We start from the raw sequence: 461,373 nt of genomic DNA, 5'->3' as shown, positions 1-461,373 counted from the left end.
GAAAAGTTAGAATTGATCCGTTTATATTCTGGGCTTCACTTCTCGTTATTCTGGTTGCGACAGTATTATTAGTCATCAATCGTGCGGTCGCGGAACCGTATTTAGACGGCTTGATGACTTCAATCACATATAAAATGGATTGGGCATTTCAATTTTTAACGTTTAGTTTGTTTATTATTTTGATATGGTTAGCTTTGGGCCGTTACGGGAAAATAAAGCTTGGAGAAGGAAAACCTGAATTCTCCACATTCAGCTGGGGTGCAATGTTATTCACAGCCGGGATGGGGACGAGCATTATGTTCTGGTCACTAATGGAGCCGATTTATTATTACACTGGGCCGCCATTTGGGATTAAAGCGAATAGTCCCGAAGCAGCGGAATGGGCAGTGACGTACGGTTTATTTCATTGGGGTATTTCAGCTTGGGCTTTGTATGCGTTTCCAACTGTAGTAATCGCTTATTCATATTATGTAAGAAAGCGGCCTTCGCTGAAAATGAGCGTCGCATTAAGCGGGGCACTCGGAAAGTATGCGGACGGTTGGTTAGCCAAAGTGATCGATGTTTTAGTTATTTGGAGTCTCGTTGGCGGTCTTGGAACTTCTTTAGGATTAGGCGTTCCGATGGTATCCGCTGTTATCGGTGATATTTTGGGTATCCCGGAAACTCTTGGGCTAAATGTGATTATCGTGATATGTATTACGATTATTTATTCGGCGAGCGCTTACTTGGGTCTGCAAAAAGGAATTCGTCGGTTGGCAGATATTAACGTCTATTTAGCGTTAGCAATCGCTGTATTTGTTTTTCTTGTTGGACCTACATTTTTTCTCTTGTCATATTTCTCGAATAGCTTCGGGTTGATGCTTCAAAACTTTGCGTTCATGAGTTTTTATACAGATCCGATTAACGCCGGTGGATTCCCGCAAGGTTGGACTGTATTTTATTGGGCTTGGTTTGCTGCGACCGCTCCGTTTATGGGATTATTTGTTGCAAGGATTTCTAAGGGGCGGACAATCCGTGAACTCATCACGCATATTTTGCTATGGGGATCGATCGGCGGTTGGATTTATTTTGCCGTATTCGGCGGTTATTCAATGCATTTGGAGTTGAACAATATACTGCCCGTTGCAGATATACTGAATGAACATGGCGGGCCGGCAGCAATCGTTGAAATTTTGAAGACATTGCCGATTAGTTTCATTGTATTACCGTTTTTCGTTATTCTAGGGGTCATTTTCTTATCGACATCGCTAGATTCGGCGACATATATCTTAGCTGCGATAGCGACGAAAGAATTGAAAGAAGGCGAGGACCCGGCGAGATGGCACCGCATGGTATGGGGAGCAGTATTAGCAATCATCTCCATATCTTTACTATTAATCGGCGGGCTGCGTGTCATTCAAACGTCTGCAGTCATTGTTTCTGTACCCATTTTCATCATCTATATATTACTTATTGTTTCTCTATTGAGATGGTTGAAAGAGGATTATCCGTTGATGGTTACGGAAGAGAAGAAGAAATAACGATTTAATTTATATTTTGGAGGTAATGAAATGGTTTTCAACGTTCGCGAAACAAACCGTTCTATTAAAACAAAATTTCCTAGAGAAATTGAAGAAGTTCAACATGTTTGGATTCCAATGTCGGATGGAACGCGCTTAGCGGCAAAAATATGGTTACCGGTAGACGCAAATGAAAATCCGGTACCGGCTATTTTAGAATATCTTCCATATCGAAAAAATGATTTCACAGCATTAAGGGATTCCATCAGACATCCTTATTTTGCAGGACATGGCTATGCGAGTATACGAGTCGACATGCGTGGGTGCGGCGATTCAGACGGTATACTATATGATGAATATTTAAAGCAGGAACAAGATGATGGGCTTGAAGTGCTGACATGGATTTCAGAACAACCATGGTTTACTGGCGGTATTGGGATGATTGGAAAGTCATGGGGCGGTTTCAATGGGTTGCAAATCGCAGCGCGTCGTCATCCAGCGCTAAAAGCAATTATTACGCTTTGTTCAACCGATGATCGTTATGCGGATGATGTGCACTACAAAGGCGGTGCGCTTCTAGCCTCTGATATGCTTTGGTGGGCTTCTACGATGCTCGCTTACAATGCACGTCCCGCGGATCCAGAGGTTGTCGGGGATGCTTGGCGCGAAGGATGGTTAGAACGTTTGGAAAAAACACCGCCATTTGTCGAAGAATGGATGAAGCATCAGCGACGTGATAATTACTGGAAACACGGCTCTGTTTGCGAGAATTATGAAGATATCGACATTCCTGTTTACGCGGTAGGCGGTTGGGCAGATGGTTATACGAATGCGATTCCGAGATTGCTTGAAGGGTTAAAGGGTCCGAAAAAAGGATTAATTGGCCCTTGGGCGCATGAATATCCGGAAGTCGCCGTTCCAGGCCCTCAAATCGGCTTTTTACAAGAGTGTTTGCGCTGGTGGGATCACTGGTTGAAAGGTGAAGAAACTGGGATTATGGACGAACCAATGCTGCGTGCTTGGATCCAAGATAGCGTGCCGCCTAAAACTGATTATGCGATCCGACCAGGTCATTGGGTGGCGGAAAATGAATGGCCGCCAAAAAATCAAGAACAAACAGCTTATTACTTAAGTAACCAACAATTAAATGAAAGCTTGAAACCGGAAGAAGCGATTACCGTATCGAGTGTTCAAGAACACGGCCTTTATGCTGGCGTATTTTGCCCATTTGGACAGCCGGGAGATTTGGCTTCAGATCAGCGCATTGAAAATGGTCTATCTGTTGTCTTCACCTCAGAACCGCTTGAAGAGCCGATGGAAATTTTAGGATTCCCGGAATTTGAAGTGGAATTGACTTCAGACCAGGCAAACGCTCTATTGACAGCACGTCTTTGCGATGTAGCACCAGATGGCTCATCGACACGAGTTACATGGGGAATGCTGAATTTAACCCATCGCAATAGTCACGAGCATCCGGAACATTTAGTGCCCGGACAAAAATATACAGTAACGCTTCGGATGAATGCAGTTGGACATACCTTACCAAAGGGGCATCGCTGGCAATTGGCTATCTCGCCGACATACTGGCCGCATGCATGGCCTTCGCCAAAACCAGTAACGCTAACTGTTTTGACGAATGAAAAAACAAAACTGCTATTGCCGAAGCGGACAGCGAAAGCGATTGATGCCGAACTGAAACCGTTTGGGCATCCTGAAACAGCAGAAGTAATCGAGCGAGAAGTTTTGCGTGAAGCAAATCGTACGCGCGAGATTCGTCATAACACGATTACGGGCGTTTGGACGCTTGATGACTTTTCTGATGAAGGTGCACGTAAAATTGTTCATAATGGTGTGGAGTACGGGAGCACAAACCGTAATATTTATACGATTGCCGAGGGCGATCCGCTATCCGCAACTGTTCAATGTGATTGGACATTAACCGTAGGCCGAGGTGAATGGCAGACAAGCTTAGAAAGCGTCAGTATAATGACCGCGGATGAAAATCAGTTCTATTTAACAAATCACCTGATTGCTTACGAGGGTGAAAAAGAAGTATTCAATAAAACATGGAAAACAGAAGTTCCAAGAGAGTTCATCTAAATCTCTAGTTAATATTGAAGAAAAGATGCTTGGGCAAAATATAATCTATTTGTCGCCCGGGCATCTTTTTTATTTATTTCATACCCGCCAAAAAAGATTGACATATTCAAATCGTTATATTAAAGTGTGTAACGGGTTACATGTTTGTAACCATATTGATTTGGAAGGAAGAGGATTGTAATGAAGGAGTGGATCTTCCAACGGCTTTACCTATTTTATTCTAGTGTGCTATTACTTTATCTCATTAATTACTTTTTGGAAAATCCGACGCTTAATTATACGATAGGCTTACTTGCGATTCCGATGATGGGCGTTTCTTTTTTATGGGCATCGAGACTATTCAAAATTCTTTGTAGCGTATTTATCATATCAGGTCTCGTCATGTACATTTCAGTGGGCTTGCCAATTCATGAGATTCCGCTATTTTTAACATCGAATATGTCAATGTTGGCTTTTTTGACTGTATTGCCTTGGATTAACGGGGTTGTCCACGTTGGTCATTATGATAGACATATAAACGGTCTCATGAAAAAAGAGGTGGATAATTTAGGAAGCTTGTATGTTAGAAGTACGCTCACAACGTACGTATTAATGACATTTCTGAATTTATCTGCCATTAACCTTTCTCAAAGTGTATTAATCGAAAATATGAAGAAGACGCAAAAGGCAGTACGTGATGCATTGATCAGTAAAACGACGATTCGTGCATTTGCTTTAGCGCTCATTTGGAGTCCTATGGAAATAATCGTTGCGATTACAGTCGATGCGACTGGGATCAGCTACTTAGTTTATTTACCTTGGCTTTTATTGATTTCAGCAATTGCACTTGGGATAGATTTATTTTTGGGAAGACAACAATATAAAAAAATCCCTTATACTGATGAAACAGGCGATGAATCGGGTCTTCCATTTAGAGGGGTTATCCAGCAAATCTTGAAGTTGTTTTTTGCTTTGATCCTATTTTTAACGACGATCCTTGTTGTAAGTAATCTTTTTGAATTAAACTTTATTCTTACAGTTACTTTAGTGATTCTGCCGTTTTCTATCATTTGGTCTCTGCTAATTAAGAAATGGACTGAATTTAGAGTTTTAGGTTATAGGTTGTGGAAAGAACAGACGAATCGAATGCAGAACTTCACGCTTCTATTTATTTCATTGGCTTTCTTTGCAAACAGTTTAAATGCAACTCCCATATTAGGTCTTGTCCAACAACCGTTTTTAGCATTTGATGATAAGCCATTTATCATTCTCTTTTTGATTTTCGCCACGTATTTCGTATTGGCGACGATCGGTGTTCATCCGATTGGAACGATCGGGATATTATTAGAAGTGCTGACGCCATTGTTCGCAATCATTAACCCGGTTAGTATTGGAATTGTATTAATTGTAGCGGCACTCGCGACATCTAGTTCTGCAACGTATGGTATAACGATTACAATGACGTCCATGAATACGAATCAAAACCCTTATCGGATTACACTCAGAAACTTATCTTTCACCTTTTTATTAGGGTTTATAGGAATCGGAATCGGGCTACTTATCTTGTAAGTTTTTTAAAAATATTATTGACATGCAGGTGTTTTTATATTATATTATTGACATGTAATCGGTTACACATGTGAGATGGAGTGAATAAAATGTCAACAATTAAAGACGTGGCAAAAGAGGCTGGTGTATCGGTTGCGACAGTTTCAAGATTTCTGAATAAAAGCGGCTATGTCAGCGAAAATTCGGCGAAAAATGTACTGGATGCAATTAAGAAATTGGATTACCAACCGAATTCAGTTGCCAGAGCTCTCTTCCATAAAACGTCAAAGATGATTGGTTTAATTGTGCCAGACATTACAAACCCATTCTTTCCTGAGTTAGCGAGAGCTGTTGAAGATGTTTCGATGATTTATGGTTACAAAGTTTTACTTGGAAATTCAGATGGCGATCCTGAGAAAGAACAGAACTATCTGGATTTGTTTGATCAGAAATATGTTGACGGCATTATTATGACTAGCCGATCTTCTAAGACTGATCTTACGTTAAATACGGATACGCCAATCGTAGTTTTAGACCGTGCAAATATTTCGGGATTACCGACTGTCACGTCAAACAACTATGAAGGTGCACGGCAGGCTGTAGAGTTGCTAATAGAAAAAGGAGCAATGCATATCGCCCACATCCGGGGACCGCGTGAAATCACTTCAGCAAATGATCGTTATCAAGGATTTATTGATGAAATGCTGAAAAATAACATGGACTACGTCATTGCGGAATCAGCATTTAATCTTAAATCAGCGGAAGAAGCCGCTCATCATTTTTTCGATAAACACAAACAGATAGATGCGATTTTTTGTAGTAATGATACAATCGCAGTTGGATTTCTTAAAGTGGCTTTGAAAAAAGGCATTCAAATTCCTGCCGATTTACAAATTATCGGATTTGATGGAGTTGCTTTCGGGGAAATGGTTTATCCTGAGTTAACAACCGTTGCCCAACCCATTTACGATATGGGTGCGATGGCTTCTCGATTATTAATTAAACTGATCGAAAAAGAAGAGCCGGAACAATTATTATATGAATTAAAAAATAGCATTATTGAAAGAGGGACAACTAGGAAATAGGAGTGAGTTTCATGGAAAAGCCAATTATTACCGTAGTTGGGAGCATTAATATGGATCTGGTCGTGACTGCGATGAAGCGACCAGAAGCGGGTGAAACAATACTTGGAAACGATTTTTATACAAGCCCCGGCGGAAAAGGAGCAAATCAGGCAGTTGCTGCGTCTCGTTTAGGAGCGGAAGTTCACATGATCGGAAGGGTAGGGGATGATGAATTCGGCTCTGACTTAATAAATTTTTTGGAACGGGAAAACATTTTTTTGAGTGGTGTGGAACCGGTTACACATAAAGCTTCTGGTGTAGCGATGATTACTTTAGCGGACGGCGACAATAGCATTATCGTCTATCAAGGAGCAAATTTGGATACGACGCCCGAATACATTAGAAAGTATGAAAGTCTCATCGCGAAAAGTGATGTCGTAGTTACGCAGTTAGAAATCCCGATCGAATCCGTGGAAGAGACTGCACGACTTTGTCAAAAACATAATACGCATTTTATATTGAATCCTGCACCTGCCGCGGATGTATCGACTGATTTAATTGCGAAAACAAGTTTTGTAACACCGAATCAATTAGAGCGTACCGCATTATCCGAAAAAGTAGATATGAACCAATTTCTAGAGAAGTTAATTGTTACCGAAGGCAAAGATGGCGTTGTCTATTACGAACAACAAAAGCAACATAGAATTCCAAGTTATTCAGTTTCAGCTGTCGATACGACGGGTGCTGGAGATACATTTAATGGTGCATTTGCTTACGCAATCGGGATGAAGGAAGACGTTAAAACCGCATGTCATTTTGCAAATGCTGCGGCGGCACTTTCTGTTCAGAAAATAGGGGCACAAGCAGGAATGCCTACCAAAGAAGAAGTATACGAATTTATTCGCAACAATGGCTAATAAGTAAACGCATTAAAACAAACCAAACATATAGTATAGCTTCATTATACGAGGGGAGAGCAGAAGAATGATTAATATATTATGGGGATTAATGGGCTGTACGATTATTGTTCTAGGTGCCTATCTATTATCGGAAAATAGAAAAGCAATTAATATATGGACAGTCAGTATGGGCTTTATCGCTCAAGTCGTGTTAGGATTTTTCGTTTTAAAATGGGATTTCGGAATGAAAGTAATTCAAGTTTTATCGGATGGCGTTTCGAAAGTAATGGACTATGGCGTTGAAGGATTAGCCTTTGTATTTGGATCTTTAGCAGATAAAGAAGGCGCAGCTGGACCAATATTCGCAATTAATGCATTGGCCATCATGATCTATTTAACTGCGCTTATCGGTTTATTATATCATTTCGGAGTTATGCAATGGTTCGTTCGAATCGTCGGGGGTAGCCTTTCTAAAATCATGAAGACAGGCCATATTGAATCTACGAATGCTGCTGCAAATATTTTCTTAGGAATGACACAGTCTTTCTTGTCAGTCAAACCATATATCAAAACGATGTCACGCTCTCAATTATTTGCGGTTATGGTCGGCGGGCTCGCATCCGTATCAGGTGCAGTTTTACTAGGATTAGCTGCTATGGGTATTCCGATCAACTATCTATTATCGGCAGCGATCATGTCTGCGCCGGCAGGCTTGATGCTAGCGAAATTGATTATTCCGGAAACAGAAAAGCTAGATCCGAATGAATGGAAAGTAGTTGTCGAAGATTCACCAACTGAAATTGGAGAAAAATCAAGTGTGATGGAAGTAATTGTGGATGAATCAAAAGAAGGTATGAAATTTGCCGTAAATGCAGTTGTGATTCTGGTTTCTATTATCGGATTGATAGCACTTCTGAACGGTATCTTAGGCGGGGTTGGTTCTCTCGTAGGGTTTTCAGATTTGTCATTTGAATTGATTTTAGGCTATGTATTCGCGCCAGTTGCGTTTATTTTAGGGATTCCTTGGTCTGAAGCAGTATTGGCCGGAAACTTACTCGGACAAAAAATCATCATTAACGAGTTTGTGGCATTTGCGTCATTTAAAGATATTATTGGTTCGTTTTCCGAAAAATCAGTTGCGATTTTAACGTTTGCGCTTTCTGGATTTGCCAATATTGGTTCTATTGGTATTATTCTAGGCGTTATGTTGGGGATTGCACCGAAACGTAAGAAGGAAATTCAAGGTATGGCGCTAAAAGGCTTGATCGCTGCAACATTGGCCAACCTATTAAACGGAGCAATTGTAGGGATTTTCTTCTTCTAATGAATCAAGAAAGCGTTTTCTAGAGAAACGTTTAAATAATATACGGGGAGAGATTTAAGATGAAAAAAGTTATTTTAGATGTGGATACAGGAATCGATGATGCGTTTGCGATCATCTACGCGATTGAAAGTAAACAGCTTGATATTCTCGGAATTACAGGCGTGAATGGAAACGTTCCAATCGATTACGTGATGAATAACACGAAGGGATTATTGAAGTTTATGGGAAATGAAGAGATTAAAACATATAGAGGCGCAAGTCTTCCGCTGTTAACAGAAGCAAATCACGAATTTCGTGTCCACGGCTCAGATGGAATTGGTAACGCACTCGATCATATAACAGTTGATGATGAAGAGTCAGATATCTTTGCGCCGGATTTCATGATTGAACAAGCGAAGAAACATAAAGGCGACATCACATTCATCATGGTCGGACCACTAACAAATTTAGCTTTGGCACTGCGTAAAGAGCCAAGACTAGCAGAGTGGGTTAGCGAAGTCGTTATCATGGGCGGACTTGTTACAAAAGCAGGCATGGGAAATAAACTTCCGAACTCAGAATTCAATATTTTTGCTGATGCGGAAGCCGCTAAAATTGTATTCCATTCGGGTATGCAAGTGAAGCTTGTCGGCTTGGATGTCACGCATAAAACATTTTTAACGCGCGAGCGCATGGAAGAATTAAAAGGAACGAAGTACTACGACTTTATCGTAGACAGTTCTGAAGTATTTAGAGGTTTCAGTAAGCAGAAATATGGGGTTGACGGCTGCGCACTCCATGATCCATTAACAATCGGAGTCGTTTTAGATCCTTCCATCGTTAAAACGGAAAAGCATTTCGTTGAAGTCGAAACAAAGAGCGAATTGAACTACGGCCAAACGATTTGCGATTTCCGTAATATATGGAAGAAAGAACCGAACATGGAAGTATGTTTAGATGTAGAGAATGAAAAGTTTGTTGATATGTTTATCGATACGCTAAAACAAAGAAAATCATAAGTATAACGTGTGAATACACCAACGGAAGCGATATGTTTCCGTTGGTTTTTTTATGCTTCTACCCAAGACAAACACACAACTTCTCATTATCACATAAAGTAGGAATAAGAGAGGAGGGTCTATATTGAAAAAAGAACAAGCACCATCTTTCAAGAAAAAGAAGGATAGGGAAAAATGGCAACCGTTTGAAGTGATCGGAATACTCCTAGTTGCTGGATCATTAATGGTCTTAATATTCGACCCTAATTCATTGGCAAACTTTTTTAATACGGTTATCGCAGAAGTGAAACCGGTCGTCGTTGATATTTTCTTAACGAGTGAAGTCGGAATTGCCATCATTATTAGTGTGATTTTCGGTCGAATTTTGGAACGAATGGGATTTACGGATGGGTTAATTCGAATTTTTGTGCCCGTTATGAAATGGCTTAACATCAATCCTTCCGTTATCGTCCCGAGCGCATATAATATTCTTGGTGATATTAATGCTGCTGGGAAAATAGCGGGTCCCATTTTGGTGAAAGCGAAAGCGACCAAATCCGAACAAAAAATAGCGGTTGCCACGATGATTCAATCGCCGCAATCCTTCGCAACGCTCGTATTAGGTCTCATTGCATTAGCCGTTTTCAATATTAAAGCATTTCCACTTATCCTCTTCGCAATATTTCTGCCAATTATAGTTGTACCCTATCTATTATCCGTTACAATATATCGAGATACAAAGCGTGTGGCGCTAGAAGAGCTGCCTCGTTTCACACCAAAAACTAGATTTCTGCAAACAATATTTTCTTCATCTAAAGAAGGTGCCGAGTTACTTTTCTTAATTATTATCCCAGCTGTAGCGGCTGTATTCTTCTTCATTGGTGCCTTAAAATACTTTGGAATTTGGGATGCAATCGAATCCGGATTATCAACGATATTAACCTTAATGAGCATTGAACCATCAACTGGAATTGTTTCAATCCTCGCGGCGCCTACACTCGCAGTCGCCCAACTATCTGAGCTAGCGAGTACAGTTGATCCAAGATTAATAGTAGGCTCATTTGTCTTAGCGAATTCTGGGCTTCCGCTGTCGGTCATCTTTGGTCAAGTGCCCGCGACCTGGGCAGAATCATCTAGTTTAACAGAAAAGGAAACCGTAAAAGCAGCAATCGTCGGAATGATTATCCGATTAGCAACTGCGTGGGCATTAGCGGTATTGTTAACGCCGTTCTTGGTGAATTAAATGAAGGAAAAACTTATGGTCAGAGGGAAGAGAGTTGTCACAGTAGGTCGATTAGGGACAGTTGAAAATGGGGCTGTCGTTGTCGAAGATGGAAAAATCATTGATGTAGGCACCTGGGATAGACTGAATAAACAATACCCTGCTATAAAGTCAATTGATTGCTCAAAATTCGTCATAACGCCTTCATTAGTTGATTGCCACACGCATTTATTAGAATTCGCCCCAACCTCGCTCTATCCAGATGCGCCCATAAATCACTTTGTCGCGGGAAAAGAACTTCTTTTCGATGCGCTATCATCAGGAATTACTGCGCTTGGTGAACAAATTTGCGGTCATCCGAAATGTGATTTCTCGGTTAATGATTATCGAAGAGCAATTCAAGATATGCCGATTTATATCTCTTTTGCCGCCACGAGCATTTCAATTGGATTTGAAGAATTAGCCCATTTTAGTGCACTGACACAAACGAAAAGAATAGACAAAAAAGCGTTGAACGATTTGTCACTCGTCCGATTGCTTGCGCAAGCAAGCGATTATCCGGGCGAGAATATTTTTATCAACGCTACGCCAGCAAATTTCTCGGAAAAAGAAGTGCCGCGGGCTGGAGAAATTATATATACAATAGAAGAATTAAAACAAATCGTAGACATCTACCATCAGTCAGGGAAACAAATTGGCACGCATGTCGCTGGAGCAGAAGCCATTGACATGGCATTGGAAGCAGGATTCGATGTTTTACACCATGGGCACGGCATTCCAGACGCCTTAATCGAAAAAGCTTCAAAGAAAAAGGTGAAAATTGTGGCGACACCGATCGGGGGAACTCACCTGATGCCCAACTCACCCGAAGATATATTGAAGCTAATGGACAATAAGATTCATGTATCGATTTCTACAGACGCTTATTTACCGCCTTTTCAAGGGGCCTCCTGGTTGCCTTTTGAAGACAATAAATTAAAAGGACCTAACGTACTCATGTCAATTGCCCAGCCAGCCATGCAGCTTTTAAAAAAGCATCATTACACCGACAACGAAATTCTATCATTGCTCACAGCAAATCCCGCCGAGATCCTAGGTAAAGAAAATCAGTTTGGGAAAATAGAAGTAGGAATGGATGCAAACTTTTTAGTAGCTGAAGGGATACCGGGATTAGAAATTACAGATGTTGAAAAAATCAAGAAGGTGTTTTATAAGGGGCGGCAAGTTGTAAACCGTCTTTACTAGGGACCAGTGGTTATCCTCCTTTTTTTAATACAATCATAATTTTACAAGTGAAAGAATTTCATAATGAAAAATAAAAAGGAAGCCGACAAATTGTTATCTAGTCAGCTTCCTTCTTTTACACTATTAACCTGCGCTAAAAAGGGATGCTACAATTTCCAGCGCCATGCTAATTATGACATATCCAATAAATAGCAGAAGGGCTAGCCAAACCCCGTTCCAACTGGTCCCGCCACGTTTTTTGACTTTCTCCAAAAGATGAACATCTGAGTATTCCGCTTTCAACTTTTCGATTTCTTTTTGTGCATGGTTTTTATACATACCATTTCCGCCTATGCCCAATGCCACTGCTACACCCAAACCAATATATCGATTAATAAAATCCCCATTAGCTCCAGTGAGCAACAAGAGTACGTCTATTGCAAGAAATATCAATAATATGGTAGTTATAACTTTGTACATTTTTCGATAACCTAGCCAAAAGAAAGTAGCGAAAAGTGCAGCCCAGTTAATGGGTTTCCGATTATCCTGTTGCCATTTTCCGAAATAATACGACTGTTTCCGCTCGCCTACAAAAGCTTTCAACAGCTTATCATCCTGATCATTTTCGGATACTTGATCTTGATCTTGATTTTGCTTTAGTTCCTCGGAGCTGTTCAACAATTCCGGGCTTTCTGCGTTAGTTAATTCTTCACCGCAATTCCCGCAAACCTGATCACTTTCATTTGAAATCTTCCCGCACCCGGGACAATACAGAGAGTTCTCCAAACGTCTTCATTCCCTCCTTTTATCGTTGTCAAGTTGCAGTCAATTTGCCCCTAACCAATTAGCTTACATTATCAAATCCTATTACTCTCACAAACAGTTAATAGTACGCATTTACCAAAGGAAATATGAGTAAGTTAATTCAATAATTGCTTGTTTCGATTATAATCCGGCAATACCTAAGGGAATAGCGCGATTTGAAAGCCTCAGAAGGTATTTCAGACGGCAAGTTGTAAACCATCTAAATAAAAAGCGAGGTTCTAATTGTGTTCACGTTTTTGCGGAATCCTATTAGAATCTCCCTCTTTTTAGTTTACGATTTTCGGCCTTGAAAATCCGATAAGCAATCCATTATAAGATAAATTCCATTTCTTCTTCAGCAATATGAAATCCTTTAGCCTCTATATGATTTCGTACATGACGATCGGAATCGATGGCTGGATTGGAATGATTTAGGTGGGTGAAATAAATCTCGGTCTGTCCCACTAAGCTTTGTAACCTATCCATCGTTTCTACGATAAGCGGATGGGGGATTTCACGATAGTCACGACCGATTTTCTCAAGATCCGCTGGTGAATGAAATGTGCCGTCGAGTAAACAAATGTCGGCTTCTTCACAAGCTTTATAAATGTCTTGATTCCATTCGTTCCAACGGTCGATGTCTGGAATGTAAAGGACTTTCTTGTTAGGGCCTTCAATCCAGTACGCAAACGTTTCCGAAAATTCATTTCGATGTGGAACTTCAACAGGTCGGATTGTAACGAGTGGGGAAATTGAAATCTTTTGTCCCTCTTTTATTTCTTGTACATCTATATTTCCTAGCTCCGTCAATAAACTCCACGGTGCTTGTTCTTCCAATAATCGTTTCATTTTCTTCCCCGCCATTACGGGGACGCCATTTGCGCCGATTGCTTCCCGTCCTAATAATAACAGACCCGGATAATGGCCGAAATGGGCATGTGTCAAAAAGATGCTATCCATTAGCCGGCCATGCATATTGTATTTGACTTGGAATCTTGCCATTTGTTCTTTCAAGTCAGGCGTAGCATCAATTAAATGCCAAGTCTTTTCTTCGGGTACAACAACTGCCAAAGAAGCGGCAAGACGCCGAAATCGCGGGTTTTCCAGCGCTTCTGCACAGTTTTTGCAGAAACAATTTGGATGTGGAAGCCCTGCATCTTGTGCGGTACCTAACACATTTAAAACGACTTTATTCATAGAGGGATTTCTCCTTTATTTTATGTATTGTTATTATATTGTTTTTTTGTAATCGTCCATCCTGTGAATCCAAATAAAATATTGATAAGCGGGACTAGGAATGCGAAGAAAGTATATGGAATAAACTCTCCGGGGCTCACGCCAAGTACGCTAACTGAAAAAACGACGGGGACACTCCAAGGGACAAGGTTGATACCGACTGTTCCTGCCGCTTCGACACAACGTGAAAGGTTTTTTGTATCGAGATCCATCGATTTATACTTACTAACAAAAGTTCTTGCTGGTAAAATGATTGCTAAAAATTGTGCGCCACTCGCAAATGCGATAACAAATGTTGCTAGAATAGTTGAACTGATTAATGTTCCAGCCGTCTGGACTTTCGACATCATTTTCCGGGTTAACACTTCAAAAGATCCTGTTTCTTCTAAGACGCCACCAAGAGCTGTGGCGATGACCAACAGTCCAATCGTTCCTAACATTGAAATGAGTCCCCCGTGATTTAACAATGAATCAACTGCATCTATGCCGGATTCAATAGAAAAGCCACTTTGCATCATTTGAACAACTGTAGAAACAGACCTGCCTTGAACCAAGACGGCAAGCAATGCGCCTAACAAGCCGACGCTCATTAGTGCTGGAATTGCTGGGGTGCGCCTGATCATCAGAAAAATTGTAAAGATAGGCATTAGCAGTAATAGTGGATGAATGACAAATACATCACTCAAACCTATTTTGATTGTATTGATGGCGTTCGAATCAACAATATGATTGGTCAAAATTTTATTGCCAACAATCCAATACAAGATAATTGAAAGGAAAAATGCTGGAATTGTATCCCAAAGCATATGTTTGATATGACTAAATAAATCCGTTTCAGCCATGACTGGAGCAATATTTGTCGTATCGGATAATGGCGATAATTTATCGCCAAAGTAAGCACCTGAAATGACAGCTCCTGCAACGAGTCCCGGAGGAAATCCAAGCCCTTCACCTATGACCATAAACGCGAGTCCTATTGTCGCAATTGAAGTGAAGGAACTTCCAAGTGTGATGGAAACAATTCCGGTAACAAGTGCTACAATCGGTACGAACATTGTGGGTGAGATAATCATTAGTCCATAATAAATCATAGTCGGGATAACACCGCTTCCGATCCAGGTTCCTACAATGATTCCGATAATGAGTAAAATGAAAACAGCTGGGAGCGCCCTAGCCACACCCCCGACCATCATTCTCTGTACTTCATTCCAAGTCCAACCACAAATTACTGCGATAATTGCTGCTGCGATTACACCAATCATAAGAGGAATATGCATCCCAGCCTTCCAATAGAAAATGGATAAGGCAGCAGCTACAATTAAAGTGAAGATTGGGACAATCGATAATATAAATGAAACTTCTCTTTTCAATTGTTTTGCGCACGAGAATGATATTGGCATAAGCCAAAATTCTTCGTACTTCCTCCTATCAAAATTATGTATTTGCAAGGTATTATGATAGATTATCACTCAATTCGAAAAAGGGCAACATCATTTAAGTGCGAGAATTGTCTATTAGTACTTAATAACAATAGGCTTGGAAGATATTCAATATGATAATTTTACATAGTGAAGTATTGAAATTATTGGAGGCTAAAAAAGGAACCGCCTCTCACTTATCAAAGTTAGAGGCGGTTCCTTTACATCAAACGCCGCGTTTATTCCCCCATACAAGCGTATGTAGTTGCGGCAATACTTTTGCGTCGTTCATAATCGTTGACTGAACAGTTTTTTCGATTAGCCACTCATAGCGATTGAGCAAAGTCGAAATGAGGAGGGTATCATCAGTTGTCACAGTATCTTCATTTCCGGTTTGTAAAAAGAAAGGGAATGATGGGTAGCGCAAATGTATTTCTTCGGCAAACTTAAAATCGTTATCATCGAAAATGACGATTTTAAGACTAGCATTGGAATTCACAAGCTGTTCCATGAATATGTCCAGCTTACTGAAATCTGTTGTCATTTTAGAACTCGGCGGTTTTGGAGAGAGCGTAATATCGTCGACTTTTAGCAACCAATCTTGCCAAAATGAAGCTTGTGTTTCGACTGCAACTTTCCATCCTTCACCGTGGCATAAATCGATGAACTCGCCGATGCCTTTGTGAAGAGCGGGATTCCCGCCTGAGATGGTGACATGTGAAAAGGAATGTCCTCCTATGTTTTTCAGTTCATCCACAATTTCAATTGGACGTTTCAATTCAGCTTTCCCCGTGCCATCCCACGTAAAACTGGAATCACACCAGGCGCATGAATAATCGCATCCAGCAGTCCGGACGAACATCGTTTTTTGTCCCATGACCATGCCTTCGCCTTGAATTGTCGGACCGAACACCTCCATTACAGGAATTTTTATAGCAAATCCTCCTGTTCTGGTCGGTAGATGACATAGCTTGTCGGCGTTTCCCGAACAATGACTTGAAGACAGACGGGCTGATTGCTTCTTGTCTGAAGTACTGTTTGAATGGACTTGCAAATCTGTTCTGCCAAGCCTTCAGTGGTTGGGTGTTTAGCTTGAAATTCAGGATGATCATTTAAGACTGAATGATCGTATTTTTTATGAATCAAATCTTTAATTTGCTTGAAATCAATGAGGAAACCAGTTGAATCTAGCTTGTTTCCCCCGATTGTTACATTAATAAAATACGTATGGCCATGCATCATCTGACATTTTCCAGCATCTTCGTCTGGAATGAAATGCGCAGCTGAGAAGTGCATGTCTTTATTTAATTCAAATCGATATGAATGTTGCACTTGCGGATAAAATTGTTGCATCATTTGGAAGCACCTACTGACTTTTGGGATAAGTATGCGGCAAGTCCTTCATTTCTCAACAAGCACGCAGGACATTCTCCGCATCCTGAACTTGGAATCCCATTATAGCAAGTAAGTGTTTTTTCTTGCACAAAGTCAAATGCATCGAGTTCATCAGCCAATGCCCACACTTCAGATTTATCCAGCCACATGAGCGGCGTATGGATGACGAAACGTCCGTCCATTGCTAAATTCAACGTGACATTCAGGGATTTTATAAAATTGTCCCGGCAATCAGGATAGCCGCTAAAGTCGGTTTCGCTAACACCGGTAATGAGATGACGTGCGCCAATGGCATCTGCATAAACAGCTGCAAATGAGAGAAACAGATGATTCCTTCCAGGTACAAAAGTTGACGGAAGTTCGCCGTCCTCTTCTTTTACGTCGATATCGTCTCGCGTTAATGCATTTGCAGATAACTGGTTAATCAAATTCATATCCAGTACTTTGAATGATACACCGAGTTCTTCTGCGATTGCACGAGCATATTCAATTTCATCTGAATGGCGCTGTCCATAGTCGAACGTCACCGTTGCAACTTCACGAAAATTCTTTAATGCCCAAAACAGGCATGTCGTGCTATCTTGGCCGCCACTAAAAACAACGACCGCTTTTTCATTTTTCAAATCAAACATCTCCTTAGTTTTTTAGAGAGGGAGTTCGCGAACCTCTTTTTTCAAGCACTGATAATGATAGCATATGTACAGGAGCAAGGGAATTAGTGGGAATACTCGATATAATTCGTTGCAGACAGCTGCGAGGTTATTCAATGCCTAACTAGTGTATATTGGTAATATAGTGAACAGGATGGGGAAATTATGACTTATTAATTGAACTTTATTTTACGTTTAGATGGTGGATAGTAAGTATTATTTATTTTAGGAGATTGTTAATGGATAAAATATATGAACCTGCACTTCATTTTCGTGAAGTTGATTATTCGGTTGGCGATATACATATTTTAAAAAAGATAACGGGATCATTTCCAAAAGGTAAAATCACAACACTTGTCGGTCCTTCAGGGGCGGGTAAAACGACCTTGCTAAAATTGTGTAATGGCCTTATTTCTCCGACTTCAGGGGATATTTTTATTCACAAGAAGCCGATTGAATCATTTGATCCTATTGAATTGCGGCGTTTCGTCGGGATAGCGCTTCAGAGTGCGCCGATGATTACGGGGACAGTATTTCAAAACTTGTCGCTGCCTTTAGAACTTCGCGGTGAAAAGTTGAGTGAAGAAGATGCAATCCGTTTCTTAGAGGACGTCGGATTGGAGGATAAGTTTTTACATTGGAAAACCGATGATCTATCGGGAGGACAGCGCCAAAAAGTATCGATTGCCCGCACGTTAATCAACCGTTCTGAAATTTTGTTATTAGATGAGATTACGTCGGCTTTGGACAGGACATCGTTACATGAAATCGAAGAATTAATAACCAAAATCAATCAGAAATACGGCGTGACCATTATTTGGATCACGCATAATTTGGACCAGGCTCTATCGATCGGGGATTATACTTGGGTGATGATGGGCGGGAAAGTCATTGAAACAGGTGAAAGCGAGCTGTTGAAGTCACCGAAAAATGAGCTAGTGAGGCAGTTTGTTCAAGGTGATCTATCATGACGTATGTAACGTTATCTATCACACTTATTTTTGTCGTTATCCCATTGGTATTATCCCGGACGCTGAGGTTAGGCTTAGAAAAAGATACAATCATCGCGACAATAAGGTCAATCATTCAGTTATTAGCAGTTGGATATGTGCTGAAATTTGTTTTTGATTCAGAAAATCCTCTATACATCTTTCTAATGGTAGCGCTCATGATTGTAGCAGCGACGCAAAATGCGCGCACAAAAGGGAAGGCGATCAAAGGGATCACGTGGAAAATTGCAGTCACGCTGATTTTTGTCGAAGTGCTGACGCAAAGCATTATGCTGGGCTTCAATATCATCCCTGCAACAGCCCAATATATCATCTCAACGAGCGGAATGGTCATCGGAAACTCCATGGTGCTGTCGATTCTATTTCTTAATCGTTTCACGGCGGAAGTGGAATCGCATGACGATGAAACCGAATTGATACTATCACTAGGCGGAACGCCAAAACAAGCGATAAACAGGCAGCTCATCAATGCAATTAAAGCGAGCATGATTCCAACAATCGAAAGCCAAAAGACGATGGGGCTCGTTCAACTACCCGGAATTATGAGCGGCCAAATCATCGCCGGAGCAGACCCGGTCCAGGCAGTCCAATATCAGTTGCTTATAATCTTTTTATTACTCACAACTGCGTCGGTAACAAGTATTTTACTCGGATTTTTGTCGTATCCAAGTCTTTTCAATCAGCGAATGCAGTTGTTGAGGAAGTAGGAAAGTATGCGTAGTGTGAAAGGTTGTTGCAACTTGTTCTTAATCCGTTGGCATATCCTCGTCTATATGGCATTCATATTCGTAGCAACTTGTACATCTGATCCTCATGCATTTTTGTATCGACAGGTTATAAGCTTTAAAATAGATTCTTCGCCCGTGTTTATCGATATGTTCATTATAGGTGACATTCCTTGGACAAGCGGCTTTTATTGGATTCAAAAAACGGCGCATGTCTTAGGATTTGGATTGCTTTACATTTTGCTTCTTCGGGGATTTAACAACATGAAATTTGCTTTTGTAATAAGTGGCTCGTATGCATTTATAACAGAAGTTTTGCAACTTTATTTTTATCGTAGCGGAAGATTGGTCGATGTAGGGATTGATTTGGTGGGGATTTATTTGTCTTATTTACTGTATGAATCATTTTCTGAGGACGCAATTCTGCCTTAGGCTCATGAAGACCAGAGCTTGTATGAAGCAGACTTTGTTTGATGAAATAGATGTTTTTACAGGAAAGATAAACCATTGATTGCTGATCATAAGTGGTGTATACTGATAAAACAAGCTGCATTGTTCGTATGACTATTAAGTTTTAACCTTTATACTGTAACAGGGAGTTTTACATCGAAATTGAAATGGCATGCCTCGTTCATCATTAACGAGGACGTACAGGAAAATTTCTGCGAACACCCACTTGGAAAAGTGGTGGTTTAAAACTTTCTATATAAATACGGCAGAAGCGGCTTATTTATATAAAAATTTCATATTAAAATTTATAACAAAGTACTGTCTTTTTTGGATGGTACTTTTTTTATGTTCGATAATCAAAGGTACCTGTGCAAGACAACGTTGAGTCGATACACTAATATTACATAAAATCAATCAAAAAAGTGGAATTAGTCATACAAGAAAGATTATTCAAAAGGTGAAAGTCGAAAGACCAGAATTTACCGTTCTATCCGGGTTTGACGAATATTATCTGGTTAACCGAATATCAGGAGGAGATGGCGTTTTATGTGGGTTAATAAATATCGAGCCGAAGCTATTTGCCACTTTGCATAAAGCCTTTGAAAATAAAGACTTTTTGACAGTAGAGAAGTGTGCACATCAAATCTCTATTTTAATGAAGCTTTATGACACTACTGATTTATTTGTTACCGGTATTAAAGCTGCTGTAAAAGCGAAAGGTCTGAACATTTCAACCTATACCAAAGAACCTGTAATTCAGCTAACGGAAGAGCAATTTGATAACATCGAAAACATTATCAATGAGGTAAATGAATCGCTTCTTGTTTAGTGATGGGGATTTCAATTGGGGACAGCCCTTATTGAATTTCATGTACCACTGTTGGGTACACAGAAAATGGAGTGCCATTTGGGATTACATGGGAAGTAGAGAAAGACGAAACTTCCGAGGAAATCTATTTAGGCGAAAATAAACAGCTAAAAAGTATGGTGCCCCGAATGAGATAGTTGGAGAGCTGGAAGTTTGAATCAGTAAATATTGATGGGTATTTATGCGATAAGACAATACAATAACTTATTGACTTACTTCAATAATATTGATATATAAAACAAAGGAAGTCAATTAGATCAACATCTCATTGATTTCCTTTGTTTATTCGAAGAACAAATGATTACACTTCAATTTCGCGTAAGTCCCCTACGTTTTTAATTATCTTGTGGCTATTTTCTTCAGTTCTTTCATTTTTTCCGATTTTTCGATACCAAAGTAATTATGTAAAGTCTTATAAACTTCGAAAAGTTTTTTGTATGTTGCAACGTTCTTTGGAATCGGTTTTACGACATCTAATAACGGTTGTTTCATGTCTTCAACGGCCTCTTCAATAGTATTATGGCCACCGCCTGCTACTGATCCTAATATAGCAGCTCCGATACCCGATGCATAATCACTCGCGGAAATATGAATCGGTCTGTTCAAAATATCAGCATAGATTTGCATTAATAATGCATTTTTTTGAGGAAGTCCACCGCATGCAAATACTTCGTCTACTGTCATTCCGAATTGTTCATAAGCCTCCAAAATCATCATTGTTCCATAGGCTGTTGCCTCTAAATGTGCACGGTATATATCTTCAAACTTGGTATGTAATGTTTGTCCAATTAGCACACCACTTAGTTCGTTATTGCTTAACGGAGAGCGATTGCCATTATGCCAATCCAATGCAACTAGACCAGAACTTCCAGCCAATGTTTTAGCAGCCTTTTGTTCCAATAAATCAAAAATAGAAAGGTCATTTGCCTCTGCTTCTTCAAAGTATTTGACAGGCGCTTGTTCCACAATATATTCGAAAAGATCGCCAACAGCTGATTGACCGGCTTCATAAGCGAATAAATCAGGGATAATTGCATCTTTAACGCTTCCAGAAATTCCGCGTATTTTTTTTTGGACTTCATTTAACATCAAATGGCATGTAGAGGTTCCCATGACCATCGTGAATTGGTTTTTTTGAATCGAACCGACTCCGAGAAGAGCGGAGTGTGCATCGATGATTGCCGTTGCAATTGGCAGGCCGATAGGTAAACCAAGCATTTTGCTCCATTTTTCGGTCAGGTAACCAGCAGTTTCACCTATTTTAACTAATTTCCCTTCAAGTTTCTCATCAATTATTGTTGGTAAATCCCCATCTATTTCTTTAAAGAAATCATGGGAAAATCCATCTGCTTCATTCCAAAACGATTTAAATCCTCTTGCGCAATTGCTCCGAACATTTTCGTTGACAAGCCTAGAAACAATCCAGTCGCCTGCTTCAATTATATATGCAGCTTTATTTAATAAATCAGGAGCATTGTTTTTTAACTCTAAAACCTTTGGAATCAACCATTCGCTTGTAACTTCATAACCATAATGACTTATCCAGTTTTCATTCACGGTTTTGGCCAGATTACTCATTGCGTTTGCTTCCTCAATTGCCCCGTGGTGCTTCCAAAGTTTAACGTAGGCGTGTGGATTTTCTTTATGCTCTTCTCTCCAACTTAAAGGAATTAAGTCTTCATCAGTGACAATCATCGTGGAAGATGTGAAATCAACACCAAGACCGATGATGTCATTGGGTCTAATGCCAGCACTTTTTATGGCTTCCGGAATCCCTTTTTCAATTACATCCATATAGTCTTTAGAATCTTGCAGCGCAAAGTTAGGTGGCAGAGGTGTATTATTTAATGTTTTTTCAATCGTTCCATTTGGATATTGTAAAACGCTCATCCCTTTAATTGAACCAGTTTTAATATCGATGATTAAAACTCTTCCGGAGCTTGTTCCGAAATCTATTCCTATTGAATATTTCATAATTGTTCCTCCATTGAAAACGTTTTCTTATTAAATAATAAACATAAACAAACAATAAATCAAGTTATTTAGTTTGTTTGTGCAAAAATGTGCTTGACTTTTAATTGAGTAAGCAATAACATAAGCATAAATGAACAATTTGTTACAAATATAAACAAAGGAGATTGTATAATTGAGTAATCAAAATGGAAAGAAAGTTTGCTCTACCGCATTTCGTTTAACGGCACCAGGTATTTTTAAAAAGGAAACAATCGAGCATAGCTTAACAGAAAATGATGTTATTGTAGAACCGTACTTGGCAAGTGTTTGTCATGCTGATTTAAGGTACTTCACAGGTAATAGAAGGAAAGAAGCCCTTGCGGAAAAATTACCAATGGCTTTATTCCATGAAGGCCTTGGAGTTGTTCAGGAGTCTTGTCATCCTGATTTTAAAACAGGCGATCGGGTAGTGATTGTACCAAGCATTCCGGGTTATGTTTTACATAATAAAACGAAAGACCAATGCTGTAAAAATTGTCAAGATGGCGGGCTGCCGAATTATTGTTTAGAGAGTGAGTTTTTGGGAAGTGGCTATGATGGTATCGGTCAAAGTCGTCTTGTAATCGGCGCGGATAATCTTGTTCACGTTCCCGATGCATTGAAAGATGATGTAGCGGTACTTGCTGAGTTATGTTCAGTATCTTTATTTGCCATTAATTCAACAGAAAAATTAACGTCAACGAATTCGAAAAAAGTCGCTGTTTTCGGTGATGGGCCAGTTGGTTATTTAACAGCAGCAGCTCTTCATTTCATTTACGGCGTAGCAAAAGAAAATTTACTTGTTTTTGGCGCGGTACAAGAAAAACTTGATCAATTCGAAAATTTTGCGACAACTGCTTTAGTGTTCGATTATAATTTTAAGGATGAAAGCGGTGTCAAAACAGTTTTCGAATGCACAGGTGGACAATTCAGTTCAAGTGCAATAAACCAAGCGATTGATTTATTAGATAGTGAAGGGGCTATTGTCTTAATGGGTGTTACGGAAGAATTAGTTCCGATTAATACTAGAGACGTGTTAGAAAAACGAATCCAGTTAATTGGAAGTTCAAGAAGTAATGTACAAGAATTTAAACAGTTAATGGATTCTATGTTAAATAAAGGGTATCAAAATGCGTTAAGACAATTGATTCCAGAAACGGCTTCTTCAATTGAGTCTGTCGCTGATTTGACGAAGGCAATGGAAGAAACGGCAGCCCAAAAGGGTTGGAAGAAGACGTACTTAAGCTTTAATTGGGGATAAATACTATATGTTTTCAAAGGGGATAGCATAATGAATGTAAGCAATGCATTTTATACTAAAATAGGGTTACCTCAAAAAATTGTGTGGGGCTACATTGGTATTTTAATATTTATGATGGGTGACGGGCTGGAAATTGGTTGGCTAAGTCCGTGGTTAGTAGAACAGGGATTCACGGTGCAACAAACAAGTATGTTATTTGTTGCTTATGGAATTACGGTAGCCATTTCGGCATGGTTTAGTGGGGTATTAGTTGAAATTCTAGGGGCAAAGAAAACGATGTCCCTAGGTTTCCTGCTCTATGTTCTAGGAACGGTTGGATTCATTGCCCTTGGAATATCATCGATGGAATTATCGGTTATGATTCCGATGTATGCAATTCGTGGGTTTGGTTATCCGCTATTTGCTTTTTCATTTCTAGTTTGGATCTCCTATAGAGCAGATCAGAAACGCTTAGGGTCAGCAGTTGGTTGGTTTTGGTTTGTATTTACAGGTGGACTAAACGTTCTTGGGGCATACTACTCTGTTTGGGCGATTAAAGAGTTGGGCCATGTGAATACGTTATGGAGTTCTTTGCTTTGGGTATCAATCGGTGCAATTATTGTGTTATTTATAAATAAGGATTCGCTGCCTGCAAACAAGGCTGCATCCAATGAAAAACTAAAAGAACTTGGTAAAGGGATTACGATTATGAAGGATGAGCCTAAAGTGCTTCTAGGTGGAATTGTTCGTGTGATTAACACAACAGCCCAGTTCGCGTTTCCTGTATTTTTGCCGCTTTATTTGGCGAGTCATGGCATCCCGACTTCGCAGTGGTTAGCAATTTGGGGCGCAATTTTCACGAGTAACATCTTGTTTAATTTGATTTTTGGAATAGTTGGGGATAAGATTGGTTGGAGACAAACGATTATGTGGTTCGGTGGATTCGGTTGTGGAATCACGACATTGGGACTCGTATATATTCCAGTATGGTCGAATGGAAACATCTATTTTGTGGGAGCGGTCGGTATCCTATGGGGTGCTTGCCTAGCCGCATATGTTCCACTTTCTGCATTAGTGCCTTCTTTGGTCAAAGAAAACAAAGGGGCAGCACTATCAGTATTGAACTTAGGCGCTGGTTTACCAGTATTCCTTGGACCGGCAATCGTTGGGCTTTCCATCGGCGTAGTTGGACCAGTTGGGGTTGTTTGGATTCTTGCGTCGCTTTACTTCGTTAGTTCAGTCTTAACGCACTTCATAAAATTACCAGGGGAAGTTACAGTCGAACCAACTATGAAAACGGTTACCGCAACAAAATAATGATAAAATAATAGACGGCGTGCAAAGTGCCGTCTATTTTCGTACGAAAAATTGGGAGGGTTAAATGAATGTTACCAGCCGAAAGACAAGCAGAAGTATTAAAGTATATTCAGCGGAAGAAAGCAGTGAAAACAGAAGATCTATCGAAACACTTTGACGTACATGAAGCAACCATTCGACGAGACTTAACGTATTTAGAGCAAGAAAAAAAAATAAAAAGGACCCACGGCGGAGTAATATTGAATGAAGAGGTTTTTTCTGAACCGCATTTTGATGAGAGGGAAAGTTCTTTTTTCGAGGAGAAAGGGAGAATTGGTGAAAAGGCTGCTTCCTTTATCAATGATGGTGACTCAATTATTTTAGATTCAGGAACGACTACAAAGCAAATTGCAGAGGCGATAAAAAATAGAAGGAACCTAACAGTCATTACGAATGATATCCATATAGCTGCATTACTTACACGCTCTTCGATAAAGGTAATTGTGACGGGCGGTGTGTTATTTCCGGAAAATTTTATATTGAACGGGGAAATAACGAATCAAACATTATTAAATTTAAATGTAACGAAAGCATTTATAGCAACTCCTGCTTTACATCCCGAAAAGGGCTTAACACATTTTGATGATGCACTTATTTCTGCGAAGAAAAGCATGATACGAGCGGCTAAAGAAATATTTGTCGTGACAGACCATAGTAAGTTGGGAAAGCTGTCATTGTTTACATTTGGTGAGATGGCTAAAATTAATCATATAATAACAGATGATAAAATTAGTGAAGAGATGGAAAGTGCATTAAAAGAACATTGTGACCATGTGTGGATTGTTTAAAATGAGTGACCCTAAGTGAATCAATTATCGGAGGGCTGTCCAAATTGAAAAGTGCTAGGCACTTTAACTTTGGGACAGCCCTATTCGCTTTTGTATGACTATTGGAATCAAGAACCGCAGAATTCCATGACTTGACTTAGTTTATATTTATCTATAAGCTGCAATGAGAGTAATCTATTAATTCAGAAAGGAGGTGTTTGTTATGATAATTGAGGCGGCAGTTACTTATGCAAAAGGAGAAGAGTTCAAATTAAAAGAAGTTCGTCTTGATGAACCGAAAGAGAATGAAGTGCTGATTAGGATTGTTGCTTCGGGAGTTTGTCATACAGACGCCGTGGCAAGGGATCAGGAAGTTCCCTTGCCCCTACCTGCCGTACTTGGTCATGAAGGATCCGGGGTAGTAGAAAAATTAGGTGCTAATGTGAAAACCGTTGAAGTAGGCGATCATGTCGTATTGTCCTTTTCTTCATGTGGTCAATGCGAGAATTGCTTAGTTGGTCTTCCTGGTTATTGCTTTCATTTAACTGAATTAAATTTTGGTGGGATTATGAACGATAACACCAAACGACTTCATCAGGGAGAGCAAGAAGTATCCAGTTTTTTTGGACAGTCTTCATTCGGTACGTATACCGTTGCAAATGAAAGGAATATCGTTAAAGTAGATAAAGATGTTGATTTATCCCTTCTGGGGCCATTGGGGTGCGGAATTCAAACAGGTGCTGGCACAGTGTTAAATAAATTGCAGCCTAAATTTGGAGAAACTATTGCAGTTTACGGCTGTGGGGCAGTTGGTCTCAGTGCAGTGATGGCAGCCAATATTATTGGTTGTTCAAAAATTATTGCGGTTGATATTCATGAAAATCGATTGGAGTTAGCAAAAGAGCTCGGTGCAACTCATGTGCTTAACGGCAAAGATGTAAATGTAATAGAAGAAATTAAAAAAATAACAAAAGGTGGAACTAATTACGCCGTAGATACATCCGGTGTTGCCGCTTTAGCACGCGATTCCGTCTTAGCATTGAGACCACTTGGAGTTTCAGCAGTTGTTGGTGTAATCAACGGAGTAACAGAGTTCAATGTATATCATGATTTAGTACTGGAAGGAAAGTCAATCGTGGGAGTTATTGAAGGTGACTCGATGCCCCAGTTATTTATTCCAAAGCTAATTGAATACTATAAAGCTGGTAAATTTCCATTTGATAAACTTGTAAAGTTTTATGAGTTTAATAATATTAATAAAGCATTTGCAGATTCAGAGGAAGGATTAACCGTTAAACCAATCGTTAAAATGTGATAGCAAGAAATTTATTAATCAAACAGGAGTCATCCCTCTCGGTAAAGGGATGACTCCTGTTTGAGTTTTTCTTTAATAAATCAGTTTGTAATTTTCCGATCAACCCCCACGTCATCCCAATTGATACAAGTTTCCATTACTAGTGAGATCAAAAACCCCATGATGAAACCATTCGTTATTAAAGGCAGGATAATTGCAGGCAAAAAAGTAAATAAACTAGCATCGACCGTCATTAAACTCACGCCTATTAATACCGGAGATGCAATCCGATAAATCGTAACCGAATTAAATGTATAGCCGTTAAAACTTTTTAAGGAAGTCCCCAATAATTGAGAATAGGCAACTAATAATACAGCGTTACCTACAGCCATAGGAAGTGTTGCAAGCATTAGACCTAGAGGGGGTATAATTCCGATGAGAATAACAAGTCCGCCGCCAATTAAAAACGGTCTTCGATCAAAAATTTGAGTGCTTTCCAAAAAGCCTATGGATGAAGCAAACGGTGCAAATAGTACAAGTCCAAAAAGAGAAGCGATGATGGAGTAAATGCCCGTCAGCAAATAAGAGAATCGGTACTGATTCATAGAAACATTTACATTGAATAATTTAGAAGCGGCCTGAACGGATGCAACTGTATTACTTAAATTAATTAAACACCCTAAAAAGGTGATGGCAATTATGCTGTATTCCAAATTCGGCGGACCTAAAGGAAATAGAGAGAATGCAGCAACCCCACTATCTGTAACAGGTTTAGCGATTGGAAATAGCAAAGCGTAAGCAATCCAGCCACCAATCATACCGATTAATATTGAAAAATCGCCAATAATTTTATTTCCTTTTATTTTTAAAAGAGCAACAATGATTGCAAGACAAAAAGAAAATAGTGTTATATGCCCATTCAAAGTTCCGTCTTCATTCATATTCAACATTCCATTGAAAAAAACAAAGGTTAATTGAAAGGTTAAAAGTAATAAATAAACACTCATTACCATCGGGCTAAATACCTTTTGAATAAATGAAATTAAATTGAATGCCACTAGAAGGATGGTTGCAATTCCAGCAAGTATCATACCTGTAGCAATTCCTCCGCCAATACTTTGTAAACTCAAGCCTAGTGAAGAGGCCGATAAACACAAATTTAGGATCAGACCCCAAATTACGCCTGAAGGACCTTCCATCAAAGGGAATCGATGTCCGATTAACCCCTGCAAAATACAAGCCCCGCCGGTCACGATTAGTGCACTGCGTAAAATAGTGGCAACTTGTTCTGGCGGTAAATTGAAGGCAAAGCCAATAGAAATAGGGACGACAACAATATTTGCGAAAATAAAAAAAAGCCATTGCATTGAAGCGAACGTTGTCGACCAGGATAACAATCTATTCATAAAATCACCTTTTTCTAGTAATGAAACTAATGAGTAAGCATAGTTATTATTCTATCATACCAAGTTTAAAGAATATGCTTATTAGTCCAAATGAATATGCGTAATTGAAAGAATTAATGCATTATTCATTTAAGTCTTCTTGATTAATAATATATTAGTGTTAACATTGGGTTGGAATCGCTTACAATTAATAATCTTATTAAAAGGGGGATTTGTTATGAGTCATGTTGTAGAAGGATTAAACAAAAAAGTGGAGAAATTCTTGAGCAGTACAAAGCACTTATACATCAACGGCGAGTTTGTAGAAAGTAAATCGGGTGCAACCTTTGAGGTCCATGATCCAGCAACAGGAAAAGTCCTAGCTAATGTGTATGAGGCAAAAGCTGAGGATATCGATGTTGCAGCAAAAGCTGCCCGTAAAGCTTTCGATGAGGGGCCTTGGTCAAGAATTAGCGCGGCTGAAAGAAGTCATCTTATGTACAAGCTCGCAGACCTGATGGAAGAGCATAAAGAAGAGCTTGCGATACTTGAAACTTTGGATAGCGGTAAACCAATTCGCGAATCTAGAACAGTCGACATTCCTTTATCAATTGAACATATGCGTTATTACGCTGGTTGGCCAACGAAAATTGTCGGACAAACTGTTCCAGTAAGTGGACCTTATCTGAACTATGTTCGTCACGAACCAATCGGCGTTGTCGGTCAAATTATCCCATGGAATTTACCATTACTAATGGCGATGTATAAAATGGGTGCTGCTTTGGCGACCGGATGTACGATGGTTTTAAAACCAGCAGAACAAACGCCCCTATCAGTCTTATACTTAGCTGAATTAATCGAAGAAGCTGGAATTCCAGCGGGCGTTGTCAATATTGTTCCAGGTTTCGGTAAAGAAGCAGGGGAGCCAATGATTGATCATCCGTTAATCGATAAAATCGGTTTTACGGGATCTTCCGCAACAGGAAAATTGATTATGGCCAGGGCGGCACAGTCCTTGAAAGGCATTACGCTTGAACTTGGAGGAAAATCACCGAACATCCTTTTACCGGATGCAGATCTAACCAAAGCAATTCCTGGCGCACTAAATGGCGTCATGTTTAACCAAGGTCAAAACTGCACTGCCGGATCACGAGTTTTCATTCCACGAAAAAATTATGATAATGTGGTTGCCGATATGGTTGCCCATGCGAAAAGTATCAAACAAGGACCGGGAATTAATGAAGATACACAAATGGGACCGCTTGTTTCCGCTTTACAACAAAGCAGGGTGATGAATTACATTGATATCGGGGTTAATGAAGGGGCAGAACTTCTAACTGGCGGAAAAAAACCTTTTGAAAATGGTTACTTCGTTGAACCTACTATCTTTGCAGATGTAAATGATGAAATGACAATCGCGAAAGAAGAAATCTTTGGCCCGGTTCTAGCCGCAATTCCATATGACAGCGAAGATGACCTTATCGAAAGAGCAAACAACACACCATTTGGACTAGCTGCTGGTGTTTGGACTCAAGATGTTACAAAGGCACACCATTTCGCAAGCAAACTTAGAGCGGGTACGGTTTGGGTGAATTGTTACCAAGTATTCGATGTCGCATCACCGTTCGGCGGATTTAAACAGTCTGGTATTGGCCGCGAATTAGGCTCATACGCACTTGATAACTACACAGAAGTTAAAAGCGTCTATATTTCACTCGAATAAAACCAATCCGAACTTATTTTAAATAACGAAAAAGAAACCCAACAATTTATTGCTAGGGTTCCTTTTTCGTATTCATTCAATGAAGCAAACCAGCCTCATAATTCTTCTGGTTCAATGCCATAATATTAAGCATTTCGATTGCAGACATTGTTAGAAGCCTATCTGCAAATTCAACTGCGATATCATTATTAGGAAATGAGAATGCATCAATTTCCTTATCAATGAAATATTCATTGTTTTCCTCTTCTCCCATTAACGTAAACAGTCTTACAACATAACGGCTAGCTGCGGGTGAATTATCATGAATGACGATTAACATGGCTGGCCCCTCGGAACTCATGATAAGTTCATGAATCTCTATTTTTTCTCCCGATAGCCAAGACAAATTTAAATTTACCTCTTCTTCCAATCTCCCATTCCCCTTTGTAATGTTCTCATACTTTATCCCCATATTTAATTATAGTATATTTAGTCGGAAAATTAAATGTTTTATTGAAATTTAAAGTGGAATTGGAAAAAGGTACCTCAAAAACTACTAGTAAAAAAACATGTGTGCCAGACTTAAACAATGTCCCCGCACACATGCTTTTTTGATTTGCCTAATTACTTTTTACCCTTCCTTGCCCAATAAGTCGCCAAAAGTGGCCCAGATATATTATGCCAGAAACTAAATATCGCACTCGGCACTGCCGCAATCGGACTGAAATGTGCTGCTGCCAGCGCGGCGCCGAGCCCGGAGTTTTGCATGCCGACTTCGATGGAGATTGCTTTTTGATCAGAATAATCGAGTTTGAATAACTTGGCAATTAAGAAGCCGAATAAATAACCGAGTCCGTTATGTAGAATAACGACTGCAAAGATGAGCAAACCTGATTCGATAATTTTCTCCTTGCTTCCCGCTACGACTGCTGCAACTATCATGACGATTGCAATAACCGATACGAGCGGCATGATGTCCACGCTCTTTTTCGTCTGCTCTTTCAAGAAAAATTGGACAATTAAACCGAGAATGATTGGCAAGATGACGATCTTCAAGATTGACATGAACATGCTCGAAGCCGAAACTTCCAACCATTCGCGCGCAAGTATATAAATGATCGCAGGTGTTAAAATTGGCGCGAGCAAAGTAGAAACGGATGTCACCGCGACCGAAAGTGCTGTATTTCCTTTCGCAAGGAACGTCATAACGTTCGAAGCTGTGCCGCCCGGACATGATCCGACGAGGATCACGCCAATTGCTATTTCAGCTGGCAAATTAAATCCTTTTGCCAATGCATAAGCCAGAAGCGGCATTACGATAAATTGCGACGCTACGCCAATTAAAACGCTTTTTGGTTGTCGGAAAACTTCACCGAAGTCTTTCACCGTTAACGTCATTCCCATTCCAAACATAATAACTCCAAGCAAAATCGATATGTATGGCCCTATCCAAAGAAATTGACCTGGCAGGAAGAAGGCGAATGCGGCAACAACAAGCACCCATATAGCAAATGTTTTACCGAAAAACTGACTAATTTTCACAAGACCTTGCATTCTATTCACCTCCTATCTAAACATGATAGCACAGTAGATTCAGAAAAATGTATTTTATTCAATAAAGCCATTTGCCAAAGCGTTAGTACTAATGATTTAGCAAACTGAATGGAAATAACTATATCGCTAGAAGTACTATATTAATTTACTATTTAATCTACTTCTTTAGTACTTTTTTGTTATAAATCGCCATTACATAGTATTCATTTTCAGAATATTTGAAGGAGTTTGTTACCGTTGAAAGGAATAGTTCAATTGCAGTGAAAAATTTTTAGGGAGGTAGGATGAATGAAGATAGGCGGGAAATTTAAAGTAATCATGCTTTCAATGGTGTTAGCTGTGTCGAGTTTATATGTTATGCCGATCCAATTTTCACAGACAATTGTTGCACAGGCGAAAGGTGATCAAGGCGAAGCTGCTTTTGATCAGAAAATAATTTCGCGCATTAGTGCGGAACGAATTTACGAGGATGTCCATTATTTAAGTGAAACCATAGGCCCTCGTGTAGCAGGAACGGAGGAAGAGAAGTTTACGGCGAACTACATTAAAGAACGTCTTTTGTCTTATGGATACGAGGTAGAAGTCCAGGATTTCAATATTCCAGACTTAAAAGTAGGCCATTTGCAAACTGACAATGGTGATGAAGTGCTCGTCAACATTCCGTCTGGATCCGCTGCTACAACCGAAGAAGGATTGACAGCGGAGCTTTATGATGCGGGATTAGGTTACCCAACTGATTTCACTGAAGATGCAGCAGGAAAAATTGCCCTAATTTCCCGAGGGGAATTAACATTTCAAGTGAAAGTGGAGAATGCAATTGCCGCTGGATCTGCAGGGGTGCTTATTTATAATAATATCGACCAAGCAGGCCCGTTGAATCCTTCTATTACCAATTCGCCTTTACCAGTTGGCGGTATTACGAAGGTGAGCGGAGAAGCGCTATTGGAAGATGTCGCAAGTCGAAATGGGACTGTCACGTTAAAAGTGAACAGTATTTCAAACGCAACGTCGCAAAATATCATTGCAAAACGTGCGCCGAATAAAGGTGGAAATCATGATATTTTACATGTTTCTGCCCATTATGACAGCGTTCCTTTTGCGCCGGGAGCAAGCGATAATGCATCAGGAACTGCAGTGGCACTGGAAATGGCCCGCGTATTAAAAAGCTATCCGATCGAAAAGGAATTGAGATTCGCATTTGTGGGTGCTGAAGAAATCGGCTTGGTCGGTTCTCATTACTATGTGAGCCAATTGACTGAAGATGAAATCGACCGAAGCATCGCCAACTTCAACATGGATATGGTAGGCACGTCTTGGGAAAATGCAACCGCAATTTTCATGAATACGGTCGATGGACAAGCAAATATCGTATCTGAAACGGCTGTTGCAACGGCAGAAAGAATCGGCACGCCATCTGAATTAGTTCTTTATCAAAGAGGTTCGTCCGATCATGTTTCATTCCACGATGCTGGAATTGCGGCTGTGAATTTTATTCGCCGTGAACCTAGAACTGCCAACCTTGAGCCTTATTATCATACGCCGCTTGATACAATCGAACATATCAGCGAAGAAAGACTGAAAGAAGCTGGCGATCTTGTCGGGGCTTCTGTTTATAGTTTGATTCGAAAAAACTAGGAGGAATGATGATTTCATGACTAAAAATAAATTTAAAAAAGTAGCAATGACGATAGCGCTGTCCGGTGCATTGGTATTGAGCGCATCGCCATTTGCATCGCCGTATGCAAAAGTTGTTGAAACACCAATCGGTTACACATCCAATGGAAACCCCGATTCATCTAAAGACCAGAAAATTATTAAAAGGGTCGACGCCGAAAAGGCAATTGAGCATATCCGGTATTTATCGGAAGAAATTGGGCCGAGACCTGGGGGGCTTGAAGCAGAAAAACAGGCGGCGGATTATGTTGCAGCCGAATTGAGAAGTCATGGTTACGAAGTGGAATATCAATATTTTCCAGTAGCCGACCAATTTATAGCTGAAGTCGCTTTTTCTAATGGAGACTCATGGCAAATGGGGGCGGCGCCTAACGGTACATTGACTAATGATCCTGTAAACGGAGAAGTTGTTTTTGTTGAAGGCGGTACAGATGCGAGTGATTTCCCGGCAAATACTGAAGGGAAAATCGTTTTAATGACACGCGAAAGTACAACTGCGAATTACCGTCTGCAAGTGGATAATGCAGTGAATGCAGGAGCGAGCGGAGTGATTCTGCAAAGTGTTGTTGGAAGTCGCGGAAACTATGGTTCTGCGTTTAACCCAAGTTTGACTAGAGCTTATGATATTCCGGTGTTCGGCGCGGCTTTCATTCAAGGAGAATGGTTAAAAGAACAGCTTGAAGAAGGTCCAGTAGAATTGGCATTAACTGCAGAACAACATTCGAATCTTGAGTCTGTAAACGTTATCGGCACGAAGAAGTCGAAGAATAAACAAGCGGATGGAAAAGAAGTTATTTTAAGCGCACACATGGATAGTGTCGTCGGTGCACCGGGGGCGAACGATAACGCTTCAGGGACTGGGTTAATGCTCGAGTTGGCACGCGTATTCAAAGGATACAACACGGATAAAGACCTGAAATTTATTGCCTTTGGATCGGAAGAACGAGGCTTGCTCGGCGCTAGGCACTATGTGGATCAATTAACTCAAGAAGAACGAGATAATATCGAAGCAGTTTTCAATCCGGATATGGTCGCAACGAAATACGAGGAAGCTAGAAATCTTTACGCAATGACTGTTGATGGAAGCACGAACATCGTTACTGATTCTACCGTAGCCGCAGGTGCGAGACTAGGAAACTCTGATATTTTACCAGGTAAATTCGGTTCAAGCGACCATGTTCCATTCCATAATGCAGGCATTCCATCAGCATTGTTTATATGGATGGGAATCGATAGTTGGGATCCGCTCGTTTACCATATTGAAAAAGTTTATCATACTCCGCAGGATACAATAGAAGATAATATTTCATCGGAGAGAATGCAATCTGCTCTAGAAGTTATCGGGGCCGGGCTTTTTGATATCGTGCGGAAAGACGTGCCGGGATTGGAATGATAAAAGGGATTAATATGAAAAAGAATATTTATTGCAACAGCCGTTTTGTCGACCGCGCTATAAACTGATTTAAACACATTTAGTTGAATTAAATAATTATCTCAAAAGGGATGTGAACGCAAGAATGTTAATTGGAAGAAAGTTGAAGAGCCTATTATTATTGTTCTTAATTGTAGTGTTAGCCTTTCTACCACTAGATGGACAGGAAAACTTATTCATCGCAAATGCATCCGAAGAGATAACAATAGATCAACTAGATGAATCTGCAACACTGAGTGAAAAACTTCAGGCTATTTTAAGCAACGAGCGTTTGGATGGGGCATTAGCTGGAGTTAGTGTCAGAAATGAAATAGGTGAAGAATTATTCGAGCAGTATGGCGATATTCGCTTACATCCCGCATCGAATATGAAGTTGCTGACAAGTGCAGCGGCGCTTGAGACACTTGGAGAAGATTATCGATTTACGACAGAAATATTGACAGATGGGACACTTACAGGAAAAGTGCTTCAAGGCAACGTATACATGAAAGGTAAAGGAGATCCAACCTTATTGAAGGAGGATCTTGATCAACTTGCAATTGATTTGAAAGAACAAGGCGTTCTTAAAATTAAGGGGAATTTGATAGGTGATGATAGCTGGTACGATGATGTTCGGTTATCGATGGATTTAAACTGGAATGACGAACCCTACTATACTGGGGCGCAGGTTTCTGCGTTAACGATTTCGCCGAACGAGGACTATGATTCAGGAACAGTCATAGTGGAAGTAAGTCCTTCCGAAAAACCTGGAGAAACCGCGCAAGTAACACTGTCACCGGAAACAGATTATGTCACAATTATTAACAAAACAAAAATGGTTCCGGCAGGTCAGGCAAAGAGTATTTCAATAGAACGGGAACATGGATCAAATAACATCGTCATTGAAGGCACTATGCCAGTAAATGGGACAAACTCAAGATCCTGGGTTGCAGTGTGGGAACCGACAATGTACGCGATAGATGTGTTTAAGAAGTCACTTGAAGAGAATGGCATAGAGCTCGTTGGCAACTCATCAGTAGAGACAGGGGTTACGCCAACAGACGCTAAGTTACTCACTTCACGGAAGTCTATTGAACTTAAGGGTCTTCTTATTCCATTTATGAAACTGAGTAATAATGGGCTTGGAGAAACGTTAACAAAAGAAATGGGGAGGGTTGTCCATGATAAGGGAAGTTGGAAAGAAGGCCTCCAAGTCATTCATAAAGTGACAACAGATTTGGGCGTTAAAGGAGATACAATCTTGCTTCGCGATGGCTCAGGGATGTCACATAAAACATTGATTCCTGCCACGGAGTTTACAAAAATGCTCAATAACGCCCAGGAGAAAAGCTGGTTTCCTTCATTTAAGAGATCCTTGCCAATAGCAGGAGAGCCTGAACGATTAGTCGGCGGGACATTACGAACCCGTATGACCCAGGAACCGACGAAAGGGAACGTAACCGCAAAAACTGGTTCAATAACCGGTGTTACTAGCCTATCAGGATACGTAACATCTAAAGATGGGGAGAAATTAGTATTCTCAATCATGATAAACAATTACCTCGGCTCCTCTCTAACATCAATAGAAGATGCAATAGCAACAGAACTTGCAAAACATGAATTTGGGGATTAGAGGGGCGAAACCACTAAGGTGGACTTTCGTATGGGACCACATTGCCGCATTATACAATCGAAGACAATATATCTTCGGAAAGAATGCAATCCGCTCTAGAAGTAATCGGCGCAGTACTTTTGATGTCATACGGAAAAACGTGCCGGGATTGAAAAGATAATTAAATAATAAATATGATGGAGGGATAATTTTGAAGAAGACAAAATACGTTGTACCGGCTATTTTATCATCCATGCTACTACTGGGTTCCTTTTCACCAAGCGAAGCAATGGCGGTTTCAAATGCACCCATAGCCGATTCTGTTACATTTGAGAAAAGTTGGAATGATAATGCGAATGTGCCTATTTTCGTGAAAGAGAAATTTGCCGCTAAACATCCAAGTAGTAATGCAGCAAATGCATTAGCTCATTTACAAAAAAACGAACAGAAGTACGGTATCATGAATGCTGAAGAAAACCTGGAAGTCAAGGATGTGCAAAAAGATGATTTAGGAATGACTCATGTTCGTTTTAATCAGACAAAAGACGGCGTGCGTGTTGAAGGCGCCGAAATCATCGTGCATTATAACGAAAAGAATGAGCTCGTGTCCGTAAATGGAAACCATTATCCAGGATTGGATGCCGAAACTGTTGATACCATACCGGCTATCAATGGCAACATGGCAATCGAGGCTGCCAAATCATCCGTTAATGCACCAACCGAAATGGAGTACGCGCCTGATTCAGAGCTCGTCATCTATCCGTTTGATGGGGAAAATAATCTAGCATATAAAGTGAATGTTACTTTCCTGGGCGATCATCCAGGAAACTGGTTTGTTTTTGTCGATGCCAATAATGGAAAAGTTATTGATCAATATGATACCATCGCCCATGCAACCGAGGGAGAATTTCATGATAGTGTAGGCACGGGATATTGGGGCGAGCATCGAGATTTACATTCGACTAAAATAAAACTGCCAAATCAAAGTGCCCAATTTCTCCTTTCCGACAAGTCGCATGAGGGATTAGAAGGTATCTTTACTTTTGATTGGAACACAGGTAAGATTGCTCAAAATAATAGCGCATCATGGAAAGAAGAATACCATCGTCCTGCAGTCGATGCGCATTATAATTCCGAGATTGTCTACGAGTATTACCTGAATGAGCATGGCCGTAATTCACTGGATGATAACGGAATGCCGATTGTTTCGCATGTGAACTATGGGACCAATTACAATAACGCATTTTGGACCGGCCGCGAAATGGTATATGGAAACGGCGATGGCGACTTTATGGTTCCATTATCAGCAGGCCTTGATGTCGCTGCGCACGAAATGACTCATGGCGTCATCACCAATACCGCAAACCTGCAATATCGTTTTGAATCTGGCGCACTGAATGAAGCTTATGCTGATATATTCGGCGCGCTCGTTGATGATGCGAATTGGGAATTAGGAGAGAAAATAATGGGGCCGGGGGCAATAGCCGACGGACGACATGCATTACGCAGTCTAAGTAATCCTAGCCAATTTCCGGTGAGAGCTGATTATATTCCATATGGTAATGGAGAAGGGATGTACCCATCTCATATGGATGAGTTTTATGATTTACCGAGACATTTGGACAACGGCGGCGTTCATATCAACTCTTCCATCATCAACCATGCTGCATATCTGACAGCGCAAGAAATCGGGAGACATGCACTTGGCCAGATCTATTATCGTGCTCTAGTAACCTATTTAACGCCAACATCAAACTTCAGCGATGCACGTATAGCGATTATTCAATCGGCTGAAGATTTGTATGGGGAAGGAAGCACCGAAGCAGAAGCAATCGCAAGCGGATTTGATCAAGTAGGCATTTACGAATAAACAATAGTATTGAGAGCGAGCCCCGCCTATGTAATGCGGGGCTCGCTTTTATAATGCATTTTTGAAGTATTTTAGGTGCCTTTCTGAATATAAAGAGCGAGTCCGCTTAAGCAAGGGGGCTCGCTTTTTTGGAGAGTGTTATTTAAATTTTTTTGGGTACCTATGTATAGAAGAGTTTACTATTGAGAGGAGATTTAAAAAGAATGAATAAAAAGCTCGCTATTTCTTCCGTCGTTCTAAACCTAATGCTTTTTGCGATGATTGGGTATGCAATTCATCTGAAGGGAGGAATTCCTTTTGTGGTGAATTTTGTATCCGCAAAGCTATCAGATACTAATAACGAAAATGGATTTGATGATTATTACAATACACGTTTATCTATATTTAGAGAAAGTGAAGGGAAGGACGTCATTTTTTTAGGAGATAGTTTAACAGATAATAACGAATGGGCAGAGTCTTTTCCGGAATCGAATATCGGTAATCAGGGAATAGGGGACGATACAACATCTGGTGTACTGTATCGTTTGAAAGAAGCCACAAATTTAAAACCTTCAAAAATATTTATTATGATTGGAATCAACGATCTCAATAACGGCGTGTCTAGTGATGTCATTTTAAAGAATTACACATCTATTATAGAAAAAATCAGAAATCATTCTCCGAACACAGAAGTGTATATTCAAAGCTTGTTGCCTACCAATTCCGACCTAACTTACTCAAGTGTCAATAAAGATGACATTTTGTGGTTAAACGAAAACATTAAAAAACTTGCAACTGACGCAGGCTATGAATATATCGACCTCTATTCGCTGTTCGCAGATGAAAATAATGAACTGGACGAACAATGGACTGTAGACGGTATTCATTTAAATGGACCCGCTTATGTAGTGTGGGAAAACACATTAAAAGATTATATATTTAGCAATTGATACTTCGCAGTAGAAACAAACTTCGTCGTAACGATTTTTCATATTCAAAATCCAGTTTTCAACAGAAATCCGTTCCTGCATAATTTAGTTCAGATTAGGGAAAGCAATATAAGGAAAAGCTGTAAATAAACGCAGCTCTATAAAAAAGGATTTCTATACCATAACCATAAAAAATATAGAAAGGTGATGAATATTGTGGGGGTACATCAATATTTTAAAAGCTTATCCGATTTAGAACAAATTATTCGTTGTCCAGGAAAATTCAAGTATCAGGAGCATTCTGTCGCTAGTCATTCATTTAAGGTGGCAAAAATTGCTCAGTTCCTTGGAACCGTCGAAGAGGAAGCTGGACAGAAAGTTGATTGGAGAATCCTATATGAAAAAGCATTGAACCATGATTACGCGGAACTTTTTACAGGGGATATAAAAACGCCTGTAAAATATGCTTCGAAAGAATTGAAGCAATTATTCAGTGAAGTAGAGGAGGAGATGACAAGAAAGTTTGTAGAAAAGGAAATTCCATCTGAGTTTCAAGACATATATTTAGAGCGATTTAAAGAGGGTAAAGATGAGACATTAGAGGGTCGCATTTTATCAGTGGCTGATAAAATCGATTTGCTTTATGAAGCATTCGGTGAGATTCAAAAGGCTAATCCGGAGCCGTTGTTTTTAGAGATATACGAAGAAGCATTAAGGACAATACTGCTGTTTCAAGATATGAATTGCGTAGAATACTTCCTAGAACATATTCTAACCGATATGCTGGGTGAACGATTCACTGAACACGACGAGTTAACCGGTATTGCAATGCGGATAATCGAAGAGCATGGAGGTTAAAAAAGCCAATATTTCATGGACTTCGGATGCCAGGCACTTAATGAATATTAATACGAAAGAAGTGTGAGGTACATATTCGTAAATCCATAATAGTAATATCGGATTTAGGACATACTGAACGTAGAGGAGGAATTACCCATGAAAGAAAAGTTAATGACCATGCTTGAAGATCGTAAAGATGAGATGATTCAAATTCGTCGCCATCTACATGAAAATCCAGAACTGTCGTTTGAAGAAGAGAAAACGGCACAATATATTGCGGATTTTTATAAAGGAAAAGATGTGGATGTACAAACGAATGTAGGGAATGGTTATGGTATTATCGTGACGATTAAAGGGGACAAACCCGGGAAAGTAATTGGACTGCGCGCGGATTTCGATGCGCTGCCAATTCACGAAGAAGCAGATGTCCCGTTCAAATCAAAAAATGAAGGCGTTATGCATGCATGTGGCCATGATGGACATACCGCATATATGCTAATTCTTGCGGATTGTCTCATTCAATTGAAATCATCTATAGCGGGCACAATTAAAATTATTCATCAACATGCCGAAGAGGTACCGCCAGGCGGAGCAAAAAGTATCGTCGAGTCGGGCGTTCTCGATGATTTAGATGCTGTTTTTGGAACGCACCTATTCCCGACGGACCCTGTTGGAACTGTCGGTTACAGAAGCGGCTATTCAATGGCTGGAAGATCGTATTTCAAATTAGTCATCCAAGGAACAGGGGGCCACGGTTCGTCTCCACAAAATGCGAATGATCCAATCGTCGCAGGTGCACATTTTGTGACCGCCGTCCAAACCATCATCAGCCGCCGATTAAATCCATTCGAAGTGGGCGTTGTCACAATCGGTTCATTCGACGGAAAAGGAACCTTCAACATCATAAAAGACAGCATCGAAATCGAAGGCGATATTCGCTATATGAATGGGGAAACTGAACAGCTCATCGAAAAAGAACTTCGCCGTATCGTAGGCGGTATCGGAGAAGAATTCGGAGTGCAATGCGAGTTGACGTATTTATCCGATTATCCGCCGCTATACAATGATCCTGACATCACAACAAGAGTCGTATCGACACTCAAAAATGCCAACGACGAAACAATTACAAATGTCATCGAATTTCCAATGTTCTCAGGATCAGAAGATTTCGCGTACTATTTGCAGAAAATCCCAGGCGTATTCTTTTATATTGGTTGTAAACCAAAAGGCGTTGAAAAAGCTTATTTCAACCATCATCCGAAGTTTGATATTGACGAAGATGCTTTACTTGTTTCGGCAAAATCAGTTGGATATGTTGTTTGTGAGTATGTGGGGCAAGAATAAGTAGTACTGAATCTGCTGAAAAAATAGAAGTCAGCCATATCAAAATTTGGCTGACTTCTATATTCAATAGTTAAGTTGTTATAATTCAACCACTTACAAGCACTCTAAAGACTCTGCACCTCTTCATAATTCCGCCATTTACAATAAACCCTCGTAGCAACAAACCCCACCAAAATAAGCACCGTTGCCATTACTCCGCCTTCCAAACCAAAAGCCCCACCCGTCAACCAATCACGCCCTGCAGCAATTTCAACGCTATAAATGCCATTAGGTGCTGTTCCGCTCACCGCAAACCCCAAAACATTTCCTTGAAAATAATTCCACATAATATGATAACCAATGGGCAGCCAAAGACTATTTGTCGCATAAAACATATACGCAAATAAAATCCCGACTAATGCAATATTGGTCAATCCAAAAATACTAACATTGGGATTTAAACCATGCACGATGCTGAAAATCAAAGCGGAGGCTACATAGATTACCCACTTTTTATTCCCCCTGCTAGCCAACGTTGACATGACATAGCCCCTGAAGAACATTTCCTCCGAGAAACCAACAAAAATAAACAAAAGAAGAAAACTAATCGTATACACTGAAAATTGGGGACTCGATAATGGATTAACGAGCGTCACACTCCCAGTCGCCATCAACACAATAAAAATCACGGTAATTGAAATAGCCCCGAGAAAAAGTCCGAACCATAAGTCTTTCAAAGAACCTCTAAAACCCATCTGTTTCATGGTTCCCTTATTAATATAACGCCATAACAAGTACGTGATTAGAATTCCGCCAGCCGATCCGCCGCCTTGCATCAACAAGAAAATCCATGGATGCGCATCAAGAGCAGTTACTAAATCGGCAGACCCCGTTTCTCCGCTAATAAGAGAAGGTGCTTCCGTGAAAATTAAAAGTAAAGCACCGGGAAGTGAAAATAACTGTTGGACAATTATTAAAGCAACAAAAGCTAATAAAACAAGCCATCCAGCACGAACTTGACCCGATTCATTTTTAAACATTAAATCCCCCCAATTAACATAGTCGTACTCACAGTCCGATAGATTAGTGCAAGATTACCATAGTCATTGACAATGCTTTTTAGAACAGTAAATAAAAGTAAATATTATTCTGATAATACACTAGAATTGTATAAAGGGAAAGATGAAGGGGTGGAAAAATTGAAAGGTTGGTCTACTGCCTCTACCAATTATTTAATGAGGCATATGATAAATAGATTGTACAATTAAAATATTAAAAGGAGTTTATGAATGAAAGAAATAGAGAAACCATCTAGCCTATGTAATGAGTTTGCAAGAATCCTGGATTCAACTCCGGGCGTTGTCAATGGCGTTTGTTTGGCTACCAGGTCACGGACAAATCTGCATCCGATAGTATTGGGCAGGAGGGCTGAATCCTTTATGTTCGTTCCCCAAGCATTTTCATTTGAAAATTTAGATCGTGACGGGAGAGGTCTATGCCTTGGCGAGACTGTTATTCTTCAAAAGGAAATTAATCCATTTATGAGCAAGCTGCGTGAACATGATATTATTGTCACTGCGGTACACAATCATTGGCTTTTTGATGAACCACGTCTTATGTATATGCATTTTGAATCTATCGATCAACCACTTGATTTTGCAAGGAAAGTTCGAGATGCAATGGAAGTTCTAATCACAGAAGATGTCTTTGGTAAGACAGGTTCGCGCCATAACGAATTCAATCGTCATCTAGATTCAAGAAACTTTGAGCACGGGTTGAGTGTTCGTCATTCGAATGCAGCAAACATTTGCGATAAATTTAGTCGGATTCTCGGCGGAACTATGCATACATTTGAAAATGGACAATGTATCGCGATGAGATCGAGACTCAATATCAAGCCGGAAGTTCTTGGTATACGGGGGCGTTCCTTCCTGCTTATCCCGCAGATGTTCGCCTTTGAATCAATGACAAATGATGGCCGTGCACTTTGTAGTGGGGAAACGGTTATTCTTGAGGAGGAAATTAATCCTTTTATTAGCGAACTTCGCAGATACGGGATTATAGTAACAGGGGTCCATAATCACTGGTTATTTGAAAATCCACGACTTATGTTCATGCATTGGGAATCGATCGATAAACCACTTTCTTTTGCAAGGAAAGTGCGGGAAGCGTTAAGTGTACTAACGACTAGAGATGTTGTTGTAAAAAGGTAAAATACTTGAGCGAGCCTATGCAAAGGGCTATTCAAAAAACACATTACAATCGCATAAAGTAATGATGAAGAAGCGTTTCAAGCACTCTTGCTTGGAGGGCTTTTTTAGTGTACCTGGACTTATTTGGAAGGTGAGAACCCATAATATTGCTCTCACCTTTCAAATTCACGCCTATTATTTATTGCCAGAACGTTGATTCCTGTTTTTATTCCTCACATCAGAATCAAAGTCAGCGGAGAACTCTTGGTTGGATTCGGTATTTTGGTTATTGCTATTGCTGTTAAGATTATTTTTGTAGATTTCAAAACTATTATGAGTTCTTTCATTCATTGTCTTTTTGTTGTTTTTATTATTCATGCAGTTCACCTCCTACGGGTTAATGTGCGCAGTAATGGAGGTTTTATTCCCAAAGAATGTATACCTAATAAAACGACCTTTTGCTATCTTCTGGATTTATATAAAAGCATTTTACCCACTCCGATACATTTCGTGATATGAAAACACATATCCCAACCACACTTGAATAAGATGGATTAATATGAAAACCTGAAAAGAGGTGCAGTATGATCAAAATATCAGGGGAATCCTTTCGGCAGAGTGACCTTCAACCGACGGATCGCATGGAACGTACAATTCTTGGGCGGTTAAGTGAAAATCCAACTGTCTATTCCTATCGATCCGTAGCTGAATTATCGTTTGAACTAAAGTTGCGGAAAAGTATCATAGAAAGTGCAAGAGCTATGAATCAGAGTAACATACGTTTTGCAGTATTTGAAAATTCACGATGCAATCCTGAATATTGGTTTTTGACGAATGTTGGCGGGTTTCAGTTGTTGCGCGGCGTTAAACCAGCTGACGCGATTCGTGATGTTTACTCGAACAGCTCTTTGTATGCATTTGAATGTGCCACAGCAATGGTTTTTATTTATTATCATGCCGTCCTTAACCTGATTGGCGATGTTTTATTCAATCAATTGTTTCAACATATTTATTTATATAGCTGGCATGCTGATTCCGACCTTGGATTGACGCCTTATAATACTATGGATTTTGTACCAGGAGATGTCGTCTATTTTAATAATCCTGACTTTGATCCGAAAAAGCCTCAATGGAGAGGAGAAAATGCTGTTGTTTTAGGAGATGATACGTATTTCGGCCATGGCATGGGAATCCGAACTGCTGAACAAATAATTATCAATTTGAATAAAAGTAGAAAACCAGAGAGCAGTCAATCAGCCTATTTGACCAATATAGTTGCGAGACCATCATTTAAACATTTGGCGGAAATTTCGATGACACAACAAGTTCATTCAATCCCTAAATATCAACCAATCGTCGTCCATCATAACGGCAGTTCAATTTCATTAGGTCAATATTTATTCATATAAAAAAACAGAAGCGCAGCACAATTAGCGCTTCTGTTTTTTTAGTTTGTTTATTGTGTTGAGGGGACATACTCGTCAATTTATGTCGATATTTGATGTTAATGAGCTGGTTTTATAAGCCATTAAAGTTATTTATTGCAAAATTTGACATATTTTAATAATTATATATAATTTAAAATAGGTGATAAGATAGATGACATTTAACCTAATTTATTCGTGCATGATTTCAACTATTATCCATTTAATTGGTATTATATGCATATCTGTCGTTTTTTTTGTGTGGAAATAATTCAGTACTTCTGACTGAATAAGAACACGATTAATGCAACGAACTTCTATGCTTTGCGCCAAGGAGGTGAGTAAAATGTGAAGATAAATTGGACAATAAAAAATCCCCGGGTGAAATAGTCTGGCCAGACCCACCCGAGGAAGAAGATTGGTGTATACCAACCTATTGTTGAGTATACTCCTTTTTATGAGAAACTACTACAAAAGGGGGGATTTGATTGATGGTAGTAAAAGAATTTATCATGAACTTTGAAACGATTTTGTTTTATCCTAATTACGATGAACACGGTAATTTGCAGACACGTATATTGGAAGATCGAAGTGTTTTTCAAGTTGATGTGCCTCCGATGGATTTAATGGATACTAATCTTAAATACTATGGATCTAGTCTTAAAGGTGCTAGTGATGGAGCTAGTACGATATTGGGCGGTGTAAGTATGACGCCAATTGTTGTCAATGAAAGACGAGGTATGTATTGGTTTCCTAGTAAATCGTCATTAAGAGGAGATTGCGTCTGGTTTGCTCTTCATCAAATCAAGCATTATAAGAGTATTCCCGAAGGAAAAACGCTTGTCACGTTTAAGAATGAAAGTACGTTTGGTGTGGATGTAAGTTATTATTCATTCGATAGAAAAGTTGAACGGGCTTATAAGCTTAAGGGGAAAATTGAAGGAAGAACAAACGAATTTCCTTCACGAGTCGCCGAAACGAGAGCGAAATATCATTTCAATAAAAATAATCAGGACTTAAATTATGATGTAGACAAAGATGACTAGTTATGAATAATGTATTTACTAAAGTCAAACAGCTCATACCTGGTTGACTTTTTTAATGTTTAACTAAGAATGTCTCCACCGCCTCGTACTTCGGGGACTTGTCTGGATTAATCTTAAAAAGAGCGAATGATACGACAGGAATTTCAATTGACTCGAACTTCTCTTTTTGAATGAAAAGCTTCTTTTTCGACATTCGTTTCTTAGCGATTGTTATATGCGGTGTAAATCGGTCGGAAACAGGCGTATTCAACTGTGCTGCAACTGTTTCATCGATTTCTTTTTGCAATACCGATAACACTTTGTTTTCTTCGATTGACAAATACACGACACGCGGACCAGAAGGAGAACCAAAATAGGATAATCCGTCGACATGCATAGGAAATGCTGGCGTTTTTTCAGCAATGATTCGCAGGTTTTCTATTAACGGGTGCAGTAATTGTTCTGACATAGCGCCTAAAAAAACAAGTGTGACATGTAAATCTTCTGGATGAGGAATAACTTTGTACTCATCGGTCAAATTGTATTTGGTTTTGTAAGCGCCCATGATATGTTCGAGATTCGTCGGGCTTTTTATTCCAATAAAGTAATGTGCGGCCATTTTCATTCCTCCTCTGATTGCCATTTAGTGTAACCCCTTTTTTGTACCTAATCCTTTGGTATGAATTGGGTCCTTTTATGTTTGAAAAGATTCTATAGTGATATATACGAGTATATCCATACAAACAGAGGAGAGTGGTAAAATGAAGAAATGGTTTTTACTAATTGCCGCATTGGGGTTAGTTTTAGCGCTTGCCGCATGTGGTGATGACAAGAAAGATGAACCAGCTACAGAAAATAATGATGTAGAAAATAATGAGCCGGTAGATGAGAACGATGAAACTGCGGCTGATCCGTCAGAATCGGATGAACTAGATGAAACTGAAGTGGCGAATGTGACTGTTGATTTGCTCAACGCGGAAGGTGACTCTGTAGGTACAGCAGAACTTTCGGAAGAAGAAAATGGCGTACGTGTAAAAGTGAATGCGAAGGATTTGCCTGAAGGTCCGCATGGTTTTCATTTTCATGAAGCAGGGAAGTGCGAAGCGCCTGATTTTGAATCAGCAGGCGGACACTTTAACCCGACGGAAGCAGAACACGGTTTAGAAAATGAGAAAGGTCCGCATGCCGGCGACTTGCCGAATCTTGAAGTTGGAAAAGATGGCACAGTAGACGAAGAATTTCTTGCTGAACTCGTCACATTGAAAGAGGGAGAAGTGAATTCATTATTGCAAGAAGGAGGAACAGCGCTAGTGATTCACGCTGAAGCAGACGATGGAACTACTCAACCATCTGGCGATTCAGGAGACCGCATTGTTTGCGGAGTTATCAATAAAAAATAATAATTTAGGAAGCCGACAAGTTACCATTGTGTCGGCTTCTTTTTATTTTTGCGCATATTCCTTAACGATCTCATAAATTTTCTCAGGTCTTAATTGGATCGATACTGATTCCTCGGTTTGCAAGGTGAGTGCAGAACCAGCAAGTCCCAATTGGCAGGCGGTCAATAGCGATTCTTCATGCAGAAGTCCATAAATTGTGCATGCAGAAAATGCGTCGCTCGCGCCTGTTACATCGACAACCTCAGTTTTGAAAGGCGGTAAGTGTCCGGATTCAGTCGCGGAAGAATAGTAAACTCCTTGATCGGATAGTAAAATGATAACTTTTTGAACACCGTGTTCTCTGATCTTACCAGCGGCACTTTCGCAGTCCTTGATGGATTCGATTTTCATTTCGCCGAGCACTTCTGCTTCTTCTTGGCTAAGCATCAGCACTTCCACGCCTTTGAGGCGGTAGGGAAGTTTTTTTACTTTTGCCGAAGAAATAGGGTCGATGTACAAAGGAATATTTTCGTCCCTGCAGCGATTAATTATGTAACCAATGCATTCCTCTGAAATATTTGTATCCATGAAAACGGCTTGCGAAGCAACAATATAAGACCATTTTTCTTCAATCATCGGAACCGTGATTTTTTCGTAGATGTTCATGTCAGCCATGGCGACGATCGTCTCTCCGTTACCATCCAATAGCGTCGTATAAGTCCCCGTTCGTTCTGTCTGCATGATCCAAACTTGACTAACATCGACCCCGTGATTTTTGGTTTCCCTCAGTATCCATTCGCCTTCCTTATCATCTCCGATGCAAGTCATAAGTGACGAGTTATAGCCGAGGAGACTTAGATTTTCAGCGAAGTTTCGAGCGACACCGCCGCAAACTTCAGTTGTTTTTACCGGGTTCGATGAATACAAACGCACATCTTGATCTGACCTAGCTTTTCGGTCCGTGTTTGCTCCACCGATACAGACGATTGAAGATTTTTCCTGAAGAATATAAGCGCGTCCTTTAATTTCTCCTCTTTTAGTCAGGTTTGCAATATAGTTTGCAACTGCCGAACGCGATAAACCGACCTTTGCAGACAATTCTTGCTGTGAAATGAAAGGGTTTATTTTGATATGATGTAAAATCTGTTTTTCTTTATTCAATTAAATCACCTTCACCTTTTTTATAAACTTATGTTTGCAATGAAGACAGAAGTTTGTCATACTTAATTGCACTGTAAATGGACAGTCTAAACCTTGTCAAGGAAAGCATACACCATAGCTGTCTCCTGGTAAATAGGGTTTAACTTAAGATGGCAAAAGATTTAGGAGGTAAACATCATGAGAGTTTGGTTATATCCTTTATTAGTCGTTATCGCGGCTAGTAGTTATGGTTTGGTTTCTACAATCATCAAACTTGCGATGCTCGGCGGTTTTTCGGCCTCTGAAGCAATTACAAGTCAATTTTTTATAGGATTTTGTCTAGCGGCGCTCATCTTTATTTTAACAAACAGGAAGAAGTTAAGCCTCAAAGGCTTTGGAATTCTCATTTTGGCGGGAATATTAACGGCAATGACAAATATCGTTTATGGTCGTTCTTTAATTTATTTGCCAGCGTCACTGGCTGTTGTGCTTTTGTTTCAATTTACATGGATCGGCATGTTCATTTCTTGCATAGCGAAACGGCAACTTCCAAGTCGAATTGAATTTATTTCATTAATCGTCTTGTTTGCGGGCACAATACCTGCAGCGGGTCTGATGGATGTTGATTTGTCTCAAATTCCGATTCAAGGTTGGTTATGGGGATTGGCGGCGGCGCTTTGTTTCTCTCTATTCCTCTTTGTGAACGGCAAGCCGACAGCAAGCATGAATCTTTCTAACCGCTTGTTATTGGTTTCGTTTTTCGCATTTATGACGACGGCTGTCTTCCAGTCACCGGAAATTATTTGGAACGGAACTTTATTCGGAGAAGGCTTGTGGATATACGGTTTGGCTTTGGGGTTATTCGGGATGATTATTCCGGTTTACCTATTCACAATTGCAGTACCGAAAGTGGGATTAGGCTTATCTTCCATATTGGGCGCATTTGAATTGCCGATTGCGGTTATGGTTTCGGTGATTTTACTCCACGAAACAGTAACTGTTCTTCAAATAATAGGTATAGTAATCATCATTATTGGGATAACATTACCAACGATGCAAAATCAAAATCCGCTGTCGGTTAAAAATAAAGGCGTAAAAATAAAGGTTTGACATTTTAAAACTTTGTCGTTACAATAAACATATGTTTAACAGTAAAACTTTTGTTTTATGCAGGAGGGGGTGTGAAAAAATCGCTAGTACTGTGAATCCGATTATTTGTATCGGCGGGGCTAACGTAGACCGTAAACTATATGCAAAATATGAAATAGCTAGTGGCACATCTAATCCAGTGAAATCTTCTCGAACTGTCGGAGGAGTGGCGAGAAATATCGCTGAAAACCTGGGCAGGCTGGATGAAGAAGTTACATTTATTTCAGTAAGGGGCCGCGATTCAGAATGGCAAGAGATCTATGACGCGTCATCTCCTTATATGAATTTAGAACATGTTGCCGAAATTGAAAATTCATCAACAGGTTCTTATACAGCAGTGTTAGACAGAAATGGCGATTTATCTATCGCATTGGCCGACATGGATATTTTCGAAGAGATAACGCCCGCTTTGCTGGAAAAAAACAGCGATTTGCTGAAACTAGCAAAATGTATTGTCGTCGATTTGAATTGTCCCGGTGAAACGATAGAATATCTTTGTTCGTTCGCATCAGAGAATAATATTCCATTAATCATCATCCCTGTTTCTTCACCGAAAATGAAAAGGCTTCCAATGGATTTAAGCGCGGTAAGCTGGCTCATCGTCAATAAAGATGAAACAGAAACCTTTTTGAATATTACGCTTAACGATGACAAAGACTGGAAAGAATCAGTTGGAAAATGGTTAGACTTGGGCGTTAAAAATGTAGTTGTAACGAACGGATCAAAAGGTGTAATCGCCGGAAGTCAAGGCAATGGCGTTCGTTATTATCCGGCTATCGAAACGCCGAACGTTGTAGATGTTACAGGTGCGGGGGACTCGTTTTGCTCGGGAGTTATTTATTCCTGGTTGCAAAATAAAGAACTTGACCATGTCATTCAAGCAGGCTTGGTCAATTCCCATAAAACAATATTGTCGAAGCACACGGTAAGACAAGAATTAACACGAGAGCAGTTTAAATTAGATATGGAGGCTATTATAAAATGAAAAACTACATCGAATTATCACAAGAGGTACAACAAGGACAAGCGGAAGGAAAAGCAATCGTCGCATTGGAATCAACAATCATTTCACACGGCATGCCTTACCCGCAAAACGTGAAAATGGCACGTGAAGTAGAACAAATCATTCGCGACAACGGTGCTGTTCCAGCAACTATCGCGATTATCGACGGGAAAATCAAAGTCGGTTTGACATCTGAAGAGCTAGAGTTATTCGGAAATAGTTCAGGCGTTGCAAAAGTTTCACGTCGCGACTTGGCTCAAGTAGTAGCTTCAAAACAACTAGGTGCAACAACGGTTGCAACGACAATGATCTGTGCTGAAATGGCAGGCATCAAAACGTTCGTAACGGGCGGTATCGGCGGTGTTCACCGTGGCGCAGAAACGACAATGGATATTTCAGCTGACCTAGAAGAATTAGCTCAAACTGACGTTGCTGTAATCTGTGCGGGAGCAAAATCAATCCTTGATCTGCCGCTTACTCTTGAATACCTTGAAACAAAAGGCGTTCCTGTAATCGGTTATGAAACAGAATACCTGCCAGCATTCTACACAAGAAGCAGCGAGCACAAACTAAACTTCTCAACTGATTCAATCGATGTCATTGCAGAAACTTTGAAAACAAAGTGGGAATTAAACCTTAAAGGCGGCGTCGTAATCGCTAACCCAATTCCTGAAGAACATGCAATGGACGAAGATTTCATCAATGGAATTATTGACCAAGCAATTAAAGAAGCAGAAGAAAATAATATTATCGGTAAAGACAGCACGCCGTTCTTACTTGGAAAAGTTAAAGATTTAACAGGTGGCAAGAGTCTTGATGTGAATATCGAATTAGTAAAACATAATGCTAAAGTTGGCGCACAAATCGCGGTTAGCTTAAACGAAAAAACTAAAGCGTAATTGTAATTGTCGATTAAAAAGATACAAGGTTGTTCCTCGCCTACAATCGGGCGAGGAAATCCGTATCTATTATTTAATCGACCAAATGAAAGCGCTAACAGCAAAGGGAGAGTCTCTATATGAAATTTGTATTTTTACTAACTGGGATTCTGCTAGTTTTTATGATTGCATTTCTATTTAGTAACAATAGAAAAGAAATAAAATACAAACGTATTTTGATCATGTTAGCGGTGCAGATCATTTTAGTATATTTTATGATGAATACAAGCATAGGCTTGAATGTCATAACGAGCATAGGTAAATTCTTTGAAAAGCTATTGGAGATTGCTGATGCGGGAATCCAATTCGTATTAGGCGGGCTTGTAAATGAAGGTGAAATGTCATTTATATTTGTCGCATTATTACCTCTTGTTTTCTTGTCAGTTTTAATAGGGATCTTAAATTATGTTAAAGTTTTGCCATTCATCATTAGATATTTAGGTTTAGCTTTAAGTAAAATTACCGGAATGGGCAGACTTGAAAGTTATTTTGCGGTATCTACCGCAGTTCTTGGACAACCTGAAGTATTTTTAACTGTTATCAAGCAAATTCCGCTATTATCGCCGAGACGACTTTACACAATTTGCACGTCCGCGATGAGTGCGGTAAGTATGGCGATGGTCGGGGCTTATATGACGATGATCGAGCCGAAATTCGTTGTAACCGCTGTCGTATTGAATATCTTCAGTGCGCTTATCATCGCGAATATTATTAATCCTTATGATTTAGAGGAAAACGAAGATTTAATTAAGGTAGAAGAAGATGAACGCGTGCCATTTTTCCAAATGATCGGCGATAGCATCATGGACGGTTTTAAACTTGTTGTTACCGTTGCAGCAATGCTTTTAGGGTTTATTGCGTTGATGGAAATGATTAATGTGATTTTCTTAAGCGCATTCGATATCTCCTTCCAAACGGTTATTGGTTATGTATTTGCGCCGATCGCTTTCTTGATGGGTGTACCGTGGGGAGAAGCTGTGCAAGCAGGCGGCATAATGGCCACAAAACTTGTTACGAATGAATTCGTTGCGATGTTGAGCTTTGGTGAAATCACATCAACGCTCTCTGATAAAACAATCGCGATCGTATCCGTTTATTTGGTCAGTTTCGCAAACTTCGGTACGGTCGGTATCGTTGCAGGTTCCATCAAATCAATCAGTGAAAAACAAGGTCAGCACGTTTCAAAATTCGCATTAAAACTTTTGTTGGGTGCAACGTTGGCTTCTGTTATTTCGGGTACGATTATGGGGATTATGATGTAAGTTAAGTGTAGGGGATTTTTCTTCTACACTTTTTTCTATTTTGGAGTGCGAAGCATTTGATTGCATTATTCAAGGACTTATTGTATTTGAGTCGTTGATTTCCATTCCAGGCGGACGCTTTCCTGCGGGCGAGCGCCGAGCCGCTTCGTCGCTGCGCTCCTGCAGGGTCTCGGCTGTCTCGCTATTCCCGCGGGAGTCGCCGCCTTCCATTCCAATCAACTAATTACATTATATATAAGGAGTTATTTGGATTGTCGTTTTTGGGAAGTTTTCACACAGGTAGAAGGTCACGACTTGCAAGCAAATTTTTTTGAGTGGAAGTCTTAGAAGTGCAAGGAAAACCCATTGGAGTGCAAGCAAACTACCCATATGTGCAAGCAAAAACGCCGTCCAAGCTTAGACGGCGTTTTTCACTCTCTAGTTATCTATTATTCATCTCACTAGGAATCGCATTATGACGCTCGTTGCGGTCTAGTGCTGTAATCTTATCTAAATCTGCATAACTTAATTCGAAATCAAACACGTCGATGTTTTCAGCCATTCGTGATGGTGTCACTGTTTTGGGAATGGCTATGACATCTGATTGAAGATGCCAGCGTAGAATGACTTGGGCTGGTGTTTTGTTATATTGATTTGCGATTTCTTGAATGACGGGATCATGCAATACTTTCGTTCCGTTCATTAATGGGCTGTATGCTTCAAGCACAATGCCGTGTTCTTCACAAAATTCTTTGAGTTCGTTTTGCTGTAAATACGGGTGGCACTCCACTTGGTTCACAGCCGGCACGATTTCGCATTCGTTCATGATGCGCTGCAAATGTTCAATGTCGAAGTTGCAAACGCCGATCGCCTTTGCGCGGCCTTCTTTATGGATTGTTTCCAATGCTTTGTACGTTTCCACGTATTGATCATACGCTGGTGTCGGCCAATGGATTAAATAACGATCCACATAATCCATGCCCAGTTTTTCAAGGCTCTCATCGAATGCTTTTAATGTATTTTCATAACCTTGATCAGCATTCCATAGCTTCGTCGTGATGAATAATTCCTCGCGCGGCACATGGGTAGTAGCGAGGGCTTTTCCAACGCCAACTTCATTTCTGTAAACTTTTGCCGTATCGATTAGTCGATAACCTGCATTTATTGCTTGCTCTACCGCATTTTGTGCTTCTTCATCAGGAACTTTCCACACACCGAAACCGAGCTGAGGAATTTCAATGCCATTGTTTAATGTTATAAATTGCATAAAATCGCATCCTTTCTTTACTATATCTACCAGTCTATCACAGGATTTCAGAAAATTGAAATTTGTGGTAAGAATGGGAGGGGGTTTTAGTGGTTTGAAAGTAATGACTTGCGGATCTGGTGGTTTAATTAAGACTATTACGGGGAAATGTACTTATATAGTGTTGGCTAAATATGCGGATATCTTAATTTCAAACAGTATTTGTGAGGTGGGGGACAGTGAAAAGCTTTTTATTTCATGATGATAAACAAATGCCGCAGCCACCCCTAAACTACTAAGTGATTTTCATGTTCATTTAATGAATGATGTTGAAATATAACATAATCCATTATGGTTAGAATGGTGTTAAGATTAAATTAGACCGTGTCTGCGCTTAAAATCGCTCCACTAATCGGGTGGGGCTTTATTTAATTGGAAAATATATTGAATCTGATATAAAAAGACCAGAATGAGGAAAGGACTTTTTAAAGATGCTCGCGGAAATTAAAGATATGTCTACTATTTCAAGTTTTATAGACGAGATGTTTTGTGTTTCCATTTCAGATCGCAATGGAAAAATTACTTATGTCAATCAAATGTTTTGTGATCTATCAATGTATACAAAAGAAGAGTTGCTTGGCAATACCTATGAAATGCTAAATCCGAATTATAAAAATGATATATTCATCTCTGGTCCAGATTACGATTATTCACAGAATAAAGTACTGTACCGAGAAATAAAAGCTTTTACTAAATATGGAACCCCGTACTGGATACATGCAACTATTGTTCCTGTACTTGATGAAGTTGGAATGATAGAACAATTCATCTCTTTTGATATTGATATTACAAAAAATATCCTTACAGATGGAAAGTATAAGAAAGCATTAAAAAGTCTGCAAAACATTGAACATGCACTTGATCAATCTTCTGTGGTTGCGATTACTAATCCACAAGGCGTCATTACATATGCCAATAATAAGTTTTGTGAACTCTCAAAGTACTCTTCTGAAGAATTAATAGGACAGACACATCGACTTGTGAACTCCGGGTATCATCCAAAACAATTTTTTGAAGAAATGTGGAAGACTATTGGAAGCGGAAAGATATGGACAGGCGAGATTAAAAACCGTGCGAAAGACGGTTCGCATTACTGGGTAAACACGACAATCGTCCCTTTCTTAGATGAAAACGGAAAACCATTACATTATATTGCCATTCGAACAGATATTACGGATAAGAAAAATACAGAACAATCATTGGAAATCGCTTTGAAAAATGATTTTCAACAAACAGTGAAAAGTCTTCAAAATATGATTTTTAAATACATAGATGATGGTAACGGCGGATTCACTTTTACGCTTATTGAAGGGAAGGCTGCCGAAAAACTAGGTATTAGTGTAGAAAAGTTTTCTCTAAATCAGATTAAACATTCATTTACTGATATGGAAATAAAAAGATACATTCAGCTATTAAAAAAAGGATTAGAAGGTAATGCTGTACAGTTTGAAGTGAGTTTTTTTCAACACACCTTTCTTATTTATTTATCGCCGATCATGGAAAATGACAAGGTTCTAGAAGTTGTCGGCACAGCCATCGATATTTCAGATCGTAAAAAAGCTGAAAAACTTGTTGAACATATGGCGTATTACGACTATTTAACGGAGTTGCCAAACAGACGACTTTTTAAAAAGAAAGTTGAAGAAAAAATAAAACAAGCACAAATAGAAAATAACAAATTTGCGTTAATGTTTATCGACTTGGATCGCTTTAAAAATATCAATGGCTCTATGGGACATTCAATAGGGGATAAGATTTTATTAGACGTTGGAGAAAGATTGAAAAAATATGTTCGTAACGAGGATATCGTCGGACGTCACGGTGGGGATGAGTTTGTCGTTTTACTGCCTTCCACTGGAGAATCCGAAGCAGAAGCTGTAGCAAACCAAATTATTCATGGATTTTCTGAACCTTTTTATATTAACAGCATCGAAGTATATATCGATCCAAGCATTGGCATCAGCCTTTTTCCTGACGACGGTACAACATATGACCAATTAACGAGCAATGCCGACTCGGCTATGTTTATTGCAAAAGAAAAGAGAAATAATACTCCACAATTCTTCACGGAAAAATTGGCTCATATTATTAAGGAAAAAACGTTACTAGAGGCAGAAATTCGTCAGGCATTGCAAAAAAATCAGTTCGAGGTTTATTATCAACCCCAAGTTAATATGAAAACAGGGGAAATAATAGGATTGGAAGCACTTTTGCGCTGGCATCACCCTACTATGGGCAATATTTCTCCGTCTAGATTTATCCCTATTGCCGAGGAAACCGGTTTAATTATCCCGGTTGGTCAATGGGTGCTTGAAACGGCTTGCGCACAAATGAAAAATTGGCAAGATAAAGGTATCGCTGACTTTCGGATTAGTGTCAATGTATCAATCCATCAATTTCATCAACCTTCTTTTGTGGAGCATGTGAAAGAAACACTTGAGAAAACAGGATTGTTATCAAAATATCTTAATTTAGAAATAACCGAGAGCATGACATCTGATAAGAAAAATTTCCAGGAAACTCTTAGTAAAATTAGAAATGCGAATATCGATGTCAGCATTGATGACTTTGGAACAGGCTACTCTTCATTAAGCTATTTAAGTAAATTTCCGATTACCCACTTAAAAATCGATCAGGCTTTCATACAAGAGTTGAGCCGGAGCAACCAGGCAATCATAAAAACGATTATCACCTTAGCAAAAAATCTATGCTTAACTGTAATTGCAGAAGGTGTTGAAACGCAGGAACAAGCAAGTTTTCTAGAGGATTTACATTGCGATGAAGCACAAGGTTTCTTTTATTCCAAGCCTCTTCCTAGGGAACAGGTTGAGGTGTTTCTGAAAGAAAATAAATAAAGTCGTTCGTTTGTGAATTTTTGGAGTTCAAAAGTAATGGAATGCGGATATAAATGTAAAGATGCGGATATCTAGAGAAAATGTGCTGATATACTGTTCTATACGGCGGATATCCGGCTTTATATCGCAGATATATGTACTAAACATACGGATATAATATTTTCAGGTCATTACCACAATAAATAACGCCGTATAATAGTGAAAACGGTGCAATCACATCAACCTCAATTGATTTCGGGCAAAAACCCTGAGTCAATTGAGGTTTTTTGTCTAACCTAGTCCTTCTATAGTATATTATTATTTTTCTCATTGTAACTTTCTGATTAGGTTGATGCAATAGACATATGAAAAAATGGATTTCGGTACTAAAATAGGACTTTAAAGGGGATGTATACACATGTTTACCTTGAATCAAAGGTAACTTAGTCGTATACTAACATAATAGAGAGAAATCGATAAAATTTATTAAATGTGGGGGATGAGAAGATGGAACTACAGTTAACTCCTGAAAGAGACAAAGATAATGAGATGCTGAATGTTGATCAAGAACAAAGCAGGAATATGTCTACTTCTCAAAGTCATTTTTGGGATGGACCACTTGCCATCCGTGTTGTTGAAAAAGTTAAGAAAACCGGCATAAACCCAAAAACAGGTCAGCCAATTAAGCCATTAACGGCATTTGTAACAACTGAAAGATACGAAGAATTCGAAGAGAAAATGTTGAACGCTACTATTGTAGGAGAATCCCAAATTAATGGACCAGCCTGCGAGTGGAAGAAGATTCTGTTGCGGTGGCTTAATTTGAAGTTTAAGGTAATCGCTTGGCGAGTGTCCGTGAAAAAATTAGTCGGGTTGTTGAAAGACTCGGGAATCACATTTAACCAAAGCGACGAATCGCTGATCTCCCCAATAATTTTGCAATGGCTAGAAATCTTCAAAACAGAAGTTGAAAGCGGATTGGAACTTGAAATGAATATGTTGATTCGCGAGTAATTGTTTCAATTAAGTAAAAAAGAATTTACGAATTAAACAGAATCCACTAATCGGAAATGGCTTGGTGGATTTTTTATGTTTGAATAAATAAGAACAACCGCGATATAGGTGGCCATCAATTCACGATTGTATTCATAAATACATAATATATAATGCAGACGGCGGGAGTCGAACCCGATTTCAATGTATTTATTGCACTTTTATGGCGTTGAAGGATTCAGATGAAAGTGATGAAGTCTCAGGGGATGATTGTGATAAGCCAGTTTAGCGATCAAGATTATGAGCATGAACAGGGGAGCGGTAAGGCTCGGGATTCCTATAGTATAGAAGATGATGAAATAGACTATGTTCCGAATAATTATACGCGTATGCCCGAGTCGATTATTTTTTACTGTCGCTTGATGGCTTTTTTAGTCATACTCATTTCGTTTCTATTAATATTTGATGACCTATCGAATTTCAAACACTTCATTAAGTGGCTTTTCATTTGGCTCGGGACCGAGCTGGTCGGTTATGCTTTTGGGTTTCATTGGTTGAGGCAGCGTTGAATTCGCAATATCGATTTAAGCTGGAGAGATGATTTTCACGATCGTCATCGAAGATTTGAACTGTACAAAAAAGGGGCAAAAGATAATGGGGAATTATAGATCGGAAATCGAATCAAAAGAGGGAAAAGAATTTCCCTCATTCACATATAAAAAAGTGGTGCTGGAACCGGCATACGATGAAGCAAAAGAAAATTTTGTCGATTATATGATGCAAATAAATATCGCGCATTTAGTCATGCTTCAAGAACAGGGTTTGGTTAACGATGCCGAAGCGCAAAAGATTGGAAAAGCAATCTCTGAAATAAATCGGGAGTTTTATAAAACGAGTTCTTATGATGCTGTATATGAAGATTTGTTTTTCCGCATTGAACATGATTTGATAACGAAAGCTGGCGATATCGCAGGGAATTTACATATTGCTAGAAGTCGCAATGATATGGGAATTGCGCTTTACCGAATGACGATTCGAAAAAAACTATTGAAGTTGATGAAAGCACTGCTTTCCGTTCAAGAGTCACTGCATGCCTTTGCGAATGATCATATCGAGACAATCATGATTGGCTACACACATACGCAACAAGCGCAACCGACAACTTTAGCGCATTATATGAAGGGATTAATTGATAAACTAGATCGGGATTTCATTCGCCTTCAAGCCGCTTATAAAACGGTTAATCGTAGCAGTATGGGGGCTGCCGCGCTCACGACATCGGGGTTTGCAATAAGTCGTGAACGGATGCAAGAACTTCTATCTTTTGATGATATAATTGAAAACTCATGGGATAGTGTGGCAGGTGCTGATTATTTAATGGAAGTTTCCACGGCTGTTCAATTGGCTAGTTTAAGTTTAGGACGATCCGTTCAAGATTTACTGACATGGGCGACGCAAGAATTTAATGTGGTTAAAATGGCGAATCCGTATGTGCAGGTGAGTTCTATCATGCCGCAAAAAAGAAATCCGGTTTCATTGGAACATGCGCGTTCATTGTTATCGACAGTTGTCGGGGATGCCAATACGGTATTGACGATGATTCATAATACTCCTTTCGGCGATATTAATGATACAGAGGACGATTTGCAGCCTTATCTATGGAGACCGTTGGATCAGCTTTCCGGGATTTATGAACTCTTCGCTAGTGTTATCGTGACGATGAGCGTAAATAAAGAAGGACTTGAAAAACGTGCAAGGGAAAGCTTTGCGAATGTCACGGAGTTGGCAGATACCTTGGTTCGGTTTGAGAAAATATCTTTCAGGCAAGCCCATCATATTGTAAGCAATGCGGTGCGAGCATTGGATGCAAGCGGAAAAGAAAAATTATCGGATTTTACCTATGACTTGGTGAATCAAGAATCTATGAATGTCATAAAGCGTCCCCTTACAATAACGGAGGAGCAATTCAAGAAAGCGCTATGTCCGCGTAATTTCGTCGAGTTGCGGACGATTCTCGGGGGTCCGGCTCCTAAAACGATGATCAATTCACTTTCGAAATCCCGGAGCCGCGTCACCGCATCGAATGAATGGGTAGATAAAAAAATTGTTGAAATTGAAAAGGCCGAGGCGGTATTGGAGGGTTTCGCCGAGCAATGGCGTGAATCGAAGTGATATAATTGGAACTGAAAGGAGTGATGATTCATGGGTAAGACATTATTAATCTCGAATATTACTATCGCGGATTCGGAAAGAGAAAGTATGGCAGGAGACGTCTTTTTAGAAGACGGTAAGATTATAGAAGTTGCTGCATCTATAAAAAAAGAAGCAGATTTCCATGTGGATGCGTTAGATAAAGGTTGGATCCTCGTTCCGGGTTTTATTGACATACATATCCACGGTGCATCGGGGTTTGATGTAATGGACGCCACGTCTGAAGCTTTAAATGGTCTGGCAAGTGCGCTTCCACGTGAAGGGACGACTAGTTTTTTAGCAACGACGATGACGCAGACGGAAGATAACATCGATAAAGCGTTAAAGAATGCAAGTCTTTTTAATGCCGATTCGACGCAAGCTGAAATGCTAGGAATACATTTGGAAGGTCCTTTCATTTCAACCAAAAGAGCGGGTGCGCAACCGGTTGAACACATCATGCCTCCTTCGATTTCATTATTTGAGAAATGGCAAGAACTTAGCGGGAATCGGATTAAACTTGTGACTGTCGCTCCTGAAATGGATAACGGCCTAGCATTTATTGAAGAAGTGACTGCGAATAATGTCGTTGCATCCCTGGGCCATACCGATGCCACCTATGAAATAGTAGGCGAAGCCGTTAACGCTGGTGCAAGACATGTGACCCATTTATATAATCAAATGAGCCCATTTCATCATCGGGAACCGGGAGTGGTAGGGGCAGCTTTGTTGGAAAAGCCTTTGTCGGTTGAATTGATTGTTGATTTTATTCACAGCGCTGCAAAATCAGTTGAATTTGCTTTTCGCCAAAAAGGGGCTAGTGGAATCATCCTAATTACGGACGCAATGCGCGCGAAAGGACTTCCACCAGGTACATATGATTTGGGCAGACAAGATGTAACAGTGACTCATGATGACGCTCGCCTTTCTGATGGAACGCTCGCAGGCAGCATATTAACGATGGAAAACGCAGCGAAAAATATGAAAGCTGCGACCGATTGCACATTAGCTGAACTAGTTGCGATGACATCAACAAATGCCGCAACACAGCTCGGGCTTTCCAATAAGGGGAAAATCGAATCAGGAAGAGATGCAGATCTAACAATTATCGATGAAGAGTGGAATGTTCAAATGACGATTTGTAGAGGGAATATCACTTATACAAAGGGGAAATAATGATGAAGGTGATTGTGCTCGACAATTATGATGAGGTTAGTAAAGAAGCCGCGCGATTGGTAGAAGAAAAAATTCTCGCCGATGACGAACTGGTTCTCGGGTTGGCGACTGGATCAACGCCGCTCGGGTTATATGAAAATCTGATTAAAGGCCATAAAACGCGCGGGATTTCTTTTAAGAATGTGAAAACCATTAACTTAGATGAATATCTTGGACTGGATAATAACCATCCAGCGAGCTATCATGCCTTCATGTTTGAGACGTTTTTTAAGCATATCGATATTGAACTTACGAATACATACATTCCCGATGGCGTGCCGAAATCCGCTGAAGAGGAATGTGCGTGCTATGAAGGGATGATCGACCATGTCGGGCCGGTCAATCTGCAACTATTAGGGATTGGGACAAATGGGCATATTGGGTTTAACGAACCGGGAACAGATCCAAATAGCCTGACGCATGTCGTGGAACTTAAAGAGTCGACCCGAGAAAACAATGCTCACTTTTTTCAATCAATCGATGAAGTTCCTAAGCATGCCATAACAATCGGAATCCAGTCGATATTGAAAAGTGAGCAAATTATTTTATTAGCCTCTGGAAAAAACAAAGCCAATGCCGTGAAAACATTGTTGGAATCAAAGGAAAAAGTAAATCCGGATTTTCCCGCCTCTTATTTATGGACGCATGATGATGTTACGATTATTGTGGATAAGGATGCTTATTCAATAGTTTAAACACAAAAAAGAGCCATAAGGCTCTTTTTCATTTATTTAATTCTTCGTAGGCAATCACTTTTAATGCCAAAATTTCTTCCTGCGTGAACTTTCCTTCAAGACTGCTCAGAATATCATCTATATCATGCGATGAAATTCCGTTTTGATATTTCGATTGCATATTCTGGAGTTCGCCGATGCCTACTTTTTGAATGATGGCTCTTGTTGCTTGTTCTTTTGTTTGATAGGGAAGGTTACTCGTGTCCACATTTCCTTCTGCAATAAACTGCTTTATGTCCGGATCATTATTGATAACCTGTCTTATCTCATCTAATTGTCCGGTATTTTCTAGCTCATTGTAGACGGAGTCCGCAACATTTTCAGATATTTTATTGGTGCCGAAATAATAAATCCCGTACGCGGTGCCGCCTATAAGTAGTAATAAGGTGATAAGACCCTTAATAAACTTCAAAATACCACTCCTCTTTCCTTATAAGACTATTATTAGCAGAAAAAGTTCGATTTAGAACACATTGACCATTAATCAGAAAATTGTTAAAGTGAAATATATGAGAATGCATTTTTTATATAGGGGAGAGTTTGTGATGAAATACGTTGAACTTGAGACACCTGTACTATTAATAGATAGAGAAATAATGATCGATAATCTGAAGTTTATGCAAAACTATGCGAGTGTTAACAATGTCCATTTGCGGCCGCATACTAAGACGCATAAAATACCGACTATCGCCAAGCTCCAAGAAGAGTTGGGGGCGAAAGGGATTACCGTCGCAAAAGTAGGCGAGGCGGAAGTGATGGCGAATCATGGCTTAACGGATATTTTCATTGCCAACCAAGTTGTTGGCAAATCAAAAATTGAACGCATTCGAAAGCTGGCTGAAACGATTGAGGTATCTTTTGGCATCGATGATCCCTATCATGTAAATGAAATCGAAGCTGTCTTCGAAGGGGCGGTCAAGAAAGCCCAAGTCGTCGTAGAAATCGAAGTCGGGGAGAATCGTTCCGGCGTAATTGAAGAAAGTGCTTTTCGCGCCTTATTGGAATCAATCAAAGCTAGTCGAAATGTTGAATTCAAAGGTGTATTTTCCCATGATGGTCATTCCTATAAAGCTGAAAATCTGGATGAATGCCGGGAGATTTTTATCGATAGTGTTAAACGGACTTTGCGTTTTGCAGAGATATCAGAAGAAATGGGTCTGAAACCGAAAGTGGTTAGCATCGGCTCTACACCTTCTCTCATGCAAAATTATGAAATACCTGAAGGCGTTACTGAAATTCGACCAGGCACATACGTATTGATGGATGCGTCACAAGCGAATGTCATTGAAACTTATGATCGATGTGCCGCTACGATTCTTACGACGGTTATTAGTAAACCCACCGCTGAAAGAGTGATCACGGATGTGGGTGCAAAAGGAATTACAGCGCAGAGAAGAAGTAAAGGTGTCACGAAAACGGAAGGTCTAGGGTACATCAAAGGCTTTGATGATGTGCATATATTCGATGTTTTTGATGAGCATGCGATTATTTATAATGAAAAGTTTCGGGATCAAGTGAGTATCGGTGATAAAGTCGAGATTATTCCAAATCATATTTGTCCCGTATGTAATCTTCATGAGAAGGCATATTTAATTTCCAATGGTGAAGTTGTCGAGGAATTAGCCGTTGAATGTCGAGGGAAATTGCAGTGAAAAAAATGTGGAGTCAGCCTATAACAGGTTGACTCCTTTTTATTATGGGTAGAATCGTTCATCTACGACAGATGGGTAATCGTTGAAAGGACGAATGGAATAGATATTCGCCCCGAGTCCGTTCATGCCGGGACGAATATAATGGTGACGGTCGATGATGCCAAGTTGTCTGAGTTTACGGATCGAGCGTCGGACAGTGCTATTGGTTTTTCCGATTTCCAACGCAATGGTATCATGCGCCAAATGGGCTGCACCGAATCTGATAGAGTGATGCCAGATCATTTCAAGTATGTCATGGTCTGTGAGATTCATCTTATTCCAATTCGATTTCCGATGCTTTCGGGTTGCCTCGTCCAATTCAGTTCTGTTTTTGAAATGGGTGTAATCTGTTAAGTAAACGGTCATGAAAAATTCCTCCTATTTTATTTCTTATATAGAAGGAATTTCTTTAAAAGTGGACATGCTGTTGTTTTCTCCATATGCTGTCCAAAGTCTTTTTATGGGATATACAGATGATTCGGTATTTGAATTGTTCCATTATCGTTTGATGGTAACGATCGATTTTTACTCTGCCATCAAATCGTCCCATCGCTCCTCAGCTTCTATTTTTAAACTTTCAATGTGGTTCGTTAAGGTTCTTGAAAGATTAGGTAAATCTCGATTTTTCATTGCTTCAAACATATGCCAGTGATCTTTATGTCTTTTAATTGTACTCTCTAGAGAAGTGGAGTGGACAATACGGGATAAGTCTACATGTGTATTGAACGAAGAAAATACTTCTTTGATTTTGTTGTTGTTTGCCCATTCAACGAGCATCATATGGAATTTCATATCTAACTTGCTATACTTTTCAAAAGGAAAGGGAGCTATATCAAGTAATGCGTCCATGTTTTGAAAAATTTTTCCCCATTCTTTTAATTCACCATCAGTGATGTTTCGGATTGCTTGTTTGGCAGCCCACAATTCTATCATTAAACGAGCATCGAGTACTTCGATAAAATCAGTAAATTTTAATTGGGTTACATAGGTTCCTTTACGCGGGATGATCTCGATTAGCCCTTCATGTACAAGCTGGTTGATGGCATCTTTTACTGGAGAGCGGCTTACTCCAAATTCTTCAGCGAGTTTATGAATATCTAATTTACTGCCGGGCATGTACGTTCGGCCAATAATTTTCTCGCGCAGAATATTATAAACCTGCTCAGTTAATAGAGATGTTTCAATTCTAGACATTGTATACACCCTTTACTTTTACTGTGACATTTTTCAGATAGAAAAACTGATCAACCTATTATGTGATATTTATTGACTTGTAAGCGGTTAATTCTAATTATATCTTTTCTGAGGTTAAAAGGAAAATGAGATTTTTAAAATTCTTGAACTGGAGATAGTCAAATCAGTATCTTTAAAATTTTTCATGACAACAAGGTTATTGAAATTTATACTTATCCCAAGATTCAACATTTAAAGAAATTACTCGAAAGGTATTGACGATTAAAACAAAAGAATGTAACCTAACAATAACATGTGAAATGTTACATGTCACTGTATGTAAATAAAAAAGAAAGCGCAATCATTTTTAAAGAAAGCGCCATCATTTTAGAACTATCGTTTTATCGCTAAATTACGCAATGTTTAAACAAAAAGAGGGTAATTGAAGTGGCTGTCAAAGGTGAAAGCCACTTTCATGAAATTATTGAGGAGTGGAGATAAATGATAGCAGTAAGAATCCCAGAAGCAAATGTAATTGAAATATTGGAGATTCCTGAACCGAAGATAGAACAACTTGACGATGTAAAGGTGAAAATTAAAAGAGTCGGTATTTGCGGGTCAGATATGCATATTTACCATGGTACAAATCCTCTTGCAACGTACCCGAGAATTGTCGGACACGAAGTCGCTGGAGAAATAATTGAAATCGGTTCCAATGTAAAAAAAGTGGCTGTTGGCGACCATGTCGTCATTGAACCCATCCGTTACTGCGGCGAATGTTATGCTTGTAAAAATGGCAGACCGAATGTGTGTAAAGAAGTATCTGTATTCGGTGTCCATGAAGACGGCGGTATGAGAGAATTTGCCATCCTATCAGAAAAGCAAGTGCATAAAGTAGATCCTGAAATTGATTGGGACGAGGCAGTTATGGCGGAACCCTATACAATTGGCGCCCAAGCTACATGGAGAGGGAACGTCCAAGCTGGCCAAACTGTATTTATCCAAGGTGCGGGACCTATTGGCATAACCGTTCTTAAGATGGCCAAACTGCGCGGGGCAACCGTTATCATGTCTGATTTTACAAATGAAAGATTAGAATTTGCAAAAGAAAACGGCGCAGACTACACGATCAATCCTTCTGAAGTGGATGTAGAAACGAAGATAAATGAAATCACAAATGATGAAGGTGCAAATGTTGTCATTGACGCGGTCGGGCTGCCACAAACTTTTGAATTGAGTGTAAACGTGGCTTCAGTTGCAGGCAATATTGTTTTATTAGGCTTCAATGCCACACCATCGTCAATTGCTCAAATGGAAATCACGAAAAAAGAATTAACGATTACAGGCTCAAGATTGCAGACGAATCAATTTGGAAAAGTCGTTGAGCTGATCAATGAAAAGAAATTAACGCATAATGGTTTAGTCACACACAAGTTTCCAGTAAGTCAAATCAAAGAAGCATTTGAGTTCATAGAAAAGAATCCTCAATTAGTTCGCAAAGCGATTATTGAATTTGAGTGAATATCGAAATATTTAACTAAAGAAGTTGGGGGAAGAGAAGAATGCCATTAGTTATAGTTGCTTTGGGGATTATCGTTTTACTCGTATTAATTATGAAGTTTAACATGAATACATTTATTTCATTAATTGTTGTTTCATTCATGATCGCATTTGCTCTTGGTATGCCTTTAAATGAAATCGTTGGAACGATTCAAGCAGGTATGGGAAATACCTTGGGAGGAATTGCATTAGTCTTTGGACTTGGTGCGATTTTAGGTAAGTTGATTGCGGACGCGGGCGGTGCTCAACGTATTGCAATGACATTAATAGATAAGTTTGGTGAGAAGAGAATTCAATGGGCGGTTCTTGCTGCGGGATTCATCCTCGGTATTGCCTTGTTCTTTGAAGTAGGTCTTGTCTTATTAATTCCGATTGTGTATCAAATATCCAAGCAATTAAGAATATCATTCTTATGGTTGGGTCTACCAATGACGACTGCGTTATCCGTGACGCATGCATTTTTGCCACCGCATCCAGGACCTACTGTTATCGCTCAGCAATATGGCGCAAACGTTGGATTAGTATTGCTTTATGGTTTCCTTATTGCGATTCCGATTGTAATCATCGCTGGACCATTATTTACAATAATCGCAAGAAAAATCGTCCCTTCTGCTTTTGAAAGGGAGCCGTCAGGAAGTATGGCTTCTATAGGGAATGCGAAGCAATTTAATTTAGAAGATACGCCCGGTTTTGGTATCAGTGCGTTCACTGCTTTGTTTCCAGTTATTTTGATGGCGCTTGCAACGATTGTTGTTTTGTTTGAAGATGCCATGGGGTTATCAGGAAACTGGTTTTTTGACCTAATTGGAGTAATCGGAGCGCCAACTACAGTTATGTTGCTTTCTGTACTGCTTGCGTTGGTTACGATGGGGACTGCTAGAAAAATCCCGATGAAACAACTCATGAAATCCGCAGAAAGTTCGATCGCAGCCATCGGTATGATGTTACTTATTCTCGGTGCTGGCGGGTCGCTTAAACAAGTGTTAATAGACGGAGGCGTTGGTGACACCGTTGCACAGCTTTTTGAAGGCAGCACGATTTCACCGCTAGTTTTGGCATGGCTTATTGCTGCGCTCATGAGAATTGCGCAAGGATCAGCGACAGTCGCTGCATTGACAACAGCTGGACTTGTAATTCCGTTGATGGCGGGTACAGGCGTTAACGTAGAGTTAATGGTGTTAGCAACGGGTGCCGGTAGTATCATTGCTTCACACGTAAATGATACTGGTTTCTGGATTGTTAAAGAATCTTTCGGATTAACAATGAAAGAGACATTCGGGACTTGGACAGTCCTTGAAACACTTATTTCAGTTCTAGGTCTTGGATTTGTTTTACTATTAAGCATGTTTGTATAAAAATTGATCAGTAGAGGTTCGCCATTTTTTGGCGGGCCTTTTTTGTTGTTTAGGAAGCGGACAGGGTTTTATTCGAATAAGACTTGGGAATATATGAGGTAACAATTAGAAATGATTGAGAGGGATTTCGTGATGAAGAAAATTGTGCTGATCGGCGGAAGTGGAACGATTGGAAGTATCTTGCGGGAAGGGTTTGCGTCTGAATTCGAAGTGGTTAATCTTGATCTTGAAGTCGATGGGGAAAATCAAAATGACCGTAAAGTAGATGCGACTGACTATGATGAGCTCGTTCGCAACATTCCAAGAGATGCGGATGTGATAATCAATTTACTTTCAAAACCGCAAACGGATGACTTGGTTGATGTCGCCGAAATGGACAAGTTGGTCGATGTATTTCTTAAAGCTTCTTACCATATATTCCAGGCGGCCATCGATCATGGAATTCCCAAAGTGGTCGTCGCGAGCAGCAATCACGTCACTGATTATTATGAAGAAGATGGGGATTCAACACTCGGCCGGGAAATTACCGTAAATGACTATCCGTATTCAGTCGGACTTTACGGTACATTGAAACTGGCCATCGAAAATGTCGGCTTCGCTTTTCACAATAAACACAATCTCTCCGTCATCAACCTGCGAATCGGCAGCGTCAAACAAAATGAAGAAACAGAAATCTATCAAGACCTCGACAGATTACAGCATACCTGGCTTTCCGAAATTGACACCGTCAATCTCTTTCGACAAGCAATCAACACCGATGTGAGATTCGGCACCTATTACGGCGTCTCCGACAACGAAGGTAAACCATGGGATAATAATAAGACGAAAAGGGAATTGGGGTTTGAATCGGTTTGGACTGCGGAGGATGTGATTGAGGAGGGGAATTGATTCGATGAAAAGAGGTTTAGCCAGGGATAAAGCGGCTAAACCTTCGTGGATTATTCCAAGTCATCAATATATCTTTGCAAATCCCCGAGAGGCCCTTTTTCATAAAAATCAACTGAATCGTAATCATCAGGAGAATATTCCTCATATAAATTTATGCTATGGATGTTGGTATAGTCGTCATCATCAATATCGCTTACATCGATAACCGTACTGCACATTGGGCAAAAATTTAAAGCTTTCCATTTATACACAGCAAATACATTACCGCATCTTTCACAATCAGCGTGATTTGCCATACACATCATACTCCCTTGTAATAAGATTCTCTAAGTATATTGTACTTAGAAATTTGAAAATGGTGAATGAGGTATAGTATTTCAATAGATTCTTCTTTATGAATAAACTATCGCAGTAATAATAAAAAGTCATCCGATTTTTTAGAGTGGATGACTTTTTTGAGTTTATAATTAGTTATGGGAGTAGGAAAAATTGTCTCTTTAGTCGTTTATTAGTGGCTATTAGTCGCTTTGGAGTTCTCTTTGGTCGTTTTCGTGTGTGCTTTAGTCGATTTGAATCCGGTATTAGTCGTTTGAGGGCTTACTTTAGTCGTTTCGCCTTCAAAATGGGTGCGGCACTACTGGGTGGCGTCCCCAGTCGGACATGCGTAAGTATTTTTTTCCACGTTCCGTCGAAGGTGCCCCTTTTTACGCGGGACAGAGGAGTGCCGCCTCTCTGTGACTAGTAGTATATACAAAACGGGGATGATTTATGCTAGATTGAGTGAAAATTATATGTGGCGACGCGGGTTGTCCGCGCAATTTATAACTATCTCCTCTAAAACAAGTGAATTCATCGATTATGTCCGCTGAATCGTGAAAGTTGTCCGCTCAATTTCGTGGCGTCGCCTGATGTCCGCGCAATCGATGATTATCTCCTCTGAATCAAGCAAATTCATCAATTATGTCCGCTGAATCGGTAAAGATGTCCGCCCAATCACGTGGCATCGCATGATGTCCGCGCAATCCGTAATTATGTCCTCTCAATCAAGTAAATTCATCGATTATGTCCGCTGAATCGTGAAAGATGTCCGCTCAAAAATCGTAGCGCATCCCAAGTCCGTGCAATCGCCCGCGAACTCCTCCCGATGCACACCAAACTCCTCTCCCCGGGCACGACGCTCCACATACCTTCTCGAAAACACAAAAAAGCCAACCGCTATACAAAGCGGTTGACTCCACACACTAAATCAAGAAATCTTATACTCTTCAAAAGCACTCTCAATCTTCTTGCGCCCCTCATCAATCCCAGGGTGGAATTGAATAGAAGCAGCATCGCGAACAGCTTGGACGTTTGCAACAGCTTGCTGAATTTTAGCATTGATATCTTTATGATCGCGCAGTTTTTGCTTCACGATAGATAATCCTGCTAATGTTCCTTGAGCTCTTGCGACTTTCGCGCTTTCGATGCCTGTGATGTTGCCGGCGACGAAGAGTCCTTCGAGTGGCGTTTCCATTTGCTCGTTGTGCACAGGGACGTGTCCGCCTAATTCTTCGACGTATTGGAAAGGGCACCCGATCACAGATGCGAGTTCTGCGAGCGGATAGAGTCCGCCTGCGATGCAAACGAAATCGACTTCAATGATTTTTTCGCTGCCTTTTACAATTTCGCCGTCCGCGGTGATGTCGCACATTGTGACGGATTCTACTTTTTCGGTGCCATTTATTTGAACGATTGCTTTACGGATATGAATCGGCATGCCCCACATTTTCACGCCGCCTTTTGGATAAAAGGAAACAGCGATGTTGCGCACCCATTCCGCTTTCGCGAATTTACTTCCGAAACGTATAAAGGCAGAAGGGGCCAAGTGGGCAATGCGCACTAATCCTTCCATGACTTTCCGCGGGTTTGCGTGATTTTTCGTTACAGGATTGCTCGCTGGCAACGCCATGCTATGAAGCTCGACACCGGCTAGTTGCAACTCTCGAGCAATCGCGGCGGATAAAACGTTTACACCGACAACGACGCCTTTATTTCCAACGCGCACACGATGAACGTTCGTCATGACTTGAGCTGCACCGATTGACATAACGCCTGGAAGTGTCCAGCCCGGTATCGGCACGGCTGTTTCGGCAGCACCTGTCGCGATTAAAAGGTTTTCCGATTCGAAAACGCCTTCATTTGTATGGACAGAATAGCCGTGATCTGTTTTTTCAATATGGTGAGCGGAAATTCCGCATTTAATTTCAGTATTCAAAGTTGTTGCTTTATCCATCAAAATTTTAGTTTCCTCAATGCCGTTCCACCATTCACCGGTTGGTTCTTGATGAAGTTGTCCAAGGAGTCGACCGCCTGGTTTTGGAAATTCATCGATAACGAGAACGTGCAGGTTTGATTCGCGGCAGGCAATGGCAGCTGATAGACCAGCAGGGCCTGCACCAATGATGACTACATCATACATGCGGAACACCGTCCTTTTTAGATGACTTTTCGAATTCGGCATATGTGCGCGGCCATTCTTCAGGCTTTGACTTGAATGGTACCGCTTGCAATTTTCCGCTGTCTACTTTCATGTTTTCTCGAATGGTCGTCATGCATGCGCGAACGCCATCAGTATCGTCAACCGTGACGCGGCATTCGAAACAATGCCCGATATTGCAATAAATTGCGCGCGGTGCACCGGTTTCTTCATGCACGCGGAGTTGGCGAATACCATTTGCCAGCAGTGCGGAAGCGATCGTATCGCCTTCGAAACCTGTATATGTAGTTCCGTCAAAAGTAAACTTGACAGGTGTTTGGTTTTCCAACTTCCCTAAAACAGGATGATCGGTAATTCGATTATTCGTCATCGTTTTTTACCTCCCAAAACGGATAGTGAAACAGGTCGAACGGGGGGTTGAACCTTTAATGGGATATCATTGCCCGGCTTTTCTCCCGTTACTTCTTCAAGGACCGCATCGACGGCTGGACGACATGTGCGACCTCCACAATAGCCCATTCCTGCACGAGTACGCAGTTTTAATTCGCGAGCTGAACAGCTATATTTATTTGCTGTATTCTCAATGTCTTCAAGTGATACTTCTTCACATCTACAGATAATCAATTTATCCATAAGGCCAATCCTCCCTTTATACACTCGATTTTCATCTTACTGGTTTATATTTCTGCAAAATAAAGTTTGACACATGATCCTCTATTATTCTAACATAGATACTAGTAGAGCAATAACAATATTTTGAGAAAACAGAAGGATGTTTTTCTATTATAGAATAGTATAAACGATTCGTCTGTGTCAAAGGAGGATTTCACGTATGTCGAAAAAGAATCATGCAGAAGTGGCAATAATTGGCGGCGGCATTGTTGGTTGTGCAATCGCTTACTATGTTGCGAAATCTGGCATCGATTGCGTATTAATCGAAAAAAACGATATTGCAAGTGGCACATCTTCCCGTTGTGATGGAAACATCACGATTGTAGATAAAGATCCAGGATTTGATAGTTTAATGTCACTGAAAAGCCAAGAGTTAACAGTGGATTTACATGATGAGTTGGACCTGGACTTTGAATATCGCGCACTTGGAAGTTTGCTCGTTTGCGAAAATGATAACGAAATGCAAGCTGCTGCGGAATGGGTGGATATTCAAACGAAGGCAGGTTTGAAGTTCAAATTGCTGGACCGAGAAGATTTACGCCAAGAGTCGCCTTATTTTTCTGATGACATTCCAGGCGGATTAGAATGTGAAACAGACTCTCTCATCAATCCATATTTGTTTTGTTATTCGCTCATCGATAAAGCGAAACAATACGGTTTAAGATTGCAGACACAGGCGGAAGTTACGGGGATTACGAAAAAAGAAGACTTTACAATTGAAACAACGAACGGTACATTTACAGCAAAAAAAGTCGTGAATGCCGCGGGTGTATGGGCGCCGTTCATCGGGAAGATGCTGGATTTAGATATCCCGATCATCCCTCGAAAAGGGCATATTATCGTTGGCGCGAGACAAAAGCCGGTGATGATGCGAAATGTAATGGAATTCGGTTACTTGATGAATAAATTCGGTCGTGAACGCATCGTCGATAAACGTACGGAAAAGCATGGGGTTGCACTCGTACTTGAACCGACGGAAAGCCAAAACTTCTTAATCGGAAGCAGCCGTCAATTCGTCGGATATGATGGTAGAATTGATATGAATGTGGTCGAAACAATGGCCATGAGAGCGCTTCGTTTTTATCCGAAAATGAATGATTTTACGATGATTCGCGCGTATACAGGGTTCAGACCTTGGACGGAAGATCATCTGCCGATTGTTTCGGAAGTTGAGAAAATTCCTGGATTTTACATCGCGGCAGGTCATGAAGGGGACGGAATCAGTTTAGCAACCGTAACAGGAAAGCTTATCGAGGAATTGATTACCGGAAAGACAACAACGATTCCAACAGATCCGCTTAGATTCGACCGTTTTGATAAAGTTCCAGTTTTATAATAAACAGAAAGTGGCTATTATAATTGCTGCGGAAAAATTGCAGTAGTTGTGGTAGCTTTTTTTATACTTACATATTTCAATAGGGGATATTAGAATTTATTGGGGGAAAGAAAAATGTTTAGGGTATTGAAGATTGGAAGCGCTTTTATCGGAATTATCGTTGGAGCAGGTTTTGCTTCGGGAAAAGAAATCGTGCAGTATTTTACGAGTTTTGGATTGCTCGGTACGTTGGCGGCGATTCTTTCAACAGCATTATTTGCTTATCTAGGAATGACGCTGACAAAGCTTGGAAGTCGCACAAAAACGACTTCTCATAAAGAAGTCATTTATAAAATAAGCGGTCCCTATCTCGGTGTAGTGGTCGATGTAATCATCGTTTTCACATTATTCGGTGTTGGGGTCGTCATGCTTGCTGGTGCAGGCTCTGTGCTGAATCAACAATTTGGACTCGAACCGTATATCGGTAATTTACTCATGGCTGTCTTAGTAATCGGAACTGTCATGATGAATGTACAACGCGTAATCGCAGTTATCGGAAGTATTACACCTTTTCTGGTGCTAACGATTATTCTAATTGGAATCTATTCTATTTTTACAATGGGCTCTTCATTCGCGGAGCTAGATCCGATTGCGAAAGAGTTAGATACGACATTGCCAAATTGGTTCGTTTCGGCAATTAACTATGTGTCCTTTAATGTCGCGGTTGGGGCTGCCATGTCGCTCGTTATGGGCGGCGCTGAGAAAGATGAGAAAATCGCAGCACTCGGTGGTTTGGTCGGTGGTCTCGGACTTGGGCTTATGATTATTATTAGTCATCTTGCAATTTTTTCGAAAGTGGATCTTGTGGCAGAATACGATATGCCGATGTTGAAATTAGTGCATGATATTTCACCGGTTCTAGGGATTTTCATGTCTGTCATTTTATTCGGGATGGTATTCAACACCGCGGTCAGCATGTTCTATGCGTTCGTCGCGCGGTTTACAGTTATGCATACAAAAAAATCTGATGTAATGATAATTGTTACTGTAGTTATCGGATTTGTCTTAAGTTTCATGGCGGGCTTCAAAAATTTAGTATCTCTAGTCTATCCATTTATTGGATATATCGGTTTATTCCTCATCGCGGCATTAATTTACGCGCCGTTTAAATTGGCGAAGGATAACCGCATACGAAAAGTTGATTGATTACAAAATCCCTCTATGTTAGATGAAAACATAGGGGGATTCTTCTTTTATTCTAAACCGTCAAGGTAATCCGTTATGTCGTTTGGCAATCTTTCGATCCGCAGCACTTTTAATTTATTCAAACCTGGAGCCGTTTCGATCAAAATCGATTTTTTATTGCTTGGGTATTGTAATACCGTAAATTGCCGAATCATATCTGGAGAAGTATCGTAATTGTCTTGTTTGATTCGTTCATAATCAGCTTCCGAAAAATTCTCTGCATAACCATCAAGCATGATCTCCTTTGCTTCATCAAAGCTATCGGTAGAATTCAAATACTGATAAAGCTCCAAGGAATTTTTCGGTTTGATCAAATTTGGACCTACAGTAACTCCCAATATAATGATGACCAGTAATCCAGTAATGATTCTTTGATAATGAACCTCTTTTAGTTTCATCTTACACCTCCTAATAAGATTATTATCAATACTGGTAAATAAGTAAATGCGGAATTTAATTTGCCATAGGCAGTGGCTAGAATCATAGGCTTATGCTACAGTTAATTCGAATATAAACAATGGGGGAGTAGCTATGAACGTATTAGCGATAGATATCGGCGGAACATCGATTAAAATATGTATGGCTGATGAAAAAGGATCTGTTACACAATTTAAAGAAATAGAATCTGGGGCGTCAAAAGGCGGACCGTATCTTGTTGAAAATCTGATTGAAGTCATTTCTGCGAATTACTCGGGCTTTGAAGCGATCGGAATCAGTACAGCAGGCCAAGTGAACAGTGAGGAAGGATCAATCATTTATGCCAATGAAAACTTCCCGAATTATACAGGCATGCATGTGAAGAAGATTTTTGAAGACAAGTTCAACGTGCCTGTGAAAATTGAGAACGACGTGAATTCTGCCGCACTCGGCGAAAAACACTTCGGCGCGGGACAAAAATTTGATGACTTTTTATGTTTAACATACGGAACTGGAATTGGCGGCGCAATCGTCATTAATTCGGAAGTATACAAAGGCGCTAACGGCAGCGCGGCCGAAGTCGGCCATATCGTCGCGCATCCTGGCGGCATTAAATGTAATTGCGGCTGTGTCGGGTGCTATGAAATGTACGGATCAACAACAGCTTTAGTGAGAAGCGCACTCGAAGTCGACGCGCAATATGTGAATGGCCGCAAGATCTTTGAAGGTCTAGCAAAAGGTGACGAAAAGCTGGAAAAAGTGCTTCACGATTGGGTTCTCGAAGTTTCCTACGGCTTAGTTTCATTAACACACATTTTTAATCCACCAGCTATCATCATTGGCGGCGGCGTCATGGAGCAAGAAAGTTTGGTCGATCTAGTCCAAACTAAAGTTAAAGAATTAATCATCAGCAGCTTCTCCGACGTAGAAATATTGAAGGCGGAACTGGGGAATAAAGCAGGTTTACTAGGTGCGGCATCTTTACATTTCACTAAGTAGGAATGAAAGTTTCACATACATCTTTACTAATTTAGTGGAATCTCCAGTTGGTTGGAGTGGAAAGCGTCCGCCCGCAACGGAAATTAACGTTATAGCAGGTAAATCTGGGTACTAAGACAAAGCACGCAGTAAACTCTCAACTGATTCAGTACCCTTAAAACAATAGTAGGGTACTGAATTATTTATTAAATAGATAGCTTTCACACAGGTAAAAGGTCACGACTTGCAAGCAAAACCCACCGCAGTGCAAGCAAAACATCTATAACTGCAAGCAAATCACCACCAACAATATTCAAAAAACCTTTTATCACAAAGCAGTCAAAGGAGTACAAGTATGGATAACAATTCTGGACTCATGAGCGGTTTATACACGCTAAGTGAGTGGATCATGAAATTTTCAATCACGAATTTACTTTGGATACTTTTTAATCTGCCAATCGTTTATTTGCTTTTCACTATTTTATTCGTGGAACAAATTGAAACGATATTCTTTTTATTGATTCCTGTCATTCTATTACTGCCATTTATATTCTTCCCAGCGACAACAGCAATGTTCGCGATGGTGCGTGATTGGATCATGAAAGACGAGGGAGTCAATCACCTTATCAAGAAGTACTGGGGGTACTACAAAGAAAACTATAAACGAAGCGTAGGAATTGGGTTGCTATTAACCGCTGCATGGGTCATCTGGGCGGCGGATGTCTATTATTTTCACGAGAAAAATTCCGCGATGATGATTCTCTTTATCATCATGGGCATTCTATTACTAGTATTTTCAATAAACCTGTTTTCAGTCACCGTGCATTTTCACTTGAAATTTACCGAGTCATTAAAAAACGCATTGCTTCTTACAATCGGAAGCCCTATTTTGTTTATCGCAGTAGCGATGAGTAGCGGACTCGTCATCTATGTCAGTTTTAATGTCTTCAGATTTATCATCCCGTTTCTAACAGGTTCGCTCATCGCATTTCTATCTTTTTCCGCGTTTTATCGAAACTACTTAAAGATAATGGCCAAAAAGACAGAATAATATTTTATTGAAAAGTGTTGCACTATTTAAATTATCGTGATACTCTTTAGGAGAATCATCTATGCAAACGGTTTCATGGAATTGCAATAAAACTAATTGTTGGACTGGCAAACTAATGCATCGGTTTTATGCAACCGTATTCATAGAAAAGGAAAAGGGGAGATCATTAATGAAAAGCAAGAAAACGTTGATTAGTTTAGTTTCTGTATTTCTATTATCTATCTTTGCGTTAGTAGGTTGCTCGTCAGATGATGACAAAAAGAAAGACTCAGCATCAGGAGATCAAATCACAATTGATATTTTTCAATTTAAAGTAGAAATTAAAGATCAGTTCGAAGCACTTGTTAAAAAGTATGAAGATGAAAACCCTGGGGTGAAAATCAACGTTAAAACGGTTGGCGGCGGAAACGATTACGGCGCAACATTAAAAACGTCATTTTCTTCTGGTGAAGAACCAGACATTTTCAACGTCGGCGGACCATCAAGTGTCGAGGAATATAGAGAATACTTAGCAGATGTTTCGGATACGAAAGCAGTTGAGCAATCGATAGAAGGAACATTGACTGCAGTAACAGACGGCGATGAAGTTTTAGGATTGCCATTCAACCAAGAAGGTTACGGTTTAATTTATAACAAAGCGATCTTCGAAAAAGCAGGTCTAAGCACGGATGATATTAAAACGTATGCTGACCTCGAAGATGCAGTTAAATTACTCGATAGCAAAAAAGACGAATTGGGCATTGACGCGGTATTTGCATTGCCAGGTAAAGAAAAATGGGTGCTCGGCGATCATATTTCGAATATGTTCATCGCACCAGAATTTAATAATGATATTACTGAAGCATATAATGCCAAAACAATCGAATTTGAAAAAGGCGATGAGCTGAAAAGATACCTAGATCTTCAAAACAGCCACTCTGTTCAGCCGGTACTAAGTCTTGATTATTCACAGCAAGTTGAACAATTATTTTCTTTAGAAAAAGTTGCAATGATTCAACAAGGAAACTGGGTTTACAACTCTGTATACGATATGGATCCGGAATTAGCTGAAAACGGCATGGGCATTCTTCCAGTTCCAGTCGAAGGTTTTGAAGGCAAAATCCCTGCTGGTGTCCCAATGTTCTGGGCGGTAAACGGCAAGAGCGATGAAAAAGTTGTTCAAGCAAGTAAAGATTTCCTAGATTGGATGTACACATCTGAGACAGGAAAAACTGCAGTCCTCGAAGACTTTAAATTCATCCCTGCTTATAAAGGATACGACGCAACGAAAATTGCAGATCCGCTTTCACAGACAATTTATGAATATGCTGAAGCTGGAAATACACTCGAAGGTTGGGTATACCAAGCAGCTCCGACTGGGTGGAATGAAGAAACACTCGGCGTTAATATTCAAAAGTATTTAAGCGGCGACTTGAAATGGGAAGATTTAATCTCTCAATCACGTGCTAAATGGGAAGAAGAACGTAAGTAATTAGAGGTAGAAAAATACAGCTAACAAAAACCTCCTAAAAAAGATTTTTGTTAGCTGTTATCATTTACAATGGAGGTGCTCTGCATGCGAAATCGCGATTTTTCATTCTGGTTGTTCTTAACGCCAGTCATCTTGAGTTTAAGTCTCGTTATCCTCGTTCCATTTGTTTACGGATTCATTTACTCTTTTACAAATTGGAATGGCATGGTCGCTACTGAGTTTCTTGGTTTTAAGAACTACATCACATTATTTAAAGATGCTGATTTTAGAGCATCCATATGGTTTACGACTAAATTTGCAATTTGCTCGGTCATTCTACTGAACTTCTTAGGTTTAGGACTCGCACTACTTGTCACTCGTAATCTTAAAACAAATAATTTAATGAGAACTGTTTTCTTTATGCCGAACTTGATCGGCGGACTCATTTTAGGTTTCATTTGGCAGTTTATTTTCATCAGCGTTTTTGGAAACATAGGAGAGTTACTTGGAATTGAAGCGTTAACAGGTTGGTTGTCGACAACCGCGACTGGTTTCTGGGGACTCGTCATCCTGACATCTTGGCAAATGGCTGGATACATAATGATTATTTACATTGCTTACTTAGAAAATATTCCGAAGGACTTGCTTGAAGCGGCCGAAATCGATGGAGCCTCTAGTTTCCAACGTTTTCGCAACATCACATTCCCATTAGTTGCGCCTGCTTTCACGGTTAGTATGTTTCTGACATTGTCCAATTCGTTTCAAATCTACGATCAAAACTTGTCCTTAACAAATGGTGGCCCGTTCAACTCAACGCAAATGGTTGCGATGAATATTGTAAAAACCGCCTTCACTGAAAATAAAATGGCTTTCGCCCAATCAAAAGCAGTCATTTTCTTCATCATTGTGGCAGCTGTCGCAATCACGCAAGTTTATTACAATAAGAAAAAGGAGGTCGACATGTAATGAAAGAGAAGAAGCGAAATCTGATTGTCATTGAAATTATCGGCCTCTTGCTTGCATTATTATGGATCTCACCTTTTTACTTAATGATTGTGAACGCATTCAAAACGAAAAAGGAGATTTTTTCAGGCGTGCTCGGGCTTCCAGAAGGGTTTGAAACGACTAACTTTGTTCAAGCTTTTCAAGACTTGGACTTTGTTAATTCTCTTTTTAACTCCTTGCTCATCACGGTTGTAGGGGTAGGGATTATTATTCTTTTCTCCTCGATGGCAGGATACGCACTTGCCAGGAATAAAAGTAAACTTAGTGCACTCATACTGTTACTTTTTGTCGCAGCGATGCTGATTCCGTTTCAGTCAGTCATGATTCCACTTGTTTCACTTTTTAGCAAGGCTGATATGTTAAACCGTACGGGGCTCATCTTTATGTACTTAGGATTTGGTTCGAGTCTATCAATCTTTTTATATCACGGTGCAATGACCGGAATTTCGAATTCATTGGACGAAGCGGCAATTATCGACGGTGCCAATAAATTCCAAGTATTTTGGCATATCATATTTCCACTATTAAAACCGATTTCTGTTACAGTTGGAATATTAAATGTTATTTGGATTTGGAATGATTACCTATTGCCCTCCCTTATCCTTGCAGATGAACATGCGACAATCCCGATTAAGATGTTCCTTTTCTTCGGGCAATATACAAAGCAATGGCATTTAGCATTAGCCGGCTTGACAATCGCGATTATTCCAGTGATTATCGGTTACTTCTTTGCGCAAAAGCAAATTATTGAAGGAGTATCTGAAGGAGCCGTTAAATAAATGAATTTGGAGTGAGGACCAATGTCGGTCACAATTAAAGATGTTGCTGCACGGGCGAATGTAGCTCCGTCAACCGTTTCTCGCGTGATCTCAGATAGTCCATTAATTAGCGAGAAGACAAAACGCAAAGTTCATAAAATCATGGACGAAATGGGCTACCAGTTGAATTATAACGCTCGTATCCTTGCACAAAAATCGACGAAAACAATCGGGATCGTTATGAAGAACTCAACAAAGGAATCGATGCACAATACTTTTTTTCCTGAAGTCATTCGAGGAATCAGCGCATTATGCAGCAAGTATGATTTCAGCATTAGTCTCACGACAGGTGAATCTGAGGAAGAGATTTTTAATGACACGGTCAAGATGGTCGGCGGAAAAAGAGTCGACGGCATCATTGTTTTATACTCGAAAAAAGATGACAAAGTCGTTCCATATTTACTCGAATCTGGAATACCTTTTGTCGTCATCGGCAAGCCCTTAATCGAATCGGGCAACATTATGTTTGTTGATAATGATAACGTGCAAGCGGCTAAAGAAGCGACAAACTATTTACTGAATTTCGGTCATGAGAAAATTGCGTATATCGGCGCAGATACAGAGTTTGAAGTGGGAGAAGCTAGATTGAACGGTTTCCTGCAAGCAATGCGTGATAAGGGACTGGATGTATCAAATGCCTATATTAAAGATACGCAAATGGACCCGAATCACGGGAAGCAAGTTGTTGCCGAATTAATGGACTTGGCTGAACCGCCAACCGCTCTCATCATTCCAAATGATTTGAACGCCTTAATCGCGTTGACATCTTTAGGAGAACGAAATCTTAAAGTGCCTGATGACGTGAGTATTATTAGCTTTAATAACTCGATGATTTCGGAAGTGTCTAATCCTCCGTTAACATCAGTCGACATTCAAATTTTCCAATTGGGCCATGAAGCGGCAAATTGCTTGATAGAGCTTATTAATGATCCGGATATGTTCAAAAAGAGCGTAATTATTCCGACCGTTATTCACGAAAGAAGCTCGTGTACAACGTTAAAAGTTTAGGTTACGCCTAAATTTTTAAACATTTATGCAACCGGTTGCTTAAATCAATGCAACATTTATATAAAGGAGAGATACTATGAATATAGTCGTGTGGAATGAAAACCGTCATGAGAAGAAAAATCCAGTTGTAGCGGATATTTACCCAGAGGGGATACATGGTGCGATTGCACAATTTTTAAAAGAAGATGCCCATACAGTAACAACAGCGACGCTCGATGAACCCGAACATGGTTTATCCGAAGAAGTATTGAAGAATACTGACGTTCTTCTTTGGTGGGGACATCTTGCGCATGATGAAGTTGAAGATGAGATTGTCGAACGCGTGAAAAAGCGCGTGTTGGAAGGCATGGGCTTGATTGTTTTGCACTCGGGTCATTTCTCGAAAATCTTCAAAACACTGATGGGCACGACTTGCGATTTGAAATGGCGCGAAGCGGATGAAAAAGAACGTCTATGGGTAGTCGATCCGAGCCATCCAATTACAGAAGGCGTCGGGGAATATATTGAACTTGAAAAAGAAGAAATGTACGGAGAGCACTTCGATATTCCGGCACCTGACGAGTTGGTTTTTGTTAGTTGGTTTGAAGGCGGAGAAGTTTTCCGCAGCGGTGCAACGTTTAAACGGGGGAACGGAAAGATATTCTACTTCCGTCCGGGGCATGAAACATACCCGACCTATCATAATGAAGACATACAAAAAGTAATTCGTAATGCAGTCAAATGGGCTGAAAATACGAATACGCCAAAACCTATATACGGAAATGCGAAGCCATTAGAAAAATTGGCAAACTATAACGAATAATATTTAGGAGTGGAAAACATGAAAAAGTTAAAAGTAGCTGTTATTGGATGCGGAAGTATCGCAAGAAATAGACATTTAAAAGAATATGAACATAACGATGCTGTAGAGATTGTAGCGGTTTGTGACATTGTCGAAGAAAGAGCAGTCGAAATGGCAACTGAGTATCATGCAAAATCTTATACGAGTTATGAGGAATTGCTGAAAAACGAAGAGCTAGACGCAGTTAGCGTTTGCCTTCCGAACTATTTACATGCGCCTGTTTCAATTGCTGCATTAAATGCAGGGTGTCACGTATTATGCGAAAAGCCGATGGCGACATCTAAAGAAGAAGCGGAAGACATGATAAAAGCTGCGGCTGCTGCCAATAAAAAGCTAATGATCGCGCATAACCAACGTTTCGTGCCGTCCCATGTGAAAGCAAAAGAACTAATTGCGAACGGTGAAGTTGGAAAGATTTATAGTTTCCGAACTGCCTTCGGACACGGCGGACCTGAACAATGGAGCGTTGAAGGCGAAGATAGCTGGTTCTTTAAAAAGGATCAAGCGTTTATCGGAGCAATGGGCGATCTTGGCGTCCATAAAGCGGATTTGCTTCGTTTCTTACTCGGCGAAGAGTTTGTTGAAGTCGCCGGTTTTATTGAAACGAGCGCAAAAGAAAATACAGATGTGGACGATAATGCGGTTTGTATTTTAAAGACAGAAAGCGGGATTATCGGAACGCTCGCAGCAAGTTGGGCTTATTCGGCAAAAGAAGATAACTCCACGGTAATTTACGGTGAAAAAGCGATTTTGCGTATTGAAGATCACCCGGATTATTCATTGATCGTTCAATATAAAACGGGAGAAGTCGTCAACTATGCGTTAGGCGGCATTCAGTCAAACACTGAAGGCGGTCAAACAACGACCCATACAATCAATCATTTTGTAGACGCGATTATCCAAGATACTGAACCGCTAATTGACGGTGAGGAAGGCAAGAAATCATTAGAAGTGATTTTAGGCGCTTTGGAATCAATGACTACAAAACAGTTTGCTAGAATTTAAAAATACTGGGAGGTTTTTTCTATGAAACTAGGCGTATTTGCAGTTTTGTTCTCGCAAAAACCATTTGAAGAAATGTTAGACCACGTACAAGCGGCGGGCTTAGATGCCATTGAAATCGGAACAGGCGGCTATCCTGGGGATGCTCATTGTAATGTCGATGAGCTTCTCGCCAGCGAAGATAAACGCAAAGAATATTTGGATAAAATCCATTCCCGGGGATTAACCATAAGTGCATTCAGCTGTCACGGTAATCCCGTTTCGCCGAATCAACAAATTGCTCAAGATGCACACGATACATTTGTTAAAACTGTGAAACTAGCACAGCTTGTAGACGTTCCTGTAGTGAACACATTTTCGGGAACTCCTGGATCAAACGAAGACTCCAAACAACCGAATTGGCCGATTTCACCGTGGCCGACGGAGTACACAGATATTTATAACTGGCAATGGGAAAAGAAACTCATTCCGTACTGGAAAGAACAAGGGAAATTTGCAGAAGATCATGGTGTGAAAATCGGCATCGAACTTCACGGCGGATTTTCAGTTCACACGCCGTATACCATGTTGAAATTAAGAGAAGCGACTTCACCGGCAATCGGTGCGAATTTGGATCCTAGTCATCTCTGGTGGCAAGGCATTGATCCAGTCGCGGCAATCAAGATTTTAGGAAAAGAAAATGCCATTCACCACTTCCATGCGAAAGATACTTACATCGACCAGGAAAACGTGAATATGCACGGGCTAACAGATATGCAACCATACGGAGATGTACAATCGCGCGCGTGGACATTTAGATCTGTCGGTTGCGGCCACAGCATCCAAGAGTGGTCCGACATAATGAGCGCGCTGCGTACGTATGGCTATGATTATGTTGTCAGCATTGAACATGAAGATCCGTTAATGTCTGTTGATGAAGGATTTTCACGTGCAGTGACGAACTTGAAATCTGTTTTGATTAAAGACCAACCAACTGATATGTGGTGGGTGTAAAAGAATAGCAAGTTGTGGTATATGGGATTTCCGCATATATCACAACTTTTTGCTATTTAGTAAGAATTCACTAATTCGAGCGTAATCGAACGAATTGGAAAGGAAAGTTATCATGGGTGTATTAAGAGTAGGCATTATTGGAGCCGGGGCAATCGCGGGAGACGTCCATATCCCGAATTACTTATCCTGCGGAAGCAAAGTAGAAGTTGTTGCGATTGCCGACATAGTCATTGAACGTGCTGAAGAATTGGCAAAGAAATTTGCGATACCGCATGCATTTAGTTCATATGAAAAGATGTTGACAGAAGTGGAATTAGACGCAGTCAGTGTTTGCGTGCCGAATAAATTCCACGCGGAAGCCTCCATCGCAGCGCTAGAAGCTGGTTGTCATGTGTTATGCGAAAAACCGCCAGCAATGACAGTTGAAGAAGCAGAATTAATGGTCGAAACAGCTGAGAAATCAGGAAGGTTCTTAACGTTTGGTTTTCATTACCGTTATCGACCAGAAGTTGAAATCGCGAAGTCATTCATTGATGCGGATGAACTGGGCGAAATTTATTCAGCGCGTGTCCATGCGATTCGACGAAGAGGAATTCCAGGTTGGGGCGTCTTTACAAATAAAGAATTGCAAGGCGGCGGTCCTTTAATCGATATTGGCGTGCATATGCTAGATACCGCTCTTTATCTGATGGGGTATCCCGAGCCAGAAATTGTTCTCGGAAAAACGCATCAGCGAATTGGAAATAAAAAAGGTGTCGGATTGTTCGGCGAGTGGGATTATGAAAATTACACCGTAGAGGATATGGCTGTTGGAATGGTGACCTTCAAAAATGGCGCTACTTTGACTTTGGAAGCATCATTCGCCGCAAATGTTGAAAAAGACGAAACGATGCAAGTCTCTTTGATGGGCGATAAAGGCGGAGCAGATATTTTTCCGCTAAAAATTTATCAGGAAAAACATAACACGTTAGTCGATATCACGCCGGTCTATCTGCCTGAAGCAGAAGGCCACGAACGCGAGATCCAACAGTTCGTCGAACACTGTTTAGCAGGCGTGCAACCATTAAGCACACCTGAACAAGGTTTGATCATCCAAAAAATCGTCAATGCGATTTATGAATCTGCTGAAATGGGAAAAGCCATTCAGTTTTAGAATATAGGCTATTGTAATTTGCTGATGACAACAATTGCTGAGATTTCATCTCGCATGAATGAAGACAAAAAAGTAGTGGGGGATGAATTCCTTCCACTACTTTTTATATTACAAACTAAGTATCTTCGTAACTTGGCGAGAAATCTCATGCGTATTTATCATCGACTCAATTTGTCTATTCTTCACGCAGTTAATAAACTCTTCGACTTCGTAATACATCGTGTCGAACTCATGATTGATGGAAATATCCTCGGTTTGACCGTCTCTGTACTTAATAATAACTTGATGAGGATCACTAATTTTATCGATTTCGATGACGCCATTTTCTCCTTGGATTTCGCTCGGTAAAAATGAATCGGAAATCTTCGAGTACATGACAACTGCTTCAAAGCCGTCATAATTTAAAATCATGCTGCCTTGGCCTTCCGCGCCCGTGGACAGTAAATAGTTGTTTTTCAAAACAGAAATTGGTTCGCCGACTAAATGAACAATCGGCGCAATCGCATAAACCCCTAAATCCGTTTTTGCACCATTCCCCAGCTCAGGTTTAAACGCATTCTCAATAATCCCTTCCTTGTAACTGTCATAGCGGGAAGAGTATTGATTGTAATGAAACACAAATCGGCGGAGTGTTCCAATCTTATCCAAGTTCTTTTTCACATTAAGGAATGACGGTGTAACAGTTGACTTCATCGCTTCCATGAAGGTAACTCCATATTTCTTAGAAGCTTGTATAACTTGATTCATTTCCTCTACAGTCGTGACAGCTGGTTTTTCACAAAGAACATGAATACCATTTTCCATCGCTAGTATACTTTGTTCTGCATGGAAAGCATTCGGCGAAGCAATGTAAACCGCGTCAATATCTCCGCTAAGAAACATCTCTTCCATATTGGTATAAACCTTTTGAACATTATGTTTCTCCGCAAACGCTCGTCCCGTTTCTTCAGCTCGCGAATAAACCGCCCCGATACTAAACTCAGGATGTTGCAATGCTGCTTTTATAAATCGATCCGTAATCCAATTAGTTCCGATAATACCGAATTTCATAGATTAATCTTCTCCAGTCTTAAAGATAAGTGTTGTAATAAGTATTATACAGGAAATTAACAAGTAAAATATTGGATATTTATATTCTGTGATATAATTAGACAATATAAATAATTGGAGGAGTACATATGAAAAAAGTTCGCTGGGGAGTTTTAAGCACCGCAGGCATCGCGCAAAAAGAGCAAATTCCTGCATTTCTGAGATCGAATAACGCTCTAGTAACAGCAATCGCGACAGGTAGCCGTATTGATAAGGCAATTGAAGTGGCAAAGCGTTTTGGAATTGAAAAGACATATGACAGCTATGAAAAATTACTAGATGATCCTGACATCGATGCAGTGTATATTCCACTGCCGAATCATTTACATAAGAAATGGGTTATCGCGGCAGCGAAAAAAGGCAAACATATTTTATGTGAAAAACCGGCGGCCATTAGTGTTGATGAAGTTCTTGAAATGGAGAAGGCTTGTAACGAAAACGGTGTTTTATTCATGGAAGCATTCATGTTTTATTTCCACCCTCAGCACGCGCGTGTTAAAGAAATAATCGATTCAGGTGAAATTGGTGATGTTTCTTATATGCAAGCGGGTTTTTCGTTTTATTTGGATGAAGAGCGCCGAAAAACCTCAATAAAAATGAGCGATGAAACGGGAGGGGGCAGCATTTATGATGTCGGCTGTTATGCCATTCATTCACTCCGAAATATTTTAGGCGCTGAACCTGGAACAGTCCATGTCCATGCAGTTATGGATCCGGAATTCCATATCGATACAGACGCTGTCGGTTATTTAACATTTCAAGACGGCGTGCGCGCAACATTCGACTGTAGTTTTAACCTAGCTGCGCGCAATGAATATAAGGTGTTCGGCACCGAAGGCACCATAACTGTTCCAAGAGCATATCGCCCAGATAAAAACGGCGGCGATGGATTAATAATCGTTGAAACGAATGGGATTTCACGAACAGAAACATTAAATGATGATCAATACCGCAATCAAATCGAACATCTATCTGCGGCTATTTTAGATGGGCAAGACCATGTAAAGCATGATTTTGTGAATACCGTCAATAATATGCGCGTGATTGATGCTTGTATGGAATCCATTAAAACTGGCAATCAAGTAAAACTATCATAGTCCACTAGGTCCCTAATTTGAGTAAGCAAATTAGGGACCTTATTTGGATAAACAAATTTGGGACCTAGATTAATTTGTATAAAAAAATTTAGAATTAATTTATCAAAAAAAGTTGGTGAACGAATGAGGAAGTCTACAAAAAGAATCCTTTATAGCATCGGCCTTACAATTTTTCTGATTAGTTTCTTAGGGATGATCTATTATGGCTATAAAACTTTTTATATTGAAAAGGAGTCCGTTTCTTCTAAAGAATATGCCCATCATTTCGTCTTGATCGCTGAAGAAATTGATAATGAATATTGGCGGCTCGTTGAGCGAGGCGCATTGAAGGCTGCTGCAGAAAATGAGATTTACTTGGAATATTTAGGACCTCCAAAAGCTGATAATGACCAGCTACTCAAACTATTAGATCGAATGATTTCTGCCAAAGTGGACGGCATCATAACGCAAGGCGTGGAAGGTCAACAATTTGTCGACTTGGTATTTAAAGGCGTTGAGCGGGGAATCCCGATTATCACCGTTGATACGGATGTGAAAAGCAGTGTTCGGAAGGCTTACGTCGGGACGGATAATTATTATGCAGGGCAGCTTGCCGGAAGAGCCATTATTGAAAACACGACGGGCGAACAATACGTAGGCATTGTCATGGGGCGCTTTGATGCGATAAACCAACAAGAAAGAATTGAAGGCTTTAAAGATGCGATTAAAACAACTGACCGGATTCAGATTGTCGGCAGAAAAGAATCCAACATCACTCAAATTGGCGCCGCGCAAGCGACTTATTCCTTATTGAAAGAGTTTCCTTCCATCAATGCTCTCGTTGGGACAAGCGCCCTTGATGGAATTGGCATGGTTGAAGGATTACAGGAAATCGCGCCGAATAAAGATGTCTATATTACTGCTTTCGACGTCTTGCCGGAGACTTTAATGTACATTCAAAAAGGGAAAATTGATGCGACGATTGCGCAGTATCCGGAGGAAATGGGTTACAAGGCGATTGAAGTGATGATTGAATTACAAGAGAATGACGTTTTGAATACCGAAGTCTTCACTCGAACAAAAATTATCGATAAAGATGATGTCGATGGATTAAGACCTGGTGATCCAAAATGAAAACAATTCGCGGGAAGTTATTAATGTATTTTTTCGTATTTGTCATCTTGTTTCAAGTGACGGCAATTTCCATTTTCGTCAGTTCCAATGAATTAACCAATAAGTATAATGAAAGTTTTCAACGGTTTTTATTGTTAAATTCAATCTCTCAAAAGTCAGATGAACTATACGCGCTTACAAGAATCTATGTGATTGAGCCCGAAGATGAAAATGCGACCAATTATTTTGAGAAAAAAGATGAACTGACTGCCGAGAAAGAGAATTTAAGAACTCTCTATGCACTTAATGAAAACATCAAAATCAAAAATTATATCAATCTAGTCGAAACATTTATACATGAAAGTGAACTTACGGTCGGATTCGTTTTGAAAGAAGATATTGAGCACTATACGAATCATCTGGAAGAAGTAAGATTGGCTTCGGGTTATATTCAAGAGTCTGCGCTTGAATTAATCGATGTCGAATTGACGGCCTATCAAGCTTATTACAAGGATTTGCAAGAAAGAAATGGGCATTTTATAACTTTCATCATCTTTTTATTTTTAACGACAATCGCTCTAGCAATCTTTTTTGCTATTTGGTTTTCAACGGGAATTACAAGCCCGCTTCATAAGTTATCCCACGCCGCAAAGGAAGTCGCTAAGGGGGATTTACTGGGAGAAGCTGTGGAAATTCAATCGAATGATGAGCTGCGGGTACTCGGGGATGCGTTTAATAATATGCGTTCCAATATTCATGAATTGGTGAAAGAAATCAAAGACCAGTCGGAACTCGATCAATTGCTTAAAGAAATGGAATTAAAGCATTTGCAAAATCAAATCAATCCACATTTTTTGTTTAATACCTTAAATACCATTTCGAAAATGGCTTATTTGGAAGATGCGAATTCGACATCAAGATTAATCGACTCAGTGGCTGCATTACTGCGGCATAGCTTAGGCGAAATCGATGATCAAGTTACATTGAAAGATGAAGTGAATATCGTTCAAGATTATTTCAGGATTCAACAAACCCGCTTTTCAGAGAGGATTCAATTCATCATGAAAATTGATGAGACAGCCCTTGGTATTGAAATTCCGCGCTTGACCCTTCAACCATTAGTTGAAAATGCATTTATTCATGGGATTGAAGAACGTGAAGAAGGCGGCGTTATTTCATTGCGGATTGAACAGACGGAAGAATCAGTCGTCATTGAAGTGAGCGATGATGGAGAGGGCATTGATAATGAAAAAATTGAACGTTTGTTATCCTTGTCTACGGTCAGAGATGAGCATGTAGGGCATTCAACAGGCATTGGGGTAACGAATGTCATTCGGCGATTGCAACTTTTTTATAAAAAGGATAATGTCGTTGAAATTGAATCCGAAAAAGGACAATGGACAACGATCCGGTTGACTTTGCCTAAAATTAGCGAGGGGGTTATCCAATGAGAATCTTGATTGCTGAAGATGAACTGCTGGAGAGAAAAGCGATGAAGAAATTCATCCAAGATAATTTTAGGGATATGGAAGTCGTTGGCGAAGCTGTTAATGGACGAAAAGCGATCGAGTTAGCAAAAGAATTGAGACCCGATATTATTTTTATGGATATTAAGATGCCAGGTATCAATGGTTTAGAAGCGATTGAAAAAATCCATGTGATGTGGCCAAAGACCAAATTCATATTAGTTTCGGCTTATGACACGTTCGATTATGCGAAGCAAGCGATGCAATTTGGAATTAAAGATTATATTTTAAAGCCTGGAAAAAAGGAAGAAATAATTTCGGCGCTTTATCGGCTGAAAAAAGAGATTTTGCATGAAGCGAAAATGGAAGAGGAGAAACGTCAGTCTGAGCGCCTCTTGAATGAAAGTTTTATTCGAAAGCTGATGAAACAGCCCATTCCGACAGATGCATTCGAATTGCAAAGCCAATTATACCCGCAAATGAAATCGGGTTACTTTTTTGTGATTACCTTCGATAATAGGCGGGAAGAAAAGCTGATTGCTGAAATAATCGGGAAGCATGTAGAGGATTCGTTCATCGTTTATAAGGAAAACAATGTTTTCACTGTCGGGGTGTTTGTAAATGACGAGGTGAAAAAAGCGGGTCAGTTACTAGTTGCTCGAAAACTGCAATTAGAGCTCGGGGATGAGGTTTTTATCGGAATCGGGCATATTACCGACTCACTTGAAAATTTCTCGACGTCTTACCGGGAAGCTTATGCAGCAAGTTTTCAACTTAAAACTGAAAAGAAATGCAATTATGGATTCCCGCAAGAAGATGATCAACAACATCAAAATATTGTTTCAAGAATTGTTCAGGAGATTGAAAAGGGAAAGCGTGAGGATGCCATTACGATTTTCAAAGAAAACGAACTTCATTTCACCATGGTTGATAAAGAAAATTTATACATTGCAATTCAAACTATGCTCACAAAGAAAAACATTTCAATTGCAAAAGTATCCATCTCGACTTTGCAGTCAAACGAAGATTGGTTGATTTATATAAATATCTGTTGTAATAAAGTGATTGAATACTACCAGTCTAAACAGTCGATGACAATTGCGAAAGAATATATCATGGCGCATTATGGAGAGGCTATTTCGCTTGAAGATATTGCGGAATTGGTGAGTTTGAGTCCAAATTACTTTTCTAATTTATTCAAAGAAGAGTTTGGCGAAACTTATATCGAGTTTTTAACGAAAATCAGAATGGAACGAGCCAAGGAATTAATAGGTGAAAATATATATTCCTTAAAAGAGATTAGTTTCATGGTCGGTTACAAAAATCCGAACTACTTTAGCCGAGTGTTTAAAAGGTATTACCATGCTTCGCCAAAGCATTTTCAAGACAGTATCTTTGAAAAGTGAAGGTAAACGTAAAATAATACAGGTATTCATTCCCATTCAATGTTTGAATTGTTTTACTATAAGGAGTGTAAGCGTTATCAATTGAAGGGGGAAAAATAGTGAAAAAAATACTTGGATTCTTAGTATTAGCACTCGTACTTGTCATCTCTGCCTGCAGTTCAGATTCCGATTCTGGAAAAAAGCCTGAAAAAGGCGGAGAAAATGCAGACGGTGCAGTTGAAATCTTTAGTTGGTGGACTGGTGCCGGTGAAGAGGATGGGCTTTTGGCATTGATCGATTTATTTAACGAGCTCCACCCGGATATCGAAGTTAAAAATGCGGCGGTTGCTGGGGGTGCTGGAACTAACGCGAAAGCAGTTCTAGCGACGAGAATGCAAGGGAATGATCCGCCTTCAACGTTCCAAGTGCATGGCGGGGAAGAGTTGAACAAAAGTTGGGTTGCCGCAGATAAGATGGCTCCACTAAATGATTTGTATAAAGAAAATGATTGGATGGATAAATTTCCGGAAGCGTTGATTGACTTAGTTAGTAATGAAGGCAATATCTATTCGGTACCTGTAAATATTCACCGCGGAAACGTCATGTTCTATAACATGGAGGTTTTTGAAAAACACGGAATTGAAGTGCCGACAACATTGGATGAATTTTTCACTGTAGCTGAGAAATTAAAAGACGCTGGCGTTACGCCATTAGCATTGGGAGACAAAGAGACTTGGGAAGCTACGCAAATTTTTGAAAACCTGCTTGCTGCCGAATTAGGAACAGCGGATTATATTAAATTATTTTCAGGTGAAATTGAATTCACGGATAGCAGAGTAGTCAGTGCAGCCGAGAAGTTTGGAAAAATCCTTGATTATGTCAATGACGATCATGCTTCACGTAACTGGCAAGACTCCGCACAGCTAGTCGCTGAAGGAGAAGCTGCGATGCTTAACATGGGCGACTGGGCGAAAGGTTATTTCGTAAATGACTTAAAACTAGTAACCAATGAAGACTTTGGTTACTTTGCATTCCCAGGCACTGATGGTGATTTTGCTGTCATCACGGATACATTCGGTCTGCCAAAGGGAGTTGAAAATGTTGAGGCTACGAAGCAATTTTTAACGGTTCTTGGTTCGGTTGAAGGTCAAGATGCATTTAACCCGTTAAAAGGATCGATTCCAGCAAGAATTGATGCGGATCCATCAAAGTATGATGATTATGGGAAAGATACAATTGAAGATTTCAAGACTGCTAACCTATTTCCGAGTCTTGCACACGGTTCGGCAGCATCTGAAGGTTTTGTGACGAAAGCGAATCAAGCCGTCAATATTTTTGTAACGCAAAGAGATGTCGATAACTTTATCGATGCTTTGCAAAATGCAGCACCTGATATGTAATAAATACGGGGCGGCCTTCTATTGGCAGCCCCTTCTCTTTTCATGGATACATAGCAACCTCAAACTGAGGAGGGTTTAACTTGGAGAAAGATATACCTGTACGCAGGAAAAGAAAATTATCGAATGATCATCTAACGGCAATCGCTTTTTTACTTCCGTCTGTTATTTTAATTTTAGTTTTTGTTTACGGATTTATAAGTTGGACGGGATATCTTTCGTTAAGTAATTACAATACGATTGTTCCGGATTTCTCATTTGCAGGGTTGAAAAACTATTTTTATTTGTTCAATGATTTCCGTTTTCAAGCAGACTTGCGTAACACTTTATTCTTCACAATTCTTTTTATTGGCGCTGTAATTGTACTGGGCCTAGGATTAGCGATTTTATTGGATCAAAAACTAAAAGGCGAGTCCATCTTTAGAAATATCTTTTTATTCCCGATGGCATTGTCTTTTATCGTTACTGGGGTTGTATGGCAGTGGTTATTGCACCCATCAACTGGGTTCAACAAGTTTTTAATCCATTTTGGGATTGAACCTAAATGGTATACAGACACGACAATTTTAGCTGGATTTAAATGGGGAAGTATTGAGTTCGGTTTACCCGTTGCGATTATCGCAGTCGTTGTCGCTGCTGTTTGGCAAATGACTGGTTTTTCATTGGCGATGTATTTAGCGGGATTGCGCGGGATTGATGAAGAATTGCGGGAAGCCGCAAGGATGGATGGAGCTAGCGAGTTCCAAGTTTACCGGAAGATTGTTTTACCGATTCTTATGCCGATTACGATGAGTGTTGTCATTATTATGGCGCATATCTCGTTGAAAATATTTGATTTAATCTATGCGATGACAGGATCTGGTGCTAACTTTGTCACGGATGTGCCTGGATTGTATATGTTTGAAACGACGTTTAGAGGAAACTATTATGCGAATGGCGCCGCGATTGCAATTATCATGTTACTGTTAGTCGCCGTATTTATTGTCCCTTATTTATGGAATAGTAGAAAGGGTGAGAGATGATGGTGACATTACGAATTGGAAGCGTTGTAAAATATGGATTATTACTGCTTGTATCTCTTCTTTTTTTAACGCCGGTTTATGTAATTATCGTGACGAGTATTAAACCGCTTGATCAGGTTTCGCTTTCACAGATGTGGACTTTGCCGACAGCGATTGACTTTAGTTCCTATATGATGGCGTTTGAAAGTTTAAAGCCGAATCTGTTAAATAGTTTGTACTTGGTCATTCCAGCAACATTGCTATCCGCTTTGTTGGGTGCGATGAATGGGTATATTTTATCGAAGTGGAAGTTCAAAGGGTCCGACATCATCTTTACGTTCATTTTATTTGGGATGTTTATTCCTTATCAAAGTATTTTAATCCCGATGATTCAATTTTTGCGGAATATCGAACTGTATAATACGATTCCAGGGTTAGTGCTTGTTCATGTTGTTTATGGACTCCCGATCACGACGCTCATGTTCCGGAATTTTTATGCGAGCATTCCGGATGAGATGATTGAGTCAGCTCAAATCGACGGCGCAAACTTTTTAGGTGTGTTTAAGAATATTATAATACCTTTGTCGATTACCGGTTTTGTTGTCGTAGCCATATGGCAGTTCACGAATATTTGGAATGAATTCCTGTTTGCTGTAACGATTACGACAGGGGATAAGCAGCCGGTTATGGTCGCGTTGCAAAACTTGTCAGGGAGTCAGATTGTGCAGTGGAACGTCCAAATGGCCGGCGCATTACTTGCCGCGTTGCCTACGTTGATTGTTTATATTTTTCTTGGTAAGTATTTTGTTAGGGGATTGTTGGCGGGTTCAGTTAAGGGTTAATATAGGGAGTACTTGAAAAGTTCAATATTTAAGTACTCGTTTTTTATATGAGCCGTTGATTTACGTTCCGGGCGGCGCTTTCCTGCGGGCGGACGGACAAGTGCGGAAAGATACAGTTCAATCTTTCCCTCCTCCTCGTTCGCTTCGCTACCTGTGGGGTCTCACCTGTTCCGCTGATTCCGCGGGAGTCGCCGCCCTACACTACAATCAACTAATTTTACTATACGGAGTGAGTTATTCAGTTCCATCTTTCCAATGCAAAAATTCATATGCACTGAATGCATATGAATAGAAAATTCTTAGTTAGATATTATCTAAATTAAATCTCCAATAAAAGAAACGTCAACGATCTACCAAGAAAAATCAGCGTAGGCGCCTTACCAGTGGTAGCCGGAGCAAGAAGACTGATAGTGGTTTTCTATCAGGCTTCTTGCGGGAGGCATCCACCAGCGCCGTAGCGAATTTCAGAGAGAATTCTTTGTACGGTCTATTTAGCTTAAATCTTATATTGGATCAAATAAATCCACTAAAAGTAAAGCAACTGCACCTTTGAGTGTCGCGTCATCACCAAGCTTTGAAATCGATATGGCTGTTTGTTTAGCCTTTGGCGTTAGTGCGCGGTTTTCTATTGTCTTACGAATCTCTGGTAAAATCAGTTTCTCGGATTTTGTTACGCCGCCGCTAAGAACGATCTTTTCAGGGTTTATAATATGGATTAGATTTGTTAAGCCAACTCCAATAATTTCACCTGTTTCCTTAAATACCGAGGCGATCTCTTCATCGCCGCTCAACGCTAATTCGTAAATTTGTTCTCCGGATAAATCATGTTGATTCTTAGTTATAAATTTTTGCGCGCGTCTCGCAATGGCGGGGCCGGTGATAAAGGTTTGCAAGCATCCGGGGTTGCCGCATTCGCAAACGTCACCTTGCAAATCGATCGTCATATGGCCGACTTCTCCGGCGATATCATGTGATCCATGATACAAGTTCCCGTTCATCACAAGTCCAGCTCCGACACCTCTGCCGATATTGACGACTAGCATGCTTTCTACTGGACCGTGATTCCCAAACCAAGATTCTCCTAATGCGATAGCGCGCGCGTCATTTTCAACCTTCACATCTAAGTCGAATTCCTTCTCCAATTCATCTTTAATCGGAATATTTTTCAATCCTAAAATTGGTGCAACAAGCGATGTTCCGGTTTCAACTTCCACAACGCCATGCATCGCGACGCCGATTCCGATAATTGTATTGTTTGATGAAGGGGAGCCCTCTATACAAGCATGAATACATTCCTTGAGTATCGCGAGGAACTGGCTATTGGTAATCGGGAGCTTCAACTTACGAGAAGCCCTATTATGAATTTTCCCTGATAAATCTGCCAAGACGCATTCAATCATATCCGGACCGATATCCACACCGACAATCGAAAACGCTGAGTTATCAATTAGAAGCATCGTCGGCTTTCGGCCACCTTGCGATTCTCCGAGCTCACTTTCTTTAACAATCCCTTGTTCAATCAATTCTTTCACGTTACTACTCACTGTAGGGGGTGTCAGTTTTGTTTCTTTTGCAATCTGCGCTCTAGAAATCGGGGCATCAGTCCGTATTTTATTTAAAATAATGGATTTATTCACTGATTTCATCCATTGAAAGGTACCTTGTCGCATGAAAGAATTCTCCTTTAGTCTTCTATTTTAAATGAAAATACGGTTTGTTTTTCATATGTTTCATCTGCCTTCAGGATGACTGATGGAAAACCTTCATGGTGCAAGGAGGCAGGGGAACCCTGGGTTTCAAAGCAGACACCTAAATATCTTTCAGATTTCCTTTCAGCTAGCTCAAGACCTTCATCAAGATTAGTTGATGTGTACATAACTACGCCTGGTTGATTCGTTTTAACAGTCATAATTCGACCGCTCGTTTGATCCTTTACACGAATTTTCTCGTCATCGTTTTGGTTGAAAAGAAAATAATGATCATAACCATTCGTTGCAATGAGATTTTGCTCGTAAGTGGAATGAATCCCATCAGAGATTTTTCGACCATGACGAAAATCAAATGGCGTATCGGTCACATCGATCTTTTTCCCCGTCGGAATCAATTCCTCGTCAAGTTCGACAAACTCGTCACTGTCCATTGTAACGATATGATTTTGGATAGTTTCAGCTAAATTGCCGCTCAAATTGAAATACGAATGATTGGTCATCGTTAATGCTGTTGTTTTATCTGTCGTGGCGGAATAATCAATGATGAGTTCATTGTGATTCGTCAACGTATAAGTCACCGTCGCATTCAAATTACCAGGATATCCGCCGACGCCATCTTCACTGGAATGCGTTAACTTCACGCCAACTGTGTCGGCTGTTTGGAAAGTGGCAACGTCCCAAATGACTTGATGAAAGCCACCTGGTCCTCCGTGTAAATGGTGGCTTCCTTCATTTGATTCCAAAGAATAGGTTTCATCATTAAGAGTAAAAGTTGCGTCTTGAATTCTTCCTGCAACACGACCAACAATCGCGCCGAAGTAATTCGGATTTTGCTCATAATCGGCTATGTTTTTAAAGCCGAGTACGACATTTTCAAATCGTCCCTTTCGATTGGGAACGAGAATTTCAGTGATGATTCCGCCGAAGTTCAAAAGACTGACGCGCATGCCGTTGTCATTCGTTATTTTATAGTGTTGCCAACCGTTCTTAGTTTTTTCTATTTCTATTTTCATCTCATTGGCCACCTATTCATTTAATCTGTCGATAAATCTTTCATAATCAGTTTTTTTCTTAAAAACACCTGCATCTTTCAAGACTCTCGCGAACTTATTTCCAAGTTCTTTTTCTATGATCGATTCAATTTCTTCCATACTAGATAATTCACCGTAGGTATTTTTCATCTGATCGACCCAATCGCTATGATAAGGAGCTACTTCACTAGGTTGGCCTAATAAGTCTTTCTTGATTTCCTCCAGTTCATCCTTTAGGCGTGCGGGTAATACCGCGAGTCCCATTACTTCGATCAGCCCGATGTTTTCTTTCTTGATATGATGAACATCTTCATGAGGATGGAAAATTCCAAGCGGGTGCTCATCGGTTGTTCGGTTGTTTCGTAAGACTAGATCGAGCTCAAATAATCCGTCCCGCATCCGAGCAATTGGCGTGATCGTATTATGCGGAGTGTCGCCACTAAATGCAAGAATGGCGGCATCTTCGTCACTATAACCTTTCCATGACGTCAGGACATAATCTGCAGCATCAACCAAAGTCTGGATGTCGTCGCTTTGAAGTCGAATTGTTGATAATGGCCAATCCAATACTGCGGCATTTATGTTCGGAAACCTTTCGAAGTGAAATGAAAATGCATTTTTTGCTCGAGTCATCGGAAATTCGTATCTTCCTGCTTGATAATGGTCATGACTTAAAATGGACCCGCCGACGATTGGTAAATCAGCATTCGAGCCAATAAAGTAATGCGGGAATTTTTCTATGAATGCCAGCAATCGTTCGAAAGAATCTTTGCTGATCTTCATATTCCGGTGCTCGCCGGATAGCACGATGCTATGCTCGTTATAATAAACGTAAGGTGAATATTGCAAGTACCATCTTTCATTAACGAGCGGAATTTCGACGATGCGGTGATTCGCTCTCGCCGGATAGGCTGTCCGTCCTTCATAGCCTTCGTTTTCAATGCATAATAGACATTTCGGGTAATTTATATCGCTTTTCAATTCGAGTTCCCGTTTAATTTGTTCGGGATCTTTTTCAGGTTTTGACATATTTATTGTAATATCCATTTCACCGTAGATTGTTTCGGCTTTAAAATGAATGTTTTTCTGAATGCGGTTCATCTGAATATAGTTGCTGTTTTTACTTAATTCGTAAAAATAGTCTGTTGCTTCTTGCGGGGACTTTTCATATTTCTTTTGAAACGTGCTGTTAATAACGGAAGGCCTTGCCACGAAGCAATTCATAATATTTGCCGAAAGGATTTCTTTATCATCAAAAACATTCTCGATCATATTATTTTCAACTGCGTAAGCAATAATTTTTTCGAGTATATTTGGGATTGTATCTTCTGTCTTGTTTTTATTTGTTTCAGGAAAAGATTCCAGGTTGAGCAGGGCAAGTACCTGGTTACGTACGTAAATCTGATCTGCTTCTTCGATTAACTTAGTATCGATTCCTTTTTGAATCAAACCACTAATATGTTCGTAAATCATTAGTCCACATCCTTTTCATAGCCGTTTGGATTAGCAACATGCCAGTTCCATGCATCTTGGATAATTGTTTCGACAGAAGTCCGAGTCGGTTTCCAACCTAGTACGGTTGAAGCTTTTTCGGAACTCGCGACTAGCGTGCTTGGATCTCCCGCGCGGCGTTCTCCTGATTTTTCGGGGATTTCTTTTCCGGTCACTTTCCGTGCGGCATCAATCATTTCTTTAACGGAAAATCCTTGGTTGCTTCCAAGGTTGAAAATATCGCTTTTTCCGCCATTGTTTAAATAGTCAAGTGCTAAAAGATGCGCATTGATAAGGTCTTCGACATGGACATAGTCGCGAATGCAAGTGCCGTCTGGCGTATCATAATCATCACCGAATACGGTAATATGAGGACGTTTCCCGAGTGCAACTTCTAATATGATAGGCACTAAGTGCGTTTCTGGGCGATGATCTTCACCGATTTCAGCAGTTTCCCGAGCTCCCGCAACGTTGAAATATCGTAAGGAAACATACTGAATTCCGTATGCTTGCTCACACCATTTCATCATTTTCTCCATCGCTAATTTCGTTTCACCGTAGGCATTCGTTGGGTTAGTCTTGACTTCTTCAGTGATTGGTATCGTACCCGGTTCCCCATATGTTGCGGCCGTTGATGAAAAGACAATTTTCTTAACGCCAAATTCTTTCATCACTTCTAATAAAACCTGAGTACCGTAAACATTGTTATCGAAGTACTCTAGAGGTTTTTCCATTGATTCGCCAACAAGTGAATTTGCAGCAAAATGAACGACAGAATCAATCGATTCTTTATTAAAGACGTCGCGCATAAATTTGATGTCGCGAATATCGCCTTCGTAAAATGTAGCGTCAGGATGGATCGCTTTTCGATTGCCGGTTTGAAGATTATCAATAATAATGACGTCAAATTTTTGGTCGATGAGCTGATAAACGGCATGAGAACCGATGTATCCAGCCCCGCCTAGAACTAATATACTCATTTCGCACACTCCTCTGAAATTTCTCTTGCTCCGTTACCAATTGTTGCGATGTAAAAAGATGGTGCGTAACCGATTTTCTCATTGTAGATATTATCTAGATTGTTTTTAAACTTGTCGATTTGGTCTTTTTCGACGATTGCGATGGCACAACCGCCAAAACCTGCGCCAGTCATGCGTGCGCCGATGACACCTGGTTGCTCCCAAGCAGCACTAACGATGGTATCTAGTTCAAGTCCCGTAACTTCATAGTCAACTTGAAGCGACATATGAGATTCGTTCATTAATTTGCCAAAAGCATCAAGGTCGCCAAGTTCTAATTTTTTAGCGGCTTCGATCGTTCGCTGATTTTCATAAACTGCATGTTTTGCACGTTTTTGGTTGATGTCATTTTTGATCAAGTGTTTGTGCTGTTCGAATTGTTCTTTGGTTAGATCGCCTAGACTTTTAATTGGAAGCTCAGTTTGCAAATCTGCTAATGCTTGTTCACATTGGGCGCGGCGTTCATTGTATTTTGAGCCTGCCAGTGTCCGTTGTTTATTGGTATTAATAATGATGATTACATGATTTTCGAGTGTGATTGGCGCGTATTGATATTCGAGCGTTTGGCTATTTAATAGGATGGCATGATCTTTTTTACCTTTCCCGATCGCGAATTGGTCCATAATCCCGCTATTGACACCAATATAATCGTTTTCGACTTTTTGACCGAGTTGAATCATCTTCATGCGGTCGATTTCCAAGTCGAATAAGCCTTCAAGTACAACGCCAGTAACCATTTCAATTGAAGACGAAGAAGAGAGTCCGGCACCGTTTGGAATGTTTCCATAGAACAAAATATCCATTCCAGCAGTTATGTTAAAGCCGCTTTCCCGAATAAACTTAATCATCCCTTTGGGGAAGTTCGCCCAATTATGTGTATCGTTATAATCGAGGTTGCGTAAATCACATTCAATAATCCCGATGTCAGGGAAGTTTAAAGAGTAAAAGCGCAACTTTTGATCATCACGATCTTGGGCAAGGGCATAGGTGCCGAATGAAATGGAAGCAGGGAAGACATGCCCGCCATTATAGTCCGTATGTTCACCAATCAGATTAATCCTTCCAGGTGCAAAAAATGTTCGTGGTGTAGTTGGTGTGTCAAAAATGATTTGAAATTTATAAAGCAAGTCGGGATTTTTCAATTGTAATGCCTCCTATAGAACTTAATAAATTAATTTAATTAAGTTAAGTGTACGTGAAGTTTTTGAAAAGTTCAACAAGAAACGCTCTTTTTGCTCAGATAACGGGAATGATGATAGTATTAAGTTTGTGATTTTGTTCAACAACTCAGGAGATGTTTAGCATGAAGAAGTATTTAACGAAGAAATGGTCAGTCATTACAATCGCCATTTTTTGTTCGATTTTATGGGGGAGTGCATTCCCCGTATTGAAGGTAAGTTATGAGGAATTGCAAATGGTTCCGGAAGACACGATAGCCAAAGTAGTGTTTGCGGGCATGCGATTTTTATTGGCTGGATTGATCTTGTTAGTCGGCTTATTTTTCATTAACCGAAAAGCGTTATTTGTTTCACGAAAACAAATTCCTATATTGATTGTCTTCGGTTTGACGCAAACCGCATTGCAATACTTTTTCTTTTATAATGGCCTTGCTAAAACTACGGGTATGAAAGGCGCGATTCTTGCCTCAAGCGGCACATTTTTCACGGTGATGTTGGCGCATTACTTCTATGTAAATGATCGGATGAATTGGCAAAAGACAATTGGTTTAGTCGCCGGATTCGCAGGCATTATCGTCGCCAATTGGGGCGCAGGATTTCAAGTGAGTTTTCAAATGACGGGTGAAGGTTATATGATCTTGGCGGCATTAACTGGAGCAGTCGGAACGATTATGGCGAAGGAAATGGCAGTCGGTATTCATCCTTTTGCTTTGACAGGTTGGCAATTAACGATCGGTTCAGTGCTCATGCTAGTCGTTGGATTGCCGCAGCTAAGGGAAAATGCAATGACATTTACGCCATTGGGCTGGGGATTATTCATCTATTCCGCTCTTCTTTCTGCGGTTGCATTTGCATTGTGGTATTCCATTTTGAAATATAATAAAGCCGGAGAGATCAGCATTTACAAATTTGCAACACCCGTTTCAGGCGCTATTTTGTCAGCGCTGTTTATTCCGGGAGAAAATCTAACGCTACTCGTCATCGCGGCATTAGTGCTTGTCGCTGCTGGATTTATTGCGATTAATTATAAACCTAAGCAGGCTGCTGATAATTAAGTAATCGTTTTAATTATAATAGGCTTTTTAAAGTTTCGGCCTTTCCAGCGGCACTAAATAACTCTATCAGCAGAGTGAAATCAACGAATTATATAATACCGAGTACTTGTATAATGAAGTACTTGGTTTTTATATGTCTTTCATATGGGTGAATAGTCCGGACTTGCAAGCAAAACACCTTCAACTGGAAGCAAACCCACTCGGAGTGCAAGGAAAGCCCTTTTGAATGCATGCAAATAATTACCTCAAATAAATCCTATCCAAATCCAATGAAATATCATGCGATTCTAAACTCTCTCTTTAAATGGACTTGAAAAGTAAAGCGTTTACATTTAAGATAGACAATAGAGAGTTAATCTGTTTGTTTGACAAACAAACTAAATAAATAACTCTAACAACGTTGTTATCTATAATTTTACATAAATAAAAATTGAAGGGTTGGTAATTATGAAAACTTTTATCACTGATGATTTTCTGTTGTACAATGATACTGCGAAAGAGTTGTTTCATGGTACGGCCAAAGATTTACCAATTATCGATTATCACAACCATTTAAATCAAAAGGAAATTCTGGAGGATAAAAACTTCACGAATCTATCCGAAATCTGGTTAGGCGGGGACCACTATAAATGGAGAGCGATGCGCGCGAACGGTGTCGATGAGTCCTTCATTACAGGTGATAAAAGTGATTATGAAAAGTTTTTAGAGTGGTCCAAAACAGTTCCGAAAACATTCGGCAATCCATTGTATCACTGGACGCATTTAGAACTGAAACATTATTTCGGTATTGATGAACTTCTCAATGAAAAGACGGCTCCTGCAATTTGGGAAGAAGCGAATAAAAAATTAGCGACAAAAGATATGTCCATCAGATCATTGCTTAAAAAAGATAAAGTAGAATTTTTAGGAACCACGGATGACCCGACAGATGATTTGGCGAGTCACAAGGCTTTACATGATGAAGGCTTTGAAATTACAGTATCGCCTTCATTCCGGCCAGATAAAGGACTAAATCTTGAGCGTGAAGAATTTATTGGCTGGCTCGAGAAACTTGGTCAAGTAACAAATTCTTCGATTGAAACATACGACCAATTACTAGATGCGTTAGCAAGTCGTGTCGATTATTTTGATGAACATGGTTGCCGTGCTTCTGACCACGGAATTGACGTCATGTTTTTTGAAGAAGCGACGAAAGCAGAAGCTGCAGCTATATTCCAAAAGCGTTTAAATGGAGAAGCTTTAAATTCGAAAGAAATCGAACAGTATAAGACGTTTACTTTGCTGACATTGGGTGAATTGTATGCCGAAAAAGGTTGGGCAATGCAACTACATCTAAGTGCGCTTAGAAATAACAACTCGAGAATGTTCAAGATTCTAGGCCCGGATACTGGATTCGATTCAATCGGTGATGTCTTAATTGCCAATAAAGTGTCGAACTTCTTAGATGCCCTTGAAAGTAAAGATAAGCTGCCAAAAACAATTCTTTATAGCTTAAACGCAAATGATAATAACGTGCTTGCGTCAATGGCCGGAAATTATCAAAGTTCTGAAATTGCTGGAAAAGTTCAATTTGGCACAGCTTGGTGGTTTAATGATACAATTGACGGTATGGAAGAACAGATGAAAATGCTTGCGAATATCGGCCTAATTAGTAATTTCGTTGGTATGTTAACTGACTCAAGAAGTTTCCTTTCATTCCCGAGACATGAATATTTCAGAAGAATACTTTGTAATCTATTCGGAACATGGGTTGAAGAACATAAAGTACCAAAAGATATGGCACTACTTGAGCAGTATGTAACGGATATTTGTTATGAAAATTCGAAGCGTTATTTCGGATTATAAGTTTCTCCATACAAATTAAGTTCGTTAAGGAAGGAAGAAAATCAAATGTCTAAACAACAAATTGGCGTTATCGGTTTGGCAGTAATGGGTAAAAACTTAGCTCTCAATATCGAAAGCAGAGGTTATACCGTTTCTGTATTTAATCGTACAACGTCTAGAACAGAAGAATTTCTAGAAAACGAAGCAAAAGGCAAGAATTTTTTCGGTGCGACAACAATTGAAGAGTTTGTCAACTCATTAGAAGTTCCGCGCAAAATCATGCTTATGGTTCAATCAGGAAAACCGACAGATGCGACTATTGCATCTTTGCAACCATTCCTTGAAAAAGGCGATATTTTAATTGACGGCGGAAACACATTGTATGAAGATACAATTCGTCGCAATAAAGAGTTGGAAAAAACGGGTATTCACTTCATCGGCACAGGCGTTTCCGGTGGAGAAGAGGGCGCGCTTACGGGTCCTTCAATCATGCCTGGTGGACAAAGAGAAGCTTACGATCTTGTCGAACCGATCTTTGATGCGATTGCAGCAAGAGTCGACGGAGAATCTTGCAGTTCTTATATCGGACCGGACGGCGCTGGCCATTATGTGAAAATGGTGCATAACGGAATCGAGTACGGCGATATGCAATTAATCGGAGAAGCGTATTTCATCTTGAAGCATGTTCTCGGGATGGACGCGCAAGAATTGCATGAAACATTCACAGAATGGAATAAAGGCGAATTAGATAGTTACTTAATTGAAATTACAGCGGAGATTTTCACGAAAATCGACGAAGAAACAAATCAGCCACTCATTGATGTCATTTTGGATAAAGCAGGGCAAAAAGGTACGGGTATGTGGACAAGCAAAAATGCATTGGATTTAGGCGTTCCGCTACCAGTTATAACAGAAGCTGTATTTGCACGTTGTATTTCCTCCATGAAAGACGAGCGCGTGAAGGCGAGCAAAGTACTAAAAGCGCCTGAAGCAATCGACTTCACTGGAGATAAAGAGGAGCTTGTTGAAGCTGTTCGAAAAGCTTTGTTCATGAGTAAAATCTGTTCTTATGCGCAAGGTTTTGCACAAATGCGTGCACAATCAGAAGAAAGCAACTGGAATCTTCGCTACGGCGATATCGCAATGATTTGGCGCGGCGGCTGTATTATCCGTGCACAATTTTTACAAAATATTAAAGATGCATACGATCGTAATCCAGAATTGGAAAACTTATTATTGGATGAATACTTTAATAATATTGTCGGCGAATACCAATCAGCGCTACGCGAAGTCGTATCGGTTGCGGTAAAACACGGTATCCCGGTACCGGCATTTGCAAGCGCGATTTCTTACTATGATAGCTACCGTTCAGAAAACTTGTCTGCGAACTTGATCCAGGCACAACGCGATTATTTCGGAGCGCATACGTATGAGCGTAAAGACAAAGAAGGTTCATTCCATACAAATTGGTTCTAATTTAAATGACAAACAAGCGCCCATTCAATTTGAACTGGGCGTTTGTTTTCATTGTTGGGATAAAAATAAGAATCCTCAAGTCGAGGATTCTAGTTTTTTATTCATCAAGCGATAAAATGAGTTCCGGAACTTCCAGAAAACGTTGTATCGCCAATGCACAGGCACCGATTGAACAGGATTTATTGCCAAGGTCTGAAATTTCAAGACTGCCATATTTGCTAACTGTGGATTTAAAACTGCTTTTAATTTTTTCGATTGAATTTGGGTACATTTTCAAGATTTCACTCGTTAAAACTAGGGTTTCCGGGTTATACATATTAATAATATTATTTAGGCCAACAGATAGATCCACGATAAATTGTTCTATCAACTTAATCGTAGTTGGATCATTTTCGGCGATTAAATTACGAACGTCGTTATAAGTCAGTTTTGGCACATCAAGTTGCTTAGAAAGTCGGGCAAACAGACTTGTTTCAGACGAATATTGTTCCCAGCAACCGCGGTTGCCGCAGCGACAAACTTCTCCGTCTTGAGCAATAATCATATGGCCCATTTCGCCGGCATAACCGTGGTATCCTTTGTGGAGCTTGCCGTCAATCATGATGCCGACGCCAATTCCCGAAGAAAGCATGATACAAAGCAAATTATTACTTTCATGATGCTTATAAACCCGTTCTGCATAAGCGGATAAGTTTGCGTTGTTTTGAATGGTGATGTTCAGGTCAAGTTCTTGCGTTAAATCATCCTTTAAGTTTTTATCCTGCCACTGGTATGTAGGGATGAAAAAGATGCTTTCGTCTTTGTTAACGGTTCCATGAACGCCAATCATGGCGCTAACCAATCCATATTTGCTTTTTGAAAACTTGCTTTTATACTTTTTAATCTGTTCAATAAGTAAACGAACAATTTCCTCATAATCAACAGTTTCAAATTCGATGGATTCGAAGTGAACCGGCTTGCCGCTTAAATCGGCGACCGTATATTGGATTTGTTTATAATCGAGATCGATCCCTAGTACATAACCGACACTTTTGTTGATTGAAAGCATGATCGGCCGTCTGCCAACGACATTATGTTCTAGCTTTGTTTCATTGATCAATTCTTCGTTTAATAAATCAGCAACCTGAACGGAAATCGTCGCTTTATTCAACCCGGTGATTTTAGACAGTTCCGCTCTCGAAATCATTTCATGTTCAATTATTTTACTTAAAATTATACTTCGATTTATTTTTTTGATATATGCGCCATCACCAGTAATCAAAGATTTTCGCCCCCTAAAGAATTTTTATAGTCATCAACCTTATTTGTTTAGTCGCCAAAGTAAGTGTGTTATGTTCAAATATAGCGTATATGGAGCTTAATGAAAAGGCTTTCACAAATGTTCTCTGATTTGATTATAGCATAGGAAGGAATTGTAAAAATGAATATTTTATATTTTGATTGTTTTTCAGGAATTAGCGGAGACATGGTCATCGGTGCTTTGATCGATGCAGGCGGAGATCCTACCCATTTAGTTAATGAATTAAAAAAGCTTAAGATGGTAGACGAGTATGAACTAACATTCACGAGAGTCGTGAAAAATGGCATTTCAAGTACGAAGTTTGATGTTTTATTGGAAACTGAAGCGCATCACCACGAGCACGAACATAGTCATGACGACCATCACGGTCATAGCCACCGTTCATACAAACATATTGTCCAACTCATTAAATCAGCTGGTTTTTCTGAGCGTGTTGAAGCAATGTCCTTATCTATTTTTGAAAAAATCGGGATTGCAGAAGGAATGATACACGGTGTTGCACTGGACGATGTTCATTTTCATGAAGTTGGCGCTGTCGATTCGATTATCGATATCGTCGGTACTGCAATTTTACTTGAACAGTTGGAGATTGATAAGATTCAATCGTCGCCAATTCCAGTCGGTTCAGGGAAGATTCACATTGATCATGGAATCTATCCGGTGCCGGCGCCTGCAACTTTGGAAATCCTGCGCGGCATTCCGATTGCTGCGAGCGATGTGAAAGGGGAACTCGCAACACCGACAGGGGCTGCGATTGTAGCTGTTCTTTCCGAAACTTTTGGCACGCTGCCAGCGATGAGAGTAAAATCGATCGGGTACGGTGCCGGAACGAAGACATTCCCAACTCATCCAAACGTATTACGTGTGATTATTGGAAATTAAATGGAGGTAACCATGAAGCAGCATCCGGTTTTTCAATATTTATATATTCTTTATGCGTCTGTATTTGCTGTTAACGTCGCCAATATTTTTATAGGCAGCGAGATGTTGAATTATATAATTGGTTTGTTTGCAATTTTTATGTTGGTCATTTCATTTCTTGGCGCTTCAAAATTATTCGTCATTTTAAGTGCTTCATTTCTCGTCATCGGGGGATTGCTATACGCTTCAACAGGCCAGTCGGTTTTAGCCATTCCCGGAATTTTAACCTCCAATATGGCGCTTCTTACCTTGTTAGCGATGCTTCCTTGGATGAATAGTGTTGTGAGAAGTGGTCGATTCGATCGCAGTTTGAATACGCTTATGAAAGTGAATGTGTCTGACTTAGGTAAATTGTACATACGCAGTTCTGCGACGACACTGACATTGGCGGCATTTTTAAACTTGTCAGCGGCTACAATTTCACAGGATGTGTTGAAAACGAACTTGGCTCACGTGAATAAAAGACTGAGGAACACGTTTATCAGTTCGTCCACACTCAGAGGATTTTCATTAGCTTTGCTGTGGAGCCCGCTTGAAATTTTATTGGCGGTGTCGATTTTCTTGACGGGTGTCTCTTATGTATCGATTTTACCTTGGTTAATATTGATTGCAGTCCTGACGTTCGGACTCGATTCGCTTTGGGGGCGTTTCTACTATAGAAAGCATGCGTATGAGGCCCCGGGTGATGGAGAACAGGAAAAAGTAAGTGTTGAAGGATTAGCAGGTAAAGTGATCCATCTGGCAAGCGCGTTAGTATTGTTTTTGGCGCTCGTCATTGGGTTGGGAACGTTGTTTGATATCGATTTCATCTTGACGGTGACACTCCTGATTTTCCCGTTTACTTATGTGTGGTCTATCATTATGAAAAGGTCGCGCAGTTTCTGGGCGATCGGGTGGAATACTTGGAAGTTGAAGACGAATACGATGCAAAACTTCGTCATCTTATTTATTTCACTATCATTCTTTTCGTATAGTATAAGTAACGCTTCGTTTTTAGAAGTCATTCAAAAGCCGATTTTATATGTTTCGGAATATCCGTTATTGGTCTTTTTCGTCATTCAGTTGCTTTTCATCGGTATGAGCATGTTCGGCGTTCATCCAATCGGGACGTTCGGAATCCTAGGCAGCCTCATCGCGTTATTGTTAGAAGTTTATCACCCGTTGAGTTTAGCGATTGTCCTAGTGACAAGTTCAATTGCAACGCTAACTGTAGGTACATATGGCTTGGTCGTAACCTTGACAGCAATGAACACAGATCAAAGCCCATACCGCATAACCATAAACAACTTAGCCTACTCCTTGATATTCGGGAGTATCGGGACGATAATTGCTTATCTTTTGTTGTAAATGAATTATGAACATAGCGCCTGTGAGGGTGCTATGTTTTTTATTTACTATTATTAAGGTGTTTTTTATTAGGTCCGTTGATTTCCGTTCCGGGCGGACGAGTTCCTGCGGGCATCACCTCAATCTCCTCGTCGCTACGTTTCGGCGGGGCTTTCGGTTGATACTGATTCCGCGGAGTTGCCACCCTCCACTCCAATCAGCTAATTTCACTGTAACAGTAGGAAACGTTATCGCCAAACCGGGAAACGTTACGCGAAAAGCAAGAAACGTTTTGTTCAAACCGGGAAACGTTTTCGAAAGCAGGAAACGTTATCTCCAAACCGGGAAACGTTATGCAAAAAGCAGGAAACGTTTTGTTCAAACCGGGAAACGTTTTCGAAAGCAGGAAACGTTATCTCCAAACCGGGAAACGTTATGCGAAAAGCAGGAACCGTTTTGCTAAAACCTGGAAACGTTACGAGGAAAGTAGGAAACGATTCAGCGAAAGCAGGAAACGTTTCACTCATAACACCAACAAACCCCGACCCAAAGCCATTTCTTCACTATCTAACTATTAAGAATCGAAAGATGTTAAAAAATCTAACAAAGACCTTAAAATATTACCTTATAAAAGAAAGCGTTTTCATTTAGACTTGAGCTAGTTAAGGAATTGGAAGGAGGACTACGATGAGCTCAAAACAGCTTAGTGGCGATGTGAAAGTGAAACGCAAGTTTAAAATAGATAATTGGATTCCCTACTTGTTTATCTTGCCGTCATTTCTGATAATCGCTACTTTTTTATTTTACCCGATTGGAACCGTTTTCTATTACAGCTTCCAACACTATGATATTTCAGCACCTTTTTACAACAAGTTTGCTGGTTTTGAAAACTTCGTTAAAATTTTTACAGCTGACAAACTCTTTTTCCCGAGTTTAATGACAAGTTTAAAATGGGTTGTGTCTCAAGTTGGTCTTCAGTTAATATTCGGATTACTATTCGCCGTAATGCTGAACCAAACATTTAAGCTTAGAGGTTTTGTTCGTGCAATTGCCTTCATACCGTGGGCGATTTCAGGCGTACTCGCTTCTGTTATGTGGTCGTTAATGTATAACGAGCATATGGGTGTTTTCAATGACATTTTAATGAAACTTGGAATCATCAGTGAGCCGCAAGCATTTCTAGCAAGTACTTCCAGTGCTTTCATTGCGGTCGTCATTGCAGAATTATGGAGAGGGATTCCGTTCTTCGCGATCACGTTGTTGGCATCGCTTCAAAGTATTCCCGAAGAATTGTATGAAGCGTCGGATATTGACGGCGCGAATAAATGGGAATCATTCATTCACATTACGTTGCCGCATTTGAAAAACACGATCGTGTTAACTACTTTACTCCGGACTGTTTGGGAATTTAATAACGTCGATCTAATTTTCAACTTGACTGGCGGAGGACCTGCGAATTCCACGACGACACTGACGATGTACATAGCGAACTTGGCTGTTAACGGAAGTGACTTCGGATATGGGTCCGCATTAACAGTTATTTCATTCTTACTACTATTTGTCTTTGCCATGGTTTACTTGAAGATTACTAGATATGAAAGGGAGGACTAAAAAATGGTCAACTCAAGAAGTCGTACAAATAAAATTTTATTTTTTTACCTCCCTTTAACATTAATGTTTACGTGGACAATCTTTCCGATTTATTGGACGATAAACACAGCATTCAAGCATGAAGGCGATATTGTAAAACGTCCGCTCGAGTATTTTCCGACGGCGCCAACTGTTGAAAACTTTGTGGTCGCTTGGAATAACGTCGGTTTTGCTACATTCTTTAAAAACAGTTTGATTGTAGGGATTTCGACAGTGCTCGTTGTTATTGTGTTATCGACATTGTCAGGGTATGCATTAAGCCGTTACAAGTTTAAAGGGAAACGTTCATTTTTGTTAATGTTGCTCGCAACGCAGTTTATTCCAAGAGCGATGTTAATCATCCCTTTGTTCATCATCTTCAAAAGTATGGGGTTAATCAGTAATCCGTTGTCGCTGATTATTACGTACACCGCCGTCGAGATTCCGTTTACGACGATCTTGATGAGTGGGTTTATCGGAAATATTCCGAGAGACCTAGAAGAGGCGGCCGCGGTTGATGGGGCAAGTAAATTGCAATCATTGCGCTTGGTCATGTTGCCGTTACTTCTTCCAGGGATTGTGGCAACAGCGGTGTTCACATTCATCTATACTTGGAATGAGTTCTTACTGGCACTCATGCTGACAAATCAGCAAAGCAAATTCACATTGCCAGTCGGTTTAAGCTTTATGATGGGCGAATTCAACGTTAACTACGGTGCGTTGGCTGCTGGAAGCGTAATCGCATTAATACCTGCGGTTATACTATTCGCTTATGCACAGAAACACCTTGTCAATGGTTTGGGCGGGGCAGTTAAAGGTTAAGGGGTACATGCAAGTAACTAAAAGGAGGAAGAATATCCATGAAGAACTTACTTAAAATCAGTTTGCTGTTAATGCTAGTAGCGGGTGGAATTTTAGCGGGTTGCGGAAGCAAGGATGACGGAGGCAAGACAGCGGACGGCAAAACGAAAATCACTTTTTGGGATGAAAATGCTGGACCGCAACGTACGCCGATTTGGGAAAAACTAATCGCAGATTTTGAAGAGGCAAATCCAGATATCGATGTTGACTATGTCGGCTTGCCGAAAGATTCTTCAAAATCTAAATTAGATACAGCGATTGCGGCCGATGATATGCCGGACGTTGGTTCTGTTCAAACATCTTGGTTGCCAGAGTTTTCGATTCGTGAAGCATTACTTCCGTTAGACGATTATTTAGCGGATTCAGAGTTAAATGATTTGATTAACGAAGGGGCAGTTACTTTCAATAAAGATGTCGTACGCGATGGTAAATTATATGGTATTCCATACACGCAAAACTTAGATGTTATTTGGATTCGTTCAGATTGGTTTAAAGAGGCTGGATTGGAAGCGCCAGATACTTGGGACGAGTTCTTCACTGCAGTCAATGAAATGACGGCGGATGGTCGATATGGTTATACGATTCGCGGCGGAGCAGGTGGATCTTTCCAACTTCAACGCTTGATGTTCGCATATTCCGGTTTGGAAAATTACTTCGATGATAACGGAAAATCAACAATCAATGATCCAAAACATGTTGAATTTCTCGAGAAATATTTCGACCTATACAAAAAGAATACACCTAAGAGCGACATTACAAACGATTATAAAGAAATGATTGCCGGTTTTGATACAGGCGTAGTGGCAATGGTTCACCACAATATCGGTTCTTACGGCGAGCATAGTAAAGCATTCGAACCAGATCAATTCGAAGCGATTCCTCTTCCGAAAACAGAAGATGGAAGATATGTAGCTGAAGGTGGAAACACGATTAACATGTCAATTTTCAAATCTACAAAAAATCCGGATGAAGCTTGGAAATTCGTTGAGTTCATCAACTCAGCTGAAAGCCAAAGTTACTGGAACGAGCAAGTCGGTCAAATCCCTACAAACGCTGACGTGTTAGATATGGATTGGATTAAAGACTCGGCTCATATTAAAACAGCATTTGAAGTGTATGATAATCCGCAAACTGTTTTATACAAACCGCCATTTTACTTACCGGACTACCGTTCAATTCTTGACAATACGGTAGATGCTGGAACGCAAAAAGTAATGAGCGGCGAGAGCACTGTTCAAGAGTTTCTCGATGAATGGGCAAAAGCGGTTGAAGATTCAGAAGCTAAATATAATGACGCAATGAAATAATTATAGTAATCTGAGTGTTGGTTCATTGGCACTCAGATTTACTATATAAAAACTAGTGGGGAGAGAATTGTTTAAATGACAACTAAAATTGAAACATCATTAGCAATTGCCGAGAAAGCTTGCCAGACAATCATGAAAACGTTTACGCCAGCAGAACTGCCGCCGGCAAATAGATGGCATTATCACCAAAGCGTATTTCTGTACGGGATGATGCGCGTCTGGGAAGCGACTGGGAAAGATGAGTATTTCGAGTATACAAAAGCCTATGTGGACAACTTATTGGATGACGAAGGGAACTTCTATTTTGATAGAGACGAACTCGATTCAATTCAAGTAGGTATTTTATTATTCCCGCTCTATGAAGCTACTAAAGAGAAAAAATATCTGATTGCGGCTAAGAAATTAAGAAATCTATTAAATACAATAAACAAAACATCCGAAGGCGGATACTGGCATAAAGACAAATACCCTTATCAAATGTGGTTGGACGGCTTATTTATGGCAGCTCCGTTCATGGTTATGTATGACAATCATTTCAATGAACCAGAACTGATCCAATCAGTACTTCTTCAAGAGAGATTAATGAGAAAGCATATGAAAGATCCGAACACTGGACTTCCATTCCACGCGTGGGATGAAAAGAAAGAACAGCCATGGGCAGATAAAGAAACGGGTTGTTCACCAGAGTTCTGGGGACGTTCAGTCGGTTGGTACGGAACTGCGCTTGTCGATCTGCTCGAATTATTAGAAGGTCAAAAACATGGACAAGAAGTGTTTGTTGAAGAATTGAAGCAGTTCATCCCAGCGCTTGTTAATTTCCAAGATGAAGATTCCGGTCTTTGGTATCAAATCGTTGATAAAGGCGATAGAGAAGATAACTGGTTAGAGTCTTCCTGTTCATCATTATTTATCTATACGATTGCGAAAGCGATCAAAGCTGGAATTGTCGATGATTCGTATAAAGCTATTGTCGATAAAGCGTATGAAGGTCTGTTAGATCGCATGGTTAAAGTCGACGGAGACCATCTTGAGCTAAGCGGCATTTGTATCGGAACATCAGCAGGCGTGTACGACTATTATGTTGGACGACCTACTTCCGAAAATGACTTGCACGGCATGGGTGCATTTATCTTAGCATGCATGGCGCTTCATGATATATCGAAATAAGCAGAGTAAGTAACGACTATGCTTGTCCTCTAGATTAGTCTATACTTAGTCTAGAGGCTTTTTTCTCTAAAAATTCGGTTTATGAGCAGGGGTTTACTATGCTACGTGAAAAAATGAAAGCTTTTAGTCGAAAAAACTTATTTTCATCATTTAGTTCAACCATCAATGCTTTTTATATTTCAATTATTATTATGATTGTCGCAATCATGGGTTGGGCATCTTATTTCTTGGCTACGAAACAAATTGAAGAAAATGCATATGAAAATATCAATGACACAGTTCTTCAAACGAATAATTATATCGATTTTATTTTAACAGATGTTTTTGAGCAGATTGTTTTATTGTCGAAGGACCCGAAAATCGCAGCTTTGGATGTAACGGATCAAGATACAAGAAACTCAAAGCTTTATGTAGATGTCGATGATGATATTCAAGCGATTTATCATCGATTTAATTCGATTATCGATTCGATTTATATAGATATTGACAATGGGAAACTGTCCTTTTATCAAGGGTCTCAGCAATTGAATTCTGAATTTTCCTATGACCACTATTTTACAGAATTCACAGGTAGCAAGGAATCTTTTTATTGGCGAAATATGCATCCCAATTCATTGACGACGAATCCCTATGATGTGCTTTCCGTCTTTCATTTAATCGAATCGGATAATCCATCTGAAAGAGGAATCATCTTATTTAATTTGCGTGCTGATTTTTTTGAGAACGTTTTCAATAAATCCTTGATCGGAGAAAATGGTTATTTAACATTAATTAGCCCGGACGGTACTTATCAGACACAAAAAATGCAAGATGGCTATCAGTTGGGTACGAAAACTTTACAGACATTAAATCAGTTGGAGCAAAAAGATGGAAAGTTCTCTTTTAAAAACGCGCAAGGCGAAAATTTGAACGTTGTTTATAACACAATCGGTGTGAATAAATGGAAAGTTGCAGCCGTTTTTCCTGAAAGTCAAATCTTGCAAACGATTAAAAACATAAAATATTTGATGTTGGGTTTAATTCTGATCGTCATCATCATGGCGACTTTTATTGTAAATATTGTTGGAAAGTATATTTCCAAGCCTATAGAAAAGTTAGCGACTGAAATGACGAAAGTAGACCGGGAACATCTGCAGCTGGCTGAAGGGTTGGCTGTGCCGAAAGAAATGCGGATTCTTTACAGCAGTTTTAACGAACAAATGGAGAAAAACACGGCTTTATTGAATCAAATCAAAATCGATCAAAAAGAAAAGCGGCAATTGGAAGTTGCGATTATTCAAGCGCAAATGAATCCGCATTTTCTATACAATACATTGTATTCCATAAAAGGGCTATGCGATATGGGGCTTAACGAAGATGCGAGTGAGATGATCAGCGCGCTTTCGAGCTTTTTCCGTATCAGCATTAGTCGCGGAAATGAAATCATTTCAATTGAAGAAGAAATCGACCATATCAAGAGTTATTTATATATTATGGAGATGCGTTACGGGGACGATTTTTCCTATACGCTTGATGTTGACGAAAGTGTTCTATCGAGCAGGATTATTAAACTTACGTTGCAACCATTGATTGAGAATGCAATTTATCACGGCGTAAAATTGAACCGCAATCAGGGGTTTATAAGTGTCCGGGTTCTTTCAGTCGGGGATAAAATTCACCTTGAGGTTGAAGATAACGGACTTGGAATGAGCGAAGAAAGATTGTCTAAGATTCGAGAAGAAGTCAATGCTCCATATAATGATAATCAGAAAAAATATATCGGGATCGGTTTGCGAAGTGTCAGTGAACGACTCAAAGGTTATTTCGGCAAAACATGCGAGCTAAAGATTGTCAGTGAAGTAGAAAAAGGCACGAAAATAACCATTATTATTCCTAACGTCAAAGGGGAGATCGAAGACTATGGATAAAGTCATCATTGTTGAAGATGATCGTATTATTCGACGCAGTTTGTCTAGAGCTCCATGGAAAGAGCATGGTTTTTTTCTAGCAGGTGAAGCAGCGGACGGTGAAAGCGCACTCGAATTGATTGAAAAGGAACAACCGAAAGTCGTCGTTTCCGATATATCGATGCCTTTTATGAACGGGCTTGAGATGGCCAGGGTAATAAAAGAAACGAGTCCTCATACGAAAGTGATTTTTCTGACCGGTTATGAAGACTTCAAATATGCGCAGGAAGCCGTTCAATTGAAAGCATTTGATTATTTATTGAAACCAGTGAAAATAGATGACTTGATTGAAAAGGTCAAAAAAGCCGCCGAAGAATGCAATAAAGAAATGACCAATGAAAGAAGGTTCGTTGAATCATTGCCTTTGTTGCAACAAAGATTTTTGCGGAAATTGGCCAACCAAGACGGTGCGACCATTGTCGATATTGAGCAGGAGTTAGCTGACCTCGATGTACAATTGGAAGGTCCTTTTTACAATGTGCTGCTTATTCACGTCAAGGAAGAAGAAAAAGCCGAAGTGACTGAAATTATTTCCGGGATGTTTTCTACTGGAAATGGTTATTTGTTGAACGGGGAAATGAATGAGATGGTCTTACTGTTATCGTTGGATGTTGATGACGGCGAGAGCGAAAAGAAATTAGCGGTCGATATTTTAGAACAATTAAAAGCGCAACTGGAAAATAGCGTGACGATTACGATTGGACGAACGTATCGAAACTTGTTTGAAATCAGCACGTCTTTTGTAGAATCAAAGTTAGCGATGGATATGAAGCATATTATGGGGACGAGCCGTGTGTATTCGATTGACGACACGATTCCTTCGACGATGCAAAATGTTAATTTGTTAAATGAATTGAACGAAAAATTTAATACTCAAATCAGACTGGAATCGCCGCCAAAGGCGAAGGAAACACTTGAACAAATAAGAGAATCGATTACTGAAAATAAGAGTATACCGCTGTCGGAAATAAAACTTCTCGGATTAAAATATAGCACTTCCCTTTATTATCAAATTAAGAAATGGAAGAAAGGGGAAGAAGAAAACTTAAGCATGACGGCTCTTTTTGATCATATTCTTCAAATGGAGTCGCTTCATGAAATGATGGATACGCTGCAAGGGCTTGTCGATGAGTGGTCGGATTCGATGGATAAAGAAAAGAACTTGAATCATAATTCGCTGGTCGATAATGCGATGGCGTATATGAAAGAGAATTTCCACGACTTGACGTTAACGCAGCAAAAAGTCGCCGAAAAGGTTTTTGTAAGCGCGCCTTATTTGAGTAACTTGTTCAAACATGAAAAGGGTCTGAACTTCGGCGATTATTTATTGGAATTAAGAATAACAAAAGCGATGGAGTTACTACGCGATCAAAATGCAAAGGTCTACAAAGTAGCCGAAAGCGTCGGTTACAGCAATCCACAGTATTTCAGTGTTTGTTTTAAAAAGTACACGGGGCATACGCCGGGGGAGTATCGGAAGAGTGTGCTTGCGTGAACGGTACTAATATAAAAGGTGTAATAAGAATTCCTCATTAAATTACGCTTCGGCGACCACTGGCAAGGCGCCTTCGCTGGTTTAGCTTGATAGATAGTTGTGGATTCTAATTTTGCCGAGTGAATGTTAGTTATAGCACTATAAATAACTTTCCCTCTATTAATGAAAGTAGTTGATTGGAGTGTAGGGAGGCGACTCCTACGGGAATAGCATTAACCGAAAGCCCCGCAGGAACGCAGTGACGAGGAGATTGAGGTGATGCCCGTGGAAAGCGTCCGACCGGAACGGAAATCAACGATCCATATAAAAAAGAGTACTAGAATAATGTAATAATCTAGTACTCGCCATTTGTCATTGTAGTTCATCTTCAATAGCAGTTTTACAATTCTGCACAGCTTCAATAATTTCATTCGTGAAGTCTTCATTAATTCTGTACTTTGGAACGCTGACGCTGAATGCGCCGAAGTTGTTGCCGTGGACTGTAAGACTTGCGGCGACGCAGAATACGTCTACTTCATGTTCGCCGTCGTCGAATGCATAACCTCGGGCTTTAATGGTGTTCAGTTCATTTCTGAAAGCTTTTTTAGTAGTAATTGTATTTTCCGTTTTGGGGATTAATTCGTGTTCGTTTAGATATTCTTCGATTTCTTCGGCTGTCTGTTCAGCAAGAATTGATTTCCCCATAGCTGAACAATAGAGAGGAATCGATCTTCCGATTTGGGAATACAAAGTCACCGGATTATTGCTTTCAATTTTAGTGATATATACAATTTTTGCATTTTCAATCATGCCAAGATGAACAGTTTCAGTCGTGATTCTTTGCAGCTCTTCCAAATGCGGTTGGGCAATTTTCTTAATATCCAACTGTTTAAGACTTTGCTTTGCATATTTAATAATGGAAGGCCCAAGTTCAAATTCATTTGTTTTTGAATCTCTTCTAACATAGCCAATTAACACCAACGTATTTAAAATTTTGGACGCTGTTGAATTCGTCAAATCGGTTGCTTTCGCGATTACATTTAGACGTTGCGGCTGTGCACTTTCAAACAAGAAATTCAATATTTGATCGGCTTTTATTAGAACAGTGCCGTATGGTTTACTTTCGGCTTTAGACATAATAATTTCCTACTTTCATAGCTCATATTTTCAGGGATTAACGATTAATGGTCAACTAATTAATAATAGTTTGTCTCATAAACAAATTAAAGGATTTAGCTTGTAAACGCTTTCTTTATTATATATAATAAAGAAGATAGTTTCCATATAATAATATGTGTTTCCAAATAGGAAATTTAATTTAGGAGGTGTGTTATGAAAAAGCAACAAGTACTTAGAAAACTAACTGATTGCGGAGTCGTTGCGGTCGTTCGTGCCGACACCGAAGAAGAAGCTTTGAAAATTTCAGAAGCTTGTGTATTGGGCGGTATTAACGGAATCGAAATTACTTTTACGGTTCAAGGTGCCGATAAAATTATTAGTGAACTAGCTACAGTTTACAAGAATAATAGTGATGTCGTCATTGGAGCAGGAACCGTGCTCGATGCCGTGACAGCTCGGATTGCAATCCTTGCAGGCGCAGAGTTCATCGTCAGCCCATGCTTTGATAAAGACACAGCGGAGTTATGTAATTTATATCAAATTCCGTATATGCCAGGATGCATGACAATTACTGAAATGAAGGAAGCGTTGAAATCCGGCGTCGATATCATTAAATTGTTCCCTGGTAATACATATGGGCCTGATTGGGTGAAGGGCGTTAAAGCGCCACTGCCGCAAGTGAATATTATGCCGACCGGCGGCGTCGATTTAGACAATGTCGACAAATGGATTAAAAACGGTTGTGTTGCTGTAGGTGTAGGCGGAAGTTTAGTAGCACATGCAAAAACAGGCGAGTTTGAAAAGATTACAGAAGATGCTCGGAAATTTGTCGACAAAGTTCAACAGGCAAGAGAGGCGTAATTTATGAAAAAGATAATTACTTTTGGTGAAATCTTGCTTCGTCTTTCGACAACAGTGGGGGAACGAATCATTCAAGCAAATCAGCTGACGATGAATTACGGCGGGGCGGAAGCGAATGTAGCCGTGTCCTTAGCGAATTTTGGTTATGACGTGAACATTGTCAGTAAAATTCCGGATAATTCACTTGGAAGTGCCGTGGAGAAACATTTAAAAGCGAACGGCGTGAAGACGGATTATTTGTTGAAAGGCGGCGAACGTCTTGGAACCTATTACTTGGAAACAGGTATAGGGGAAAGAAGTGCCCAAGTCGTCTATGACCGGAAGTATTCTAGTATTTCAATGCTAGCGGAAGATGAAATCGATTTTGACGAAATTTTTCGTGATGCGGCACTATTCCACGTATCGGGAATCACCCCGGCATTATCGCCCGCATTGAGTGAAATTACATTGTTGGCGTTAAAGAAAGCGAAAGAACTAGGTGTAACAACAAGTTTTGATTTTAATTATCGATCAAAGCTTTGGAGTAAAGAAGAAGCTGCCGAAGTCTTTAAACAGCTCTTAACGTATGTGGATATTTGTTCTTGCGGCGATAAGGATGCGATTCATTTTCTCGGAATTAAAGAAGCGGATGATTCGTTAGATGAGGGGAAAAAACTTAGCTACTATTACGCTAAGATTCAAGAGATGTACCCGAATATCACTTACATGAGTTCGACCTTCCGAAATGTTTTATCCGCATCAGAAAATGATTTGCAAGGCAATTTCTACGTAGATGGAATTTTGTATCAATCGAAAGTGCATCATATAAATCCAATCGTGGACCGTGTTGGAGGCGGGGACGCGTTTGCGTCAGGAATTTTATACGGAATTTTGGAAGAGATGTCTCCAGAAGAAGTAATTTCATTCGCGACTGCGGCATCCGCTTTGAAGCATACCGTCCACGGAGATTGCAATGTCTTTTCTGCGAATGAAGTGCTAGAGTTCGCTGAAAATGGTTCAGGTAGAATTATTCGTTAACTATTAAATAAGGCTTTTAACTATTAGGAGGATGACAACAATGGAAATGGAAACACGTTATGCAAATCACCCGGAAGAGATCAAGACTTATAATACTGATGAATTAAGAGAGCATTTTCTTGTCGAAAAACTTTTTGAAGCAGGAAAAGTTCACTTGACTTATACGCATGTGGATCGCATGATTTTCGGCGGCGTTACACCAGCAAATGAAGAACTAACTATTAAACTAGATAAAGAGCTAGGGGTCACTTATTTCCTTGAACGCCGTGAATTAGGAATTATTAATATCGGCGGCGCTGGATCTATTGTTCTTGATGGTGAAGAAATCAAGATGGATCGCCGTGACGGATTGTACGTTGGACGCGGAACGAAAGAAGTACTATTCCGTTCAGACGATGCTAACAACCCAGCTAAATTTTATATCAACTCAGCACCTGCTCACCACACGTATCCAACAACGAAAATTGATATCAATAATATCAAACCGCTAGAAATGGGCGAGCCAGGAACGTTGAACGAGCGTAAAATCTATCAATACGTACACCCGAATAACTGCGAGAGCTGCCAGCTTCAAATGGGTCTGACAATGTTGCAACCTGGAAGCGTTTGGAACACAATGCCATGTCATACGCATGAGCGCCGCATGGAAGTTTACCTCTACTTCGATATGGAACCAGAAACGCGCGTCTTCCACTTCATGGGACAACCGGATGAAACAAGACATTTAGTAATGAAAAACGAACAAGCTGCAATTTCACCAAGCTGGTCGATCCACACAGGAACTGCAACGAATAACTATACGTTCATTTGGGGCATGTGCGGAGAAAACATCACGTATGACGACATGGACCACGTAGCAATGGAAGACTTACGATAAATAAAAGAGCGTGCTCGTTTTTACGGGCACGATATTCTCGGAGGCGAAATAGATGACAAACAACTTAACTGATTTCTCATTAGACTTTTTCTCGTTGGACGGGAAAGTGGCAATCGTAACAGGCGGTAACAAAGGATTAGGCCAAGCATACGCTGTGGCACTTGCAAAAGCTGGCGCAGATCTCTTCGTCGTTACGCACGGTACTGAATGGGATGAAACAAGAGAATTAATCGAAGATACTGGTCGTAAAGTTGAATTTTTCCAAGCGGATCTAACGGATCGCAAGAACGCTAAAGAACTAGTCGCGAAATGTGTTGAGGTTTACGGAAAAGTTGATATTCTGATTAACAACGCAGGAACGATTCGCCGTGCACCACTTCTTGAATACACGGAAGAAGATTGGGACGCAGTTGTGGAATTAAACCAGAACTCTATGTTTTTCCTAAGCCAGGAAGTAGCGAAACTGATGGTTGAACAAAGGAGCGGTAAAATCGTCAACATCGCTTCCATGCTATCTTTCCAAGGCGGAAAATTCGTACCTCCATACACAGTGAGTAAACACGGTGTTGTAGGTTTAACAAAATCATTTGCAAATGAATTAGCAGAGTACGGTGTTCAAGTGAACGCGATCGCGCCAGGATACGTAAAAACTGCAAACACTGCGCCAATTCGCGCTGACGAAAAGCGTAACGCAGAAATTCTATCGCGCATTCCAGCTGCACGTTGGGCGGATCCGGCTGACTTAATGGGAATTGTCGTGTTCCTATCAAGTAAAGCATCCGACTATATGAACGGCTCAGTTGTCGCGATCGACGGCGGATGGTTGTCAAGATAAAGTTGAAACTTCAATCAGTGGGGGCTTTTCATCCCCAGGGAAGAATGCAGTTCAATTCTTCTTTGGGAAGAATGTAGTTCAATTCTTCTTTACTGATTGTTAGTTGAACCAATCGGGCATTTAGGGGCAGTTAATCCCCGAACTTGGGATTTTACTGCACGTTAATGCGGGATAAAAATAGAAGTGAATAAGCCGTATCACGGGCAGTGATACGGTTTATTTAATAGTTGATTTGACCGGCCTTGGTCGTTTGAGAGCGGGTATTGGTCGCATCGAGGTGTGTATTAGTCGTTTGACTGGTAACTTTAGTCGTTTGCTGGCCTGCTTTAGTCGTTTCAAAGTCGTGATTGGTCGTTTGACAGTTTTAAGCACATAAATAATAGTAAAGAGGGGATTATTTTGGAATTAAATCTTGGAATACGCGCACATGATATTCACAATCAAAAAACGATTGAAGGGTTAGTCGATGAAATCGCTGGTAAAGGATTAGCGGCTGTACAACTCGCTTTAGGAAAATCGTTCGAAGATATCAACTCTAGCTTAGGAAGTTTGAGTCCAGGTTTCGCTAAACATATTGGCGGCAAGTTTGCTGAAAAGAATGTTCAAATTGCTGTATTGGGTTGCTATATCCATATGATTCATCCGGATAAAGAAAAAAGACAGGCAGAATTGGACCGCTTTAAAGAGCATATTCGTTTCGCAAGAGACTTTGGCTGCAGCATCGTCGGAACGGAAACTGGAAACGTTCATGAAAAAATGGGTTATACGACAGATAATTTCGAAGAACAACCTTTCCTCGATGTCGTTGATAGCGTGCGCGAACTGGTGGAAGAAGCTGAAAAATTCGGCGTAATCGTCGCAATCGAAGGGGGCATCAATCACCCTGTCCATACGCCGCAAAAATTGAGAAGACTTTTAGATAGTATTGATTCGCCTAATCTTCAAGTGATCTTTGATCCGGCAAACTTCCTGGATCCGGATAACTACCACCGTCAAGAAGAAGTTTTCCAAGAAGCAATGGATTTACTCGGTGACCGAATGGTAGCTATGCATGCAAAAGATTTTATTATTGAGGACGGATGGATTAAAATGGTGCCGGTAGGAACAGGCTTATTAAATTACGATGCTGTTTTCAAATTAATCAAACCGAAAAAACCTTTCATGAACGTACTTTTAGAAAACACGCAAGAACCGCATATTAACGATAGCATCGCGTTTTTAAGAAAGAAATATGCAGAAGCATAAACCGGTTTAACTTGGAGGTAGGGGATATGGATATGAATATTGCTGTTCGTAATGAAATCTATGAACATGCAAAACAGTGGGTATATGAGGCTGGTGAATTGATTCGCCAAAAGATTAATGATCCCATGACAATTGAAACAAAAGCGCATGCAAAGGATCTTGTCACGACGGTTGATAAAGAAACTGAGTATTTCTTAGCCGAAAATATTCGGAAAACGTATCCGGACCATTTGTTATTTAGTGAGGAAGGGTACGGCGATGACGTTACGTCGTTGGACGGCACGGTTTGGATTGTGGATCCGATTGATGGCACGATGAATTTTGTGCAACAACGAAGAAATTTCGCGATTTCAATCGGAATATTCCATCAAGGCATCGGTGAAATTGGTTTTGTTTACGATGTCATGGCGGATGTTCTATATAGTGCCAAACGAAATGAAGGCGCTTATAAAAATGATGAAAAGCTGTCGCCGTTAAAACAAGATCTTAACCTTGAAGAAGCTGTGCTTGGATTGAATCATAAGTGGTTATGTGAAAATAGCGTGATCGATGAAAAGGTTGTGCAACAATTAGTTGAAAAGGCTCGCGGTGCTCGTGCGTATGGTTCAGCGGCGTTAAAACTGGCTTATGTATCAGAGGGAATCGTAGACGGGTACTTAACGATGAATCTTGCGCCGTGGGATATTGCAGGCGGCATGATTCTCGCGAATGAAGTTGGCGCGGTCACAACTAACTTAAGCGGCGGGGAAGTTAATATGCTGAAAAACGATTGTTCATTGACTTGCCACCCGGCAATTCAAAATGAAATTATTCAAGATTTTTTAGTGAAAGGGTTAAAGTAAACTCATCTCGTACGGAGCTACATTTGGTTTACACATCTTATATTGGGGAATCCTGTATATAACTTAAACTATAAGTGAATAGGGGATGAACCTAATGACTAGAAGTGTAGAAGTTTATTTAAAGAGCGAAAATGATGCCGAATCCGTACGTGCAAGTTTGCAAACAGCGAAAGTGAAGAATCTGGTTATCGATGAAATGGGCGAAGAAAGTGATACGAGGATGTTTACGCCATTCTTTCCGACAAACATCGGAGGTTCAGGAATGCCGGGAAGCGTCGGACCGATTGGTGCAAATGCGCCGATTGTCGTCGATGAAGATGTATTCCGCGGAGAAGACGCCAATCCGACCCATTTATTGAAATTAGAAGTAGAAGAATCCGAATATGATCATGTTCTTTCTATATTACAGAACCATGATTGTTATATTTCGGTGGAATGAAATTAATAACTTTTATGAGTACTTGAATGGATCATTATTCAAGTACTCTTTTTTTATTTGAACCGCTGATATCACTAAACAAGGAGAGTTATTTAATTATTTTCTCCGCGAAGTAGCTTGATTGTAAGTTTCGGGGCGGGTAGAAGGTTCCGACTTGCAAGCAACATCCTTTTAGTGCAAGCAAATGTCATGCAAGTGCAAGCAAACTAATTCAAACTGCAAGCAAAACCCATCAGAGTGCAAGCAAACTACTTATAAGTGCAAGCAAAAATTATTAACAACAACAGTATGTAAAAAGCCGCCTAGTTCTAGACGGCTTTCACTCGCAAATCCATTCTTTTTAGTTTATACCTTACAAAATCCAACATATTAAAAACCTTTTATTTAAACATCGTTAAATCAATCGAATCAGCCATTTTCTCATAGCCCGCATCATTTGGATGCAAATGGTCGCCAGAATCAAATTTATAAAGGAGGCGTACTGGTTCATCCGGATCTCTCAGCGCTTTATCGAAGTCGATCACTCCGTCAAACTCTTCACTAGTGCGGATCCAGCTGTTAACCTCCTGCCGGGTTCTTTCACCTTTTTCTGTGTACATCCCGGATCCCTTAAATGGTGTTAATGTTGCACCATAGATTTTTAGGCCCTCTTCATGTGCTGCATTAATGACCTCTCTCATTCTTCCAACTATTTTTTCGGCACTATATTCGGGATGGTGTCGTATATCATTTAGCCCCGCATGCAAAATAAGAGCCGTCAATCCCGATTGGCTGAAAACATCGCGATCGAGTCTGGCCAATACATGCTCTCCTTTCTCTGGGGGGCTGTTGAGCAATTGATTTGCAGAGACTCCTGCATTCAATACAGACATCTTGACTTCTGAATTTTCCTCGTTGAAACGATTTGCCAGAAAATCAGGCCATCGCCGATTCTTATTTAACGTTGAATAATTTCCGTTCGCTATCGAGCTTCCGACTGCAGCTACAGCTCCGTTTACCGCGGAATCGGGAATAACATCGACCCCATCCAGCCAAAACCATGCTTCGACTTCCTTTCCAAAAACGGAAGCATCACTTTCTGCAGCATGGTTGCCTGAGGAAATAAAGCTTGTTTGAATAGAACGGGGATGCCAAGAGGCTGGTCCGGTTTTATCATGAACATAAATACTTATGGCAAGTACTTCTTCATTGCTAACCTTAAACTCGATTGGATCACTAAAGACTTTCTCGCCTGGAGGAATCGTTACTTTTTCATCGTTTTCAAAGGTGAGTCTTCTATCCGTGCCCTGAACAGTATCAGCCCCATTTTTTGAAGACGCAACATACACCTCATCAATCGTTAATGGGTCAGTGCCAAATGCATTGGATAAACGAATCCGTATCTTTTCACCATCAATATGTGGCTGAACAATGAACCTGAGAGTTTGATCTTCAAATCCTTCCGAAGAAATTCCATCTTCAAAAGGAGCCTGCAGACTGGCCGTCCACGCTCCAATCCAATTTTCTTCGTTCAATTTTTCTGTATCTGAATCCATTTCTTTGGGATTTTCCTTATTCATTGCTACCCATTCCCTTACGCCAAACATACTAACGAAAATAATGATAAGCATTGTAATGACTAAATAGATAAACCGTTTCATGAAGATCCCGCCTTTCTTGCTGTTTAGTTCATTTATATAATAGTAGGACTTTTAATGTACACTGCCTAGTTTTTTTATTTACAACTAGCTCTAACCGTCAATTCAGGTGTCATTTTAATAACGACTGGTTGGCTTTCTTTTTCTTCAATAATCTTAATCATCGATTGGACGATTTCAATTGCTAATTTATCGACGGGGACGCCGATGCTTGTCAGTGGGATTTCCATGTTTTCCATTTGGGGGATGTTGTCATAACTAATAATGGAGATATCTTTTGGAATATCGAGATTGGCTTCCTTAATTCCGCGAATAATCCCGCCGCTAATATCATAACTCCCGCCGACAATTGCAGTCGGTCGATTTGGAAGGCTTAAAAACTTCCTTGTCGCGGTGTAGCCGTCGTACCAATCCAATCCAGATGTGTTAATAAGATTATGTTCTTCGACAGGAAGGTTAAAATCCTTCATTGCTTTGACAAATCCTTTGTACTTTTGCACCTGCATCGGGTCCGTAGGGGAAAAGTCCCCGATATAGGCGATATTTGCATGATTTAAAGCGTATAAATATTTGACGGCTTCATACATGGCTTGTTCATGATTTGCATCAATAATTGGATAATTGGCTGGTCCTTTTCTGGCTACTCCATACGATAATAAGGGAGTAGAACTTGGGTCGACCGCAACATCTACATTTTCCTCGAATAAAATAATTCCATCTACCTGGAACCGCCTAAATGTCTCCAAAGAAGCTTGCACAGGATCGACGGAGAGAATCATGGAGTAGGGTGTTTTATTTATTTCATCGCTAATTTTAGTAACTAACGTGGAAAGAACGACACGTTCAATTGTCGGCCATATCAAACCGATAATCTTCGTCTGTTTTGAAACAAGTCGTTGAGCAGCAAAATTAGGTTCATACCCGATTTCTTTTGCGATAGCGACAATTCGTTCTTTTGTATCGCTTTTTACTAAGGGGCTATTATTCAGCGCTTTGGAAACAGTTGAATAACTGACACCTGCGATTTTAGCTATGTCTTTTATTGTCACGTTCATTTATAATCACCCATTTCCGTATTTCGTCATTGATAATAATGTAACATAATATAACAACGTTTTCATTTTTGATTGCCAATTTTCCCGAAAGGTAGGTTTAATTACATAAAAACGATAATCATATCATTAGGTTGTAAGCGTTATCATGTCGATACGACAAGGTTTGCGGGTTGGATAAGAAACTGATTATATACGAAATTATCAGAGTTGTCTTATGATGAGGACAGTTCCAAAAGGCAATACAGAAAAAGATGTATAAACCAAAAGGGGTGCAGATGAATTGAAGTTAAAGAAGATGTTGGTAGTACTATTTTCAATGGTTTTAATGCTTGTTGTAGTTGCATGCAGTAACGATGAAGGCGGTTCCACAGACAAGAAAGACGGCGCAACAGACAAGGCTGAAGAAAAAGCTAAACCAAAGATTTCGATCATGACGAAGCTTCATACAGCGGAAGTTCCAGATGACAAGCTTAAAAAATTGCTTGAAGAAAAAGCGAATGTTGAGCTAGACATCGAATGGGTTCCGGATAACAACTATAGTGATAAGTTGAATACTGCTTTCGCTACAGGAACATTCCCGCAAGCGGTTACTATGGGTGCGGACCAGGTTATTCAGTTTAAAGAAGCAATCCGCGATGGCCAGTTCTGGGAAATCGGACCTTACTTTGATGAGTTTAAGAATTTAGCTAAATTGAATGAAACAGTTGTTAAGAACACAATGGTAGACGGAAAAGTGTATTCATTATATCAAGGTCGTCCGTTTTCTAGACAAGGACTTATCTATCGTAAAGATTGGGCAGATAAGCTTGGACTAGAAGCACCAAAAACTGTAGATGAGTTTTATGAAATGGCAAGAGCATTTTCAGAAGATGATCCAGACGGAAATGGTAAGAATGACACAATCGGTTTAACGGATAGAAGCGATTTAGTCTTCGGAGTCTTCAAGACAATTGCGTCATGGCACGGAACTCCAAATAACTGGGGCGAGAAAGACGGCGAACTATTACCGGAATTCATGTTCCCAGAGTACAAAGAGTCTATGAACTTTGTTAAGAAGTTAAGAGATAATAAATTCATGAACCAGGATTTCCCTGTAACAAGTAAAGAAGATCAGCAAGCAATGTTTAAAAATGGAACAGCAGGCATGTATGTAGGCGCTATGGTTGATGTGCTAGGCATGTATAACGATGCTATGGAGCTCAACCCTGATTTAGAGTATGACGTTCACAACTATGTTGCAGGTCCAAGCGGCGAGTTTACAGTTTGGTCTAACCCGGGATATAACAACGAAATCGTATTCCCTAAATCTGCAATTAAGACAGAAGAAGAACTTAAAGACGTTCTAGCATTTTTCGATCTAATGATGACACCAGAATTTTCGAACCTCGTACAATGGGGTGTAGAAGGTGAACACTATACAGTTGAAAACGGTTTTGCGGTTGTTGGCGATGATCAAGATACAATCGAAAGAGAAGTATTCGCTTACAATATGTTGGGAATCGGCGAACCAGCAACTAACGGAAGATATGAATCACAACACAATTATGAGCCAAGACAAAAAGTTGAAGAGCTAATACTAGAAAATGATAAGCACTTAATTCACGACCCTACGATAACGTTAGATTCAGATACGTATGTTAAAGACGGTGCTAGATTGCAAGAAATCATCAATGATGCAACATACAACTACATGTTAGGCGAAATCGACGAAGCTGGTTTTGACGCTGAAGTCGAGAAGTGGAAAGCACAAGGCGGAAGCAAAATTATTGAAGAATTCAACGCTTCTAGATAATTAAAAGGTGAAGGAAGACCAGTTCTTTAGTGGGCTTCCTTTATTCTTTATAGGAAATTAATATACATCTACTTACAGAAAGAGTGATGAGTATGAGTAGCGAGGTTGCGACACGAGAGGTAGTTAAAAGCAAGCCTAAACAGGAAAGTAAATTATTAAAACAAATCGCGAAGAATAAATTGCTTTATTTGATGATCGCTCCAGGACTTATATATTTGTTTATATATAAGTACGTGCCGATGTACGGATTGATTATTTCTTTCCAAGATTACAAACCGTATTTGGGTATTTCTGGTAGTGAATGGGTAGGATTCGAACATTTTAGAAGATTATTTTCTTCGCCAGATTTCTGGATGATTTTAAAAAATACCCTCATATTGTTTGGTTTGCAGTTATTTATCTTCTTCCCGATTCCGATCGTTATCGCATTAATGTTAAACGAGGTTAGAAGAAATTATTATAAACGCGCGATTCAAACGCTAATTTATTTACCCCATTTCATGTCATGGGTTGTTGTCGTTTCTATCAGTTATGTTCTACTAACGCTTGATGGCGGAATCATTAATGGCGTGTTGGAGTTTTTCGGTTTCCAACCTATTAACTTCCTGCTAGATTCTACTTGGTTCCGTCCGATGTATATCTTGCAAATCATTTGGCGTGAAGCAGGATGGGGAACAATTATTTTCCTTGCTGCAATCGCTTCAGTTGACCCTCAATTATATGAGGCTGCTAAAATGGACGGCGCGAATCGCTTTAGACAAATTTGGCATATTACGCTGCCTGCTATTAAGAGTGTCATTGTAATCCTATTAATCCTAAAAATCGGTGATGTACTTGAACTAGGATTTGAACATGTTTACTTATTGATGAACTCAACTAATAGACATGTTGCAGAAATCTTTGATACCTACGTTTATGTTGCCGGACTCAGACAGGGTCAATTCAGTTACGCAACAGCAGTTGGATTTTTCAAGGGATTCGTCGGTCTCGCTTTAGTTGTTTTTGCTAACTGGTTAGCGAAAAAGAACGGCGAAGAAGGAGTTTATTAATAATTTTTTAGGAGGATTAAAAAATGATTGGTGACAAGCAAATAGGCACACGCATATTTAATATCATTAACGCCACATTACTGACAATCTTAGCCTTAATAATGATACTGCCGTTCATTCACGTTGTCGGTAGTTCGTTTGCAACTGGAGCAGAAATAGCAGAGAAGAGGTTCCTCTTATTTCCGACTAAGTTCACATTAAGTGCCTATAAATATATCTTTTCAACGGATACTGTTGTGAAATCTGTTATGGTTTCAATATTTGTAACTGTAGCGGGAACGCTTTGGAGCATGCTATTATCCACATTAACAGCTTACGGGCTATCGCGTAAAGATCTTGTAGGAAGAAGATATATTATGTTCTTCATTATCTTTACGATGCTATTTAACGGTGGAATCATTCCAACGTTTATCGTTGTTCAACAAACGGGATTGCTAGATTCATTGGCTTCACTAATTATCCCAGTATCAATTAACGTTTTTAACATGATTATATTGAAAACTTTCTTCCAGAACCTGCCTTATGGTTTGGAGGAATCAGCTAAGATTGACGGGGCGAATGACTTTGGAATCTTATTTAGAATCATCATTCCATGTTCATTACCGGCAATCGCAACGATTTCATTGTTTTACGCGGTTACATATTGGAACACGTATATGCACGCGATATTGTACTTGAGCGATGCCGCAAAATGGCCTGTTCAAGTATTACTTCGTCAAATTGTTGTTTTGGCTACCGGCATGAACTACGACAGTGCAGAATACACAGACGTACCACCGCCATCACAATCAGTTAAGATGGCAGTCATCGTAGTCGCAACAGTTCCTGTATTACTCGTTTACCCGTTCCTGCAGAAACACTTTGCAAAGGGTGCACTATTGGGATCTATTAAAGAATAATGTCGATAATTAATTCACGATAATGGAGCTGTCCAGTTAGCGCAGGGGGAATAGGAAAAGTATCCGATGCCGTTGACTTCCGTTCCGGGCGGCGCTTTCCTGCGGGCGAGCGCTGAGCCAATCGAACAACGAAGAGTTCGATTTGTATAATTTTGCGGTCTTACATCCGGTGCTCCCAAACGCTTACGCTTTTAGGTCGCAAAAGCCGTTCTTCGTCACGGCTTTCGCTGCGCTGCCTGCGGGGTCTCACCTAAGGAGAAAGTGTACTTCTTTCTCCATCTTTTCCGCTTGATCCCGCTGGAGTCGCCGCCCTGCACTCCAATCAACTATAGATTTAATTATATGGGGGTAGTTAAGGGAGGGATTGCTAAAAAACGCTTGCATATAAGTGGATAGTACAAATTCAGTTTGGAGGAATTAAATTGTGGTCTGCTGATTTGTATTTAGAGAGTTTGTATAAGGAATGTGTTAATCAACATTCCACTATATACAATGCGGACTGGCAAACTAGTTTGAAAGAAAAGGTCCGCAAGTCTTTAGGAAACTTTGATGATAAAAAAGAACCTTTAAATCCATTGTTGCTTGAAAGATCCGACATGGGCGCTTATTGGAGGATGCGTATTGAAATTACGACAATTAATCCGCTAAGAATGCCTGTTTATGTATTAATTCCAAAGTCGAGGAACAACGGGAAATTTCCGGCTGTTGTCACGATCCATGGTCATGGGTACGGTAGTAAGGAAGCGGTTGGTTTAAATTCCGACTATTCGAAGAGATCAGAAGAGGGGTATCATAAAGAGTTCGCGGTCGAGCTTGTCAACAAAGGTTTTGTCGTAGTCGTTCCGGAATTGGTCGGATTCGGAGATCGCAAACTACAGGCCGATCAGGGTAAAGGATTACCAACGGATAACTCTTGTTACATGATTGCGAGTCAATTGTTATTAGTCGGAAAAACCTTACCGGGGTTGCGAGTTCAGGAATGCCGACGCTTGATTGATTTTGTGCAAACATTGGATTATGTGGATGAAAATCTTATTGGTTGCATGGGCATTTCCGGCGGCGGACTAGTTGCTGCTTTCACATCGATTCTTGATGAAAGATTGAAAGCGACAGTGATAAGCGGCTACACGAGCACATTCAAAGGAAGTATTATGGACAGGCGACATTGTCTAGATAATTACATACCTGGAATATTAACCTACGCCAAGATGCCTGATTTAATCGGATTGATTGTTCCGAGAGCGCTTTTCATAGAGTCGGGAAATGCGGATCATTTATTTCCTCTAGATCAAGTTTCTCTAGCCTTAGGAAAATTGACTTCAATATATAAAGAATTTAATGCAGAAGAAGCATTAGCATCTCATATATTCGAGGGCGGCCATGAAATTTGCGGCGAACAATCCTATGATTGGTTGGTACGGCAGCTTGCAAATGAATAATACAATAAAAAATACCATCATAGGGGAGGAGAGCCCCCTCATATGATGGCATTTTCATTAGTGATTTCTTTTGCTTTCCCGATACTTTCCAGGGGTCGTGCCTTCAACTTTTCTGAACGAACGAATAAAGTTTTGAGAGTTGTTGTAATTAAGTTTTTCAGCAATTTCTTTAACGGTGATATCCGTTTCTTCAAGCCATTTTTTCGCTTTATTGATTCGGAATAAGGTTAAGTAATCACTGAAGGACATATTCGTTTCTTTCCGGAAAATGCTGCTTAAGTAATTCGCATTATAATGCAATTTATCCGCAATGTAATTCAACGTTAAATCAGAATCGAACTCCTGATGTACAATGTGGATTATTTCATCCGATATATTTTTGTATTGAGACTGTGTGCGTTCTTCAGCTTTATTCATCATCGGATAAATAATCATATTCTTAAACCAGTTGACGACTTCCGGCAAAGTCCTGAATTCGTATAATTGGTCGAATAAAGATTTATGTTTTTCGAATTCCAGCGCATTCACACCAAGAGTCTCGGTTAATTGAATTAGATTTGTTAACAAGCGGACAATTGCGATTTCAAATTGCCGATTACTCAATTGCTCATCGAATAATGATTCCAGTAGCTTATCCAAGTTTTCATCGACTTCAGCCTTATCGCCATTCTTAATTGAATTAAATAAGTCGTTTTCAATTTGTCTAGGGTAGAAGGTGAAGAAGCTCGATTCTCTTTGAAGTTTATCGAAAAAGATGATCGATCCTGGACCGAACTTCAACGTGTAACGCAAAGCTTCTCGGCTTTCTTTCAGGGCCAGATGCGCATCGACTAAATCGGTATAGGTTTTACTTATCCCGACACTTACGGATATATTTAACTCTTTGTCGATTCGTTCGCGTATTTCTTTGATAATCGACGTAATTCTTTCAGTAAATTCATGTTCAGATTCGTGCTCATTAAAGAGTATCGTCACTTGACTTCTGTTTACAACGATCGGTGTCATTCGATTCGTTTGGGGAATCATTTCTTCGACCATCGTATTAATGGCAAATAGCAATAAATCCTCATTATCTACTAGATTTTTTTGATCATCTAATGAATCAATTTGAATTCCTAGAACAGAAAAACCTTTCCAGGACTTTGGATAATTAAACGATTCCATTTTAGCCGGCAATTCGGCTGTCGTCAAGTTACCTTGTAGAAGTCTGCTCATGAAAAATTGTTTCAGCTGAACAATTTGTCCTTGCAACTTGGATTCAAGTTGATCATTTTGTTCGAGCATATGGTGAATTTGACTTTCAATGATACCAAATTCATCAGTATTTTTACCGCTTTCGATATGATTGGAAAAGGAGTCGGACAATGTTTCTGTGAGTCTATTAATCGGGGCATAAAGTTTACGTGATGCAATGAGTGCAAAAATCAATATGCCGATAAACATAACCGAACTAATGATAAACGTGAACCAACCAATAGAACGAGATTGTTTATTCAACTCGCTTATTTTTATGATGGATAGGTAAGTCCAATTATTGTAATCGGATTTACGGTAGATAACTTTGTAATCGCTTCCATCATTGCTGGCATTATATTGTCCAACATTTCTTTTTTGTGAGCTTAGTTTCGCTGTAAATGGACGATCAGAAAAGTCTTTGCCGATATTTGAAAAGTCGCTATGCCCGACTACTTGATAGTTTTCGTCCAATACCATAATCGTTTCTGAATCGAGATTATTCTTTAACAAATTTTCAAAGTAACAAATCGGTATGTAAGCAATCGCAATTCCGCTTTTATCATTATTATTAAGCGGCAACTTTTTAACTAGATTAATATATGTTTTGCACGACGAGTTAGCTGTTGAATCAAAAAAAACTTCATCCTTATCTTCAATTATCCAAGAGGACATATAGGATAAATGACTATAACGGTCAATGAGTTTTTCGGCTTGACCAGGTTTTAGCCTCCTAAGACCATTATTATTGATGCGCCAACCTTCTTTAGTACTCACCAATAAGAAGTCGTCCATTCCGCCATCAAATCGTTGGAGAAGATTGATTTCCTTCTTTGTTTGATTGTAAAGTTGAAACTGGCTTGCTGATAACGGTTCATTTAATGTTTTTGTCAGTTGGTAGGATGTGACAAAGTTCGTCACTGAAAGATCCACCGTTTGAAGGACTTGTTCAAAGTTTGCTTGAATTTGATAAACACTTTGCTCTTTTTCATTTGTTATATTCGATTGAATAATGTCCGATGATTTTAAGTATGAAAATAACCCGACAATCAAGACGGGAAATGTGGCGATAATCGTAATGAATGAGAGCAATTTAATGAAAAATTTCTTTCTGCTTTTTGTCAAAATAGTCCCCCCTTCATATTCGGGATATTGTAGGTCGTGTTCAGAAAGTAGGCGAGTTTAAACATTGCTATATAAATTGTATCATACATAACTTTTAAAATATATAATTTATTTGAGCTCCCAACAAATAAATTGAAATATTCATAGATTACGACATAATCATTTTCTAACATTGTCTGAAAACGTTGATAAATTAACATTTATAGACTAATCACATTATATGATTATAGACGTGATACAGTGGATGCGATAATCTGATTTTATACTAGGTACATAATTTTAGGAGTGTTTTAAATGAGTAACAAGTCAAAATCGATGTCTATCTTATTGGCAATTATTTTATTGCTATTGTTAACAGGATGCCAGAAAGAAGAAAATAGTTTTGATATACTCGTCTTTTCATCTTTGCCCGATGAAGCATTGGAAGAAATGAAAGGGCTCGCAAAAAGTGAACTACCAACTGATTTGGAACTTAAAATTTCGCAGTATCCACCAGTCGCTGAGAGATTGATTGTCGAAATCGTTAGTCATGCTGGAGATATATTAATCATGGACCGTGAATTTTTAGCTGCAGTTTATGATTCCAAAGAATTATATGATTTAACCGAATTTAGAAATGAAGACAATACAATTGAGTTAACAAGTTTTGAATTAGAAGCATTATTGGCGGATGGTGAAATTACTGAGGAAGTCGAAGTTTATGATAACGCATTAAAAGTAATTAACTTTGATGTTTATTATAATGAATCGGAACCGATTGAACTCGTCGCGATTATTCCGAAATACATTGATGAGAAAGAGATAGCTTTTTCAATTATAAACAAACTCGTCCAGAAATGATTATTGGATTAAAAAGGGGTCGTGCAAATGCAATTACTAGGAATAACAGGTAAGTTTTTCAGAGTGTGCGAGGTCATCTCTAGATTGGCTTATGTAAATTTATTGTGGATTATGTTCACTGTACTCGGGTTAGGTATATTTGGTTTCATGCCTGCTACGATCGCTCTTTTCGCTGTAACACGGAAATGGGTAATGGGCGATAAAGACGTTCCGGTATTTAAAACATTTTGGATGACATACCGCAGCGAGTTTTTCAAATCTACGCTTTTCGGAGTTGTTTTGTTTGTAATCGGTTACATTATTTATTTTGATTTAGTTATCCTGCCAACTGGGGGAATGTTTAATCTGCTGCGTCTTGGCGTGTTTATATTTGGTCTTTTGTACGCAATTGTATTGCTCTATATTTTCCCGATTTATGTGCATTATGATTGGAAAAAGAGTATGTACTTGAAATATGCACTCATTCTCGGAGCATCTCATCCTCATTTCACTTTATTGATGCTGGCGGGAATTGTCGCTTTATATTACACGGTCATCACGATTCCGGGTTTGATCCCATTTTTTAGCGTGAGCATTCTAGCTTATATTATTATGTGGACCGCGTATCAAGTGATGAGGAGAATGGAAATCTCGCAAGGAATTGATCATGAAGCTGTAGCGACAAATCAAGTTATCGAAGCAAGGTAAATTTGGTATTTAAATCTGAATCACAGATTTATATATATAACATTATTTTAGGAGATGACAGAATGAGTAAGAAATACGTATTAATCGGTACTGGTGGTCGAGCTGAATTTTTCTACGGAGCAATGGTCGAAGATTACAGAGATACTTGTCAATTGGTTGCTTTTTGCGATGTTAACCAAACGAGAATGGATTATTCAAATAGCTTATTAGAAGATAAATATGATCACCCGAAAATCAATACTTATTTAGCAAGTGAATTTGATAAAATGATTGAAATCGAAAAGCCGGATATTGTGATTGTAACGACGGTTGATCGAACACATCATACATATATTGTTCGTGCGCTTGAACTTGGTTGTGATGTTATTACTGAAAAACCGATGACAGTAGATGCTGAGAAAACACAAGAAATTATCGATGCGATTAACCGAACAGGTCGCGAAGTTCGTGTAACTTTCAACTATCGTTATGCACCGCACAATACGAAAATCAGAGAATTGATTCGCGATGGCGTGATTGGTGATGTGTATTCGGTGAATTTCGAGTGGGCATTAGATACGCAGCACGGTGCTGATTATTTCCGTAGATGGCACCGCAATAAAAATAACAGCGGCGGTTTGCTCGTTCACAAATCGACGCACCATTTCGATTTGGTTAATTTCTGGTTAGATTCTACGCCGGAAACGGTTTATGCTACAGGCGGTCTTCGTTTTTACGGTAAAGAGAATGCTGAAGCACGCGGCGAAACAAAGTTTTATCAACGTGCACATGGTAGCGAAAATGCGAAGGGCGATCCATTTGCAATTCAATTAGAAGAGAATGATCATTTGAAAGCTTTGTATTTAGATGCTGAAAAAGATGATGGTTACCAACGCGATCAAAGCGTCTTCGGGGACGGCATCGATATTGAAGATACATTAGGCGTGATGGTTACTTATAAGAATAAAGCCATTTTGACGTATTCATTAAATGCGTATTTACCTTGGGAAGGTTTTATTGTTTCTTTCAATGGCAGTAAAGGAAGAATCGAAGTGCAAGTTCGAGAACAATCCTATATAAATTCCGGTGGTTCAAAAAGTGATGAAGGCAAGCTGAAAGAGAAATCGGTCAGAGTTCTACCGATGTTCGGCGAGCCATACGAAGTTGAAGTTGTAGAAGGAAAGGGCGGCCACGGCGGCGGAGATCCAATTCTTTTACAAGACCTTTTCGGTGAACCAGCAGAAGATGAATTCAACCGAGCAGCATCACATATCGACGGTGCAACATCCATCCTAACCGGAATCGCTGGCAACATCTCACTGAAAACAGGTCAAGCTGTTAAGGTGGAGGGCTTGGTTAAGTTTTAATAAATGAAAGGAGGATATTTGTGGGGTAACTTGTTTGATAGAGGTTATTGTAGATTAATAGTTGCTCATAAAAAACGCTCCGGCGCTAGGGAAAGATTGAACTGTATCTTTCCGCACTTGGTGGATGCCTCCCGCGAAAAGCCAGGTAGAAGACCACTGCTTTAGGTTAACCTGTTTAATTTCTGCAAAGTGCGCAGAAATTAAACAAACCGAACCCTTCGCTGTTCGGTTGGCTACCACTTGTAAGGCTCCTACGCTAGTTTATTATTAGTTAGATTGTCGATGTTTCATTTATAAGAGAGATTTAGTTTGAGATGTCCCAATAAGCACTAAAAAAACTTTACTTATCAATTTATAAAAGCGCTATCACTAACGAGAATCGTATTAAAGGTTCTCGTTCCTTTTTATGAACAGTGTTCGATATTATGAAACGCAATCCATAGGAGGTTACAAATGAAGAAGCATAGACGATTACTTGCTGTATTTATGATTTTTATTTTATTGATACCAAATATGAATATTACGGCAGTTGCGGCAGAAACTCAATCTGAAGACCCTATCATTCCAACAAATGAAATTGCTACGATTTATAGTGATTGGCATGGAACCGTATTCGGCGATGTCGGGGGCCAGGATAAAATAACGAAGGATAACTTTGAAATCACGGAAAGTGAAGAAAATACCGATACGGTTGTATTAAGAAGTTCTGGTAACCGGGGTAAAATTTCATCTAGTTCAGATGGGATTGCTTATTATTTTAAACAAGTCCCGACGGATGCAAACTTTGAAATTACCGCAACCGCTACAGTGGAGCATTTCGATGCGAATAACCAAGTATCATTCGGTGTTATGTTGCGCGATGATGTTCATGCTTATCTGCATGGAATTGAATATGGAGTCGGCGATTATGTCGCTGTAGGTGCGCTTGATCAAAATATGAAATCATTCACTCGATTAGATGGGGCATTAACTAAAGTTGATTTTGACAATGTGATTACCCCTCCGTCAAGTGGCGCAGTTTATGAGTTGAGTGTGAGGAAGAGCGGAAATCTGGTCACTGTTAAAATTGGCGATGAAGTAAAAGTGATTGAAGATTTTACAGGCGATATCAATTATGCAGGGCTTTTCACTGCACGAAACGCAAAAGTTGAGTATTCGAATGTTAACTTGGCAATTGAAGGTGAAGTTGAGCTAGGGGATTGGGAATTTAGTGTGTTCGGTAGTAATACGAGTGATAATAGCAACCCGGACCCGGTAATAAATGAGGATGGCTCTGTAACTTTAACGGCAGCAGGCGGTAAAATCTCTAGTTCTGTTGATGGACTATCTTTCTATCATAAAGAATTACCATCTAACACGAACTTTGAAATTACTACGAAAGCCACTGTCCACAAATTTGGAGCGAATAATCAAGTCTCCTTCGGGCTAATGATTCGCGACGAAATCGGCGCGCATAGAAATTCGAGCGGTCATGAATCGAATTATGTTGCCGTAGGCGGTTTAGATCAATCAGTAAAAGGATTTTATAAGCATGGCACACAAACAAAATTGAATCCATTTGATAGCAATATCCCGACGACGGGAAGCGAATACGACTTAACGATTAAAAAGTCGGGCGATACGTATGTCGTATCTGTGAACGGGGAAGATAGTGAGCCGCAAGTGCTTGAGAGCCTGTTTTCTGATGAAATATTTGCAGGCGTCTTTGTCGCAAGGGATGCGGAAGTTACGTTTAGCGATGCAGAAATCAAAGTAGATAATCGTAAGGTAGAGAGTTTAGTTGTCGATCCGACCAATATGAAAACTGATTACTTGATTGGTGAAACGCTTGATCTCAATGGGCTTGTCGTTATTGCAGAATTTTCAGATGGTAGCACGGAAGTTGTCTCGGATAAAGATTATATAGTGACAGGATTCGATAGTAGTGTAGTCGGTCCCAACAGGATTGCGATTAACTATAATGGCGTCTCTGCGGCGATTGATCTTGAAATACATGCTTTAACGGTTACTGATTTAACAATCAAATATTACCCAGCAAAAATTGATTATTACAAAGGTGATTTATTTGACCCTCAAGGTTTAATAGTTGTTGCTACTTACAATGATGGTTATAAAACGGCAGAGTTGTCAGACGGACAATATAGTTTTTCATTTGAAGAAGGGTATGTATTTGAAGAAGCGGGTGATTTTCCAATAACAATTACCTCAACGGAAACACCAGATCAAACCATCGATTTTAATGTCAATGTTAAAGATGCAGACATAACAGCATTAGAAATCAGAGATTTACCGACCAAAACGCTATATTTCATAGGAGATGAACTAAATTTAGCAGGTTTGGCGGTCTATGGAAAATATAGCGATGGAAAAGAAGTTCGGTTAACAAGGGATGAACTAAGAGTATCTGGGTTTGATTCGGAAACTGCGGGAACTAAAACAGTATTGATTTTTCATAAAGGAAAAGAAGTATCCTTCCCGGTTACTGTAAAGGTAAAAGAAGTGGAAGGAATCGAAGTGACGAATTATCCTAAAACTACTTATTATATTGGCGATGAATTTGAAAGTAGCGGATTAGTCGTTTCGAAAGTCTATGATAATTCGGATCGGGAAATCTTGCCGGAAGCCGAATATACGATTGATACAGCTAATTTTGATAATCAAACAGCCGGCACATATAGTATTAACATAATTCCAGCTGATTCAGGCTTAGCGTCAATCGATTATAAAGTTACTGTAAGAGAAAAAGTAGAACCTGAATGGAAACAAATCCGATTCGGTCAATCATCTTCCACAGCCAATAATTATATTGAAGTACTAGAAGATGGCGCGATTAAACTTGTCGCACTTGAAGGCGGCGGGAAAATCACAGGCGATCATGATGGAATCACATTTTACTATACGGAGCTTGATGCTGAAAAAGAAAACTTTGTTTTATCGGCGGATATTAAAGTGCAAGCATTTGCGAAAACGCCTTATGATGGCCAAGAATCTTTCGGAATTATGGCGAGAGATGTGAACGGGCCCGCGAATGATTCAAGCGTTTTTGCTTCGAACATTGCCGCGATCGGCGGATTTAGCGGCGGAACACGCGAGCCGATGGGCACACAATTATTTGCGAGAACGGGTGTAGTCGCTTCTGACGGGGAAGGCAGTCAGGGCATCCAAAAAATCATGTTGGACCCAACAAGGCCGGATGCGAATAATACCGCAGAAAATTATCGACTTACACTAGAAAAAACGAATAGCGGTTTCACGGGTAAAATAAATGACGGTCAAGAAGAAATCATTCATGAACCTGAAATCTTAACAACGCAAGACGGGAAAATGTACGTCGGTTTTTATACAGCGCGTTTAGCGACGATTGAAGTTCGCAACATCGATTTAACAGTAACGGCTGCAGCGACAGATTCACCAAAAGTATCGCCTCCTGCTAGAGCGGTAACACCTGAATTGGAAGTGATGTCTTTAGACAAAGTTTCCAAAACGGAATATTCATTACTCGTTAAATCGAATGTTAATGGAACGGTAACGGTTAAAAAAGGGCAAGACATCATCGTGGAAGATGCAGTTGTCGAAGCAGGAAAAGTCGTTGATTTACCGACGATTATTAACGATAATGCGGATACAAATTTTAGCATCGCTTTTTTGCCTGACGATACACAGTATTTAACAAATTATAATAAAATTGTACGGAACTTCACGGTAACGATGAAAACATATGCGGAGGACGGCAATATTTACGTGTCGCCAGTTGGAACAAGCGCGGGACACGGGACGAAAGAATCTCCACTCGATTTAGATACCGCGATTGAATTCGTAATGGAAGGACAAAAAATTATTGTCCTCGAAGGTCATTATGTTCGTTCGTCGCCACTTGAAATCAAAAAGTTTAATGACGGAACAAAAGAAGCGATGAAATACTTGATTGCTGACCCTGATGCAACTGAACGACCGCTTATTGATTTTGATAAAAAATCGGAAGGCGTCGTGCATAGCGGGAACTACTGGCATGTCGAAGGGATTGACTTTGCACGGTCTGCCGGAAATACAAAAGGGTATACAATAGGCGGCAGCCACAACACGATTGAAAATATCAGGACGTTTGAAAACGGCGATACAGGTCTGCAAATTAGCCGTACGGATGCATATGAAGAAGACAAATCGAAATGGCCATCGTATAACCTGATTCTAAACAGTATTTCATTCGACAATAGTGATCCGGCTGAAAATAATGCGGATGGTTTTGCGGCGAAATTAACTTCTGGTGATGGAAACGTCTTCAGAGGAACAGTTGCTTACAATAATATCGATGATGGTTGGGATTTGTATACGAAAGTTGGCACAGGCGCGATCGGTGCTGTTTTGATCGAAAACAGTATTGCATTTAATAATGGAACATTGTCGAACGGTCATGTAGGCAGCGGCGACAAAAACGGATTCAAACTCGGCGGGGAAGGGGTTCACGTTCCGCATGTCATTAAAAACAGCCTTGCTTTTGGTAATGGCACGTACGGTTATACAAGTAACAGTAACCCGGGCGTCATCGCTGAAAATAATATTAGTGCTGAAAATGGCACAAACTTGGGCTTTTCAACGTATGGTGGAATCGCAACCGATTTCACAATCAACGGTTTCATTTCCATAAAAACGTCTGGGACGTCCAAAGATAGTTATCCTTCAGCGTTGGGATCGGATCGAAACTATCTCTTTAACGGAACACGAACGGTAAATAAATCAGGAGAAGAACTATCAGCTGAACATTCCGCTGACATTCTCGGAAGTTTTGAGAACCTCTTTACTTTTGATCATAAAGGTCGAATTCTTTCGGTTAAGGAAAATCAGTGGGCAATTATTTGGGCAACATTTGACGAAGTCGTTGGACCAGAAGATCCCCCTTTGATTGATATAACGGAGTTAGAGGAATTGATTGCAGAAGCAACAGTGATTTCAAATGACAAGAAAAAGTATACAAAATCGTCATTTGCAGCATTGCAAGAAGCCATTGAAGCAGCGGAAGCAACACTAGAAACGATTGCAACAGAAGAAGAATTGAGTGCAGCGATTGTGGCTTTGGCAGAAGCGATTGAAGGATTGAAGAAGGCACCTGGCAAAGGCAACGGTAAAGGAAATGGAAACAGCAATGGTAATGGTAACAACAACGGAAATGGGAACGGAAATCGCTAATAGCGGAATGAAAGATGCTCTTTAAAGTAATAATTACCAAAGAAACCAGGAACCTATAAAGGGTTCCTGGTCTATTTTTCCGAAGGCGAGGTTTATCCATGACAAGAAATAAAGTTGCAATCTATTTAGCTGCAGACTCAACGGTCCGTGATTATGATTCAACACAATTTCCACAAGCGGGATGGGGTCAATTTATCGCGGATTATTTAACAGACGACGTAGTTATCAAAAACCATGCAGTAGGTGGCCGAAGTTCCAAAACATTCATCACTGAAGGTAGATTAGCTAAAATAGCAGAAGAAATAAGCGCAAATGATTACCTTTTCATTCAAATGGGACATAACGACTCAACAAAAGATCGACCAGAACGCTATACAGAACCTTACGGCAGTTATAAATTCTATTTACAGCAGTATATCAACGCAGCCAAAGCCAAAAATGCAATACCCGTGCTGATTACTCCTGTAGGCAGACTTCATTATGTTAATGGTGAATTTTTAATGGATTTCAAGGATTATTGTAATGCAATGAAAGAGTTGGCCAAGGAAAATGATGTATTCCTTATTGATTTGATGGAAAGAAGTATTGCCTATTTATCATCAATCGGCTATGAAAACGCAAAAGAGCTTTACATGATCTCAGTAAACGGAACCGATTGCACACACTTCACTGAAAAAGGCGCAAACGAAATGGCTAAATTGGTTAGCGAGGGCATGATAGAATCAGCAAGACTAGCGATGTACGTGAAATAAATAGTAATGAAACAGTTATAGGTTATGAAAGATTTGGTTTTTCTATTACTCTTGAGTACAAATGAGTCAACACATTAGAGGAATTTCATTAAATGACTTTCTATATATAATAGAATCTATAGTTGATTGGAGTGGAGGGCGGCGACTCCTGCGGAATCAGCATCAACCGAAGGCCCCGCAGAAGCGAAGCGCCGAGGAGACTGAGGTGTTGCCCGCGGAAAGCGTCCGCCTGCAACGGAAATCAACGATATATTAAAAAATCCAAGTACCTGAACAATAAATCATTCAAGTACTTGGTTAATTTTATTAGACTAACTCACCGACGTTACTGTTTCAACATCTGCCTATCCCTAAACCGGTCACTCATCCGATAAATAATAAAACTAACAATAATAAATCCAGCCAACTCGCCCAATGAAGCGGCAATCGAGCCGTTTATACCATTTAGATGCGGCGAAATTCGAACGAAGAATAGCAGGCTTACGATCACGACAATAATATTTCCAATTTGAGCAAGCAGCATTTTATTGGTTTGCCTATTCAGCATTAAAAACCCATTTAGAAAATCCACCCAAGGGAATACAAGGGTTTTAATAATAAAGAACTTCAACACCGCGATTGTTGCCAATGACAATGCCTCATCCGCACCCATAATCACACGCATATACAACATTCCCACTGGCGTATAGCATAATATGCACAACAATAATGTTGGTAAAATACTAACGACAATCAGAAATTTAATCACTTTTTGTTTATTATGTTCATAAAATTGCAAGACGAGTTGATGCGTATACATGAAAAAACCCAGAATCATATTGGTAATACTAAAAGCTAACGCGAATGAGGCAATTCCCATTTCAATATCATGCGATTTTGCCAATAAAATATAAATGACGGGTATAAGAATCGTTTGAAGCAGAAAATAATACATCATCGGAAAATAAAATTTAGAAACATCTTTTTGTGTTAATTGGTAAGGATCCTTAACATTCAATTCTTTTCGTAAAAACAAATTCCCTTTGTAAACACTAACAAGACATTCCACAAGCATCCCTACGAGAAAAATAATCGCTCCGCTAACACTCGTAATATAATCGAAATGAACAAATAGGTAAGCCGCGATAAACATCGCAATAAGACGGACAACAACCCCAATCGTCAACCAGTTTGTCGCTAACTGCGTAATAATAATCCCTTGATATAGCCCTCGAATCCCAGAAAAAATAATGACTAAGAGAATGACTTGAAATGTAACGGAAATCGCTTTTACCATATCGGGCGTAGCACCGAAAATGTTTGTATACATCCAACCGCCTATGGGGCTAAACGCCACCCCGGCACTTAATAGCATCGTCACGGCCAAAACATATATGAAGAATTTGCCGATTAGTTTAAACGACTTTCGATCGGTCACCAATGCAGAAGAAGTTTGACGGAAAACAATCATGGGACGTTCAATTATCCCGAACAAAGACAAAGCAACCGCATAACATGCAATAATGAAAACAGCATTTTCGCCCCTGCTCAATGTTCCGTTAATAATTACATGTGTTACTGAAGTCAAACTGGCCGAGACCCCTAAGGGAATAAAAAAAGCACTTAACTGCCTATACGATATGCCTTTCGTTGATTGCACGCAATAAAAACCCCGTTTCTATATGATGAATTCGTTTTCAATTATCCTATGTCCGTGCAAGAATGTTCTTGCTCTTTCATTATAAATCAGATACCATATAAATAACAACGTTGTTATTTTCTTGTTGTCCAATAGTATGACTTTTAAATAAACTAAAAAGGATTGATCTCATGGAGCACTTATTACCAACGATTGATTTATTAGCACAAGGAAAAATAGCTTCAGACTCAGCTGGACTAAAAGTATACAAAGAATCTCACACGACTAGTGATGATGTCCATTTATTGATGGTTAAAGATCAAGCGGAAAAATATATTCTAGCAACAGGTAATGGCCAACTATACGACGACTTAGAAGGCACGGACATCGGCGGAAAAGGGAAGGCTTGTCCTTTAACCTATGAAAACCGTCTCGTACTGAACCGTTATTTCGATTATACAGCACCACGCGCATTTGGCACTGAAATTGCAACAATCGGTTTGGGAGATCGCCTAGGCTTAGCTTCCCCAGGACATATTGAAACGGTCAAAGGGAAAGAAATTAAACCAGTTCTTGCACAGCAAAGTATTCGCGAATTGACACTGACAAATCGTTCAATGACAGATATGCTTGACGCTGCTGCATTCGCAGTGTTCCAAGAAGGCTATAAAGGCGGTTACGGTGCAGACGGCGACCATATTAAAGAAGAATCGGATATTAAATATGCTTTATCATTAGGCGTATCCATGATTACGCTGGACTGTTCGGATCAGATTGATAAAACAATTGAAGAAGCATCTGATGAAGTAATCGCTGAGGAATTTAACAATGTACCTGAAGAAGTCAAACAACGCTATTTCGATAAGTATTTAAACAAAACATTTGAAGTGAATGGTTTATCGCTGTCATTTGACGAAGCTTCTTTGATGAGAAACATCTTGCTTTACGATGAAGCGATTACATACACGACACATATCTATAATGAATACATCAGTAAGGAAGATCGCGCAATCGACTTTGAAATTTCGATTGATGAAACAGAAACGGTTACAGCACCGATTTCTCACTTCTTCGTTGCAAATGAACTCATCGAAAGAGGCGTGACAGTTGTCAGTCTAGCACCAAGATTCTGCGGGGAATTCCAAAAGGGAATCGACTACATCGGAGACGTTGAACAGTTTGAAGTTGAACTTCGCGAGCACGCTCTGATTGCAGAACACTTTGGTTACAAACTAAGTATCCATTCCGGCAGTGATAAGTTCATGGTATTCCCGATTATCGCGAGATATACAAAAGGGATTTTCCACGTGAAAACTGCAGGAACGAACTGGCTTGAAGCAATTCGTGTGATTGCAAATGTGAATCCTGGTTTATACAGACGCATGCATACATTTGCCCTCGAAAACTTTGAAGAAGCGCTGAAGTATTACCATGTAACGCCAGACTTAGACAGCGTCGCTTCACTTGATAATGTGTCAGATGATCAACTTGCAGAATATATGAATGACGATGCAGCCCGTCAATTATTCCACGTCACTTATGGATTAATTTTAACGGCTAAAGACGATAAAGATGAATTTGTTTTCAGAGATGAATTCTTTAAAACACTCGACGAACACGAAGATGACTACCGTGCGGCACTCGTTAGCCATATCGGTAGACATATTGAATTATTAGGTCTTTAAGAATAGCAAAAGTTTAAAGGTGGGGGAGCCTTCCCTCATCTTTTTGTTTGCTTATTTATATGGTTATCTGACGGTAGTAGGCAATTAAACTGCGATTCTACAATGGACTGAACAGGATTAAGATAGTTAAAAATTACGCAATTTATGAATTAACAAAAAAGAGCTTGAAAAGTAAAGCGCTTACATCTATAATGAAATCAAATTAGTTTGTTTACTAGTCAAAATAATTACTGTAATGAAAGCGGTTAAACTAGTAATCATATAAAAAGAGGAGAGATACTATTGAAGAAGAGAATGTATGCGTTAATGTCAGTACTTTTCGTTTCAGTGTTCGTATTGGCAGCTTGCGGTGGGGAATCAGGCGATGTAATCACGTTGAAATTAGCGGATAATCACCCAGATGACTATCCAACAGTAATTGGCGATAAGAAGTTTGCTGAACTCGTTGAAGAAAAAACAGACGGACGATATAAAATTGACGTGTTTGCTGGCGGTCAACTAGGTGATGAGAAGAGCGTTGTTGAGCAACTGCAACTAGGTTCAATCGATTTAACTCGTGTAAACGCAACACCGCTAACTGAATTCTCTGATGATATTGGTGTACTATCATTACCGTATTTGTTCGAAAGCGAAGAAGCTAAATGGGAACATTTGAACGGCGAGTTAGGTCAAGAGCTACTTGACACATTTGAAGGATCTAAACTAGTCGGACTTGCATTCTATGATTCAGGTGAAAGAAGTATTTACAATTCCAAAAAATTGATTAAGACACCTGAAGATTTAAAGGGTCTTAAAATTCGTGTTCAACCATCTGAATTAGCGATTAGTGTTTTTGAAGCGTTCGGAGCATCTGCAACACCTATGGAATACGGTGAGGTTTACTCAGCGATTCAAACTGGCGTACTTGAAGGGGGAGAAAATAACTTCCCAAGTTATTACACCTCAAATCACTATGAAGTAGCGAAATATTTTACTGTTAACAAATACACTGGTCCACCTGAAATCCTTATGGCATCACAAAAACTATGGGATTCTCTCAGCGATGAAGATAAAAAAGCATTCAAAGAAGCAGCTCTTGAATCGGTTGCTGTTCAGCGCGAAGCTTGGGATAAATTAACTCAGGAATCTAAAGAAGCTGTTATTGAAAATGGAAACGAAATTTTTGAAGTGACAGACTTTGCTCCTTGGAGAGAAGCCGTAGAACCTATTTATGAAAAATACGGTGAACAGTACAAAGAGTGGCTCGACAAACTTAATAAATAATAACAATTGTAGAGGTGGGAATATCTCGCCTCTACCTTTATGAATTAAACATTATTAAATACACGCTGTGAATCATCTAAAATATCTAAATGAAAGGAGCCTGTTATGAAAGCCTTGAAATTTATTAAAAGTGCCTTGGATCGTTTGCTTGTATTTATATCGCTCTCTGCATTGTTAGCGATGATTGTAATAATTATTTACCAGGTTTTCTCGAGACAACTATTCAAAGTCACGCCGTCATGGGCAGAAGAACTTTCGATGTTACTCTTTGTTTGGACGAGCTTTTTGGGTGTCGCCTATGGTTTTAAACAAAAGCTCCATATCGGTGTGAGCTTCCTTGTAGATGCATTCCCCGAGAAATTGCAGACTGCTTGTGATTTATTTGCAAAGGTATTAATTATTGGTTTTGGTGTTGTATTGATTTATTATGGTTGGAATTTCACAGTGTTAATGGGCGGTTCGACTATGGCTGGAACAGGCCTTCCATCGAGTGTGCTTTATGCAGTATTACCGATAACAGGATTTTATATTTTAATGTACGGAATTGAATTATTGTTCGTAAAAGGGCTGCATCAAGAATATAACGATGAGATTGATACCGACGCTATTGATGCAATCGAAGAGGGGGAGGCATAAGAGATGGCAATATTTTTACTACTTGGTACTTTTATTTTGCTGTTGTTGTTAAGAGTTCCTATTGCTCTGACCTTAGCGGCATCCTCTTTAATTACCGGCCTGTATATGAATATCGATTTAGCAGCAATTGTTCAAAGAATGGTCGGTGGCGTGAACTCATTTTCACTAATCGCGATTCCATTCTTTATACTTGCTGGGGAAATCATGAACGAAGGCGGAATTTCAAGCCGTCTCATCAATCTTGCGAACGTTATGATTGGACGAATTCGAGGCGGATTGGCACTGGTAAACGTTGTTACGAGTACATTCTTTGGAGGAATTTCAGGATCTGCTCTTGCTGACGTTTCATCATTAGGTTCTGTTTTAATTCCAATGATGAAAAAGAGCGGGTACGATGCTGATTATGCGGTGAGTACAACTGTTGCGAGTGCGACTCAAGGTGTAGTTATTCCACCGAGTCATAATATGATTATCTATTCAACAGCTGCTGGCGGTGTTTCTGTCGGTGCGTTGTTTATGGGTGGTGTAATACCAGGTTTACTTCTAGGAGCTGCTTTACTTGTATTAACATATTTAATGGCAGTAAAAAGAAATTACCCGAAAGGCGATCCGATTAAAAAAGAAGAAATTCCAAGAATTATTCGTGAAGGTCTTCTAGGGTTATTTACTGCTGTCATTATTATGGGTGGTATTATCTCGGGTATTTTCACAGCAACTGAATCGGCAGCAATTGGGGCTCTATATGCATTTATCATTACATTTTTCGTGTATAGAGATATTTCAATTATGCGTTTCAAAGTGATTCTATATCGCACATTTAGAACGCTGTCCATGGTCATGTTTTTAATCGCGGCTTCATCTGGATTCGGATGGCTTTTAGCTTTGTTAAAAGTTCCTGCGATGGCAACGGACTTTATTTTAGCAGTTTCACCTAACGACATTACGACATTACTATTGATCAACTTAATATTATTGTTACTTGGAATGGTTATGGATATGGCGCCATTAATCCTTATCACGACGCCAATTTTACTGCCAATAGCGGTCAGTGTCGGGATGGATCCAGTACACTTCGGAGTCGTTTTAGTCCTTAACTTAGCTATTGGCTTAGTGACGCCGCCAGTAGGATCCGTTCTATTCGTTGGATCTGCAATAGGTAGATTGCCGATAGAAAAAGTTGCGAGATCGATGCTGCCATTCTATGCGGTGTTAATCGGAGTATTATTGCTAATTACATTTATCCCGAGCTTGGTACTATGGTTACCGCAATTTCTTGCAAAATAGGCTACTATTGGTCTTTAATCAATAGTCGTGCTTAGTTGACATTTACTCTTGTGAAAATTAAGCTGAATATAGAGAGATTAATTAATTATCCTTGATAAAAGGAGAAAAGTGAGGCGATTGGATATGAACGAAACAACTATACAAAAGAATCTTCATCTAGGTGAAATCCTTTCTGACATGGGACGCGTCATGGTTGCCTTTTCTGGCGGTGTGGATAGTGCTTTAGTTTTGAAAAGAGCACAAGAAGAACTTGGAGATCAAGTTTTAGCAGTTGTTGTTGCATCCGAGTTATTTCGTAAACAAGAGTTTGAAGAGGCGGTTAAACTTGCAGAAGATATGGGTGTCGCTGTTTATAAAACAGAAATCAAAGAATTAGATAATCCAGATATCGTTGCCAACACTCCAGACAGTTGGTATTACAGCAAGAAAATGCTTTATACACACTTGAATGAGCTAGCACAACGCATGGATTATCCTTATGTTTTAGATGGAATGATTATGGATGATTTGGACGACTTCCGCCCAGGCATGCGTGCCAGAAAAGAAGCAGGCGCCCGCAGTGTGTTGCAAGAAGCGAAGATCAATAAGAAGGAAGTTCGCGAACTTGCAAATCAATTAGAACTACCTGTATGGGATAAGCCAGCATCATGCAGTCTCGCATCTAGAATTCCTTATGGCATCGAAATTGATAAACAGAAAATCGAACAAGTTGATCAAGCTGAAATCTTTTTAGCAAAAATCGGCTTCCCGCAAGTCCGTGTGCGTCACCACGACAACGTTGCGCGCATTGAGGTAACTCCTGAAGAGATTAGCGAACTAGTCGAGCAACGCGATAGCATCTATTTAAAACTTAAATCACTTGGCTTTACTTATGTTTCATTAGATTTACGCGGATACCGTACTGGCAGCATGAACGAAGAGCTGCCTGAGAGTGTACTGAAAAGCGTCTAACCATTAAAAGCACCTCACTATATCTTATGGTGAGGTGCTTTTCGTTTCCGAATGAAGAAACTAGCGACATTCAGAAGAGGAATATGATTATCTAGTTAGTTTGGTTGTCTGTAAAGCCTGTCAGTATGCATATGTGAAAATGATTATTGACGAATAATTGTTTCAATGATATTCTGTATGTGAGTGTTTGTTTAGTCGACAAACAAATTCATTAGAGATAAAATTTATGACTTTATGTATTATTAAAAACAAATTTTGTAAGGGCTTTCACGTTGTTATACGATAATTAGGTTTTTATTATAGAGAATAGGAGTGACTAATGTATGGGAATTATTGAAGAACTGTTAAAAGATATTCCAGTACCGAAAATGATGAAAATTAAACAGACATTCGACAATGAACAATTGGATGATGTCGATCAAGCATTACAAGATGCATTGCAGCAAGAGGAAATTCGGAAAACGGTAAAGCCTGGAATGGAAATAGCTGTCGCTGTTGGGAGCCGGGGCGTTGACCAGATTGTAGAAGTGACTGCAAGGACGGTAAAGTTTTTACAAGATCTTGGCGCTAAACCGTTCATCGTTCCAAGCATGGGAAGTCACGGAGGCGCATCTGCTGAAGGACAAACAGCTGTCTTAGCCCATTTAGGTGTGACAGAGGAATCCGCTAATTGTGAAATCCGGTCATCCATGGAAGTTGTAGAAATTGGAAAATTAGAAAATGGATTGCCTGTTTATGTTGATAAATATGCATCTGAAGCAGATGGAATTGTCGTTATCAACCGTGTTAAACCACATACTGCATTCAGAGGTACTGTTGAAAGCGGCATTATGAAAATGATTGCCATCGGATTAGGAAAACAAAAAGGCGCGGAAGCATGTCATCAACTGGGTTTTGAGCATATGGGCAAACATATTATTCAAATGTCGACGATGATTCTTGAGAAAATGCCGATACTTTTCGGTGTTGCGACGGTTGAAAATGCTTTTGATAAGGTCGCGCATGTCGAAGTATTGCTTCCGGATGTGATTGAATCGAGAGAAACTGAACTTCAAAAATTAGCGAAAAAGCTATTGCCGAAGATTGATTTCAAAAATATCGACGTGCTCATCATCGATGAAATCGGTAAAAACATCAGTGGTGACGGCATGGACCCGAATATAACAGGCCGTTATCCAACGCCTTATGCACATGGCGGACCTGAAGTGAATAAAATGGTCGTCTTGGATCTGACGCATGAAACTGAAGGTAATGCAAACGGGGTCGGAACTGCAGATTTCACGACGCAACGATTGATCGATAAAACAGATTGGGCTGCGACCTATGCAAACGGACTAACATCAACAGTTGTCGCACCTACGAAAGCTGCAACGACGTTGGCGAATGACCGCCTGGCAATAAAAGCGGCAATTAAAACTTGCAATATTCTAGACTTCACAAAAGTTAAAATGGTCCGCATCAAAAATACGTTGGAACTAAGCGAAATTGAGGTATCAGAGGCTTTAGTGAACGAAGTTGAAAATAATGAGTACTTAACAAAAGTTTCAGAGCTGTACGAATTGACATTTGATGATGATGGAAACTTAGCGTAAATGCTAACTATATAGATAGAGGAGATTTTACAAATGGGAAAATTATTTGATTTGACGGGGAAAACAGCTGTTGCGATTGGCGGAAACAGTGTATTGGGATCATCAATGGTGAAAGGATTGGCAGACCAAGGCGCACAAATTGCTGTTGTTGGACGTAATTTGGAAACAGCGGAAAAAGTTGTGCAAGAAATCATTGAAAAAGGCGGAAAAGCGAAAGCATTCCGTGCGAATGTTATTTCAAAGGAATCACTTGAAAATGTTGCAACTGAAATCGAAGCATGGTCAGGCGGATGGGATATTTTATTAAATGCGCCGGGCACGAATAGTCCAACTCCGTTTTTTGAAATTGAAGAAGACGAGTGGGATCATATTCTAGATGTAAACTTAAAAGGAATCATGTTAACAACACAAGTGTTTGCGAAGAAGATGATTGATCAAGAAAGAAAAGGCAGCATCATCAATATTTCATCTGTATCTTCAACAACACCGCTTTCAAGAGTATTTACGTACTCCGTTTCAAAGGCAGGGGTTAATAACATGACACAATTCTTGGCACGCGAATTTGCGCCATATGGCATCCGTGTCAATGCGATTATCCCAGGATTCTTCCCAGCGGAACAAAACCGTAAAATCTTGAGTGAAGAGAGAATCGAATCGATCATGGGCCATACGCCGATGAATCGTTTCGGTGATCCGGAAGAGTTAGTCGGTACGGCAGTTTGGTTAGCATCCGATAAAGCATCCAGCTTTGTTACAGGTACGCTTATCCGCGTTGACGGTGGATTTGGAGCTATGACAATTTAAATTTGATATAAAGCTTTGGAGTAAAATCCAAAGCTTCTTCTTTGTTAATACAGTTTTTGTAGAAGGGAAGAAATCACGATGAAAAAAGATTTAGTGCTTGCATTGGATATTGGAACAACAAGTGCGAAAGCGGTACTATTTGAATTTGACGGGAAGTTGGTTGCAGAGGCTGAAAGAATGATCACTTCTAATTATCCCCAAACAGGTTGGGTCGAACAAGATCCAATTGAAATTGAACGGGCTTCTGTCGGTGCCATTAATGATTGTATAAAGAAATCTAATCATAAAAAAGAAGATGTGTTAACGCTAGGGATTTCTTGTGCCATGCATTCACTGATTTGCGTGGACGAGAACTATGAACCGCTCTCTCAAGCTTTAATTTGGGCAGACGGCCGAAGTAACGAGCAAGCTAAAAAGCTTAAAGAATCAGTTGGAGATAGCGTTTATGCGAATACGGGACTTCCAAATCACCCAATGTCACCACTAAGTAAATTGCTTTGGATGAAAGAGACGAACTTCGAACCTTATCAACAAGCTTCCTATTTCATTTCTGTAAAAGAATACGTTCTTCAAAAATGGTTTGGCTGCAGCGTAATCGACTATTCAATGGCATCAGCTACAGGGCTATTTAATATGAAGACATTTGATTGGGATGAAGAAGCACTCGAACTCGCGGGTGTTAACAGAAACCAACTTTCGCGAATTGTACCACCGACCGAAATTCTTACTGGCATTGATAAAGCTATTGCTGAAGAGATGGGGATTTCAAGCGATATGCCGTTTGTCATCGGTTCTGCAGATGGTCAATTGGCGAACCTTGGAAGCGGTGCCATTAATCCAGGAGAAGTGGCAATATCAGCTGGAACGAGCGGAGCAATTCGACAAATGATTAAAGGTTTTGAAGTGAGTGATAGTCAAGAAACATTTTGTTATGCTTTCACTGATGAATTGTCGATTCTCGGGGGACCCACAAATAACGGCGGAATCGCCTTGCAGTGGTTAAAAGAACTTATCGAATATGAGGGCAGTTTCGACCAATTAACTGCCGAAGCGGAGAAGGTTGCTCCAGGTGCTGAAGGTGTATTATTTTTACCATATATTAACGGGGAAAGAGCTCCGATATGGAAGCAGGAAGCGAAAGGTAATTTCTTTGGACTTTCCATCACGCATAAAAAAGAACACTTAGTTCGTGCTGTTTTGGAAGGGATTACGTATAATCTATACCATATCGGTAAAGCGCTTGAAGAGAAAGTTGGCGAACCAGAGAAAATATTCGTCAACGGCGGTCTGGCTCAATCTCCACTTTGGGTGCAAATGCTTGCAGACGTATTTGGAAAAGATGTCTATGTATCAGAAAGTCACCATAGCGCGGCTTGGGGCGCAGCATGGACAGCATTGGTTGCAATCGGCAAGGTTGATTCATTTGAAGAAATCAAACAGAATATCCCGATTGAAGCAGTCATACAACCAAATCTGGAAAATCATGAAATCTATGCAAAAGCATTTGAAAGGTATAGTGGAATCGCGAGCGACTTATCGAAGTACTTTTAACGTAATAGAGGGTGAAAACAGATGGAAGACATATTGAAGCAAGTCCAACAAGGCACATTAAGCGTTGAAGAAGCCAAAATAAAGTTAGCTACATATGAGAACTTGGGATTTGCGAAAGTAGATCATCATCGTAAAAAACGACAAGGATTTCCTGAAACAATTTACGGAGAAGGGAAATCGGCCGAACAAATTTCAGCCATCATTTCGGCAATTCGTTCGAATAACGACTATGTTTTAGTGACACGGATTACTGAAGAAAAATCAACTGAAGTGCAAAAAACGCATCCTGATTTACTATATAATAACCAAGCTCAAATTTTGCATTCCGCAAGACCGAGCGAAGATATTTACGGCAAGGGATATATCGCAGTTGTTTGCGCGGGCACATCTGATTTACGGGTTGCTGAAGAAGCTGCGGTCACAGCAGAAGTATTCGGCTGTGAGGTTCGTCGGTTTTATGATGTCGGGGTAGCTGGAATTCATCGCCTTTTTGATAATATTGATGAAATTCAAAATGCCACGGTCACAATCGTAGTTGCAGGAATGGACGGCGCCCTGCCAAGCGTAGTCGGCGGACTTGTTTCACACCCTGTTATTGCAGTTCCAACTAGTGTTGGATACGGGGCCAGTTATAATGGATTAGCAGCATTGTTGACGATGTTGAATTCCTGTGCATCTGGCATCAGTGTTGTTAATATCGATAATGGATTCGGCGGCGCTTATAATGCGGCACTGATTCATAAATTGGCCCAGCGAAAAGAGGAGGGGTGATAGCATGGGAGCTAAACACCCTCCAAATCATGCACATATAGATCAAGAGATGTTTAAGATGGAAGTAAATCTCGATGATATTTCAGGAGAGATACTAGGATACTTAATGGATTTATTGATTGAGTCGGGTGCTAATGATGTTTACTATACCTCTATTCATATGAAGAAAAACAGACCCGGAATCTTGCTTCAATTACTATGTTCTCGGGATAATCTCGATAAAATGAAGCGAATCTTATTTACGGAAACAACGACGCTCGGCGTGCGTTACTATCCTTTAACCGTGCATCGGACGGAGAGAAGATTTCGGAAGGTATCAACAAAATGGGGAGAAGTGACTGTGAAAGAGGGCATTTATGAAGGACAAGTCATTCAGTGCTCGCCGGAATATGAAGAATGCAAGAAAATCGCGGAAGATCATAAGGTTCCGCTGAAGAAGGTATATGAACAGGTCTGGAAGCAGTTGACCTGAGTAATTCAAAACGAATTGCTCGAAAGGCATCAAGGGGGAAGGGGAACGCTTGATGGAATTATTTATTATTCTAAAAGATATAATTTTGCCGATATTCGTTATCATGGCATTAGGTTTTGTGATGCAGACGAAATTCGATTTGAACATTCAAACGTTAGCCAGACTGAATATTTTCTTTCTTGTTCCGGGTTTCATTTTCGTGAAGCTGTATAGCACGAAAATCTCGTTTAATTTGTTCGGAAATATATTGCTCTTTTTCATTCTCTATGTTGTTATTCTTTATGTGATTTCTCATTTTATCGGAAAAGCTATAGGTTTGGAAAAAGGGGAGAAAACGACTTTTTCAAATAGTACGATGTTTTTCAATTCGGGTAATTACGGGGTCCCTGTAAATGATTTAGTGTTTAAAAGTGATCCGTTAGCGATGTCGATTCAAGTTATCATGCTGACATTGCAAAATATTTTTCTATTTTCATATGGTATTTTTTCATTGCAATCTATTAAAGTAGGAAAATTAAAAGCAGCACTTGGTTATTTTAGAATGCCCGTTTTGTATGCGATGTTGTCGGGGGTATTATTAAATGTTTACAACGTGCCAATTCCGTCATTCATTTGGGTTCCGGCAAATTATATCGCAGATGCAATGATTGCGCTTGCTTTATTTACATTAGGTGCACAAGTCGCGAAGATCAAGTTTTCGACTGGATTAACGACAGTTTACTATAGTTTAGCGCTTAGACTAGCGGTTGGTCCGTTAATTGCGTTAGCGATTATATACATATTTAAAGTAGACGGAATCGTAGCCCAAGCATTATTAATCGGATCGGCAATGCCTACGTCAGTAAATAGTGCAGTAATTGCTGAAGAATATAATAACCATCCAGATTTGGCTGCTCAGATCGTGTTATTCTCGACATTGTTTAGTGCAATTACAGTGACACTTGTCATTTATTTGGCTAGGTTTTTATTTTGATAGTATACAAAAAGAAGGTAATTCCCTCATATTTAGAGAGTTACCTTCTGTAATATGTTATTAAATTTTCAAACGCAATGCTGACTCGATTGCTGTTGCGACACCGTCGAATTCGTTTGTTGTTGTTACGGTTTTGCAAGCTTCTTGGATTTCAGCAGGGGCATTACCCATTGCGACAGAATGGCCTGCGATTTTCAACATGGATAAGTCGTTATAGTTATCGCCGATTGCCATAACTTCATCCATAGAAATACCTTTCATTTTGGCATACTGTTCCAATGCGATTCCTTTTTGTGCATTGATATTCGTAATCTCGAGGTTGCCTGCTCCAGAGGAACTGACAGCAAGTCCAGGCAATAATTTAAGTTTTTCTCTCGCGTTATCTAAATGAACTTTATTAAACGAAGTACCGAAAATTTTATAAATTTCTTCTCCATGTTGATTTACAATTTGTCTTAAAGAAGGAACCTCTTGAACGAAACCTTTTTCTACTCGATTCATAACTTCTTCACGTATCTCATCAACAGGAGGAACTTGGTTTGCGGCTACAGCAAGTTGAATAAAAGTATCAATCTGGTCTTCGATACTTTTCGTGTAAACCGTTTTTCCTACAAATAATTGATAGTCGATGGATTCTTTCTCCAAAATCGGGATGACCTTTTTGACATCGCTTTCCGTTAAATAAGTTGCGGATAGCAAATCTCCATCTTCATTTCGAACTTCTGCTCCATTTAGGAGTATAAACGGGACTGTCAAACCTGCATCTGAAATTGGAAATAAAGCTTCCGCATAGCTTCTCCCAGTTGCAATTACAACTTCAATACCGTTTGACTGTGCCTCTAGGATTGTTTCTTTATTTTTCGTGCTTATCGTTTGATCGGGACTTAATATCGTGCCGTCCATATCTATTGCAATTAAACGTACCATAATTAATCACCTTTTCCCTTTGCAGTTAGAGATTGATGATATCAATGAAATTCCTGAAAATCAAATAGTAAGTTTGTGTAACAAACTTACCTGCTAGTTTGTCTTGCAGACCAAAAAGTAAATTTGTCTTACAAATTAAAATGCTTATACCATCTCTAGCAAGAGAAAGCCAAGGGTATGTGGTATAATTTACATAAACGTCCTAGCCGACTAAGTCTGGGGTGTTTAGGTTCCTTTTCATATTAACCTTAAGGGGATGTTCGTGTGAGCTGGAAAGTTGAAGCAGAAAAATGGCTTAATCAAGAAGAATTAGAGGAAACATTGAAACAACAACTAGAGTTAGAGAAAAACAATGAAAAATTAATGGAAGACAGTTTTTATAGAAACTTGTCGTTTGGAACGGCAGGTCTTCGGGGTGAACTCGGATTTGGGACGAACCGAATGAATATCTATACGGTCAGAAAAGCGGCTCAAGGACTTGCTGCATACATAAAAGGCTGCGGAGATGAAGCCGCACAAAGAGGAGTCGTCATTGCTTATGACTCAAGACATCAATCACCAGAATTCGGGCTTGAAGTTGCTAAAGTTCTAGGGAATAATGGCATTCGTTCTTATTTATTTTCAAAATTACAACCGACCCCGTTGCTATCTTTTGCAGTCCGTGAATTGAATACATTCTCAGGCGTTGTCATTACTGCAAGTCATAACCCTGCCGAATATAATGGATTTAAAGTTTACGGTGAAGACGGCGGGCAAGTCGCGCTAGAAGCTGCAAATGAAATTACCGGACATGTAGAAAGTATTGAAGATTTATTTTCAGTTGAAGTCAAGGATGAATCTCTCCTGGCAGATGAAGGGTTACTAACCTATTTAGGAGATGACTTGAGCGAGCGTTATATCGACCAGTTGCATAATATTCTGATTGAGGGCAATTATGACAAGAATCTGTCGATTGTTTATTCGCCGCTCCACGGTGCCGGCGGGGAATTGGTCTGTAAAGGCTTGGAGGCAGCTGGGTTCGAGAATGTCACGGTCGTTGCTGAACAAGCAAATCCAGATCCTGACTTTTCAACTGTGGAATATCCGAATCCCGAAGAATCCAAGGCATTTGATTTGGCGCTTCCGTATGGCCGTAAAGTAAATGCGGACATACTAATTGCGACAGATCCTGATGCTGATCGAATGGGCTTGGCAGTTTTAAATAAAGACGGCGATTACGTGTTTTTGACAGGTAACCAAATTGGCGCACTGTTATTAAGCACTTTATTGGAAGATATGAAAAGTCAAAACTCGCTTCCCGACAATGGAGTTGTTATTAAATCCATCGTTACGTCAGAACTTGGACAGGCGATTGCAGATCGTTATGACGTGAAAATGATGAATGTATTAACCGGATTTAAGTTCATTAGCGAGGAAATCGAGAAATTTCATAAAACAAAGGAGTCTACATTCCTATTCGGCTATGAGGAAAGTTTCGGCTATTTAATCGGCGACTTTGTCCGTGATAAGGACGCGGTTCAGGCATCTGTTTTAATTGCTGAAGCGGCGGCCCGATATAAAGAAAAAGGTTTAACTTTACTGGATGGACTTGACGCATTATATGATGAATTCGGGTATTATCAAGAAGCATTGGAATCGTTAACGTTAAAAGGAAAATCCGGAATGGCTGAGATTGAGAAAATCATGACATATTTTGGAACTACTAAGTTTTTGAATGAATTTCCGCAAACTATCGCGGTTAGCGAGGACTATTCAACAGGAGAGGTTGTTCATCATGAAACCGGAACAACGCACCAACTTGACTTGCCGAAATCGAATGTCCTGAAATTCATAACAGCCGATAATTCATGGTTTTGCATCCGCCCATCTGGAACCGAACCTAAAATAAAGTTTTACTTTGGCGTAAAAGGTGAAACAAAAGCTAAAAGTGATACACTAATAATTGATTTAAGAGATGCTGTCATGCAAGTTGTTAAGACGTTGACAACTGAGTGACCAAAATATAGAAAAGAGGAATGCTAAAATGGCACAACCATTAACACTGACACAATCACATCAAACTACTGAAGAACTTGTGGCGCTTTACGGGGAACAAGTAAAGAACATCCATAATGAAATGGAAGCAGGCACATCGGTAGGAGCAGAGTTTTTAGGATGGAGAAATCTTCCGAATGAAGCACCAGAATTAGATAATGTTATGGAAGTAGCAGCAAAAATTCGTGAACTTGCAGAGGTCGTTGTCGTTATCGGGGTTGGAGGTTCTTATTTAGGCTCTAAAGCTGTAATGGATGCACTAGCGCCTTACTTTGAAAAGAATTCGGATGATCCTGAAATTCTTTTTGCCGGACAAAACTTAAGTGGCCCCTACATGAAACAATTATTGAATCATCTTGAAGGAAAAGAAGCTGCTGTAATTGTCATTTCAAAATCCGGTACAACGACAGAACCAGCAATCGCCTTCCGAATCCTGCTTGAATATATGGAAAATCGCTACGGCGAATCCGTTAATGACAGAATTGTTGCGATTACAGATAAATCGCAAGGAGCACTGAGAGAATTAGCGGATCGTTCAGGCTTTGCTTCTTTCATCGTTCCGGATGATGTCGGCGGACGTTTTTCAGTATTGACACCTGTGGGACTTCTTCCACTTGCAGTAGCAGGAGTCGATATTGAACAGCTACTATCAGGTGCAAAAGCTGCCGTAGAAGATTTCTCAAGTGCAGATATTGCTACAAATAAAGCCTATGAATATGCAGCGGTTCGCAACCAGCTGTTGTCAGAAGGATATAACATTGAAATTCTAGCTAGTTTCACACCTCGTTTCGCGACGTTCCATGAGTGGTGGAAACAGCTTTTCGGTGAAAGTGAAGGAAAAGACGGCAAGGGGATTTACCCTGCATCAGTCGCATATCCGACTGATTTACATTCACTTGGTCAATATGTTCAAGATGGTCGCCGTGAACTCTTCGAAACGTTTATCCAATTCGCGGAATCAGAAGAGGATTGCGGAATCCCGACATCTGATGAAAACTTGGATGGTTTAAATTATTTATCCGATAAATCCATGAATGAAATAAACGAAGTAACGATGCATGCAACAATGCAAGCTCACAGAGACGGCGGCGTTCCAATCATTCATCTGAATGTCGGAAAACATGATGCATACCATATTGGTTACCTAATCTATTTCTTTGAAGCAGCTTGTGCGATGAGTGCTTACTTACTAGGCGTCAATCCTTTTGATCAGCCGGGCGTTGAAGAGTATAAGAAGAACATCTTTAGAATGCTTGAGAAGCCAGGGGTTGTTGAGGAGAAGTAAGGAATTAGTTGAATAACTAAGTGAAAAAACATCTACAATTAATTGCACTCCTATCGAGTGTAATTAGTGTAGATGTTTTTTTGTATAATATTGGATGGTAGAATTCACCAGATCATTAAGGAACAAGAAACGAGTGAGTTTTTAACTATGCTGCTTGCGATTATAACTAGTTAAAAAAACCTATAATAATTCCATGGAGATCCTTGACAATTATGAAATGTAGTTCTATACTATTAATTGTAAGCGCTTTAATATATTATAACCAATACCAAAAACGTTTTCGGAGGGGGGCCAAAAGGATATCCCATTCAAAACGTATATATTTTTATATAGTACGAAAACGTTTTCGGGAAATTCTTGAAAGCGGTTTCGAGAAGAGAGGACACTCATTACATGATTAATTACTCACAAGGAAAAGGTGACTACGAGAATTGGGTTGTTTCAGAATTGGCGTTTTTACCTGACGAACTAGGGAAAAGCGAATCAATTATGTATCTCGGAAACGGTTATATGGGAATGCGATCTGCCACGGAAGAGCCATACATTAAAGAAACTAGAAATTTGTTTGTCAGTGGTACCTTTAATAAGGCGCATGAAAATGAAGTAACAGAGTTGCCGAATTTGGCAGATGTAACAAGGCTTGATATTCGGGTAGACGGTGAACGTTTAAGTCTAGAACTTGGTGAAATGAAAAATTATATACGCCAATTGAATTTAAAAACCGCCGAACTGACAAGAAGTTTTGAATGGACTTCGCCAAAAGGTAAAGAATTAAGATTCAATTTTAAACGGTTTATCTCACTTGATAATTTGCATTTAATTGGTATGAAAATGGAAGTAGAAAGCGTAACAGATCCAGTTCAAATTTCCTTTGACTCAGGAATCAATGCGCAAATGAACAATTCAGGTTCGCAACATTTTCTTGAAGGTGAAAGAAGAATTTTTGATGGAAAATTGATTCAGTTAGTCCAAACGACGAATGAGTCTAAAATTGATGTTGTCATCAATACGATTCATAAAATTACAGTTAATAATGAGGTAAACATATACAATCCAGAGATGGACATGGATCGTCGAAAAGTATGGTTGACCTATAACTTTGATCTCCAGCCTAACGATAAATTGGAAATGGAAAAATTGACGACAGTGTATACGAGCCGCGATAAGGAATTTGACGAAGCTGGATATGATTTTCACCAACTTCGTGCGCATTCTTTACAAGACCTGGAAATTTGTTTCGATAAAGGATACGATTCACTTTTTCAGTCGCATCAAGAAGCCTGGCAGCAAAAAATATGGAATGTGTATAATTTTGAGATTAATAGCGATGATGCCTTTGACCAACTCGCCTTGAGGTTTTCGTTGTATCATTTAACAATTATGACACCAGCACATGATGACAGAATGGGAATCGGCGCTAAAGCTTTGAGTGGAGAAGGTTATAAAGGGCATTCATTTTGGGACACAGAATTATTTATTCTTCCGTTTTTCACGTATTCAAATCCTGAAATTGCAAAATCACTTTTAATCTATCGGTATCGTGGCTTGGTAGGCGCTAGGAAAAAAGCTGCTGAAAATGGTTACGAAGGGGCAATGTATCCTTGGGAGATGGCTTGGCCGACTGATGGAGAAGTAACACCGTTATGGGGTGACATCGACATCGTTACTGGAGAGCGAACGAAAATTTGGACGGGAATTATTGAGCAACATATCTCGGCAGATATCGCTTTTGCTGTTTATCAATACGCTAATGTTACTGGCGATCAGGAATTTATGAACCAGTATGGTTATGAAATTATATTTGATACAGCTAGGTTTTGGGCTAGCCGTCTTGAATGGATTGAGGAAAAACAAGAATATCACATCAATAATGTGATAGGACCTGATGAATACAAAGAACATGTAAACAACAACGCTTTTACGAATTATATGGCGTATTTTAATATGAAACTAGCAATTCGTTATTATGAAAAATTAAAGAAAGAAAACCCAGAGCTTCTAAACGATTTTGTTGAAAGATTGGATTTGATTGAAGCGTATTCGTCTTGGCAGTCGAAAACAGAAAAAATCTATTTACCTAATCCACGTAAAGAAGATTTTGTAATCCCGCAAGATGATACGTATTTACAGCTAAAAGAAATCGACCTTAAGAAATATAAAAATCAAGATACAGTAAGAACAATTTATCGAGATTACAACCAGGAACAAATAATTAAAATGCAAGTTACGAAACAGGCAGATACATTAATTTTGTTTTATCTATTAGAACAAACTTTTTTACACGATGATAAACGGATTTCAGGGGCAGTTAAACGGGCTAATTTTCATTACTACGAACCGAGGACATTACACGATTCCTCTCTAAGCTTAGTAACGCATGCGATAGTCGCAAATGATATTGGTGAATCGGATTTGGCCTATACGTTATTTAAAAAGTCTTGCGAAACAGACCTAGGTCCAATGATGAACACATCTGATGACGGCGTTCATGCAGCCTCTCTCGGCGGGATTTGGAAGTCAGCAGTCTTTGGTTTTGCTGGCATTAGATTTGTAGATGGAAGGCTCAGAATAAATCCAAGGCTACCCAAACAATGGCACCAGGTACAATTTACAATTCAATGGCGATCCCAACCTGTAACAATCTCCATTACAAATTCAACCTTGTCGGTAAAAGTTGAGAACGGGGGGGGAATTGTGTTTGAGGTTTACGGGGAAATCTATGAATGTGACGATTTTATTGAAATAGAAATTGGTTCGGTATCTCAACAGCTAGCAACCACAAAACTAAGCTGATAAATCTCTGTTCTAAAAAACAGAAAAGTTGGTAGTTATAAAATGATTTTCATTTTATTTACTATAGAAATTTAAATTATAAGAGGGGGAATTCAAATGAAGTTCAAAACAAGAACGTTAGGTAGTCTCTTAATTATTGCATTACTACTTATTTTAGCTGCATGTAGCGGTAATGGTAATGAGGAAAATGGAGAAGAAAAAGCTGAAGGTTCAGGAAAGACATCGAATCAAAAAATAACTATTTTTCAAAGTAAAGTTGAAATCTCTGATCAGTTAGAAGCGCTTGCTAAGGAATACAAAGAAGAAACAGGTGTTGAAGTAGAAGTTTGGGGAACCACTGGTGATGACTACTTCCAACAGTTACAAATTCGTTTAAACAGTGATCAAGGTCCATCTATTTTTAGCGTTCAAAACGTAACTGAAGCTGAACGATTAGAGTCTTATGTTTATGATATGAGTGATGAAGACTATGTTAAACATATTGCTCCTGGCATGGAATTGAAAAATAATGACAAAATTGTTGGTGTTCCATATGGAGTAGAAGGATTTGGTTTAGTGTATAACAAAGACCTGATTAGTCCTGAAGATGTAGCCGATTACGAATCTTTCGTAAGTACATTAGAGAAGTTGAAAGCTGACGGTATTAATGGCTTAGGTCTTGCAAAAGATGCATATTTCTTGATCGGTCATATTAGTAACTATCCGTTCTCGTTACAAGAAGACCATTATGAGTTTATTGATAAATTAACTGCTGGTGAGGTAACAATGGCAGAAACAGCAGAATTTAAAGAGTTTGGTAAATTCATGGAGGCTATTAAACTAAATACCCCTAGTCCGCTAGACGTAACTTACGATGAAGAAATTGGTGACTTTGCTGCTGGTAAATCAGCGATGATTCATCAAGGTAACTGGGCTTATGGTATGCTTTCAGATTTCGATATAGATTTTGAAATGGGTATGCTGCCATTCCCATTAATGGGTAATGATAAAATGGCTGTTGGAGTTGGTAGTAACTGGTCAATCAACGGGAAGAAAGATGAAGAGGAAGTTAAAGCAGCAAATGATTTCTTGAATTGGTTGTCTACAAGTGAAACGGGTCATCGATATATTGTAGAAGAATTTGGATTTGTTCCTGCTCTTACAAATATTGATTCTGGCGACTTGGATCCACTATCACAAGATGTTTTGGATGCTTCGAATAGTGGGGAAACCATTCCTTGGGCGCAAAGTTACTACCCGGCGAACCTCGTACCAAATGATTTCACACCGGCTGCACAAGAGTTTTTCTTATCTAAAGATATGACAGGTGAAGAGCTTATTGAAAAGCTAGATGCAGCATGGAAAAATGCAGTAAAATAATAAAGTTTATGAAAACTGGATACGTCTTAATTGGCGTGTCCAGTACTTATTTTACTATTTGATCTATTAATGAACGAGTAGAAAGAGGGTGTTGACGTGGCGAAAAAGAAGAATATGGCTTGGTATATATTGTTTACAGCTCCACTATTGTTGATTTTTATAACGGTAGTTATTATTCCATTTTTAATGGGGATTTATTACTCTTTTTTTCAGTGGGATGGTATCGGAGCAAACCCAAAAGTATTTGTGGGATTAGATAACTTTATCCATTTATTTGGTGATACACGCTTTTTCAAATCTGCATGGATTACGACATTGTTTACAATTCTAGCTGTTATTTCAGTTAATTTAGTAGGGCTTACTTTTGCATTGCTAGTAACGTCTAAACTTCGAACTGCAAATGCCGCACGTACGATGGTGTTTATGCCATATTTAATTGGCGGTTTAATATTAGGATACATATGGCAGTTTGTTTTTTCAGATGTCTTTAAATTAATTGGCGTAGTTACAGGGTTAGAAGATGTATTTTTTAATTGGCTTATGGATCCGAGCTATGCATTGTATGCTTTAGTTTTCGTATTTACTTGGCAGATGGCTGGATACGTCATGATCATTTATATCGCTGGTATTCAAGGGATTCCAAACGATGTAATTGAAGCATCAGAGATAGACGGGGCAAATAGATGGCAAAAGTTAAGAAATATCATTTTTCCACTGTTAATGCCAGCCTTTACGATAAGTTTATTTTTAACACTTTCCTCGGCATTTAAAATTTACGATGTAAACTTATCCTTAACAGGCGGTGGCCCGGCAAATTCTACAGAAATGTTTGCAATGAATATTTATAATGAAATTTTCGGTTATGGAAATTATGGATTTGGTCAAGCTAAAGCAATAATATTCTTCTTCATAGTTGCTGCTATTACGTTGACTCAAGTTTACATTACGAAGAAGCGGGAGGTAGAGATGTGATGAGAATATTAGTCAAATTTTTAAAGAATATTTTACTCTTCTTTTTGGCACTTTTCTTCTTATCTCCCATTTATATTATCATTGCGAACTCATTTAAAAATCGCCAGGAACTTTATGAAAATGTACTGGCATTACCTGAAAGTTTTAGTTTTCAGTACTATGTGGAAGCAATGGATAAAATGAATTTTTTGAGTGCGCTCGGAAATTCATTATATATTACCACTTTTTCTGTTTTATTTATAGTAGTTTTATCTTCTATGACTGCGTGGATGTTAGCAAGAACTAATAATAAGCTAAGCAATATCATTTTCATGACTTTTATCGCGACAATGCTTATTCCTTTTCAAACCCTTATGATGCCATTAATGCAGCTCATGGGATCAATTACCAATACGTTACACATTCCAATGTTCAACACTCGTGAAGGTTTAATATTTATGCACGTAGGATTCAGTTCAAGTATTTCTGTTTTTCTTTATCATGGTTTCGTAAAGTCTATTCCAATAACTTTAGAAGAAGCTGCAACAATAGACGGTGCATCGAAGTTTGGAGTTTTTTGGAAAATCATTTTCCCTATGTTAAAACCGATCACTGTTACTGTAATGATTTTGAATGTTATTAATATCTGGAATGACTATCTATTACCGTCGTTAACCCTTACAGATACTGGTCTCAGAACTATCCCACTGTCAACTTTTTATTTCTTTGGCGAATTCACTATTAAGTGGAATTTAGCAATGGCAGGCCTGATGTTAACAATCATCCCTGTTGTGATTTTTTATGCACTTGCACAAAAACATATTATTAAAGGTATTGGAGAAGGTGCGGTAAAGTAACTCCATTCTTGCAGGGGGAAAGAAAATGCGGGGAATTTCAGGCATTATGGGAACATTGTACGGAGCAACTGAATGGATAATGCGTTTTTCCGTCATTAACATTTTATGGTTTGTTATTAATCTTCCAATTACAATTATAATTTTTATTGTTTCTTTTAGTAAGTCTAATGCTGGGTATGGGCATTTGCTATATTTATTGCCGTTGTTGCCTTTAATTCCCACACTATTCGTTCCTAGTACGATAGCTATGTATGCAACTGCTCGTGACTGGGTTATGAAAAATGAACAAAAATCCCTCGTGAAAACATATTTTTTGTACATGAAAGAGAACTATAAACAAAGTTTCATGTCAGGGTTAGCAATACTATTTATATGGCTTCTTTGGATTGTAGATTTTTATTACTTTAATAAAATAAGTGACTTGCTGAGCATACTATTCTTAATAATAGGTCTCGCATTGTTTGCTTTTACGATTAATTTCTTTTCTCTAAGTGTGCATTACCAAATGACAAGTAGGGAATTAATAAAAAATACTTTTTTTGTAACAATTGGAAACCCATTATTATGTTTTTTTATCTTAACTAGTAACCTTTTTTTATTTTATTTAAGCGTTTGGGAGTTCTTGTTCCTATTACCGCTTTTTACAGGATCACTTAGTGCATATTTATCTTTTTCTGCATTTCATCGATTCACCTTGAAGATTGAAAAGCAGGCAATGACGCATAAAAGTATCTAAAACCGAAAAAACAAACGGGAAAGATTCACTGGAGGAGGTGTTTAAAGAATTGACCACTATTAGAGATGTTGCAAAAAAAGCTGGTGTATCCATTAGTGTTGTATCAAAAGCTTTCAATAATTATGTAGATGTTAACGAAAAAACACGGGAAAGAATATTTGCTGTCGCGAAAGAATTGAATTATACACCTAATCTAGTAGCAAAAAACTTATCATCAAAAAAGCAAATGACTATTGGATTAATCTCGTCGGGCGTACTTAATAATAATGAAAAAGACAATAATGCATTTGATATTTTCAAAGGCGTGTATACGGCTGTTGAAGATAATCAATATGAATTGTCTATTTTTCTAATCGATTCACTGAAACAGAAACAAAAAAGTTATGCTCAATTTTGTCGGGAGCGTAACATCGGTGGTGCAATTTTACAGGGAATACGGACTGATGATCCATATTTAATGGAACTAATAGATACGAATATACCTTGTGTAATTGTCGATATTATTCCAGAAAAGAATAACGATTTGATAGGTAGTGTTTCTATTGACAACGTAGAAGCGAGCAGAGAAATAACTGTTTATTTAATTGAACGAAATCATCGCGACATTGTAATAATGGCAGGGACAAGAGAAACCTATGTTAATACCGAACGGATAAAAGGAGTTCAAAAGGCTTTTAATGAACATGGCTTGGAACTTGATGAAGAAAATGTATTGTATGCCCAGTTTTCAGAGCAAGAAGCGTATGTTTTAGCGAAAAAGTATTTGAAAACTAAACAACCTACTGCCTTTTTGTGCTTTAGCGATTTAATGGCTTTCGGCGTAATGAAAGCAATCAATGAAATGGGCCTAAAAATACCTGATGATATTTCTATTACCGGTTTTGACGATTTAGTACTCAGTGAATATACACAGCCCCAGCTTACGACTATTCGACAGGATTTTAATGAAATCGGGAAGACGTCAGCACTACTGTTGCAAAATTTAATGGAAAATGAAAAAGATTGTAAGCATGTTTATGTGGAACACCAATTACTTGCACGTGAAAGCGTCAAGACGATTCATAAGTAAAGAAACCGACTAAATTCAATTTAAGTGTTTCATAAAGAAAGGAAAATAACACATGACACGATCTCCTAGAGCTTTTATATTCGATCTTGATGGAGTTATTACAGATACTGCTGAATATCACTTTTTAGCTTGGAAGAAACTTGCAGAAGAACTTGGCGTATCAATTGATAGACAGTTTAATGAGCAACTAAAAGGAATAAGTCGTATGGAATCTTTGGAACGCATTTTAGAGTTGAATTCCTCGCTGTTGAATTTACCGTATGAGGAAAAGTTACGACTCGCAAATCAAAAGAATGAACATTACTTGGAATTAATACAATCTATTAATTCGGATTCTATTTTGCCTGGAATAGAGGATTTATTGCAAAAATGCAAACAAGAAAACATTAAAATTGCACTTGGATCAGCGAGTAAAAATGCACCCATAATAGTAGACAAACTTGGGATTACCAAACATTTTGATTATGTCGTAGATGCGTCAATGGTGAAAAATGGGAAACCGCATCCAGAAACTTTCACTACTGCGGCAGACTTCTTAAACATTCCTTATTCAGAATGTATTGGGTTAGAAGATGCAGCTGCGGGTGTAGAAGCTGTAAATGAAGCAAATATGTTTTCCGTTGGCGTTGGTGAAGTAAAACACTTATCTCATGCTGACTTTTTAGTGGGAGATACGTCTGAATTGGTTTTTGAAGAAATTATTAAACACTACAAAGTGAAGTGCGAGGTTAGTTAAAGGAGTGAAGGAAAAGTGACTTGGAAAATAACTAAATCAGAGTTAAATAATGAAGATTTATTGCTAAACGAAAGTCTATTGTCTTTAGGAAATGGTTATCTCGGGGTAAGAGGGAATTTCGAGGAAGGCTATAAGGATTCGTATAACTCGATTAGAGGTACATACATAAACGCTTTTCATGATGAAACAGAAATTAATTACGGAGAAAAACTTCATGCATTTCCAGATATACAGCAAAAAATCCTGAATGTCATTGACGGACAAGGGATACATATATATATTGATGATGAACTTTTTTCTATGTTTGAAGGAGAGGTAATTGATTTTGAACGAAATCTGCATATGGATGCGGGTTTCGCTGAAAGAATCATACACTGGAGATCACCTAAAGGAAAAGAAGTTAAAATTATTTTTAAACGACTTATTTCTTTTGTTACCAAAGAATTGTTTGCCATAGACGTTGATATAATACCTGTAAGTCACATAAAGCAAGTCAAAATTGTTTCAACTGTTAACGGAGATGTTTCTAACTTTGTCGATAAAAACGATCCCCGACTAGCTTCTGGTCATGCTAAAAGACTTCATGTGACAGAAGTTCGTAAGGAAGAAAATCTTAGCATAGTAAAAAATATTACCTATGCTACAAAGCTTGAAGTGGCTTGCATTACTTCTTCTAAGATTGAGTCAGGGGTATATAAATACAAAAGTAAAACAACCGATGGAACCGTAGAAGAGACCTATTTATGTGAAGGTAATGGAGTTGTTCAATTTACAAAGTACAATGTTTATACAGATTCATTAAGACATGGTGAAGATGTAATTGCTGAAGGACTGGTTATTCAAGAACAACTTAAAGGAACTAATTTTGAGAATCAATTATTGCTTCAAAAAAAATATCTTGATAATTTCTGGAGCAAATCTGATATAAAAATTGATGGAGATGCGAGTCTTCAAGAAGGAATCCGTTTTAACCTTTATCAACTATTGCAATCAGTTGGTAAAGATCCAGTTAGCAATATTGCAGCAAAAGGTTTATCTGGAGAAGGCTATGAAGGGCATTATTTTTGGGATACTGAAATCTATATGTTCCCGGTTTTCTTAATGACGAACCCTGACATTGCAAAAAATCTTTTATTACATCGATACTCAATTTTAGATAGCGCCAGAGAACGAGCCAAAGAGATGGGACATAAAAAGGGTGCTTTATTCCCTTGGAGAACAATCACTGGGCAGGAAAGTTCGGCTTTCTTTCCCGCTGGAACCGCACAATATCACATAAGTGCGGATATCGCATATAGTTATATTCAATATTATTTAGTAACGAAAGATGAATTATTTTTAAAAGATTATATAGCTGAAGTCCTCTTTGAAACTGCACGTCTATGGATTGACACTGGCCACATGAAAGATGGTTTATTTAGGATTGATAGCGTCACTGGTCCTGACGAATACACTTGCGTTGTAAATAATAATTATTATACGAATGTCATGGCAAAACATAATATGTTGTGGGCCGCTAAAATCTATAATCTATTAAAAGAAAAAGACAATAAACATTTGGAGCAATTAGCATCTGGACTAGAGCTGACTGAAGCCGAAGTAATCGAATGGACTGCTGCTGGAGAAAATATGTATCTTCCGTATGATGAAGAGCACAAGATTAATGCACAAGATGATAGCTTTTTGCAAAAGGATCGTTGGGATATAAAAAATACCCCAAAGGAAAAATTTCCCCTTTTGTTGAATTATCATCCGTTAACACTATATAGGTATCAAGTGATTAAACAAGCAGATACTGTCCTCGCTCACTTTTTGTTAGAGGACGAACAAGACTTTGAAATAATTAAAAATTCCTATGATTACTATGAGCAAATAACTACTCACGATTCATCGTTATCGTGTTCCATATATGGGATAATGGCTTCCAAATTAGGATATAAAGAGAAGGCCTATAATTATTTTACTGAAACTGCAAGACTGGATTTGGAAAATACACAAGGCAATACAAAAGATGGTCTGCATATGGCAAACATGGGCGGTACGTGGCTTGCGATTGTTTATGGGTTTGCTGGCTTACGAGTAAAAGAAAGTGGTCTATCATTAGCCCCTTCGCTTCCAAATGAATGGAATTCACTTGAGTTTCATTTGCAATATCAAGGCAGACTATTAAAAATCTATTTGGAAAGAAACCAAGTAACTTATTTGGTTATCGAGGGAGAAGATTTAACCATTGTTCACAACGGAAATTCTATTCATCTAGAAAAAGGCATAGAAATGAAGGTTCAATAATACCGGGGTTTAGAGGAGAAATAAGGAATAGCTAAGTGAATTAATAAGTTGAAACAGGAATATTTATTTAAATACTAATATAATAACCCAGAGTATTACTTTCTGGGTTATTTTTTGTGTTTAAAATAACTTGTTTTTTTTGTATATATAACTAAAAGTTTTAATTTACATGCCATACGCTTATACTTTAATTACAACAAAAGTGAGAATGAAACTGGAGGTTTAAAAATGAGAACGTTAAAGTTAACGTTTGAAGATGCGATAGAAGTTAGTAAAGCGGTTTCAAACAAACATCGCATGGCTATATTACGCCTATTGAGTGAACGGCCGCATAATGTGAATGAATTAGCAGAACGATTAGGTTTACCGTTTTCAACAGCTGCATTTAACGTCAACAAATTAGAAGAGGTTAATTTGATATCAACGGAGTTAGTTCCTGGACGAGGTACACAAAAGATCAATACTAGAAACTATGATCAAATAATAATTGACATTAGTCCTCAGGAAGATAACGATGAGGAAAATACAGTCGTGTATGATATGCCGATTGGGGATTATTTTGATTGTGTTATTGAGCCTAGTTGCGGACTGGTTGGTGTAAATGATTATATCGGAAAGCATGATGATCCACGTGCGTTCTATGAGAGTAATCGACATCGAGCCCAATTGTTATTTTTCAAAAAAGGTTTTATCGAATATCGTTATCCAAACCATCTACCAGACGGTAGTGTGCCTGAGCATATTGAATTCAGTGCTGAAATATGTTCAGAAGCCCCGTTGTATAAATTAGATTGGCCATCAGATATTACAGTATGGGTAAATGATGTTGAAATTTGCACATGGACATCTCCAGGAGATTTTGGTGGGGAACGAGGGCTACTAACCCCCGGATGGTGGTTAACAAACCATACTCAATATGGCTTATTGAAAAAATGGAAGATTACTGAAAAAGGCGTTTTCCTAGACGGTGTCCAGATTTCTGACCAGTATGGAATTTCTGAACTCAAGATTCAAGAAAGACCTTATATTTCATTTAAAATAGGAATAAAAGAAGACGCTGCGAATCAAGGTGGAATGAATTTGTTTGGTCCGGAATTTGGGAACCATAATCAAGGCATTGAGATGAAGTTAAAATATAAGAGAAGGTAAGTGACTAATCCTAGTGGTTAGTCATTTTTATTTAGATTAGAAACTAGTTATCTATTAACTATTATTTATTATTACAACATTACTTGCAATGAAACATGTTTATGTGTTATAAATAGAAATGAAAGCGCTTTATGATTTAGGGGGGGTGTCTTTAATATTGCGGGAAAATTGCTGCTAGTTTGTTTAGCAGTTAGTTTACTTATTAGTTGCGTAAACGAAATTGGTATCAATAGATTGATAGTGAAATAATTTACAATGATTCTTGTTGGATTTAAAGGTCTTACTACTATAAAAGATGGGGTGAAATTTATGTTGAGTAATAAAAAATGGATTGGAATTTTTATGACTACACTTTTAGTCATAATCCTAGCAGCATGTAGTGGCAACAGTGGCAGTGAAGAGGGAGGTAAAAGTTCGGGAAAGAGCAATGAGATAAGTTTTTGGGCACCTTTCTCTGGTCCTGATGGTCCATACATGAAGGAAATTGTAGAGGCTTATAATAAGAGCCAAGATGAGTACAAAGTTAATCTTCAAATCGTTCCGCAGTCTGAGTATTATAAAAACGTAGATTTGGCGATTAACAGCAAGAAAGATACTCCGGATTTGTTAATTATGCACGGCGACCAAATTTACACTTATTCCGAAAAAGGTATTTTGCGCGATATTGGTGAAATGATGGGCGAAGAGATTTCCGTTGATCAATATCATGAAAATGGTATTGAAGCGGCAACTGTTGATGGAAAAGTATATGGAGTGCCTTTGGATATTCACCCGCTCATGTTTTATTGGAATAAAGATATGTTCAAAGAGGCGGGCTTAGATCCTGAACAACCGCCAACAACTCAAGAAGAATTTCTCGAGTATGCTGAAAAGCTGACTAATAAAGATAAAAACCAATATGGTTTTGCAGTTCCGACACTTTGGCCGCAACAATTTATATTCCCGACGCTTGTAAAACAATTTGGCGGAGAGTTATATAAAGACGGGGAGGTTAACTTTACATCTGATGAGGTAGTTGAAGCACTTCAGTTTGAAGTAGATTTAATTGAGAAATACGGTGTTTCACCGAAAGATATTCAGCAAGATGGAGAAATAACATTATTCCTTCAAGGAAGAAGCGCTATGCACTTCAATGGACCATGGATGCTAGAACAGTGGCAGAATTCTGAGCTCAACTTTGGAGTTTCTACGGTCCCTCAATTAGGTACCGTGCAAGAAGGGGTTTTTGCTAACTCTCATAACTTCGTGATTCCTACTAGTGTTGATGATGAGAAAATTGATGGAATAACAAACTTTTTACGTTATGTTGGCGATAATGCACTAGCTTGGTCAAATGCGGGGCAGGCGCCTGCTTCTAAAGCAGTCTATGAAAGTGCAGAATTCCAAGAAGTCAATATTCAATCACCACAAGTCGCAAAACAATTTGACTACGTTACTTTCTCACCTGATGTAGAAAACTGGGGTATGGCGATCGATCCTCTAATGGAAGCTGTGAATGCTGCATTATTAGGTCAAAAAGATGTTAAAGAAGCACTTGAAGAAGCACAGAAAAAAGCATCACAAGCTTTAAATAAATAATTAATAATAAAAATAGCAGGGGCTTTTCCTCGTGAATAGAGCCCCTGCTATACTATTAAAAACTCAATCAAATTGGGGTGAGGGCTATTGTCTGCTGAGATTGAAAATAACAAGAAAAAAAGAAATTGGAAATCCAATTTTACTTCATTTTTATTTGTCCTGCCTTATCTAGTAATGTTTGTATCCTTTTTATTTATTCCTTTAATTTATGGAGTTTATATAAGTTTCAGGGATTATAACTTATTAGCCACGGATCATCCTTTTGTTGGACTCAGTAATTACGCAAAAATATTTAATCCCGACTCAGTATTATCCTCAATATTTTTCGAGGGGCTATGGAAGACCTTGCAATTTGTCATCTATTCCGTTCCTCTATTGGTAGTCGTTGGCTTAGGGTTAGCGCTACTACTGAGTAATTTGCCGAAAAAACTTCGCGGGATATTTAGAACAGTTTACTTTCTACCTTATGCCGTTTCTGTTTCTGTTATCTCTATTCTATTTTTATGGATACTTGATACAAACTCGGGTTTACTCAATAACTTTTTAATGAATCTGGGATTCGATCCTGTCCCATGGTTAACTAGACAACCATTCGCTTGGATTTCCCTAGTAGCTGCAACCATATGGTGGACGATTGGTTTTAATATGATTATTTTCATAAATTCCCTAAACGAAGTCCCCGAAGAAATTTACGAGGCTGCATCTATTGATGGGTCCAGCGCATGGCAAAAATTTATACATATTACACTGCCAACGATTAGACCGATAATGTTATTTGTCATTATTATTTCGACAATCGCCTCATTTAACGTATATGGTCAGCCATATTTAATGACAAGAGGCGGGCCAGGAGATTCCACTGAGGTACTGCTGATGGGGATTGTCAAACAAGCCTTTGAGCAAAGAGAATTAGGTTCTGCATCGGCAATGGCGATTTTAATGGCATTGATCATGATTTCAATTTCGGTTATTCAATTTAAAATATCCAATCCGAAAAAAGAAAGGAGAGGTGGAAATGGGAAATAAACGCAATAAAATACTATTGGTGATTTTGGCTAGTCTAATAGCGGTGCTTTTCCTGATACCTCTTCTTTGGATGATTTCAACATCATTTAAGAATGATTACGAAGCAATTGCAGGTGGGTTAAACTGGTTCCCCAAGAATTTTACTTGGGATAATTACACGTATACATTACTTTCTCAGGCTATTGATGTTCCAATATTTAAATGGATGTTCAACTCTATTTTTGTTGGAATAGCCGGGACGCTCATTATCGTTGCGATTGACGCGATGGCAGCATACGGTCTTGCCAGACTCGATGTTCCTTTTAAAAAAGTATTGTTTCCACTATTTATCAGTACATTAATGATTCCATTTGTTATCACTTTTTTACCGCTATATATGCAGTTTAGCAACTTAGGTTTATTAAACACTTATGCTGCGTTAATTTTTCCATATACGGCAAATGCCTTCGGCGTGTTTTTACTTTATCAATTTTTCAGAGGTTTTCCTAAGGAACTGGAAGAAGCTGCACGACTTGATGGCGCTAATAAATGGGATATATTTATCCGAATCGTTATTCCGTCTGCGCGGCCTGTTTTATGGACATTAGCTATATTTTCTTTCATGCAAATATACAATGATTTCTTATGGCCTTTGGTCGCAACGAATACACCTGAAATGAGAACAATTACTACGGGAATTGCGATTATGCAACAAGGTAGTTTTGTTTCTTCTTATGGAAAATTAATGGCGTTGACGACAATTGCGACAATACCGATCTTAATAATCTTTTTGATCGGACAAAAACAGTTAATAAAAGGAATTACTCAGACAGGTATTAAATAACAACGGAGGTTAACATCATGGCATATTTAATTGAAGAGTACCCAAGACCACAGTTCCAACGAAATGAATGGTTAAATTTAAATGGCGAATGGAACTTTGCATTTGACGATAATGAAATAGGATTGAAAGAAAAATGGTACAACTCGTTTCCAAAACAAACGAAGATAAATGTTCCTTTTGCGTACCAAGCTGAACATAGTGGAATTGGCGATCCTACATTTCACGATGTTGTATGGTATCAACGTAACTTTACAATCCCATCAAACTGGAAAGAAGAAGAGCTGCTTTTGAATTTTGGCGCGGTAGACTACAGAGCGTGGGTTTACGTGAATGGAGAAATGGTAACTTTTCATGAAGGTGGAAATACACCTTTTTCTGCGAATATTACGCATGTCTTGAAAGAAGGGGATAACAATCTTGTCGTGCGGGTTGAAGATCCTTCGGAGGACGCTACGATTCCAAGAGGCAAACAATATTGGCATGAACAGTCAGCGTCCATATTTTACACGAGAACGACTGGTATCTGGCAAACAGTTTGGTTAGAACCTGTCAATAAAAGTCGGATTGATACAATTAGGTGGACTCCTCAAATTGACAGAGGGGATATCGATTTGGAAACAGAAATTCTCGGCGATATTGAAGACGATTTGACGATGCAAATCTCTATTTCGTTTAAAGGCCAAGAAATCATCTCTGATACTACAAAAATCTTTGAAGGTTATACAAAGAGAAGCTATAATATACGAAATCGTTTCACGGATCGTAGTAATATTCACGATCATGGATGGTACTGGACGCCGGAAAGCCCGAACCTATTCGACGTTGAAATCGAACTCCTGAAAAAAGATACAGTAGTGGATACGATCAGTAGCTATTTCGGAATGAGGAAAGTATCCATCGAAAATGGAAAGTTCATGTTGAATAATAAGGACTACTATCAAAAATTAGTACTCGATCAAGGCTATTTTCCAGGCGGCTTATTAACTGCGCCATCTGATGAGGCTTTGAAACGCGACATTGAATTAGCGAAGGAAATGGGCTTCAACGGAGCTAGAAAACACCAGAAAATTGAAGATCCAAGATTTCTTTATTGGGCAGATAAGTTAGGATTTCTGGTTTGGGCAGAAATGGCGAACTGCTCCGAATATAGTGAAGCAGCGGCTCAGCGCATGAATGCGGAATGGATTGAGGCTGTCAAGAGAGATTATAATCATCCATGTGTTGTCGTTTGGGTCCCTTTAAATGAAAGTTGGGGAATATCGCGAGTCGCTTATGAAAAGCAACAACAACATCATTCATTAAGTATGTATTATTTAACGAAGTCGCTCGATACCACGAGGCCTGTGTTATCTAATGAAGGTTGGGAGCATACTATATCTGATATTTGCGGGATTCATAATTACAGGTCGGCAGAAGAGTTGGAGCAAGCTTATGAAACTTTAGAGTCGGCACTCACCACGACCTCCGCTCAACGACCGATTTATGCAGAAGGCTTCGAATACAACGGCGTCCCTATTATGATTACTGAATACGGCGGCATTGCGTATGATAAAAAACAAGAAGAACTAGAAGATGGCTGGGGTTATAGTGCCGTTAATTCAGGAGAAGCATTGATTAAACAGTATAGAAAAATGACGGAAGTATTGTTTAATTCCAAAGTCGTACAAGGCTTTTGTTATACGCAGTTAACGGATGTAGAACAAGAAATAAATGGCCTGCTGACGTACGATCGTCAACCAAAGTGTGATTTAAGCATCATTAAAAAGATTAACGATCAAAGTGAATAAATGATTTAGAAGGTAAAAAAGCTAAACGGATAGTTTAGCTTTTTTTATTGGCGAAAATATTATATACAAGAAATAATAAGCTAGTGTGTTATTATTAGTGTGGAAATAGAAAATTCTATAAGTTTTCAATGAAATTGAAAGAGGCGTTCCCATGATTAATCAACTTAGAAAAGTTTACTCGACCCTTATTGTATATAATGAAGGAAAAAATAAATTAGATCAAAACTATAAATGGTTTGTCACTGGTAACCATGAAGTTATTGGCATTCATGAAGATGAATTAACCTCGAAAGATATTTCTTTATTAGAGGCTTTTTTGGTTCCTTATAATATAGAGCTTCCTATTTTAACGGAAGAGGAAGAAAAGTGGAGACAGGTTATACAGTCGAAGGAGCCAACTGATAATGCATTCGAATTAGATTCTTCTTTTCGATTTGTTTACTTCTTCATCTCGGAAAATCAAATTAGCCCCAACTTATTTAATGATGCCATCCATGAATTGTTTGCAAAAAGAGTTCCGATCTTATGGAAAAATGGTAGTGAAGGAATCATTATTGAAAAGCAGCAAGACAGCGATGAGAACCTATCCTATGATCAAATCATTGATGTCCTTATGAGTGATCTTTATGTGAATATCAATTTTTTTGTGGGTCCTTTTAAAGAAGATTTAAAGGAAATCAATCATCACTTCGAAACGCTGACGAATGATGCTAAAACAGTGTTTGGTTATACGAATAAGCCTGTCGTGACCTATGTTGATGCAATACCATACTTATTGATCCATCAAACAGAACCAGAGCTGCGCGATGAGATAAGTAAAACGATTTTACAAGAATATCTCGATGATGAAGATACGCTGAAAATGATTGAAACATTTGTACAATGTAATTTAAACATTTCAGAAACCGCGAAGGAACTCTATATGCATAGAAACAGTTTGCAATATCGACTAGATCGTTTCTTGGAGAAAACAGGCATAGACGTCCGCCAATTTCAACACGCCATGCCGGTTTATCTTGCGATGTTGGCGAGGAAATGAGTGAATCCCTGGGAACAGTGTTTTATCAGGGGGAAATTCCCTGTACGATAATGACAGTAAATGGCCCACTATTTTCAACAATGTAATCTTGCACAGTAACTATCTGAAACTTTGTGCATATCTACCATTACTATAATCCAACCAATCTTGTATGCTTAAAGCAGCAAATGAAAGCACTTACATAACTGGAGGGAATGGGAATGGCTGAGCTTAGATTAGTAGGAATCAAGAAAGTTTATGATAAAGATGTTGTATCGGTTAAGGACTTTAACCTAGAAATTCGCGATAAAGAGTTTTTAGTATTAGTTGGTCCATCTGGTTGCGGAAAATCTACGACCCTTCGTATGATTGCTGGTTTAGAAGAAATCACTGAAGGCGATCTTTACATAGGGGATAAACGAGTAAACGACGTAGCGCCGAAAGACCGCGATATCGCGATGGTATTCCAAAACTACGCACTTTATCCGCATATGGATGTTTACAACAATATGGCGTTTGGCTTGAAACTTCGCAAGTTCAAAAAAGACGAAATCAAAAAGCGTGTAGACAATGCAGCTAAGATTTTGGGACTTGAAGAACTTCTGGATCGTAAACCAAAAGCACTTTCGGGCGGTCAACGTCAGCGTGTTGCACTAGGACGAGCGATTGTTCGAGACGCTGAAGTTTTCTTGATGGATGAGCCACTTTCAAACTTAGATGCTAAATTACGTGTACAAATGCGTGCAGAAATTCAAAAATTACACGCTCGTCTGCAAACAACAACTGTTTATGTTACACATGACCAAACAGAAGCAATGACGATGGCTACGCGCTTAGTTGTTATGAAAGACGGTATTATCCAACAAGTGGGAGAACCGAAAGAAGTTTATGATTTCCCTAACAATATTTTCGTTGGCGGATTTATCGGTTCACCTGCCATGAACTTCTTAAACGGTAAAATCGAAGGCAACCATTTTGTTATGGGCGACGTTAAAGTTGAAATTCCAGAAGGAAAACTTAAAACGCTTCGTGATCAAGGTTATGTCGGAAAAGATATCGTTCTTGGTATTCGTCCAGAGGATATCCATGACGAGCCACTTTACCTTAAATCATCACCAGAAACAAAATTCAGTGCGCATATTGAAGTAGCCGAGTTAATGGGATCAGAAATTGTTCTTTATTCTAAAGTGGATGACCAAGACTTCGTTGCACGTGTAGATGCACGTTTCAATGCAACAGCTGGTCAAACAATCGACTTCGCTTTCAACCTTAGTAAAGCACACTTCTTCGACAAAGAGACGGAAGAGCGTATTAAATAATATTGTCAAACCGCCAACAGGAAAAGTTTCCTGTTGGCGGTTTTTTTGATTTTGATTCTGACACCAAGCCTCCGTTCAACACCTGAAAATCTCTTCAAACAAACCACTCAAACACAAAGCACAATGATGTACAATGTAATCCTAAAAAATTGTGCTGAAAATTTGTACAACGTTTGGATGTGCCGTGATATGCTTTAAACAGAAGGAGGGGCGCTATGCAAATTGATATTCGAAGTCGTACGATTTTCGATGAATTGATAAGTAATCCTAGTATTACTAGTAAGGAGTTAGAAGCAGAGTATGATTTAACTCGTAGACAACTAGGATACAGTTTCGACAAAATCAATAATTGGCTTGCATTTAAAAGTCTTCCTGCAATCGAGCGAACTCGACAAGGTCATTTTATAATTGATTACTTGATTTTATCGGAGTTCAGTAATACAAAGACGATTGGATCTGCAAATCAGAATATTATAACTGAACAACAGAGAGTGTATTTGATTATTGTAATGCTCCTGTGTAAAAAAGAGGAACTCTCGCTTTTTCATTTCACAAGTGAATTAGACGTTAGTAAAAATACTGTTTTGAGCGATTTAAATGAAGCGCGAAAATTAGTAGACAACTATGACGTAACCATTCGGTACTCTAGAAAACATGGGTATTTAATCGAAGGTGAAGAGTTCTCGATTCGAAAACTATTAATAAATATTTTCTACAAGATTATTGAAATTCCCAATGGGAAAAGTCGTATTCAAGCACTGGTCAACATCAAAGAAGCCGAGTTGAATGAACTAAGGCAACGCCTTGAAAAGATTGAAAATAAGCTGAGCCTCAAATTTACAGATGAAAAAATTGAAACAATGCCCTATACACTTTTACTCGTATTACACAGGGTGAAAATCAATACATTGAAAACTTCATTTTCCATTCCATACAAGGAATTATCAGGAACGAAGGAGTATCAGGCAACAGAGGAATTATTATTTGATCATCAAGACATTCCGATGATAGAGCGTTTGTTCATCACCTTGCATTTGCTTACGACAAACGTCTATTGGTCCGAAACATTAACAGACGATGAAGTTCCTAATTTAGCACAAGCAGTTGAGGATATGTTGCGATTGTTTGAAAAAAGCGCAGCGATTTACTTGAAAGATCGGGAAGAGCTCATAACTAAGATACTGCTGCATATGAAACCGGCTTATTACCGGATTAAATATCAGCTGACAGAAGTATATGACATCAGCTATTCACTAATCAAAAAAGAATTAAAAGAGCTGCACCATCTTGTAAGTCAGTCGACAAAACCATTATCAACATTAATCGGACATGCTATTCCAGAAAGTGAAACCGCTTATTTAACGATGTTAATTGGTGGATGGTTAAGGCGACAAGGTGAAAATCTCGAAGAAAAAACAAAAGCAATTGTTGTCTGTCCGAAAGGTGTATCTGTATCAAGATTAATGTTTAGTGAATTACGAGAGTTGTTTCCAGAATTCGCTTTTCTTGATTCACTATCTGTACGGGACTTCTATAATTTTGAACTAGACTTTGACGTTGTCTTCTCTCCTGTTTTTTTAGAAACTGATAAAAAGTTATTTCTTGCTAGCTCGTTTCTTGAACGTGAAGAGAAAAATCGACTTAGGAAGCAAGTCATGCTTGATTTACATGGGTATATCCCTTTCGTAGTCAATATCGACGAGATACTCCAAATCGTGAAAAAGCATGCGGTTATTGAGGATGAAAAGTCGCTGGAAAAAGAATTGCGTGATTATGTAGTTCGGGATGGCAAGTCAACAGCTTTCAATGATGAACTAAAACTTTCCGCTAGGAATTTAAGCGATTTATTAGCACCAAGTAAAATCACATTAAGGAAAGCGGTTTCTTCATGGGAAGAAGCGATTCGATTGTGCGCTAAGCCAATCGTCGAAAGTGGTCATATTAAGCCGGAATATGTTGAAGCAATTATTAATCAAGGTGAAAAAGACCCTTATATTGTCATAGCACCTAATGTTGCAATCCCGCATGCGGCGCCTGAGGAAGGCGTCAATGATGTGGCAATGAGTTTATTGAGACTAGAAGAGGGCGTCAAGTTTGGAGAAAAGTACATAATTAACTTGGTTGTCATTATCGCCGCAAAAGATAAACAACAACATTTCAGGGCGTTAACACAATTGATGAAATTAGCACAATCAGAAAAAGATCGATATGAAATGATACAATCGCAATCGATTGAAGATATTTATGACATTATAAAAAAGTATTCTATTGATAACTGACAGTTTAAGGGGTGCGGAAATGAGCAATTTATATTTTAGTGAATCAATTATATTATTGGATTTAGAAGGAAGCACTAAAGAAGACGTATTACGTGCAATGGCAAAAAATCTAGTAGAAAAAGGATTAGTTAAAGAATCCTTTACAGAAGCAATAATTGCCAGAGAACAGGAATATGCAACAGGATTACCAACAATGGGGGTGTCCGTAGCGATTCCGCATACAGATATCGAACATGTCAGTAAGAAAACGATGAGTGTTGCTGTATTAAAAGAACCAGTCGATTTTGGCGTGATGGGTGATCCAACCGAAATAACGCCGGTGAAATTGGTTTTCATGTTAGCTATGGATAAAACAGATTCGCAACTCAGCCTATTAACAAAGTTAATGCAAATATTTCAGGATGAAGCGATTTTACTTCAGCTTGCGAATGAAAATGATAAGTCGGAAATACTTAATTTATTGGCAACTAAATTAGATTTTGCATTGGAAGGAGGTGGCCAATAATGAAACAGGTATTAGTAGCTTGTGGCGCAGGAATTGCTACATCAACAGTTGTTAACAATGCAATTGAAGAGATGGCGAAAGAGAACAACATTAAAGTGAACTTAGTTCAAATTAAAATCACTGAAGTCGGTGCTTATGAAGATACAGCTGATTTACTCGTCACAACAGCAATGACACAAAAAGAATATCCATTCCCAGTAATTAACGCGCGTGCGTTCTTGACAGGAATTGGTATGGAAGATACAAAAAAACAAATCTTGGATGAACTACAAAAATAATTTGTCAGTTTACAAGAATAATGATCTCGATTTCTCTTAGTAGAAATCGAGATTTATACTAAATAGACAGGAGATTAGAACATGGAAGGTTTTGTCGATTTTCTACAAGGCTTCTTAGCATTAGGAGCAACTGTAATTTTACCCGTCGCAATATTTTTTCTAGGTTTATTTTTCGGACAAAAACCAGGTAGAGCATTTCGTTCTGGCTTAACAATTGGAGTAGCTTTTGTAGGTATTTTCTTAGTTATCGACTTACTTGTATTTAACCTTGGACCTGCTGCACAAGGCATGGTTGAACGGTTAGGGGTAAATTTAAATGTTATTGACGTAGGTTGGCCTGCATCCTCATCAATTGCTTGGGCATCTGTAGTGGCTGCATTTATTATTCCACTTGGATTACTGGTTAACGTTGTGATGCTAGTTACGAAAACAACGAAAACGATGAACGTAGATATTTGGAACTTCTGGCACTATACGTTCATGGCAGCAATGGTTTATGCAGTTTCAGGAAGTATTATTCAAGGATTAATCGCTGCAGTATTATTCCAAGTCGTTTGTCTGAAAGTGGCGGACTGGACAGCTCCAATGATGGGTGAATTTTATGATTTACCAGGTATTTCAATTGCGACGGGTAGTACAATTTCCTATGCACCGGGTATCTTTTTAGTCCGATTAGTGCAAAAAGTTCCCGGACTGAAAAATTGGAATGCAGATCCTGAAACAATTCAAAAACGCTTTGGTATTTTCGGAGAATCAATTTTCATCGGACTATTCCTTGGCGCTGGAATCGGAGTACTTGCGGGGTATAGCGTTGGTGAGGTAATTGAAATCGGAATGGCTATGGCTGCCGTAATGGTCTTAATGCCACGTATGGTTAAGATTTTAATGGAAGGGTTAATGCCCGTTTCTGAATCGGCACGTGAATGGTTGAATAAACGTTTTGGAGATAGAGAAATTTATATTGGACTCGACGCTGCAGTAGCATTGGGACATCCAGCTGTTATTTCAACAGCATTGATCCTCGTTCCAATTACTATTGTGATTGCAGTTATCTTGCCTGGTAATGCAGTACTTCCGTTTGGTGACTTAGCTACGATTCCGTTTATAGTTGCATTCATCGTAGGTGCAGCGAGAGGAAATATCGTTCATTCGGTTCTTGTTGGTGCAATCATGATAGCGATTTCTTTATACATAGCAACAGATCTTGCACCGATGTTTACCCAAATGGCTGTGGATATTAATTTCAATATGCCCGAAAACTCAGCAATGATTTCTAGTATTGACCAAGGCGGTAACATCGTTCACTGGGTCATCTATAAATTGTTTAGCATATTTAATTAAAAAGTATTTAAGTAATATAGAAGAATTAGAAAGCGGCTGGAGGGGTTCAAATGAAAGCATTAGTGAAAACCGAACTCGGATTTGGAAATCTAGAAATTCAAGACAGACCGGAACCTACGCCAGGTAAAGACCAAGTTAAAATAGAAGTGAAATATGCGGGAGTTTGCGGTTCAGATATTCACACGTATGAAGGGCATTACAATGTCGCCGTGCCTGTCACATTAGGACATGAATTTTCAGGAGAAGTTGTTGAAGTTGGGGAAGGGGTTACTGAATTCAAACCAGGTGACCGTGTTACTTCCGAAACAACCTTCTATATTTGCGGAGAATGTGATTATTGTAATTCCGGTGACTATAATCTTTGTAATCATCGTAAAGGCCTTGGGACGCAACAGGACGGTGGCTTTACGAATTATCTTATCGCTCGTAAAGAAAGCGTTCATCTTCTTCCGGAAAATGTTGATTATCAATCGGCGTCGATGACTGAGCCATTAGCATGCACCCATCATGCGGTAGAGAAAACAGAGATTCATGAAGGTGATATTGCTGTTGTTATTGGACCGGGTCCGATTGGCTTATTAACTGCACAAGTTGCAAAAAGCCGCGGGGCTACTGTTATTATTACCGGTTTAACAAACGATAAAGTCCGTTTAGAAAAAGCGAAAAAATTAGGAATTGACTATGCGGTTAATACGCAGGAAGAAAATCTCAAGGAATTCGTCAATAGTTTAACTGATAGTTACGGTGCAGACCTTGTGTTTGAATGTTCGGGCGCGGTTCCGGCAGCGAAACAAGGCTTGGATCTTTTACGTAAAAAAGGACAGTATTGTCAAGTTGGTCTTTTTGCCCAACCTGAAATTCAATTTGATCTTGAGAAAATCATTCAAAAAGAAATTCGTGTTGTTGGAAGCAGAAGTCAAAAATCAGCTGACTGGGGTCCATCGCTAGCTTTAATGAATGATGGTTTAGTAGATGCAAAATCATTGGTAACGCATGTATTTGACATTACAGAATGGGACAAAGCTTACCGGGCAATTAAGAGCGGCGAAGCAATCAAGGTTTTATTAACTCCTGTTAAATAAATAACTTTATGAAAAGGGGCTATTTCCATGACTAATCAACAAATCATCGACATGATTGATTATACGCTTTTAACACCTACGGCAACGAAAGATGATATTACACTATTTTGTAATGAAACCATCGAGCATGGTTTTAATACGGTTTTTGTAAACCCTTATTATGTGAAGCATGCAGTTGAATTGCTATCCCCACATAATATCAAAGTCGGGGTTCCGATTGGTTTCTCACTGGGAGGCGCTACAACGCATACAAAAGTGACCGAAACAAAGGAAGCTATTCAAAATGGTGCAACTGAAATCGATATGCTGATTAATTTAGGCGCTTTAAAATCAAAAGAGTTTGACGTTGTAAGAGACGATATTGCTGCAGTTGTCCGAGCATCAGAAGGATTGACAACGAAGGTTATTATTGAAACAGCATTATTAACAAATGAAGAAAAAATCACTGCTTGTAAGTTGATCATGGATGCTGGCGCTGATTTTGTTAAAACAGCAACAGGTTTTAATGGCGGCGGCGCAACGGTTGAAGATGTTCAACTTCTAAGATCTGTTGTTGGAAATGATTTTGGAGTGAAGGCAGCTGGCGGAGTTCGAACATATGAAGATGCGATAAACATCATTAAAGCTGGTGCAAACCGAATTGGTACGAGCGGAGCAATTGCGATCATTTCAGGTCAAACGTCTACAGCATCATATTAAATTTTTACATGAAACAGAATGAACGATTAAGAAAAAGTCTTAATCGTTCGATTTGTTATCAGAAATGAGGGTGATTAAACAATGATGGATGTATTCCTAGATTTTATGTTGGGGCCCATGCGTTCAATAGGAAGTTTTTATTTTGAAAATCAAGTGATTCTTAACACGCTTATTGTTGGATTCGCTTTATATAAATTAATCTTAACAAGAAAAAACATGCACAGAGCGACACAGATAACTAATAAAAAACAGTAGGTGAAATAGATGAAATCATTAAAACTTTATGGCGTACAGGATATTCGTTTTGAAGAGGCTGATAAACCAGTCCTAGAAAAAGAAGATGACGTAATCATAAAAGTAAAGGCAGTAGGAATTTGCGGATCCGATATTTCTCGTTACAGCAAGCTAGGCCCATATGTAGAAGGCATGATTTTCGGGCATGAGTTTGCGGGAGAAGTGGCGGAAGTCGGTTCTGGTGTCAAAGGTATCAAAGTCGGCGACCGTGTTGCGGGATGCCCTACTTTTTATTGTGGGAAATGTGAAAGCTGTAAAAAAGGAGAACTTTCACGCTGTGAAAAACTAACGGTTATCGGTGCAAGACATCCTGGTTCATTTGCAGAATTTGTGAAATTGCCTGCTAAAAATCTAGTAGCAATTCCAGATAATGTTGAGTATGGCACGGCGTCAATGATTGAACCATCGGCTGTTGTCGTTCATGGATTTAACCGGACAACAATGCAGCCAGGTGATGAAGTTGCCGTAATGGGTTGTGGCAATATCGGATTATTAGCGATTCAATGGGCAAAAATATTTGGCGCGAAAAAAGTTTATGCGATTGATATCGATGAAAAGAAGCTTGAAATTGCGAAAGAAGTTGGCGCAGACGTGCTCATTAATTCGCTAGAAAAGCCGGCACACGAACAGCTGTTGGAACACACAAATGGTCAAGGTGTCGACGTCGCAATCGAATCCGCTGGTTCGCCGATTACATCAGCCCAAGTATTCGCGTTACCTAAAAAAGGCGGGGAAGTTGTTTTTATGGGCATCCCTTATGGCGACGTAAATGTGGAACGTTTTTACTTTGAAAAAATCGTTCGAAACGAATTAACGGTGTTAGGTTCATGGAATGCGATATCAGCACCATTCCCTGGTAAAGAATGGAGCACGACGGTCCACTACATGAGCACGGGACAAATCAATGTCAAACCGATGATTACGCATCGACTGAATTTACATGAAGGACCTGAAACATTTACTAAAATCATTAACAGGGATGGATTCTACGGGAAAGTTCTTTTCCATCCAGAATTAGATTAAGAAGCGATTAAAGTAAGACTACTTCAAAATACTGCTTAAGGAGATACCACGATGCCAACAACTACAACGATTTCCACTGAACAACTTTCAATCAATGCAATTAGAACTTTAGCAATTGATGCAATTGAAAAAGCCAATTCGGGTCATCCAGGATTACCAATGGGGGCAGCTCCAATGGCTTATACATTATGGACAGACTTTATGAACCATAATCCTAAAAACTCCAAATGGTTTAACCGAGACCGTTTTGTTCTATCCGCAGGACATGGTTCAGCTCTTCTATACGGTTTGCTTCATTTATCGGGTTATGACGTAACAATCGATGATTTAAAGAATTTCCGTCAATGGGGTTCAAGAACGCCCGGTCATCCTGAAGTGAATGATACGGACGGTGTCGAAGCAACGACAGGACCATTAGGACAAGGAATTGCGATGGCCGTCGGAATGGCAATGGCAGAAGCGCATTTAGGAGCTAAGTTTAATAAAGATGATTTGGCAATTGTAGATCATCATACATATGCCCTTGTTAGTGACGGAGATTTAATGGAAGGAATATCTCATGAATCGGCGTCTTTAGCAGGTCATTTAGGACTGGGAAAACTTATTGCACTCTATGATTCCAACGATATCTCATTAGATGGAGATTTAGATCGTTCCTTCTCAGAAAATACGGAACAACGCTTCAAAGCATACGGCTGGCAAGTGATTCGTGTTGAAGATGGAAATGATGTTAATGAATTAAGAAATGCGATTAAAGAAGCAAAAGCAAATACAACGCAACCGACATTAATTGAAGTGAAAACAATTATCGGATACGGTTCACCAAATAAATCAGATTCATCTGCTTCTCACGGAGCTCCGCTCGGTGAAGACGAAGTGAAACTTACAAAAGACTATTATAAGTGGACACATGAACCCTTCCATGTACCAGAAGAAGTATACGCTGATTTTAACAATAAAATCGGTGAAAGTGGAGCCGAAGTTGAAGCAGAGTGGAATCAAATACATGAAACTTACAAAGCCGACTATCCAGAACTTGCCGAGGAATTTGAGTTAGCGATTAAAGGCGAACTCCCTTTGGATTGGGAAAAGGATTTACCAGTCTATAAAGCGAGTAAAGATATTTTAGCAACGAGAGCATCATCAGGAGAAGTTCTGAATGCAATTGCGAAAACAGTTCCTAACTTTATTGGCGGGAGTGCGGATTTAGCTGGTTCTAACAATACTATGATCAATAACGAAGAAGACTTTACTCGCGACAATTATGCAGGGAGAAACATTTGGTTCGGTGTTCGCGAATTTGCGATGGCGGCGGCATTAAATGGAATGGCATTGCACGGGGGGTTGAAAGTATATGCAGGTACTTTCTTTGTGTTCAGCGACTACTTGAAGCCAGCTATGCGTCTCTCTGCGCTTATGAATGTCCCAGTTACATATGTATTCACACATGATTCAATCGCAGTTGGAGAAGATGGCCCTACGCATGAGCCAATCGAACAATTAGCTTCACTTAGAACGCTCCCAGGACTATCATTAATTCGCCCAGCAGATGGCAATGAAACACAAGCTGCATGGCGTCTAGCATTAGAATCGAAAAACAAACCAACAGCATTGGTCCTGACAAGGCAAGGATTACCGACACTTGAAGGCACGAAAGAACTTGCCTATGATGGCGTTAGAAAAGGCGGCTACGTAATTAGTAAAGGAGATAAAGATACTCCCGATGCATTGTTAATTGCGACTGGTTCTGAAGTTCAATTAGCTGTGGCTTCTCAAAAAGCGCTGAAAGAAATAGGTATCGATGTCAACGTGATTAGTGTTCCATCATGGGACCGTTTTAAAAAACAAGATCAAGCCTATAAAAATGAAGTCATTCCTCCGCATATAACAGCGCGTGTTGGAATTGAAATGGCCTCATCATTCGGGTGGGAACGTTTTATCGGAGACCAAGGAGTTATGCTGGGAATCGATACATTCGGTGCTTCGGCAACAGGAGAAAAGGTTATCGAGGAATACGGATTCACAGTTGAAAATGTTATTAAGCATGTTGAATCATTACTGAAATAAACTAGTTTTTGCTATCGCTTAATGCATGCCTTTATTAGGCACTTATGGTAGTATGGGATATTGGGAACGTTAAAAAAACAGTAAAACTAAATTAATATTATTATGAAGGAGTTTGAATACAATGGCAGAAAAATCATTTAAAGTTATCGATGAGACGGGGATTCATGCACGTCCAGCATCTATGTTAGTTAGCGTAGCAAATAAATTTCAATCTGATATAAATTTAATCCATAACGATAAGAAAGTTAACTTGAAATCGATTTTGGGTGTTATGTCCCTAGGAATTGGAAAGGGCGAAGAATTTAAAATCAGCACGGAAGGATCAGACGAACAGGATGCATTGGATGCACTGGAAAATACGTTGAAAAGTGAAGGTCTAGCTGAATAATGAGCGTATTACAAGGAATTGCTGCGTCAAGCGGGATTTCAATTGCAAAAGCATATTGTCTTGTTGAACCTGATTTGACTTTCAGCAGAAACACTGTTGACGATGTAGAAATAGAAGTTGAGCGTTTTCAGTCTGCTATAGCGATTACGAAAGGTGAACTGGAGTCCATCCAGGAAATCGCCAAAAAAGAGCTTGGTGCTGAAGAAGCTGCTATTTTTGATGCGCATATATTAGTTCTAACGGATCCCGAATTAATAGCTCCAATTGAAGATAAAATAAAAACTGAACAAGTAAATGCTGAACATGCGTTGGAAGAAACGACGGATATGTTCATCATGATGTTTGAACAAATGGATAATGAATACATGCAAGAGCGCGCTGCCGATATTCGCGACGTGAGAAAGAGAATTCTCTCTCATTTACTCGGCGTAAAAGTAGTGAATCCGAGTGAGATTTCCGAGGAAGTTGTCATTATCGCCGAAGATCTAACACCATCTGATACAGCTCAGTTGAACCGTAATTTTGTTAAAGGGTTTGCGACTGATATCGGAGGGAGAACGTCCCACTCTGCTATTATGGCTCGTTCTTTAGAAATTCCTGCGGTTGTCGGGACTAGTGACGCTACAGAAATAATTAAAGACGGCGACATCATTATTATCGACGGTCTAAATGGCAAAGTTCATATTAACCCATCAGATGAAATCATTGCTGAATACAAAGTTGAACAAGAAAACTTTGAACAGCAAAAATTGGAATGGGCAAAATTAGTTAATGAAAAAACTGTAACGGCTGATGGCCATTACGTTGAATTGGCTGCAAATATTGGTACGCCTGAAGATTTAGAAGGCGTTACGAATAATGGCGGAGAAGGAATTGGCCTGTATCGTACAGAGTTTTTGTATATGGGTCGAGACCAACTCCCGACAGAAGACGAGCAATATGAGGCATATAAAAAAGTGCTTGAAGGAATGGACGGAAAACCAGTCGTCGTGCGTACGCTTGACATCGGCGGCGATAAAGAACTTCCATACTTAAATCTTCCTACAGAAATGAATCCATTTTTAGGTTTCCGCGCGATTCGATTATGTTTGGAAGAGCTCGATATTTTCCGTACCCAATTACGGGCATTATTGCGTGCTAGTTCATATGGTAACTTGAAAATCATGTTCCCGATGATCGCGACACTTGAAGAATTCCGTGAAGCGAAAGCAATCTTAGAGGAAGAAAAAGCAAAACTCCAAGATCAGGGCACGGCTATATCCGAAGACATTGAAATCGGAATTATGGTTGAAATCCCATCGACAGCTGTACTTGCTAATCAGTTTGCAAAAGAAGTCGATTTCTTTAGTATCGGAACAAACGATTTAATCCAATATACAATGGCGGCTGACCGTATGAATGAACGCGTTTCTTATTTATACCAACCATATAACCCTGCGATTTTACGTTTGGTTAAAATGGTTATTGACGCTTCCCATCGTGAAGGGAAATGGACAGGTATGTGCGGCGAAATGGCCGGAGATGAAATCGCGATTCCTCTCTTACTTGGACTAGGACTTGATGAATTCTCCATGAGCGCAACATCCATCCTAAAAGCTCGAACACAAATCAAAGGTCTGAAGAAAAGCGACATGGAAGAGCTTGTGAACGAGGCAATTCAAATGGGAACTGCTGAAGAAGTCATGCAAGCTGTTAAAACTCGCTGCAATCTCTAAATTCAAAAGCATCGCCAAGAACATTGAATTTGTTCTTGAACGATGCTTTTTTGCATTTTTATGATGAGAATTGATGTTCATTGTATTAGTGTGTCGAATATTATGATAACATAAAGATAGCTTGAAAAATTACATAAAAAGCACGATAGGGGGTTTTTGAATGCTTTCACAGTTGAATAAAAGAAAAAAACTAGAAGAGTATTTAGAACAAGAAAAATATTCATATCCGGAAGTGTTCGAAAACTCCCCAGATATCATTTTATTTATCATCGATTCGGATGGAATAATCGTTAAAATCAGGGGAAAGCATGACCAGTTATTCGGTATGGAATATGAGCGTGTGGTCGGGAAAAAATATAGCAAGTTTGTATATGAAAAAGATTTGAAAAAAGTGCAAAAATATCGTTTAAAAGGATTAAAAGAAGGACCTCAGTATTTCGACTTTAGAATTATGAATACCAATGGAAAATTGATTAATATCGACATATCTCTTGTACCCATCAAAGAAAACAACGAGATAATTGGTTTCTACGGATTAACCCACAATGTATCTGAAAAAGTAACTTTGCAAAATTTCATTCAGAAAAAAAGTGAAAAAATTGACTCTTTGATTCATCATGCGCATGAAATCATTGGCATCATTAATCGAGATGGAATAATTGTCATAGAAAATCCATCGATTGAAGAGAAGCTAGGTTATAGAGTTGAAGAAATTTCAGGAAGAAGTATTGTTGAATTAATACATCCAGATGACATAGATTTATTCAATTATAAATTCGAGGAAATTATTAAAAGGCCCAACACGCCTTTCACGATCGAACTCAGGATAAAACATAAAAAGGGGGAGTGGCGATACTTTGAAGTGGTTTGCACAAACCTGTTGAACAATTCCAGTATAGCAGGGGTTATTTGCAACTTTCTAGATATAACAGAAAATAAAAATCAGCAACTTGAAATCCAAAGGATGGCTTACCATGATGATTTGACTGGTTTGCCAAATTTGCGCGCTTTTGAAAAACGCTTGAAATCAGTTATAAATGCATCTGAAAATCAAAAGTATGCAATCATTCACCTGAATTTAGATGGACTCAGGTTTTTAATGGATTTAATCGGTCGTGAAATAGCCAATAGATTATTAATTAAAATTGCAGCGACAATCCAAAGTAAATTAGGTTCGTGCATTAACCTACTCGCTAGGATCAATGAAGACGAATTTGCAATTTTAACGACTGATATTAATGAGTTAGTGACAATCGAAGAGTTGGCCAATGATATACTCCGGATATTTGAAAGCTCATTTAATGTAAACGGTTATAATCTCGTTATTACAATTCGTATTGGAATCAGTATTTATCCGGAATCCGGAGAGACTACTACTGTATTAATGAAAAATGCTAGTTTAGCATTATATTTGGCCAAAAAAGGCAATGGAGGCAATTACCATATTTTTTCTCCGACTGCAAATGTCGGTACATATAAGGTCTTTTCCTTAAGAAATGAGCTTCAGCAAGCGTTGCAGAACAATCAATTTGTAATCCACTACCAACCAATCATTAATGTGTTAACTAAAGAAATAGAGTGTGTGGAAGCGCTTCTACGTTGGAACCATCCCGATTGGGGACTAGTTCCACCGAATGAATTCATTCCGTTAGCAGAAGAATCGGGGTTAATCATTCAAATTGGGGAATGGGTATTGCAAAATGTTTGTAAAAACGTGAGTTCATGGCATAAAGCTGGACATCCTGTTCGAGCATCGGTGAACTTGTCCATTGTCCAGTTTCTTCAGCCCGATTTAGTCAACATGATTGAGTGCATATTGGAAGATTATAATCTTGACTCAGAATGGCTGACAATTGAAATTACGGAAAGTACAACAATTGAACAAGAAGAGAAAATGTTAACAAAGCTAAGCAAACTTAGAAAGCTTGGTGTACAAATAGCGCTTGATGACTTTGGTACTGGCTATGCATCTTTTAATAAATTAATTGACATTAAACCATCAATCTTGAAGTTGGATAGCGCACTCATTCAAGGCATACCTAATGAGAAGATCAGCACGGAAATTGTAAAGTCAATCATTCAATTAGCACAAAGACTTTCAATAAAAGTCGTGGCGGAAGGTGTCGAAACCGTCAGGCAAGAAAAATTCGTGGCTGATCTGAAATGCGATTGGATTCAAGGATACTTATATAGTAAACCAGTTCCGCCAAGAAAATTTTTAAAAATGCTTGAGGGGCAGGTAAGAAATATAAGTGAAGAAGAAATGAATCAAGATAAAACTAAAAACTTCACAATTGAATTTCAGTATCCGCTAGAAGCGATGATGACGATTAGTGAATTGAACGGACGAAAAGTTCAATTGGGAAATAAGAAGGTCTTATTAGAAAACATTGAACCGGATCGGTTATGTTTTTTATCAAATGTAAAACTGCCGGTGGGTACCGAAATGCTCTTGAAATTCCAACTGAATATCATGGGTGAGAAACTGACGCTTTTTGGAAAGATTGTTTACGGATCAGAACAAGCAGGGATTCATCAGTATGAAATTGAGTTAATTATTGAAGAGAAAAATCGAGATTTTTTAATCAAGCAACTCGACAAACTCTATATTGAATTAAATAATGAATCACTGATAACAGGACACTCATTCATTACGGAAAGTCCAGAGGATTATTTTATGAAATTATGAAAAGAAGCCGATGAATATTTGTCGGCTTCTTTTCATATTGTACCTAATCTTTTTTCCAACTTTCGGGGGAGAAGTCAAAGCTATCAAATCCTTCTCCTGCTTCAAATCGCATGTCAGCTTCTTTATTTTTTGTAGTTCTATTTTTCGAGTTTTTCTTCAGAATATTATTTGTGATTTCCTGTGCTTTATCGTGATCTGATTTCCTTTTCATAAAGATTTTCCCTCCTTTGGATATAGGTTTTCCAATTAGGGAAGAAATATTCTGATGAGAATTTTTGTATGATTGAAACTTCGAGAATTTGTATAATGGATTATTACTGGAGAAAATGGGGAGTTAGAATCCCAAAACTACATAATTTAGAAAAAAGAAAAAGCCCCATTCAGGGCCTGTGGGAGAGTCATGAAGAAAGTTTTAAGGCATTGATCGAAGTGCGGCGACGGATTTCATTTTCCAATAGAAGAATAAAGTCTGAGCTTAAATTTAATTCAATAGCTTTAAAATAGGATTCAATCAAAAAATGATCCGATAATTTACTCATTTAGGATTTCACCTCCAAATATTGAAATAGGGTTCTATTTGACGTCCGCTATGAATACATTGGTAAGTATTCTATCTATATTAATAATCTAACAGATTTGATTAATTAGAACAACCGTTCCTTTGTCCACAGGGGGCGGGGGATATCTTGTGGATTGTTTGTTTATAATATGTACAAAAGCACGAAAGAGTAGCGGTAAAATGTTACCAACCTTATCCACAGATGTTAAAAAACCAAAACTTTTGTCGAAAAATAAAGTTAATTATTTAGTTTTTTCAGTTCTAAATTGAAAGATTCTGTTTTCGGTCGGGTAATTGCGGATGCGGGTTATGGTAGCGAGGATAACTATCTATATGCAATCGGTGAGGAAAAGGAGCCGCGTTTCGATTTATTGATTCCTTACGGGACATACGTAAAGGAAGAGACACGAAAATACAAAAATGACCTTAAGAACGTAAAGAACTGGTCATATCAATAAGAGGTTGATCTATTCATCTGTCCGAACGGACAGAAGGTCACTTTTAAAAGGTATCAAAATTAGAAGAATCCCTCCGGTTTTGTACAAAGCTATAAGATTTACGAAAGTGAAGACTGTTCAGGTTGCCCATTAAAGGAACTCTGTACAAAAGTTAAAGGTAATCGTCAGGTTCATTGGAATACGATATTTGAAGAACTGAAAGCAAAAAGCAAAAAGTTAAAACAACCCTTGAGCGTGAGGAGAAAGCAGCTATCTACGTTAGACGAAAAATCGAGGTAGAAAGCGTGTTCGACCACATAAAAGGCAATTGGTCGTTCCGCAGATTTCTACTGCGGGGCTTGGAGAAGGTCCACACCGAATTTGGAATTGTGGCTTTGGCACACAATCTCCTGAAGGTAGCAGGCATTCGCCAGCTGTTATCAGGTCCTAACCCAAAAGATACAAAAACAGGTGGAGAAAATTGTTTCATTTTTCTCCACCTGTTTTATTTTGGGGACTTATTAAACAGCCCCTTTTATTATTTGAGAATTAGTCTAGGTGATTAACATTGTAAACTTGTACAACGGACGCTTTTGTTAATCTGGGCATTTCATCGTAATATGCCGATGTTTTATTTGCAACAGTTGATCCACCTAGAATTGCTAAAATAAAGAGAATTGATAATACTTTTTTCATCATAAGTCCTCCCATTTCTGATTTTTTCTATAAATATAACCATATCTATTCGCTTCATTATAAAGAATAGATGATAGTTTATATTTCCTATTGTTAAAATACCATTCAGCTAGCGCAATACTATATTTATTGATATATTGATGGTCCTGAATTTTTTTGAAGTGTTCTATTGCCGCTACGGCAATTTCTTCCGATAAACCCGACTTACTATGAAGTGATTTGAAAAAATTAAAATGATGATAATAAGAAATTAAACTCTCATCTTTTAATTGAATATATAATGAAATCCCTTTTTCACACCATTGATTCACTGATGATTTATCTTTTATCTTTGAATACTCAATTACTATACCTAATATTGAGATTAACTGGCTTCTTGTATCTTTTTTTATTTTTATTGCTTTCATTAAAAAATTTATTGCTTCTTTACTTTTTCCCATTGTACCGTATAGAGAACCTAAGTTATGGTATACTAATCCTTTTTCGCTATCCAAATTAAATTCGTCACATAGCTGTTTTGCTTTATAATAGGATTCGAAAGCCTCTTCAAATTGCTCACTTCTCTTTTGGGTAACTCCGATAAGCACATAACACTCTAAAACTCTGTTCATTAAAAAGTTCTCTTGAAAGAATCCCAGCGCTTTTCTAATGTGTTCTATCGCAATAAATATGCGATTATCAGCAGTGTATATTAATCCAATCATATAATTCAGTTCCGCTTTTTCCCAAACTTCCAATGAAATATCATCAACAGTATGCAAAACTTCTTCTAAATATTCAATTGCTTGCTTTCTGTTTTTAACGGAGTAGTAATAAATAGCTTTTGCAACATTAAACATATATATATGGCGAGGGTTAAAATTTGAACTAAGTTTTGATAAATTATCAATCTCTTTCTTTCTTGCTACCAAATCAATACCAAGAATAAGCCGTAAGCGCAAGAGGATTAGTTGGAAAGAATAATGATGCGAGTCGTTTTCAAATAAAAGGTTCCTTGATTCTAATTCCGCTAATTTTTGTTTTCTAAATTCATCATTGCGTACTGTTAAAACCTTTTTATAAGTATCATTTAAAAACGCTTCAATTTCAGGCTCAGATTCATAATCCTTTTCTTGAATCGTATCGATATCCATCTTCAGTTTATTAAACAGTAGTGTAGCTATTTCCTCGCTGGGTGCAATTTGGTTGCGTTCTATCTTTGATAAATAAGAAGGGGTACAGATTCCCCGTGCCAAAACGACCTGTTTCATTTTTTGTCTAATTCTTTCAGCCCTTATCAAATGGCCTACTTTACATAGGTGGATCCCCTCTTTCATATTATTATAGTTCATAATCACTAAAATGTCATGTGTATTTTGATATAAGAAACTTTCTTTCAATATAGCTAAATAATACACTATTTCAGAAAAAATGTCCCAACTTGAACATGTTTAAAACCATACGTTCGCGTGGTATCTTTAGTATAGCAAGAGAAAAGGGGTTTTGACATGCGCAGAATAGAACAAGTTTCTATGGATGAATTAGTGAGACGTGATCCTGTTCGCCGTGATGCTACTAAAGTTCGGGAGACTTTCAACTTAAATACATTAATTAATTATATTATATCATTAATTCGAGGGAGGTAAGCTTATGGCGATGAAACAGATGCAAGATTCTTATGTAAATGAGACGAATAGCATGGAATTGAAAAAAATGAAACATGAGTTATTGATGTTCGTTACTAAAATGAAATCTGAGGGTTATTTAACCACGGTCGACTGTCAAGATATACCTGACTTATTCGATAATGATCACAACAATTACTCTGCTGTATAAGAACATAATTTCATATGTCCCCAGGTTTTATAAAACAAACTATCATTTCTAGGGGAGGGGTGGTGATAAACATGTATAAAAAGCTTGCGCTCTATTGGCACACCTTTAAGTACAACAGTAATACCACCTCGTTTCAAGATTGTTTAGATTGTAAAATGAAGGAGAAAATAAAAAACAATATTGACTATCATATTAGTAAAATTCATGAACTTAAACAATTGAATTAATGTAAGCGCTTCATATATGGATGTCCATTGAGTATTAACTCTCAGTGGATTTTTTTTATTTCTTTGAGAGTTTTGTTGGAATATACTAATTGTTGTTAAAAATCCGTGGTATTATTAAATGAATATGTGAGAAAGGATTTGAATCATCTTGAACACGGTCTTTATCGCTGGTCACGCGCGGCTTCCTTCCGGAATGACGGCACAAAGTATCTATGAAACATTGACCATCAACGTCGGACGGTGAAATAGTAATTTCCGCGGGAAATGCCAGTCAGTTTAAAGGTTATGCAATGTCCTTGATAAGCCGAAATTTGCGCAAGAAAATCGTTTTAAAACAAATCCAGAAAGAGTTAAACATTTGTGATGAATTAATTCCGAAGCTTCAACATAGTTTTGCTACTAAACCGACCGCGTATTGGCAGGGAAAATGTCGTGAGCGTAATATTCCATGCCCAAATCATGGGGAGCACCAAATTGAAATTATGGATCAGCTGAAAATTACTAATGATAATAAAGGGGCGATTTGAAGATGAATTTTTCATTCACAGAGGAACAGGAAATGTTGCGGAGCACAGTAAGAAGTTTTGTTGACAAGGAAATCATGCCGCATATTGGCCAATGGGATCGCGCGGGGAAATCTGATCCGGCCATTTATTCGAAACTGGCAAATTTGGGTTTAATGGGGGTTTGTATTCCGGAAGAGTATGGCGGCATCGGGATGGATTACAACTCATTAGCGATTGTTTGCGAGGAGTTGGAAAGAGGGGATACTGCTTTTCGTACCGCGGTTTCCGTTCATATCGGATTAAACAGCTTGACGCTATTGCAATGGGGGAATGAAGAGCAGAAACAAAAGTATTTGGTTCCTCAAGCAAAAGGGGAGAAAATTGGGGCTTTCGGATTAACAGAACCTGCAGCTGGATCTGACGTGGCCGCGCTTCAAACGACAGCTGTGAAAAATGGAGATCATTATTTATTAAATGGACAGAAAACATGGATCTCGCTTTGTGACGTTGCGGATCATTTCCTCGTGTTTGCTTATACTGGGGACCGGTCAGAAAAACATAAAGGCATATCTGCGTTCATTGTAGAGAGAACGTGGGAAGGATTTTCTTCCGTCGCAACGAAAGGGAAGTTAGGAATTCGTGCAGGAAACACGGGAGAGTTGTTCTTTGAAGATGTAAAAGTTCCGAAAGAAAACTTGCTAGGCGAAGAAGGCGAAGGGTTTAAAATTGCAATGTCCGCTTTGGATAATGGTCGTTTCACGGTTGCGGCAGGGGCTGTCGGCCAAATCATGGCCTGTATGGAAGCAAGTATTAGCTATTGTCATGAACGGAAAACTTTTGGAAAAGAAATCGGAAGGCATCAGCTTGTCGGGCAAATGATTGCGAATATGGAGGCGGGTTTTCAAATGAGTCGTTTACTCGTCTACCGTGCAGGCGTGTTGAAAAATGAAGGTAAGCGAAATACGAGAGAAACTTCACTCGCAAAGTGGCAGGCATGCGATTTTGCCAACCAAGCGGCAGATGATGCTGTACAAATCCACGGAGCGTATGGCTATTCCGATGAGTATCCAGTCGAACGTTATTTGCGCAACTCCAAAGCGCCTGTTATTTATGAAGGAACGCGAGAAATTCACACAGTCATGCAGGCGGAGTATGTACTAGGTTACCGAGCAGACAAGAAGTTAAATAAAATGCTCCCGGCATGGGATAAGTAATACACGGAAAAGTATTTGGTATATTATCAAATGCTAATTCACATAGCTTCATATAAAATTTACCGAGTACTGAACATTTTACGTACTCGGTTTCTTAATTAAGATACTATAACTTCCTTTCCTATTGATCGCCTATTCATTTATTTATAGTCATTTGACGGCTAGCAATTCGCGAAAACGCTCTAAAGCATAAACTCGTCGCAATAAACGCGAATATGCTCCCAGTAAACAACGGAATCATGCCAGGGAAAATGCTGACAACTATGTAAATAGAAACTGCGCTTACTGCAATCCCAATGACTTCGAATGGAGATGCTAGTGCGATTAAAAATGCCTGCTTAAAATATTGAAAGAACTTCAATTTGAAATGAACATACACAGGAAAGAAAAATAATAGAGTGACTAGGCTTGTGAAAAATATCAAAATTAGGACAGGATATAAAAATTGGAATTTGCCATGGTTCAACTGCAAGAATTTTAAATCGTAATATAAAAAATAGGTAACTAAGTAAAAAATGATTGCAAAACCATTTGTCTTTACGAACTCAGTACGATATGTATCCCAAAATGTGTTGAAAATTTTAATGCTATCTTCACCAATTATTCTTTTACGTACAATCGTAAACATAGCGACAGTGGCTGGGAAAAGTCCGAAAATAACAAACCCCGAAATCGTGAATAGTATCCAAAGAATATTTATGTAAATAAGTTCAATCATCTTATGAGCAATTTTGTTAAAGCTCTCCCAATTCATGCATATTCCGCCTCCCCTTCTACCTACTAACTATAAGATAGTGCTTCGGAAGAAAGCAATAATTTCCTGAAAATAAAGTTAATAAACCGATTTTTTTTAACAATAACTCCAATTAAAGACACTTAATAGACTTGTCTCTTGTTGAGGAATAATGTAACCTAAAATTGAGTCATCGGACAATTTAGTTATTTCAGATTTCCGAGAGGAACTTAGAAGTAGACTTCTAAACTTTCAAAAGTCTGATACTCGTAAGTGTCCAAAAGTTACTGATGATAGCGTTTTCAACAAACCTAAAATATATCAAAAGAGGTGTTGCTGTTCATTCGAAAAAGCGCCAGAAGATTAATGCCGAGTGTAAATTAGCAAACTTAGAGAGGGGTTAATTGAATGAGAAAGTTTAAATTTTTGATTGTGTTTATCTTAGTGGGGCTTCTCCTTGTCGCATGCGATGACGGAAAGAAAGATGAAAAAACAGATGGAGAAAAGAAACCTGTTTCTGGAGATGACGGAAAGCTGTCCGGAGAAATCACAGTATGGGCGCATCCTTTCACAGCAGACCAAGAAGTAGAAGGGAAAATGTGGGAGGAGATTATCGCCTCTTACGAAGATGCAACTGGCGTTAAAGTTAATTTCGAACAAATTCCTTGGGCGAACCGCGACCAGAAGGTATTGACTGCTTTGGCTGCGAATAACGGACCGGATGTCTTTTATGTAATCCCAGACCAAATGCCTCAATATGCAGATGCTGGTATGTTACTAAGTTTGGACCAATATTTAGAAGGCTTCGATATTGAAGATTTCGTAGATACTGCGCTCGTCTCGACTACTTGGAAAGACGAATTATATGGATTGCCTATTTTACAAGAGGCATACACTTATTTTTATAACGTCGATGTCGTGAAAGATATCGGTGAAGATCCAGAAAACTTGCCTGCAACATGGGAAGAGTTTGAAAAATGGGCAGAGAAAGCAAAAGAAAAAGGTTATTACGCAACAAGTTTCCAAGGCGGAGGTTCAATGAACGGTACATTGTATCCATTCCTATGGCAAGCCGGCGGGCAAGTTGTCACAGAAGATAACGAAGTTTTGCTCAACAATGAAGCTGGTGTGGAAGCCTTTGAATTTATCAATAAAATGTACGAAAAAGGTTGGATTCCTGAGGATTCTATCACAGCAATGGAACATAATGCGCTTTGGGATGGCGGGAAAATGTTAGCCGTACAAGGTTCAGGAAACTCAGTAAGTCGTATGTTGGACCAGGATCTTTTCGAATTCGTAATTGCTCCTCCGATGAAAAACAAAGAGCAATTAACATACGGAACTACTGGAATGTTCGTCGCTCCAATCAATACGGATAACCCAGCAGCTGCCGCTGAATTCATCAAAATCGTGACAAATACAGACAATCAGAAGAAGTTCAACACTGTAACTCAATATATTCCTACTCGGGAATCTGCAAAAGATATCTTTAGCGAAAATAAATACCTTGAGCAGCTTGCAGGCTACACTCAATATGCTCTTCCAGGTGTAATTCACCCAGAAGGCCGGACAATTATGCCAATGATTCAAGCTGAACTTCAAACAATGTTGGAAGGTAATAAAACGCCGAAACAAGCAGCTGACGATGCTGCGGCAGCGGTTGAAAGCAAGATGGGGAATTAATAAGTTGGTTAACGTAGAGAGTTTAATCGTTTCTTGATTGAACTCTCTATCATTGACTTTAGCCAAGAGAGGGTGTGTTAACACTGAATAATGCAGTTACTTCCAAGGTCAAGAAAACTAGGTTGCCATTCGGAGAAAGAGTGAAACGGGAATGGAACCGAAACGCGATTGTTTATATCTTCTTAATCCCGGTTATTATTCATTTTATTGTGTTTCAAATCTATCCTTTCTTATTAAGTTTTTATTTAACATTTATGGACTGGAAAGTAATAGGAGATCCGGAGTTTGTTGGTGTAAAACACTGGCAACATTTCCTATCGGATAAATTAGCTTGGAAAGCATTATGGAATACAGTGATGTTTTCGGTTTATTACATTATTCCTACAATGGCTTTAGGTTTAATCTTGGCGCTAATCATTAATTCGGGTGTTAAAATGGCTGGTTTCTTTAAAGGCGTATTTTTTCTTCCTGTTGTCACTTCCTTCGTAATCATAGCCGGAATTTGGGGTTGGCTTTTCGGGGGAACAGAAGCTGGAATGATCAACTATCTAATTAGTTTTATAGGAATTGAACCGCAGTTGTTTTTAGCGAATTCTAGTCAGGCACTAGCAGTATTGGCCGGGTTAAGTATTTTCAAAGTCGGCGGCTCCACGATGATTTACTATTTCGCAGGACTCCAATCAATCGACAAGCAATTGTACGAGGCTGCAAGAATCGACGGCGCGTCAGCGATAAAAATATTTTGGAAAGTCACGTTTCCGTTATTAAAACCGATTCACTTTTATGTGGCAATTACAACGACAATCGGCTCTTTTCAAATTTTCGATTCTGCTTATCTTTTGACCGGTGGCGGACCGAATTATGCGACGACCACGATTGTTTATTACTTATATGAACAAGGATTTACTGGCCTGAACTTGAGTTATGCGGCTGTACTTTCTTATGTCTTGTTTGCGATTATCTTGGTTATTTCGCTTATCCAGCGGAAATATCTAGGCCAAGAATCTAAGCATTATTAAATATGGATGCTTGTTTAAAGGAGCCTGATTAAATGTTGAAAAAAGTTATATCATATACAGCATTATTTATATTGGGATTCTGTTTCTTATTGCCTTTTGTCATCATGATTTTCGGGTCGTTTAAGGATGTCGAATTTGCCCAATTGGATCCGCTTTTCTGGATACCTGAAGACCCAACATTGAAAAACTATATATATATTATGAGAGATGGTTTATTCCTTAGATGGATACTGAACTCTATCATAGTCACGGTTATTCCGGTGGCGAGTCAGATGATCTTTTGTGCAGTTTTAGGCTATATTTTCGCGAAGAAACAATTTCCTGGAAGAGAGGCAATCTTCTGGACGTTCATGGCAGTTATCATGATTCCGCAACAACTTTTAATCATTCCAAAATTTATCATGTTTTCCGACTTTGGATGGATTAATACATATTGGGCATTGACTGTACCAGAGTTATGGGGAATTATGGGCGTTTTCCTAGTGAGACAATTTCTTCAAAACATCCCGAATGATTTGGAAGAAGCGGCCTATATTGACGGAGCTAATGATATTCAAATTTTCATGAAAGTCATCCTTCCTCTTTCCATACCGGTTGTCGCGACAGTGGGAACTTTTTCATTCATCTCCAACTGGAATGATCTATTCCAACCTTTAATTTATTTGACGCAGGAGAAGATGTTCCCGGTTACTCTCGGTTTAGCTTCAATGCTCGGGAAAGAAGGGAATTTCGGTTTTGAAATGGCGGGTTCTGCAGTATCCTTTATTCCGACATTCCTCATTTTCCTATTCTTCCAGCGTTATTTTACAGAAGGGATTCAAATGTCTGGTTTGAAATAAATGCGCTTTATCAAAGGGGTGACGTTCATCCGCATGATCAAAATAGGAATCATCGGTTTAGATACTTCGCATGTTATCGAATTCACTAAGTTATTAAATAACCCTAATGGATTAAACCATGTACCCGGTGGAAGAGTAGTTGTTGCCTATCCCGGCGGTTCGGAAAACTTTGCTATAAGTAAATCCAGAGTCGCCAAGTTCACAGAGCAAATGAAGAATGATTTCGGCATTAAAATCGTATCCACGATTAAGGAACTGGCGGAGCAATGCGACGCCATCATGCTTGAATCCGTGGACGGCGCCGCGCATTTGGAACAATTACGCGAAATTGTCTCGTTTCGAAAACCCATTTTTATCGATAAACCATTTAGCGTTAGTACTGAAACGGCTGAGGAAATGATTCAATTGGCCAAAACTCACAAAACATCTTTAATGAGTTCTTCTGCATTGCGATATGCGGAGAAACTGAAGGGAAGTCTCGCTAAAACGGATAAAGGGCGAATCATAGGAGCCGATTGTTTCGGACCGATGGAGCTGATTGATGAAGGTTCCGGGTATTTTTGGTACGGCATTCATTTGGCAGAGATGCTTTTCGCTATCTTGGGGCCTGGCGTTCACTCTGTCACAACGATTGCAGAAAAGAAGCATGATGTAATTATTGGTGCTTGGACCGATGGAAAGATAGGAACAGCTAGAGGAATCAGGGAAGGAAATCCACGTTTTGGAGCTTTGATACACTTTGAAAGTGGCAAGGAGTATTTCGAAGTGGATTCTGCTCAAAAACCATTTTATGCAGGTTTAGTAGAGGAAATTATTGAGTTTTTTACTACCGGATGTTCAAAAGTGCCTATAGATGTAACGAAGGAAATTATTCGTTTCGTCGAGGCGGCCAATGAGAGCGCAGTAGCTAAGAAAACGATTAAAGTAGGGCCGTGAGATTAGGTATGCGGCCCTTATTTTTTAAAGGAGATGCTCTTCCTCTATAAAACTCAATCGGTAAATGCGGCGCGGTCTTCCTTTGTGCGTTACTTTTTCTTCGCCGATTATTTCTACTAATTCTGCATCGGTCCATTTTAATAGAATTCGGTTGGCGCTCCTGAGTGTAACGTTTAGAGTTGATGCCAATTCTTGTGCTGTGTAGTTGATTTTTTTTTGACGCGAAACGCGTGCCATCAGCTTTGTCATATAAGCAGCTGACATTCCCGCTTTTTGAGCTTTATCCAAAAGGTGCGGGTCTGTAATTGCTAAATTATAACGTTCATATTGTTTATGCGTTGTGATATCAACAGGTCCAAGTACGCTTCGATCTTCACGAACAATATAACAAACATTACCACCTAATTCCTTTGATTGGCGAAGGGCGAGGCGAGCATGATTTCCTGCTTCTGCGGCAGTGCGACCAAAACCGACACCGAGGCTGATCGTGATTCCTAGTTCATTTTTGATTTCTTGAAGCAAAGGAATAAATTTATATCCTCTAGTTTCACGTTCGAAAATGCCGCGTGTTGTGATGAATGAGTATTCTTCGCCTCCTAGGTTGATAAGGTGGCCATCTAGTAATTTTATATAATCAAGCAGCATTTGTTGGATATTCAGTTTTAATAATTGAACATCATATTCAGTTGAATATCTTTCAATAACGCCTTTGAAGTCATCGATATTGATCAAACCGAATACAATTTGGGATTCTTTATTTCTACGCGTATTCGTTGCCAATAAAGCTCTTTCCAAAGAGACAGTCATGTCCTGCTGAGTAGGTGTTACCCACTCATTTGGTATATCGAGTTCAGAAAGTCGAATGGCAACTTCTTGGATGCCGGTTAACGCGATGGCTCCAAATGACTTATGGTTGTCTATGTGAAATTGGACAACTTCGTCAATTAGAGAAGACCCGTTATAAAGAATAATTTCGTAATTATCTTCTTTAAGTTCCATTAGAATTTGTTCAACATATTTTTCTTCAACCGTATCGATAGATAAGCAGTTCAAACTATACCCGCTTTTTATAATAGACAAAGATCTGTAAAGACCAGTACCCATCAACGGCATATGATGCACCGGAATGGTGAAATCAATTGCTTGTTTCACGCTTTTATAAGCATGATATTCCGTGAAGATTAATACTTCAACGTCATTCATCAAATCTTTAGTGATGTCAGGTATAACCGTGTCGTTGTCAATTACACGAAAAATCGGTTTGAAATTTGGAAAGTTTTTTAATGTTTCCCGTGTGCGATTTACAAGTGCTGCGGGTGTAATAATTCCAATATTAATTTCCGAATTGTCATTAACTGTATGTTTTTCAGGCATAGAATTTCCTCCTATTCTATTAAAAGACTTAATAAAGACTTGTCTTTTAATAAGAGTGTATCTAGACTTATGTTATAAGTCAATTTTGTATATTCGGATTATTGATTATTTGAGGAGTGGTGGAATGAAAACGCTAGCGGAGTTAGAGGAGTTTATGACTAGGCCATCAGAAGAGCTAGTCAACGATCTAAAACAGTTGGACGGAGATATTTTAATCTTAGGGGTCGGCGGTAAAATGGGCCCTACTTTGGCAAAAATGACGAAGAGAGCAATCGATTTAGCTGGTCTTGATAAAAAAGTTATCGGCGCTTCTCGTTTTTCTTCTGGAAGTTTAAAAGAGGAACTAGAAGCTTCGGGAATTGAAACGATAGTTGTTGATTTACTAGACGACGAGCAGCTGCAAAACATGCCGGATGTGAAGAATATAATCTTCATGGCAGGAAACAAATTCGGAACATCGGGTAACGAACATTTCACATGGGCGATGAATGCTTATCTGCCGGGAAGAATCGCTGAAAAATTTAAAAACTCCCGAATCGTTGCTTTCTCATCCGGCAATATTTATCCGCTGACCAATGTTGTGAATGGCAATTGTTCAGAAGAGACTGCGCCTAGTCCAATAGGTGAGTATGCGCAGTCTTGTTTGGGAAGAGAGCGAGTGCTTTCGAACTTTTCATATTCTAACAACACGCCAATGTTACTTTTTCGGTTAAATTATGCGATCGATATGCGATACGGTGTTTTATTGGAAATCGCGAAGCATGTCATTGAGGAAAGGTCGATTGATTTGACAATGGGAAGCGTAAATGTCATTTGGCAGGGCGATGCAAATGAGTATGCAGTCCGTTCACTTCTACACTGCGATACACCGCCGAAGATATTAAACGTGACGGGTCCCGAAACAATTTCGGTCCGCTGGTTGGCGAAAGAATTCGGCACACGTTTCAATAAAACACCGTTATTTGAAAATGAAGAGGAGGAGACCGCCTTATTGAATAACGCTTCTAAAGCGCATCAACTTTTTGGCTATCCAAAAGTCACACTTCAACAAATGATCGACATGACTGCTGAGTGGCTCCTGAACGATGGTGAAATGTACGATAAGCCGACTCATTTCCAAGAGCGGAAAGGAGAATTTTAAAATGGTAAGTTCTGTTGTTCTTGAACATTTGCACAAAGGAACTGTTATTCCGGCGCATCCTCTTGCATTGACAGAAGATCGCAAACTCGATGAAGCGGGGCAACGCGCTCTTACTCGTTATTATATAGATGCAGGGGTTGGCGGGGTGGCGGTCGGCGTTCATACTACGCAGTTTGAAATACGCGATCCGCAGTTTAATCTTTTTGAAAAAGTATTGACATTGGCAATTGAAGAACTTAAAAATGCGCAAGTTCCAGAGTCATTTATAAAAATTGGCGGAATTAGCGGACCTGTTGAGGCTGCCGTTAAAGAAGCGAAGTTTATCAAGTCGATTGGCTATGACTTTGCATTGCTGAGCATGGGCGGCTTGGCTGATGCATCTCCAGAAGAACTGCTAGAGCGGACGAAAAAAGTTGCAGAAATTATTCCAGTTATCGGTTTTTATTTACAACCTGCAGTCGGAGGACGTGTTCTCTCGTATGATTTCTGGAAAGAGCTCGCTGATATTCCGAATGTTTACGGCATCAAGATAGCACCGTTTAATCGGTACCAGACGCTCGATGTAATGAGGGCGGTATGCAACTCGAAAAGGAATAAAGAAATCGCTATCTATACCGGAAATGACGATAATATTGTTGCCGATCTTTTGACGACGTACCGTTTTCAAATAGACGGGAAACAAGTAGAGAAAGAAATCGTGGGCGGTTTGCTTGGCCACTGGTCGGTCTGGACGAAAACTACTGTAGATATTTTTAATGACATAAAGAAAAGTAAATCAAATGGGAACATCCCGGCTGAATTATTGACCCTTGGGCAAGAAATCACAGATGCCAATGCTGCGTTTTTTGATGCAAGTAACCAATTTAAGGGAAGTATTGCGGGCATCAATGAAGTTTTAGCGAGGCAAGGAATTCTGCAAGGGAATTGGTGTTTAGCTGACAGGGAAAAACTGAGTCCAAATCAACTGGAAGAAATCGACCGTGTTTATGCTGAATACCCTCATTTAAACGACGATGCATTTGTGAAAGAGAATTTATCAAAATGGTTCAATCAATAAGGAGCAGATAGCATGAAAACAATTATTGCCAGGGATAGAAAAATCCAGATTATTGAACAAGCGGAACCGATAATTCTACAATCCAATCTACTAATCGAAACAAGCTATTCAGCCATCTCGCCAGGAACAGAACTTGGGCTGATAGAAGAGAGCGACGGCCGGGATCTTGAGTTGGGCTATAGTGCGGTTGGCATTGTCTTGGAGTGCGGGGAAAATGTGAAGGGGTTTCAAAAAGGAGATATAGTTGCCTGTTACGGAGCTCCTTATGTGGGACATCGTGAGAGACTTCTTGTTCCGACCACTTTATGCGCTAAAGTGCCGCCTGGTGTGGATATAAAAGAAGGTGCATTGGCAGGGATAGGTGCCATTGCAATTCATGCATTGCGGATTGCTAAATTGTCTTTTGGAGAAACGGTTGTCATTGTCGGGTTAGGCGTACTCGGTCAAATGATCGCGAAAATTGCCAATGCGGCGGCTTATAATGTCATCGCTTTTGATATTCAATCAGATCGAGTTGATATGTTATCAGGCGATAACGGAATCCGGGCGTTTTCATCGCTTTCAGAAATGGAAAATGAACTTGCACGTTGCACGAATAATCAAGGTGCGGATGCCGTTTTATTGTGTGCGGGCGGCAAACGGACGGAACTGACCGATTATTGTCTGGAATGGGTTCGGAAGCAAGGAAAAGTTGTGATTGTTGGAGATATAGAACCCGTTTTCCCGCGTAACCAATTATTTGCTAAAGAAGCGCAAATTCTTATTTCGCGCGCAGGAGGTCCCGGTCGCTATGATCCGGTGTACGAGAAGCAGTCAATCGATTATCCCTATGGATATGTGCGTTGGACCGAAGGACGGAATTTAGCGGAATATGTACGTTTAATCAGTAATAAAATGATTGATGTAAAACCATTTTTAAAAGACGAAGTTGATTTTAAAGATGTTCCTGTCGCCTACGATGAGTTGTTGGAACGGAAGAAAGATAGGTTAACCAAAATCATCAACTATAAAAAATAAGGGAAGGGAGTTTTGTGCATGCTGAAAGTGGGAGTTATTGGAGGAGGTTCAATTTCCGAGTTTCATATTAAACCGTATGTGCAAAACGCTAATGCACAACTGATTGCCTTATGCGATAAGAATAAAGAACGTTTAGCTGAAGTGGGCGCTCGCTATGGTGTTGATAATCTCTATGCTAATTATGAAGATTTGCTGGCAAATGAGGAGATTGATGCAATTAGTATTTGCACTTGGAACAATACCCATGCGGAGATTGCTATTGCTGCTTTGGAGGCTGGGAAACATGTATTGGTCGAGAAGCCTTTAAGTATGTCTGTGGCAGAAGCTTTAGCGGTTGAGGAAGCTGTCAAGAAGTCGGGGAAAATATTGCAAGTAGGCTTTGTCAGAAGACATGGGGACACTACAAAATTATTGAAACAGTTCGTCGATCAAGGCGAACTTGGCGAAATTTACTATGCGAAAGCTTCTTGCATCAGAAGACTAGGAAATCCTGGCGGCTGGTTTAGCGATAAATCGAAATCCGGGGGAGGGCCGCTCATCGATTTAGGTGTTCACATGATTGATATTAGTTGGTACCTGATGGGGAAACCTCGTCCAGTATCAGTCAGCGGCAATACATATAATCGACTTGGCAACCGTAGCAATATTGAGAATCTATCTTTCTATAAAGCGGCTGATTATGACCCGAGTTTAAATGATGTGGAAGATTTGGCGAATGCATTGATCAGGTTTGAGAACGGGGCGTCTTTATTCATCGATGTCAGCTTTACGCTTCATGCTAAGAAAGATGAATTGTATGTCAAATTGTTCGGTGAAAGTGGCGGTGCTGAGATTGAACCTGAGTTGGCAATCGTCACGGAAAAAAATAATGCGATTTTGAATATAGAGCCGCAAATTGATAATTTGAGCTTCGATTTTGAAGGAGCTTTCACGAATGAGATCAACCACTTCGTTGACTGCTGTCGTGAAGGAAAGGAAACGATTGCTCCGGTAGCTGACGGCGTACAAGTGATGAAAATACTGGACGCGGTCTATGAATCGGCTGCTACAGGAAAGGAAGTCTATCTATAAATGGTAACGACTCATGCGGATGTTTTGATCATTGGTGGCGGTTTGGGTGGCTGCGCTGCGGCATTATCGGCATGTGCCGACGGCTTTCGCGTATTGTTAACCGAAGAAACGGACTGGCTCGGAGGACAAGCGACATCGCAAGGGGTTCCGCCAGATGAGCATCAATGGATTGAAGATTTTGGCTCCACTAGAAGGTATCGAACATATCGCCAGAAAGTGCGTGAAACGTATTTAAGAGTGATGGATGTGAAGGATGAGACTGAAGCTTTTAATCCTGGAAATGGACTGGTCAGCAACATCTGCCACGACCCGAGAGTTAGCGTCCATGTGTTGAATGAAATGCTTTTGCCATATGTTTTATCAGGCCAGTTGACAATTGAGTTGAACACCATCGTCACATCTGTCGATAGAACCGGCGGCCTGGTGAAAGATGTAACCTATCGAAATAAACTAACGGGAATTATCGGTGTGGCTGATGCACTATATTTCATAGATGCAACAGAAGCGGGTGATGTCTTGCCATTGGTCGAAGTGCCGTATGTAACCGGTGCCGAAGGAATCTCGGAAACGAATGAGCCGCATGCATTAACGACAGCGGATCCGAAAGACATTCAAGCATTTACGTATGTGCTGGGCATGGAATACAGGGCTGGTGAGGACCATACGATTCCAGAACCAAAATTATATTCATTTTGGAAAGACTATCATCCGGATATTTGGCCTGAAGCCTATTTAAGTTTTTTTGCACCCCATCCAATTACAAAAGAGAAAAGAGAGTATACACTCTTCCGTGAAGAAACCGGTTTTCCGCTGTGGGAGTACAGGCGCAGTTTAGATGTCCTGAATTTTAATCTGCCAATTGATGCTGGTGATGTCAGCTTAATGAATTGGCCGATGAATGATTATTTTTTAGGGAATATTTATGATGTAACCGAAATGGAAAAGGAAGAAAATAAGTTCAAGGCAAAGCAGTTAAGCTTGTCGTTGCTTTATTGGCTTCAAACAGAAGCGCCGCGGCCAGATGGAGGTAAAGGATATCCCGGGTTGAAACTGCGTAAGGATATTTTCGGAACTGCAGACGGGTTGGCGAAAGCTCCTTATATAAGAGAGTCCAGAAGAATAAAAGCGTTATATACAATTGTTGAACAGGATGTATCGCCTGATCTTAATAAAGGAAAGACAGGGAAATTGTATGACGACAGGGTTGGCATCGGTTCCTATAGCATCGACTTGCACCCGAGCATGACCGGAAGAACATATCTGGATATCAAAGCACTACCTTTTCACATCCCATTAGGCGCATTAATTCCAAAGGATATCGATAATTTATTGGCAGGTTGCAAAAATATTGGCACGACCCATATTACCAATGGTTGTTACAGGCTTCATCCGACGGAATGGAATATCGGAGAAGCATGCGGTGCCCTTGCAGTCTACTGCATAAAAACAAATGCAACGCCGCGAGAAGTTAGGGAAAACAAAGTGTTATTGACAACGTTTCAAGATAAATTGCGGGCAGATGGCTTTGAATTGGAGTGGCCTGATAAATTTTACGAAAGGGAGAGTCTATGAATATTAGCGTGAGCATGTACAGCCTTGCATCGACGATAAAAGAAGAAAATTGGTCCATTATCGATTTTATTGACTATGCCAGTACCATCCCGGTTGATGGCGTGGAGTTGCTTGATATGTATTGGACTGACAATAATAAAGTAGAAGCCGGACAAGTGATAAGGACGTTGGATTCTCTCGATCTAAAAGTATCCGCGTACGACATCAGCAATAATTTTGTCAAAGAAACAAGTGAAGAACGTGATGCTGAAGTGAAGAAGGTTCTAGATGGAATTGAAATGGCGAAAATCTTGGGTACGGATATTGTTCGCGTTTTCTGCGGCGACCTTAAAGGTGAACTGACATTCGAAGATGGGGCTTCATGGATTATTGAAGGTTTGAAAACATGTGCAGAAGCTGCCGAAAAAGCGCATGTATATCTGGCTATTGAAAATCACGGGTTGCTCGCAGGGAGAAGCGAGCAAGTAGTTGAAATCCTGAAAGAAGTGAACAGTCCTTATGTGAAGTCCACGTTTGATACGGGAAACTTTTTGCTTGTTCATGAAAAGCCGACAGAAGCTTTTGATCAGTTAAAGAACGAAATCGTCCATGTTCATTTTAAAGACTTTCGTGAAAAAAATGTGGCTGACTCATTCAAAGGTTTCCGTTCAACAGAAGGGGTGGAACTGATTGGCGTAATCCCTGGCGACGGCGAAGTAGACCTCGCATATATTGTTGATGGTTTGAGGGAAAATAATTATGACGGTTGGTTGTCGATTGAATATGAAGGCTTTGAAGATGCGAAACTGGCAAATGAAGAAGCGGTTAGCCGGTTAAGGAACCTATTGAAATAGTGGGGGAGATACAGCATGAAACTCTTATACGCTAATATTAAAAAGCTAGACGTGAGCTCATTAGGGAATTGCAGTGTAGTGGGATCAGTGAAAGAAATCAAGGACACAAATAATGAAGGCGCAATCTATATATTGCCAGTAACGAAACTGGAGTCGGGTTTGCCTGAGAATGCAAAAGTATATATGCCGTTCAACAGCGCAATCTTACGAAATGGCTGGCGCGTGTATTTTGATTTGGAAAGTTACTCCTTTTATCAAAAAGCTAAAGAAGTCATTGAAAAAGGGAAAGCTTCCAAAGGCGTTTTTCGGTATCGGAGAATTATTAGAAATGACTATGAATCATTGGTTATCGGAGATTTATTCGTTCTTTTTTCTTTATTCGGCGAACCTCGAGATATCCAAGTGAAAATCACAGATCAAACATTGACTCCAGCGCATACAATTTTGACGCTTAACTTTGGCGAGGGAACGTTGGCTCATGTCGAATTTACAGTAGGTGCCGATGATAGAATAGAACTCGAATGGAGCGGTATCAATACCATTCTTGAATTTGACAGTGATCAAACGAGATCAATCCAGCCTGACGGGGCATCACTAAGATATTCAATCAATTCGATTTTAGAAAAATCGCATAGAGTTAATTTAGAGTTAATAACGCGGTTGAATAAAATAAATGAATTACTAGGCGGAGGTGATCATTCATGAAAATTGGAATGATGAGTTTCGCGCATATGCATGCTTATAGCTACGCGGATAGTCTGCTGAAAATGCCAAATGTTGAGCTGGTTGCCATTTTTGATGAAGATATGGAACGCGGGCAGGATGCAGCCCAACAATTTAATTCTGTCCATTACTCCGTTCAAGCGGAATTTCTGGCGTTGGATATCGATGCCGTCATTATTTGCAGTGAAAATAATCGTCATAAAGAAATGGTCATTAACGCGGCGAAGGCGAAGAAACATATTTTATGTGAAAAACCGATCGCTACGAATCTAAAAGATGCCCAGGAAATGATCGATGTTTGCAAAGAACATGAAGTGATTTTCCAAATCGCCTATCCAGTGCGTTTCAGTTCACCAATCAGAGAGCTGAAACAAATGATTGATAACGGCGAGTTGGGCGAAATTGTAGCGTTCCGAACAACGAATCGTGGACAAAATCCAGGTGGTTGGTTTATCGATAAAGAACAATCGGGCGGCGGAGCTGTATTGGATCATACTGTTCATATGGTGGATATCATGCGGTGGTATTTAAATGAAGAAGTTGTCGAAGTGAAAGCTTTTGTAGATTCATATTTTCATGATATTGACATTGATGATGCGGGCATCCTTACATTGGAATTTGAAAATGGCGTGATTGCCTCGCATGACGCGAGTTGGTCCCGTTTTGCACAATATCCAACATGGGGAGATGTCATGATTGAAGTCATAGGGACGAAAGAGATTGTCAGAGTGGACGCGTTCAACGAGCATATTCGATTTTTTTCTAATGCAAAGAAATCTTTGGAACACATATTTTACGGCAGTGACATGGATTCTGGCTTGGTTCGCGATTTCGTCAATTGTATAGAAGAGGGTAGAGAACCTTCAGTGACGGGTTATGATGGGTTGAAATCGTTGGAAGTTGCGTTGGTTGCTTATGAATCTAGTGAGAAAGCAAAAACAATTAAGTTATAAACAAAACAGAGCTATCAATAAGATTAACAATAAATGTATAAAGGGCGATGACACGTTGATGAACCCTATAGCGAGGTATTAAATAAAGAAGGTGTTATTTATGGATCAAATCATTTATTGGGATACGCACGAGACTGTACTTTTTGCAGTTGAAGAGCTAGCGAGATTAATGAGGGGAGCCGGTGCTGAAAATATTATCAGTGACCGTGCTTCTTTTTTGGAGCTAGAAGAGAAATATCCGAGAATTATTTTGGTTGGCATTGAGGAATACAAAAGTTACATGGGGGTAGAGATTTCACTTAATGATGACGGTTTTGCGATAGTTCATGCTAACAATGATACGTGGATTATCGGGAATGAAACGAGATCGATACTGTACGGTGTTTATTATTACTGTAGGGAGCGTTTCGGTTATCGTTGGATTGAATTGGAGAAAGAGACGATTCATCCAGTAAAAAATACGATGTCGGAGAAAGATAGGTCGTATATTCATAAGCCTTTATTTGAGAGGCGTGGCAATATCCTAGAAACAATTGATGATCCCGCCTATATTAACTCATTGATCGATTGGGGAGTTAAAAATGGTCAAAATGAGTATTTTTTTACATTTTTCTTATGGGATCGAATTAAATCTTATGTATCGCCAGAATTGCAAAAACGAGATGTGAATGTAACGCTTGGAGGCCATAGTCTCAGTTATCTACTAAAGCAAATTCAACAAGATGATTTTAATGAAGATCTAGAGGAAGAAGAGAAACTTAAATTCTTTGCAGAAAATACGATTCTTCAAGAAAAAGTGATTCAAAAAATCGTTGAAATCTGTTTAGAAAATAGTGTCATCAATAGAGTTTCTTTATGGCCTGAAGATGTGGGAATTGATGAGAAAAATGCGGATGGATTTTTACATAATTATATCCGTTTTACAGAAAAGGTAAAGGAAGCGCTAAGTGTCAAGGCGCCCCATGTAGAGGCTGAGTATATAGTTTACAATGCAGGCTTGTCATGGAATATGTTGGCAAGAGACCAAGAAACAGAAGCATCGAGTCAAGTAGACGCATTGTATGCCTACTGGGGAAGGGATTACTCAACCTCGATTGACTCAGGGGAACAAATACAAGAGAGAGCGTATCAGGCATTAGAAGACTGGATTAAGCAAACAGGAAAAAAGGGAAGGTCATTGACGGTTCTTGAGTATTATAGCGATCACTTTATGCTGTCGGAAATTTTTCCGCCGCTTTTAACGAGAATTCAAAAAGATTTACTAGATTATAAAACAATGAATGTTGAAGGCGTTTTAAACTTGATTGTTCCGATACACCGTAAAAAGAATGCGCCTGTATTTCTAGCAAATTATCCGTGGAAATGGATACATCATTTAAATAACTATTTTTATACCCGAATTGCCTGGGGCGAGCAGTTTGAAGTCATTGTAGAAGAGTACTTTACAATATTCAATGAAGATAAAGATTTTTTTCATTCCATAATCATGAAATTGGAAAATATGGTTTCCCGACATACCAAATATAATGTGCCTTTATTTCCTGCAAGGATTGTTGACCCCGAAAAAGTTCCTGAGCCCGATAATGATTTAAGGATAACGGAGTATTTGGAAGAAGTTGAGACGTTTTTAGCTACTTTAGAATTGGATAGGGCTGAATCTTCATGGCCGATTGAAACAAGTAAAAGTGCTGTATCTTCGAAAGAAATGATGTTGATTTATCTAACCCATCTGAAAAAGTCAGTGAATTTATACGCTGATGCATGGGCTAATGGAGGTCGAAGCGATGAGCATTGAAAATCTACATTATTATAAGCCGACAAAAAACCTGTCGACACCGGAATTAATCGAAAAAGATATTATTATTTACGGTGGAACACCAGCAGGCATAACGGCAGCTATTCAAGCAACAAAAATGGGGTCGACCGTGGCAATAGTTGAGTTCAGCAATCATATTGGCGGCATGACTGCGAGTGGGCTGGGTGCAACCGATTTAGGCGCGGAAGCCGCAGTTGGGGGACTTTCAAAGGAGTTCTATCAACGAATTGCAAACTATTATGGTAAAGAGAAACAATGGACTTTTGAACCGAAAGCTGCACAGTTTGTGTTTGCCCAGTGGATCAAAGAATACGAGATACCCGTTTATTTGAATCAGTATTTGTGTGAAGTCATTAAAGATGATTTGAAAATTACTGGAATTTCCATGGAGAACGGGAATCGTTTTAAAGGAAAAGTATTCATGGATTGCAGTTATGAAGGAGATTTGTTGGCGAAAGCGGGGGTTTCTTTTTTTGTCGGAAGGGAGTCCAACGCAACCTACAAAGAAATTTATAACGGCATTCAATTAGGCGCGCTACATCATAAATTTGAGAAATGGATTGATCCTTATGTAATTGAAGGCGAACCTGAAAGCGGCTTATTGCCAGGCATAATGGGAGATAGTCCAGAAGAATTAGGTTATCAAGGACAAGGGGATCATCGTATACAAGCGTATAATTTCAGGATTTGCATGACCAAAGTAAAGAACAATCTAGTCCCGTTTCCAAAACCGCCTAAATATGATCCGAGGCGTTTCGAGTTACTGCTTCGTTACATAAAATCAGGTGTGTGGGATGCAATGAATCTTCACACGATGCTGCCGAACGGAAAATCCGATTTGAATAATTACGGTGCGGTTTCAACAGATAATATTGGCATGAACTATGAATGGCCCGAAGGCAGTTACGAAAGACGCGAGGAAATTTTCCAGGACCATGTGAATTATGCATTAGGAATGTTGTATTTCTTGGCGAATGATGCGCGTATTCCAGAGGAAATCCGTAAAGAGGTGGCATCTTGGGGATTGCCGAGAGACGAATTTAAAGACACGGGACATTGGCCGCATCAGCTTTACATCCGTGAAGGGAGAAGAATGATTTCGGATTACGTCATGACAGATCACAACTGCCTACAACAGACGTTTGTAGAGGATCCGATCGGATTGGCATCATTCCATATGGATTCACATAATTGTCGACGTGTTGTAATTGACGGCAGATGCGTGAATGAAGGCGATGTTCAAGTACCGATTCCTCCTTATGAAATTTCATATCGTTCTATCCGCCCTAAAGCGGATGAATGTACAAACCTGCTAGTTCCAGTTTGTTTATCGAGTTCCCATATCGCTTATGGTTCAATTCGAATGGAACCGGTTTTCATGATTTTAGGACAGGCTGCAGGTACGGCGGCTTCATTGGCGATCAAACATAACCGAACTGTTCAAGATGTGGATTTTGATGAATTAAAACAGGAACTTCTAAATGGGGGACAAGTTGTCCAATGGGGCGAGGACATGGTGGATGACCCGTTGACACGTATGAAAGAAACATTCGGAAAAGAATAGAATGCGGGGGGACAGATTTGAAGTTAATTCCATGGCATGCTGAACGGATGGAAGAACTACTTGCGTTATGGGCTAAAGAATTATCAAAGGACTTTCCGATGCGGGAAGAGTTGTTCAAGCAAAACAGTTTTGATGATGTGAATATTTCCTATGAGAGTTCTCACATTGCGGTAGATGATTCAGATGAAGTTATCGGATTTGTCGTTGCGAAACGGTGGCAAGAGGAAATTGATGTAGGCATGGATCCAAAAAGAGGCTGGATTCAAGTGTTGCTTGTTGATAGTGAGCATCGTAAAAAAGGAATAGGCACGGCGTTGCTTCATCGAGCTGAAGCTGATTTAAAGAAGCGAGGCATTAAGGAGTTGCAATTGGCAGGGGATCCTTTTCACTATTTTCCTGGAATTCCGGATCAATATAAGGAAACTCAAAAATGGGCGGAGAAAAAAGGTTTTATTAAAAGGGTAGATACTTATGACATGATTAACCATTTAGAGAAAAGCTACCCGCTCCCTGAAGATAACACGGTTGAATTTTCATTGCTTAAAAGGGATGAGAAGGATGAACTTATTTCATTTCTGGAAAGATGCTTTCCAGGTAGATGGGTTTATGAAGCAATCAAGTATTTTGAAAAGAATGGGGACGGCCGGGAATTTCTTGTATTGAAAAAGAAGGGGCGCATCATCGGATTTTGCAGAATCAATGATGCGGATTCACCGTTCATCGCGCAAAACGTCTATTGGAGCCCTTTGTTTGAAGGGTCAGTCGGCGGTATTGGACCGCTGGGAATCGATTCAGAGGAACAGAAGCAAGGTTACGGACTTGCTATCGTGCAAGCGGCAATGGCTTATTTGCAAGTGAGAAAAATTGAAACCATTATAATTGACTGGACCACCTTTCTGGATTTTTACGGGAGACTTGATTTTACCCCGTGGAAAAAGTATGGAGTCTATTTGAAAAATCTAAAGTGAACGATTATACAGGTGAAGAAAAAATGCTTCTTCACCTGTTTTTTAATCATAACTGCGAGATTTATAGGACTTCGAAATGTCTTCACTAATTTGATTAGCGGTTGCCAAGAGAAGCGGGACGTAAAATTCTTCAATCTATTAAAGGGGGATTAACATGGCAAGAGAAGTAGTCATAGTAGATGCTGTACGCACGCCGATTGGAAGGTATAAGGGGCAATTTAAAAATGTCCGCCCGGATGATTTAGGGGCGGTTGTCATTAAAGCATTGCTCGATCGAAATCCTGCACTTGATCCGCTGTTAATTGATGATGTTATTTTAGGGAATGCGAACGGTGCGGGTGAAGACAATCGAAATGTTGGCAGAATGTCATTGCTTTTGGCAGGTTTACCGCTAGAAGTGAGCGGGACAACAGTGAATCGTTTATGCGGCTCAAGTTTAGATGCAATCAGCATGGGGGCGCGATCAATTCTTTCAGGTGAATGCGATGTAATCATTGCAGGCGGTACTGAAAGCATGACGCGAGCTCCATTTGTGATGGGGAAACCTGAACATGATTTTCCGCGTGGAGATATGGGTTTACATGATACGACTATGGGGTGGAGATTTATTAATCCCAAATTGAATGAAATGTACGGAACAGAATCCATGCCGCAAACAGCAGAAAACGTTGCTAAAAAATTCAGTATTTCTAGAGAAGAACAAGATGCTTTCGCATACAGAAGCCAGCAGTTAACGAAGATAGCGAATGATACAAATCGATTCGAGGATGAAATCATTCCAGTTACTGTGAAAGATCGAAAAGGAAATGAAATTATTATCAATCAAGACGAACATCCGAGACCGACGACGACTTTGGAGAAATTAGGGAATATACGTCCATTATTTGAGGATGGAACAATAACAGCTGGAAATGCTTCCGGAATAAACGACGGGGCTTCGGGTGTCATTCTAATGAGCGCTGAACTAGCGGAAAAATTAAAACTGAAGCCGCTCGTTAAATTTGTAGGTTCTGCAACAGCGGGTACAGAACCATCGCTAATGGGATTAGGTCCAATCTATTCCACGAAGAAAGTAATGGAGCGATATGGTCTAACTTCTGAGGACTTTGATTTGGTGGAAATCAACGAAGCATTTGCCTCTCAATCAATCGAGTGCGTGAAACAACTCGGGTTGGATATTGACAAGGTGAATGTCAACGGCGGGGCTATCGCGTTGGGCCATCCACTAGGGGCAAGCGGGACGCGTATCTTGACAACACTTATTTATGAAATGAAAAAGAGGAATTCGAAACTAGGATTAGCTTCCATGTGCATCGGAGTTGGGCAAGGGATCTCTGTTGTCGTGGAAAATATAGATTAATGAAATTAAAAACCGTTCTTAAATTAAGAACGGTTTTTGTGCTCAGTCTCTCATCTCTAAATAGGACAGAGATACTTTCAAATTAGCATTTCTCTCACGAATGACATTAAGCAACTCTTGATCTTTCGTATCGACTTTACTGCGTATCGCAAATGTATATAAAATCATTGTTCCCAGGTTTGTAGTTTCGACTTGACGAAGCTGATAACTATCCGTTTTCTCTTGTAAAATATCATCAAATAGGTTTTCATCATTTAAGTTTTCAGGAACAGTTATTTTTAAAATTTGCGTATCTTTGCCTGCCCCGTAATCTACTTTATAGAGTAAGTAAAACACTAGGCTTGCAAATAAAGTCAGTACAATGGCAAGTTCGAATTGGAATAATCCTGCAGTCATGCCGACGCAGAGTCCGAAGAAAATATAAGCGATGTCTTTCGCGTTAGTCACAGCACTTCTAAATCGGATCAGTGAAAACACTGCGAATAAACCGAATGCAACTCCAGCATTTCCGCTAACCACATTCATAACAACAGCAACAATAACACTCATCATCACAATCGTATGGACGAATGCTTGTGAATAACGCTCACCTGTAAATGTAATTTGGTATACCTTTGTTATGATTAAGCTAAGTACTGCTGCAATCGCCATAGCTCCGATGCTCATCCATATAGTAGGCTCGCCTTCTAATCCATTAAATTGAAACAAATTGTTTATGCTTTCCATTTGTAACGCCTCCAATTGTTGTTGTTTCCATCCACTCATTGTGTGGAAGGTCATCTCCATATAATAATTCGGTACTCGTGCAGAACTTTGAAGCGCTCCGCTGTTCACAATCTACTTCTTGTAGAAAACGTGTAAGCCATAGCGGCACGCTATCATTTACTTTTACTTCGAGGACAACAAGATCTTCATCGATAAAACTCTCACCGTATGGACCATTCTCAAGTGCTAAATCTTCATTTCGACACTTCAGGTCCAAGTCAAAAGTAATTCGAAGTTCAGGATCCGTAGTTCCGTGAAATGCATGTCGATTATAGCTGACAATCATCTCAGGAAGTAAATTGTAGAATCTTCGAAAATGATCAATCTCTTTTAACACTTGATTGTTTGATGTTTCATACGTAGATAGATCCTCAGTTTCATCATTTTCCAAATACCGATAGGCTTCATTTAACGGCAAGACTAGACGTCGTTTATTGACCACCTTATTATGCTTTTGTTTCACTTCGAAAAACGCATTTCCATTTCGATCCGTATCATCATAGACGCGCAGTCGTAATTTTTGACGATACTTTAATTTGTTTTTTGTCTCAAAATAAATTTCCTTATCAGGGTTTTCGAAATAAAGGCTTGTTACGGTATATCTACCATCTACCCCGTACTTATCAAAACGCATATAAGGTGAGATCTTTTCAACAAGTTGTTCGTACTGCAATCGCGTTATTAAATACTTTTGTTCCCGCCGGCTAAAAATCTCGATAGCCATTTAATCACTCCTCTATGTAATAACAACCATCCTTGATTTGGATTACTCCTATCATAGTATTTCGTTATGTGAATTCATTGTGAAGATTATTAGAATGTCATGAGAGTCCTAATGCGTAATTCCAATACAGTGTACGTATATATTTGTAACCGTTGGAATTCATTGTATAGTAAAAGGAGATTGTTCATTTCTTTTTAATAAAGGGGCTAATTATAATGAAGAAGAACTTTTCACACATTGAAAGAAAGAACATATTGACAGGGCTTGAAAATGAACACTATGACGTTATTATTATTGGCGGTGGAATAACAGGAATGGGGATTGCCCTTGATTGTACGACGCGGGGCTTAAAGACTTTATTAGTAGAAATGCAGGATTTTGCGGCAGGCACTTCGAGTAGATCGACAAAACTTGTTCACGGTGGACTCCGCTATTTAAAGCAATTTGAATTAAAGATGGTTTCGGATGTAGGTAAAGAACGAGCGATTGTCTATGAAAATGCACCGCATATTACACATCCGCAGTGGATGTTGTTGCCAATCTATAAAAAAGGTACATTTGGCAAGTATTCAACATCTATCGGCCTGAAAATTTATGATTTTTTAGCTGGAGTGAAGCGAGAGGAAAAGCGAAGAATGCTTTCTCGAAAGGAAGTCCTTCGACGCGAACCATTGCTTGCTAAAAAGGGGCTCATAGGCGGCGGCGAATATGTCGAGTACAGTACGGATGATGCAAGACTGACAATAGAGGTAGCGAAAAAAGCATATGAATATGGAGCAGATCTTCTAAACTATGCAAAGGTCGAGCAATTTGAATATGATGCAAATGGCAAAGTTGCAGGTGTGCATTTACTAGATGAAATAACGGAACAACGCTATCTTGCAACTGGAAATATGTTTGTTAACGCTGCGGGTCCTTGGGTAGAGAGGGTCATTAATCTTGATGAAGAAGTGCCCGGGAAGAGCTTGCTTCTAACAAAAGGTGTGCATATTGTACTCGATAGAAAAAAGCTTCCCCTCAATCAACCAATTTATTTTGACACGCCAGACGGAAGAATGGTTTTTGCGATTCCGCGGAATGGAAAAACTTATGTAGGCACTACAGATACAATCTATGAAGGGAATCTTGAACATCCAAAGACAACCGATGAAGATAAAGAATATCTATTGCGTTGTATACGAACTATGTTTCCTGAGACGGCGATTGAAATCGAAAACATCGAATCGACTTGGGCCGGTATTCGCCCTTTAATCCATGAAGATGGAAAAGGACCTTCTGAAATATCCCGCAAAGATGAAGTTTGGACTTCAAAAACAGGACTTATTACAATTGCAGGAGGGAAGTTAACAGGCTACCGAAAAATGGCTGAAACGGTGACCGATTTACTCATTTCCAAATTAGACAAAAAAGACGTCGACTCACAAACAAAGAAATTGAAGTTATCTGGGGGAGACTTCTGGGATTCGAATGATTATCCAAAATTCATCGAAACGAAATCAATGAAACTTTCAGCATTAGGTATGTCTAAGGAAGATGGCGATTCGATTGCTGCAATTTATGGCACGAATACAGATGCGATTATTGATTTAGAAAAAGAGTTGTTAATTGAACTCGATTTACCTCTGCCAATCAAATTGACACTTCATTATGCTATTCAATTTGAAATGGCGATGACTCCCGCCGATTATTTTGCGAGAAGAACTGGCGCTATATACTTTGATAAAACATGGGTTCGAACGTGGAAGCAACCTGTAATTGATTATATGGATCGTCTATTCAACTGGTCGCCAGAAAGGAAAAAACTTATGACTGAAGAACTAGAATCGCATATTCAAGAGGCTAATAGATAAAAGAAATGAAAAAGGGCCAAACGGCTCTTTTTTTTGTATCATGTCGACCTGCGTTGAGCCTGTTCCTTATGTGTTTATTCTTGAATTAAATTCTGAGTTTATTGATAAAACAATGATTTGTTAATATTTAGAAAAAGTACTAGAATTATGAATATTTAAATGGTATAATTATACTGAATTTAATCCACATTTTGGAATAATTAAATTCGAAAAAGGGGAAGGAGGGCACTTGAATAGATATAATAAACAACTACTGCAGAAAGGAGATTAAATATGGAGAGAAAGTCTCATATTATTTTCGGAATGACTTCACATACCCCTAGAACTATCAATATCCTGAAAATGGGTGGTGAAAACAAAATCTACGTATTAGATTTTAATCAGTCAAGTAAAGTAAGAGAAAAAAATGGAGTTATTTATATATCGAAAGAATGGGCTTCACAACTGGTTATGAATAATCCGAACACAGTTTACCATCACTTTATCTATAAACGTCCTGATCAACCGCAAAAAGTAAAAGTCCGCCAATAGAGTCTGATCCTTTCTTGAATTGAATGGTATACTTAGAGGGAGGATAACTAAATAGGTTGGAGTGATTGGTGTGAAGACATATTTAAATGAAAAAGAAGATGAAATGTTGTCGTTGTTGGAGAAGCTAGTGAATATTGATAGCGGATCAACAGATAAGGAAGGCATTGATAAAGTAAGTAACATCTTACAAAAAGAGTATGAAAAACTTGGCTTTATAGTTGAAACTGATTATCAGGATATCCAAGGAAACCATCTCGTTATCCGACATAAAAACGCGAAAAACCCGGAAATCATGTCGGTTGCGCATATGGATACTGTTTTTGCAAAAGGGACAGCATTAGAACGCCCATTTACCATACGAGAGGGTCGTGCGTATGGTCCAGGTGTGATTGATATGCAAGCTAGCCATGTAGTCCTCTTATATGCATTAAAATCACTTCAAAAAACTGAACGAGCTGGTCTTGAAAATATTTTAATCATTTTAACGAGTGATGAAGAAATTGGTTCGCCGACTTCAAAAGACCTTATCGAAAAACATACGGCTGGTAAAAAATATGCACTCATAATGGAACCTGCTCGACAAGATGGATCACTCGTTACAGCTCGTCGTGGTGCAGGAGAGATTATGCTCCAAGTTACGGGGAAAGCGGCCCATTCTGGCATTGAGCCGCAAGCTGGATGCAGTGCCATTGAAGAACTTGCACAGAAAATAATTAAATTACATAAGTTAACTGATTATGAAAAAGGGATTGGTGTTAACGTCGGGGTTATAAAGGGTGGAAATACCGTCAATACAATTGCCCCATCTGCAGTTGCTTATGTAGATCTTCGTATTAGTAAAATGGAGCAGGCGGAATGGCTTGAAAATACAATCAGAGAAATTTGTGCGGTTCCAGATGTTAAAGGCACGACAATTAAAGTGACGGGTGGAATTGAAAGACCGCCAATGGTGAAAAATGAACAAACCATAGAATTGCTTAATTTGATTATATCGGTCGGAAACGAACTTGGGATTGAAATTAAAGACATGGCGACAGGTGGAGGCTCGGATGCTTCGTTTACATCCGCCATGGGGGTTGCGACGATTGATGGTTTAGGTCCAATCGGCGGAAATGCACATAGAGAAGATGAATATTTAGAAGTTGATAGTCTCGTAGAACGAACGAATTTGTTGGCGCATGTTATACACCGATTGACAATCGAAAAAGAGTAATCTAATAGAAATCATAGGAAAAACCGCGGCCGTAATTGGGCCGCGGTTTTTCCTATGTTAAAGGACTTTTTCTAGTAATATCAGGTCTCGGTCTTCTACCCACACCATTTGAGCGTATTTCAAACTAAGTGCAGTGGGATGCAAATGAGTATATTCGAGTTGTGCTATTAATTCTTCGCTTTCATTCTCCGCTTCTGGTTCTATTTCTTCAGCTTGAACTACCTTTGTTTTAGTTTCTTGTATGGGAGGAGTTGCAACTGGTTGTGCAACGGCTTTCGGTTTTGCAACTACCGGATTTTCTGCTTTTGTTTTCTCAGCAACCTTTTGTGTTACTGCTGGTGTAGGAGTTTTTTTGACTTCCTTTTTAATTTCCTTTTTAACTTCAGCTTTTGGTTGTTCTTGTTTTTTCTCGACTTTTTCTTCAGGTTTTGGGTTTGCTATTGGTTGAGCATTCGGACGACGCGCACCGATATAGCGGCTACCCCAATAATGAGGGTCATATATCGATGAAATCATTACGCCTCTACTTGACGAAGCATGAATAAAGTTATTGGATCCGATGTAGATACCTACATGCGAGACGCCTATTCCATTCGTGTTGAAAAATACGAGGTCGCCTGGTTGTAAATTTCCTTTGGCTACAGATGCCCCTACACCGAACTGAGCTCCTGTCGTTCTAGGAATTGAACTGCCGCCGTCACTGAACACGCGTTGTGTAAATCCGGAACAATCAAATCCGGCGGAAGTAGTGCCGCCATAAGAATAGGGGGAGCCGATGTAACCATGTGCAATATTAACCAGTGTAGATGCGGAGCTTGCTGAAGCCATGGCTGGAGTCGCCGACATCAAAAGTAGACACGCAAAAATCCCGAACACAAATCGCTTCATGTTATTCCCTTTTCCCCTTTCAGTTCTTTTTTATCTATTTTTCGTCTTTTCTGTCTATTTATCTATAACTAATCGTAACAAAAAAAGAGGAAGAGGACGGTTACAGTTATATTACAAGTTGGTAACATATAATTCGTGAAAAATTCAAGACAAGCACTAAATGTAATATTATTATTCAAAATAAAAAGAAAGACTGCCAGTTGTAACGGACAAGTCTTTCCGTAAACATTACATAAAGAAATTCTCTTTTCCAATCTTATCGTACAAGCCGCCTTTTTTGAAAAGCGATATTTTCTCTTTTGGCAGTTTCTTAATAATAATTTCAATGTCTGCATTGCGAGCATCGTCAATAAATTTCGATAAAGCAGCTTCACCAGTCGCATCGATGACTGAAATATGTTCCATGTCGAGAATAATGGTTTTCACGTCACCTGTGAGTATAACTGAATACGCATCTTCAAATACTTTTGCAGTTCCAAAAAATAGCGGTCCATCCAGAATGTATTTTTTCAAAGTAGCAGGATCGTCTTTTCCGAATTTGACAATTTCCACATCGGACGTCTTTGCCACTTTTAAATGAAGCTTGTGCACCATTTTTCGCAGAAACGAAATGACAGCTATTAGAATACCGACTTGAACTGCAACTGTTAAGTTTACGAATATTGTTAGTAGAAAAGTAGTTAACAGAACGATGGTATCGCCTGAACGTATCGACAAAATATGGACAAATGCTTTTCGCGCACTCATATTCCAAGCCACAAACATTAGAATGGGCGCCATAGCCGCTAAGGGAATATGCGATGCATAAGGCGCAAATAAGAGTAGGAATCCAAGAACGAATAAACTCTGCACGAATCCAGAAACCGGGCTAACTGCTCCAGCACGTATATTTGTTGCGGTACGTGCAATTGCACCTGTCGCGGGAATTCCGCCGAATAAGGGTGTAATAATATTCGCGATACCTTGTCCGAATAACTCGCGTTTTGAATTGTGATTTTCTGTTTTTTTTGGTTTCATCCCGTCTGCAACGACTGCGGATAAAAGGGATTCAATAGAGCCGAGTGCCGCAATAACTAGCGCTGGTTGCCAAAGCGCGACCAGCTTTGATAACGTGATTTCGGGAAAGCGAAACGTTGGAAGGGAATTCGGGATGCCGCCAAATGCAGAGCCGATTGTTTCAACCTTTCCCTGGAAAAAGAAGAAAGAAATAAGTGTTGGAATGAGAAGCGCGACAAGAAGGACGGGAACACGCGGTGCTACTTTCGGCAAGATGAAGATAACGGCCAGGCCGATAACCGCAATCAGAATGCTGAATAAATTTACTGTATGAAACTGTTTGGTCAGACCGAGCATATTTTCATGAAAAAACTCTTTTTGTTCCACTCCGGATAATCCGAAAAAATTACCAAGTTGACCCGTGAAGATTATGATGGCAATTCCCGCAGTAAAGCCGATTGTTACTGATTTTGGAACAAAATGAATCAAACTGCTGACACCTGCGTAACTCATGATGACGAGAATGACACCGGCTAAAAACCCTGCAATTAACAGGTCTTCGTAACCGTACTGAAGAACAATCGCGAGTAGAATGGGAATGAATGCGCCAGTTGGTCCGGCAATTTGAAACCGCGATCCTCCAAGAAGCGCGACTAAAAAACCTGCAATAATCGTTGTATAGAGACCATACTCCGGTTTTACGCCAGAAGCGATTGCAAATGCCATCCCAAGCGGTATTGCAACAATTCCCACAGTGATACCTGCAATTAGGTCCTTTCTGAACCCGTCCGCATTGTAATGAAGAAATCGATTGTCTTTGAACAAGTGGTTCACTCCGTTTAAAGTAATCTGTTTTAATAAAAACTTCCAACTATATTATAGCTGAAAAACATTGTAGCTCCAAGGGTTCAGCTTAATTTACACCAAATTTTAAATTATAAAACCGGCACACTCTTTGACGAGGTGCCGGTTTCATAATTTCACTTCTTTTGGAAAAAACTAATAATTACTCCGGCAAATGCGCCGACAATTGCTGGTACAAGCCATCCGATTTGCTGCTTATATAGTGGTAGTTGAGCCAATAATTTCGTCACTGGCTTTACATCAATGTCCGCTACAAGAAGTCCATCGAAAATACTGACGAAGGCAGTTGCAGAAAGGGCAAGTATATAAACAATCGGTTTCCGGCCAAATGCTTTATCAATGAATGACATCAGCATGAGTACAATCGCAAGCGGATAAATCATCATTAGTACCGGTAGTGAGATGGCTATAAGTTCAGTCAAACCAATGTTTGCAATAACCGCACTAAATATGGAGAAAATCAATACATAAATCTTGTACGATAAACTCGGAAAAATTTCATTGAAAAATTGAGCACATGCAGCAACGAGTCCGATTGACGTTGTTAGACAAGCGAAAATGATCGTGACGGCGAGTATTGACGTTCCGGCTGAACCGTATAATACCGTAGATGCCAAAGAAAGTATTGCGCCGCCATTTTGTTGCATTCCAATAACCTCAACACTTGTTGCTCCGATGTAACTCAAGGAAACATAGACGAAAGTTAATCCAGCTGCTGCGATGAGCCCTGCAATCATCATTCCCTTCATAATGGGTCCTTTTTTTGTTACGCCTTCAGCTTTCAGTGCGTTTACGACAACAATCCCGAATACAAGGGCTGCAATAACATCCATAGTAAGGTATCCTTCTACGAAACTACGGAAAAACGGATGCGTGACATAATCTCCCTGTGCTTGTCCGATTGTTCCAATCGGTGTGAGTATGCTTTTAATCGCCAATGCACTGATAATGATAAATAAAACGGGTGTTAACACTTTACCGATTCGGTCCACAAGTTTTGCAGGGTTTAATGCTAGAGCGATTGTTACTAGGAAAAAACAAATCGTGAACAAGGCAAGCGGCCAATCTGATGAGGCGGCCCGTTCGGAAAGAAATGGCACAACTCCGATTTCATAAGAAACAGTAGCTGTCCGTGGAATTCCGAAAAAAGGTCCGATTGCCATATATATTATCATTGTGAAAACGATTCCAAAAATTGGGTGAACTCTTCCGGCTATAATCTGTAACCCTGATTGTCCTCCCGCATTAGCAATTGCCAGGACAGCGACAAGAGGAAGGCCGACGCCTGTTATTAGGAAACCCGTCATCGCAATGAAAAGATTTTCACCAGCCATTTGCCCGAGGGAAGGCGGGAAAATAATATTTCCAGCACCGAGGAATAATGCAAATAGCATGAGCCCGATGAGGAAATTTTTACGTAATGTCAATGTAAACACTCCTTGAAATAGTATGAATCTTTGATACCACTCTCTATTATAACAATTCCAATGCAAGATTGGGGAAAAAATAAGGAGTACTATTATTCTGAATTGAGTCACTTATATTGTGGTTTAATTTGCGAATTAAAGGCGCCTGGATGGGTAGAAATTTTCATGAAATGTATTACAATAATAGTACTGATACTAATTCAATTTACGGTAGACGATTATGAGTGTAAGATGAAATTAGTATTCAAAAATGTGGAGGTCTGAAAATGGAACAAGGCGAATTTATGCGTAATCTAATTATTGAAACCCCTTCTTCACCTGGTAATTTTGCAAAAGTTGCGATGGCAATCGGAACGTTAGAAGGGGATATAGGAGATATCCAAACGATAAAGATTGGAACATTATCAACGATTCGCGATGTTTCGATTCATTGTAGGAGTGAAGAACATTTACATAGTATCGTTAAAGCAGTGAATGACATTGGGGACGGAATTGTCGTGCATGCTGTAACGGATGACGTACTCCAAGCTCATGAAGGCGGAAAAATCCATATGAAGAGTCGAATGGAAATCCGCTCGCTTGGCGATTTACGTCGAGTTTATACACCTGGAGTCGCGAACGTCTGCGAAGTGATAAAAGAAGATCCTGAACAGGCGAATTATTTTACCGGGATTTCAAATACGGTTGCAATCGTAACGGATGGCACGGCTATTTTAGGGCTTGGAGACATTGGTCCGGTTGCAGGAATGCCTGTCATGGAAGGTAAGGCAGTCTTATTGGATCAATTTGCAGGCATAAGCGGTGTTCCGATATTACTAAGTACCAGTGACCCCGATGAGGTTGTGAATACCGTTAAAAATATTTATCAAGGATTCGGCGGGATTCTACTCGAAGACATCGGATCGCCACATTGTTTTGAAATTGAAAGAAGACTGAAAGAAGAACTTCCAATTCCAGTCATGCATGATGACCAACACGGAACAGCTGTCGTCACGCTAGCCTCAGTGATTTCGGCATGTAAAGAAGCCGGGGTTAAACTTTCCGATTCCACTGTGGGGCAAATCGGATTGGGTGCCGCCGGTTTAGCAATCAGCCGCATGCTCATGGAATACGGCGTTAAAGAGGTGCGCGGCATTGATCGTAACGAAGTTGCATGCGAACGTCTCAGAGAACACGGTGGAACTGTTGCGGGGTCGTTAGAAGAGGTAATGTCGAGCTGTGATATTATCGTTGCGACAACAGGAGTTGCCGATTTAATTAAACCGGAAATGGTTCGAAAAGGACAAATCATTTTAGCGCTTTCGAATCCGAACGCCGAGATTAAACCGGATGTTGCTTTGGAAGCTGGCGCGGCATTTGCGGCTGATGGACGCCTTGTCAATAATGTGCTTGGTTTCCCAGGGATATTCCGCGGCGCTTTAAATGCGAATGCAAAAGAAATTACGTATCCGATGCTTCTTGCGGCTGCAATTGCCATCGTTGAAAGCACTAAATCCGGAGATCTCGTACCTCATCCGCTAGACCCGTCTGTCCATGAAAATGTAGCAGCAGCTGTTGAACGCGTTGCTTCGAATAAATGATGAATTAACTGTTCATAAGTAAATAATAAAAGTGCACCGGATTAAAATCCTGTGCACTTTTTAAATTCGACTCATTTTCCAATAGGCCAATCAAAAGGCGGCGAACCAGGTGGTGAGTGTTGCAAGATTTCGAACACTGGTATTGTATAAGCAAAGAGGATTAAACCGATTGTAATCGCAATCCACAGAACCCAATTTTCCAGCAGTTTCGGTGTTGGCTCAGCATCCTCTTCTTCTTCAGCAATCGGATATTCTTCAACGCCTCGCGGTGCAAAGAATGTTAATTGGATGAAAATATACACCATTAAGATGATGGCAATGAAGAGAATCGATCCGCCGATTCTTGTGCCATTTGATAACTAATCCATGTATCTACTTGCGCTCCTCCTGCATATTCGGAGAAGTTGGAACGGCGGGGTCCGCCCAATAGACCTTGAATATGCATAGCAGTCGACATTATTAGCATACCGACTGTCCAAGTAAGGGACTGAATAATTCCTAATTTGTTTAATCTAGGTGTCAATCGGCGTCCCGTTAAATGGGGGACAAGCCAATACGTAATCCCGAAGAAAGTAAGGACAGATGTCATCGCCGCTGTCAAATGGAAATGGCCCGTTACCCAAATGGTGTTATGGATTAATGCGTTCATTTGGTGAGATGCGTTAATGATTCCGCCAGCACCACCGGGAATGAAAGCGACCATGCCAATGAAAGGTGCCAAGAAACGAACATCTTTCCAAGGGAGTTTTCTAAACCAACCGAATAGGGTCGTATATCCTTTTTTTCGTCCCGTCGCTTCAAATGTAGCGAAAATCGAGAATGCGGTCATTAGTGTTGGAATGACAACCATAAATGTTAATACCACTTGAATGAATTTCCATGTTGCATCAATTCCCGGTTCAGTTAGCTGATGGTGAAATCCAACCGGAATTGAGAACAACAGTAACAGTATAAAGGCAAGCCTTGCCAACGAGTCGCTTAATATTTTCCCGCCAATTATTTTTGGAATAATCGCATACCACGCCATATAAGCAGGCAGTAACCAGAAATAAACGAGTGGGTGACCGAAATACCAGAACAGGGTACGACTTAACAACACATTAATGGTTGCAGTATAGCCAAGAGACCATGGAATGAATAGAACTAGTACGGAAACCGCGACTCCAAGAGATGCAATTACCCACATGATCATATTGATCGTAACCATATATGCGAGAAGCGGAGATTTCTGCCCTTTATTCGCTTTTCTCCATAGATATAGCTGACGGAAGTTTATGAATACTGCAATCCAGCTTCCGATAATGACCAATGCAAGCCCGAAATAAAAGACTGGATGTGCACGCAGCGGTGCATAAAAAGTGTATAGAACGGATGCTTGCCCAGTTAAAACCATGACTGAAGCCATAATAGTACCCGCGAGCATGATCCAGAATGACCACCAAGCTGCTTTTCGTTGTTTATCGGTCAGTCCAACTGTTTTTCCCATAAGAGAAAATTGGAATCCGATAATGAAAAACGTTGTCATGACTAGACCTAGAATAACGCCGTGAACAGTAAGGATTGTGTAATAATCGATGCCGAATGGAAGTGTATATTTACCTGAACGAACGAAAGTCTGTAATAATCCCATTAATCCGCCGACTAACAGCGACGTGAAAGTAACATACATAAAAGCCATGTACAAGGTAGATCCTTTTTTAGAAAACTTTAGCTGCTTCATGATTAATCATACACCTCCACTTTCCCGAACATTAAGTGGTGACCGATACCACAATATTCATTACACACAATCGTAAATTCACCATTGTTTTTCATCACTGTTTCGTAACGGCTAATATGCCCGGGTTCAACCATCATATTGACGTTTGTTCCAGCGATTTGAAACCCATGCACGACATCGGGTGTCGTTACTTGGAAAAGAACCGTGGAGCCTCTCGGCACGCGGATTGTGTCGACGCGATTTCCATTTTCATCTTTCCCTAAGTCATAATTGAATGCGGAAGCAATGATGTTGACGGTATATTTGCCATCAGCAACTTCACGCAACCCGAGATTCTCTGGCTTAAACGCTTCGTGCGCTTCAACGTTTTGCGGATCAATCGTTTCGATATGACTTTGTGGATGTGTTCCTTTCCAAAAAGCAGCGAAACCGATAACGGCTAAAAATACGGCAAGCGACCCGATTCCAAAAATAAGCCATATTTTTTCGTACTTATGCAAATTCATTTTATTTCCCCCAATCATTCATTATCTAGATAAAAAGAGTGCGTAAACTCCGAACCAGGATGCAACCATAATCACGCCAAGCAACATAACTGCAATGAATGTGCCTTTAAAATGAATAGTGGATTCGTTACTTTTTGTGTGTTGTGGTTTTGGATTTTTGTTTTTCATTTCATCACTTCCTTCCAACATGCAGTGTTTAAATACCGCTTACCTCTATGATAGGCAGTAGACGAAATCGGAATTAGGGAAATCCCTAGGTTTAATGATAATTGCGAATTCTTCACATCTTGTTCACTTTTTCTTCATAAAGTTGCCATAAGCTTATGAGTTAGTTAATCTTAATTAACAATCAAATAGTTCGGTTCTGTTTTTTAGTTGACACGAGACACGAAAAAAAATTACAATTGGTTCAACAAAAAATTAAAGCAAAGGTCGGATGAACAAAATGGAAAATATAAAGTTTATTAAAGTTGATAATGCCGAACAAGGCTCAGAAGCTACTTTTCAAATAATCAAAGAGGAACTTGAAAAAGACCGTCTCCATACGATCGGTCTTGCGACTGGAAACACAATGGTTCCAGTTTATGAAAAATGGGTTAATTCAGATCTTGATTTCTCAAACGTGACTACGTTTAATTTAGATGAGTATGTCGGCATTTCTGCCGATAGTCCGAACAGTTATGCTTATTTCATGCATGAACATCTTTTCGATAAAAAACAATTCAAGGAAACCTTTTTGTTAAATGGATTAGCGGAAAACTTAGAGGAAGAGTGTAAAAGATACGAAGATTTACTAGAGGAACACGGTCTCGATTTACAATTACTTGGTGTGGGTGAAAATGGCCATATCGCATTTAATGAACCGGGAACTTCCTTTGATTCAGTGACCCATGTTGCGAAATTAGCTGAATCTACATTGAATGTGAATAGCCAATTATTTGCGAACGATGAAAAAATTCCTGACACTGCTCTATCATTAGGGATTAGTTCGATTTTACGTGCGAAGAAAATTGTATTGTTAGCATTCGGTGAAAGAAAACGTGCAGCACTTGAAAAATTATTGGAAGGTCATGTGACAACAGAATGGCCGATCACTAAGCTTCTTCATCACGGAGATGTTACAATCATTACAGATCTTGAACTTTAATTAATAAGATAGAGAAAGCCACACGTCGTCATCATGAGTGTGGCTATTTTTTATTAACGTTTGTCGCCAATATTTCCTCTATATTCAGAACGCATATCCTCGATGTCTTCCATGCGCTCTTCATTTTCTAATAAAATGCGGTTTTCTTCGTCGATTTGATCATCTATGTCATTTTCAGGTGCAGGTTCTGAAAACATATTTATAGATTCATCTTTCTCTTGAATGCTGAAACTGTGCGTATTTCTTTCTTGTAATGGTTCATATTCGCCTGCTGCATGATTTCGTTGTGAATTCGAATTTGAATTCCAATCCCTATCAACCGTTTCTTCGCTGCCCGCCATATAAGCGGCATTATGGTCTGTCCATTTCTCGACATTATTTTTTACAGAACCCATTGCATTATGAAAGATTTTTATCACATCGTCTGACAAATGATCTTTTCGCTGCATAATCGTAATCCCTCCTTGTCGTGGTGTATTTACTTTGGATATACCCAAATTGTAAATATTTAAACTGATTTGATAATACGACTTGTAAAATAGACACTTATATATAGGAGTATAAGTGAAGCGCTAGATTGATTGTCTTCATTATTGCCTTAGAGTAGATATGCTTTTTCTCTTTGTTTGTGTTATAATAGTATAGATTTTAAGATTAAATACTATTAGGAGGAAGGACATGTTATTTCTTGCAATCGCTGTTGCGTTTGTAGCATCCATAATACTGACTCCGCTTGTGAGAAAATTAGCATTCCGTATCGGAGCGGTTGACCGTCCGAATTATCGGAAAGTACATGTGTCTGTTATGCCTCGTATCGGCGGTCTTGCCATAATAGGTGGGTTTCTAGTTGGTTATCTATTACTAACACCAGCAGATGAACATGCCACTGGAATTCTCATAGGAGCCCTCATTATTGTTATTACCGGGTTTCTCGATGATATGCTCGAAATTACCGCAAAGGCGAAAATTGCTGGTCAATTAGCGGCAGCTATCGTTGTAGTGACATGGGGCGGTTTACAAATTGAATTTATTAATTTGCCATTTGGCGGAATAATTGAATTTGGATATTTAAGTATACCAGTAACAATACTTTGGATTGTCGGTATTACGAATGCTATTAATTTACTTGATGGTTTAGATGGATTAGCAGCAGGAGTTTCAACGATAGCGCTTATCTCGCTCTCTGTTATGGCGATGCTGATGGGCGATATGTTCGTTGTTGCAACCACTGCAATTTTAGCAGCTAGCTCTCTAGGTTTCTTATATTATAATTTTTATCCGGCAAAGATTTTCATGGGGGATACCGGTGCACTATTTCTTGGGTTCATGATATCGGTTCTGGCCTTGCTAGGATTTAAAAATGTAACTTTTATTTCGTTAGTCATCCCTGTTATTATGCTTGGTGTTCCAATCTCTGATACATTTTTCACGATTGTTCGCCGTGTCCGCATGAAACAACCAATCTCTAAACCTGACAAATCCCATTTGCATCATAGCTTGTTAAATGCAGGATTTTCACATAGACAATCGGTATTAATCATTTATGCATTCGCTACGATGTTTGGCGGCGGGGCGATCTTGTTTTCTCAAGCAACCCAATGGGGCGCGCTATTGCTCGTCTTTATAATGCTCATCGCGATTGAGCTGTTTGTTGAAATTATCGGACTCGCTGGTTCCAATTACAGACCGATTTTGAATCTTGTACGAATGATAGGGAAATAGTTAAAACGATTAGACCAAATGGATCTAATCGTTTTTTTTATTGGGGGAAATCGGGGAAACGACTAAAGCGGGCGCGGAAACGACTAAAGAGAGTGAGAAACGACTAAAGCGGGTGCGGAAACGACTAAAGAGAGTGGGAAACGACTAAAGCGGGCGCAGAAACGACTAAAGAGAGTGGGAAACGACTAAAGCAACTCCACAAACGACCAAACCCGATTCCTAATCAATCAATCAAACAAAGATACTCCTGAAAAAACACTCCAATACAACAAAAAAAGCCCGAAAGTGAATTTCGGGCTTCATTCATTATCTTAAAAATTTGCATCGTCTGCTGATTCATTAATGTCGGTATTATTTATGATTCTTGAGTTTTCATTTACTAATGATGACCTAGGGGATACATCTAAATGATTTTGAAGATCAAGTTTTAACTGTTCAAGACCTTCCTCATCAGGCAACCAGTAATAAACCCCCGTTGACATATCATCCAATCCGCTTATGTTGATTGTTTCAACGTCCGGCATGCCGCCTTTGGCATACTCGAAAAATGATTTCATCTCATTGAACGTCATGTTCGTTTTCATGTTATCGCCAACTGCATCAATTAGGTCGCCATACTTTGTTATCGATTTTATTGAAGTAGCTTGACTCATGATCGATTTCAAAATCATTTGTTGTCGTTTACCGCGCTCGATGTCACTGTCTAATTTACGCGTTCTTGCGAGTGCAAGTGCTTGTTTTCCGTTCAGTTCCTGTAAACCTGGTTCTAAATTAACCGTGCGTTGATCATTTTCATCTAATTCCGTGAGTTTATACGGAACTTCAGCTTCAATTCCGCCAAGCGCATCTACGATTTCAATGAATGCATTGAAATTCATCTTTACATAGTAGTCAATCGGAATTTCAAGCATTCCTTCTACTGTTTCAATTGTGCCTGGAACCCCGCCAAAAGCATGAGCATGCGTTATTTTGTCGTTGCGACCTCTGTCGGGTACATACACATAGGAATCACGTGGGATACTGACAAGTTTCACTGACTTTTCCTTGTTATTAAGCGTGGCGACGAGAAGAGCATCGGAGCGACCATTGCTATCTCCTTGGCTGCGTTTTTCACTTTCATCGACACCAATGAAAAGGATGGACACATTATCTTTCAATGGCTCAACGACTTCATCGCGCAAATCGGATTTGATTCGATCGTCAAGTGCTGCATACGCGCGGTCAGCCGCATCAACTGCTTTCTTTTTCAATACTACCGCGTAAACACCAACGACTAAAACTGTTGTTAACGTAACAAAAAGTGCTATTTTAAACGCAAGTCTTTTCCGACTACTTTGCCTTTTTTCCTGTATATACTTACTTCTATTCATTCGTTTGCCTCCGAACTTAATATGTGATGGTATCTATGATTAAAAAAATATAGAAGACGATTAATTTGCCTCTAACAATGTGACGTTCGCATTTAAAGAAAGTTTCATGTCTATAAAATTACAGTTCACATTATTATACTCTTTTATTGTCTTATATACAATTTAATTTAAATATTAAATTCTAAGAGCTTATTAGTAATCGATGAAATCTTTGCTTGACCGTTCGTAATTTCATTCATCCAGTCTATAAACGTTTCTTCATCTTCAATCGGAACGTATAAAAGTATATCGACATCTTCCATATAGTTAATGTCGTCGAGGATGTAGTTGGATTGTCTGACTTCGTTTTCTACCTTACCTAGCCAAGTATAATCAACCGTTACCTTCATTAAGAAGTGTTGTCTGCATTCCACAGTGCCAGCCGCAGCGATACCATCAGAAGCTGCTCGACCATACGCGCGGATGAGACCGCCGCCTCCGAGTTTTATGCCGCCAAAGTAGCGGGTCACAACAATTACGGTATCTTTCAAGTCTTGCTTTTTTAGTACTTCGAGTATAGGAACTCCGGCAGTTCCGGATGGTTCGCCGTCATCGTTCGCTTTTTGGATGTCATTATGTTCACCTATCATATACGCTGAACAGTTATGAGTTGCGGTATGATGCATTTTCTTTATGTCATTAATGAAGTCTAGTGCTTCTTCTTCAGTTTCAACTCGCATAACGAATGTAATGAACCGTGACCTTTGTATAACGTATTCACTTTCGCCATACCCTTTTACAGTGCGATAATTTGCACGCATATTAAAACCTCCGATATCTGTAATACAAACTTAATATTCATTTCGTTGTATAATGATATAATAAATGAAGTGCGTAAGGAATTGATAGCACCTTTGGCACATTACATAAAGTGCACTTGTTTGTTTTCTGAGTGGGGGGGAACCTATTGGCAGACCAAAGAGTCGATATTAAAGCGTTAGACACCATTTTTTCTAATATGCTCCGTGCGATGGATCAGTCCAAGAACGATATATTCATTATAAGTGAACGAAGTCGTAAAAGCTTTGATGAAATGAAAGTTGAGCTTGAAACGGTGGAAAATGCGATTACTCGTTTGCTGACAGAAAATAGCCAGTTAGAAGAAAAAAGTCGCAGTTCACGTAGGCGACTCGCAGAAGTTTCTAAAAACTTTGCGAGTTATTCAGAGTCGGAAATACGCGAGGCATATGAAGCTGCCAATAAATTGCTCATTGAGTTATCGGTCAATGAGATGGAAGAAAAACAAATGCAACAAAGACGTTTCAGACTTCAAAAGCGTATGAGTGACCTTCTGGAAACGATGCAAAGAGCCGATCAGCTCATAAACCGTGTGTCAGCGGTTGTGCATTATTTGACGTCTGATTTGCAAAATGTAGGGGAAGCACTTCAAGATGCCAGGCTCAAGCAGAATTTCGCGATAAGTATAATCGAAGCGCAAGAAGAAGAGCGGAAAAGGCTATCTCGGGATATTCATGACGGACCCGCGCAAATGTTGGCCAATGTCTTGCTAAGATCAGGCCTAATTGAAAAGGTGTATGCTGAAAAAGGCGCAGATTTAGCCTTCCAAGAACTAAATGAATTAAAAGAGACAGTGCGCGATGCACTATCTGAAGTGAGACGAATTATTTACAACTTACGTCCAATGGCACTTGATGATTTGGGCTTAGTTCCTACGTTGGAAAAGTACCTATCAAGCACCGAGAATTTTGAGAGGGCGACACAAATCCATTTCATGAGTGTTGGACAACCGCTGCGTCTTCCAACGAATATCGAAATATCGGTATTCAGATTGGTGCAAGAAGCAGTGACCAATGCAATAAAACACGGGAATTCCAAGGATGTTTGGGTGAAAATTGAATGGCTTCGCGATATACTGAACATAGAAGTTAAAGACAATGGAAAAGGCTTCGAATTAAAAGAAGTACGAGATAAATCTTTCGGATTAATTGGAATGCGAGAACGTGTCGAATTACTGAAAGGTGAAATGAAAATTAGTTCAACTCCAGGAAAATGGACGAAAGTCACATTTGGAGTGCCACTAAAAAGCGTGGTAATTGACACTTTAATTGAGAATTAGAATTATTGGGAGGAAAAATGCTAATGACGACGATAAAAATTGTAATTGTGGACGATCACCAACTATTTCGGGAGGGAGTAAAGCGAATTTTGGACTTTGAAGATTCGTTCGAAGTAGTTGCTGAAGGTAATGATGGAAGTGAAGTAGTTGAACTTTATGAAAAACATAATCCGGACGTTATTCTAATGGATATAAATATGCCTCGCGTTAGCGGTGTCGAAGCAACAGAAGAACTTCTTAAGGATTACCCGGAAGCAAAAGTTATTATTTTATCAATCCATGATGATGGCTCATATGTCACGCATGCACTCAAAACGGGCGCTCTTGGTTATATGTTGAAGGAAATGGATGCCGAAGCAATTGTTGAAGCGATTAAAGTCGTTTCATCAGGAGGTTCTTATTTGCACCCGAAAGTGACGCATAATCTTGTAACGGAGTTCCGTAGGCTAAGTGAACGTGAACATAAAGGCGCATTCCAACAAAACGATATTCGACGTCCATATCATTTGTTGACAAAACGTGAATGTGAAGTGTTACAATTGTTAACGGATGGACAAAGCAACCGTACAATCGGCGAGACGTTATTTATTTCGGAAAAAACGGTGAAAAATCACGTATCAAGCATATTACAAAAAATGGCTGTCAATGATAGAACTCAAGCGGTTGTTTCGGCAATTAAAAACGGTTGGGTTGAAGTAAAGTAATGATTTATAAGTGAAAAGGGCCGTCCAATTGGAGTGGCCCTTTTTCGCACGCAGGAGGAAAAATGATGAAGAAGTTTTATATTGCAATAATGGTAGGAATCTTATTAGTGCTTGGGGCTTGCAGCGCAGACAAAGAGAATTCTTCGAACCATGGTTCCGTCGATGATGGTGAAACGGCCACGAATAACGGCGCGATTGATCACGGAGTGGATGACAAACAAGTTGGATTCAATATGTCCGGTGGCATGATTGAAGAAGCGGCAGGCGTGCCCACTGCTGAGAAAGAGCGGATTTTAGAAGCATTCAGTATTTACATCGATGCATTCAACGAAAAAGATATCGATAAGTATATGGGTACTCTTTCGAAGCACTCTGAAGTGTTTGATTTGGAAGAAGAACGCGAATATATGGAAGAACAGTTCGAAGAATATGATTTGAACCGCGAAGCTGCCGATATTACAATCGTTCAGTACTCTGAACAGGAAGCTCAAGTATTCGCAAAGCTAAAGACAAAGATTAAGCAAATTTCATCGGGTTTGGAATTCGATCAATTGGGCCGACAAGTGACCGTATTCACGAAAGATGACGGCAATTGGAAAGTATCGTCTATTCACTATATTGGCGATGAAAAAAAGTAAATAGTGCACATTAAACTCCTTGCTCATTGCGGCAAGGAGTTTTTTTATTGCACCATCTTTTACAAGTTGATATTTCCCCGAAAAAAGCATATACTAGAACAAATGTTCCGTAACGGAGGGAAAGGTATGGCACTAATTCCAGTGGAGTCTTTGCAGTACTTCGAAAATATGATTTACTTGCCGATGGTTCTCATCGTTTTAGAACGGGATCGGCAAGAATTTGAAAAGGGCTCATTTAAATTAAAAAGACCATATGTCAATCTTGTTGAGGAGGCGCTGAAAATTGTACGGGCAGAACTCAAACAGACATCGATTTATTTGCGGCGAAATAATATGAAAGTTATTCGCGGTCAGACAGATGATACTTTCACTGAGTATCTCTTTTTACACGGCGGTTATGAAGAACGCCGCCGCTACCTGAATGTTCGCCTGCGCAATCGAACCGAAGAGCTGATAACTGTTTATTTAGCCATGACAGGAGCTTGAAGAAAAATTAATAAGGTTAAAATCTCGAAAGTTCTTGGTATTTTCTTATCTGATCTTTTTCTAACCAATTCGCCAATGCGACTTGGCGATAAATTGTTGAAGCAGATACATTGACTTTAATTTCATCACCGTTGATCAAGTGGATAATACATGCATTATTCAGGGATCGGACATTGGCAACCGCATGTAAAGCAATCCAGATGTTATCAGGGGCGTTTGGCGATAACGTCGGGAAAAATGGGATTGGACCCCCATAATTATAAGCGACAATAATAGGCGGTTTATGAAGTTTTCTCAAAAACTTTTTAGCGACTTCCATTGCATTTTCAAACGAGTGCCCATAATGCCGACATGAATTTCTTATACTATGTAGCGGCGAGTGCGAATAAGTAAGTATTTTGTCCTCTTCAATGGCCCGACACATCAATCTAGATTCCACAAAAACCGGTTCGAGTACTAATGTTTTTAAAGAAACAATATATGGCGAACTCCGACTGTTCACTTGCACATTAACCAACACCTTTCCAATTGTTATACGATTCATACTATATAAAATAATTTAATATTTCAACACATTACATGTGTAATTAGCATTATTATCCAAAATGAATCTTTTAACCTATGCCGAATTGAGAAAATAGAGATAGGTTAAGGTTTTACTTCAATAGAGAATTATATAGAAAAAAACCCATCCCGCAAATGCAGGATGGGCTTTTAGTTCTTAAGAATCATTCGATTGAACGCCTAATACAAGGAAGTAAATCCCATAATCAGTAAAAAACTAGAAAACTATTGAAAAACCTTATTCTTGGTAATCCAATGCCGCGGCCCCTAGCACTTTTGCCGCAATCAGCATCGCATTTTCATCAAAATCGAATTTCGGATGATGGTGCGGATATGGATTTTCAGGTCTTGCGCCGGTAAAGAAAAATGTGCCGGGCACTTTTTCAAGGTAGTAAGCGAAATCTTCGCCGCCCATATGGGGCTCCGTTTCAACAACCTTTTCAACACCTGGAATTTGTTCCGCTATCGATTTTAAAAACTCAGTTTCATCTTCATGGTTAACAACGGCAGGATATCCGCGTTCATAGGCGAATTCAATTTCGCAGTCATTTGCAAGTGCAGTGCCATCAACTACGCGTTTCATTTCGCGTTCCATTAAATCGCGAATTTTCGGGTTGAATGTTCGAACCGTGCCGCCGATTTTTGCCGAATCGGCAATCACGTTGAACGCATTTTCAGCAACAAAAGAACCGACAGATAAAACTGCTGATTCGGTCGGATTCACACGACGCGATACGATTTGCTGTAAATTTGTTACGAGCTGCGCGCCGATTGCAATCGCATCTTTTGTTTGATGCGGCGCGGCACCATGCCCGCCGGCGCCTTGAACCGTGATGTCAAATCGATCGGCAGCGGCCATAACAGGTCCGGTTCGGTATTCAATGGCGCCCGCATCAGTCAGTGACCAAAGATGCGTTCCAAAGATTACATCGACACCGTCGAGACAACCGTCCTCAATCATCGGTTTTGCGCCGCCCGGGGCATATTCTTCGGCATGTTGGTGAATAAATACATATTCGCCCGCTAATTCTTCCTTCATCTCATAAATCGCTTTCGCAAGTTGGAGAAGCGTTGCTGTGTGACCGTCGTGACCGCATGCATGCATAACGCCTGGAACAGTAGATTTATAGGGAACATCTTTTTCGTCTTGAATCGGCAGGGCATCAAAGTCAGCACGAAGCGCTACTGTTTTACCAGGCCTACCGCCTTTTACACGAGCAACGACACCGTTGCCGCCGACTCCCGAACGAACATCAATGCCGAGATCCGTATAAAAATCAACAATATAGTTAGCGGTTTTTTCCTCTTTAAATGACAACTCCGGATTCATATGTAAATAACGGCGCATAACAACCATATCTTCATATGAATTTGCAAGTTTTTCAAATAGCTTTTCTTTCACGAATATTCCCCTCTCAAGTACAAAATAGTTTGAAAGTTTATTGTACCAATGATACGTTGCAGCTTCAATAAAAACAAAAATGAAGTATAGGAAGAATTTCGGTTCCTCCTATACTTCATGCACGTATATTATTAATTGCTGTAGTCTTCTCCGTTTTGTTCTTTCTCCACTTTTGTTTTATAAGTCGTCACATAGGGGGCGCTTAAGAAGATATGTTGCATCTTATCCAATCCGACTTCATTTTCGATACTATCGTTCATCTTTTTGTAAGCGGGGGAATCGAGCCACAAGTTTAAAAATTCTTTACTCGTCCACTGTGATAAGATTATATACGTTTCTGAATTTAATGGTCGAAGCAGCCGGTAAGCCACAAATCCAGGTTCGCCGGCGATAGCTTCTATTCGACTTTGGAAGCGATGCTCGAAAATCGGCCGGCCTTCATCTGTAATAGGTATATTATTGAAAGCGAAAAAACCTTCTTCTGTCAGTTTGCCGGAAGAGCTGATCACCTCATATCGCCGCGGGGTTTGAAAAACGGTTTTCCCTTCTGTTTCATGCAGCAACACTGAATTTCCAGCACCATGCATAACAATCATCATTTCATTAGCATAACGTTTTCTAACGGTTTCCATAAAACCCATTGTCCCCGATGTTAAAAAAATGTTCATTCTATAACCTCCCCTTACTACTTCATATTTTCCCATATCTCGAAGTTTGAAACAAAGATTGACGATTATGTGGCGAAATTAAAGACGATTGTATGACAATGGGGGCATTCAACTATACAAAATGCACATAAAGCTCTACTATTTATAGGAGATATATTTAAGGTGAAAATATTATTGAAAGTGGGAATAAAATTTATGACTAAATTTAACGACACACTTTTGCGTGCAGCACGCGGAGAGAAAATTGAGCACACGCCAGTATGGTATATGAGACAAGCAGGACGTTCACAGCCTGAGTATTTAAAAATTAAAGAAGAACATGGTTCGTTGGAAGATATTGTACGAAAACCGGAACTTTGCGCATACGTTACAAAACTTCCTGTTGATCAATATAACGTAGACGCAGCGATTTTATATAAAGACATTGTGACACCACTTCCAGCACTTGGAATCGATGTGAAAATCAAGGCTGGCGTTGGTCCAGTCATTAGCAATCCAGTTCGTTCAGTGCAAGACGTACATAAACTGGGTGAAATCTCACCGGAAGATGATGTACCATATGTTTTGGAAACGATTAAAATGTTAACGCAAGAACAATTGAATGTTCCGCTCATCGGTTTCGCGGGCGCGCCGTTTACACTTGCGAGCTATATGATTGAAGGCGGTCCTTCAAGAACTTACAACTTAACAAAGTCATTCATGGTGTCGCAGCCTGAAGCATGGTTTGCGCTAATGGACAAACTTGCGGATATGACAATCACGTATGTGACAGCACAAGTTAACGCTGGCGCGAAAGCAATTCAAATTTTCGATTCTTGGGTCGGCGCATTAAGCGTTTCAGATTACAGAATCTTCATCAAACCTGTTATGACACGTATTTTCACGGAACTTCGCAAACTAGATGTTCCACTCATTACATTCGGTGTAGGCGCTAGCCATCTTGCAAATGAATGGCATGACCTTCCAGTAGATGTTGTTGGACTTGACTGGCGCTTGCCGATTAAAGAAGCTGGCGAACGCGGTCTGACAAAAACGCTACAAGGGAACTTAGATCCGACAATACTCATTGCGGATTGGAAAGTTATCGAAGAACGTGCAAAAGTAATCATCGAACAAGGGGTGGAACACGGTAGCCATATCTTTAACCTTGGACACGGTGTATTCCCGGATGTAAAACCTGCGACATTGAAAAAGTTAACTGAATTAGTGCATACGTACAGTGCTGAATTACGTAAACAAAATAGCTAATTATTAAAAGAGGTGATAAATATGACCAAAAAGAAAATGGGTCTATTGGTAATGGCGTACGGAACTCCTTATAAAGAAGAGGATATTGAACCGTATTACACGCATATCAGACGCGGTCGTCCGCCGGCACCTGAACAGTTGGAAGACCTTCAAAATCGTTATGCGGCAATCGGCGGAATATCCCCGCTAGCCAGAATCACTGAAGACCAAGCAAACGCGTTATGCAATCGTTTGAATGAAGTGCAAGAGACAATAGAATTCAAAGTGTATATCGGTCTAAAACATATTACGCCTTTCATCGAAGAAGCAGTTGAGCAAATGCATAATGACGGCATCACAGAAGCCGTATCAATAGTACTTGCACCGCATTTTTCAACATTCTCCGTTAAGTCGTACAATGGACGTGCCAAAGAAGAAGCCGAAAAATACGGCATTCAAATGACATCCGTCGAAAGCTGGTACAAAGAGCCGAAGTTCATTGAATACTGGGCGGACAAAATCCGAGGAACCTATGAAAGCATGAGCGAAGAAGAGCGTGCAAAAGCATGCCTAATCGTTTCAGCTCACTCGCTTCCTGAAAAAATCGTCGCAAACGGCGATCCATATCCAGAACAATTACAAGAAACTGCTGATTTAATTGCCGAGGCGGCTGGCGTCGAAAATTACGAAGTCGGTTGGCAAAGTGAAGGACAAACGCCTGAGCCTTGGTTAGGTCCTGATGTGCAAGACATGACACGTGACTTGCATAATGAAAAAGGGTATACGACGTTTGTCTATACGCCAGTCGGATTCGTATCGGATCACCTGGAAGTTCTTTATGACAATGATTATGAGTGCAAGGTTGTTTGTGACGAGGTCGGAGCTTCCTATTACCGTCCGGCTATGCCGAACACCGATCCGCTCTTTGTCGATGCGATGGTCGATGCGGTATTTGGGAAACTCGAAGAACAGAAATAATAGTGAAAGTACGTGATGATGGACATGAACGAACAACGTAAAAAAGTCGTCATTGTCGGTGGAGGGATTACAGGACTCTCCGCAGCTTATTATATGCAAAAAGAAGCGCGGGAAAAAGGGCTTGCACTCGATGTACTCCTCGTTGAAGCGTCGAATCGTCTGGGAGGAAAAATCCAAACGGTTCGACGTGACGGTTTTATTATTGAGCGCGGTCCTGATTCATTCCTTATACGCAAGAAAAGCATCGGAATTTTGGCAAAAGATCTAGGCATTGAAGATGAACTCGTTAAAAATGCGACAGGCCAAGCTTATATTTTTGTTAACGGGAAACTCCATCCGATTCCAGCAGGTTCCGTGATGGGGATCCCTACGAAAATGGGTCCATTTTTAAAAACAGAGTTATTTTCATTAACTGGTAAACTACGTGCAGCGGGTGATTTAATAATTCCTCGTTCCTCCTTTTCTGGTGACCAATCGCTTGGTAGTTTTTTCCGCAGGCGCTTGGGCGGAGAAGTTGTTGAGAACTTGATTGAACCGCTTTTGTCAGGTGTTTACTCCGGGGATATCGACGAAATGAGTTTAAAATCGACTTACCCTCAATTCTATGAAGTTGAGAAAAAGCACAGAAGTTTAATCCTTGGAATGAAAAAATCGGCGCCAAAACCAGTGACCGAGAAAGACGGACTTCCTGCCAAAAGGGAAGGGGTCTTTCACACATTCCGAAATGGACTTGAAACATTAGTCGAAGCAATCGAAGAAAAACTCAACCCGAATTCAGTTTTGAAAGGTGTTCGCGTCGATTCAATTAAACGATTGGAAAATAAAACCGTACTTCAATTGAACGATGGACAAATCATAGAGGCGGATGCAGTAATCCTGACCACGGGGCACAAAATGGCAAGTGATTTATTCGCACCGCATGGTTTGTTGCAAGATTTGGGAGGAATTCCGACTACATCTGTTGCGACAGTCGCACTGGCATTTCCTGAAGAAGCTGTTGTGCAAGATGAAGAAGGGACAGGGTTTCTTGTTTCAAGAACTGGTGACTTCTCCATTACGGCATGTACGTGGACACATCGGAAATGGCCAACGTCAACGCCAAAAGGGAAAGTACTGATTCGTGCATTCGTCGGCCGAATAGGTGATGAAATGATTGTCGACTTGCCCGATGCAGAAATTGAGAAAATTGTGCTGGCAGATTTAAATAGAATTATCAACATTAAAGGAAAACCGGAATTCACGGTGATTACTCGTTGGAAGCATGATCGCCCGCAATATAGGGTAGGTCATCAGGAAAGAATCGATGCTGCGCGTGCTGAGATTCAGAACGAATTTCCACTCGTGAAATTAGTAGGCGCATCTTATGATGGCGTCGGATTACCCGATTGTGTCGATCAAGGAAAAGCTGCCGTAAAAGAAATAATCGAAGAGTTATTTTAATAGCTTTTGAAATCCATCAGTAGCATGTTCTGCATGCTATTGGTGGATTTTTTTGCAAGTTTTTTTTACTGAAGAAGGGGAAAATAGAAGAGAAAGGAGACGATCGTATTGAATAAAATAATCATTGGCGCCATTTCTGTCATTTTCTTGTTGGCGGGATGCAGCCAAGAAAAGATTGATACTGAAGAAACGCCAGATAAAGACTTCCAAATTATCGCGCATCGAGGTGCATCAGCTTATGCGCCGGAAAATACGCTTGCATCTTACGAACTCGCAGAAGAAATGAATGCCGATTACATAGAACTGGACATCCATTTAACAAAAGACGGTGAAATAGTCGTCATGCATGATAAAGACGTAGCGAAGACAACAGAGGGAAGCGGAGATATCGGAAATTATACACTTGCCCAACTAAAGGAGCTATCTGCGAACTATGGAAATAAGGAAAAAGAAAGAAATCCAAAGGCGGAAGCTTATAAAGTCCCCACATTGCGTGAAGTATTCGACCAATTTGGTCACCAATTGAATTTCATGATTGAATTAAAAGAGTCTAAAACAAATCATGGCATTGAAGAAAAACTTGTAGACCTGTTGAAAGAATACGAAATGATAAATAAAGATAATGAAAAGGAACCAAAAGTGTTTGTTCATTCGTTCTATGAAAAAATGCTAAAACAAGTGCATGAATTGAATAAAGATATTCCATTGTTGAAATTAATACCATTCGATGAAGGCGAAACTGCGGAACTTTCAAAAGAAGAAATAGATGATCTATTAACCTATAGCTCGGCTATCGGTGTCGGACACAAGTTGCTCAATCAGGCCTTCATACAAGAGATGAATCATAAAGGTTTGCTCGTTTATGCAGCAGATGTGCAAGATGAAGATGCGGCACGGGATATGAAGAGAATCGGAGCAAAAGGAATTTTTACTGATCGACCTGATTTGTTGGAGAATGACTAAGTTAATATTTGAAGAAAAAAGCAGCTATCGGAATTTTACTAGTTCCATAGCTGCTAATTATTTTTATAAAGCGTTACACGAATCGCATTTGTTTCCATAGCATTCATGTTGTTCAACAATATCTTCACCGCAATTCGTACATTTTTTTGGAGGCAAGTTTTTAAAGAACTCTATAATGTTTTCAATCATCTAGTTCATCTCCTTTGCTAGTAATCGTGAAAGGGTAGTAGTCTATGTCCCTTATAGTACGTTACATTTAGTGCATTTGTTCGTGTAGCAATCGTGCTGCTCCGCAATTTCTTGCTTGCAGTTAACGCAAACTTTCGCAGGTAAATTTTTAAAAAATTCGATAACGTTTACTAACATCGGCCATCATCTCCTTCCCTGTACTAGCACTGCGGCTATTAATAGTAGTGTATTATAACAGTGAATCAAATGTCAATACATTTCTTTAGTTTTCAGATAAAATAGAAGTGAATCATTAAAGAAGGAGCGATAGACATGCATTTTATCGACAATAAAGGAATTACAAATCCGCAAATTAATCTTGCGATAGAGGAGTACGTGCTTCGAACGATGGATATAAACGAAGATTCATTTCTTCTGTTCTACATCAACGAGCCATCAATCATCATAGGGAAAAACCAAAACACGATTGAAGAAATTGATACTGATTTCGTTGAAGAAAATAGCATTAAAATTGTTCGTCGTCTTTCCGGCGGCGGCGCTGTGTATCATGATTTAGGGAACTTGAATTATAGTTTTATCACGAAAGATGATGGAGAATCATTCCGCAACTTCAAGAAGTTTACTGAACCAGTCGTTGAAGCACTCGCAAAAATGGGAGTTAAAGCAGAATTGATCGGCCGAAACGATCTTCTTGTAGATGGTCGAAAAATTTCCGGAAACGCGCAGTTTGCAACTCAAGGCCGCATGTTTAGCCACGGGACTTTAATGTTTGATACAGAAATTGATACGGTAGTGTCAGCCCTAAAAGTTCGGAAAGATAAAATTGAATCGAAAGGTATCAAATCAATTCGAAGCCGTGTCGCAAACATTTCAGAATTTCTTGAAGAACCGATGACGATTGAACAGTTCAGACAAGAAATCTTGAATTCAATTTTCGGTGGTGAAGAAAATATTAAATACCACGAATTAACAGAAGAGGATTGGGAAAATATCCATGAATTATCAAAGGAACGTTATGCTAACTGGGATTGGAACTTCGGGAAATCGCCTAAATTCAACATGCAGCACTCCCACCGTTTCCCAGTCGGAAGCATTGACGTTAGACTGCAAGTGGATAAAGGAATTATTAAAGACGTTGTCATTTTCGGCGACTTTTTCGGTGTAGGAGAAGTCGGAGTCATTACGGAAAAATTAATAGGCGTTCAATACAACCGCGAATCAATCAGCGAGGCGGTATCGGATCTAGATATTTCTACATATCTTGGCGGAATAACTAAGGAAGAGTTTTTACAGCTGATTTATTAATGAATGAATGTAGGGCCTTCTATCGAAAAAGACCTTGTTATTAAGTGTTGCTCTTGAAACACGCTTCGGCGCTAGGGAAAGATTAAACTGTATCTTTCTTGAATAATGGCTTTTTTAAAATACTCTCAGACAGGTACAGAGGCGATATCGCTTCTGTACTTTTCTGGTTCAACTTTTTATGCGCTCCCTTTTCAGTTTTTTGAATTATATTACACACATTAAATCCATATTATAGGAAGAAGCGAAGCAGGCATTAGGGCGTTATCTAGGTTATAATAGGAATACTGGTGAAAGGGGAATGAACTATGGAAAAACATCGTATATTCATTGTTGAAGACGATCGCAAAATTGCACAGTTACTTGCGGATACATTACGGAAATATCAATATGACGTAGCTATTATCGACGACTTTGATCGGGTAACGGAAGAATGCCTCGCATTTGACCCGCATTTAATCCTTCTTGATATAAATTTACCTTCATACGACGGTTATTATTGGTGCCGTCAATTACGCACACACACCACATGCCCAATCATTTTCATATCCGCGCGTTCAGGCGACATGGATCAGGTCTTTGCTCTTGAAAACGGCGGCGACGATTTTATTACGAAGCCATTTCACTATGAAATCGTTCTTGCTAAAATTAGGAGTCATTTACGCAGATCATTTGGAGAATACGCATCAGGCCATTCGGAGCGAACAATTAAGCTAGGGGCACTCAATTTATATATAGAACGAATGGAGCTTCATGTCGGTGATGAAATTGTTCCATTGCAGAAAAAAGAATGCGCTATTTTAGAACTGCTGCTTGAAGCTTCACCGAAAGTGATTTCCCGCGAAATCTTGCTCGAGCAACTATGGGACGACCAAACTTTTGTCGATGAAAATACACTTAACGTCAACATGACAAGAGTCCGGAAAAAACTTGCAGATTATCATGTCAAATCGACTATCGAAACTGTTCGAGGGGCTGGTTATCGTTTCATTCCAGCGCAGGAAGAGCTATGAAAGCAGTGCAGCTTTTTCTAAAAGATCATTTATCATTTATCCTCTTTCAAATTGCACTCATATTATTTCTTCTTTTATTGTTTTGGTTGGATGGATTTAGAAATTATAACACAGCCATCTATTCGATTATTATTAGTCTATTACTGACCTTTGGTTATCTAAGCGGAAAATATGTAATTCGGCGTTTTTTTTATAAAGCGATCGTCATGACTCCGGAAAAGATGGAAGACGCGCTAATTCGCCACACACAAGGTCCGGAGCATATTCGAACCGCGGCTTATACACGGGCTTTATATAAGATTTATCAGGATGAAGTGCAATCACTGTATTCTGCTCAAAGTCGGCAAACCGAATTTATGAACCAATGGGTGCATCAAATGAAAACCCCGATTTCTGTTATTAGTCTTTTATTGGAAGAAGAGGAAATCGACCGAGATAGTATAAAGGAAGAAATTGAACGCCTACATTTTGGTCTTGACACAGTGCTCGTCAATGCTAGACTGGAAACATTTGAACGAGATATGACAATTGAACGCGCGAACTTAAAACAACTAGTTCAAGAAGTGGTCACTGAACATAAACGATTACTGATTACCAACGGCGTATTTCCTAATGTACTAATCGATGAAAATCTTGTAGTGATTACGGATCGAAAATGGATTAAAATTGTACTCGGTCAATTTATAACAAATGCTGTGAAATATACATTTGAAAAAAACAAGAAACTATTTTTGACTGCAGAAAATTTAGGGGAAGGGATTTCCCTTATCATTCGCGATGAAGGTGTCGGAATTCCAGCGTCAGACTTAAATCGCGTAACAAAGGCATTTTTTACGGGGGAAAATGGAAGACTTACGGGCGAATCGACTGGAATGGGATTATATATTGCCTCAGAGGTTTGCAATAAACTCGGGCACCCGCTGAAAATCGAATCTGAATTAGGTACAGGAACCACTGTATCCTTATTATTCGAGAATGTTGAAGGGAAGGAGGAAGTGGGCAGTGAAACCAATCGTGACATTGAAGGAAGTAACGAAGATTTATGAGGGGAAAGTAATGCACCGTGCATTAAATCAACTGACTTTTGAAGCGTTGGAAGGAGAATTTGTGGCCGTCATGGGACCGTCGGGAAGTGGAAAGACGACACTGCTGAATCTAATTTCCTCAATTGACATACCGACATATGGCCGTGTTTTAATCGATAATGTTGAGCCGGAAAAATTATCGGAAAATAATTTGGCACTCTTTCGAAGAAGCAGCCTAGGTTTTGTATTCCAAGAAATCAACCTATTGAATATGCTAACGGTCGAGGAGAATATTGTTTTGCCATTGACATTAGATGGATATTCAATCGAAGAAATGGAACAACGTGTATCGTTATTATCGAATCGACTAGGCATAAGTAAAATCCTAGATAAACGCCCTGATGAATTATCGGGGGGACAAGCACAACGGACAGCTATTGGTCGTGCGCTTGTCCATAAACCAAAAATCATTCTGGCGGATGAACCGACCGGAAATCTTGATTCGGCTTCAGCAAAAGACGTCCTTGAATTATTAAGTGAGGTAAATAAGACAGACAGAACTACTATCATTATGGTGACTCATGATCCAATTGCAGCAAGTTATTGTGATCGAGTGGTATTTATTAAAGATGGCGAGTTTTTTAATGAAATCTATAAAGATGAGCGCAGACAAACTTTTTTCCAAAGGATTTTAAATGTGCTTTCACTTTTGGGAGGGCACTCGAATGACTTTTCGTCAGTTCGCCTACCGTAATGTAGTTCGAAATCGCCGTATTTACGCTGCTTTTTTTATGGCGAGCGTTTTTTCAGTGATGGTGTTTTTTCTGTACTCAATGTTATTGTTTCATCCGACGATTGAAGATCGTTTTATCCAGGAAATCGCGATAATCGGCATGGGAATCGCGGAAATTATATTATTTGTATTTACGGCTTTCTTTTTATTTTATTCCATGCGGGCTTTTCTGCAAGCACGTTCTAAGGAATTTGGAATCCTTCTACATCTTGGGATGGAAAAACGGCAAATCAATCGACTCATATTTATTGAAACGTTATTAATTGGCATTACGTCGATTGGAATTGGAATTATTTTAGGTTTTACTTTTTCAAAGTTCTTTTTCATGATTGTGAAAGAAATTGTATTGTTGCCAGCCTTGCCGCTTTATTTATCGTGGAAACCGTTTGTCCTTACGATCGGCGCTTTTTTAAGTTTATTTATTGTAATTTCACTCATCGCCCCGGTGTTTATTAAGTCCGGAAAAATAGCGGATCTTATGCGCGGCGATGGAAATGAAAAAGAGCTTTATGTCTATTCGAAGGCGAAAGGTTATATAGGGATTATTTTTCTAGGAGTATCATACGTGATGGCGGCATCGACTTCGAATTCGATTGTTCTTGTGCTTCTTTATTTCTTGCCGCCGCTCGCTACGATTGGTACATTTTACTTTTTTACAGATTCGGTTCCTATGTTTTTACATAAGCTCAGAAGCAGTCGAAGAATTTACTGGCGTAATTTCCGTTTGCTGTCGATTTCGGAGGGAATCGTGCGGCTACGGGAAAATGCTCGGATGTTTTTCATCGTGACGATTGTTTCTACCGTTGCATTTATGTCGGTAGGGATACTGGCATCATTAGCCTCGTTCGCTTCTCAATACCGTGAGATGAATCCTTTAGGTCTGATTTATATAAGCTATGAAGGAAACGAGCTTGAAGAAGAGCATACGAGCATGCTGAACAGAGAACTCGAAGAACGCGATATCCAATTCTCACGAAAACAAATTCCTGTATTGGAGCAGCGTTCAACTTATTCAGGAAGTTCTGTCGACATTATTAGCGTCTCGGATATAAATGAATTAGCGAGTGAGTTTGACTATTTGTCCATTCAACTAAATAAGGGGCAGGCGATATTTTTACCGCCGTCACCATCTTCCTATGAAAGCTTAAACAATCGAACCGTAAAAACGACGCTTCAAAATAGCGACTTATCGATTACAATTGACGGGGCATATCCTTATCAATTATTTGCGTCATACTCCATTTCTACCAATGCCATTATTTTGAATGACGAAGATTTTTCGACTGTTCTTGCAAAGGGAACCATGAATGAAGCACCGTCGTTTACGTATTATGCGTATTACATTCCCGAATGGCAAAAAACAAAAGACATCGGTCTTTCTATCAATGACACGATAAACGATACTTTCATAACCGGCGTGTCGAGTTCACTGCCGTATTCTTTCGATAATCCGGGACTTAATTATTCAATTATCCGGACGACATTTTCACTTTTATTATTTATCGGGCTATTATTGGCGGCTGTATTTCTACTGGCAGCGGGGAGTTTCATCTATTTCCGTTTGTATACACGGCTAGAACAAGATAAAAAACAGTTCGACGTGTTAAAGCGATTAGGCTTAACGGACCCGGAATTCAAAAAGATTGTCAACCGACAACTGATCCCTCAATTTTTCTTTCCGTGGGGAGTAGCTATGCTACACAGTTCATTTGCCTTTTTGTCTTTGCAAGTCGTCTGGGATGCACTTGCAGAAATTTCGATTGTGAAGGAATTAGTTTTGGTTTTGATCGGCTTTACAGTCTTGCAGATCGGTTATTTCTATTTAATTCGTTGGCGTTATCTAGCCCATATTAAAGCACCGAGCTAAGTTCTCGGTGCTTAATTGCATAATGTGATTGTATTATTTTAATTATTCTTATATAATAATAATTGTATAGTTTCTGAATGAATACTCATTCAACAGAAAAGGGGATGCGAAGAAATGAATCTAGTTTCACAAGTTCAGAAAACGGCAGCAACACAACCAGAAAAAATTGCTTATCATTTCATGGGAAAAGATACGTCTTACGCAGAATTCGATTTGTCAGTTTCAAAATTTGCTTCAGCGCTTCAAGACTTGGGAATTGAAAAAGGGGACCATATTGCATTTTTACTTGGAAACACGCCGCATTTTCTTATTTCACTTTATGCGACGATGCGGATTGGGGCAACAGCGATTCCGGTTAACCCGATTTATACACCGGATGAAATTTCGTACATCGTACAAAACAGTGATGCGAAGGCAGTTATTGCGCTAGACCAGCTACTGCCGCTTGTTGAGCAAGCAGCTGGCGCATTTCCGACTGTCGAGCATTATATTATTTGCGAGACAGATCCAAAGACACCAGAAAAAATTGCTGCATTGCCGGCTAGCGTGAGAAATAAAGTACGTTCATTTACACAGCTCATCGAGGCGGGGAAAACTGGTATAGATCCTGTTGATGTTGAAGAGAATGAAACCGCTATCATTTTGTATACGTCTGGAACGACTGGAAGGCCTAAAGGCGCAATGTTGACGCATAAAAACATATATTCGAATGCGCGCGATGTGGCGGATTATCTTGGGTTTTCGGAAGATGACCGCGTCGTAGCAACATTGCCTGTCTTCCACGTATTCGCGCTCACCGTCGTTGTCAACGCACCGTTATTAAAAGGCGCGACGATATTGTTGCTCCCGCGGTTTAGTCCCGCGGATGTTTTCAAAATTGCGAGGGAAAAAGAAGCGACGGTGTTTGCAGGGGTTCCTACGATGTACAATTTTTTGTATCAGTTCCCGGAAGGAAGAAAGGAAGACTTCGATTCCATTCGACTTTCCATTTCAGGCGGAGCTTCATTGCCAGTTGCTTTGCTTCATAATTTTGAACAGAAATTCGATGTGAGGGTTTCAGAAGGCTACGGACTGTCTGAGTCATCGCCGGTAACCTGTTTCAATCCAACAGACCGCGAACGAATTCCTGGATCGATCGGAACGAATATTACTAATGTCGAGAATAAAGTCGTTGACGAGCTTGGCAATGAGGTGCCAGACGGAGAAGTTGGCGAACTGATTGTACGCGGACCGAACGTCATGAAAGGCTACTATAAGATGCCGGGAGAAACAGCAGCAGCGTTACGTGATGGCTGGCTTTACACAGGAGATTTAGCAAAGCGGGATGAGAATGGCTATTTCTATATTATTGACCGCAAAAAAGACTTGGTTATTGTCGGGGGCTATAATGTTTATCCGCGCGAAGTAGAAGAAGTATTATTTGAACATAGGGATGTTGTAGAAGCCGCGGTCATCGGAGTTCCAGATCCAGATTTCGGCGAAGAGGTCCACGCTTTTGTCGTTTTGAAAGACGGTGTCGAAGAAGACATTGAATCCCTCAAACGCTATTGCAGAAGCCGCCTTGCAAAGTACAAAGTGCCAAAGCATTTCGAGTTTCTGGATGAACTGCCGAAAAACACAACCGGAAAAATATTGCGACGCACTTTGAAAGATTACGTCAAAATTTAAATGGCAGGACCTTCCCAGAGAAAAAGGAAGGTCCTTTATTTTTAGCGATAACCAAAATGTAGTTTGAAGTTTAGTTAATACACTTTTCTTTATTTAAACTTTTTTTCGGTGAAATAAAGGAAAAATGCTCCGAATGTCGAAATAAGCAGGTGTAGAAAGAATAAGGGGGAATTAAGCTTGGGTAAGCGTAAATTAAAAGTAAATGATTTGTTTGAATTAACATCTGTAACAAACCCGCAGTTGTCGCCGAATGGTAAAGAAGCTGTATTTATCCAGACGCATATTGACCAAGAAGAAAATAAATATGTCTCGAATTTATATCACGTAGACTTGGAATCGAGTACGGTAACACAGTGGACACACGGACAAGACAGAGTATCTTCTCCGTCTTGGTCTTCCGATGGAACGCATATTGCTTTTTTGTCCAACCGTGTAGAGAAGAATCAAGTTTTCATCTTGCATGCTCGGGGCGGGGAAGCGAAGAAGCTGACAGCATTTGAAAAAGGCGTGACAAGTTTTCTTTGGTCGCCATGCGGAAAAAAAATTTGGGTCAATGCGGTTGTAAAAGAAGGCCAGACGTTTACGGATAAGGAAGAAATAGATGAAAAGAAAAAGCCAAAACCGTATCGAGTGACAAAAATGAAATATCAAATGGATGGCATCGGACTACTCCCGCAAGATTCCTACCGCCAGATTGGTGTTGTAGATATAGAATCGGGCGAAGTTGCACAGTTCACGGAAGGAAATCATCAGTTTGCTCTTCAAGCGATTTCACATGATGGGAAGAAACTTGTTATGGGAGTAAATCGCAAGGAAAATCAAGACTTCGAATTCCGTCAACCACTATACATAGTCGATGTCGAATCGAAAGAAGAAACTGTGCTAGTTGATGAAAATGGTTATTTCGGCGGTGCAGTATTTTCGCATGATGATCGCTATATTGCTTATACAGGTTCTGATAATACTTTCAAAAACGCAACGCATGCCAAATTGTATGTCTATGACAGTGAAGACGGAAGCACTGTTTGCTTAACTGAAAGTATCGATGCTCCGGTTGGAGATTATGCGGTTGCGGATCATCAACAAGGGGCAAACGCGCCCGCCGTAGTCTGGACTAAAGACAATCAGCTATATTTTCAATTAACGACAATGGGCGATGTACGACTTTATTTCGCATCGCTTGACGGCGCTGTGTATCCAGCTTCTCCTGAAAATGAACATATTTACGGCTATGACGTGTCTATGGACGGCGGATTTGCGCTCGTGACGGTCAGTAATGCGGTAAATCCTGGCGATTTATATAAACAAACAATCGGGACGGGGAAACGAGTGGCGTTAACTTCTGTTAATAAATCATATTTGGAAGAAGTTGAACTTGTAGAACCGGAAGCGATTGTTTATAAAGGAGCAAAGGATTGGGATGTCCATGGTTGGCTGATGAAACCGGCGGGCTTCGAGGAAGGACAAAAATACCCATTGATCGTTGAAATTCATGGGGGCCCTGCTGCAATGTATGCAAATTCATTTTTCCATGAAATGCAGGTTTTAGCGGCTCAAGGTTATGGTGTATTATACGTAAACCCTCGTGGAAGTCACGGTTATAGTCAGGAGTTTGTTGATGCTGTGCGCGGCGATTACGGCGGCGGGGACTACGAAGACATTATGGCTGGACTAGAATTCGTCCTCGGAGAAAATCACTGGATTGATGCGGAACGACTTGGTGTGACAGGTGGAAGCTACGGCGGATTCATGACGAATTGGATCGTCGGCCACACGACTAAATTTAAAGCGGCTGTTACACAACGGTCAATTTCGAACTGGATCAGTTTCTACGGTGTATCTGATATCGGGTATTACTTTAACGACTGGCAGCATGGTGCGGATATGAATGATGTGGAGAAACTATGGGATATCTCCCCATTGAAATACGCGAAAAATGTAGAAACGCCATTATTGATTTTGCATAGCGAAAAAGATTTCCGTTGCCCGATCGAACAAGCACAACAGCTTTATATTACGTTGAAAAGCATGGGGAAAGAAACAGAGTTTGTGCGTTTCCCGGACGCAGACCATAACTTATCGCGTACTGGAACCCCGAACTTGCGCATAGCAAGATTAGAAGAGATTACGGATTGGTTTGCAAAATTTATATAAGAACCACAAAAATAGGAGAGGGATTAACCCTCTCCTTGCTTGTCCACCCTCGTCATATACAAAGATGCCAGAATCAGTAGTTGAACACGTCTGTTCAGTTTACGCCGGCCCTCCGCCATTTCTGAGGTCGATACCTAGCTCGATTTTTTTAGCGATTTGTTTTTCGAACACCAGATTTGCTCTAGTACGTTAGCTACAGAGTTATCTACATCAGACAATTCCTCGGCAGTTACATCTGCAATATCAAGTGCAAATCTAATTTTGTCCTCTTCAGCATCTAGAATTCCTAATAGCGCTAATTCCGTCAAAAGGGCAGATACGATGACTAGCCACCTAAGGCATTATCATTGGTATCTCCAATACTCATTGCAGTTTGCATATTTGAAAATACTTGTCTTTGATTCATTTATTTCACCTCTTTCTTGGTGTTATTATTTGTCCGAACGTACTTACTATCTGTGGTTTAATTCATAGGACTTGTACTAATAACCATATTTGAAAATAAACTATAAATAATTGAGTGATTGCATACTTTGGAAATGATTGAAAATTTGTTGGATTAATAGTGACAGCTCACTAAGAAGGAGAGGTGTATTGAATGCAGAAAATAGAAGAATGCATTTCAATTAATCACGTGTCAAAAAGTTTTGGGAAGCAGCAAGTACTCGAAGACATAAACTTGAAAATTTTCGAAGGAGAAATCTTTGGACTTCTCGGTCCATCGGGGGCTGGAAAAACGACACTCGTAAAACAATTGACCGGCTTGGACCTACCGACATCTGGAGAAGTGTATTTATTTCAAAAGAAAATGCCTACCTTGAAATTAATTAACAGCATCGGTTACATGGCGCAGTCTGATGCATTGTATGAAGACCTTACCGCAAAAGAGAACTTGCAATTCTTCTCGGAATTATATGGATTAAAAGGGAAGGACCAGACGCGCAGAATAACAGAAGTGATGGACCTCGTACAATTATCAGATGATCTAACGAAATTGGTTTCCAATTATTCTGGCGGAATGAAAAGAAGACTGTCATTGGCCATAGCGATGCTTCATGAACCGAAGATTTTAATACTTGATGAACCAACTGTCGGAATCGACCCCGTGTTAAGACAAAGCATTTGGGAAGCTTTTGATTTATTAAAACAAAGTGGAATTACAATAATTGTCACTACTCATGTTATGGACGAAGCAGAAAAATGCGACCGACTCGGCATGATTCGTGATGGCCGTCTAATCGCAATCGGCACAACAAGAGAATTAAAAGAACAAACAAATTCGAAAACGATTGAAGAAGCTTTTCTCGTTTATGGAGGTGCATAAAATGCGGGTTATCGCATTAACAAAAAGGATATTGCGGCAAATTGTTCGCGATAAACGGACAATGGGGTTGCTCATCGTTGCACCGATTTTCGTCTTGACTATGCTTCACTTCGTGTTCGGGAATGAAGAGTATACGCCCGAAATCGGATTTGTGAAAGTTCCTGAAATAATTGTCCAGCAGATGGATGTAGGGGACGATGCAAAAATAACGACTTACGATAATGAAAAAACAGCGAAAGAAGATTTAGCTGCAAGAAAGATAGACGGCTATTTAGTGTTCGAGGGGAATAACCCTGCAGTCGTTCTTGAAGGAAGCGATCCAAGCGTTTCCGGCGCGACAATGAAATGGTTACAAAATGCACTGCCATCTGTTTCGAAAAATGATAATGAGCAATTGATGTCAATTGAATACCTTCACGGTTCGAGTGAAATGGGCATGTTTCGATTATTTCGGGCCGGTTCTTGTCGGATTTTTCGTCTTTTTCTTCGTGTTTTTAATTGCAGGAGTATCGTTCTTACGGGAACGTACAACGGGCACGTTAGAAAGATTGCTCGCTAGCCCGCTTCGCCGCTCTGAAATTGTGCTCGGGTACGTGTTGGGATTTGGATTGTTTACAATGATTCAATCGACTATTATTGTTGCTTATGCAATATATGTTCTCGGTATGGTCATGGAAGGGGCATTTGGGTATGTGCTCCTCATTACATTACTCCTAGCTTTAACAGCACTGACACTCGGTATTTTACTATCATCTTTTGCGAATAATGAGCTCCAAATGATGCAATTCATCCCCATTATCGTGATTCCGCAAGTGTTCTTTTCGGGATTATTTAATTTAGAAACGATATCTGATTGGTTAAGTTGGATTGGTTATATCACGCCGCTTTATTATGCCGCCGAAGCGTTGCGGAATGTGATGGTTAGGGGGTATGGTTGGGATGCCATCTATTTGAACTTGGCATTTCTAGTCGGTTTTTCTCTACTATTTATCAGCATCAACGTCGTTTCACTTCGTAAGTATAGAAAAATTTAAAGGGGGAAGCAGCATGCCAGACAATGATAATTGAGATGAAATTCCGAATAACGGTAGAGTAGAATCAAAAAAAGAACCCCATATTTAAAAATGGAGTCCTAAAAAGTTCCTGTAGTAGCAATCAATCTTTTACTTATTAAACGGCCGTGTAAAGGATGCAGGCGTTTTGGATTCAAAGCGCATTGATTCACCGGTTGATGGATGTTTTATTTCAATTGCATTTGCATGAAGTCCAAGTCGGCCGATTGAATTATTGCGCGAACCGTATTTTTTATCGCCGACAACAGGATGACCGATGTCTTGCATATGAACACGAATTTGATTTTTTCGGCCAGTATCCAAATTCACTTGCAGCAACGAAAAATTTCGGTTGGATTGGAGCACTTTGTAGTGGGTGATTGCCTTTTTTCCATCATTCGGTCTTGGACTAGAGTAAACCATAAATGTTTTATTTTCAGTTAGCCAAGAAGTCACTGTTCCATCTTTTTTCACAGCACCTTCCACAAGCGCGATATAAGCTCGTTCACGAGCAGATTCCTGCCACGTATTTTGAAGGGTTTGCTGAGCTTCTTTATTTTTCGCGAAAACCATAACCCCGGAAGTGTCGCGATCCAACCGATGGACAACGAAAATGCGGTTCTTCGGATTAATACTCCGAACATAGTCCGTGAGTTGGCGATAGGCAGTCAAGTGCCTTTCATCTGCCGATGCAATCGATAACAAGCCTGGTTCTTTTTCGATAACAATCAAATCATTATCTTCATGCAAAATCGTAACGCCCGTCATTTTCACTTCATTAGTGGCAACGCGTTCCTGAATCTGAACCCGATCTCCGGGATTTAAAGGGTCATTAAATTGAGTGGACACTTTACCGTTCACCAAAACTTGTCCCCGGCTTAAAATACCTTTCACCGAATTCCGGCTTCGATTTGATAATACTTCATACAAATACTTCAATAGCTCCGTTTGTTCTTTAACAATCCATTCGTCGTTTCTATTCATATATAACATCCTTTTATATTTTGATAAAACATTTCAAAAGCCTACTATCATGTATAACCAATGGTATAGTGCTCGAGTATATATTACAAACCATCAACGAAATAAAAATGCAACAAAATATTATGCTATAATTTACCTGTTAAATCATTTACTATGGGGGGGAATGAGGAATGGATTTTTCACAACTCAGCATTTTAGGAATCGTACTTGCTGTCATCGCCAATATGGTCATTGGGGCCTTATGGTATTCACCAGTATTATTTGCGAAAATATGGATGAAAAGCCTAGGGAAAAGCATGGAAGAACTTCAAACATCTAACGCAAATATCGGCTACGGGCTGACGACACTTGCTGGCATCGTTTCTGCAATCGTTCTATCACTATTTATATCGATGCTAGATTCTGTGACAATCGGCGGGGGTGCGTTGATTGGATTCTTGGCCGGAGTTGGAATTGCGAGTGCACGTGAATTGTCGCCAACTTTTTTCGAAGGTAGAAAATACACGCTGTTTTTAATAAGTGCAGGCTATCATACCGTCTCGTTAACTATAATGGGAATCATTATTGCTTTTTTTACAAAATAAGTAAGGGGGAGCTTACCCCCCTTTACTAGATAAGAGGAATCGAACCTCTTAACTAATTTTATTTTCCTTTAAATAAAGGTTTGCGTTTTTCACTAAACGCAGTTAATGCTTCAATCCGATCTTCGGTTGGAATTGTAATTTCATAGGCTTTCCTTTCAATCGCAAGACCGGTATGTATGTCTGCATTCATACCTTGCTTGATCGCGAACTTCGCTTGTTGCAAAGCAATCGGCCCGTTCGACAACATGGACTCTGCAAATTCTGCAGTTTCATTAACTAAGTTTTCCGGTTCAGAAACTTTTGTCACCATTCCATAATCCAAAGCTTCTGCCGCTGTCAGTCTACGAGCTGTTAAAATAAGTTCTAGCGCTTTCGTTTCTCCGATTAATCTCGGAAGACGTTGTGTGCCGCCAGCCCCCGGAATAATGGCCAAACTGGTTTCTGTTAATCCCATCATGGTGTCTTCAGATGCGATTCGGAAATCGCAAGCGAGCGCGAGTTCCATTCCACCGCCGAATGCATAACCATTCATCATGGCAATTGTCGGCTGCGGCAATGAGGCAACCGATGAAAAGACTTCGCCGATTTTATAGACATTTCGTTTCACTTGTAACTCAGTCAACGTTTTACGTTCTTTCAAGTCAGCGCCTACGCTGAATGCACGGTCTCCAGCTCCCGTGAAAATGACGACGCGAATGTCTGGATTAATGCGGATTGCTTCAGTGATTTGACCTAATTCAACCAACATGTCATAATTAAATGCATTCATTGCTTCCGGTCGGTTTAACGTGACGTAAGCAAGATTCCCCTTTTGTTCGTAACGAATAAGCTCCATTTGCAAATCCCCCTTTTATTGTCATTTTCCTTATGTAAAACATACCACGTTTCTCAAACTTCTACCATAACGATTGTATCTCAAAATCCTTCACAGCCAAGAAAGCGAGTGATTTTTTGGTTATTGATTTTGCTGTTCAAAGTTTTTTGACAGGTCGTTTATGGCTGCGCGAACACATTCCATTTAATTCAAACATTATTGATGCACATATCGCCACTGGCAATATTAAAGTCATTCCAGGAATAAAAAAAGAAAAATCTTTTTTATATAAAACAATATTCCAATGTAATCGATGCCAAAACAATACCCCATCCAGATTTACGGTTTTCGATTGCGCAAAATGCGAGGGACCTTGTGTGTACTGTAGACATTGTCTCAAAATGGGGAGAGTTTCTTATTGCACGACACTGATTGCATGGAACGGACCTGAACCAGCTTTTCCGAAGAGTCATTTATTGGCATGGGAAGGAAAACTTACTCCGCTTCAACAAATTGCATCTCATGAACTATTTGAAAGCACAATTCGAAATCGTCCTCATCTGATCCATGCGGTTTGCGGAGCGGGGAAGACCGAAATTCTATTTAAACCAATTTATAAAATGCTTCTAAAGGGGAAACGTGTGTGCATTGCCGCCCCGAGAGTCGATGTCATCCTTGAACTTGAGCCGCGTCTTCGAGTCGCTTTTCCAACTACAAAAATCGCGGCTTTATATGGCGGGGCGATAGTTGAAAATGAACTAAGTCAACTAATACTTGCGACTACCCACCAACTATACCGATTTCAAGAAGCATTTGATGTCATATTCGTGGATGAAGCGGATGCGTTTCCATATACGGCTGATGAAACGCTTCGCCGAGCTGTTAAGAAGGCGGCAAAAGAAAATGCGCCCATTCATTCAGTGACCGCCACGCCATCAAAAAAGCTACTCTATCAAATGCGAAGAGAAGGTTCCGTCTCAACCATCAATCGACGTTTTCACGGTTACTCGCTTCCGGTGCCGCGTTATGAATCATTATGGAATTACTCGGCAAAAATAAAAAAGAAAAAACTTCCTATGAAACTCATTAAATGGACTGAACAACGATTGATAAAAGAAGAGCCTTTTCTGATTTTCTTCCATAACATCATTTTGATGGAAGAAGCGGAGCCTTTATTCAAAACTTTGGATCGTCGTATTAAATCCGTCCATGCTTCCAATGAAAATCGGAAAGAATTCGTGCAAAAACTTCGTGATAAAGAGATTCCTGGATTATTAACGACAACTATTTTAGAGCGCGGCATTACAATTCCAAATGTTCAGGTGGCGGTAGTAGGAGCAGAGCACGGCATCTTTACTAGCGGCGCACTCGTTCAAATCGGAGGAAGAGTGGGCAGGTCTTCAGTTTATCCCTCAGGCGATTTTGTCCTATTTCATCATGGGATATCGCACGCGATGGATGATGCCAAGCGGGAAATACTTCGTTTGAATAAAGGCGGTGCCTCTTTGTGACAGAATGCCTTTTATGCGATGTTGAACTTTTAACTAAGCCGTCATGGAAAACTTTATTGGCATTGGATGATGAAATGGTTCTCTGCCGAGAGTGTTTATCAGAATTTAAATTGTCCAATCAACAAATAGAGAATCCTACTTTGAAAAAGGTGACATCTCTTTATGAATATAATGACGCGATGAGAGATTACTTGCATCAATATAAATTTTTACAGGATATTGCTCTCGCAAAAGTATTTAAATATGAATTGCACAATGTATTAAAATCGAAAACAAATATTATCCCGATACCGATGCATCCCAACAGAAAAGTTAAGCGCACTTTTTCACATGTTGAAGAATTACTAAAATGTGCACGTATCTCGTATAGTGATGTACTAGAAAAAAAAGACGACGAAACGATGGGGAAGAAATCAAAAATAGAACGGCTTGCACTTGCTCCTTTATTCAGACTGAAACCGGAAGTAGTCATAAAAAATGAATCCTATATGCTGATCGATGATATTTATACAACAGGAACAACACTTCGTCATGCGGCCGCTCTTTTAATCGAAGCTGGTGCAAGAGAAGTTGAAGCAGTCACCTTAATTCGGGCTAGATTAAACGACTAATTTTTCAAATAATGAAGGCGTCTAACTATTCAAATAGTCCGAAGTATGGTAATTTAAAATCGTGGATGGTTTATCTTTAATCAATAATCATCCGCGTTTGAGGAATTAATACATTACTAGTCACTTCGCAAAAGAAGACCTTGCGAATATTGTCGAAGATTCATTGATTAGTCGTACTTTGTTATTGGTGAAAAAAGCGGTACCATCGCTGTGGATTGGAGGGGTGGGAAAAGCTTGATCGATAAAGGAAGTATATAATTCATAATCAACAAATCTATATTCACTTTTTTAGTGAAAGGTATTTGAATAATGGCTGTCAATATTTCGACATATTTCGCCAATATCATTTATTTTTTCAAGGTTTTTAAAAGGACTTTTGAGGGAACGTATAGAAGTGTACGGTAGTGGTTAAATAAAGGAGGAGTTCATATGCTAAACTTTAACATTCGCGGCGAGAACATAGAGGTGACTCCAGCGATTCGCGATCATGTAGAAAACAAAGTGTCAAAGCTCGAAAGGTATTTTACAAATGGTGCGAACGCGACTGCAAACGTAAATCTGAAAGTATACAATGACAAACAAACAAAAGTGGAAATAACAATTCCAATGAAAAATTTAACGCTACGAGCAGAAGAAAGACATGATGATTTGTATGCAGCTGTCGATTTAATCGTCGATAAGCTTGAGCGTCAAATTCGAAAATACAAAACTAGAGTGAATCGCAAATTCCGTGAAAGGGAAGGCGTGGCAGCGTTCTTTGCATCAGTTAATAAGAGTAAAACGAATGATGGTCCACAATATGATGAAGAGGAAGATGAGTTTTCTGTTGTCCGAACAAAGCGTTTCGACTTGAAACCGATGGACGAAGAAGAAGCGATTCTGCAAATGAATATGCTCGGACATAACTTCTTTATCTTTACTGATGCTGAGTCAGATGAAACGAACATTGTCTATAAGAGAAAAGATGGAAAATACGGTTTAATTGAAACAAATTAATAGGTAAACATAATAATCCTCCAAGTGTGAGCGTGCACTTGGAGGTTTTTCTTTGAAGAGCTGCGTATACTCAATTATAAATAACTTAGTGGTACATTTGCACAGCGCATTTTGCAGTGTTAAAATAAAGAGTGAACAAAATGAGGATGTGACCTATATGCTGGGCGTATTAAGTAAAATATTCGATTCGAATAAAAGAGATTTAAAAAGACTGGAAAGAATTGCAGATCAAGTCGAAGCTTTGGCTACTGAAATGGAACAGTTATCTGACGAAGAGTTGAATGCCAAAACCGATATGTTTAAAGAAAGACTCGCCAATGGCGAGACACTTGATGATATACAAGTAGAAGCGTTTGCTGTTGTCCGTGAAGCTTCGCGACGGGTTCTCGGGATGTATCCATTCCGCGTGCAAATTATCGGTGCAGCTGCTTTGCATGAGGGTAATATTGCAGAGATGAAAACCGGTGAAGGGAAGACGCTAACGTCAACTCTTGCGGTTTATTTAAATGCGCTTGAAGGCAAAGGAGTGCATGTCGTTACGGTCAACGAATACCTCGCGAGTCGTGACGCTGAAGAAATGGGCGAACTTTATGAGTTTCTTGGCCTATCCGTAGGCTTAAACTTAAATAGCATGTCTAAGGAAGAAAAGCGTGAAGCGTATGAAGCAGACGTGACTTATAGTACGAATAATGAACTCGGCTTTGATTATTTACGCGACAATATGGTGCTTTACAGCAACCAGAGGGTTCAACGTCCACTTCATTTTGGCGTCATTGATGAAGTTGACTCCATATTGATTGACGAGGCCCGAACACCGCTAATTATTTCAGGACAAGCAGACAAGGCTGCTGATTTATACAGGTTATCAAACATGTTCGTCACAACATTGAAACTCGACGAGGATTATTCTTTTGATGAATCGACAAAAGGCGTTGTTCTGACTGAAAAAGGCGTTGAGAAAGCTGAAGCTGCTTTTAGCATCAATAATCTATTTGATTTGGAACATGTGACCCTGCTTCATGGGATAAACCAAGCACTTAAGGCACATGTTAGCATGCATATTGACATTGATTACGTTGTCGAAGAAGACAGCGTCGTTATTGTAGATTCATTTACGGGACGTCTTATGAAAGGTCGTCGTTACAGTGATGGGCTTCACCAAGCAATTGAAGCAAAAGAAGGCTTGGAAGTGCAAAATGAATCAATGACACTAGCGACGATTACATTCCAAAACTTCTTTAGAATGTACGATAAGCTTTCCGGAATGACGGGTACAGCGAAAACGGAAGAAGAAGAATTCCGTAATATTTATAATATGAATGTTATTGAAATTCCCACAAACCGGCCGATTATCCGTGATGATCGTGCAGACTTGATTTACTCAACAATGGATGGGAAGTTTAAAGCGGTGGCGGAAGATATTAAAGCCCGTCATGAAAAAGGCCAACCAGTATTGGTCGGAACCGTCGCAATTGAAACGTCAGAAATCATTTCTGGCTACCTGAAAAAACTCGGTGTAAAACATAATGTTTTAAACGCTAAAAATCATGGCCGTGAAGCGGAAATCATTCAAGAAGCTGGTCATAAAGGATCCGTTACCATCGCCACGAATATGGCCGGTCGCGGTACAGACATTAAACTCGGCGAAGGTGTTGTCGAAGTAGGCGGCCTTGCTGTTCTTGGTACCGAAAGACATGAATCTCGCCGAATTGACAATCAGTTACGCGGACGTTCCGGTCGTCAAGGTGATCCAGGGGTTACGCAGTTCTATTTATCGCTCGAAGATGAATTGATGAGACGTTTTGGATCAGATCAAATGAAAGCGATGATGACAAGACTTGGCATGGATGATACAACACCGATTCAGTCGAAAATGGTTTCCCGTTCTGTAGAATCAGCGCAAAGGCGTGTAGAGGGGAACAACTTCGACGCACGGAAACGTTTACTCCAATACGATGATGTTCTTCGTCAGCAACGTGAGATCATTTATAAAGAACGTAATGAAGTTTTGGAGACCGATAACATTCGCGGCATTGTTGAAAAAATGATAATCGATGTTATCGATCGTACAGTTGATGCCTATACATCAGCGGAAGATTCAGCTGAATGGAACTTGAAAGGTCTTGAAGATTTCATTGGCGCGAATTTACTCCCTGAGGGCCGGTTGACGAAAATAGATTTAGAAGGCAAAACAACTGAAGAACTAAAAACATTTATTCAAGAAGCCGTTTTAGCTCGTTACGATGAGAAAGAAGAAGAAATGTCGGAAGAGCGCATGCGTGAATTTGAAAAAGTTATTTTACTTCGCGCAATTGATACGAAGTGGATGGATCATATTGACGCAATGGAGCAACTCAGACACGGAATTCACTTGCGTGCATACGGACAGACAGATCCGCTGCGCGAATATCAAAGCGAAGGATTTGCTATGTTTGAAGATATGATTTTAGCTATCGAGAACGACGCAGCAAGGTTTGCCATGAAGGCAGAAATTCGCAATAATTTAGAGCGTGAAGAAGTTGTTAAAGGCCACGCAGTTAAACCGGACGACGAAGGCGAACCAGTGAAGAAGAAACCGGTGCGTCGCACAGTGAATGTTGGACGCAACGAACCATGCCCTTGCGGTAGCGGCAAGAAATTCAAACAGTGCCACGGTCGAAACTAAGCACTACTACCCATTTCAGGAGGAACTTATTATGATTGAATTATCGGATGTACGCAACGAGCTTGACAATACAGCTAAGAAATTAGTGGACTTCAGGGGGTCTCTTTGACTTAGAAAACAAAGAGGCTCGAATACAAGAACTTGATGAAATGATGGCTGAGCCTGGATTCTGGGATAATCAAGAATCAGCTCAAAAAGTTATTTCTGAATCCAATGGGTTGAAAGACGTTGTTGGCGACTATAAAGAATTGACAGATGAACAAGAAAATCTGGAAATGACGCATGATTTATTACGCGAAGAATTTGATGCAGAGCTTCAAGAAGAGCTAGGCGTCGAATTAAAAGCGTTCAAGAAAAAACTAGAAGCATTTGAATTGCACATGCTTCTCAGCGGCGAGTTTGACCGACATAACGCGGTTCTTGAATTGCACTCTGGTGCAGGCGGTACAGAATCCCAAGACTGGGCTTCAATGATTTTACGAATGTATACGCGTTGGGCGGAACAACATAATTTCAAAGTTGAAACGCTCGATTATCAAGCAGGGGATGAAGCAGGCGTAAAGTCTGTAACATTATCGATAAAAGGCCATAATGCGTACGGCTATTTGAAAGCTGAGAAAGGTGTCCATCGACTTGTTCGTATTTCACCTTTTGATTCTTCAGGACGCCGTCACACATCATTCGTGTCATGTGAAGTCATGCCTGAATTTGATGGAAATATTGATATCGAGATTCGTACAGAGGATCTGAAAATTGATACGTACCGTTCTAGTGGCGCAGGCGGACAGCACGTTAACGTAACTGACTCAGCCGTTCGGATTACGCATTTACCGACTGGAGCAATAGTGACGTGTCAAACCGAACGTTCGCAGATTAAAAACCGTGAACGTGCGATGAACCTTCTAAAATCGAAATTGTATCAAATTAAAGTTGAAGAAGAACAAGCGCGTCTTCTTGAAATCCGAGGCGAACAAAAAGAAATCGGTTGGGGAAGTCAAATTCGTTCTTATGTATTCCACCCATATTCAATGGTGAAAGATCACCGTACTGATATGGAAACTGGAAACGTCGGCGCTGTCATGGACGGCGATCTTGATCCATTCATTAATGCGTATTTGCGTTCTCAAATATCGTAAAAATGTTTATAAAAAGTCAAATAGGCAATATGAGTATTATAGATGAAGTAATTATATGATATTTCTCGAGAAAACAGATAAACATCAAAAAGCCACGTTCACAGAATCGTGACATGTCTTGGTAAATGTTGCCACGACAAGGGCTGTGTTGTTTTTTCGGAATTCTGCTTTGACGTTAAAAGATTGAAAAGCCCATGTTTTTGGTATACTGCAATAGAGGAATGTATATTTATATTCCTATGTAACAAACTACAAAATCAAGGGAGGAAACAGCGTGAAGAAAAAACTTTTAGCAGCAATTTTTGCATCACTTCTTGTTCTCGGCGCATGTGGTGGCGGCGGGAATACGGCAAATGACGGCGATAAGGATACGAGCGGCGATGTAGCGAGCGTAGATGCTGAAAAAATCGTCAACAATAAATGTATCTCTTGTCACGGTAACAACCTAGAGGGCGGCGGCGCACCTGCATTAAATAATATCGGTTCGAAGCTTTCAGAAACTGAAATCCACGATATTATTATCAATGGTCAGGGCGGAATGCCAGGTGGACTCATCAAAGGTGAAGAAGCCGAAGCAGTTTCGAAATGGCTTGCTGAGAAAAAATAAGTAAAAGTAAAAAACACTAGCGGATATTTTTTCCGCTAGTGTTTTTTTATGAGTGAAAACGACTATTTGCCTGAATGTGGGAATATTTCTACCCGAATCAAATTCACTTAAACCAAATGAAATATAACTGTAATAGTTAGAGTGAAAAATACATGCTATACTATTGGTGTTGTTGAATAAAATCTAATTATTAGAGATTCAGGTGGTTTTAGTATGATTGTGATGAAAGATGTCTACAAAAAGTATTCGAATGGCGTCGTTGCATCGAATGGCATTAATATAGAAATTAGTCGCGGAGAATTTGTTTACGTTGTTGGTCCAAGTGGTGCAGGAAAATCTACATTCATTAAAATGATGTACCGCGAGGAAACGCCAACAAGCGGAGATATATTTATAGATGGTGTTAATCTAGCAACATTGAAAAGAAGAAAAGTTCCTTATTTGCGAAGACGCATCGGTGTCGTATTTCAGGATTTTAAATTACTACCGAAACTTAATGTATATGAAAATGTGGCATTTGCCCTTGAAGTAATCGAAGAAACCCCCGCTAGGATCCGAAAAAAAGTTACTGATGTACTGGAACTTGTCGGATTGGCACAAAAAGCGCGAATGTTTCCCAATGAATTATCCGGCGGCGAACAACAACGCGTAGCGATTGCTAGATCTATTGTGAATGTTCCTCAATTAGTTATTGCAGACGAGCCTACAGGAAACCTTGATCCGGAAACTTCTTATGAAATCATGAATATTTTCGAACGAATTAACGCAAGAGGCACAACGATTGTCATGGCTACTCATAACAAAGAAATCGTTAATACGATGAAACACAGAGTAATCGCAGTTGAAGGCGGCCTAATCGCACGCGACGAACTCGGAGGTGCATACGGCTATGAAGTTTAGAACATTTAGCCGACACCTTAGCGGAAGTTTCAAAAGCCTCGGACGGAATGCTTGGATGACATTCGCCTCAGTAAGTGCGGTTACAGTGACTCTCTTGCTCGTTGGTGTCTTTATTGTCATCATGATGAATTTAAATAAAATTGCAGATAACATCGAAAACGATGTCGAAATAAAAGTAATTGTCGATTTAGCGGCAAATGATAAAGCAATCGCCAAGTTGGAAAAAGAAATACAAGAAACAAAAGGCATACAGGATTTGGAGTTTTCTTCAAATGAGCAAGAATTGAGTAAAATGATTAAAGGGTTTGGAGACGAACTTGGTTTATACAAACAAGATAATCCCCTGCGACATGCATTTTATTTAAAAGCGGCTGATCCTCATCAGACAGCTGAAATTGCGAAGAAAATTGAAACCTATGAATATACTTACGAAGTGATTTACGGAGAAGGAAAAGTTGAAAAGTTATTCGGTTTTCTCAATTCGGGTCGAAATGTTGGACTCGGGCTTATCATTGCACTATTATTCACAGCAATGTTCTTGATTTCCAATACGATAAGAGTCACGATTAACGCACGTAGAAATGAAATTGAAATAATGAAGCTTGTGGGGGCCACAAATAACTTCGTTAGAATTCCATTCATATTGGAAGGAATTTGGCTTGGTATTCTAGGCGCGCTTCTACCGATGATATTGCTTACAGTCGCTTACTTTAATTTATACGATATCATCGAACCTAAAATCGAAGGAGAACTATTTAAACTTCTTGAAGTAACGCCGTTTATCTATCAATTAAATGCGTTAATTCTTGGTTTAGGAATCTTCATCGGGATTTGGGGCAGTTTTATGTCAGTTAGAAAGTTTTTGAAAGTTTGATAGTTAAAGAGATAGAAGAATTGAAAGGGGAAATTATCAGTTGAGAATGTCGAAATGGATGCTGCCGTTTTTGGTTGCAATATTATTTTTAACAACCGCAATAGAAAATCCTTCAGCTTTTGCAAGCTCTTTGAAAGATATGCAAGTTGAAAAACAAAATATAGAAAAGAAAAAAGAGGATTTAAACTCTGATATTAAAGTGAAAGATTCTGAAATTAATAAAGTCGAATCGAAAGTCGAGTCAATTCGCAGTCAAATTAATGAGTTGACAAATAAAGTGAATAAAACGAATACTGATATCGAACGTGTCGAAGAGGAAATTGCGCAAACAACCCGAGAAATTAAGAAATTGCAAAAGTCCATTGCAAAACTTGAAAAAAGAATTGAAGAGCGCGATGTTGTTTTGCGTGACCGTATTCGTGCCATGCAAGTCACGGGCGGACAAGTAAACTATTTGGACGTATTACTGGGAGCGAATAGCTTCTCTGATTTCATCGATCGATACTCAGCCGTTAGCACATTAATGGAAGCGGATCGCGATATTATGAAGCAACAAAACGAAGATAAAGAACAGTTGGAAGTAGAGAAGAAACTAGTTGAACAAAAACTTAGAGACCAAGAAAAGCGAAAAGACGAACTTACAAGATTAAAAGTATCATTGGATTCTCAGAAAAAAGAAAAAGCTCAACTTGTGAATAAACTTGAAGCAGAACAAAAGAAATTAGGTAAAGAAAAGAAGAAGCTAGAAAAAGAATATCACGAGGCTCATGAGGTTAGTAAAGAAGTTGAACAAGCAATCGCTGCAGAAGAAGCGCGTATAGCTGAACTCGCACGTCAGGCAGAGATTGCTAGAAAGAAAGCGGAAGAAGAAGCAAGGAAAAAAGCTGCAGCTGCAGCAGCTCAAAAAGCTTCTGCAAGTAAAACAGGCGGAAGTTCTAACAGCCCGGCTCCAACACCGACAACACCAGCACCGCCTGTATCAAATGGCGATTGGACAAGACCGGCTGCAGGATATGTTTCCTCTGAATTTGGTTACCGTAAACTTGATTTTGTTGATTCGACTAATCACCGTGGAATCGATGTTGCGAACTCGAGTGGCACACCAATATTAGCTGCGGGACATGGAGTGGTTCAGCGTACTGGCGTACTTGGTACATATGGAAATATAATTATGATCAAGCATTCGGTTAACGGTAAAATTTACACAACATTATATGCGCATCTATCAAGTATAAACGTCAGTTCCGGTCAAGTTGTTTCCAAAGGACAAGTTATCGGTAAAATGGGGAATACAGGACGATCATCAGGTCCGCATCTTCATTTTGAATTCCATATTGGCGGATGGACTGCTTACGGTAATTCAGTAGTAAATCCTAGAAGTTACGTACCATTTTAATAAATTTTAAAACCCTCCATTGCGAGGGTTTTTTCTTGGGCAAAAACCTAGCCATGCAATTGCGGATTGGGTAAGCTAATATAAGGATTTTATAAACTGAGGAGAGTAAAGGATGCCTGTAACAAAGTTATTTATCATCGGCAATACAACAGTACCCTCTTCTTGGGTCGCGCTAGTGCTAGCCTGCGCGTTAGCTTATTTAGCCATTCGGTTACGTTTTGGAAAACGCATTTCTAGCGTGTTGGCCGATTCGATTTTTTATTTCGTCCTCGTCTGGAAATTAAGCGTGATACTAACTGATTTTGAAAATGTCATTAAATCGCCATTATCCATAATATATTTCAACGGTGGAGAAGTTGGTTTATATTTGGGACTCTTAGCTGGAATGGTTACAATCGTAATTGAATTAAAGAAGAACGGATTGCATACGCTCGATAAACAAGCATTGTTTTTAGGATTCATTACAATACAAACAATCTTTCAATTAACTATGGCAATCATGAATGAAGGAACCAAACTAGCTGAATCGGTTACAATCATCATGTTCACGCTAGTCGCTATCATCATATGGATTAGCATTCATAAAATGGAGAATGCGGTAATCCAGTTAGCTTTACTATTTGCAGCTGGCCACTTTTTCACATCCTTATTTCAGCCTTCCAGTTATATAGACAGTTCATTTTTCTCAACAATTCTAGTAACGATTTTCATAATAATATTCTTAGGACAAAATGATAAAGATAAATCGGAGGGACGTTTATGAATAAAAAGATGATCGGTTATCTAATTGCTATATTAGTTATCGGATCAATGATTGTCATGACAGTAAAATCCAATATTGAAAAAAATGCACCTAGTGATCAAGTTGCTTCCGTCGTTAAATCAGATGGGAAAAATATCGTGGGACTTGAACCAGGGAATTTGCCTCCGGACTTTGACCTTACGACAATGTCAGGTGAACAGCTAAACTTATCGGACTTGAAAGGAAAGAAAGTCATTCTTAACTTTTGGGCTTCCTGGTGCGGCCCGTGTAAAGCTGAGATGCCGCATATGGAAAATTATTATAAAAAGAATAAAGAGTCCGCAAATGTCGAAATTGTTGCAGTCAATATGACGAATACAGAGAGAAGAGGACTTAAAGGCGTTGAGGAATTTATAGATGCCTACGGATTAACTTTCCCGATTCCGTTGGATAAAGACGGGAAAGTAGAAAGAATGTATGAAATCGTATCGATACCGACGACATTCATGCTTGGAACAAGCGGTGAAATCGTGCATAAATTTGTTGGTCCGATGGATGAAAAGATGATGGAAGAGCTTGTAAATAACTTAAAATGAATTTAGCCAGTTTCTGTAGTTGTAATGTTAATTTTCCGTTCATATAGTAAACGGAGGAGGGAGCATTCTGCGAAGAAGCTGGCTTTTACTTTTAGTCATAATTGCGGTGGCTGCAACATCAATATTTTTAATCTCGAATAAAGGGAAAGGTGATAAGAGTGTTGAAAAAAGCTCATTCGATGTTATCGATGAAGCCTTTACAATTATTAAGGATCAAGGCGTTTACCCTGTAGAAGGAGAACTTCTCATCGAAGGCGCACTAAGAGGGATGACTGAAGTGATTGGTGATCCATATTCAACCTATTTATCAGAAGAAGAAGCTGCTGCTCATGAAGAGTCGCTTGCGGGTGAAAGAATCGGAATCGGTGCAGAAATTACAAGGTCTAATGGAAAATTTATAATAGTTGCCCCTGTAAAGTCATCTCCTGCCGATAAAGCTGGATTACGTCCCTATGATGAAATTATTCGTATTGATGGCAAACCGTTAGACGGTGGTACATTACAAGATGTGGTTAAGAAAATTCGAGGGGAAAAAGGGACAGCTGTTACGATGACGATTTATAGACCTGAGTTAAATAAACATCTTGAAATTTCGATTATTCGCGATGTTATACCTGTAACGACGGTAAGTAGTGAATTAATCGAAGAGAAGGAACGCAAAGTCGGTTACATATCGATTACGACCTTCGGAAGTGAAACTGCTAAGGAATGGGCAATCGCATCTGAAAACTTGATTGGTGATGGCGCTGAAGCGTTTGTAATCGATGTCCGTGGCAATCCCGGGGGCTATTTACACAGTGTCGGCACAATCTTATCGAGTCTTCTTCAAGAAGATACGGTATATGCCTATTTACAAGATGCGAACGGGGCCTTAACTCCGCTAGTCGCAGACCAGGATGAAAAAATAAAATTTGATAGCCAGCTGAAGAAAGTTCCGCTGGTTTTGCTTCAAGATAAAGGAAGTGCATCAGCTAGTGAAATGTTAAGCGGCGCTTTAAAGGATTTACGAAGAGCATCCATCGCAGGCACTGAAAGTTTTGGGAAAGGAACTGTCCAAGACACAAAGGATCTAGCAAACGGCGGAAAAGTGAAGTTATCAACTGCAAAATGGCTGACGCCGAAAGAAAAATGGATACACGGCAAAGGCGTAGAAGCCGATCTGAAAATAGCCCAAAATGAGTTGTTTAATGAGCATATTCGTTTAGTTTCTGCTGAATATACTGAAGGCGATTTTTCTGACGATGTTGCCTACAGTCAAAAGTTACTCGCCGGACTTGGTTATACTTTAGGGCGCGACGATGGCTATTTTGATGAAGCAACATCGGACGCGGTTAAAGAGTTTCAAGAGGAGTCCAAGGTGGAACAATCAGGCAAGATGGATCGACAATTTTTCACGGCATTGCAAAAAGAAATTGAAATCTATCGTGAAAATCGTGAAAATGACGTTCAATTACAAATGGGATTAGATTATTTACTGCATCTATTGGCGGAAAAGTAAACTCTACGTAGAAACAGCTGTTAACGGATTGAATTCCATCCCGTTAACAGCTTATTTTTATTATTCTAAAAATAATCTTCTGAAAATAGTCAATAAGGATTCGCCTAATGTACTGTTCATTTGTTACAATAGATAGAAATAGTGTAGTAATGAATAGGATGGTGTCGGTACATGGTGAAAGATATATTACTAGAAGTACTAACAGCTGCATCGTTATTTTTTCTGAATCCACTATTTGTGGCCACACTAATCGCGGCAGTGTTTTTAGGCTATATGCGGGTGAAGAGAGAACGACGTAGTTTCAGAGTTCGCTTGATGCCAGGATTTACTGAGTTAAAACGACTATTATCAGAATCCTGGCCATATGCGATTATTTTATCGATTCTTATATCGGGTGCCGGTTTGGCAGTAGACTCAGGTTGGCTGGTTTTATTTTGCATTGCGGCGTTTGTTGGACTTCTTTCTTTTTATTATAAAATAATGTCTCCAATTTATTTTGCGGCTGTTGCATATTTTATAATCTTTTTCATGGAACGTTATGCTAGTGATTTTGTTTACCGTGGATGGTCGCCGGCTAACGTAGACTTATTCGGTGATTTAGTTGTAACCGTTGCGATCATTGCAGGTTTATTATTAGTTGCTGAAGGTTTTCTAATTAGCCGATACGGCGAGCGAGATACGTCTCCATTTTTGAAAAAGACTAAAAGAGGGCTTCAAGCCACAGCTTTCAAAACAAAGCGACTTTGGCTTTTGCCGGTTTTGTTTATTGTCCCTGGTGATTTAATTCAGGCGTATTTACCTTATTGGCCACAGTTTACGCTGGCTGAGAACGCATTTACTTTTGTTCCTGTTCCACTTATTATCGGGTTTTCCCAAGTGATTCGCTCATCGTATCCTAATATCGCATTCCCGAGAATTGGACGTGGCGTGATAGTTATCGGAACCGTTGTCTTTGCACTTGGTGTTAGTGCGATATGGATGCCTGTATTGGGCGTAGCGGCACTTTTATTCGGTGTTGCAGGACGTGCCGTGTTTTCCGTAATTGTGTCGGTTCAAGAGCGCAGCGGCGCATTTGTCGTAGCGCCAAAATCGACTGGGGTTGTTATTGCGGGGGTATTACCTAATTCGCCGGGCGATAAGATGGGTTTACTTCCAGGGGAATGTATCAGATCCGTCAATGGGTTAGAAGTAATGAACGAAAAAGAATTATACGATGCCATTCAAATTAATGCCGCGCACTGCCGGTTGCAGGTTCTTGGGCGCGATGGAGAAGTACGACTCATGCAACAAGTCATTTATCGTCATGACCATCATCGTCTTGGAATATTGGTTATACGGTAAGCGTAACCGTTTGTTTGTAAGGGAAGGTTGTTGCTAACATGGATTCATTCGTAACAAAATTCATACTTGCGGCTATCATGCCTGCTTTACTAGTCGTATTGTTTACACGCATAACATTTCATCATGTTGTAGGGCTATTATTAACAGCAGGGTTAATAGCAGCCTCAGTTTATGCGGGCTATACACATAACTGGGTATTGTATACGGTAGATGCTATATCACTAACAGTCGGTTTTTGGTATGCAAGCCGAATGGTTAAACGAGCACGCGACCATTTGGATATAGAATAGAGAAAAGTATGAGAGGAATTTGATAGTTTTCCTCTCATACTTTTTAATTTACTTAAAAATCATTAATAATGAGCTTGAATAATCTATTATTCAAGTTTATATTCAGTCCGCTGCTTTCTCATTCTTTTGAAATATAGACTATTCTTTTTACATAAATAAACTATAAACAGCAAGTACACCAATTGTACCCAAAACTACAGACATGACGCCGCCGCCTAGTATTGCTATTAAAAATGCTGCCCCGGCTCCGATAATGCCGAAAAGAATATTTCCTTCTTGTACGAACAAAATACCAGGGAAGATAAGTGCTCCAAGTACGGCGTATGGAATGTTTCGAAGAATACCGGAAATAATAGGAGGCAATTCTTTACCTTCCAGAAAAGTCAGAGGAATCATTCTAGGAATATATGTAACTAGCGCCATTCCAAAAAGCATCCACCAATATGCAGGTCCCAATTTACTCCCCCTCCCTTGAATATATCAGTTCTGATGTTTTACGATGTTTCGCATAAATAAATTCAACGAAAACTGATGAGATGAGTGTTGCAACGAGAATTGCCCAACCGGTTGATAAGAGTTCGGTGAAATAAAAAAAACAATGAATTGCGGCTGCTATAGTCGCCAACATAACAACTTTTCGGTTACCTTTCATAGAAGGCACAAGCAGTCCGACAAACATTGCAAATAGTGCGATTGACATTGCGGCTTGGAGGAAAAGTGGCAAATTTGCCCCGACAACATGTCCGACGGCTGTGAAAATAACCCAACTTCCATATGCGATCAAGGTTACTCCGAAAGTAAATGCAGTTGTTATTTTTTTGTTTTTACTCGTGGCGAGCATCGAAAAAGATTCATCAGTGATTCCGAACGAATAAATGGCTTTAATCCACCGTTTTTCGGGCTTTAATTTTTCACTTAATGAAGCGGTCATGAGAAAATGTCGAATATTAACGACAAACGTATTCATGACGATCAACAAAGGGTTGACTGCATCGGCGATAAGGCTTAAAGCTATGTATTGAGAAGCGCCCGCATAAACGAAGATGCTCATAGCCGTCGCTTCAATCATTGAGAGGCCGGCAGTTTTTGCGAGAAGTCCAAATGTGAGCGCAACGGGAAAATAGCCTATTGCAATGCTCATTCCGGCTTTTAGTCCAGAAAAAAACGTATTATTTTCCATTTTGTCACATCTTTCTTATTTGTTTTTCTGATTATACTATACTTTTGTGTAAAATTGATGAAATAGGTGATAAAATTGATTTATTGGGTATACTTATCACTATAAGTCTCTAGATGCTGCGAGGGTGATTTGGGTGAATGAATGGTTTGATGTAGATAAAATTATAGAGTTGTCTCAACATTATAGAGCGTTTGGACCATTAATCGGACTCCTGTTACCATTTATCGAGTCGTTTCTCCCTTTCTTGCCTTTATTTGTATTTGTTTTTGCGAATGCAAGTGCTTTTGGATTAGGGTATGGAATTCTATTATCATGGGCAGGCACGACAGCTGGTTCATATGCTGTGTTTTTATTGATTCGAAAATATGGTGAGAATCGATTTTTTCGCTTTTTAACAAAAAGTATTCGTGTGCAAAAGCTTATTAAATGGGTAGACCGGAATGGATTCGGTCCGTTATTCTTATTTATCTGCTTTCCTTTTACACCGTCTGCTTTAGTAAACTTAGTAGCTGGTTTGTCAGGTATAAGGAAAACGCATTACTTACTCACGTTGATGGCTGGCAAACTTGTAATGATATGTACTGTTAGTTTTATAGGATACGATTTAAAAGCGCTGCTTACACAACCAATTCGAACTGCGATTGTTGCAGTTGTTGTTATTTTGCTTTGGTTGATTGGAAAGCGACTTGAACACCGATTAACGAAAAAAGTAGACGCGGATTTTCATCAGTTGAATGAAAGACGTAAAAAAAAGGAAACCTACTAAAATAGTACCTGCATCCCCTTTCCTGTACAATAGAGAGAAAGGATTGCAGGTTTTTTTACGTTCAAAGGAGGGGAAGTGTGTGTCATTACGTTTTATTACCGGAAGATCTGGATCTGGAAAAACGACGCATATTCAAAGAGAAATTGCTGAAGAACTTAAACAAAATCCATTAGGAGCTCCCATTTTTATCATCGTTCCAGACCAAATGTCTTTTTCTGTGGAGCATAGTTTAGCCGTCAATTACGGATTGAATGGAATCATTCGTGCACAAGTTGTGACATTTAAACGATTAGCTTGGCGGATACTTCAGGAGGTCGGCGGTATTACTCGTAAAGAAGTAAATGGTTTTGGCTACCGGATGCTCGTTAGAAGTGTTTTGGAAGAGCATCATGAAGAGTTCAAGTTATTTCGCCAAGCAGCTAATAAACGCGGATTTACGGAACAAATCGGCACCTTATTACAGGAGTTTGGTCGCTACGCTGTTGACTTTACTACGATGAATGAACTTCACGACCAACTACTCGCCGCGAGTGCACCGAGAACCTTGATTGATAAGGCCAGCGATTTATCACTTCTTCTTGCAAAAATAGAAGAAAAACTTGGCACATCTTACGTGGACAGTGAAGGTCATTTGGCGCTTCTTGCGATGCAAATTCAACATGCGGACATATTAAAAGGGGCAGATATTTATATTGACGGATTCGAAAGCTTTACGACGAGAGAATATGAAATTATTACGGAACTTTTAAAATATGGAAATCGCGTGACAGTGACATTGCCGATGGAGTCTGATTTAACAGGATCCGCGGATCATGAATTGTTTTTCAATCCAGTGCGAACTTCTTTGCGATTGCGAGGAATCGCATACTTGGAGTCTATTGACGTTGAAGAAGATTTTCATATGAATCAAGTTATGCGCTTTGAAAATGATGATTTGAAACATCTCGAGGCAGCATTTGATCAGTACCCGACAAGCGGGAAACCGTCGAATGGTCATGTAACGTTTATTGAAGCAGCCGATCGAAGGGCTGAGATTCATGCTGTTGCAAGAAAGATTCGAGAATTGATGTTATCAGGAAAAAGGTATAAGGATCTGGCCATCTTGTATCGACAACCGGAAGTGTACGATGAATTAATCGAAACTATATTTCCGCATTACGATATTCCAGTTTTCATCAGCCGAAAAAAACCGATGTTGCATCATCCGCTCATTGAATTATCACGTTCTGTATTGGAAGCGGTCACTTCGGGTTGGTCATATGAATCGATTTTTCGCGCAGTAAAAACAGATTTATTTTTTCCGCATGGTGAAAATTTGAATGTATGGCGCGAACGAGCAGACCGCCTTGAAAATTATATTCTTGCACGTGGCATCTATGGTTCTCGTTGGTTTGATGATTCGCGCTGGAGAGTGAAACGATATCGCGGTCTTGAATTGCATACCGACGTTCAAACCGATGAAGAACTTGCGATGCAAGAAGACTTACATCGTATTCGCGATTGTATACGAGAACCACTTCAAAAGTTTGAAAAGAAAATGAAGAAGTCTAAGAATGGCAGGGAAGTAGCAGAAGCGATATTTTTATTTATAGAGCAACTGCGCGTCTATGATAAAGTAGTTGATCTGCGGGCGGAAGAGGAGCTTGCGGGTCGTCTTTTGGGCGCAACTGAACATGAACAGGCGTGGAACGGGTGGATTGATGTTCTCGACCAGTTCGTGCTGATGTTTGGCGATAAAGAGTTGAATCCGAGTGACGCAGCACGCATTTTAGATGAAGGATTCGACTCGTTGGAATTCACTCGAATTCCACCTTCATTAGACCAAGTGACGGTGTCATCGATTGAAGTTTCGGGTTTAATGAATATCGATGCGGTTTTTCTCCTGGGTGTCAATGACGGTGTGCTTCCGCAACGAATTGATAATGAAGGAATTTTATCGGATACCGACCGGGAATGGTTTTCTCAAATTGGTTTCGAACTTGCACCGACATCGAAAATGAAGTTAATGGACGAGACATTTATCGCATACCGCGCATTCACTGCACCGCGGGAACAGCTATACATTTCATACCCGATTGCAGATGAAGAAGGGAAAGCGCTACTCCCGTCCTTATACATTGCAAGAATCTCGCAACTTCTCCCGGGAATTCAGACAGAATCTGCGGTCATGGATCCGTCAGAATTAGAGGGGGATGTAGACAGGTTTGCGTATATTAGCCATCCGAGGGCGGCATTGCCATTTGCTGCGATGAAACTTAAGCAAGCGGAACATATGCAGAAGATTGCACCAGAATGGAAGGCTGTACTGGCCTATTATGAAAGAGATGTTTATTGGACTTCTGTTCTCGGTCGAATTCGTCGACCGTTAGAAGTTGGCAATGAAACCGATAGACTGACGATTGATTTGACAAAAGGATTATACGGCGATTCTTTCGTGTCTAGTGTTTCGCGAATAGAATCCTATTATAGTTGTCCGTTTCAACACTATGCTTCTTTCGGCCTTGGTTTACAAGATCGATCAGAGTATACGCTTGAAGCACCTGCTATTGGTGATTTATTCCACGCGGCTCTTAAATGGATTTCGGATGAAACAATGCGACTAGGAAAGTCTTGGGCCGAATTGACAAAAGGAGAATGTTGGCGGTTGGCATCTGATGCAGTAGATGACATTACGCCATACTTTTTCAACCGGATCCTATCATCAACGAATCGCTATGTATACATCAAGCGGAAGTTAGTGCAAGTTATTCAACGGACAATTTATTCACTTAGCACACAAGCTAAATCGACAAACTTTAAGCCGATTGCAATCGAGGCAGGATTTGGACCGGGCGAAAAGTTGCCTTCCTTGGAAATTCCTCTTCGAATGGGGAAGCCTTTGCAACTTCGTGGCCGAATTGATCGAATCGATGCTTCTGAAATTAATGGGAAGAATTATATTCGCGTCATTGATTATAAATCTTCGGCAAGAGAACTTGACTTGGCTGAAGTGTATTATGGATTATCGTTACAAATGATGACATACCTTGACGTGGCGCTTGAGCATGTTGAAGAATTGCTTGGTTTTCATGCAGATCCGGCGGGTTTACTGTATGTCCACGTTCATAATCCGATGATTCGCCCAGTAGAAGAGCTTTCAGCCCAACTATTGGAGGATGAAATTGCCAAATCTTATAAAATGCGCGGATTTCTACTAGAGCATCCTGAAGTGGCAGAAGCGATGGACGTTGAAATCGGTAGTTCGTCAAAGATTATTCCGGCGGCATTCAAAAAAGATGGATCATTTACAAAGAGATCGAAAGTGTTGGCAGCAGAGGATCTGCAAATGATGCGGTCTTATGTGAGAACACGACATCAAATGGCTGGAAATGCAATGCTAGCGGGAGATACGCGTGTTTATCCGTATAAGTTGAAAGATAAAATGCCTTGCCAATTTTGTTCGTACCGATCCGTTTGTCAATTCGACCCAACAGATCCAGCTCAACAATATCGTAATTACGAAATGTTAGATGCAGATACATCACTTGAAAAAATGCGTGAGGAGGTGGTTGGGGATGATGAACATACCCGTGAAACCTGAAGGACTTACGTTTACCGATGAACAATGGATAGCAATATGGGCTTCGGGCAGAGATATTCTTGTTTCTGCAGCCGCGGGTTCAGGGAAAACCAAAGTGCTCATTTCGAGAATGATCGAAAAAGTTGTCGATGAGAAGAATCCAATCGATGTGGATGAATTACTCGTCGTGACATTTACAAATGCAGCGGCTGCTGAAATGCGTCATCGAATGGCAGAAGCGCTCGAAGAAGCGATTGCAGAAAAACCGGAATCTGTTCATTTGCGCAGGCAATTGAACTTGTTGAATAAAGCACAGATTTCCACGCTTCACTCGTTTTGCCAAAATGTCGTTCGGCAGTACGCTTATTTACTTGATATCGATCCGGGTTTTAGAATCGCTGACAGCACGGAGGTCGCGCTTCTTCGCGATGACACGATTAGTGAAGTGCTTGAAACGGCGTACAGTTCTGAAAATCCTGAGTTGATTTATAGGCTGGCAGATAGTTTCACTTCGGATAGAGACGACCAAATGATTGAGACTCTTATCAGTCGTTTATACGATTATTCAAGGGTTCATCCTTCTCCGGAGAAGTGGTTGTGCCTCATACCTGAACAATATGAAATCGAGCAAATCAGCTCAGTCGATGAACTTGAATTTATAGGACCCTTAAAAACAGCAATTCGTCATTCCCTTGAAGAAGCAGCTGCGTTAACAGGTGATTTAAGACGTATCGCTTTGATGCCTGAAGGACCCGCGGCACTTGCTGCAACTGCAGAAACTGACATGATGTGGATTGATGAAGCCATCAGGCGCATTACAGTTGGAACTTGGGAAGAAACATACGAGTTTTTCGGGACGCTGAAGTGGGTCAGGGCAGGAGCAATTAAAAAAGATTCCTGCGATGAAGGGCTTGCCGACCGCGCGAAAAAAATTCGAGATGTTGTGAAAAAGATTGTCAATGACCTTAAAGAAAAATATTTTATTCGAACACCGAATCGGCTTCTGGAAGAAATTAAATTAATGGCACCCGCAATGCATACGTTAATTGAACTGGTGATTGATTTTGGCAGGCGTTATGAAACTGTGAAAATTGACCGGGGAATTGTAGATTTTTCAGATTTAGAACATTATGCTCTACGGATCCTGTCTGTTGAAATAGATGGAAAACTACTGCCTTCTGATATCGCCATTGATTACCGCAAGCGATTTTCGGAAGTGCTCGTTGATGAATATCAGGATACGAACCTACTGCAAGAAACCATTGTCAATTTGGTGAAAAATGGCAATGAGAAAGATGGGAATCTGTTTATGGTCGGCGATGTCAAACAATCGATTTATGGTTTTCGTCTGGCTGAACCAAACCTGTTTCTTGGAAAGTATAAAAACTTTAACGCAACGGGCGAAGATTCGGGCCTGAAAATCGATTTGAACGCGAACTTCAGAAGTCGAAAAGAAGTATTGGATTCAACGAATTTCATCTTTTCGCAGGTGATGGGCGCTCGTGTCGGAGATATCGATTACGATGAGGCTGCCGCACTTAAATACGGTGCGCAGTACCCGGTTAAAGAAGTGCCCGCGGAATTGACTGTCCTTTATGAAGACGACGAAGAAGATGCAACAGAGGAAGATCAAAGTGAACAAAGTATTAAAAGTTCTCAAGCTGAAGCACGTTTTATAATTAAACGGATTAAAGAGTTAATGGCTTCAGGGGCAGAAGTCACAGATGCATTTTCCGATGAAAAACGACCGCTCGAATACCGGGATATTGTCATTTTAATGCGGTCGATGACTTGGTCGGCTGAATTTGTTGAAGAGTTCAAGCTTGCGGGTATTCCAATCTATGCAAACTTGTCTCGAGGTTATTTCGAAGCGCTCGAAGTGATGATCATGTTAAATACCTTGCGTGTCATTGATAATCCGTACCAAGATATTCCGCTGGCATCTGTTCTCCGTTCGCCGTTTATCGGCATGACTGAAAATGAGCTTGCGAAAATTCGGCTAGCCGACAAGAATGCTCCGTTTTATGAAGCATTAAAGTCTTTTATGGCAACAGGCGGCGCTGGTATTGAAACAAAGACACAAGAGAAATTGCAACGGTTCTTCGTGCAATTTGAAGATTGGAGAAATTTGGCGCGTCGCGGATCATTATCTGAACTGATTTGGCAAGTGTACACTGATACGCATTATTACGAAATGGTTGGCGCCATGCCGAATGGACAACAAAGACAGGCAAATCTTCGCGCGCTCCATGATCGTGCTATTGATTATGAGAAAACATCATTTCGCGGCTTATTCCGCTTCCTTCGATTTATCGACCGGATGAGAAAGCGGGGCGATGATGTAGGAGAAGCAAGGTCGCTTACTGATACAGAAGACGTTGTTCGGTTAATGACCATTCATTCATCAAAAGGCCTCGAGTTTCCATATGTTTTTATTTCTGGAATTGCGAGGCAGTTCAATAAGATGGATTTCAATGAAGCTTATTTATTCGACCAACATTTCGGTTTGGCAGTGAAAGCAATTGATCCGGATAATCGAATTACGTATACATCTTTGCCTTTTTTAGCGATGAAAGAGAAAAAGGAACTCGAAATGCGTGCAGAAGAAATGCGGATCTTATATGTCGCGATGACCAGAGCAAAAGAATATTTGGAGCTAATCGCCTCTATTAAGGATATTGAAAGGGAGATCGGTAAGTGGCAGGATGCTCAACTGGTTGATCCATCGTTGATGTTGCCCGAGTATACGCGTTCTAGAGCAAATAGTTATCTCGATTGGATTGGACCAGCAGTCGCAAGGCATCCTGACTTCGGTAAATTTGATGTGCTTCCGGGAGGACAGTTCGTTGCAGATTCATCGAAATGGAAGATAGATGCGCTACCGTTTTCATCTGTAATGAATCTACATTTGCACCAAGAGAGCATCGTTGAAAATGATGGTTTAATTCCTCAGGATGATGTTGGAAAGTCAGATGAAATTGATGAGCAAATTTATGATGAAGTGAAACGACGTTTTGATTGGTCATACGAATATAGCAATTCGATTGCAAAACGTTCGAAGCAAACGGTTAGCGAATTGAAAAGACTCTCGATTCTTGCGCAACAAGAGGAAGAAAATCCTTTTGCAGAAAAGGGAGATGAAGTAAGCACGGCATATTTGCATGCTCGACCTAACTTCATGCAAACCCGGGCGCTTTCTCCTGCGGAAATCGGAACGGCGATGCATACGATCATGCAGCATATTGATCTTCAAACAGAACAAAATTCGGAAACCGTTGAGCAATTAATCACAACGCTACAAACGCGTCAATTATTAACGCAAGAAGAAGCAAATGCTGTGCAGGTCAATCAAATCACTCAGTTTTTAAAGTCAGATATGGCGAAAAGAGTAAAACAGTCAGCAAAAGTATTGAGAGAATTGCCGTTTACGTATGCGCATGATGGCGATGACGGGGATTATCAAATCATTCAAGGAATCGCGGATTGTTTATTCCAAGAAGAGGATGGTTGGGTTCTGCTGGATTATAAAACGGACCGGGTGCAAGGACGATTCAATTCTCCTGGTGAAATTGAAAATGAAATGCAAGACCGTTACGGAGTTCAGTTGAATTTGTACAAACGTGCAATCGAATCGATTATCAATGTAGAAATTAAAGAAATGGTGCTTTACCTATTTGATGGGGATAGTACAGTGCTTATTCAGGGGGACGAAGAAAAGTGAAAATGTCGCCTACGAATGTAGAAAATCGAATCGAAGCGCTTGATATAACAAGAGGATTTGCACTTTTGGGGATTTTTATCGCGAATATGTTGCTTTTTCATACGCCTTATTTACATGTGGATCCCTACTCATGGTTCACATCGGGGGATGCGGCGACTTTCAAGTGGATCGATGTTTTCGTGCAGGGCAGTTTTTATCCTATATTTGCTTTGTTATTTGGCTACGGCATTAACATGCAATATGAGAAGTCAATTCAGCGAAACACTCCGTTCGTACCTGTTATGGCAAGGCGATTAGGAATATTGCTCGGCATTGGGCTATTACACGGGCTTTTCATCTGGTCAGGCGATGTATTATTTCCGTATGCGGTCATGGGCTTTTTGTTATTAATATTTGTTCGGATTCCTGCAAAATGGCTTGCCTTATTTGCAGGAGCCCTATATATGATTCCGGCTGCATTCATGTATTTTGTCGCGAAATTATTAATGAAAGCGAATTCGAATCTATTAATGAGTGATTACGCCGACTTAGACCTGATTGAACGTTCGATTGAAGTTTTCGGAAGCGGTTCTTTTGGGGACATTTTCACTTTAAGGTTTTTCGAGTGGTTAGTCATAGGGCTCGGCGGGACATTTATGGGGTTTTTCATCGTATTGCCGATTATCATGTTTGGGGCGGCATTATCGAAATGGAAAGTCATTGAACGCGCGAAAGAATTTAAAATTCGGTTGGCTATTTTAGCGTTATTATCACTGGCTGCGGGAATCTGGATAAAATTACTCCCGCACTTGAAAAAACCTGCATTGGATTTAATTCAAATACAGGATACGATTGGCAACATCATTCTAGCCGCTGGTTATGTTAGCTTGCTTTTATTATTTTGTACATTCCCACTGTTCCGCGACGTCTTCAGACCTATTGGAAAAGCGGGGCGGATGTCCTTAACAACCTATATCACGCAATCAATTGTCGCCACATTGATTTTTTATTCGTATGGTTTTGGATTATACGGCAGGGTGGACTTAGCGGCGGGCACTTGGATTGCAGTTGGCCTCTTTGTCGTTCAAGTTATCTTCGCGGAGCTATGGCTTTCAAAATTTCGGATGGGTCCGCTTGAATGGTTATGGAGAAAAGGGACTTACGGAAGAAGTTTGATGAAAAAAGAGGAATAAACGGGACAATTGTCGAAATAGAGTCATAACAAGGGAATTATGAATTGGGAGGATGGGTAAAAGATGAAATTGTTATCGTTTCAATTGGAAGGTCAGACATTGTATGGTCCGAAGGTAAAAAGGGAAGAGGCAGTATGGGATGCGTTGGCTTTGGCAATCCATTACGGCGATACTAGTTTACCGAAGACGATCATCGAAGGTGTTTCATCGGGGTTAGATTTCGTCGAATCAATCCGTAAACTTGTTAACCGTGCAGAAAAAGACGAATATGCGAGCGAATATAAATATTCATTCTCATCTATTGAGTGGCTTGCGCCAATTCCTAGAACACCGAAGAATGTCATTTGCGTAGGAAAAAACTATTTTGATCACGCAACCGAAATGGGGGACGAAGCAGCGCCTGAAAAGTTAATGATATTCACAAAATCACCAACGACAATTGCTGCGGATGAACAACAATTACCCATCCATGCTGAAGTGACGGAAAACCTTGATTATGAAGGAGAACTTGCAGTTGTCATCTGTAAGAGGGGGCATAATATACCTAAACAATTGGCGTATGATTATATTTTTGGTTATACAATTGCGAATGATATTACCGCACGTGATATTCAAACAGCGCATGGACAGTTCTTTCTCGGAAAAAGTTTAAATGGCACTTGTCCTATGGGACCTTATTTAGTCACTAAAGATGAACTGCCAAACCCGAATAACTTATCGATTGTTACGAAAGTAAATGATGAAATAAGACAAAACAGCAATACAGAGGCAATGATGTTTAAAGTCGATGAAATTATTGCGGAAATTTCTCGGTTTGTGACATTGGAACCCGGTGATATCATTTTGACGGGCACGCCAGCGGGTGTTGGAAAAGGCATGAAGCCGCCTGTTTTCTTGCGAAAAGGGGATACGGTCAATATTTCGATTGAAGGGATCGGCACACTTTCAAATCAATTTGTGTAAGCATGTTTGCTTAAGCCTCATCCGAATCTGTGATAGGATAAATAAGTACGACATAATTTTTATGAGGTGAAGTTGATGATACATTTCCACATTTTTACTTGGGTTGTTGGAATCATTTTATTCCTAGTAGCGGCTGTAATGGCGAATGGCTCAAAAGGGCGCAAAATTGTTCATATGAGCAGTAGATTATTTTATGTTCTAATTTTAGTCTCAGGTGCAATATTATTCATGAATCACTCTGGACTGGATCCTGCTCTGTACGGAGTTAAATTCCTGCTTGGCCTTGTTACGATTGGTCTAATGGAAATGGTGCTAGTTCGTTCGAGCAAAGAGAAAAACGTTACGACATTATGGATTTTCTTTTTCATCTTCTTATTCGCAACCATGTTCCTCGGATTTAAACTGCCGATGGGCATCAACTGGTTCGCTTAATTAAGAAAAAAAGCCGGACTATTTAACAATTCAAAGCATGGTGGGAATTTTTATATTCCTATCATGCTTTTTATTTTACGTTTCTATTATTAAAATGATCAGGAAGATATGTTGTAGCATTCGATATAACTTTAATAAATTAGAGAAATTAGTTGATTGGAGTGGAGGGTGGCGACTCCAGCGGAATCAGCGAGACAGCCGAGACCCCGCAGGAGCGCAGCGACGAGGAGGCTTGGCGCTCGCCCGCAGGAAAGCGCTCGCCCGCAACGGAAATCAACGGTTCTTATAAAAGACGACTACTTGAATAATGGATTTTATAAATACTGCCGTAATGAATTTCTCAATGACCATGAACCTAGCGACGAGTAGAAGAAGTAAGGGGCCGTTCGAAACGAAAAATCAACTAGCACTTATATTTCACATATCCGCCCCATTTCTACAATCAACGATCAATTTATTGATGAAAGAATAGCCACTACTCATTTCGTTTGTTAAAATGAAGAGTGATAGTTCGTTAATTAGGAGGATTTATTTGTGAAAAGTAATACATGGTTTGGGCTACTATTATCAATGACTTTGATTTTATCTATAATTTATCCAACAGGGGTATTCGCAAAAAATGATCGAACGCTACAAGATGAAAGCATATACGATTTACTGGTCGATCGATTTAATGACGGGAATTACGACAATAATGAAGGCGTTAATCCTCGAGATATGAACGCATTTAGCGGCGGAGATTTCGCAGGCATTGCTGCAAAATTGGACTATATTGTTGAAATGGGTTTTACATTAGTTTCAATTGGACCTGTATTCAGCACAGCAACTTATGACGGAAACGAAGTCCTCGATTACGAAATGTTAGAACCGCATTTCGGAACGGAAGAAGAGTTTACTGACATGATTAAATCCTTAAAGAAAGAAAACATCGGCGTTGTTGCTGATTTTCCATTAAACGGGGTTAGCGAGAATCATGCATGGGTGAAGAATGATCTTGTACCGTCTATTCCAGCAGGCGATGGAACTGTTGACTGGGATATTTCAAGTCCAGTTGCGAAAGAAATGATCATTGATGCGATTGTTTCATTCGTGGATAAGTACGAGCTGGCTGGAATTCGTTTAACAAGATTAGGGGATTTCGATGAAGACTTTCTAAATGAGGCAATCGCTGAAATTAAAAAGGCAGATGACACAATTTATGTAATGTCGACAGAAGCATCGAGCGCTAATTTTGATACAGTGCCTAATATAGAAAAAATGAAAGCACTCAAACAGTCGTATGTCCAAGTCGATCCCGATTCATCACCTCTTCAGTTATTTGAAGATGAAAACGAAACGGACATCATCCAATTCGATGAATTGACAGGGCCTCGCTTTACGTATGAAATGTTTACCTTGAGAATGTTTCCGCCGACTAGATGGAAAGTAGCCACAACTGCATTATTCACATTGCCTGGGATTCCGGTGATGCCTTATGGATCTGAGATTGCAGTTAACGGGAAAGAAGCACCTGAAAGCCATCCAATATCGAACTTTAAAACAGATATGGAATTACAAGAGTATATTGGAGATTTAAACTCGCTGCGGAACAAATCTGACACACTTCGCAATGGGGATTTCGAGATGCTGCATAACAAAGATGGCTTTACAGTTTTCAAGCGTTCGTCAGATGAAGAAACTTGGATTGTCGCATTAAATAATACATCTAAAACCGACAATTTAGAAATTGATCAAGAAGTTATCGGAGATAATAAAAGATTGCGCGGCGTTGTCGGTGGCGATATGATTAAACAATCAAAAGATGGGAAGTATCGGGTTGTCCTCGAACGAGAATTGGCTGAAGTATACATTGTAGATGAAGATAAAGGATTTAATATCCCTTATTTAATCGCTTCAATTCTTGTTTATACATTGTTCCTAGGATTCCTTTGGGCAGTGTGGAGAAGAGGAAAGAAAAACAAAGCGGAAGAACAAAAATAAATGAAATCCCAAGACAGCGACATTGCCGTCTTGGGATCTTTTTGTTAATAGACAATTACTTTGCTTTATAACCAAGCATGTTCACCGGGTCTTTCGGTGAGGAATATGGGGGAGAGTAGCTAAGTTCAAGTGCGGCCAAATCATCTACGGTCATATTCCCCATAATCGCTGTTGCAATAACGTCAATGCGCTTATCGACACCTTTGTTACCAACAGCCTGTCCGCCTAATAGTAAACGAGAATTACGATCGTAATGGATGCGCAATGCAATTGTTCCGTGATCCGGGTAATATCCCGCATTGGTCCGACCTTGATAGGTAACCGTTTCAAATTCAATACCTTCGTCAATTAGGCTTTGTTCCGAGTGACCTGTCATTCCTGCGGTCAATGAAAATAATTTCGTTATTGTCGTGCCGAGAAACCCGTTGATTTTCACCGGCTTTTCACTGAGATGACTAGCTACAATATAAGCTTGACGATGAGCGTGCCAAGCGAGCTGAACCCTTTTAGGTTTACCAGTATGCCAATCCGAAGTTTCCGCGACATCGCCGATCGCATAGATATCAGGGTCATTCGTTTGCATATAGTCATTTACAACAATGCCTTCTGTTTCGCCGATTGTTAATCCGATGCTTTCAGCTAACGCTGTATTCGGAATGATTCCAATGCTTGCCGCGATAAAGTCGACTTCAAAATTCATCCCATTTTTCATGATCAATTTCTTTCCTTCAACCCGCTCAATCTCATCATTAAAATAAAATTCTACTCCGTTATCTGCCATTTCTTTGTATAGGATATCCGAAAGTTCTTTATCCATTGCTTTCATGACACGATCATTTCGTTCGATAAGCGCAGTTTGAAGTCCCAAACGCCTGAAGTTCTCCGCAAGTTCGATACCTATAAAGCCGCCGCCCATAATCGCGCATGAACTGGGTTTTTCTCGTTCGATGAATTTCAGGATTTTCTCCATATCAGTAAAGCTTTTCAAAGTGATCAAAGGTAACTTTCCAAGCCCTTTAATTTCCGGTATGCGTGATTTTCCACCTGTCGACATGATAAGTTTATCGTACGACAGCGTGAAAACTTCATCCGTTTCGAGATTTTGGACTTCCACAGTTTTTGCTTTTCGGTTAATCGATGTAACTTCGTGGCGGGTGAGCGTCGTAATATTGCGTTTCTCGCCAAATCTATCAGGAGACGGGCCGCTCACTTTTGTTTCATCTTCGATTAAACCGCCGATAACATATGGTAACCCGCACGTCCCGTAACCGATTTTTCCTTCCAGACCTATCAGTGTGATTTCAGCATTCGGAAGAACTCGCCTAATTTGTGATGAAACAGTTGATCCTCCCGCGACAGCACCGATTACGACTACTTTCACATTATCACCCTTTACAACTTAGTATTAATTAAGCTTATTCAGGAAAAATATTGAAACTGTGCCAGGTCCGGCATGTGCTCCGATAACCGAACCAATCATGTGTATTTCAACATTTTTAGGACTAAACTTTTCTTCGACTAACGCTTTCAACTCGAGCGCGATCGCTTCATCATCGCCATGACTGATCGCGATGGTTTGTTTGGCCAAATGATCACCGCGTTCCTCCATTAACTCGATAATTCGGCGCAATACTCTTTTACGTCCACGATGCTTTTCAATAGGGACTAGTTTTCCATCTTCTACATGCAATAGCGGTTTAATATTTAGTAATCCGCCGATGAATGCGCTTGCCTTCGACACTCTTCCTCCGCGTGCCATATAATCGAGATCTTCTACGGTAAATAGATGTTCCATATGTTCGGACATAAAACGAATCTTTTCTTCGATTTCTTCCAACGTTTCGCCCGCATTACGAAGTCGAACGGCTTCTTTAATAAGAAGTCCATATCCAAGTGAGGCGCATTTGGAATCCACGATGATCAAGTTTAAATTTTCGTTTTCCTCTTTGACTTGGTCGCGCATCATTACCGCGGTGTTATATGTACCCGATAATTCAGATGAAAACGCAATATAAATGCCTTCTTCTCCAGATTTCGAAAGTTCGGTCCATCTCTCCAACAATTCTTCGGGCGAAATTTGTGATGTTTTAGGTTGTCCGCCTTCTCGAATCGTTTTGTAAACTTCCCTCGAATCTATTTCGAGGATATCCTCATACTCTTTCCCGTCAATTAATACATGCAGCGGAATTAACGTAACATCATTTTCATCAAAAAATGATTTTGGCAAATCGGATGCGCTATCTGCAAATATTCTCATTAACTGATCCCCCATTTTCTATTTGTATCAATATTCTTACTTTAATTGTAACCGTTCATCGAGTACTTGTGCAATGCCATCTTCATTATTCGATTTTGTAGTCACTTCATCGGCAATCGATTTTAACTCATCAATCCCGTTCGACATCGCGACGCCAATTCCTGCATATTCGATCATTTCAAGATCATTATTTTCATCGCCAAAGGCAATTATGCGTTCTTTTGGAATATCCATCCACTTTGCAACATGGGATAGACCAGCTGCTTTACTCAGACCGCTTCGAAAAACTTCGATAACATGACCGAAAGGCGAGTCCCATACGCGATGTCCGACAACTTCGGCGTGAATATGGTCGAGATGTTGGACAATCGTATTGACATGACTTTCATCAGCTTGGATAAGTAACGAAGTCGGATCTTCTTTTAGATAGTTTTGAATCTCGCCAGTGGTTACTTTCGGAGTACCCATCTTGAAATTATCTAAAACTTTTTCATCATGATAATGGACATAAACATCATCCATGACTTCAGCGACCATATTATTCCACGGAAATTCTTGCATCGCTTCCACAACCTCTTTCACGACGGATAGAGAAAGCGTTTCATGAATCGTTTTCCAAGAACGATTGCCGGGATGATGCACAAAAGCTCCATTAAAATTTACAACGGGCGTAATTAGACCAAGTTGCCGATAATAAAGTTCAGTCGCGCGGTATGGTCTGCCTGTTGCAATCATTACATGATGGCCTTCACTTTTTGCTTTTTGCAAAGTCTGGGCTGTTTTTTTCGTTATTATTTTGTCATCTGTCAATAAAGTCCCGTCGAGATCGAGGACGATTAAATGTGGTTTCAAGAAAATCCCCCTTTATTATATAAGTTTACCTTTAAGACATTATCCAAGTCAAAGAAGCCAGTAGCTTAAACAACCTTTTTGTTTTTCCTAGAAAAATTTGGTACGCTGAAATGAAAAGAAAAAAGGTTGTGATTGAATGATCCTGAATGAAGAAACTTGGGGAGCAATTCCATTATTACATATTGTAGAACAAGAAAATGAACATAAAGAAGTCCCGGTTGTTGTCTTCTTCCATGGATTTACAAGTGCAAAAGAACATAATCTGCACTACGCATACAATCTTGCGAAAAAAGGGATGCGTGTATTATTACCAGATGCATATTTACATGGTGTGCGTGAAGAAAATTTGGATGAAGTCGAATTATCACTTCGATTTTGGGAAATTGTATTAACATCTATTGAAGAACTGGCTTTCATTCGCAAGGAACTTAACGACCGTAATCTCTTATCATCCAAGAAAATCGGCGTTGCCGGAACATCGATGGGCGGAATTACAACTTTAGGCGCGCTGAAAATGTACGAATGGATTGATGCTGCTGCTGTCATGATGGGCGCAGCCGGATTTGTAGAATTAGCAAAAGCGCAGATTAAACAATTTGAATCGGAAGGGTTTAAATTGCCCGTGACAAAAAATGAGAGAGAGAAGTTATTTACTGATTTAGCACAATTTGATATTACAAAGAATCAGTCTGTGCTGAATCAAAGACCGCTATTCTTCTGGCACGGAAAAAATGATCCTGTTGTTCCATACAGACCGATGTATAAGTTTTATGAAGCTATAAAAGATGACTATGAGAACGTCCCTGATCGACTTCGTTTTGTGACGGATAAAGTTGCAGCCCATGCGGTGACAAGGGCCGGTATGCTTTCTTCTGTAAACTGGCTTGCAAGTCATTTGTATGAATGACCTTTGGCTGTTATGATGAGGGTATCAACTGAATTGGAAGGGGTAAAAACAATGAGTCAAGAAATGAAAGACAGTATGATGGGCGCAATTGAAAACGTTATTGACCCTGAGCTTGGGATTGATATTGTAAATCTAGGGCTTGTTTATGATGTTGAATTAGATGAAGAAGGCACTGCAATAGTAACAATGACACTTACATCAATGGGCTGTCCAATGGGACCTCAAATTGTTGCAAATATTAAACAAGAACTTATGGAGCTTCCGGAAGTAAAAGACGTAGACGTCAATATTGTTTGGAATCCGCCATGGTCAAAAGACAATATGTCGCGATACGCTAAAATGGCATTAGGCGTACGATAAAAAGCTTTATACAATTCAAAGACTGTATGACTTCTTACTAAGTTGTACAGTCTTTTTCTATCCAATCAAACCACTTTACTCATAGGTGAAATCATTATATAATTTAATTAGTCAAAGAAAGTCAAAGTCGAATACGTGGAAGGTGATTGTTTATGAGAATGCAGGGACAGCAGGAAGACGAACGGACACCGCTTGAACAATTTGGTCGCAATCTAGTTGAAGAAGTGAAAAACGGCAAGATGGATCCTGTCATCGGACGCGATGAAGAAATTCGGAATACAATTAGAATTCTATCGCGGAAAACGAAAAACAATCCGGTCTTAATCGGAGAACCTGGCGTCGGTAAAACGGCCATCGTAGAGGGGCTCGCACAAAGAATTGTAAAAGGGGACGTTCCAGAAGGGTTAAAAGGACGCGAAATTTTCGAACTTGACATGAGCGCGCTCATCGCCGGTGCAAAATATCGCGGAGAATTTGAGGAACGCTTGAAAAGTGTATTGAAACAAGTAAAAGACAGCGATGGACAAATTATCCTTTTTATCGATGAAATCCATACGATTGTCGGAGCTGGAAAAACGGACGGGGCAATGGATGCCGGTAATATGTTAAAACCGATGTTGGCACGCGGGGAGCTCTATTGTATCGGTGCAACGACACTTGACGAATATCGAATGTACATCGAAAAAGATCCAGCATTGGAACGTCGTTTTCAGCAAGTAATGGTTCGCGAACCTTCCGTTGAAGATACCGTCTCGATTTTACGGGGGTTAAAAGAAATGTATGAATTGCATCACGGTGTGCGTATTCATGACCGAGCGATTGTAGCGGCTGCCGCATTGTCTAATCGCTATATTACAGAAAGATTTTTACCGGACAAAGCAATCGATTTAATCGATGAAGCAAGTGCCATGATTCGAACAGAAATCGATTCGATGCCGCAAGAACTTGATGCTGTCACTCGGAGAATGATGCAACTCGAGATTGAAGAGCAAGCTTTGCAGAAAGAAAAAGATGCAGCGAGCCAAACAAGACTTGAACTATTACGCGAAGAATTACAAGAATTGAAGGATTCATCCGCTGATATGCGTGCTCAATGGGAATCGGAAAAAGAAACATTAAGTAAAATTCAAGAAAAACGAGGACAGCTCGATCAGTTCAGACGGGAACTAGAGGATGCGGAGAATCGCTATGATTTAAATAAAGCGGCGGAACTTCGCCACGGAAAAATTCCGGCAATGGAAGCCGAACTAAAAAAACTGGAAGCGCCATTGCTCGATAGTAAAGAAAATCGACTTTTACGTGAGGAAGTGACTGAAGAAGAAATCGCGACGATTGTTGCAAGATGGACAGGCATTCCAGTAACCAAATTAGTTGAAGGAGAGCGGGAAAAGCTTCTCCGTTTACGTGAAACTCTTCAAGAACGGGTTATTGGGCAAGATGATGCTGTTCAACTTGTAACAGAAGCAGTGTGGCGGGCGCGCGCAGGCATTCAAGATCCGAACAAACCAATTGGGTCTTTTCTATTTCTCGGGCCAACAGGCGTAGGGAAGACTGAACTCGCGAAAACATTAGCTGCGACATTATTTGATTCTGAAGATCATTTCATTCGGATCGATATGTCGGAATACATGGAGAAACATAGCGTTTCTAGGCTCGTCGGTGCGCCGCCGGGATATATAGGTTATGAAGAAGGCGGGCAATTAACCGAAGCCGTTCGACGTAATCCTTATTCAGTCGTGCTATTGGATGAAATTGAAAAAGCGCATCCGGATGTCGCAAATATCCTTCTTCAAGTACTTGACGATGGCCGAATTACAGACAGTCAAGGAAGGCTGGTTAATTTTACAAATACAGTCATCATTATGACGTCGAATATTGGTTCAGCTTATCTACTTCATGAATTGGATGAGAATGAAAACCATGCCGCCGAGGATTTGGTTATGGCAGAATTAAGAAATCATTTCAAGCCAGAGCTACTGAACCGAATGGATGACATAATTATTTTCCATTCATTAACTGGCGACGCATTTAAACAGATTTCACGGAAAATGCTTGATGATCTCGTATTGCGACTTGATGAACAAGAAATAGTGATGAAATACGATGAAAATGTATTGGATTGGATTGTCGAAGAAGGGACAGATGCGGATTTCGGTGCACGTCCATTGAAACGATTTATCCAACGATATGTTGAAACGGTCGTCGCGGGGGAATTGATAAAAGGCGAGATTGGACCGAACGGAGAATTCCTACTGACGATGCAAAACGGTAAACTCGTTGTTGTCAATAAAACAGTGTAAATAAAAAGCAGCTATGGCACTTTTCCATAGCTGCTTTTTTAAAATTAATTATCCGAAATAGGTCCTTTTGGCATTGATTCGCCAATGAGAATTACTAAAATTCCTACAACTACTGATAAAATGATGCCTGCTTCAAAATTGAATTTTACGTTTGCAATCGCTCCAACGACGTAATTAAGCAATGTTACTAAAGCGAAAGACCATACAAAAGTTAAAATGAATCTCAATTAAGTTCACCTCTACATTACTATTTCCTCAACTATCATACCATAGGGTTGACACTTGGGAAACAATTAATCAATTATTATAAAGTTTTTTTGAGGCGAATTGGTGTCGAGATGTTGTAAAAACTGTCCGAATCTCTTATGATTAATACCAGGTGCTAATAATAGATGATAAAGAACGGAGGATATTTTTTATGAATGCAGGTATATTGGGAGTCGGAAAATACGTGCCGTCACATATATTAACGAACGAGGATCTTGAAAAACGTATGGACACATCTGATGAATGGATCCGAACAATGACAGGGATTGAGGAAAGAAGAATCGCGGCCGATGATATGGATACATCTCATATGGCCTACCATGCGGCTGTCGATGCAATTGAAAATTCCGGGGTGAGTCCCGAGGAAATCGGCTTAATACTCGTCGCAACGGTTACTCCTGATCGTCCGTTTCCATCCGTCTCTACGATGTTGCAAGAACAGCTAGGCGCTAAAAATGCAGCTGCAATGGATGTTTCAGCTGCTTGCGCGGGCTTCATGTACGGTCTCGTCACTGCAAAGCAATTTGTAGAGTCAAGCTCGTATGATTATGTGCTTGTCGTCGGCGTAGAAAAGCTATCTAAAATCACGGATTGGGATGACCGGAATACAGCAGTTCTATTTGGCGATGGTGCAGGGGCTGCCGTTGTAGGAAGAGTAAGCGAAGGTCGCGGAATTTTGTCTTTCGAACTTGGCGCAGACGGTTCCGGCGGGAAGCATCTTTATCAAGATGAAAAGCTTATCATGAACGGTCGCGAAGTATTTAAATTCGCGGTGCGTCAAATGGGGCAATCTGCCATGAATGTTATCGAGAAAGCTGGATTGGACAAAGAAGATGTGGATTATTTAATTCCGCACCAAGCAAATATCCGGATTATGGAAGCTTCACGGGAACGATTGGGTTTACCGATTGAGAAAATGTCTAAAACGATTCATAAATACGGAAATACTTCCGCTGCATCGATTCCGATTTCACTAGTCGATGACCTTGCTGAAGGTAAGGTAAAAGACGATGATGTTATCGTATTCGTCGGTTTCGGCGGAGGATTAACCTGGGGCGCAATTTGTATGCGTTGGGGTAAATAATCGTTCTGCATGCTAATAATAAGGACAGCATTTATACTAAATTCTATAGGCTATTTATTTCTAAAGGAGAGTTATAAAATATGACTAAACGACGTGTAGTTATTACGGGAATCGGAGCTATTTCACCAGTAGGAAATACAGCTGAAGAATCATGGGAAGCTGTTATTAATGGTAAATCAGGTATTGGACCGCTGACGAGACTCGACAGTGAACAATTTCCTGTTAAAGTAGCCGCTGAAGTAAAAGATTTTAATATTGAAGACTATATTGAACGTAAAGAAGCACGTAAAATGGACCGCTTCACTCATTACGCGCTTGCAGCATCCATTATGGCGATGAAAGACGCAGGGTTAGAAGAACTCGATGAGGACCTTAAACCTCGTACTGGCGTCTGGATCGGCTCTGGAATAGGCGGCATGGAGACGCATGAACAACAGTTTTTAACGTTCCAAGAAAGAGGATATCGCCGAGTAAGTCCTTTCTTTGTACCAATGATGATACCAGATATGGCTTCTGGCCAGGTATCGATTCATTTTGGCGCGAAAGGAATTAACTCATGTACCGTGACTGCTTGTGCATCCGGAACGAACTCAATCGGGGATGCGTTCGAAGTAATTCGTCGCGGCGAAGCAGACGTAATGATTTCAGGCGGAGCAGAAGCGCCAATCACGACAATGGCTGTCGCTGGATTTTGTGCAAACAAAGCATTGTCTTTGAACCCGGATCCAACTCAAGCATCCCGACCGTTCGATGCTGAACGAGACGGCTTTGTAATCGGGGAAGGTGCAGGAATTGTAATTCTAGAAGAGTATGAGCATGCGGTTAAACGCGGAGCGAAGATTTACGCTGAAATGATTGGCTACGGATCGACCGGCGATGCGCACCATATTACTGCACCGGCTCCGGAAGGCGAAGGGGCGGCGCGCGCGATGATGCAAGCGATTGAAGAAGGCGGAATTTCACCTGATAAAATCGACTATATTAATGCACATGGTACAAGTACGCCGTACAACGACCAGTTCGAGACGATGGCGGCGAAGACCGTGTTCGGTGACCATGCATACAAACTGGCGATTAGCTCGACAAAATCGATGACTGGCCATCTTTTAGGTGCAGCTGGCGGACTTGAAGCAATCTTTACAGTAAAAGCCCTTCAAGAAGGAATTTTACCGCCAACAACAAATTACGTAAACGCTGATCCAGAATGCGACTTGGATGTCGTGCCAAATGAAGCACGAAAAGCGAATATCGAATATGCGATGAGCAATTCACTTGGTTTCGGCGGGCATAACGCTACGCTTGTTTTCAAAAAAATATGATTTACAGAGAGACGTTCCGTTTGATGGGACGTCTTTTCTTATTGATGATAAAGTGAGAAAAAGATTTAAGTGTTGAAAGGATGTTTTTTTATGAAGCAACCATTGTTTTTAGAACCGGTATTTCAAGAACGAATTTGGGGCGGAACTGCTTTGAAAGAGCAGTTTGGTTACGACATCCCGTCTGATAGTACGGGGGAATGTTGGGCGATTTCAGCACACCCGAATGGACCGTCAATTGTGAAAACCGGTGATTTTTCGGGAAAAACGTTAATCGAACTTTGGCAAGAGCAACCGGTGTTATTTGGAAATCATAAGGCGGATGTATTTCCGCTATTAACAAAAATTTTAGACGCGAATACTGATTTGTCCGTTCAAGTTCATCCGAATGATGCATATGCCGAACTTTATGAAAGTGGTGAACTTGGAAAGACAGAATGCTGGTATATTATCGATTGTGCAGTAGGCGCTGAAATCATTTTAGGACATGATGCAAAGACGAAAACCGAGTTTACTGAGCGAATTGAAAAAGGTGAGTGGGATCAGTTACTACGAAGAGTGAAAATTAAACCGGGTGATTTTTTCTATGTGCCGAGCGGAACGATTCATGCATTAGGTAAGGGAACGGTTGTACTAGAAACACAGCAAAGTTCAGATGCGACTTATCGTTTGTATGATTACGACCGGGTTGACCAAGATGGTCGGTTACGTGAATTGCATATCGATAATTCGATTGCCGTTTCGACGATTCCTCATCGTGACACTGTAGCAACCCCGGAACAGAGCATAATTCCAGGGGCAACGATTACAAAATTTGTTGAAGCGGAATATTTCACTGTATATAAATGGGACATTGAAGGAAAGGCGAAATTTAACTACAAAGCATTTTTGTTGGCAAGTGTCATTGTAGGAGACGGTACTTTAAATATTGGCAATAAACTATACCGCGTTAAAGAAGGCGACCATTTCATACTTCCAGCGAACGCTGGTGAATTTGAGATGGAAGGAAAAGCAACGCTGATTGTTTCGCATGTCTGATAACATTATTTACTCTATTAAGTCATTCAAAGATTGACTTGTAAAGTTAAAAAAGGCAACTCCGCATTTTGCCGAAGTTGCCTTTTTCTATCAAGGAAAAAGGCAATTCAATTTTTCCCTGCTTTTGTTTCTGTACCTTCGTCTAAAAGAGGGCTATTTGTTCATATAGTTATAGAAAACGTAAAGGGCGATGCGTTATTACACGTGTATTTTTATTCCTCATAAGTTATGGACTACTCGTTGTCAGCATTTCGCACGTCATTTTCTATTTTAACTATAGAGCGCTCGGTTATGAATGGAGTCAAATTTTTTACTTTATCTTTCGGACAGCGGACTTCGCATTGTTGGTCATATCTGCAATTACGCTCACCATTACCGTTGCCTACCGAGGCCCATCGCGTTCTCCATTTTTTTCAGAGTAGCCGATGCAATGGCATTTGCTCTTTCCGCTCCGTCATCCAAGATGCTATCTAGCTCGGGAGATTCAAGCAAATCATAATACTTTTCTTGGATTGGCGTTAAATGGTTGATGACAACTTCTGCTACGCCGGCTTTGAAATCACCATATCTGAGGCTATCATATTTTGAAACGACTTCATCAATCGATTTACCACTCATTGCGGATTCGATCGTCAATAGATTTGAAACACCCGGTTTGTTTTGTTCATCGAATCGAACGATTCCTTCTGAATCAGTAACAGCGCTTTTAATCTTTTTTTCGATTTGTTTAGGCGTGTCAAGCAATGAGATAGTCGCTCTGTTATTCGGATCTGATTTACTCATTTTCTTCAATGGATCTTGGAGCGATTTTATGCGTGCACCGTGTTTTGGAATGCGGATTTCTGGTACTTTTAATATCTTCCCGTAGCGATTATTGAACCTTTCGGCAAGATCACGAGTCAATTCCAAGTGCTGGGTTTGGTCATCGCCGACAGGCACAATATCCGTATTATAAAGCAGGATATCGGCAGCCATTAGCGGCGGATAAGTAAGAAGTGCTGACGAAACCCCTTCTTGCCCATCTGACTTGTCTTTAAACTGTGTCATTCGCTCAAGTTCGCCAATATAAGAAAGACATTGCATAATCCATCCAGCTTGGGCGTGCGCCGGAACTTCAGATTGAATAAATAAAATTGCCTTCTCTGGATCAATTCCGCTCGCGATATAAAGAGCTGCCAGTGAACGAATCGTTTTACTCAATTCTTTTGGATCTTGTTGTACTGTGATTGCATGTTGGTCGACAATGCAAAATAGACAATCGTATTCATATTGCAACTCTGTGAATTGGCGAAATGCCCCAATGTAATTCCCGATTGTCACTGTTCCTGTCGGTTGTACACCAGAAAAAATTGTTTTCATATAAATTCCTCCTCATAATAAAAAGACATCAGAGAAGAATGGAGTTCCATTCTTCCTTATCATCCCTAATTAAAGGGACGATTGATGTCTTTTCAACCGCGGTACCACCCGAATTGCCCGAAAGCCTCTCAAAGCTCCTTAACGCGGAAAAACGTGACTGACTAATGAAAAGTTCAAATTGAACTTTATTTCATCTGCCAAGCTCAGGAACCCATTTCACCTCGTGTAGTTATCTGTTTTCACCACCACAGACTCTCTGGGAAACTACGCCGAGGTTACTCTTTCCTTCAATGCTGTTCAATTATTAGTTCTTATAATTATAAACGAAAATTGACTATTAAGCAAGACTGTGCTTACGCCATCTAACACTTTCAATTATGTCGCCTTCTTGCTAAACTAGGAGAATAAGAAAGGATGTTGTCGAAAAATGTATTTAATTAAATGGGCGACGGCATTTGTACTTGCTTTAGGAATTGCGGTTCCAGTTGTGGTACATGCCGAGGGAAAAAATGAAGTAGAAGATTTTTCTGAGATGACATATGGTTTTGAAGCGTATGATGAACAACTTGTTGCTACGTCCACATTGTTTCGATATGACTCGGGACTTACATTTGAGTATCCGGACGCAATTCGCGGCGTTTATGTAACCGGACATTCAGCTGGAGGCGCAAAGTTTGGCACTCTGGTCAATTTAATGGAGACAACCGACTTAAATGCGATGGTTATCGACATTAAAGATGATTTCGGCAACATTACATACGTACCAGCGGATGATTCTCCATTGAAAGATTTAGGTATTGGAAAACCTTATATTAAAAATCCGCGTAAGATGTTAGAAGAGATGGAAGAGAAACAAATCTATCCGATAGGGAGAATTGTCGTCTTTAAGGATAGTGTGTTAGCAGAAAAACGGCCTGATTTATCATTCGTTGAAAATGGAAAGGTTTGGAAAAACGGTCGAGGGGAAGCATTTGTAAATCCTTTTATGAAAGAAGTATGGGATCATAATATTGAAATTGCCATTGAAGCAGCAAAAATGGGTTTTCAGGAAATTCAATTTGATTATGTCAGGTTTCCTGAAGGATTCGAAAAACGTCACGATTCAGTAGAGTATTCTTACGAGGATTATAAGGAATCTGAACTTGATCCTGTTCAAAGACGTGTTGAAGCGGTAACTGATTTCGTTGCTTATGCTCGTGAAAAGTTGAAACCTTACGGAGTTAAAGTTTCTGTAGATATCTTCGGTTACGCCGCAACCCTTTCGGAAGCGCCTGGAATAGGTCAAAACTTCTCGAGAATATCTGAAAACGTCGATGTGATTTCATCTATGATTTACCCAAGTCATTGGACATCCTACTTTGGCATCTCAAAACCAGACACTGAACCATATAAACTTGTTTCAGAATATGCAAAAGTAGAAAATAATGTTCTCGATGCATTGGAAAACAGACCAATTTCAAGACCATGGATTCAAGATTTTAGTGCACCGTGGCTTGGTTCAGGAAATTATTTGATTTACGGCAAAAAGGAAGTAGAAGCGCAAATAAAAGCATTAAAAGATAATGGAATCGAAGAATTCCTTCTTTGGAACGCGGGAAATCGCTATACACCAGGAGTCAACTATAAACAGTAAATGAAAAATTGGAGACACATCGCCGTGTCTCCTTTTTTGTTTGAAACTTTTCTTGGGGTTCAAACGTATTAATAAGGAGTATAGGCTTCATTTTCAATGAAATTAATCTAAATGAGAAAATAAAATTTCGAAAAACAAATGTTTAATTATTCTAAGTGAAGGGTATACCATTATATAAGAAATAAAAATCAACTAAAAGTCCTGATAAACCTCATTATATTGCGGAATTGTGACAAATTGTTCATAAAAAGCAAGTAATTTTGAAAAAGTGTTTTATTCATTAATAAACTTGTGTATAATAATAGGTAAGCGTTTAGTTTAAAATAATTCTAATTTAGTTTCATTTTAAATAAGTACTAATAGAACGAGCCGATTTGAAAGGAAGGGTTTGCGTATGATGGTCACATTATTCACTTCACCAAGCTGTACGTCATGCAGAAAAGCAAAAGCATGGTTGGAGGAACATGAAATTCCTTATACAGAACGAAACATCTTTTCAGAGCCTTTGAATATCGATGAGATAAAAGAAATTCTTCGTATGACGGAAGATGGTACTGATGAAATTATCTCGACAAGATCTAAAATTTATCAAAAACTTAATGTCGATGTGGAAAGTCTTCCACTGCAACGACTTTACGAATTAATTCAAGAGCATCCAGGTCTATTAAGACGACCGATCATTCTTGATGAAAAAAGGCTCCAAGTAGGATATAATGAAGATGAAATCCGTCGTTTCCTACCGAGAAAAGTAAGGGCCTATCAGCTGCTTGAAGCGCGGCGCATGGTCAACTAAGTGAAAGTTTTAAAAGCTGATAGGAGGACATTGAAAAATGCCGTTCACCTATCAGCTTTTGTCTTTCCCTTGCATTCCTGACGGATGTTAATTACAATGTCTTTTACTATCAAAAAATATTGATCTGTGGTAAAACCCTTACAAATCACGCCGCATGGTCATATAATAAATATAAGCATTGTAGGATTATTGCATTCTCTGACAGGGAATCGTTACAAAACCTATTTTATAGGGAGGGGGAGATTAAAAATGGAAATAGAACGGATAAATGAAAATACTGTTAAATTTTTTCTTTCATATATGGATATTGAAGAACGTGGATTCACTCGTGAAGAGGTATGGTATAACCGTGAAAAAAGCGAGGAACTTTTCTGGGATATGATGGACGAAATTAATGATGAAGCTGAATTTGAAGCGGAAGGTCCGCTATGGATACAAGTTCATGCTAAGAAGAATGGTATCGAAGTGACAGTTACACGTGCTACTACGGCCGATGGTCAAGTTAGCGAATCCCCATTTGGCTCAGATGATCAACAAGATGTATTTCACGAGATCGGTGGAGGAAGCTTCCAATCGATGGAGGATATATTAAGCGCTACGGAAAATAACGTGGAATGGGTGGAAAACACGTTTGAATTTAATGAGTTCGAAAATGTTATTCAACTAGCCAGCCGGATGCGACACTATGAAGCAGAGACATCACTCTACTATTATAACGAGAAATATTATTTACACATCGTTTATGATTCGGAACTAATGGATGATAAGCAAAAAACAAATATGTTTAGTGTCCTTTCTGAATTTGGAGTGCCTACGAAGACAACCATCCATCTTCTTAAAGAATATGGAGATATAATCGTAGATTCTGATGTATTTTCACAAATTGAAAAATTTTTTTGAAGGATAATTAAATAAACCTGACGCAGTGACCCCAAAATGGTTATTGCGTTTTTTTATTTGCTATAAATAATATCTTGCATATTATCTTGAAGTTTTGTAAGATTGTGAAAAGGAGCGTGATTTTAATACTAACTGCAAAACAAGAAGATGGAACAATTGTTTTTCTCTCATCTCGCATGAAGAGAGAACAATTAAGAAAGTGGCGAAGTTCGACATTGTTTTATTGTCCGCAATGCAATAATCCCGTGCATTTAAAAGTAGGTGACGTAGTAATACCGCATTTTGCTCATAAGAAAGATAAATCGTGTTCAGCATCGTTCTCAGAAGGGGAATCGAAGGAACATCTCCAAGGAAAACAGGACCTATTCAGCTTTTTTAAGAGAATTAATGTGGAAGTAAAATTGGAGCCTTATTTCACAGCTTTATCGCAGCGACCGGATCTTCTGGTAACAATTGCATCTGAACAATTCCCAATCGAGTTTCAATGCAGTACAATACCCAAAAAACTAATCGAATCGAGAACGGCAGGCTATAATAAGGCTGGTATGAAGCCGATCTGGTTGTTGCATACGCCCCGAAATTTAAAAACACTCCCCCAAGGTGTTGTAATAATTCAATTTTCTGAGTTTGAAAAAAGTTTTTTCACAAAAACACTTCCCGAAAATATTATTTTCCTCACGTATAACCCTCAATTCGAACGTTTCCATTATTTCAGCAGCCTTCTTCATATAGCAGGAAGAAGATATATTGGATTACATCGAACTCTACCTATTTCGAAGCAAATCTTTCCATTCGCCAAACCGAAAATTCCGAGTGACGATGAACTTCAAAGCTACGCTAGGCTATTTTTGTCTGCTCGTAAAAAATTTCTTCAAAATCGAATCTTGCTCAATCGAAGGGGAGTGAATGATCCCTTTCTTCGTGGTTGTTATGATCTGAGAATTCTTCCCTCTGAACTTCCGATGTGGATCGGCATTCCCGTTTCGTACATGAATCCATTTCGCGAACATCCTTGTGAATGGCAATTAGGATTCGTGCACTTTTTGCATAGAGAAAAGTTGACTGTTCATACTATTAGTGATGCTTTTCTTTATGATTTCGTTGAGAGATTTGATGGTCCAACTGATAGTCAATTAAAAGCATGTATGAACTATCGTGACTTTTTACTATCGTTGAACATGAAATCGATTAATAACATAGGAAACTTTGATGAAAAGCAATTCATCGAAAAACTTTCGCACAAATTCCTTGCAAAGTGAAATGAATATTGAGAAAATGAAGGTTGTTTGTTACTCGAAGTAACGATAAAAGGGGGAGAAAATATGTCGAACGATACAAAGAATAAAGTGTTGACTCGAGATGAAGTAAATGTTGAAGAAACATGGCGTTTAGAAGACATTTTTGCTACAGACGACGAGTGGGAGCAAGAATATAAAGAAGTCGACGCACTTTCTAACAAAGCTGAGTCATTTAAAGGAAAACTTGAAGACGGGGCGGATGCTTTATTTGAAGCGCTAAAATACCGTGATGAACTTTCTGAAAGATTGCGTCGTTTATATGTGTACTCCCATTTAAAATCCGATCAAGACACCACAAACAGTTTTTATCAAGCGATGGATGGTAGAATAAAGACTCTTTTTGTAAAAGCATCAACAGCACTATCTTATTTCTTGCCTGAGTTGTTATCAATTGATGAAGAAAAAATCAATGCTTGGGTTGAAGAACATGATGGTCTCCGTTTGTACAAGCAAGAGTTTGAAGAAGTGAATAAGCAACGTCCGCATGTATTGCCTGCTGAACAAGAAGCACTTCTTGCACAACTCTCAGAAGTTACGGGGAAATCTTCAGAGACGTTTAGCATGTTGAATAATGCGGATCTTAAATTCCCTGAAGTGAAAAATGAAGACGACGAGGAAGTTGAATTATCGCACGGCCGTTATATCGGATTCCTGGAAAGTGACAATCCGCGCGTTCGAGAAGAAGCATTTAAAGCGATGTATTCGACGTATGATAAGTTTTCCAACACGTTTGCCTCAACACTTTCCGGGAATATTAAACGGGATAATGTGAATGCGCGCATTCGAAATTATTCCAATGCCCGGGAAGCGGCAATGTCGAACAATCACATACCAGAGCAAGTATACGATAATCTTGTAAAAACGATTAATGATAATGTTCATTTATTACAACGCTATGTAGCGTTGCGTAAAAAGGTATTCGAATTAGATGAGCTTCATATGTGGGACTTGTTTGCGCCGCTTGTCAAAGATGTGGATATTAAATATACGTACGAAGAAGCTGCGCAGACAATGCTAGAGAGTTTCCACCCATTAGGCGAGGAGTATACGTCCATTGTTAAAGAGGGCCTTGACAATCGTTGGGTAGACGTCCGAGAAAACGTTGGAAAACGTTCGGGTGCTTATTCTTCGGGTGCATATGGAACAAATCCATATATATTAATGAACTGGCAAGATAACGTCAGTAATTTATTTACACTAGCTCATGAGTTCGGGCATAGTGTCCATAGTTATTATTCACGTAAGCATCAACCATTTATCTATAGCGGATATTCAATATTTGTTGCCGAAGTTGCATCGACAGTGAACGAAGCGATTTTAAACGATTACTTATTAAAGACGACTGAAGATGAACAACAACGAATTTATCTATTAAATAATTGGTTAGATGGTTTCCGCGGTACTGTATTCCGCCAGACGATGTTTGCTGAATTTGAACATTTAATTCACGAGCTAGATCAGCAAGGTGTCGCGTTGACAGCTGAAAAGCTCACTGAAGAATATTATGCATTGAACAAAAAATACTTTGGTGATGACATAGTTGTCGATAAAGAAATCGGTATCGAGTGGGCGCGAATTCCGCATTTCTACTATAATTATTATGTTTATCAATACGCAACAGGCTATAGCGCCGCAGTTTCATTGAGTAATCAAATATTGACAGAAGGCGAGCCTGCTGTTGAACGTTATATTAATAACTTCCTGAAAGCCGGTTCATCCGACTATCCGATTGAAGTGCTTAAAAAAGCTGGAGTCGACATGACAAGTTCGGCGCCGATTGAAGAAGCATGCCGCGTCTTCGAAGAAAAATTAAACGAACTCGAATCGTTACTTTTAAAATAAGTCGATCATGAAGAGAATCCATTTCATTTATTGAAGTGGATTTTTTCAATTTTATGCCTGATATCAAATGTTATTTGTGACAATCTTGTTAAATTGATTGTGAAATGTTGATGTATCTATTATTTCATGATAAAGTAAGGATGTGAAATAAATCACATATCAAACATACACCCCTTTTGTTTGAACGTGAACATTTCTCCCATTCCCTTTTATAAAGAGCATCCACTCCCCCCCAGGTGTGGATGCTCTTTTTGTTTAATTGGATTCAATACAAAAAAGAGCCATCGATTTTTGATCGACAGCTCTTTTTATTAATTACATTTTTTCGCCATAAGGTTGTATCATTAAACGCCATACGTTCCACATCTTGTTGCAATAGGCGCTTTTTTAATTCGCGTTCAGCGGATTTCTCCGTGATGCCATATATATTGGCAATTTCCATGGTCGTAAGTGTATCATATCGACTAAATAAGTTCTCCAGTGGAGGAGGGGAGTCGGGTATGATTGCTTGGCCGATAAGCTCCTCAAGAATTTGAACATACACATCAAAATCATAGATGCCGCTAACCTTTAATCCTTCGTCTTCAATATTCGAATTGAAAAACACGAATGTTGGCGCATGTTCAACTTCCATTTCTTGAGACATGAATAAATCTATTTGCAAGGATCGATGCACATTTCTTGAAGTGAAATCGCGTATGAATTCATTTACATCTAAATGAAGTAATTCAGCAATTTCAACAAGTACTGAAAAAGATGTAACATTTCTTGATTTTAAATACGAGTACTCAAATAACTTTGATATGAAACGTTGTCCCGCTCGTTTACCTTGAAATTCCGCAGCTTTAATGGCAATCGCTGGAAACGAGGGATGTGATTTCTCGCAAGTTTCATAGGAATTATCATTACTGGTACAAGGTAAATTCATCGTCGGTAGAGACGTGCGTAAAATAACTCTTAATGTAAAATACTTTTCATAGGCAACTTGTAGTTTACGTAGTACTGGCTGGAGTCTCCAGCACTCGCTGCATGTCGGATCGATAAAAACATATAATTCAATCGGCCTTGTCAATAAGGATGGATTTAATGGATTTTCCATCAGAGTTCGCGAAATCACGAATTCCCCTCCTTATTCACCATATGTCTAGCTGTTAAAGCTAAACGCTTATAATAGAACTCGCGTAATTGTTCATCGAGTTCGACTTCGTCCATGGCCTCAGACATACAAGACAGCCAAGCCTCTGCACGTACTGGAGTTATTGGAAAAGGATTATGACGTGCTTTCATCATTGGGTGTCCATGTTCATCGCTATATAAATTAGGTCCGCCTAAATATTGAGTTTGAAATTGTTTTTGTTTTCGAGCTGTTTCCGTCAGATCATCCGGGAAAATAGAGTGTAAATCAGGATGAACGGCTACTTTTTCATAAAATAAGTCGATAAGCTCGGATAATTTCTCTTCGCCAATCATTTCGTATGGAATCAAAGGTTTACGGGTCATTTTGATTTATCTCCTTTGCTCTGACTGTATTGATATTCTACCAACGGTTGTCGACTTTCACAAATAAACAGCTCCATGGGCAAGGGCTTTTAATTACTAACTTAAGTAAATGCTATAGTTAGTTCAAGTGAAAACCCTACTTTTCGAACTGCAAGACTGGGCGCCATATGATAGACTAAACGTATTGAATGATGAAGGGAAGAATATTTTATGCGTACTGAAATTCATATTAATAGTGGGACTCAAAACGGTCCAGTAATAACCTTTCCGATACTTGAAAAATTAAAAACACAAACTTTAATCCCATCAGGGAAAATGATTACCGATTCAGAGAAAATGACATTTGTTTATTTAGTTGATGAAGAAGAACAATACGGGCAACTTCATTTTGAACAAGCAGTTTGGCCGTTATTAGTTGAATCAATAAAGTTACATAAGGACCCTGTCATTACATATAACGAAAATACTATTTTATTAAATGGATTTATCGAAGAGCTGACGATGTTGATTTATAATATAGAGGGGAATAATAATTACGGGGAGGCTTTTTCCTCAGCAGTAGAGTCGGCTTTTGAAGAAATTTTAAAAAGTACTATATAAGCGGGGGAGGAACCTGAAATGCCGCAGTGGAATAAATTTCTAGAACAATACAAACAAGCTGTCGATGAGTTAAAAGTGAAGCTAAAAGGGATTCGTTCACAATATGATTTAGAAGATGTACATTCACCTGTAGAGTTTGTAACCGGCAGAGTGAAACCACGTGCGAGTATTTATGACAAAACCCTTGAAAAAGGAATACCATTTGAACCTTCCGACGAATTAGCGGCTGAATTGCCCGATATTGCCGGTTTACGAATTATGTGTCAGTTTGTTAGCGATATTAAATCAGTCGTTGAAATTTTGCGCGAACGGAACGACCTTGAGGTAATTGAAGAACGTGATTATATTTCAAATAAAAAGGCCAGTGGATATCGCTCATATCATGTCATCATTAATTATCCTGTTCAAACAGTTCACGGGGAGAAAACAATTTTAGCTGAAATTCAGATTCGAACCTTGGCCATGAATTTTTGGGCTTCTATAGAACATTCTTTAAATTACAAATACGAAAGTGCGCTTCCTGAAGAAATTAGCCATCGATTGGAACGTGCGGCTGAGGCTGCTTTTCGGTTAGACGAAGAGATGTCTCTTATTCGAGATGAAATTCAAGATGCGCAGCAATACTTTAGTATTTATAAACAAGATCCAACTAGTGGATTCAACGATCAAGATCAGAATGAGAGGCGAAAAAAATGAAGTTTTCAATACAGTCGAGAAATGACGAATTGTCAAATCGGCTAATGCTTGAAGCGAAAGATTATTTACTTGGATTCGGCCTCGTCTTCGACGAAGATGAACCAGATATTGTTTTATCGATTGGCGGCGATGGAACGTTGCTGCATGCTTTTCATAAATATAGTTATCGGTTAAAAAAGACGGCTTTTGTTGGAATCCATACCGGACATTTGGGTTTCTATGCTGATTGGAAGCCATCTGAAATTGAAAAGCTTGTCATTAGCATTGCCAGAAAAGAATTTGAAGTTATAGAATATCCGCTTTTGGACGTGACGATTAATTATCAAGGTGAAAGAGAAAGTTTACATTACCTAGCACTTAACGAATCATCAGTGAAATCTCCAGATGTTACCCTGGTGATGGATGTCTTATTAAACGGTAATCATTTTGAACGTTTCCGGGGAGATGGTTTATGTATGTCGACACCATCTGGATCTACCGCATATAGTAAATCGAATGGCGGGGCGTTGGTTCATCCGTCTCTGCCATCTATGCAGCTAACGGAAATGGCTTCGATTAACAACCGTGTGTTCCGTACTGTCGGTTCTCCGCTAATTTTACCGGATCATCACAAATGTGTATTGAAACCGGTAAATGGACCGGATTTCATGGTGACTGTGGATCATTTGCAACTACTTCACAAAGACGTCAAGTCAATCGAATATAAAGTTTCTTCAGAAAAAGTTCGTTTCGCGAGATTCCGGCCATTTCCATTTTGGAGACGTGTGAAGGACTCCTTTATTGATAATAGTGGCTAAAGGCAAGGATTTAAGATTCCATCTCGCCTTTCACGTGAAAGAAGATGGGATTCGACTGCGCGATTTTCTGAGTGCGCATGATATTTCAAAAAGAACATTAACAGCAATCAAATATAATGGCGGAATGCTTTTGGTTAATGGCATTGAAAGAGATGTGCGAAATCTACTGTACAAAAAGGATAGGGTTGAAGTGTATTTTCCGCCTGAAGAAACGAGCGCTGGGCTCAAAGCCGAAGATGGTGACTTGTCTGTTGTATTTGAAGACGATGTTTTGTTAATTGTCGATAAACCGGCGTATCAAGGCACAATTCCATCCTATAATCATCAATCTGGAACAATCGCCAATTTTGTTGCGGGGAAATTTGTCCGTGAGCAAATTCCATCGACTGTTCATGTCGTTACGAGATTAGATCACAATACTTCCGGTTTAGTTTGCATTGCGAAGAACCGGCATATTCATCATTTACTTGGAAAGCAAGTTAATAACTCAACCTTTAAACGACGTTATGTAGCTGTCGTGGAAGGCCATTTTCATTCCGATCAGATGCTGATTAATGAAGCGATAGGGCGAAAAGATGGCAGCATAATTGAACGTGTTGTTCGCAATGATGGACAAGTTGCACGGACAGAAGTCCAAGTCATTGAAAGGTTCGTGAAAGATCGACTAAAACTGACAAAAATTGCACTTGAACTGCATACGGGTAGAACGCATCAAATAAGGGTACATATGAAGTGGGCAGGTCATCCAATCCATGGGGACGACTTATACGGGGGCAGTCCAACATTAATATCGCGGCAAGCGCTGCATTGCGAATCACTACAGTTTAATCATCCAATTTCAAATGAACCTTTATTTTTTAAAGCTAATCTACCGCTTGATATAAATAGAATTCTTAGTCAAACTCACTAAAACGGTCTGCTATAAATGGTTGGGAGGAAGGAACGGAGATTGTTTCTTTCTCCGGGTAACGTATCGCAGTTAACTGACCTCCAAAAACGCAACCGGTATCGATATTCACAGTATTACGAATGAAGCGCGCCTCTCTAACAGGTGTATGACCATAGACAATAAATGGTTGTCCGTGATAATGTTTTGCCCAGTCCCTGCGAACAGGACGGCCATTTGGATGGATTTCACCCGTTGTATCACCATATAAAACAAAGGATCGAATCTTTTTCCTGTTAGTCGATTCGAGAAGGTTTTCGCGAATACCTGCATGTGCGATAATGAGTTTTTTATCGTCAAGGGTATGATATAAAGGTAAAGCCTCATAAAATTCGATATATCGCTTTAAGAAAAATAGACGTTCTTTGGATGGAAGCTGTTCAAGTTCCGCAACCGTGGTTTCAATTCCATGCTGGAGTTGAACCTGGTTCCCTTTGGCGTAACGATAGAACTTATTACAGTGATTTCCTGGGGAATAAATAAGCTTTCTTGTATCTTGGAGTCGAAACATGAGGTTAAGTGTCTTTAATGAATCAGGCCCCCGGTCCATTGCATCGCCGACAAAGGCTAATTGACGGCCTTCCGGATGAATGGGGATGTCATTTTCCATTGTATAACCCAGCTTGATCATTAATTGTGAAAGCTCATCGAAACAACCATGTATATCACCGATAATATCGTAGCGATTCATAATTATTCATCCTTTTTTAATTTGTCCCATTAATTTTATTATACCCAGAAGTACCGCGTTTATGGAAAGGAAGGTGCGGCAATGGTTGGAAAAATCGAGAACGAAGAAGAAATTATTTATGATGAAGAGAAACTAATTGAAGCCCTGGAAAACAAGGATATTGAATCATTTCGTTCTGGTTTCCTAGTGCTTCACCCTTATGACCGAGCAACTTTTTATAAAAAAGTAGATCCAGAAATAAGGAAGGTAATCTATTATTATTTATCTCCCAAAGAACTTGCGGAGATTTTCGAGTTAAGTGAAATTGATGACGAAGATTATAAAAAGTTCCTTTCAGAGATGGACACGACTTATGCCGCTGACATGTTTGCTAATATGTTCGTGGATAACGCGGTAGATGTCTTAAATGAACTTGATAAAGCGCAAGTCGTCAGTTATCTGACATTGATGAACCAAGAAGCAGCGAACGAAATTAAGGCTCTTTTACATTATGAAGAATATACAGCCGGTTCAATAATGACCACAGAATATGTAGTGATTCCGCAAAATTCGACTGTCAGATCCGCGATGACGATTTTACGGAATGCAGCGCCCGACGCTGAAACAATCTATTATGTATTTGTTGTGGATGAAGGTGAAAAATTAACAGGCGTTGTTTCACTTCGAGATTTAATCATTGCGCATGAAGATACTTTCATTCATACCATTATGAATGATCGAGTTGTTAGCGTGCTTGTTAGTGAAGACCAGGAAAATGTTGCTCGAATGATTAAAGATTATAATTTTCTTGCGGTACCTGTTGTCGACTTTCAACAACATTTACTCGGGATTATTACAGTCGATGATATTATTGACGTTCTCGAAGAAGAAGCTTCGGATGACTATTCCAAACTTGCTGCTGTTTCAGACATGAACACATTTGATAAAAACTCATTATCGGCAGCAAAAAAGAGGCTTCCTTGGCTTATTATATTATTGATCCTTGGTATGTTAACTGCGAATTTAATCGGTGCATTTGAAGCGACAATCGAGAAAGTTGCTCTTTTGGCCGCGTTCATTCCCTTGATTGCGGGAACTGCGGGGAATAGCGGAACACAAGCGCTAGCAGTAGCAGTACGCGGAATTGCCACGCGAGATATCGAAGATGAAAGCAAGTTTAAATTATTACTGAGAGAAGCTGGAACAGGATTGATGACTGGCATTGTTTGTGCAGTATTTGTTGTGGGATTAGTCTATATTTGGAAGCAAGAGTTTCTTCTCGGACTGCTTGTTGGCGCGGCTATTTTCGTATCCATTTTTGTTGCAACGATTTCAGGTTCATTCATTCCGTTGTTCATGCACAAAATGAAGATTGACCCTGCTGTTGCATCGGGTCCTTTTATCACGACATTGAATGATCTGTTAAGTACACTTATTTATCTTGGGCTGGCAACTACTTTCATTGCTGACTTATAAGGCCTTCCTGTCGATGAACATCAAAAATAAGTAGTGCATATACTAAGTTCAAAAAGGATGTGCGAATTATTTATCAAAATGAACCTTTATTATTCGTTCACGGGCCGCCGATTTATATTCGGGTTGCCACCACGGATGAGGAAAGCACATCAGTATTTGTGCTGAATGGGGAAGAGATGGAAGAATTTATTCATACAGAAGAAGTAGAGGAAGTAGAGGAAGTCCAGAAGAAAGTTCGGACGAACTCAGAAGTTTTTAACAAGATTACTAACCTTGGACGTCCATTCCAAAGGCAAATTTACAAACCGCTTCAATTTGTACTTGAGGATGAAATCCTAAAAGGTGCAATAAATAGAGTTGATGATGAAACAGTTTTTATAGAACTGGCTAATGAGGAAGATTTAATTATCACCGTAGAAATTGATACAATCAAAGACGTATTATGGCGGGGAAAACCATTTCTAGATAAATAATAAAAAGGCCGTTCGGAAAGAATTCCGTTCGGCCTTTTTTGATGAGATTAATCAAATGACTGCCCGATTGAATTATCAATCGGGCAGTCTAGCATTGCAGGTTTACCTATTAATCTCTGTCACAGTCGATAAATACGTCTTTAATACATTGGACTCCACAGAAGCATTTCAAATCAACTGTAATACAAGAGTCAGTTGCTTCAAATTCTTCAACATCGCATAATTTGTCAAAGTCGATTTTGCCGTTTTTCAAAATATCTACGCGTCTTCCGTCTTCATCACGTGGCTCAAGTACTTGTAATGTCGCACAGCAGTTGTCGAAAACATTCTGTACCCGGAAAAAGACTGAGAAACAGTTATCCCGATCTCGATGCTTATCTCTTCCATGTTCAGATCCTAAGCCGTCTCTGCCATCCTTGCCGTGGTCTCGGTCTCGGTTTCTTCTTCTTCTTCTTTGACGTTTAAACATAGCTTTGAATGGATCACCATCATCTGTTAATAGCATGAAGACCCGTGTGTTAATACGACCACGTGTCGGACTAACAAGACCGCCAAGTGGTGATATGAAGCAGTCCGTTATGCAATCATCACAATCATCTTCATCCCGAACGCCTTGGATTCGTTTAATAGCGCGAACTACTTCACAAATACAGCTGTCGTGATGGCGGACTCCTCTAACATCATCTTCTCTTCCACATCCCATTAATTCCACCTCCTTTTATCAGTTCTCTATACTTTATGCGATAAGGAATATAACGACAGGGCAGACGACTATTTTTGAATAAAATGAATCGATTTTTGGCATACTATTACAAGAGGAGGCGAAGCCATATCAATAAATTAATTTATTCCTTGCTACTGTTACTAGTTCTAGCAGGTTGTGTCCAAGTAGAAAATGGCGTGCATATCCAAAATGACACGAATGAAGACATTGGAAAAGCAGAAAAGGTATTTGAAGATGATGATCGATTAGTGAGCGCTATCGCTATTTTTCATGAGAAGGAAATCCTTTCGGGGGTGACAGTTAAAACTTTTTCTAGATTCCATAAAGCTAAAATCGAAAAAGAGTTAACAAAGAAACTAGAGAAACATTATAAAGACTTTAAGGTCACTGTATCAGCGGACAGTAAAATCATTCAAGAAACGAAGAAGCTTATGGATTTGGAAGATAAGGATAAGTTTCCTAAAAAGATCAAAGAATTGAAAACTTTATCGGAGGAGGAGACATGATGGACGAAAAAAAGTATGCCGAATTAGAAAGTAAAATATCCCCGAAACCTCCACTGATACGAAACTTATTTACTGCATTTATAACAGGTGGAACAATTTGTTTAATCGGACAAGGTATTTCAGTTTTTTATATGACTTATTTTGATTTCACTGAACGAACGGCTAGCAATCCAACAGTTGCGACGTTAATTTTTATAGCGATGCTGTTAACTGGGTTTGGACAATATAGAAAAATTGCACAGTTTGGAGGCGCAGGTTCAGCTGTCCCAATTACGGGATTTGGTAATGCTGTAATATCAGCTGCTATTGAACATAGAAGTGAAGGTTATGTTCTCGGCGTTGGTGGAAATATGTTCAAGCTCGCAGGATCAGTTATTTTATTTGGCGTTGCTTCTGCTTTTATTGTGGCACTTATAAAAACAATATTAGTAAAGTTTGGTGTTGTCTCATGGTAGTGAAAGGACTTCTAAAATTTAGAACAAATCCTACGATTGCCGCCACGGGTGTCGTCGTTGGACCTCTTGAGAAAAAAAGTCCTTTTAAGCCGTTGTTTGATAAAGTCTATGACGATGAACGAAGTGGACAACCGACAAATGAAAAAGGACACTCAAAATTAGTAGAAGATGCGTGTATGATTGCGTTACGAAAAGCAGGTTTTGTGCCAGACGATGCAGATTTTTTGCTAATCGGAGATCTGGTGAATCAGATGACACCATCAAATTTCTGTGCATCCGAGTTGCAAATTCCTTATGTCGGGATGTTTTCAGCATGCGCAACCTCGATATCATCGCTCTTGACAGCTGCATTATTAACGGAATCAGGTATGTCTGCATGTTCAATTGCAGGAGCGAGCAGTCAGCATAATGCTGTTGAGAGACAATTTCGGTATCCTGTGGAATACGGCTCGCAAAAACCCGAAACAGCCCAGTGGACAGTGACCGCAGCAGGGGTTGCAGCAGTTACCCCGAACCAGGCTGGATTTCCTGCAATCGTAAGCGGGACGATCGGCCGTGTTATTGACCTTGGCGTGACCGATCCATTTAATATGGGGGCGGCAATGGCACCAGCAGCTGCAGATACATTAGAACGTCATTTAAATGGGCATGGAAGAAAAGTGAAGCATTACGACACAATTATTACAGGTGACTTAGGAAAGATTGGATTTGAAATTTATCAAAAGTTAATTGCCAAAAAAAAGATTGAAACGACAAATAATTTACGGGATGCAGGAGCCGAGTTTTTTGGTGATGATTCAGATTTTCAAGCCGGTGCAAGCGGAACGGGATGTTCTGCAGCAATTTATTTTTCAGATGTTTATGAAAAGATGATGGTCGGAGAATATAAGCGCGTACTTCTGATTGCTACGGGGTCATTATTATCCCCATTATCGTTTCAACAAGGAGATACAATTCCATGCATCGCGCATGCGGTTGAATTAGAAATGAAATGAGTGAAAGATATGTTGTCTATATTTGTTACCGCATTTGTTGTCGGGGGTCTTATTTGCGTAATCGGCCAATTATTATTTGATGTAGCCAATTTAACACCCGCTCATACACTTTGCATACTCGTTGTCGCAGGTTCAATTCTCGATGGATTTGGATTGTATGAGCCTTTGATTGATTTCGCAGGTGCAGGAGCGACCGTTCCCATTACATCATTTGGGAATGCACTAACCCACGGAGCGATGGCGGAAGCGGAAAAACATGGATTTGTCGGTGTATTAACAGGGATGTTCGAAGTGACAAGCTCTGGTATTAGTGCCGCAATTTTATTTGGCTTCATTGCCTCGGTTATTTTCAGACCAAAAGGTAAGGTTTGACTTGTCAGTATGTAGGTTTAATGGTTTAGATTCTATTTCAACCAATTAAATATCCTGTGCACTTGCCCCGTATCGCCCTTTTTTCCCGCATACACTATGTAGAAGGGAAGGAGGGGTTTTTATGTTTGGATGCAATCCTTACGGAGGCGGCTACGGTGTAGGCGGCTATGGCGGGGAATGTGGACGCGGAAGAGGATATTATGGCGGTTCAACATTTGTTCTCATCGTCGTTCTCTTCATTTTACTCATTATTGTCGGCAGTAGCTTTGTATAAGAAAGGGGAGTAGCGGATGAACGATTCATTTTTCCGGAAAATCGAATCAAAGACTGGGGTTCCGATGGAAGAAGTATTTGCACTTGCAAATGCTATTCAATATGCGGATTTTAGCGATGAGCGCCAAGTAAGAAAAATTATTAGAAACGTAGGAAAACTTGCGAATAAAAATGTCTCATCTCATATGGAAGATGAACTTGTCAAATCCATTGTTAATGATGGAAAAGCAGTTAATTTTCAAGATATTGAGAAAATGCTCGGTAGATAGTCGTTAAGTTAGGGTTACACTAAGAAAAAATAACTGTAATTCCGGATTTTGCGTTAATAGAAAATGAAAAATAGCTGAAAATCATCTGCTTTGAAAGAGAAGATGAATCAGCTATTTTTTATTCTGTTATTGTTTTTTCCATTGTTCGATGCGGAATGTCCGCATCCATAAATTCCGGTGAAGTAATCACATAACCAATTTTCTCATAAAAGGGGATGGCATAGGATTGGGCGTTTAAAACGATTTTTTCGAATCCTTTATAAGTAGCATGATCTTCGAGTGCTTGCATAATAAGTTTTCCAAGACGTTTTCCACGATATTCGGGAAGAATACATACGCGCTCTACTTTTCCGATACCAGAATCGCTTTCTCGAATTCTTCCCGCCCCAATTGGCATGTTTTCTGTGTAGACGACAAAATGATCTGCAGTTTCATCAAGTTCATCAAGCTCTAGACTTAGTGGAACACCTTGTTCTTCGACAAACACCTTTCGCCTAACAGAAAACGCATCCTCCTTTTCTCGACTAGTCGTCACGATTTTAACATCAAACAAAATTATTTAGCTCCTTCAAGGCGGAATGTTTCATAAACATTCCATGATCCATTTTCCAATTGGTATAAAAGGTGAATGCGGTCGATTGTTTCTGTATGATTAACGCCGATCATTTTCAATTGACCGATAATATCATCATGTTCACCTGATGTAAGTTTTTGCGCGATTGTAATATGCGGAATAAACGCATATGCAGGTTCATCGCCAAAAAAGTTATAATTCAAGTCTTTGTGTAAATTCATCAATTCTTCATTTGCTTCAGCTTTAAAATAGATTGCATTTGTGATTGGAGCAAAAGTGCTTACCTTTGTAACGGTTAACTGAAATGGCCCGTGCTTATCCGTCACTTTTTTAATTTCTCTTGCCACTTCTTCAATCTCTTTGTCGTTCGCATCAAATACGCCTTTAATTGTCATGTGTGGAGTAATTTGCGCATAATGTGGGTCATATCGTTTTCGATACCCGTTTGCTAAATCTTGGAGTTCTTTCGATGGAAAAGCTACAATACCATACTTCATAATGAAAACCTCCTAATTAAATTGTTATAGATTGAAGCGCTAACAATAATTATAACAGAAGTTGCGGTTATCTGTCATATATCTATTATTACTGACCATACACCATTGAGATTGCTCGACGAACGTCGGGTTGCCAGTATTTCCAAGTATGGTCTCCTTTAAATTCTTCATAGAAGTACGAAAACCCTTTAGATTCGACTAAATTCTTTAATTCTCGATTCGGTTTTAAAAAATCTTGAATACCGTCCTTTTGCGTATTTACTTCCGTTTCTTCTTCCCCGATCACGTGATAAATCGAGAATGCAGCTGTATTTTCAACAGCATTCACTTTCTTGAGCACATAATCATCCACATAAGGAGAGTGTAAAATTACCTTTCCGAATGTATTTGGGTATTTAGAAGCAGTCAGCAAGGATATTGTGGCAGCAAGTGAATCGCCCATCAAGCCTCTGCCTGCTCCAATCTGATAGGTCGGATAATTATTATCAATGTAAGGAACAAGTTCATGTGCTAAAAAACGAATATAGGCCTCGTGTTTATCTCCTTCAGGGTGATACATGCGTCTTCTCTCACTGACGCTTTTATAAGGAACGCCAAAGAAAATAACGTCTTCAATTTCACCTGATTCGATGAATTCATCGATGACTCTTCCAACACGGCCATATTGTATGTAATCTTTTCCATCAGATGCAATAAGGACTGCATATTTGTAAAGAGGGGTATAATTATGAGGTAAATGGACAAGTACCTGCATTTCTTCGCCAAGCGCTTCACTCTGAATCGTAAATTCTTCGATTTTACCTTGCTTCATTAATTTTAGCCTCCTAGATGCGTTAATATTGAAATTGTAACATATTAAGTTTCATTAGGTATAATAGAAGTAGTTCAATTTGACAGTCAGAAAAAGGGGATGTATTTAATGGTCAAAAAAAGAAAAGTAGTCCATTCACAAGTTGTGAAAGATGCGACAAAAGCTGCATTGGCACGCCGCAGAGTTAAAATCCAAGACATTGCTGATATCGTTTACGAAATGCAATTGCCTTATAACCCGGATTTAGATATGGCTTATTGTATTGAATCCGTTGAAAGCGTGCTTGAAAAAAGAGAACTGCAACATGCTATCCTAGTCGGCATTGAACTTGATGAGTTGGCTGAACAAGGAAAATTATCATCTCCGCTTCAAGAAATTGTTGTGTCCGATGAAGGTTTGTTCGGGGTTGACGAAACGATTGCATTGGGAGCTGTTTTTACATACGGTTCGATTGCAGTAACGACGTTTGGTCATTTGGATAAAAACAAGATTGGAATTATAAATGAACTCGATACGAAAAAAGGACGCGGTGTTCACACATTCCTTGATGATCTAGTCGCAAGTATTGCGGCATCAGCAGCGTCTAGAATAGCCCATAAATCAAGAGATATACAAGAAGCGAATAATTTAATTGATAAGGATTTACCTTGAGTGTTGTACAAAAAAATCCGAAAAATCACGGAGTACTTGAATGAATCATATTCAAGTACTTTTTTTCGTCTTTGATACCGCTGATCTTCATTTCGGGCGGACGCTTTCCTGCGGGCGAGCGCCGAGCCGATGGAACAACGAAGAGTTCGATTTGTATAATTTTGCGGTCTTTGCAAAATAATACAGCTCTGTGCTCCCAAACGCTTCGCTTTTCGGTCGCAAAAGCCGTTCTTCGTGACGGCTTTCGCTACGCTCAGTCCAGGGTCTCGACTAAGGAAAGAGTGAACTTCTCTTTCGCACTTCGCTTTTCCCGCTGGAGTCGCCGCCCTACATTCCGATCAACTATATATTTCAATTTACAAAGGAAGTTATTTGTGCCGCACATCGCTACGGGGGCTTCAGCTATAGAATTACTAAAATTCTTTTTGCGTTTTATCTATTCTGAAAATAATGAAACTTGTAAGGGTAGAAGTCGTATATATCTTAATAGCGATATTATAGGGAGGGGGGTGGTGACCATAACGAAAAGAATTGTACTGTTTATATTTATCGCTTGTTTCATCATTTTTGCGCCGATGTATATTAAAGAAGATGTATACACCATGGAATATAATTCCATTAACAATATAGAATCATTTGCGAGGTTGTACGGATATGTTCGGTACTTTCATCCAAGTGATGAAGCATCGCAGATAAATTGGGAACAGTTTGCTATTTATGGAGTGCAAAAAGTTAAAGGAGCTAAAAATATAGACGAATTGAAATTGCTTTTAGAGGAATTATTTTTACCTATCGCACCAACCATGAGTATTTATTTTGATGATGAAGGTCCAGAAATAAAAACATCCATCGATGAAAGTTCAGAAGTAATCGCGTGGCAACATTTTGGTTTAGGCTATTCAGAGTCCACAATCTATTCAAGTGAAAGAATCGTAGCGTCTATGGTAAATGAAAAGATGGTATTGGATAACAATAAATTATTCGATGAATTCCCGAAAATCAATGAATCTATACAAAGAAAAATTGGTTCAAATCTAATCTGTTATATCCCAGTAGTGTTAAATCAAGGCAAGGATGGTACGATTGGGCAAACGGAAAAGAGCAGAAAAAGTTTTGATCGCTTACTCGAAGATATCGATACTGTTTCGCTAATTCACTCTAGTACAGATGAAAATGTTCGTTATGCAGGGATTATCGTAACTTGGAATATCTTTCAACATTTCTATCCATATTTTCACGTTACGGATTCTGATTGGGAAGACCAGCTTCGAGTAGCATTAGAATCTACAACAAAAGATGAAAACAGAGATGATTATATAAATTCACTTCTACAATTATTAGAGAAAACAGCCGATGGTCATGTGAAAAATATTCTTGATACAGAAAAGTATCTTTTGAATGATAAGTGGCTACCGTTTATTGCCGATATTATTGATGATAAATTAGTCATAACAGTAGCAGAGGAAAGCTCAGGTTTAAAACCAGGGGACATTATTCTATCAAAAAACGGCGTTGATTCGACTACCGTCATCGAACAACTTAAAGCCGAAATTCCAGGGTCGGAGCAGTGGAAATCATATCTAGCCTCAAAACATTTTAGATTTCATGATGCTGCAATACTTGAAATAGAGCGGAATGACAAATTACTTAGTTTATCTATGAAGGGCGTTTATGGGCCGGATTTAGATGAATTTAATCGAACTATATCATTTGTGGAACTTGAAGATGGGATTTACTATATCGACCTTACAAAGGATGTCATGCCTGCTGTTTTTGAAAACATTGAATTACTATCGCAAGCCAAGGGAATTATTTTTGATTTAAGGGGGAGACCTTTTACGACTAGGCTTTGGGTCGATCTCGTTGGGCATTTAATCGACGAACCTATTAAAGGGCCGATATATTTAATTCCAAAGATAATTTATCCAGATCAAGGTGATATTAAATTCCATGAATATCGAAGCGAAACTGAACCGCTCAAACCATTTTTTACAGGGAAATTTGTATTTCTCTCTTATGCAGGATCAATTAGTCAACCGGAATATATATTAGCGCATATTAAAGATAATGAGATTGCCGAAATTGTCGGTCAACCGACAGCGGGTGCAGATGGAGATGTCCAAATTTTTTCGATTCCAGGAGGTTTATTTGAACACTTTACGGGTGCAGAAGTCTTAAATGGCGATGGAAGCCAGTCACATTTAATTGGTATCAAACCGACAATCCCGATAAAAAGGACGATTGAAGGGGTGAAAAATGGTGAGGATGAGTATGTGAAAAAGGCATTGGAACTAATTAATTCAAATTAATAAAAAAAGTTTTGTTTTAGATGTTTAATCTTTTTTATACGGGGTATATCTTAAGTACAAGGCTAAACAACAGTGGAAGTTGCTGGTAGACGAGTAACCTACAGCGGACTTCACCTGAAGATTTGCACAGCCTTGGGCGGAAAATTTGCTTTACTGGCGAAAGGAAATCTCGTCGGGAACCATGCATTTAGGTTTCAACTCATTCGTTCAAAACGCAACATTCTATATGAACGAATAGAACGTGTAGCAGTTAGCGGTAAGCAGTAAGTTTTTTGTTTGAAGTGCAACTTGAAAGCGGGCTGTGGAAGGTGTAAGTCACACAAAGTGAAACGTGAACCCCTTGCCGGAAGAGGCTTAAGAAGACAGTCACGCCAATCAAACTGCATTGACGGGGTATTCGATTAATCGTCAGAAAGAACAGTTTGTGAACATGAAGTGAAATGAAGAACTAACAAATTTTCCGCGTAACACCCCCGGAATTATGGGGAAGGGAAAGAGCATGATCCGATACTATGGATCATGCTTTTTTCGTGTTTATCTATCCGGATTTTAAAATTATTTCGATTTTACGCAGAAAAAACAAACCTAACTCCAGCCATAGCCAGCTATAAAGAATTGAAAATCCGAAAATCATTAATAAAATCAAACCATCAAAATTAGATGCAACGGTAGGTCCGAATACAGGAAAGCCCAAAACATACAAGGGGATACAAATTCCTGTAAATAATAAAAGCCCATTAATAAGGATAATTTCCAAACGTCGGTGCAAAATTCGAAATGTCCATCCAAGTCCAATCCCGAGAATACCAGTCGTAAACGGAAAAATAAATAGTTCGCTAGGCTCCATTAATAATAATAATAAAATCGTCAGTATATAAGTTAAAATGCCTGTTCGAATTGAAACTAGCGTGCTTAATAATATCGGCAAAGTTGTAAATGGGCTTAGAAGCATGCCGATACCTGGCAATACTCCTCCGGTAGCTTGTAAAATGGCTGCAAGCGAAGCCATCAATGCGCCGAATAAAGAGTGCTTTAAAGATGACCAACGCATAAAAATTTGATGAATATCGTTTGGTGAAGATGATATAGATCTCATGAAATACACAAAATCCCTCCTTTCAAATAGATTGATATGTAAACAATAGAGGATGGACAAATGAATGGCTGAATAGAATGTCTTGGACCAAATTCAAATGGAGGATAACAATATACGCAATGACTTAATCCAAAAGAAGTTCTAGTACATGTAGGATATGAAATGGATATATTTGCAGATAGGTTAACAACACCGAATAACTTAATTTTTACAAAAGAACCAATTAAGAAGGTTAATGGAATAAAGGATTTGGCGATTACTTATAGAATTACATAATCAAAGGAGTGGGGTTATGGAGAAGAAGCTAGTATTTGGTGTGTTGCTTTCGTTAGCAATAATATTGGGCGTGTTTGCACAAGGGATAGCTTACTTTCTGCATGGAAATATTTGGAGATTGACGCCATTCTATTACCTAAATATAATGACAATTTCGAGTGTTGTAATGTTTATTTCAGCTCTTATCTATGTTAAAAAAGTTTCAAGCCAACTACTGAAATAGAAAACGTATTACCTTTTCCATGCAAACTTATAGGAGTGTTCGTAATCAAGGGGGGGAATAAAATTGTCACTAAAAGTAGGAGATATCATTACATTTGAACGGACTTTCACAACAGAAATTGTTGAATTGTTTACCAAGATTTCAGGAGATGAAGGGATTCATCATCTAAGCCCGGATGAACAGGGAAGACTTGTCGTTCAAGGATTACTGACAGCAACCTTGCCGACAAAAGTGGGCGGAGATCATAACGTACTTGCCCGCAATATGAATTTTGAGTTTCTAAGGCCTGTGTTTACGGGCGATACAATAATTTGTGAAGTTACAATTGAAAAATACGAAAGGACAGAAAACAAAAGAACTGCAATTGACGCGTCCTTTAGTTGTGAAAATCACATGGAAAAGGAAGTGCTCAGGGGAGATTTTTCGGGAGTGATATTGTGAAATTACACTTATTATCAAAAAAGAAAAAACACCATCCAATGGAGGATGATGTTTTTATGATGGTCCCAGACGGGCTCGAACCGCCGACTTCCACCTTGTCGAGGTGGCGCTCTCCCAGCTGAGCTATGGAACCGGGATGAAAATTATTGTGTCTCGTTTACCGGACAAACTCTATTATAACCCATGTACATAGTAAGTCAACCCTTTTTCATAAAAACTTATAAAGAAGTATACTAGAACTATAATTAAGAGTAAAAGTAGGTGATTTTAATAGATACTCAAATATCTCTTCCATTCATTTATGATTTTGATCGTGCGCTTGATCGGCTATCCGGGGACCCGCTTAACTCGGTCGATTTGACTAGCCGCATTTTACGCATTCCTATGGATGAAGGGAATGTTATTACCGTGCAAGCGACTGGAACGAAAGTTCAACCTTCATTTATATTAAGCGGCGCCTTAAATAAAATTCAAATTCAAGAAGTCAGTGAAATTCTTCACTTTAATGATTCTCTAGACGGTATTTCAGCACATTTTGCAAATACTGATCTTGTTACAATTTTTGTGGAACATGAAGGAACACCACTTATTCGAAGTTTTTCACTTTACGGAACGTTAATGAGAAGCATTATTCACCAACAATTGAATATGTCATTTGCAAATACATTGTCAAAGCGTTTTGTTGAAACATTTGGAAGTGAGACGGAGGGAGTTTTGCGGTATCCGTCACCTGAAATAGTTGCAAACCTAGATGTTTCAACGCTCAGAGAGATGCAGTTCAGTACAAGAAAGGCTGAATACATGATTGGTTTATCGCAAGCAATAGCAGACGGATCCCTTGAACTCGAAAATCTTCGACAGATGGATGACGATGAAGTAACCGCGAAACTTACTGCCTATCGTGGTGTGGGTCCATGGACAGCCCAAAGTTTTCTTATGTCCGGGTTGGGCAGACCAAATTTATTTCCAATTGCAGACATAGGTCTTCAAAATGCACTCAAGATTTTATGGAAGCTAGATAAAAAACCGACAAAAGATGAAATTATCGCCAGTTTTCCACATTGGACCCCATATTTAAGTTATGCAGCATTATATTTATGGCGAAGTATTGAGTGAAAAAAGTATTAAAAAGCACGGTAGATGAGCTCCTAAAGGAACGCGTCCGCCCGGAACGAAAATCCACGGACATAATAAAAACCGAGTACTTGAATGGATTGGTCAAGTACCCGGTTATAATTATTGGACCTCCAAATTAATGGACAATCCTCTATTAGCAATCATGAATGCAAATGTTCAGTGCTATCTTCTTCCTCTGTAAAATAGAGGAAATTCTCGTCTTCAAGTTCAGAAAGTCTCTCTTTGTTGATTCCAAGAGAAAGATTCCCCTCGAAAATTTCTTCCCACCAAGTTTCTGTCGTTGTCATTGTATTTCCTCCTTAATCGATTGTTTTTTCGAATTAAACATTATTTACCCATGGGTGCTATAATACAAACTGTAATCGGGCAAAAAGATTCGGAAGGCCTACTTTTTATATTAAAAATTTATTACCACTGAAGGAGCGAGTCGATTGGGTAAAACATCTTTTGCACTAATTGGCACAGGTATCGTCGGCGAGCGAATCATTAAACAAATTCTCGCGAACGACAATGCAGAAATCATCGCATTGTACGATGAAAATACTGAACGGCTAACTGAAATGGCGAATACATATGGTCTTTTTGCTACATCCTCCTATGAAGAGGTTTTAGCATTAAAACCGGACTGGGTATATATTGGTACACCTCCAGTATCACACGCATCACTTAGTAAGATGGCAATTGAAGCCGGTTTGCATGTACTTTGTGAAAAACCACTTGCACATAATGCAGAAGACGGATCAGTGATGGCGCACGCTGCAATCGAAAAAACGACATTAACGGCCATGCATTTCCCTCTAATGTACAGTCCAGCGGTAAGGCATATGATGAAGCTTGTTGAAAAAGGAACGATTGGCGACATTGTCCGTGTCGAATTAAATGCATATTTTCCACACTGGCCGAGAATTTGGCAACAAAATCCGTGGATTGGTTCACGCGAGCAAGGCGGATTTACGCGTGAAGTGTTCCCGCATTTTCTGCAAATTATGTATAGAATGTTTGGGAACATAAGGGTCCAAGACCACAAAACGACATATCCAGTCGATGAAACGCTTGCCGAGACAAGTGTCATTGCAATTGGTGAAACTGAAAATAAAATACCAGTCCTTTTAAATGGAATTTCAGGAATCGGACAGAAAGAAGAACTGTCCTACATAGTATATGGAACGAAGGGTGTTTTAAAACTGCGTAATTGGTCGGAACTTAGTGTCGCACAAAAAGACAGTCCTTTTGAAATATTGACTTCTTTCGATTCAGTAAAATCACTTGTCGAAGAATGCATTTCAGGATCGAACGGAGAAGCTGAAATCCTTGTTCCATTTTCCGAAGGACTCGTTGTCCAAATACTGATTGATGAACTCTTGACAGAAAAATAATGATGGGAATTTGTGTATAATCATATGTTGCTATGAGAAATTTTGCATATTCCTATAATTCTGGTTATCATTGAAAGTACTACTAGAATGGGGGGAAACGATGAATTTTACTGCACAAGATGTTGAATCGATGATTGCATCACAACACCAGTTTTATTTCTCTGGACAGACACGGAGTGCGGAATTTCGAAAAGAAATGTTAACAAAATTACGCGATGCGATTCTTGCAAGTGAAGATGCGATTTCGGATGCACTTCAAAAAGATTTGGGAAAGAGTCCGTTCGAATCGTATGTAACTGAAATCGGCTTTGTCCTTTCAAGTATTTCGCATATGATCAAAAATGTGGATGCTTGGATGAAGCCGAAAGTTGCAAAAACACCGATTCATTTGCAACCTTCAAAAAGCTTCATCGTTCGGGAACCATACGGCTCGGTCTTGATTATCGCACCGTTTAATTATCCGTTTCAGCTTGTCATGGAACCATTGGTTGGCGCGATTGCCGGCGGGAACTGTGCAATTGTGAAGCCGTCTGAATCTGCGACTCACACAGTTCGGATTGTAGAAAAGATTTTATCGGAAACGTTTCCACCCGAATACATTCGAGTTATTGAAGGGGAACGGGAAGAAACAACCGCGCTTATTCATGCGCCTTTCGATTATATTTTCTTTACGGGCAGTGTTGCAGTTGGAAAAGTGATAATGGAAGCCGCTGCGAAAAGATTGACGCCGATAACGCTTGAACTCGGAGGGAAAAGTCCGACAATTGTAGACCAAACAGCGAATCTTGTTCATGCTGCTGAGCGAATCGTTTGGGGAAAATTTCTAAATACCGGGCAGACTTGCGTTGCACCTGATTATCTATTGGTTCATCATTCGATTAAAAAAGAGTTTATCGAGATTTTGACTGATACGATCCAAGACTTTTACGGCATGGATGCGAAAGATAGCACTGATTACGGAAGGATTATTAATGAAAAACAATTTGTCCGACTGGCAAAATTGATTGAAAGAGAATGGCCGCAAATCGTATATGGCGGCGATTTTGATCGTTCATCTTTATTCATCGAGCCAACATTGCTCGACCGAGTGACTTGGGATAGTCCATCAATGGAAGATGAAATTTTTGGTCCGGTGTTGCCAATTCTTGAGTACGATAATCTCGGGGAAGTTATTCATCGTATTCGTCAATTGCCGAAACCGCTCGCGGCTTACATGTTTACGGAAAATGAAGAAGCGGCTAATTACTTTATTGAAAGTTTACCGTTCGGCGGCGGCTGTATTAACGATACGGTTTCGCATGTCGGCAATACGAATTTGCCTTTTGGTGGAATCGGTTCATCTGGAGTCAATGCCTACCACGGTAAAGAAAGTTTTAATCTTTTTACCCATGCTAAGTCAATGATGCAACGAAGCACGAAAATTCCTATGCGGTTCGCCTTTCCGCCTTATGAAAATAAATTAAAACTAATAAAACCGCTAATCCGTTAATGGATGCGGTTTTTCTTTTCTTTTAGGCTGCAATAAAAGTATACTAATTCTATAGTTGAATTTTAATCAAAGGGGATATCAACCATGACGAATATATTTAATAAGGAGAAAACAGTTGAACTTATAAAGAGACTTGTTGAAACACCGAGTCCATCGGGATATACATCGACAGTAATGGCTTTAATCGCAGAGGAATTTGAAGCGATTAACGTTCCTTATACAACGACTAATAAAGGTGCAATCATTGCAACGATCAAAGGAGAAGATACAACAAGGCACCGCTTACTAACTGCCCATACGGACACGCTCGGTGCAATGGTGAAAGAAGTTAAAAGCAATGGTCGATTGAAATTAACGATGATCGGCGGATTTAATTGGAATGCAGTTGAAGGGGAATATTGCTTGATTCATACAGCTTCAGGGAAAAAGGTTCGCGGGACGATATTGATGCATCAAACGACCGTCCATGTTTATAGAGACGCAGGTTCGGTGGAAAGAAATGCAGAGAATATAGAAGTGCGCATTGATGAAAAGGTATTTAATGAAGATGATACGCGTGCACTTGGCATCGAAGTAGGCGATTTTGTTTCTTTCGATCCGCGTTTTGAAGAGACGGAAAGCGGATTTATCAAATCTCGTCATTTAGATGACAAAGCTAGTACCGCATTAGTGATTGAATTAATACGGTCATTAAAAGAGCATAACGTTAAACTACCGCATACAACTCATTTTTACATTTCAAATAACGAAGAAATCGGCTATGGAGGCAACTCGAATATACCTACAGAAACGGTTGAATACATAGCGGTCGATATGGGTGCGATTGGCGATGGGCAAACGTCCGATGAATATACGGTGTCGATTTGTGCGAAAGATTCGAGCGGGCCGTATCATTATGCATTAACACAGCACCTCGTCGGGCTTGCAGAAGAGAATAAGATTGGTCATAAGCTTGATATCTATCCGTATTACGGGTCGGATGCGTCAGCAGCAATTCGGGCGGGTTTCGATGTTAAACATGCGTTGTTTGGACCTGGAATCGAGTCATCACATGCGCTTGAACGAACACATATTGACTCGTTACAGGCGACTGCAGAACTTTTACATGCATATGTCACATCTGACATGATGGAATGAACGGAGGATTTTAATGAATACGAAAAATTTACTTTCAATTTTACCTGTGAAAAAAATAGAAGGCGCGTTACCATCAACAATTACAGATCTTGCGGTTAATTCGCGGGTCATAAATGCTGGGGGAATGTTTGTCTGTATTGTAGGTTTTACAGTCGACGGTCATGATTTTGTTCAACAAGCAGTTGATAACGGGGCGCGCGTTATTGTAGCGTCCAAGCCGGTCAATGTTGACTTGGAAAAAGTGGCAGTTGTAACAGTCGAAAATACTTCGCGTGCGATTAGTTTATTGGCAGCGCGCTACTATCAATATCCTTCGAAAAAGATGACGATGATTGGCGTTACGGGAACGAATGGAAAAACGAGCGTTAGCGGAATCATCCAGGCTATTTTAAGAGCATCCGGAGAAAAGTCCGCAGCATCCGGGACAATCGGATTCGACTTGGACGGTACACTTTATGAGACTGAAAATACGACTGGCGATGCGCTAACAACTCAAGCGATGATTGCACAAGCTGCAAATGAAGGCTGTAAAACGATGTCGATGGAGGTATCTTCCCATGGACTCGTTGAGGGCAGACTTGCCGGAACCGAGTTTGACATTGCGATATTTACAAATTTGACGCATGATCATCTTGATTTCCACGGAACGATGGACAATTACGGGGAAGCGAAAAGCCTTTTGTTTTCTCAGCTAGGCCAGGATCTTGAGCAAAGAAAATTTGCTGTCGTGAATGCGGATGATCCATGGAGTAAGAAATTATATGAAAAGACAAGTTATCCTATTTTGACATACGGCATTAAGAACGAAGCCGTATTCCACGGAGAAGATATCGAACTTGACGCAGATGGTACAACGTTTACATTGAATTCTCCAGATGGTAAATTCCCGGTGCAGATGAATTTAATCGGTGAATTCAGTGTGGCAAATGCACTCGCGGCAATTGCAGCACTTTATGCGAAAGGGATGGCTACGGCTGATATCGTCAACTATCTTGGCGAAATTGACTCTGTGAAAGGCCGAATGGAAAAGGTTGAGACAGAGTTGCCGCTGACCATGTATGTCGATTATGCGCATACGCCGGATGCAATAAAGAAAGCGATCGAGGCGGTTCTTCCTTATAAAACGAATAAACTCATTTTCATCATCGGCACTGGAGGCAACCGGGATCGTGTAAAACGTCCAATCATGGCAAAAGAAGCATCGGTCGCAGACTATGTCATATTGACAACAGATGACCCGCGCGATGAACCATATGAAACAATTTTGTCAGAGTTAGAAGCCGGAATGGAACACGACAACTATGCTTGCATCGGCGACCGTGCCGAAGCAGTTCGTCATGCAATCACCGTTGCAAATCCGAATGATATCATAATATTTGCCGGTAAAGGCCATGAAGATTTTCAAATTATCGGAAATACCAAATACCCGCATTCCGATGCAGAAATCGCGCTTTTAGAAGCGGAGAAAAAATTCGGGTCGCAAGAAGCAAGGAAATAATTGGGGGACGAGCTGTCTAGTTTTCTAGGCGGCTCGATTTTTTTTGGAATGAAACATATACTAATTTCGAGAAAAAATTGTTGAAATTTACGGTTGTAATCACTATGATTAGACAATCGGAACAGAAGGAGATTACAAACAAATGAAGAACCCAATAAATGAAGAAATTGCGTCTAGACGGACATTTGCAATTATATCCCATCCGGATGCAGGTAAAACAACGATAACGGAAAAACTACTCTATTTCGGCGGCGCTATTCGCGATGCTGGAACAGTTAAAGGTAAAAAGTCGGGCAAGTTTGCGACATCTGATTGGATGGAAATTGAAAAACAACGAGGAATCTCGGTAACATCTTCCGTTATGCAGTTCGATTATCAAGGCAAACGAGTCAATATTCTCGACACACCCGGACACGAAGATTTCAGTGAAGACACGTACCGCACATTGATGGCGGTCGATGCTGCAGTCATGATGGTCGATGTGGCTCGCGGGATTGAACCCCAAACAATCAAGCTCTTCAAAGTATGCCGTATGCGCGGTATTCCGATCTTTACTTTTATCAATAAAATGGATAGACAAGGGAAAGAACCATTGGATTTGATGGAAGAACTTGAAGAAGTGCTTGGAATTGAATCTTATGCGATGAATTGGCCGATCGGAATGGGGAAAGAATTCCTCGGTATATATGATCGTTTTAATAATCGAATTGAACAAGTTCGCGCCGAGGGAGACGACCGTTTTCTTGAATTAGATGAAGACGGAGGACTTCGGGAACCTCATCCGATGATGGAGACATCTTATTATCAACAGACATTAGAAGATGTTTTATTGTTAAATGAAGCAGGTAATGAATTCGACGAGGAGCGTATTGCTAATGGAGAATTGACGCCTGTATTTTTCGGAAGTGCATTGACGAGTTTCGGTGTGCAAACATTTTTAGAAACATTTTTACAGTTTGCCCCTCCACCGCAGCCAAGAAAGACAAAAGATGAAACAGAAATTAGTCCGCAATCGAAAGAGTTTTCAGGATTCATCTTTAAAATTCAAGCGAATATGAACCCTGCCCACCGTGATCGAATCGCATTTGTGCGAATCGTATCGGGCGCGTTTGAACGCGGAATGACGGTTTCTGTGCCACGGATTTCCCGTACATTCAAACTTACTCAAACTACACAGTTTTTGGCGGATGACCGGGAAACAGTGAATGAGGCCGTTGCTGGAGATATTATCGGATTGCATGATACAGGGAACTATCAAATAGGCGATACGATCATCGGCGGGAAATCCTCCTTTACATTTGATGCATTGCCGCAGTTCACTCCTGAATTATTTGTGCGGGTCACGGCGAAAAACGTGATGAAGTCGAAGCATTTCCATAAAGGAATATTGCAACTTGTACAAGAAGGTGCCATTCAATATTACCGCACGCTTCATACAGAAGAAGTGTTGCTCGGAGCTGTTGGGCAACTACAGTTTGAAGTTTTCGAACACCGTATGAAAAACGAGTATAACGTGGAAGTGCAAATGGAAAACCTTGGCTCCAAAGTTGCGCGATGGATTGAAAACGAGAGCGATGTAAAAGAATCCATGGCAGGTCAACGCGCAATGCTCGTGAAAGACCGTTATGAGAAATTAGTATTTTTGTTTGAAAATGAATTCGCAATGCGTTGGTTCCATGACAAAAATCCGGATATCAATTTATATAGTTTGCTATAATTTTTTACAGCTAGTGGGGCGGATTTTCGCTCTGCTAGTTTTTTTATTTCCGTAATGATTTATACAGATCGATGAAGTTTGTTGGATCTGCATCGACCTCAAACATAAATAGCCCTTGGTTAGTATGCAAATAGAATAATCCGGCTCCATTGGAAAATGGCTTATACGAAAGATCATGAACATGTTCTAATGGAAAGTTATATTTTTCAGTTGAAATTGTATCTACGTATAAATGGATAGAATGCTTAGTCCGATTTGTCGTTTGGTCATACCAACCAGTAACTTTTTCAACTAAATTATAGGTAAGGGTGCACACGACTTTCTGATTTTCATCATGCAAAAGAATACCTCCAGTGTTTATGTATAGACGATTGAAATTGACTGAGCATAGTATAACAGGTTTCAAGGGTAGAAATCAGTTTGCACGCAACGATAAACAGCTGCTATCTTTGTTTGTTTTTGTCGAATACGAAGTTCTCATTTGAGAAAGGGTTCGTCATTCATTATGATTAAAGTAGTGTATCTTTTTTCAAGAGAGGACGTTCCCATGAAAATTAGTGATTTTTCAATAAAAAGGCCAGTTTTTACTATTGTTACAATGTTTCTAGTAATTATTCTAGGGGCGGTGTCATTTTTCCGCATACCCGTGACTTTGATACCGGAATTAAACCCGCCTGTTGCAGTAGTTGTGTCGAGTTATCCAGGGGCTTCGCCTACAGAAGTGAGCGAAAAAGTCACGAAGCCGCTAGAGGATAGTTTATCGACAGCACCTGGATTGAAATCAATTCAATCCTCTTCGCAGGAAGGGTCGAATTTCATACTACTTATGTTCGATTGGTCTACAAAAATTGATGATGTTCAAATGGATTTATTGCAAAGGATCGACCAGGTACCGATGCCGGACGGTGCCAATGCGCCGCGACTATTAAAATTCGATCCGTCACAATTTCCAGTCATTCAATTATCTTTAAGTGCAAAAAATGATGCTGATATTCGTTTAGTTGCCGAAAAGTTAGAGCAGGAATTACGGCGAACAAAGGGTGTTGCAAGCGTAACAGTATCTGGAAAGCTGATTGAAGAAGTTCAGATTACACTAGATGAGAAAAAGTTGGAACAAAACAAGCTTGCACAAGAAGACATTGTTCAACTCATTCAAGCGAATAATGTTTCAATGCCGGGCGAGCCAATTGAAACGAATGACGGCAAGCAACTCACTACTCGTATCGTCAGCATGCTAACATCTGTAGAAGATATTCGAGAGTTAACGGTTACCGTAAATCCTGTAAATGGGAAAAAAATTAAAGTTGGCGATATCGGCAATGTCGAACTTACTGAAGCGCATTCGACTACAGAAACCCGTGCAAACGAAGAGCCGGCCGTTCTGATGTCTGTTCTTCAAGAGTCCAGGGCAAATACAGCCGATGTCTCAACTTCCTTTAAAGAAGCCTTAGAAGAGCTTCTAGCTACAGACGAGTATAAAGATATCGAATCGAATATACTTTTTGACCAAGGAGATTATGTTAAATTAGCAATCGGAAATATAGGTCAGTCACTTATTTTAGGTGGTCTGTTCGCAATGATTGTGTTATTTCTATTCCTTCGAGGCATAAAGAGCCCGATTATTATCGGGATCGCAATTCCTTATTCCGTCATTGTCACTTTTGTGTTAATGTATTTTGCGAATTTCACTCTAAATATCATGACATTAGGTGCTTTAGCGCTTGGCATCGGCATGCTTGTAGATAATGCCATAGTCGTTATTGAAAATATTGAACGACATTTAGCGATGGGGAAAGACCCGACACAAGCAGCCAAGGTGGGAACAAAAGAAATTGGTGGAGCAATTACCGCTTCCACACTCACAACATTAGCAGTTTTTGTGCCAGTACTTTTCATTAGCGGATTAATAGGCCAAATTTTTACAGAGTTCGCGTTAACGATTTCATTTAGTTTACTTGCATCACTAGTCGTTGCATTAACTGTTGTGCCGATGATGGCGGCACGTATGTTGAAAAAGCCGAAAGGGAATTACGAAGCGAGAAGAAGGCGTTCAAAAACATTGAATCGTTTTGAGCGTTCAGTAAAGTGGGCATTACGTAACCGCCTGACAGTGATAGCCATTACGACAGTATTACTTCTGTTTAGCGGATTCGGTTTATTTAAAGTAGGGACCGAGTTTTTGCCGGCAACGGATGAAGGGTCATTTAGTGTTGGCGTAAAACTTCCGAATGGAGCTTCAACACGCGCAACAAATGATGTTGTTAAAAAGATTGAAACAGAGTTGAAAAAACAAGATGATGTCGAGGTCTATGTCAGTCTCGTCGGGGGGACGCAAGAGAGCTTAGCGCAAGGTTCCTCAAATTCAAATCGAGCTGAAGTTTATGTGAAACTGATTCCACTCGGTGAGCGAGACCGCTCAGTTTTTGAGTTTGTTGATGAAGTACAACCAATTGTTTTGGAGACTGTTGGAAATGATGCGGAAATTAGTTTTAATATGCAAACAGCAGCTGGCTCATCGCCAAACACGTTAAGTTTCGCGCTTCAAGATACGAACGAAAAAAGACTCGATGAAGCGGTCACAAAATTGAACGAAGAGCTAGGCAGTATTGATTCGGTAATGGAAGTAACGAATACACTTTCTGAAACAGTCGAGGAAATCCAAATTACTGTAGACCGTGAAAAAGCTGCAGATAAAGGTTTAGTTCCTTACCAACTTGCTCAAACAGTTAATAATATTACGCGCGGCGCTTTTGCGACACAAATCATCAGTGAGGATAATGATGTGTTTCGTGTTCTTGTCCAATACGACGAAAAATACCGTGATAGTATTGACAAGCTGGGTAAATTGAAAGTCCGGAATCAAGCAGGTGAATTTGTTCAACTGCGCGATGTAGCGACAATAGAAATTGCAGAAGGCCCGGTAGCGATTCGACGCGTCGATCAGGCTCATTCTGTTTCCTTTACTGTGAAGTATGCATCTACCGAGTCGCTGGGTCAAATGACTACAAAAGTGAATGATACGATTGATAAATTGAACTTACCCAAAGAAATCGATATAACATTTAGCGGGGATCGTGAGCTATTTGAAGGTGCAATCGACGATATGATGCTGGCTCTCGCGCTTGCGGTTGTCTTGGTATACATCGTCATGGCGGCGCAATTTGAGTCCTTTAAATACCCATTTGTAATTATGTTTTCCGTGCCGCTTATGATAATCGGCGTGGCCATCGGCTTATTTGCCACAAATACGCCGATTAGCGTAACAGCAATCATCGGCATACTCGTTCTCGTCGGAATTGTAGTCAATAATGGAATTGTTTTAGTTGATTATATTAATCAGCGAAAAGAAGCAGGACTCAGTTCGTATGACGCGATAATATCATCCGTACGAGACCGAGTTCGCCCGATCCTGATGACGGCACTAACAACAATCCTAGGGCTCTTGCCGCTTGCACTTGGATTAGGTGAAGGTACTGAAATGAACCAGCCGATGGGAATTGCAGTTATCGGCGGTTTACTAAGTTCAACATTCCTGACACTTTATATCGTTCCGGTAATTTACAGCTTATTCGATAGACAAACAAGAAAACGCACAATACCTGAAGAATAGTACGACTATATAAAAAGAAGGCGGTACCTATTCAAGTCTTGTACTTGATGGGGAACGCCTTCTTTTTTCTATTATTACTTACAGTCCAACTCGCTAAGTCGAAACGAAGTATCGAAACGATCAAACCGCAAAAAAATCAATCTTAGTAAAGTTAATAAATTGAATAACTCTAAGAATTAAAGAATTCTTCAGAACATTCTTCTAGCGAGCGATTACAAATGCTATACTAAAATAAAGGGGTGGAACAGATGGGTACACATTTTTTCACGGGATTTCCGGGTTTTATCGCAAGCCAATTGATTAAAGGATTAATTAAAAAAGGTAAACTACAAAAATTGTACGTACTCGTCCTAGAAAGTCAACTTGCTCAGGCCGCAGAAAGTATTAAAGTTATTTTGGATGAGTTAGAAGTAATACTGCCATTTGAAATTATTCCGGGGGATATTACGTTAAAGAATTTAGGGATAAAAGAAAAAGAATTAGCTATGGTACAAGATGAAGCACTAACCATGTGGCATCTCGCGGCAATTTATGATCTTGCAGTCAAGAAAGAAATTGCTTGGAAGGTGAATGTAGAAGGGACGAGAATGGTCTGTGATTTTGTCCGAGCACATCCTTCTATAAACCAATTTATTTATTTCAGCACAGCGTATGTCGCAGGGACTCGCGAAGGAAAGATTCTTGAAACAGAACTTATACGCCCAAACGCTTTTAAAAATCATTACGAAGAAACTAAATTTGAAGCAGAATGTATCGTAGAACAATTAAAGGGTGAAGCTGCAGTTACAATTATTCGCCCGGGAATTGTAAGAGGACATTCAAAAACAGGCGAAACGATAAAGTTTGACGGGCCCTATTTCTTCATGAATATGATTGATAAACTAAAATGGATGCCAATCATTCCTTATGTTGGAAAAACAGATGCGCATATAAATGTTGTGCCCATTGATTACATTATTGACGCCACCATCTTTTTTGTAAATCATGAGCCGGCACTGGGAAAAACCATTCATCTGACAGATCCATCTCCACATTTAGTCGAAAATGTATATAGAGCGATGGTGAAAGAATTAACCGGCAAGGAACCGAAAGGACGATTCCCTCGTACACTAGCGGAGAAGGGGCTTACCTCGAAACAGGTGCAACGAAAATTGGGGGTCGAAGTTGAAACCCTTGATTACTTAACATGGAATGCTGTTTTTGATACATCAATCGCTGATGAACTATTAAAAAATAGTGGCATTCAATGTGCTGATTTTATTGCTTCGATCCCAACTATGTCGAGATTTTATAATGAAAATAAACATAGAGCAGAATTTCATATTCCCATTCAGTAAAAAATGTTTACATTTCAATGATGGGTGGGTATACTAAATTCAAAGACCTAACTTAATATCTTTTGACTAATGTCAAAGGGGAGTAGCTTTAGGGAAACCTATTTCATAATCGTCAATACATGGCTCTTTTTGCCATCGGTTATGATAGCCGAAATTTAAAGATTAAATTCCGACTTTGCGAGACCTTTGCCTATTTATTAGGTGAGGTTTTTTTTATTTGAGTTGATTGGAGGAAGATTTTTTTGGAAGCAATATTACTGGAATATGCATGGGTACTTGTAGTACTCATTGTACTTGAAGGATTATTAGCCGCTGATAACGCAGTAGTGATGGCTGTTATGGTGAAGCATTTACCAAAGTTACAACAGAAGAGAGCTTTATTTTACGGGCTCCTGGGTGCATTTGTTTTTCGATTCGCAGCTTTGTTTATGATTACTTTTCTCGTAAATATTTGGCAAATCCAAGCACTCGGAGCAGCATATCTTTTATTTATTTCCATAAAGAACATTTATGATCAAAGGAAAAAAGATAAGCATGGGGAAGACTTAACGAAACCGCGTAAACAATCAGGTTTTTGGATGACAGTATTTAAGGTTGAATTAGCAGATATCGCGTTTGCATTAGATTCAATGTTAGCTGCAGTCGCACTTGCAGTCACCCTTCCGGAATTGGGAGAGTTCCATATTGGCGGGATTAACGGTGGTCAGTTCCTAGTCATGTTATTAGGTGGTATCATCGGTCTAATTATTATGCGTTTTGCCGCACGTCAGTTTGTTGTGTTATTGGATAAATATCCTTCCCTTGAAACAGCTGCATTTCTCATAGTTGGCTGGGTCGGTGTTAAATTGGTCGTTTTGACATTGTCGCATGAAAAACTACAAATTCTTGATCCAGCATTTCCACATTCCACTCTATGGAAGACGACGTTCTGGGTTGTTCTCGTTGGAATTGCACTTTATGGCTATTTCGTAGGTGTAAGCAATGACCGGAAAAAAAGAAAAGCGCAACTTTAAATATAACTAATTATTGCAGGAGGTAGTAGTTTGAATAGGTTAAATATAAATCGTGAAAGCTTTCAAAAACTCACTCCTGCACAGATTATTGTGTTTTATTATTTTCTAGCCATTGCATTTTCTTTTTTATTATTAAATTTACCTGGTGTATATAAACCGGGCGTTAAAATTGAAATGCTCGATAGTCTTTTTACTGCTGTAAGTGCGGTAAGCGTGACAGGTTTGACCGCAATAAGTATTTCTGAAACATATACCCCCTTTGGAATTAGCATGATTATGGTCGTGCTGCAATTCGGCGGAATCGGGATAATGTCAATCGGTACTTTTTTTTGGTTGCTAATTAGAAAACGAATTGGCATGAGGGAACGACAATTGATTATGGTTGATCACAATCAGTATAGTCTTTCAGGCGTCGTCTATCTGATTAGAGAAATCGTGAAAATTATTTTCCTTATTGAGCTCGTCGGTGGGTTGATTTTCACTTTTTATATTATGAGGTTTTACGATACTTTCAACGAAGCTTTTTTAAACGGATTGTTTATGGCCGTCTCCGCGACAACGAATGCAGGTTTTGATATTACAGGTGAGTCATTATTGCCTTACTTCAATGATTATTTCATTCAATCCTTGACAATGTTATTAATTATTTTGGGAGGGATTGGATTTCCAGTATTAATCGAAGTGAAAGCCTTTTTCTCAAAGAAAAATCCTCATTTTCGATTTTCTCTTTTTACCAAAATCACAACAATAACATTTGGGGCTCTTTTAGTTTTTGGAGCAATTATGATTTATATTCTGGAATCGTTTCATTCATTTAAAGGAATGGCATGGCATGAAAAAATTTTCACTTCCATATTCCACTCGGTTTCCTCAAGATCGGCGGGTTTAACAACGTTCGATGTGACGCAGTTTAGCGATGCGACGGATATTGTTATTAGTTCTTTAATGTTTATAGGAGCATCGCCAAGTTCTGTTGGTGGCGGAATACGGACAACTACATTTGCAATTGCACTATTATTTCTAATTAACTTCGCTCGAGGGCGAGAAGTGATTCATATTTTTAATCGACAAATTAAGCTAATCGATGTATTTCGCTCTTACGCAGTTATTTTACTTGCAGGTTTTATGGTTATCGTTGCATTGCTCATCCTATTGGTAACAGAGCCGAATGTTCCGATAGTCGCGTTGTTATTTGAGATAACATCTGCATTTGGTACATGCGGCATGTCACTTGGCATAACATCTGATCTATCGGTGACGGGCAAAATAATTATTATGGTGTTAATGTTTATCGGTCGTGTAGGACTCATTTCATTTTTATTCACGCTTGGAGGTAAGACGACGAAACCGCATTACCATTTCCCGAAAGAACGGGTTATTATCGGCTAACAACAAAAATCTTGTAAAACATTCGACCTTATAGCTCTAGCTGAAAACAAAATATGAAAAGTACCAAACCGTTCCCAATAATAACTAAGTGGAACGGTTTTTTTGGGATTAAAGGACCAATTCTGTCAAGGAATCTTTACGGAGAAGTTCCTTGCGAAAAAAAATCATTATCAAATAAGAAATATTACTCATAACCATAACTTTATGCCTATACCATTATTTGTTTAATTATGGAATAATCGGAATTAAGCGTACTTTGCATTGCGTAGTTTCTTAGCATGAATTGTGAGCATTCTTCATACTGTTTTACTACGGAGCTAGGGGGAATGAATTTGAAGTTGAAACAAGAAAAGGCAAGTAAATTCATTATGTTTTTTGAAAATGCACGTAAACCAGCTGCTATTTTAGATGTTAGAGGCAGGATAATACAAATAAATGATGAGTTTAAAGAAAAGTTCGGATTGGGAGAAATAAAAAATATTAAAGACTTATCAGATGAAAAGTCGAATCATTTGTGGGACGAGAAAATAGAGTTGACAATAAATGATGGACACACCTCATCCAATCTCCCCATCGCGTTAGCACCAAAGAATATAGCCGATTCTGTAAAGGTGCACCTCATATATTGTAATGAAACACGACAAATTATTGCACTTTTCAATGTGCCCCAAATGCTTAGAGAAGAACTCGAGGTGAGCAATTTGAAAATATTCCAGAAATCTGAAAGTCTATTCGTTGCTTTTGATCAAACTGGAATTATTCAAAACGTTAATGAACATTCGTATAGCTTTCTTGGAATGTCGAGAAAAATGCTTATTGGGAAAAGCGCTTGTGAATTTTTCGGTTCATTAGGTTTTTCGAAAGAGCAATCAACAAAATTCATCCAGAAAGTGATTGGCGAATGGTATGCTGAAACTTTACACTCTTATGAAAAGCCATCGGGAGAGGTTAGCTATTATTATATCAAGACTTATTATGATGAGTCCGTAGGAATGTTTATTACCCGAATGGCGGATCGCACTGAAAAAGTTATTTTGGAGAAACGGTTAGCTCATAAAGAATCACTTTATGAAGTGGGGCAACTTGCAGCAAGCATTGCCCATGAAATCCGTAATCCGATTACCACACTTAAAGGATTTACTCAGCTATTAAGAAATTCAACTGCTGAGGAATCTGAAAAGTATTTAACGGTTATAGATGATGAAATTATCCGAATGGAATCTATCTTGAATGAAATGCTCATCTTATCCAAGCCGAGTATCGAAGAAAAAACATTTATTTCTTTACCTAAATTGTTATCAACGATGATCAATCTATTTCAACCGAAGGCTAGAATTGAAGGGATTTCAATCATACAATACATGGGTGATGTGGATGAGGTATTTATTTTCGGGGATGCAGCAAAACTGAAGCAAGCCTTATTAAATCTAATGAAAAATGCACTAGAGGCGATGAACCATGGCGGAAAGTTAACGATTAGCTTGGAAGCGAAAGAAGATAATAAGGTCGATATTTTAATATCGGATACAGGTCATGGCATGCCTGTAACCCAATTAAAACAAATATTTATGCCTTTCTTTACCACGCGATCTGAAGGAACCGGCTTAGGACTGCCATTTGTCATTAAAACGATTGAAGAACATGGGGGTACAGTTTCTGTATCAAGCGAGGTTGGCGTTGGGTCTGAATTTATCGTATCTTTTCCCTCTGCTACGATTTATAACTCGTCATCGAAGGAGAAAATAGCTTTACAATCAGAGATTGTACAATGAATTTTTGACAATTACCTTTAATTTCCCTTATAATTATAGTTAATCAGTTGGGAATTACAGAAGGTGGAAAAAGTTATGGAAAATAGTACAGATCGTGCTTTAAAGTTATTTATTGTCTTATCCCGTTCGTGTAAAGTAATTTTGGAAGAAGCTCACAAATTGATTGAACAATATGGCTTGAATCCAACGGAATTCGGTGTTTTGGAGCTTCTATACCATAGGGGAAGACAGCCCATTCAAAAAATCGGTCAAAAAATTTTACTTAGAAGCGGTTCAATGACTTATGTTGTTGACAAACTTGAGAAGAGAGGATTTCTTGAGCGAGTGTTCTGTTCGGAGGACAAGCGGGTAACATATATTTCAATAACAAAAGATGGAATAGAACTGATAGAGTCTATATTTCCCGAACATGCAAAAAATATCGAATCTCTTATGAGCGGTTTGGATGCTGAAGAGCAAAATACAGCAATTGAATTACTGAAAAAACTCGGTTTATCAGTCAAAGATCTATCGTGAAAAAACGGCAACTCGAAAATGAGTGCCATTTTTTTTTCCCAAAATTTATTCGCAAATAATTTCATAGTCATCTTCGGACAATTGAGATAAGTTTGCTTTATTAGATTTCGGTCTGGTACTATATTAATAAAGCAAATATTTTTGATTTGAATGTTTGAAATTCAAAACGGTTAAGGCAAAGTAAAGGAACCGCGGAGGGGTATTGGTGGAAAAAGAAATCGAAGAGACCCGTAAATTAATGATTGAAATTGCCATGTCAACAGGTTTGGGTTCCAGGGAAACACTAAAAATAAGTCAAAAGCTAGATGCTTTGATTAATCGTTATGAAGGATTTCAAAGTAAAAACGATAATTTAGGTAAAAACAGATAAAATATTATCGGAGGGGTTATGAGTGGTTTCCATCCATGAATTTAAGCAAGAATTGAATCAGGCTATTATTGGCAGAGAAAAAGAATTCGACTATATGTTAATTGCATTATTGCAAGAAGGACATGTTTTATTAGAAAGTGTTCCTGGTTCAGGTAAAACGATGATGGCAAAAAGCTTTGCCAGCGCATTCAAAGGCGAATTTAGACGTATACAGTTTACACCTGATGTACTTCCTTCAGATGTAACCGGGATACGTTATTTTAATCCGCAGACGCAGGACTTTGTTTTAAAAGCGGGTCCGGTTTCAACAAACATCTTGCTTGCGGATGAAGTGAATAGAGCAACACCCCGTACACAGTCAAGCCTATTAGAGTCAATGGAGGAGAAGCAGGTAACAATCGACGGTGAAACAATAAAACTTCCAACTCCATTTATGGTAATAGCGACTCAAAACCCAATCGAGTCCCAACAAGGAACTTTTCCATTACCTGCTGCCCAACTCGATCGCTTCTTATTTAAATTGAATATTGGTTATCCGTCATTGGAAGAAGAGCAACAAATTTTAAGGCAATACGGGAATAATCCTGGCGAAATTACCACTTCATCGATAATAGGGCCAGGTGATGTGAAACTATGGGCAACTGAGGCAAGTAAAGTAACGGTCCATGAAGATATCGAACATTATATACTGAAAATTGTCCGTGCGACTCGGGAGCACGCTTTCATCGAACTTGGTCTCAGCTCGCGTGCGGCACTTGCAATTTTACGAGCTGCCAAAGCGCATGCTTATATATCTGGAAGAAGTTTCGCGACACCTGATGATGTGAAAGCAATAATTGAACCCGCGGCATTACACCGTATGGAGTTGTCGACAGAAGGTATGCTGACAAAAGAATTAGACGACGTATTGAGTGACATTATAAGATCAATACCAGCACCGATCGAGGCGGCAATCTAATGAATTGGAATCGCCATGAAGAGGGGTTCAAGTCACTCCATATGATGATGGGCGTCGCACTAGTCTTCCTGCTATTTGCAATCATTTATTTTCAAACTGTATTGGCGGCCTGCTTTGCTTCTATTTTGTTGATTGGCGTTTTTCAAAATATGTATTATAAAAATGTAGGTAAAGACCTAAAACTACTACCGGTTAAAAATAGAGCGCGTTTTTTAATTGGAAGCGAAACGGATTTAGTCATGGAATTTGAAAATGGAAGACTGCCGATATGGAACGGGAAATTAACGCTTTCGATTGAGGATTCTGTGATTCCAGCTTTGGATGAATTGCAACATTTCAGCGGGATTTTTGACTTTACTGTTCCTTTCTCAGTAGGTAGTTATGAATCGGTGCGTATAAGTATTCCGCTGGAAGGTAGAAAAAGAGGATTATCTAGAATCACGCGTGTCATGGTTGAAGTTCCTCATATTTTTGGGGAAGGTTCGGTTTTGATGGAGCTAGAAGATACGGTTGCACAAGAAAATCTTGTGTATCCAAATATTGTCCCATTTAAAGGCGAGTTAAATCCGTCGCCTTTTAAACCGGGCGAAGTTCCGCAGCGTCAGTCATTATTCCACGACGTCTTTCAACCGATAGGGACCCGAGATTATGTACCGACAGATCGTTTTGATCAAATTCATTGGACAGCCAGTGCTCGCATGCAAAAGTTACAAACAAAAGAGTATATGCCAGTTACTGAACAATCAGTGATGTTTATAGTAAACGCAATTGAAAAGGCGCGTACGGATGGGGACTTTGAAAGAAAAGTAGAACGTATGGCATCGTATGTTGATTATTGTACACGCCATGAAATTCCTTATGAGATTATCATCAATATACGAACGTTTGGTGCGGTACCCTATATTCATCAAACAACTGGTGTCGGAAAAGTCCAATATCAAAAGTCGCTTGAATTATTAGCTCAAATCTCTGAAAGAAATGCGAAAATCCCTTTTGAAAATATACTTCGAAGCCTTGATTCGAAAGTACAATTAGCACCAACGATTGTACTGATTACTCATGAGCCGGAACGTTTTCATGCTTTTCATGGAAAATGGTCGAAGCGCAGCGAAGTTATTATCGATAGTTCTTATGAAAGGGGTGAGGAGCAGTGGATCAACGACAAATCGATGGAATCAGTTTCAGACTGAAAAACGTCGAAAGTTTCATACTTGAACTCATACTGCTTACTTATCCACTTCTCTTAATCTCTGAAAACTTAATGTTGAGTCCGCATTACTTATTAATTGTACTATCTATAGTTGTGGGAATAGCCAGCTATTTATTTTTTTATATGAAAAGATATTCAATTTTTATGGGATTAATTTTTTCGTTCCTTCTTGCTATGCCTTTTTATTTTATTGGGACGGCAATACCTGTAACGGTTTTTATTTTTATGTATGCTTGCTGGCGGATGCATGCTAATTTTGGGTTGCAACGAAATAGCAGATGGAACTTTCTCGCGATAAATACAATTGTTTTTACAGTTTTTTATTTTATTACCCGTAGTTATTTGTTGAAAGCGCATGCAACAGAAATAAATAAAGTGAATGTATTATTATTCTTGATGACAACAATCCTGTTTATTGTAATGCGTTATATAACAACTTTGATACTTGGAAGGCGCTTGCCGGAATTTGATTGGAAAGAAACAAGTAAAGTGTTTGCTGCAATAATGGGTATTGGAATCGCGGCCTATATTGTAATCTTTTATTTACTTGAGCCGGTCCGTAACGCCGCTCTAGCTGTTTCGGGATTTCTTTTTGGCGGAATATTTATGTTCGTGTCGGCGGCCATTACACCCTTTATCGATTATGTAATTGATTGGCTCGATTACTTAAGATGGAAAGAGTATCAAGAGATGCCAACGCCTATCTTGAACTTTGAAGATGATGCAGATGAAAAACTTACGATACTTTCTTCAAGTACGGAGCTTAATATTTGGGGTTATGTTGTAGGTATGACCGTAATAGCAGCCGTTATAGTTCTGTTTATGATTTATAGAAAAAGGCAGCGTGTATACGCGGAATCAGAAAGTCTTTCGTATAAAGTACGTTTATTCGGTCGGGGCGACAAAAAGAAACCGGATATTGAACAAGTTTATGACTATTCGATAGGGTCAAATGCTGTGCGTGCGGCGTACCAACGTTTTGAAAATGATGCCCATGAAGCAAAGTATCCTCGCTTTGCAGGGGAAACGGTTAAAGAGTGGTTTTCAAGAATGGGCTGGGGAAAAAATGAAAAACTTTTTTCGACTTACGACAAGGCACGCTATGGATCCATGACTTTATCCGAAGAAGAAGGTCGTCGATTTGCAGATGATTTGAATGAAATACGAGAAAAGTATTTTTCTGAGAGTAGTTAGTGAATAGATTCTTGGTGGGGGACTCGGAACAGAGAATTCCTGAAGGCGAGCAAATAGAAGATGAAGTTCTTGAAATCCCCACTTCATCTGGTCAAATAAATCTGGGTTTTATTATAACTATAATCGTAATCGTTATTGCAATTATATTTGTGATCATGATTCTAAAAAAACGTAAAATCAGTATTGAAATATTGAAGATGCCATCTTACAGTTTTCAACCGTTTGGACAAAATAAAAGAGAAAGAATTAAAAATCAAGATGTAAATCTTTTATCGACTACAAATGTTGTGTGCTTGGCCTTTCAGTAATTTGAAAAAGACGAACATCTTGCAAAATCCTCGCGATTAGCTGGTGAAACAGTGAAGGAATGGTTTGAGAGGATGGGATGGGAACAGGAAATTCAACCCATTATAACGTATGATAAGGTTCGTTATGGTTCTTTGACGATTTCTGAAGAAGAAAGTCGACAGTTTTTAGAAACATTAAATAAAATAAAAATAAATAATTTTAATAAAAATGTTTAAGCACTAGATAAAGTGGGGATATTATATTTGAACACAGCAACATTCTCATTTCCCCCTTTTTAGGATGAACTTCGACAAAAAGTTCATCCTCTTTTTTTGTTTAATGGCAATAAAATGTCGGAATCTAAAATTTCTGATAGAATAAACAAAATAGCTGAATTAAAATGGGGAGGAATTGGAATGGTTTTAAGGAAAATTGCCTTTATAGGTACCGGCGTTATGGGAAGCAGCATTGTTCGACATTTACTTAAGGCTAACTATGAAGTTACTATTTACACACGTACGAGAGAACGTGCAGCCGCACTTATTAGTGAAGGTGCGAACTGGGCTGAAACTGCGAGCGAAGCAACAACAGGAGCGAATATCATCATTACGATGGTAGGATATCCTGCCGATGTGGAAGCTGTTTACTTTGGTCCGTCAGGCATATTCGAAGCAGGAAGTGATGGACATATTCTTATTGACATGACTACATCGAGTCCAGCATTAGCTAAACGCATTGCAAGCGAAGCCATCACTCGCAATATGGCCTCTATCGATGCGCCTGTTTCTGGTGGCGATATCGGAGCAAAAAACGCTACGCTTTCAATTATGTGCGGCGGCGACGAAGAGATATTTAATAAGGTTCGTCCTGTTCTGGAAGTTTTCGGGAAAGATATTATTTATCAAGGAGAAGCGGGCGCAGGCCAACATACAAAAATGTGTAACCAAATTGCCATCGCAACAAACATGATTGGTGTTTGCGAGGCGATTGTCTATGCTGAGCAAGCGGGACTCGACCCTGAAAATGTTTTAAAGTCGATTTCAACAGGCGCTGCTGGTTCTTGGTCCCTTTCCAACTTAGTACCGCGTATGCTAAAGGAAGATTTTGAACCAGGGTTTTATGTCAAACACTTTTTGAAAGATATGGACATTGCTTTAGCAGAAGCCGAACAAATGGGATTGAAGTTACCAGGTTTGGATCTGGCACGAAGCATGTATCATCATTTGCAGGAACAAGGTTATGGAGACAATGGAACGCAGGTCATTTATAAAAAATACCAAATGAATTCATAAAAAATGGACTGGTTAATTGCTTTTGCGCAATTAACCAGTCCATTTAATTGATTAACCATCCAAATATGATGATCGGAAACTATTTGTTTTGTGAATGTTATGAACGCTTTTCTTTTGTAGTTTGCTCTTTTTAATAATTGGTTTTTTTGGGGATATTCCTATGAAACCTTCAAGTAGCTCTTTTGCTACGCGTAAACTCATGCGCTCTTGAGGATTACGAGAAGTTTGGTCTTGTTGACCTAGATGTGGAAGAGATTTGAAGTCTTCTTTTTCAGGGATCATGTGGAAGAGGAAATCGCAACAACGAACAAGCGTCGTTGAATGTTGTTTACTAAATTTTGGATTGTCGACAAAATGCAATCCGATTTTTGTTGCATGACCATTTTTAATGAGTTTTTCAAGCGCTAGCTTTTTCAGTTCATATAACTCTTTATTATCAGGTGCAGTTTTTGCATGGCGATTTACAGTGTATATTGCGACTGTTATGTCTCGAATAGATGGACTACTTTTCAAAATTGGCCTCCTTTTAATATTGTTGTATAGGTCTATACATTTTCTATAATACCAAAATGGACATTCATTGTACATGAATTAATTCGAATTGCACGATGCAGTGAAAAGTCGGGAAAGATAATTTGGAATCTTTTGTCGTTATTTAAATTCATTTATGATATATTATGAGTGAGTATTCATTCACTAAGGGGGAATAATATGTTTAATGGAAAAGTGATGATAGTTACGGGCGGATCAAATGGAATGGGGAAATATATGGCGAAAAAGTTCGCAGAAGAAGGCGCAAATGTCGTCATCACAGGCAGAAATCTTGAACGCTTACATGCGGCGCAAGAAGAGATTGGCGAAAAAGCCACTGTTTTTCAAATGGATGTCAGGGATGTTGAATCTGTTCAGCAAATGGTCGACTTTGCGGATGAGAAATTTGGACGTATTGATGGTCTCGTTAATAATGCTGCGGGGAACTTTATCGTTCGTGCGGAAGAACTGTCACCGAATGGTTGGAAATCAGTAATCGACATCGTGTTAAACGGTACGTTTTATTGTTCGAGTGCAGTGGGAAAGTATTGGATAGAGAACCAGCAAAAAGGCACGATTTTAAATATGCTTGCAACGTATGCTTGGGATGCAGGTGCTGGTGTCATTCATTCGGCAGCAGCTAAAGCGGGTGTCATGTCGCTGACAAGAACGCTAGCGGTCGAATGGGGAACGCAATACGGAATTCGAGTGAACGGAATCGCACCTGGTCCAATTGAACGTACAGGTGGTGCAGATAGATTATGGGAATCGGAAGAAGCTGCAAAACGAACACTAGCATCGATTCCACTCGGAAGAATCGGAAAACCCGAGGAAATTGCAGAACTTGCGGCATTCATCATGTCAGATAAAGCGGCCTTCATGAATGGAGAAATTGTTACTCTTGACGGCGGACAATGGCTTAATAAATTTCCGTTTTGAGAAATAAAAATTCAAACGGTTAATTATATTTTAACTGCACATGCTCATGTTAAAGGAGTGATGTGCGAGTGGATATTTGGACAATACCGTTTATTGTTGTTGTCATTATTATTATTGCAATATGTATTGCAACCGTTAAGAAAACAAGTCGAGCAGTAGGAATTTTGAATGAAAAAGATGCTGCGATTCCAAAAGCGGTTGAAGATCATCCATTTACATTAAATCCAATCTTTTGGATTATATTGGTGGCTTCAATGTTTATAGGAATTATGATTTTATACTATGCATTTGCATACAGGATATAAAAGTAATTGCCCGCTTACTTGACCTATCAATTATTCAAGTAAGCGTTTTTTTATGAAAACTGTTGATTTCTGTTCAGAAAATACGTTTTCCGGCAAATCGCCACTGCATATGTATAGGTGAAAAGCCCCTGTTTACAGACGTTTATTTCGAGTGCAAGAAAAACACTCTCAAGTGCTAGCAAACGCAGGTAAGTCAAGCAAGCAAATTAGAAACAATGATAGTAAGCAGATTATCTTATTGAGTGGACCGCTATTTTTTTACTTTTTACTCTGTACTATAGGCTTCTTGTGCTATGATAGATGAGTAGGTTTAAAATTTCCAGCACAGAGATAGAAGGAGCCGATTTGCATGATTTCTGTTAGAAATAAAGAGTTTTTGTTTACACCTATCGCAGATTATATTATTTCAGCTGAAAAGGTTGTCCACGTTCAAATTGGTAACAATGCGGAACATGCCCTCCTCGTTTTAACAAAGACAGGATATTCATCAATTCCAGTGCTTGATGCGGATGACCGTTTAAAAGGACTTCTTAGTATTCGAACAGTCACTGACTCCATCTTAGGTTTAGCGCATATTGAATATGAGCGATTACCTGATTTAAAAGTAGATGAAATAATGAAAACCGACATTCCGACGATACGGACCACAGATCGCTTCCAACGAGGATTGGATTTGGTAATTGATAATCCTTTTGTTTGTGTTGTAGAAGAAGACGGAACATTTGCAGGTATTTTAACGAGAAGAGTTATTTTGAAACAGTTTAAGAAATATATATATTCCGTTGACTAATTGCGTAACAATTGAGAAGGCTCCGTTAGTGAGGAGCCTTCTCTTTTTGGAAGGTGAACTATATGGGGTTAAGTAAAAAAGTAATGAATAGACCGCTCGTCCTTATATCTGTCATGCTTGCAATGTTTGCGAGTGCGGTCGAGGCAACAATCGTGACAACTGCAATGCCAGTAATCGCATCAGATCTTGGCGGGTTTTCGAGGTATAGTTGGATATTCTCGGCATACCTGTTAATGAGTACCGTAACTGTTTTAATATACGGGAAATTAGCGGACCTCTTTGGAAGAAAGCCAATTCTATTTATCGGCATGACGATTTTTATCGTCGGTTCTTTTTTATGCGGACTTGCATCCACTATGGAACAATTAATTTTATATCGACTACTTCAAGGTCTCGGAGCAGGCGCTGTAATGCCAATTGCGACGACTATTGTAGGTGATATATACTCAACTAAAGAAAGAGCTAAAGTGCAAGGTTATCTGTCAAGTATTTGGGGGATTTCAGCTGTTCTCGGACCTGTGATTGGCGGGGGCATTGTCCATTATTTTAGTTGGGCGTATGTTTTTTGGGTGAATATCCCGCTTGGCATTTTAGCTATGATTGGGATTGGCGTATTTCTTCATGAACCAGAACGAGAAAAAGGAGTAACGGTTGATTATAAAGGAGCAGCTTTATTAACCATTTCATTGTCTGCTATTTTAATTTGGCTAGTTGAAGGCGGTCAATCATTCGGAAGGCTTTCACTAGCAAGTATCGTATTATTATTGATTGCTTTTGCTCTTCTAACATTATTCATATTTGTTGAACGCACTGCTAAAGATCCATTAATGCCTTTTTCAATTTGGAAGAATCCCGTCATTTTATATGCTAATTTAGTTTCCTTTACCACCGGTTTTATACTAATCGGAATATCTGCTTACTTACCGACCTTTGTGACGGGCGTCATGGGGCAACCAGCAATTATCGCTGGATTTACATTGACAGCTATGTCTATCGGTTGGCCAATAGCTTCGTCTTTTGCGGGGCATCTATTAATCCGATGGGGGACGTTTACGGTTTCATTTATCGGTGGGATTTTTCTCATTATCGGATCAATTTTGTTTGTCTTGATGGATGCAACTTCGGGTCCATTATGGGCTGCAATGTCAAGCTTCTTTGTCGGTATAGGCATGGGGTTGACTAGCACTGCTTTCGTCGTCACAATCCAAGGGGCGGTTCCGAGGCAGATGAGAGGATCAGCAACTGCGGCAAATATGTTCATGCGTAATTTCGGGAATACAGTCGGAGCAGCTTTTTACGGGGCAATATTAAATGCTACGCTGATGGCTGCTTTTAAAAAGAACAATTCCAGCTTTGACGTTGACAATGTAAATCTTCTGCTGACCGATGAGGGGCGCAAAGCAATTTCGATGCCAGAAGTTAATTTGCTTGAAAATGCACTAGGCCAATCATTGCAGTGGGTTTATGTCGGCGTTGCTGTATTCGCAGTTATTAGTCTCTTGCTCATTTTACGGATACCACGGGGAAAGGAGCTTTTAAATGTCGATGATCGAGCTTGAAATCATAAAAACACTTGCTGAGGAAGGGAATATGCGAAAAGCCGCTGATCGTTTATTTCTATCCCAACCAGCCTTATCGCAACGTCTGCAATCAATTGAAAAAGAATGGGATACATTATTATTTATTCGCTCGCAAAAAGGTTTGGAACCGACACCGGCTGGAGAACTAGTCGTTGAGTATGCAAGAGAAGCTATTTTGAAAAAAGAAGAAGCACTTGAAATGATTGCATCGATGGCGGATAAAGTGCATGGCACTTTGAAAATAGCTTGTGCCTCAATCATCGGACATACGTGGTTGCCCCAGGTGTTGAAAGAGTTTGTTGAGCGTTACCCCGATGCACAAATTTCACTTATGACTGGGTGGAGCTCGGAAATTGTTAAAGCGTTAAACGAACGGGAAGCTCATATAGGAATTGTCCGTGGACAAACGGATTGGAAAAGCCGGAAGGAATATTTGTTTCGTGACCAACTGTATCTAGTAGACAATGAAATCACATCACTAGATCAAATTAGAGAAACGACGCGTCCCTTTGTTCAATTCAAAAGCGATTCAAACTATCATCGAGAAATTCAACATTGGTGGCAACGACATTTCTCGCAAAAACCTGAAAGACAAATTACAGTCGACCAAATAGAAACTTGCAAGCAACTTGCGCTTAATGGAATTGGTTATGCTATTTTACCGGCGATAACATTGATCGGCGATGAAAAGGTCAATAAAATTCCGTTATTGAACAGTGAAGAAGAGTTTGAATTGACACGGGATACTTGGCTTATTGGTTATGAGTCATCCTTTGCATTAAAGCAAGTGTCCGCATTTACAGAAATTGTTCAACAGCATGCAAAGATGATTCAAAAGAATGAAAGCTTTCAGTAAATGAAACTTATTTCTCGCTCATTCGTACTATTAAGAAAGACTCATACAAAACGGGGGCCGTAAATTATGTTGAAAAAGATTATGGGGTTTTTACTGGCAATCTTCATTTTTATTTTAATGATTCCAGGAGTTACGGCCTTGGCGAAGCCGGACCTAACGGTTAAAGTTTCTGCCGGAATTGACGGAAAAGCAAAGTATGAAAAAGGGGCTCCGATTTCGATTACGGTTGAAAATTCGGGAACCCATTTTAGTGGCGATTTAGTAGTAGATGTGATGGAGTCTTATCAACAAGGAATGGGCAGAGCTTTTCCCCTTGAAATTGGAACAGGGGAAACGAAAACAGTTTCTTTCATCGTCCATAATATGGAAGGTGTCGCTGGAATGTACGGCGGCCCAAACACGAAAACCATTTATTTCTATGAAGGCGGTTGGAAGAAAGGCAAGGAAATTAAACATTCGGGTGCACAGTCGCCAACAGCAACAATGTATCATGACGAGAAAATGATTTTGACCTTTACAAATAACATAGACAGACTTGTTTCGTTAAAAAGCGTAGACATCGGATCTTCTTCCAATGTTCAATTGATCGATTCGGAAAAAGTAGGCGTTATGAATTTCCCGGAAGATGCACGTGGTTGGGGTGTAATTGATTATATTATTTTAGATGAATATGCTTTTGCGGATTTGCAGAGCGAAAAACAACTTGCATTACTTGAATGGGTTGAAAATGGCGGAATTATAATAATAGGCAGTTCAGATAATTTGGAAGATGAAGTTGGCGTTTTTTCACCTTATTTACCTATGAAGTTGACTGGACAAATTGACATTGTACCGACTGTGTTAAATGAATGGGCGAATACAACTGGGTTCGAGGAAGAAATTCGTGTATATTCATCCGAACTAAATGAAGATGCTGTCACGCTCGTTCAGGAAAAAGATGATTTGCTTGTTGCACATAAAAAGCTGGGGCAAGGACTTGTAATTCAAACTGCATTTTCCCTAGGAGATGAGCCTCTTGCGAAGTCCCCTGGAATGACAGCTTTTTGGAATGCATTATTTACTGCTGGAGAAAATGTTATTTTTTCTCCATTTAACCAATATGGGCATGACCCGTTGAATCAACTTTCCTACACGGTTGGTCACTCCAATGAATTATTTTCATCTTTTAAAGTTTCTGCGCCCTTAATTTTCGGAATTATCGCACTGTATATTATTATCATAATTCCGATATTGTACTTTATATTAAAACGTAAGGATAAGCGTGAATATGCATGGTGGATTATACCTGCGATTGCATTATTGACCTCTGTTGCAATTTTTGGTTATGGTGCGAAAGATCGGATTGGTCGAGCACAAATTCAACATACGGCGATTTTAAATGTAGAAACAGACGGAAATATTAAAGGCTACTTCGCCGAATCGCTACTGTCAAATAAATCTGGTAATTATATCTTTAAAGCGCCGCACGGAACATCGCTAACCGCCTCGCCTCAAAGTTTTATGTTTAATACGAGCGCGAACATGTTCCACAAACGAGCGATACTTGAAAATAATGCAGAAGGCACATCATTGCATTTCAGAAATGTTGGTTATTGGAATGTCGCATCGGTTTACGGCGAAACAAACTTAAAAGATGTCGGCGGGATTGTCAACGATTTATCATTTAAAACTGGAATGTTAGCTGGATCGATTACAAATGATTTTCCATTTGAGTTAAAAGATGTCGCCATATGGGCCGGAAGCGATTTTATCTCCTTAGACGATATTGGAGCAGGGGAAACCGTTGAAATTAATGAAACGTTAAAAACGACCCTATTAGGTCCAAGATTGCCATATCAAGCAATGTACTCGACCGCAGCCAATGACGATCTAATGAAAATACGGAAAAATAACGCCCTGACATTTTTCAGTGACAATATGAGTTTATCAAACAAACCTGTTCTTATCGGTTATACGGATACGCAAGTAGTTCCAGTCACACTAGAAAATGTTAAAACTTCACTATCTGCATTAACGATGATTGTCCATCCCATAAAGTCAGAACATATTTTACAAGGGAAAATCACGGCTGATGAAAATATGATCGAAATGTATATGGCAATTAGCGAGCAAGGATATGATTACTATATTATCGAAAATCCGATAGAGGAAGCCTATCAGGAAGGGATCGAATATACACAGACATGGAGGTTGCCTGAAGAATTAGTAACAACGAAGGTTGACTGGGCAACAATGAAGTTATCCAATCTTGATAATCAATTATACAGGAGCAAACTCTTGAATAACCGGACTGGCGAATACGAGTTAATCGAATCAAATGAAATGATTATCACTGAAAATATAATGGACTATATAACTGAGGATGGGATTCTCTCCCTCCATATAATATTTAATAGTGGAAGATACAGTACTGGAGAAGTTCTCCCGAAATTGGAATTAGTAGGGGAGGTGTCTAAATGATTCAGATAAAAGGCGTAACAAAAAAATACGGGAATTTTAAAGCATTAGATGATATTAACTTGTCTTTAGAAGAAGGAACTGTTTTTGGCTTTGTCGGTGCGAATGGCGCTGGGAAATCAACTATGTTTTTAATACTTGCGACACTGTTACAACCAACATCGGGCGAATTATTTATAAATGGAATTAGCGTTCGAAAAAACCCTACGGAAATTCGGAAAATGATTGGGTATATGCCAGATTTCTTCGGAGTTTACGATCAACTAAAAGCGGAAGAGTATTTAGATTTTTATGCTGCAAGTTACGGAATCTCTGATTCTGAACGGCAAAAAATAATTCCTCAACTATTGGAACTTGTTAATTTGACGCATAAACGTTATGAATACGTCGACTTGTTATCTAGAGGGATGAAACAAAGATTATGTTTGGCGCGAAGCCTTATCCATGATCCCAAAGTCCTTATTTTAGACGAACCTGCGTCGGGTCTTGATCCTAGGGCTCGGGTTGAAATGCGCGATATTTTAAAGTCTTTGAAAAAAATGGGGAAGACAATTTTAATTTCTTCGCATATATTGCCTGAGCTAGCTGAGATGTGTGATGAAATTGGAGTAATAGACAATGGCAAAATAATTGCGCACGGTTCGGTCAGTGAGATTCAAACGCAACTCCGGGGCGAAAAAGTGATTACAGTGAATATGATGAAGGCAATTGAACAGCAAACCATTCATTTTTTCGAAGAGAATCCATTCATTATGAATATTGAAAAGTTAGAGATGAATAATGGAATTAGTTTTTCATTTAAAGGAACAGACGATGATCAAGTTGATTTACTGAAAAATGCGATGGCAAATGACATTCCGATTCTTTCGTTCACAGAACATGTCACAAATCTAGAAGATGTATTCATGGAAATAACGAAAGGAGCGAGTGAAGATGAAGCTTAATATAAATAATCCAGTATTATCGAAAGAAATAAAGTTGAGATTCAGGTCGCCTAAAAGTTTTAACGGAATTTTGTTTTATTTAATCGTTATGTGTATTTTTGTATTTGGTTTTATCTTCGTAACGATGAGTGTAAATCGAACGAGTTATTTCACGCCGGATGAGAGCTTTTTTCTGTTTATGCTACTTTCGTTTATCCAACTAGGTTTAGTATTATTTATCAGTCCGGGACTGACAGCTGGGGTAATTAGTACAGAAAGGGAAAAACAGACGTTGCCCATTTTGCTGACGACATCCCAAAGTTCTTTTCAGATTATTGCAGGTAAATTACTGTCATCAATTGCTTTTTTATTACTACTGATTTTTGCTGGACTTCCGATTTATAGTCTTGTATTTTTATTCGGCGGAATTTCTCCTTTAGATTTCGGTCTGGTGTTTTTATTTTTATTTGTCACATTATTTGCCATCGGCAGTCTTGGGGTTATGTTTTCAACAATCATTCGCCGTACGATTGTATCGATGATCGCAACGTATGGGACAATGCTATTTTTAACGACTGTCACAGGTTTTCTAGCTATGATGTTTGCTCAGTTGATGTCGTTAAGTACAAGTGCGGTTCCGACATCATTCCCAGCCTACTTTTTAGCTTCGATAAATCCTGGTGTACTAATGGCTTCATTATTAACACCGGATATCGAGGAGGCCATTACTTCATTTACAGTTATTGACTTCCCGATTTGGGGAACCTATTTAATATTTTATTTATCAATTACGGTGCTGTCATTGTTCATCGCGGTTAAAAACTTGCGTGTTAATATGAAACGGCATAAATAAGAGGAGGTTTGGCGAATGGATAGAAAATCTACAATACACAAATATATTCATGCTGCATTGCTTCGTCTTCGTATCGAGAAACTCGTCTATACGTTGCAATCGGGAATATTCTTTGCCGTTGTTAGTTCGGTCTTGGTATTTGTGCTTTCGAGGCTGTTCGTCATTCCTTATTATGAGCGGTTTGCAATCATCCTAGCGGTTCTTGCCTTAGTGGGAACTGCTATTTATTCTGTCTACAATAGAGTGAGTGAAAATGAAGCGACGCGACAACTTGATCGATATATTCCGCATAATCTCCTGTTAACTGCAGTTTCAATTCAAGAAAGTGATTCTTTATTGGCATCACCCATAATCGAAGAGGCTAATTTAAAAGTTTTAAGGGCTTTTGACCATTTTAAAAGAAGAGAAAAAAAGTTAGTGAATCTAAAAGTGTTAATCGCCACAATCGTTAGTTCTGCAATTTTAATTCTTTTAATTTCTTTTCCATCGGAAGCGCAAATTGAAGCGGAGGCATTTGAACAAGAAAAGAAAATTGTAGATGAGATGAAAAAAGAAGTTGAAAAGTTAATCGAAAAAGAAAAGATGCCGGAAAATAAAAAGGCGCTAGAAGATTTATTAGTTGATTTAAAGGAAGCTGAGTCATCTGAAGAAGCATTGAAAGATTTGGTGAAAAAACAAAAAGAAATTCAATTACAAGAATTGAGGCTAACTGAAAAGAAAAAACTTGCTGACGAGCCTACTAGTCAATCGGATGGACTTTCTGAAGCGGAGGAACAAGAATTAACGGCGCTAAAAGAACTGGCGACAAGCCTTGCGAAGAGTGTCGAGAAAACAAATACAGCTTTAAGTAAAATTGGAAAGAGCATGGCATTACCCGCACTAGCAGAAATGACTGATTCATCTGCGAGCAATGGTGAAGGCCAAGGAGAAGGGCAAGACGAGGGCGTGGGCCAGGGCCAGAGTAAAGGCGAAGATGCAGATAAGGAAAAAGGTAAAGAAGAAGGTAAAGGGCAGGGTGAAGGCCAGGGTGAAGGCCAAGGTCAGGGTCAAGGCCAGGGTCCAGGTCAAGGCCAAGATCAAGGCGAAGGCCAAGGCCAAGGTCAAGGTCAAGGCCAAGGCAAGGGTCAAGGTCAAGGTCAAGGTCAAGGTCAAGGCCAAGGTCCAGGCCAGGGTCGAGGTCCAGGCCAAGGTTCAGGCCAAGGTTCTGGAATTGGAAAAGGATCCGGAGGGCGTGACTTGCTTTCCATTCCTTCTGAGCGGATTGGCGCGGCACAAAACCCTATTGTTGATGGTGGAAACCTCAATGAAGGGGAATTAGCGGAAGAGCGAGAGTCATTCGGACTTACTGAAAGAGGAGCTATACGACCTTATAACGAAGTGATTGGAAATTATAAAAAATCTTATTTGGAAAGTACTGAGAAAATGAATTTATCGCCAGATTTACAACGTGTCCTTTCTAATTATTTTTCATCGATTGAATAGAAGAAATGGGAGTGAAGTTATGCCTTACACGCAGGAACAATTTAAAGAAATGAGCGAAAAGCTGGGAAGAGTGAAAAGTGAAATTGGTAAATTTATTGTCGGCCAGCATGAGGCCGTTGAGTTTTCGTTATATTCGATTTTAGCTGATGGTCATGCACTTCTTGAAGGGTTGCCTGGGTTGGGGAAAACAATGCTTATTCGGACAATATCCGATGTGCTCGATCTCTCATTTTCAAGAATTCAATTTACTCCGGACTTGATGCCAGCTGATATTACGGGAACAAGTATTATCGAGAGAGATGAAGATGGAAAGCAGCATTTTGTATTTAAAAAAGGGCCTATTTTTAGTCAAATGGTGCTTGCCGATGAGATTAACCGGGCTACACCAAAAACACAAAGCGCCTTGCTTGAAGCGATGGGTGAAAAAACAGTTACAGTCCTAGGGGAAACGCGAGAAATGGCGCGTCCATTTTTCGTCTTGGCAACACAAAACCCAATTGAAATGGAAGGAACGTATCCACTGCCGGAGGCGCAAATGGATCGCTTTCTTTGTAAAATTCTATTACCGTTTCCGGAGAAAACAGAGTTGAAAGAAATAATGATGCGAACAACGGGTTCTAAGGAAATTAAAATAGAAAAAGTGATGAATGCTGAAGAAATTGTTATAGCCCAGCAGATGGTAAAAGAAATCATCATCGCCGACGAAATGATCGATTATGCGGTTGACCTAATTTCTGCAACTCACTTCAAGGAAGACACAAGCGGCGAATGGACCAATTATGTTCAATACGGCAGCGGACCTAGGGGGTTGCAATCAATAATTAAATTAGCAAAGGCTCGAGCATTCATCGCGGGAAGATTACATGTTTCAATCGCGGATATTAAAATTGTCGCTCTCCCGGCGCTTCGTCATCGTATTTTAATCAATTATGAAGGTGAAGCAGAAGGATTGGAAGTTGATCATCTCCTACTAAAATTACTGGAAGACGTGAAGCAAGGAGCATCCGTCTAATGACTGAAGAACTAATTCCAAATCAGCTCTTAAATCGATTAGGCGCGCTATCAATTTCGACAAAGTCTGGAAGGCTTGGCCATCATAAAGGGACGCACCGGTCTAGAAAGACGGGTTCTTCACTAGAATTTTCGGATTTCAGGGAATATCACTTAGGTGATGATCTTCGTCACATCGATTGGAATGTGTATGCACGAACAGGTCAACCATTTATAAAGCAATTTCTTGATGAACAAGAAATGCGTATCCATATCGTGTTGGATTCAACAAAATCCATGCAGGTAGAGGGAAAGTGGGATTATGCTCGTCAACTTTGTGCTGGTTTAGGCCATATTGCGTTAAAAAGCGGTGATACCGTTTCTGTTTCAACTCGGATTCATGGACAAAATCGCCTCATACGAAAAAAAGGGATTCTGCAACGGGCCGCTATCACTAAATTTCTATCGTCAATTGAAGAACCGAATTCAGAAAGTGGATTTACAGACAACTTATTTGGCCATATTCCAAAAGCAGTAACGGTTTTATTTCTGGTGACGGATGGGCTAGAGGAAACGGATAACTGGGAGCATTTATTTAAAAGGCTGAGAGGTATTTGCAATGATGTGCGTGTTATCCTCGTGCAGTCAAAATCAGAGGAATTGCCATCGTTTGAAGGGGACGTTCGATTGGTTGATATTGAAAATGAGGACAGCGTCGAGGTTACAATGACAAATCGTTCCATTTGCCAATACATTGAGGCGAAAGAAATCCACGAAGGAAAGTTATTCGCGCTTAGCAAAAAGTATGGTATTCAGATTATCCATGGACATGTCCATGTTGGCGTCATGACGCTCCTCACAAAAAAGATGCGCCAAATTGGTTGGCTAGAATAGGGGGAAAGGTCATTGGGATTTGCTAATTTGATTAACAGTTGGACAGTTCTTTTCCCGATAGCCGTCCTCCTGTATTATTTTTTTCGTAAAAAATATGAAGTGAAAACAATATCATCGACAATGTTTTGGGAACAGTCGATGCGTGAAACAAAAGTATCCCCCTATTTGAAAAATCTTCAAAAAAACGCGTTGTTTTATCTGCAAATGGCGACGTTATTGCTATTATTATTTATTTTGTTGGCCCCTTTTATGATAAAAGAAGAAGCGATTCATGGACAAACGATTGTCGTCATGGATACATCAGCCAGTATGCTTGTGGAAAAAGACGGGCTATCATTGTTTGATAAACATAAAGAAGCGATTAAAAAAATGGTAACTGAACGGTCAGGCCAACCGATCACGATTGTATCGACAGGGAAAGAACCGATGACTGTCATTCGAGAAGAAAAGAATGCAGAAGAGGTACTTTCGGCAATAAATCAATTAGAAGTTTCGTATGAACATGAATTTATGGAAAGAGCTATAGAGTTCGCACAGTCGATTGCAGCGGATAGTGAAGTAGATATTCATATTTTTACAGATTCACTGAATCAGCAAGTTCTTCCCGAAGCAAACGATACAATGGCATGGACAGTGAATGCATCCGATCTCAATTATCGTAATGTTTCAATTGATAAATTTGGGGCTGTCGCCACGCCTGATGGAACAGAGGCGATTATTAAACTTCTGAATCGAACAGAAAAAAATATTGACGGCAATATTATTCTGCTTGATCCCATAACGAAGACAACGCTCGTAAAAGATGCTTTCATGGTCGAAGGCGAACAGGAGTTACTTCTGTCATTTAAAGATTTACCAACTAGTTTAGCTTTAACTGCATCAATCTTAGTTGACGATGATTACGCCGCTGATAACGAAGCGCATATAAGCCTTGGCAATGAAACAACTCATGCGATCATAGATAACCAGTTGCATGAGCTTATTAAGAAAGCATTCGAAGCCGTTGGTTTATCTGTTTCCACGGGATCGAAAAATGAATTGACTGCAGCTATGGATGATTCGATTGTCGTTACAAACGATGCAGCATACCTGCTATCGGGAACTAAGCCAATCATTCTCATCGGCAGGAATGATGAAAACCCGGAAGAGGTTACGGGTGTGATTTCGACAAAGTCAGATTCATTATTTTCTATTGCGGATCTTTCGAATGTCTATGTAAGTGAGATATACCCAGCTTTCGATGAATTTCAAACGATAGCGATGATTGGAAACAAACCTTTTATCCAAAAATCGAGCCGCGGCGATATTATTATACTAGCGGATGTCGAAATGACTGATTGGCCGCTCCATGCCTCATTTCCACTTTTTATATGGAGTGCGATTGAGCAAGTCGGTGCAGAAGGAAATGCGATAGGGACATTTACTCCCAATGAAAGAAAGGCTGTCCTCTCAAGCGGCCAATCAGGAATTGAAGTCTTCACTGTTGATGACGAATACGTAACATCATTTACGGATACCTCAAGTTTCATCGCACCGCAACTTCCAGGTGTTTATAAAGCGCGAGCCGAAGCAGCTAATGAAAAAATATTCACGGTTCAACTCGAACATGAAGAGCTGGATTTGAAAACGGGATCATCTTATCGGATTGGCAAAGCGATTAGTGGTGAGGGAACCGTAGAGAATAAATGGATGTTTGGCAAGTACTTCATATTGCCGGTGTTACTTTTACTGTTGATGGAATGGGAGGTGCAGCGAAGACGTGGATATCCGCATTGAACAACCATTATGGCTACTCCTCTTCATTCCGATAGGACTTTATATGATCTATACATGGCGGTCATCGGGACAAAGAATAAAAAGCCGCAGCTCCATTTTATTTGTATTGCGCGGCATTGCAGTTGCTATACTTATTTTTGCCTTGACATCTCCGTATTTGACGCTTCGGGTTACTCAGGAACAAGTATTATTTGTCGTGGACCGATCCACTTCTATCGAAGAAGTCGGATCGGCCGCAGATTCATGGATAATGGAAAGTTTGAAGGGAAGAAAAACAAATCATTCCGTCGGCGTTTATTCTTTTGCCGAAAATTTTCGCACCGATGTGAAACTCACCAATATGGATGTCGTCGTTCCAGTGACTGATCATATGGAGAAAAATGAAGCAACCGATATTGCAAAAGCTATCGACTTATCTTCAGCCCTTGTAAATCGTAATTTAGCTACGCGCATCGTTTTGTTATCAGATGGATTGGAGACAGCAGGGTCCGTCGAAAAAATACTGCCTAAATTCAAAGATAAGCGAACAGTGATTGATACCGTACTGTTAGAACGTCCTGCTGGGTCCGACGCATCGATTACTTCATTTGAAACACCAAGAACTTCTTATGCTGGCGAGCAACAATTACTCCGCGTAGAAATCGATGCTTCGGAACGAACTAACGGTACTTTATTAATTTATGAAAATGATCAAATGATTAGTGAGCAAGAGGTACAACTCGAGCAGGGTGGAAATGTGTTTTCCGTAAGAAGGGCTTCAAATAACGAAGGATTGTTGAAGTATGAGGCAAAGCTTGTTGTTGCGGACGATAAAATATTAGAAAATAATCGCATGATTTCAGTAACGATGATCAAAAGTTCTCCGCGTGTTCTCGTTGTTGAAACTGACCGAAATCCATCCATTATTCCATCGTTTCTTGACCAGGAAGCGATGGATGTTGAAAGAATCAATGCGAACTTATTGCCAGAAACACTCTCCGGATATATGGGCTATAGTGCGATTATTTTTGATAATGTTCCGGGCCATACTGTCGGCGAAAAACGGATGACAATTATCGAACAGGCGGTAAAAAGTTTTGGAACAGGATTCATGATGGTTGGAGGAGAGGAAAGTTTTGGTCTCGGGGGTTATTTCAAATCGCCGATTGAGCGACTTCTTCCAGTCGAAATGGAAATCAAGGGTAAAGAACAACTTCCTTCTCTTGGGTTAATCATTGTACTGGACCGGTCGGGCAGTATGGAAGGTTCGAAAATAGTTCTAGCGAGAGAGGCTGCCGCCCGTTCAGTCGAACTCCTTCGGGAAGATGACACTTTTGGTTTTATCGCCTTTGACGATAAGGTTTGGAACATTATCCCGCTAGCAACATTAGGAGATAGAAATGTGGCGATTGAGAAAATCCTATCAGTTTCAGCGTTAGGCGGAACTGATATATATCCGGGAATGAAACAAGCCTATGATGATCTCACGAATTCCGATTTGCAACGTAAGCATATAATTTTATTAACAGATGGACAATCAGAAATGCCACCGGGTTATGAGGATGTAATTGCTGATGGAAAAGGAAGTAATATTACAATGTCAACGGTCGCAATTGGTAGTGATGCGGACCGAAGATTGTTGGAAAGCCTTGGGGAAATCGGTGGCGGCAGGTTCTATGATGTCATTGATGAATCAACTGTTCCGGCAATCTTATCGCGAGAAACTTCAATGATGACAAGAACCTATATCGAAGATAATCCTTTTCACATGTCGCTCGGAGGTGTTCCTGAATGGAATCCATTGTTCTTAGAAGGAGTTCCGGAAATGAATGCCTATATCGCAACAACATTGAAAAATACGGCGACATTGATTGGTGAAAGCCCTAAAGAAGATCCAATTTTATCGGAATGGATGTATGGTCTTGGAAGAACTATTGCATTCACGTCAGATTCCACAGGTAAATGGACCGGGGACTTTGCACAATGGGAAGGTTATGGTGACTTTTGGAATACGGCCGTAGGAAGGCTTCTGCCGTCGTATGAAGATGTGCCATACATTATCACTCATGAGCACGGGGGAACGTATACGGTGATGGACAGCTCGCGTAGCGCCGCGTTTCTTGACGTTTCAATCATTGATGAAAAAGGTGTCGAGGTACCATTCACAACCGAACCGTTGGCACCGGGTAAAATGCGCGTTACTGTCGATGCGAATCCAGGACTTGTGTTTTTTGGTGTATCAGATGATAAAGGCGGTTATTTTGAAGCTGGGATATCCGTACCTTATAACGAAGAGTACAAAAGGATTCCGCCAAATGTGAAGTTGCTTGAAAAAATCGCTGACTCGACGGGTGGAATCATGCTCGATAATCCCGCTGATGCATTTCGCAGCCATTCATTTAGAAGCGGGGAAAAGAAATTGATTGCAGAAGGGCTTCTTCTGGCGGCGATGATTTTCTTTTTTATCGATATTACACTACGCCGGTTTGGATTTTTTAAAGGCTTCGGAGCAAAAAGGATTGTCGTGGAGGATGTAATAAATCCATCAACGACAGCAGAAGAAAGTTTTGCCGAGTTATTGAAGAATAAACGAAAAAGATAAATATTAACAACAAAAAACGTTAGACCTTTTAAGGGCCTAACGTTTTTTGTTGTAGGAGCGGGTTAAGTAAATTCGAATTTCGCTTTGACCAAAATAAGGCAATCGAGAAACAAATTAATAAGATAATGGTTCCAATAATATAAGGATAAATAATATTAACATCAAACAATATTCCCGCTAATGCAGGTCCAATCATATTTCCGAGACTCATATATGCAGTGATCATTCCTGCCGCGAACCCTTGTTCATCACCTGCTAGTTTCGAAACTAGTGTATTAACAGCGGGACGCAGTAGTGCAGTTGCTGTGAAAAAAACCGTGGCTACAACCAAAATCATGGAAAATGAATTAACAAATAATATCCAAAGCATCGCTATTGCTGAAATAACAAGATTGACTAGGATGACACGCATTTCACCAAACCGTTTAAATAACGGCCCAATGATAAATGTTTGAGCTATCGTACCGACGAATCCGCCGACTGTGATGATTACAGCAATTTGAGAAATTGTATATCCGTATTTATGGTCAACATATAAAGAAATTGTCGATTGGAAATTGGCGAGTCCGAATGAGAAGACGAACATGACAATGAACATGACGAAATAGGGAGTAGCCGCGGAACGCTTTAATTGCTGAAAGATATTTTCATGCTTAGGTGCAACACCCATTTCGTGCGTGACAATCGGTTTGGGATTTGGCAACGCAAAAAATGAAACTATTGCAGCGATGATTGCTACCGATGCGCCGATCATAAAAGGGAATTGTAAACTAACCTTGGAAAGGACACCGCCAATGCCGGGTCCAATCATGAATCCGAATGACATGGAGGCTGCTAATAACCCCATTCCTCTTCCTCGTTTTTCAATCGTCGTGAGATCCGCGACAAAAGCCATCGTCGGCGGAAGAATGAAAGCAGCACCTAATCCTGAAAAGAATCTAGAAACAAATAACATCCACAACTCAGTAGCCATCCCGAAAATCAGCTGCGATATACCATAGACGACCAATCCTACGATAATCAGATTTTTACGACCATGTTTATCGGATAGGTCTCCTGCAATCGGAGAAAAGATAAATTGGGAAAATGAAAACATTGCAATCAGGAAGCCCAGAACTTGTCCGGCCACACCAAATGTGCCTAAGTACTCCGGCATTATCGGGATGATAAGACCAATTCCCGACATCGTAACGAATGTATTAAACATTAGTATGTAAAGTGCAAAATTAGTTGATTTGGCCATAACGCATCCCAGCTTTCTAAAACGTTTCGAGTTACAAAGAATTTTATCATATGTCGATGACGATTACACTTTACATAAACGAAAGAGCTTATTTAAGGTGAACGTTTCTTAGTTATCGCGTAACGTTTCCAAGTTTGGGCAAAACGTTTCCTTCTCTCGTGCGAACGTTTCTTAGTTGTCAGGAAACGTTTCCAGGTTTGACCAAAACATTTCCTAGTTTCGATAACGTTGCTTAGTTTGGGCAAAACGTTTCCTTCTCTCATGCGAACGTTTCTTAGTTGTCAGGGAACGTTTCCAAGTTCGACCAAAATGCTTCCTAGTTTCGATAATTGCCTAGTTTGACCAAAGCGTTTCCTTCTCTCGATAACGTGTTTAGTTTAGGAATATGCCCGTTCCAAAACAAAAAACCACCCAAGTTAGGGTGGTTGTGGTTCATTGCAAATCCATCTTCAAACCGAGGAATAGCTCGTTGTAGGTTCCGAGCATCTCAAGACCAAGATTTTTATAGACCTCAAGATGATTCCTTGCTTCTTCATCAGGATAATATCTTTCGTCTTGGATTACTTCTGGATCCATAAAATCCAACGCTGCTAAATTAGGTGTGGAGTAACCGACATAATCCGCGTTTTGAGCAGCAATTTCCGCATCTAACATAAAGTTAATAAAAGCATGAGCGCCGTCGATGTTTTTCGCAGTTCGAGGAATGACCATATTGTCAAACCATAAATTTGAACCTTCTTCGGGCACTGCATAGTCGATATCTTCATTATCCCACATCATATCCGCAGCTTGGCCCGACCAAGTTAAAGCAACAGCAGCTTCGCCGTTAACCATTAATTGCGTTATTTCGTCGCCAATAATCGCTTTAATATTCGGTTGAAGTGTTCTTAATTTATCAGCGGCTTCCTCTAATTCTGAAATATTCGTTGAGTTTAAAGAATAGCCAAGAGCGTTTAACCCCATGCCAATTACTTCTCGAGCACTATCAACTAAAACCACTTCTTGTTCAAGTGATGGATCCCATAAATCTTCCCAGCTTTCAAATGTTTGTCCATCAAGCAACTCGGGATTATATGCAATGCCTAAAGTTCCCCAAAAATAAGGAATAGAAAATTTGTTTTCAGGATCAAATGCCAAATCAAGAAAATAAGGATCGATATTTTTAAGGTTTGGGAGTTTGGCTTTGTCGATTGGTATTAGCAAATCAGATTCTTTCATTTTTTCAATTGCATATTCCGATGGAACAGCAATATCATACGTAGTTCCGCCTTGTTCTATTTTGGTCATCATCGCTTCATTGGAGTCAAATGTTTCATAAATAACTTTAATGCCTGTTTCTTCTTCAAATTGTTTAAGAAGAGCGGGATCCAAGTATTCTCCCCAATTAAAAACCGTAATTGAATTTTTGCCGGATGCTCCGCCAGTATTGGCGAGCTTTGCGTTGATAAAAATCAGAATAGCCGAAACGGCCAAAATCACGACTGATACACGAATAATATCTTTCATTTTCTCACCCCCGAAAATGGGTTTTTGGATTTTCGGTTAATGGCATAATACCCGAATACGAGTAAAAGTGTCACGATAAATATTAAACCAGAAAGAGCGTTGATCGTTAAAGTGACTCCGGCTCTAGCCATGGAGTAGATTTCAACTGACAGCGTTGAAAAACCGTTGCCCGTAACGAAGAATGTTACTGCAAAATCATCAAGCGAGTAAGTAAGGGCTAAGAAAAATCCTGCAAATATCCCGGGTTTTATAAAAGGGATAATCACTCGAGTCAACACATCGCGCCTAGATGCACCGAGATCTATTGCTGCATCGATTAACGACGGACTCATTTCCTGCAATTTTGGCAACACCATAATAACAACAATCGGTATACTAAAAGCGATATGCGAGATTAATACCGAAGCGAAGCCAAGCTTCACACCCACTAAAGTAAATAAAATTAAGAAAGATGCCCCGATAATAACGTCTGGACTAACAATCAGGATGTTATTCATCGAAAGAATAGCATTTCTCAAAGCCTTTTTCCGAATGAACGTAATCGTGACAGCACCCAAAACGCCAATTGCTGTGGAAACGAGCGCCGATAACAAAGCGACGACAATCGTGTTAATCAAAATCATGATAAGGCGGGTGTCCTCGAAAACGGCAGCATAATGTTCAAATGTAAATGATTCAAAGCCAGACATCGTTCCACCAGAGTTAAAAGAATAATAAAGCAAGTAGAAGATTGGCGTATATAAAATAATGAACACAAACGCTAGATATAGTTTAGGTAATTTACTTAATTTTCCCACTGCCGGCCGCCCCCTTTTCAGAACCACTCGTGAATAGCATGATTATGAACATGAATAGAATGAGGAACACAGCAATCGTCGATCCCATCCCCCAATTTTGAGCGACAAGGAATTGCTGCTCGATAGCCGTACCTAATGTAATTACTTTATTCCCAGCGATGAGTCGCGTAATCATGAACAACGAAAGGGCAGGGATGAAAACGACTTGAATCCCTGATTTAACACCGTTCATCGTCAATGGCAAGGTGACGCGTGAAAATGTCGTCCATGCATTTGCGCCAAGGTCTTGCGCTGCATCGATCAACGCCGGATTTAATTTATCTAACGAATTAAAAATTGGCAAAATCATAAACGGGATAAATATATATACCGCTACGAAAACAAAGCTGAAATCAGTAAACAGTAGTTGATGTTGTCCGATTCCGGCCATTTCAAGAAATGCGTTAATCGGTCCATAGAGACCAAATAGTCCGATGAAGGCGTATGTCTTCAAGAGTAAGTTGATCCAAGATGGAATAATGATTAACAATAGCCAAAGTTGTTTATGCTTCGTTTTCGTCAAAAAATACGCAGTTGGATATGCAAAGAGCAATGAGAAAAATGTGATGAGAAATGCATACCAAAATGAATTGACAATCAGTTTGAAATAGATTGATGTGAAGAAATTCCGATAGTTTTCTAATGTGAAATTACCGGCCAAGTCGAAAAAAGAATAGTATGTGATAAGCGCGATTGGTGCAATTACAAATAGAACAATCCAAGCCGCATAAGGAACAAATGACAAGAAACGGGTAGGCTTAGCGTTCATTGTCTGACCCTCCATAAGATTCGAGTCTAGCGTCAAACTCCTCTTCTGTTTCATTCAAACGCATGACATGAATATTTTCTGGCACGAAATCTAGTCCGACAGAACTTCCGACTTCAGCTTTTTTAGTTGAGTGAACGAGCCATTCGTTTCCGTCTTTATCGTATGTGGATAATTCATAATGGACGCCTCTGAATAATTGCGTGTCAACAGTAACTGTCAACTTGCCTTTTTCGACTGTCGTTAACACAAGGTCTTCAGGTCGGATAACGATATCAACATTTTCGTTCGGATTAAGTCCAGCATCAACACATTCGAATTTTTTACCCGTGAATTCAACTACAAAGTCCTCGATCATAATCCCGGGAACTATATTAGATTCTCCGATAAAGTCTGCAACAAAACGATTTAATGGTTCGTCATATATATCAAGAGGTGTGCCAGATTGTTGAATCTCTCCGTTATTAAGCACGAAAATTTCATCTGACATCGCAAGAGCTTCTTCTTGATCATGAGTAACAAAAATAAAAGTCTTTCCCAATCTTTTTTGTAAATCGCGAAGCTCATATTGCATTTCGGATCTTAGTTTCAAATCAAGGGCCGATAATGGTTCATCCAATAATATGACTTCAGGGTCGTTGACTATTGCGCGTGCAATAGCGACTCGTTGTCGTTGCCCGCCAGACATCTCAGAGATTTCTCGATTTTCATATCCTTCCAAGTTTACAAAAGCTAAAGCTTCTTTGACGCGTTTTTTCATTTCGTCCGTTTTTATTTTTTTTATTCGAAGACCAAATGCGATGTTTTCGAATACATTAAGGTGTGGGAATAGGGCATAATCCTGAAAAACCGTGTTAACTTTCCGTTCATTTGCAGGTACATCATTGATTTTCTTCCCATTAAATAAAATGGTTCCTTCAGTTGGTTCGATGAATCCCGCGATAAGACGAAGAATAGTTGTTTTTCCGCAACCTGATGGACCAAGAAGCGTATAAAATTTACCGCGTTCTAGTTCAAATGAAACATTATTTAAAACTATGGTATCCTCATCATATTTTTTTGTTACATTATCAAAGCGAATAATTGACTCGACTGACATAAGATCCCCCCTTATTTTTCTGAATACGTTTTTTACTAGAATGACATCAAACATTTTTAAAGTATACGAAAATCAGCGTAGAATGCAAGAACTTTTTTTATGAAATAAAATTTAATTCACCTGTTATTGTCCCATACGTTCATTCGTTAGTACACACATTTGACACAAATTTTTGGAAGTAGGTTATTCATCAAAATCTATTGAACGTTTCGCAATTGAATTCTTGCCATTCCATGGTACAATATAGCGGAAAAGGGGGGCGAACGATGGGAAAGAAAAAGGTTTTTTATTTAGACCCTGATGATAGAAAATGGACGATGGAAGACCTCGGTTTAAGTTGGGATGACTTGGAAATGACCGATGAAAAAATGGAATCATTTGAAGGTGTATTTTTTGCGAATAACGGAAAAATTATTGGTCGCATGGAATTGCCGAATCACTGCCCCGATTGTCTTGGAATATTATCTTATAACGATGAATTCGATTCGATCTATTGCGAGGCGTGCGATGAGTGGCGTGATAGCCCATGCACCGATCCTTCATGTGAATATTGCGCTATAAGGCCCGAAAAACCCTCCGACTGTAATTAACAGAAAACATTCCTAAGTAACTCCTTCCAATAATCTCAAAAGAAACAGTGGGGGATTTTAAACTTGAGGAGGATTTTGATGAGATTACGTGAGCCGATGCCGGAACTTGTTGGTGCAACAACTTGGCTTAATGGCAAGACTACAAAAGGAAAGCTTGTTGGGAAAAAGCCGACGCTTATTCACTTTTGGTCAGTAAGTTGTTATTTGTGTAAAGAAACTATGCTGGAAATCAATCATTTCCGAGACAAATATATGGACGACTTGAACGTCGTTGCAGTTCATATACCACGTTCCCCAGCAGATTTAAATTTAGATTTAATTAAATCGAGTGCTGATGAATATGATATTAAACAACCAGTTTTTGTTGATAATGCCCAAAAGTTGAGAGATGCTTTTGGCAACAAGGAAGTGCCTGCTTATTATGTTTTCGACAAAGATGGGAAACTGCGCCATTTTCAAGCCGGCGGTAGTGGCATGAAGATGCTCGAAAAGCGTATTCATCGCGTACTTGATGAAATGAAAGATTATTAAGAATTACTTTTATAGACATTTATTACTCGGTCCCGTCATTATTTGCGGCATCGAGTATTTTTGTTCTTTGAGCTACACGCGACTGTATGCTACACTATTCGCAACAGGGAACTCGATTAGGAGAGATGTTTGGATGAAAAAAGAATTTGTAGTAATCGGACTTGGGCGTTTTGGGGGAAGCATTGTAAAAGAATTGATTGTATTGGGGGCCAATGTGATGGCTATCGATATTTCTAGTGCTCGAGTGGATGAGTATGCGTTGATCGCAACACAAGCCGTTACCGCCGATACAACTGATGAATCTGTCCTGAAATCACTCGGGATACGGAATTTTGAACATGTGATTGTCGCGATAGGCGAAAATATTCAAGCGAGTATTTTAACAACACTGATGTTAAAGGAAATCGGCGTGCCTAAAATAACCGTTAAAGCGCAAAATGATTACCATGCGAAAGTGCTTCGGAAAATTGGTGCCGATAAAGTAGTGCACCCTGAACGTGATATGGGGATCCGGATTGCAAATAATATGGTTTCAAATAATATTCTTGATTACCTTGAGTTATCGGAAGAGCATTCCATAGCGGAAATAATGGCAAACGAAAGGTTAGTAGGGAAGACGTTAGTCGAACTCGATATCCGGGCGAAATACGGTATCAACATCGTTGCGATAAAACGCGGCAATGACATCGTTGTATCGCCACAAGCAATTGAAGAAATTCAAATAGACGATATATTAATTGTTATTGGGTCGGATCATGATATTCATCTTTTTGAGAAGAAATTATTTCATTAATAAAGCTGCATTATAAAATAGCGAGTGCTTGAAAGTTCGGTTTTTATATGTCTGCCAAGAAAAGTCAGCGTGGCATCCTCCACAAAAAATTAACATGAATAGAAAAAACAAAAAGTACAGAAGGAATTGTTGAAAATTCCTTCTGTACTTTTATTTTCGGGTCAAACCTATATTAATTGTTAAACTTCCAAAATCACCGGAAGGACCATTGGTTTTCTTTCTGTTTTCTCGTACAAATAGGGTCCGACAACATCTACGATTTCAGTTTTTAGTGAAGCTATCGTTGTAGATGAATTTGATAGTTTTCTTTGCAATTGTCTAGAAAGCATCCGTTGCGCATCATGGATCATCACGCCTGATTCTCGCATATAGACAAAGCCGCGCGAAATGATATCCGGACCTGAAACAATTCGGTTTTTCTTTTTATCAATTGTGGCCACTACGATAACTAGTCCATCTTCTGACAGCATTTTACGGTCGCGTAAGACAACGTTACCGATGTCGCCAATCCCGCTTCCGTCGATATATACATCCCCGGAAGGAATCCGTCCAGCGCGTCTAGCCGAATCTGCGGTTAGAGCGAGTACATCTCCGTTTCCTAAAATGAATGTATTTTCTTCTGGAATATCGCAATCTACAGCTAATTCTGTATGCATTTTCATCATTCGGAATTCACCGTGAATCGGCATGAAATACTTCGGTTTCATAAGACGTAGCATTAATTTTTGTTCTTCTTGTGAACCGTGACCAGAAGTGTGGATGTTATTAAGGGATCCGTGTAACACTTCAGCGCCAGCCCGAAACAGCGAGTTAATCGTTTTATTAATACTTAGCGTGTTTCCAGGGATGGGAGATGATGAAAAAATAACCGTATCACCGGGATGTATTTGAACTTGGCGATGTGTGCCATTTGCAATTCGTGATAATGCGGCCATCGGTTCTCCCTGACTGCCTGTACATAAAATCATTACTTCGCTAGCTTGGAGTCTATTTAATGAATGCGTGTCGACGAATAATTCTTTCGGAGCATCAATATAACCGAGTTCGCGACCTATGCGAATTGCATTGTCCATGCTTCGTCCAAATACTGCGATTTTACGGCCGAACTCTTGAGCCGCCTCAATTACTTGCTGCAATCTATGAATATTGGATGCAAATGTAGCGAAAATGATACGCCCATCAACTTTACGGAAGATTTCATTTAAACTATCGCCGACTTTACGTTCGGACATTGTAAAATTCGGGACTTCGGCATTGGTGCTATCGGATAGAAGACAAAGAACGCCTTCGCCGCCAATTTTAGCCATTTTAGTCAAATTTGCAGGTTCACCGACTGGTGTAAAGTCAAATTTGAAATCGCCAGTGTGCACGATGTTTCCAGATGGTGTTTTTACGACAACGCCGAATGCATCTGGAATACTATGCGTAGTGCGATAAAAACTGACCGAAGTTTTGCGGAATTTAATGATGTCATCCTCATCGATTGGAATCATTGTCGTAGATCTTAATAATCCGTGCTCTTCAAGTTTGTTTCGTAGTAAACCGAGCGCTAGTTTTCCGCCATAGACAGGAACATTTACTTTGCGAAGTAAATACGGAATCCCGCCGATGTGGTCTTCGTGCCCATGCGTAATGAAAAGTCCTTTGATTTTGTCGGCATTACGTTCGAGATAGGAGTAATCAGGAATAACATAATCGATTCCCAGTAGTTCATCTTCGGGAAATTTAATACCCGCATCAATTAAGATGATTTCGTCTTGAAACTGAACACCATACGTGTTTTTACCGATTTCGCCTAGTCCGCCTAGAGCGAAAACGCCTGTTTCATTATTTTTAATAGACTTCATTTTTATACCTGCTCGAGCTCGAAATGCGGTGAAGCCTTTTCAAATTCAAGGTGCTCTCCTTCAAGTAGTTGAATATACTCGATATTGAAGTTGCGACCTTTAAGAATTTCACGAACAGTTTTTTCTGAATCAGCTTCAATGTACATGCTTTTTGTATTTTCGCGGACGGGTACTTCTAGCACGTTTTCTTGGTAATAAACTTTGTAAATCATAATTTTTGCTCTCCTTTTAACGTTCAATTGGAATCATTCTCTATATAGTATCACGATATATAGGTAAAATAAAGAAAAGCCGACCATTTTATAGGCCGGCTATAAAAATTATGCGATTGTTTTTTTGCCGAGTATGCCATTAAGCCGTCTCAACACTTTGCGTTTTAGGCGTTTATACATGGCAGATCACTCCTTGACTATAAGTGTAAGTCATTCTGAACTTTCTGTCAAGTGGCTTCAATGATTATTCAGGAAATCAAAAAAATCAAGTTCTATCAAAGGGGATAGCGCCCGGAATTTCCTTGAAAGGTTCATTCTTATCAATATGATCATAGAACATAATTCCATTTAGATGATCCAGTTCATGTTGAAATGCGATTGCAGCAAGTCCGCGTAACCGTTTCTTAAATTCATTTCCATCTTTGTCGAATGCTTTAATAGTAATTCTTGAATAACGCGGAACAAAACCTTCAACGTTTCTGTCGACTGACAAACAACCTTCGCCAGATGTTAGATAGGTTTTTTCAACAGAATGGCTTATGATTTTCGGGTTAATTGCTATAAAGCTTAACGGATCGCCTTTGGATTCGGTAATATGGAGAGCAAACGCTCTTTTTGATACATTGACTTGGGGTGCTGCAAGCCCAACACCAGGACGCAAATTATATTTTTCAGAAATGGCTGGGTCATGACTATTTTTTAAATATGCGAGTAAGTCATCGCATAGTTTAAGCTCTTCAGTAGATAAAGGGAAGGTCATTTCTTCTGCTTTTTTTCGTAATGCTGGGTGACCTTCCCTTACTATGTCTTTCATTACTATCATCGTAAATTTCTCCTTTTATCTTTTATTATATACAATAGTATAAGCGAATGAAATCGAGTTAAAAAGGAATTTAGCATTTGGTTGAATTTATTGTCGTGAACAGATATAATTCAATGGAAATCGGAGGGGTATTATCGTGAGAAAATATATAGTTAGCTTCATATTAATCGGTACAATGTTTTTATCGGCATGTAATTTTGGATCTTCTACGGAGAAAGACCTTGCGGATGTACTATCGAAGTTGAATAGTGCTGAAGAAAAGTACCGCGAAGCCCAGGGGGAACTTTCTAGCCTCGAGAAGTCTGAGCAGACTCTTTTCAATGAAATCATTCAATTAACACAGGAAGAAAAAGAAGAACTTGAAACAAAAGTATCCGAAGTGGAAGAATCACTTGAAAAACGTTTAACTTTTCTTGAAGATGAAGAGACTTCTATAAACAAAGCGAAAGAATCTGTAGGGGCATTCGATGAAATTATAAATAAAGCGGATGATGAAACAATAAAAGCTGAAATAACGGAGTTAAGAGATTCTATTAACAATCGATATGATCTGCATTCGGACTTTGTTGAAAAATATAAGGTGTTAGCGGATTTACAAAAAGAACTTTATGGAATGCTTATTGATGAGAAAACAGAGGTTTCGAATTTACAAGAAAAGGTTACAGAAGTAAATAACCAAAACGAAGCAGTGAAAAAAGTGATTAATTCATTTAATGAAGCTACTGGCACGGTTAATAAGCTGAAAGATGACCTGTTCAATACATTAGCGGAAAAATAATTATCAAAAAGACTAGATTGTGTAGCAAAGCACTCTAGTCTTTTTTGATAATCTCTGTCAAAAAAAACGATTCTATTATAATACAGATTCGAGATTGTGCTAATACAGATTTATAATTTCTGTGAATTCAGGTATCTTTCTAGTGGTAATAGTCCATAGTTTACAATGTTTGACCGCGCCGATTCAATTACGTATACTAACAAGTGTGGAGTTTGTATCAATTAATACAACTATGTTTCATAATACAGTTGATAAAGGAGAGGTGCCGAAAATGGCTGCAAAAAAAGACAAGCAGTTTGATCCAGTGAAAACACTTCAAGAGATTGAAGATAAGTTTGAAATGGTTCAAATTTTGAATGAAGAAGGCGAAATCGTCAATAAAGACATGGATCCGAATATGAGTGACGAGGATCTCGTTGAGTTAATGACACGCATGGTATATACACGAATTCTAGATCAACGCTCAATCTCGCTTAACCGCCAAGGAAGACTTGGTTTCTACGCACCAACTGCGGGACAGGAAGCATCTCAAATCGCTTCTCACTTCGCATTAGAAAAAGAGGACTTCATATTACCGGGCTACCGTGATGTGCCACAGATGATTTGGCATGGTTTGCCATTGTCAATGGCATTCTTATGGTCTAGAGGTCATTACAAAGGGGGAGCGATTCCGGAAGGTGTAAATGTATTCCCTCCACAAATCATTATCGGAGCACAGTATATTCAAGCTGCGGGTATTGCACTTGGATTCCAAAAACGTGGGACAAAAGCAGTTGCGATGACTTATACAGGTGACGGCGGAACATCACAAGGTGACTTCTATGAAGGGATTAACTTTGCCGGTGCTTATCGTTCTCCTGCAATATTTGTTATCCAAAACAACCAATATGCGATTTCTACACCGCGCGATGTCCAAACTGCAGGTAAAACGCTTGCTCAAAAAGGAGTTTCAGCAGGCATTCCAAGTATTTTGGTCGATGGTATGGACCCGCTTGCGGTTTATGCTGCAACTAAAGATGCACGCGAACGCGCAGTTAACGGCGAAGGCCCGACATTAATCGAAACGTTTTGCTACCGTTACGGACCGCATACAATGGCCGGAGATGACCCGACACGTTACCGTACTTCTGAAACGGATAGCGAATGGGAAAAACGCGATCCATTACTTCGTTTCCGTAAATACCTAGAAGCGAAAGGTATCTGGAATGAAGAGCAAGAAGAAAAAGTAATTGAAAGAGCAACAGAAGATATTAGAGAAGCAATCAAAGAAGCAGATGCAGCTCCAAAACAAAAAGTGAGCGACTTTATTAACATTATGTATAAAGGCGAGCTTCCATATAACTTAAAAGAACAGCTTGAAATTTACACTGATAAGGAGTCGAAGTAACCGATGGCACAAATGACGATGATTCAAGCAATTAATGATGCTATGAAAACAGAGCTGAAAAATGATGAAAACGTCCTCGTCTTCGGTGAAGACGTTGGAAATAACGGCGGAGTATTCCGTGCAACTGAAGGATTACAAAAAGAGTTCGGTGAAGAGCGCGTGTTTGACACGCCGTTGGGAGAATCCGGAATTGGCGGACTTGCAATCGGTCTTTCACTGACAGGATTCCGTCCAGTAATGGAAATCCAATTCTTCGGTTTCGTTTATGAAGTAATGGATTCTATTAGCGGGCAACTCGCTCGTATGCAGTTCCGCAGCGGCGGAAAATACAACGGTCCAGTTACAATTCGTTCGCCATTTGGCGGAGGCGTTGCAACTCCTGAGATGCATGCAGATAGCTTAGAAGGTCTAATGGCGGCACAACCAGGTTTGACTGTTGTTATCCCATCTACGCCATATGATGCGAAAGGACTTCTCATTTCCGCTATTCGTGATGAAAATCCTGTTGTGTACTTGGAGCATATGAAACTTTATCGTTCATTCAGACAGGAAGTTCCGGAAGAAGAGTATACAATTCCACTCGGAAAAGCGGATGTGAAACGTGAAGGTACAGATCTTTCAATTTTTGCATACGGAGCGATGGTTCACGAAAGCTTAAAAGCTGCGGAAGAGCTAGAAAAAGAAGGACATTCAGTTGAAGTAGTGGATTTAAGAACTGTCCAACCGCTTGATATTGAAGCGATTATTGCTTCTGTTGAAAAAACAAATCGTGCAATTGTTGTTCAAGAAGCACAAAAACAAGCTGGAATCGCGGCGAATGTTGTGGCAGAAATTACAGAACGCGCAATTCTAAGCCTTGAAGCGCCAGTTCTGCGCGTAACAGCACCAGACACGATTTACCCATTTGCACAAGGTGAAAACGCTTGGTTGCCAAATGCTAAAGATATAATGGAAACAGCTAAGAAAGTTTTAACGTTCTAAGGTGTACTTAGTAGTTATTAAAAGAAAAGGAAGGGTGAACTAAGTGGCATATGTATTCCGTTTACCAGATATCGGAGAAGGAATTCACGAAGGTGAGATTTTAAAGTGGTTTGTTGCTGAAGGTGAAAAAGTTGAAGAAGATGACGTGCTTTTTGAAGTTCAAAATGACAAGGCAGTCGTGGAAATCCCATCTCCGGTCGCAGGTACTGTAGAAAAGATATTAGTTTCCGAGGGAACAGTAGCAGTTGTAGGAGATGCATTAATTCAAATTGATGCACCAGGTTACGAACATCTTCATGAAGATGTTCAGGAAGATGCACAGGTAGAGACTGAAGCTCAGGTTCAAGCTACTTTCGAAGATGGCCAACCGGTTGAAAAAGAAGCGGCGCCGAAAGATGATGCACCGACAGAAGTTAAGGCAGAAACAAATGTTCAAGAAACAGAAGTCGACTTGGACAGAAGAATTATTGCAATGCCATCAGTCCGTAAATTTGCACGTGAGTACGATGTTGATATTCGTCAAGTTGCAGGATCAGGAAAAAATGGCCGTATTTTGAAAGGCGATGTTGAAGCATTTGTTAACGGTGAACAGACATCTGCATCTGCGCCAGTTGCGGAAGAGAAAGCCGGACAAACTGCAGCAACTGCTGCTGACAATCAAGTTTCACTTGAAGGGGATTTCCCAGAAACGCGAGAAAAAATGTCGAGCATGAGAAAAATAATTGCGAAAGCTATGGTTAACTCGAAACATACAGCTCCGCATGTTACATTATTAGACGAGGTAGATGTTTCTGCACTTGTTGCACATCGCAAAAAGTTCAAAGATATCGCCCTTGAAAAAGATATTCGACTAACTTATTTGCCATATGTTGTTAAAGCGCTTGTGAGCACGTTAAGAGAATACCCTGAGTTCAATACATCGTATGATGAGGAGACTGAGGAAGTTATTCAGAAGCATTATTATAATATCGGAATCGCGGCAGATACAGAGCGCGGACTTGTTGTGCCGGTTATTAAGCATGCAGACCGTAAATCAGTATTCGCAATTTCTGATGAAATTAATAATCTAGCTGTAAAAGCTCGCGACGGAAAATTAACAATGGCAGAAATGAGTGGCGCTTCTTGCTCTATTTCGAATATCGGTTCTGCAGGTGGTCAGTGGTTTACGCCAATCATAAATCATCCTGAAGTGGCGATTCTCGGTATTGGTCGCATCGCTGAAAAGCCGGTCGTAAAAGATGGAGAAATTGTTGCAGTTCCTATGCTTGCGCTATCTCTTGTTTTTGACCACAGAATGATGGACGGTGCTACTGCGCAACATGCATTGAACCACCTTAAGCGATTACTTGCAGACCCAGAACTATTATTAATGGAGGGGTAAGAGATGGTAGTAGGAGATTTTCCGATTGAAGTAGAAACACTCGTTGTTGGTTCAGGCCCGGGGGGATATGTTGCCGCAATTCGTGCATCGCAACTCGGTCAAAAAGTGACAATCGTTGAAAGAGAAAACTTAGGCGGCGTGTGCTTGAACGTTGGATGTATTCCATCAAAAGCGTTAATTTCTGTTGGACATCGTTATGTAAATGCGAAAAATTCCGAGCAAATGGGAATTTCTGCGGAAGTTAATCTTGATTTTTCAAAAGTTCAAGAGTTCAAAGACGGCGTTGTTAGTCGATTAACGGGCGGCGTTAGCGGACTAATGAAAGGCAATAAAATCGACGTAGTTCAAGGAGAAGCTTACTTTGTTGATGAGAACACTGTTCGAATCATTAGCGGCGAGTCAGCTCAAACTTATAAATTTAAAAATGCAATTGTTGCAACGGGTTCACGTCCTGTTGAAATCCCATCATTTAAATTTTCAGAGCGCGTACTCAGCTCAACGAGTGCACTAAGCCTCAAGGAATTGCCTAAGAAGCTAGTTGTTATCGGTGGAGGATATATCGGAACTGAACTTGGTTCTGCTTATGCTAACCTTGGATCTGAAGTAACAATTATTGAAGGCGCTGACGATATTTTAGCGGGCTTTGAAAAGCAAATGACACAAATGGTTAAAAAAGGTTTCAAGAAAAAAGGCGTAGAAATCGTAACAAAAGCTTCAGCTAAAGGTGTTGTCGAAACCGATTCTGGCGTAACAGTTACATACGAAGCAGGTGGCGAAGAGAAAACTATCGATGCTGACTATGTTCTTGTTACTGTAGGTCGTCGTCCGAATACAGACGAAATGGGACTTGAGTCAACTGGTATTAACATTGGCGAACGCGGGCTAATTGAAGTTGACAAACAATGCCGCACGAACGTTCCGTCTATTTATGCAATCGGTGACGTCGTGCCTGGACTTCAACTTGCGCATAAAGCTTCCTATGAAGCTAAAGTTGCTGCTGAAGCGATTTCAGGTTTAAAATCAGAAGTTGACTACCTAGCAATTCCAGCTGTTTGCTTTACGGATCCTGAACTTGCGACTGTTGGTTTAAGCGAACAACAGGCGAAAGACGAAGGTTATGAAGTAATGAGTGGGAAATTCCCATACGCGGCTAACGGGCGTGCGATAGCTCTAGATGCTACAGAAGGATTTGTGAAACTTGTTGCTCGTAAAGAGGACGGGCTGCTACTTGGCGCGCAAATTGCCGGAGAAAGTGCATCAGATATGATTTCTGAACTTGCTCTTGCGATTGAAGCGGGAATGACTATGGAAGATATCGCTATGACGATTCATGCTCATCCAACACTAGCTGAAATCACGATGGAAGCTGCTGAAGTATTATTAGGCAAGCCAATTCATATGATGTAATTTTTAAAACTTCGTCCACAAGGTGAAATACTCGCCTTGTGGATTTTTTTGTCTTTAGGCTTGCGAGGAGTGTGGTAATGGTCGTATTTAGTGGCTCTTTAGTCGCTTGGGAAGTGTCTTTGGTCACTTTTTCATGGTATTGGTCATTTCGCTAACATCAATAGTCGCTTTAGACTCGTTATTGGTCGGATAGTATAAAACTCCTTCATTATTATCTAGTAATGTTCGAGCACTTTTAGAGTTCATTTTGATAGAAAATTTGTGATACACTAGACGGAGTGAAAGGGGATTCAACATGAAAAAACAACTATTATACATAATTGCAACACTCGTACTCTTGTTATCTGCTTGTACTGAAGATGGTGAAAGAGAGACAACTTTCAAAGAAAAAGAAGACCCGGCTACGACTGAAAATGAAGCTGACGATGAAAACGCTGCTAATGATGAGGAATCTGAAGATGTTGAGACGGCAGATGAACCGAATGACACTGCGGAACCAGCGGAAAAACTTTATGAATTGGATGCGAACTGGTATCTCCAACCTATCGGAGAAGCAAACCCGAAAGCGGTCCTATTGACGATTGATGATGCGCCTGACAAATATGCGCTGGATATGGCAAAAACATTGAAAGAATTAGATGCCCCAGCAATCTTTTTCGTCAATGGACATTTCATCGATTCCGATGAAGATAAAGCTGTTTTAAAAGAAATCCATGATATGGGTTTTGCTATCGGGAACCACACAAACACACATGTGAATTTGCAGCAAGTTTCAGAAGCCGAACAAGAGGAAGAAATTATCTCTGTTAATGAAGCTATCGAAGAAGTTATTGGAGAGCGTCCGATATTTTTCCGTGCGCCATTTGGAAATAATACTGATTTCAGCGAAGAACTCGTTAAAAATGAGGGGATGCTTCTTATGAACTGGTCTTATGGTTACGATTGGGAGAAACAGTATATGGAGGCCGGACCGTTAGCGGATATTATGGTGAGTAATGAATTCCTGCGCGATGGAGCAAATCTATTGATGCATGATCGAGAGTGGACGGCAGATGCTTTAAAAGATATTGTGGAAGGTCTGCGCGCAAAAGGCTATGATTTCATTGATCCAGCAACAATTCAAGGCGTCGAACAGTAAAATGACGGTCAACAAAGTATTTTGTAGAACTTGCCAAAGTAAAACTAATAGGGGGAGTTAGGAATGCAATGGAAGACGAGAGTGACAGAATTACTTGATATTAAGTACCCAATCATTCAGGGCGGACTCGCTTATTTAGCGTATGCCGATTTATGCGCGGCTGTATCAAATGCTGGAGGACTTGGGCAGATTACAGCTATGAGCTTAGAATCGCCGGAAGCGCTGCGTGCAGAAATTAAGAGAGCGAAAACGATGACGGATAAGTCATTTGGTGTCAATTTTGCCATTGGGCAACATGGCCGGCCTTATTCGCATATGATTGAAGCCGCATTAGAAGAAGACGTGAAAGTTATGTCAGTCACAGGAGGAAATCCCACGCCGTTTTTTGAACAATTGAAAGGGACAGATGTGAAGAAATTAGTCCTCGTCGCAGCAAAACGCCAGGCAATGAAAGCGGAAGAATTGGGTGCAGATGCTGTCATGGTTGTTGGGCATGAAGGCGGCGGACATCTTGGACGAGATGATGTAGGGACAATGGTTCTAACACCTCAAGTTGTCGACGCTGTATCAATACCTGTCATTGCATCGGGGGGAATCGGAGATGGTCGTGGTTGGATGGCTGCACATGCACTTGGTGCCGAGGGTATTGAGATGGGAACACGTTTTATTGCAACGAAGGAATGTGTTCACGCATCACAGCCGTACTTGGATGCGCTTTTAAGTAGTAGTGAAACAGGCACGACCATCATTAAACGAACGCTAGGAACTCCGGCGCGAGCATTAACAGGACCTTGGACAGAGAAAATTATTGATTTGGAAGCGAAAAATGCTGATTATGAAATGCTGAGAGATTATATTAGCGGAAAAGCAAATCAGAAATTCATTCATGACGGTGATGCAGAAAATGGTTTCGGTTGGGCAGGCCAAGTTGCTGGTTTAATCAACGATGTGCCAACTGTGGAAGAGTTATTTGAACGCATGGTTAAAGAGGCGGAAGAAATTCGAAATGCCTGGAATTTTTTCGATTGAAAGGTGGAATTATGAATGGAGTATAGTTATCCGCTGAGAACTGATTGGTCAACTGAAGAAATTATTTCTGTTGTTGCTTTCTATGAAATTATAGAGCAAGCTTACGAAGATGGTGCTGAACGAGAAAAAATTATGAATGCCTATCGTGAATTTAAAAAAGTTGTCCCATCAAAAGCGGAAGAAAAGACTTTGTTTAAAGAGTTTGAAGAGGCAAGCGTTTACAGTAGTTATCATATTGTTAAAAGCGCGGAAAATGCAGCAAGTGGTGAAACGATAAAAGGAACGTTGAAATAATCAACGTTCCTTTTTTTATTCCTGTAGCGCCACTTACGCTTTGCCAATAATGATGTCGTAAACGGGAAGCAATTGGTCGACTGTTTCTTCCGCAAATGCAATAAACTCGTCGGTTGACATGTTAATCGCCTCTTCGCGCGAAAGATGTCTTCCAACAAGAAATTCTGCTTTTTTAACAGTTTGTAGTCTGGTAAGAAGTTTTTTAATCCCTTCTTTTCCGGTTTCAACAATATGTATGGCATCTGGTTTCATATGATCGCCCGAAACGATATACGAATCAGGCAGTGATGTAAGGACATTGATATTTTTTTCAAGTCGTTCCGCGATTCCTTTTTTATCTGGGTTTTCATATATGACTGCAATAATAATGAATAGATGAGTCTGCCATAAGCCGATTTGAAAATGGGGTAGCGCTTTATATCCTCGCTTTGAAGGTGCGATCGCAACCCAACTGTCGGTCGGCGGATTCACTGTTCTTCGCAGATGTTTTGCGACATGAGGAAAAAACTCATCGCTGCCGTGCGCTGATAACCGATCCGCAAATTGTCTGCCTAGTTTCTCGAATTTAGGTTGGACAAGTGTTTGCAAGGCAGTCATTCGTTGTTCTAATCCATCAATCGAAAACAAATCAAAATCATTTGATTCCCAAAAAAAGTTTTTCAAGCTTATTCCTCCTTTGCATAAAGCACGTTTATCGTAACAGAAATTTGGGAATAATGAAGGTAACGAGGCTCATGACTAGAATTATTCCTCTTGTCTGCATATTGTAGTTATAATAGACGGAATAAATAAACTCATTAAGAAAAGGGGTGTCCACGATGAAACAGGTCGTGCATGTTATTCGAAAAGCGGACGTTGAAAAAGAATATGTGAAAGTGCTTAATTTGGAACTGGATTATGAATTGGCGACATTATATGATGCCATGCAAACAGATGATGAAAAACAAGTTATGAAAAGTACCAACAGGTTGCATCAGATTCATCGAGAGCTGGAAACGTTAAATGGTTTCTCGCAATGATAATACAATTATCGACTTAGGCATCCGAAGGCATCGTTCCTATAGGGAATTGTGTTATCGGATGCCTATCTTTGTTATACTAAAAGAAATACTGTTTGTCATTGGAAGGGTTGAAGTTCATTGAATTGGGGATTTGTTGATCGTTATGCAAAATCATTGATTAAGGAAGCTGGTCATAAAATCCGGGTTTCTTTTTTTAATCAAATACATATTGATTCAAAAGCGGATGCGAATGATCTTGTAACGAATATTGATCGCGATATTGAACAATTCTTTATAAAACGCATTCAAACTGATTTTCCTGATCATAAAATTATCGGCGAGGAAGGTTTTGGCGATAAAGTCGAAACGATGGAAGGCGTGGTTTGGATACTCGATCCAATTGATGGGACAATGAATTTTATCCACCAGCAACGAAACTTCGCAATTTCGCTTGGTATTTATCTTGATGGTGTTGGCATGCTAGGGTATATCTATGATGTTGTTCGAGATGATTTTTATCATGCGAAAAAAGATGAAGGTGCGTATTACAACGACGAACGATTGCCTCAATTGGAAAAGGTTGCGGTAAATAATGCCGTTATCGGAGTAAATGCCAGATGGGTTGCCCCGAATAGGTATATTGATCATGAAAAAATGATTGGACTCGTGCTTGAGTGCAGAGGGACGCGGTCATATGGTTCTGCTGCTATTGAAATTGCTTATGTAGCTTCAGGCAGGCTTGATGCTTACATTTCGATGCGATTGTCACCGTGGGATATCGCGGGCGGCATGGTTATTGCTAATGAAGTTGGTGCAATTACAACAAATTTAAACGGCGAACCGTCGCATCTACTTGGACAAGATTCGTTTATTGTGGCACGGCCGCGATTGCATGGAGATATTTTAAAAAATTACATTCGCCTAATAAAATAAAAACTGTGAAAAAGGCCCTAAAATCGGTGCTTTTCAACAGTCTTTATAGTTAAGTAATTTTTGATTTTATAATAAACCTTGTTCACGCATTTTTTTCTTGGTTTTAAACCCGTAGCCCATTACTAATGTTAATGCGATCATAGCGGCGATGCCTCCGGGGATGCTTCTAAAACCAACCGCAACACCAATTGCGCACATTGATAAAACAGCGGCAATGGAATATAGTACAAAAATCCATTTAATATCTTTCATAGATAGCCCTCCATCAAATTAAAAAGATTTTATATTATTGACTCTTGTGCTATAATAACACAGTTACCCAGATGAAAAAAGATTAATGGAGTGAAATCATGACAATAGAACGTAATGACTTAAGAAACATAGCGATTATTGCCCACGTAGACCATGGTAAAACAACACTAGTTGATCAATTATTAAAGCAATCAGGAATTTTTAGAGCAAATGAACAAGTCGATGATCGTGCAATGGATTCTGATGACATTGAACGTGAACGCGGAATTACAATTCTTGCGAAAAATACGGCTATTGAATACAAAAACACGAAAATAAACATTCTTGATACGCCTGGTCACGCAGACTTCGGAGGAGAAGTTGAACGGATTCTTAAAATGGTGGACGGTGTTCTTCTTGTCGTTGATTCATTTGAAGGGTGTATGCCGCAAACTCGATTTGTTTTGAAAAAAGCACTTGAAGAAAATTTAAAACCAATCGTTGTTGTAAATAAAATTGACCGTGAATTTGCGCGTCCAGAAGAAGTAGTTGACGAAGTGCTTGAATTATTTATTGAGCTGGATGCAAATGACGAACAACTAGAATTCCCGGTTGTTTATGCTTCGGGATTCAATGGAACAGCAAGTCTTGATCCAGATCCGGCAGCTCAGGAAGACACGTTGCGGGTTTTATATGACTCGATTATTGAGAATATCCCTGCTCCTGTCGACAATCGCGATGAACCGCTACAATTCCAAGTTTCCTTGCTTGATTACAGCGATTATCTTGGTCGTATAGGAATCGGACGAGTATTCCGCGGAACTATTAAACTCGGTGACCAAGTTGCGGTTTTAAAACGCGATGGCGTCGTGAAAAATTTTAGAGTGACAAAACTTTCAGGTTTCCTTGGACTCCGCCGAGTGGATATTAATGAAGCATTTGCTGGTGATCTTATCGCGGTATCTGGCATGGAAGATATCGATGTCGGAGATACAGTTTGTCCAATCAATCACCAAGAAGCGCTCCCGGAACTTCATATTGATGAGCCGACTCTTCAAATGACTTTCCTTGTGAATAATAGTCCATTTGCCGGGAAAGAAGGTAAGTGGGTGACAGCAAGAAAAATTGAAGAACGTTTGGAGCAACAACTCCAAACCGATGTATCTTTACGTGTAGATCCGACAGATTCTCCGGATATCTGGATAGTTTCAGGTCGTGGTGAGCTTCATCTTTCGATATTAATCGAAAATATGAGACGTGAAGGATTCGAATTGCAAGTATCCAAACCTGAAGTTATCGTAAGGGAAATTGATGGCGTTCTTTCTGAACCTGTCGAACGTGTACAAATCGACGTACCAGAAGAATATACCGGTTCAGTGATTGAGTCGATTGGTGAGCGAAAAGGCGAAATGCTTGATATGATCAACAACGGTAATGGTCAAGTTAGACTTGTATTTTTAGTTCCAGCACGTGGATTAATTGGATATTCTACTGAATTCCTTACCTTAACACGAGGATACGGAATTATTAACCATACATTTGACTCCTATAAGCCGAAAGCCAAAGGTAAAGTTGGCGGCCGTAGAAATGGCGTTCTTGTATCGATGGAAACCGGTAAAGCAACACCATATAGCATCATGCAACTAGAAGACCGCGGTACAATGTTTGTTGAAGCCGGAACTGATATTTATGAAGGAATGATTGTTGGTGAAAACACTCGAGAAGGCGATTTAGCAATTAACTTAACTCGAGCCAAACAAGCTACTAACGTTCGTTCTGCGACAAAAGACCAAACGACTACTACGAAAAAACCGCGTCTGATGACGCTAGAAGAAGCACTTCAATATTTAGATGATGATGAGTACTGCGAAGTAACTCCAGAATCGATTCGTCTTCGTAAGAAAATTTTAAATAAGAGCGAACGGGATCGGGTTACGAAGAAGGCAAAATCTAAGGATTGATCGGTGGAAATGAAAGGAATGTATTAAATGAATGCTCAGGATACTGAATTTGTATTTGGCCGCATGTCAGGCATTTCACGTTTCATTTATGAGGCTCTTGGGACAACAGCGAGTAATGGTGAAGTTGATTATACGGTGGCAGGCTATGTACTGTTTGCCGTCGTATTCCTCATGTCGGCGCTCGTATATAAATTAGGCTTCGCAAAAAACTTGAAATTATTGCAGAGCTTTATTATCTATCTCTTTTTATTCTTAGGTTGTCTCGTATTAACTTTTCTCGCATTTTTCTTGCCAATTGTAGAAGGGCTAATTGTGGCGGCACTCATATTAATCATTTACCGTGTCCGACGAATGAATGAATATAAAGAAGACAAAAACGACTCCCTCGCATAATCCCGGGGAGTCGTTTTTATATTCTGCATCCAGCTCCAGCGCCTAGCCCCTCGGGTCACAAGCCATTTTGCTAGGGAAGGATTGGACTTCATCCTTCTCGCAAACTGTCTTGTGCCTGTCGGGGCTAATCAAGGCGCTTCCGCATTTGGTAATTAAAACTCTTTTTCGATTGTGTGCGAACTACGTCTGAAAATGAAATTACCGGTGGCTACTCGTGCCAAAGTCTTTTCACCAATTCGATCAGTGCAAACCGGGCACATATATGTGTGGATAGGACGGTTTCTTAACTTTTTTGCGAGTGGTGCTTCATCTGGAAGGTTTCCGACTTCGTCGCACATAACGCATTTGACACGCATAAAAATTCCTCCTATTCGATATTGACAGCAACTACACTTTGAATCGGGTTATCGATATTTGAGCCATCTTTTAATAGAACATGAACGGGACCGGTTTCACGAAGCGGTTTCCCATCAATACTGTATTGTAATAGTATATCATCAAGCTCCGTTAGGGGAAATGAATGGGATTCCCCGTCTTCTGTGATGAAAGAAATGCTCTTCGCATCTTCATTGGGCAATGAATTTTTCACGAAATGATGTAAATAAATACCGTAAGTTCCGGTAATTTCTTTCGATTCTTCAAATTCTTTCTCGACTTCCAATGTTGGCGGGAATACGGCTCCCTCCATAATTTCACGAGACCAATGTTTTCCCATTGCCTTCTTATATTCTTCCATTTCATCTTTTTCAATATAGTCATCAGTAAAAAATTTATCTAAGTCAATACGTCTATCATCGAAAATCCAAATACTTGGATCAAGTGTGATTGAATGTTTTACATTCCCTTTAATTTGAATTACGTTTTTCAATTTAGCATCCTCCTACATAGTAGCTTGATAATAGTATAGCTCTTTCAAGCTATAAGGAAAAGGTTTCTTGCGAAAACGATAATTTCGAGAGGAAAGACTTGCAATTTTCATGCGTGAAAGATACAATTTATTAATAATCGATTAGAAGAAATAATAGCTTAATGGGGGCGTCCTCATGGATATTGAATTACAAGAAACATATCAGGAAAAAGCGATTAAACAGCTACAGGCAGATGCTGATAAAATTGCTCAACTGATTAAAGTGCAGATGGATCATTTGACGATGCCACAGTGCCCATTATACGAAGAAGTGCTAGACACTCAAATGTTTGGACTAGCTCGAGAAATAGATTTTGCCGTAAAACTTGGCTTGATTGAACGGATAAAGGGAGATGAAATCCTTTCTTCGCTCGAAAAAGAAATGACTGTCCTGCATGATTTATATACGAGTAAATAAGTAAAAGACTCAAACTCATTAATGGTTTGAGTTTTTTGTTTAATGTAAAAGAGGTTTTGTCCAATGCAGACTTATTCTAAACGATTTTTAAAGCACTTTGACTTTTCACTGTTTTTCACGTATTTAATTCTTTGTTTATTTGGTTTAGTGATGATTTATAGCGCGAGTCTCGTCTATGCTGTTGGTGAATACAAGTGGGCACCCGACTATTTTTTTCGCAGACAAGTTCTCAACCTCGCGATTGCTTTTCCGGCCTTTTTTTTAGCGGCATTCTTTCCGTATAAAAATTATAAACGAAAAGGTTTAATGATTTTTTTAGTCGGCATTATGCTTCTGTTGCTTGGTGCAGTCCACATCTTTGGTTATGGAGATGATGTTGGTGCAAGAAGCTGGATTTACCTTAAGTTTGGTAGCCTCCAACCTTCTGAAGTTGCAAAACTTATTATTATCATCTATTTCTCCAGCGTTTTTGCCAAGAAGTATGAAGCTGGTACAATAGACAATGTGAATCAGTCAATCGGACCGCCCGTTACGATTTTAGCGATAGCCGTTGGTTCCGTATTAATGGAAACAGATATAGGCACCTCTTTGATTATTATCGTCGTAGCGCTTTCCGTAATGGCTGCAAGTGGCATAAAAACGAAAACCTTTTTAAAGTTAAGTGCGCTCATTTCGGGAATACTATTATTAATTGCACCTTTTCTCTATTTCAATTGGGAAAACATTATGACGACGAGCCGAAAAGGACGCTTTTTAGCATATTTGAATCCTTTCGATTATGTAACAGGTTCTGGCTATCAAATCGCGAATGGATACATTGCAATTGGCTCGGGTGGCGTCAAAGGGCTAGGTTTTGGAAATTCGATTCAAAAAATGGGATATTTGCCTGAACCGCATACAGATGTTATTATGGCTGTAATTTCCGAGGAGTTAGGGATTTTTGGAGCAATCATCGTAATCGGCGGGCTCGGATTTATCGTTTTACGGGCTTTCTTATTGGCGCTGAAAGCGAGAGATCCACATGCTAGAATGCTAGCGGCAGGTATCGGTAGCATGATAGGAATCCAAACTTTTGTTAATTTGGGTGGTTTGACAGGGTTAATCCCGCTTACCGGCGTTCCTCTTCCGTTTATCAGTTTCGGTGGAACATCGGTCATATTAATGTCAATTGCTGTAGGGATTTTGATGAATGTATCAATGTTTTTGAAATATGAAAAAAACAAATAAAAGGAAGTGTCTTGGATGGAAAGAATCACTAAAATTTTAGTTGCGAATCGCGGAGAAATCGCGATTCGCATATTTCGAGCATGTACTGAGTTAAGAATTCCAACGGTTGGTATTTATTCGACCGAGGATAGTGGGTCATTCCATCGTTATAAAGCGGATGAATCGTACTTGGTTGGCGAAGGGAAAAGTCCGATTGATGCTTACTTAGACATTGAAGGAATCATTGAAATTGCAAAAGATACAGGCGCGAATGCAATTCATCCAGGTTATGGTTTTCTAGCTGAAAATGCTGAGTTTGCAAGACGTCTGGAAGAAGAAAATATTATTTTTATCGGACCGACATCCTCGCATTTAAAGATGTTCGGCGATAAAGTGAAAGCCCGTGAACAAGCTATAGATGCCGAAATTCCTGTTATTCCAGGAAGCGATGGGCCTGTTTCTTCAGTTGAAGAAGTTGCAACATTCGGGAATTCCTATGGCTATCCGATAATTGTAAAGGCCTCGCTTGGCGGCGGCGGACGAGGGATGCGTATTATTGAATCCGAAGATGAAGTCGTACAAGCCTTTGAACGCGCTAAATCGGAAGCGAAATCCGCATTCGGTTCAGACGAAATGTATGTAGAAAAATATATTGACAAACCGAAACATATTGAAGTTCAAATCTTGGGCGACTCTCATGGAAACATAGTTCATTTATATGAACGAGATTGCTCAATTCAAAGACGCCATCAAAAAGTTGTTGAAATTGCACCATCAATTTCGCTTGAAGACAACTTGCGAAAAGATATTTGTAACGCTGCAGTAAAACTAATGAAAAACATCAACTATTTAAATGCTGGTACAGTAGAATTTCTAGTAGCAGACGACGAATTTTATTTCATCGAGGTCAATCCGAGAATTCAAGTAGAACATACAATTACAGAAATGGTAACGGGCATAGACATTGTCCACTCCCAAATACATATTGCCGATGGGAAAAATCTGCACGGTGAAGATGCACTGATTCCGGCTCAAAAAGACATTCCACTTTTCGGCTATGCTATCCAGTCGCGTGTCACAACGGAAGATCCTTTAAACGACTTCATGCCTGATACAGGGAAGTTAATGGTCTATAGGTCTGGCGGTGGATTTGGCGTCCGATTAGACGCGGGGAATGGTTTCCAAGGCGCAGTTATCACCCCTTATTATGACTCTTTACTTGTTAAAGTCTCTACATGGGGCATGACTTTCCGCGAAGCTGCATCCAAAATGGACAGAAACTTACAAGAGTTTAGAATAAGAGGAATTAAAACGAATATACCGTTTCTTGGAAATGTCGTGAAACATAAAAAGTTCTTGGTTGGAGATTATGATACAAGCTTTATCGATTCAACTCCTGAGCTATTTATATTTCCATCAAGGAAAGACCGTGGAACGAAAATATTGAATTATATTGGAAATGTCACGGTTAATGGTTTTCCAGGGATAGACAAACAATCGAAACCGGTATTCCATCCAGTTCGTAAACCGGTTGTAGATTTAAAAACGCCTCCTCTGGCAGGAACGAAACAAATTCTTGATGAACAAGGTCCTGAAGGACTTGTAAAGTGGATCGGAGAGCAAAACGACGTCCTCTTGACAGATACGACATTCAGAGATGCTCACCAATCCTTATTAGCGACTAGAATGCGTACGGCTGATATGACTGGAATAGCATCTGAATCTGCAATACTTATGCCCGATTTGTTTTCATATGAAATATGGGGCGGGGCAACATTCGACGTAGCTTATCGCTTTTTAAAAGAAGATCCATGGGATCGGTTAATTAAACTGCGCGAACAAATTCCAAACGTCTTGTTTCAAATGCTTTTCCGCGGAGCCAATGCTGTTGGGTACACGAATTATCCAGACAATGTTATTCGTGAATTTGTCAAAAATTCAGCGGAAGCAGGTATTGATGTCTTCCGAATATTCGATAGCCTAAACTGGATTAAAGGAATGGAAGTGGCAATTGATGCCACACGTGAATCAGGAAAAATCGCTGAAGCGGCAATTTGTTATACGGGAGATATTCTAAATGACTCGCGTGATAAATATACAGTGAACTATTATAAGGAAATGGCGAAAAACCTTGAATCAGCAGGAGCCCATATTTTAGCCATTAAGGATATGGCGGGTCTATTAAAGCCTGAAGCGGCATACAGACTTGTTTCTGAGCTAAAAGACGTTACTGCCTTGCCAATCCATCTTCATACGCACGATACAAGCGGCAATGGAATCTACACATATGCGCGCGCGATTGATGCTGGTGTTGACATTGTCGATACAGCGCTAGGTTCAATGGCTGGTCTTACATCACAGCCTTCTGCAAGCGCATTGCATTATGCGATGAATGGCAGTAAGCGAGCGGTTCGTGCTGATGTTAAAGCGTTGGAAGAATTGGCTCATTATTGGGAAGATGTCCGGAAATATTATCATAACTTTGAAAGCGGCATGATGAGTCCGCATACAGAAATTTATGTTCATGAAATGCCGGGCGGCCAATATTCAAACTTGCAGCAACAGGCAAGAGCAGTTGGATTAGGTGAACGCTGGGAAGAAGTAAAAGAAATGTATTGTCGCGTCAATTTACTATTCGGCGACGTAGTTAAAGTTACTCCATCTTCAAAAGTCGTGGGAGACATGGCGTTATTCATGGTTCAAAACGATCTTGATGAAAACACTGTTCTCACGAGAGGGAAATCAATAGACTTCCCGGATTCAGTCATCGAATTTTTCGGCGGGCATATCGGGCAACCGCACGGAGGTTTTCCGAAAGAACTTCAAAAAATCATACTGAAAGACCGAGAAGCCATTACAGTACGTCCGGGTGAATTACTAGAAGATGCAGACTTTATACAAATACGAGATGAACTAAATAAAAAGTTGAATAGACCAGTTACAGACCATGAAGTACTTTCATATGCACTTTATCCAAAAGTTTTCGAGGAGTATTCAGCGATTAATAAAGAGTTTGGCGATGTTTCAGTCATGGCTACGCCAGAGTTCCTATATGGCTTGCGACTCGGGGAAGAAGTCGAAATCCAAATCGAAAAAGGGAAGACTCTAATCGTTAAACTTGTTTCGATTAGTGAACCGCAATCAGATGCAACGCGTGTGATTTACTTCGAATTGAATGGACAACCGAGAGAAGTCATTATTGAAGACGTGAATCTTGAATCAGATGTCGTTCGTAAAACAAAGGCAGATCCTGCAAATAGATCTCATATTGCAGCCACGATGCCGGGAACGGTCTTAAAAGTAGCTGTCGACATAGGGGCGAGGGTGAAAAGAGGCGAACATCTATTAATCACTGAAGCGATGAAGATGGAAACAACGATACAAGCACCGCATGACGGTGTCATTAAAGACATATATGTAACAGCGGGCGAATCGATCTCCACCGGAGATTTGCTAATTGAAATGAAGGACTAAATACGCCTCATAATGGAAAACACTCAGAAGACGATGATTACTCGTTTTCCGGGTGTTTTTCCATATAAAAAAACCTCCTGATTTAGGAGGTTAGTAGTTATTCTTTAGTAATTCTACTTCTAGATACTAGCAAGATCATATACGTTAACAATCCGAATAACAATGTGATGAATAATGAATGGAGTAGCGCAAGATAAAGATTTAATCGAGTTAGAACAACTGTCATGCCAGTAATTACTTGCGATGAAACGAGAATTAATGCGATAATCCAACCCCAATAAAATACGCGCTGATTTTTGTAGTTTCTAATAGCATGAATTGCTATGTAGAGAATCCAGATAAATATGAGCGCAGCCGCAAAACGGTGTCCCATTTGTACCCACTCGTTAAATTGTGTCGGTAAACCTATGGCATCGTTCTTGCAAAATGGCCAATCTAGGCAAACCAATTCAGAATTCGTATGACGAACGAGCGCGCCTGTATAAACAACTATATACGAGTAAATTGTAACACCAATTGTATGCCATTTAAGATGGGAACCGATCTGTATATTTTCTGTATCGAATTTACGATCAATCTCAAATATGAGGAGAGTTAGCAGTAGAACTGCGGCAAATGATATTAATGAAATTCCGAAATGAAGTGCTAATATAAAATCGCCTTGCCCCCATAGGACTTGCGCTGCACCTATCAATGCTTGTAAAATGAGGAAAAACACAGCCATGATCGATAGAAATTTAGTTTCCCGAATATGTCCGAGCGCTCGCCAAGACCAAATCGCCAAAACAAGAATGAGTATCCCCACTGTTCCAGTGACAATACGGTGAGAGAATTCAATGAGCACTTCTGGAGTAATCACATCCGGTATCAGTTGCCCATTACATCCTGGCCAGTGTCGACCACAGCCCATCCCGCTGTCTGTCTTAGTAACTAATGCTCCGCCAAGTAAGATGAGTAACATTCCGACTGTGGAAGCAACGCCAAACCATTTTAAGTACTTACTTTGCTTCAAAAAACCGACACCTACTTTATTTAAATGATGACCTACGTATTTTTGATGATAACGAAAGAATGACTAGAAAACAATGAATAGTTTCTAGAAAAGTGTCTTGCAAACGTTCTTTTCACAAATTGTTCATAAAAAAGACCCTATAACTTCACAATTGCTACATAGAAATGATTTACTATAGTATAGACTGTGATTAAAGTCATTGCAGAAAATGTCGAATATCATAGAGATTTTTGCATTATTATAGAAATCGTACTTGATTTTCGATATAGTGAAGTATAGGGACTTTATTTAGAACTTTGAAAGGAGGGGTAATATGTCAAATGGTCGTGCTGTATCGATGTCTGAGAAATCCCGAACGAGCACAGCGCAAATTTCTTTTGTTAAAGATTTTCTGGCACTTATCAAAATTGGCATCGTGAACTCGAATATGATTACTGTCTTTACTGGCTTATTTCTGGCTATGCAATTGAGCGGTTTACATTTCTTGCACCATATAGATATTCTCTTCTATACACTTTTTGGAACCGGTTTAATTATTGCGGGTTCAGCAGCTCTAAATAATTTAATTGACCGCGATATTGACCCAGTGATGTCCAGAACAAAACAAAGACCGACAGTAACAGGTCGATTCAAAGCACCGGCTGTATTGGCACTTGCGCTCGCTTTCATTATACTGGGAGAAGTATTATTGTTTTCAGCATCAACATCAGCAGGTCTTTGGGGGCTTGCAGGTATCTTTAGCTATGTAGTACTCTATTCAATGTGGTCAAAGCGCAAGCACGTCAGCAATACGGTTGTTGGAAGTATATCAGGGGCCATTCCGCCTTTAATAGGCTGGGCTGCAATTGAGCCATCTTTAGGGATGGGGGCATGGGCTTTGTTTTTAATCATGTTCATTTGGCAACCGCCGCATTTTTATGCACTAGCAATGCGTCGCACTGAGGAATATCGCGCTGCCAATATACCGATGTTGCCTGTTGTAAAGGGATTTTCCCGTACAAAAAGATCAATGTTATTCTGGGTATTGCTTCTTTTCCCATTGCCGTTTCTTTTAGCTGAATTCGGCGTTGTCTTTATCGTTTTGGCTACATTACTTAACATTGGCTGGCTTTATTTAGCGATTAAAGGTTTCAAGGCGAGAGACGATATGAAGTGGGCGACGAAGATGTTTGTTTATTCACTGAATTACATGACGATTTTATTTGTCTCGATCATTATTTTCTCCTTATTTGTTTGAATTGTTGAATAAGGTCAATACCTGTAATAGATGTCGGTTGAGATAGCAGGTCGCGTACATAAGGTGTTTTATTATTATCGGAATTCTTTCTTTGAAACAGGAATTCATATAGAGGGGTTACAATCCCCGTAAACAAAGTCATTATTAGAAAGAGAGGTATGATTAGGCGATGATGAAAGGACTTAAAAAGTGGCGTCTCTTTTCTCTGCTAGCAGCTCTTACCGTGTTCCTTTCAGGGTGCGGACAAGAAGAACTATCAACGCTACTTCCAGCAGGTCAAGTCGCTAAGGACCAATTTAATTTGCTTCTATTGTCTTCGGGAATCATGTTGTTTGTCATCTTAGTAGTTGTAATCATCTATGTAGTTGCACTTGTACGTTTTAGACGTTCAAAGTTAGGTGAGGATCATATCCCGGAACAAGTAGAAGGTAGCAGTACATTAGAGCTTGTTTGGACAGTTATTCCAATACTTCTAGTACTTCTATTAGCTGTGCCAACAGTATATTACACATATAAGCTTGGTGATGTTACAGCAATGGGCGCGGTAGATGATGAAGGAAATGCTGAAAACTTGGTGGTGGATGTAACTGCGCATCTATACTGGTGGGAATTCGAATATCCAGAACTTGGAATCGTTACATCACAAGAACTAGTTGTGCCAATGGATGAAAAAGTTTACTTCAATTTAATAGCTTCTGACGTTAAACACTCGTTTTGGGTTCCAGCTGTTGGCGGGAAACTTGATAATAACGTTGAGAACGTCAACAAGTTTTATTTAGTCTTTGAAGAAGATTCTAGCAAACTTAAAGAAGGCGTGTATTTCGGAAAATGTGCTGAGCTATGCGGACCTTCCCATGCACTAATGGACTTTAAAGTAAAAACAATGCCTCGTGCTGAGTTTGACGAGTGGGTAGTCGCAATGCAATCCACTAAAAAAGACAAAGATGATGCTGGAGATACTGCAGCAGCAAGCGAAGGCGAACAATTATTTGCCGACAGTTGTATCTCGTGTCACGCAGTTACAGCTGATGTAAAATCTCCATATCCTAACTTAACAACATTTGGAGACCGTAACCGCGTTGCAGGGTTTATGGATCATACTGAAGAAGCTTTAAAAGAATGGATGAAAAATCCGCAGAAACAAAAACCGGGTAACGAAATGCCTGCATTCGACCATTTATCAGAAGCTGAATTGGATGCAATTGCAGGATACCTGATGGGCTTGACTGTTGAAAAGTAATGTAATTTGAATTTGAAGAGGAGGTAAAAAAGTGAGTTCAGTTGCTCAAAAGAAAGGCTTTGGCTCATGGTTATGGGACTGGTTGACTACAGTCGACCATAAGAAGATTGGAATCCTTTATCTCCTAGGTGGAGGTTTCTTCTTCGTACTAGGTGGAATCGAAGCAATGATTATTCGAATCCAGCTAGCTGTACCGAACAGCGATTTAATTTCCGCTGGATTATTTAACCAAATAATCACCATGCACGGAACAACAATGATATTCCTAGCCGCCATGCCTATATTATTTGGTTTTATGAACGCCATTATGCCACTTCAAATCGGTGCGCGTGATGTTGCATTTCCATTTTTAAACTCATTAGGATTATGGATGTTTATATTTGGTGGTTTATTCCTGAACATTTCTTGGTTCATGGGGCAAGCACCTGATGCCGGATGGACTTCATATGCATCGCTTGCGATTACGTCTGAAGGACATGGTGTAGATTTCTATGCAATCGGTTTACAAATTGCGGGTGGGGGATCGCTTATCGCGGGGATTAACTTCCTTGTAACGATTATCAATATGCGTGCACCGGGGATGACGTATATGCGTATGCCGCTTTTCACATGGACTACGTTTATCGCATCTGCAATGATTTTGTTTGCATTCCCGCCGCTAACAATCGGTTTATTCTTCCTTACATTCGATCGAATGTTTGGAGCTAATTTCTTTGACCATGCAATGGGCGGAAACACGATAATCTGGGAACATATCTTCTGGATTTTCGGTCACCCTGAAGTTTATATTTTGATATTGCCAGCGTTTGGTATTTTCTCTGAGATTTTCTCTATTTTCTCTAGAAAACGTTTGTTTGGATATACATCAATGGTGTTCGCTACTGTACTAATCGGTTTCTTAGGATTCATGGTTTGGGCGCACCATATGTTTACAGTAGGTCTTGGACCGACAGCGAATGCGATTTTCGCGGTTGCGACGATGGCTATTGCCGTGCCTACAGGGGTTAAAATTTTCAACTGGCTTCTCACGATGTGGGGAGGAAGTATCAAGGTTACAACGCCTATGTTATATGCGATCGGATTTATCCCGTCGTTCGTTATGGGTGGGGTAACAGGTGTAATGCAAGGTGCAGCACCACTTGATTACCAATTGCACGATACGTACTTTATCGTTGCTCACTTCCATTACGTAATTGTTGGAGGTACTGTTCTAGGTATTTTAGCAGCAACTCATTTATATTGGCCGAAAATGTTCGGTACGATGTTGAATGAGACATTAGGTAAAGTAACATTTTGGTTCTTCTTTATCGGTTTCCACATGACTTTCCTTATCCAACACTGGTTAGGATTCTGGGGAATGCCACGTCGCGTATTTACGTACATGGACGGTCAAGGTTGGAATTCGGCGAACTTAATTAGTTCAGTAGGTGCAGTATTTATGGCTATTGGTGTTATCGTACTCCTTTACAACATAATTATGACATCAGTTAAAAATGTCCCTGTTGCAAATGATCCATGGGGCGATGGACGTACACTCGAGTGGGCGATTCAATCACCGCCGCTTTATTATAACTTTACGCAAACACCACTTGTTCGTGGGCTTGATAGTGTGTGGATCGAGAAACAGGAAGGGAATGAATCTGGTATAACACCAGCTGTTCCAGTACAAGATATTCATATGCCGCATGGTTCGATCATTCCGATATTCATGACGTTAGGTATGTTCATTGCAGGTTTTGGTGCCATGTTCCGTGAAGAGACATCTTGGGGACTTCCACTTCTCGTATTTGGTTTAGCTTGGACATTTGTCTGTATGGCAATACGTTCATTGAAAGATGATTTAGGTTACTATGTTCCGAAAGAAGAAATTTTGGAAGATATGAAACGTGAAAGGGGTCGAAAATAATGGATTTAAATAAGAAATTTACCCCTGAGACGTGGCCCGACAACCCAGAAACAGCAACATTTGAAGCGAAAAACAAATTTGTTGGCTTCTGGCTCTTCCTTGGTGGAGAGACGATTTTATTCGCTACTTTGTTTGCGACTTACTTAGCGCTGAAAAACAAAGGACCAGCTAATCTAGAGTTTTCAACTCAAGAACTTTATGAATTACCGCTCGTATTTGTCATGACAATGCTTCTTTTGACATCGTCATTAACAAGTGTGTATGCGATGTATCATTTAAGAAACTACAATTTCAAGAAAATGCAACTATGGTTAGGAATCACTGCATTCCTAGGTCTAGGTTTCCTGATACTTGAAGTGTATGAATTTTATCATTACGTTCAATTAGGTTTCGTTTACAGTAACAGTGCATTTAGTTCAGCATTCTACACGCTTGTTGGAACACACGGTTTCCACGTAGCGATTGGACTTGTTTGGATTACACTGCTAATTTTCCGTAATGCAAAACGCGGACTCAATTTGTATAATGCAACGAAATACTACACATTCTCGTTGTATTGGCACTTTATCGACGTTGTTTGGGTGTTTATCTTCACAGTAGTCTACTTGATGGGAAAGGTAGGTTAATATGGCGGAAATCGAAATTTATAAAAAGTCTCCTGCTGAATTCGATCTTGGTCAAAGACGCGCGCGCAGATCGATGCGCAGTCAAGTCATTATGTTTTCTCTAATGATTTTCTTAACTTTAACATCGTTCATGATTGTAACGGCATCAAACGCTGAAGTTATTGGATTTTCGAAATACTATGTAATTCCAGTAATTATGTTGTTTGCTGCAGTTCAAGTCGGGCTACAATTATATTACTTTATGCATATGCAAGAAAAAGGTCATGGTATCGCAGCAATGTTCATGTTTACAGGAGCATTGCTTGCATTCCTAATCGTTTTAACATTTGTAACAATTGTTTGGTGGAATTAATTCACAAAAGCCTGGGGATGATATACTTATCCCCAGGCTTTTCCTATTTGTCATAGAACGTCCATTGAGTTTGGACCTACATGTGCATTATAATAGAGGGACAGGTTAATCTTAGATTGAAATGAAGGGGCGTTGCTTATGCCGTTAAGTATATTCGGATTTCGTGCGTTATGGAGTCCATGGTTTTTCTTGTCACTAGTCGTTGTTGTCTTACTTTATTTTCTTATAACAATTAAGTGGCGACATCGTTTTGAGGGGTCAACTCCGCTTACTAATAATCAAATTATTTTCTTTTTAGCTGGAATGACATTGTTGTATGTTGTGAAGGGTTCCCCTGTTGATTTATTGGGGCATATTTTATTTAGTGTTCATATGGCTCAAATGGTAGTTCTACTGCTGCTAGTAGCTCCATTTCTGATTATGGGAATACCTAATTGGGTTTGGAAAAAAATATTTGAAGTTAAAATCATTGATCGTATTTTTCGCTTGTTCACAAATTCAGTCATAAGTCTAATGACATTTACCATTGCGTTTTCTGCTTATCATTATCCGCTAATCCTTGATTTTGTTAAGCTGAGCTTGCCGTTACATGCGATTTTTACAATAACAATATTTATGTCAGCCATATTTTTATGGTGGCCGCTCGTGAATACCCTAGAAGGTCAACCAAAATTGCATGGATTGAAAAAAATTGGTTATATCGTTTTAAGTGCCCTGTTAGTCACGCCTGCATGTGCATTAATCATCTTTGTAGACGTCCCTGTATATGAAACATATAGTAGCGGCGAAGCATGGTTGCAAGCAATGGCGTTATGTGTTCCAGCGGGTACACTTTCGGGGCTGGCAGGTCTTGGAATTTCAGGTCCGGAAATGTTTACGAATATGACCACCGTAAATGATCAAAAACTTGGCGGTATCTTAATGAAAGTAGGACAGGAATTAATATATATTGTCGTTATCGGAAAAATCTTCTTTAAATGGGCATCTGATGAACGTGCGAATGCAGATGAAATTACCAGACAAGATTTGCTCAAAAATCAAAATATGACTACACATGGTTAATTTCCAAAGATAGGGTTTTCTAAAGGGGAGAAAAAAGAATGACTGTACCTTTTTTACCTACGCTAAGTACATTTTTCATCATTCTTTCTGCGGTTTTTGTAGCTATCGGATGGAATTTAATTAAGAAAAGGAAAATCGAGGCACATAAAAAAGCGATGATAACAGCTGCGGTTTTTGCGGTTCTTTTCTTTATTATTTATATTTCGCGTACGATTGTAGTTGGGAATACCTCCTTCGGGGGACCAGAAAGTTTAAAACTATATTATACGATATTCTTGGTGTTCCATATAATACTTTCGATAATAGGCGCGATTTTGGGCGTAGTCACAATTCTTTCCGGTTTTAAAAACAATCTTCAAAGGCATCGTAAGGTCGGACCGATTACAAGCATTATCTGGTTTTTTTCAGCAATTACAGGTGTTATGGTTTATCTGCTGTTATATGTTTTCTATACTGGCGGACAAACAACATCGATGTTCAAAGCGATATTCGGTTTATAAATGAAAAAGTATGAGAGGATATTATTCCTTTCATACTTTTTATTTGCTTTAAGTCCATTATTTCGAGCACAAAATTGCTAATAACAAAAAAGCCACCTACTTAGACGGCTTTTACTTTATTGATGCTATTCCATTTCAGATTCTGAAATTGATGCGAATAATTCCGGCTTCGCGAGCTGCCGTGAATAAGATGAAGAGAATAGGGCCGAGGAAGAAGCCGATAAAACCAAATAGCTTTAAACCGATAAACATTGTGACTAAAGTGGGGAGTGGTTTAAGTCCGATTTGGGATCCCATAACTTTTGGTTCCACGGTTCTTCGAATGAGCATAAGAACAATGGCTAGAAAGGTTAGTTGAGAACCGGTAGAAACATCACCACTGACAAAGTTATACAATGCCCAGGGAGCTAAAATGATAATTGACCCCAAAATAGGGATTAAATCGATAATCCATATAACCAATGACATCACGATTGCATATTTAGGGTGAATCAACAAGAGTCCTACGAATGTAACCGCCAGAATGATTAAACTGACTAAAAACTGTGCTTTGGCAAAGCCGAATACGAAGGAATTTAGTTTTGAAACCATAAAGCGAACCTTTTCCGCAGTTTCGTTTGTTAAGTATTTAAAAACCATTTTTTTCAATTCGGGCAACTCAAGCATGAAAAGAAATAGCGCGATGATGAATACGATTAAACTTACAAGGAAATTCGGTACATCAGCTAAAAGAGCAGTGATTTTTTCATAACTTAAAAGGTTGAGAATTCCTTTGCTCATGACTTCAAATATTGATTTGAATTCATTTTGAATTGCTTCAATAACTTCAGCAGGCATGCCCGCTGTATATTGGAACAACTTATTTTGCATATCAATCCAAATACCTGATAATGTATTAAAGTGACCCGGCGCTTCTTTTGTTAAATCAATAATTTTTCCTATGAGTCGAGTTACCGTATAATAGAGCAAAGAAGAAAGTATCGCTAGAATAAAAATAAATACCGATATGACAGCTACTTTTCTTCTCCATTTAAATTTCTTTTCTGTTAGGTTAACGAGAGGATCGATAAGTAATGCAGTAAAGAGTGCTAAAATAATGGGTAAGGATACGGGAATGATATAAATAAAACAAAGAATAATAATTATAATACTGAGCGCGATCAAGAAGTTGCGTTTTGTAAACCATTTTGTCAAGTGGCATTCCCCCAAACATGTCTTATAAATCCATTATAACCAAAAATATCAATTTCAATTTGAAAAAAACCGGAGAACGAAATGTCTCCGGTACAAGGCTTATTATGCTTTGTTCATATTGTATGGTTGCAATGCTTTATTGACTGCTTCTAGCGTAGCCTTGCAGTCTTTTAAAAGACTTGGCGGGAAGTGTTCGTCTTCTCCGTACTCAACGCCAAATGGGTAATAATGTTTACCAATGACAGGTTTTTTAAGGTTCATGATTGCGTCGCGTTTATCGACGTCACCATCTTTTGTATAACCGAAAATACGTAAATAATATGTACCGTCTTTAACTACATATTTTTTATCATAAGTTACCCGTTCGTAGTCCCATTGTCCTGCTCGAACTAAATCATGTTCAAGCATGACTTCATCCAGTATTAGTAAGTCAGCAACAATATCTTCAATACCGGTATTTTCAAAATACATATTAAGAATCCTCCTCCAAAATATCGTCCAGCGAATGCTCTATACATATCCATAATAGAACAATTTCACAATAGTTGCAATGACAACATTGTGTCCAGTAAATGTAAGTCCGTTAATATTAATTAATAAATGAAAGTGGGGATTGTGGTGAAAATAATATTTAGGGTAGCCATTCTGTTGCTAATTGCATTAGCTGTATTTTATTTAACTGGAAACCGTGTGAAAGAAAACGAACCGCTGCAATCTCCGGTAAAACATGGGACGGCAATGCCAGTCACGGATAAAGGAGTAGGAACCGCGATCCCGCAAACATCCCGGCCAGAAAAAGGATTGTCCATATTTGTTGGGGAAACAGCCGAAACACTGGTTAAAGAGTGGGGAGAACCAACTCGGATAGAACCATCCGGATACGGCTATGATTGGTGGGTATATTTAGATGGCTTGAAGTTCATGGCAGGCGTGAATGACGAAGGTATTGTAAATCAAATATACACCACTGAATCAGAGGCGGATATTAACCCTTTCCAAATAGGTCAAAATATAGACGATATATTCCGCTTTGCAATTGTCGGTTCTGAAGTCGATGTCATGATTGATGAGAATATATATACTTTTTCTTTAAATGGCGAAGACTTGAAAACCCGCTTGCTAATTATTTATAAAGAGTTATTCGTCCAATTATATTTAGACAATGAAAGCGGAGGTTTACAAGCTGTAAGATTTATCGATCCTGAAACTCTTGTTCTGCATCAACCATATGAAATGACCTATATGGGGGAATTAATTGTTTCCAAACCGCCATCTTCAACTCTGCAATTGGAGGTGAATCGAACAGCCGAGCGCCAAATTTTTGAAGTCACAAACTTGTATCGACAGAAGTTTAATGTCCCGGTGTTGATAAATGATTATGATTTAACTATTTTCGCTCGAAAACATAGTGAGAATATGGCTTTGGGAAATTATTCAACAGAAGAGTCAACGGATTCCGAAAAACTTTCTGATCGTCTGGACGAAGCAATGATCCCTCACCGTAAAGCTGCTGAAAATATTGCCTTCGATTATGTAGATGCGATTGAAGCGGTCCATGGATGGTTAAATTCACCTGCTCATCGAAATATTCTCCTGGATAAGGATTTTACTCATATGGGAACAGGTTCGTATGGCAACTATTATACACAGGACTTTATTAAAGCATCAAAAGAGGATGTTAGAAGGAAGTAAAAAATAACCTTGAACAACTGATAGAGACGGATAAGATTATCCGCCCTGTCATTGAATCATTTTTTAAAAGTTAAATTGTAATCCAGGTTCCTTTTTCCATCCCAGTGATGCCTCGAATATAAAGAGGCGTCGCTGTTTTTTTTGCGTGTAACGCTGCTCGTTTTTGTATAATCGGTTTTTCGCAATTAAGAAAATCTAGAAACTCATCAAAGCTTAGAGAATCCAATTTTTGTCCGCCACTGATGACTGCAGGATCTTCAGTCATTACACCCGGGACATCCTTGAAAAATTGCACATGTGAAGCTTGTAGCGCATCTCCTAGCGCGACGGCGGTTAAATCGCTGCCCCCTCTGCCAAGAGTCATGATATTCCCATTTTCGTCCATTCCTTGAAAACCTGGAATGATAACACAATCAAATTCATGTAAATAGTAATGAATTGTTGTTGTATCGATAGACTGTATCGACGCATCGCCATATTCTCCTGTAGTCACAATTCCAGCTTGCATTCCATGGAGAATTTTATTGTCAATACCAAATTGATTCAATTCAGCAGAGAGAACACTTGCGGCAATAAGCTCTCCACATGACGCGACAAGGTCTTTAGCTGCTTTGTTAGATGAGAAGGCCTGCGATAAGTTTAATAGGCTGTCTGTGGCGTATGGGTCTCCAAGACGGCCTATTGCGGAGACGACAACGACTATTTTTTTATATTGTTCTATCCCATCTTTTATATGGTTGATGCATTTCATTCTCATTTCTTCATTTTGCATGGCGACTCCGCCGAATTTTTGAATAATCATACGCGTCCCCCAATTTTCTTCGTGACATTTGAAACTTCTTGTTCATAGGATAAAGTAGGTTTGTTCTCAATATATTCGACAAAAATAAAAACGTTCGGGAAGGGGAGTCGGGTGCTGCTTTTACAGGAGTTATTAAAAGACTGGCCGTGTACGATTGCTGGCGGGAATTATCGAGTAGCTGTAAAAGGGATTACTGAAAACTCACTGGATGTAAAACCCGGTTTCATATTTGTTGCGAGAAAAGGAAATAAATATGATGGTACATTTTTTATAGAGGAGGCGATTAGTGCTGGGGCAGTGGCAATTGTGATTGATAAGCCAATCTTTCGAAACCTGCCTAACAACGTTCCAATTATTACTGTGCCAGATGGCCGACTTTTTTTATCCCATGCTAGCGCAGAACTGGCGCAAAACCCTGCTGATCATTTAACGATTATTGCTGTAACAGGAACGAATGGCAAAACGACAGTCAGCCATTTCATTGGTCAATTATTAATGATGCAAGGAATCCGAGTTGCGGTAATCGGCACGACGGGAATTTTCATAGATGGTGTTTCATTAAATTATGATGTGCCGCAAATGACGACTTTGTCAGCGGAACATTTGCACCCGCTGTTAGCAAGTTGTTTGGAAAATGGCGTTACCCATGTGGTTTTAGAAGCTTCTTCATTGGGATTATCGACGTACCGATTAGAGCATTGTAAAATTGATATCGGGTTGTTATTGAATATTGGTTCGGATCATTACGATGAACACGGCGGAAAAAAATCGTATATTGATGCCAAGAAGAAATTACTGCTGATGGCGAGGAAAGTCATCGTTAATCGAGATGATCCTGTGTGTGTTCAAATGATGCAATCTGTAGCTAAAAAATGCATATATTTTGGAACCCATCCCGATTCAGATGTCTGCCTTAAGATTGAAGAACAAAAATTACTTATCGAGTGCGAGAAAGAGCGAGGGGAGTTTTTTCTGCCTCTGCTCGGAGAATTTAATCGAATGAATGCGGTAGCAGCAGTTAGCGTTCTTCATTCCTTATCCTATCAATTATCTTCTTTACTACCGAATGTCGTTTCATTACGATTGCCAGAAGGTAGGATGCAACAACTAAACAAATCAAATATCTCTGTCGTCATCGACTATGCGCACACCCCGGATGCACTTCAAGGTGTATTATGTTCATTGATGAAAACATCACTAGGAAGACTAATCACCGTTTTCGGTTGTGGCGGCGAGCGAGATAAGGGGAAAAGAAGTGAGATGGGGCAAATCGCTTCTTTTTATTCCTCGGATGTAATTATCACTACGGATAACCCGAGAGATGAAGACCCGTTAAAAATTATCGATGATATTATTACAGGCATAACCGATAGCTCGAAAGAGATTATCATCGAACCGAATAGGGAATTAGCAATTCAAAAGGCTATTAATATGGCGGATTCTGGCGATATCGTGCTTATTGCAGGAAAGGGACACGAAAAGATTCAACATACAGCTGAAGGGGTTTTCCCGTTTTCAGATATGAAAATTGCTAAACAGGCGTTATTTCAAAAAGAAGCGAATTAGAGAAAAAAGATTATTACATTCACGGGATTGAAAAAATCTGGTATGATGGAAGGGTAAATGGAGGGGATGAAATCTATGTTGATGACCGATGAATGGGTCACGATTTTAGAACACGCGGAAGAACTCACCGATCATATACTCTCTTCGGAAGTAATGGAAGAGTACAATAAATGTTATCAAGCGGTCTATTCGAATGACATCCTTGTGAAATCGATTAAAGAATTCACAGAGATGAAAGAACGTTATGAAGAAGTACAAAGGTTCGGACGCTACCACCCGGATTATAGTCACGTCATGAAAGAGATTCGACTGCAGAAAAGAGCACTTGATCTTAATGAACAAGTCGCGGCACTGCGCCTTGCAGAAAATGATGTTCAATTTCTATTTGATGAAGTTGGGTCAATTATCGCTAGGTCAGTTTCAGAATCTGTGAAAGTTCCGGCAGGGAGTGCATTTTTCACGGATTCTTCTTGTGGAAGTGGTTGCGGCTCAGGTGGAAGTTGTTCGTGTTCCGCATAATAATACACCTTATTTCTGGTTTGTATACAGAAATAAGGTGTTTTTTGTAATAAAGGTTTTTACTCAGCAGTATTTTCGTTTAGGATTTGCATGACAAGTTCTGGATTGCTGGTGATAAATCCGGCAGCTCCGTTCTTGATCAATGCAAGAATAGCGTTTCGTTCATCAACATCTTTATAATAGACAGGGATATTCAACTTCGATAAAAAGGAAATGAATCCTTCACTGCTAAGTGAAAAAATGCCTAGCTTCTCTGTAACTTGAAACATATCGGCTTGCGGGTTATACAAATGCCTGAATTGACTTGCATAAGCAGCATATGATTTCTTTACTTCATCGTCGCCGGCACCCGTAGCAACTCGATTTTGCGCATATAAATTGAAGCGATCTATTTGTTCATCGTATGAACTTGTAACCGCGACCCGGTCCTCTGCACTCGTTTCCTCAATTAGCCTCCATAGCTTTGAAGGCATTAGACTTCCTTCATATGTCTCAGGGGACTCTTTCATGTCGATACTGACAAACATATGCGGGAAACGATTCAAAAGTTCTTTTAGTGTAAGTAATTTTTCACCCTTTCCACGGAAAGGAAATTCTCCATTTTCATCGGTAAATTGATAGCCGGCATCAGCATCTTTAAGTTCTTTTAAAGTGAAATCTGCGACTTTGCCAGCAAGATTCGTAGTTTTGTCCATATATTCATCGTGAAAAACAAGAATTTCTTCATCTTTCGTTAAACGTATATCAACAGAAAATCCATGAACGCCCAGAGAGGCGGAATTTGTAAATGCCGACAATGTATTTTCAGGAGCACCGAATAGACCACCCCGATTTGCCAATACGATAGGATTATCAAATTCTAGCGCTTTTTTTTGTTCGCGCACACCAGGTTTGGCAACTGCTTTGGAAGCGGCCCATGCAGCTATCCCAGCAGCACCTAGGGAAATGGCAACTTTAGTTTTTCTACCCAATACGAACCCTCCTTTATCAAATGCATATACTTTTTATCCTTCATTTGATTATGTAACTCCATTAGGAGCTTTTGTTTATTATAAGATATTAGACTCTCGTTGTCAGCTATATGGAGGTTGCAGCCCATTTCTGACATATGGTATTGTAGGGAGTAGGAAAAGAGGGGAATTCTTATGATTGATCGACAAGGTGTAATCATTTATCTCCATCACTTGAGACAAGCAAAATCGCTTCGAAAGTATGGTCATGTTCATTATATATCAAAGAAAATGAAATACGTCGTTCTCTACTGCAATCAAGATGAAGTAGAATCCGTCATTAAAAAAGTAGAGCAACTCCCGACCGTAAAAAAAGTATTGCCTTCATATCGTCCATTTGTAAAAACAACTTACGAAAATGCAAAACCAGATAAAGCAAAGGAATATGATTATAAGACAGGGCTATAGGCAGCTAAAATATTGGAGAGGTTGAGAGGCATTGAGAATTATCGCGGGAGAAAAAAAAGGATTGCGCCTTAAATCTTTAGAGGGGGTCCATACTCGTCCGACATTGGATAAGGTCAAAGAGTCCGTATTCAATATGATCGGCCCCTATTTTAACGGCGGGATTGTTGTGGAACTATTTGGCGGCAGCGGAGCACTTTCACTAGAAGCTTTATCTCGCGGAGCCGAAAAAGCATATGTTTTCGAAAAAAATAAAAAAGCATGTGCCGTTATAAGATCCAATGTGGAGAAATGTCACTACGAAAAAATTGTACATATTAAGCAATCTGATGCCAGGAATGCATTGAAAATATTGCAACAATATGATGAGAAAATTGATATACTTTTCATAGATCCGCCCTATGCGCAAAATGAATTTTATAATTTAGCTCGGACAATTTCTGATGCCGGTCTTCTGGCTGAAAGCGCTGTTATCGTTTGTGAACATGATCATAAAACAGAATTACCGGAGACTTATGGTTTATTCCAGAAAAAGAAATCATCAACTTACGGCAATATTGCGATATCAATTTACGAGAAATGAGGTTTTACGAATGTCTAAAATAGCAGTTGTCCCTGGTAGTTTTGATCCAATCACGAATGGACATCTCGACATTATTAAACGAGCAGCAAAAGTTTTTGGACAAGTGAATGTCGTCATCATGCATAACTCATCAAAGAACTATCTATTCAGTGTTGATGAACGAATGAATCTGATTAGGCAAGTGACGCAATCGATTCCAAATGTAAAGATAGAAACTTCCAGCGGTTTAATGATCGACTATGCCGAAAAAGTCGGTGCAGTCGCAGTTGTCCGCGGACTACGTGCTGTTACTGACTTTGAGTATGAAATGCAGATTACATCGATGAACCGTGTTCTAGACGAAAATATTGAAACGTTTTTCATCATGACGAATAATCAATATTCGTTTCTGAGTTCAAGTATCGTAAAAGAAGTTGCGCAATATGGCGGCGATATTTCAGAACTTGTTCCTGTACAAGTAGAGACTGCTTTGAAAATTAAATTTGAAAAATAATAGTCTGATAAAGGCTATCATGGGGAATGCATTCATGATAGCCTTCTTTTTTTCAGTTGCAAAAAAGAAATTTTATATCAAGAAATAAAATAATATCGGAACCATTAAAATGCACCATAGCCTTCCAATAACATAAGGGCGCAGAGAAACCTTTGCGGATTTGGCGATTACCGCGACTTGAATATGAATACTAAAGCCGTTCAAGGAAATAATAGCCGCAATGAGTAGCGGAAATATTGTCAGTCCGCTAAAATGAGTAGTTGCGGATTGAACGCCTGAGGTCATTTCAAAAATCGAAAGCGTTATTGTTTGTGCGATACCAGTATCTACTGAAAATGTAGATGCGACGACACTCGATAGCACAATCCCTAATGCGGAGAAAAAAATCACGGTTGTCGCCACGAGAATTATGATTTCTGAACTATCCTTAAGCGAATCAAGAAGTGGCATAGTAGATCGTTTTGTTACTGGCGGTTGAATTATATCCTTTAATTTTTCATCATTTTTAATAAATAATAGTGTTGTAAAGAAGAAGATAATATTTGCGATATGGATAGCAATTAATAACTTCCAACCAGTGTTTATATCATCGAAAAGTTCAATCCCTACAAAGCCGATTACAAACATTGGTCCGGGGGCGTGGCATGACGCTAACAGGAGTCCAGCTTGTTTTCGAGTCAGCTCTTCATTTTTTGTCATTTCCGATACAGTCACAGCGCCGACCGGAAATCCGCCAAATGAACCGAGTACATATGCTTTCACAAACTTTTTCCATGGGGCTACTACTTTTCCGGTTGCCGGCATTTTTAATAACCATTGAGTTAAAATAATATAGGGTAATAAATAAGGAAGCAGCGCGTGAACAAAAAGCCTCGCACCTGCTTCAGCACCGTCATGTGCAACACCCGGTTGGAAGATAAAGAGCAGGATCAACCCCCATATAATAAAGATGTTTATCATCTAGTATGTGCATAGTTTAGCGTACATGCACTCCGCTCCTTCCATTTAGGGAGTAAAAAATAAAATGAAATTAATCCGATACACTACTATATATGTCATAACCGTACAGGCTATTAATAATCGGAGGTGCACAAAAATGAAAACGAAAAGAATTGGCATAACTGGAATTATTATGATCATAGTCGCGATCTTGTTTGTGTATCCGATGGACATTTACATATCAAAACCAGGCGGGGCATATGATCTGACGCCTTTAGTAGAAGTCGAAGGCGGGGACGAGAATGATGTCGGGACCTTTAGTTTAATGACGATTTCATTATCGAAAGCAACGGCAGCGTCATACGTCTATTCAAAGTTTTCAGATCAACGAAAAATTCTCCCGGCAAAGCAGGTTCGAAGATCGGGTGAAAGTGAAACTGAATATAATGTGCGCCAAAATAGGTTGATGTCTGACTCGCAATTTAATGCGATAACAGTTGCTTTTGATAGGGCAGATATTCCAATTGATGTCAGCTTTGACGGGGTGTCAATTATGAGCGTGTTAGAGGATGGCGCTGCCGCTGGTATTTTAGAAGCCGGTGATAAAATCCAAGTAGTAGACGGCGTTCAATTAACAGAATCAGGCCAGTTCGCCGACATTATTTCACGAAAGCTCCCAGACGATGAAGTTAGTCTGACGCTAAAAAGAAATGATGATGAAAAAAACGTAATCGTCAAATTAAAAGAAATACCTAATGGTGATGGTCGTGTAGGATTGGGTGTCCAATTTTTAGAAGACCGAACAATAACGGCAGAACCAGAAGTGACAATGCACACATCGAATATTGGCGGACCTTCGGCGGGGTTGATGTTTACATTGGAAATAATGAATCGACTACTTGATGAAGATCTCACAAAAGGTTACAACATAGCCGGTACTGGAGAAATGCTGGAAGATGGCACTGTCGGAAGAATCGGAGGGGCTGATTTCAAAGTAATCGCAGCATCGCGTAAAGGTGTCGAAATCTTCTTTGCCCCAGATGATGAGTTGCCGAAAGAAGTGCTCGATAAAAATCCTGGCTTGCAAACAAATTACGAGGAAGCCGTCGCAATGGCAAAAAAGATTGGTACGAAAATGAAAATCGTTCCAGTGAAAACGATTGATGATGCGCTCGAATACTTAGAAAAGCTCGAACCGAAATGAACAGCATGAAGTCTTGTAAAATATAGAAGTATATGAATTTTACATTACTAGCAAAACCTGTTGAAAAATGATAAACACATGTTACAATAAAAACATTCTAATAACATTCACTCATATAATCGCGGGAATATGGCCTGCAAGTTTCTACCGATTTGCCGTAAACAAATCGACTATGAGAAGCAATGGAAGGGTCATGCTTTATAATTCAAGCATGCCTCCTTTTCATTTCCTTTCGATAAAAGCTCGAAGGACATTGCTCCACTCTAGTCATGATTGGATGCACGGTCTTTGGGCTTTTTTTGTCCTTCGATCGTGAAATGTGAAGGGAGAACAAAACAGTGGAACTACTAAAGAACAAGATATTGCAAGAAGGAAAAGTGTTATCCGAATCGGTGTTGAAAGTCGATTCTTTTTTAAACCATCAAATCGACCCTGAATTGATGCAAGAGATAGGCAAGGAATTTGCAACGCGATTTGCCGATTCAAACATAACTAAAATTTTATCAATAGAATCATCAGGTATCGCACCAGCAATGATGGCAGGTTTGTATTTAGGCGTGCCTGTTATTTTTGCGAGGAAAAGAAAATCACTTACGTTAACGGATCACTTATATACTTCAAGCGTTCATTCATTCACGAAAAATGAAACGAACGATATTTCCGTATCGAAAGATTTCTTATTAGCCGATGATGTCGTGCTCGTGATTGATGACTTTTTGGCGAATGGACAAGCGGTTCATGGGCTAGTTGATATTATTGAACAAGCAAAAGCTCAGTTGGCGGGCGTCGGGATCGTCATCGAAAAAGGCTTCCAACCGGGCGGCGCTGCAATACGTGAGCAGGGTATCCGTGTCGAGTCACTCGCCAACATCCGCTCTTTGGTAAATGGAAAAGTAGAATTCTTTAGCGAGGTAAACGCCAAATGAAAAACGGTACTAGAACGGCGGCATTAAGTATCCAACACGTGCTCGCGATGTACGCGGGAGCAGTTATTGTTCCGCTGATTGTTGGAAAGGCGCTAGGACTGACTTCGGTTCAGCTTACTTATCTCGTTTCTATCGATATATTGATGTGCGGTGTCGCTACAATTTTACAAATCATGAATAACCGTTTCTTTGGGATCGGACTTCCTGTTGTCTTGGGCTGTACTTTTACAGCTGTCGGACCAATGATTCAGATTGGTGGAGAATTTGGGATTTCCGCGATTTACGGGGCGATTCTTGTGTCGGGTCTTTTTGTAATTGTCATCAGTCGTTTTTTTGGCAGTCTGGTTCGTTTTTTCCCACCTGTTGTTACGGGTTCAGTCGTTACCATTATTGGAATCACACTAATCCCTGTTGCGATTAATAATGTGGGCGGCGGTAAAGGTGCGAGCGATTTCGGTTCGTTGACGAATATTTCACTAGCCTTCGGAACCTTGTTTTTTATAATTTTTTTGTTTAGGTTGTCAAAAGGTTTTATGCGTGCAATCTCTATTTTGCTAGGGTTGCTCGTCGGTTCAGCTGTCGCGATGTTTATGGGCATTGTCGATTTTGCACCTGTTACTGAAGCAGCCGCTTTACATATGGTGAAGCCGTTTTACTTTGGATTGCCGACATTTGAATGGTCAGCCATCTTGACAATGATTCTTGTTGCAATGGTTTCTTTAGTTGAATCGACAGGTGTTTATTTTGCATTAGGAGATATCTGTGAGCGGAAGCTAAAGAAAGATGATCTTGCAAAAGGGTATCGTGCAGAAGGAATCGCTGTATTATTAGGCGGGTTATTTAACGCATTCCCGTATACGACCTTTTCACAAAACGTCGGACTAATTCAAATGTCAGGCGTAAAATCAAGAAAAGTTATTTTCATTACAGGTCTGATGCTCATCACACTCGGTTTTGTACCGAAAATCGCTGCGCTTACAACAATAATTCCAATCCCTGTTTTAGGTGGAGCGATGATTGCGATGTTCGGCATGGTTATTTCACAAGGAATTAAGATGCTTAGCAAAACCTTTACGTCATCGCAAGAAAACCCGATGATCATTGCTTGTTCCATCGGAATCGGTCTAGGGGTTACCGTTGCACCCGAGCTGTTTGCAAACCTTCCTGCAAGTCTTCAAATGTTTACAAGTAACGGTATTGTTGCGGGTAGCTTGACAGCAATTTTGCTGAATATATTATTCAATATGATCCCGTCATCGAAGAAAAAAGAAGTGACTTTAGCGGAGCAGAAAGTTTAAGAGGAGATTAAGCATAGGAGGAATTTCAATAATTCTTCTCCTATGCTTTTTTTATTGAAATTAACGTCTCCTTCTTGCGTGAAAACGTTTCTTGCTTCACGCCAAACGTATCCTTGTTTGCCAAAAACGTTTCCTTGTTTCGACAACGTTTCTTAGTTTGAGCAAAGCGTTTCCTTCTTTCGTGAAAACGTTTCTTGGTTCACGTCAAACGTTTCCAAGTTTGCCAAAAACGTTTCCTTGTTTCGATAACGTTTCTTAGTTTGAGCAAAGTGTTTCCTTCTTTCGTGAAAACGTTTCCTACTTCACGCGAAACGTTTCCAAGTTTGCCAAAAACGTTTCCTTCTCCATAATGCTTCAACACCGCCCGCAGTGGTAGACGCTATATGAAAAAACACCGAAAAAAGAGTACTTGAATAATGAAGCATTCAAAGTACTCTCTATGTTTCCCTAGTCAATCAGTCACGAAAGAAAATAGGAGCTTGCTTATAATCGGCACCAATCAAGGTCTGGTCTGTCCCTTGTGCGATTCCAAGTGCATACATATTTGATGCATGAATATCCATTTTCATTGATGGATCTGAGAAGGCGGCGACTTTACTGACAAGCGGAAGTTTTAAGTCCTTTTTATTTTCATTTAAATAAAGCCTGCCTTGTTGTGTCATTCCCAACAAGCGCAAATAGGAAGGCGCATCAATTTGACGGCGTATATCATACGTGAATCCGGTGAAGATATGGGTGAGCATGCGCTGGATTCTAGTCCATGTATACCTTTTCGATTTGACTTTATTCATGAACTCTTCAAAAGTCCCGCTAGTTTCAGCAGCACGATAGAAAAGGTTTTCAATGCCTTCTGTCACATCAGCGATTTGACTCAGCCGCTCGGGCCCTTCCCGAAGGATTGTGAATCTTAAAAAAGGGTAAAATGTGTCCCAATTCCCGAACGATTGGCGCTCGGCTTGCCATTCGCGTAATGCATCATAAGTTTCTTCTGGATAAAATCCGCTTACGGATTCAAGCGAATTTGATTCGAAAAAGGATTTACGGATTCCAGTAGCGCTTGCGATGGAATTTCCTTCAACCGCATCGTCATGATAGTCAGCTACAATACGGGATATAGTCGCAGCTTTCATAGATGATTGAATGTTCCAGGCGGCTTGCAAATAATGAAAACCCAAAATATTATTCGGCTTCGTTAAATCTGCAAAAGGCTTTTCAGATGCGGAAGAGTGAATGGCTTGTTGATATGCCGAATTAAGTGCTTTAGGATAACTCATGCCTTCGCGCACTGACTCTTTTATAGTTTCTTCATATTCATTTTCCGCATTGGTTAAAAGCTCTAAACTATTGTTAAAAGGTTCTATATTGCCGTCTTCGCTTCCGAAACAAAAGGATTGACATCGGGCGGCATCCAGAATTTGAATGGCCCCCTGTGCAAATACAGGAGCATGTGCTGTAGCGAATGCATACGGAAGTTCAAATACGAGATCAACGCCGTTTTGAAGCGCCATTTTCGAGCGCGACCATTTATCGACAAAAGCAGGTTCTCCACGCTGCAAGAAATTACCGCTCATGACGGCGATAACAATGTCTGCATTTGTCGTCTCCCGTGCTTGTGATGCATGAAATTTATGTCCGTTATGAAACGGATTGTATTCAACGATAATTCCTGTTGCTTTCAAAGCTGTCACTCCTTTGTTACAATGATATTATTATACCTATGGGAATGGTGAAGTGACAAGAAATTATCTTGACATCCCTTTGTTCCCATTATATAATCAAGAATGTTGTCTTGAGGTGATCGACATGAAATGGTCCATCAATCAATTGCAGAGATACAGGCAAGGGGACATGCCGTTTGACGAAACGGTTAACCTTGATTCCGTTAAAAAACGGAACCCGGATATCCGGGATATCAAGCCTATCCATGTAACCGGAAGTTGTACAATTGGCTCGAGTAATCTCACGTGCCGATTCCGGCTTGAAGGAACGATGATACTGCCTTGTGCCCGAACGTGGGAAGATGTCGCTTTTCCATTCTTAATTGAATCGACTGAACGATTCAGTTGGGATGAGACGGAACTAGCGTCCGATGATGAAATTCATCAAGTCAGCGGAGATTTTGTTGACTTGACTCCCGTCTTTGAGGAGCTCGTCCTCCTTGAAGTACCGCTCCAAGTTTTCAGCGAACAAGCTGAAGATGTGAAGACGGTTGAAGGTAAAGGTTGGTCATATGCGACCGACGAGGAGTACAATGCTCGGCTCCAAGAAGAACGTGAAACAAAAGTGGATCCGAGGCTTGCCGGATTGGCAAACTTATTTGAGAAGAAAGACGAATAAGGTAATTCGTTTAAGGAGGTGCCCCAGATGGCTGTACCAAAAAGAAGAACATCTAAAACTGTAACGAAAAAACGTCGTACACATTTTAAACTACAAGTACCAGGAATGGCTACATGTGATAACTGTGGCGAACAAAAGCTAGCACACCGCATTTGTAAATCATGCGGACACTACAAAGGAAAAGAAATCGTAGGCGAATAATTACATTCGTATACATAGAGAATGTTTTTGAACGTCCTCTATAAAGGCTGCCGTGAGACCATGGATCTCGGTAGCCTTTTTTCTATGCGTAAATTTCCTGCAATTGGTATACTAGAGCTATATACAGGAGGTGCAATTTTATTGGCATTTAAAATTACAATTGAAGAAAACATTGCGACATTCATGATTGATCGACCTGAAATGAGGAATGCGATAAATACAGAAGTAGTCGACGGACTGGAATCTTTTTTGGAGAAGATCGAAAATAATTCAGACATATCATTCGTTGTCATTACAGGAGCGGGAGACCGTGCATTTTGCTCAGGAGGAGATTTGTCGGAGTACCAGGACCTTCAAACTGCAGAGGATTCCTTTCCTATGCTCAGTCGAATGGCAGGTCTTTTACACCGAGTCGCAACGCTTCCGATGCCTGTGATTGCTCTTGTGAACGGAACAGCTGTCGGGGGCGGCTGCGAGCTTGCAACCGCATGCGATTACCGCGTTGTTTCTGATCAGGCAAAAGCGGGCTTCATACAAGGAACACTTGCAATCACAACAGGTTGGGGCGGCGCAACATTATTATTTGAGAAGTTCGGCAAGCACGACCAAGTATTCCGCTTATTATCCGAAGCCGAAGTTCATAGCGCCGAGGAAATGTTAGAAATCGGATGGGCGACTGAATTGTATAGCGGGACTGCGGAAGAAGGACTCGCACAGTTTCTTGAAAAGATGTTGAAGATTCATCCAGCTGTTCACCGGGCCTATAAAACCATTGCAATCCGTAAGTGGACTGCCGATTTTATCAAGGACCGAATGTTGGGAGAAGCACAGCATTGCTCGATTCTATGGGAAAGCGAAGCGCACCATGATGCAGTCAAACGCTTTTTGCAATGAAACAAAGATTAAGCGAATGAAAATAGACTAATTTCAGACAAAGGTTGAAAACGGTTTCACTTATCGTATAAACTAGTAATTGAATGGGAGATTTCACTTTCAAAAAGTTTGGGGGATGAAACATATGAAAAAGATACTGATTGCAAATCGTGGGGAAATTGCAAGTAGGATCATACATACGTGCAAACGCCTCGGCATTGAAACAATTGCGATTTATTCTGAAGCTGACGAAGATATGCCGTTTGTAAAAGAAGCCGATTCCGCATTTTTAATCGGGCCGCCACCCGTGCAGCAGTCTTACTTAAAAGGGGAAGAAATTTTAAAAATTGCTTTACGTGAAGGAGCGGACGGCATTCATCCGGGGTATGGGTTGCTGTCTGAAAACGTCGATTTTGCGTCTCAAGTATCAGAAGCGGGTCTGAAATTTATTGGGCCGGATGCTTTGACGATTTCTGAGATGGGGGACAAAGTCGGATCCAGGTCTACGATGAAAGCCGCATCTGTTCCTGTTGTGCCTGGTACTGATGATGGCGTGGATTCATTAGAAGAGGCAATGCGTGTCGCAAAGACAATCGGATATCCGATCATGTTGAAGGCGAGTGCAGGCGGCGGCGGGGTCGGAATGGTGCGCTGTGAAAGTGAGCAAGCGCTCAGTCAACAGTTCGATTCGGTGAAAAATCGCGCGAAAATGTACTTTGGAAATGATCTTGTTTTCATTGAAAAGTATATTACGAATGCCAGACATATTGAAGTCCAGATTTTTGGTGACGATGCTGGAAATATTGTTCATTTATTCGAAAGAAATTGTTCCGTGCAACGGCGCAATCAAAAAGTGATTGAAGAGTCGCCGTCGCCGAATTTGTCGGATGAAACGAAAAGTCGTCTTTATCAAGCGGCAGTTGACGCGGCAAAAGCAGTGAACTACAAAAACGCGGGAACGGTAGAATTTATCGTCGATGAAAATGATGAAATCTACTTCCTAGAGATGAACACGAGACTTCAAGTTGAACACCCTGTGACGGAAGAAGTTACTGGATATGATCTTGTCGAGTGGCAAATAGAAGTTGCCCGCGGGAATGAACTTCCAGTTAAAAATCAAGATGACATTCAACTTAATGGGCATGCGTTAGAGTTTCGCGTGTATGCCGAAGACCCAAAAACGTTCATGCCATCTCCGGGAACAATCACGAAACTAAACTTGCAAAGTGAATTGGACGGTATACGAATCGATAATGGCTACGCCGAAAACGGAAAAGTCACTCCCTTTTATGATCCATTAATTTCAAAAGTGATTGTCCATGGGAAAACCCGAGATGAAGCAATTGAAAAATCGAAAGCTTACTTCTCAGAAATTGAGATTGAAGGATTAAAAACGAATATTCCATTATTCACAGAAGTTTTGAATGTGAATTCGTTCAAGGCGGGCACTTATACGACAGCGATTCTCAATGATTGGTCGAAAAAATAAGAGGAGGAAATTATTATGACACAATTAAAATCATCAATGGCGGGAACAGTATTTACAGTAAATGTAGCAGTAGGAGAACAAGTGGCGGCGGGCCAAGTCGTGATTGTTCTCGAATCAATGAAAATGGAAATTCCAGTTGAAGCAGAAACAGCAGGTATAGTGACAGCTATCAATGTGAATGTTGGCGATTTTGTAAATGAAAACGACGTTCTAATTACTTTAGGGGAGTAATCGCTAAAGGGCGTCAACTCATGTTTTAATAAGGGAAGGGGATTGGGATGGTAGAAAAAGTTGAGTACAATAAAGATCTTGATTCGAAACTGAAAGAAATCTTTGCAGGCGGTCATCCGAAATACCATGAACGCCTAAAAGAACAAAATAAACTGTTCGCGAGAGACCGCTTGGCACTGCTCTTTGATAACGGGGAATACACGGAAGATGGACGTTTCGCGAATTATGAAGCAGGAGATCTTCCGGCAGACGGCGTCGTTACAGCAATGGGGAAAGTTAACGGGCAAACTGTTTGCGTGATGGCGAATGATTCCACGGTTAAAGCAGGTTCTTGGGGCGCTAAAACTGTTGAAAAAATCATTCGTATTCAAGAAATTGCTGAAAAAAATCGTGTTCCGATGCTGTATCTGGTCGATTCAGCAGGTGCGCGAATCACTGATCAGCTAGAAATGTTCCCGAATCGCCGCGGTGCGGGAAAGATATTTCATAACCAAGTAAGACTATCTGGTTTCATTCCGCAGATTTGTATTTTGTTTGGTCCATCGGCAGCAGGCGGAGCTTATATTCCAGCATTTTGCGACTTGCTTATCATGGTGGAGGGAAATGCATCGATGTATCTTGGATCACCGCGAATGGCAGAAAAGGTTATCGGTGAAAAAGTAACGCTTGAACAAATGGGCGGCGCCCGAATGCATTGTTCGATTAGTGGGTGCGGGGATGTGCTTGCTGCGAACGAAGAAGAAGCAATTGCTGAAGCACGTCGTTACCTTGAATACTTCCCGGCAAATTACACAGAAAAACCTGCAGTCAAAGAAACAATTGAAGCGAAAGCAGGGCGTACATTAGAAGCAATCATCCCGGAGAACCAAAATGCTCCGTTCGATATGTATGAAGCAATCGATGCATTAATCGATGAGGGCAGTTTCTTCGATGTGAAAAAATTATTCGCTCCAGAAATTATTACAGGGTTGGCACGAATCGAAGGGCAACCCGTGGGAATTATTGCGAATCAACCGAAAGTAAAAGGCGGCGTACTATTCGTCGATTCTGCGGATAAAGCAACGAAATTCATCAATTTATGCGATGCGTTTTCAATTCCATTGCTATTCTTAGCTGATGTACCCGGATTCATGATTGGAACAAGCGTGGAAAGAGCAGGCATTATTCGCCATGGTGCAAAACTGATTATGGCAATGAGTTCAGCTACGGTTCCGAAAATTTCGGTCATCGTTCGAAAAGCATACGGCGCAGGTCTATACGCAATGGCGGGTCCGGCGTTTGAGCCAGATGTTTGCATTGCGCTTCCAACTGCGCAAATTGCGGTTATGGGTCCGGAGGCTGCTGTAAACGCGGTCTACTCAAATAAAATTGAGTCCATCGAAGATCCGAAAGAAAAACTTGCTTTCGTTCAAGAGAAACACAGGGAATATAAAGAAGAAATCGATATTTATAAAATGGCATCGGAAATGATTATCGATGATATCATCGAGCCATCGGACTTAAGAAGCGTGCTTGCAGATCGTTTCAGATTGTATAGTACGAAAGAAATTGCACAAGCACCGCGAAAACATCCAGTATATCCTGTATAATAGAAAAATAGATTGACGAATAGGCCCGCTATTATGCGGGCTTATTTATATGAAAGGAGAATAGAAAAATGGATGTCGTAATTGTCGGAGCTGGGTCGGTCGGATTGCTACTTGGCTCGTACTTATCGGAATCTGGCATAAAAGTCACAATGGTCGTTCGAAGGGAAGAACAAGCAAGCGAACTTAATAAGAATGGAATCCGAAGAGTAAATGAAGATGGTTCAGAATCTTTTTTAGGTGTTCATGCGACAACAATTATTCCAACGGATAATGCATCTAGTGTCTGGATAATTGCCGTAAAATATATAGATTTACAGAAATTACTGATCCAACTGGATAGTTTAGAAATCAAAAATCCTATGCTTTTCATCCAAAACGGACTCGACCATTACAGCATGGCGAACGCTACATCAATTCCGCATCTTGCATTTGCAACCGTTGAGCATGGAGCGCGCAGGCTTGACGACAATACTGTACAACATAACGGGGTAGGTCTCGTAACGATTGGAGCGGGACGAGGCGATTCAACTCTTTTTGATATCGTTGAGAACGCACATTCAAAAAGCTTTCCGGTAACGAGGCATGTGGACGCAGAATTTGTATTGATGAGAAAAGTATTGATTAATTGCATGATTAATCCATTAACCGCGATACTCGAAGTGGAAAACGGCGGACTGCTAACAAATCCATCGTGCCATGAATTATTTGTAACTTTATATGATGAACTTATCAATGCATTCCCTGAAATGAAACCCCATCTATCTTTGGAAGCAGTGTCAGCCGTCTGTCAAAATACTGCGCACAATAAATCATCGATGTTGTCTGACCGGTTAGCGGGACGCCCGATGGAAATAAAAACAATCATCACAGCGGTGATTGAAAAGGCTCATGCATTACATAAAAATGTTCCCCTTCTAGCCATGTTAGAAAAAATGCTTTTTGCAATTGAAAGCAAGGGAGAACAACTATGACGACTACCCTTTTATCAGTATTGTTCGGTATTCTCATATTTTGTCCGTATATAGTGACGATTCTAATTCTAATGATCTATAGACGATTAGGTACGGCACCGGCATCCATACTCGGCCAAGCCGCCGATTTAACTACGCCATTTCTATTTCTCTCGGTGTATATAATTGCGCGAACGATTTATGGGGATCTGGTTGGTTTTTACATATCGATCATTGCAATCATCATTACTATCATTTATTCAATTCTTGAAAAGATGAAGGTCAAAGAATTTCTGATTAAACGTTTTTTACGAAAGGTTTGGCGATTATTTTTCCTTCTATTATCTTCTTCGTATGTTATCTTGCTAATTATCGGCCTGGTACTAAAAATTATGCAATACGCCTTATAAGCGTTTATTTTTAATCACGCCTTTTAAAATGATATACTTTGGATAATTAGGAACGTTAAAAAAGGGGCTCGCATATGAAAGTGGACAATATCGCATTACAAGAGCAGAATAAAGTAATGCAATCATACAATAATGATAATGAATTCATACATACGTATTTTGATTATGAAAACAAAGAAAGTTCATATCCGGAAAGACTTGCTGAATTATCAACACGTAGATTTAAGCGAAAACAACTTGCGGAAACAGTTCGTTCATTTATGGAACCCTTTGGAATTTCTCAAAGTGCCCACGAGCATTTAGTTGAACTAGAAGAAGATGCGGTTACCGTAGTCGGCGGGCAACAAGCTGGCATACTTACAGGTCCTTTGTATTCCGTACATAAAGCAATTTCAGTAATTTTGCTCGCAAAGAAACAGCGCCAAGCTTTAGGCGTGCCAGTTGTACCGGTTTTTTGGGTGGCGGGCGAGGATCATGATATTAATGAAATTAACCATGTCTATACAAATACAGCTGGGCGTGTCACGAAAGAGCAAATTCAAGATAAATTTGTTTTGAAATTAATGGCGTCAGATGCGACCTTTGATCAGATAGAGATGAAAGAGTATGTTAAAACTATTTTCAGCAAGTTCGGTGAGACGGCATACACAAAACCGTTGATGGAAGAAGTTTTAGCTGCTGTAGATAAAGAAAATACATTCACCGGTTTCTTTGTTCGATTAATGAACGGCCTCTTTGCAGAGGAAGGATTATTATTCATCGATTCGGCATACAAACCATTACGTGAGTTGGAAAGCGATTATTTTCAACTGCTTATCCAAGAATCTGAGAACGTTGCGGCAGCCATTGTCGATAAGGAAGCAATGTTCAATTCAGGAGGGTATGGTAGACCGTTCGATGCAGAAGGAGATGCTTCGCATTTATTTTACGTACATGAAACTGGTCGCATGTTACTGACGCGAAGAGATGAATACTACGTGAACGATAGTGCAGGACTTCGATTTACTACCGAAGAAATGTTGGATATCGCAAAAGAGTCGCCATTTCTTTTAAGTAATAACGTCGCAACTAGGCCTTTAATGCAAGACTTGGTATTTCCTGTTCTCGCATTCATAGGTGGCCCTGGAGAAATCACGTATTGGGCATTGCTTAAAGAAGCGTTTCATCAACTCGGTATAAAAATGCCGATCATTGTCCCGCGGTTATCGATAACGCTCGTTCCAAGAGATACCGGCAAGGCGTTAAAAGAGAAATCAATGACGTTCCAAGATGTACTTTCGGGGGAAGTTATGGGCGCCCGCGAAGAGTTTATCGAGACATTGAAAAATAAACAATTTGACCAAGCAGTAGCCGAAGCGGAAAAAGTTCTTAAAAAAGAATATGAAAAAATCAGGAGCACTATCGCCTCTGATGAGCTCATGATGAATGATATTTTGGAAAAGAACTTGAATTTCCATAAATTGCAATTCAACTATTTAAAGGAGAAATCCGAGGAAGCAGTGATCATCAAACATGAAGTCGCTCTTCGCAAATTTAGTCTGATAGAAACGGACTTATATCCAAACAATGCTCTTCAAGAAAGAAGTTACACACCATACACTTATATGAATGAATATGGTCCAACCCTAATTAAAGATCTATTAGAACTACCATTGGAATTTAATGGAACTCATAAATTAATTTACATTTAAACAAAAACACTCTAATCTGCATTGTCATGCGGTTTGGAGTGTTTTTTAATTGAGTTTTACTTATTAGGTTTATTAACTATCTGAACATCGCTGCCATTTCATATCCATTAATTTAAATTTCCAGATGCCGACATGAAATCGCGACATCTGTTTTTATCGTTAAATAAGGGAAACTTCCCCACAAGGTAACTAAGTCTAAGAAATCGCGGTATTATCTCATTGAAACAAGTACTATTTACGCATTTTCAACGAAAACGTAAAGAAATTCCGAATAGTGGTGGAGGAATGTGGGGGGATGTGGTACATTTATTTTACATGGTGGGGTGAAGAGTATGTTCATGGGTGAATATCAACACACAGTAGATACAAAAGGTCGCCTGATCGTTCCGTCGAAATTCAGGGAACATTTGGGTGGTAATTTCGTGTTGACTCGTGGCCTAGATAACTGTCTCTTTGGCTATCCTATGGAAGAGTGGAAAATACTCGAGGAAAAGCTTAAAGCCTTACCTGTAACAAAGAAAGATGCGCGTGCATTCACCCGGTTCTTCTTTTCCGGAGCAACAGAAGTTGAATTGGACAAGCAAGGCCGCATCAACATCCCAGCATCACTGCGCAACTATGCGAAAGTCGAAAAAGATTGTGTTGTCATCGGTGTATCCGGCCGTATTGAAATTTGGTCGAAACCCCTATGGGATACTTACTATGATGAGTCCGAAGAATCTTTCAACGACATTGCAGAAAACATTATCGACTTTGATTTTTAACTTAAGAAAGTAGGCGGACTCAATTGTTCAATCACACAACGGTATTGCTCGAGGAAGCCGTCGATGGTTTAAATATAAAAGAAGACGGCATATACGTTGACTGCACACTTGGCGGCGCAGGGCATAGTATAGAAATTGTAAAAAGGCTTTCAGAAAAAGGCCGTCTCATTTGTTTTGATCAAGACACTTCCGCTATCGAAGTCGCAAAAGAACGACTTAAAGATTATTTAACAAACGTCACTTTCATTCATTCAAATTTCAGGTATTTAAAAGAAGAACTTGCAAACATCGGCATTACCCACGTCGATGGTATTCTTTATGATTTAGGCGTCTCATCACCGCAACTTGATACGCCAGAACGCGGATTCAGCTACAATCATGACGCGCCGCTCGACATGCGCATGAATATGGAAGCGACATTGACAGCTTATGACGTAATTAATGATTGGTCTTATGAAGATCTTGTCCGAATCTTTTTTCGTTATGGAGAAGAAAAGTTCTCAAAAGGGATTGCAAGGAAAATTGAAGCAGCTCGTGAAGAATCTCCAATTGAAACAACTGCGGAACTTGCCGAGTTAGTGAAAAGTGGAATTCCCGCTGCAACAAGACGTACGGGTGGGCATCCTGCAAGAAGAGTATTTCAAGCAGTTCGAATCGCTGTAAACGATGAATTAGGGGCGGCAGAAGATTCTCTGACGGATGCAATTACATTGCTCAATCCCGGAGGGCGAATTTGCGTCATCACTTTCCATTCATTGGAAGACCGTTTATGCAAAGCGATTTTCCGAGAAGCATCTTCGTTACCGGAAATGCCGCGGAATTTACCAATCATTCCAGTGGATATGAAACCGGACTTAAAACAAATTACGAGAAAACCAATTGTTCCAGACCCGAGAGAAATAGAAAAAAATAAACGTGCCAGATCGGCTAAATTAAGGATTGTCGAAAAAAATGAAAGAGGGGGATAATGAATGGCGATAGAGCAAAGAGTGATGGTTTCACCACAAAGAGAATATGAAACTCATGATTTACCGAAACAACAACCGAAAATCAGGCGCAACAAAAAACTATTTTCCAAAGGGGAGAAATTCCTTTTTGTATTATTTGCAGCTGTCCTCGTTCTTTTCGCATCAATGATCTTACATACTGAAAGCCAATTAAATGATGTGAATAGAGAAGTACAAGCACTTAGCGGGAAGATCGAGGAAAAAACAAAACAGAATACGGAATTGTCCATCCAAGTGAAAGAGCAATCTACCTATGAAAGAGTATGGGAGAAAGCAAGAGAACTTGGCTTGAATCTAAACGAAAAAAACGTTAAGGTTGTGCCTGGACGATGAAGAAGAAATTCAGATTCCAATGGGGAGCCTTTCTAATGTTTATCGTTTATGGAGGGCTCTTTTTCTTATTATTTGGAAGGATTGTTTTTATCCAGGTAACTGGTGAAGCTGAAGGGAAAGTCCTCGCTGCATTGGCCGAAAACAAATATGCCAGAGAAGCGATACTAACCGCAGATCGCGGGAAAATTCTTGACCGTAACGGCGAGCTTATTGCTTCTGATACTTTAAGTTATCGACTGGTAGCAGTGTTGGATGAAAAATTAAGCGATTCAAATGTAACTAGACATGTCGATGATCCCGAAAAAGCGGCTGCTGTACTTGCGAAATACCTTCCGCTTGACAAAGAAGAATTGGTTGAAAGATTGACGAGAAGCGAAGAACAAATTAGAGAAGGCAAAAAGAAACAAGTCGAGTTTGGCAGCGCGGGGCGAAATATCAGTCATGAAACTGTCTTAGCGATAAGGGAAGAAAAGATTCCTGGAATTCAATTTATCGAATATAAAAAGCGGTTTTATCCGAATGGAAATTTCGCATCTTATTTAATAGGATTTGCCCAAGAGGAAGAAGATGACAAAGGCGTCATTTCTACAGTTGGGAAAATGGGACTCGAAGCGACCTACAATAAACAGCTGACGGGGGAAAATGGCAAAGTAAATTTCAAGTCTGATAGATTTGGAGTTACGCTGCCAAAAGCCGATAAGCAAATTGTGCCGGCTAAAGATGGCCTCGATATTAAACTTACAATCGATAAAACAATTCAAAACCTAGTTGAAGATGCTATGAATGAAGTCGACAAAGAATACTCGCCGGATAAAATGTTAGTCATCGTAGCCAATCCGAAAACCGGTGCGATTTTGGCAATGAGTCAACGTCCTTCATTTGATCCGTCAACACGTGTTGGGTTGACATCAAATTGGCTTAATGAAGCTGTTGAAAATACGATTGAACCGGGCTCCACGATGAAGATATTCACTTTGGCCGCAGCTATCGAAGAAAATAAATGGGATCCAAACGCAACATTTAAATCCGGCCAATATAAGATTTACGACCGTACTATTCGCGATCACGTTCGAGAAGGTTGGGGGACAATTTCTTTTCTTGAAGGGTTTCAACGCTCATCGAACGTTTCCATGGCTTATTTATTGGAACGTCTAGGCGATCGAGAGTTCATAAAGTATATCAATAAATTTGGATTCGGCGCTAAAACGGGTATTGATTTGCCTAAAGAGTCGGCTGGAATCATTCTCGATCGTTTTCCTTCTGAAAGATTAACGACCTCCTATGGGCAAGGATCAACTATAACTCCGATACAAATGATTCAAGCTGTAACCGCAATTGCGAATGACGGAGTGATGATGCAACCTTATGTAATCGATGAAATTTACAATCCGAATACAAAGAAAGTTGTAGAAAGTAAAGAACCAGAAGAAAAAGGCAAACCTATATCAAAAGAAACAGCCCGAAAAGTTCGTGAAGCTTTAGCTACGACAGTTACATCCGATGCTGGAACTGGGAAAAGATTCGCCTTGAACGGCTATACTGTTGGGGGCAAGACGGGAACAGCAGAAATACCGAGTCCGAATGGCGGCTATTTAAGCGGCGGCTCTAATTTTTTATATTCCTTCATTGGAATGGCGCCTATTGAAGATCCGCAATTAGTAACGTATGTATTAGTCCAACATCCTAAGTTGGAAGCTGGAGAATACGGCTCAGATCCTGTATCAAAACTTTTTACAACAATTATGGAGAGCAGTTTAAAATACTTAAACATCATACCAGATGATATTGAAGAGGTTGAAACAAATAAACTGGGTAATTTCAAGAAAATGGATTCTTCGAAAGCAATTGAAAAACTGAAGTCAGAAGGTTTTTCACCTGTACTGATTGGTGAGGGTGGAAAAATTACTAATCAATATCCAGAAAATGGAGCGCTACTTACCCCTGGATCCGTCGTATTATTGACAACGGAAGGTCAAACGACATTGCCGGATTTCACGGGATGGTCGAAAAAAACATTGTTATCCTTTAAGATGTTATCAGGCCTTGATATCAGAATTACTGGGGACGGTTTTGTAACCGAGCAAAGCCTCACAGCTGGAACGATACCAAGGGAAGATGAACCAATTGTTATCCATTTGCAACGACCCTCTGAAATTTATAAAATAAAGCCGAAGGACGCGGAAGAAATGGATGATATTATCGGCGGCTGACGAATAGCGCCCGGTGCCACTTCATAAGTTAGTAGAAAATGTGAGGTGTGTCAGCGCTGCGTAAAATCATAGAATTACAGTCCAAAAAGAGATTGCGGGCAATCTTCGTCCTATTCATCGTGTTATTCGGAATGGTTTTACTAAAGTTGTTTCATGTTCAAATTATTCGGCATGAATTTCTTAAAACTAAAGCAGAAGAAAACTGGGATCTTGAAATTCCTTTTGGCGGAATGCGTGGCAACATTATCGACCGAAACGGTGAAATGATCGTTGGGAACCGATTAGCGCCAACACTTTATTTTATGCCTTCTCAAAACAAAGATATAAAAGGTGTTGCCGCGACATTGGGAAGAATATTAAATACGGATGTTGCGACTCTCGAGGAGAAACTATCAAAGAAAACATACATGGTTAAAATAGCTCCTGAAGGGAAAAACATTTCGAAGGAACAAGCGGATGAAATTGCAAAACTGCAAATTGCCGGTCTCTATACAGGCGTGGATTTTGTCAGGCATTATCCGAACAAAGAGTTGTTATCAAGATTACTAGGATTTACAGGGTATGACGGGCAAGGATTGGCTGGAATCGAATATGCTTATGATGAAATACTTTCAGGCACAGGAGATCGAATTCGATTATATACGGATGCAAAAGGTGTCCCTTTACCTCATGTCGATGATGGGTTCAGGACTGGAGATAAAGGAGCTTCTGTAGAATTAACCATTGATCTTCGTATTCAAAAAATCGTTGAACGTGAATTACTGCAAGCAATGGAAAAGTTCGAGGCGTCACAAGCACTTGCCATCGTCATGAATCCCAAGACTGGTGAACTATTATCCGTGGCATCTTTTCCGACCTTTCATCCAGCGGAATACCAAAAGATTGATCCTAGTATTTATAATCGTAATTTGCCAGTTTGGATGACATTTGAACCGGGTTCGACTTTTAAAATAATTACTCTTGCTGCTAGTATAGAAGAACAATTGATTAGTTTGGAGAAAGAACGTTTTCACGACCCAGGTTATACGATGGTTGCCAATGCAAGACTTCGTTGTTGGAAAAGACAAGGCCATGGCTCCCAAACATTTTTAGAAGTCGTTGAAAACTCATGTAACCCGGGTTTTGTAGAAATGGGCAGACGTTTAGGCGGAGACAAATTAGATCAATACATTCGGGATTTCGGGTTTGGTCAAACGACTGGTTCAGGAATTGCGGGAGAATCTAAAGGTATTTTATTTTCAAAAGAGGGATTTGGACCTGTAGAACAAGCGACGACAGCGTTCGGTCAGGGAATTTCGGTAACGCCGATTCAACAAGTTCAAGCCGTCGCTGCAGCAATAAACGGCGGTAATCTTTACAAGCCGTATATTGTAAAAGAAATTGTAGACGCTAACGGAATGCCGATTCAAACATTCGGTCCGGAACTGAAAAAGAAAGTGATTAGCGAAGAAACTTCCAAAGAAGTAAGGCATGCGTTAGAATCGGTTGTAGCAAACGGTTCTGGTCGTAATGCTTACACAGATGGACTGCGTGTTGGCGGGAAAACGGGTACCGCGCAAAAAGTGGTAGACGGATTCTATAAAGACGGCGAATATATCGTTTCATTCATCGGGTTTGCACCTGCTGATGATCCTGAACTCCTTGTCTACGTCGCCGTTGACAATCCACATAACTCAGTCCAGTTCGGCGGCGTGATTGCCGCACCGATTGTTGGAAGAATTATCGAGGAAATAGCTCCGGTTGTCGGAATTACAAAGCGAGAAAACCAGCTTGAAAAAGAATATCGTTGGGGCGATGCGATAACTCACCGAGTTCCAGATTTAACTGGAATGACAAGAGAGACAGTACGAAGCCAGCTTTATACGTATCGAATAGAATGGCATGGAAATGGTGAAAAAGTTAAATATCAACTTCCTGCGATTGATACGCTTATTAACGTTGACGATATTATTCACGTATATACCGAATAATATCTGGGGTGATGAACAACGAATACCCTAAAAAATTTTAATGCGAAGTCTGAACCAGCATTATGTTCATAACTGTTTCAGAAATAGAAGGAGAAAAAATCATGACACTCGCTACTACATTGACGGCAATGGCTGTCGCTTTTATCATGTCAATATTATCGGGGTTTTTAATTATACCAGCCCTGAGACGAATGAAGTTTGGTCAAAGCATTCGTGAAGAAGGCCCGAAAGCCCATCAGAAAAAGGCAGGAACGCCGACGATGGGCGGGCTTATTTTCCTTACTTCAATTATTCTATCAACCCTAATACTGTCATACATATACGACGACGTACTGACGACACAAACAATAGTATTGTTATTAATTCTCGTTGGTTTTGGATTGATTGGATTTATAGATGATTTCATCATTGTTGTCCTGAAAAGAAATCTTGGTTTAACATCCCTGCAAAAGTTGATTGGCCAAATCATTGTCGCGATTATTGCGTTTTTCCTATTGAAAATGGGTCCATTCGCAACAACGGTTACAATCCCATTTATAGCGATTGATATCGATCTTGGAATTATGTATATTGCATTTCTAATATTTTGGCTTGTTGGTTTTTCCAATGCTGTCAATATCACGGATGGACTTGACGGCCTGGTTGCCGGCTGTTCAGCAATTTCCTTCGCGGCTTTTGGTGTACTCGCTCTCCATTATGGGCAGGAAAGTATAGCCATATTCACCTTTGTCGTCACGGGCGCCATGCTCGGTTTCCTTCTTTTTAACAGCAAACCGGCAAAAGTGTTTATGGGAGATACGGGATCATTAGCGCTTGGCGGAGCCCTTGCCATGATTTCCATTCTGATCAAGCAAGAAGTATTGTTATTGTTAATTGGTATTGTCTACGTCGTGGAGACTTTATCGGTTATTATTCAAGTCATCAGTTTTAAATTGACTGGAAAACGTGTATTTAAAATGAGTCCGATTCATCACCATTTTGAACTATCGGGATGGTCAGAATGGAAAATTGTACTCGTATTTTGGGGTGTTGCAGCCTTAGCAGCAATCGTTCCTGTACTGTTGGAGGTGTTATAGATGAAAAGTACATTGCAATTTAAAGATAAGAAAGTGCTAGTTCTAGGTCTTGCGAAAAGCGGATATGCAGTTGCAAAATTACTTAATTTATTAGGTGCTGATATCACTGTCAATGATTCGTCTCCCGAGAAAGGGAATAAAGAGGCTGCTGAATTAAGATCTGAAGATATTTCAGTTATTTGTGGTGGTCATCCAGCAGGTATTTTGGACGAAGGTTTTAGTTTAGTCATTAAAAATCCAGGGATACCTTATACCAATCCGGTTGTTGAGGAAGCAATCGAAAGAGGAATTCCTGTTTGGACGGAAATAGAGCTTGCTTATAAAATCAGCGAAGCTCCAATAATCGGAATAACAGGATCCAATGGGAAAACAACGACAACCACTTTGCTGTTTCACATGCTAAGCATCGGTAATAAAAATCCACTGATCGCTGGAAATATAGGAACAGTGTCGTGTACTGTCGCTCAAGATGCAACTCCCGATAATGTAATTGTACTTGAAGCATCATCTTTCCAACTTATGGGGACAGAAACATTTAGACCGAAAATCTCGATTTTGACAAACATTTATGATGCACATCTGGATTATCACGGAACTTCGGATGCTTATGCCGAAGCCAAAGCGGAAATCACGAATAATCAGCTCGAAGATGACTTTTTCATATATAACGATGAACAAGAAGCCGTTCGGGAAATTGCATTAAAATCAAGAGCGATTTTAATTCCGTTTTCTGTTAGCGGGAAAAAAGAAATCGGTATATCTGTAGATGAAACTTATATATATTGGAACGGGACTCCATTCATTCATCGCTCTATTATAAAATTGCCGGGACAGCATAATCTTGAAAACATCTTATCTGCTACTGCAGCTGCAATATTAATGGGATGTGATAAAGAAGCGATTGAAGATGTGTTAGCTTCCTTTACGGGTGTTAAGCATCGGATGCAGTTTGTGAAAGAGTTACAAGGCAGAAAGTTTTACAATGACTCCAAAGCAACGAATACGCTGGCTACTAAAAGTGCGCTTGCCGCGTTTGATGCACCGACTATACTTATAGCCGGCGGATTAGATAGGGGACATTCCTTCGAAGAGTTAAGACCGTTTATGGGGAATGTGAAAGCTGTAGTGGCACTCGGCGAAACCCAAAATAGATTTGCTGACTTTGCATCTTCATGCGGCATTGAACAAATTTTAGATGCCGGAACTATGGAGGATGCCGTCAGCCTCGCGCATTCCCTTTCAGAAGTTGGAGATGTCATTTTATTATCTCCAGCAAGTGCTAGTTGGGATCAATATGCAAGCTTTGAAGTTCGCGGCGATGCATTTATAGAGGCAGTCATGTCCCTTTAAGTAATATATACTGACCGTGGAAGGATGCGTTAACTGGAAAAGAAATTGAAGATAGCGTTTGTCTTATCGGCAATCGCATTATCGTGTATAGGATTGGCTTTTGTCCATTCCGCAGGTTCTTATTGGGGTACCGTATATTACGAAAATTCTTCTCCATTTATTATCAAACAATCGATTCATATGGTAGTATCCATGGGCATTGCATTTTTTATCATGAAAAGCCCGTTGACATCAAAAGAAAAAACATGGACGATTATCTATTGGCTCGTAATAGTAGCTCTTATAGCAGTTAAAATACCCGGTATCGGCGCTTTTCGCAACGGATCGCAAAGTTGGATTGTATTAGGACCGCTGAGTATTCAACCGGCGGAATTTGCGAAAATCACTGTCATCACTATGCTCGCAAGCAGTCTGAGATTTAGAAGCAGTAGTAAATACGTCTTCAACCTTAAGGATATCGGCATTATTTTACTTCCGGCTGGCTTGATCATGTTACAACCCGACCTCGGCTCGACTGTTATATTGATTGTTTCAGCATTCATCGTTTTGTTCGTAGCTGGCTATTCATTACGTTTTTTTACAATCATCGGAGTCGCGGGCTTGGCTGCATTTATCGGGTTAATTGCTGCAGCATCGTATCGGCTCGATCGTATTAAATCATATATCGACCCGTGGAGCGATCCGCTCGGTACAGGGTTTCAAGGAATTCAATCGCTATTTGCAATTGCCCCGGGCGGACTCTTCGGGCACGGTTATGGAAATAGCCGTCAAAAGTATTTGTATTTGCCCGAGCCTCAAAATGATTTCATCTTCTCGATTATTGCGGAAGAGTCGGGGTTTTTAGGCGCTACGATTATCCTTCTATTATTCATAGTTCTTCTCGTAGCCACATTTGGAATTGCGATCAGATCAAAAGACCGTTTCTCATTTCTCGCTATAACCGGGATGGGGTCTATGATCCTATTTCAAACCTTTTTAAATATAGGCGTAGTTTCTGGTTTGTTACCCGTCACGGGTGTAACGCTGCCATTTATCAGTTATGGCGGCTCATCACTCATGACGACGTGGATAGCCGTAGGCATAGTCATGCATTTCATGAATGAAAAAACATAAGGAATCGGGGGGAGCAATATGGATAAAGTCATCGATATAGAAGAACGCATACCATCAATGCGAGAAAAAAGACGCAGAAGAACCAATAAGAAATTCATCTTTATCTTATCAATCTTTGCCTTAGCTCTCCTTGTCATTCTTTATTTCCAGTCACCATTTAGTAAGATTAATAAAGTGACAGTCACGGGAGCTAATTTACATGATAAGGAATTTTACATAGAAACTAGCGGTCTATTAAAGGACAAGTCTTTTTGGGGATTTTCAACTAAAGGGACTGAGGAAGTGCTTGAAAACCTGGAAACTGTAAAAAATGCTTCTATTTCTCGAAAATGGATTCATGATATCGAAATAAAAATTACTGAATGGGACACGGTTGGTTATATTGAGAAAGATGGTCAATTTAGCTTGTTACTAGAAGATGGGGAAATATTTTCGACTGACGAATTAAAACCAAGCGACAAAGCGCCTATCTTAAATGGCTTCGACGATGCGAAGAGTCGGAAGAGGATGACAAACCAGCTTTTGAAACTAGAAAAAAATGTATATCAATTAATTTCAGAAATCATATTGAATGAAAAAGGCCATGGCTCAACGGACTTAACGGTTTATATGTACGATGGATATGAAGTCCGTGCAATGATTTCGACATTCGCCGAAAAAATGTCCTATTATCCAGAAATTACAGCTCAATTGCATGATCACGAAAAGGGCGTAATTGATATGGAAGTTGGCACGTTTTTCACCCCGTATAGTAAGGTGTACGGTTTAAGCGAGGAGGGTGATGAGAGTGCCGAAGAAGATGAATGACGACTACAAGAAAAAAGGTCGGCATATTTTGTTTTCAATCGTATTTCTCGTCCTCGGTTTCATACTTGCATTTTCGTATAAAACATTAGGGAAAAGTAAGGAATCAATGTACCCGGTGTCTGATTCATTCTTGCAAGAAGAAAAGTACCGAGAAGAATTAATTTTACAAAAAGAACGAAATAAGGAACTTTCCGAAGAAATCGGCGTCAAGCAGGAAGGCATACGGTCATATGAACAATCATTTTCCGATAAGGAAAAAGCTCATGCTGACTTAGTTGAAGAAGCAAAAGATCTTCGCTTGCTGCTTGGTGTAATTCCAGCTGCTGGCCCAGGCATCAAAATAACACTGACAGATGCCGACTACGATCCAGTGGAACAAAATCCAAATGATTATATTGTCCATGAAAGTCATATTTTCAAAGTGATAAATGAATTAAGAATTTCAGGGGCGCAAGGGTTATCAATCAACGGTCAGCGAATTACAGCAAATTCCTTTATAAAATGTACGGGACCGGTTATTACGGTGGACGGAAAAACCTTTCCGGCACCTTTCGTAATTGAAGCAATCGGTGATTCAGACGTACTCGCTTCCTCCCTATATTTAAAAGGAGGAGTTATCGATGGACTAATCCGAGATAACATTGTGGTTACAACAGAGCAAATGAAAGAAATAAAATTGGCTGCTTTGGGGGAATAAGTTCAGCGCGGAGGAGGTGGTAGCCCAGGTGCGAAATCAATACAAATTCACGGTAGTGCTGCTCATAATAGGGTTTATGGTGGCTGTTCAGTACAATTCAGTTAAAAAACCTGAAGTGCGCGATACCCGAGACGTTTGGGCAATTCGACAGGAATTAGCGGCCGAGAAAAAAATCCACTCAGAATTACTATCCGACCTCCGCGAATTGGATAAAACAATTGAATCATACGAATCGTCAAAAGAAGAGAATGCCGGCAAAGCACTTTTGAAAACAGTGGACAAGCTTTATGAACAAGCAGGCATGACAGACATGAAAGGCCCTGGGTTGATCATTAAAATACGTCCATCCGCGGAAAGCGTTGCATTCGGGTTGCCGATTGAGGGCGTTTCTCCCGATTTACTTACGCGATTCATTAATGAAATCAATCGAATCAAAGGAAATTCAATCGAAATCGACGGGAAAAGATTTACTTCGTTAAGTTCCATTCGGGATATTAACGGAAAAACAACAGTAGATGGCTTAAATGTATCGGTACCCCCTTTTAGTGTGAAAATCATAACCCAATCGTTTGCCAACTCGGAAAAGCTTTATAGTACATTGCATGCTTCTGAAATTCATGATGAATTTTATCTTGATAATTTAATATTAGAAATTGGAGAACCGGAGAAAGAAATTAATATCCGGGGTTGGAAAGAACGATATACTAATTTGTACTTAAAAGAATTGCCGAAAGGGGAATGACCATGTGGTTGCCTTTTTTAGGGCTGATACTCGGCGTAACACTTGGACTTCTATCAGACATTCATATCCCGCAAATTTACGGCAATTACTTATCAATCGCCGTTCTAGCTGCGCTGGATACTTTGTTTGGCGGGATACGTGCTCATTTACAGCAAGTTTATGATGATAAAGTATTTATTTCGGGATTTTTCTTTAATATCGCGCTTGCAGCAGGTCTTGCGTTTTTGGGCGTACATCTCGGCGTAGACTTATATTTAGCAGCTATTTTCGCATTTGGTGTACGATTATTTCAAAATATCGCGGTTATCCGTAGAATACTTCTTGCCAAATGGATGGAAAAAAGACAAGGTTCCAATGCGGAAAATGCCAAATGAAAGGAAACATTTATATAATGCCAAAATTATTTAGACAATACTGTTATAATGCAATAGAATGGTATATAACAATTGAATTTGGAGGTGCCAGTCATTGAACCAATCAGAATTGTACGTGTCATTAGATATAGGATCATCATCAGTAAAAGTGCTAATTGGTGAAGTTGATGGCGGGACTCTACATGTTATTGGAGTAGGGAACGTTCAATCAGCCGGAATTCGCAAAGGAACAATAATAGACATCGACGCCACTGTCGAGTCAATTAAAAAAGCTGTTGATCAAGCTGAGCGAATGACAGGTATGCAAATTCATGAAGTTGTATTAGGCATACCAGCCAATGGAGTGGTACTTCAAGATGTTAAAGGCGTAGTAGCGGTAAGTTCAGAAAACCGCGAAATTACGGATGAAGATCTTGATCGGGTCATGAATTCGGCCCAAGCGATGTCTGTACCGCCAGAACGCGAAATTGTTAATATTATTCCGAAACAATTTATAGTAGATGATTATGGTGAAATTACAGATCCACGAGGTATGATTGGCGTCCGTTTAGAAATGGACGGAACATTATTTACAACGTCAAAGACATTGCTTCATAATATTTTAAGATGCGTTGAACGCGCCGGCTTGACAATACGCGATATCTTTTTGCAACCTTTAGCTTCGGGAACATTCGCGCTCTCAGATGATGAAAAAAATCATGGGACTGCGTTTATTGATATAGGTGGGGGTTCGACCACCATTTCTATTTTTGGTGATGATCGATTTATGGCTACGAGCGTGATACCAGTAGGCGGCGACCACATAACAAAGGATTTATCGATTGTTTTAAAAACACCAACCGAACAAGCAAGGAAAATCAAGCATCAATATGGACATGCTTTTTACGACGATGCATCTGACGATGAGCTTTTCGAAGTTCCAGTCATAGGAGCCGATTCAAAAGACCAATACAGCCAGCGATACATATCAGAAATTATTGAAGTCAGGCTAGCAGAACTTTTCGAACTCATTTTAGAAGAGCTCTATAAGATGGGCGTTCGTGATTTGCCTGGCGGGGTAGTTTTGACTGGCGGAATTACAAAGCTAGACGGTATTCTTCAGTTAGCTAGACACATCTTAAAATCGCGGGTTCGTGTGCATACTCCGGAATTCATAGGTGTAAGAGAGCCAATGTATACGACTGCGGTCGGGCTAATCCGATATGCATATATGCATGAGGCTTATTTTGGTGCAACATCTGATGGTCCACCTGCCTCGGTTGTCGAAGCATCTGCAACGACGCATACGAACTCGAATAGACAACCTGAAAGAAACCAAGAAAGCAAACCTGGTTTGTTTAATCGGGCAAAGAAAGTTTTCGATAACTTTTTCGAATAGCAGAATACTAAAAATAGAAGAATCTTGTAAGTAGGATAAGGAGGAGAAATGATGCTAGAATTTGAAACGAACGTTGACCAACTCGCAGTCATTAAAGTGATTGGCGTTGGAGGCGGGGGAAATAATGCTGTTAACCGAATGATAGAGCATGGTGTAGAAGGAGTAGAGTTCATCGCGGTGAACACGGATGCTCAAGCACTCAATCTATCATCTGCAGAAGTTAAATTGCAAATTGGAACGAAACTAACGCGTGGCCTTGGTGCTGGTGCTAACCCGGAAGTTGGAAAAAAGGCAGCGGATGAAAGTAAAGAACAAATTGAAGAGGCATTGCGCGGTGCGGATATGGTGTTTGTGACTGCGGGAATGGGTGGCGGAACAGGTACAGGTGCTGCGCCGGTTATTGCTCAAGTTGCAAAGGATCTTGGTGCGCTAACTGTAGGAGTGGTTACTAGACCGTTTACATTTGAAGGACGTAAACGTCAAACACAAGCAATTGGCGGTATTACTGCGATGAAAGAATCCGTAGATACGCTAATTGTGATTCCGAACGATAAATTACTTGAAATTGTCGATAAAAATACACCGATGCTTGAAGCATTCCGCGAAGCCGATAATGTTCTCAGACAAGGTGTACAAGGCATATCCGATTTAATCGCAGTACCTGGACTGATAAACCTTGACTTTGCTGACGTGAAAACAATTATGTCAAACAAAGGTTCAGCTCTAATGGGTATTGGTGTTTCTACAGGTGAAAACCGCGCATCGGAAGCGGCAAAAAAAGCTATTTCAAGTCCATTGCTTGAAACGTCGATTGACGGTGCAAAAGGTGTTCTTATGAACATTACAGGCGGATCTAACTTAAGTCTCTTCGAAGTGCAAGAAGCGGCGGATATTGTCGCGTCTGCATCAGATGAAGATGTCAATATGATTTTCGGTTCTGTAATAAATGATAATCTTAAAGATGAAATTATCGTGACTGTCATTGCTACAGGGTTTACCGAGGAGCAATTAGTTGCATCGCGCCCTACAAGAAGCTCAGGCTTCGGAGCAGCGGCACAGAGTCGTCCGCAGCCTCGTGAGCAACAGATTGAACGTCCGCGTGTACAAGTGCGCCGTGAGGAGCAGGAACAGTTTCAACACCACGAACCTGAACCAGCTCGTCATCAACAAAACAACCACGCCGATGACGGATTAGATATCCCGACATTTTTACGTAACCGTCAACGCCGCAAATAAACTTAAAGACTTTCTAGTAGGTTAATAGCTTACTAGAAAGTCTTTTTTTGTTTAATAATTTTACTGAACAAAACTGGCGACCCACGGGTTGCGGGAATAAACCATCGAGATACGGGAATAAGCTGGTCCGTTACGGGAGCAAACGACTCCGATACGGGAATAAAATTGTCGACTCACGCGTCGCGGGAATAAACCATCGAGATACGGGAATAAAATTGTCGTCCCACGCGTTGCGGGATGCATCCACAAAGTGCGGAAAGATACAGTTCAATCTTAAGAAAGTATTCTATATAAATCATACATGTAAATGAACAATCATATAATCCCGGTATAAAAATAAATGTCGAATGTTTTTTTGATTTTCTTCCTCAATCCGACAAACATTTCAATACCTGCGTGCTAATGTTAGTCATAGGGAGGGCGTCCTATGTATGGTGAGCTAATTATCGGACTCAATATGCTGTTTAATTTTGTGATTCTCTCATTCGCAAACAAAGTAGTTAGTGCCGGGGCGACACGTGGACGTCTCATTATTGCTAGTTTACTCGGTGCTATTCCAGTTACTTTTTTTCCATCGTCCGTGATTGCGATACTGATTTCATTTATTTGTATGACAATCTGCGCTTTTGGAATTGGACAGGAACAGTGGAAAAATTCTGCAGTGATGGTCCTGATCGGTGCAGTAGTTGCGGGAGGATTGCTGACAGTACTCCAAAACCAAATAACCACTCCAAGCGGCAGCATATCTATATTACTCTATGCCGTAATCGCCTATATCTCCCTTTATTTAATGAAAAAGAAATGGCTAGATGTTCGAACAGTACGGCGTGTTTCCGAGTTAATCGCCGACTCGACACTTTACATTTGGAATGAAAAGATTCAAATTTCCGTCTTTGTCGACTCTGGAAATAGTTGCACTGAGCCTCTTTCAGGGGCACCTGTTCATTTTGTCTCATTTCGGCTATTAGAAGATGTTATCCCAGAAGAATTAAAAAAGTCCTTATTATCCTGGGATCCGCAAGGACCTTCCACATTAACGCAATTTCCAGAAGAGTTTTTGAGAAACATCCGGCTTATTAAGCTTATGACGGTACAGGGACATTCTTGGGCAGTCGGCATCAAATTTGAAAAATGGACAATCGAAGGAGGAAATGAACTCGAACAGGGTTATATTGTTTTAACAAAAGAAGATCGACGCTATCCGAATGGCACCGGAGCAATCTTACACGTCTCTGCAATGGAAACAATAATTGAAGAAAGGGGAACTGTACATGCTGCATAAAGCAAAAGAGTGGTTGTCGATTATCACCTCATTTTTAAAAAGGAAGAAAAACGGTACGTATTATATTGGAGGACATGGGGCGCTCCCGAAGCCGCTATCTAGGGAAGAAGAGGCTGTTACAATTCGTGCTTTCATGGAAGGGGACATGGATGCACGCGATACATTGATCGAAAAGAATTTGCGTCTTGTCGTTTACATTGCGCGTCGATTTGATAATACCAATACGCATATTGAAGACCTTATTAGTATTGGAGCGATTGGACTTATAAAAGCTATTGAAACATTTAAACCGGATAAAAACATTAAGCTTGCCACGTATGCTTCACGATGTATTGAAAATGAAATTTTAATGCATCTTCGAAAAACAAATCGGACAAAATCGGAAATTTCTTTTGATGAACCGTTAAATTCTGACGCGGATGGTAACGAGCTATTATTGTCGGACATCCTTGGCACAGAAGCAACGATAATAATCGATAATGTCGAGCGCAAAATTGAGCGCCAACATATGATTGAAGCAATTCGGACACTTGATGAAAGAGAACGATATATTATGGCATGTCGTTTCGGATTAACTGGAAAAGTCGAAATGACACAAAAAGAAGTTGCGGATATGCTCGGTATTTCTCAATCCTATATATCACGTCTCGAAAAGAAGATTATAATGGAATTGCGTGAAATGTTGAATCATCCTATTGCATAATGGTTGAAATTGGAGCTGTTCATTTTCGCATATTTCGCTTTTCTGCGGATAGACTATTTCGTACAGTCATCTACAGAATGTGGAGGAAAAGCGAATGGCACGTACACGAGTTGAAATATGCGGAATCGATACATCTGAATTGCCATTACTCTCAAATGAAGTGATGCGAGAAACATTTGTCCGATTGCAAAGTGGTGACATGTCCGCAAGGGAAGAACTTGTAATTGGAAATTTACGCTTAGTTCTAAGTTTAGTTCAAAGATTCATCTACCGAGGCGAACAAGCAGATGATTTGTTTCAAGTTGGATGTATTGGACTATTAAAGTCAATTGACAATTTTGATCTGAAGCACAATGTTCGGTTCTCAACGTACGCTGTTCCAATGATAATCGGAGAAATCAAAAGGCATTTGCGCGATCATCATGCAATTCGGGTGTCAAGATCACTTCGTGATATCGCGTATCAAGCAATGAGAGCAAGAGAAGAATTTATAAATGAAAAGCAACAGGAACCGCGACTCTCCGATTTGGAAGATGCGACAGGAATACCGGCCGATGAAATTCTTTATGCACTTGATGCAATACAAGATCCAATGTCGCTCCATGAACCAATGAACAGCGGCGATGGTGATCCCGTATTTTTGATGGACCAACTACAAGATAAAACTGTATCTGAAGAAAGATGGCTGACATATGTTTCGGTAAAAGAGACGGTTTCATCAATGAACGAAAGACAACAAGATATCCTTTCAAAACGATTTTACCTCGGTCAGACGCAAACGGAAATTGCTAAAGAACTTGGTATTTCGCAAGCGCAAATTTCGAGACTTGAAAAGAGTGCGATTCAGACAATAAGAGACGGCATGGAACAAGATATATAAGTTCGAAAAGCATATTTTTGTCACACTGTAGAATTAGTATGAACTTTTATGATACTTTTAGCGCAATGCAAACAATGCATTGCGTTATTTTCTATTTACAAGCATATATTCATGTAAAGGGGTGTTGACATGAAGTTTTCTGAAATTCAAAAAAAGGAAGTTATTGATGCTACAAAAGGCTCTTTTCTTGGTTATGTTCAAGACGCGACAATCGATATCGCCAATGGAAAAGTAGAATCACTACACGTAAACATCGGTGAAAGAAGTCTTTTTTTTGATTCCAAACAAAAAAATGTGAAAAAAATACGTCTGAAAGATATTTCGATAATCGGAAAAGATATTGTCCTCGTAGGCAAGAAAGCTGGAAAAGAATGATATTTCATTGAAAAGTGAAGCTTTGCTTGGTACAATGAATTGAAAGATATATGAAAAGTAGTGATTAGAATGGGCAATCTTCAAAAACGTATACAAGAAATCAAACAAAATATTTCAGAAGCATGTACCAAAGTTGGCAGAGATCAATCGGAAATAACGATAGTTGCTGTAACGAAAAGCGTTTCAGAACAAAGAGCGACGGAAGTAGTAAATGAAGGAATAATAAATCTTGGTGAAAACCGTGCTGAAGGTCTTGTCAGGAAACAACAAAACATGATAGATGCAAATGTTTCCTGGCATTTTATCGGGAATATTCAAAGCCGGAAAGTTCGGGATATTGTTGGAAATATAAGCTATTTGCATTCTCTGAGCAGAAAAAGCATTGCGAAAGAAATTCAAAAACGAGCATCTAATCCAATTAATTGTTTCGTGCAGGTAAATGTTTCAGGGGAAGAATCTAAATCGGGTGTCACACCAGAGAATCTTGATGGTTTTATAGATGAACTAGCCGATTTCGATAAAATTCATGTAGTCGGTTTAATGACAATGGCGCCAAATACTGAAGATGAAGCATTAATTCGTTCGGTTTTCAGCAAGATGAGAATCCTTCGAGATCGATTAAAAGAAAAGAATATGCCGCATGCGCCTTGTACAGAACTCTCAATGGGAATGTCAAATGATTACTCAATTGCAATTGAAGAAGGCGCGACATTCGTACGAATCGGAACCGCATTAGTCGGAGTAGAAAGCGAGGGTGTCAGATGAGTCTTAAAAACAAATTCCAAAACTGGTTTTATCTAGATGAAGAATACGAAGAAGCAGAACCCCAAAAGAAACAAGAAGAACAACGTTCGATCGAACCTCAGAAAAGGACTAAAGCTCGTCCGCAGCAACCAGTTAAAACTGAGCAACCATCCGCTAGAGTCGTCAGTTTGCAAAGTGTTCAAAAATCATCTAAAGTGATTCTTATAGAACCGCGTGTCTATGCTGAAGCGCAAGACATTTCCGAACACTTGAAGAACAAGAGGGCGGTAGTTGTTAATTTGCAACGTATCGAGCGGGAATCAGGCGTGCGCATAATTGATTTTCTAAGCGGTACAGTATATGCGCTAGGTGGAGACATTCAGCGTATCGGAACAGATATTTTTCTATGCGTGCCAGATACCGTTGAAGTCGCTGGGGCCATATCCGATTATTTCGAACAATAGAAACTAGATGAGGTGTACGATTCATAATGGCTCAATTTATAGTAATATTACATGATTTAATAATCAACGCAATTACGTTATATAGTTTTCTGCTCATCGCTTATATTTTAATGTCTTGGGTACCATCAATTCGCGAAGGTAAATTCGGTCAATTATTGGGTAAAGTTGTTGAACCGTATTTATCTTTTTTCCGGCAGTTCATCCCGCCGCTTGGTATGATCGATATTTCGCCGATTGTCGCGATTTTCGCTTTGCGATTTATTTCCGGAGGCATAACGACTATATTTAATATGATTCTAAAAGGAATGTTTTAACAACCTCTAAATCCTCACAATTGTGGGGGTTTTTAAAACATTATAGAAACAGCTAATCAAATTAGACAATTACTTTTTTGGATAGTTTTTGCAGCGTAGATGAGGAGTATAGGTCATGGATGCAATCATGCAACATTTTAGAAATGATGAACAACCTTTCATTGAAATGGCTATGGGCTGGGTGCGTGACGTGGAGAACTCGTATGCACCTAAATTGACTGATTTTCTAGATCCCAGGGAACGATTTATAATCGAATCGCTAATTGGCGGAACTGATATATTAGCAGACTCATTCGGCGCTTACCCAGAAAGTGAGAGAATGAGGGTACTACTATTTCCAAGTTATTATGTTCCAGAACCAAATGATTTTGAAGTGACTGTATTTCGCGTTAAATATGCTACGAAGTTTTTAACGTTAGAGCACAAAGATATTCTTGGTTCGCTCATGTCACTTGGTATCGACCGTGCTAAATTTGGCGATATCCAACTTGCTGGGGATGAAGTGCAATTTGCCGTCGTCTCTGATTTGAAAGATTATATGACAGCAAACTTCACATCGATTGGAAAAGCAAAAGTGTCTGTTGAAGAAGTTTTAACTAAGGAAGAGCTGATTGTTACGCATGATACGTGGATTGAATCGCTGCAAATCGTCAGTTCTATGCGACTTGACGCTGTTGTCGCTTCGCTATTAAATCTTTCTCGTCAAAAAGCATCCGTATTAATCCGCAACGATAGAGTACGAGTGAACTGGGCGACGCAAAGTGATCCATCAGCCGAACTGTATGAATCTGATATGTTATCAATTCGAGGTTTCGGCCGTTTCAAAATAATAGCGGTAGAAGGAAGAACACGGAAAGATAAAGTTCGACTTCTAACCGGTCAACTTGAATAAAAATCACAAACTAAATGTGAAAATACTGATAATTGGTGTCATAATGACCGATTTTTATGTATAATGATATTTACTAAGGTAATAGGAGGATTCGACATATGGCATTATCACCGCTTGATATACATAACAAAGAATTTAGCCGCTCAATGTTTCGTGGGTATGATGAAGACGAGGTAAATGAATTTTTGGAACAAGTACTTAAAGATTATGAAAATGTGCTTGAAGAAAAAAAGGCTTTGGAAAATAGTTTAAAACAATCAACAGAGCAAATCACTCATTTCAATACCATCGAAACGACACTCCAAAAGTCGATTCTCACGGCGCAAGAAGCTGCAGAAGACGTTCGACGCAATTCGATGAAAGAAGCAAAGCTGATTATAAAAGAAGCTGAGAAAAATGCTGACCGCATTGTAAATGAAGCGCTTTCGCGTGCACAGAAAATTGCAGTGGAAATTGAAGATTTGAAAAAACAATCCAAGGTTTTCAGGAATCGTTTTAAAATGCTCATCGAAGCACAATTGGATTTAGTCCAAGCTAATGACTGGGATGATCTGCTTGAGTATGAAGTTGATGCAGAAAAATTTCATAAAGTAGCAGAAGAGTCATAAGTTCATTAAAACTTGACTCATAATTAGTTCACAATTATAATTATGGGCATATATTGTAATTAACAATTATGTGCATATATTGTCAGTAACAGAATTGAATTTCATTTAGTCGACAAGCGTTGACAGAGATAGTAATTTCCAAAATAGAAAGTTTTGTATAAAACTTTTTTGATGTTGTATAAAGCGATTCAGGGGTGGTGAGAGCCTGGAATATAACCTGGAAATGAAAATCACTCTTGAGCTGGTTTGCGGAATTTTTAGTACGCAAATCCGGATGTACCTCCGTTATGGTATCTGAGTGGCAGCATTTTTATAGCTGCAAGTAGGGTGGTATCGCGAGTAATCCTCGTCCCTTTTTAGGGACGGGGTTTTTTTATTTTATTTTATTTAATATAAGAACAGTTTAATAAGGAGGATTTTTAATGGATTATAAAGATACATTATTGATGCCAAATACAAAATTCCCGATGCGCGGGAATCTACCGAATAAAGAGCCGGAAATGCAAGCGAAGTGGGAAGAGATGAACATTTACGACAAGGTGCAAGAACGCACCAAAGATCGACCGTTTTTTGTTTTGCATGATGGGCCACCGTATGCGAACGGCGATTTGCACATGGGCCACGCGCTTAACAAAGTGCTGAAAGACATGATTGTCCGTTATAAATCGATGACTGGCTACAACGCGCCTTATGTCCCTGGATGGGATACGCATGGTTTGCCAATTGAGCAAGCACTTGTTAACACTGGCGTGAAAAGAAGTGATCATTCAGTTGCAGAGTTCCGAAAAATGTGCGAAGAATATGCGCTTAAACAAATCGATAACCAACGATCACAATTTAAACGCATTGGCGTACGCGGAGCTTGGGATAATCCATACATTACCCTGAAACCTGAATTCGAAGCGCGTCAAATTCAAGTTTTCGGTGAAATGGCTAGAAAAGGCTATATTTACAAAGGGTTGCGCCCGGTATTTTGGTCTCCATCAAGTGAATCAGCTCTAGCTGAAGCGGAAATTGAATATCAAGATAAAAGATCACCTTCTATCTATGTCAGTTTCCCTATTAAGGACGGACGCGGTGTGCTTGAAAACGATGTGCAGTTTTTAATCTGGACGACGACACCTTGGACGATTCCGGCAAACCTTGGAATTACAGTACATCCAGAATTTAATTATATTATTGTTAAAGTCGGGGAAGAAAAATTCATTATTGCGGAAGATTTACTATCCTTTGTGGCTGAAGAAATCGGTTGGGAAGACTATACAGTTCAACGAGTTCTAAAAGGTGCTGAACTGGACCGCATCAAAGCTAAACACCCGTTGTACGATCGCGAATCACTAATTATGCTCGGCGACCACGTTACAATCGATGCTGGTACAGGTTGCGTTCATACCGCACCGGGACACGGGGAAGAAGACTTTTATGTTTCCCGCGCTTACGGTATCGATGCATTATGTCCAGTTGATGACCGTGGAGTCATGACTGCGGAAGCACCAGGGTTTGAAGGTCTTTTCTACGACGATGCAAACAAAGCAGTTTCAGAAGCGCTAGATAAAGAAGGCGCCCTTAGAAAATTATCATTTGTGACTCACTCGTATCCGCATGATTGGAGAACGAAAAAACCTGTTATTTTCCGTGCAACGGCACAGTGGTTTGCTTCCATTGAAACTTTCCGCGACGACTTGCTGACTGCGATTAAAGAAACGAAATTCACGCCTTCATGGGGAGAAACGCGTCTATACAATATGGTACGCGACCGTGGGGACTGGTGTATTTCACGTCAACGCGTTTGGGGAGTTCCAATTCCTGTTTTTTATGCGGAAAATGGCGATTCAATTATTACGGAAGAAACGATTGCACGCGTGTCAGAATTATTCCGCGAGCACGGTTCTAACATTTGGTTCGAGTGGGATGCTAAGGATTTATTGCCAGAAGGCTTTGTGCATGAAGGCAGTCCGAACGGCGTATTTACAAAAGAAACTGACATCATGGATGTTTGGTTCGATTCTGGATCAACTCATCAAGGCGTTCTTGAAGAAAGAGATGATCTCGTCTATCCTGCTGATTTGTACTTGGAAGGATCCGACCAGTACCGCGGATGGTTTAACTCTTCGCTTACGACCAGCGTGGCGATTAATGGCCATGCACCGTATAAAGGCGTATTAAGTCACGGATTCACGCTTGACGGCAATGGACGCAAAATGAGTAAGTCTGTCGGGAATGTAATCGTGCCAGAAAAAGTGATGAACCAATTTGGAGCGGAGATTCTTCGCTTATGGGTATCTTCAGTAGACTATACTGCGGATGTTCGCGTTTCGGATTCGAACTTTAAACAAGTTGGAGAAGTGTACAGAAAAATCCGTAACACATTCCGTTTCGTTCACGGAAACACATCTGACTTCAATCCGAAAACGGACAGCATCGCATTTGAAGATCTTCGTCCGGTTGATCAATACGTCTACGTCAAACTGCAAGGTTTGATCAAAGAAGTTCGCGGGGCGTATGAGGACTATGAATTTGCAGGCGTATATCATGCGGTGAATAATTTCTGTACAGGAATTTTAAGCTCATTCTATCTAGATATCGCAAAAGATGTCGTTTATATCGAAAATAAAGAACATCCACATCGTCGCTCGATGCAGACGGTCATGTATGAATCATTGCTTTCGTTAGTAAAATTATTAGCACCGATTCTACCGCATACAGCAGATGAAATGTGGTCGCATCTGGAACATGTAGAAGAAGAAAGTGTTCAACTGACAGATATGCCAGAATCGATGGACTTGGGTGCGAAAGCAGAGCAATTAGAAGAGCGTTTCGCTACATTGATGCTCGTCCGAGACGATGTCCTAAAAGCGCTTGAAGTGGCGAGAAACGACAAAGGAATCGGAAAGTCGTTAGAAGCGAAAGTCACTGTCTTCGTTCCTGAAGCGTTAAACGATATCTTTAAAGCGGATGATATCGATTATGCTCAGTTCTTCATCGTATCGAAATTCATTGAAGGCGACGCTCTGTCTGCACCAGAAAATGCGCTGAAACTAGATACAGTCAGTGTGCTAGTTGAAAAGGCGGACGGCGAAAAATGCGATCGTTGCTGGACAATTTCTGAAACAGTCGGCGAGGATGAAACACATCCAGAAGTTTGTACGCGCTGTGCAGAAGTCGTGAAAAATTATTATTCATAATAAATGAATTGTAAATGGACAGTTGTGGCAGTCTTTGTATGACGATTGCTGCAACTGTTTCTTTTTTTATGGTAATATTAATAGTGAATCTGTTGACGGGAGTTGTCGGTCTTGCTTATTTATTATGCATTGGCAATAGTTGTTATATTAATTGATCAAATAACGAAATGGCTCGTTGCAACCAATATGCAATTGGGAGAAAGAATTACAATTTTCGAACCCTATTTGAGTCTGCTTTCGCATCGAAATAGAGGTGCGGCATGGGGCATGTTAGAAGGGCAAATGTGGTTGTTTTACATCGTTACAGTCATCGTCGTTGCGGGAATTATTTACTACTTTCATAAAGAAGCACGCGGACATAAACTTTTTAGTATCAGTTTAATGTTACTTCTCGGAGGCGCAATCGGTAATTTTATCGATCGTTTACTGCGCGGAGAAGTTGTCGATTTTGTTTCTGTTCTAATTCCAGTTATCAATTACGATTTCCCGATATTTAATGTCGCTGACGCCGCTTTGACAATCGGCGTAGCTATACTCATTATCCATATCATTTTGGATGAAAAAAAGAATAAGAAAAAGGTGTCGTAAATGGAAATTATTCGTATCGAAATACAAGAAGAAGACGAAGGCAGCCGTATTGATAAAGTTTTGTCGACGAGTCGACCGGATTTATCACGGACTCAAATTCAACAATGGATAAAAGATGGCGATGTTTTAGTCAATAAGAAAATAGTTAAACCTAATTACCGTGTGAAAACAGGCGATCTATTAACAGTCGATGAGCCAGAACCTGAAGAGCTCGACATCACGGCGGAGGATTTGGACTTAGACATTGTTTATGAGGATGGTGATGTCCTCGTTGTCAATAAACCTCGTGGAATGGTCGTGCATCCTGCAAAGTCGCACGCGAGTGGCACGCTTGTAAATGGGCTCATGTATCATTGCAAAGATTTGTCCGGGATAAACGGCGTTCTGCGACCAGGCATTGTCCACCGAACCGACAAAGACACATCGGGATTATTGATGGTGGCCAAAAATGATGTAGCGCATATTTCACTTGTCAATCAACTCGTTGAAAAATCTGTGAAAAGAGTCTACACGGCACTCGTGCACGGGCATATCCCGCATGACAACGGAACAATCGATGCGCCGATCGGCCGGGATAGTCGCGATAGACAAAGTATGACCGTGACGGATAAAGGGAAAGATGCGATCACTCACTTTAAAGTGCTCGAACGATTCGGGGAATATACACTTGTTGAATGTACTTTGGAAACGGGAAGAACGCATCAAATTCGTGTCCACATGAAATATATCGGCCATCCATTAGTCGGTGATCCGAAATATGGTCAAGCAGAAACAATCGATTTTGGCGGTCAAGTACTTCACGCAGGAACACTTGGATTCATACATCCACAAACAGGGGAATATCTAGAATTTACGGTGGAGCCTCCAGCGGATTTTCAAGAGTTGGTTGAAAACATTCGTAATAACGTTGACATTCAAGAAAAGTAAAAGTATACTACTAAAAAGTAATCAAATAGCGATACCTTTAAAATCAGTCCAGAGAGGCTGGGAAGGTTGCACGGAAAGTACAGTGGCATAGCTGCGCCTATTTTGCTGTACAATTTTTCTGCAAGTCTACCCTCCCGCCTTAACTGGCAGGGAGGTTTTTTGTTTGGAACTTATTTACAAGGAGGAAACCAAATGACAGAAAAAGCAAATATCCTCGATGAACAAGCAATCGGACGAGCATTGACGAGAATTGCACATGAAATTATAGAAAGAAATAAAGGAATTGACGATTGCATACTCGTCGGCATCAAAACAAGAGGGGCATACCTCGCTGACCGGCTCTCAAAAAAAATCGAGCAAATCGAGGGTAAGAAGATTCGTTCGGGTGAACTTGATATCACGCTTTATCGAGATGATTTGCAAACAAAGCATGCTGATAATGAACCCCATGTACATCAGGTTGATATTTCACATGATGTCAATGAACGAAAAGTTGTCCTTGTCGACGACGTACTCTATACCGGGCGAACAGTTCGCGCTGCGATGGATGCAGTAATGGATCTCGGAAGACCTTCTCAAATTCAATTGGCAGTGCTTGTCGATCGGGGCCATCGCGAATTGCCGATTCGACCGGATTTCGTTGGGAAGAATATACCGACATCGAGTCTTGAACGGGTCGTTGTGAATTTGCACGAAACAGATGATGAAGATAGCGTCACAATACATTCAAAAAAATAAAGAAACTGTATGGGGGAATTATGAATGAACGACAAGGTATTAGATGTACATGAAAAACCAACGGCAGGTAAATGGCTGACACTTAGTCTCCAGCATATGTTTGCAATGTTCGGAGCAACGATTCTTGTTCCGCAACTCGTCGGCTTAAGCCCCGCGATTGCACTATTAACGAGTGGAATCGCGACGATTATATTCATCTTGGTTACACGTTTTCAAGTTCCCGCCTATCTAGGTTCTTCATTCGCCTTTATCATACCGATTCAAGTAGCTACAGCGAGCGGCGGAATCGGAAGCGCAATGATCGGAAGCATGTTTGTCGCTCTTGTCTATGCGATTGTTTCGCTCATGATTTGGAAAACAGGTTACAAGTGGATCATGGAATTGCTCCCGCCAATCGTTGTAGGTCCTGTAATTATGGTTATCGGACTCGCGTTGGCTCCTACAGCGGTAGGAATGGCAAGTACAATTCAAGTCAATGGGGAATCTGTTTACAACTTGCTTCACTTTTCAGCAGCGCTCGTTACACTAGCGGCAGCCATCATCTGCATCATGTTTTTTAAAGGGGTAATAAGCCTTATGCCGATTCTAATCGGAATCGTAGTAGGCTATCTATACTCGGCCGCAATTGGAATCTTGGACTTTTCCAGAGTAATGAAAGCAAAATGGTTCGAGGTTCCTGAAATGCTCATCCCAGGTATTGATTATGCATTCGTAGTAACGCCAACGCTTCTCTTTATCATGGTGCCGATTGCCATCGTTACGATATCTGAGCACATCGGCCACCAACTCGTTCTTGGTCGGATCGTTGACCGCAATTACATAGAAAATCCAGGATTGAATCGTTCATTACTCGGAGACGGTCTTGGTACCTTAATCAGTGGATTCGTCGGTGGCCCTCCGAAGACGACATACGGCGAAAATATTGGAGTTCTCGCGATAACGCGCGTATACAGCATTTACGTCATCATTGGCGCGGCAGTTTTCGCTATCTTGTTCTCATTCTTAGGAAAAGTCATGGCGATCATTGCCACGATTCCTACGGCAGTTCTCGGCGGAATATCGATTCTCTTATTCGGGATTATCGCTTCATCAGGCTTAAGAATGCTCGTTGATCATAAAGTCGATTTCGGAAATCAACGCAATTTAGTTATCTCATCTGTCATTCTAGTGATTGGAATTGGAGGAGCCACGATTAAATTCAGTGAAACATTCGAAATTGAAGGAATGGCTTTATCGGCAATTGTCGGAGTTTTGCTAAATCTAGTATTGCCAGGAAAATCTGCTGAAAAGTTAACAGACGAAACAGAGTAAATCGGTACAAGGAGGATGAGTCTGATGAATGATTTAGTATCAATGAAACAATTAAGTGAATCAGAAATACTAGCACTTCTAGACCGAGCTCAAAACTTTGAAACATACGGCGCACGTGAACTACCTAAAAAGTATACTGTTTCTAATTTGTTTTTCGAACCGAGCACAAGAACAAAAACAAGTTTTGAAGTAGCAGAACGAAAGCTTGGTCTAGACGTTGTTCCATTTGAATCAGGACTTTCCAGTACGATAAAAGGCGAGACGCTCTATGACACTGTCAAAACGCTGGAGTCAATCGGAGTCGATGCGCTCGTCATACGACATCCTGATGTCGGGTATTACAATCAGCTAATAGGCAAGACAAACATCTCAATCATTAACGGCGGGGACGGGTCCGGTCAACATCCGACGCAGTCACTTCTCGATTTATATACAATCCGTGAAGAGTTCGGTTCATTCGAAGGATTGAATATAGTCATTGCAGGGGATATTGCCCATAGCCGTGTGGCACGATCAAATGCAGATGCGTTGACCAGACTCGGTGCAAATGTTACTTTCCTATGTCCCACCGAATGGTGCGGTGAATTTAACGCGGTGCATGAGTGGGATGAGAATCTATTAAATTCTGATGTAATAATGCTTCTTCGCGTGCAACATGAAAGACATAACGAAAAATCGATATTTACGAAAGAAAGCTATCATAATCAGTATGGACTCACACTGGAGCGCGCAAAAAGAATGAAAGAAAACGCAATTATTCTGCATCCCGCACCATTCAATCGTGGTGTTGAAATAGATGAAAATTTAATAGAATGTTCGAAATCAAGGATTTTCAAGCAAATGGAAAACGGTGTGTATGTTCGAATGGCAGTACTAGAATTAATTCTAAATGGGAGGAATTAACATGGGAAAACTAATTCAAGATGTACAACTACTAAACGCTGACGGGGAAATGATTACGAGAGATGTAAGAATAACAGGCGACAAAGTATCGGAAATCGGCAAGCAACTGGAAGTCGGGAATTCGCAAGTCATTGACGGAAAAGGCCTTTTTCTTTCACCAGGGTTTGTCGATGTTCATGTCCATTTGCGCGAACCGGGCGGTGAACATAAAGAAACGATCAAAAGTGGAACGCTAGCTGCGGCAAAAGGCGGATATACAACAATCTGCCCGATGCCAAATACAAGACCTGTGCCGGATACGATAGAAAACCTGACACTCGTAAATAACCTTATAGAAGAAAATGCGCTCATTCGAGTTCTCCCATATGCATCCATTACGATTCGCGAGGCAGGAAAAGAACGGACAAATCTGTCGGAATTAAAAGAACACGGTGCATTCGCATTTACAGATGACGGGGTAGGGGTTCAACAAGCGGGGATGATGTATGAAGCCATGCAAGATGCGGCGAAAATCGGGATGGCAATTGTTGCACACTGCGAAGACAATACGCTGATTTACGGCGGAGCGTTGCACGAAGGAAAACGTAATAAGGAGCTTGGCCTTCCCGGAATTCCGTCTATTGCAGAATCCGTTCATATTGCACGCGATGTCTTGCTCGCAGAAGCTGCGGGCGCGCATTATCATGTTTGCCATGTAAGCACGAAGGAATCTGTCAGAGTAATTCGCGACGCAAAAAAAGCGGGCATTCATGTTACCGCGGAAGTGAGTCCTCACCATCTTCTGTTATCGGAAAATGATATTCCGGGGGATGACGCAGATTGGAAAATGAATCCGCCGCTGCGCGGAGACGATGACTTACAAGCACTTCGTGAAGGGTTACTAGACGGAACGCTAGACGTTATTGCAACGGATCATGCACCGCATACGGCAGAAGAAAAAGCAGCAGGCACGAAAACAGCGCCATTCGGAATTACAGGGTTGGAAACAGCATTTCCATTGCTTTATACAAACTTTGTGAAAAAAGGTACTTGGACACTTCAGCAACTGGTGAATTGGATGACGAAAAAACCTTCTGAAATCTTTGACTTGCCATACGGCAAACTTGAAGTTGGAGCGACAGCGGATCTAGTTCTGATCGATTTGAATAAAGAACAAGCGATTGACCGAGAAACCTTCGTGTCAAAAGGAAAAAATACGCCATTTGACGGGTGGGTATGCGCTGGTTGGCCTGTAACAACAATTTTCGAAGGAAATGTCGTTTGGGAGGATGGAAAATAATGAAGAAAAGAATGCTCATTTTGGAAGACGGCACGACTTTTATTGGAAAAGCTTTTGGTTCAGACGAAGCTTCAATAGGAGAAACAGTTTTCACGACGGGGATGACCGGGTACCAAGAAGTTATTTCAAATCCATCCAATTGCGGGCAAATGATTGTCATGACGTATCCGCTTATTGGAAATTACGGCATAAATCGCGATGATTTCGAATCGATCGAACCAGCGATGAATGGACTTATCATCCGAGAACTTGCCGACGAGCCATCGAACTTCAGAAGTGATATGTCTTTGGACCGATTGCTGACTTTGAAAGGAATTCCGGGAATTCAAGGCATCGATACACGGAAATTAACGCGAATTCTGAGAGAGAAAGGTCCGTTAAAAGGAACCCTGACGGCAGCCGGTGAAGAAGTTGATAGCAAAAAAGAAATTGAGCGCGTAAAAGCTTATAAACTTCCGACAAATCTCGTTTCCCTTGTATCAACAAAACGACCGTATCCAAGTCCAGGGCGCGGTGAACGTGTTGTCGTCATCGATTACGGCATGAAGCATGGTATTTTAAGAGAATTGAACAAACGCGGCTGCGACGTTATCGTAGTTCCGTATAATTCATCTTCATTGGATGTTCAGTCATTGTACCCGGATGGAATAGTATTAACGAATGGCCCTGGGAACCCAGAAGACGTTGAAGGCGCAGTAGATACAATAAAAGATCTGCTAGGAAAAGCACCAATCTTCGGCATCGGACTAGGTCACCAATTACTGGCGCTTGCCTCCGGAGCTAGTGTGGTTAAATTGAAAAATGGCCATAGAGGCGGCAATTATCCGGTAAAGGATTTGCAAACGGGACGTACTGAACTGACTGCCCAAAGTCACGGCTATGCAGTTGATGAGGCGACGTTGGAAGGTACTGGCCTCCGTATAACGCATAAAGCGCTCAACGACGATTCAATCGAAGGTTTGGAAAGTGCCAATCATGCAGCATTCTCAGTCCAATTTTATCCAGAAGCTTCACCGGGGCCAGAAGATGCCAATCATGTGTTTGATCGTTTTACTCAATTAATGAAAACGAATAACCGAAAGGAGCAATCCAATGCCTAAACGAAACGATATCGAAACGATTTTAGTAATAGGTTCCGGCCCGATTGTTATTGGTCAGGCGGCTGAATTTGACTATGCAGGTACGCAAGCTTGCCTATCTTTAAAAGAAGAAGGTTATCGAGTGATTTTAATTAACTCGAACCCTGCAACCATCATGACAGACACAGAAATTGCTGACAAAGTCTATATCGAACCGATCACGCTTGAATTCGTCAGTCGAATCATTCGGAAAGAACGTCCAGATGCGCTGCTTGCAACGTTAGGCGGTCAAACAGGACTGAATATGGCAATTGAGCTTCATGATTCGGGAATTTTGGATGAGTTAAATATTGAAATTCTGGGAACGAAATTAGATGCCATTCACCAAGCGGAGGATCGCGATTTATTCCGAACGTTGATGAATGAACTTGGTGAACCCGTACCAGAAAGTGATATCATCCACAACCTGGAAGAGGCGTTCGCATTTGTTGAACGAATCGGTTATCCGGTTATTGTAAGACCTGCCTTTACACTTGGAGGCACGGGAGGCGGAATTTGCGAGAATGACGAAGAACTGACTGAAATTGTTGCAAATGGACTGAAAGCGAGCCCGGTCACGCAATGTCTCCTTGAAAAATCGATTGCCGGTTATAAGGAAATTGAATATGAAGTGATGCGCGACTCAGCGGATAATGCGATTGTCGTTTGTAATATGGAGAACATTGACGCGGTCGGGATTCATACCGGCGATTCAATCGTTACAGCGCCTTGTCAAACGTTAACAGATCGCGAAAATCAAATGCTGCGTAATGTTTCTTTGAAAATCATTCGCGAATTAGGAATTGAAGGCGGTTGTAACGTCCAACTTGCGCTCGATCCGCATAGTTTTAACTACTATATTATCGAAGTGAAT

421 protein-coding genes, 1 tRNA gene, 1 other RNA gene, 5 pseudogenes, 2 riboswitches and 2 other annotated features (2 of these 432 running past the window's edge) are annotated in these 461,373 nt (G+C 39.8%); of the genes and pseudogenes, 330 read left to right on the top strand and 98 right to left on the bottom strand.

Annotation, left to right across the window (positions count from 1 at the left end; genetic code table 11):
- The 9 genes from G8782_RS06905 to G8782_RS06865 all read left to right on the top strand — a co-directional run.
- Positions 1-1,520: the 3' portion of a BCCT family transporter gene (locus tag G8782_RS06905; protein ID WP_172370124.1), read on the top strand. 4 nt of this gene lie to the left of the window's left edge; the window shows 1,520 of its 1,524 coding nt (coding positions 5-1,524); its start codon lies off the left edge, out of view; it ends in the stop codon at positions 1,518-1,520.
- A 30-nt stretch (positions 1,521-1,550) separates the two neighbouring features.
- The gene (locus G8782_RS06900; RefSeq protein WP_172370123.1) at positions 1,551-3,599 is read left to right on the top strand and encodes a CocE/NonD family hydrolase; all 2,049 of its coding nucleotides are present in this window, start codon (positions 1,551-1,553) and stop codon (positions 3,597-3,599) included.
- 180 nt (positions 3,600-3,779) lie between these two features.
- A complete protein-coding gene (locus G8782_RS06895; protein ID WP_172370122.1) occupies positions 3,780-5,147 on the top strand; it encodes a hypothetical protein in 1,368 nt (455 codons plus the stop codon).
- An 89-nt stretch (positions 5,148-5,236) separates the two neighbouring features.
- Positions 5,237-6,211 carry a LacI family DNA-binding transcriptional regulator gene (locus G8782_RS06890; RefSeq protein WP_172370121.1) on the top strand — a complete coding sequence of 325 codons (975 nt, stop codon included), beginning with the start codon at positions 5,237-5,239 and terminating at the stop codon, positions 6,209-6,211.
- Positions 6,212-6,222: 11 nt separating this feature from the next.
- Positions 6,223-7,107 (top strand): ribokinase, encoded by an 885-nt coding sequence (gene rbsK / locus G8782_RS06885; protein WP_172370120.1) that lies wholly within the window; start codon positions 6,223-6,225, stop codon positions 7,105-7,107.
- A gap of 67 nt (positions 7,108-7,174) precedes the next feature.
- Complete coding sequence (locus tag G8782_RS06880; RefSeq protein WP_172370119.1) at positions 7,175-8,413, top strand: NupC/NupG family nucleoside CNT transporter; 1,239 nt, start codon at positions 7,175-7,177, stop codon at positions 8,411-8,413.
- A gap of 59 nt (positions 8,414-8,472) precedes the next feature.
- A complete protein-coding gene (locus tag G8782_RS06875) occupies positions 8,473-9,411 on the top strand; it encodes a nucleoside hydrolase (RefSeq protein WP_172370118.1) in 939 nt (312 codons plus the stop codon).
- 124 nt (positions 9,412-9,535) lie between these two features.
- Positions 9,536-10,633 carry a hypothetical protein gene (locus G8782_RS06870; RefSeq protein WP_216667769.1) on the top strand — a complete coding sequence of 366 codons (1,098 nt, stop codon included), beginning with the start codon at positions 9,536-9,538 and terminating at the stop codon, positions 10,631-10,633.
- Positions 10,634-11,857, top strand: a complete 1,224-nt coding sequence (locus G8782_RS06865) for an amidohydrolase family protein (protein WP_172370117.1) — start codon at positions 10,634-10,636, stop codon at positions 11,855-11,857.
- A gap of 123 nt (positions 11,858-11,980) precedes the next feature.
- Here G8782_RS06865 and G8782_RS06860 read toward each other — a convergent pair whose 3' ends face one another.
- The 6 genes from G8782_RS06860 to queC form a co-directional block, all read right to left on the bottom strand.
- Positions 11,981-12,622 carry a DUF2628 domain-containing protein gene (locus G8782_RS06860; RefSeq protein ID WP_172370116.1) on the bottom strand — a complete coding sequence of 214 codons (642 nt, stop codon included), beginning with the start codon at positions 12,620-12,622 and terminating at the stop codon, positions 11,981-11,983.
- Between the two features lie 348 nt (positions 12,623-12,970).
- Positions 12,971-13,837, bottom strand: coding sequence for an MBL fold metallo-hydrolase (locus G8782_RS06855; protein WP_172370115.1), 867 nt, complete (start codon positions 13,835-13,837; stop codon positions 12,971-12,973).
- A gap of 20 nt (positions 13,838-13,857) precedes the next feature.
- Entirely contained in the window at positions 13,858-15,276 is a 1,419-nt protein-coding gene (gene nhaC / locus G8782_RS06850; RefSeq protein WP_246231557.1) for a Na+/H+ antiporter NhaC, read from the bottom strand.
- A 244-nt stretch (positions 15,277-15,520) separates the two neighbouring features.
- A complete protein-coding gene (queE, locus tag G8782_RS06845; protein ID WP_172370114.1) occupies positions 15,521-16,213 on the bottom strand; it encodes a 7-carboxy-7-deazaguanine synthase QueE in 693 nt (230 codons plus the stop codon).
- Positions 16,214-16,224: 11 nt separating this feature from the next.
- A complete protein-coding gene (gene queD, locus G8782_RS06840; protein ID WP_172370113.1) occupies positions 16,225-16,650 on the bottom strand; it encodes a 6-carboxytetrahydropterin synthase QueD in 426 nt (141 codons plus the stop codon).
- On the bottom strand, positions 16,647-17,312 hold the full coding sequence (queC, locus tag G8782_RS06835) for a 7-cyano-7-deazaguanine synthase QueC (protein ID WP_172370112.1): 666 nt from the start codon (positions 17,310-17,312) through the stop codon (positions 16,647-16,649). Before queC ends, queD begins: the two co-directional genes overlap by 4 nt.
- A gap of 7 nt (positions 17,313-17,319) precedes the next feature.
- A riboswitch (PreQ1 riboswitch) is annotated at positions 17,320-17,363 on the bottom strand.
- A 215-nt stretch (positions 17,364-17,578) separates the two neighbouring features.
- On the opposite strand from queC, the gene G8782_RS06830 reads away from it, so the two are divergent.
- From G8782_RS06830 to G8782_RS06810, 5 genes are all read left to right on the top strand, one after another.
- A complete protein-coding gene (locus G8782_RS06830; protein ID WP_172370111.1) occupies positions 17,579-18,310 on the top strand; it encodes an ABC transporter ATP-binding protein in 732 nt (243 codons plus the stop codon).
- Positions 18,307-19,056, top strand: a complete 750-nt coding sequence (locus tag G8782_RS06825) for an ABC transporter permease (protein ID WP_172370110.1) — start codon at positions 18,307-18,309, stop codon at positions 19,054-19,056. Before G8782_RS06830 ends, G8782_RS06825 begins: the two co-directional genes overlap by 4 nt.
- A gap of 6 nt (positions 19,057-19,062) precedes the next feature.
- Positions 19,063-19,506: a VanZ family protein gene (locus tag G8782_RS06820; RefSeq protein WP_172370109.1), complete on the top strand. Its 444-nt coding sequence runs from the start codon at positions 19,063-19,065 to the stop codon at positions 19,504-19,506.
- 109 nt (positions 19,507-19,615) lie between these two features.
- A non-coding RNA gene (ssrS, locus tag G8782_RS06815) (6S RNA) lies at positions 19,616-19,806 on the top strand.
- 115 nt (positions 19,807-19,921) lie between these two features.
- Positions 19,922-20,353 carry a dihydrodipicolinate synthase family protein gene (locus G8782_RS06810; RefSeq protein WP_172370253.1) on the top strand — a complete coding sequence of 144 codons (432 nt, stop codon included), beginning with the start codon at positions 19,922-19,924 and terminating at the stop codon, positions 20,351-20,353.
- Positions 20,354-20,731: 378 nt separating this feature from the next.
- Here the strand turns inward: G8782_RS06810 and G8782_RS06805 are convergent, their stop codons facing one another.
- Positions 20,732-22,366, bottom strand: coding sequence for a ribulokinase (locus G8782_RS06805; protein WP_172370108.1), 1,635 nt, complete (start codon positions 22,364-22,366; stop codon positions 20,732-20,734).
- Positions 22,367-22,538: 172 nt separating this feature from the next.
- Between G8782_RS06805 and G8782_RS06800 the strand changes: the two genes are divergently transcribed.
- The 4 genes from G8782_RS06800 (at position 22,539) to G8782_RS06785 (ending at position 27,062) form a co-directional block, all read left to right on the top strand.
- On the top strand, positions 22,539-23,645 hold the full coding sequence (locus tag G8782_RS06800) for an alcohol dehydrogenase catalytic domain-containing protein (protein WP_172370107.1): 1,107 nt from the start codon (positions 22,539-22,541) through the stop codon (positions 23,643-23,645).
- A gap of 30 nt (positions 23,646-23,675) precedes the next feature.
- Positions 23,676-24,941 carry an MFS transporter gene (locus G8782_RS06795; RefSeq protein WP_172370106.1) on the top strand — a complete coding sequence of 422 codons (1,266 nt, stop codon included), beginning with the start codon at positions 23,676-23,678 and terminating at the stop codon, positions 24,939-24,941.
- Positions 24,942-25,009: 68 nt separating this feature from the next.
- The gene (locus G8782_RS06790) at positions 25,010-25,768 is read left to right on the top strand and encodes a DeoR/GlpR family DNA-binding transcription regulator (RefSeq protein ID WP_172370105.1); all 759 of its coding nucleotides are present in this window, start codon (positions 25,010-25,012) and stop codon (positions 25,766-25,768) included.
- A 202-nt stretch (positions 25,769-25,970) separates the two neighbouring features.
- Positions 25,971-27,062, top strand: a complete 1,092-nt coding sequence (locus G8782_RS06785; protein ID WP_172370104.1) for an NAD(P)-dependent alcohol dehydrogenase — start codon at positions 25,971-25,973, stop codon at positions 27,060-27,062.
- An 80-nt stretch (positions 27,063-27,142) separates the two neighbouring features.
- Here G8782_RS06785 and G8782_RS06780 read toward each other — a convergent pair whose 3' ends face one another.
- On the bottom strand, positions 27,143-28,447 hold the full coding sequence (locus G8782_RS06780) for a uracil/xanthine transporter (RefSeq protein ID WP_172370103.1): 1,305 nt from the start codon (positions 28,445-28,447) through the stop codon (positions 27,143-27,145).
- Between the two features lie 217 nt (positions 28,448-28,664).
- Between G8782_RS06780 and G8782_RS06775 the strand changes: the two genes are divergently transcribed.
- Positions 28,665-30,149: an aldehyde dehydrogenase family protein gene (locus G8782_RS06775; protein ID WP_172370102.1), complete on the top strand. Its 1,485-nt coding sequence runs from the start codon at positions 28,665-28,667 to the stop codon at positions 30,147-30,149.
- 76 nt (positions 30,150-30,225) lie between these two features.
- Here the strand turns inward: G8782_RS06775 and G8782_RS06770 are convergent, their stop codons facing one another.
- Together G8782_RS06770 and G8782_RS06765 are read right to left on the bottom strand one after the other, a co-directional pair.
- Positions 30,226-30,558 carry a hypothetical protein gene (locus tag G8782_RS06770; RefSeq protein WP_172370101.1) on the bottom strand — a complete coding sequence of 111 codons (333 nt, stop codon included), beginning with the start codon at positions 30,556-30,558 and terminating at the stop codon, positions 30,226-30,228.
- A 194-nt stretch (positions 30,559-30,752) separates the two neighbouring features.
- Entirely contained in the window at positions 30,753-31,682 is a 930-nt protein-coding gene (locus tag G8782_RS06765) for a bile acid:sodium symporter family protein (protein WP_172370100.1), read from the bottom strand.
- Positions 31,683-31,970: 288 nt separating this feature from the next.
- Between G8782_RS06765 and G8782_RS06760 the strand changes: the two genes are divergently transcribed.
- The 7 genes from G8782_RS06760 to G8782_RS06730 all read left to right on the top strand — a co-directional run bounded on the left by G8782_RS06760 (position 31,971) and on the right by G8782_RS06730 (position 41,341).
- Positions 31,971-33,317, top strand: a complete 1,347-nt coding sequence (locus G8782_RS06760) for a DUF4910 domain-containing protein (RefSeq protein ID WP_172370099.1) — start codon at positions 31,971-31,973, stop codon at positions 33,315-33,317.
- A 16-nt stretch (positions 33,318-33,333) separates the two neighbouring features.
- Positions 33,334-34,749: a M28 family metallopeptidase gene (locus G8782_RS06755; RefSeq protein WP_246231556.1), complete on the top strand. Its 1,416-nt coding sequence runs from the start codon at positions 33,334-33,336 to the stop codon at positions 34,747-34,749.
- A 124-nt stretch (positions 34,750-34,873) separates the two neighbouring features.
- Positions 34,874-36,400, top strand: coding sequence for a D-alanyl-D-alanine carboxypeptidase/D-alanyl-D-alanine endopeptidase (dacB, locus tag G8782_RS06750; RefSeq protein WP_172370098.1), 1,527 nt, complete (start codon positions 34,874-34,876; stop codon positions 36,398-36,400).
- A gap of 190 nt (positions 36,401-36,590) precedes the next feature.
- On the top strand, positions 36,591-38,249 hold the full coding sequence (locus tag G8782_RS06745; RefSeq protein ID WP_343034989.1) for a M4 family metallopeptidase: 1,659 nt from the start codon (positions 36,591-36,593) through the stop codon (positions 38,247-38,249).
- A gap of 203 nt (positions 38,250-38,452) precedes the next feature.
- Positions 38,453-39,178, top strand: a complete 726-nt coding sequence (locus G8782_RS06740) for a GDSL-type esterase/lipase family protein (RefSeq protein WP_172370097.1) — start codon at positions 38,453-38,455, stop codon at positions 39,176-39,178.
- Between the two features lie 195 nt (positions 39,179-39,373).
- Entirely contained in the window at positions 39,374-40,015 is a 642-nt protein-coding gene (locus tag G8782_RS06735; RefSeq protein ID WP_172370096.1) for a YfbR-like 5'-deoxynucleotidase, read from the top strand.
- 138 nt (positions 40,016-40,153) lie between these two features.
- Complete coding sequence (locus G8782_RS06730) at positions 40,154-41,341, top strand: amidohydrolase (RefSeq protein ID WP_172370095.1); 1,188 nt, start codon at positions 40,154-40,156, stop codon at positions 41,339-41,341.
- Positions 41,342-41,445: 104 nt separating this feature from the next.
- On the opposite strand, the gene G8782_RS06725 is transcribed toward G8782_RS06730, so the two are convergent.
- Positions 41,446-42,360: a CPBP family intramembrane glutamic endopeptidase gene (locus G8782_RS06725; RefSeq protein WP_172370094.1), complete on the bottom strand. Its 915-nt coding sequence runs from the start codon at positions 42,358-42,360 to the stop codon at positions 41,446-41,448.
- Between the two features lie 249 nt (positions 42,361-42,609).
- Here G8782_RS06725 and G8782_RS06720 point away from each other — a divergent pair, with 249 nt between their 5' ends.
- Positions 42,610-43,533: a DUF1259 domain-containing protein gene (locus G8782_RS06720; protein ID WP_172370093.1), complete on the top strand. Its 924-nt coding sequence runs from the start codon at positions 42,610-42,612 to the stop codon at positions 43,531-43,533.
- 174 nt (positions 43,534-43,707) lie between these two features.
- Here the strand turns inward: G8782_RS06720 and G8782_RS06715 are convergent, their stop codons facing one another.
- Entirely contained in the window at positions 43,708-43,890 is a 183-nt protein-coding gene (locus G8782_RS06715; protein ID WP_172370092.1) for a hypothetical protein, read from the bottom strand.
- A 206-nt stretch (positions 43,891-44,096) separates the two neighbouring features.
- Here G8782_RS06715 and G8782_RS06710 point away from each other — a divergent pair, with 206 nt between their 5' ends.
- Together G8782_RS06710 and G8782_RS06705 are read left to right on the top strand one after the other, a co-directional pair.
- Positions 44,097-44,921, top strand: a complete 825-nt coding sequence (locus G8782_RS06710) for a protein-glutamine gamma-glutamyltransferase (RefSeq protein WP_172370091.1) — start codon at positions 44,097-44,099, stop codon at positions 44,919-44,921.
- A gap of 506 nt (positions 44,922-45,427) precedes the next feature.
- Positions 45,428-45,982, top strand: coding sequence for a competence protein ComK (locus G8782_RS06705; protein WP_246231604.1), 555 nt, complete (start codon positions 45,428-45,430; stop codon positions 45,980-45,982).
- A 52-nt stretch (positions 45,983-46,034) separates the two neighbouring features.
- Here G8782_RS06705 and thpR read toward each other — a convergent pair whose 3' ends face one another.
- Complete coding sequence (thpR, locus tag G8782_RS06700; RefSeq protein ID WP_172370089.1) at positions 46,035-46,604, bottom strand: RNA 2',3'-cyclic phosphodiesterase; 570 nt, start codon at positions 46,602-46,604, stop codon at positions 46,035-46,037.
- A 118-nt stretch (positions 46,605-46,722) separates the two neighbouring features.
- Between thpR and G8782_RS06695 the strand changes: the two genes are divergently transcribed.
- Positions 46,723-47,361 (top strand): superoxide dismutase family protein, encoded by a 639-nt coding sequence (locus tag G8782_RS06695; RefSeq protein WP_172370088.1) that lies wholly within the window; start codon positions 46,723-46,725, stop codon positions 47,359-47,361.
- 42 nt (positions 47,362-47,403) lie between these two features.
- Here G8782_RS06695 and G8782_RS06690 read toward each other — a convergent pair whose 3' ends face one another.
- Positions 47,404-48,501, bottom strand: a complete 1,098-nt coding sequence (locus tag G8782_RS06690; RefSeq protein WP_172370087.1) for a PfkB family carbohydrate kinase — start codon at positions 48,499-48,501, stop codon at positions 47,404-47,406.
- A gap of 177 nt (positions 48,502-48,678) precedes the next feature.
- Between G8782_RS06690 and G8782_RS06685 the strand changes: the two genes are divergently transcribed.
- From G8782_RS06685 to G8782_RS06670, 4 genes are all read left to right on the top strand, one after another.
- Positions 48,679-49,590, top strand: a complete 912-nt coding sequence (locus tag G8782_RS06685) for an EamA family transporter (protein WP_172370086.1) — start codon at positions 48,679-48,681, stop codon at positions 49,588-49,590.
- Positions 49,591-49,681: 91 nt separating this feature from the next.
- Entirely contained in the window at positions 49,682-50,614 is a 933-nt protein-coding gene (locus tag G8782_RS06680) for a carbohydrate kinase family protein (RefSeq protein WP_343034987.1), read from the top strand.
- On the top strand, positions 50,611-51,531 hold the full coding sequence (locus G8782_RS06675; protein ID WP_172370084.1) for a pseudouridine-5'-phosphate glycosidase: 921 nt from the start codon (positions 50,611-50,613) through the stop codon (positions 51,529-51,531). The genes G8782_RS06680 and G8782_RS06675 overlap by 4 nt, the downstream gene beginning before the upstream one ends.
- A 119-nt stretch (positions 51,532-51,650) precedes the next feature.
- The gene (locus G8782_RS06670; RefSeq protein ID WP_172370083.1) at positions 51,651-52,832 is read left to right on the top strand and encodes a NupC/NupG family nucleoside CNT transporter; all 1,182 of its coding nucleotides are present in this window, start codon (positions 51,651-51,653) and stop codon (positions 52,830-52,832) included.
- Between the two features lie 421 nt (positions 52,833-53,253).
- Here G8782_RS06670 and G8782_RS06665 read toward each other — a convergent pair whose 3' ends face one another.
- Positions 53,254-54,078, bottom strand: coding sequence for an aldo/keto reductase (locus G8782_RS06665; RefSeq protein WP_172370082.1), 825 nt, complete (start codon positions 54,076-54,078; stop codon positions 53,254-53,256).
- 491 nt (positions 54,079-54,569) lie between these two features.
- On the opposite strand from G8782_RS06665, the gene G8782_RS06660 reads away from it, so the two are divergent.
- The 6 genes from G8782_RS06660 (at position 54,570) to nagB (ending at position 62,044) form a co-directional block, all read left to right on the top strand.
- Positions 54,570-56,972: an EAL domain-containing protein gene (locus G8782_RS06660; RefSeq protein ID WP_172370081.1), complete on the top strand. Its 2,403-nt coding sequence runs from the start codon at positions 54,570-54,572 to the stop codon at positions 56,970-56,972.
- Positions 56,973-57,458: 486 nt separating this feature from the next.
- Positions 57,459-57,965 carry a hypothetical protein gene (locus tag G8782_RS06655; protein WP_172370080.1) on the top strand — a complete coding sequence of 169 codons (507 nt, stop codon included), beginning with the start codon at positions 57,459-57,461 and terminating at the stop codon, positions 57,963-57,965.
- Positions 57,966-58,186: 221 nt separating this feature from the next.
- Positions 58,187-58,513, top strand: a complete 327-nt coding sequence (locus G8782_RS06650; RefSeq protein ID WP_172370079.1) for a hypothetical protein — start codon at positions 58,187-58,189, stop codon at positions 58,511-58,513.
- A gap of 85 nt (positions 58,514-58,598) precedes the next feature.
- Complete coding sequence (gene argH / locus G8782_RS06645) at positions 58,599-60,116, top strand: argininosuccinate lyase (RefSeq protein WP_172370078.1); 1,518 nt, start codon at positions 58,599-58,601, stop codon at positions 60,114-60,116.
- Between the two features lie 30 nt (positions 60,117-60,146).
- Positions 60,147-61,310 carry an N-acetylglucosamine-6-phosphate deacetylase gene (gene nagA, locus G8782_RS06640; protein ID WP_172370077.1) on the top strand — a complete coding sequence of 388 codons (1,164 nt, stop codon included), beginning with the start codon at positions 60,147-60,149 and terminating at the stop codon, positions 61,308-61,310.
- A gap of 2 nt (positions 61,311-61,312) precedes the next feature.
- The gene (nagB, locus tag G8782_RS06635; RefSeq protein ID WP_172370076.1) at positions 61,313-62,044 is read left to right on the top strand and encodes a glucosamine-6-phosphate deaminase; all 732 of its coding nucleotides are present in this window, start codon (positions 61,313-61,315) and stop codon (positions 62,042-62,044) included.
- Between the two features lie 28 nt (positions 62,045-62,072).
- Here the strand turns inward: nagB and G8782_RS06630 are convergent, their stop codons facing one another.
- Entirely contained in the window at positions 62,073-62,495 is a 423-nt protein-coding gene (locus G8782_RS06630; protein ID WP_216667767.1) for a hypothetical protein, read from the bottom strand.
- Between the two features lie 133 nt (positions 62,496-62,628).
- Between G8782_RS06630 and G8782_RS06625 the strand changes: the two genes are divergently transcribed.
- Entirely contained in the window at positions 62,629-63,735 is a 1,107-nt protein-coding gene (locus G8782_RS06625; protein WP_172370075.1) for a D-TA family PLP-dependent enzyme, read from the top strand.
- Between the two features lie 42 nt (positions 63,736-63,777).
- Here the strand turns inward: G8782_RS06625 and G8782_RS06620 are convergent, their stop codons facing one another.
- Together G8782_RS06620 and G8782_RS06615 are read right to left on the bottom strand one after the other, a co-directional pair.
- Positions 63,778-64,140 carry a hypothetical protein gene (locus G8782_RS06620; RefSeq protein WP_172370074.1) on the bottom strand — a complete coding sequence of 121 codons (363 nt, stop codon included), beginning with the start codon at positions 64,138-64,140 and terminating at the stop codon, positions 63,778-63,780.
- A gap of 159 nt (positions 64,141-64,299) precedes the next feature.
- On the bottom strand, positions 64,300-64,968 hold the full coding sequence (locus G8782_RS06615; RefSeq protein ID WP_172370073.1) for a GntR family transcriptional regulator: 669 nt from the start codon (positions 64,966-64,968) through the stop codon (positions 64,300-64,302).
- A gap of 480 nt (positions 64,969-65,448) precedes the next feature.
- Between G8782_RS06615 and G8782_RS06610 the strand changes: the two genes are divergently transcribed.
- The 3 genes from G8782_RS06610 (at position 65,449) to G8782_RS06600 (ending at position 68,750) form a co-directional block, all read left to right on the top strand.
- On the top strand, positions 65,449-66,468 hold the full coding sequence (locus G8782_RS06610; protein ID WP_172370072.1) for a zinc-binding alcohol dehydrogenase family protein: 1,020 nt from the start codon (positions 65,449-65,451) through the stop codon (positions 66,466-66,468).
- 41 nt (positions 66,469-66,509) lie between these two features.
- Positions 66,510-67,862, top strand: coding sequence for a gluconate:H+ symporter (locus G8782_RS06605; RefSeq protein ID WP_172370071.1), 1,353 nt, complete (start codon positions 66,510-66,512; stop codon positions 67,860-67,862).
- A 132-nt stretch (positions 67,863-67,994) separates the two neighbouring features.
- Entirely contained in the window at positions 67,995-68,750 is a 756-nt protein-coding gene (locus G8782_RS06600) for an NAD-dependent epimerase/dehydratase family protein (protein ID WP_172370070.1), read from the top strand.
- A 50-nt stretch (positions 68,751-68,800) separates the two neighbouring features.
- On the opposite strand, the gene G8782_RS06595 is transcribed toward G8782_RS06600, so the two are convergent.
- The 4 genes from G8782_RS06595 to G8782_RS06580 all read right to left on the bottom strand — a co-directional run bounded on the left by G8782_RS06595 (position 68,801) and on the right by G8782_RS06580 (position 71,859).
- Positions 68,801-69,046, bottom strand: coding sequence for a hypothetical protein (locus G8782_RS06595; protein ID WP_172370069.1), 246 nt, complete (start codon positions 69,044-69,046; stop codon positions 68,801-68,803).
- 950 nt (positions 69,047-69,996) lie between these two features.
- The gene (locus G8782_RS06590) at positions 69,997-71,208 is read right to left on the bottom strand and encodes an NAD(P)/FAD-dependent oxidoreductase (protein WP_172370068.1); all 1,212 of its coding nucleotides are present in this window, start codon (positions 71,206-71,208) and stop codon (positions 69,997-69,999) included.
- The gene (locus G8782_RS06585) at positions 71,201-71,596 is read right to left on the bottom strand and encodes a (2Fe-2S)-binding protein (RefSeq protein WP_172370067.1); all 396 of its coding nucleotides are present in this window, start codon (positions 71,594-71,596) and stop codon (positions 71,201-71,203) included. Before G8782_RS06585 ends, G8782_RS06590 begins: the two co-directional genes overlap by 8 nt.
- Positions 71,593-71,859, bottom strand: coding sequence for a (2Fe-2S)-binding protein (locus G8782_RS06580; protein WP_172370066.1), 267 nt, complete (start codon positions 71,857-71,859; stop codon positions 71,593-71,595). Before G8782_RS06580 ends, G8782_RS06585 begins: the two co-directional genes overlap by 4 nt.
- Positions 71,860-72,058: 199 nt before the next feature.
- On the opposite strand from G8782_RS06580, the gene G8782_RS06575 reads away from it, so the two are divergent.
- Both G8782_RS06575 and G8782_RS06570 read left to right on the top strand, forming a co-directional pair.
- A complete protein-coding gene (locus tag G8782_RS06575) occupies positions 72,059-73,234 on the top strand; it encodes an NAD(P)/FAD-dependent oxidoreductase (protein ID WP_172370065.1) in 1,176 nt (391 codons plus the stop codon).
- Positions 73,235-73,348: 114 nt separating this feature from the next.
- Entirely contained in the window at positions 73,349-74,419 is a 1,071-nt protein-coding gene (locus tag G8782_RS06570) for a YkvI family membrane protein (RefSeq protein ID WP_172370064.1), read from the top strand.
- Positions 74,420-74,466: 47 nt separating this feature from the next.
- On the opposite strand, the gene G8782_RS06565 is transcribed toward G8782_RS06570, so the two are convergent.
- Complete coding sequence (locus G8782_RS06565; protein ID WP_172370063.1) at positions 74,467-74,856, bottom strand: hypothetical protein; 390 nt, start codon at positions 74,854-74,856, stop codon at positions 74,467-74,469.
- 133 nt (positions 74,857-74,989) lie between these two features.
- On the opposite strand from G8782_RS06565, the gene G8782_RS06560 reads away from it, so the two are divergent.
- The 10 genes from G8782_RS06560 (at position 74,990) to G8782_RS06515 (ending at position 85,174) form a co-directional block, all read left to right on the top strand.
- Complete coding sequence (locus tag G8782_RS06560) at positions 74,990-75,874, top strand: ROK family protein (RefSeq protein ID WP_172370062.1); 885 nt, start codon at positions 74,990-74,992, stop codon at positions 75,872-75,874.
- A 334-nt stretch (positions 75,875-76,208) separates the two neighbouring features.
- Positions 76,209-76,904: a YesL family protein gene (locus tag G8782_RS06555; RefSeq protein WP_172370061.1), complete on the top strand. Its 696-nt coding sequence runs from the start codon at positions 76,209-76,211 to the stop codon at positions 76,902-76,904.
- A 169-nt stretch (positions 76,905-77,073) separates the two neighbouring features.
- Positions 77,074-78,375 (top strand): ABC transporter substrate-binding protein, encoded by a 1,302-nt coding sequence (locus G8782_RS06550; RefSeq protein ID WP_172370060.1) that lies wholly within the window; start codon positions 77,074-77,076, stop codon positions 78,373-78,375.
- Between the two features lie 84 nt (positions 78,376-78,459).
- Entirely contained in the window at positions 78,460-79,320 is an 861-nt protein-coding gene (locus tag G8782_RS06545; RefSeq protein ID WP_172370059.1) for a carbohydrate ABC transporter permease, read from the top strand.
- Entirely contained in the window at positions 79,320-80,138 is an 819-nt protein-coding gene (locus G8782_RS06540; protein WP_172370058.1) for a carbohydrate ABC transporter permease, read from the top strand. The genes G8782_RS06545 and G8782_RS06540 overlap by 1 nt, the downstream gene beginning before the upstream one ends.
- Positions 80,139-80,159: 21 nt before the next feature.
- Positions 80,160-81,185 (top strand): LacI family DNA-binding transcriptional regulator, encoded by a 1,026-nt coding sequence (locus tag G8782_RS06535; protein WP_172370057.1) that lies wholly within the window; start codon positions 80,160-80,162, stop codon positions 81,183-81,185.
- Between the two features lie 76 nt (positions 81,186-81,261).
- The gene (locus G8782_RS06530) at positions 81,262-81,987 is read left to right on the top strand and encodes a ThuA domain-containing protein (RefSeq protein ID WP_172370056.1); all 726 of its coding nucleotides are present in this window, start codon (positions 81,262-81,264) and stop codon (positions 81,985-81,987) included.
- An 18-nt stretch (positions 81,988-82,005) separates the two neighbouring features.
- Complete coding sequence (locus tag G8782_RS06525) at positions 82,006-83,031, top strand: Gfo/Idh/MocA family protein (protein WP_172370055.1); 1,026 nt, start codon at positions 82,006-82,008, stop codon at positions 83,029-83,031.
- A 21-nt stretch (positions 83,032-83,052) separates the two neighbouring features.
- On the top strand, positions 83,053-84,021 hold the full coding sequence (locus G8782_RS06520; protein WP_172370054.1) for a sugar phosphate isomerase/epimerase family protein: 969 nt from the start codon (positions 83,053-83,055) through the stop codon (positions 84,019-84,021).
- Between the two features lie 112 nt (positions 84,022-84,133).
- Positions 84,134-85,174 (top strand): Gfo/Idh/MocA family protein, encoded by a 1,041-nt coding sequence (locus G8782_RS06515; RefSeq protein WP_172370053.1) that lies wholly within the window; start codon positions 84,134-84,136, stop codon positions 85,172-85,174.
- A 108-nt stretch (positions 85,175-85,282) separates the two neighbouring features.
- Here G8782_RS06515 and G8782_RS06510 read toward each other — a convergent pair whose 3' ends face one another.
- A complete protein-coding gene (locus G8782_RS06510) occupies positions 85,283-86,224 on the bottom strand; it encodes a Gfo/Idh/MocA family protein (RefSeq protein ID WP_172370052.1) in 942 nt (313 codons plus the stop codon).
- A 128-nt stretch (positions 86,225-86,352) separates the two neighbouring features.
- Between G8782_RS06510 and G8782_RS06505 the strand changes: the two genes are divergently transcribed.
- From G8782_RS06505 to G8782_RS06475, 7 genes are all read left to right on the top strand, one after another.
- Positions 86,353-87,360 (top strand): Gfo/Idh/MocA family protein, encoded by a 1,008-nt coding sequence (locus G8782_RS06505; RefSeq protein ID WP_172370051.1) that lies wholly within the window; start codon positions 86,353-86,355, stop codon positions 87,358-87,360.
- Positions 87,361-87,483: 123 nt separating this feature from the next.
- Complete coding sequence (locus G8782_RS06500) at positions 87,484-88,473, top strand: sugar-binding protein (protein ID WP_172370050.1); 990 nt, start codon at positions 87,484-87,486, stop codon at positions 88,471-88,473.
- Positions 88,470-89,903: a sensor histidine kinase gene (locus G8782_RS06495; protein ID WP_172370049.1), complete on the top strand. Its 1,434-nt coding sequence runs from the start codon at positions 88,470-88,472 to the stop codon at positions 89,901-89,903. The genes G8782_RS06500 and G8782_RS06495 overlap by 4 nt, the downstream gene beginning before the upstream one ends.
- Positions 89,900-91,324: a response regulator gene (locus G8782_RS06490; protein ID WP_172370048.1), complete on the top strand. Its 1,425-nt coding sequence runs from the start codon at positions 89,900-89,902 to the stop codon at positions 91,322-91,324. The genes G8782_RS06495 and G8782_RS06490 overlap by 4 nt, the downstream gene beginning before the upstream one ends.
- A 95-nt stretch (positions 91,325-91,419) precedes the next feature.
- Entirely contained in the window at positions 91,420-92,703 is a 1,284-nt protein-coding gene (locus G8782_RS06485; RefSeq protein ID WP_425505480.1) for an ABC transporter substrate-binding protein, read from the top strand.
- An 80-nt stretch (positions 92,704-92,783) separates the two neighbouring features.
- On the top strand, positions 92,784-93,722 hold the full coding sequence (locus G8782_RS06480; RefSeq protein WP_172370046.1) for a carbohydrate ABC transporter permease: 939 nt from the start codon (positions 92,784-92,786) through the stop codon (positions 93,720-93,722).
- Entirely contained in the window at positions 93,722-94,543 is an 822-nt protein-coding gene (locus tag G8782_RS06475; RefSeq protein WP_172370045.1) for a carbohydrate ABC transporter permease, read from the top strand. Before G8782_RS06480 ends, G8782_RS06475 begins: the two co-directional genes overlap by 1 nt.
- A 503-nt stretch (positions 94,544-95,046) precedes the next feature.
- Here the strand turns inward: G8782_RS06475 and G8782_RS06470 are convergent.
- From G8782_RS06470 to G8782_RS06450, 5 genes are read right to left on the bottom strand one after another with little or no spacing between them, the layout of a single operon-like run.
- Positions 95,047-96,213 (bottom strand): ROK family transcriptional regulator, encoded by a 1,167-nt coding sequence (locus tag G8782_RS06470; protein ID WP_172370044.1) that lies wholly within the window; start codon positions 96,211-96,213, stop codon positions 95,047-95,049.
- A gap of 14 nt (positions 96,214-96,227) precedes the next feature.
- Entirely contained in the window at positions 96,228-97,265 is a 1,038-nt protein-coding gene (locus tag G8782_RS06465) for an aldose epimerase family protein (protein WP_172370043.1), read from the bottom strand.
- A 12-nt stretch (positions 97,266-97,277) separates the two neighbouring features.
- Complete coding sequence (gene galT, locus G8782_RS06460; RefSeq protein WP_172370042.1) at positions 97,278-98,756, bottom strand: UDP-glucose--hexose-1-phosphate uridylyltransferase; 1,479 nt, start codon at positions 98,754-98,756, stop codon at positions 97,278-97,280.
- Positions 98,756-99,754 (bottom strand): UDP-glucose 4-epimerase GalE, encoded by a 999-nt coding sequence (galE, locus tag G8782_RS06455; protein ID WP_172370041.1) that lies wholly within the window; start codon positions 99,752-99,754, stop codon positions 98,756-98,758. Before galE ends, galT begins: the two co-directional genes overlap by 1 nt.
- Entirely contained in the window at positions 99,751-100,935 is a 1,185-nt protein-coding gene (locus G8782_RS06450; protein ID WP_246231555.1) for a galactokinase, read from the bottom strand. Before G8782_RS06450 ends, galE begins: the two co-directional genes overlap by 4 nt.
- Before the next feature lie 161 nt (positions 100,936-101,096).
- Here G8782_RS06450 and G8782_RS06445 point away from each other — a divergent pair, with 161 nt between their 5' ends.
- The 3 genes from G8782_RS06445 (at position 101,097) to gndA (ending at position 105,326) form a co-directional block, all read left to right on the top strand.
- A complete protein-coding gene (locus tag G8782_RS06445) occupies positions 101,097-102,026 on the top strand; it encodes a DMT family transporter (RefSeq protein WP_172370040.1) in 930 nt (309 codons plus the stop codon).
- Between the two features lie 447 nt (positions 102,027-102,473).
- Entirely contained in the window at positions 102,474-103,871 is a 1,398-nt protein-coding gene (gene uxaC, locus G8782_RS06440; RefSeq protein ID WP_172370039.1) for a glucuronate isomerase, read from the top strand.
- A gap of 45 nt (positions 103,872-103,916) precedes the next feature.
- Positions 103,917-105,326: an NADP-dependent phosphogluconate dehydrogenase gene (gene gndA / locus G8782_RS06435; RefSeq protein ID WP_172370038.1), complete on the top strand. Its 1,410-nt coding sequence runs from the start codon at positions 103,917-103,919 to the stop codon at positions 105,324-105,326.
- Between the two features lie 97 nt (positions 105,327-105,423).
- Here gndA and G8782_RS06430 read toward each other — a convergent pair whose 3' ends face one another.
- Positions 105,424-106,587: an ROK family transcriptional regulator gene (locus G8782_RS06430; protein WP_172370037.1), complete on the bottom strand. Its 1,164-nt coding sequence runs from the start codon at positions 106,585-106,587 to the stop codon at positions 105,424-105,426.
- A gap of 159 nt (positions 106,588-106,746) precedes the next feature.
- Here G8782_RS06430 and larC point away from each other — a divergent pair, with 159 nt between their 5' ends.
- The 8 genes from larC to G8782_RS06390 all read left to right on the top strand — a co-directional run bounded on the left by larC (position 106,747) and on the right by G8782_RS06390 (position 117,278).
- Positions 106,747-107,508 carry a nickel pincer cofactor biosynthesis protein LarC gene (larC, locus tag G8782_RS06425; protein WP_172370036.1) on the top strand — a complete coding sequence of 254 codons (762 nt, stop codon included), beginning with the start codon at positions 106,747-106,749 and terminating at the stop codon, positions 107,506-107,508.
- A gap of 12 nt (positions 107,509-107,520) precedes the next feature.
- Positions 107,521-108,894: a hypothetical protein gene (locus tag G8782_RS06420; protein ID WP_172370035.1), complete on the top strand. Its 1,374-nt coding sequence runs from the start codon at positions 107,521-107,523 to the stop codon at positions 108,892-108,894.
- Positions 108,895-109,560: 666 nt separating this feature from the next.
- Positions 109,561-110,484: a carbohydrate ABC transporter permease gene (locus tag G8782_RS06415; RefSeq protein ID WP_172370034.1), complete on the top strand. Its 924-nt coding sequence runs from the start codon at positions 109,561-109,563 to the stop codon at positions 110,482-110,484.
- Positions 110,485-110,487: 3 nt separating this feature from the next.
- Positions 110,488-111,324, top strand: coding sequence for a carbohydrate ABC transporter permease (locus G8782_RS06410; protein ID WP_172370033.1), 837 nt, complete (start codon positions 110,488-110,490; stop codon positions 111,322-111,324).
- 38 nt (positions 111,325-111,362) lie between these two features.
- Positions 111,363-112,670, top strand: coding sequence for an ABC transporter substrate-binding protein (locus G8782_RS06405; RefSeq protein ID WP_172370032.1), 1,308 nt, complete (start codon positions 111,363-111,365; stop codon positions 112,668-112,670).
- Positions 112,671-112,745: 75 nt separating this feature from the next.
- Positions 112,746-113,837: a glycoside hydrolase family 88/105 protein gene (locus G8782_RS06400; RefSeq protein WP_172370031.1), complete on the top strand. Its 1,092-nt coding sequence runs from the start codon at positions 112,746-112,748 to the stop codon at positions 113,835-113,837.
- Positions 113,838-113,935: 98 nt separating this feature from the next.
- Positions 113,936-115,744: a sensor histidine kinase gene (locus G8782_RS06395; RefSeq protein ID WP_172370030.1), complete on the top strand. Its 1,809-nt coding sequence runs from the start codon at positions 113,936-113,938 to the stop codon at positions 115,742-115,744.
- Positions 115,737-117,278, top strand: a complete 1,542-nt coding sequence (locus G8782_RS06390; RefSeq protein WP_172370029.1) for a response regulator — start codon at positions 115,737-115,739, stop codon at positions 117,276-117,278. The genes G8782_RS06395 and G8782_RS06390 overlap by 8 nt, the downstream gene beginning before the upstream one ends.
- A 351-nt stretch (positions 117,279-117,629) precedes the next feature.
- Here G8782_RS06390 and G8782_RS06385 read toward each other — a convergent pair whose 3' ends face one another.
- The gene (locus G8782_RS06385; protein WP_172370028.1) at positions 117,630-118,394 is read right to left on the bottom strand and encodes an IclR family transcriptional regulator; all 765 of its coding nucleotides are present in this window, start codon (positions 118,392-118,394) and stop codon (positions 117,630-117,632) included.
- Positions 118,395-118,589: 195 nt separating this feature from the next.
- Between G8782_RS06385 and G8782_RS18400 the strand changes: the two genes are divergently transcribed.
- The 7 genes from G8782_RS18400 (at position 118,590) to G8782_RS06355 (ending at position 124,492) form a co-directional block, all read left to right on the top strand.
- Complete coding sequence (locus G8782_RS18400) at positions 118,590-119,237, top strand: bifunctional 4-hydroxy-2-oxoglutarate aldolase/2-dehydro-3-deoxy-phosphogluconate aldolase (RefSeq protein ID WP_216667766.1); 648 nt, start codon at positions 118,590-118,592, stop codon at positions 119,235-119,237.
- A 3-nt stretch (positions 119,238-119,240) separates the two neighbouring features.
- Positions 119,241-120,254 (top strand): sugar kinase, encoded by a 1,014-nt coding sequence (locus G8782_RS18395; RefSeq protein ID WP_216667765.1) that lies wholly within the window; start codon positions 119,241-119,243, stop codon positions 120,252-120,254.
- 46 nt (positions 120,255-120,300) lie between these two features.
- Positions 120,301-121,131: a 5-dehydro-4-deoxy-D-glucuronate isomerase gene (gene kduI / locus G8782_RS06375; RefSeq protein ID WP_172370248.1), complete on the top strand. Its 831-nt coding sequence runs from the start codon at positions 120,301-120,303 to the stop codon at positions 121,129-121,131.
- Between the two features lie 52 nt (positions 121,132-121,183).
- Positions 121,184-121,966, top strand: a complete 783-nt coding sequence (kduD, locus tag G8782_RS06370) for a 2-dehydro-3-deoxy-D-gluconate 5-dehydrogenase KduD (protein WP_172370027.1) — start codon at positions 121,184-121,186, stop codon at positions 121,964-121,966.
- Positions 121,967-122,365: 399 nt separating this feature from the next.
- A complete protein-coding gene (locus G8782_RS06365) occupies positions 122,366-123,211 on the top strand; it encodes a sugar phosphate isomerase/epimerase family protein (RefSeq protein WP_172370026.1) in 846 nt (281 codons plus the stop codon).
- Positions 123,212-123,237: 26 nt separating this feature from the next.
- On the top strand, positions 123,238-124,053 hold the full coding sequence (locus tag G8782_RS06360; protein WP_343034983.1) for an inositol monophosphatase family protein: 816 nt from the start codon (positions 123,238-123,240) through the stop codon (positions 124,051-124,053).
- 94 nt (positions 124,054-124,147) lie between these two features.
- A complete protein-coding gene (locus tag G8782_RS06355) occupies positions 124,148-124,492 on the top strand; it encodes a hypothetical protein (RefSeq protein ID WP_172370025.1) in 345 nt (114 codons plus the stop codon).
- A gap of 380 nt (positions 124,493-124,872) precedes the next feature.
- Here G8782_RS06355 and G8782_RS06350 read toward each other — a convergent pair whose 3' ends face one another.
- On the bottom strand, positions 124,873-126,132 hold the full coding sequence (locus tag G8782_RS06350; protein ID WP_172370024.1) for an SGNH/GDSL hydrolase family protein: 1,260 nt from the start codon (positions 126,130-126,132) through the stop codon (positions 124,873-124,875).
- Between the two features lie 74 nt (positions 126,133-126,206).
- Entirely contained in the window at positions 126,207-127,184 is a 978-nt protein-coding gene (locus G8782_RS06345; protein ID WP_172370023.1) for a LacI family DNA-binding transcriptional regulator, read from the bottom strand.
- Positions 127,185-127,479: 295 nt separating this feature from the next.
- On the opposite strand from G8782_RS06345, the gene G8782_RS06340 reads away from it, so the two are divergent.
- The 4 genes from G8782_RS06340 (at position 127,480) to G8782_RS06325 (ending at position 132,363) form a co-directional block, all read left to right on the top strand.
- On the top strand, positions 127,480-128,976 hold the full coding sequence (locus G8782_RS06340; protein WP_172370246.1) for an extracellular solute-binding protein: 1,497 nt from the start codon (positions 127,480-127,482) through the stop codon (positions 128,974-128,976).
- 92 nt (positions 128,977-129,068) lie between these two features.
- Positions 129,069-130,025, top strand: a complete 957-nt coding sequence (locus G8782_RS06335; protein WP_172370022.1) for an ABC transporter permease — start codon at positions 129,069-129,071, stop codon at positions 130,023-130,025.
- A 23-nt stretch (positions 130,026-130,048) separates the two neighbouring features.
- On the top strand, positions 130,049-130,924 hold the full coding sequence (locus G8782_RS06330; protein ID WP_172370021.1) for a carbohydrate ABC transporter permease: 876 nt from the start codon (positions 130,049-130,051) through the stop codon (positions 130,922-130,924).
- A gap of 422 nt (positions 130,925-131,346) precedes the next feature.
- Positions 131,347-132,363: a dienelactone hydrolase family protein gene (locus G8782_RS06325; protein WP_172370020.1), complete on the top strand. Its 1,017-nt coding sequence runs from the start codon at positions 131,347-131,349 to the stop codon at positions 132,361-132,363.
- A 57-nt stretch (positions 132,364-132,420) separates the two neighbouring features.
- Here the strand turns inward: G8782_RS06325 and G8782_RS06320 are convergent, their stop codons facing one another.
- The gene (locus G8782_RS06320) at positions 132,421-134,721 is read right to left on the bottom strand and encodes a helix-turn-helix domain-containing protein (RefSeq protein WP_172370019.1); all 2,301 of its coding nucleotides are present in this window, start codon (positions 134,719-134,721) and stop codon (positions 132,421-132,423) included.
- Positions 134,722-135,015: 294 nt separating this feature from the next.
- On the opposite strand from G8782_RS06320, the gene G8782_RS06315 reads away from it, so the two are divergent.
- The 5 genes from G8782_RS06315 to G8782_RS06295 all read left to right on the top strand — a co-directional run bounded on the left by G8782_RS06315 (position 135,016) and on the right by G8782_RS06295 (position 143,530).
- A complete protein-coding gene (locus G8782_RS06315) occupies positions 135,016-135,561 on the top strand; it encodes a hypothetical protein (protein ID WP_172370018.1) in 546 nt (181 codons plus the stop codon).
- A 27-nt stretch (positions 135,562-135,588) separates the two neighbouring features.
- Positions 135,589-136,248: a YesL family protein gene (locus tag G8782_RS06310; RefSeq protein WP_172370017.1), complete on the top strand. Its 660-nt coding sequence runs from the start codon at positions 135,589-135,591 to the stop codon at positions 136,246-136,248.
- 62 nt (positions 136,249-136,310) lie between these two features.
- Positions 136,311-137,594, top strand: a complete 1,284-nt coding sequence (locus G8782_RS06305; protein ID WP_172370016.1) for a Gfo/Idh/MocA family oxidoreductase — start codon at positions 136,311-136,313, stop codon at positions 137,592-137,594.
- 453 nt (positions 137,595-138,047) lie between these two features.
- On the top strand, positions 138,048-142,778 hold the full coding sequence (locus tag G8782_RS06300) for a bacterial Ig-like domain-containing protein (protein ID WP_246231554.1): 4,731 nt from the start codon (positions 138,048-138,050) through the stop codon (positions 142,776-142,778).
- 98 nt (positions 142,779-142,876) lie between these two features.
- Positions 142,877-143,530 (top strand): rhamnogalacturonan acetylesterase, encoded by a 654-nt coding sequence (locus tag G8782_RS06295; RefSeq protein WP_172370015.1) that lies wholly within the window; start codon positions 142,877-142,879, stop codon positions 143,528-143,530.
- 325 nt (positions 143,531-143,855) lie between these two features.
- On the opposite strand, the gene G8782_RS06290 is transcribed toward G8782_RS06295, so the two are convergent.
- On the bottom strand, positions 143,856-145,097 hold the full coding sequence (locus G8782_RS06290) for a multi antimicrobial extrusion protein MatE (protein ID WP_172370014.1): 1,242 nt from the start codon (positions 145,095-145,097) through the stop codon (positions 143,856-143,858).
- Between the two features lie 242 nt (positions 145,098-145,339).
- Between G8782_RS06290 and G8782_RS06285 the strand changes: the two genes are divergently transcribed.
- The 11 genes from G8782_RS06285 to G8782_RS06235 all read left to right on the top strand — a co-directional run bounded on the left by G8782_RS06285 (position 145,340) and on the right by G8782_RS06235 (position 157,130).
- On the top strand, positions 145,340-146,833 hold the full coding sequence (locus G8782_RS06285) for a tagaturonate epimerase family protein (protein WP_172370013.1): 1,494 nt from the start codon (positions 145,340-145,342) through the stop codon (positions 146,831-146,833).
- 282 nt (positions 146,834-147,115) lie between these two features.
- Positions 147,116-148,096, top strand: coding sequence for a TRAP transporter substrate-binding protein (locus tag G8782_RS06280; protein WP_246231553.1), 981 nt, complete (start codon positions 147,116-147,118; stop codon positions 148,094-148,096).
- A gap of 105 nt (positions 148,097-148,201) precedes the next feature.
- Positions 148,202-148,732: a TRAP transporter small permease gene (locus G8782_RS06275; protein WP_172370012.1), complete on the top strand. Its 531-nt coding sequence runs from the start codon at positions 148,202-148,204 to the stop codon at positions 148,730-148,732.
- Between the two features lie 3 nt (positions 148,733-148,735).
- On the top strand, positions 148,736-150,016 hold the full coding sequence (locus G8782_RS06270; RefSeq protein WP_172370011.1) for a TRAP transporter large permease: 1,281 nt from the start codon (positions 148,736-148,738) through the stop codon (positions 150,014-150,016).
- Positions 150,017-150,139: 123 nt separating this feature from the next.
- Entirely contained in the window at positions 150,140-150,967 is an 828-nt protein-coding gene (larE, locus tag G8782_RS06265; RefSeq protein ID WP_172370010.1) for an ATP-dependent sacrificial sulfur transferase LarE, read from the top strand.
- Positions 150,968-151,290: 323 nt separating this feature from the next.
- A complete protein-coding gene (locus tag G8782_RS06260; RefSeq protein WP_172370009.1) occupies positions 151,291-152,559 on the top strand; it encodes a nickel pincer cofactor-dependent isomerase, group 22 in 1,269 nt (422 codons plus the stop codon).
- A gap of 33 nt (positions 152,560-152,592) precedes the next feature.
- Positions 152,593-153,363 carry an SDR family oxidoreductase gene (locus tag G8782_RS06255; protein ID WP_172370008.1) on the top strand — a complete coding sequence of 257 codons (771 nt, stop codon included), beginning with the start codon at positions 152,593-152,595 and terminating at the stop codon, positions 153,361-153,363.
- Positions 153,364-153,441: 78 nt separating this feature from the next.
- Positions 153,442-154,914: a gluconokinase gene (locus tag G8782_RS06250; RefSeq protein WP_172370007.1), complete on the top strand. Its 1,473-nt coding sequence runs from the start codon at positions 153,442-153,444 to the stop codon at positions 154,912-154,914.
- 21 nt (positions 154,915-154,935) lie between these two features.
- Positions 154,936-155,685: a nickel pincer cofactor biosynthesis protein LarB gene (gene larB / locus G8782_RS06245; protein WP_172370006.1), complete on the top strand. Its 750-nt coding sequence runs from the start codon at positions 154,936-154,938 to the stop codon at positions 155,683-155,685.
- Between the two features lie 4 nt (positions 155,686-155,689).
- Positions 155,690-156,157, top strand: a complete 468-nt coding sequence (larC2, locus tag G8782_RS06240) for a nickel pincer cofactor biosynthesis protein LarC2 (RefSeq protein WP_172370005.1) — start codon at positions 155,690-155,692, stop codon at positions 156,155-156,157.
- A gap of 49 nt (positions 156,158-156,206) precedes the next feature.
- The gene (locus tag G8782_RS06235; protein WP_172370004.1) at positions 156,207-157,130 is read left to right on the top strand and encodes an AEC family transporter; all 924 of its coding nucleotides are present in this window, start codon (positions 156,207-156,209) and stop codon (positions 157,128-157,130) included.
- 60 nt (positions 157,131-157,190) lie between these two features.
- Here the strand turns inward: G8782_RS06235 and G8782_RS06230 are convergent, their stop codons facing one another.
- The gene (locus G8782_RS06230; protein WP_172370003.1) at positions 157,191-158,057 is read right to left on the bottom strand and encodes a Cof-type HAD-IIB family hydrolase; all 867 of its coding nucleotides are present in this window, start codon (positions 158,055-158,057) and stop codon (positions 157,191-157,193) included.
- A 264-nt stretch (positions 158,058-158,321) separates the two neighbouring features.
- On the opposite strand from G8782_RS06230, the gene G8782_RS06225 reads away from it, so the two are divergent.
- From G8782_RS06225 to G8782_RS06090, 28 genes are all read left to right on the top strand, one after another.
- On the top strand, positions 158,322-160,052 hold the full coding sequence (locus G8782_RS06225) for a phospho-sugar mutase (RefSeq protein ID WP_172370002.1): 1,731 nt from the start codon (positions 158,322-158,324) through the stop codon (positions 160,050-160,052).
- A gap of 28 nt (positions 160,053-160,080) precedes the next feature.
- Complete coding sequence (locus tag G8782_RS06220) at positions 160,081-161,376, top strand: glucose-6-phosphate isomerase (RefSeq protein ID WP_172370001.1); 1,296 nt, start codon at positions 160,081-160,083, stop codon at positions 161,374-161,376.
- 393 nt (positions 161,377-161,769) lie between these two features.
- Positions 161,770-164,169, top strand: coding sequence for a glycoside hydrolase family 65 protein (locus G8782_RS06215; protein ID WP_172370000.1), 2,400 nt, complete (start codon positions 161,770-161,772; stop codon positions 164,167-164,169).
- Positions 164,170-164,265: 96 nt separating this feature from the next.
- Positions 164,266-165,528, top strand: a complete 1,263-nt coding sequence (locus G8782_RS06210; protein WP_172369999.1) for an ABC transporter substrate-binding protein — start codon at positions 164,266-164,268, stop codon at positions 165,526-165,528.
- 114 nt (positions 165,529-165,642) lie between these two features.
- Positions 165,643-166,500, top strand: coding sequence for a carbohydrate ABC transporter permease (locus G8782_RS06205; RefSeq protein WP_216667802.1), 858 nt, complete (start codon positions 165,643-165,645; stop codon positions 166,498-166,500).
- Positions 166,500-167,336 (top strand): carbohydrate ABC transporter permease, encoded by an 837-nt coding sequence (locus tag G8782_RS06200; RefSeq protein WP_172370244.1) that lies wholly within the window; start codon positions 166,500-166,502, stop codon positions 167,334-167,336. Before G8782_RS06205 ends, G8782_RS06200 begins: the two co-directional genes overlap by 1 nt.
- Before the next feature lie 25 nt (positions 167,337-167,361).
- Positions 167,362-168,072, top strand: a complete 711-nt coding sequence (locus G8782_RS06195; protein ID WP_172369997.1) for a YesL family protein — start codon at positions 167,362-167,364, stop codon at positions 168,070-168,072.
- Between the two features lie 49 nt (positions 168,073-168,121).
- On the top strand, positions 168,122-169,141 hold the full coding sequence (locus G8782_RS06190; RefSeq protein ID WP_172369996.1) for a LacI family DNA-binding transcriptional regulator: 1,020 nt from the start codon (positions 168,122-168,124) through the stop codon (positions 169,139-169,141).
- Between the two features lie 52 nt (positions 169,142-169,193).
- Positions 169,194-169,877, top strand: a complete 684-nt coding sequence (pgmB, locus tag G8782_RS06185; RefSeq protein ID WP_172369995.1) for a beta-phosphoglucomutase — start codon at positions 169,194-169,196, stop codon at positions 169,875-169,877.
- Between the two features lie 15 nt (positions 169,878-169,892).
- Positions 169,893-172,166, top strand: coding sequence for a glycoside hydrolase family 65 protein (locus G8782_RS06180; RefSeq protein WP_172369994.1), 2,274 nt, complete (start codon positions 169,893-169,895; stop codon positions 172,164-172,166).
- A 228-nt stretch (positions 172,167-172,394) separates the two neighbouring features.
- On the top strand, positions 172,395-173,315 hold the full coding sequence (locus G8782_RS06175; RefSeq protein WP_172369993.1) for an ArsR/SmtB family transcription factor: 921 nt from the start codon (positions 172,395-172,397) through the stop codon (positions 173,313-173,315).
- Between the two features lie 309 nt (positions 173,316-173,624).
- Positions 173,625-174,893, top strand: a complete 1,269-nt coding sequence (locus G8782_RS06170; RefSeq protein WP_172369992.1) for an ABC transporter substrate-binding protein — start codon at positions 173,625-173,627, stop codon at positions 174,891-174,893.
- An 87-nt stretch (positions 174,894-174,980) separates the two neighbouring features.
- Positions 174,981-175,919: a carbohydrate ABC transporter permease gene (locus G8782_RS06165; protein ID WP_246231552.1), complete on the top strand. Its 939-nt coding sequence runs from the start codon at positions 174,981-174,983 to the stop codon at positions 175,917-175,919.
- The gene (locus G8782_RS06160) at positions 175,909-176,742 is read left to right on the top strand and encodes a carbohydrate ABC transporter permease (protein ID WP_172369991.1); all 834 of its coding nucleotides are present in this window, start codon (positions 175,909-175,911) and stop codon (positions 176,740-176,742) included. The genes G8782_RS06165 and G8782_RS06160 overlap by 11 nt, the downstream gene beginning before the upstream one ends.
- 17 nt (positions 176,743-176,759) lie before the next feature.
- Positions 176,760-178,529 (top strand): glycoside hydrolase family 2 protein, encoded by a 1,770-nt coding sequence (locus G8782_RS06155; protein WP_172369990.1) that lies wholly within the window; start codon positions 176,760-176,762, stop codon positions 178,527-178,529.
- 151 nt (positions 178,530-178,680) lie between these two features.
- Positions 178,681-179,568 (top strand): PucR family transcriptional regulator, encoded by an 888-nt coding sequence (locus tag G8782_RS06150; protein ID WP_172369989.1) that lies wholly within the window; start codon positions 178,681-178,683, stop codon positions 179,566-179,568.
- A 200-nt stretch (positions 179,569-179,768) separates the two neighbouring features.
- Positions 179,769-180,866 carry an ABC transporter ATP-binding protein gene (locus G8782_RS06145; protein WP_172369988.1) on the top strand — a complete coding sequence of 366 codons (1,098 nt, stop codon included), beginning with the start codon at positions 179,769-179,771 and terminating at the stop codon, positions 180,864-180,866.
- A 215-nt stretch (positions 180,867-181,081) separates the two neighbouring features.
- Positions 181,082-183,145, top strand: coding sequence for a BglG family transcription antiterminator (locus G8782_RS06140; RefSeq protein ID WP_172369987.1), 2,064 nt, complete (start codon positions 181,082-181,084; stop codon positions 183,143-183,145).
- Positions 183,146-183,164: 19 nt separating this feature from the next.
- Entirely contained in the window at positions 183,165-183,650 is a 486-nt protein-coding gene (locus G8782_RS06135) for a PTS sugar transporter subunit IIA (RefSeq protein ID WP_172369986.1), read from the top strand.
- The gene (locus G8782_RS06130) at positions 183,650-183,928 is read left to right on the top strand and encodes a PTS sugar transporter subunit IIB (RefSeq protein ID WP_172369985.1); all 279 of its coding nucleotides are present in this window, start codon (positions 183,650-183,652) and stop codon (positions 183,926-183,928) included. Before G8782_RS06135 ends, G8782_RS06130 begins: the two co-directional genes overlap by 1 nt.
- A gap of 81 nt (positions 183,929-184,009) precedes the next feature.
- A complete protein-coding gene (locus tag G8782_RS06125; RefSeq protein WP_172369984.1) occupies positions 184,010-185,269 on the top strand; it encodes a galactitol-specific PTS transporter subunit IIC in 1,260 nt (419 codons plus the stop codon).
- Between the two features lie 50 nt (positions 185,270-185,319).
- Positions 185,320-186,351 carry a zinc-binding dehydrogenase gene (locus G8782_RS06120; RefSeq protein ID WP_172369983.1) on the top strand — a complete coding sequence of 344 codons (1,032 nt, stop codon included), beginning with the start codon at positions 185,320-185,322 and terminating at the stop codon, positions 186,349-186,351.
- A 27-nt stretch (positions 186,352-186,378) separates the two neighbouring features.
- A complete protein-coding gene (gene deoC / locus G8782_RS06115; protein ID WP_172369982.1) occupies positions 186,379-187,050 on the top strand; it encodes a deoxyribose-phosphate aldolase in 672 nt (223 codons plus the stop codon).
- A 264-nt stretch (positions 187,051-187,314) separates the two neighbouring features.
- Complete coding sequence (locus tag G8782_RS06110) at positions 187,315-188,367, top strand: galactitol-1-phosphate 5-dehydrogenase (RefSeq protein ID WP_172369981.1); 1,053 nt, start codon at positions 187,315-187,317, stop codon at positions 188,365-188,367.
- A 51-nt stretch (positions 188,368-188,418) separates the two neighbouring features.
- The gene (tkt, locus tag G8782_RS06105) at positions 188,419-190,434 is read left to right on the top strand and encodes a transketolase (RefSeq protein ID WP_172369980.1); all 2,016 of its coding nucleotides are present in this window, start codon (positions 188,419-188,421) and stop codon (positions 190,432-190,434) included.
- 121 nt (positions 190,435-190,555) lie between these two features.
- The gene (locus G8782_RS06100; RefSeq protein WP_172369979.1) at positions 190,556-190,822 is read left to right on the top strand and encodes a phosphocarrier protein HPr; all 267 of its coding nucleotides are present in this window, start codon (positions 190,556-190,558) and stop codon (positions 190,820-190,822) included.
- Positions 190,822-192,537: a phosphoenolpyruvate--protein phosphotransferase gene (gene ptsP / locus G8782_RS06095; protein WP_172369978.1), complete on the top strand. Its 1,716-nt coding sequence runs from the start codon at positions 190,822-190,824 to the stop codon at positions 192,535-192,537. The genes G8782_RS06100 and ptsP overlap by 1 nt, the downstream gene beginning before the upstream one ends.
- A 160-nt stretch (positions 192,538-192,697) precedes the next feature.
- Positions 192,698-195,226 carry an EAL domain-containing protein gene (locus G8782_RS06090; RefSeq protein WP_172369977.1) on the top strand — a complete coding sequence of 843 codons (2,529 nt, stop codon included), beginning with the start codon at positions 192,698-192,700 and terminating at the stop codon, positions 195,224-195,226.
- Positions 195,227-195,269: 43 nt separating this feature from the next.
- Here G8782_RS06090 and G8782_RS06085 read toward each other — a convergent pair whose 3' ends face one another.
- Together G8782_RS06085 and sda are read right to left on the bottom strand one after the other, a co-directional pair.
- On the bottom strand, positions 195,270-195,437 hold the full coding sequence (locus tag G8782_RS06085; protein WP_172369976.1) for a hypothetical protein: 168 nt from the start codon (positions 195,435-195,437) through the stop codon (positions 195,270-195,272).
- Between the two features lie 187 nt (positions 195,438-195,624).
- On the bottom strand, positions 195,625-195,765 hold the full coding sequence (sda, locus tag G8782_RS06080) for a sporulation histidine kinase inhibitor Sda (RefSeq protein WP_172369975.1): 141 nt from the start codon (positions 195,763-195,765) through the stop codon (positions 195,625-195,627).
- A 562-nt stretch (positions 195,766-196,327) separates the two neighbouring features.
- Between sda and G8782_RS18765 the strand changes: the two are divergent.
- Positions 196,328-196,522, top strand: a pseudogene (locus tag G8782_RS18765) (transposase); the annotation flags it as partial.
- Positions 196,462-196,788, top strand: a pseudogene (locus G8782_RS18760) (transposase); the annotation flags it as partial. The pseudogenes G8782_RS18765 and G8782_RS18760, both read left to right, overlap by 61 nt.
- On the opposite strand, the gene G8782_RS06065 reads toward G8782_RS18760, so the two are convergent.
- Positions 196,772-196,921 (bottom strand): hypothetical protein, encoded by a 150-nt coding sequence (locus G8782_RS06065; protein ID WP_172369974.1) that lies wholly within the window; start codon positions 196,919-196,921, stop codon positions 196,772-196,774. The pseudogene G8782_RS18760 and the gene G8782_RS06065 sit on opposite strands and share 17 nt — an antisense overlap.
- On the bottom strand, positions 196,918-198,234 hold the full coding sequence (locus tag G8782_RS06060) for a tetratricopeptide repeat protein (protein WP_281357895.1): 1,317 nt from the start codon (positions 198,232-198,234) through the stop codon (positions 196,918-196,920). Before G8782_RS06060 ends, G8782_RS06065 begins: the two co-directional genes overlap by 4 nt.
- Before the next feature lie 313 nt (positions 198,235-198,547).
- Between G8782_RS06060 and G8782_RS06055 the strand changes: the two genes are divergently transcribed.
- The 3 genes and pseudogenes from G8782_RS06055 (at position 198,548) to G8782_RS06050 (ending at position 200,680) form a co-directional block, all read left to right on the top strand.
- The gene (locus G8782_RS06055; RefSeq protein WP_172369972.1) at positions 198,548-198,733 is read left to right on the top strand and encodes a hypothetical protein; all 186 of its coding nucleotides are present in this window, start codon (positions 198,548-198,550) and stop codon (positions 198,731-198,733) included.
- Between the two features lie 375 nt (positions 198,734-199,108).
- Positions 199,109-199,189, top strand: a pseudogene (locus tag G8782_RS18755) (DUF3870 domain-containing protein); the annotation flags it as partial.
- A 300-nt stretch (positions 199,190-199,489) separates the two neighbouring features.
- A complete protein-coding gene (locus G8782_RS06050; protein ID WP_172369971.1) occupies positions 199,490-200,680 on the top strand; it encodes an acyl-CoA dehydrogenase family protein in 1,191 nt (396 codons plus the stop codon).
- 136 nt (positions 200,681-200,816) lie between these two features.
- Here G8782_RS06050 and G8782_RS06045 read toward each other — a convergent pair whose 3' ends face one another.
- Positions 200,817-201,434, bottom strand: coding sequence for a YesL family protein (locus tag G8782_RS06045; protein ID WP_172369970.1), 618 nt, complete (start codon positions 201,432-201,434; stop codon positions 200,817-200,819).
- 387 nt (positions 201,435-201,821) lie between these two features.
- Between G8782_RS06045 and G8782_RS06040 the strand changes: the two genes are divergently transcribed.
- The 4 genes from G8782_RS06040 (at position 201,822) to G8782_RS06025 (ending at position 205,890) form a co-directional block, all read left to right on the top strand.
- Entirely contained in the window at positions 201,822-203,096 is a 1,275-nt protein-coding gene (locus tag G8782_RS06040; protein WP_172369969.1) for a sugar ABC transporter substrate-binding protein, read from the top strand.
- Positions 203,097-203,179: 83 nt separating this feature from the next.
- Positions 203,180-204,115, top strand: a complete 936-nt coding sequence (locus G8782_RS06035) for a carbohydrate ABC transporter permease (protein WP_172370241.1) — start codon at positions 203,180-203,182, stop codon at positions 204,113-204,115.
- A 35-nt stretch (positions 204,116-204,150) separates the two neighbouring features.
- Positions 204,151-204,954 (top strand): carbohydrate ABC transporter permease, encoded by an 804-nt coding sequence (locus G8782_RS06030; RefSeq protein WP_216667800.1) that lies wholly within the window; start codon positions 204,151-204,153, stop codon positions 204,952-204,954.
- Positions 204,955-205,890, top strand: coding sequence for a Gfo/Idh/MocA family protein (locus G8782_RS06025; protein WP_172369967.1), 936 nt, complete (start codon positions 204,955-204,957; stop codon positions 205,888-205,890).
- A gap of 24 nt (positions 205,891-205,914) precedes the next feature.
- On the opposite strand, the gene G8782_RS06020 is transcribed toward G8782_RS06025, so the two are convergent.
- Complete coding sequence (locus tag G8782_RS06020) at positions 205,915-207,264, bottom strand: GTP cyclohydrolase IIa (protein ID WP_172369966.1); 1,350 nt, start codon at positions 207,262-207,264, stop codon at positions 205,915-205,917.
- A 124-nt stretch (positions 207,265-207,388) separates the two neighbouring features.
- Between G8782_RS06020 and G8782_RS06015 the strand changes: the two genes are divergently transcribed.
- The 12 genes from G8782_RS06015 to G8782_RS05960 all read left to right on the top strand — a co-directional run bounded on the left by G8782_RS06015 (position 207,389) and on the right by G8782_RS05960 (position 221,339).
- Positions 207,389-208,405 (top strand): NAD-dependent epimerase/dehydratase family protein, encoded by a 1,017-nt coding sequence (locus tag G8782_RS06015; protein ID WP_172369965.1) that lies wholly within the window; start codon positions 207,389-207,391, stop codon positions 208,403-208,405.
- 1 nt (position 208,406) lies between these two features.
- Positions 208,407-209,462 (top strand): dihydrodipicolinate synthase family protein, encoded by a 1,056-nt coding sequence (locus tag G8782_RS06010; RefSeq protein WP_172369964.1) that lies wholly within the window; start codon positions 208,407-208,409, stop codon positions 209,460-209,462.
- A 12-nt stretch (positions 209,463-209,474) separates the two neighbouring features.
- Positions 209,475-210,479, top strand: coding sequence for a zinc-dependent alcohol dehydrogenase (locus G8782_RS06005; RefSeq protein WP_172369963.1), 1,005 nt, complete (start codon positions 209,475-209,477; stop codon positions 210,477-210,479).
- Positions 210,480-210,497: 18 nt separating this feature from the next.
- The gene (locus G8782_RS06000) at positions 210,498-211,550 is read left to right on the top strand and encodes a Gfo/Idh/MocA family protein (RefSeq protein ID WP_172369962.1); all 1,053 of its coding nucleotides are present in this window, start codon (positions 210,498-210,500) and stop codon (positions 211,548-211,550) included.
- Positions 211,551-213,122 (top strand): FAD-dependent oxidoreductase, encoded by a 1,572-nt coding sequence (locus G8782_RS05995; protein ID WP_172369961.1) that lies wholly within the window; start codon positions 211,551-211,553, stop codon positions 213,120-213,122. It begins immediately after the preceding gene.
- Positions 213,119-213,955 (top strand): sugar phosphate isomerase/epimerase family protein, encoded by an 837-nt coding sequence (locus G8782_RS05990; RefSeq protein WP_172369960.1) that lies wholly within the window; start codon positions 213,119-213,121, stop codon positions 213,953-213,955. Before G8782_RS05995 ends, G8782_RS05990 begins: the two co-directional genes overlap by 4 nt.
- A 15-nt stretch (positions 213,956-213,970) precedes the next feature.
- Positions 213,971-214,660, top strand: a complete 690-nt coding sequence (locus G8782_RS05985; RefSeq protein ID WP_172369959.1) for a hypothetical protein — start codon at positions 213,971-213,973, stop codon at positions 214,658-214,660.
- On the top strand, positions 214,657-215,631 hold the full coding sequence (locus G8782_RS05980) for a Gfo/Idh/MocA family protein (protein WP_172369958.1): 975 nt from the start codon (positions 214,657-214,659) through the stop codon (positions 215,629-215,631). Before G8782_RS05985 ends, G8782_RS05980 begins: the two co-directional genes overlap by 4 nt.
- 100 nt (positions 215,632-215,731) lie before the next feature.
- On the top strand, positions 215,732-217,426 hold the full coding sequence (locus tag G8782_RS05975) for an alpha-glucuronidase family glycosyl hydrolase (RefSeq protein ID WP_172369957.1): 1,695 nt from the start codon (positions 215,732-215,734) through the stop codon (positions 217,424-217,426).
- Complete coding sequence (locus G8782_RS05970; RefSeq protein WP_172369956.1) at positions 217,416-219,011, top strand: FAD-dependent oxidoreductase; 1,596 nt, start codon at positions 217,416-217,418, stop codon at positions 219,009-219,011. Before G8782_RS05975 ends, G8782_RS05970 begins: the two co-directional genes overlap by 11 nt.
- A 17-nt stretch (positions 219,012-219,028) precedes the next feature.
- Positions 219,029-219,979 carry a GNAT family N-acetyltransferase gene (locus tag G8782_RS05965; protein WP_216667764.1) on the top strand — a complete coding sequence of 317 codons (951 nt, stop codon included), beginning with the start codon at positions 219,029-219,031 and terminating at the stop codon, positions 219,977-219,979.
- 154 nt (positions 219,980-220,133) lie between these two features.
- Positions 220,134-221,339 carry an acetyl-CoA C-acyltransferase gene (locus tag G8782_RS05960; RefSeq protein ID WP_172369955.1) on the top strand — a complete coding sequence of 402 codons (1,206 nt, stop codon included), beginning with the start codon at positions 220,134-220,136 and terminating at the stop codon, positions 221,337-221,339.
- Positions 221,340-221,381: 42 nt separating this feature from the next.
- Here the strand turns inward: G8782_RS05960 and G8782_RS05955 are convergent, their stop codons facing one another.
- Positions 221,382-222,065: a DUF4956 domain-containing protein gene (locus G8782_RS05955; protein WP_172369954.1), complete on the bottom strand. Its 684-nt coding sequence runs from the start codon at positions 222,063-222,065 to the stop codon at positions 221,382-221,384.
- The gene (locus G8782_RS05950; protein ID WP_172369953.1) at positions 222,034-222,828 is read right to left on the bottom strand and encodes a polyphosphate polymerase domain-containing protein; all 795 of its coding nucleotides are present in this window, start codon (positions 222,826-222,828) and stop codon (positions 222,034-222,036) included. Before G8782_RS05950 ends, G8782_RS05955 begins: the two co-directional genes overlap by 32 nt.
- Positions 222,829-223,043: 215 nt before the next feature.
- Here G8782_RS05950 and G8782_RS05945 point away from each other — a divergent pair, with 215 nt between their 5' ends.
- The 3 genes from G8782_RS05945 (at position 223,044) to G8782_RS05935 (ending at position 226,422) form a co-directional block, all read left to right on the top strand.
- Complete coding sequence (locus G8782_RS05945) at positions 223,044-224,678, top strand: glycerol-3-phosphate dehydrogenase/oxidase (RefSeq protein ID WP_172369952.1); 1,635 nt, start codon at positions 223,044-223,046, stop codon at positions 224,676-224,678.
- A gap of 273 nt (positions 224,679-224,951) precedes the next feature.
- A complete protein-coding gene (locus G8782_RS05940) occupies positions 224,952-225,209 on the top strand; it encodes a hypothetical protein (RefSeq protein ID WP_172369951.1) in 258 nt (85 codons plus the stop codon).
- Positions 225,210-225,279: 70 nt separating this feature from the next.
- Complete coding sequence (locus G8782_RS05935; protein WP_172369950.1) at positions 225,280-226,422, top strand: M20/M25/M40 family metallo-hydrolase; 1,143 nt, start codon at positions 225,280-225,282, stop codon at positions 226,420-226,422.
- 57 nt (positions 226,423-226,479) lie between these two features.
- Here the strand turns inward: G8782_RS05935 and G8782_RS05930 are convergent, their stop codons facing one another.
- The 3 genes from G8782_RS05930 to brnQ form a co-directional block, all read right to left on the bottom strand.
- Complete coding sequence (locus G8782_RS05930) at positions 226,480-227,310, bottom strand: C40 family peptidase (RefSeq protein ID WP_172369949.1); 831 nt, start codon at positions 227,308-227,310, stop codon at positions 226,480-226,482.
- Between the two features lie 228 nt (positions 227,311-227,538).
- On the bottom strand, positions 227,539-229,131 hold the full coding sequence (locus tag G8782_RS05925) for a SulP family inorganic anion transporter (RefSeq protein WP_172369948.1): 1,593 nt from the start codon (positions 229,129-229,131) through the stop codon (positions 227,539-227,541).
- 155 nt (positions 229,132-229,286) lie between these two features.
- Entirely contained in the window at positions 229,287-230,606 is a 1,320-nt protein-coding gene (gene brnQ / locus G8782_RS05920; RefSeq protein WP_343034980.1) for a branched-chain amino acid transport system II carrier protein, read from the bottom strand.
- Positions 230,607-230,863: 257 nt separating this feature from the next.
- Here brnQ and G8782_RS05915 point away from each other — a divergent pair, with 257 nt between their 5' ends.
- Positions 230,864-232,177 (top strand): NAD-dependent malic enzyme, encoded by a 1,314-nt coding sequence (locus G8782_RS05915; RefSeq protein ID WP_172369947.1) that lies wholly within the window; start codon positions 230,864-230,866, stop codon positions 232,175-232,177.
- A 71-nt stretch (positions 232,178-232,248) separates the two neighbouring features.
- Here G8782_RS05915 and G8782_RS05910 read toward each other — a convergent pair.
- Together G8782_RS05910 and G8782_RS05905 are read right to left on the bottom strand one after the other, a co-directional pair.
- Positions 232,249-233,897, bottom strand: a pseudogene (locus G8782_RS05910) (b(o/a)3-type cytochrome-c oxidase subunit 1).
- Between the two features lie 2 nt (positions 233,898-233,899).
- Positions 233,900-234,403 (bottom strand): cytochrome c oxidase subunit II, encoded by a 504-nt coding sequence (locus G8782_RS05905; protein ID WP_172369946.1) that lies wholly within the window; start codon positions 234,401-234,403, stop codon positions 233,900-233,902.
- A 454-nt stretch (positions 234,404-234,857) separates the two neighbouring features.
- Between G8782_RS05905 and G8782_RS05900 the strand changes: the two genes are divergently transcribed.
- Entirely contained in the window at positions 234,858-235,550 is a 693-nt protein-coding gene (locus tag G8782_RS05900; RefSeq protein WP_172370238.1) for a glucosamine-6-phosphate deaminase, read from the top strand.
- A gap of 53 nt (positions 235,551-235,603) precedes the next feature.
- Here the strand turns inward: G8782_RS05900 and G8782_RS05895 are convergent, their stop codons facing one another.
- Positions 235,604-235,999 (bottom strand): hypothetical protein, encoded by a 396-nt coding sequence (locus tag G8782_RS05895; RefSeq protein ID WP_172369945.1) that lies wholly within the window; start codon positions 235,997-235,999, stop codon positions 235,604-235,606.
- Between the two features lie 229 nt (positions 236,000-236,228).
- Here G8782_RS05895 and G8782_RS05890 point away from each other — a divergent pair, with 229 nt between their 5' ends.
- Positions 236,229-237,272: a glycosyltransferase family 4 protein gene (locus G8782_RS05890; RefSeq protein ID WP_172369944.1), complete on the top strand. Its 1,044-nt coding sequence runs from the start codon at positions 236,229-236,231 to the stop codon at positions 237,270-237,272.
- 311 nt (positions 237,273-237,583) lie between these two features.
- Here the strand turns inward: G8782_RS05890 and G8782_RS05885 are convergent, their stop codons facing one another.
- Positions 237,584-238,642, bottom strand: a complete 1,059-nt coding sequence (locus tag G8782_RS05885; RefSeq protein WP_172369943.1) for an LCP family protein — start codon at positions 238,640-238,642, stop codon at positions 237,584-237,586.
- A gap of 167 nt (positions 238,643-238,809) precedes the next feature.
- A complete protein-coding gene (locus G8782_RS05880) occupies positions 238,810-239,442 on the bottom strand; it encodes a YigZ family protein (protein WP_172369942.1) in 633 nt (210 codons plus the stop codon).
- Positions 239,443-239,588: 146 nt separating this feature from the next.
- Here G8782_RS05880 and G8782_RS05875 point away from each other — a divergent pair, with 146 nt between their 5' ends.
- From G8782_RS05875 to G8782_RS05860, 4 genes are all read left to right on the top strand, one after another.
- Complete coding sequence (locus G8782_RS05875; protein ID WP_172369941.1) at positions 239,589-240,758, top strand: sensor histidine kinase; 1,170 nt, start codon at positions 239,589-239,591, stop codon at positions 240,756-240,758.
- A gap of 23 nt (positions 240,759-240,781) precedes the next feature.
- Positions 240,782-241,462: a response regulator gene (locus G8782_RS05870; protein ID WP_172369940.1), complete on the top strand. Its 681-nt coding sequence runs from the start codon at positions 240,782-240,784 to the stop codon at positions 241,460-241,462.
- Between the two features lie 65 nt (positions 241,463-241,527).
- Positions 241,528-242,100, top strand: coding sequence for a nuclear transport factor 2 family protein (locus tag G8782_RS05865; RefSeq protein ID WP_172369939.1), 573 nt, complete (start codon positions 241,528-241,530; stop codon positions 242,098-242,100).
- 126 nt (positions 242,101-242,226) lie between these two features.
- On the top strand, positions 242,227-242,586 hold the full coding sequence (locus tag G8782_RS05860) for a YhjD family protein (protein WP_172369938.1): 360 nt from the start codon (positions 242,227-242,229) through the stop codon (positions 242,584-242,586).
- A 16-nt stretch (positions 242,587-242,602) separates the two neighbouring features.
- Here G8782_RS05860 and G8782_RS05855 read toward each other — a convergent pair whose 3' ends face one another.
- The 3 genes from G8782_RS05855 to G8782_RS05845 all read right to left on the bottom strand — a co-directional run bounded on the left by G8782_RS05855 (position 242,603) and on the right by G8782_RS05845 (position 245,220).
- Positions 242,603-243,130: a competence protein ComK gene (locus G8782_RS05855; RefSeq protein ID WP_281357893.1), complete on the bottom strand. Its 528-nt coding sequence runs from the start codon at positions 243,128-243,130 to the stop codon at positions 242,603-242,605.
- A 258-nt stretch (positions 243,131-243,388) separates the two neighbouring features.
- Positions 243,389-244,552 carry a M20 metallopeptidase family protein gene (locus G8782_RS05850; RefSeq protein WP_343034979.1) on the bottom strand — a complete coding sequence of 388 codons (1,164 nt, stop codon included), beginning with the start codon at positions 244,550-244,552 and terminating at the stop codon, positions 243,389-243,391.
- Between the two features lie 131 nt (positions 244,553-244,683).
- Positions 244,684-245,220, bottom strand: coding sequence for an antibiotic biosynthesis monooxygenase family protein (locus G8782_RS05845; RefSeq protein ID WP_172369936.1), 537 nt, complete (start codon positions 245,218-245,220; stop codon positions 244,684-244,686).
- Between the two features lie 195 nt (positions 245,221-245,415).
- Here G8782_RS05845 and hemE point away from each other — a divergent pair, with 195 nt between their 5' ends.
- The 4 genes from hemE (at position 245,416) to G8782_RS05825 (ending at position 249,828) form a co-directional block, all read left to right on the top strand.
- On the top strand, positions 245,416-246,468 hold the full coding sequence (gene hemE / locus G8782_RS05840; RefSeq protein WP_172369935.1) for a uroporphyrinogen decarboxylase: 1,053 nt from the start codon (positions 245,416-245,418) through the stop codon (positions 246,466-246,468).
- Between the two features lie 21 nt (positions 246,469-246,489).
- A complete protein-coding gene (gene hemH, locus G8782_RS05835) occupies positions 246,490-247,425 on the top strand; it encodes a ferrochelatase (protein WP_172369934.1) in 936 nt (311 codons plus the stop codon).
- A 24-nt stretch (positions 247,426-247,449) separates the two neighbouring features.
- Entirely contained in the window at positions 247,450-248,865 is a 1,416-nt protein-coding gene (gene hemY / locus G8782_RS05830) for a protoporphyrinogen oxidase (RefSeq protein WP_172370236.1), read from the top strand.
- 108 nt (positions 248,866-248,973) lie between these two features.
- Positions 248,974-249,828 (top strand): glycerophosphodiester phosphodiesterase, encoded by an 855-nt coding sequence (locus G8782_RS05825; protein WP_172369933.1) that lies wholly within the window; start codon positions 248,974-248,976, stop codon positions 249,826-249,828.
- 63 nt (positions 249,829-249,891) lie between these two features.
- Here G8782_RS05825 and yhfH (G8782_RS05820) read toward each other — a convergent pair whose 3' ends face one another.
- Complete coding sequence (gene yhfH, locus G8782_RS05820; protein WP_172369932.1) at positions 249,892-250,017, bottom strand: protein YhfH; 126 nt, start codon at positions 250,015-250,017, stop codon at positions 249,892-249,894.
- Positions 250,018-250,068: 51 nt separating this feature from the next.
- Entirely contained in the window at positions 250,069-250,194 is a 126-nt protein-coding gene (gene yhfH / locus G8782_RS05815; RefSeq protein ID WP_172369931.1) for a protein YhfH, read from the bottom strand.
- 135 nt (positions 250,195-250,329) lie between these two features.
- Between yhfH (G8782_RS05815) and lplA the strand changes: the two genes are divergently transcribed.
- The 7 genes from lplA to G8782_RS05780 all read left to right on the top strand — a co-directional run bounded on the left by lplA (position 250,330) and on the right by G8782_RS05780 (position 259,839).
- Positions 250,330-251,322, top strand: coding sequence for a lipoate--protein ligase (gene lplA, locus G8782_RS05810; RefSeq protein WP_172369930.1), 993 nt, complete (start codon positions 250,330-250,332; stop codon positions 251,320-251,322).
- 305 nt (positions 251,323-251,627) lie between these two features.
- Positions 251,628-252,332: a response regulator transcription factor gene (locus G8782_RS05805; protein WP_172369929.1), complete on the top strand. Its 705-nt coding sequence runs from the start codon at positions 251,628-251,630 to the stop codon at positions 252,330-252,332.
- Positions 252,329-253,378: a sensor histidine kinase gene (locus tag G8782_RS05800; protein WP_172369928.1), complete on the top strand. Its 1,050-nt coding sequence runs from the start codon at positions 252,329-252,331 to the stop codon at positions 253,376-253,378. Before G8782_RS05805 ends, G8782_RS05800 begins: the two co-directional genes overlap by 4 nt.
- 10 nt (positions 253,379-253,388) lie before the next feature.
- On the top strand, positions 253,389-254,111 hold the full coding sequence (locus tag G8782_RS05795; protein ID WP_246231602.1) for an ABC transporter ATP-binding protein: 723 nt from the start codon (positions 253,389-253,391) through the stop codon (positions 254,109-254,111).
- Positions 254,083-256,017, top strand: a complete 1,935-nt coding sequence (locus tag G8782_RS05790) for an ABC transporter permease (protein ID WP_172369926.1) — start codon at positions 254,083-254,085, stop codon at positions 256,015-256,017. Before G8782_RS05795 ends, G8782_RS05790 begins: the two co-directional genes overlap by 29 nt.
- A gap of 114 nt (positions 256,018-256,131) precedes the next feature.
- Positions 256,132-257,685, top strand: coding sequence for a fatty acid--CoA ligase family protein (locus tag G8782_RS05785; RefSeq protein ID WP_172369925.1), 1,554 nt, complete (start codon positions 256,132-256,134; stop codon positions 257,683-257,685).
- Between the two features lie 177 nt (positions 257,686-257,862).
- Positions 257,863-259,839, top strand: coding sequence for a S9 family peptidase (locus G8782_RS05780; RefSeq protein WP_172369924.1), 1,977 nt, complete (start codon positions 257,863-257,865; stop codon positions 259,837-259,839).
- A 134-nt stretch (positions 259,840-259,973) separates the two neighbouring features.
- On the opposite strand, the gene G8782_RS18860 is transcribed toward G8782_RS05780, so the two are convergent.
- Positions 259,974-260,162, bottom strand: coding sequence for a hypothetical protein (locus G8782_RS18860; RefSeq protein ID WP_484592859.1), 189 nt, complete (start codon positions 260,160-260,162; stop codon positions 259,974-259,976).
- 275 nt (positions 260,163-260,437) lie between these two features.
- On the opposite strand from G8782_RS18860, the gene G8782_RS05775 reads away from it, so the two are divergent.
- Together G8782_RS05775 and G8782_RS05770 are read left to right on the top strand one after the other, a co-directional pair.
- Positions 260,438-261,163 (top strand): ABC transporter ATP-binding protein, encoded by a 726-nt coding sequence (locus tag G8782_RS05775; RefSeq protein WP_172369923.1) that lies wholly within the window; start codon positions 260,438-260,440, stop codon positions 261,161-261,163.
- Position 261,164: 1 nt separating this feature from the next.
- Positions 261,165-262,197, top strand: a pseudogene (locus G8782_RS05770) (ABC transporter permease).
- Positions 262,198-262,326: 129 nt separating this feature from the next.
- Here the strand turns inward: G8782_RS05770 and G8782_RS05765 are convergent.
- On the bottom strand, positions 262,327-263,199 hold the full coding sequence (locus G8782_RS05765) for an RluA family pseudouridine synthase (protein WP_246231550.1): 873 nt from the start codon (positions 263,197-263,199) through the stop codon (positions 262,327-262,329).
- 170 nt (positions 263,200-263,369) lie between these two features.
- On the opposite strand from G8782_RS05765, the gene G8782_RS05760 reads away from it, so the two are divergent.
- Positions 263,370-263,783 (top strand): DUF1761 domain-containing protein, encoded by a 414-nt coding sequence (locus G8782_RS05760; protein ID WP_172369921.1) that lies wholly within the window; start codon positions 263,370-263,372, stop codon positions 263,781-263,783.
- A gap of 58 nt (positions 263,784-263,841) precedes the next feature.
- Here G8782_RS05760 and G8782_RS05755 read toward each other — a convergent pair whose 3' ends face one another.
- Positions 263,842-264,618, bottom strand: coding sequence for an enoyl-CoA hydratase-related protein (locus G8782_RS05755; RefSeq protein WP_172369920.1), 777 nt, complete (start codon positions 264,616-264,618; stop codon positions 263,842-263,844).
- A gap of 356 nt (positions 264,619-264,974) precedes the next feature.
- On the opposite strand from G8782_RS05755, the gene G8782_RS05750 reads away from it, so the two are divergent.
- The 14 genes from G8782_RS05750 to G8782_RS05685 all read left to right on the top strand — a co-directional run bounded on the left by G8782_RS05750 (position 264,975) and on the right by G8782_RS05685 (position 279,760).
- Complete coding sequence (locus G8782_RS05750; RefSeq protein ID WP_343034977.1) at positions 264,975-266,108, top strand: ATP-dependent helicase ComFA; 1,134 nt, start codon at positions 264,975-264,977, stop codon at positions 266,106-266,108.
- Complete coding sequence (locus tag G8782_RS05745; protein WP_343034975.1) at positions 266,105-266,719, top strand: ComF family protein; 615 nt, start codon at positions 266,105-266,107, stop codon at positions 266,717-266,719. The genes G8782_RS05750 and G8782_RS05745 overlap by 4 nt, the downstream gene beginning before the upstream one ends.
- 429 nt (positions 266,720-267,148) lie before the next feature.
- The gene (gene hpf / locus G8782_RS05740) at positions 267,149-267,715 is read left to right on the top strand and encodes a ribosome hibernation-promoting factor, HPF/YfiA family (RefSeq protein ID WP_172369919.1); all 567 of its coding nucleotides are present in this window, start codon (positions 267,149-267,151) and stop codon (positions 267,713-267,715) included.
- A 157-nt stretch (positions 267,716-267,872) separates the two neighbouring features.
- The gene (secA, locus tag G8782_RS05735; protein ID WP_172370233.1) at positions 267,873-270,380 is read left to right on the top strand and encodes a preprotein translocase subunit SecA; all 2,508 of its coding nucleotides are present in this window, start codon (positions 267,873-267,875) and stop codon (positions 270,378-270,380) included.
- Positions 270,381-270,414: 34 nt separating this feature from the next.
- Positions 270,415-271,516 (top strand): peptide chain release factor 2 gene (gene prfB, locus G8782_RS05730; RefSeq protein ID WP_172370232.1). Its coding sequence is split into 2 segments (ribosomal slippage): positions 270,415-270,486 and positions 270,488-271,516, totalling 1,101 coding nucleotides; the frame shifts between segments, so codons are not numbered across the junction.
- Positions 271,517-271,790: 274 nt separating this feature from the next.
- Positions 271,791-272,123: a cytochrome c551 gene (gene cccB, locus G8782_RS05725; RefSeq protein WP_172369918.1), complete on the top strand. Its 333-nt coding sequence runs from the start codon at positions 271,791-271,793 to the stop codon at positions 272,121-272,123.
- Positions 272,124-272,336: 213 nt separating this feature from the next.
- Entirely contained in the window at positions 272,337-273,023 is a 687-nt protein-coding gene (gene ftsE / locus G8782_RS05720) for a cell division ATP-binding protein FtsE (RefSeq protein ID WP_172369917.1), read from the top strand.
- Positions 273,013-273,897 carry a permease-like cell division protein FtsX gene (gene ftsX, locus G8782_RS05715; RefSeq protein ID WP_172369916.1) on the top strand — a complete coding sequence of 295 codons (885 nt, stop codon included), beginning with the start codon at positions 273,013-273,015 and terminating at the stop codon, positions 273,895-273,897. The genes ftsE and ftsX overlap by 11 nt, the downstream gene beginning before the upstream one ends.
- Before the next feature lie 46 nt (positions 273,898-273,943).
- Positions 273,944-275,293, top strand: coding sequence for a murein hydrolase activator EnvC family protein (locus G8782_RS18595; protein ID WP_281357904.1), 1,350 nt, complete (start codon positions 273,944-273,946; stop codon positions 275,291-275,293).
- Positions 275,294-275,405: 112 nt separating this feature from the next.
- Complete coding sequence (locus tag G8782_RS05705) at positions 275,406-276,056, top strand: hypothetical protein (protein ID WP_172369915.1); 651 nt, start codon at positions 275,406-275,408, stop codon at positions 276,054-276,056.
- A complete protein-coding gene (locus G8782_RS05700) occupies positions 276,053-276,631 on the top strand; it encodes a peroxiredoxin family protein (protein ID WP_172369914.1) in 579 nt (192 codons plus the stop codon). The genes G8782_RS05705 and G8782_RS05700 overlap by 4 nt, the downstream gene beginning before the upstream one ends.
- Before the next feature lie 106 nt (positions 276,632-276,737).
- Entirely contained in the window at positions 276,738-278,129 is a 1,392-nt protein-coding gene (locus tag G8782_RS05695; protein WP_343034973.1) for a S41 family peptidase, read from the top strand.
- Between the two features lie 171 nt (positions 278,130-278,300).
- Positions 278,301-279,470, top strand: a complete 1,170-nt coding sequence (locus G8782_RS05690) for a PDZ domain-containing protein (protein WP_172369913.1) — start codon at positions 278,301-278,303, stop codon at positions 279,468-279,470.
- Positions 279,471-279,508: 38 nt separating this feature from the next.
- The gene (locus G8782_RS05685) at positions 279,509-279,760 is read left to right on the top strand and encodes a CsbA family protein (RefSeq protein ID WP_172369912.1); all 252 of its coding nucleotides are present in this window, start codon (positions 279,509-279,511) and stop codon (positions 279,758-279,760) included.
- A gap of 147 nt (positions 279,761-279,907) precedes the next feature.
- Here G8782_RS05685 and G8782_RS05680 read toward each other — a convergent pair whose 3' ends face one another.
- The gene (locus G8782_RS05680; RefSeq protein WP_172369911.1) at positions 279,908-280,216 is read right to left on the bottom strand and encodes an AzlD domain-containing protein; all 309 of its coding nucleotides are present in this window, start codon (positions 280,214-280,216) and stop codon (positions 279,908-279,910) included.
- A 1-nt stretch (position 280,217) separates the two neighbouring features.
- Positions 280,218-280,940 (bottom strand): AzlC family ABC transporter permease, encoded by a 723-nt coding sequence (locus G8782_RS05675; RefSeq protein WP_172369910.1) that lies wholly within the window; start codon positions 280,938-280,940, stop codon positions 280,218-280,220.
- 133 nt (positions 280,941-281,073) lie between these two features.
- On the opposite strand from G8782_RS05675, the gene G8782_RS05670 reads away from it, so the two are divergent.
- The 7 genes from G8782_RS05670 to G8782_RS05640 all read left to right on the top strand — a co-directional run bounded on the left by G8782_RS05670 (position 281,074) and on the right by G8782_RS05640 (position 293,533).
- A complete protein-coding gene (locus G8782_RS05670; RefSeq protein ID WP_172369909.1) occupies positions 281,074-281,706 on the top strand; it encodes a VTT domain-containing protein in 633 nt (210 codons plus the stop codon).
- A 79-nt stretch (positions 281,707-281,785) separates the two neighbouring features.
- Positions 281,786-285,286 (top strand): helicase-exonuclease AddAB subunit AddB, encoded by a 3,501-nt coding sequence (addB, locus tag G8782_RS05665; RefSeq protein ID WP_172369908.1) that lies wholly within the window; start codon positions 281,786-281,788, stop codon positions 285,284-285,286.
- Positions 285,264-288,986, top strand: a complete 3,723-nt coding sequence (gene addA / locus G8782_RS05660; RefSeq protein ID WP_172370229.1) for a helicase-exonuclease AddAB subunit AddA — start codon at positions 285,264-285,266, stop codon at positions 288,984-288,986. Before addB ends, addA begins: the two co-directional genes overlap by 23 nt.
- A gap of 2 nt (positions 288,987-288,988) precedes the next feature.
- On the top strand, positions 288,989-290,158 hold the full coding sequence (locus G8782_RS05655; protein ID WP_246231598.1) for a DUF418 domain-containing protein: 1,170 nt from the start codon (positions 288,989-288,991) through the stop codon (positions 290,156-290,158).
- 63 nt (positions 290,159-290,221) lie between these two features.
- Positions 290,222-291,121: a fumarylacetoacetate hydrolase family protein gene (locus G8782_RS05650; protein ID WP_172369906.1), complete on the top strand. Its 900-nt coding sequence runs from the start codon at positions 290,222-290,224 to the stop codon at positions 291,119-291,121.
- Positions 291,122-291,196: 75 nt separating this feature from the next.
- On the top strand, positions 291,197-291,553 hold the full coding sequence (locus tag G8782_RS05645; RefSeq protein ID WP_172369905.1) for a YisL family protein: 357 nt from the start codon (positions 291,197-291,199) through the stop codon (positions 291,551-291,553).
- Between the two features lie 534 nt (positions 291,554-292,087).
- Positions 292,088-293,533: an alpha-amylase family glycosyl hydrolase gene (locus G8782_RS05640; RefSeq protein ID WP_172369904.1), complete on the top strand. Its 1,446-nt coding sequence runs from the start codon at positions 292,088-292,090 to the stop codon at positions 293,531-293,533.
- Between the two features lie 55 nt (positions 293,534-293,588).
- Here G8782_RS05640 and G8782_RS05635 read toward each other — a convergent pair whose 3' ends face one another.
- Genes G8782_RS05635 through G8782_RS05625 form a run of 3 tightly spaced genes read right to left on the bottom strand, consistent with a single transcriptional unit; the run spans position 293,589 to position 296,642 of the window.
- Entirely contained in the window at positions 293,589-294,914 is a 1,326-nt protein-coding gene (locus tag G8782_RS05635) for a CoA-disulfide reductase (RefSeq protein ID WP_172369903.1), read from the bottom strand.
- Positions 294,915-294,938: 24 nt separating this feature from the next.
- Positions 294,939-295,790: a DegV family protein gene (locus G8782_RS05630; RefSeq protein WP_172369902.1), complete on the bottom strand. Its 852-nt coding sequence runs from the start codon at positions 295,788-295,790 to the stop codon at positions 294,939-294,941.
- Between the two features lie 36 nt (positions 295,791-295,826).
- Positions 295,827-296,642: a Cof-type HAD-IIB family hydrolase gene (locus tag G8782_RS05625; RefSeq protein ID WP_172369901.1), complete on the bottom strand. Its 816-nt coding sequence runs from the start codon at positions 296,640-296,642 to the stop codon at positions 295,827-295,829.
- Positions 296,643-296,778: 136 nt separating this feature from the next.
- On the opposite strand from G8782_RS05625, the gene G8782_RS05620 reads away from it, so the two are divergent.
- The 3 genes from G8782_RS05620 (at position 296,779) to G8782_RS05610 (ending at position 300,209) form a co-directional block, all read left to right on the top strand.
- Positions 296,779-297,549, top strand: a complete 771-nt coding sequence (locus tag G8782_RS05620; RefSeq protein WP_172369900.1) for a prolyl oligopeptidase family serine peptidase — start codon at positions 296,779-296,781, stop codon at positions 297,547-297,549.
- A gap of 51 nt (positions 297,550-297,600) precedes the next feature.
- A complete protein-coding gene (locus G8782_RS05615) occupies positions 297,601-297,909 on the top strand; it encodes a metal-sulfur cluster assembly factor (RefSeq protein WP_172369899.1) in 309 nt (102 codons plus the stop codon).
- A gap of 158 nt (positions 297,910-298,067) precedes the next feature.
- On the top strand, positions 298,068-300,209 hold the full coding sequence (locus tag G8782_RS05610; protein ID WP_172370228.1) for an ATP-dependent Clp protease ATP-binding subunit: 2,142 nt from the start codon (positions 298,068-298,070) through the stop codon (positions 300,207-300,209).
- 44 nt (positions 300,210-300,253) lie between these two features.
- On the opposite strand, the gene G8782_RS05605 is transcribed toward G8782_RS05610, so the two are convergent.
- Entirely contained in the window at positions 300,254-300,436 is a 183-nt protein-coding gene (locus tag G8782_RS05605; protein WP_172369898.1) for a YjzD family protein, read from the bottom strand.
- 191 nt (positions 300,437-300,627) lie between these two features.
- On the opposite strand from G8782_RS05605, the gene G8782_RS05600 reads away from it, so the two are divergent.
- The 4 genes from G8782_RS05600 (at position 300,628) to G8782_RS18855 (ending at position 304,336) form a co-directional block, all read left to right on the top strand.
- Positions 300,628-301,560 (top strand): beta-ketoacyl-ACP synthase III, encoded by a 933-nt coding sequence (locus G8782_RS05600; protein WP_172369897.1) that lies wholly within the window; start codon positions 300,628-300,630, stop codon positions 301,558-301,560.
- 80 nt (positions 301,561-301,640) lie between these two features.
- Complete coding sequence (gene fabF, locus G8782_RS05595) at positions 301,641-302,879, top strand: beta-ketoacyl-ACP synthase II (protein ID WP_172369896.1); 1,239 nt, start codon at positions 301,641-301,643, stop codon at positions 302,877-302,879.
- A 90-nt stretch (positions 302,880-302,969) separates the two neighbouring features.
- A complete protein-coding gene (manA, locus tag G8782_RS05590; protein WP_172369895.1) occupies positions 302,970-303,914 on the top strand; it encodes a mannose-6-phosphate isomerase, class I in 945 nt (314 codons plus the stop codon).
- 155 nt (positions 303,915-304,069) lie between these two features.
- Positions 304,070-304,336: a YuzI family membrane protein gene (locus G8782_RS18855; protein WP_484592858.1), complete on the top strand. Its 267-nt coding sequence runs from the start codon at positions 304,070-304,072 to the stop codon at positions 304,334-304,336.
- On the opposite strand, the gene trpS is transcribed toward G8782_RS18855, so the two are convergent.
- Complete coding sequence (trpS, locus tag G8782_RS05585; RefSeq protein ID WP_172369894.1) at positions 304,287-305,273, bottom strand: tryptophan--tRNA ligase; 987 nt, start codon at positions 305,271-305,273, stop codon at positions 304,287-304,289. The genes G8782_RS18855 and trpS overlap by 50 nt on opposite strands.
- 70 nt (positions 305,274-305,343) lie before the next feature.
- Positions 305,344-305,573: a binding site (T-box leader), on the bottom strand.
- 127 nt (positions 305,574-305,700) lie between these two features.
- Here trpS and G8782_RS05580 point away from each other — a divergent pair.
- The 5 genes from G8782_RS05580 to pepF all read left to right on the top strand — a co-directional run bounded on the left by G8782_RS05580 (position 305,701) and on the right by pepF (position 311,739).
- Positions 305,701-306,906 carry a putative glycoside hydrolase gene (locus G8782_RS05580; RefSeq protein ID WP_172369893.1) on the top strand — a complete coding sequence of 402 codons (1,206 nt, stop codon included), beginning with the start codon at positions 305,701-305,703 and terminating at the stop codon, positions 306,904-306,906.
- Positions 306,907-307,303: 397 nt separating this feature from the next.
- Complete coding sequence (gene spxA, locus G8782_RS05575) at positions 307,304-307,699, top strand: transcriptional regulator SpxA (protein WP_166739594.1); 396 nt, start codon at positions 307,304-307,306, stop codon at positions 307,697-307,699.
- A gap of 249 nt (positions 307,700-307,948) precedes the next feature.
- Positions 307,949-308,599: an adaptor protein MecA gene (gene mecA, locus G8782_RS05570; protein WP_172369892.1), complete on the top strand. Its 651-nt coding sequence runs from the start codon at positions 307,949-307,951 to the stop codon at positions 308,597-308,599.
- Positions 308,600-308,715: 116 nt separating this feature from the next.
- The gene (locus G8782_RS05565) at positions 308,716-309,858 is read left to right on the top strand and encodes a competence protein CoiA family protein (protein ID WP_172369891.1); all 1,143 of its coding nucleotides are present in this window, start codon (positions 308,716-308,718) and stop codon (positions 309,856-309,858) included.
- A gap of 63 nt (positions 309,859-309,921) precedes the next feature.
- Positions 309,922-311,739, top strand: coding sequence for an oligoendopeptidase F (gene pepF / locus G8782_RS05560; RefSeq protein ID WP_172369890.1), 1,818 nt, complete (start codon positions 309,922-309,924; stop codon positions 311,737-311,739).
- A 265-nt stretch (positions 311,740-312,004) separates the two neighbouring features.
- On the opposite strand, the gene G8782_RS05555 is transcribed toward pepF, so the two are convergent.
- Together G8782_RS05555 and G8782_RS05550 are read right to left on the bottom strand one after the other, a co-directional pair.
- Positions 312,005-312,856 (bottom strand): DsbA family protein, encoded by an 852-nt coding sequence (locus tag G8782_RS05555; protein WP_343034971.1) that lies wholly within the window; start codon positions 312,854-312,856, stop codon positions 312,005-312,007.
- Positions 312,853-313,239 (bottom strand): globin domain-containing protein, encoded by a 387-nt coding sequence (locus tag G8782_RS05550; protein WP_172369889.1) that lies wholly within the window; start codon positions 313,237-313,239, stop codon positions 312,853-312,855. Before G8782_RS05550 ends, G8782_RS05555 begins: the two co-directional genes overlap by 4 nt.
- A 210-nt stretch (positions 313,240-313,449) precedes the next feature.
- Here G8782_RS05550 and G8782_RS05545 point away from each other — a divergent pair, with 210 nt between their 5' ends.
- Genes G8782_RS05545 through G8782_RS05530 form a run of 4 tightly spaced genes read left to right on the top strand, consistent with a single transcriptional unit; the run spans position 313,450 to position 316,242 of the window.
- The gene (locus G8782_RS05545) at positions 313,450-313,839 is read left to right on the top strand and encodes a UPF0738 family protein (protein ID WP_172369888.1); all 390 of its coding nucleotides are present in this window, start codon (positions 313,450-313,452) and stop codon (positions 313,837-313,839) included.
- An 18-nt stretch (positions 313,840-313,857) separates the two neighbouring features.
- Positions 313,858-314,535 (top strand): GTP diphosphokinase, encoded by a 678-nt coding sequence (gene yjbM / locus G8782_RS05540; protein ID WP_172369887.1) that lies wholly within the window; start codon positions 313,858-313,860, stop codon positions 314,533-314,535.
- On the top strand, positions 314,532-315,332 hold the full coding sequence (locus G8782_RS05535) for an NAD kinase (RefSeq protein ID WP_172369886.1): 801 nt from the start codon (positions 314,532-314,534) through the stop codon (positions 315,330-315,332). Before yjbM ends, G8782_RS05535 begins: the two co-directional genes overlap by 4 nt.
- Entirely contained in the window at positions 315,325-316,242 is a 918-nt protein-coding gene (locus G8782_RS05530) for an RluA family pseudouridine synthase (RefSeq protein WP_172370226.1), read from the top strand. Before G8782_RS05535 ends, G8782_RS05530 begins: the two co-directional genes overlap by 8 nt.
- Here the strand turns inward: G8782_RS05530 and prpE are convergent.
- Positions 316,226-316,969: a bis(5'-nucleosyl)-tetraphosphatase PrpE gene (gene prpE / locus G8782_RS05525; RefSeq protein WP_172369885.1), complete on the bottom strand. Its 744-nt coding sequence runs from the start codon at positions 316,967-316,969 to the stop codon at positions 316,226-316,228. The genes G8782_RS05530 and prpE overlap by 17 nt on opposite strands.
- Before the next feature lie 81 nt (positions 316,970-317,050).
- On the opposite strand from prpE, the gene mgtE reads away from it, so the two are divergent.
- Complete coding sequence (mgtE, locus tag G8782_RS05520; protein ID WP_172369884.1) at positions 317,051-318,424, top strand: magnesium transporter; 1,374 nt, start codon at positions 317,051-317,053, stop codon at positions 318,422-318,424.
- Between the two features lie 59 nt (positions 318,425-318,483).
- Positions 318,484-318,897 carry a hypothetical protein gene (locus G8782_RS05515; protein ID WP_172369883.1) on the top strand — a complete coding sequence of 138 codons (414 nt, stop codon included), beginning with the start codon at positions 318,484-318,486 and terminating at the stop codon, positions 318,895-318,897.
- A 109-nt stretch (positions 318,898-319,006) separates the two neighbouring features.
- Here G8782_RS05515 and G8782_RS05510 read toward each other — a convergent pair whose 3' ends face one another.
- Entirely contained in the window at positions 319,007-319,600 is a 594-nt protein-coding gene (locus G8782_RS05510) for a CotY/CotZ family spore coat protein (RefSeq protein ID WP_172369882.1), read from the bottom strand.
- A gap of 74 nt (positions 319,601-319,674) precedes the next feature.
- Between G8782_RS05510 and G8782_RS05505 the strand changes: the two genes are divergently transcribed.
- The 6 genes from G8782_RS05505 (at position 319,675) to G8782_RS05480 (ending at position 322,491) form a co-directional block, all read left to right on the top strand.
- A complete protein-coding gene (locus G8782_RS05505) occupies positions 319,675-320,127 on the top strand; it encodes a hypothetical protein (protein ID WP_172369881.1) in 453 nt (150 codons plus the stop codon).
- Positions 320,127-320,582: a stage V sporulation protein AC gene (gene spoVAC, locus G8782_RS05500; protein ID WP_172369880.1), complete on the top strand. Its 456-nt coding sequence runs from the start codon at positions 320,127-320,129 to the stop codon at positions 320,580-320,582. The genes G8782_RS05505 and spoVAC overlap by 1 nt, the downstream gene beginning before the upstream one ends.
- Positions 320,576-321,577, top strand: coding sequence for a beta-ketoacyl-[acyl-carrier-protein] synthase family protein (locus G8782_RS05495; protein WP_172369879.1), 1,002 nt, complete (start codon positions 320,576-320,578; stop codon positions 321,575-321,577). The genes spoVAC and G8782_RS05495 overlap by 7 nt, the downstream gene beginning before the upstream one ends.
- A gap of 9 nt (positions 321,578-321,586) precedes the next feature.
- The gene (gene spoVAE, locus G8782_RS05490; protein ID WP_172369878.1) at positions 321,587-321,949 is read left to right on the top strand and encodes a stage V sporulation protein AE; all 363 of its coding nucleotides are present in this window, start codon (positions 321,587-321,589) and stop codon (positions 321,947-321,949) included.
- Between the two features lie 121 nt (positions 321,950-322,070).
- Positions 322,071-322,223, top strand: coding sequence for a YjcZ family sporulation protein (locus G8782_RS05485; protein ID WP_172369877.1), 153 nt, complete (start codon positions 322,071-322,073; stop codon positions 322,221-322,223).
- 16 nt (positions 322,224-322,239) lie between these two features.
- Complete coding sequence (locus G8782_RS05480; RefSeq protein ID WP_172369876.1) at positions 322,240-322,491, top strand: stage VI sporulation protein F; 252 nt, start codon at positions 322,240-322,242, stop codon at positions 322,489-322,491.
- A 118-nt stretch (positions 322,492-322,609) separates the two neighbouring features.
- Here G8782_RS05480 and G8782_RS05475 read toward each other — a convergent pair whose 3' ends face one another.
- The 3 genes from G8782_RS05475 to G8782_RS05465 form a co-directional block, all read right to left on the bottom strand.
- Complete coding sequence (locus G8782_RS05475; protein ID WP_172369875.1) at positions 322,610-323,044, bottom strand: GNAT family N-acetyltransferase; 435 nt, start codon at positions 323,042-323,044, stop codon at positions 322,610-322,612.
- A gap of 2 nt (positions 323,045-323,046) precedes the next feature.
- The gene (locus G8782_RS05470; protein ID WP_172369874.1) at positions 323,047-323,562 is read right to left on the bottom strand and encodes a YjcG family protein; all 516 of its coding nucleotides are present in this window, start codon (positions 323,560-323,562) and stop codon (positions 323,047-323,049) included.
- A gap of 88 nt (positions 323,563-323,650) precedes the next feature.
- Positions 323,651-324,373: an alpha/beta hydrolase gene (locus G8782_RS05465; protein WP_172369873.1), complete on the bottom strand. Its 723-nt coding sequence runs from the start codon at positions 324,371-324,373 to the stop codon at positions 323,651-323,653.
- 108 nt (positions 324,374-324,481) lie between these two features.
- Here G8782_RS05465 and G8782_RS05460 point away from each other — a divergent pair, with 108 nt between their 5' ends.
- Entirely contained in the window at positions 324,482-325,024 is a 543-nt protein-coding gene (locus G8782_RS05460; protein ID WP_172369872.1) for a phosphatidylglycerophosphatase A family protein, read from the top strand.
- Positions 325,025-325,536: 512 nt separating this feature from the next.
- Positions 325,537-327,333, top strand: coding sequence for a S41 family peptidase (locus G8782_RS18670; RefSeq protein WP_172369871.1), 1,797 nt, complete (start codon positions 325,537-325,539; stop codon positions 327,331-327,333).
- 538 nt (positions 327,334-327,871) lie between these two features.
- Here G8782_RS18670 and G8782_RS05450 read toward each other — a convergent pair.
- Positions 327,872-328,429: a hypothetical protein gene (locus G8782_RS05450; RefSeq protein WP_172369870.1), complete on the bottom strand. Its 558-nt coding sequence runs from the start codon at positions 328,427-328,429 to the stop codon at positions 327,872-327,874.
- Positions 328,430-328,721: 292 nt separating this feature from the next.
- Between G8782_RS05450 and G8782_RS05445 the strand changes: the two genes are divergently transcribed.
- Positions 328,722-328,928 carry a hypothetical protein gene (locus G8782_RS05445; protein WP_172369869.1) on the top strand — a complete coding sequence of 69 codons (207 nt, stop codon included), beginning with the start codon at positions 328,722-328,724 and terminating at the stop codon, positions 328,926-328,928.
- Between the two features lie 63 nt (positions 328,929-328,991).
- On the top strand, positions 328,992-329,369 hold the full coding sequence (locus G8782_RS05440; RefSeq protein ID WP_172369868.1) for a hotdog domain-containing protein: 378 nt from the start codon (positions 328,992-328,994) through the stop codon (positions 329,367-329,369).
- Positions 329,370-329,429: 60 nt separating this feature from the next.
- Here G8782_RS05440 and G8782_RS05435 read toward each other — a convergent pair.
- Positions 329,430-329,502 (bottom strand) — tRNA-Val (locus G8782_RS05435).
- A 137-nt stretch (positions 329,503-329,639) separates the two neighbouring features.
- On the opposite strand from G8782_RS05435, the gene G8782_RS05430 reads away from it, so the two are divergent.
- Positions 329,640-330,485, top strand: a complete 846-nt coding sequence (locus G8782_RS05430) for a DNA-3-methyladenine glycosylase 2 family protein (protein WP_172370225.1) — start codon at positions 329,640-329,642, stop codon at positions 330,483-330,485.
- 161 nt (positions 330,486-330,646) lie between these two features.
- Here G8782_RS05430 and G8782_RS05425 read toward each other — a convergent pair whose 3' ends face one another.
- Entirely contained in the window at positions 330,647-330,793 is a 147-nt protein-coding gene (locus G8782_RS05425) for a hypothetical protein (RefSeq protein WP_172369867.1), read from the bottom strand.
- Between the two features lie 144 nt (positions 330,794-330,937).
- On the opposite strand from G8782_RS05425, the gene G8782_RS05420 reads away from it, so the two are divergent.
- The 5 genes from G8782_RS05420 (at position 330,938) to G8782_RS05400 (ending at position 337,723) form a co-directional block, all read left to right on the top strand.
- On the top strand, positions 330,938-331,882 hold the full coding sequence (locus G8782_RS05420) for a Gfo/Idh/MocA family protein (protein WP_172369866.1): 945 nt from the start codon (positions 330,938-330,940) through the stop codon (positions 331,880-331,882).
- 100 nt (positions 331,883-331,982) lie between these two features.
- Positions 331,983-333,371, top strand: a complete 1,389-nt coding sequence (locus tag G8782_RS05415) for an aldehyde dehydrogenase (RefSeq protein WP_172369865.1) — start codon at positions 331,983-331,985, stop codon at positions 333,369-333,371.
- 84 nt (positions 333,372-333,455) lie between these two features.
- The gene (locus tag G8782_RS05410) at positions 333,456-334,508 is read left to right on the top strand and encodes a M42 family metallopeptidase (protein WP_172369864.1); all 1,053 of its coding nucleotides are present in this window, start codon (positions 333,456-333,458) and stop codon (positions 334,506-334,508) included.
- Positions 334,509-334,521: 13 nt separating this feature from the next.
- Complete coding sequence (locus tag G8782_RS05405) at positions 334,522-336,006, top strand: UDP-N-acetylmuramoyl-L-alanyl-D-glutamate--2,6-diaminopimelate ligase (protein ID WP_172369863.1); 1,485 nt, start codon at positions 334,522-334,524, stop codon at positions 336,004-336,006.
- 142 nt (positions 336,007-336,148) lie between these two features.
- Complete coding sequence (locus tag G8782_RS05400; protein WP_172369862.1) at positions 336,149-337,723, top strand: peptide chain release factor 3; 1,575 nt, start codon at positions 336,149-336,151, stop codon at positions 337,721-337,723.
- Positions 337,724-337,766: 43 nt separating this feature from the next.
- Here the strand turns inward: G8782_RS05400 and G8782_RS05395 are convergent, their stop codons facing one another.
- Positions 337,767-338,063 carry a hypothetical protein gene (locus G8782_RS05395; RefSeq protein WP_172369861.1) on the bottom strand — a complete coding sequence of 99 codons (297 nt, stop codon included), beginning with the start codon at positions 338,061-338,063 and terminating at the stop codon, positions 337,767-337,769.
- Positions 338,064-338,270: 207 nt separating this feature from the next.
- On the opposite strand from G8782_RS05395, the gene G8782_RS05390 reads away from it, so the two are divergent.
- The 13 genes from G8782_RS05390 to G8782_RS05330 all read left to right on the top strand — a co-directional run bounded on the left by G8782_RS05390 (position 338,271) and on the right by G8782_RS05330 (position 352,672).
- Entirely contained in the window at positions 338,271-341,333 is a 3,063-nt protein-coding gene (locus G8782_RS05390) for an efflux RND transporter permease subunit (RefSeq protein ID WP_172369860.1), read from the top strand.
- 248 nt (positions 341,334-341,581) lie between these two features.
- Positions 341,582-342,670: an SDR family oxidoreductase gene (locus G8782_RS05385; RefSeq protein WP_172369859.1), complete on the top strand. Its 1,089-nt coding sequence runs from the start codon at positions 341,582-341,584 to the stop codon at positions 342,668-342,670.
- A 242-nt stretch (positions 342,671-342,912) separates the two neighbouring features.
- Entirely contained in the window at positions 342,913-343,683 is a 771-nt protein-coding gene (locus G8782_RS05380; RefSeq protein WP_172369858.1) for a TerC family protein, read from the top strand.
- A gap of 30 nt (positions 343,684-343,713) precedes the next feature.
- Entirely contained in the window at positions 343,714-345,072 is a 1,359-nt protein-coding gene (locus G8782_RS05375; protein ID WP_216667758.1) for a TrkH family potassium uptake protein, read from the top strand.
- 332 nt (positions 345,073-345,404) lie between these two features.
- A complete protein-coding gene (locus G8782_RS05370) occupies positions 345,405-346,844 on the top strand; it encodes an ATP-binding protein (protein WP_172369857.1) in 1,440 nt (479 codons plus the stop codon).
- 75 nt (positions 346,845-346,919) lie between these two features.
- Positions 346,920-347,360, top strand: a complete 441-nt coding sequence (locus tag G8782_RS05365) for a MarR family winged helix-turn-helix transcriptional regulator (protein WP_172369856.1) — start codon at positions 346,920-346,922, stop codon at positions 347,358-347,360.
- A gap of 205 nt (positions 347,361-347,565) precedes the next feature.
- Complete coding sequence (locus G8782_RS05360; protein WP_172369855.1) at positions 347,566-347,730, top strand: Spo0E family sporulation regulatory protein-aspartic acid phosphatase; 165 nt, start codon at positions 347,566-347,568, stop codon at positions 347,728-347,730.
- A 22-nt stretch (positions 347,731-347,752) separates the two neighbouring features.
- Positions 347,753-348,688: an AAA family ATPase gene (locus G8782_RS05355; protein WP_343034966.1), complete on the top strand. Its 936-nt coding sequence runs from the start codon at positions 347,753-347,755 to the stop codon at positions 348,686-348,688.
- Positions 348,688-349,878 (top strand): DUF58 domain-containing protein, encoded by a 1,191-nt coding sequence (locus G8782_RS05350; protein WP_172369854.1) that lies wholly within the window; start codon positions 348,688-348,690, stop codon positions 349,876-349,878. Before G8782_RS05355 ends, G8782_RS05350 begins: the two co-directional genes overlap by 1 nt.
- Complete coding sequence (locus tag G8782_RS05345) at positions 349,839-351,092, top strand: hypothetical protein (RefSeq protein ID WP_172369853.1); 1,254 nt, start codon at positions 349,839-349,841, stop codon at positions 351,090-351,092. The genes G8782_RS05350 and G8782_RS05345 overlap by 40 nt, the downstream gene beginning before the upstream one ends.
- Positions 351,092-351,400, top strand: coding sequence for a YccF domain-containing protein (locus G8782_RS18590; protein ID WP_172369852.1), 309 nt, complete (start codon positions 351,092-351,094; stop codon positions 351,398-351,400). Before G8782_RS05345 ends, G8782_RS18590 begins: the two co-directional genes overlap by 1 nt.
- Positions 351,401-351,451: 51 nt before the next feature.
- A complete protein-coding gene (locus G8782_RS05335; protein ID WP_172369851.1) occupies positions 351,452-351,616 on the top strand; it encodes a hypothetical protein in 165 nt (54 codons plus the stop codon).
- A 180-nt stretch (positions 351,617-351,796) separates the two neighbouring features.
- A complete protein-coding gene (locus tag G8782_RS05330) occupies positions 351,797-352,672 on the top strand; it encodes an NAD(P)-dependent oxidoreductase (protein WP_172369850.1) in 876 nt (291 codons plus the stop codon).
- Positions 352,673-352,723: 51 nt separating this feature from the next.
- Here G8782_RS05330 and G8782_RS05325 read toward each other — a convergent pair whose 3' ends face one another.
- A complete protein-coding gene (locus tag G8782_RS05325; protein WP_246231548.1) occupies positions 352,724-353,185 on the bottom strand; it encodes a YkyB family protein in 462 nt (153 codons plus the stop codon).
- 198 nt (positions 353,186-353,383) lie between these two features.
- On the opposite strand from G8782_RS05325, the gene fadH reads away from it, so the two are divergent.
- The 13 genes from fadH to G8782_RS05260 all read left to right on the top strand — a co-directional run bounded on the left by fadH (position 353,384) and on the right by G8782_RS05260 (position 369,629).
- Positions 353,384-354,142, top strand: coding sequence for a 2,4-dienoyl-CoA reductase (gene fadH, locus G8782_RS05320; protein ID WP_172369848.1), 759 nt, complete (start codon positions 353,384-353,386; stop codon positions 354,140-354,142).
- A 68-nt stretch (positions 354,143-354,210) separates the two neighbouring features.
- A complete protein-coding gene (locus tag G8782_RS05315; protein ID WP_172369847.1) occupies positions 354,211-354,447 on the top strand; it encodes a hypothetical protein in 237 nt (78 codons plus the stop codon).
- A gap of 349 nt (positions 354,448-354,796) precedes the next feature.
- Positions 354,797-355,237, top strand: a complete 441-nt coding sequence (cbpB, locus tag G8782_RS05310) for a cyclic-di-AMP-binding protein CbpB (RefSeq protein ID WP_172369846.1) — start codon at positions 354,797-354,799, stop codon at positions 355,235-355,237.
- Positions 355,238-355,299: 62 nt separating this feature from the next.
- Positions 355,300-356,796 carry an MDR family MFS transporter gene (locus G8782_RS05305; protein WP_172369845.1) on the top strand — a complete coding sequence of 499 codons (1,497 nt, stop codon included), beginning with the start codon at positions 355,300-355,302 and terminating at the stop codon, positions 356,794-356,796.
- Entirely contained in the window at positions 356,777-357,673 is an 897-nt protein-coding gene (gene ccpC / locus G8782_RS05300) for a transcriptional regulator CcpC (protein WP_172369844.1), read from the top strand. The genes G8782_RS05305 and ccpC overlap by 20 nt, the downstream gene beginning before the upstream one ends.
- A 66-nt stretch (positions 357,674-357,739) precedes the next feature.
- Complete coding sequence (locus tag G8782_RS05295) at positions 357,740-360,133, top strand: hypothetical protein (protein WP_172369843.1); 2,394 nt, start codon at positions 357,740-357,742, stop codon at positions 360,131-360,133.
- Positions 360,130-361,074: an ABC transporter ATP-binding protein gene (locus tag G8782_RS05290; protein WP_172369842.1), complete on the top strand. Its 945-nt coding sequence runs from the start codon at positions 360,130-360,132 to the stop codon at positions 361,072-361,074. The genes G8782_RS05295 and G8782_RS05290 overlap by 4 nt, the downstream gene beginning before the upstream one ends.
- Positions 361,064-361,906, top strand: coding sequence for an ABC transporter permease (locus tag G8782_RS05285; protein ID WP_172369841.1), 843 nt, complete (start codon positions 361,064-361,066; stop codon positions 361,904-361,906). The genes G8782_RS05290 and G8782_RS05285 overlap by 11 nt, the downstream gene beginning before the upstream one ends.
- Positions 361,907-361,921: 15 nt before the next feature.
- The gene (locus G8782_RS05280; protein ID WP_172369840.1) at positions 361,922-363,388 is read left to right on the top strand and encodes a hypothetical protein; all 1,467 of its coding nucleotides are present in this window, start codon (positions 361,922-361,924) and stop codon (positions 363,386-363,388) included.
- 19 nt (positions 363,389-363,407) lie between these two features.
- Positions 363,408-364,400, top strand: a complete 993-nt coding sequence (locus G8782_RS05275) for an AAA family ATPase (protein ID WP_172369839.1) — start codon at positions 363,408-363,410, stop codon at positions 364,398-364,400.
- Positions 364,400-365,272 (top strand): DUF58 domain-containing protein, encoded by an 873-nt coding sequence (locus G8782_RS05270; RefSeq protein ID WP_172369838.1) that lies wholly within the window; start codon positions 364,400-364,402, stop codon positions 365,270-365,272. Before G8782_RS05275 ends, G8782_RS05270 begins: the two co-directional genes overlap by 1 nt.
- Before the next feature lie 12 nt (positions 365,273-365,284).
- The gene (locus tag G8782_RS05265; protein ID WP_172369837.1) at positions 365,285-367,048 is read left to right on the top strand and encodes a vWA domain-containing protein; all 1,764 of its coding nucleotides are present in this window, start codon (positions 365,285-365,287) and stop codon (positions 367,046-367,048) included.
- Positions 367,032-369,629 (top strand): VWA domain-containing protein, encoded by a 2,598-nt coding sequence (locus tag G8782_RS05260; protein WP_172369836.1) that lies wholly within the window; start codon positions 367,032-367,034, stop codon positions 369,627-369,629. The genes G8782_RS05265 and G8782_RS05260 overlap by 17 nt, the downstream gene beginning before the upstream one ends.
- Before the next feature lie 28 nt (positions 369,630-369,657).
- Here G8782_RS05260 and G8782_RS05255 read toward each other — a convergent pair whose 3' ends face one another.
- The 5 genes from G8782_RS05255 to G8782_RS05235 form a co-directional block, all read right to left on the bottom strand.
- A complete protein-coding gene (locus tag G8782_RS05255) occupies positions 369,658-370,872 on the bottom strand; it encodes an MFS transporter (RefSeq protein ID WP_172369835.1) in 1,215 nt (404 codons plus the stop codon).
- A 432-nt stretch (positions 370,873-371,304) separates the two neighbouring features.
- The gene (locus G8782_RS05250) at positions 371,305-372,378 is read right to left on the bottom strand and encodes an ABC transporter substrate-binding protein (RefSeq protein ID WP_172369834.1); all 1,074 of its coding nucleotides are present in this window, start codon (positions 372,376-372,378) and stop codon (positions 371,305-371,307) included.
- Positions 372,375-373,175: an ABC transporter permease subunit gene (locus G8782_RS05245; protein WP_172369833.1), complete on the bottom strand. Its 801-nt coding sequence runs from the start codon at positions 373,173-373,175 to the stop codon at positions 372,375-372,377. Before G8782_RS05245 ends, G8782_RS05250 begins: the two co-directional genes overlap by 4 nt.
- Positions 373,159-373,983 carry an ABC transporter permease gene (locus G8782_RS05240; protein WP_172369832.1) on the bottom strand — a complete coding sequence of 275 codons (825 nt, stop codon included), beginning with the start codon at positions 373,981-373,983 and terminating at the stop codon, positions 373,159-373,161. The genes G8782_RS05245 and G8782_RS05240 overlap by 17 nt, the downstream gene beginning before the upstream one ends.
- Entirely contained in the window at positions 373,973-375,079 is a 1,107-nt protein-coding gene (locus G8782_RS05235) for an ABC transporter ATP-binding protein (RefSeq protein ID WP_172369831.1), read from the bottom strand. Before G8782_RS05235 ends, G8782_RS05240 begins: the two co-directional genes overlap by 11 nt.
- Before the next feature lie 266 nt (positions 375,080-375,345).
- Here G8782_RS05235 and G8782_RS05230 point away from each other — a divergent pair, with 266 nt between their 5' ends.
- The 3 genes from G8782_RS05230 to G8782_RS05220 all read left to right on the top strand — a co-directional run bounded on the left by G8782_RS05230 (position 375,346) and on the right by G8782_RS05220 (position 376,993).
- Positions 375,346-375,669 (top strand): hypothetical protein, encoded by a 324-nt coding sequence (locus G8782_RS05230; RefSeq protein WP_172369830.1) that lies wholly within the window; start codon positions 375,346-375,348, stop codon positions 375,667-375,669.
- 78 nt (positions 375,670-375,747) lie between these two features.
- Complete coding sequence (locus G8782_RS05225) at positions 375,748-376,200, top strand: TlpA family protein disulfide reductase (protein WP_172369829.1); 453 nt, start codon at positions 375,748-375,750, stop codon at positions 376,198-376,200.
- A gap of 133 nt (positions 376,201-376,333) precedes the next feature.
- Positions 376,334-376,993, top strand: a complete 660-nt coding sequence (locus G8782_RS05220; RefSeq protein ID WP_172369828.1) for a potassium channel family protein — start codon at positions 376,334-376,336, stop codon at positions 376,991-376,993.
- Between the two features lie 179 nt (positions 376,994-377,172).
- Here the strand turns inward: G8782_RS05220 and rnjA are convergent, their stop codons facing one another.
- The 3 genes from rnjA to def form a co-directional block, all read right to left on the bottom strand.
- Positions 377,173-378,840, bottom strand: a complete 1,668-nt coding sequence (gene rnjA, locus G8782_RS05215; RefSeq protein ID WP_172369827.1) for a ribonuclease J1 — start codon at positions 378,838-378,840, stop codon at positions 377,173-377,175.
- Positions 378,841-378,842: 2 nt separating this feature from the next.
- Positions 378,843-379,052, bottom strand: a complete 210-nt coding sequence (locus tag G8782_RS05210) for a DNA-dependent RNA polymerase subunit epsilon (RefSeq protein ID WP_172369826.1) — start codon at positions 379,050-379,052, stop codon at positions 378,843-378,845.
- Positions 379,053-379,317: 265 nt separating this feature from the next.
- The gene (def, locus tag G8782_RS05205) at positions 379,318-379,875 is read right to left on the bottom strand and encodes a peptide deformylase (protein WP_172369825.1); all 558 of its coding nucleotides are present in this window, start codon (positions 379,873-379,875) and stop codon (positions 379,318-379,320) included.
- A gap of 136 nt (positions 379,876-380,011) precedes the next feature.
- Here def and G8782_RS05200 point away from each other — a divergent pair, with 136 nt between their 5' ends.
- From G8782_RS05200 to G8782_RS05165, 8 genes are all read left to right on the top strand, one after another.
- Positions 380,012-380,653 (top strand): YkyA family protein, encoded by a 642-nt coding sequence (locus G8782_RS05200; RefSeq protein ID WP_172369824.1) that lies wholly within the window; start codon positions 380,012-380,014, stop codon positions 380,651-380,653.
- Positions 380,654-380,924: 271 nt separating this feature from the next.
- Positions 380,925-382,040: a pyruvate dehydrogenase (acetyl-transferring) E1 component subunit alpha gene (gene pdhA / locus G8782_RS05195; protein ID WP_172369823.1), complete on the top strand. Its 1,116-nt coding sequence runs from the start codon at positions 380,925-380,927 to the stop codon at positions 382,038-382,040.
- 3 nt (positions 382,041-382,043) lie between these two features.
- Positions 382,044-383,021, top strand: a complete 978-nt coding sequence (locus tag G8782_RS05190) for an alpha-ketoacid dehydrogenase subunit beta (RefSeq protein WP_172369822.1) — start codon at positions 382,044-382,046, stop codon at positions 383,019-383,021.
- Positions 383,022-383,064: 43 nt separating this feature from the next.
- Positions 383,065-384,402, top strand: coding sequence for a 2-oxo acid dehydrogenase subunit E2 (locus tag G8782_RS05185; protein ID WP_172369821.1), 1,338 nt, complete (start codon positions 383,065-383,067; stop codon positions 384,400-384,402).
- A 3-nt stretch (positions 384,403-384,405) separates the two neighbouring features.
- Positions 384,406-385,809: a dihydrolipoyl dehydrogenase gene (gene lpdA, locus G8782_RS05180; RefSeq protein ID WP_172369820.1), complete on the top strand. Its 1,404-nt coding sequence runs from the start codon at positions 384,406-384,408 to the stop codon at positions 385,807-385,809.
- 295 nt (positions 385,810-386,104) lie between these two features.
- Positions 386,105-386,947, top strand: coding sequence for a polysaccharide deacetylase family protein (locus G8782_RS05175; RefSeq protein WP_172369819.1), 843 nt, complete (start codon positions 386,105-386,107; stop codon positions 386,945-386,947).
- A 63-nt stretch (positions 386,948-387,010) separates the two neighbouring features.
- The gene (locus tag G8782_RS05170; RefSeq protein WP_172369818.1) at positions 387,011-387,976 is read left to right on the top strand and encodes an NAD(P)H-dependent flavin oxidoreductase; all 966 of its coding nucleotides are present in this window, start codon (positions 387,011-387,013) and stop codon (positions 387,974-387,976) included.
- A 15-nt stretch (positions 387,977-387,991) separates the two neighbouring features.
- On the top strand, positions 387,992-388,270 hold the full coding sequence (locus G8782_RS05165; RefSeq protein ID WP_172369817.1) for a UPF0223 family protein: 279 nt from the start codon (positions 387,992-387,994) through the stop codon (positions 388,268-388,270).
- 33 nt (positions 388,271-388,303) lie between these two features.
- Here G8782_RS05165 and G8782_RS05160 read toward each other — a convergent pair whose 3' ends face one another.
- Entirely contained in the window at positions 388,304-388,933 is a 630-nt protein-coding gene (locus G8782_RS05160; RefSeq protein WP_172369816.1) for a YktB family protein, read from the bottom strand.
- Positions 388,934-389,088: 155 nt separating this feature from the next.
- Between G8782_RS05160 and G8782_RS05155 the strand changes: the two genes are divergently transcribed.
- Together G8782_RS05155 and G8782_RS05150 are read left to right on the top strand one after the other, a co-directional pair.
- Positions 389,089-389,289: a hypothetical protein gene (locus tag G8782_RS05155; RefSeq protein ID WP_172369815.1), complete on the top strand. Its 201-nt coding sequence runs from the start codon at positions 389,089-389,091 to the stop codon at positions 389,287-389,289.
- A 120-nt stretch (positions 389,290-389,409) separates the two neighbouring features.
- Positions 389,410-390,204, top strand: coding sequence for an inositol monophosphatase family protein (locus G8782_RS05150; protein ID WP_172369814.1), 795 nt, complete (start codon positions 389,410-389,412; stop codon positions 390,202-390,204).
- Between the two features lie 66 nt (positions 390,205-390,270).
- On the opposite strand, the gene G8782_RS05145 is transcribed toward G8782_RS05150, so the two are convergent.
- Positions 390,271-390,456, bottom strand: a complete 186-nt coding sequence (locus G8782_RS05145) for a YlaF family protein (protein WP_172369813.1) — start codon at positions 390,454-390,456, stop codon at positions 390,271-390,273.
- 98 nt (positions 390,457-390,554) lie between these two features.
- Between G8782_RS05145 and typA the strand changes: the two genes are divergently transcribed.
- Positions 390,555-392,396, top strand: a complete 1,842-nt coding sequence (typA, locus tag G8782_RS05140) for a translational GTPase TypA (protein ID WP_172369812.1) — start codon at positions 390,555-390,557, stop codon at positions 392,394-392,396.
- A gap of 27 nt (positions 392,397-392,423) precedes the next feature.
- Positions 392,424-392,789, top strand: coding sequence for a YlaH-like family protein (locus tag G8782_RS05135; protein WP_246231547.1), 366 nt, complete (start codon positions 392,424-392,426; stop codon positions 392,787-392,789).
- Positions 392,790-392,941: 152 nt separating this feature from the next.
- On the opposite strand, the gene G8782_RS05130 is transcribed toward G8782_RS05135, so the two are convergent.
- Both G8782_RS05130 and G8782_RS05125 read right to left on the bottom strand, forming a co-directional pair.
- The gene (locus G8782_RS05130) at positions 392,942-393,145 is read right to left on the bottom strand and encodes a YlaI family protein (protein WP_172369811.1); all 204 of its coding nucleotides are present in this window, start codon (positions 393,143-393,145) and stop codon (positions 392,942-392,944) included.
- Between the two features lie 11 nt (positions 393,146-393,156).
- Positions 393,157-393,657, bottom strand: coding sequence for a peptidyl-prolyl cis-trans isomerase (locus tag G8782_RS05125; RefSeq protein ID WP_172369810.1), 501 nt, complete (start codon positions 393,655-393,657; stop codon positions 393,157-393,159).
- A 175-nt stretch (positions 393,658-393,832) separates the two neighbouring features.
- Between G8782_RS05125 and G8782_RS05120 the strand changes: the two genes are divergently transcribed.
- The 3 genes from G8782_RS05120 (at position 393,833) to pyc (ending at position 398,794) form a co-directional block, all read left to right on the top strand.
- Positions 393,833-394,114 (top strand): Fpa/YlaN family protein, encoded by a 282-nt coding sequence (locus G8782_RS05120; RefSeq protein ID WP_172369809.1) that lies wholly within the window; start codon positions 393,833-393,835, stop codon positions 394,112-394,114.
- A 63-nt stretch (positions 394,115-394,177) separates the two neighbouring features.
- Complete coding sequence (locus G8782_RS05115; protein ID WP_172369808.1) at positions 394,178-395,341, top strand: FtsW/RodA/SpoVE family cell cycle protein; 1,164 nt, start codon at positions 394,178-394,180, stop codon at positions 395,339-395,341.
- Between the two features lie 15 nt (positions 395,342-395,356).
- Positions 395,357-398,794, top strand: a complete 3,438-nt coding sequence (gene pyc / locus G8782_RS05110; protein ID WP_172369807.1) for a pyruvate carboxylase — start codon at positions 395,357-395,359, stop codon at positions 398,792-398,794.
- Positions 398,795-398,891: 97 nt separating this feature from the next.
- Here pyc and G8782_RS05105 read toward each other — a convergent pair whose 3' ends face one another.
- On the bottom strand, positions 398,892-399,806 hold the full coding sequence (locus G8782_RS05105) for a COX15/CtaA family protein (RefSeq protein WP_172369806.1): 915 nt from the start codon (positions 399,804-399,806) through the stop codon (positions 398,892-398,894).
- Positions 399,807-400,119: 313 nt separating this feature from the next.
- On the opposite strand from G8782_RS05105, the gene cyoE reads away from it, so the two are divergent.
- From cyoE to G8782_RS05070, 7 genes are all read left to right on the top strand, one after another.
- Entirely contained in the window at positions 400,120-401,043 is a 924-nt protein-coding gene (gene cyoE / locus G8782_RS05100; protein ID WP_172369805.1) for a heme o synthase, read from the top strand.
- A 169-nt stretch (positions 401,044-401,212) separates the two neighbouring features.
- The gene (gene coxB / locus G8782_RS05095; RefSeq protein ID WP_172369804.1) at positions 401,213-402,283 is read left to right on the top strand and encodes a cytochrome c oxidase subunit II; all 1,071 of its coding nucleotides are present in this window, start codon (positions 401,213-401,215) and stop codon (positions 402,281-402,283) included.
- Between the two features lie 31 nt (positions 402,284-402,314).
- Positions 402,315-404,189: a cbb3-type cytochrome c oxidase subunit I gene (locus G8782_RS05090; RefSeq protein ID WP_172369803.1), complete on the top strand. Its 1,875-nt coding sequence runs from the start codon at positions 402,315-402,317 to the stop codon at positions 404,187-404,189.
- A complete protein-coding gene (locus G8782_RS05085) occupies positions 404,189-404,815 on the top strand; it encodes a cytochrome (ubi)quinol oxidase subunit III (RefSeq protein ID WP_172369802.1) in 627 nt (208 codons plus the stop codon). Before G8782_RS05090 ends, G8782_RS05085 begins: the two co-directional genes overlap by 1 nt.
- 1 nt (position 404,816) lies before the next feature.
- Positions 404,817-405,167 (top strand): cytochrome C oxidase subunit IV family protein, encoded by a 351-nt coding sequence (locus tag G8782_RS05080; protein WP_172369801.1) that lies wholly within the window; start codon positions 404,817-404,819, stop codon positions 405,165-405,167.
- 138 nt (positions 405,168-405,305) lie between these two features.
- Complete coding sequence (ctaG, locus tag G8782_RS05075) at positions 405,306-406,229, top strand: cytochrome c oxidase assembly factor CtaG (RefSeq protein WP_172369800.1); 924 nt, start codon at positions 405,306-405,308, stop codon at positions 406,227-406,229.
- 38 nt (positions 406,230-406,267) lie between these two features.
- Positions 406,268-406,729: a DUF420 domain-containing protein gene (locus tag G8782_RS05070; protein WP_172369799.1), complete on the top strand. Its 462-nt coding sequence runs from the start codon at positions 406,268-406,270 to the stop codon at positions 406,727-406,729.
- A 135-nt stretch (positions 406,730-406,864) separates the two neighbouring features.
- Here G8782_RS05070 and ytvI read toward each other — a convergent pair whose 3' ends face one another.
- Positions 406,865-407,923, bottom strand: a complete 1,059-nt coding sequence (gene ytvI, locus G8782_RS05065) for a sporulation integral membrane protein YtvI (RefSeq protein WP_172369798.1) — start codon at positions 407,921-407,923, stop codon at positions 406,865-406,867.
- Positions 407,924-408,025: 102 nt separating this feature from the next.
- Positions 408,026-408,394 carry a YugN family protein gene (locus G8782_RS05060; protein ID WP_172369797.1) on the bottom strand — a complete coding sequence of 123 codons (369 nt, stop codon included), beginning with the start codon at positions 408,392-408,394 and terminating at the stop codon, positions 408,026-408,028.
- Between the two features lie 147 nt (positions 408,395-408,541).
- Here G8782_RS05060 and G8782_RS05055 point away from each other — a divergent pair, with 147 nt between their 5' ends.
- Entirely contained in the window at positions 408,542-409,615 is a 1,074-nt protein-coding gene (locus G8782_RS05055) for a CAP-associated domain-containing protein (RefSeq protein ID WP_172369796.1), read from the top strand.
- 70 nt (positions 409,616-409,685) lie between these two features.
- On the opposite strand, the gene G8782_RS05050 is transcribed toward G8782_RS05055, so the two are convergent.
- A complete protein-coding gene (locus G8782_RS05050) occupies positions 409,686-410,417 on the bottom strand; it encodes an amino acid kinase family protein (RefSeq protein ID WP_172369795.1) in 732 nt (243 codons plus the stop codon).
- A 111-nt stretch (positions 410,418-410,528) separates the two neighbouring features.
- Here G8782_RS05050 and G8782_RS05045 point away from each other — a divergent pair, with 111 nt between their 5' ends.
- Both G8782_RS05045 and G8782_RS05040 read left to right on the top strand, forming a co-directional pair.
- Positions 410,529-411,983, top strand: coding sequence for a UDP-N-acetylmuramoyl-L-alanyl-D-glutamate--2,6-diaminopimelate ligase (locus G8782_RS05045; protein ID WP_172369794.1), 1,455 nt, complete (start codon positions 410,529-410,531; stop codon positions 411,981-411,983).
- Between the two features lie 75 nt (positions 411,984-412,058).
- On the top strand, positions 412,059-412,502 hold the full coding sequence (locus G8782_RS05040; protein WP_172370221.1) for a YlbF/YmcA family competence regulator: 444 nt from the start codon (positions 412,059-412,061) through the stop codon (positions 412,500-412,502).
- A 59-nt stretch (positions 412,503-412,561) separates the two neighbouring features.
- On the opposite strand, the gene G8782_RS05035 is transcribed toward G8782_RS05040, so the two are convergent.
- Positions 412,562-413,473, bottom strand: a complete 912-nt coding sequence (locus G8782_RS05035; RefSeq protein ID WP_172369793.1) for a glycerophosphodiester phosphodiesterase family protein — start codon at positions 413,471-413,473, stop codon at positions 412,562-412,564.
- 174 nt (positions 413,474-413,647) lie between these two features.
- On the opposite strand from G8782_RS05035, the gene G8782_RS05030 reads away from it, so the two are divergent.
- Genes G8782_RS05030 through coaD form a run of 3 tightly spaced genes read left to right on the top strand, consistent with a single transcriptional unit; the run spans position 413,648 to position 414,993 of the window.
- On the top strand, positions 413,648-413,920 hold the full coding sequence (locus G8782_RS05030; RefSeq protein ID WP_172369792.1) for a YlbG family protein: 273 nt from the start codon (positions 413,648-413,650) through the stop codon (positions 413,918-413,920).
- A 31-nt stretch (positions 413,921-413,951) separates the two neighbouring features.
- The gene (gene rsmD / locus G8782_RS05025; protein WP_172369791.1) at positions 413,952-414,500 is read left to right on the top strand and encodes a 16S rRNA (guanine(966)-N(2))-methyltransferase RsmD; all 549 of its coding nucleotides are present in this window, start codon (positions 413,952-413,954) and stop codon (positions 414,498-414,500) included.
- 10 nt (positions 414,501-414,510) lie between these two features.
- Complete coding sequence (coaD, locus tag G8782_RS05020; RefSeq protein ID WP_172369790.1) at positions 414,511-414,993, top strand: pantetheine-phosphate adenylyltransferase; 483 nt, start codon at positions 414,511-414,513, stop codon at positions 414,991-414,993.
- A 72-nt stretch (positions 414,994-415,065) separates the two neighbouring features.
- Here coaD and G8782_RS05015 read toward each other — a convergent pair whose 3' ends face one another.
- Complete coding sequence (locus G8782_RS05015) at positions 415,066-415,953, bottom strand: hypothetical protein (protein WP_172369789.1); 888 nt, start codon at positions 415,951-415,953, stop codon at positions 415,066-415,068.
- Between the two features lie 136 nt (positions 415,954-416,089).
- Here G8782_RS05015 and G8782_RS05010 point away from each other — a divergent pair, with 136 nt between their 5' ends.
- The 3 genes from G8782_RS05010 (at position 416,090) to G8782_RS05000 (ending at position 419,360) form a co-directional block, all read left to right on the top strand.
- The gene (locus tag G8782_RS05010; protein WP_172369788.1) at positions 416,090-417,136 is read left to right on the top strand and encodes a SepM family pheromone-processing serine protease; all 1,047 of its coding nucleotides are present in this window, start codon (positions 416,090-416,092) and stop codon (positions 417,134-417,136) included.
- Positions 417,137-417,227: 91 nt separating this feature from the next.
- A riboswitch (purine riboswitch) is annotated at positions 417,228-417,329 on the top strand.
- 145 nt (positions 417,330-417,474) lie between these two features.
- Positions 417,475-418,062, top strand: a complete 588-nt coding sequence (locus tag G8782_RS05005) for a xanthine phosphoribosyltransferase (RefSeq protein ID WP_172369787.1) — start codon at positions 417,475-417,477, stop codon at positions 418,060-418,062.
- Entirely contained in the window at positions 418,059-419,360 is a 1,302-nt protein-coding gene (locus G8782_RS05000) for a nucleobase:cation symporter-2 family protein (RefSeq protein ID WP_172369786.1), read from the top strand. Before G8782_RS05005 ends, G8782_RS05000 begins: the two co-directional genes overlap by 4 nt.
- A 455-nt stretch (positions 419,361-419,815) precedes the next feature.
- Here the strand turns inward: G8782_RS05000 and G8782_RS04995 are convergent, their stop codons facing one another.
- On the bottom strand, positions 419,816-421,048 hold the full coding sequence (locus tag G8782_RS04995) for a nucleotidyltransferase (protein ID WP_343034959.1): 1,233 nt from the start codon (positions 421,046-421,048) through the stop codon (positions 419,816-419,818).
- Between the two features lie 115 nt (positions 421,049-421,163).
- Here G8782_RS04995 and G8782_RS04990 point away from each other — a divergent pair, with 115 nt between their 5' ends.
- The 41 genes from G8782_RS04990 to carB all read left to right on the top strand — a co-directional run.
- On the top strand, positions 421,164-421,697 hold the full coding sequence (locus G8782_RS04990; protein ID WP_172369784.1) for a YceD family protein: 534 nt from the start codon (positions 421,164-421,166) through the stop codon (positions 421,695-421,697).
- Between the two features lie 27 nt (positions 421,698-421,724).
- Positions 421,725-421,898: a 50S ribosomal protein L32 gene (gene rpmF / locus G8782_RS04985; protein WP_172369783.1), complete on the top strand. Its 174-nt coding sequence runs from the start codon at positions 421,725-421,727 to the stop codon at positions 421,896-421,898.
- 141 nt (positions 421,899-422,039) lie between these two features.
- Positions 422,040-422,792, top strand: coding sequence for an enoyl-CoA hydratase/isomerase family protein (locus G8782_RS04980; protein ID WP_246231546.1), 753 nt, complete (start codon positions 422,040-422,042; stop codon positions 422,790-422,792).
- A gap of 124 nt (positions 422,793-422,916) precedes the next feature.
- Positions 422,917-424,260 (top strand): acetyl-CoA carboxylase biotin carboxylase subunit, encoded by a 1,344-nt coding sequence (locus tag G8782_RS04975; protein WP_172369781.1) that lies wholly within the window; start codon positions 422,917-422,919, stop codon positions 424,258-424,260.
- A gap of 15 nt (positions 424,261-424,275) precedes the next feature.
- Positions 424,276-424,491 carry a biotin/lipoyl-containing protein gene (locus G8782_RS04970; protein ID WP_172369780.1) on the top strand — a complete coding sequence of 72 codons (216 nt, stop codon included), beginning with the start codon at positions 424,276-424,278 and terminating at the stop codon, positions 424,489-424,491.
- A gap of 47 nt (positions 424,492-424,538) precedes the next feature.
- Positions 424,539-426,080 carry an acyl-CoA carboxylase subunit beta gene (locus G8782_RS04965; protein WP_172369779.1) on the top strand — a complete coding sequence of 514 codons (1,542 nt, stop codon included), beginning with the start codon at positions 424,539-424,541 and terminating at the stop codon, positions 426,078-426,080.
- Positions 426,081-426,148: 68 nt separating this feature from the next.
- Complete coding sequence (locus tag G8782_RS04960; RefSeq protein ID WP_172369778.1) at positions 426,149-427,051, top strand: ketopantoate reductase family protein; 903 nt, start codon at positions 426,149-426,151, stop codon at positions 427,049-427,051.
- Positions 427,048-427,440, top strand: coding sequence for a DUF3397 family protein (locus G8782_RS04955; protein WP_172369777.1), 393 nt, complete (start codon positions 427,048-427,050; stop codon positions 427,438-427,440). Before G8782_RS04960 ends, G8782_RS04955 begins: the two co-directional genes overlap by 4 nt.
- Before the next feature lie 74 nt (positions 427,441-427,514).
- Positions 427,515-429,131 (top strand): bacillithiol biosynthesis cysteine-adding enzyme BshC, encoded by a 1,617-nt coding sequence (gene bshC / locus G8782_RS04950; RefSeq protein ID WP_172369776.1) that lies wholly within the window; start codon positions 427,515-427,517, stop codon positions 429,129-429,131.
- Between the two features lie 332 nt (positions 429,132-429,463).
- Positions 429,464-429,895, top strand: coding sequence for a division/cell wall cluster transcriptional repressor MraZ (gene mraZ, locus G8782_RS04945; RefSeq protein WP_172369775.1), 432 nt, complete (start codon positions 429,464-429,466; stop codon positions 429,893-429,895).
- Positions 429,896-429,918: 23 nt separating this feature from the next.
- Entirely contained in the window at positions 429,919-430,863 is a 945-nt protein-coding gene (gene rsmH, locus G8782_RS04940) for a 16S rRNA (cytosine(1402)-N(4))-methyltransferase RsmH (protein WP_172369774.1), read from the top strand.
- A 3-nt stretch (positions 430,864-430,866) separates the two neighbouring features.
- Positions 430,867-431,235 (top strand): cell division protein FtsL, encoded by a 369-nt coding sequence (gene ftsL, locus G8782_RS04935; protein ID WP_172369773.1) that lies wholly within the window; start codon positions 430,867-430,869, stop codon positions 431,233-431,235.
- A gap of 35 nt (positions 431,236-431,270) precedes the next feature.
- The gene (locus G8782_RS04930; RefSeq protein ID WP_172369772.1) at positions 431,271-433,445 is read left to right on the top strand and encodes a penicillin-binding protein; all 2,175 of its coding nucleotides are present in this window, start codon (positions 431,271-431,273) and stop codon (positions 433,443-433,445) included.
- Positions 433,446-433,501: 56 nt separating this feature from the next.
- The gene (locus tag G8782_RS04925) at positions 433,502-435,415 is read left to right on the top strand and encodes a penicillin-binding transpeptidase domain-containing protein (protein WP_425505479.1); all 1,914 of its coding nucleotides are present in this window, start codon (positions 433,502-433,504) and stop codon (positions 435,413-435,415) included.
- 101 nt (positions 435,416-435,516) lie between these two features.
- Positions 435,517-436,491 (top strand): phospho-N-acetylmuramoyl-pentapeptide-transferase, encoded by a 975-nt coding sequence (gene mraY, locus G8782_RS04920; RefSeq protein WP_172369771.1) that lies wholly within the window; start codon positions 435,517-435,519, stop codon positions 436,489-436,491.
- Positions 436,492-437,841 (top strand): UDP-N-acetylmuramoyl-L-alanine--D-glutamate ligase, encoded by a 1,350-nt coding sequence (gene murD, locus G8782_RS04915; protein WP_172369770.1) that lies wholly within the window; start codon positions 436,492-436,494, stop codon positions 437,839-437,841. It begins immediately after the preceding gene.
- A gap of 45 nt (positions 437,842-437,886) precedes the next feature.
- The gene (gene ftsW, locus G8782_RS04910; protein ID WP_343034958.1) at positions 437,887-438,954 is read left to right on the top strand and encodes a putative lipid II flippase FtsW; all 1,068 of its coding nucleotides are present in this window, start codon (positions 437,887-437,889) and stop codon (positions 438,952-438,954) included.
- Between the two features lie 18 nt (positions 438,955-438,972).
- A complete protein-coding gene (locus G8782_RS04905; protein ID WP_172369769.1) occupies positions 438,973-439,761 on the top strand; it encodes a cell division protein FtsQ/DivIB in 789 nt (262 codons plus the stop codon).
- Complete coding sequence (locus G8782_RS04900) at positions 439,736-440,458, top strand: DUF881 domain-containing protein (RefSeq protein ID WP_172369768.1); 723 nt, start codon at positions 439,736-439,738, stop codon at positions 440,456-440,458. The genes G8782_RS04905 and G8782_RS04900 overlap by 26 nt, the downstream gene beginning before the upstream one ends.
- A gap of 28 nt (positions 440,459-440,486) precedes the next feature.
- Positions 440,487-441,200, top strand: coding sequence for a DUF881 domain-containing protein (locus tag G8782_RS04895; protein WP_343034956.1), 714 nt, complete (start codon positions 440,487-440,489; stop codon positions 441,198-441,200).
- A 2-nt stretch (positions 441,201-441,202) separates the two neighbouring features.
- Complete coding sequence (locus G8782_RS04890; RefSeq protein WP_172369767.1) at positions 441,203-441,574, top strand: small basic family protein; 372 nt, start codon at positions 441,203-441,205, stop codon at positions 441,572-441,574.
- Positions 441,575-441,668: 94 nt separating this feature from the next.
- Positions 441,669-442,952: a cell division protein FtsA gene (ftsA, locus tag G8782_RS04885; RefSeq protein ID WP_172369766.1), complete on the top strand. Its 1,284-nt coding sequence runs from the start codon at positions 441,669-441,671 to the stop codon at positions 442,950-442,952.
- A gap of 51 nt (positions 442,953-443,003) precedes the next feature.
- On the top strand, positions 443,004-444,188 hold the full coding sequence (gene ftsZ, locus G8782_RS04880; protein ID WP_172369765.1) for a cell division protein FtsZ: 1,185 nt from the start codon (positions 443,004-443,006) through the stop codon (positions 444,186-444,188).
- Between the two features lie 427 nt (positions 444,189-444,615).
- The gene (locus G8782_RS04875; RefSeq protein ID WP_172369764.1) at positions 444,616-445,470 is read left to right on the top strand and encodes a sigma-E processing peptidase SpoIIGA; all 855 of its coding nucleotides are present in this window, start codon (positions 444,616-444,618) and stop codon (positions 445,468-445,470) included.
- Complete coding sequence (gene sigE, locus G8782_RS04870) at positions 445,460-446,173, top strand: RNA polymerase sporulation sigma factor SigE (RefSeq protein ID WP_172369763.1); 714 nt, start codon at positions 445,460-445,462, stop codon at positions 446,171-446,173. The genes G8782_RS04875 and sigE overlap by 11 nt, the downstream gene beginning before the upstream one ends.
- Before the next feature lie 94 nt (positions 446,174-446,267).
- On the top strand, positions 446,268-447,053 hold the full coding sequence (gene sigG / locus G8782_RS04865) for an RNA polymerase sporulation sigma factor SigG (protein ID WP_172369762.1): 786 nt from the start codon (positions 446,268-446,270) through the stop codon (positions 447,051-447,053).
- Positions 447,054-447,182: 129 nt separating this feature from the next.
- Positions 447,183-447,428 carry a PRC-barrel domain-containing protein gene (locus tag G8782_RS04860; protein ID WP_172369761.1) on the top strand — a complete coding sequence of 82 codons (246 nt, stop codon included), beginning with the start codon at positions 447,183-447,185 and terminating at the stop codon, positions 447,426-447,428.
- Between the two features lie 69 nt (positions 447,429-447,497).
- On the top strand, positions 447,498-448,193 hold the full coding sequence (locus tag G8782_RS04855) for a YggS family pyridoxal phosphate-dependent enzyme (RefSeq protein ID WP_172369760.1): 696 nt from the start codon (positions 447,498-447,500) through the stop codon (positions 448,191-448,193).
- Positions 448,190-448,636: a cell division protein SepF gene (locus tag G8782_RS04850; protein ID WP_172369759.1), complete on the top strand. Its 447-nt coding sequence runs from the start codon at positions 448,190-448,192 to the stop codon at positions 448,634-448,636. Before G8782_RS04855 ends, G8782_RS04850 begins: the two co-directional genes overlap by 4 nt.
- A 26-nt stretch (positions 448,637-448,662) precedes the next feature.
- Positions 448,663-448,950 (top strand): YggT family protein, encoded by a 288-nt coding sequence (locus tag G8782_RS04845; RefSeq protein ID WP_172369758.1) that lies wholly within the window; start codon positions 448,663-448,665, stop codon positions 448,948-448,950.
- 115 nt (positions 448,951-449,065) lie between these two features.
- Positions 449,066-449,842, top strand: a complete 777-nt coding sequence (locus tag G8782_RS04840) for a YlmH family RNA-binding protein (RefSeq protein ID WP_172369757.1) — start codon at positions 449,066-449,068, stop codon at positions 449,840-449,842.
- A gap of 98 nt (positions 449,843-449,940) precedes the next feature.
- Positions 449,941-450,450 carry a DivIVA domain-containing protein gene (locus G8782_RS04835; RefSeq protein ID WP_172369756.1) on the top strand — a complete coding sequence of 170 codons (510 nt, stop codon included), beginning with the start codon at positions 449,941-449,943 and terminating at the stop codon, positions 450,448-450,450.
- Positions 450,451-450,560: 110 nt separating this feature from the next.
- Positions 450,561-450,807, top strand: a binding site (T-box leader).
- A gap of 65 nt (positions 450,808-450,872) precedes the next feature.
- Entirely contained in the window at positions 450,873-453,635 is a 2,763-nt protein-coding gene (ileS, locus tag G8782_RS04830) for an isoleucine--tRNA ligase (RefSeq protein WP_172369755.1), read from the top strand.
- Between the two features lie 111 nt (positions 453,636-453,746).
- Positions 453,747-454,223, top strand: coding sequence for a signal peptidase II (gene lspA / locus G8782_RS04825; protein WP_172369754.1), 477 nt, complete (start codon positions 453,747-453,749; stop codon positions 454,221-454,223).
- Positions 454,224-455,150, top strand: coding sequence for an RluA family pseudouridine synthase (locus G8782_RS04820; RefSeq protein ID WP_172369753.1), 927 nt, complete (start codon positions 454,224-454,226; stop codon positions 455,148-455,150). It begins immediately after the preceding gene.
- Positions 455,151-455,342: 192 nt separating this feature from the next.
- Entirely contained in the window at positions 455,343-455,888 is a 546-nt protein-coding gene (pyrR, locus tag G8782_RS04815; RefSeq protein WP_172369752.1) for a bifunctional pyr operon transcriptional regulator/uracil phosphoribosyltransferase PyrR, read from the top strand.
- Positions 455,889-455,912: 24 nt separating this feature from the next.
- Positions 455,913-457,199, top strand: coding sequence for a uracil-xanthine permease family protein (locus tag G8782_RS04810; protein ID WP_172369751.1), 1,287 nt, complete (start codon positions 455,913-455,915; stop codon positions 457,197-457,199).
- 24 nt (positions 457,200-457,223) lie between these two features.
- Positions 457,224-458,102, top strand: a complete 879-nt coding sequence (locus G8782_RS04805; protein ID WP_172369750.1) for an aspartate carbamoyltransferase catalytic subunit — start codon at positions 457,224-457,226, stop codon at positions 458,100-458,102.
- A 1-nt stretch (position 458,103) separates the two neighbouring features.
- On the top strand, positions 458,104-459,381 hold the full coding sequence (locus G8782_RS04800) for a dihydroorotase (RefSeq protein WP_172369749.1): 1,278 nt from the start codon (positions 458,104-458,106) through the stop codon (positions 459,379-459,381).
- Positions 459,381-460,481 (top strand): carbamoyl phosphate synthase small subunit, encoded by a 1,101-nt coding sequence (locus G8782_RS04795; protein ID WP_172369748.1) that lies wholly within the window; start codon positions 459,381-459,383, stop codon positions 460,479-460,481. The genes G8782_RS04800 and G8782_RS04795 overlap by 1 nt, the downstream gene beginning before the upstream one ends.
- Positions 460,474-461,373, top strand: partial view of a carbamoyl-phosphate synthase large subunit gene (gene carB / locus G8782_RS04790; RefSeq protein ID WP_172369747.1) — the 5' portion only. Its footprint extends 2,298 nt past the window's final position; the window shows 900 of its 3,198 coding nt (coding positions 1-900); its start codon is at positions 460,474-460,476; the stop codon falls past the right edge of the window. The genes G8782_RS04795 and carB overlap by 8 nt, the downstream gene beginning before the upstream one ends.

The sequence above is a fragment of the Sporosarcina jiandibaonis genome (assembly GCF_013184495.1).
Classification (GTDB): domain Bacteria; phylum Bacillota; class Bacilli; order Bacillales_A; family Planococcaceae; genus Sporosarcina; species Sporosarcina jiandibaonis.
This window is presented reverse-complemented; position numbering and strand designations above follow the sequence as displayed.

Bases quoted from the DNA above. Each gene is read 5' to 3' on its own strand.
- G8782_RS06900 (WP_172370123.1), top strand. From the start codon at position 1,551: ATGGTTTTCAACGTTCGCGAAACAAACCGTTCTATTAAAACAAAATTT.
- G8782_RS06895 (WP_172370122.1), top strand. From the start codon at position 3,780: ATGAAGGAGTGGATCTTCCAACGGCTTTACCTATTTTATTCTAGTGTG.
- G8782_RS06890 (WP_172370121.1), top strand. From the start codon at position 5,237: ATGTCAACAATTAAAGACGTGGCAAAAGAGGCTGGTGTATCGGTTGCG.
- rbsK (WP_172370120.1), top strand. From the start codon at position 6,223: ATGGAAAAGCCAATTATTACCGTAGTTGGGAGCATTAATATGGATCTG.
- G8782_RS06880 (WP_172370119.1), top strand. From the start codon at position 7,175: ATGATTAATATATTATGGGGATTAATGGGCTGTACGATTATTGTTCTA.
- G8782_RS06875 (WP_172370118.1), top strand. From the start codon at position 8,473: ATGAAAAAAGTTATTTTAGATGTGGATACAGGAATCGATGATGCGTTT.
- G8782_RS06865 (WP_172370117.1), top strand. From the start codon at position 10,634: ATGAAGGAAAAACTTATGGTCAGAGGGAAGAGAGTTGTCACAGTAGGT.
- G8782_RS06855 (WP_172370115.1), bottom strand. From the start codon at position 13,837: ATGAATAAAGTCGTTTTAAATGTGTTAGGTACCGCACAAGATGCAGGG.
- nhaC (WP_246231557.1), bottom strand. From the start codon at position 15,276: ATGCCAATATCATTCTCGTGCGCAAAACAATTGAAAAGAGAAGTTTCA.
- queE (WP_172370114.1), bottom strand. From the start codon at position 16,213: ATGGAGGTGTTCGGTCCGACAATTCAAGGCGAAGGCATGGTCATGGGA.
- queD (WP_172370113.1), bottom strand. From the start codon at position 16,650: ATGATGCAACAATTTTATCCGCAAGTGCAACATTCATATCGATTTGAA.
- G8782_RS06830 (WP_172370111.1), top strand. From the start codon at position 17,579: ATGGATAAAATATATGAACCTGCACTTCATTTTCGTGAAGTTGATTAT.
- G8782_RS06825 (WP_172370110.1), top strand. From the start codon at position 18,307: ATGACGTATGTAACGTTATCTATCACACTTATTTTTGTCGTTATCCCA.
- G8782_RS06820 (WP_172370109.1), top strand. From the start codon at position 19,063: ATGCGTAGTGTGAAAGGTTGTTGCAACTTGTTCTTAATCCGTTGGCAT.
- G8782_RS06805 (WP_172370108.1), bottom strand. From the start codon at position 22,366: ATGAAATATTCAATAGGAATAGATTTCGGAACAAGCTCCGGAAGAGTT.
- G8782_RS06795 (WP_172370106.1), top strand. From the start codon at position 23,676: ATGAATGTAAGCAATGCATTTTATACTAAAATAGGGTTACCTCAAAAA.
- G8782_RS06790 (WP_172370105.1), top strand. From the start codon at position 25,010: ATGTTACCAGCCGAAAGACAAGCAGAAGTATTAAAGTATATTCAGCGG.
- G8782_RS06785 (WP_172370104.1), top strand. From the start codon at position 25,971: ATGATAATTGAGGCGGCAGTTACTTATGCAAAAGGAGAAGAGTTCAAA.
- G8782_RS06780 (WP_172370103.1), bottom strand. From the start codon at position 28,447: ATGAATAGATTGTTATCCTGGTCGACAACGTTCGCTTCAATGCAATGG.
- G8782_RS06775 (WP_172370102.1), top strand. From the start codon at position 28,665: ATGAGTCATGTTGTAGAAGGATTAAACAAAAAAGTGGAGAAATTCTTG.
- G8782_RS06765 (WP_172370100.1), bottom strand. From the start codon at position 31,682: ATGCAAGGTCTTGTGAAAATTAGTCAGTTTTTCGGTAAAACATTTGCT.
- G8782_RS06760 (WP_172370099.1), top strand. From the start codon at position 31,971: ATGAAGATAGGCGGGAAATTTAAAGTAATCATGCTTTCAATGGTGTTA.
- G8782_RS06755 (WP_246231556.1), top strand. From the start codon at position 33,334: ATGACTAAAAATAAATTTAAAAAAGTAGCAATGACGATAGCGCTGTCC.
- dacB (WP_172370098.1), top strand. From the start codon at position 34,874: ATGTTAATTGGAAGAAAGTTGAAGAGCCTATTATTATTGTTCTTAATT.
- G8782_RS06740 (WP_172370097.1), top strand. From the start codon at position 38,453: ATGAATAAAAAGCTCGCTATTTCTTCCGTCGTTCTAAACCTAATGCTT.
- G8782_RS06730 (WP_172370095.1), top strand. From the start codon at position 40,154: ATGAAAGAAAAGTTAATGACCATGCTTGAAGATCGTAAAGATGAGATG.
- G8782_RS06725 (WP_172370094.1), bottom strand. From the start codon at position 42,360: ATGTTTAAAAATGAATCGGGTCAAGTTCGTGCTGGATGGCTTGTTTTA.
- G8782_RS06720 (WP_172370093.1), top strand. From the start codon at position 42,610: ATGAAAGAAATAGAGAAACCATCTAGCCTATGTAATGAGTTTGCAAGA.
- G8782_RS06715 (WP_172370092.1), bottom strand. From the start codon at position 43,890: ATGAATAATAAAAACAACAAAAAGACAATGAATGAAAGAACTCATAAT.
- G8782_RS06710 (WP_172370091.1), top strand. From the start codon at position 44,097: ATGATCAAAATATCAGGGGAATCCTTTCGGCAGAGTGACCTTCAACCG.
- G8782_RS06705 (WP_246231604.1), top strand. From the start codon at position 45,428: ATGGTAGTAAAAGAATTTATCATGAACTTTGAAACGATTTTGTTTTAT.
- thpR (WP_172370089.1), bottom strand. From the start codon at position 46,604: ATGGCAATCAGAGGAGGAATGAAAATGGCCGCACATTACTTTATTGGA.
- G8782_RS06695 (WP_172370088.1), top strand. From the start codon at position 46,723: ATGAAGAAATGGTTTTTACTAATTGCCGCATTGGGGTTAGTTTTAGCG.
- G8782_RS06685 (WP_172370086.1), top strand. From the start codon at position 48,679: ATGAGAGTTTGGTTATATCCTTTATTAGTCGTTATCGCGGCTAGTAGT.
- G8782_RS06675 (WP_172370084.1), top strand. From the start codon at position 50,611: ATGAAAAACTACATCGAATTATCACAAGAGGTACAACAAGGACAAGCG.
- G8782_RS06670 (WP_172370083.1), top strand. From the start codon at position 51,651: ATGAAATTTGTATTTTTACTAACTGGGATTCTGCTAGTTTTTATGATT.
- G8782_RS06665 (WP_172370082.1), bottom strand. From the start codon at position 54,078: ATGCAATTTATAACATTAAACAATGGCATTGAAATTCCTCAGCTCGGT.
- G8782_RS06660 (WP_172370081.1), top strand. From the start codon at position 54,570: ATGTCTACTATTTCAAGTTTTATAGACGAGATGTTTTGTGTTTCCATT.
- G8782_RS06655 (WP_172370080.1), top strand. From the start codon at position 57,459: ATGGAACTACAGTTAACTCCTGAAAGAGACAAAGATAATGAGATGCTG.
- G8782_RS06650 (WP_172370079.1), top strand. From the start codon at position 58,187: ATGAAAGTGATGAAGTCTCAGGGGATGATTGTGATAAGCCAGTTTAGC.
- argH (WP_172370078.1), top strand. From the start codon at position 58,599: ATGGGGAATTATAGATCGGAAATCGAATCAAAAGAGGGAAAAGAATTT.
- nagA (WP_172370077.1), top strand. From the start codon at position 60,147: ATGGGTAAGACATTATTAATCTCGAATATTACTATCGCGGATTCGGAA.
- nagB (WP_172370076.1), top strand. From the start codon at position 61,313: ATGAAGGTGATTGTGCTCGACAATTATGATGAGGTTAGTAAAGAAGCC.
- G8782_RS06625 (WP_172370075.1), top strand. From the start codon at position 62,629: ATGAAATACGTTGAACTTGAGACACCTGTACTATTAATAGATAGAGAA.
- G8782_RS06620 (WP_172370074.1), bottom strand. From the start codon at position 64,140: ATGACCGTTTACTTAACAGATTACACCCATTTCAAAAACAGAACTGAA.
- G8782_RS06615 (WP_172370073.1), bottom strand. From the start codon at position 64,968: ATGTCTAGAATTGAAACATCTCTATTAACTGAGCAGGTTTATAATATT.
- G8782_RS06610 (WP_172370072.1), top strand. From the start codon at position 65,449: ATGATAGCAGTAAGAATCCCAGAAGCAAATGTAATTGAAATATTGGAG.
- G8782_RS06605 (WP_172370071.1), top strand. From the start codon at position 66,510: ATGCCATTAGTTATAGTTGCTTTGGGGATTATCGTTTTACTCGTATTA.
- G8782_RS06600 (WP_172370070.1), top strand. From the start codon at position 67,995: ATGAAGAAAATTGTGCTGATCGGCGGAAGTGGAACGATTGGAAGTATC.
- G8782_RS06595 (WP_172370069.1), bottom strand. From the start codon at position 69,046: ATGGCAAATCACGCTGATTGTGAAAGATGCGGTAATGTATTTGCTGTG.
- G8782_RS06590 (WP_172370068.1), bottom strand. From the start codon at position 71,208: ATGTATGATGTAGTCATCATTGGTGCAGGCCCTGCTGGTCTATCAGCT.
- G8782_RS06585 (WP_172370067.1), bottom strand. From the start codon at position 71,596: ATGACGAATAATCGAATTACCGATCATCCTGTTTTAGGGAAGTTGGAA.
- G8782_RS06580 (WP_172370066.1), bottom strand. From the start codon at position 71,859: ATGGATAAATTGATTATCTGTAGATGTGAAGAAGTATCACTTGAAGAC.
- G8782_RS06575 (WP_172370065.1), top strand. From the start codon at position 72,059: ATGTCGAAAAAGAATCATGCAGAAGTGGCAATAATTGGCGGCGGCATT.
- G8782_RS06570 (WP_172370064.1), top strand. From the start codon at position 73,349: ATGTTTAGGGTATTGAAGATTGGAAGCGCTTTTATCGGAATTATCGTT.
- G8782_RS06565 (WP_172370063.1), bottom strand. From the start codon at position 74,856: ATGAAACTAAAAGAGGTTCATTATCAAAGAATCATTACTGGATTACTG.
- G8782_RS06560 (WP_172370062.1), top strand. From the start codon at position 74,990: ATGAACGTATTAGCGATAGATATCGGCGGAACATCGATTAAAATATGT.
- G8782_RS06555 (WP_172370061.1), top strand. From the start codon at position 76,209: ATGGATAACAATTCTGGACTCATGAGCGGTTTATACACGCTAAGTGAG.
- G8782_RS06550 (WP_172370060.1), top strand. From the start codon at position 77,074: ATGAAAAGCAAGAAAACGTTGATTAGTTTAGTTTCTGTATTTCTATTA.
- G8782_RS06545 (WP_172370059.1), top strand. From the start codon at position 78,460: ATGCGAAATCGCGATTTTTCATTCTGGTTGTTCTTAACGCCAGTCATC.
- G8782_RS06540 (WP_172370058.1), top strand. From the start codon at position 79,320: ATGAAAGAGAAGAAGCGAAATCTGATTGTCATTGAAATTATCGGCCTC.
- G8782_RS06535 (WP_172370057.1), top strand. From the start codon at position 80,160: ATGTCGGTCACAATTAAAGATGTTGCTGCACGGGCGAATGTAGCTCCG.
- G8782_RS06530 (WP_172370056.1), top strand. From the start codon at position 81,262: ATGAATATAGTCGTGTGGAATGAAAACCGTCATGAGAAGAAAAATCCA.
- G8782_RS06525 (WP_172370055.1), top strand. From the start codon at position 82,006: ATGAAAAAGTTAAAAGTAGCTGTTATTGGATGCGGAAGTATCGCAAGA.
- G8782_RS06520 (WP_172370054.1), top strand. From the start codon at position 83,053: ATGAAACTAGGCGTATTTGCAGTTTTGTTCTCGCAAAAACCATTTGAA.
- G8782_RS06515 (WP_172370053.1), top strand. From the start codon at position 84,134: ATGGGTGTATTAAGAGTAGGCATTATTGGAGCCGGGGCAATCGCGGGA.
- G8782_RS06510 (WP_172370052.1), bottom strand. From the start codon at position 86,224: ATGAAATTCGGTATTATCGGAACTAATTGGATTACGGATCGATTTATA.
- G8782_RS06505 (WP_172370051.1), top strand. From the start codon at position 86,353: ATGAAAAAAGTTCGCTGGGGAGTTTTAAGCACCGCAGGCATCGCGCAA.
- G8782_RS06500 (WP_172370050.1), top strand. From the start codon at position 87,484: ATGAGGAAGTCTACAAAAAGAATCCTTTATAGCATCGGCCTTACAATT.
- G8782_RS06495 (WP_172370049.1), top strand. From the start codon at position 88,470: ATGAAAACAATTCGCGGGAAGTTATTAATGTATTTTTTCGTATTTGTC.
- G8782_RS06490 (WP_172370048.1), top strand. From the start codon at position 89,900: ATGAGAATCTTGATTGCTGAAGATGAACTGCTGGAGAGAAAAGCGATG.
- G8782_RS06475 (WP_172370045.1), top strand. From the start codon at position 93,722: ATGGTGACATTACGAATTGGAAGCGTTGTAAAATATGGATTATTACTG.
- G8782_RS06470 (WP_172370044.1), bottom strand. From the start codon at position 96,213: ATGCGACAAGGTACCTTTCAATGGATGAAATCAGTGAATAAATCCATT.
- G8782_RS06465 (WP_172370043.1), bottom strand. From the start codon at position 97,265: ATGAAAATAGAAATAGAAAAAACTAAGAACGGTTGGCAACACTATAAA.
- galT (WP_172370042.1), bottom strand. From the start codon at position 98,756: ATGATTTACGAACATATTAGTGGTTTGATTCAAAAAGGAATCGATACT.
- galE (WP_172370041.1), bottom strand. From the start codon at position 99,754: ATGAGTATATTAGTTCTAGGCGGGGCTGGATACATCGGTTCTCATGCC.
- G8782_RS06445 (WP_172370040.1), top strand. From the start codon at position 101,097: ATGAAGAAGTATTTAACGAAGAAATGGTCAGTCATTACAATCGCCATT.
- uxaC (WP_172370039.1), top strand. From the start codon at position 102,474: ATGAAAACTTTTATCACTGATGATTTTCTGTTGTACAATGATACTGCG.
- gndA (WP_172370038.1), top strand. From the start codon at position 103,917: ATGTCTAAACAACAAATTGGCGTTATCGGTTTGGCAGTAATGGGTAAA.
- larC (WP_172370036.1), top strand. From the start codon at position 106,747: ATGAATATTTTATATTTTGATTGTTTTTCAGGAATTAGCGGAGACATG.
- G8782_RS06420 (WP_172370035.1), top strand. From the start codon at position 107,521: ATGAAGCAGCATCCGGTTTTTCAATATTTATATATTCTTTATGCGTCT.
- G8782_RS06415 (WP_172370034.1), top strand. From the start codon at position 109,561: ATGAGCTCAAAACAGCTTAGTGGCGATGTGAAAGTGAAACGCAAGTTT.
- G8782_RS06410 (WP_172370033.1), top strand. From the start codon at position 110,488: ATGGTCAACTCAAGAAGTCGTACAAATAAAATTTTATTTTTTTACCTC.
- G8782_RS06405 (WP_172370032.1), top strand. From the start codon at position 111,363: ATGAAGAACTTACTTAAAATCAGTTTGCTGTTAATGCTAGTAGCGGGT.
- G8782_RS06400 (WP_172370031.1), top strand. From the start codon at position 112,746: ATGACAACTAAAATTGAAACATCATTAGCAATTGCCGAGAAAGCTTGC.
- G8782_RS06395 (WP_172370030.1), top strand. From the start codon at position 113,936: ATGCTACGTGAAAAAATGAAAGCTTTTAGTCGAAAAAACTTATTTTCA.
- G8782_RS06390 (WP_172370029.1), top strand. From the start codon at position 115,737: ATGGATAAAGTCATCATTGTTGAAGATGATCGTATTATTCGACGCAGT.
- G8782_RS06385 (WP_172370028.1), bottom strand. From the start codon at position 118,394: ATGTCTAAAGCCGAAAGTAAACCATACGGCACTGTTCTAATAAAAGCC.
- G8782_RS18400 (WP_216667766.1), top strand. From the start codon at position 118,590: ATGAAAAAGCAACAAGTACTTAGAAAACTAACTGATTGCGGAGTCGTT.
- G8782_RS18395 (WP_216667765.1), top strand. From the start codon at position 119,241: ATGAAAAAGATAATTACTTTTGGTGAAATCTTGCTTCGTCTTTCGACA.
- kduI (WP_172370248.1), top strand. From the start codon at position 120,301: ATGGAAACACGTTATGCAAATCACCCGGAAGAGATCAAGACTTATAAT.
- kduD (WP_172370027.1), top strand. From the start codon at position 121,184: ATGACAAACAACTTAACTGATTTCTCATTAGACTTTTTCTCGTTGGAC.
- G8782_RS06360 (WP_343034983.1), top strand. From the start codon at position 123,238: ATGGATATGAATATTGCTGTTCGTAATGAAATCTATGAACATGCAAAA.
- G8782_RS06355 (WP_172370025.1), top strand. From the start codon at position 124,148: ATGACTAGAAGTGTAGAAGTTTATTTAAAGAGCGAAAATGATGCCGAA.
- G8782_RS06350 (WP_172370024.1), bottom strand. From the start codon at position 126,132: ATGAAACGGTTTATCTATTTAGTCATTACAATGCTTATCATTATTTTC.
- G8782_RS06345 (WP_172370023.1), bottom strand. From the start codon at position 127,184: ATGAACGTGACAATAAAAGACATAGCTAAAATCGCAGGTGTCAGTTAT.
- G8782_RS06340 (WP_172370246.1), top strand. From the start codon at position 127,480: ATGTTGGTAGTACTATTTTCAATGGTTTTAATGCTTGTTGTAGTTGCA.
- G8782_RS06335 (WP_172370022.1), top strand. From the start codon at position 129,069: ATGAGTAGCGAGGTTGCGACACGAGAGGTAGTTAAAAGCAAGCCTAAA.
- G8782_RS06330 (WP_172370021.1), top strand. From the start codon at position 130,049: ATGATTGGTGACAAGCAAATAGGCACACGCATATTTAATATCATTAAC.
- G8782_RS06315 (WP_172370018.1), top strand. From the start codon at position 135,016: ATGAGTAACAAGTCAAAATCGATGTCTATCTTATTGGCAATTATTTTA.
- G8782_RS06310 (WP_172370017.1), top strand. From the start codon at position 135,589: ATGCAATTACTAGGAATAACAGGTAAGTTTTTCAGAGTGTGCGAGGTC.
- G8782_RS06305 (WP_172370016.1), top strand. From the start codon at position 136,311: ATGAGTAAGAAATACGTATTAATCGGTACTGGTGGTCGAGCTGAATTT.
- G8782_RS06300 (WP_246231554.1), top strand. From the start codon at position 138,048: ATGAAGAAGCATAGACGATTACTTGCTGTATTTATGATTTTTATTTTA.
- G8782_RS06295 (WP_172370015.1), top strand. From the start codon at position 142,877: ATGACAAGAAATAAAGTTGCAATCTATTTAGCTGCAGACTCAACGGTC.
- G8782_RS06285 (WP_172370013.1), top strand. From the start codon at position 145,340: ATGGAGCACTTATTACCAACGATTGATTTATTAGCACAAGGAAAAATA.
- G8782_RS06275 (WP_172370012.1), top strand. From the start codon at position 148,202: ATGAAAGCCTTGAAATTTATTAAAAGTGCCTTGGATCGTTTGCTTGTA.
- G8782_RS06270 (WP_172370011.1), top strand. From the start codon at position 148,736: ATGGCAATATTTTTACTACTTGGTACTTTTATTTTGCTGTTGTTGTTA.
- larE (WP_172370010.1), top strand. From the start codon at position 150,140: ATGAACGAAACAACTATACAAAAGAATCTTCATCTAGGTGAAATCCTT.
- G8782_RS06260 (WP_172370009.1), top strand. From the start codon at position 151,291: ATGGGAATTATTGAAGAACTGTTAAAAGATATTCCAGTACCGAAAATG.
- G8782_RS06255 (WP_172370008.1), top strand. From the start codon at position 152,593: ATGGGAAAATTATTTGATTTGACGGGGAAAACAGCTGTTGCGATTGGC.
- G8782_RS06250 (WP_172370007.1), top strand. From the start codon at position 153,442: ATGAAAAAAGATTTAGTGCTTGCATTGGATATTGGAACAACAAGTGCG.
- larB (WP_172370006.1), top strand. From the start codon at position 154,936: ATGGAAGACATATTGAAGCAAGTCCAACAAGGCACATTAAGCGTTGAA.
- larC2 (WP_172370005.1), top strand. From the start codon at position 155,690: ATGGGAGCTAAACACCCTCCAAATCATGCACATATAGATCAAGAGATG.
- G8782_RS06230 (WP_172370003.1), bottom strand. From the start codon at position 158,057: ATGGTACGTTTAATTGCAATAGATATGGACGGCACGATATTAAGTCCC.
- G8782_RS06220 (WP_172370001.1), top strand. From the start codon at position 160,081: ATGGCACAACCATTAACACTGACACAATCACATCAAACTACTGAAGAA.
- G8782_RS06215 (WP_172370000.1), top strand. From the start codon at position 161,770: ATGATTAATTACTCACAAGGAAAAGGTGACTACGAGAATTGGGTTGTT.
- G8782_RS06210 (WP_172369999.1), top strand. From the start codon at position 164,266: ATGAAGTTCAAAACAAGAACGTTAGGTAGTCTCTTAATTATTGCATTA.
- G8782_RS06205 (WP_216667802.1), top strand. From the start codon at position 165,643: ATGGCTTGGTATATATTGTTTACAGCTCCACTATTGTTGATTTTTATA.
- G8782_RS06200 (WP_172370244.1), top strand. From the start codon at position 166,500: ATGAGAATATTAGTCAAATTTTTAAAGAATATTTTACTCTTCTTTTTG.
- G8782_RS06195 (WP_172369997.1), top strand. From the start codon at position 167,362: ATGCGGGGAATTTCAGGCATTATGGGAACATTGTACGGAGCAACTGAA.
- pgmB (WP_172369995.1), top strand. From the start codon at position 169,194: ATGACACGATCTCCTAGAGCTTTTATATTCGATCTTGATGGAGTTATT.
- G8782_RS06175 (WP_172369993.1), top strand. From the start codon at position 172,395: ATGAGAACGTTAAAGTTAACGTTTGAAGATGCGATAGAAGTTAGTAAA.
- G8782_RS06170 (WP_172369992.1), top strand. From the start codon at position 173,625: ATGTTGAGTAATAAAAAATGGATTGGAATTTTTATGACTACACTTTTA.
- G8782_RS06160 (WP_172369991.1), top strand. From the start codon at position 175,909: ATGGGAAATAAACGCAATAAAATACTATTGGTGATTTTGGCTAGTCTA.
- G8782_RS06155 (WP_172369990.1), top strand. From the start codon at position 176,760: ATGGCATATTTAATTGAAGAGTACCCAAGACCACAGTTCCAACGAAAT.
- G8782_RS06150 (WP_172369989.1), top strand. From the start codon at position 178,681: ATGATTAATCAACTTAGAAAAGTTTACTCGACCCTTATTGTATATAAT.
- G8782_RS06145 (WP_172369988.1), top strand. From the start codon at position 179,769: ATGGCTGAGCTTAGATTAGTAGGAATCAAGAAAGTTTATGATAAAGAT.
- G8782_RS06140 (WP_172369987.1), top strand. From the start codon at position 181,082: ATGCAAATTGATATTCGAAGTCGTACGATTTTCGATGAATTGATAAGT.
- G8782_RS06135 (WP_172369986.1), top strand. From the start codon at position 183,165: ATGAGCAATTTATATTTTAGTGAATCAATTATATTATTGGATTTAGAA.
- G8782_RS06130 (WP_172369985.1), top strand. From the start codon at position 183,650: ATGAAACAGGTATTAGTAGCTTGTGGCGCAGGAATTGCTACATCAACA.
- G8782_RS06125 (WP_172369984.1), top strand. From the start codon at position 184,010: ATGGAAGGTTTTGTCGATTTTCTACAAGGCTTCTTAGCATTAGGAGCA.
- G8782_RS06120 (WP_172369983.1), top strand. From the start codon at position 185,320: ATGAAAGCATTAGTGAAAACCGAACTCGGATTTGGAAATCTAGAAATT.
- deoC (WP_172369982.1), top strand. From the start codon at position 186,379: ATGACTAATCAACAAATCATCGACATGATTGATTATACGCTTTTAACA.
- G8782_RS06110 (WP_172369981.1), top strand. From the start codon at position 187,315: ATGAAATCATTAAAACTTTATGGCGTACAGGATATTCGTTTTGAAGAG.
- tkt (WP_172369980.1), top strand. From the start codon at position 188,419: ATGCCAACAACTACAACGATTTCCACTGAACAACTTTCAATCAATGCA.
- G8782_RS06100 (WP_172369979.1), top strand. From the start codon at position 190,556: ATGGCAGAAAAATCATTTAAAGTTATCGATGAGACGGGGATTCATGCA.
- ptsP (WP_172369978.1), top strand. From the start codon at position 190,822: ATGAGCGTATTACAAGGAATTGCTGCGTCAAGCGGGATTTCAATTGCA.
- G8782_RS06090 (WP_172369977.1), top strand. From the start codon at position 192,698: ATGCTTTCACAGTTGAATAAAAGAAAAAAACTAGAAGAGTATTTAGAA.
- G8782_RS06085 (WP_172369976.1), bottom strand. From the start codon at position 195,437: ATGAAAAGGAAATCAGATCACGATAAAGCACAGGAAATCACAAATAAT.
- sda (WP_172369975.1), bottom strand. From the start codon at position 195,765: ATGAGTAAATTATCGGATCATTTTTTGATTGAATCCTATTTTAAAGCT.
- G8782_RS06065 (WP_172369974.1), bottom strand. From the start codon at position 196,921: ATGATGAAAAAAGTATTATCAATTCTCTTTATTTTAGCAATTCTAGGT.
- G8782_RS06060 (WP_281357895.1), bottom strand. From the start codon at position 198,234: ATGAAAGAGGGGATCCACCTATGTAAAGTAGGCCATTTGATAAGGGCT.
- G8782_RS06055 (WP_172369972.1), top strand. From the start codon at position 198,548: ATGGCGATGAAACAGATGCAAGATTCTTATGTAAATGAGACGAATAGC.
- G8782_RS06050 (WP_172369971.1), top strand. From the start codon at position 199,490: ATGAATTTTTCATTCACAGAGGAACAGGAAATGTTGCGGAGCACAGTA.
- G8782_RS06045 (WP_172369970.1), bottom strand. From the start codon at position 201,434: ATGAATTGGGAGAGCTTTAACAAAATTGCTCATAAGATGATTGAACTT.
- G8782_RS06040 (WP_172369969.1), top strand. From the start codon at position 201,822: ATGAGAAAGTTTAAATTTTTGATTGTGTTTATCTTAGTGGGGCTTCTC.
- G8782_RS06025 (WP_172369967.1), top strand. From the start codon at position 204,955: ATGCGCTTTATCAAAGGGGTGACGTTCATCCGCATGATCAAAATAGGA.
- G8782_RS06020 (WP_172369966.1), bottom strand. From the start codon at position 207,264: ATGCCTGAAAAACATACAGTTAATGACAATTCGGAAATTAATATTGGA.
- G8782_RS06015 (WP_172369965.1), top strand. From the start codon at position 207,389: ATGAAAACGCTAGCGGAGTTAGAGGAGTTTATGACTAGGCCATCAGAA.
- G8782_RS06010 (WP_172369964.1), top strand. From the start codon at position 208,407: ATGGTAAGTTCTGTTGTTCTTGAACATTTGCACAAAGGAACTGTTATT.
- G8782_RS06005 (WP_172369963.1), top strand. From the start codon at position 209,475: ATGAAAACAATTATTGCCAGGGATAGAAAAATCCAGATTATTGAACAA.
- G8782_RS06000 (WP_172369962.1), top strand. From the start codon at position 210,498: ATGCTGAAAGTGGGAGTTATTGGAGGAGGTTCAATTTCCGAGTTTCAT.
- G8782_RS05995 (WP_172369961.1), top strand. From the start codon at position 211,551: ATGGTAACGACTCATGCGGATGTTTTGATCATTGGTGGCGGTTTGGGT.
- G8782_RS05990 (WP_172369960.1), top strand. From the start codon at position 213,119: ATGAATATTAGCGTGAGCATGTACAGCCTTGCATCGACGATAAAAGAA.
- G8782_RS05985 (WP_172369959.1), top strand. From the start codon at position 213,971: ATGAAACTCTTATACGCTAATATTAAAAAGCTAGACGTGAGCTCATTA.
- G8782_RS05980 (WP_172369958.1), top strand. From the start codon at position 214,657: ATGAAAATTGGAATGATGAGTTTCGCGCATATGCATGCTTATAGCTAC.
- G8782_RS05975 (WP_172369957.1), top strand. From the start codon at position 215,732: ATGGATCAAATCATTTATTGGGATACGCACGAGACTGTACTTTTTGCA.
- G8782_RS05970 (WP_172369956.1), top strand. From the start codon at position 217,416: ATGAGCATTGAAAATCTACATTATTATAAGCCGACAAAAAACCTGTCG.
- G8782_RS05960 (WP_172369955.1), top strand. From the start codon at position 220,134: ATGGCAAGAGAAGTAGTCATAGTAGATGCTGTACGCACGCCGATTGGA.
- G8782_RS05955 (WP_172369954.1), bottom strand. From the start codon at position 222,065: ATGGAAAGCATAAACAATTTGTTTCAATTTAATGGATTAGAAGGCGAG.
- G8782_RS05950 (WP_172369953.1), bottom strand. From the start codon at position 222,828: ATGGCTATCGAGATTTTTAGCCGGCGGGAACAAAAGTATTTAATAACG.
- G8782_RS05945 (WP_172369952.1), top strand. From the start codon at position 223,044: ATGAAGAAGAACTTTTCACACATTGAAAGAAAGAACATATTGACAGGG.
- G8782_RS05940 (WP_172369951.1), top strand. From the start codon at position 224,952: ATGGAGAGAAAGTCTCATATTATTTTCGGAATGACTTCACATACCCCT.
- G8782_RS05930 (WP_172369949.1), bottom strand. From the start codon at position 227,310: ATGAAGCGATTTGTGTTCGGGATTTTTGCGTGTCTACTTTTGATGTCG.
- G8782_RS05915 (WP_172369947.1), top strand. From the start codon at position 230,864: ATGGAACAAGGCGAATTTATGCGTAATCTAATTATTGAAACCCCTTCT.
- G8782_RS05905 (WP_172369946.1), bottom strand. From the start codon at position 234,403: ATGAATTTGCATAAGTACGAAAAAATATGGCTTATTTTTGGAATCGGG.
- G8782_RS05895 (WP_172369945.1), bottom strand. From the start codon at position 235,999: ATGCAGCGAAAAGATCATTTGTCAGACGATGTGATAAAAATCTTTCAT.
- G8782_RS05890 (WP_172369944.1), top strand. From the start codon at position 236,229: ATGTTATTTCTTGCAATCGCTGTTGCGTTTGTAGCATCCATAATACTG.
- G8782_RS05885 (WP_172369943.1), bottom strand. From the start codon at position 238,642: ATGAATAGAAGTAAGTATATACAGGAAAAAAGGCAAAGTAGTCGGAAA.
- G8782_RS05880 (WP_172369942.1), bottom strand. From the start codon at position 239,442: ATGCGTGCAAATTATCGCACTGTAAAAGGGTATGGCGAAAGTGAATAC.
- G8782_RS05870 (WP_172369940.1), top strand. From the start codon at position 240,782: ATGACGACGATAAAAATTGTAATTGTGGACGATCACCAACTATTTCGG.
- G8782_RS05865 (WP_172369939.1), top strand. From the start codon at position 241,528: ATGAAGAAGTTTTATATTGCAATAATGGTAGGAATCTTATTAGTGCTT.
- G8782_RS05860 (WP_172369938.1), top strand. From the start codon at position 242,227: ATGGCACTAATTCCAGTGGAGTCTTTGCAGTACTTCGAAAATATGATT.
- G8782_RS05855 (WP_281357893.1), bottom strand. From the start codon at position 243,130: ATGAATCGTATAACAATTGGAAAGGTGTTGGTTAATGTGCAAGTGAAC.
- G8782_RS05845 (WP_172369936.1), bottom strand. From the start codon at position 245,220: ATGAACATTTTTTTAACATCGGGGACAATGGGTTTTATGGAAACCGTT.
- hemE (WP_172369935.1), top strand. From the start codon at position 245,416: ATGACTAAATTTAACGACACACTTTTGCGTGCAGCACGCGGAGAGAAA.
- hemH (WP_172369934.1), top strand. From the start codon at position 246,490: ATGACCAAAAAGAAAATGGGTCTATTGGTAATGGCGTACGGAACTCCT.
- hemY (WP_172370236.1), top strand. From the start codon at position 247,450: ATGAACGAACAACGTAAAAAAGTCGTCATTGTCGGTGGAGGGATTACA.
- yhfH (WP_172369932.1), bottom strand. From the start codon at position 250,017: ATGATTGAAAACATTATAGAGTTCTTTAAAAACTTGCCTCCAAAAAAA.
- yhfH (WP_172369931.1), bottom strand. From the start codon at position 250,194: ATGTTAGTAAACGTTATCGAATTTTTTAAAAATTTACCTGCGAAAGTT.
- lplA (WP_172369930.1), top strand. From the start codon at position 250,330: ATGCATTTTATCGACAATAAAGGAATTACAAATCCGCAAATTAATCTT.
- G8782_RS05805 (WP_172369929.1), top strand. From the start codon at position 251,628: ATGGAAAAACATCGTATATTCATTGTTGAAGACGATCGCAAAATTGCA.
- G8782_RS05800 (WP_172369928.1), top strand. From the start codon at position 252,329: ATGAAAGCAGTGCAGCTTTTTCTAAAAGATCATTTATCATTTATCCTC.
- G8782_RS05795 (WP_246231602.1), top strand. From the start codon at position 253,389: ATGCACCGTGCATTAAATCAACTGACTTTTGAAGCGTTGGAAGGAGAA.
- G8782_RS05790 (WP_172369926.1), top strand. From the start codon at position 254,083: ATGACTTTTCGTCAGTTCGCCTACCGTAATGTAGTTCGAAATCGCCGT.
- G8782_RS05785 (WP_172369925.1), top strand. From the start codon at position 256,132: ATGAATCTAGTTTCACAAGTTCAGAAAACGGCAGCAACACAACCAGAA.
- G8782_RS05775 (WP_172369923.1), top strand. From the start codon at position 260,438: ATGCAGAAAATAGAAGAATGCATTTCAATTAATCACGTGTCAAAAAGT.
- G8782_RS05765 (WP_246231550.1), bottom strand. From the start codon at position 263,199: ATGAATAGAAACGACGAATGGATTGTTAAAGAACAAACGGAGCTATTG.
- G8782_RS05760 (WP_172369921.1), top strand. From the start codon at position 263,370: ATGGATTTTTCACAACTCAGCATTTTAGGAATCGTACTTGCTGTCATC.
- G8782_RS05755 (WP_172369920.1), bottom strand. From the start codon at position 264,618: ATGGAGCTTATTCGTTACGAACAAAAGGGGAATCTTGCTTACGTCACG.
- hpf (WP_172369919.1), top strand. From the start codon at position 267,149: ATGCTAAACTTTAACATTCGCGGCGAGAACATAGAGGTGACTCCAGCG.
- secA (WP_172370233.1), top strand. From the start codon at position 267,873: ATGCTGGGCGTATTAAGTAAAATATTCGATTCGAATAAAAGAGATTTA.
- ftsE (WP_172369917.1), top strand. From the start codon at position 272,337: ATGATTGTGATGAAAGATGTCTACAAAAAGTATTCGAATGGCGTCGTT.
- ftsX (WP_172369916.1), top strand. From the start codon at position 273,013: ATGAAGTTTAGAACATTTAGCCGACACCTTAGCGGAAGTTTCAAAAGC.
- G8782_RS18595 (WP_281357904.1), top strand. From the start codon at position 273,944: ATGTCGAAATGGATGCTGCCGTTTTTGGTTGCAATATTATTTTTAACA.
- G8782_RS05705 (WP_172369915.1), top strand. From the start codon at position 275,406: ATGCCTGTAACAAAGTTATTTATCATCGGCAATACAACAGTACCCTCT.
- G8782_RS05700 (WP_172369914.1), top strand. From the start codon at position 276,053: ATGAATAAAAAGATGATCGGTTATCTAATTGCTATATTAGTTATCGGA.
- G8782_RS05690 (WP_172369913.1), top strand. From the start codon at position 278,301: ATGGTGAAAGATATATTACTAGAAGTACTAACAGCTGCATCGTTATTT.
- G8782_RS05685 (WP_172369912.1), top strand. From the start codon at position 279,509: ATGGATTCATTCGTAACAAAATTCATACTTGCGGCTATCATGCCTGCT.
- G8782_RS05675 (WP_172369910.1), bottom strand. From the start codon at position 280,940: ATGGAAAATAATACGTTTTTTTCTGGACTAAAAGCCGGAATGAGCATT.
- addA (WP_172370229.1), top strand. From the start codon at position 285,264: ATGAACATACCCGTGAAACCTGAAGGACTTACGTTTACCGATGAACAA.
- G8782_RS05655 (WP_246231598.1), top strand. From the start codon at position 288,989: ATGTCGCCTACGAATGTAGAAAATCGAATCGAAGCGCTTGATATAACA.
- G8782_RS05650 (WP_172369906.1), top strand. From the start codon at position 290,222: ATGAAATTGTTATCGTTTCAATTGGAAGGTCAGACATTGTATGGTCCG.
- G8782_RS05645 (WP_172369905.1), top strand. From the start codon at position 291,197: ATGATACATTTCCACATTTTTACTTGGGTTGTTGGAATCATTTTATTC.
- G8782_RS05630 (WP_172369902.1), bottom strand. From the start codon at position 295,790: ATGAGAATATTTGCAGATAGCGCATCCGATTTGCCAAAATCATTTTTT.
- G8782_RS05620 (WP_172369900.1), top strand. From the start codon at position 296,779: ATGATCCTGAATGAAGAAACTTGGGGAGCAATTCCATTATTACATATT.
- G8782_RS05615 (WP_172369899.1), top strand. From the start codon at position 297,601: ATGAGTCAAGAAATGAAAGACAGTATGATGGGCGCAATTGAAAACGTT.
- G8782_RS05610 (WP_172370228.1), top strand. From the start codon at position 298,068: ATGCAGGGACAGCAGGAAGACGAACGGACACCGCTTGAACAATTTGGT.
- G8782_RS05600 (WP_172369897.1), top strand. From the start codon at position 300,628: ATGAATGCAGGTATATTGGGAGTCGGAAAATACGTGCCGTCACATATA.
- fabF (WP_172369896.1), top strand. From the start codon at position 301,641: ATGACTAAACGACGTGTAGTTATTACGGGAATCGGAGCTATTTCACCA.
- manA (WP_172369895.1), top strand. From the start codon at position 302,970: ATGAAGCAACCATTGTTTTTAGAACCGGTATTTCAAGAACGAATTTGG.
- trpS (WP_172369894.1), bottom strand. From the start codon at position 305,273: ATGAAAACAATTTTTTCTGGTGTACAACCGACAGGAACAGTGACAATC.
- G8782_RS05580 (WP_172369893.1), top strand. From the start codon at position 305,701: ATGTATTTAATTAAATGGGCGACGGCATTTGTACTTGCTTTAGGAATT.
- spxA (WP_166739594.1), top strand. From the start codon at position 307,304: ATGGTCACATTATTCACTTCACCAAGCTGTACGTCATGCAGAAAAGCA.
- mecA (WP_172369892.1), top strand. From the start codon at position 307,949: ATGGAAATAGAACGGATAAATGAAAATACTGTTAAATTTTTTCTTTCA.
- pepF (WP_172369890.1), top strand. From the start codon at position 309,922: ATGTCGAACGATACAAAGAATAAAGTGTTGACTCGAGATGAAGTAAAT.
- G8782_RS05550 (WP_172369889.1), bottom strand. From the start codon at position 313,239: ATGACCCGTAAACCTTTGATTCCATACGAAATGATTGGCGAAGAGAAA.
- G8782_RS05545 (WP_172369888.1), top strand. From the start codon at position 313,450: ATGCGTACTGAAATTCATATTAATAGTGGGACTCAAAACGGTCCAGTA.
- yjbM (WP_172369887.1), top strand. From the start codon at position 313,858: ATGCCGCAGTGGAATAAATTTCTAGAACAATACAAACAAGCTGTCGAT.
- G8782_RS05535 (WP_172369886.1), top strand. From the start codon at position 314,532: ATGAAGTTTTCAATACAGTCGAGAAATGACGAATTGTCAAATCGGCTA.
- prpE (WP_172369885.1), bottom strand. From the start codon at position 316,969: ATGAATCGCTACGATATTATCGGTGATATACATGGTTGTTTCGATGAG.
- mgtE (WP_172369884.1), top strand. From the start codon at position 317,051: ATGGTTGGAAAAATCGAGAACGAAGAAGAAATTATTTATGATGAAGAG.
- G8782_RS05510 (WP_172369882.1), bottom strand. From the start codon at position 319,600: ATGGGATGTGGAAGAGAAGATGATGTTAGAGGAGTCCGCCATCACGAC.
- spoVAC (WP_172369880.1), top strand. From the start codon at position 320,127: ATGGACGAAAAAAAGTATGCCGAATTAGAAAGTAAAATATCCCCGAAA.
- G8782_RS05495 (WP_172369879.1), top strand. From the start codon at position 320,576: ATGGTAGTGAAAGGACTTCTAAAATTTAGAACAAATCCTACGATTGCC.
- spoVAE (WP_172369878.1), top strand. From the start codon at position 321,587: ATGTTGTCTATATTTGTTACCGCATTTGTTGTCGGGGGTCTTATTTGC.
- G8782_RS05485 (WP_172369877.1), top strand. From the start codon at position 322,071: ATGTTTGGATGCAATCCTTACGGAGGCGGCTACGGTGTAGGCGGCTAT.
- G8782_RS05480 (WP_172369876.1), top strand. From the start codon at position 322,240: ATGAACGATTCATTTTTCCGGAAAATCGAATCAAAGACTGGGGTTCCG.
- G8782_RS05470 (WP_172369874.1), bottom strand. From the start codon at position 323,562: ATGAAGTATGGTATTGTAGCTTTTCCATCGAAAGAACTCCAAGATTTA.
- G8782_RS05465 (WP_172369873.1), bottom strand. From the start codon at position 324,373: ATGAAGCAAGGTAAAATCGAAGAATTTACGATTCAGAGTGAAGCGCTT.
- G8782_RS05460 (WP_172369872.1), top strand. From the start codon at position 324,482: ATGGTCAAAAAAAGAAAAGTAGTCCATTCACAAGTTGTGAAAGATGCG.
- G8782_RS05450 (WP_172369870.1), bottom strand. From the start codon at position 328,429: ATGAGATCTATATCATCTTCACCAAACGATATTCATCAAATTTTTATG.
- G8782_RS05445 (WP_172369869.1), top strand. From the start codon at position 328,722: ATGGAGAAGAAGCTAGTATTTGGTGTGTTGCTTTCGTTAGCAATAATA.
- G8782_RS05425 (WP_172369867.1), bottom strand. From the start codon at position 330,793: ATGACAACGACAGAAACTTGGTGGGAAGAAATTTTCGAGGGGAATCTT.
- G8782_RS05415 (WP_172369865.1), top strand. From the start codon at position 331,983: ATGAATTTTACTGCACAAGATGTTGAATCGATGATTGCATCACAACAC.
- G8782_RS05410 (WP_172369864.1), top strand. From the start codon at position 333,456: ATGACGAATATATTTAATAAGGAGAAAACAGTTGAACTTATAAAGAGA.
- G8782_RS05405 (WP_172369863.1), top strand. From the start codon at position 334,522: ATGAATACGAAAAATTTACTTTCAATTTTACCTGTGAAAAAAATAGAA.
- G8782_RS05400 (WP_172369862.1), top strand. From the start codon at position 336,149: ATGAAGAACCCAATAAATGAAGAAATTGCGTCTAGACGGACATTTGCA.
- G8782_RS05390 (WP_172369860.1), top strand. From the start codon at position 338,271: ATGAAAATTAGTGATTTTTCAATAAAAAGGCCAGTTTTTACTATTGTT.
- G8782_RS05385 (WP_172369859.1), top strand. From the start codon at position 341,582: ATGGGTACACATTTTTTCACGGGATTTCCGGGTTTTATCGCAAGCCAA.
- G8782_RS05365 (WP_172369856.1), top strand. From the start codon at position 346,920: ATGGAAAATAGTACAGATCGTGCTTTAAAGTTATTTATTGTCTTATCC.
- G8782_RS05350 (WP_172369854.1), top strand. From the start codon at position 348,688: ATGAATTGGAATCGCCATGAAGAGGGGTTCAAGTCACTCCATATGATG.
- G8782_RS05330 (WP_172369850.1), top strand. From the start codon at position 351,797: ATGGTTTTAAGGAAAATTGCCTTTATAGGTACCGGCGTTATGGGAAGC.
- fadH (WP_172369848.1), top strand. From the start codon at position 353,384: ATGTTTAATGGAAAAGTGATGATAGTTACGGGCGGATCAAATGGAATG.
- cbpB (WP_172369846.1), top strand. From the start codon at position 354,797: ATGATTTCTGTTAGAAATAAAGAGTTTTTGTTTACACCTATCGCAGAT.
- G8782_RS05305 (WP_172369845.1), top strand. From the start codon at position 355,300: ATGGGGTTAAGTAAAAAAGTAATGAATAGACCGCTCGTCCTTATATCT.
- ccpC (WP_172369844.1), top strand. From the start codon at position 356,777: ATGTCGATGATCGAGCTTGAAATCATAAAAACACTTGCTGAGGAAGGG.
- G8782_RS05295 (WP_172369843.1), top strand. From the start codon at position 357,740: ATGTTGAAAAAGATTATGGGGTTTTTACTGGCAATCTTCATTTTTATT.
- G8782_RS05290 (WP_172369842.1), top strand. From the start codon at position 360,130: ATGATTCAGATAAAAGGCGTAACAAAAAAATACGGGAATTTTAAAGCA.
- G8782_RS05285 (WP_172369841.1), top strand. From the start codon at position 361,064: ATGAAGCTTAATATAAATAATCCAGTATTATCGAAAGAAATAAAGTTG.
- G8782_RS05280 (WP_172369840.1), top strand. From the start codon at position 361,922: ATGGATAGAAAATCTACAATACACAAATATATTCATGCTGCATTGCTT.
- G8782_RS05275 (WP_172369839.1), top strand. From the start codon at position 363,408: ATGCCTTACACGCAGGAACAATTTAAAGAAATGAGCGAAAAGCTGGGA.
- G8782_RS05270 (WP_172369838.1), top strand. From the start codon at position 364,400: ATGACTGAAGAACTAATTCCAAATCAGCTCTTAAATCGATTAGGCGCG.
- G8782_RS05255 (WP_172369835.1), bottom strand. From the start codon at position 370,872: ATGGCCAAATCAACTAATTTTGCACTTTACATACTAATGTTTAATACA.
- G8782_RS05250 (WP_172369834.1), bottom strand. From the start codon at position 372,378: ATGAAAGATATTATTCGTGTATCAGTCGTGATTTTGGCCGTTTCGGCT.
- G8782_RS05240 (WP_172369832.1), bottom strand. From the start codon at position 373,983: ATGAACGCTAAGCCTACCCGTTTCTTGTCATTTGTTCCTTATGCGGCT.
- G8782_RS05235 (WP_172369831.1), bottom strand. From the start codon at position 375,079: ATGTCAGTCGAGTCAATTATTCGCTTTGATAATGTAACAAAAAAATAT.
- G8782_RS05230 (WP_172369830.1), top strand. From the start codon at position 375,346: ATGGGAAAGAAAAAGGTTTTTTATTTAGACCCTGATGATAGAAAATGG.
- G8782_RS05225 (WP_172369829.1), top strand. From the start codon at position 375,748: ATGAGATTACGTGAGCCGATGCCGGAACTTGTTGGTGCAACAACTTGG.
- G8782_RS05220 (WP_172369828.1), top strand. From the start codon at position 376,334: ATGAAAAAAGAATTTGTAGTAATCGGACTTGGGCGTTTTGGGGGAAGC.
- rnjA (WP_172369827.1), bottom strand. From the start codon at position 378,840: ATGAAGTCTATTAAAAATAATGAAACAGGCGTTTTCGCTCTAGGCGGA.
- G8782_RS05210 (WP_172369826.1), bottom strand. From the start codon at position 379,052: ATGATTTACAAAGTTTATTACCAAGAAAACGTGCTAGAAGTACCCGTC.
- def (WP_172369825.1), bottom strand. From the start codon at position 379,875: ATGATAGTAATGAAAGACATAGTAAGGGAAGGTCACCCAGCATTACGA.
- pdhA (WP_172369823.1), top strand. From the start codon at position 380,925: ATGGCTGCAAAAAAAGACAAGCAGTTTGATCCAGTGAAAACACTTCAA.
- G8782_RS05190 (WP_172369822.1), top strand. From the start codon at position 382,044: ATGGCACAAATGACGATGATTCAAGCAATTAATGATGCTATGAAAACA.
- lpdA (WP_172369820.1), top strand. From the start codon at position 384,406: ATGGTAGTAGGAGATTTTCCGATTGAAGTAGAAACACTCGTTGTTGGT.
- G8782_RS05175 (WP_172369819.1), top strand. From the start codon at position 386,105: ATGAAAAAACAACTATTATACATAATTGCAACACTCGTACTCTTGTTA.
- G8782_RS05170 (WP_172369818.1), top strand. From the start codon at position 387,011: ATGCAATGGAAGACGAGAGTGACAGAATTACTTGATATTAAGTACCCA.
- G8782_RS05165 (WP_172369817.1), top strand. From the start codon at position 387,992: ATGGAGTATAGTTATCCGCTGAGAACTGATTGGTCAACTGAAGAAATT.
- G8782_RS05155 (WP_172369815.1), top strand. From the start codon at position 389,089: ATGAAACAGGTCGTGCATGTTATTCGAAAAGCGGACGTTGAAAAAGAA.
- G8782_RS05145 (WP_172369813.1), bottom strand. From the start codon at position 390,456: ATGAAAGATATTAAATGGATTTTTGTACTATATTCCATTGCCGCTGTT.
- typA (WP_172369812.1), top strand. From the start codon at position 390,555: ATGACAATAGAACGTAATGACTTAAGAAACATAGCGATTATTGCCCAC.
- G8782_RS05135 (WP_246231547.1), top strand. From the start codon at position 392,424: ATGAATGCTCAGGATACTGAATTTGTATTTGGCCGCATGTCAGGCATT.
- G8782_RS05130 (WP_172369811.1), bottom strand. From the start codon at position 393,145: ATGCGTGTCAAATGCGTTATGTGCGACGAAGTCGGAAACCTTCCAGAT.
- G8782_RS05120 (WP_172369809.1), top strand. From the start codon at position 393,833: ATGGATATTGAATTACAAGAAACATATCAGGAAAAAGCGATTAAACAG.
- G8782_RS05115 (WP_172369808.1), top strand. From the start codon at position 394,178: ATGCAGACTTATTCTAAACGATTTTTAAAGCACTTTGACTTTTCACTG.
- pyc (WP_172369807.1), top strand. From the start codon at position 395,357: ATGGAAAGAATCACTAAAATTTTAGTTGCGAATCGCGGAGAAATCGCG.
- cyoE (WP_172369805.1), top strand. From the start codon at position 400,120: ATGTCAAATGGTCGTGCTGTATCGATGTCTGAGAAATCCCGAACGAGC.
- coxB (WP_172369804.1), top strand. From the start codon at position 401,213: ATGATGAAAGGACTTAAAAAGTGGCGTCTCTTTTCTCTGCTAGCAGCT.
- G8782_RS05085 (WP_172369802.1), top strand. From the start codon at position 404,189: ATGGATTTAAATAAGAAATTTACCCCTGAGACGTGGCCCGACAACCCA.
- G8782_RS05080 (WP_172369801.1), top strand. From the start codon at position 404,817: ATGGCGGAAATCGAAATTTATAAAAAGTCTCCTGCTGAATTCGATCTT.
- ctaG (WP_172369800.1), top strand. From the start codon at position 405,306: ATGCCGTTAAGTATATTCGGATTTCGTGCGTTATGGAGTCCATGGTTT.
- G8782_RS05070 (WP_172369799.1), top strand. From the start codon at position 406,268: ATGACTGTACCTTTTTTACCTACGCTAAGTACATTTTTCATCATTCTT.
- G8782_RS05060 (WP_172369797.1), bottom strand. From the start codon at position 408,394: ATGTATTTTGAAAATACCGGTATTGAAGATATTGTTGCTGACTTACTA.
- G8782_RS05050 (WP_172369795.1), bottom strand. From the start codon at position 410,417: ATGATTATTCAAAAATTCGGCGGAGTCGCCATGCAAAATGAAGAAATG.
- G8782_RS05040 (WP_172370221.1), top strand. From the start codon at position 412,059: ATGTTGATGACCGATGAATGGGTCACGATTTTAGAACACGCGGAAGAA.
- G8782_RS05030 (WP_172369792.1), top strand. From the start codon at position 413,648: ATGATTGATCGACAAGGTGTAATCATTTATCTCCATCACTTGAGACAA.
- coaD (WP_172369790.1), top strand. From the start codon at position 414,511: ATGTCTAAAATAGCAGTTGTCCCTGGTAGTTTTGATCCAATCACGAAT.
- G8782_RS05015 (WP_172369789.1), bottom strand. From the start codon at position 415,953: ATGATAAACATCTTTATTATATGGGGGTTGATCCTGCTCTTTATCTTC.
- G8782_RS05010 (WP_172369788.1), top strand. From the start codon at position 416,090: ATGAAAACGAAAAGAATTGGCATAACTGGAATTATTATGATCATAGTC.
- G8782_RS05000 (WP_172369786.1), top strand. From the start codon at position 418,059: ATGAAAAACGGTACTAGAACGGCGGCATTAAGTATCCAACACGTGCTC.
- G8782_RS04990 (WP_172369784.1), top strand. From the start codon at position 421,164: ATGAAATGGTCCATCAATCAATTGCAGAGATACAGGCAAGGGGACATG.
- rpmF (WP_172369783.1), top strand. From the start codon at position 421,725: ATGGCTGTACCAAAAAGAAGAACATCTAAAACTGTAACGAAAAAACGT.
- G8782_RS04975 (WP_172369781.1), top strand. From the start codon at position 422,917: ATGAAAAAGATACTGATTGCAAATCGTGGGGAAATTGCAAGTAGGATC.
- G8782_RS04970 (WP_172369780.1), top strand. From the start codon at position 424,276: ATGACACAATTAAAATCATCAATGGCGGGAACAGTATTTACAGTAAAT.
- G8782_RS04965 (WP_172369779.1), top strand. From the start codon at position 424,539: ATGGTAGAAAAAGTTGAGTACAATAAAGATCTTGATTCGAAACTGAAA.
- G8782_RS04960 (WP_172369778.1), top strand. From the start codon at position 426,149: ATGGATGTCGTAATTGTCGGAGCTGGGTCGGTCGGATTGCTACTTGGC.
- G8782_RS04955 (WP_172369777.1), top strand. From the start codon at position 427,048: ATGACGACTACCCTTTTATCAGTATTGTTCGGTATTCTCATATTTTGT.
- bshC (WP_172369776.1), top strand. From the start codon at position 427,515: ATGAAAGTGGACAATATCGCATTACAAGAGCAGAATAAAGTAATGCAA.
- mraZ (WP_172369775.1), top strand. From the start codon at position 429,464: ATGTTCATGGGTGAATATCAACACACAGTAGATACAAAAGGTCGCCTG.
- ftsL (WP_172369773.1), top strand. From the start codon at position 430,867: ATGGCGATAGAGCAAAGAGTGATGGTTTCACCACAAAGAGAATATGAA.
- G8782_RS04930 (WP_172369772.1), top strand. From the start codon at position 431,271: ATGTTTATCGTTTATGGAGGGCTCTTTTTCTTATTATTTGGAAGGATT.
- mraY (WP_172369771.1), top strand. From the start codon at position 435,517: ATGACACTCGCTACTACATTGACGGCAATGGCTGTCGCTTTTATCATG.
- murD (WP_172369770.1), top strand. From the start codon at position 436,492: ATGAAAAGTACATTGCAATTTAAAGATAAGAAAGTGCTAGTTCTAGGT.
- G8782_RS04905 (WP_172369769.1), top strand. From the start codon at position 438,973: ATGGATAAAGTCATCGATATAGAAGAACGCATACCATCAATGCGAGAA.
- G8782_RS04900 (WP_172369768.1), top strand. From the start codon at position 439,736: ATGAGAGTGCCGAAGAAGATGAATGACGACTACAAGAAAAAAGGTCGG.
- G8782_RS04890 (WP_172369767.1), top strand. From the start codon at position 441,203: ATGTGGTTGCCTTTTTTAGGGCTGATACTCGGCGTAACACTTGGACTT.
- ftsZ (WP_172369765.1), top strand. From the start codon at position 443,004: ATGCTAGAATTTGAAACGAACGTTGACCAACTCGCAGTCATTAAAGTG.
- G8782_RS04875 (WP_172369764.1), top strand. From the start codon at position 444,616: ATGTATGGTGAGCTAATTATCGGACTCAATATGCTGTTTAATTTTGTG.
- sigE (WP_172369763.1), top strand. From the start codon at position 445,460: ATGCTGCATAAAGCAAAAGAGTGGTTGTCGATTATCACCTCATTTTTA.
- sigG (WP_172369762.1), top strand. From the start codon at position 446,268: ATGGCACGTACACGAGTTGAAATATGCGGAATCGATACATCTGAATTG.
- G8782_RS04860 (WP_172369761.1), top strand. From the start codon at position 447,183: ATGAAGTTTTCTGAAATTCAAAAAAAGGAAGTTATTGATGCTACAAAA.
- G8782_RS04855 (WP_172369760.1), top strand. From the start codon at position 447,498: ATGGGCAATCTTCAAAAACGTATACAAGAAATCAAACAAAATATTTCA.
- G8782_RS04850 (WP_172369759.1), top strand. From the start codon at position 448,190: ATGAGTCTTAAAAACAAATTCCAAAACTGGTTTTATCTAGATGAAGAA.
- G8782_RS04845 (WP_172369758.1), top strand. From the start codon at position 448,663: ATGGCTCAATTTATAGTAATATTACATGATTTAATAATCAACGCAATT.
- G8782_RS04840 (WP_172369757.1), top strand. From the start codon at position 449,066: ATGGATGCAATCATGCAACATTTTAGAAATGATGAACAACCTTTCATT.
- G8782_RS04835 (WP_172369756.1), top strand. From the start codon at position 449,941: ATGGCATTATCACCGCTTGATATACATAACAAAGAATTTAGCCGCTCA.
- ileS (WP_172369755.1), top strand. From the start codon at position 450,873: ATGGATTATAAAGATACATTATTGATGCCAAATACAAAATTCCCGATG.
- G8782_RS04820 (WP_172369753.1), top strand. From the start codon at position 454,224: ATGGAAATTATTCGTATCGAAATACAAGAAGAAGACGAAGGCAGCCGT.
- pyrR (WP_172369752.1), top strand. From the start codon at position 455,343: ATGACAGAAAAAGCAAATATCCTCGATGAACAAGCAATCGGACGAGCA.
- G8782_RS04810 (WP_172369751.1), top strand. From the start codon at position 455,913: ATGAACGACAAGGTATTAGATGTACATGAAAAACCAACGGCAGGTAAA.
- G8782_RS04805 (WP_172369750.1), top strand. From the start codon at position 457,224: ATGAATGATTTAGTATCAATGAAACAATTAAGTGAATCAGAAATACTA.
- G8782_RS04800 (WP_172369749.1), top strand. From the start codon at position 458,104: ATGGGAAAACTAATTCAAGATGTACAACTACTAAACGCTGACGGGGAA.
- G8782_RS04795 (WP_172369748.1), top strand. From the start codon at position 459,381: ATGAAGAAAAGAATGCTCATTTTGGAAGACGGCACGACTTTTATTGGA.